Below are 461,373 nucleotides of genomic sequence, written 5' to 3'. Positions count from 1 at the left end.
CGCACCAAATATGGCACCAAGCAGGAACTGATCAAGGCGATTGCCGAGTGTCAGAAGAATGGCGTTGCCGTCTATGTGGATCTGGTGATGAACCATAAGGCAGGTGCGGATGAGAAGGAAGTCTTCAAAGTGATTGAGGTTGATCCCAATGATCGGTTGAAGGAAATCTCCAAACCGTTCGAAATCGAGGGCTGGACCAAGTTTACATTTCCGGGCCGCGGGGATCAATACTCCTCTTTCAAATGGAACGCCGAACATTTCAACGGTACCGACTTTGATGCCAAGGAAGAACGAAGCGGTGTGTTTCGCATTGTAGGGGAGAACAAGAATTGGAATCAGAACGTCGACGATGAGTTCGGCAATTATGATTACCTGATGTTCGCCAATATTGATTACAATCACCCGGATGTCCGGCAGGAAATGCTCCAATGGGGAAAATGGCTCATCGATACGCTGCAATGCAGCGGTTTTCGACTGGATGCGATCAAGCATATCAATCACGAATTCATCAAGGAATTCGCTGCTGAGATGATCGGCAAACGGGGGCAGGATTTCTACATTGTGGGCGAGTTCTGGAACTCCAATCTCGATGCATGCCGTGAATTTCTGGATACGGTGGACTATAAGATTGATCTGTTCGATGTGTCCCTGCATTACAAACTTCATGAAGCCTCTCTGGCTGGCCGGGATTTTGATCTTTCCAAGATTTTTGATGACACCCTGGTGCAGACACATCCAACGCATGCTGTAACGTTTGTCGATAACCATGATTCCCAGCCGCATGAAGCGCTGGAATCCTGGGTGGGCGATTGGTTCAAGCCGAGCGCCTATGCGCTGACGCTGTTGCGTCGTGACGGTTACCCGGTTGTCTTTTATGGTGATTATTACGGCATTGGAGGTCCCGAACCTGTCGAGGGTAAGAAGGACATTCTGGATATCCTGATGTCAGCCCGTTACGACAAAGCTTATGGAGAGCAGGAAGATTACTTCGATCACGCGAACACGATTGGGTGGGTACGCCGCGGGTTGGACGAAATCGAAGGCTCCGGTTGTGCAGTAGTTATCTCGAATGGTGATGATGGTGAGAAAAGGATGTTTGTTGGCGAACACCGTGCTGGCGAAGTCTGGACCGATCTGACGCACAGCTGTGAGGATAGCATTACTATTGAGAAAGACGGCTGGGCCACCTTCCATGTATGTGGTGGAGGCGTCTCCGTGTGGGCTCTCCCGGATCAGGGTGAGCAGGGAGAATAAAATATACAGCACTAATCAAAGTGGGTATCTCGTTGCCGTGGAAATGGCTCCGGGATACCCACTTTGGGTTAATTTAGTTTTTAGGAAATAGTTCCCCATGTTTCGTACGAAAACAGAACTACACTTCCAGTTCAAACGACTCCAGCGTGCCCACCATTCTTAGATCATGTTTTTGGTTGAACTGTGCCCGTTTGTCCGCATCCGCGTATTCATCATGATAATGCATGAGCACGGTTTTCTGTCTCACTTCGGCAGGCAGTTGTTGCAGATCCTTCAGTGAGGTGTGTGATTTGATCACCAGATCATGCATATGACATTCGTGGAAAATCAGCTGTACGTCTGCGGCGGCCAGCTTTACCCGTTCCTGATTCAGCGTGCTATCCGCGCTATAGTAGAAGTAGGGCTTTGCAAGAAGGCCATTGCTGACCATACCCGGCACGTGCTGTGTTCGAAAAGTCTCAAATGTCACGCCCCCCAGCTCAAATGTGCCTCCATCCGGTAAAGGTACGATATCATAATAGTCGCTCATCGTACGCTCCCCATCGGTTGTATAACGCATGCCTGGGGATAAAATATTCCATAACGGATCAACCAGTTCTTTGTGGATAAACAGACGTGGCTTGCGGTCGCCCACAATCTGTGAATAATATCCGAGCATCTGTACTCCGTTAATATGATCTTCATGCAGATGGGTGATAAACACATTGTGAATATCTGTCATTGGATAGCCGTATTCCTTTAATGCTTTTGCATTGGATTCCGGAAAATCAATCACCAGATGTGTATCGCCGAATTCGGCCAGCATACTGTTGTGGTGTTGCTCTACACTGAACATGTCTCCTGTACCGAGAAATGTTATTTTCATCCATTTCATCTCCTTCTACTATCTTCAGATCAGCATCAATTAGATTAAAACCAGTATACCTCGTTCCAGGAAATATGCCTAAATCAACCTTTTGTGATAACGCTATCATTTTATATTGAACTTTGTGGGCAAACAGTGTAGCGTAAAGATTGGGAAGTAAACCCATATGAACGTAAACTCACCTAAAGGGAGCGTGCGAGACGAATGAAGTCTTTTCTGGATGAACAATTTTTGCTGCACAATGAAACGGCGATCAAGTTATATGAGGACTATGCGAAGGACATGCCGATTATTGACTATCACTGCCACTTGAGTCCACAGGAGATCTACGAGAATAAAACCTTTGGCAATATTACAGAGGCTTGGTTATACGGTGATCACTACAAATGGCGGCTGATGCGCGCAAACGGAATTGAGGAGCAGTACATTACGGGTGGAGAGGGTGTAACCGATTACGATCGTTTTCTGGCGTATGCCAAAACCGTACCGATGATGATTGGTAACCCGCTTTACGCGTGGTCTCATTTGGAATTACAGCGTTATTTCGGTGTCTATGAAGTGTTGAATGAGACGAGCGCCCCGGCCATCTGGGAAAAAGTAAATGCAAAACTGAACAGTGACGGATTCGGTGCACGTGATCTCATTACCAAATCCAATGTGACCGTGGTATGCACAACGGATGATCCATGTGATTCCTTGGAATATCACCTGAAGATTCAGGAAATTGAAGGATTCGATACCGCAGTATTGCCTTCATTCCGGCCGGATAAAGGCTTGGAACTGAACCGCGATACATTCTCGGAATGGGTAGGCAAGCTGTCGCAGGCAGCCGGAACGGAGATTTCCGATTATGACTCATTCCTCTCCGCTCTGGAATCACGGGTAGAGTTCTTCCACTCCGTAGGAGGCCGGGTGTCTGACCATGCACTCGATTATGTACCTTACGGCACGGCCACACGTGAGGAAGCAGCAGCGATTTTTGCCAAAGCCATTGCAGGCGAGAAGGTCAGTCGTGAGGAAGAGGACAAGTACAAGACGGTAACGCTGACTTTCCTCGGCAAGCTGTACGCAGATCGAGGCTGGGTAATGCAGTTCCATATTAATGCGGCCCGCAATAATAACAGCCGTATGCTCGCCCAGCTTGGTCCGGATACCGGATATGATTCCGTTAATGATACGCCGCTTTCCTCAGCCATGATCGGTTTGCTCGATGCGCTGGAGCAGCAGCAAGCGTTGCCGAAAACGATCTTGTATTCCTTGAATCCTCGGGACAATGAAGTGCTCGCAGCGATTATCGGCAGTTTCCAGGGCGGCGGTATTCCAGGCAAAATTCAGCTTGGTGCAGCATGGTGGTTCAATGATACGAAGGATGGCATGCTCGCTCAAATGAAGGCGCTGGCGAATGTAGGTCTGATCAGCCGTTTCGTCGGCATGCTAACCGATTCCCGCAGTTTCCTCTCCTACACACGACATGAGTATTTCCGCCGCCTGGTCTGCAACCTTATCGGTGAATGGGCCGAACAAGGCGAGGTACCGCATGATATGGATCTACTTGGACAGATCGTACAAGGCATTGCATACAACAATGCGAAGGAATATTTCCCTTTTGCTTCTGCGTTGAAAACTGTTTCTGCTTCGCAGTCCTGATTCTTCTATATATGGTTCAAAACCGGGGCTTTAAAGTCACGGTTTTTTTGTTGTGCATTTGCTGTTTGACTTTCAACTTTTGCAGGAATATACTTAGTGCACCTAATTAATTGATTGGCTATTTAATTGGAATGCTATTTAATAGATGTCCTATGATGTTGGACCTCTATGGAATGATAATGAAAATAAGGGGGGGACAATAATGACTGGCATAGATCCGGTTGCCCAGAAGCTTTTGTATTCCATCATGCAGTTTAATAAAGGCAAATGGAGGCAACATAAACCGCATGGGCGTAATCACAATGAAATTATGGTTCTGGGTTGTTTACTCCACGGCATGCATCCGGGAGAACGATTGAATTGGCAGGATAATCCTCCTAACTTCAATGACACGCTACATTCAAAACACCCAGGACTGAAAGTATCGGAAATTAGTGCTTTGTTGCGAGTGAAATCGCCGACGATTACTCCTGTCATTCGAGGGCTTGAAGACGAAGGGCTGGTTGAACGAACCATGGACCCGGAGGATCGTCGCGCAGTCCGCATCACCATTACCGAAGCAGGTCGGGAAATTATTCGGGCGGCACATCAGGAGCGCATGGAGATATTTAATAAGCTCGTTGAGCATCTGGGTGAGGAAGACAGTCTTCAATTAGCGGCATTGTTGACCAAGGTGTACACCTTTTTTGATACAAGGGTTTCCCAACAGACGGATGCGTCCACACAAGGAGATGATAAGCCATGATGAAATTGTTTCGCATGCTTAAGCCTTACCGAGTCCCCATTTTCTTCATACTGGGTTTGGTGCTGTTACAGTCGCTAGCTGAACTGTATTTGCCAACCCTGATGGCGGACATCGTTAATGGCGGCATAATAAAAGGAGATGTTCCATACATTTGGCAGATTGGTGGCTGGATGCTGGTGATTGCGATAGCAGGCACGGCTTGTTCTATAACAGCCAGTTACCTTTCATCCCGCACAGCGGGTGGATTTGCCAAACAGCTGCGCAGCAGAGTATTCCGCCATGTGGAGAACTATTCGCTGCAGGAATTTGATAAATTGGGTACAGCTTCACTAATCACTCGTACCACAAATGATATTACGCAGGTCCAGAACGTATTAACGATGATGCTGCGCATGATGGTTATGGCTCCGATGATGTGTATCGGTGGTATCTTCATGGCGGTATCCCAAGATGCCAAATTATCGACCATCTTCCTGGTTGTCCTGCCTGTACTGGCTGGAGCCATTGCACTGATTGGTGCGAAAGGTCTGCCTTTGTTCAAACAAATTCAGAAAAAACTCGACCGACTCAATCTGGTCCTGCGTGAGCAACTAACTGGGATTCGCGTGGTTCGTTCCTTTAATCGTGGGGAACATGAACGTGCTCGCTTTAATGGAGCCAATACAGATCTGAGAGACGTTTCCATTAAAGTGAATGTGCTCATGGCAACATTAATGCCTGTTATGATGCTGGTTATGAACTTTTCAATGATTGCCATCCTGTATTTCGGTGGACAGCGTATCGACAGCGGGAATATGAATATTGGTTCATTAATTGCCTTTATTCAATATGCGATGCAGATCATGTTCTCCCTCATTATGGTCTCCATTATCTTTGTCATGATTCCAAGAGCTTCGGCTTCGGCAGAGCGGATCAACGAAGTATTGGATATGCATCCGGATCTCAGCAACCCAGAGCAGCCTCGTGAGATGAAATCGCTGCAAGGCACGATTGAATTCGATAACGTGACATTCCGTTATCCGGGTGCGGAAAATGCTGCGTTGTCAGGCATTTCATTTACGGCACGCCCGGGTGAGACCACAGCGATTATTGGGGGTACGGGCTCAGGTAAATCCACATTGCTCAGTCTCATTCCACGTTTCTATGATGTAACGGAGGGCAGTGTACGGGTAAATGGAACAGATGTCCGTGAGCTACGGCAGGAAGATCTGCGGGCCAAAATCGGATTTGTACCACAAAAAGCGATTCTTTTCACCGGAACAATTGCGGAGAATATCCGCCACGGGAAGGATGACGCCACGATGGAGGAGATTGTTCGAGCCGCTCAAACGGCCCAGGCAGAGAACTTCATTACGGAGATGAAAGACGGTTACGACAGCGTCATTGCACAGGGAGGTAACAACGTATCGGGTGGACAGAAGCAGCGTTTGTCCATTGCACGCGCACTGATTCGCCGTCCAGAAGTATATATTTTTGACGACAGCTTCTCGGCTCTTGATTTCAAAACGGATGCCAAACTTCGTGCTGCCCTGAAGTCCGAAACGACTGAAGCAGCGGTGCTAATTGTAGCTCAGCGCGTAAGTACGGTTATGGATGCGGATCGCATTCTGGTTATGGATGAGGGACGGATTGTCGGATCGGGAACACATAAAGAGCTGATGGAGCACAATGAAGTATATCGCGAGATTGTATCCTCCCAGCTGACAGAGGAGGAGATCGCATGAGTGAACGTTCAGAACGCAAGTCATCTCGTCCCCCTGGCGGGCCGGGTCATCCCGGAGGCGGAATGGGCATGCGGCCTCCCGTGGAGAAAGCGAAGGATTTCAAAGGTACACTGCGGCGCTTGATGCGGTATCTTCAACCCCACAGCTACCGTTTGCTGGGTGTGCTGGTTGCTGCGATTCTAAGTACCGTGTTCAGCATTATCAGCCCGAAGGTTATGGCAGAAGGTACGGATATTCTCAGTAAAGGCGCTATTGCCATTCTTCAGGGTGTGCAGGGGGCTGGCATTGATTTTCCTGCCTTGATGAAAGTTTTGTATCTGCTTGTGGGACTCTATCTGTTTAGTGCTGCTTTCATGTACATTCAGCAATATCTGATGGCTGGTGTAGCTCAGCGAGTTGTGTATGACATGCGTGAGCAGATCAGCGCCAAGGTGGGACGTCTGCCACTGAAATATTTTGACTCCCGTACCCACGGGGAAACATTAAGCCGGGCGACAAACGATGTGGACAACATCAGTAATACGCTCCAGCAAAGTTTGGCTCAGTTCATTACGTCTGTAGTTACCATTGTCGGGGTTATCATCATGATGTTGACCATTAGTCCTTGGATGACCCTGATTACCATTTTGACACTGCCATTAAGCGTAGTTGTTGTGATGATGGTGGCATCCCGTTCGCAAAAACACTTTGCAGGCCAGCAGAAATCACTTGGTGAATTGAACGGCCATGTCGAGGAAATGTACACCGGACACAAAGTGGTTAAAGCCTTTGGACGGGAAGAACATTCGGTAGAACAGTTCGAAAAAGTGAACGAAGAGCTGTATGAATCCGGTTGGAAAGCCCAGTTTATCTCGGGGATTATCATGCCACTGATGACGTTTGTAGGTAACCTTGGTTATGTGCTGATTTGTGTGGTCGGCGGGATCTTTGTTATGCGTGGTGCCATCTCCATCGGGGATATCCTTGCATTCACACAGTACTCCCGTCAGTTCACTCAGCCGATTAACCAGATTGCCAACATCTCGAATATCATTCAGTCCACCATCGCTTCGGCGGAGCGGGTATTTGAATTGCTGGATGAAGAGGAAGAGGTTCCAGAGTCTTCGAAACCAGTACAATTGCAGCAACCACAGGGTGCCGTTGCATTCCATGGTGTGAATTTTGGATATAAAGCGGATGAGTTACTCATTCATAATATGAATATTGATGTAAAACCGGGTCAGACGGTAGCCATTGTTGGGCCGACTGGAGCGGGGAAAACAACGTTGATCAACCTCCTGATGCGTTTCTACGAAATTCAGGACGGCCAAATTACGATTGACGGTGTTAATATCGTGGACATGGAACGTGGCAAGCTGCGCAGCCTGTTTGGGATGGTACTTCAGGACACATGGCTGTTCAACGGAACGATCCGTGACAACATCGCCTATGGCCGAGAAGGCGCAACGGAAGAAGAAGTCATCAAGGCAGCCGATGCGGCTCATGCCGATCACTTCATTCGTACCTTGCCTGATGGATATGATACGGTACTGAATGAAGAAGCATCGAACATTTCACAGGGCCAGAAGCAATTGCTGACGATTGCGAGAGCAATTCTGGCGAATCCGGCCATTCTGATTCTGGATGAGGCAACGAGCAGTGTCGATACACGGACCGAAGTGTTCATCCAGAAAGCGATGAATGATCTGATGAAGGATCGCACCAGCTTTGTCATTGCCCACAGATTGTCCACCATTCGCGGAGCCGACCTGATTCTTGTCATGGATCATGGTAACGTGATTGAGCAGGGTAATCATGAGGAATTGATGGAGAAACAAGGCTTCTATGCTGATCTGTACAATAGTCAGTTTACGGAGCAACAGCCACAGGCGATCTGATCCTAGATGGCGTTAACATAATAGCCGGGTTCACCCTTTGGGTGAACCCGGCTCAGCTTGTCGAGAAACCCAGTCATTTTCATGACATCGGGTTTCTCTTTTAGTTTTGGCAGATGTAAAATTGGGAAATCGGAGGGGTTACCCCCGTTTCTCCAGGCGATCCAGGTGGATCGCCATCTTCTTCATGTTCTGCACGGCTGCCGTCATCAGTGCTTGTTCCCTGACGTTTGGTAGCCCTCGCAAACGGCAATAGCGAAACCCGTGGAGCTCTTTAGCATCCGCGAAGCTTCGCTCAATTGTTTCTTTTCGTTTGCGGTACAACTGTTTGCCTGACTTGCTGAGTCGGTTATTCCGTACCCAATCCTTGCTGTCTTCCCAGACATGCCGGGTCACCACCTTCCGGCGGTTTCGGGATTGCGTACATTGGTCCAGCAAGGGGCAGTTCTTGCAATGCTCTGGATTTGACGTGTACTGCCGGTAGCCTTTTCGATCCGTTGTGCGGTAACTCAGTTCGTGATTTGCAGGGCAGACATAACGATTTCGTTCCGCATCAAATGTAAACTTCCATTTCGGAAACAACCCTTGCTTGGAATGAAATCTTCGGTGGGCAATCACTGCAAAAATCTTTCGGCTTTGCAATCCTCGGCAAATTGGCGTGGTTAAATAACCCGAATCTAGGGCAACGGCTTCGATCTTAAAGTCAAAACGTTCTCGCTGGCGATCCAGACGCGACAAATAGGGAACAGAATCATGAACATTTCCCGGTGTGACATGCACGTCCGTAATAAGATTGTACTTGGCATCCACGGTGCGGTGGTCCAGATAAAAGAAGCCCTCGGGCTTACCGTCTCGAATCATATACCCGCTGTCCGGATCAGTCTTGCTCACTTTAATTTCTTTATGCTCAGTCACTTCCTCTCTAGGTTTTAGGGCTTTTTTCCGTGCTCTTTCCGGTCCTCCGCCACAGCGGCGTTAAGCTCGTCCACGTAATCTTTGGTATTTTGCAGTACTTGCTGTTTGGTGTATTGGTGCTTGTTGGCATTCGCTTTAACATGAGTTGAATCGGTCACCAGAACACGTCCGCCGACCATCCGATGCGAAATGGCCTGCATGACAATCTCATCGAAAATATCCTGAAAGATGTTTGTATCTTTGAAGCGAGTTCGCCGGTTCCAGCTAATGGTTGTATGGTCCGGAACCTTGTCGGTCAACCCGAGTCCTAAAAACCAGCGGTAAGCTAGATTCATCTGAATCTCCCGTTCCAGTTGGCGTTCAGAACGGATGCCGTAAAAGTAACCCAGAAAAATCATTTTGAACAATACGATTGGATCTATCGCAGGACGTCCGTTATCCGCACAGTATAGGGGGCGAACCATTTCATCAATAAAAGAAAAATCAATATATTTATCTACTTTACGGAGCAGATGATCTTGTGGGACCAAATCTTCTATGGAAACAAATTCGTAAGATTGCTGTTTTTCTCGGTTGGAACGTAGCATGTAGAACACCATCCGTTCTATAAAATAGTTACCTATATTATACAACATTAACGCGGTGTCGTCTTAAATGGTTTGGATATAAAGATAGCTGTCGAGACTTTCTCGACAGCCTGAGCCGGGTTCACCCTTTGGGTGAACCCGGCTATTTGTTTGTGACCAATGTAAGTATGCCACGATATCATTTCTTCTTTCTTTTAATTCTCTTTCGAATCCTCTGGAGCTTTACCTTCGCTGTTGCTCGATGACGTCTTCACTTCCAATTTTGGAGCGTCTTCTGCTTCCTCAAGCGCAGAAGGCGCTGGCTCACCCGGTATCAATTCACGCTGCTCGATCATGCGTTTCACAACCTCATAACAGTCCTCGACATGTTTGTTACCGACATAACGCATGGCCGTGAAGCTGAGCGCGGCAGCCAGTCCCTGGCCTGCAAAGGGGACAAATTTGGCGACTGATTTGGTAGCTACGCGTACCCCGACCCTTTTCAGAACCTGTACCACCAGCTCTTTGGTTACCATACGTCCGATGACTTTACTTCCGATGGACATGACGAATCCGTAGATCATGGATTTGGTCTCAGGGTCCATACCGTCGAGCTGCTTTTGCGATAATCCGAATTTATTGTTAATGGCAGGCAATAGCTGCATAAGCATCCCCACATCGGCCAGGACGTCTGTACCTGGAAGAGGAACGAGTGTTGTACCAGCGGAAGCGGTGGCTCTCTTTTTGACCATGGTACGGCATTCCTTGCGAATTTGCTCCAATTGTTCCAACGTTGCCGGAATCATAGGGAATCCCTCCATTCGTATATGGTATAGATATAACCGTTTTGACTCGTTTTGAATGGTGTTTATTACAGTAGAAATTGTTGACCATGGCATATGAGTGTAAAGTAACCTTTTTTCTCAACCGTACGTCTAGTAAAAAAAGGAAATCAGTGAATTGCTAAGACGGGTATCTGAGTATTACGGATGAGGGGGGATTACGATGCATGCACGGTTAGGAGTATTACTGTTATTATGCTGTATAACTGGGCTGATCATTACGAGCTGTTCAGCAAAGGGTGACCCGAACAAGATGCAATTCAATTCGAATCAGGAGCTATCCGAGTCAGAACGAAATGCTGCTCTGAAAGAGATCGAACCCGAAAGAATCCAAGCCATGAACACCATTGGGCTGAACATTCTTCAACAGATGGGTACAAAAGATAAGACTGACGGAAATAATCTGCTGATCTCTCCTTACAGCATTGCGGCGGCGATTGGCATGGCATATAACGGTAGCGTAGGTGAGACTAGGCGAGAGATGGCAGACGTAATGGGCTGGTCGGGGCTAGAAATGGAGCAAGTGAATGCTTCTCAAGCGGCTTTGCAGCAGTTGTTGACCCATCCGGGAAAAGGCATACAGATCGGTATAGCGAACTCCATGTGGATGAAGGACGGAATCCCGGTAGAGGAGACGTATCAAACAACCGTACAGCAAACTTATGAAGCCGAGATCAGGACGTTAAATGGACAACCAGCACAAGCAAAGGAAGAGATCAATCAATGGGTGAAGCAGCACACCGAAGGCATGATTCCAAATTTGATGCAGGAACCTCCTGCAAAGGAAACCCTGATGATTCTGGTGAATGCCATTGCATTTGATGGTAACTGGATGGATGAGTTTGACCCGGAGTACACGACGGATGAAGAGTTCAAGCTGGCAAATGGAAAGCACCTGTCTGTGCGGATGATGCATCAGACGAAGCAGTTCCAATACTCGGAGAATGAGGACTGGCAGGCGGTTAGGCTGCCTTACGGAGAAGGACAGATGCATCTGCTTGTCGTTTTGCCGCGAGAGGGGCGTACACTGGAAGAGGTTCAGCAGCAGTTGCTGGATGACCCGAAACGGCTGGATACTGGTTCTGAATACAGGTTGGTTGGGCTGTCCTTGCCACGTTTTCGTGCGGAATACGGCATGAACCTGAAAGAGACGTTGCAACAGTTGGGTATGGAGAAAGCTTTTGACCCTTATGCCGCAGATTTTACGAAAATGATTCCTCGTGACCCGAATTGGCAGGCATACATTGGTCAGGTATTGCATCGCGCCGTGATGGAAGTGAGCGAGCAAGGGACTGAAGCGGCAGCTTCAACGCTGGTGGAGATGCAGGCCGGAAGTGCACCACCCACAGATTGGATCAAGATGGAGGTCAATCGTCCATTTATGGTTGCTGTAGTGCATAAATCCACTGGAGCATGGTTATTTGCCGGGAACGTAAACCAACCGGAAGAGATTCCCTCCAGGTAGCACGTAGTCTTCGTTATCCAAGTCTGCTGACATGCCGCTCTCGGAATTCATTCTCCAGCATGCTCATCTGAATGGCATCGTGATATTGATGATTGTAATACAAGGCATCTCGCCGTAAACCTTCACGTTGAAATCCTAGTTTCTCATATGTACGAATCGCACGTTGATTGAAGGCATACACTTCAAGCTCGATTCGGTGCAGATTGCAGATGCCAAAACCGTAGTCTAGCATAAGCAGCAATGCCTCGCTGCCATAGCCTTTTCCTTGATGCTCTGTATGGTCGATGGCGATCCGAATGTGCGCACTGCGATTTTTGGTATGCATGTCCATCAGGGCAATCTCTCCGATGACCTGGTCATTCTCCTGCAAGGCAATCAGCAGCATCAAGCGTGAGTCATCCTGGGCCGCGTTTTCGATGTAGCGTTCTACTTGGGTACGGGTGAAGCTGTTTTGTGTCCCGGTGAGTCTGCGCATCTCGGCGTCAAACAATCCGGGGAAATAGGTATCAACATCAGTCGATTCAAATGGACGCAGATAGATGCGCTTCGTTTCCAACAGACGTGGGATGCGTGGGGACGATGTTGGTTGAGACATGGGTCATTCCTCCTGTGGGTTCAAATCGTTATGCAGGACCGATCGAGCTGGTATCGCAGAGCATTGGCCAATGCCTGGAGAGGTCTTTACGTCTTGTGAGCGGCTCCATCCAGAAATAAAGCTACCAGCTCACGTGCCAGATCGGCAATCGTTGCATGCATGTCGCGCACGCCTTCACGGTTTGCCAGCATCAGCAAGGACGTAAACGCATGGGCAAGCAGCATCGGATTGGCAGAACGTAAATAACCGTTGTCCATCTCCCGCTTAAAGTGGGTGGCAAGGACTTCATAGATGCGGACTTCGGCTTCACGGATCTGGGCCAGCTGATCTGCATTCAGATAGGTATTGGCTTCACGCATCATGGTCTCGGTATCGACGTGGGATTGTTGCATCCGTCCTTCCGCAACTTTCTCCAACCGCTCTTGCAATGTACCGGGTGCATCCATACGGAGAGCGGTTTGCTGCATGCCCATGGCCATCATACTGGTGATGGCGACGGTGAATAGCTGCGGTTTGCTGGAAAAATGATAATAGATTGATGCTTTGGTCACGCCACATAGCGAGGCAATTTGCTGGAGAGAGACGGGCTCATATCCGTATTCCATAAATAGCCGCGAGGCGGTCATCAGTATTTTCGACTGGGCTGATGCCTGATCGGCACCGGCCTTGGGCCTACCCGGAGAGCGGGGAGGGTTCGTTTTTTTGCTCATGGTTGCATACCTCTTTACTTATTCATGTTGGCTGTACAAAAGTGTTCACAAAATTAGTATTTGCAATATTAACCTTCCGGTATATATAATTAAATCAATTATACTATGACCCGTGGTTCATTTCTATATTTATCACATAAAAACGGCTTCATAGAACCAAAATAGGGAGATGAAGAGACAATGCAAGAAGGTTCGAGCTACGGCCGCTGGGTTGCCGGCAAACGAAGCAAATGGATTACACTGTTGGTATGGATCATCATCGCGGTTGTTCTTGGTGTGGTGTGGCCTGCTGTAGGTGATCGTGAAACGAATAACGCGCAGGATCTGAGTGATTCCAAGCCATCGGTGCAGGCGGCAGTAGTTGCCCAGAAAGAATTTCCCGGCGGCGAAGGTATTCCCGCTCTCATCGTATGGCGTCAAGCCGGCGGGCTGACCGATGAACAGATTGAGAACATTCAGGCGTTAACGGAGCGACTGGATCAAGATCCGGTGGAGCAGCAGCAATCTGTTGTACCACTATTTCAGTTGCCGCCACAGGCTTTAAAAGGTCAGCTTTCGGAAGACGGAAGCACCTTGGTGATGCCGCTCTTTTTCAATCAGGAAGCTGATTCATCACAGCTGAAGGAAGGCATTGAAGCGTTGGAGCAGAAAACGAAAGACATTTTTGGCTCCAACCCATTTGACGTTGCCATTGATGATGCCAGCGCACTAAGTGCACGGGTTACAGGTCCGGTTGGGATATCGATTGATGCAAGTGGGCTGTTCTCATCTGCGGATGTATCCCTGCTGATTGCAACAGTTGTACTTGTACTTGTGCTGTTGCTGTTGATCTACCGTTCGCCAGTACTGGCGATTATCCCGATTATTGCAGTTGGGTTCGCTTATATGGTCACTAGTCCGATTCTCGGATTTATGGCGGATCAGGGTTGGATTACAGTGGACGCGCAGTCCATCTCGATTATGACAGTGCTGTTGTTCGGCGCAGGAACGGACTATTGCCTGTTCATGATCTCCAGATTCCGTCAAGTTCTCTATCATGAGCCGGATAAAAAGAAAGCACTCTTCCAGGCGATTACCGGATCGTCCGGTGCGATTGCCATGAGTGGATTTACAGTTGTTGCAGCACTGCTTGTACTGCTGTTCGCAGAATATGGTGCCTATCACCGTTTTGCCGTACCATTCAGTTTATCCATCTTCATCATGTTTATTGCGAGCCTGACGCTGGTTCCGGCTTTGCTCGCGATCTTCGGTCGGGGCTCATTCTACCCGTTTGTACCGCGGACGCACGATATGGAAGTGGAACGTGCAAAGAAAAAAGGCAAACCAGCACCTGCTCCGCGTAAAATCAAGGAAAGCTGGATTGGCCGTACAGTAGTAACCAAACCGTGGACAGTATTGGCGATTACGCTGGTATTGTTGGGTGGACTGGCTGCTTTTTCTAGCCAAATTAAATTCACTTATGACTTGCTATCGTCCTTCCCGGAGAATGTTGCATCTCGTGAAGGTTTCAAAGTCATTGGAGAACAGTTCTCGGAAGGTGAACTCGCTCCGGCGAAAGTGATTATCGATACAGAAGGCAGCGAGACAGATCTGAAACAACGTCTGGAATCGCTGGATTACGTAAGCAAGGTGGGTGAAGCGCAGCAGGGTGCTGAGAATGCAAACATCACCGCTTACGATGTGGAATTCAATCTGAATCCATACTCGATGGAGGCGATGCAGCATATCCCGGATCTGCGGGCAACGGCTGAACAGGCATTGAAAGATGCTGGAATAACAAGCGTAGACAGCCATGTCTGGATCGACGGTCAGACGGCTGAGCAGTATGATATCGAAGTCACTGGAGAGCGGGATGCCAGCATCATTATCCCAGTAGTGATCGGAATGATCACGTTGCTGCTGCTGTTATACCTGCGTTCCGTCGTAGCGACGGCGTATCTGATCGCGACAGTAGTACTATCCTATTTCTCTGCATTGGGCTTGGGATGGCTCATTATTCACTATGGACTGGGAGCAGACGCCATTCAGGGAGCGATTCCGCTGTATTCCTTCGTATTCCTTGTGGCGCTGGGTGAGGACTACAACATCTTCATGATCTCAAGCATCTGGCAAAAACGCAAAACGATGCCACTTCGCCAAGCGATCAAGGAAGGTGTGGGCGAAACCGGATCTGTTATTACTTCCGCAGGTCTGATTCTCGCAGGTACGTTTGCTGTACTGGCAACACTGCCTATACAGGTGCTAGTGCAGTTCGGTATTATCACGGCTGCGGGTGTCTTGCTCGATACGTTCCTTGTTCGACCGTTCATGGTGCCAGCCATTACAACGTTGCTGGGCAAATGGGCTTTCTGGCCAGGCAAGTATGTGCCTGTTGCAGAGAAAGCCAAAGAGAAACAAAAACAATCCATGTAATCGATGGATAGATTCAGACAAGGACAGTGGGGACCTCAAGCCTACTGTCCTTGTTTTTTTACCATTTTCATATTGGAATGCAGGTTGATCCGGGTATATGTTGAGATGGAATGGGGGAACTGTAAAATATCCGCAGAAACAGAACTGGTCGCTATTTTCTTTGTACGAGGAAGGTTTACGTGGCCAAGGGTTTTGGGACATAATAGAGGTAACGTCGGCCACGGGCAGACGGACGGGATGAACATCAATGGGACAACCAGGGGGAAGGATGAAAACAAGCATGACGAACCAACTTAATGTGTACTTTAACCATGACGGCGGCGTGGATGACCTCGTATCGCTGTTCATGCTTCTGCAAATGGACAATGTAAATGTAACCGGTGTATCGGTTATTCCGGCAGACGGATATCTGGAGCCAGCTACAGATGCCAGCCGTAAAATTATCGATCGCTTCGGCACATATTCCGTAGAGGTAGCGAAATCCAACTCCAGAGGTAAAAATCCGTTTCCTGCGGCATGGAGATTGCATTCCTTCTATGTAGATGCACTTCCAGTACTGAACGAATCCGGCAAAATGGAAGCTCCTTTGTCTTCCGTTCCGGCTCACCAGCATTTAATTGAGAAAGTGCGCAACACCGAAGGCAAAACGCTGCTCCTGTTCACAGGACCGCTGACTGACCTCGCGCGTGCACTGGACGAAGCACCAGACATTGAAGAGAAAATCGACAAGCTTGTATGGATGGGTGGTACGTTCGAAAGAGGGAACGTCGAAGAGCCTGAGCATGATGGCACAGCAGAATGGAACGTATTCTGGGACCCTGAAGCGGCTTACCGTGTATGGCAGAGCGGAATCCAGATTGATCTGGTAGCCCTGGAAAGCACAAACAAAGTACCTCTGACACCTGCTGTACGTAATCGTTGGGCTGCAGAGCGTCGCTTTGAAGGCGTTGACTTCCTGGGTAACTGTTACGCAGGATGTCCGCCACTGGTGTACAGTGAAACGAATTCCACGTACTATCTGTGGGATGTGTTGACTACGGCTTCCGTTGGACGTGAGGACATCGTGAAGAAGAAAACCGTGAACTGTATTGTTATCCCGGATGGTCCAAGCCAGGGCCGTACGGTGGAACAAACAGACGGGCGTCCAGTACAACTCGTGTATGATACCGATCCAGAAGCGTTCTTCACATACATGACGGATTTGGGCAAAAAAGCTGCTCCGCAGCGTTATTAATTCAGGCAGCCGCAAGGCCAGTCTCCATTAAAATGACAACAATAAAAAGCCGCAGGCAGAGTGAACAGGAATGGGGTAATCCCCATGTTTCCGTTCCCTGCCTTGCGGCTTTTTTGTATTCATCTGGTGGGCTCTATTGATTGCTCATCTGCAATCGGATTTATATTTTGAATCGGCTTATCAACCCGTTCAACTCACTGGACAACACACGAAGGGATTCCGCAGATGTGCTCATCTCATCCATCGATTGCAGCTGCCCGTCAGTTGCAGCCGATACCTCCTGAATGCTGGAAGAGGACTTGCGCGAGATATGTTCCATATCTTCAACGGAAGCGGATACTTCTTCGGCACTGGCGGAGAGCTGTTCGGAAGCGGCGGACACTTCGTGCAGACGTTCATTCATCGTCTCAATGCCGGAATGAATGGACGTGAATGAACGTCCTGCTTCTTGAACAACTGCAAGACCGGCCTGAACTTCTGAGGTACTGGCCGACATATGCGAAGATAAAACGGCAGTCTGGCGTGTCATTTCGGCGATCAGTTCAGTCACATGATGGGACGATTGCTCTGATTCCCCTGCAAGCTTCCGAACCTCGGAAGCAACAACGGCGAATCCGCTGCCATGTTCCCCGGCCCGAGCGGCTTCAATGCTTGCATTCAATGCCAGCAGACTGGTCTGAGAAGCGATGCCCTTCATCATGTGGGCTACCGATTCAATTTTGCTGGAGTATTGCGCAAGCTGGGAGGTAGATGCTTCCATCTGAGCGTTGGCCTGATGGATTTTGTCCATGCGGTCAATCGCTGTGTTGATGTTGGTCTGGCCCTGTATCGCGTTATGGGTCGTCTCCTCGGATACATCAGCCACCATGGAAGATGAATTCGCAATATGCTGCATGCTACGTGTAATTTCCTCCATTGCTACAGTAACTTCGCCTGCCCGTGCAACCTGCTCCGCAGCGCCTTTGGCTGTGTGGTCTGTGTGCTCAGCAATGCGCTGGCTGGCTTCCGCTGTCGCCAGCGAGTGTCTGGATACCCCTTCGGCGGCTTGCAGCAGGGAATCGGAGCTTTTGCGGATGCCTGTCATGACATCTCGTGTATCTGTTACCAGATGTTTGAACTCCGAGGCCAATTGCCCAACCTCATCCTTCCGTCCAAGCTCGACATCGACAGTCAGATCACCTTTGCCCACCTCAGCAATGATCTTCTTCAGTTTCACCAGAGGACGTGTCAAATAATGAGCAAATCCATAGACCAGCAGCACGCTGAGTAATACGATGGCAAGGGCAGTCCAGATCATGGTCATTCGATTGCGTGTCATTAGCTCGTAGACGGCAGTGGAGTCGAGGTCGGCGCCAACGAGACCAAGCAGTTCCCCATTAACCCCATGAATCGGTACATAGGCTGTAATCGTTGCGCCGTACTCATCCTGGGTCAGATCGCCCCGGAAAGGTTCGTTTTGTGCAAAGGCTTTCAGCATTCCCGCATATTGGTTCTCTTCAGGGGACCCGTAGGGAGAGAAATCATCCTCTTCCACATCCGGAGCAGCGCCATCCACCACGTAATAATACGATGCGGCTCCGTTCTCTTCACGCTTACCAAGCGTGTATAGATACTTCAACCCATTGGCCTGGCGAAGCTGGCTGAGTTGTTCGCGCAAGGTATCGTAATACTCGGTTTGATCCTGTCCTGTACTGAGCGGCGCATACAGGGAGGTGTCGATGGATTGTGCTGCTCGTTCGGCAACAGCCTGTGCCTGCATGCCCATTGATTGTTCAACCAACTGTGCAGATGAGCGATACATGGTAATGCCAAGAACTGCTCCTGCCGCCAGCATCAGACAGGAAAAAAATAAAAAGATACGCATAAACAAACTGTTCATTAGTAGAAATGTTCCCCCTTGATATATAAAACTATGAATTCTTATATTGAAGTTGAATGAATCGTCATATTGGAACTGAGTTTCTTTTCTTGCTAACGTACATATATGTATTTCATTTCTATTTAAAATATCGGCATCTGCATGATAAAGAATTAGCCCCCGGATCAAGTAGATCCAGGAGCTTATCTTGTTTGAAACGTATAAATGGATATCTCATCTCTTGGACTCCCCATGATTGCAGGAACCCTTTGCTGTTATTACTACAAAGAGGGGGCTTTACATCGTCCCGCCACCCTGGCGGATGGAGGCAGGGATCTTCTCTGGTCCTTGGTTAATATATTTATTAATAAAAGTGCCTACTTTGGCATCATCGAATTGGTCCAGCTTCATGGTTTTGGTCCATGCCGTCACGACGACCTCACTGCCTTCAGGGATGTCCTTGTTCGGCACAGCCAGGATACCTGATCCAGCTTTGCGGAACTTGGCAAGGTATTTCAGATGCTCTTTCAGCTCATCACTTGCGTTCACACGATAATAAATGATGATATCCCCATGCTCCAGATTATGTACCAGGTATGGATAGCCGGGGAAATCGGTGTAAAATCCAAACTTGATATCATGCGGGTTATGAGGCCCCGACGTTGGGATGGTCATCTCATATTGAATCGGCTCTTCTGTATGATCGGCTCCATAGTATTTATCGTCGGTCACGTCGATCGCAGCATCAGCATTCAGATACGCAACATCATACTTGGTAAGTGCACCCTGCATGAAGAAAAGGACAAACGCAATAATCGACACCCCCAGTAGTGCATGTGCACCCAGGCGGATAGATCGGGTTTTCTTTTTAATCACAGCTCGTTCATTCTTCTTCATATGTGCCAGTACAGACTTCTGGGTGCGTGAAGACCAGATATAAGCTGCGATGGAGAACAAGAGAACGACTGCTCCAACGATAAGCCACAGGTAGGATGTGCCTGCCTCGTGCTCCATTTGCATATGATTCATATTCATGTCCATATCGATTCCCTCTACCCTTCGTAATAAAATGAATGATCACAACGTTACACTACATAATGTAGTGTTTATGACAATGGCATAGCTCCCATAAAGCATGGGGTGTTTCTCACCTCATATCCTTACGTAAAAAAGAACATACCTTTTACACTACACATTATAGTGTATGGAACGTAACGAGTGCAATCTGCTGACGCTGAAAACAAAAGAAGACCCTCCTCGGATAAGGAGGGAGAGTCTTCGTAAGAGCTTTTAAATTAGATGCTACAGACGACCGTATGGAGAATACATCAGGCCAATCAATCCAATGATTGTAGTGCCCAGAAAGCGAGATAGAATAAAAAACAATACAACATTGGCAATCAACACGCTGTACATGCTATCGATGGCTGCCTTCGTACGATTCAGCGGATACTGGAACAGCACCGTGTTAAGTGATACAAAGATAATCAAATACGAGACAACGAGGAAGAAGATAGCGATGGAATACGAGATAACAATAAACAGATTCGCCAGGACGAGCGACGCTACAGCGGGCACAAGCAATGTACCGAACTGGGCAACCAGTGTTTTGGGGCGGAATGTTATTTTTTCAATCTTCAATATGGCATACATCAATGCGATCGCTACGACCAAAGAAATGGCGGTGAACAACAGCGGTCTAATAAACCCGCCAATGAACAATCCGTCCATATCCATCCGGCCGAAAGTAATCAAAAAGTATGTAGAGGATAGAACCGCAATCAGAGCCATCGTGATCCAGCCGTTAAGAGAATGCTGTTCACCAACGGTTTTCATAGTTTGATAAGGACGGGTGAGAACACTAAGGAAATAGGATAGATACTGTTTGCTTACTTCTTTGGCTTGCTGAACTTTCTCATTTTGTACGATGTTATTCCACTGATTGGTGTTGTTGTCTCCTGAAGATGAAGGGCCCTCTGTGCTGGAAGAGTCGGGTTCATGTTGTATAGGTCTGGGAGCAGAAGGTGTGTTGGATGAAATGGGAGCGTGAGAAGGTGTCGCCTGTGTGCTCGACCAACGGGTATATTCAGGTTCGGCAGCAGCGGATTGTTGATCCTGAGCGGAATCTGCAGTAGGGGAGGAAGGGTTTAGATTAGCGCCGCACCTCTCGCAAAAGCTAGCATTTCCATTTTCATGATTACATACTGGGCATTTCATGGCATGAGCCTCCAATTTCATAAATTAAGATCATATAGACATTAGACATTTTGTCTCATTTTAACGGTAGATGACGAAGTTTGTCTATGTTTTCAAGGGATTTAACACCCGGTATTTTCCACCTGAGTATGTGATTAAATCGGTCCTCTTATTTTCATATTGACATAAGTATGCGTCGGAATTATGATGTCCTTACCGAAATTGATAATCATTATCATTAAATGAACGTTAATCCAAGGGTTTGTACTCATCAACATATTAATCGCAGGTGTACAACCAAATCAGTTTAACCAATGGGGAGTGTATCGTGTTGAAAAAAATATTGGCATTGCCGGCTGTTGTGCTGGCAACTTCGGTTTTACTCGCCGCTTGCGGCAATAATGAAGCGGCTTCGGACAAGCAGGCAGAAACACCTGTTGCTCAAAGTGAAAACCAAACTTCCACAGAAACCACGGATGCAGCAGATCAGGAAGTGGCCGGGAGTGATTATACAACCGCAGTGGATGGCTATCGCGCATTTGCAATCGAGCAGATTGATGAATTCGTGAAGCAAACGGAGAAGTTCACCGATGCCGTGAAAGCTGGTAATCTGGAGACTGCCAAATCATTATATGCACCAGCTCGTATGTATTATGAACGCATTGAACCGGTAGCTGAGGCACTTGGCGATCTGGACCCGAATATCGATGCACGTGATGGAGATGTGGAGGCAGCCGACTGGCGCGGATTCCACCGGATTGAGAAAGCACTTTGGGAAGACAAGACGACCGAAGGCATGACTGACTTTGCGGATACATTGTTGAGCGATGCGAAGCTCCTTCGTGCCAAAGTCGAGACGATGGACATCGATGCGAGTCTGATGGTAACGGGTGCGGTAGAACTGCTGAATGAGGTTTCCTCCAGCAAGGTAACGGGTGAAGAGGAACGTTACTCCCATACGGATCTGTATGATTTTGCAGCGAATGTAGAGGGAGCACGCGAGATATATAACCTGCTCAAGGATGATCTGGCTGTCAAAGATAAAGATCTGAATCAGCAAATTGCGGACCGATTCGATGCGCTCGAGAAAGAACTTGCTCCATTCAAGGATGGAGACGGGTACGTTTCCTATGAGAAGCTGAAGGATGAGGACGTGAAGAAGCTGAGTCAGAACCTGGATGCATTGGCTGAGCCGCTGTCGAACATGGGACAGGTACTGGGAGTGTAGAACAATGACCGAGCAGAAAAAGGATTCGCTGAAAAAGCCGTTGTCACGGCGTGAAATGCTGAAGCTGACCGGCGTGGCCGGATTGGGTCTGCTCTTGGGCGGAGGCGGTGCCAGCGGTCTGATGGCGCTGGGTCGCAAAAGCAGTCCGGCGGCATTGGATGTGAACACGCCGGACAAGGCACTGGCCTTCTATGGCAAGCACCAGGCGGGCATTATTACCCCGGCTCAGGATTTCATCTGCTTTGCCGCCTTTGATGTGACGGCGGGAAGTGCGGATGATCTCCGCCGTCTGTTCAAGAACTGGACGGCGGCTTCCGCTGCCATGGCCGCCGGAGAGATGATTGGCGAACATAATACAACGCTGAATACGCCGCCTACTGATACGGGCGAAGCGGCAGGCCTGACACCGTCACGAACTACGTTGACGTTTGGTGTGGGGCCCTCTTTGTTTGACGGGCGCTTCGGGCTGCAGGGCCGGAAGCCCAAGGGCCTGCGCGATCTGCCGGCATTCGCCGGAGATGCGCTGGACCCGCAGTGGTGTGGTGGCGACCTGTGCGTGCAAGTCTGCGCAGACGATATGCAGGTCGCCTTCCATGCCATCCGCAATCTCGCGCGCATCGCACGCGGGCATGCGGTATTGCGCTGGACGCAGGAAGGATTCCAGCGCACAGGCCGAGCTGACCCTGCGGGTGGAACACCGCGCAACTTGCTCGGCTTCAAGGATGGCACCGGCAATCCGGATACAACGGATGCCGTGCTGATGGACCAGACCGTCTGGGCGCAGCCGGCTGACGGTCCGGGGTGGATGGCCGGCGGCAGCTATATGGCCGTCCGCCGGGTTCGCATGCGTGTGGAGGTGTGGGACCGCTCCACACTGAAGGACCAGGAGGCGACATTTGGCCGCCACCGGGACAGCGGAGCGCCGCTCGGCAGCAGCGGCGAGTTCGATCCGGTAGATCTGAAGGCCAAGACTGCCGATGGGCAGCCTGTTATTCCGGCAACGTCACATCTGCGCCTCGCGAAGGGGGACGGCAGTCAGCAAATTTTACGCCGCTCCTACTCATATTCGAGTGGGCTTGATGCCAAGACCGGACAGCTGGATGCAGGTTTGCTGTTCATTAGTTATCAACGGGACCTGGAGAAACAGTTTATTCCGATTCAGAAACGACTGGCAAAGAACGATAAGCTGAACGAATATACTGTGCACACAGGCAGTGCTGTATTTGCCTGTTTCCCCGGAATTACGAATGGCGGATATATTGGGGACACCTTGATTTGATGGGGAGGATGACAATGATGGGCAGGATCGCAGATCGGAAGGCGCAGGGGTGGCTGTACAAAGGAAGGTTGATGCGCTCCTTGCTGATGCTGCTGGTGTTCCTGATGGTGGGGTCCAGTGCAATTCGTTTACCGGGCATGCCACACGCTTCTGCTGAAGGGCTCCAAAACAATGAGCAGTCTGTGCAAAAACAATTGGATAGCCTACTGCCGCCTGTGGGCAGCGCCTTGGTTGAAGCGGGACAGGGCAAGCTGGCAGAAGCCACGGAGGACGTCGCCGAATTCAGGCAACTGTGGGAGGATGCCAGCACATTGGTGCCGGAGCAGAACGCAGATCAGGTTGCGACGACCGCCAGCGTTGTAGGTGAAGCTTTGTCCAAAGCGGAACAGGCACTGTCGGGCAAGGATTCTGATGCTGCCAAGAAAGGACTGGCCGATCTTGCCCGTGCGACTAATCAGTACATTGAGGCGTTTCAGGGTGCAGAAGAGAGCAGCGACGCAGGTCGTAAAGCGGCCGAAAGGCTGCTGCCAGACGCACGTAAAAGTTTGAGAGCAATGGAACAGGGCGATTGGACCCAGGCAGAGCTTGCCTATAAACGGATTGTTACGGCCTGGAAAGGCACCGAAGCTCCGATTCGTCAGGATCATTTTGGCGTATACAGCCAGTTGGAGAAGGACATCAGCCTGGTTCGCATTTCAATGCAGGCCGAACCCCGCAAGGAAGAACAGGCAACAGAACGTATGCAGGAACTGGTCACGTTGCTCACAGACTATAGTGCAGGGACACTCAAGGAAGGGGAAGTTGAGGATACGTCAGCATCCTCTGGTGTTTCTTCTTTGTCCGATCTGCTGAAATTACTGGAGCAAGTAGAGCAGCAGATTCAAGCGGGGGATACGACTTCTGCCGCATCGGGATTGGAGCAGTTTATTGTGTCCTGGCCTCTGGTTGAAGGTCAGGTACAGATATCATCTCCAACTTCATATACGGCCATTGAGAATGAAATGGCGGAAGCATCCGGATATGTCGTCTCCAATCCGCCAAATACGGCAAAGGCAACCGAGGTTGTAACCCGCATGATCCATCGGCTGGAGCCGTTAACGGCTACCACCTCATACACGGCATGGGATGCGGCATTGATTCTGCTTCGCGAAGGATTGGAAGCCATTCTGGTACTGGCTGCATTGCTGGCTTACGCCAAGAAGAGTGGCGAGACTGCGGCTCGGCGCTGGATCTGGGCTGGTGCCGGTAGTGGTCTGCTGCTTAGTGTGGCGCTGGCCGTTGTACTGTCGCTGACTCTTGCTGTGGCATCATCGGGCAGCACACGGGAGATGATTGAGGGGTATACGGGGCTTGCAGCCGTTGTACTAATGTTGACGGTTGGACATTGGATGCATAGCAAATCGAATACCCGCTCCTGGAATAGCTATGTCCAGAGACAGGTAGGTGGTGCGCTTGCCCGGGGAAGTCTGTGGTCACTCTTCGCTGTGGCGGGTCTTGCCATATTGCGAGAAGGTGCGGAGACTGCGATCTTTTATATTGGTATGGCGCCTGCAATTGAGACCTCACAGATGTTGATCGGTATGGGGGCAGCATTGCTCATCCTGATTGTATTGGCTGTGGCCATTATTCAATTCAGTGTACGCCTGCCTGTACGGTGGTTTTTCCTGACCGCTACGCTGCTGATTTATTATCTGGTATTCCGTTTCCTAGGAGAGAGCATACACTCCCTTCAAGTCTCGGCAACCCTTGGGGCTCATGTCGCACCGAGTCTGCCGACGATTGGCTGGCTTGGCATGTATCCGACATGGGAGACCTTTATTCCACAACTCGTTGTGCTGATCTTTATGATCTTCAATCTGATTCGTACAGAGGTACGTTCGGCCAAAGGAGCATCCAAGGCATCCGTGTAGCACGGAGCTATGAATCCTGGTTAGAGGCTGCGTTCTGTTCGCATCATATTGTGACCACACCATACAAAGGGTAACTATAAGTCCCTATAAGAAAAGCCGTATCCTTCACGTTCCATTCTGCGTGAAAGATACGGCTGTTTATTTTTTTTAGAGATTCATGAGACAGGTTAAACGGTCTGTGGATTGGACTTCATCATTGTGGGTGTGGACTCCCGGATGATCGGTTTGGTCACGATATGCGAGACCTGATAAGGCTGTGACGGATTGTCAATCCGGGATAATAGCATCTCCGCAGCCTTGATGCCCATCTCGTTGCTATAAATATGCACAGTTGTTAATGGAGGCTCGATAATCCGTGATTCAGGCGCATTATCGAATCCGCATATGACAATATCCTGTGGTACAGTAATATTCCTCGCTCTCAATGCCCTGATTAGTTCGACTGCGATGAAGTCGTTGGCGCATACATACGCATCAGGCAGTGAATTCAGCTCTGCCACTCGTTCGTTTAACCAGCCGGGCTTCGAGAAGAACAGGCGGTCATCGTCCACAATGCATTGGGATGGATCGACCTGCAACCCCGCTTCCAGCATGGCCCGCTGATATCCTACCCAACGTTCATTGAAGCTTTTGCAATGATTGTAATCCCCGGCAAATCCAATATTGTTATAGCCACTCTCAATTAACTTTCTGGTTAACTGATACGTGCTGTGCTCGTTCTCCATTAGCAGCAAATCTGCATGAAATTCCGGATAACATATGTCGGAAGCGCTATCGATGAAGATCGTGGGAATTCCGAGATCGGTAATAAGCTGAGTATATTTGAGATCGAACAATTCAATGCAAATGATACCGTCCACGTTGGAAATATCAAAATTGTTGGGAAGTGTAAGTGAATCCTGATCAACCTCACGCACGATATGAATGGAGAGATTGTACCCCTCTGCGCTGATTCTTTTCTCCAGACCACTGATTAACATCGAACCAAAGTGAGATGTATTGGGCAGATTTTCCGTTAACAGGGCGATATTGCTAGGAGCTTTGGTTAGAACATGCTCATTTTCCATATAGGCAAACTGTTTATATTTAAGTTCAATTGCTTTTTTAATTACACGATTACGTGTCTCATCCGGGATATTTCCGCTATCATTCAAGGCTTTGGAAGCTGTATTCCGGGAGATGCCCAAAGCATCCGCGATGTCCTGTATCGTGACTTTTTCTTTTGCCATCTAGTGCTTCACCTCTAATGATCATATGGTCGTCCATAGTATTATCTTAGTCAAATGTATAATAGATCGGAACAAATAGCAATCTCAATTTTACATATGCACAATTCAGTTTACATTTTTAATTCAGGTGATGCGCGTTTATATGTATTCATAAGTTTCGTTACAAATGATGATCAATTCGGAATATCCCACTAATGACAAGGGGAACGACAGATTGAAAGGATTTAAATTAATGTTTTATATGCAATTCAATGCACATTTAGAACTTGAAAAACACACAAAATGTTATCAAATGCACAATTATTTTTTACATTACGTATTGACTAATGCCTAGATTACCTGCTAAATTGTAAATTATTAAATGAGCAATTGTAAATATTGAAAGCCCTTACTACAAACAATTGTCAACTTCAGGAATGAACGGAGGTCATGTGTTGGATAACACGGTGGATACCAAAAAGGGTACAGGAAGGGCGTTGAAACAGAGGACATCAACCGGTCACAGGATGCAGCAGCTCAAAAAGAATTATTTTTTGTATTTGTTACTCGCACCAGCTCTGATCCTGACCCTTATCTTCAAATACATCCCGATGTACGGAGCCATTATCGCATTTAAGGATTTTAGTCCGATCAAAGGCATCATGGGCAGTGAGTGGGTGGGCTTGAAGCATTTTGAGAAGTTTTTGGCTTCGCCCAATTTTGATGTCATTTTTATGAATACGCTTAAACTCAGCTTTTTTGGATTGATATTCAGCTTTCCAGTACCCATTTTGCTTGCTCTCATGCTCAATCAGGTACGTAAAGCCGGAGTGAAGAAAAACATCCAATTGTTTCTGTATGCACCCAACTTCATCTCGGTTGTTGTCGTTGTGGGTATGCTGTTTATCTTTCTATCCCCAACAGGGCCGATCAATCAGATAGCGACAGCAATTACAGGGCATCCCATTATGTTCATGTCCGAACCGGAATATTTCCGCTGGATATACATTTTGTCGGATATCTGGACTGGAGCGGGCTGGGCTTCCATCATTTATGTCGCAGCTTTGGCCAATGTCGATCCGGAACTTCACAATGCGGCGAACTTGGATGGAGCGAATCTCATTCAGCGTATTCGCCACATCGACCTTCCGACGATTCGACCGATTATGGCCATCGTATTTATTCTTGCCGCTGGCGGGATCATGTCGATTGGATTTGAGAAGGCCTACCTGATGCAGACGTCCATGAACCTGCCTTCCTCTGAGATCATTGCCACGTATGTCTACAAGGTGGGCTTGCAGTCCGGAGATTACGCTTATTCTGCGGCAGTGGGATTGTTCAACTCGGTCATCAATGTCATTTTGCTGGTGACTGTGAATCTGATCGTGAAGAAATTGAATGAAGGCGAAGGCCTCTATTAGGAAAGGAGTGTTATCCATGGTTGTCAAACATACGGGACTGGATCGTCTGATCCTCGCACTGAACGCGATTTTTCTTACCTGTGCCGTACTGGTTGTGGTTGTCCCCCTGATTTATATCGTCGTTGCCTCATTCATGGACCCAACGGTGCTGCTGAACCGTGGACTGTCCTTCAATGTATCCGACTGGAGTTTGGATGGGTATCAGATGATTTTGTCCAATCCAGCCATGATTCGAGGGTTTGCTAATGCGGTGCTGTACTCGGTTTCTTTTGCTCTCGTGACGGTGACCGTTTCGATATTTGCAGGGTATGCCTTGTCTGATGAAAGGCTGGCTGGGCGAGGATTTTTCATGATTATTTTTATCATCACGATGTTCTTCGGTGGCGGATTGATCCCGACCTATCTGCTTGTTCGTAATCTCGGCATGCTGGACACGGTATGGGCCATTATCATCCCTGGCGCAGTCAACGTCTGGAACATCATTCTCTCCAGAACCTTCTTCAAAGGGGTACCGCGAGAACTGAAAGAAGCCGCCAATGTGGATGGTGCCTCCGAGATGAAGATTTTCTTCCAGATCGTTATTCCGTTGTCGAAACCTATCATTTTTGTCCTCGCGTTGTACGCGTTTGTGGGGCAGTGGAATTCCTATTTTGACGCCATGATCTATCTGGATAATCCAAACCTCCATCCTTTACAGCTCGTACTGCGCTCCATTCTGATTCAGAATCAGGCTGCGCCGGGCATGATCAGTGATCAGCTTGCCATGGCGGAACTGAAACGGCTCTCGGAAATGATCAAATATTCAGCCATTGTCATTTCGAGTCTACCACTCATCATCATGTATCCGTTCTTTCAGAAATATTTCGAAAAAGGTGTCATGGTAGGTTCACTCAAATAGTGAACAGCCTGAAATAAAGCACGTTCGACCCAACACAATCCACGGAGGTCATTATTATGAAAAAAGTGAACAAGTCCAGAAAAGCCGCTACAACGGCATCCATCTCCATGTTGTCAGCCATGCTCCTGCTCTCGGCGTGTGGTGGGGGAGGAGGCGGTGCGGCAAGTGAAGCCCAGTCACCTGATGGCAAAGTGACATTGAATTTTATAACACAGAGTTCTCCGCTGGCCCCTGCTGATCCGAACGAGAAGCTGATTAACAAGCGACTTGAAGAGAAAACCAATGTGCATATCAACTGGAAGAACTATACGAGTGACGTATTTGCAGAGAAAAGAAACCTGGCGGTAGCCAGCGGTGATTTGCCTGATGCCATCTTTGACGCAGGTTATGGGGATTATGATCTCCTGAAACTGGCGAAGGATGGGGCCATCATTCCACTGGAGGACATGATTGAGCAATACATGCCGAACCTGCAAAAGGTGCTGGAGGAAGCTCCTGAATATAAGAGCATGATTACGGCTCCAGACGGACATATTTATTCCTTTCCCTGGATTGAGGAGCTCGGAAGTGGCAAGCAGCGCATACAGGCGGTGGATGACTTACCTTGGATCAACGTGGAGTGGCTGAACAAGCTCGGACTGAAGATGCCAACGACAACCGAAGAACTGAAACAAGTGCTGATTGCGTTCAAAACTCAGGACCCGAACGGCAATGGCAAGGCTGACGAAATTCCGTTGTCCTTCATTAACAAGCCGGGCGGAGAAGATCTGACATTTCTATTTGCAGCATTTGGACTCGGGGAGAACTGGGACCACACTGTGGTGACCAACGATGGAAAAGTGGTCTTCACTGCAGCTGATGAAGGTTACAAAGAAGCGGTCAAATACATTCACGAACTGGTCCAGGAAGGTCTTGTGGATGTGGAAGCATATCAGCAGGATTGGAATACGTATCTGGCCAAGGGCAAAGACAACAAGTATGGCATGTACTTCACTTGGGATAAGGCCAACATTACAGGTATGAATGATACCTATGATGTTCTGCCTCCTGTCGCCGGACCGAATGGAGAAATTAATGTCGCACGTACAAACGGTATCGGTCTAGACCGGGGACGCATGGTTGTTACGAGCAGCAATAAAAATCTGGAATCCACAGCGAAGTGGGTGGACCAATTGTACGATCCGCTCCAGTCCGTGCAGAACAACTGGGGAACTTACGGTGATGAGACACAACAGAATATTTTTGAATTGGATGAAGCTAAAGGCATGCTGAAGCATCTTCCGCTGGAAGGCGCTGCACCTGTTGAGCTCAGACAGAAAACGAGTATTGCAGGACCGCTGGCTATTCTCGACAGTTACTATGACAAATACACAACCAAACCGGAAGATGCTGCGTGGCGTATGGAACTGCTCGATAAATATATGGTTCCACACATGAAAGCAGAAAACGTCTATCCAAGCGTGTTCTTCTCAATCGATGAACTCGACCGCCTTTCCACCATTGAGACTGATCTGTTCGCCTATGTGCTGCGTATGCGCACGGAATGGTATCAGAATGGAAAGATCGATCAGGAGTGGGACGCTTATCTGAAAGAGATGGATCGTCTTGGATTGCAAGAGTGGCTGCAGATTAAACAAGCGGGATATGACCGCAACACCCAATAAAACAAACTGGTTGAGGAGCTTTGCCGTACATAGCATTAGCATTAGGGTGCGTGAGCGAAGCGAAGTCTCCTCTTCAACGGTTTGAATCAAAGGAGTAAACCAATATGTCTACCATTTCAACAACCGATTACCGGGGCGTCTATCACTTCTCACCCAAGGAGAAGTGGATGAATGACCCGAATGGCATGGTATTTTTCAAAGGTGAGTATCACTTGTTCTATCAGCATCATCCGTTTGGCACAACATGGGGACCGATGCATTGGGGACACGCGGTGACCAAGGATCTGGTTACCTGGGAAGAGCTGCCTGTGGCTTTGGCGCCGGATGAACATGGCATGATCTTCTCCGGCAGTGCCGTGGTGGACTGGAACAATACGTCCGGATTCTTTGACGATGAGCCAGGACTGGTGGCCATTTTCACCCATCATCTGGAGGTGCCAAACGATCATCCGATTCAGCGGCAGAGCCTCGCATATAGCAAGGATAGCGGCAGAACATGGATGAAATACGAGGGCAATCCGGTACTGGAGCATGAGTCATTCGTGGATTTCCGTGATCCCAAAGTTTTCTGGCATGAGCAGACCAAGGAATGGATTATGATTATCGCTTGTGGTCAGACGGTATGTCTGTACCATTCTCCCAATCTGAAGGATTGGACTTTGGGCAGTGAATTCGGCGCCGGGATCGGTTCGCATGATGGCGTCTGGGAGTGCCCTGATCTGTTCCCACTAGCCGTGGATGGAGATGCGAGTCAGGAGAAATGGGTGATGCTCGTCAGCATTGGTGCAGATCCTGCCTTCAAGGAAGGTTCCAGAACCCAGTACTTCACTGGAGATTTTAATGGCAATACATTTGTTCCTGATGAAGCTTCCCATACCGTTCGCTGGCTTGATCATGGTCGGGATAACTACGCAGGGGTCAGTTGGTCTGACATTCCGGCAGAAGACGGCAGACGCCTGTTTATGGGCTGGATGAGCAACTGGATGTATGCCAATCAGACACCAACCGAAGGATACCGCGGCGCGATGACCATTGCGAGAGAGCTGACATTGGAGACAAGGGACGGAGAAGTCCTGCTGGTTCAGCGTCCAGCACGCGAGTTGGAGCAAGCCCGCACGCCAGTACTGTCCTTACAGAATGCTTCTATCAGACAAGTGAGTGAGCAGTTGAACACCTTGCGCCTTGTAAACTATGAGATTTATGCGGAATGGGCTTCTGATCAACCTGTTCAATTTGCATTACGAAGTGGCGCGGACAACGAAACGCTTATAGGCGTGGATGCTAGCCAGAATGAGGTATATGTTGATCGCAGTCGATCGGGTATTACCGATTTCCATGAACATTTCCTGGGTCGCCATGCAGCTAGATTAAAAGCAGTGGACGGCAACCAACATTTGCGAATCTATGTGGATTACTCATCCGTAGAGGTATTTGCCAATGACGGTCAAGCGGTTATTACCGATCTGATCTATCCGGATGCGGGTTCCAAGGGAATCTCTGTTCAGTCCGAAAATAAGGATTTAGTATTTGCTTCGCTTCATATCTACGAGCTATCCCCCATCCGAGTTGAAGGTCAGTCGGAATGATCGTGAGGGGGACAGTAAGATGCGTATAGGAGCAATAGAAGCCGGTGGAACGAAGTTTGTATGTGGTGTAGGTAACGAGCGAGGGGGAATTGAAGATTGGTGCAGCTTTCCAACGGAACATCCCGAGACCACACTGGCGAAGGTCATCGACTATTTTAGGGACAAAGGAGTGGCGGCGATCGGGATCGGCTCCTTTGGTCCGATTGATCTGCAACCGGATAGCCCCACCTATGGTTACATTACAACAACGCCCAAGCCAGGGTGGGAAAACTGTAATGTTATTGGATCATTGAAGCGCGAATTCCCGATTCCCTTCGGATGGGATACGGATGTGAATGCAGCGGCCCTTGGAGAAGTCACTTGGGGAGCAGCAAAGGGACTGGACAATTGTGTGTATTATACGATCGGCACAGGTGTTGGGATTGGACTTATGGCGGGAGGTAAACGTGTGCATGGATTGTTGCACCCAGAGGGTGGACACATCCGGACGAGACGGCACCCAGAGGATCATTTTGCCGGATTATGTCCGTATCATGGCGATTGCCTGGAGGGCATGGCTGCGGGGCCAGCCATTCAAGCCCGCTGGCAGAGTCCTGGCAGCGAACTGCCTTCAGACCACCCGGCTTGGGAGATCGAATCTTTTTACATTGCGGAGTCCATTACAACGGCCATTCTGCTTCACTCCCCGCAAAAGGTCATCTTGGGCGGAGGGGTGATGCAGCAAAGTCATCTGTTTCCCATGATCCGAGAGCGGGTTGTACGGAATCTGAATGGTTATGTGGATGCAGCCTCAATAATGCAACATATTGACGAATTTATTGTCCAGCCTGGATTGGGCCAGCACGCAGGACTATGCGGCGCCCTCGCATTGGGTTTAGAAGCATTGCAGCATGAAATTTATGCTTCATAGCGTTTGATATTTATGGACATCCCAGAAGGGGCGGATGCAGGTTCACTTATCTAAGAGACTGCGCCGTCCTTTGTGGGATTTTTGTCTCATCTACTATATGAAAAGAGGGAATGCTCATGAAATTCATCTTCCGATCCATCGGTTGTGTTCTACTATCATGTGTCCTTGGATCTTCTGCTGCTGGAGCCTATTCCACAGCATCTGTTATGGAGACAAATGCTTCGCAAAGGATGGAGCAGACCTCTGAGGAATCAGCAAAACAGGGGGAGGCGGTTCAAATGTTAACCAAAGTGTCTAAGGCAATAACGAATTTGTCAGATTGGACATTGCAGGGTAGAGGCAGTCTGGAAGATACGGATGAAGGGCTCCATCTGGTTTCGGATGCCGGGCAGAATGTGATGGCCATATCGGCCACACGAGCCGATAATTTTATCTATGAAGCTGATTTGATGATTCAGGATATGAAAGCGGATACGAGTCTTATTTTTCGATCCAATGATACAGGCTGGTCTTCATATATGTTGCAAGTGGTTCCCCAGGCTGGTGTGATACGTCTAAGAGATGCAAGTGGACAGCCGGGAACGTTAAATGTAGAACATAAAGCAAACCTGGAATCTGGAGGTATCTATCATCTGAAAGTGAAAGCGGACGGAGAGAGCCTTCAGGTATATTGGGATAATCGGTATGACCCGGTGATTGATGTGAAGGACAGTGCCTACTCTTCAGGGAATCTGGGGCTCCATGTATGGGATGGGTCGGCTTTGTTCCAGAATGTGCAGGTCAGTACCATGAATGGCAATATGGGTAAACCGATTAGCAACGTCGGCGAATGGCAGCCTGATTTGAAAGGTTATAAGGGGAAAGGAAGCGCTCAGGAGAAAGGAAGAGTCATTTACGAGAAAGCGGCATCTGATTTTGTATATGAAGGAAATATATCTCTGGCCAATGCGAGTACCTCAGCAGCGTTGCTATTCAGGGCAAATGCAGACGGAACGAAGGGATATGAAGCAGCCCTGATTCGGGAAGGAGAAGAAGTTCGGGTACAACTTCGAAAAGCGGACGGTACCGTGCTCGCCAGCTCGAATCGCAAGGTTCCAAGCCAACCGGGAGCGAGGCATCACATCGAAGTTATAGCCTCGGGCAGCTTGATTCAGGTTTATGTTGATGGGTACACGCCTGCGGCTGTTGAGGTGACAGACAAAAGCTACGCTAATGGAAATGCTGGACTTGTCGTTCAACAAGGCATCGCTTATTTTCAGGATATCTATGTAACGGAAGAGTCGGTGTACTACAAGGAGAACTATCGTCCTCAGTACCATTACTCTCCGATTCGAGGATCGGCAAGTGATCCAAACGGGCTGGTCTATTACGAAGGAGAATATCATCTGTTTCATCAGGATGGAGGCACATGGGCTCATGCAGTCAGTTCAGATCTTATAAATTGGAAGCGCTTACCTATTGCTTTGCCCTGGAATGATCAGGGCCATGTGTGGTCGGGATCGGCAATTGCTGATCTGAATAATACATCCGGTCTGTTCACGGATTCGGGCGGAAAAGGTCTGATTGCCTACTACACTTCCTATCATCCGGATAAACCTGGTGGCAATCAGCGTATCGGCCTCGCTTATAGTACCGATCAAGGCCGGAATTGGCAATACGCTAAAGATCGTCCGATTGTCATTGATAACCCTGGCAAGAATGGTGATGATCCGGGAAGCTGGGATTTCCGTGATCCGAAGGTCGTCCGGGATGAAGACCACAACCGCTGGGTGATGGTGGTGTCCGGCGGGGATCACATCCGGTTCTTTACTTCAACCAATCTGCTTGATTGGACCTTAACCGATAACTTCGGATATGGCGATTATGTTCGAGGTGGTGTGTGGGAGTGTCCCGATCTGATTCAACTGCCTGTAGATGGAACGGGTCAACGTAAGTGGGTGCTTATGATCAGTACAGGGGCCAATCCGAAAACCCAAGGATCAGATGCGGAATATTTTGTAGGCCAGCTAACAGCTGATGGGAAATTCCTGAACGATCATCCGGCTGGGCAAGTGTTGAGAACGGACTTCGGTAAGGAGTTCTACGCATCGATGTCTTTTGCGAATATGCCTGATCAGCGGAAAGTCATGCTTGCATGGATGACGAACTGGGATTATCCGTTTGAATTCCCAACCTCCACTTGGAAAGGACAACTGACCATACCGAGAGAAGTCTCTCTTCGAACCACGGATGAAGGAGTACGTTTGGTACAAACACCGATCACTGAACTCCAGACACTGCGGCATAACCTATATAGTGCACAACAAATGATGGTTGGACCAAAAACAAAAAATCCGCTGGAGGGCTTTACGGCGGGTGCGTATGAGATTGAAGCTGAAGTGGAAATTCCGGCTAACAGTTCTGTAACCGAGTTTGGTTTTCAACTTCGTCAAAGAGAAGGGCAGAAAACCACTGTAGGATACAGAGTAAATACGCAGAACATGTTCGTGGATCGCACCACCTCGGGTGACGTAAGCTTCTCCGATTTATTCACCAAGGTCCATGAGGCCTCGTTACAACCGGAAAATCGAAAGGTGAAGCTGCGTATATTCGTCGATGAATCCTCTGTTGAGGTGTTTGGCAATGATGGCAAGGTTGTCTTCTCGGATGTCATTTTTCCAGATCCGGCGGGACGGGCAATGGCTTTTTATAGCCTTGGTGGGGAAGTGAAGGTGAGCTCCATGAAGGTGTACGCCTTAGATAACATCTGGAGAAAGAGCACGTCCTCTAAGTCTCAGGTTATTGCAGATATGCAGAGAAGAACGGCGAATGTTGGGCAGACGCAAACGCTGTACGCCACGGTGGAAGGCAGACCGGGAAAAGGTGCCACTCAACCGTTGAAATGGAAGGTAAGCAATCCTAAAGTGGTGCAAATCGTTCATTCTGATAAAACGAAAGCGACGGTTCGAGCCGTGGGTGGAGGCGAAGCTACAGTAACAGTATCGACGGCAGACGGCAAAGCTTCTGCTCAAATACCGATTACGGTATCCAGTGGCATATTCCATACCAACTTATCTGGCTGGAAATCGGATAAATCATCTGCCCGATGGCTTATTTCCAAACAAGGCATACAGGGCAACTATAGTGGAGATACACAATATATCGCACAGGAAACGGCAGGGGATTTTCAATATGATGCTGATCTGACGCTGGGTGCTCAGGGGGGAGCGGGGTCTATTGTATTCCGTGCAAGTGAGGATGGACGAAGCGGCTATTATTTGAATATTGACCCTAACCTGAAGTCCATCCGACTATTTTATAAAGTGAATGGAAAAATCGAAAATCGACAGGTGCTTGCTCAAATCCCGAGATTCGTTCGTAAAGATCATACGTATCACATCCAGATTCAGGCGAACGGTCCTCGAATCCAGGTTGATGTGGACGGTGAGCGAATCATGGATCTTCAGGATGGAACGTTTGCCGAAGGACATTTTGGAATTCATGTATTCGGTGGGAATGCGTCCTTCCAGAATGTGAATGCAATCCATAGGAAGAAAGCAGAATTGGAGCAGGTGATGATTCGTAATGCAGGACGTCCCGTTGAATTGCAGGCTGTTCCATCTGAAGCAGGAGAAGTGATAAAAGTTGCTGACGAGGTAGAGAGTGCAAGTGAAGGCTTCAAATGGGTACTTGTACCGACAGGCGATGATTCCGGCGCTTACTCCATTCGAACCTTGAGCGGAATGTCTCTTGATTGGGATGTAGGACAGAATCGTATTCAGCTCTATTCGTACCTTGGTTATGCGAATCAACGCTGGAACATTTCAAAAAATGAGGATGGGACGATGCGCATTACAAGTTCTCATAACGGGAAAGCACTTGGCATATCCGAGGATGGGGCGGAGCTGGTAATGGATGAGTATCGTCAAGAGAATGAGTATCAAAAGTGGGTTATTAAGCAACAATAATAGAGAAAAGGGGTGCAGTTATCTCCAAGCACGCTCACGGTGAACATTTACGAATTGTTTTCGCTAGTTTATACCTATCGTTCGCTTTTATGTGTTATTTTCATGTTAACTATATCTTTTGGGTTGCCTAAAATCGTAGATATATGTATAATCAATCGTGTTAACACGTCGAACGTACGGTAGTAAATGATGTGGGTGAGTTCATGGAACTGCTGGACAGCAATGAGAGCAAGAAGAAGATGTGCCAGTATTATAACGAAATCTCGAAGGAACTGTTCGGCTTTGGCACCACTCTCCTGAGAGTGACCATTGATCAGAACATTGTCACCTTCTACGCGAAGCACCGACGTTCACCGCGCTCTGACGCCCTGGAAGGGGAGGCCCCCGGCTTGAAGCTGGAAGTGGACTTCCGCATGTCTGTCTTGTATAAGAAGAAATTCAGGGAGAAGTTGGAGCAACACATGGGTTTGCCAATCGAAGCTGTATTACGGGATTACGATGCGTCCACGCAGTGGGCCATTACGAATGTGATATTGGAACAAGCATAGGATGGATCGACAGGTTCGATGCATGCGTTGCACACGATTCTAATTCATAATTCTGATTCCGAACAATTTCATATGATGGCGTCTGTCTTCGGATTGATTCTGAAGCAGAAACCGATGATGTACCGGCAGCGGGTGTCGCTTTCCTTTGTTTACGAAGAAAAGTGTTCTTGTTTATACAAGAATGCTTTTCTTTTTGTTTTTTTAAGTTGAACTAGCCCTAAATAACGCATGTACCCTTCGAAAATCAGAAGACCTTCCGATCGCTGTTATCCCCAGATTTCTTTTATTCCCTTTAATAAGGTAGAAATCTTGTGATAGCTTATGCTTCCGAAGCTGCTTTCTTTCAGAAAGCTTTTAGGCGAACACGCTGTTTCTCCAGGTTCTTTCTGTTTTCTACGTGAAATGCGTTATCAAGCTAGTTCAACTTAATGGTTTGGGTTGTTAAATCACACATATCAGGGGGAATCAGGATCATGATGAAGAAGTGGATTAGCGGTTTGGCGGCAGTGGCAATGACATCGGTATTACTAGCAGGTTGTGGCAGCAGCACAGAAGACGCAACAGGCGGATCAGGCAGCGGCGGCACGGCGCCAACCAAACTGGTCATCTCCACTTGGGGATTCTCGGAAGATTTCTTCAATGAAGAAGTATTTGGTCCATTTGAAAAAGAACATAATGTAGACATTGTGCTTGAAGTGGGTAACAACGCTGAGCGTTTGAACAAAATCCGCCAAGGTACATCCAATGTTGATGTGATTTATTTGTCCGATTATTATGCACAGCAAGGTATTGATGAAGGTTTGTTTGAGAAAATCGACCGCTCCAAAATTCCGAATGTGAACGATATTTATGATATTGCCAAAGCACCGCTTGGCGAAGATTACGGCCCGGCCTACACGGTTGGACAGCTCGGAATCGCTTATAACCCAGACCTCGTTAACAAAGAAGTCACTTCATGGGCAGATCTGTGGGACCCGGCGTTTGCCAACAACCTGACCATTCCGAACATTACGGCAACAGCAGGCCCAATGGTATTGGATGCAGCTTCCCGTGTAGCCGGAAACGAAACGTTTAATGAAGATGCAGCATTTGCGGAACTGAAAAAATTAAGCAGCAACGTTGTTAAATTTTACACGCAAACTTCAGAATTCGTGAACATGTTCTCCCAGGAAGAGATTGCTGGCGGACCGATTATGGAAATGTACTTCAAAGATTTGAAAGCGGCAGTGCCAAATGCGAAGTTTGTTACACCTAGCGAAGGTGCGTATGCCGTTATGAATACGATCAATGTCGTGAAAGGCAGCAAGAACAAAGAACTTGCTGAAGAATTCATCAACTGGCAGCTGAGCCAGGATGTACAAGCCAAATCCGCCAAAGCAAAAGTGGATTCCCCGGTAAATACGAAGGTTGAATTGAATGCCGAAGAAGCTGAAGGCGTAACGTATGGTGCAGACGTAGTTGGTAAGCTGAACAAGCTGGATATGGAATTTGTGAATCAACAGGCTAAAGCATGGACAGATCGTTGGAACCGTGAGATTGCACAATAAGCATAATTAGCTTTAGAACGATAAGGTTTAGAAGCGGTATAGATCGTTCTCGACAAACAAAATTTGCAGCAAGCAATCATTTAACGGTAGAGGAGTTGGGAATGTATGAGTGAAACAGGAAATCGCATCATTCTGGATGTGGATACCGGTATTGATGACGCGCTGGCGATCTTACTGGCCGTCAAGAGTCGGAAGCTGGACATTCTCGGGATTACCACGGTCTGTGGGAACGTATCGCTCCAGCAGGCAACGGATAATACATGCAAAATTCTCGAACTGGTGGGAGCACCCTCCATTCCGGTCATTGCCGGAGCGGCTGGGCCACTCACACGCAAGTCTCATTATGAGCACCGGGTACATGGACAAGACGGATTGGGTGGTGCGCTGCCTGATCCGGCCGTGTCCAAGCAGGCGGATGAAGGCTTTGCCCCGGACTTTATCGTTGAACAAGCGAAGTTGTACCCAGGCGAACTAACATTGATCATGACCGCGCCGTTAACGAATCTGGCGTTGGCGTTAATGAAGTGTCCTGAGCTACCTACATTATTGAAGGAAGTCATCTTCATGGGTGGCGTCGTTCGTGGACATGGCAACATTACACCTACTGCGGAGTACAACACATACGCTGATCCCGAAGCCGCACGCATTGTACTGCATGCAGGTTTCGAGAAGCTTACGCAGGTGGGCTTGGATGTTACCCGTCAAACGCTGCTGAATGAAGAAGCCATCGGACGATTAACTGATCCGGTATTGCGCGATTATGTGGCACAGAGCACGGAGATTTACATCAAGCGGTATGAGGAAATGAACGGGATACGCGCCTGTGCCCTGCATGATCCACTGGCAGTTGGCGTCGCTCTTGCCCCGGAACTGGTTGGACGCAAATCGTATTACGTCGATGTAGAGACAGCCAGCCGCTTGTGCGATGGTCAGATGGTATGTGACTTCCAAAACCGTTTGGGCGAACAGCCCAACACACTGGTATGTGAAACGGTAGATGCCGAAGCATTCCTTGAGCTGTTTATCAGCGCTTTAAATTCTTAATTGCTCGACCCAATAAGATATTTATACGATTGCGGAGAGTGCAGAACCGATCTGGAGAAGCGAAGCGTTCCCCTTTATCCCCCGATTTTCTCCATTGATAAGGAATCAGAAAAATCGGGGGATAACAGGGATCGAAGGACGGTACTGCAATCGGAGTATCCGAGTATAAATCTCTAATTCTTATGTCAGGAGTACCGCGATGAAGAAATCAGTATACTGGCTATTGCTGCCGGGCTTTGTGTTTTTGGCGGCATTTATGATCATTCCGATTGTCCTGACGATCGGATCGACGTTTTTTCAGGAAAACTCCTTCACGTTTGAAGGATACATGCATTTTTTCAGAGATCCTTACTTTTTGAAAATATTGCTTACGACGCTGCAGGTCAGCGTGGTCACCACCATCGTCTGCGTGGTGCTCGGATTCCCGACAGCTTATTATATTTCCCGGAAAGCGCCGCGTCGCAAAGGCATTCTGCTGGCGCTGGCGATCTTCCCGCTACTAACGAGCCCGGTTGTGCGCTCGTTTAGCTGGATGATTATTCTTGGACGCAAAGGGCTGATCAACAACGCCCTCGTTGGGCTTGGTATCGTGGACAAGCCGCTCGATATTCTGTATACGCCGGCAGCCATGATGATTGGTTTGACCCATCTGTTCCTGCCACTCATGATCATTTCCCTAGTCGGTGTGCTTGAGAACATCGATGGTGATCTGCTCAAGGCAGCACAGAGTCTGGGTGCATCCCGCTTCACGGCATTCCGTCGGGTGGTGTTCCCGCTGGCTGTGCCAGGGCTTGTTATCGGAGCCGTACTTGTTTTTGTCGGAAGCCTGACGGCTTATACGACGCCTGCACTATTGGGAGGCAAACAGCGCGTAATTGCGACGTTCCTCTATCAGAACGCCATGACCCTGAACGACTGGTATCTGGCCTCGGTCGTTGCTGCGATTATGATTGTTATTACGTTTGTCGTGGTCGGTGTCATGAACAAAATGGCCAAAACTTTAAATCCGAAGGGGTAGACATATGCGGGAGAAACATATCGGGCTGGGCCTGTTCAGTCTGCTGGTCTTTATCTTTCTGCTGGGCCCGCTTCTGATCATCTCGGTGACTTCGTTTGAACCGGGGACGGTACTCAAATTCCCACCGGAGGGCTTCTCCCTCCGCTGGTACGAGAATATTTTCAACACAGGTGGTTTCCTCCGCACGTTCCAGACGTCCATCATCATTTCCCTGCTGGGGAATTTGCTGGCGCTGTTGCTCGGGGTTCCGGCTGCGTACGCACTTAGTCGTTATGATTTCAAAGGCAAGTCCGTGCTGAATGCATTGTTCTTGTCTCCGGTACTCATTCCGGGAATCGTGCTTGGTTTTACATTGATGAAATACCTGATCGTGATCTATCATTTGCCGATGTATCTGGGTCTGCTGATTGGTCATACGATTATTATGCTTCCATTTATCATTCGCGTCATCGCATCGAGTCTGTCGAGCTTTGACTTTGCGGTGGAAGAAGCTGCGCTGAGTCTCGGTGCGGGACGTGTCAGAACGTTCTTCCAGATCGTACTTCCCAACATTCGTTCAGGAATTATCGCAGCGGTGCTGATTGCCTTTCTGGAGTCGTTCAACAACGTGGACATTTCCGTGTTTATGACCGGACCGGGGGTAAGTACATTGCCGATTCAGATGCTGACCTATGTGGAAAATTATTTTGACCCAACGATTGCAGCCATTTCTGTGCTGCTGATGGTATTGACTGGACTTTTAATGTTTGTGATCGAACGGATCATGGGCGGATTCTCATATTTTACTAAACGTTAATTGGAGGCGCAGAACGCTATGGCATTGCTGACATTAGACCACGTATCAGTGGCTTACGACAAGCAGACGATCCTGAAGGATTTTCAGTTGGAACTGGAAAAAGGTAAGCTGCTCTCCCTGCTCGGACCGAGCGGTTGCGGCAAAACAACTACGCTGCGCCTCATCGCCGGATTCCTGGAAGCAACACAGGGCAAGTTTATGTTCGGCGGCAAGGACTATACGAAGGTTCCGGCGAATAAGCGAAATTTCGGATTTGTATTTCAGAGTTACGCGCTGTTCCCGCATCTGTCTGTCTATGACAACGTGGCCTTCGGCCTGCGGATGCGCAAGGTGAAAGACAAGGATATCTCGTCACGCGTGATGCGTATTCTTGAAGTGGTGAACCTGAACGGCTTCGAGAAACGGTTCCCGCAGGAGCTGTCCGGTGGACAGCGTCAGCGTGTGGCGATTGCCCGCGCCCTCGTCATTGAACCGGATTTGCTGTTGTTCGATGAACCACTCAGTAACCTGGATGCCAACCTGCGGTTGAATATGCGGGTTGAGATCCGCCGGATTCAGCAGGAACTGGGCATTACGACACTTTATGTCTCTCATGATCAGGAGGAGTGCTTCTCCATCTCGGATCAGGTAGCGATTATGAATAAAGGCGTTGTCGAGCAGCTCGATCGCCCGGAAACGATTTTCAAATACCCGGCGACGGAATTTGTGGCACGATTTATCGGATTCCATAATTTCATTGAATTCGCGGAACGCAGTGATGCAGGAGAGGTGATCACGCTGAAAGCGGGTGGTCGCTTGTTCACCGCAACAGCGCATCCCGGAACGGCTCGTCCCGGTGCACGCAAAGGTGCAATTCGCCCGGATGATCTGATCGTCAGTGGAGATACCTCCGGGGACATGGCAAATGCTTTGCCAGGGATTATCAAAGTAAGCACGTACCTTGGACGCAGCTATCAGTACGTCATCGAGACAGAACTTGGCGACTTCACAGCTAATCAGGAGATGGAGACGCCTTATCTCAGCGGACAGCGAGTTAATCTGATTTTCCCGCAGGATAAGCTTGTCCTAGTGGAATAGCAGCAGGAAGCAGAAGCAGCAAAAGAGGCATTTTATCAGCTGAATCCAGAGCAATATGGCTAATTGTAAACTGCTGCTCTGGATAGCTGTAAAATGCTCATGAAGAAGGAGATTATGCCCCATGCGTGCAGATCAACTAATTAAGAATGTACATGTGTATAACAGTTATTATAAACGATTCGAAATGAACAACGTAGCTGTACTGGACGGCAGATTTATGTATGTTGGTCCAGACGAACCGGAGATGATTGAAGCCGATGAAGTGATTGATGTACGCGGACGTTATATGATTCCGGGCCTCATTGATATTCATCTGCACATCGAGAGTACGATGGTGACACCAGCAACCTTTTCCCATGGCCTGATCCGCTGCGGGGTAACGTCCATTGTGGCGGAACCGCATGAGATGGCGAATGTGTTTGGGCTGGAAGGTGTGCAGGAGATGATGTCGGCCAGTCGCGAGACAACAGTGGACATGTTCTACGCCATCCCAAGCTCCGTTCCGGCGACGCCAATGGAAACAACGGGTGGTTCAATCGAAATCGAAGACATGGATGTTCTTCTGGCTACTGGAGAGATCATCTGTCTGGGTGAGATCATGAACTATGTGGACGTCATCCGTGATCCGGAATGTAAGACCAACCAGATTCTTCAGCATATTCGCAAAAACTATCCAGATCTTGTGATCGAAGGTCATACACCGAAATTGCTTGGGCTGGATCTGCACCGACTGATCTATGCGGGCATCGATTCTGATCATACGCATCAGAGTATTGAAGGCTTGCAGGCTCGAATTGCGGCAGGCATGTTCATTGAAATTCAGGAAAAATCGATGACGCCAGCAGTCATGGAATACCTGATCCAGCATGATGTCGCTCAGCATTTTTGCTTCGTAACGGACGATGTTATGCCGGATTCGCTGGTGGAACGGGGGCATTTGGATCATATCGTACGTAAGGCCATTCGGATGGGTATGCGCCCCGAAGATGCGATTTACGCTGCAACCTCAACCCCTGCATCCCGTATGAAAATGACTGATCGCGGTAGCATTGCCCCAGGCAAAGTGGCGGATTATGTGCTGCTGTCCAACTTAGATACACTTGCAGTAGAGCAGGTATACAAAAATGGCCGTAAAGCTTATGACGACTACGAACCGTACAAGCAGGACCGAATTAGTGGACAGTTCCCACCTCACTTTTACAAGAGCGTGCAGTTGGATCTGCTGGGAGCCGAGGATTTCGCAATCCGTTTGTCTGATCCGAAGGTGAATGGGCAAAGTGAAGCATCTGACTCAGACACGCAGTTATCTGAAAATGGTTTAAACAACTGCCGAGTTATGATGGTGAAGGATGGTTCAACCTTTGTGGAAGAGCATATTGCACAGGTTCAGGCTGCGAATGGTGAACTGCTCTGGGAAGAAAGCGAATATGGACAGATTGCGACCTTTGAACGTTATGGCGTGAACGGCAATCGAGCACACGGTTTAATTGGTGGAGACACGATCAAGCGTGGTGCCATTGCAACAACATATTCACATGATAACCACAACCTATTGGTTGTAGGACGCAATCGTGAAGATATGATCTTGGCAGCTAACACGGTGATTTCGAGCCAGGGTGGGTTCTGTGTGGTAGAAGACGGCAAAGTGTTGTCCCATCTTGAACTCCCTGTGGGTGGCATTTTGACGGAGGAACCGCTGGCGGTAGTGTCACACCAAGTGAAAGAGCTGCGTGCAGCGATGTTATCTCTTGGTTATGTACACTATAACCCGATCATGTCCATCAGTACCCATTCTCTTGCGGTAAGTCCGGCTCTGAAAATTACGGATCACGGCCTGATTGATGTGAATGCAGGCAAGGTTGTACCGTTGATACTTTAATTGGAATACACACAATTCGTGATGTATCTCCAATTAGGTGATTGATCGTGAATTAATTTTTTTAATTATGAAAAATTGGCGACACCCCATTTCACAACCAGCATGTTGCGAGACGGGGTGTTTTTTTATGTATTAGGATCAAATAGAGAGGACCTAGAATGGGTTCATTTTTTGGACGGAGAAATGGAATACATATATAGTAAGAAGAGATGTTTGGAGCCAACACCAGGAGGATAAATAGCAATTATGGAAAAAACAAATAAAACCAGATCCATCTTTTTCGATGTAGACGATACCTTGTATGACCACTTACAGCCGCTTCGTGGCGCATTAGAGCAAGTTCTCGGCCTGCCGGATGATTTCCCGTATGGGGAGGCATACCACCGCTTCCGTTATTATAGCGACTGGCTGTCTGCCCAAGAAGACTTGTCTGCTGTACCCGAACCCGAAGCGGTAGAAAGGATGCGTCATCGCAGATTTGAGTTGACCATGGCGGAATTTGGATATCCCCTACAACAGGGGCAGGCTGAAGAACTGCAAGCACAGTATTTGAGTAGACAGTTTCAGATCCAGCCCTTTGAGGGAGTATATGAACTTATCCGAAGACTTCTTGCAGAGGGGCATATGGTAGGGTTAATTACCAACGGAGAAGGAAAACATCAGCAGCGGAAGCTCGAAGCGCTGGATGTATTCAACCTTATTCCCGAGGAACGGATTTTCATATCGGGTACCCTTGGTTATGCCAAGCCGGATCGCAGATTATTTGAGCATGTAAGCAGGCAGACGGGATCGGATTCCGACTCCAGTTATTACATCGGCGATTCCTGGCGCAATGATGTTGTCGGTGCAGTGGATGCCGGATGGAAAGTGATTTGGTTCAACCATCGTGATGCTTTGCCAGAATCAGAGCATCAGCCTCATCATGTTGCGCGCAGTTATGAAGAGGTAAGCCGTATCCTTACATCCGAGTTGATTCAACAATAAAGCGTGCGCTATGTGCGTTGGTGCAGTCCTGACTCCTCATTGAGGATCAGGGCTTTTTTTTGTTATATGTGACGTGAGGATTGTCATTGTACATCGGCGAAAATCAAGGTATAGATACTACATGTAAAGGTGCTTAAAAGGGACTTATCACATTGTCCAATGATGAAGCTTAGCTTCATGGAATCTTCATTTGAAAGAGTAGGCTAAAGCCTTCACAAAGGATAAGGGCAGTGTTATAATTAAAACAAGATTTAGATTAAGTCTAAATTAAACAAATGAAAGCAAGTTAAATTACGTTATCAAAATCAAAACTATATCGTATTCGAGAGGGGATAAATTCCATGAGCACAATCCAAACTAGAAACAATACTTTTGCAAACCATACCACTGAACTTCAAGAGGTCCTGAACCGCCAGATCGCAGGATGGTCTGTACTGTACACCAAATTGCACCACTTCCATTGGTATGTGAAAGGTCCTCATTTCTTCACACTGCATGCCAAATTCGAAGAGTTGTATAACATGGCTACGGCGAATATGGATGAAGCTGCAGAACGTCTATTGGCAATTGGTGGACGTCCAGTCGCAACGATGGCTGAACAACTGCGGTTGTCACCTGTTGAGGAAGCACAGGGACAGTTGTCAGCCGAAGGAATGGTGGAAACCGTAGTTGCTGATCTGCAATCGATGGTGGATGTTATTAACCAGGGTATTCAAGCAGCAGGCGAAGCTGAGGATAATGCGACCGAAGATATGCTGATTGGATTCACTGCTGCATTGGATAAAGAGGTCTGGATGTTAAACGCATTTCTGGGCAAATAAGCTAAGTTAGCCTGCATCCTGAACAACGATATGTAGAGTCCGTGAACAAAGTGCCCGTTCGCTTACAAATCCGGTGTGCTTGCCGTATAATGATGGCATTCAAGATGTATAGATTGGTGGAGTGAATAATGCGGACAGACCTGGAAGAACTACGGGATGAAGCTGAACGGTTTATATATAGATGTTATGAAGAGCTGGGCCATTCGCGTGAAGACGCGCAGGCCCGGCTTGTTGCAGTTTTGAACGAGATTGAGCACACAGGTACATATGTGCATACTGCGGAGGAACTGGAGCATGGCTGTAAAATGGCATGGCGGAACAGCAATCGCTGCATCGGGCGGCTATTCTGGGATAAACTGCGCATCGTTGATGCACGTCATGCAGATACGGTTGGAACGGCAGCAGATGCTGTGATGACGCACATCAGAGCGGCTTCCAACAAAGGGAAGATTATTCCCATGATTACGATCCTTCCACCTGATGGACCGAACGGAGCCCCCGTGAGAATTTGGAATCACCAATTGATCCGTTATGCGGGATATGAGACGACGGAAGGTATTGTAGGTGATCCTGCATCCGTTGAGTTAACGAAGACAGCCATGTCGCTTGGCTGGCAGGGGGAAGGCACGCCTTATGATGTGCTGCCATTGATTATCCAGGCTCAGGGACAAGCTCCAGAGTGGTATCCTGTTCCCAAGGAAGACATCTTGGAAGTGAAGATTGAACATCCGGAACGTCCGGAAATTGCCGAACTGGGCATGCGCTGGTACGGTGTACCAATGATTGCTGATATGCTACTGGAGATTGGCGGCATATCCTACCCGGCAGCACCATTCAACGGCTGGTATATGGGGACTGAGATTGGTGCACGCAATCTGGCGGATACGTTTCGTTATAATAAACTACCAGCGGTAGCGGCAGCACTTGGCCTGAATACGTCGAGTGAAACGACGTTGTGGAAGGATCGGGCTTTGGTAGAGCTGAATGTAGCTGTGCTGCATTCATTCAAGAAAGCAGGCGTTAGCATTGTGGATCACCACACAGCGGCAGCGCAATTTGCCTTGTTTGAGCAGCGAGAAGAGAAAGCCGGGCGCGAACTGACAGGTGATTGGGTCTGGCTGATTCCGCCGGTGTCGCCGGCAACGACGCATATTTTTCACAGTTCATACCGCAATGAGATTGTGAAGCCCAACTTTTTCTATGGAGATCATTCCTACAAACTAGATACAGAGAAATCGGAAGCCGAACGGTTGGATAGGGAAAAACAACACACCAAGGGCGATCAGCAGCCTCAGGCTGAGAACCCACCAATGAAATGCCCGTTTGCACACTGATGTTCGAGCGGGTCGTTTTTTTCTGTTTTTTCATCAAAGCACGAGCTCTAAAATAGGAAATAAATCTGAATATTCTTTCTCTATATGGAAATTAATTGAACTTCTATAATAAGGGGCAGGACTTAATATAGGAGGGTTACCTATGGGTTACATTGAATCGCTTCGAGAAATGGTTGGCAATACACCTGTTATTCTCGTGAGACCGAGTATTTTGATATTGAATAAATCAGGTGAGATTCTGTTGGTTCGACATGTGGATAATACCTGGGGAGTACCGGGTGGATTTATGGAGTTGGGCGAATCGGTGGAAGAGTCCGCGAAGAGAGAGGTCAGGGAAGAGATTGGAATACAGATTAAGAACCTGGAGTTATACGGCGTCTTTTCGGGGAAAGAGTTATATACGAAATTAAGAAATGGACATGAATATTATAATGTGGTCATTGGTTATATTTGCACAGAGTTCGAAGGTGAGTTGAAGCCCGATGGGGTGGAAGTTCTTGAAGCGAAGTTTTACAAGCCGACGGAATTGCCTGAGAACACAGACCCTTATCTAAAAAGTAAAATCGAAGAAAATGCACTACATATAGCAACTTTATTAAGAGTAAATAAATGAATGGAGGCTGCCCACTGATGTGGGCAGCCTTGTGCGTCTACACTCGTTTCGATCTGTAACGGCTGCGCATCACTGCCTGAACGGCAATGGCAGCGGCGATCAGAAGCAGGTTGAACACAAACACGGTATACAGCGATCCACGCTCCACAAGCAGAGCAGCCACCAGAGGGGATACGATGGAACCGATCTCTGCCACAGAGACAATTTTGCCTATGACGGAGCTCCTCCCCTCGTCTGGGATGTTATCCCCGATATGAGCAAAGAACGAATCCATGTAACATGCACCGCCTACGCCGCCAATCAGCATGCCCACGTAAACCAGCACATACGAAGATGTGCTCAGAAAAACGACCACTTCGATACCAATCATCAGCATGCCGAACATACAGAGCAGCAGACGATCACCCATCCGATCAGACAGGTAACCCGCTACCGGAGCAGCCGCGAGTGTAGAGATACCAACGACGGTAAAGGCAAGACTGATCGCAAACGGGTCCCAGTGCATGATATGAGCTGCATACAACGCAAAATAAGTCAGAAACACGGCATAAGCACTCATCTCCAGGAAATGAACCGTACCGTAGCCAATCAGTTGCTGCCTCCGGGTAAGTCCGGTGGACGGTTCAGGAGTGGTTGGGCTAGGAGTAGCGTTTACTGGAGAAACTGTATAATCAGCAGGCGTTTGCGTTGGTTTGGCATCAGTTGGAGACTCACTTAAGTCGTGGCCGTCCGCCACATTTTCAGATACAGGATTGCGCTTTACTGCTGTCTTCATCCCCATTGCCGCAACCACAGCCATCAGACAGCACACGGTAACGAGTAAAAAAGGCACCGATAAAGGCCAATGCAATGAGAGCCAGCCGCTGATGACCGGACCCAGCACCATACCCCCGCCTTCACTGCTGCTGATATAACCATTGTACAGCCCCCGGTTGTCGACGTTCCCCTCATCCCCAATGATGGAACGTACGACGACCGTAAGTCCGGTAGAAGCCAGCCCTTGGAGCAGCCGCAGCAGACCGAATACGAGCGCGGCAGAAGATACAGCGAAACCACCCATACAAACAGCGAGCAGCAGCAGCATGGCAATAAGTGCCCGCTTGCCCCCAATTTTCCGATAGAGTACCGCTGCGGGCACCCCGCCAATCACTTTGCCGACATAAAAGAGTGCAAAAATAACCCCCATCATCCAGCCGGACAGGCCGAATTCCTCAATAAACAAAGGGAACAGGGGCAGGATCATGAAACCGCCCATCTGACTAAGAAAACAAATGATCATCAGCAAAGGCAGGTTACGGCGAATATCCACGAACAGGACTCCTTTCACATGACTTGATTCCGAAATCCTCATGAAATCGCTCTACTTGGATGCGTAGATATCGACATATACCCGTAATGTATGCTGTATTTGTGAGAATAAGAAGAAATAACCCATGGCGTTTACATCAAAACCATTGCGGATATAGCTGAATCATATATAATAGATGGGATTTGTAATGAAGCATGCATGAAAAGAAGTGTACAGGCTCAAGGTATACCTCAAGTTTAAAGGGGGCGAAATGAAGCATGTCAGAACAACAACCGATTATCCGGTTCGACCGGGTGACCCAGCAATACGATCAGGATGAAGCCGTATTGAAGGAAGTCAGCTTCGAGATTGAGCGGGGTAAATTTTATACGCTACTCGGCCCGTCAGGCTGCGGGAAAACAACGATATTGCGCCTGATCGCCGGCTTTGCGGAGCCGACACAGGGCAGTATTTATTTTAACGGTGCACTGATTAACCAAGTACCGGCTCACCAGCGGCAGGTGAATACCGTATTTCAAGATTACGCGTTATTTCCACATTTGAACGTATTTGAGAACGTAGCTTTTGGTTTGCGGATCAAAAAAATGAAAACCGCTGAAATTCGCGGCAAAGTGCTGGAAGCACTCAAGTTCGTCAATCTCTCCGGTTATGAGAACCGTGAAATTGGCGAGATGTCCGGCGGACAACGGCAGCGTGTCGCGATTGCGCGGGCGATTGTCAATGAACCTGAAATTTTGCTGCTGGACGAGCCGCTCTCGGCGCTCGATCTGAAGCTGCGGACCGAAATGCAGTATGAACTGCGCGAGCTGCAACAGCGATTGGGCATTACGTTTATTTTTGTCACGCATGATCAGGAAGAAGCCTTGGCGATGTCAGATGAGATCTTTGTCCTGAACGGTGGCGTCATTCAACAAAGCGGAACGCCGAATGATATCTATGATGAGCCGATTAACCGTTTTGTGGCGGACTTTATTGGTGAATCGAACATTGTATCCGGCAAAATGAAGCAGGACTTTGTGGTGGAATTCGCTGGCGCAGAGTACGAGTGTGTCGATCAGGGTTTGCAGCGGGACGAGCCTGTGGAGATTGTGATTCGTCCAGAGGATATGGAAATTACAACCGAGGAACAGGGCAAGATGCAGGTCAACGTTGACTCTCAGCTGTTTCGTGGGGTGCATTACGAGATATCGACCTACGATGATGCGGGTAATGAGTGGCTGGTGCATTCCACGAAGAAAGCCGTCGTAGGCGCTCGTATTGGACTGTATTTTGACCCGGAAGCCATCCACGTCATGCGCTTTAACGAGACGGAAGAAGAGTTCGATAAACGTCTGGAAGCCTACCAAGAGGCCGTTCATGCAGACTAAGGCGAGTACACGCAATGCGTATCTGATTCCATATGTATTATGGATGGTGTTGTTTGTAGTTGCTCCGGTTCTGCTGGTGGTGTATTACTCGTTCTTCGATGTGGAGGGCAATTTCACGCTGGGTAACTACGCTCGGTTCTTTACACCTGTGTACATGCAGATGACCCTGAGCTCGTTCTGGTATGCATTTCTGATCACGGTGTTCTCGCTGTTGGTATCGTATCCGACGGCGTATTTACTGACTCGTACGAAGCACAAGCAGCTGTGGCTGTTGCTTATTATTTTGCCAAGCTGGATTAATCTGTTGTTAAAAGCGTACGCCTTTATCGGCCTGTTCGGCACGTATGGCTTGACCAATTCCCTGCTTGAAGTGGTGGGCATTGGCACGCAACAGATTTTATTCACCGATTTTAGCTTTATCTTTGTCTCAGTGTATATCTTCATTCCGTTTATGATCCTGCCGATCTTCAACGCGCTGGAAGAGATGAATCCGTCGCTGATCTATGCGGCCCGGGATCTTGGGGCATCGTCATGGCTGACGTTCCGTCGGGTTATCTTCCCGCTGACGCTCAGCGGTGTGAAATCTGGCTGTCAGGCCGTATTTATTCCGGCGCTATCCTTGTTCATGATTACCCGCCTTATTGCGGGGAACCGGGTAATAACGCTGGGAACAGCGATTGAGCAGCATTTTCTCGTCACCCAGGACTGGGGGATGGGTTCGACCATTGCCGTCTTTTTGATTATTGCGATGGCGATCATTATGTTCCTGACTGGATCAGGCAAGAAGGAGGTGCGTAATGGGAAGAAACGGAAAGCTGTCTAACGTCTATCTGGCCGTTGTATTCGCCATACTGTACGCACCGATCGCGTATCTGATCTTCTATTCCTTCAACAGTGGCGGGCATATGCGCGGCTTCGAAGGGTTTACATTAGAATGGTACAGAGAAGTATTTGCCGATACCCGGCTGCTAATCATTGTACTGAATACGTTTATTATTGCGCTCCTGTCCTCTGCGATCTCGACGATGCTCGGTGTGGCAGGGGCACTGGCGATCTACCATGTGCGGCGCAAACGGACCAAGAATACGTTGCTGTCACTCAATAACGTGCTGATCGTTAGTCCGGATGTCATCATCGGTGCATCCTTTCTGATTCTGTTCACCATGATTGGCATCAAGCTTGGATTCACTTCGGTACTGTTGTCTCATATCGCATTCAGCGTGCCGATTGTTGTGATTATGGTACTGCCAAAGCTTCAGGAGATGAGTCCGACCTTGATGGATGCGGCGCGCGATCTGGGTGCTGGATCATGGCAGATCTTGACCCGTGTCGTGCTTCCATACGTTAAACCGGGTATTTTTGCCGGGTTCTTCATGGCATTGACGTACTCGCTTGATGACTTCGCAGTAACATTCTTTGTCACGGGTAACGGATACTCCACACTCTCTGTGGAGATTTATTCAAGAGCAAGACAGGGCGTGTCATTGTCCATCAATGCGCTGTCCACACTGCTGTTCCTGCTGACGGTGCTACTGGTGGTTGGGTATTACTTCATTAACCGCCGTGCCGCGCGTACGCCTGCCGGAAGGGGGCTGCGTCCATGAAGCAACTGGTTCGGACATTTGCAATTGTATTTGTGGCTGCCTTTGCCTTGATGATTCTCGCTTCGTATCTGAACAAGAGTCAGGGGTATTCCGGCGGCAATACACTGACGATTTACAACTGGGGCGATTATATCGATCCCGATTTGCTGAAGGAATTTGAGCAAGAGACCGGCATCAAGGTGATCTATCAGACGTTTGATTCGAACGAAGCGATGTTAACCAAGATTGAGCAGGGCGGAACGACGTTTGATGTGGCGATTCCTTCCGAGTATGCGATTAGCAAAATGAAAGAGGAAAACCTGCTCATTCCGCTGGATCACAGTAAGCTGCCCAATCTGAGCAACATCGACTCCCGGTTCATGGACCTATCCTTTGATGAGGACAACAAGTACTCCATCCCTTACTTCTGGGGAACGGTGGGTATTGTGTACAATCCTGAACTGGTTGATGGGTTAACGTTCGAGAGCTGGAATGACCTGTGGGATCCACGTTTGAAAAATCAAATCCTGCTGCTTGACGGTGCACGTGAAGTGATTGGCATGGGGCTGAACAGCCTCGGGTATTCGTTGAACGATACGAACGAAGATCATCTGCAGGAAGCTTTGAAGAAACTGTCCACCCTGACGCCTAACGTCAGAGCGATTGTCGGAGACGAGATCAAAATGCTGCTGGCAAACGAGGAAGCCGCAGTCGGACTCGTATGGTCCGGTGATGCGTCAGAAATTATGGATGAGAACGACAAGCTGGATTATGTGGTTCCTGAGGAAGGCTCGAACCTTTGGTTCGATAACATGGTTATTCCGAAGACTGCGAGTAATATTGAAGGCGCTCATCAGTTTATCAACTTCATGCTGGACCCGGATCATGCAGCTCGTAATGCTGAATATGTCGGGTACTCTACACCGAACGCCGAGGCATTGAAGCTGCTGCCAGAGGATATTTCGGAGGATGAGCGATTCTATCCAGATGAGACACTGACGGGTAAGCTGGAAGTGTACAATAATCTGGGCAAAAAAATGCTCTCGCATTATAACGATTTGTTCCTCGAATTTAAAATGCATAGCAAATAAGAAGGCGATTCGTAGCTGAATATGCTGTTATATTGCTAAGCTAACAAAAAAAGCAGTAACCATCTCCCAGTACAGATCGGGCGAGGGTTGCTGCTTTTTTTTGGTTTTTCCTTGCTGATGTTGTGTTGAATGTACCTTTGCTACTACATAAAGGATTCTTGTCCTTTATGTTCTCGCGTATATAGGTGTTCAATTTATATAGCAAGAACCTTACTAAAATGTTGTACTTATTAATTATTTTCTTTGCAAGGATACGAGAAGCGGTGGGTTTTTGATACGTGCAAACATGACCATGACTGTGATGAGTGCAATCAAGCTAGCCGTTATGATAATGGGAACAGGGCCAATATCGGTAAGGAAGTCGAAAAGTACCTTAACCTTCAACCTTACTTTGTAGCTTTTGCCTGGTTCCAAAGGGTCAGAGGCAAGATAAGCAAGAATAAAAGCAACAGCCGCTGTTATAAACAGTGTAAGTAAAGGTTTGAAGGCGGATTTCAGCGGAGAAACCTGTTTTTCTTCGTATGTATGGCTTTCGTTTAGGTAAGAATGCAATTTTTCGAGAAATTGCTGCTTGATCTCTGGTTCGTCGATGAAAAAATAGAAGTTGTACTTTTTGAGTGAATTATTATCCAAATCTATGTCTACCATCGAATCTTTTTTGTTGGCTTTTACACGATGGATCGAGCTTAAGTGAACAACATCTTTGGAGTTGACGTTGTCAGTCCACTCCCAGTTCCCTTGCTTACCTTCTGTAACAAATCTTAGTGCATCTTCTTTGGGAATTTTCACATACAGATACTCGGGAGTAAGAATTAATGTCCTGTTTTTGTCCATGTCGAAGCTCTCAATAGTCCATTCCTCTGTCATTTAATTAAATCCTCCTTAGCTAATATCTATATATTTATCGGAGTTTATCAATTAAAGTTAAATGTTTACAAAATAAAAAAAGAAATCTAATAAAGGATTAATTTATTTTATGGATTTGCCGATGAAATAGGGATGCTTATACAAAATTTTGGAGGATAAGGAAATGAAAAGTTGGCGCAGCATAACAATTGTTCTGAGTATCGTTATGGTATTAAGTGGTTGTACCAAACATGAGATTGGCAAGCCGAATGCGGACAAGGTAAGTCCTAACGAGGGAATTAGTACATCGGGGGATGTACAGACAGAACAATCTGTATCTGAAGATCATAAAGACAAGCTTAGTGAAGCTGAGGCAGAAGAACTTAAAATGAACAAATATAACGCCTATATCATGCTTAATAATATTATAACTGGGCGGCTGAACGATGTAATGGAGCATTATTTAAAAACATTTAGTAGCAAGCCTAATATTAAATTCAACAAAAAACATAACTATTGGGTAAGGTCATTTGTGGACAGGGATGAGACATACATTAAGAAAGCCTTTGAACTTGCTCGTCAAGAACCGGCATTTGACCCGTTGGATACAGCCGCTCTTAATTTGGAACCATCCATGAATAAGCTGATTGGGTACGTCAAGGAAGCGCATGACTATTATGATTTGAAAATGTATGTGGATGACCAGTTCGAAAAAGGCAAGCAACTACATAATCAGATTCTCTCATCCTATGATGAGTATGAGAAAGCAACGGAGGTTTTCATTCTGGCATTGAGTAAGATGTCAGAACAGCATCTAAAGGAAACGATGGAACAATTGAAGGAGAACGATCAGTTACTCCGATATAGCGCGTTGCAATTTATAAGCGATGCTAATGCGTTAACGGCAGAGATGGAGGAGCAGGGCATCAACGCAAGCAATGTGCTAGATATCGATATGAAGAAATTCAAGAAGATGTACGATTCTCTAAAAAGTACCATGGAGTCCTTGATCCAGTATTCCTCTGACGATACGAGGGTGCGGTCAGAAGGTTTTTCACCGAATCAGTTGAACATGTTCATGGATAATGCCAAAGCAGTGAAAGTGGCTGCATCTGAAATCATCGAGCGGATCAACGAGAAGAATAAAGTCCCCGATTATAAGTTAAGAGCGGAATTTGCGCTTAAACATGAAAAAGGAACGCCTGAAAAGTATAACGCTGCGGTCATTGCGGCAATTAATATATACAATCAGGGCATCCATTGAGACGATAACTTGCAAGCTCAAAGTATACGCAATATAACGATTTGTTCCTCGAATTTAAAATGCATAGTAAATAAAAGTGCATAGCCATGCGGAGTATTTCTATATGCCGAATATATATCAGCACACACGCCTGCCAGTATAGAGGCATGCATACATGACTCTTAGCCAAACATCCCCTGATCCTTTAATGGACCAGGGGATGTTTGGCTTTTTCTTTACCCTACCTTAGAAGCAATAGCTCAGGTGGTTGTCTTAACTTTGTTTACACGTTAACGGAGGGGACAGAACAAACGAAGGAAGCAAAGCGTGCGCCTTTATCTCCAGATTTTCCCATTCTAGATGGGATTCAAAAAAATCTGGAGATAACAGCGATCCGAAGTTGTTCTGTCACCGCAGTGATCAAGTGGAACGATTAGAAAATAACTACATGCGCTTTTTGCGACCCACAATGATCCACGCCCCGCCCATAATCAGCACAATGGCCACGAATGGCTGGACAAAAGACAGACTGTTCAGCATCGTGCCAATCGACATGACGGAGAAGAATAACAGTGAGATAACCGTCAGAATGTTGATCGGAATCAGCAACCATTTGTTACGTCCACCGAACCAATACAATTCAAACAAACCTACCGCTACCGCAAGAATGAAGCCAGGCCACATCGTGCTCCAGTTACCGAAGAGCATGGCGATCTGGCTGACAATACCTGCCGTAAGCAAGATGCCCCCGGGAACCAGCAATCCGATCCCTCGTCCAATCATGGAGAAGTACAGCCAGTGGAAGAATAGCCCCAGTGGAATCACAAATAGGGTGGGCCAGAACGTGGCAAAGATTGTACCCGGACCGAGTGAACCTCCCTGGTTCAAAATCAGGTACACGCCGAGCAAAATAAGCACAGGCGCAAGGATGGTACGTTTAGCCATGATATCTCTCCTTTTCAATACAAGATCAATTCCCGAACGGTCATGGAGTATGTTTTCTCGTTATTCACAGCATACCATGAACCGCAAATGGGTATCCTCGGTCTTTGGAGTTAAACTGAACCTAGACTAAAGTCTAGGTTCAAAACATGCACTCGAGATTAGTCCAATCAAGGGCTCCACTGAAGCGTTCCGTCTGAAATGGCTGGATAAATTGATGGTAATGGGCATGAAGCAAGGGTGGCAGAAGTAAACTCCATGCTGTTCAGTCAGCGAATTCTAACCAACAAGTTTAGCGCAACCTTCAGCAGCCATGTAGATATAGTTAGCTATGTCACGTAGTTAGATATGTAAAGAAGCCCACTCCGCGAAGAGTGCGCTTCTTTTATCTTTTATAAAAGGGAGCAGGCACTTATTTCACCACATCAGAATGCTTCTTGCCCCAGCTGTTCACACCATCATCTTCGATAATCGAGATGGCTGCATCAGCGATGTCCGGATCTGTCATTAACTTTTCCTGGATACGGAACTTGATATCATCTGCATCGGCAAGGCTCAATCCTTTGGTCAGTTCAATCAGACCCTCGACGTGGTAATAACGACCTTCCTGAATAATGCGCATCATCTGGATATCTGCAACATGAGAGTCTGCCAGAATGGTCTGGGATACTTTATCCTCAACATCCTGTGGAGCCGCTACACCAATCAGTCCGATCATATTGTCATAACCTACACGGAAAGCGACAGCGATCATCAGGCATCCAATAATGGTCGTCACGATTCCATCGAGCAATGCAAAGTTGGCTAGTGCAATGACAACGACAGAGATCAGTGCGAGTGTCGCACCGAGTACCGCTACAATATCTTCGTAAAATACAAGGCGTGTTGGCGGTGCGGCGCGTCCTACATTTTTGATCGCAGCAGGGAACAGGGCCAAGCCTGACGCTTTGGGCGCACGTGCTTCGTGTAGAATTTCTTTCATCGCTTTAATCAAAATGGCTCCATCGATCACAATGTTAAGCACCAGCACGCCGATGTTAATCCAGATACCGCCGGAATGAGCAGCCGGATGCAGTAACAGATGAATCCCTTCATGGATCGTTTCATACGCCATAATGGTAACAACGATAACGGCAATCATACAGAAAATGTTGATGACCCGCCCGAATCCGGTCGGGAAGCGGCGTGTAGGTTTTTTCTCGGACAACACACTTCCGACAAAGACAAACCCTTGGTTGATGGCATCGGCCAAAGAGTGCATCGCCGAGGCGAACATGGCGCCACTGCCACTGAATAGAAAGGCTCCTCCTTTGCACAGTGCAAGTACAGCATTTCCTGCCATAGCTACAGCCGAGGATGTGTTCCCCTTTTTGACGAGAGACATCAAGCTCTCAGACTTTGGTTGTTCAGCCACTTCGAATGTTCCTCCCAGAAAGATGTGATAGGTGTAGAAAGAGTATTCCCTAATTACAGCTTGGTCATTTCCACTAAATGTTATTATAACTTGCTTTACAACTCCCAGCATTATGCAAAAAAGGTCATATCACTAAAAACACCCGTGCGAGTTCGCACGAGTGTCTGGTTATTTTTATATAAGGTGTTGTATCAATCGATCAATCAAATTTCCAGCAAGACAGGCTCAGGTTGCCATACTGATAGGCTTTAAACAGGAGTGATGCCTGCTTGTTCTGATCTCCCGCACCCATGGCGAGCAGCAATGGTACAAAATGCTCTGGAGTTGGCACGGCTGCTTGGGCTGATGGTGCCAGCTTGTCATAGGCGAAGAGGGACGCTGTATCCCAACTCACCAGTTTGTCTTGCAGCCAATTGTCAAACGCCATGGCCCAAGGGTCAACGCCTGAACTTTCCCAGTTTAACTGACGCAGGTTGTGTACCGTTCCACCACTGCCAATGACGAGAACATCCTGCTCACGCAAAGTAGCCAGCGCTTGTCCTACCTGATACTGCTGTTCATTGGACAGATATCGATTCACCGATAATGCAACGACCGGAATGTCCGCATTTGGATAGAGCAGGCGAAGCACGACCCAAGCACCGTGATCCAGACCACGAACAGAGTCGCTTTCCACCGGAATACCAGCATCCGCGAACAGGCGCTGAATCTCCGCTGTTGTCTCTGCATGTCCTTGTGCAGGGTATTTGATCTGATACAGCTCGGGCTGGAAGCCGCCGAAATCATAGATGGTCTCGTAATTAGCTACTGAAGAAACCGATTGAGTTGTAGATTCCCAGTGAGCAGAGAACAATACGATTGCCTTGGGTTTCGGCAGTTCCTGTCCAAGTTTTTGCAGAAATTCAGTGTATGCATGTTCCTCCAGTGCGAGTGATGGTGCACCGTGAGCGATAAACAGGGATGGCATCATTATGAATTCAGTCCTTTCGGGTCTTCGGCAGCAAGCTTGGCATCCGTCCGAAGCCATTGTTGAAATTGTTGATATAAGTCGGGGGTGACTTGGTGTCCACCGTTATATGGAACATACGTAACGTTATTGGTCTGTTCACGGAAGAAGGTGGCGTTATCTTCGCCAAGTTGCAGCGGGAAGAGATGATCCTGATCGCCATGTGATATGAAAACGGATAACTCCGAGTTGGGCTGTATCTTGTATTCGTCTTTCACAAATTGTGGAATGTAACCACTCATAGCTACAATTCCCTTGATTGCATCTCCCATGATCAGCGAGAGCGTCATCGCCATAATGGCTCCCTGACTGAACCCTGAGATATAACGCCGTGCGGGATCAATGGCATATTTGGCGGAAAGGCCAACCATTAGCTGTTGCAGTCCCTGAACAGAGGCGTCGAACAACTCACGGACGGGATTGCCAATGCTTTTAATTTGAAAATAGGCGTAGCCGCTCCCCTGAACAATGGGCCCACGTACGGCGACGATAATAAAATCGGACTGAAGAGGCTCCATTAAGCGAAGCATATCCTGTTCATCCGAACCCATGCCATGCAGGGCAAAGATAACGGGATATTGTTGTTCTGTATTGTAATCGGAAGGAAGCCGAACCTCGTAAGTCAATGAATAATTCAATGCAACCACCACCTGATAAGAAATGAGTAATCAAAAATAAAGTTCACTAATATGAAATTAATATTCTTATTGATGAACAAAATTTATCATGATTCCATTGTAGGGTCAATATTTTTTTTGTATTATGAAAATATGTTCCGTATAAGAAATCTATAATGGTCTATAACGATGTATCCGGCGGATCGCCAAAGTAATCCACATATTACTCCCAAGGACGTGATAATAATGGTTAACGGAATCGTACCTATTCTGAGGATATTTGATGAAGACAAGGCGAAAGAGTTCTACCTGGAATACCTGGGTTTTCGAATGGATTGGGAACATCGGTTTGAGCCAGATTTGCCGCTATATATGCAGGTATCTCTGGATTCCATTCAATTGCATCTATCTGGACATCATGGCGATTGTACGCCTGGAGCGGCATTACGAATAGAAACGGATGCGCTCGATGCATTATGTGACGAGCTCAATCGGAAAAAGTACAAGCATTCCAGACCTGGCATTACCGACACACCGTGGAACCTAAGGGAAATGACAGTGATTGATCCGTTTGGCAACCGGATTGTTTTTTACGAACCTAACGCGGAATAAGATTGAGTATTGGATAAACAGATCAAAGGGGGAGGATTGCAACATGGATATTGGTCTAGCCATTCGTACGATCCGCAAACAAAAACAGATCACCATCATGCAAATCTGCGAGGGTACGGGGCTATCCAAAGGTTTTATCAGCAACGTGGAAAATAATAAAACATCACCGTCCATCGCGACGCTTGAAAGTATCGCGGATTATCTGGAAGTGCCACTGCCATACTTGCTGCTGTCACCGGAGCAGCGGATGAACGTGGTGCGCAAGGATGAGCGCAAGGAGACGACTGCCGGAAGCGGACAAATCAAGGTACAGCATCTAACGGCAAAGGGCGCCATGCGCATGTCCATTGTGGAGCTGCCAGCAGGTGCATCGACTGGAGTTAATAAGCACGCTGGAGAAGAGAGCCATCTTGTTCTGCAAGGCCGAATTCGCGCAGAGCAGTGTGAGGATGTAGAGATTCTGGAAGCGGGGGATTCATTCAGCTGGAATGCCATCGTTCCCCACGAAGTAACGAATATTGGGGAGGAGCCCGCGGTGGTGCTGATCGCCGTGTCCAAGGAGTTGGATTTGGACCATTTGTGGAACGCATAGGCAGAGGATAATGGAATGGAGAATGAGAGAAGTAACGCTGCATTAATCATAAGGGTAGAGAAACAGCGTGATGAATCGTATTCGGACACGATGGCGGTTGCTGAATATGTAAAAGGCCGCCCAGAGGTTTCTCGGGCGACCGGATGGCGACGGAGTGCATCATTAGAAATGGTTGCTTCTGTCATTCATTATTCTCTTTAAATGGTCTGACTGATCCTGCTTACTGTGGATTAGTTGTCCAGATGCCTGCGGCTTTAACAAATACACGATCCGACAGCTTGAGGGTGGCCAAGGCCAGTTCAGCTACGTCTTCCGCTTGCATCATGCGGTCTTCGTCTCCGATTTTGAGTCCGGCATTGGTTGCCAGCTCCGTGTTCACTGTACTTGGTGTTAACGCAGTAACACGGATATTCGATTTGCGTACTTCCTGCATCAGGGATTCGGTCATGCCGAGCAGTGCGAATTTGGAAGCACAGTAAGCAGAACCTGTGGCGAATCCACGCTCGCCTGCGGTGGAGGCGATATTGATAATGCTGCCGCTGCTTTCCTTAATCATGCTTGGCAGTACGGCACGAGTTACATAGTATGTACCCATGACATTAACATGCAGGATACGTTCCCACTCTTCCGGGTCCATGTCCAGCAGTGTACCGAAGCTTGCAATGCCTGCATTGTTGATCAGAATATCGACTGCACCAAGCTCCATCTCAATGGCCGCTACAGCTGCTTCGGCCTGAGTGCGATCGGAAATATCCGCAATGGCACTGGTTACTTTTACACCATATTCCTGGCTCAACGATTGCTGGAGAGCCTCCAGATCGGAGGCCGTCCGAGCGATAAGTCCGAGATGTACACCTTCCTTGGCAAGTGCTTCAGCAATGGCACGGCCAATACCTTTACCGGCGCCAGTGATGACAGCCGTTTTATTTTTAAGTTCCATGTGGGTAACTCCTCCTTAGAATTGGACTAGCATTTAATTATACTATATTACCCACAGTTCGAATATTTGCTTCATCATGATTTATTATGATTGCTTGATCTTGATACTGCCTGAAGTGGTGCGAGCTTTGATGACCTCACGGCTTACCATGGGGGAATCAGGTATATTTACATCACCGGAAGTGGCCTGTGCATCGTAAATGCCGTCAAAATCAGGCGCCGCCTGTATGGAAATATCACCTGACTGTCCCGATACATCAATTGGACCGGAGATTTCTTGCTCGATCTTCACACTACCAGAAGTGAACTTAACATTTGCTGCACCGTTCAATTGCGTAATTTTGGTATCTCCCGACTGTACACTTCGGGTCACATCGCCATCAATGCCATTCAGCGTGAAACTTCCGGAAGTTTGTTTGACTTCCATATCTCCCGCAATTGCCGCAGCTTTAATGTCTCCTGAAGTTAGATCGAGTTGAATGGTTGGTACAGTAATGTCCTGAAGGTGAATGCTTCCAGACGTAGTGTTAAGGTCCAAGGTATTGGCATGCAGGCCCTTCAGATCCAGATCACTGGAAGAAGAGACGATGTTAACTTCATCCAGCTGATGTCCTTCAGGTAACGCAACCGTGATCGTTTGCTGCTGATTATTCCAATAAAGGGTGAAAAATTGCAAACGCAACCGCTCTTCCTGGTTTAACGTAAAGGTTCCATCCGTGATCGAAGCCTGTTTAAAACCTTCAATTGTGGCCGGGTCCCACTTTCCGTCGACTTCAATGTAGCCATTGGAATCCGGACTGACAACGAATTCAATATCTGCGCTTAAGTTGGCATTCATCATGATATTGTGCAGCTCATCATTTTTGAATTCCCAACGTTTGGAGTAGGGTTCTCTCTTGTCTCCGAACTGAACTCCGTAAATGGAGGTTCCGAGCAAACCGATGCCGATACATAGTATCGCTAAAGCGATCCATTTTTTGGTGCTCATGATTAGACATCTCCCTTCATCGTCTTTTGATTCCATCTTATATACTGAAGAGTGATCAGCTTAAAGGCTGTAAACACCCTTTTTGTCGCGATGGCGAATAGAATGCCAATACCGAATACTCCAATCGAAACGAACAATTCAGAATACTCGAAATGGCCGAGATATAAGAAATCCACAGCAGCAGCAACCGGGGCTACGACCAGCAGCGACAAACTGGCAATGGTCAGCCATACCGACCACAGAGTCAGTCCTAGGGGAATCGCCAGTATGATGTTCAGGAAAAAAAGTCCGATTGCCGTGAAGAAGTTGCGCGCAGCTCGATTTCCCTTTTTTTGCTGTGAACGCATTTCTTCGAATGTCCGTGCGTAGAACGGATCAGATCCTGGCGTTTGTGCATCATACCGGTCACCGAGCGCTTCTTTGGCAATCTCGATCGGATGCCCCAGTTCCCGTGCAATCTCTTCTTCTGGTCTTCCTTCTCTTAATCCCATCTCAAAATGCTGTTCATAATCAGCGAGCAATTCTGCCCGTTCCAGCGGGTCCATCGGTCTTAAATGAATCTCCATTGCCTGCATGAATTGTTGTCTATTCATTGGGGGTACCTTCCTCTATAAGATTTGCGACATTGCGCACAAAACTATTCCATTCATTCGTGAGAGTCTTCATATAGTCACGGCCGGTATCAGACAGTTTGTAGTACTTACGTGGTGGGCCTTCACTGGATTCCTGCAGGTAAGTCGTACAATAGCCGTCATTGACCAATCTCCGCAAAAGGGGATACAGCGCACCTTCCGCCACTTCAATATGCTGGGATACAGCCTGAGCCAGTTCGTAGCCGTAACGATCCTGGCGGTTGATCAGCACGAGGACGCATAGTTCCAGCACCCCTTTTTTGAATTGAATATTAACATTCACTTAGGTTCCTCCTTGTTGCTCTATCCAATCACTAGTGTGTATTGTTCAGTAGTCGTGAATTCATCATAGCATCCAGTACTGTTTAATGCAAGGTAGTGATTTTAAAATAGTTCCGTATCACGATGTAGCGCTGAGTTGGACTAACTTCGTTTTCTCGCTAATTTATCTATAGATCAGCATACGCAAAACCCGAATCGGTTACTTCCGTCTGAAGACGGATTCCAATCCGGGTCTATGGGATGAAGATATACAACGATGGGGGTATCAGCTTAGTTTATTCTTGTGCTTCCAGCATCTTAAGGTCTTTCACGGCAGGGCCTTCAATGACTTTGCCTGCGTAATCGTAGCGTGATCCGTGGCATGGGCAATCCCATGAACGTTCTCCGGCATTCCATTCCACTTCACAACCCAAATGGGTGCAGGTGGTATCCACAAGAAAGAGTTTGCCAGTCGGGTCCTTGTAGGCGCCAGCACGTTTGCCGTCATGGCGAACAACAGCCCCTTCATCGTTGCCGAGTTCTCCCGTGTTTTTGTGAATAATGCCGACTTTGCCAGAGATCAGTTCCGCGGCTACATTAACATTCTCTACAAGGAAGTTTTTCACACCAGGGTCTACCTTGAATCTTGCAGGATCAAATACTGCTGCGTAAGAGTTGTCCCGTCCGGTAATCCGGTCTGTAAGGATATGTCCAGCCATCGTTCCTGTGGTCATGCCCCATTTGGCAAAGCCGGTAGCCACATAGACACGTTCATGTCGTCCGGTAATTGGTCCAATATAAGGGACCTTATCGATGGAAATCAGATCCTGGGCTGACCAGCGGAAAGGGATGTTGCGAATGCCAAATGTATCGGCTGCATAGCTCTCCAAATTTTCATAATGACCGACGGTGCAAATGCCCTGTCCGGTTTTGTGATTTTCCCCTCCAAAGAGGATGTGTTCCTTTCCTTTATGAATGACAGTACGCAGGGATCGATAGGGTTCATCGTCAGAGATATACATGCCACCGGTGAAAGGTTTCTGAGGTTCAACAACAACAGCATAGGAACGTTCAGCGTGCAGCCGTGAAAAATAAAATCCGGGGTCATAGACCGGAAAATGGGAGGCAACAACGACATGTTCGGCCGTTACGGATGGACCATTCTCATATGTCCGCACATGCAGTGAGGCATCTTCCTCCACATCGGTTACCGTTGTATGTTCATAGATGCGTACACCTTGCTTGACTGCAGATTCCAATAGGTAATGTAAATAACTGAGCGGGTCAAAGCGAGCCTGTCCCGGCATCTTAATACCTGCTCTGGACGGAACAGGGATGGGAAGGGGATCAACCCATTGACCAGGAATATTCAGCTTGCCATAGGCTGTCAGTTCAATCTCCAGCTTCTTGAGATTCTCCTCAGATTGAATGTAGACATAGGCATCTTCCTCAGCCCACTGGCAATCAATCTGTTTCTCTTTTACCAGATCTCGCATCCATTTGGCGGCTGTTGCATTGCCTTCATAATACATGCGGGCCTGTTCTTCTCCAAAATGATGAAGCAATTCATCAAATATCACGCCATGCTGCGCGGATACCTTGGCTGTTGTATGGCCGGTTGTGCCATCCAGTACTTTTCCGGCTTCAAGCACAACCACACGCAGGCCCTTCTGGGCCAGCAAATAGGCTGTTGTGATACCTGCAATTCCTGCACCAATAATGGCTACATCGGCGGTTGTATTTTCTGTCAGTTTCGGATATTCATTGAATGTGTTTGTCGCTCTCCACAGGGATTCCGGTATGGAAGGCAAACCTGTCGGGGGCTGTTGATGTTCACTCACTCGAATCTCCTCCTTCAATATTCTTCTTCATTAAGGACTATGCTTAGCTCAATAAGTACGTCATATTTATACTCCTATCCATGATTACCATACTGTGCCAGAATAAAACGATTGTCCGCATACTTTCCTGAGGAAAGTTCACATTTTCCTGTGAAGCACCCCTGTTTTTTTTGCTAAACATGCTATATGATAGATTTATCGAAACCGTTTTAGTAAATGATATGAAGAGTTAACGACGGCTCGTAAAGTGCTTGTTCTAAAAGGTTAAATCTTCGAATTGTGAGCTCGGATACATCAAGAATACATCATATTAATTTATCGATTATGTATCCGCTATCATTCTAAATAAATCAATGAATACCCAAAGGAGATTCCATATCATGACCAACCAAACGAAATATCCGTTTCAGGATACAACGCTCGAACTTGATACACGTGTAAAGGACCTCGTGTCCCGTCTGTCGGAAGATGAAAAAATCGAATCCATGCTTCAATACCAACCGGCAGTAGAACGACTGGGTATCGCAGCATATAAACACGGCACAGAAGCAGCCCATGGCCTGGCCTGGCTTGGCGAAGCCACTTCCTTCCCGCAGCCGGTTGGACTAGCGTGCACATGGGATGCGGACCTGATGAAAGAGATCGGCTCCGTAATCGGAGACGAGGCACGTGTATTTTACAAACGCAATCCAGCAGTAAACGGTCTGACTCTGTGGGCACCTACGGTAGATATGGAGCGTGATCCACGTTGGGGTCGGAACGAAGAGGCTTATGGTGAAGACCCAGAACTGACTGCTGAACTGACAACGGCGCTGGTTAAGGGAATCCAGGGCGACCATCCGAAGTATTACAAGGCGGTTGCCACGTTGAAGCATTTCCTTGCAAACAATAATGAAGTGGACCGTGGCAGTGGTTCATCGAGCATTGATCCGCGCAACATGCGTGAATATTATCTGAAAGCGTTCGAGAAACCGTTCAAAGAGGGCGGCGCGCAGTCAATGATGACCGCGTACAACTCTATTAATGGTACACCAGCATTGCTGCATCCGTTTGTATACGAAATTGTGAAGGGCGAATGGGGCATGGATGGCTTCATCGTAAGTGATGCAGGGGATGTCATGGGGATCAAGAACGATCATAAATACTATGATTCGCACACACCAGGAACAGTTGAATCCGTCAAAGCCGGAATTGACAGTATTACCGATGATGCGGATCTGTCGAAACAGGCGCTGCGTGAAGGGCTGGAGCAGGGCACACTCACGATGGAAGATATTGATCTGGCATTGTTTAATACGTTCCGTGTGCGTTTCCGTTTGGGTGAATTCGATCCGGCTGAGGGCAATCCATATGCTTCGATTGGTGAAGAAGCGATGATGACGGAGAAGGCGAAGGCCCTGTCACTGAGAGCAGCGAGAGAACAAGTGGTATTGCTCAAAAATGATAAAAGCACACTGCCGCTGGATAAAACAAAATCCGGCAAAGTGGCTGTGATTGGTCAACTGGGCGGAACAGTCTATCGTGACTGGTATGCAGGCACTATGCCATATAGCGTATCCCCGCTTGAAGCGATCAGCGGCAAAGTAGGCGGCGACAAGGTTGCATTCAAGGATGGCAATGACCGCATTACATTGACTTCCGTCGCAAGCGGCAAGGCTGTCGGATTGGCTGAAGATGAGAAATCATCCATCATTGCTTCGGGAAATGCGGAGACATTTACACTGAGTGACTGGGGCTTTGGCAGTTACACGCTGAAGGCAGACAGTAATGGAAAATACCTGACGACGGATGAAGAAACGGTTACGGCATCGGCGGATGAAGTATATGGCTGGTTTGTGAAGGAAGTATTCCATCTGTTGCGACAACAGGAAGGAAGCGTGGGGCTGACGACTTGGAACGGTAAAACAGTAACGGCGCCCAATGGTGGAAACGATGCGTTTGCGGTATCCGAAGAATTGAAATCTTTCGGTGCTACGGAAACATTCAAAAAGGATATTGTGGTGAATGGATTGGAGGAAGCGGTAGCGGCTGCGAAGGAAGCGGAGACGGCGATTGTATTTGTCGGCAACAATCCACTTGTGAATGGTAAAGAAGAGATTGACCGTCCAAGTCTGGATCTGGCTGAATCCCAGCAGCGTCTGGTTGAAGCCGTGTATGCAGTGAATCCAAATACCGTTGTAGTTATCGTGGGAAGTTACCCGTTCACGTCCAACTGGGTGCAGGAGAACATTCCGGCTGTATTGTATACATCCCATGCAGGACAAGAGTTGGGGAACGCTATAGCTGACGTATTATATGGCGATTATGCACCAGCAGGCCGCCTGAATATGACGTGGGTACAATCCGCAGATCAGCTGACCGATATCAGAGACTACGATATCATTCAATCTGGACGTACGTATCAGTACTTTGAAGGTGACGTACTGTATCCATTCGGACATGGATTAACGTATGCATCGTTTAAATACAGTAATTTGGAGCTGAACCCGGCCCAAGCTGGAGTCGAAGAGATCATTACTGTGCATGTGGACGTGACGAATACAGGTACGATCGCCAGTGATGAGGTTGTGCAGTTGTATGTGCGTGCCGGGCAGTCCCGTGTGAAACGTCCACTCAAAACGTTAAAAGGTTTCCGTCGTCTTCATATTGAAGCTGGAGCTACAGTAAAAGTCAGCTTCACACTGCCAGTTCAGGAACTGGCGATCTGGGATGTAACCCGTGATCGTTATGTGGTCGAAAGCGGCACCTATTCCATTATGGTGGGCAAATCTTCTGCCGATGTTCAGCTTGTTGCTGACCTGACAGTACAAGGGGAGACCATTCCTGCACGTAATCTGGGTGTGGCTACTCGCGCCGAAAATTACGATGCATACTTCGGTGTGGATCTGGATGAGAGCAAAGAGGGCGGAACTTCTGTCCGTGTGGTTGGTGAACAAGGATGGATTGCCTTCAAGGATGCAGATCTGGGCAGCAATGCAGCAGCGCTTGAAGCTCGTGTATCATCAGAGCAGGCAGATGCGGTATTGGAAGTTCGATTGGGCGCACCTGACGGTACACTGGCAGGACGCGTGGAACTGGCACAAGGCGAGGCCCAGCAGTGGTCCACGGTTAAGGCGGACCTGAAAGGCGTAACAGGTCAACAGGATGTATACCTTGTGTTGTCCGCAGGAGTACGTGTCAGCCATTTGGAGATTCATTAAGTCGGATAAAAAGACCTATCAAGATAAACAAATAGAATGATGGTAAATGAAAAAAGCCTCCGAAGGAATTCGGAGGCTTTTATTTGCAATCACAAGCTTCGTTTAGATTGAGGAATCAGCGGTTACTCGTTCTCTTGCTGTACGAGCAGCGTCCACCATGATGCTCAATGCATCTACAACTTCGGCTTTACCACGTGTTTTCAGTCCGCAGTCAGGGTTCACCCAGAACAGATCTGCTGGCAGCACTTGAAGTGCACGCTCAATCATATTCAACATCTCGTCCTTTCCTGGAACACGCGGACTGTGGATATCGTATACACCGAGTCCGATGCCTTTGTCATACGTATTCTGCTCGAAGCTGCCTACCAGTTCCCCATGGCTACGGGATGTCTCGATCGAGATCACATCTGCATCCAGGTCGCTGATGGCTTCAATAATATCATCGAACTCGCAGTAGCACATATGGGTATGCACCTGCGTTGTTGGTTTTACGGTTGCAGTAGCTAAACGGAAGGATTCCACGGCCCATTGCAGGTACTCATCCCACTTGCTCCGTTTGAGTGGAAGTCCTTCACGCAGAGCTGGCTCATCGACCTGAATCATCTCAATGCCTGCTTGCTCCAGCGCTTCAACCTCGTCCCGAATGGCGCGAGCAATCTGGTAGGATACTTCACTGCGTGGAATATCCGAGCGGACAAAGGACCAGTTCAGGATCGTTACCGGACCTGTGAGCATGCCTTTCACCGGTTTGCTGGTCAGTGTCTGGGCATACGCCGTTTCTTTCACCGTCATCGGTTCATTGAACAGCACATCTCCGTAGATTACAGGTGGCTTCACGCAGCGTGAGCCGTAGGACTGTACCCAGCCATTTTTTGTGAAGGCAAATCCGGTCAGCTTCTCACCGAAAAACTCGACCATATCGGTACGTTCGAACTCACCGTGTACCAGCACATCCAGACCAATTTCCTCCTGGATGGTAATCCACTCCTGGATCTGTTCACGCACATAAGCGTCATATTGCTCCGCATTCCACTCCCCTTTACGGAAGAGTGCACGTGCTTTGCGCACATCAGCCGTTTGCGGGAAGCTGCCAATAGTTGTTGTTGGCAGCAGCGGGAGCGACCATTTTTGCTGCTGCAATTCGCGTCGCTCCTGGAATGACGCGTTACGAAGCAGCTGCTCATCAGCGTGCACCCCTGCAGGCGCACCACTCAGGCGTGTCCGTGATTCGGACTCGCTCAGCAGGCGCACCGCTTCGGTGCTTGCCTGGGCGCGGCGGCTGGCTTCAGCCAAAGCCGCTGCTTGGTCCGCCTGCTTCGCACCGCCGGACAACAACGTGCCGAGCGTCGCAATTTCCTCCAGCTTCTCGTCGGCAAAGGCCAGGGCATTGCGCAGTACCGGATCAAGCGCGCTCTCCTGAGCGGCAGTAACCGGTACATGCAACAGGCTGCAGGAAGGCTGAATGATTAGCTTGCCTTCGGCTGCGAATTCAGCCACCTGCTCCAGCAGCTTCGCCGTCTCTGCGAGATCGGCACGCCAGATGTTGCGCCCGTCGATTACACCGGCGCCCAACCATTTAGCCTGCGGGAAGCCATGCTCCCGCAGGCTGGCGAGGTTGCCTTCATAGCCGTGGACCAGGTCCAGGCCGATTCCGGCAACAGGCAGTGCTGTCACGACCGGATAAGCTTCCACCGATTCGAAATACGTTTGAAGCAGTACCTTTAATTCCGGTGCAGCTTGTGCCAAGGCAGCGTACACCTGTCGCAGCAAGGCTTCATCTTCGGAAGAGACGGCCAGCGTCAGAGCAGGCTCATCGATCTGTACCCACTGTACGCCTTCTGCTTGAAGCTCAGACAGAAGCTGGGCGTATACGGGAACGAGGCGTGTGACGATCTCTGCGAAGCGTTCCGCGTCATAGCCTTTGGCGAAACGTACATACGAGTACGGACCGACTACAACCGGTTTACCTTCCAGCCCAAGCTCCTGCTTCGCTTCGCGATAGGCGGCAAGGGGTTTATTTTCAAGCAATGCAAATGCAGTATCATTATGAATCTCAGGTACGATGTAGTGATAGTTGGTGTTCAGCCACTTGGTCATCTCACAGGCTGTTGCCTGATCATTACCCCGGGCCATGGCGTAATAAGTAGATACGGATACCGGTCCGCCTGAATGGTTGAAGCGCTCAGGAACGACGCCAAACATCGCGGATACGTCAAGAATATGATCATAGTAGGAGAAGTCGCCCACAGGAATCAGATCGAGCTGCTGTGCCTGCTGTTTCTTCAGATCTTGCAACCGAAGTGTGGTCAGCTCCTGATGAAGCGTGGATTCATCGATTCGGCCAGCCCAGAAGGACTCCAGTGCTTTTTTCCATTCGCGTCCCGCACCGATGCGGGGGTAACCAAGGTTGCCTGTCAGTACTTGTGGCTGTTGTTGCTGTGATTGCGACATGTAAAATTCCTCCTCATTTATAATAGGTAAACTCATCAAGTTGAAACTATTGTGGTGTGTTTCTTTTGAAAGCATCAAAAAAAGGCATTCCTTCCAATTCCATACCCCGAGGAACAGGCATCATGAATGACGACTGTGCACAAAGATAGAATGGGAAAGAACACCTGCTATAAGTAGTTGTAGCGGTTGCTCTAACACCTTCCTATCTTCCGTAGGTCATGCGATGCTGTCGAAACAGGCAGGTCTCCTGGCTTGCGGATCATGGTCATATGCATTCCTTCCCGGTGGTTACACCAGTGGATTATATGCACAGACTCCCCGTATACAGTGGCGGGACCGCGACGGATTTACACCGTGCTTCCCTTTTAAGCCTGACCACGCATGTAGCGCGGTAGGCACCTGTTTCCGTGTGCAGAAATGTGCGTACACATCTCCGGCTATGAAATTGGTGACCAAGCATAGATGATAGATTGTATAATGATGCAATCGTCGTATACTTGCTCTTATGCTACCAATCATAGACGATAACCTACGGGCTTGCAATATATATTATTAATCCGATCGGAAATAAAATAGTGCTCTATGAATCCTAGATATATTGGCAGATTTGGCTCCTTAAAATGAACCCAATCATCGCCCACGCTGTGCTAATTCCCCTCAAATAAAAAAATCGTTACCATGCATCTAACTGCATGGTAACGATTGTCTGGCCAGCCATTGTTGCACCCACATTAACGATGCGCTGATTACGACTGCCACGAAAAGGAAGAGACACATCACGCTCAGCTGCGATATAAGGTCCATCGATAATGACGTCGCATAGCCGGGATAACTCCGCCCGCGACGGGTCTGTAATCAGTTCCTCATATACAAACCCCGTGTAGGCCCATACGGTCAGATCAGGCCGAGCAGCCCGAAGCTGCCGAACCCAGGAGGCACATTCTGCGGCAGAGAAAAAAGGATCACCTCCGCATAACGTAACCCCTTCCAGCAAGGGATGCGAGGTCACTTCATGCAAAATCTGTTGCTGCCGCTTCTCCGTAAATGGTTCGCCTGCACGGAAGCTCCATGAGCCGGGGCTGAAGCAGCCCGGACAGGCGTGGCGGCATCCGCTGATGAACAACACGGCACGCAGGCCAGGCCCCTCATTCACCGATTCCGGGATGTAACCATACAGATTCACCGGTGTTTCACCCGGTCTCTCACTTCGGCCTGCTTCGCCCCATTGAAGCGCACTTTATAGTCACCGGTCAGATATCCCGTCACCCGGCGTAGCCGCTGGAAATGCACGTGGTTTTCATGAGCATCACATCTGGGACATACATCTCCAATAACGCCCTCATAGCCACAGGACGGACAGCGGTCAATCGGATGATTAATGGAGAAATACCCGATGTCCTGGGCCAGCGCGTATTGCACGATTCGTTGGAAAGCCGCGGTATTGGCCCTTACATTCCCGTCGAGTTCGACATAAGAGATCGCTCCGGCATTACATAATGAGTGGAAGGGAGCTTCCAATTCAATCTTGCGATAGGCAGGAAGGGTGTGATAGACCGGAATGTGAAATGAATTGGTGTAGTATTCCCGGTCATTAACCCCTACGATGCTGCCGTATCGCTCACGGTCAATCTTGGTGAATTTGCCGGACAGGCCTTCGGCGGGTGTAGCGAACAAGGTGATATTCAGGTTATGCTGCTCACTCATCCGGTCGCAGAACTCTCTCATCGTACGAATGATATTCAAGGCTTCTCGATGTACATGGAGGTCTTGTCCATGGTGACGGCCATATAGAGCGGTCATACATTCAGCAAGTCCGATAAAACCAAGGGATAACGTACCATGTTTTAACAGGTCGGCCACCGGTTCATTCGGAGCCAATTGTTCACCGCCTTCCCATACCCCTTCCCGCATCATGAAGTCCGATGCTTTGGCAGGCTGGTTCGTTTGAATTCGATACCGGTGCAGCAGTCCATCCGTAGCATTGTGCATGACCGATTCCAGCGCCGTATAGAAGCCCGCCCGGTCAGCGATGGCTCTTGCTCCTTGGCAGATCCCGTATCGAATGCCGAGCTTGACCAGATTGATGGTGTTAAAGGACAGATTCCCTTTGCCGCTCTGACGATTGCGTCCGAAGCGATCAGCCAGTGTACGTGTCCGGCATCCCATCGTCGCAATGATCGTATCGGGATCTTCCGGTTGATAATAGGGCAGGTTGAAGGAAGCATCCACATTGACAAAATTCGGATACATACGCCGTGAGGAGCAGGTCACAGCAAGCCGGAATAAATCGTAATTCGGATCTCCCTCAGATTGGTTAATTCCTTGCTTGCACTGGAAAATATGCTGTGGGAACACGGGAGTTTCCCCGTTACCGAGTCCACGAATGGTCGCTTCCAGCAACGACCGGGATACGAGCCGACCTTCGGCTGAAGTACACAGTCCGTAGTTCAGCGAAGTGAACGGAATCTGTCCGCCAGCACGACTGCTCATGGTGTTCAGGTTATGGATCAGGGACTCCGCAGCCTGTTCGGTCTCCATTCCTGTTTCTTCATAGGCAAAGGAAAAGGCTCGAGGACACTTCTCCTTTGCTTCATCGCTATCCAGATGCAGTTGCTCATCCTCAATTGAGGCAATCTCCCCAAACAGTCGTTGTCCCTTCCGGTAATGCTTACGGAACGAACGCTTCACATAAGGTGCGAGATCCCAGTCGATTTTATTGGCGGATACCCCGCCGTACTGGCTGTTTTGCTGGGATTGAAAAATAATGGCCACCAGTGCCATGGCAGACATAATCGTCTGTGGTGTACGAACCGAACCGTTGCCGGTATTGAATCCGGAGGCCAGCAGTCGGTCAAACGGAATAAAGATACAGTTGGTCGTTCCAAGGGCATACTGATCCAGATCGTGTACATACAGATCGCCGTTCTCCACAGCTAGAGCGAGCTCCTTAGGCAGCACATGACGCAGAGCATGCCACTTGGCGGTCTCCGAACCGAGCCTGCTCATCTTGCCGCTGAATGAGTCTCCGTTCAGATTGGCATTCTCCCTCAGCGTATCGGCGTCTTCAGCACCAATAATTCGTCTTCCCAGGTCAGATAGCAGATCGGATGCCGGTGGAGAGGCATACTCAAGCATGTTCATATCAGTTCCTCCTAAATAATGAAATTGAAATTGTATAGGGATAATGCCCATTCATTGAACACTACATGTAGAGTTTCTTTATCCATTTATAAACTATATATTGTTATTTAGGTGTGATAATGATCACATGTGAGAGGCTGATCGACTGTCATGATTCATGGCCCTGAATGATAGAGGTTTTCAAAGCTGGAGGGTAAGCGTATAATTTCTATTTACCGTGCAAGTTCAGTTGACGATGCTTGAAAAAAGGATAGAAAACTTCATATATGAATAGTTTGTGACAGCTGTTTCGGAACATTTGAACCCTGTTAATCGATTGAATCATACTGTGGAATACGGGTTTAAAGTGCAGCTAAAACAAGAGGGGTGAATCATGGGAACGGTAGGCATTACAAGGGGCTTCTATGAAAATATACAGGAAGCCGCATCCCACATTGTAGATGTATTAAGCGGTATATTAAAGGTGAACACCATCTTCGTTGCTACGAATGATGGCGTGACCAATGTTATTATGGAGGCTTTTAACCGCGAGGAAGAGTTGATTGCCAAAGGTAGTGAACTTCCATTTGAAGCGTCATATTGCAGCTTGGTATTAAGAGATAAGGGCAGCGGTCTGATCATCACGGATACATGTGAACATCCCCTTACGAAATCAATGGACGTTACAAGCGGACTGGGCAATCGTTTCTTTGTGGGGATTCCCATTATGCGGAGGTCCGGGGAAACGTTCGGCACGATCTGTCTGATGGATGACCCTGATTATGTGATCAGTGAAACGGATATGAAAACACTGCAAGCGATGGCCGTTTTTCTCGGGTATGTCGTGGATCTGGAAGATACGCTTCAAGTTCAAGAACAGAAGCTGAGTGATTCGGAGCAATTACAAGAGCAATTGCAGGCAGAGAAGGAACGTGCGGAGTCTGAGGCAATGACCAAGACGCAGATGCTGTCGCTGATGAGCCACGAGATTCGTAATCCCCTGAACGGCATTCTGGGATTAACCGACCTGATGCGTACACCAGATATGTCGGACGAGCAGACAGAGTATGTGAATATGATTGAAACCAGCGGTAACATACTGCTCTCCCTGTTGAATAATATGATGAGTTTTAACGTCAATGACGCAGGCAAAACGGTCGTACACGATGATCCATTTGATCTGGTAGCCACGATTGAGAATACCGTTTATCTCTATGCGGGACTGGCGCTGAGCAAGAACATTGAGCTGGGATTGAACCTTGATCTGAATGTGTCCCAGGTTTTCGTCGGGGATGAAATCAAGATCGGGCAACTATTGGCCCATGTCATTCAGTATGCCCTAGATTCAACACGGACAGGTTCGGTATTGGTTACGGCAACCGTAGTAGATGGTGGAGATGCAGAGGATGCGGGTATCCTTCAACTCCAAGTGAAATACACCGGACGCATGTTGTCTTCGGATAATAAGCTTAGATCAATTAACAATTTGGACGGAAATATAAGTACACAGAAGCTGGTTGGAACCAATCTCGGTTTGGCGGTCAGCCAAAACCTTGCTATCCTTATGAACGGCCGTATTCAGGTGTATGGCATGGGGGAGAAGGAGACAGAATTCGAGATCTGCCTGCCGCTCCGCAGACATTGGGAACTGCCTCAGCTTGCCAATATTCAGCATCGACTGAAGGGCAAAAAGGTGCTGCTTGCAAAGGACCCTGACATTCTGCAAGGGGCCTCTTCCCTGATGCGCAGATGGGAGATGGATGTGCATATGACCCCGGTTACGACCGAAGCGTACGACTGGATTCAGAAGGGCTTTAAGCCTGATGTGGTCGTTGTGGATATGGGACTGCTGGAGGGCGGTGCTGTGGATTTTGTACACAAGCTGAAGCGCCTGGTTACAGATTCACCGGTCATAGTGCTGATTCCGTATGGCATGCATATCGATCCACATGAAGCGGAAGTCTTCGATGCGGTCCTGACCAAGCCGGTGAAGCAGGCTGATTTGTTGAATGCGTTAAGCATCATTGTGCATTAAGAACATGAGAAAATATATTAAACTAAGCGCACCTGTTATGGGTGCGCTTTATTTTGTTATTTTGAAGGAAGAGGAAGCTCGAACAAGCAGCTCCGAGTCGACTTTAAATACACGTTTGTCCTGAAAATCATTCGTATTCATCGTGTCAATCATCTTCTCCATAAGAATGGCCCCCATTGTATACTTGGGCTGGTTCACCGAACTTAGCGTAGGATGAATGTATTTGCTGATTCGATTGTTGTCCACACCTACGATAGCCAATTGTTCGGGAATGCGTATTCCGTATTCCGTACATGCCTTGTATACGCCTAGAGCCATTTCATCATTAGCCGCATATACAGCGGAGAAGGACAGGCCTTTGTTAAACAATCTTTTGATGGCCTCGTACCCGCCTTCCTCGTTGAAGTTCCCATTCTCGATGAGTTCGGGACGGAATGGAATCTGATGATTGCGCAAGGCCTTCAAATATCCCTCAAGCCGCTCATAGCTGTCGATCGCTTCAGGATAACCGTTTAAGAAAACGATATTTCGATGTCCGGCCTCAACGAGATGCTGAACAACTTCCTGAGAGAATTTTACGTTGTCCGTGTATATACACGGGATCTGATCATGTTCGATATATTTGCCAACGATGCCAATGCGATATCCTTTATCCGCAAGCTGGAATAATTCCTCATCCGCCAGCATGGGAGTGATGATGATGACACCGTCAATAGTCCGATCCAGCAGCAAATTGAGATAATCGACTTCTCGCTCTTTCAGGTTATGGGCATCACATATAATGACCTTGTAATGACGGGCGTAGGCGATGTTCTCAATGCCTTTGATAATTTCAGCATAATAGGAGTTGTTGATATCCGGAACGATGACGCCAATCGTCATGGTTCTCTGTGAACGAAGGTTCTTGGCTGCTGCGTTGGGGTGATATCCCAATTGCTCGATGGCGCGCATCACCTTATCTTTGGTCTTGGTGCTTACTTTACTGTGTTGATTAATGACCCGCGATACGGTTGCCGGGGACACACCTGCAATGGCAGCTACATCAATGATTTTGACATCCATATTCTTCACAACTCCAAATAAGTGATTGACAATTAATTCAAATTCATTATAATTCCAATTGAAAACGATTACAAGTTATAACCGATTGAAACAATAATTGGGGATAGTGGAGGAATAAAGGTATTCATAATCAATATAATGTAATCGATTTCACCAATTTGGAATCAGAATGATTAATAAATTCCACCTATACGTAATATCGATTTCATTCCTCTGGTTGTGATAAATAGCGGGGCCATCTATGGATCGTACCACTCGTATACCCGCTGTTTCTATAGCATTACCGTTACCCGTCGTGAGTGCTGCATCCTGGTTCAGTCATACCTCAAGATATGACCATTTAAGGGAGGCGTCAACATGTTGAAGAAGAGCACCATCATGCTATTGTGCAGCTGTCTGCTGCTCGGACTGCTGGCTTCGGCCGTAGGTTCACCGAAGGCAAGTGCGGCTTTTGGATCAGGGGATTTCCTGAAGGCTAACGGGACGGTTGTCCGCAATAATTCGGGTACAGGCAACGTGGTAAACCTGCGTGGAACAAATTTGGGTGGCTGGCTGCTGCAGGAAGAATGGATGACGCCCTCCGGGGCGGTAGATGAATACACACTGCGTCGCACGTTGACGAATCGTTTTGGAGAATCGGGTGCACAGAGCCTGATCAATGGATATCAGGACAACTGGATTCAGGCTGGTGATCTGGATAACATCAAGAACTGGGGCATGAACGTTGTGCGTGTGCCGATCTATTGGGAGGATTTTATGAACACCAGTGGTGTCATGAAGCCTGATTCGGTTACGTTCCGCAAACTGGATTGGCTGATTGATGAAGCGGGCAAACGGAACCTGTATGTAATTCTCGATCTGCACGGTGCACCGGGAGCAGCCTGCCCATGGCACTCTTGCGGTCAGGAGAATTCCAACCAACTGTGGACCAACTCTACATACCAGAACTGGACTATTCAGATCTGGGAACGGATGGCAACACGTTACAAAGGCAATCCAACCGTTGCCGCGTACGACCTGCTCAATGAACCTCTCGTAACCATGGGAACGGGTGAAAATGCAGCTCAAATCAAACAAAAGATGGATTTCTATGACCGGATGTACAAAGCCGTCCGTGCCAAGGATGCCGATCACATGATCATCATCGCGGCATTCTTCGACTGGTGGGCAGCTTCACCACCAACGACTTATGGCTGGACGAATGTGATGTATCAGACACACCATTATCAATTCACGGATTATAACAACTGGGATTTGACCAATTCGGAGATGGATCGCTGGCTGAAGGATATGGCGTCCTATCAGAAGAATTGGAACGTTCCGGTGTTAGCGGGCGAGTTCTCGTTTGGTCAGGATGATCTGACCGAGAAGTGGTTATCTGGTCTGAATGCACTGAATGCTTCTTGGACGAACTGGAGTTATAAGGTCAAAGGGGGCGGAACTTGGGGCTATTACAATAATAATAACAACCCGGCACCTAACCTGAATACGGACAGCGCGGCAACGATTGCTTCAAAATGGAGCAAATTCACAACGGCGAATTTTGCCTCTAATACCTCGTTCCAGAATGTGGTCAAGAAACATACGGGAACGGCTCCGTTTACAGAGACATGGTCCAGTCTCAAAGCCAACGCCAACGGCACATTTGTCAGCGCAGAGAATGGCGGTGCAGATGCACTGGTAGCCAATCGGGATACTGCCGGACATTGGGAGCGGTTCAAAATCATCCAGAATTCAGATGGAACAGTATCCTTCCTGTCGATGAGCAATATTAAATATGTGCAAGCCGATCTGAATAATGAAGGGCGTTTGATCGCCTCGGCCACGTATCCATCCACATGGGAGAAGTTTACCCGTGAAGATCTGGGTGGGGGACTGGTTGCCTTTAAATCCGTGGCGAATGGTAAATATGTCAGTGCGGATCTGAATAACGGAGGCGTGCTGTACGCCAATCGTAACGCTGTGGGCGGAGCATGGGAACAATTTATCGTAACAGCTAATTAAAAGAACTGGCGTCCATTCATAAAAATGTGGTGACTAGGTAATATTTGACGCGTATCGTGGCTCCGCTCATTTAGCGGAGCTTTTCATATGCATCCCTATCTATTTCCCAAATTCTTCTCCAAAGCCCTTTTAATCCGAGCCGAATACGATACAATAGAAAGGGAACTTCATCATTAATCAGTTTAGAGGAGGATGTGCATTCAATGGAATACCGTAGATTGGGTGGAAGCGGACTGAAAGTAAGCGAGATCAGCCTGGGTAGCTGGCTGACATACGGAGGATATGTGGAACGTGAAAACGCGGTGAAATCAATTGAAGCCGCATTCGATGAAGGCATCAACTTTTTTGATACAGCCAATGTGTACGAGCGGGGTGCAGCAGAAGAACTGCTGGGGCAGACGTTGAAAGCGTATTCCCGTGATTCCTATGTTCTTGCAACCAAGGTTTTTGGCAAAATGGGTGACGGTCCAAATGACCAAGGGTTATCACGTAAACATATTAAGGAACAATGCGAAGCCAGCTTGCAACGGCTGGGTGTTGATTATGTAGACATATATTATTGCCATCGCTATCATACCGAAACACCGATTGAAGAGACACTGCGAGCACTGGACGATCTGGTGCGTCAAGGCAAGGTGCTCTACGTAGGTGTTAGTCAATGGACCGCAGCACAGATGGAAGCTGCGCTGGGTACCGCTGACCGCCTGTTGCTGGACCATATTGTGGTGAACCAGCCGGTATACAATATGTTTGACCGTTATATTGAAAATGAAATCATCCCACTGGGTGAGCGCAAAGGTATTGGACAAGTCGTCTACTCTCCGCTGGCACAAGGGTTGTTGACCGGAAAATACACTTCGGTGTCCGATATTCCTGAGAACAGCCGGGCAGCGAAGCTGGGCTGGGATGAAGGGAAAATTAACGCTGACCGGATCGGCAAGGTTCGCCAGTTGATTGAAGTGGCGGACAAGCTGGACCTGAAGGTCGGCCAATTGGCTCTGGCGTGGATTCTGCGTCAAAATAACGTGTCCAGTGCGCTCGTAGGAGCAAGCCGCCCTGAGCAGGTGAAAGAGAACGCAGCTGCCTCCGGTGTGAAGCTGGACGCTGCCATCGTTGAAGAAATCGAACAAATATTAGCTTGAGGCAAACTCAACCCCACAGGTTGCTTTTGTACTTGTAAGCGAGTTGGTTTGATGATGCAAAATGGTGAGATAAGAAAGGGATGTCCTGGCTAGCCTGATAGGCTATGAGGACATCCCTTTTTTGGTTTGAGATTAGAATGGGCTTTGGCCGCTGGAGAGCGACCTGGAACGCAGCGGGATTGCACAGACTCGGTTCCGGCCCGTATTCTTGGCTTCATATAACGCACGGTCTGCCTGTTCAAAGAAATCGTTATCATCCCGGTCGTCGCAGTGATCTGGAAAAACAGCGACTCCGATTGAGATGGTCAGCCGGATCGTATTGCCATCAGGCAGGGCGAAATGGTACTTCTCGACCGATTGTCTGATTGACTCGGCAATGGCCATGGCTTGGTGATGACCACAATCGAGCAGCAGTATAGCGAATTCCTCGCCTCCGTTTCGAGAGACGATATCCGCAGAGCGGGCATGCTCAATGAGCAATTGTCCGAGCTGTTTCAGGACCGCATCACCTGAAGTATGACCGAAGGTATCATTTACTTTTTTGAACCGGTCGATGTCGATGACCAAAAGGGATAGTTTTTGCTTGTACTCACGAGCCCGTTCCAGTTCCAACTCAAGTGATTTCTCAAATTGTCTGCGATTACTGAGATTGGTAAGATGGTCGGTGGTTGCTTTTCGTTCGAGCAGGAACAACATCTCATTCGATTTATTAATGAATTCTGCGATGAAATAAATAAAGATTCCACCGACAAAAGAAATGGTCATCTGTAAAGGATATACTTTCATTAATGAGTTCATGCTGGTTGTATTCAGCATCAGGATCACAAAGATCAGCGTCATACCCAGCAGATTCATGGTTATAATCTTGGTTAATCTCGACCATGGAGCATAGGCAAAATATACACCGGACAGTCCAATGATCGTCATGACGAATGCTGCATCGATGGCAGCTGATGACATTCCAAACATGACAATACGCAGGATGGAAATGACGAGTCCCGAGATGACTGAAGCGAGTCCTCCTAAATATACGGCTGCTGTGACGATAGCCAAATGACGCAAATCCACAATGGTAGTTTCATTTAAAGGAAAGGAATAGTTCATCAGTACCGTTCCATAGATCCCGAACAGCAGACCACTGATCATCTGAACACGCATCGAGGGAAAGGGTACGCGGATACGATAGAATTTGGCTATGATTCCGGACACATACATGAACGTGATCATGACACAGAGATTGACGAAAAACGTGCTTAGCAACCAGCATCCCTCCTTTAGCGCACATTACTATATTTTAGCTGAAAAGCAGTATAGTAGCGAACCATATTATCCCAAGTGGGGGCAACGGATCCGTAGAAGAAGGTTTGGCTATCACTATTCATGAATAAAATAGTCGGATATTGACTTCATTATACAATGAGATTTATACTTAATCTAAATCAAAATTCATTTTGATGTTTCAGGGAATCATAGCAATCAGTAGATTGCTGTGTCATCTTATATACTATTGAATGGGTAAATAAAGGAGAATTGCTGGTGAGAACTCTAAATCTGACGATACAGCGTCAAGCCGTTTACGATGTAGTCCGTCATTCCGAAGACCATCCAACAGCAGCAGAAGTGATGAACCGTCTGGTGGAGCAGGGTTATAATTTGGCTTATGGTACGGTATATAATTCGCTCCGATATTTAACGGATAAAGAATTGATTCGAGAGCTCAAGTTGGGCGAGACAGCCAGTCGTTATGATGCCCGTATGGACGATCATCAACATATCATGTGTGAAGTATGCGGCAAGGTGGATGAAGTCATGACGGAAGTTCCTCCGCAATGGATGAAGCAAGTCGCGGAGGAAACCGGGTATGCGATTGATCACGCTCATGTGGTCTTTGGAGGTGTCTGCGCGGAATGCAGAAACAAACGGGTCAAGTAAAAATCAACCTGTCCGGTCGTCGTTTACCGCTCCGGGTCAAGCCTGCCCTTGTGGATTCAACTCCCCTTGTGGATAATTGCCCGGTCACGAGAAGGGTCATTCTGATCAGTCCGATGCCCGGGCAAGTACATGAACTGGTCAAGGCACTTACGGATAGCTGCTTCGATGTGCTGGTGTTCCACCGCTGGGAGCCTGATTTGCATGAACGGCTTGTATTTGATCTGTTGATCTATGACCTGTCTGTTGCTGGAACCATTGATGCTTTTGCCGGCATCAGCAGCCGATTGAATCGTGAAGCGGAACATGCAACACCATGTCTGTATCTGGTGGGGGAGAAGATGATTGGCAGTGCCAGTGGCCCGATGCTTCAGGAGGAATTACTGGTCTGGCCGGCCCGCCCACAGGAAGCGTTGTATCGTGTGCAACGCATGATCGGCAATAGTCCTGCAGCACCGAAACGTGGATTTCTACCTCAGGAAGGCCAACGCATCGGTTTCAAGGATTTATGGCTGGACCGAGAGCGGATGAGCGTGCATCGCAATAATGATCGCATTCATTTGACCAAGACAGAGTATGATCTGCTGCTGAAGCTGATTGATGCCAAAGGTGCAGTGATTTCCCGTGAGGAGATGCTCAGCGATATCTGGGAGACTGATTTTACGGGTGGAAGCAATGTGGTGGATGTTCATATCAAAAGCTTGCGGAAAAAACTTGGCGATAACGCAGCGTCGCCTCAATATATAGTAACGGTAAGAGGAGTGGGCTACCGCCTGGCGGATTAGTCCGCTTTTTTTTGTGGACACATTATGCTCTTCATGTCACTCGTATGCGGGTATATCCACTAGATAGAGTAGATCAAGCCAAGCGAAATGGATCAATGATCATCTTACTCCAAGTTGATGTTCATATTTCATTCATGAAACGAACAAGAAACTCATCTTAATCTCATACGAACCTCATGCAAGGGGCGAGTGGGACATGTTAGAATCAATTTAACAGTTAGATCAAGTCTAAATGTATATTTAAACCGATGGCGAATATGATTTTAATAGAGTATATACAGCAGGCATGAGACCAACATGAGGAGGATAACGATATGACAGAACGCATGACAACCAATCAGGGCGCACCCGTAGGTGACAACCAAAACTCCCGTACCGCAGGAAGAAGAGGCCCCACATTACTTGAGGATTATCATCTGCTTGAGAAGATCGCACACTTTGACCGTGAGCGTATTCCGGAAAGGGTCGTTCATGCAAGAGGTGCCGGTGCACATGGCGTATTTACGCTGGAGAAGAGCATGAAGGCTTATACGACAGCCGATTTCTTACAAGACCCGGGCACAGAGACGGATGTACTGGTGCGGTTCTCCACGGTAATTCACGGTACGGGTTCACCGGAGACAGCGCGTGATCCACGTGGATTTGCCGTGAAGTTCTACACCCGTGAAGGGAACTATGATATTGTGGGTAACCATTTGCCCGTCTTTTTCATTCGTGATGCGATGAAGTTCCCGGATATGGTTCATTCCCTGAAGCCTGCGCCGGACACGAATATACAGGACCCTGCGCGTTACTGGGACTTCATGACACTATCACCCGAGTCAACTCATATGATGACCTGGTTGTTCTCCGATCTGGGTACGCCAGCAAGTTACCGTGAAATGGATGGATTCGGCGTACACGCCTTCAAATGGATTAATGCTCAAGGGCAAGTCCATTATGTGAAGTACAAGTGGGAATCGGCTCAAGGAGTACGAGGCTTCTCACGTCAAGAGGCAGCTGAGGTACAAGGGCAGGATTTCAACCATGCCACCCGGGATTTACACGAGCATATCAAAAACGGGCAATACCCGCAGTGGAAGCTGCAGGTACAATTGCTGAAACCGGAGCAGATGGATGATTTCGCCTTCGATCCGCTCGACCCAACCAAGACTTGGCCGGAAGATGTACTGCCGTTCCAGACGATCGGAACCATGACATTGAACCGGAATCCACAAAACTTCTTCGCAGAAGTAGAGCAAGCAGCCTTTTCACCAAGCGCTTTGGTGCCTGGAATCGAGCCTTCCGAAGATAAATTGCTGCAAGGCCGTTTGTTCTCCTATCCGGATACACAGCGCCACCGGCTCGGACCGAACTATTTGCAGATTCCGGTGAACTGCCCTTATGCTCCGGTTCGCAATCATCAGCGTGATGGATTGATGAATGTGAATCAGGACCCGTCTCCGGTAAACTATGAACCGAACAGCTCGGGCAACAGCCCGGAGGAAGTACCTGAATATCGTGACAGTCAAGCTCCGTTACAGGGTCATGTTACGCGTGAGAAAATTGAGAAGACCGATAACTATACGCAGTCAGGGGAATTGTTCCGTTCATTCACGGCGGTAGAGCAGCAACATTTGCTCGATAACCTGATCAATGACTTGAAGGCAGTACCAGAACAGACCCAGCTTCGTGCTTTATGCCATTTCTTCCAGGCAGATGGACAGCTCGGTGGTCGTTTGGCTCATGGACTTGGTGTGGATATTTCCGCATTTATGCCCTCACAGGATCGCAAATAAAACACGGATTTCATCATTATTTCAAGAAATGAATAATCGATTTATGAATTAGACCGGGTAGGACTGCAGAATAGCAGACTTGCCCGGTCTTTAGGCTTTTTTTAACGATAAGCAGATATTGTGCAAAATAATGTTCTGAAATGGAAAACATATTTACAAATCATTTACAATAAATAGCTGACATAGAGGTTGACTTCTCGTTTGTTGGCACTACAATGGGTAGTGTGAGGGGTGTCTGAACATGAGAATACACAATTTTAAAGTGGGTGAGCGTGGGCTGAACCGGTTTTTCGGTCCGCTGGAGGCGAAGATTATGGACATTTTATGGGCGCGTCCAGGTAGCAGCATTCGCGAAGTACAAACCGCACTAGAAAAAGATAAAGACGTTAATTTCAATACAGTCATGACGGTGATGAATCGCCTCGTGGACAAGGAGCTGCTCCACAAGTCGCAGAAGGGCCGAACGTCACTGTACCATCCGGTACAGAGCAGGGAGGAGTTTATGAACGACCAATCCAAGGAATTGTCACATGAGTTGGTGGATGAATTCGGGGCACTTGCTGTGAATCACATGCTGGATGCGCTGGATGAAGCAGATGCAGGGCTGATTGAGCGGCTGGAGCAGAAGATTAAGCAATGGAAAAAGGATAGCGATTGACATGTGGAAGGCCCGCTCGAAGCTGTTGTTTACCGTCGGGTTTGGCATTCCGTTATTCGTGTTCATGCAGATGTTCATGTACGCGATGTACAAAATATTCGGTTGGGACATTCCGTTTAATCTGCTCTGGCTATGTAATCACTGGATGAGCAGGCTGGGCTGGTTATCCATGGGGCATGTTCTTATGGCACTGGTTCTCCTGACTTTTGCAGGTACAGGCTGGTTGCTGTTCGATCGGATGATTAAGACACATGCAGCGGTACGGAAGCTTCGGTCAATGGAAGATAGAGCCATGTCTCAGGACCTTCAGGCGCGGTACCGTCATCTGAAACAACCTGGATTCATTGTGGTGGACAAACCGTCACCGGTGGCATTTACGATTGGTCTCTTGAAACCTTGTATTGTGCTTTCCACAGGGCTGCTCACGATGCTGGATGCTGAAGAAGAAAGAGCGGTTGTGTATCATGAAGTGCACCATCTGTGGCATCGTGATCCACTCAAGACGACATTATTGTCGGTATTTGCCGTGATGATGCCTTATATTCCGGTGTTGAAGCATACTTCAAAACATTACAATATCATTAGAGAAATACTGGCTGACAATGAAGCAATTGAACGTACAGGGAACGCTGCGGGCATTGGTAGTGCACTGCTCAAACTGATCCGGGCTTGCCCTGAACCTTGGAGAATTAGAGAGACAGCTATTCAATCGTCTTTTGCCGATACTTCGGTGAATGTACGTATTTCCCGTCTATTAGACCCGGAACAGGATGTTTCACTGACGCTTCCCCGCTATGCGGTATTCATTTCTGCCACAGTGATCCTGCTGTTGTCTGTCTTGTTTGTTTGGTCAATTGGGTGAAATGTAACGTTGAACTTAAACTCCAAGGAGGAAGATGAATATGAATAGAAGTGTGGAGATTGGTTTGTTTTTTTCAAGGATCATGATTGGTCTCATCTTTGTATTACATGGTTGGAGCAAATTCGAAGGTGGAATTAGCGGTACAGTCGGTTTCTTTGAAAGTATCGGCATTCCTGGTTTTCTGGCATCGGTTGTAGCAATCATTGAGCTGGTGGGTGGTGCAGCCATGATTCTGGGCTTGGGAACACGTGTATTTGCTGCATTGTTCATCGTAGTGATGGGTGGGGTTCTGCTTACTGCCAAAGTGGGACAGCCGTTCATGAGTGGTACCGAGTTTGATTACCTGTTGCTGGCGGGTTCGTTGACACTACTCTTCACAGGCAGCCGTTTCCTGGCGGTGGATCATTTCTTCTCCAGACAAGGGAACGCTCGTCAGAATGTGAGAGCATAACGGGTTTATCACCATCCAATAGGGATGGATAATAATTTCATTCAAGCAGGTATATCCTGCATAGAGGCCCTTTCTCGCTAGTCCGGATTACACGTGATTATACGTGTGAACCGTTCGAACCGGGAGAAGGCTTTTTGTTTTGGACGACAAGCCCATCGATTTGGTACAATGAGAATAAGTATGCTACTAAGAAAAAATAAGAGAAAATGTAGGAGGGTGCGCTTTATGATTAACGTCATTCCATCCGATTCCCGCTCCAGCTTCGACCGGGGCTGGCTGCGCGGCAATCACAGCTTTTCCTTTGGTGAATACCAGGACCCGGAGAATACTGCGTTTGGACCCATGCGAGTTGCCAACGACGATGTGATTGCCCCTGGTCGTGGTTTTGGGGCACACCCGCATAGTGATATGGAGATTGTGTCCATCGTGCTGAACGGCAAGTTGCGTCATGAAGATAACCTGGGCAATGTGGCTGTTACATCATTTGGTGGAATTCAGCGCATGTCAGCAGGCAGTGGCATGATCCATACCGAACACAATGCCTCCGATTCTGAAGAAGTGCGTATATTACAGCTCTGGTTCATGCCACATACGAAAGGGCTTGAGCCGTCTTATGAGACGACTTCTTTTGATCCAGACGCACTCGCGGGAGCACTTGTACCCGTGGTATCCCCTGAAGGTGGGGCACGTATCGCATCCATTCATCAGGATATGACCATCTATCTTGGCCGACTGGCTGCAGGCCAGACATTATCATATGAACAGGCAGAAGATCGCCGCATGTACATTTTTGCCATTGAAGGCAAGCTTGGCTTGAACGGAGAGCATCAGTTAAATGAAGGGGACACGGCTCGTGTGGAACAGACGACATCCATGAATCTGGATGCAAGCGAGGACGCTTTCTATATGTTGATCGATCTGCCCTAGGTTACCGAAATGGAATGAAACTCCAAGATCAAAGGAGGAAGTACTTTTATGACGCAGCAGGAATGGTTCATGGTTAAGCATGCAGTGACTGGGCAAGGGCTGGTGAACAGCAAAACCGATTCGATGTCCTATCGCTATCAAAGAGAGGGCACTGGATTTGTTTTTACCGTTACGGGTCTGGAACAACAGGTGGTGGACAGCATTATGGAGCGTAGACAGGAGCTCAATGTGTTCCGCTTTGTACAGCGTAAGGATCAGCCCCTTGTGAAGCACTGGTATTACGTTCAGGGAGATCGGGTGCAGTATGATGAAGAACGCCATACGTTGACCATATATGCGGAATCTGAGATCCGCTATGTTCCTGAGGATTATTTTGCCGACTAACCGAATCAGTAATAAGGCCTTCCAATTGGAGGGTCTTTTTCCTTATATACAATTAAAAATGAATTATATGTGTTTCAGGTTGTTTTATGAAATTTAGGAAAAGAGAAGCAGAGGAAGGTTGACATGACGAAATTAATATCGATATAATTACTATAATTGATAATGAGTATCAATATCAAATCGTACTGAGTAGAGCAGCTACAAGTGTTTTACGGCTATTGGTGAGGGGATTAGTAGAGAGATGAAGTTAGGCTATATGTTGATCGTACTGGCTTTTTTGTCTATCGTATACCTGTTTATTGGAAATTCAGACATTTCACCCATGGATATATTTCATTTGACCCCAGTCCAGCTTCAGGTGTTACAAGTCAGTCGTTTTCCCCGTCTAATCAGCATCCTTGTCGCAGGTATCAGTATGAGTGTCATTGGACTGATCATGCAGCAGCTGACACGCAACCGTTTTGTTTCTCCGACAACGGCCGGAACAATGGACTCAGCCCGATTGGGTATCCTTGTTACTTTGATGTGGTTCCCTGGTGCTTCTTCACTGCAAAAAATGCTAGTCGCTTTTGCCTTCGCACTGGCTGGAACGCTAATCTTTATGCGGATACTGGAGAAAGTCAAATTCAAGGATACGATATACATCGCTCTCCTTGGTTTGATGTTTGGCAATATTGTAAGCTCAATCACGACTTTTTTTGCTTACAAGAACGATTTAATCCAGAACATGTCGTCCTGGTTGCAAGGTGACTTCTCCACGATTATGAAGGGACGCTATGAACTGATCTATATTAGTATTCCGTTGCTCATTATCGTATATCTGTTCGCTAATCGCTTTACACTTGCGGGTATGGGGGAAGATTTCTCAACTAACCTTGGACTGGCTTATCGAAAGGTGGTTAATCTCGGACTGATTCTGGTTGCCATGGTTTCAGCCGTCGTTATTATTACCGTAGGTACAATTCCTTTTCTGGGTCTTGTAGTACCGAATATTGTGACATTGTATAAGGGTGACAACTTGCGGGATACATTGCCTCATACGGCAGTACTCGGTGCGATTTTTGTTCTGGTCTGCGATATTTTGGGTCAATTGATTATTTATCCTTATCAGCTCTCCATCAGTTTGACTGTGGGAGTTGTAGGTAGCGTGCTGTTTCTGTATTTATTGCTTCGAAGAAAGGCTTATGAATCATGAGAATGAAGTATACGGCGAATACCTGGAAGTTTGGCATTTTGATTGCAGCGGCAGTGTTGTTGATTGGTGTATTTCTGGTCATTCAATCCGGGGGCAACTGGGATTATATTCTGCCTCGCAGAGGGAAAAAGATTCTTGCCATTGTGCTCACAGGTGCCTGCATCGCGTACTCCACTGCCATTTTCCAAACGATAACCAACAACCGAATTCTTACACCTGGCATTATGGGGCTCGACTCCCTGTATATGTTGTTTCAGACCTTTGCCGTGTTTGTGTTTGGGAGCACGCATATCAGCTTTGTGAACAAAAATCTTAACTTTGCCGTATCTGTCCTGTTAATGAGTCTGTTTGCTCTACTCCTGCATCAGTTCATGTTCCGTAGAGAACGGGGACGCAATATCTATTTGCTGCTGCTCGTTGGCCTTATTTTGGGTACGCTGTTTCAGAGCATGTCTTCCTTCATGGAGGTGCTGATTGATCCCAATGAGTTCCTTGTGCTACAAGGCAAAATGTTTGCGAGTTTTAACAATGTGAATACCGATCTGCTGATCATCTCAATGGTGGCCATTATTTTGATCCTGCTATATGCACAGAGGTTTACCAAATATCTTGATGTATTGTCCCTCGGTAAAGATCACGCGGTTAATCTTGGCGTGGACTACCAATACATCGTGAAAAGGTTGCTGCTGGTTGTGATGGTTCTGGTGTCGATCTCCACAGCGCTGGTCGGCCCAATTATGTTCCTGGGACTTCTGGTCGTGAATCTGGCGCATCAGATATTCCGGACACACCGTCATAAAGTGCTGATCTGGGGTTCAGTCATTATAGCCGTGGTTTCATTGGTCGGTGGACAGCTCATTGTGGAGCGGGTATTTACTTTTGCTACTACAGTAAGTGTCATTATCAATTTTGTAGGCGGTGTGTACTTCATCTATTTACTGCTAAAGGAGAATAAGTCGTGGTAGAAGTCAGAAATGTAACCAAACAATACGGCGGCGTCCGGGTAGTGGATGACGTATCACTGAATATTGCCAAAGGGAAAATTACTTCATTTATCGGTCCCAATGGTGCAGGCAAAAGCACATTGTTATCCATGATCACCAGACTAATCAGCAAGGATACCGGACAAGTCCTGATCGAAGGGCAAGAGATTGAAGGCTGGAAGAACAAGGATCTGTCGAAAAAAATATCAGTACTCAAACAATCTAATCACATAAATATCAGGTTGACTGTGGAGGATCTTGTGGCTTTTGGCCGTTTTCCTTATTCGCAAGGAAGACTCACGGCAGAGGATCGGCAGTGGATTCAGGAAGCCATCGATTATATGGAGCTGGCTCCATTCCGCAAAAAGTATTTGGATGAGCTAAGCGGTGGACAGCGGCAGCGGGCTTACATTGCCATGGTTATCGCGCAGAACACCGAGTATATTCTCCTAGATGAACCATTGAATAATTTGGACATGAAACATTCCGTGCAGATTATGAAGGTGCTTCGCAAAATGGTGGATGAACTGGGGAAGACAATTGTTATTGTCATTCATGACATCAATTTTGCCTCCTGTTACTCAGACTATATCGTTGCACTCAAAGATGGGCGTGTCGTGCAGGAAGGTAAAACAGAGGACATCATTAATACGGATGTATTACAGAAAGTATATGACATGCACATCCCTGTTCAATGGATTGATGGGCGTAAGATTTGTGTGTATTTTGCTTAAAGAAGTAAAACAAATATAGAGAGAGCGAGAGGTGTCTATTAATGAAAAAGGGTTGGTTGTTTACGTTGCTTGTGGTGTTGTCCGTTGTTCTGGCAGCTTGCGGTGGAAGTAAGACAGCAGAAAATACAGGTGCCAGCAGTGGCACAGGATCAGAAGCGAATGCAGCAGCAGATCAGTCCAATGATGAAATCGTCATTAAACATAAACTTGGTGAAACAACAGTGAAGAAGAATCCGGAAAAAGTGGTTGTGTTCGACTATGGTGTGCTGGATTCATTGGATCAGCTTGGGGTAGAGGTTGCCGGTGTACCTCAGGAGGGAGTTCCCTCTTATCTGGAAAAGTATAACGATGCAAAGTACACCAATGTTGGCGGTTTAAAAGAGGCTGATTTTGAGAAAGTAAATGCCATGAAGCCTGACCTGATTATCATCTCAGGACGACTGCAAGACTCATATGAAGAGCTGAGCAAGATTTCACCGACCATTTATATGGCGGTAGATACAGAAGATTATATGAACTCTATGACTTCAAATGTGAAGACGCTTGGAGAGATCTTTGGTAAAGAAAAAGAAGCAGAAGCGGCACTGGCATCAATTGATACCTCTGTTAAAACTTTAAAAGATAAAGTAACGGCTGCTGGAAAGAATGCACTGGTTGTTCTGACGAACGAAGGTAAATTGAGCGCTTATGGTGCAGGTTCCCGATTTGGTATCATACATGATGTGTTCGGTTTTACTCCCGCAGATGCAAATATTGAAGTGTCCACCCATGGTCAGAGCGTTTCTTTCGAATATGTTATGGAGAAAAATCCGGATTATCTATTCGTGGTAGATCGGAGTGCGGTAGTTGCAGGCAGTGGTGAGGCAACTCCAGCCAAACAGGTGATCGAGAACGATTTGGTCAAAAATACGAATGCCTATAAAGACGGACACATTGTTTATCTGGACCCGGATTACTGGTACTTGTCCGGTGGTGGTTTGGAATCCATTCAAGAAATGATTAAAGAAGTGGACAAGAGCATCAATTAAGTGAATGAAGATTGATTCAAACTTTTAATTAGGCCCCACAGGTCTCTGTTATCCATACAGAGGCCTTTTTTTGTTGCCTGAATTGAAGAAGCCATTGGAATTTTTACAAAAAGACCACATAATTCCGTGTGATCTGGCACAAGCTACCTTGTATAAAAAACAGGAACGGAGGGCGACATATGGCGGACAAAACATCAGGGAAAGATGGTTCCGGGGATTCAGAAAAGAAGAAACACATCCCCTTAGGGCTGCCGTCTCCCCCCATTTTGAGACAACCGATAGGCCTTTCAAATGAAAGCCATATGTTGGCACTGGAAGATATATTCTCGGATTGTTCAGATGTGATCTTCCGCAATGTCAAGATTTCAACTGAAGTAGAAGGACTGCTGGTGTACATCGAGGGCATCGTGAATTCGACGGATATTCAAGATCATATGCTTCGTCCTCTGATTCGTGGTCTAGTCGAGCAACGAACTGATGAACCTGCGGCTCCTCTGGATGATACACGTATCGCCTTGACGCAGGTGAAGAAAGTGGATACCTGGGCAGACGCAGCGGATGGTGTGCTGGAATCCTCTGCGCTGCTGTTGATCAACGGAAGCAAGGAGGCTTGGCTATTCAACGTCAAGGGCGGCATGCGGCGCGGCGTCGAGGAACCCCAGACCGAGTCGGTTATCCGCGGGCCACGCGAAGGCTTCACCGAAACATTGCGCGTGAACACAGCTCTGCTTCGTTTCAAGCTGAAAACACCTGGGCTTAAGATGTTAAGCATGACGATTGGAACCGAGACCAAAACCAATATAGTCCTGTCCTACATCGATGATATTGCCGACCCCAAGCTGATTAAGGATGTCAAAAAACGCCTCAACAAGATTAAGATCGATGGGATTCTTGAGTCCGGGTATATTGAGGAATTAATAGAGGATCATCCGTATTCCCCTTTTCCGCAGATGCATTATACCGAACGTCCAGATACAGTTGCAGGTAACTTGCTGGAAGGGCGATTTGCCATCTTTGTGGATGGCAGCCCGTTTGTCCTTATAGCCCCAGTAACCATGTGGCAGATGCTTCAGGCGAGTGAGGATTATTACGAACGGTTCTTTATCAGTAATCTGGTGCGGTGGATTCGATTTCTGTTTGTTGCCATCGCGCTATTCCTACCTGCGCTTTATATAGCGATTACAACGTTCCATCAGGATATGTTGCCAACCACGCTGATCCTGAGTATTGCCGGGGCAAGGGAGGCCATTCCATTCCCTGCGCTGGTTGAAGCCCTCATTATGGAGCTGTCGTTCGAGGCTTTGCGAGAAGCGGGGGTCAGGTTACCCAAAACGGTAGGTCAGGCCGTCAGTATTCTGGGGGCACTTGTGATTGGGCAGGCAGCCGTTCAGGCGGGGATCGTTTCCGCTCCCATGGTTATTATCGTATCAATGACAGGGATTGCGTCGTTTACAATCCCTCGTTTTAACTTTGCCATTACGGTTCGTTTACTGCGATTTCCCATTATGATGCTTGCCGGGGCGCTTGGCTTGTATGGCATTGTGTTCGGACTGGTGCTGATCTCGGTACATCTCACGCAAATGACTTCTTTTGGAGTACCTTATCTGTCAGGTCTCAGCCCCTATAGCAAGACGGATACCAAGGATATTGTTATTCGTGCACCGTGGTGGAAAATGATCAATCGTCCTTCAACGGTTCATCGTGATCAGAAGCGGATGAATGAGAAAATCAATGGTTCACCTGAAGCTGAGGAGGGGTGGTAAGCACATGTTCCTTATTCATAAACGGCATGTTGTCGCCATCATGCTCCTATGTACTATTTTCATATCAGGTTGCTGGGATCGGAAGGAAATTAATGATATCGCTTTTGTCATTGGTCTCGCGATCGATAAGGAGGAGAACAATTACAGATCCAGTTTGCAAATTGCTCTCCCCGGTCAGTCCGGTTCCTCCGGGAGTGAGGGTGGCGGTGGAGGCACAAGCGGAGACAAATCCTGGTTCATGTTGTCCAATACAGCCAAAACCTTGCGCGGAACGTCTATTGAGGGTCAAAAGGCACTTTCTCGTGAACTTTATTATGCCCATCGGCGTGCCATACTGATCGGAGAGGACCTTGCCCGCTATGGCGTTGCCCCCATGCTGGATTTATATACGCGTTACCCGCTTAACCGTTTATCTGCATTACCGGTTGTTACCAAAGGGCCTGCTTATAAGGTGCTGGATACTGATGCACCAATTGAAAAATTTCCCTCGGAAATGGTGCGCGAATTGTGCTTCCTGAATATGCGCAGGCCACGTACGCTCAAGACATTCACGGATGCGATTCTTTCCGAAGGGGTAGATCCATTTCTTCCTGTCGCCTCGACCGTTACGAATGTGCCGGGCAATTGGAAGGACGTCAAGACGAACATCAAGTTAGATGGAATCGCTATCTTTAAGAAGGACAAACTGATAGGCATGATTGAAAAGGATCCCGCTGATGCACTTATATTGGCTATGGGTGAAGCCAATGAGCCGGAAGTGATGGTAAAGGTTCCGCGTGGAAAAGGTGATGTGTTCATTAAATTGAACGAGAATAACTCATCTTTGCACCCTCATGTTGAAAACGGGAGAGTCACGGTGACGATCGAGTTGTATGCGAAGGGAGTCATGATAGATAACGAATCCAATTATGGTGATTTGCGAGCCCAGGAAATGAAGAGCCTTACTCAGGCCCTTCACCAGAAAATTGAAGATGATATTAAGGAAGGTATCAGGCTGATTCAAAAACAATATCCTGCGGACATTTTGGGTCTGGGTCGTTCCATTCATCAGCAACTCCCCCAGGAATGGAAAAAAATAAAGGATCGGTGGGATGATATTTATCCGGATGTAAAGGTAATCGTTGAACCACACATCATTATTGAAAATGTAGGGGTTATCATTAAACCGATTGGATTACAAGAGGGGGATATTGTCCATGATTAAGCCGCTGCTGTTCACTTATTTGGGTATAGTCGTTGCCGTAATTATCATGGACTTCAAACATTTGAAGCAGGCAGCGGCCATTAATCGCTGGTTATCCTACGGACTGATTGCTATCAGCGCCGGGATTTGGTTCTATGTAACGAATTTGAGCAAAACAGTCTTCGTCACGACATGGCTTACCCAATTGATTCAGCGTTGGCTACCGTTACCGTAAGGCTTGTTTCAACGAATCTCGAAGCAAGAAAGATAAGACAGAAAGGAGGTATTCCATGAATCAGGGAGTGACCAGTCGTCAGTTGGTACTGCTCATCATTCTGCTCAGTATTACAGGTACGATGATGCAGCCCCATGCACAAGCTATTTTTTATGCTGAACAGCACGCCTATTTATCCTATATCCCTGTGTTTCTTGTCATGGTAGCATCACTATGGATGCTAAGCCGTGTTCAGCGACGGTTCCCCAAGCAGGATCTGTTTGAATCTCTGGTGGAGCGTTTCCCCTTTTTGGGTCGTGTGACAGGCATGTTGTATATTTTGTTTTTTCTCTTCATATTTGCCCGTGATATCCGGCTAATCGGTGACTATGTAAGTATTACCTTACTGGAGACGACCCCCATTTCCATAGTTGTATTGACCCTGTTGGTCATGGCTGTTTTTATCGTAAGGGGAGGGTTGGGGTCCTTAATAGGGATGTCCGAACTGTATGTTACTTTGTTTCTGCTGAATTCGTTGATTGTGCCGGTTATGCTCATTCAGCAAATAAACATGGACAATCTCAAGCCGTATTTTGACATCGATGTTGCTGGTGTTGGCAAGGGAAGCTGGTACATATTTTCCTTTTTTGGAGAGATGATTGCAATCCCTTTTGTAATCAAAGGCAGTGATTTCCGATTCAAGTCGGTCATGTGGGGGATTACGATTGCAGCCCTGGTAATGATGCTGATTATCATCGAAACCATCTTGGCGGTGGGGGTACCAATCGCATCTAGACTGGTATATCCCTCCTACGAGCTTGCAAGGCAACTGCAAATCAGTGATTTCCTTGATCGGTTTGACCTTGCACTAGCAGCGGCAACCCTTCCTATGATGATTACAAAAATTGCATTTGATCTGTACTTTGTCTGTTGGGGACTGAAACGAATGATACCGAAAGTCTCAGGTAAGATCATGACGGGGCCGGTTGCTTTGGTCGGATATGTCTGCGGTTTCTGGTTTTTCAAAAATGCGATCCAACTTTTTCGCTTTACACGGGAATGGACATGGATTGCGATTGTGTTCGAGGTGCTGTTTCCCATCATACTTTTCGTGTTCCTTCGTCCCCACAAAAAAAGCACGAATGATCGACGGGCAACGGATAACCAAAAGCAAAAGCAACAACCAAAAGAGGATAAACAAGGGAAAGCATCACAGGAACAAGATGAACCTGACAAAGGGAAACGTGAAGGTCATCAGGGTGGAGAATTGCAGCCTTCCTGATATATCCCATCAAAAATCGTTATAGATGAACCGCCGAAAAGAGGGGAAACTCGGTTTCCCTCCATAGAAGTACCCTGTATACTGTAGTCAGACTGATGAGATTCGGCTGAATTAACGGGGGGAACATGGATGGCTCAACATTTGGCAGGTATACGTGTAGCATTGACAGGACCACGAAAATCCAAAGAGATGTCCTTGCTGGTTGAGAAAATGGGCGGGATTCCACTAGTCCGACCTGCACAGGGCACTGTTTTTCTGGACGATCGTAATATTCGGGATGGTCTGGTATCCTGGATATCCGACCCGCCAGACTGGACGGTATTAACCACGGGTATGGGATTGGACGCTATTTTTGATATGGCTGAGGATATGGAGATTGCTGATCAATTGCTGGACGTATTATCGGAATCCTTGATTGCAGCAAGAGGGTACAAAACAGTCAATGCACTCCGAAAACGTAAACTGACCCCGCTGGTGCGGGATGATGATGGCAGCACAGACGGGCTGATTCGTGAATTTGCGCCTCATGAACTTAAGGGACAGAAGGTAATGTTGCAACTGCACGGGGAAACTGCGCCCAAGTTGGTCGGGTGGCTGGAAGAACAAGGGGCTCAAGTACGTCAGGTACTTCCTTATCGTCACGTCCCGCCCGAAGAGGGTGAACTAGAACAGTTGTTGAATGAAATTTTGCTGCATGAGGTGCATGCTGTCGCGTTTACAAGTGGACCGCAAGTACGGTTTTTGGTTGAATACGCGGCGTCAAGGGGCAAGCTCGAATCCATGCAGGAAGCCTTCCGTCAAGGCGTGGTGCCTGCTTCGGTGGGCAGGGTTACGGCAAACGCGATGCGTGAAGAAGGTATTGAGGCGCTCGTGGTCCCGGAGGATGAGAAGATGGGAGCGCTAATCGTTGAACTGGGGCGTTATTACGCTGCTCGATCTGCGGATAAGGCTCATCTTCTGCAGTAATATATGAACCCATCTGGACCCATATGGATGCGTTGAATGAAACGTATTTATGATGCCAAGTCGTACTCGGTTCTGATCCGATATATGGGTCAGAACTTTTTTTGCATTCTCTATAAGCTGAACGACTCTGATTCAAGGGAATTCACCTGAGACTTTGGTCGTGAAGTTAGTTGTACCCATTCATAATTAAAGGTTTTTGGATAATAATGTGGAATGAATTAAAGACAGATTAAGCTTGTGAGGGAGGGACAGCATGATGAAAACCGTATGTGTAACCGGGGCGGCCCGGGGACTGGGGTTGGCTCTGACAGCACAAATGCTGAAGAGAGGTTATATCGTTTATGCAGCAGGGTTGGACATGGAAGAGTCCGAAGGGATTCGTCTTCTGACGGATGCCTATCCGAAACATTTACGCGCCATCGAACTGGACATTGCGGATGATTTGTCCGTAGCTTTGTTCACGGAGACACTTAAGCTGGATACAGAGCATTTAGATATGCTTATCAATAATGCGGCTATACTAGGAAGTATTACGGATCATATCCTCGGACCGTTAAATATGGCGGAGATGGTAGAAGTATTCAACGTAAATACCTTGGGGACATTGCGTGTGACACATGCCCTGTTGCCCCTCCTTCTTCAAGGGACAAACAAGCTAATTGTCGATATATCTTCGGAGGCAGGCAGTATTGAGCAGTGCAGCCGAGATGGATGGTTTGCCTATTGCATGTCCAAATCTGCGTTAAACATGCAGGCCCGCCTTGTGCATAATGGTCTGAAGAATGAGGGTGGGCAAGTGATGCTGATACATCCCGGCTGGGTACAGAGTTATATGAGCGGGGAATTGAATACCGCTGCGGACCTTACGCCAGATCAATCGGCTCAGCATATCACAGCACTCATCGATCGCCATAAGGAGTTCATGGGAGATCAGCCCGCGTATGTAGATTACAAGGGGGATGTACTTCCTTGGTAATTCTGTTATAGGTAATTTGAAAGGAGTTTTTATTGATGGATCATCGTAAAAAAGCGTTGTTACTTGGTGATTATACTCATCCAGACTGGCATCCACTGCAAGGTGTGGATGCGGAAATTAGTCGGATTTTTCACGATACTATGACTGTGCAGTGCAGTGAGAATCGCAACATGCTACTGCAAGAAAATATAACTGGATTTGATGTGTGTATTTGTTACATGGACGATTGGAAGGGGAAAGTCTCTCCACAGCAGACAGCAGGCTTATTGTCCTATGTTAGTAATGGAGGTGGGCTGGTCATTATACATAACGGAATTTCGCTCCAAAATCGTTATGAACTGAAGCAGATGATCGGTGCCAAATTCCTGCATCATCCACCTTATGCACCACTGGAGTTCACAGTAACGGCAGAGAGTCATCCGGTGACTGAAGGCATTTCGGGATTTACGATGGAAGAAGAGCCTTATCTGTTCGAGTTCGGTTCGTTTGCCGAAACGAAAGTTCTGCTTGAGTATCAATCTGAAGAAGGGCCGAAGCCCGCAGCTTGGGCGCATAGATATGGTATTGGACGTATTGTTTACCTGATGCCAGGACATCACGTACCTTCTTTTGCACATGAAACCTATCGTCAGTTAATTCTGCAGGCAGGAAAATGGGCTGCGCGCTACGTATAGCCGGACCGTTTCTTTTGTGAGCAGCTGATTAGGGGTATACTAAAGAGATCAACGAAGAGGAGGACGACAAGAATGAGCGATTTGTTCAAAAAGGCAATCTCGTTAGGGCTCGGTCTTACTGTTGTAAGCAAGGAGAAAATTGAGAAAACCGTGGATGATCTGGTCAAGCGCGGGGAACTGGCGCCTGGTGAATCCAAAGCGTTGGTCGAACGCCTGATGGAACGGGGCGATGAAGAGCAGGGCCAGTTCAAAAGAGTGATTCACGAACAGGTCAAGCGCGTCCTTCAGGAAGTGGGCGTTCCATCCGAGAGTGATGTAACCAGTTTGGAACAGCGTGTTGCCGTCCTTGAGAAAAAGCTTGCGGATCTGGGTCACACACCACAGCTTCAACCTGATGTATCCCCAGCTCCACTTGAAGTTCCTCCTCTCAAAGGAAACGAGATCGAGTAGATGGCTGTGCGAATCAAACATGTCGGCAGATACCGGGAAATTGCCATGGCGCTGGTGCGTCATGGCTTCGGTTATATGGTCGAAGAGCTGGGCTTGTTCCAGTTGCTGGCTATACCCCGGCGGTGGATGTCGCGTGAAGCCCACACCACCAAGACGCTGAGTGAACGCATAAGACTCGTGCTGCAGGAGCTGGGGCCGGCTTTCGTCAAGCTGGGGCAATTGGCAAGCACAAGGGCAGACTTGTTGCCTGAGTCTGTGATCCGGGAATTGGTGAAGCTGCAGGATCAGGTACCGCCGTTTTCCTCGGAGACGGCACGGGGTATTTTGGAACAGGAATTGGATACACCGCTGGAGGAGATCTTTTCCCGGTTCGAGGATACCCCTGTGGCTGCGGCTAGTATTGGACAGGTGCATCTGGGCAAGCTCCGAAGCGGTGAGGCCGTAGCTATTAAGATCCAGCGTCCTGGCATATCGCGTATCGTTCAGCGCGACCTGGATATTTTGCGAGAATTGACATCCATGGCGGAGAAACGCTGGGATTGGGTGAAGCAATATCAGATTCCGCAAATGGTAGAAGAGTACGCTCAGGCACTGATGGCCGAGCTGGATTATACGGTCGAGGGCCGTAATACGGAAAAGATCGCACAGCAATATCAGCAGGATAACAAAGTGAAAATACCGGTGATCTACTGGGATCAAACGTCTTCACGTGTGCTTACGATGGAGTACATCGAGGGCATCAAGCTTAATGACCGTGACGAGTTGATTAACCGTGGGCATGATCTGAATAACATTGCGCAGCGACTGGTGGATTCGTTGTTGAATCAAATCTTCATTCATGGATTCTTTCACGCCGATCCACATCCAGGCAATCTGATGGTATTGAAGGATGGCAGGCTGGCCTTTATCGACTTCGGCATGGTGGGCAGTTTGAGTGATGAAATGAAGCAGCATCTGGCTTCGCTCATTATCGGATTAATGCGCAAAGATACGGACAGCATGATCCGGGCGATTGAGAAGCTGGGCATGATGCCAGATGATATGGATCTGCGTGGACTTCATAGCGATCTGGACAAGCTGCGCAGCAAATACTACGATATTCCCTTTTCCAAAATCAGCGTGGGTCAAGCATTGAATGATCTGTTCGGCGTGGCCCAGCGACATCGGGTCGTAATGCCTGCCGACATTCTGCTGCTCGGGAAATCGCTACTCACTATGGAAGGTGTCATCGAACATCTCGATCCTTCCTTGAGTATTGTGGACATGGCAGAACCCTTTGGTCGAAAGCTGATCAAGGAACGCTTCAATCCTGGGAGGATCAAGAATCGTCTGTTTCGCAGTGCGGCGGATATGGCTGAGAGTGTCATGGGTCTTCCGGGACAGCTGAGACAGATCTCATCGATCATCAGCAAAGGCAAGCTGAGGCTGGAGATCAGTGTCCCTGAACTGGATGCGCTCATGCGCAGAATGGACCAGATCAGTAATCGGCTGTCTTTCAGTATTGTATTGCTCGCATTTTGTATCATTATGGTTGGATTGATCATCGGTTCTTCGATCAGTCACCAGTCAACCATGCTGTGGGATATTCCGGTCATTGAGATCGGTTTTCTGGTAGCAATTCTGATGGTGGCCTTCCTGCTCTATTCGATATTTAAATCGGGGAGATTCTAGTATAGGCGTAATCAAGAGAGTCGTTAACGTTTCCTGGCAGGGGAGCATTAGCGGCTTTTTTGGTTTGGGCATGGATTAGTGATACTTAAACAAGATAAACAGAGCATAACTGAGTTATTTTACATAAATAAGAGATAATACAAGATAATATAGCAATTACGGATACATACTCTGTTCGTGTAGAAGAGACACTGGGACTATAATAATAGGTCAGTACATTAACGGACCCGGTTTTTCTGAGAGGGGAAAACCTAGAGAAATTGTGATTGGCTCACGATGCCTCGAAAGCAAGACACCTGAATGTTGTAGTGTAAATAATAGGTGCACACTGGAACGGATGAGACATGTTCAGACATGATATCGGATAACTTATTCGGATTATAGTCAATCCAACATGTTTTCAACTTATACAGGCACATTTTTGCGGGAGGTTATTCCGCTGTTTTGTGTTGTTGTCTGTTGTAGTTGGTCAGTCACGAACCCTTCCATTGCCATTCAGGCGATAAGACAAATTTGAGTTTAAATACGTAGGAGGACCGGCAAAGGACGATATGAATACTTTAAAACAACAATGGTTTGGTAACATTCGCGGAGATGTGCTGGCAGGTATTACGGTAGCGCTGGCGCTTATTCCGGAAGCCATTGCCTTCTCGATCATTGCGGGTGTCGATCCGATGGTTGGATTGTATGCTTCAATTACAATTGCCATCGTGATCTCGATTGCGGGCGGAAGACCGGGCATGATCTCGGCAGCAACGGGTGCTATGGCGGTACTGATGGTAGGGCTCGTCAAGGATTATGGCGTGGAATATCTGTTTGCCGCTACAATTCTGACAGGTATTATTCAGTTTATTCTGGGGATTTTCAAGGTTGGTCGGTTTATTACATTTGTGCCTCATTCGGTACTGACCGGGTTTGTGAACGCATTGGCGATTCTCATCTTTATGGCGCAGCTTACCCATTTCACGGGCGCTAACTGGATCATGTATGCGATGGTGGCGGGTACGCTGGCGATCATTTATATTTTGCCACGGTTTTTCAAAAGTGTTCCGGCTCCACTGATTGCTATTGTAATCATGACGATCATTACGGCTCTATTACATCTGGATGTCAAAACCGTAGGTGATATGGGGAATCTCACAAGTACCCTGCCCATGTTCCATCTGCCGAATATCGACTGGTCCCTCAATACGCTAATGATTCTGCTGCCTTATTCGTTCACGATGGCTCTGGTAGGTTTGCTGGAATCTTTGCTGACAGCAACGATTGTGGATGAAATGACCGAGACCAAGAGCAGCAAAAACCGTGAAGTACGTGGTCAGGGGATTGCCAACTTTGTTAATGGCCTTTTCGGTGGCATGGGTGGCTGCGCGATGATTGGACAGTCGGTTATTAATGTGAAGTCTGGTGGCCGGGGTCGTTTATCGACATTTACGGCTGGGGCTTTTCTGGCCATATTGTTGTTATTGCTCAGTGGTGTGGTGAAAGAGGTGCCGATGGGTGCACTCGTAGGTGTGATGTTTATGGTGTGCATCGGTACGTTTGACTGGAGTTCCATCAAGAACATTGCGCGTGTGCCACGGGCGGAAGCCATTGTCATGATCATCACGGTTGCAATTGTAGTGTATACCCACGATCTGTCCATCGGTGTGATGGTCGGCGTTGTGCTTAGTGTGCTTCATTTTGGTTGGAAACAGACCAAGATTCGTGTGCAGGCAAATGAGGAGCAGGGGCAGAAGGTGTATCGTGTGCACGGACCGTTTTTCTTCGGTTCATCTTCCCGCTTCGTCGATGAGTTCAATGCTGAGGCTGATCCGCAGGAAATCACGATTGATTTTGGGGGATCACATATTTGGGATAACACGGCGGTTGTTGCCATTGGTAAAGTGAAGTTCAAATATGCGAAGCTGGGCAAAACGGTACATCTGCGCGGACTGAACGAGGAAAGCTCTCGTTTGCTTGAAAAAAGTGGATTTGCTACGGTGCAAGGGCACAGTTCGTAATTTAATAGCTATAGCTGAATCCAAATGAATAACATTTATAGACGATAAAGGTGCTGTCCTGCAAGTCATGAGGGATCATGACAGGGACGGCCCTTTTTTGTATAGGTCAGCAAAAAGCTTAATTAGTTTGGGTCTATAGCGTGGCTGAAGTTCGTCACAATTTCACAGGTTTCCATGACTGCGGTATAAGGTCTGTATGATTCGTTAACGCTTTAAATACAACGATCCGGGACATTTGTGGACAAATGCAGGAAAGTAACGCCTGATCCCCTTTTGTTTTGCTTGACTAACGTGTAAACTACAGGGTATGGAGAAGAAGAGCAACGGACCGATTGCTTTTTAAAAAATTCATTTCATAATCATGATTGATATACGGAAAACTAGTCTTGATTGAAGCCAAGTGAAAGCAATTATGAAATGGACTTATCTAAATGAATATACAGAGGTGTAACGATTGGCAAACTTTGAACAACTGGGCATTCGCCCGGAATGGTGCGAGATCCTGAAACATCAGGGCATCGCCGTGCCAACTCCGGTACAGGAACGTTCGATTCCGGTATTGCTGGGTGGCCGCGATATTATTGCTGAGGCACAGACAGGTACAGGGAAAACGCTGGCTTTTTTGCTGCCGATTATTCAGAAAATTAACGTATCCGACCGCTCGCCGCAAGCACTGATTATTGCCCCTACGCGGGAGCTGGCGCTGCAAATTACGGAAGAAGCGAAGAAGCTGACTGCAAACGACGATAAACTGCATGTTCTCGCGGTATACGGCGGACAAGATGTGGACAAACAGCTCCGCAAACTGCAAAACGGAACACAGATCGTGATTGGTACGCCGGGACGTCTCCTGGACCATCTGCGTCGTGGCACGTTGAAGCTGGATAATGTTAAGAAACTCGTGTTGGATGAAGCCGACCAAATGCTGCACATGGGCTTCCTGGATGATGTAGAGACCATTCTTAGTGAGCTGCCACACAAACGTCAGACGATGCTGTTCTCGGCAACGATGCCGAAGGGCATTCGCAACCTGGCGAAGAACTACATGAAAGACCCGGAGGATGTGAAGGTATCCTCCAAGTCTGTGATTCCGATCAATCAGATTCGCCAGCAGGTGCTGGAGTGTACGGATCGTGGCAAACTTGAGGCACTTCGCGGCATGATTGATACGTATCGCCCGTACCTGGCGATTGTTTTCTGCCGGACCAAGCGCCGTGCATCCAAGCTGAATGAAGATCTGCGTGAAGCAGGTTATGCGAGCGATGAACTTCATGGTGATTTGTCTCAATCCAAGCGTGAGAACGTAATGAAAGCATTCCGCGACGCAAAATTGCAAATCCTCGTTGCTACGGATGTTGCGGCACGCGGACTGGATGTTGAAGGCGTAACGCATGTATTCAACTACGATATGCCACATGATGCGGAAAGCTATATCCACCGGATCGGCCGTACGGGTCGTGCTGGCGGCACGGGCCTTGCCGTGACATTTGCAACACAGCATGACAGACCGGAGCTTGCTCGTATTGAGGAAGGCACCAATCAGAAGCTGTCCCGTATCCAGTGGACAAGTGAAGGTCCGGTAGCATCAACTGGAGCAAATAGACGTTCCATCAACAGTCAGGATGATGAAGAACGTTCTGGCGGACGCTCCGCTGGGACAGGCAGTGCTCGTCGCGGCGCAGGTCGTACCGGCCGCAGCGAAGGCGGACGTGGTGGTCGTGGTGGTTCCCGTGGCGGCGAAGGTGGACGCAGCGGTGGTCGTAGTGGCGGCCGCAGTGGCGACGAGCGCAGCGCAGGCCGTGGTTCCGCGCGCAGCAGCGACAGCAGTCGCGGTGCAGCGGGTCAAGGCGGGCGTGGTGCAGGTCGCAGCTCCGGGCGCAGCAGTGAAGGTTCACGCCGACCGGACTCCGCAGGACGTGGGCCAGCCAAGAGCGACCGCCGCGATTCTCGTCGCGGGCGGTAATAACGATAAAACCTATGGCAAGTAGTCTGGAAGAACGCCATACATTTTCCAAATATCAAAACACCTCATCCTAGACCTAAGGATGGGGTGTTTTTTCGTCGAAGCTTATATGATAAAAACTATACAATGTCACGTGTGAATCCAGTATGCATGCAGGGGTAAACGAATTTTGGTTCGTCTATATACAGGGATTGAGTTTGCACTAATTTACATTTCGAGTCCATATACATCAACTCTACACATGAACATCTGCGTACGAATCCCGATATTTCTCGTTATACACCCGACCAACCGACTCCGCCAGACCACCGCGTGCCTTACCAGGATAGAGCTCCAGAGTTCGATAGAGTCTCATAAACCGATCTTTGGGCATAAAGCGCGCGTAGCGGGTAATAAGACTTGGGAACAACTCAATATATTTACTCTTGCGTACAGCAGCGGCGGCTACAGCCGTCAGAATCTGAATCCCGTTGTGCAGCTGCAAAATATTCACTTCGTACGTGGCGATATACCGGATCGCATCTTCACGGACCAATTCGGGCTTCAGCCGTGCGATTTCACCGATATATTCAGCAAGCAGCCGCTCGAAGCTGTGCAGCAGCAGCGGTTTGAGCTGCAGGTCCATATCACTGCGCAGCACGAAGGATTGCAGCAGCGCAACCTGCTGCAGACGAATCCGGTCGTTATAGACGAGTGAACCGATCTCCCTGAGCATTTCATAGGCTAGCGCTTCATCCTGCTTGCGTGCTTCTGCGACAAGAGCCCAATTCCGGTTAATGCCTTGGCGAATCGCTTCTTCATCCTGACGCAGCATGCGTTTAAGTTCACGCTGCTGTTCCACTTGGAAGGATCGCTTTTGCATGAAGATCAATCCAGCCAGAAGTAGCAGGGAGACACTGGCCGCCGCCATCGTTTGGTCTATGGTTTCACCCAAATAGGTAGCAACTGCACCAAGGATTACCGTAATGAACAAGTCGCGTGCAATCCGGCGTTTGACGCGGGAAGAGGAGCGTTCTTCCACTGTGGCAAGGGTGCCGCGTCCACAGGCAGTACAGTGATCTTCCCACAGGCAGGTATACTGGCCACACCGCTTGCAGACACGCAACTTTTGAAATGCATGCGTTGTTCTTATAAAAGGTTTGATGGATACAACTTGTTTATTGCTCATGCTCAATCACGCTCGCCATTCAGAATAGTGTAGAGGGTTCGATCGGCATCTTCCCTTGAAACGGGTTTGCGCCGATGAAGCAGGAACGCAATCACCTTTATAATGACAAAAAGAAACAATATGGCGAGGCATCCGTATGTAACCATAATCCGTTCCTTTCTAGGCATAGTTAAAATATGCGTAGTTATAATGTTTACTGATCAAGCGTCGTTATATTGCAGTTTGCTGGCAATAACTATATCATATTTCCATAGTTGGAACTTTTGTGCCAGCTACTGACATGAATTCGTCGATTTTTGTCAGTCATTACAAAACTGTAACTGAAGATAGGGGTGCTTTTCAGAATTTATTAGTAGACTGTTAAGATTTCCTTAAGGCTTGACGCCTATAATAAACTATTCCCATTTTAATCTCAAACGTGAAGGAGTACACCCAATGCTGCGGACAAGCAAAATACGCTGGCTCAGCGGAACTCTGGTTCTGCTGGCATTTCTAACGCTGCTGCTACCTCAGGCGTTGCTGCCACATGCTGCAGCGGCTCAGGCACAGACAAGCGGAATCGATGCGGTACTTGTAGCCGATGTAAGTAATTCAATGAATACAAGTGACCGTGACAAGATCAGCAATGAAGCCATGAAAATGTTTATTGATATGCTGCCGGTCCAGGGGGACAAGGTAGGGATTGTCGCTTACACCGATCAGGTGGAGCGGGAAAAGGCATTGCTGGAGATTCAGTCCGATGCGGACAAGAGCAGCCTGAAAGATTTTATTGATCAGCTCGGCCGAGGGCCATATACCGATATCTCTGTCGGAGTGGCTGAAGCAGTGAATGTGCTGAACCATGGGGCAGACGCATCTCACTCACCAATGATCGTGCTGCTGGCTGATGGCAACAACGATTTTAACAAAACCAAAGGTCGCACCCAGTCTCAATCCGATGCGGATTTGGCAAAGGCCGTCAAAGAAGCACAGGATCAGGGTATTCCCGTCTATACGATTGGACTGAACGCAGACGGCAAACTGAACAAGGACGCACTTGCAGATCTGGCTCAGCAGACCGGAGGTAAATCCTTTATCACAGATACACCGGATGATCTGCCGCAGATTCTGAGTGAGATTTTCGCCGATCATGCCAAACTGAATGTCGTGAAGCTGCCCTCCATTACAGGAAACGGCAGTTATCAGGAAGTTACCGTGAACGTACCGAACGACAGTGTACTTGAAGCCAACATCTCGATTATGTCTTCAAAACAAGTCCAGATTGAATTAACCGATCCTTCAGGCAAGGCCGTAGATCTAAACTCTGACGTAGCCAAGCTTTCCACTTCCAAGAGTTATTCCTTGGTGAAGCTGCTCAAGCCTCAGGGAGGCGACTGGAAACTTCGGGTAAAAGGGGCTCCGAAAGACAGCATCGATATCAACCTGTTGTTCAACTATGATCTCCAGCTCGTTGTGGACCCAATTAAGACCAAGTCCTATACGAAGGGCGACAAAGTGGATCTGACCGCCAAGCTGGAGAATGGAGGGCAGCCTCTGCAGGATAATGATCTGTATGCCGATATGAAGGCGACATTGGTCGTAAACGATCAGGATACAGGCAAAAGCACAGAACAGCCGCTCGAAAACACGGGTACCGGGTTCACCGGAACGTTCGAAGTGCCGGACAAACATAACTACGAGCTTGTTATCCGTGCAGAAGAAGACAGCTTCTACCGGGAAAGTGCTCCAATTACGATCAATGCGGGCGGAGCAGCCGGTAGCGGAACTCAGCCAACGACACCTGCGGGCGAGCAGGACAAGCCGTTTCCATGGATGCCTGTTATTTTGGGCATGATCGCCTTGATCGTGGTAGCTGTGGGTGTCTGGTTCCTGCTAGGCTGGCTGAAACGCAAAAACCGTGGATTTGTCGGACAGATGGTTGTCGAAATTCGCGATGAGAATACGGGGGACAAGTCGTACCCGCAATATAAAAAGCTGGCATCCTTCCGGGGTAGATTCCATCTGCACCAGCTGTTACAGCTGGACCCTGAATTGAAGGAAACTGAGAAGTATGTATTTACGCCCAGCAATGGGGATCGAATTATAATCCGCAACACCGCAGGCGGAACGCTGGAGAAATCCGGCCGTGCCGTTGATGCAAGCTCAGGCGTTGAACTGAAGAACGGTGACCGACTGAGCATTCCGCTGCAACAGGCGGACAAAACGATTTTAATTGAGTATCTGGTATAAGAATGAATACCAATTTAATTTGAACCAACCGTTTACACGAGAACGTAGAGGACAGAAATAACCTGAAGAAGCGGAAGCGTTCGCCTTTATCCCCAGATTTTCACCTTTGTAAAATATAATTAATAAATCTGGGGATAACAGCGATCGGAAGGTTGTTCTGTCATCGGAGTGGCAAGTGTAACTATTTTGTAGTTCCAACTGTGTTAACCAAAGGGAGGACAACGAATGAAACCGATTGTTAGAGAACATATTCAGCAACTGGATGTATCGCTTGGCGGAGGAATTGTCAGTGAGAAGATCAGAGTCGATACGATTGATAACCCGATTCTGATTATCGGTCTTGGAGGAACAGGTATTGATGCGCTGTTGCGTCTTAAATACCAGATTAACCGACGTTTCAAGCTGCCACAGGACCCGGTATCCAAGAAAAAAATGGATAAACCGTCCAACGTGGAGTTTCTTGCTTTTGAAACGAACGAACAGGATCGCGCCAAAAAGTATAAAGGCATCGGACTCGATCCAATTAATGAATTCGTATTGCTGTCCAATGCCGAAATTGGTGGACTGCTTCAGAACCGCAGCGTATTGGAGCCGTATATTACGGACTGGCTGTCCCCAGAGCTGAGCATCACCGATGGCATGAACGGCGCCGCAGGGGTGCGTCAGGCTGGACGCCTGCTTCTTTTCACCAAGATTAACCAGGTCGTGCAGGCGATCGATAAAAAGATCAAAACTTTATCTGTAGGCACCAACAAGAAACTGATGGTGTTCCTGCTGACCGGTCTTTCCGGAGGTACGGGCAGTGGTTGCTTCCTCGATATTTCTTATATCGTACGCGGGATTATCGAACGTGATCACGGCTCTGCCGGGATTGACCGCGTGAACACGCTGGGATATCTGTTCACCCCAGACGTGAACCTGTCCAACAAAAGCTTGAGTGAACACACTCGCGAATATATCCGTAAGAATGGATACGCTGCGCTCAAGGAACTGGATTATTGGATGAACGTGGACAGCCGGGGGGAGCGTTTCTCTCAGAAATATGGCAATATTCTGACGGTAAATTCACCGCTGCCGCCGTTCAACCTGTGCCATCTGATTTCTGCTACCAACACGGAAGGCAAACTGCTGGAGAACGCTTATGATTACTGCATGAACGTCACCGCCGAGAACATCACCAACTTTATGGCGAGTGAGGAAAAGCAATCCGGCGAGGAGTTTGCCATTCACGATTATATTAGCAACATTCGTACGAACATTGCGCAGATGAACAAAGCCTATCCGGCCAACTATGATTACAACATTATCGGTGCATCCTCAGCGGTACTGCCGATTGAAGAAATGACGACCTATCTGGCTTACCGCATGTTCGACAAAATGAGCACCATGTTCTCCAAAGCACCGAACCAGGAGGATACCGAGAAGTTTGCCCGCAAGCTGGGCATTGATCTCGAAAGTGTGGTCAAGTCCTTCGAAGCCCGTGTGCCGGAGCCGCTGCCAGGTTACCAGAACAGTGAGCGTCTGTCTTATGGCAATGTGGTGAAATCACAGGTCGTGAACATGGACACCGAACTGGAGCAGAACTTCCTGGCTCGTGCCCGTGAGGAATATATCAAGGCGAAGAAGCAACTGCCGGGTGAGATTGCGGGTCAGTTCACCGAACAGATCCGACGTATGTTTTTGCATCCTGAACAGGGTCCGTTCTATGTCTCCCGTCTGATCTACACGGAAAAAGGCTTCTGTGTACTGAAGATGATTCAGTCGTACATTGAAACTCTGCGTGAGAATGCTTTCCGCATTCCGCGTGACATTGAGGCCGCTCAAGAGCAGTCGGAAGAGAAGCTGGGCGATGCGAAGAGTGCTTTCGTCTCCAAAGAGAAGAAGAAGAATGCTTATATTGAGGCAAAAATTCATGAGTACTGGCTGCACGCCGATGTGGAACGCAATGATCAGATGATTGAGTTCTACGAAGACCTGTATGAATTGCTGAACCAGGAGAACAGCCGCATTTATAACGTATTTACTGAAACGCTGAACGCACTTAGCTCGATCTTCTCCAAAAACGGGGATATCCTGACACGCGGCGAAGAACAGTCCGATCACAAAGGCAACAAAACGTATTACTGGAACGTTGTAAGTGTGCCGGATATCGTCAGTGTGGTGGATGGACTGCTGGACAAGCGTGATACGGATGATCTGATCCGTGACTTCTCGCGTGAATTGCTGGAGAACTCCAGCCAGTGGGTGAAAGAAAACGAGATCGATATCGTCAGCTCCATCTCTGATTTCCTGACCGAGAAGTTCGGAGATCTGATTACCCGCTCCATGGAGGACTTCCTGGTTATCAAATATGGACAGGACGAGTCGGTCGAGAAATTCGTGGAACGCTTCATTGCAGGCAAACTGGATGATGAGGCGGTTCCGGTGTTCAATCTGAGCAATAGCACAGGCAGTCTGCATTTCCCATCCTGGGGATTCGTATCGGTACCAGCACAGGCGCCGGGCATTCTGAGAGGGATTCGCAATTATCAGAACAATGCGGTGGGCAAATCCCATTTTACCGTTAAGGAAAGTGAAGTGCGCAACCGGATCTTCTGGCTGAACACTCGCAACGGGGTACCACTGTTTGTGTATACACCGCTCAAAGTATATGAGGAAAGTTATGAACGTACCATTTTGGACAAAGAAGGTATCGGACGCCATCTGGTGCAAACCGAAAAGAATAACTGGACCTATCTGCCGTCGCCAATTCCAGAAAAATCATGGGGAGATGTGTACGAGAACGCCCGGGTCAAGCAGTACAATGCCCGTGTACGTACCGAATTCGAGCAGGCGCTCGGATACAACATTGTGACAGCCAAATCCATTGATGAGAATACAAGCAACCGCTATGCAATTGTGACAACGGAACCGTTTGACTTGTCTGCTAAGCTGGGTGCCTACGACATGCGCCTCACGTCCACCACGCCGAACCTGGGTGAAGTGAAGCGGGCAGTTATTGAATTGAAACGCCTGCAATCCGAAGGATTGCCACGGGTGTCGGTGAAGGACATTTTCGGAAGTATTAATGAAGATATGGCCAAAGAAAACCTGGTGCGTTCCCCGCAGCTGATCGCACGGGTACGTGAAGAACTGGCGAAGATGAACGCTATCTCAGCCAAAGTCGCCGAGCTGGAAGGCATTCTCGCCCAGCATCAGGACGAGGAGCAGTGGTATGACCGCTTCATCGAAGCACTATACACCGATACCATCGTGAAGAAAGGCGCGCTGTACGTCTATGACCGTGATCCGGAAGAAGACGCGTGGGAGCCGTTTGCGAACCTGATGAAGAGCCGTAACTTTGCCGAATATGAAGTGTTTGGCAACTTCCGTGGACTCGCGGAGAAGGATCGCAGCACATTGCTGCGCAAAGCGTCCCGCCGTGATAACGACCTGACCGCTTCTGAAGATATCACGCCACTGCTTACGAAGTTGGATGATCTGGCTGCATTGTTCATGGAATCCCGTGATCGTCTGGAATACGAGCGAGTAGAACTGGCGAACGGGGAAGACATCTACCAGTTCTACAGAACGATGTCATCGAAACTGAATGACATTCGCAGAAGGCTGAAGTAAGATGGCGGCCGGGATGGAGTTCAGCTCGAACAATGCTCTGAAGCGCAATCTGGAGAAGTATGCAGCACAGTATGCAACAGAGCAGGAGCGTCAAGGCAGCCTGGGTGATGGTCGAAGCAGCATCCATTACCCCGCGTTGTTCTTGTTCGTGGGTGACCAGGTCGCTCCGGCAGTGTCTGCTGTCCAGGAAATCAACCGGCTGAAGTGGGATAACGGAGAAGGCGTAGTCTATGTACAGATTGGAACGGAAAATCAGGAGCATGCCCGACATCGTGACCATGACACCGCGCAAACGAAGCATGACCATTACAGCGATGGTGCTCATTCAGGATATGCGCGTGTTAACGGCGGGAGTGATGCAAGGAATGGCAGCACTTCTGATGATGGTCAGGTGACCCGTCACGTGCTTCCCTTGTCCACCATACAGACGGATCGACCTTCCAAAACGCTTCGCAAGGATGTGCATCGCAGTTTCCACGATTCAGATCAGGCACTCTTTGGTCTGAATCGTACCTTGCGGCGGGTGAGTAATCGTATTGCCGAATACGGACGCCTATATTCATCGTTCGATCGAATCTACGTGACCGTTGTAACCAGGGCAGATGATCCATTGAATGTGTTGTTGCCTGAGCTTACCAAGCTGACCGAGACGATACTGGCTCAATCCTTCAAGTCGGTACAGACCGATTTGCATGTGCTGGTCAGCGAGATGGAGCAGGTCGATTCCTTTGGATATGCAAGTGCGGCGGGACTCGCTTTTCTGCGGGAACTGGATTACATGCAGGGGCTGGACTATACGTTCAGTGGCAATCTGCTGGTTACGGAGGACGGTATCTCCATTCCGGTTGTACATCCCGCTTCTCCGTTATTCGATCTCGTATATATTTTGTCAGACAAAAACGAGCGGGGAACCGGCGTACCCGGCGGGTGGATCGAAAATGCCGAGATCATCTGCCGAATCTGTCTGCTCAAGAATCGGAAGCAGGATGCAGATAGCTCTGGTTCCGTATCAAGCACGGGGGCCAACACGTATAACAATACGTCGTTCAAAAATAACATTCGTACGACCTCGGATCAGCATGGTTATGCCAGTGCAGGTTTTGCCGAGATTAGACGGCCGAACAAACCCATTGCACTCGCGGTGTTGTATCACCTGTATCGTTATTTGCTTGAACGGATGCGGCAGGAACCCGAGTGGAGCATCAAGGACAAGCTCGCCTTTTTCGGACTGGATGGGGCTTCGGTAGAGCGCAAAGTGGAAGGGATTCTTCCCGATGAGGATCTGGTGAGCGGCATGAGCGGCATTATGACGCATAACGTCAGCTTCACCGATCTGAAGCCGCTCTCGCTGCGTGAAGCGGAGAGAGCATTGTTCGGGCATGGGGCAGAGGCGTATTTCCGTGATAATGTGGTCCGTCTTGCCGAGGAACGAGTACGTCAGCGCAGCACAGAAGACTCCCTTCGTCGTAAGGCTGAGCAATCGCGCACGGAGCATCCTGAGGTTGGCTATTTTCAGTGGGCTGCCTGGAGTGACAATGGGTTCGGCAGCGTGCGTGAGGCTTTGCTTGGACTGATTCGTGATAAATCGGTGCAACTTGAATCTGCACGTGCCTTGCTTGAGCAGCGTCAGCAGGAGCGGGTAGAGGATCAGTCGTTCAAACGGGCGTTGTTCCGTGACAAACAGAACGTGCGCAACCTGATCGATTGTTTGCTGGAGCGTGTGTATGTGCCCAAAGTTGAATTGCTGCGTCTGGAGAATGAATTGCAGCTGCTTCGTGTCTACGACACAGAGATGGAACAACTGCATACGTTCAGCCGGAGTGTAACGGAGACACTGGCAACGCTGGAACGTGTTTTGCGTGAGACAGCGGTAGAGAGCATAGCGGCTGCAGATGAATATATCGGTCAGAACGTAATGGAGTATTACGGCAAAGTGACGGAAGCGCTGATCGCAGATTTGGAGGCAAAGCGTGGACGGGATGTCTGGTTTGAGGACCGCCATATGGGGGATATGAACCGGCTTGCCACAGAAGGAAACGAGCGACTCTTGCAACGTCTGATGGAGGTATGTCATGTGATGCTGCTTACAGCAGAACCGCTTCGGGTACCCTTCGAAGAAGAATTGCTGTTACGGGCAAATGTTACAATTACCTATGGGGACAAAAATGTACTGACCCGTGATGATCTGTTCCGCCGATTGTATCGCACACTGGAGGAGCAGGCGGTCGTTCGGGTAAGAGTATTCGACTATACGCAGGAACATCGTTATGAAGAAAAATATTTCTTTGGTGATCACCATAGTGCCTTCATGGACTATGCGGCGTATGCCGAAGAAACGTCACGGATCTATAAGCTGGGTGTGGTATATGAAGAACGAAGCAGTGGTGTGGAGAAGCTGAATCTGATGGGGGGCTTCCATCTGGAAGACCTGATGGTGTATCGCAATGGTCGGGTGTATTACGATTCGTATACAGAGAATGGTTATGAGCTCCATCCCTCCGATCTGGCCGAGAAGCTGTCACCCATGCGTTAAAACATAAGGCTGTATCTTATATGGACGGAAGGGAGGTACAGATCGATCCATCTGTTTCCGTCCAGTACATTATACGTTCATTTTTCATCAACCCATCTTGTATTAATTCAGCCGTTCATCGGCTGGTTTGGAAAGGATGCATGCAAACATGCAGCGAAAAATCAATCTTCTCCTGGTCCTGTTCAGCCTGATTGGCGGAGCTGTGGGCTTTGCGGCTGGAGAAATCATGCTGCGTCAGTGGCTCGGGGAAATGCCCCGTCTATTGCTGATGGGATTATACTTTGGCGTGTTGGCGCTTAGCGTGGGATTATTCTGTTTACTCGCAGAGATGATCTCGCCAAAGCTGAACGGAGCTTCCTGGAAGCTGCGATATCTGGGACTATCCTGGAAACTGCTTGTTCCGGCAACGCTGGCGCTATTGTTTGTCGTCGGACTTGCCCTGCAATTGCTGTATCAGATTAACCCAGGCGGTGTGAAGCAAGTCAAGGATATCGTGCTGATGATCGATAACTCGGGCAGCATGAGTGAGACAGACCCAGATAACGGTCGCTTTGAAGCGGCCAAAACACTGATCAGCCAAATGGAAAGCGATAAACAGGTGGCGGTGATTACCTTTGATGATCAACCCGAGCTGCTTCAGCCGTTCACCCCGTTGGACAGTGAAGCTGCCAAAAATGAGGTGTACAGCAAAATTGATGGCATCGTGACGACCTCGGGCGGAACTAATTTCGATGCAGTGCTGCGGGAAGCGATGGAGCAGATTAAGGGCAAACAGGACCCGAAACGCGGAACGGTAGCGATTCTGCTATCCGATGGATTCAGTGATGCAGACACATCAGGCATTTTGTCTGAGTATGCAAATGAACAGATTGCCGTCAATACGGTGGGGCTGAGTCTGGTGGACCCTTCCGGAACCGACTTGCTGCGTCATATCGCACAGCAGACGGGCGGTATGTACTATGATGTACCAGATTCCGGTGGACTTAATCTGGCATTCCAGCAAATTTACGATACGATTGATGAACGAACGCTGGTGACCGAACGTACAGGCATGATGGAGCACAGTACGTATCTGGCTATTTTCCGAGTGGCTGCCTTACTGTTGATTGGTGTCGCGCTGGGCGTGTCGCTCGGACTTGTATTCGATAACCGTCATCTAGCACTCAGTTTCGGAATTGGTGGTGCCGTGTCTGGTTTATTGGCAGGACTTCTGCTCGAATGGGGTCTGGACGGATCAACGGTTGGTGATACATTTGTAAGATTCGGAGCGATGCTGATTTTATCTGCTGTATTGACCCTGTTCACCTGGATTATTCCGATCAAGGAGAATACACCGCGGAAGACTCGTGGGCGCCGCGATGCTGGTGGAGGAACCAATTCGGTGGAAGGATTCGGTCAGCGGGCAAGAGATACGCGCAGCAAAGGATTTTAACGTCTGGAGGAGACGATAGATGCGTTTTACGGATGCAGACCCTTCAGCGCCCCTGATTCGCAGACTGACACTTGCAGTGGATGAGAGCCAGTGCACACTTCGCTGGCTCTGGCCAGAGAGCGTGGAAGCTGTATATGTTGAACGGCTGGAGCTCGATATGATGGGTGATAATCGTACCGGGGAACAGGCTGCACAGGGCAAGCTGAAGTTATACACGAAAGAAGAATATAAGGCGAGCAATGGATATATGGATCGAATCACGGGTTTTGGTGCAATTCGTTACACGGTGTATCTATGTCAGATGGAGGAGGACGGGCCAGTTCTGGTGCGTCAGCGTGATGGAGACAACACGGTAATTGCCAGTGCAGGCAAGGCGGATATTCGCTTTTCGATCCGATACAAGAGCGGTTTTTTTCAGAAACGAAAAAGTGTACTGATGACCGTCACAACGGAAGCACCTGTTCCGAAGGAAGCGCTCTGTTATGTCCGCAAGCAAGGCGGGGTTCCGTTGAATAAGGAAGATGGCACGGTGTACCCTTTTGTGAGTGATTTTGCTCCCGGGAGAAATGAGATGCCACCCGTCGAGGTAGCCAAGGACGATTACGTGAGGCTGTTCTTCACGGACGGACCAAAGTATGGAGCCGCCTATCGGCTTATATCAGACTAGATAGTTAGGCTAATTTTTTACACTGAAACGGAGAGGACAGAAATAACCTGAAAAAGCGGAGCGTTCGCCTTTATCCCCGGATTTTCCCCTTTAGAAAAGGGAATCAAAAAAATCTGGGGATAACAGCGATTGGAAGGTTACTCTGTCATCGTAGTGCAAGTGTAAATCAACTTTGTCTAACTGATCAGGGGAGGGGAGTGGCTATGAGCTTTTTTAGTCGGTTTTTGAAGAGACAGCAGCCTGAAGAGCGGCCGTTGTTTTACGATATCGTATGTCCGTATTGTTTCAGCAAGTTTTCACCGGAGGAGGTTGTGTTCCGGGCTGCGCATCATCGCGACGACGATGAGGACTACGCACTTGGGGAAGATGCGAAGCTGAATCGATATCGCGAACGGTTTGGACTGGATACGGTGTTTGATATGGAGGCAGTGCTGGCTCCGCATGATGTACCTGAGGAACATCGCATCTATTCGGATAACATTGTGATGGGACTGAACGATCGTTATGGTGTGGTTACACGGCGTCGGTTGTGCCCACAGTGCCATAACGAGCTGCCTGTCACGGCAGGCAAAGCACCAAGCAATATCATTTCCATTATCGGGGCATCCCAGGTGGGTAAATCCGTCTACATGACTTCATTGATTCATACATTGCAGCATTACACAGCCGATCATTTTGATGCGGCCTGCATGCCGCTGAATGCGGAGATTAGCCGCCGGTTCCGTGCCGATTATGAAGAACCGCTATTCGAGCGGGGCGATTTGCTGGATTCAACGCAGAAGGAGAAGCTGCAGGAGCCGTTTATTTTCCAGTTTGTGTTCAAGGATGAAGATAAAGCTCCGCTGACACTGGTGTTCTTTGACGTCGCTGGTGAAGGTATGGTGGAGCAGGACTATCTGGGACTTCACGGGCAGCATATCAAGAACTCGGCAGGCATTCTGTTCATGGTGGACCCGCTTCAGATTCGTTCCATCCGGGATAAAATCCGTATCAACCTTGGCAATGAGCCGGGGGAGTGGACGCCAAGATACGATGAGCCACGTGATGTGGTGTTAACGATGTTCGGTGACTTTATCGCGTACCAGGACAAAGCCAAGACGAATATTCCGACAGCCGTTGTACTCACCAAAAGCGACATGCTGCATTCCCTCAAGGATGAAGAGGGCGATTACATCAAATCCAACAGTAATGTATTCCGCAACATGGTGCACCGCGACTGGTTTGATCTGACTGAATTCGAAAATATCGACGGGGAGATCCGGCGTTTTATTGAGAAGGTGGACCGTCCGTTCAAAGGCACAATGGATGTGTACTTTAAGGATACGGCTTACTTTGCGGTGTCTGCGCTGGGAAGCAATCCGGTGGATATGAAGCTGCAAGGCGTGGTCAGTCCAATCCGTGTCGATGAGCCATTCCTCTGGCTGTTGTACAAGCTGAAGTACATTGAGGGGAGAGTGGGATGATGCGTTCTTCCATAACCCCGCCAATTGAACAACAGCTGTACACTCGAGAGCGGCGCGGGGTGTTTCGCACAACGGAGGGGTTCGATACGGTTGCCGCATCGCCGGGACTGGACCCTTCTTTTATCAAAAAAGTGCTTCATCCCTACTGCGTCTATGACGCTCCAGCGGAGCTGACGGGGCGGAGTGAGAAGGACGAGACGAAGTTCCCGCCGTCCATTCACCTGCTTCACTTGGAGAGCGGGGAGACGATCCTGGGGCAAAATGTGTACCAGTCTGCTGATTTCACTGGGCTGCGCAGCGCTTTTTTCGCCCATAACTATGTCTTGTCTCCCGAACGCTCGGAAGAGCAGATGAAGCAAGGCGGCTGGCTGGATGCTGTGTTCGCCACGTCCTATGACATCGAACAAGGTACAGTGCTGCCTGCGCTTACCGAATTGCCACGTGCAGCTGCTGTTGGGCAAGGTTCTCCAAGCCAGATCCTGGGCGCTCTGAAAATGGACGAAGTGGTATTCAAGCGTCTGCTCTACGCCGTCATGCAAGCTGTAGCGACACGTCGGAAGGTATATATTGCGCTGGATGTGCCCGCTGAGGAAGTTACAGCCGGAGCCAAGGGACTGCTGCGTTTGTTATTTACGGCGCTGCCTTACGCGTTCCGGCGGCAGCTCGGCTTTATGACGTTTGCGAAGGAGCCGCAGGCGAAGAAAGGCATCCACCTCCAGTTTGTGGAGCGGGGCACGCTGCGTCCGAAAGATCGAAATACGGAGAAAGATTTCACCTTTGATCTGGTATCGGGCAGAGTTACCCATGCAGATGCATCTGTGGCGAAGCTTCCTTATGCGGAATTCGCCTGGTCACTGCTGCACGAACCTGCGGCTGCCGATCCATTTTATGCTTTTGCGGATGAGATGCTGTCCGGAATGGAACCTGGACGGGAGCTCTCCATTGAAGCGTATGGGGAACTTTCTATGTTCTATCGTCTGGAGCAGGGCATGGAAGATCTGTACCTGGATAACAAAAGCGATGTCCTCAGTGGCTTGCTCACCTACTTGAAACCGGAAGGCGGAGCGCAGCAACGTTCACGTTTGAACGAGTTGTTCCTGACGTTGCTCAGTCGTGAGCTGGACAGCGTCAAACGGGAGAATGTGCCTGAAGAATCGGTTGCAGCACGCATCGGGGAGTATTTCCGGGTCGCTGCGCCAGTCGTACAGTCCCGAATCGTGGATTATTTCATCTATGGCGTTAATAACGCCCGTTCACAGAAACGTATGCGTGCCGTGCAGGAACTGTATGGCTTTCTGGATCGGGACAGCCTGTTAAGCCGTGCTTTCTTCGACAAAGTGCTGGCGAACGAATCATTGACCAAGCTGTTGTTCGAGCCCTATCTGGATAATCAGTTGAAACGTACGGAATCAGCTGCCGACGTCGTGGAAGTGATCCAGAGATGGATTACATCTCACCCGTTTGCCATCCACAATAGTTTCTTGCTGGAACGGACAGCAACCGAGCTGCGTGAACGTTTGTGTTCTGCGCCCAACCCTGTTCAGTCTGCCAATGAGGCACTTAAGCGGGTTAGTGTATTGGATCGTTTACCAGTTGCAGGCTCCTTAGACACGGGTATTACCGCCCGAATTGGCCAGTCTGGAGCTACAGTCCGCGCTAACCGGAAAGGTGGACCTGAGTCCTCTGTCCAACCACCGGCGTATCAGGAGGATTTAACCCGGCTCGCAGATAAGCTGGCTTACGTAATTAACTTGTTTATGATCCAGGATCTCGATCTGGAGCGGGTTAACCGTGAACAGCTGTTAAGCATTGATATTTTGTTGCACGGAAACGAGGTTCGGGACTGGGCTGCTCGCCAGGGCTCAGATGTATCTGCGCGTACAAACATGATGCTGGCAGCGCGGGCATGGCTTAGCGGTGAGGGGCGTGACGAAGAGGAGCTGGAATCCCTCTCCTTAGCCGAACGTAATGAGCTCCAGCGCTGGACGCGTCGCTGGCTTGCCGGAGAGCTTCGCGAGCGCCCGGATACGGCTTCATTTGAAGCACTGCCACTGGCTTTCTATCGCGGTGGTAGCGGCAGCAACAGACTCGATTATCCAGGCCTGATTGAATTTATCTACAGTAGTTCAGGACGTACAGAAGTGTTGTATCAATTTATGGAGTGGTCGGGGAATCAACGCTTGTTTATTCGCGGCTCAAACGCACATAAGGGATACTCGGATGCAATCGGGGCTTATTTCAAGGCTCATGATCGCGAAGCTTTCAAGTCAAAGTCAGCTTTCAAACCCTATTATGCCAGAGCAAGCAAGACGATGAAGCCGGCCTACGACCGCGCCAAAACAGAGTTGGCTTCCCCATTGGTGCGCATGCTGACAGGTAAAAGGAAGAACCTTTTTCTAGGATCGGTCATTGTCATCCTGATTCTTGGTATAGCTGGAGGCACGTACGCTTTGATGAGCGATAAGGCGGGGACACCTGCGGCATCACCTCCACCAACACAGGAGCCCGTTGTTCCCGCTGAACCGGTGGTGGAGCTCGCTGAACAGATCGCCTACCTCGTTCCTGCATCCGAAGCGGACGACGGTTCAAAGACGCCTGCCCAGTTGGTGATCCGTTACAGAGACGAAACGGACAGCAATGCTTTGCAAACGGACACTCTCCAATGGAACTTGAAAGATAGTACTACACAGAAGCTCAATGCTGAGGGTGAATGGGAGAGTTTCAACCGAAATGAGGAGCCCGATGGCGAAGGTACAGCTGGTGACAGCTCAGAGGGTACGTCTGAAGGAAGCTCAGCAGGTTCTTCTACCGATAATTTGGACGATACTCAGCAGAGCGGAGAAGCCGAGCAGGGGGCAGATTCAGCCTCAACGGAGGACAACACTTCAGACCCAGCAGCAGGGAGCACGACGGATGCAGGTACTGGCACAGCCTCTGACACTACGGATGAAGGCACAGGACAGGGAGATACAGACGGCACGGCTTCAGATCCATCTCAGTCTACGGGAGCAGATTCATCTTCAGTGGAAAACCTAACTGTTGCCGAAGCAGATCGTCTGTATCCTTATGGGCACCAAGTGGAGCTTCCGGCCGATTTTGATCTGAAGGACATCGTGAGTGTCCAGAGTGGAACGACTGTGATCAACCTAGTCCCGGAACCGAAGCTCTAAGTGGCATTAATTGAATATGTTATTAATTCGAATACAGCCACCTCGAAGAATTTCGTAGGGGCTGTATTTTTGTTTTTGTTCAAGCGATAGAGAATGACAAATATAAAAATGAATCAATACAGGTCTATTTTTCACAATTCGGACACATTATTCAGATGTTGGGCAAGGACGAACATACGCAAAGCGATGAAATGCACGTACACGATGAGAAAAGCTCTCACATAAAGTGCGGGCAATCTGACCGATTTCTAGTAAAACATTTCAAAAATAGCACTTAACCGTCATGGAATATGGTATTTACTGTTGACAAATGATAATGATTATCAGTATCTTTAGAGTATAAGATCTTGTTGCGCCGGAAATACGCTGAACTACAATTTCGTTTTCGTTGTCATAGCCGGAATACATAACCGGGATAAATGAGAGAGGGATGATCGCATGTTTCGTCTGGAGACGTCCAAGTTGGATATCGCTTATGAGGAAAGACTGATTGTTGAAGATCTGAATATTCAAATTCCCCAAGGGAAAATTACAGCACTTGTTGGAGCCAATGGTTCAGGAAAGTCTACCATCCTGAAAACAATGGCACGGATCATGAATCCAAAAGCAGGTAGTGTATTGCTCGACGGGAAGTCCATCCATAAGCAGTCCACGCGTGAAGTAGCCAAGCAGCTTGCGATTTTGCCACAAAATCCAACAGCTCCTGAAGGACTTACTGTAACCGAACTTGTGTCCTACGGACGGTTCCCATATCAAAAAGGTTTTGGTTCGATGCGTGCTGAAGACAAACACATGATTGAATGGGCTATCGAAGTAACAGGCATGACGGAGTTCCATGATCGTCCAATCGATCAACTGTCCGGTGGACAGCGTCAACGTGCCTGGATTGCCATGGCTCTTGCACAAGAGACAGACATTCTGTTCCTGGACGAGCCAACAACGTTCCTGGATATGGCTCACCAGCTTGAAGTATTGCAATTGCTAGAGCAACTGAATGCCACAGCAAACCGTACGATCGTTATGGTTGTGCATGACTTGAACCATGCTTCCCGTTATGCGCATCACATGATTGGTATTAAAAAAGGTAAAGCCATCGCTACAGGTTCACCTGTAGAGGTTATGAACTCCGATGTGCTTCGCGAAGTATTTAACATTGAAGCTGATATCGTGATTGATCCGCGTTCCGGTGTACCGCTTTGCTTGCCTTACGCCCTTGCGGGTGAACGCCAGCAATCAGCACCTCCAGAACAAATGGTCATGAACAGTGCAATGGTTCATGCTGGAGGACTGACAGAGCAACGCGTTCGTCACGCGACAGGAAGTTAATGAAACGGGCCATATGTGGTCCTAAACTATAGAATGAAGCCGCTGTGCATGATGCACGCGGCTCATTCGCATTCTAGGAGGTCTACAGGAATGGGAGAAATCAACTACACCTGGTTACAGCAATATGGACGAATAACAACCGGGACGATCGATGAACCGGTCTTTGGCATGCCTTTGACGGCATTGAGACTTCCGGAGCAGGCCAAGCTTATGCTGGAAGCTTATAATGAGCATCTTCGGGCCGATTCTCTTCGCTCAGCGGCTGTTTATTTCATGCATTCGGTTCGTGGCCTGATGATTGGGGTTCACTACATGACGGCGTTATGCGACACCTATCTGGATCTGTCTCTGGAGAACATTGATATGCGGTTGGAGGTAAAGGATGGCCGTCCGACGATTGGTTTTCAACTGAACAATGCAACCGAGCAATCACATCCGAATCAGGTGGACGGATCTCATGTCGTTCCATCCTCCTGGCGTAATGATGTATTGACAGCATATTACGGCGAGCAGCTGCGTCCACTGATTGAAGGGGTGGCTGTTGCTGGAGGAGCAAATCCAGGTCAGATGTGGGCACAACTCGCATCCATGCTGAGATGGTTCAAAACAACAGCGTTACAGATGAACATCACGGAGACGGAAGGTGAAGCGGTTGTACAAGGGTATGAGCATGTAATCGCGATGTCTCCAGAGATTCTGGGGTTGAAAAAGAACCTGTTAACCTTCAAACCGGTGGAGATTGATAATCCGCATCAACCTGGAGAAACCATGCTGATGAAGCCAGTCTGCTGCTTGCACCATCAGGTGTATGGCGGTCAGAACTTTTGCTACAGTTGTCCCAAACTGACGAAGGCAGAGCGGCAAGAGCGGTATGATGCTATTTTGGCTTCGAAATCAGGCTAAAAAGGGATATGTCCATGTCGATGGACGAAGTTTGCTTCTACGTATGAACTTGGGAGGGGTTTATCTCCGCAGATTTGGTAATTGATCGCCTCAGGTTTATAATATGGAGACAGGCTGTGTGCCGCATGGTCATTCGGTAGTACATACAGCAGCCCAACCTACATCTTACTCATGGGAGGAATCAGTCATGTCCGTATATTCGTATCAGGCGGTAACGACCGCAAATCAGGAAGTTTCACTCGATCTGTATCAAGGCAAAGTGTTGGTGATTGCCAATACAGCCAGTAAGTGTGGACTGACTCCACAATACGGTGAATTGCAGAAGCTCTATGATCGCTATCGTGATCAAGGCTTGGTTGTACTGGGATTCCCTTGTAACCAGTTCGGCGGCCAGGAGCCGGGTACCAGTGAGGAAGCAGAGTCATTCTGCCAAATTAACTATGGCGTTAATTTCCCGGTGTTTGCCAAGGTCGACGTAAATGGTGAAGATGCGCATCCATTGTTCAAGTATCTGCGTGAGCAGCAATCTGGTGTTGGCGAAGACAATAGCATCCAATGGAATTTCACCAAATTCCTCGTAAATCGTGAAGGTGAAGTTGTAGGGCGTGTTGAACCAAAAGAATCCCCTGAAGCCATGACTGCAGAGATTGAAAAGCTGCTTGGCGTATAAAATAAACGAAGAAGCCTGCCTCCAGATTGGAGGACAGGCTTTTTTTTGATACAATTTTTTAGTGCAAATATCCTCTTGATATACGTGTCTCCTCGGTAGTTACTACGCTTATTTTGAGCATAAACCAGCCATAAGCAGGGAAAACTGAAGTCAATGAAGATTGAGTCGATGACTCGCTTGATCGTAAAGAAAACCACATCCGACAAATTTATTTTGATTAACCTCTTGCAATGTGAAAAATATCACATTATAATAAGTATACAAAGTGAAATAAATCACATAAGCGGTATTCACTTAGAAGTGAAATATTTCACAACCACAATGACGTTAAATTCAATTTTTTATTTATATACTCCAAGGGGGAACCTTATCATGAAAATCGCAGTTATCGGATGTACACATGCAGGAACCGCAGCCATCGTTAACACCGCCAAATTGTACCCGGATGCTACCATTACAGTGTATGAGCGCAATGACAATATCTCCTTCTTATCGTGTGGCATTGCGCTTTATGTGGGTGGCGTGGTGAAAGATCCTAAAGGATTGTTCTATTCTTCGCCAAACCAACTGGCCGAGCTCGGTGTCGTTACCAAAATGCTTCATGAAGTGACGTCAGTAGATTCTGCGGGTCACAAACTTCAGGCTAAAAACCTGAAAACTGGGGAAGAATTCGAAGATACCTTCGACAAGCTGATCGTGACCACGGGTTCATGGCCTGTCGTACCGAAGCTGGAAGGCATCGAGATGGACAACATTTTACTTTGCAAAAACTACAACCATTCCAACACGATTATTGAGAAAGCCAAGCATGCCAAACGCATTACCGTGGTAGGAGCAGGATATATCGGCATCGAGCTGGTGGAGGCTTTCCAAATGAACGGCAAGGAAGTTACACTGATCGACAGTGTGGACCGGATCTTGAACAAATATCTCGACCCCGAGTTCACGGATGCCATTGAAGAAACGTTGACTGGACACGGCATCAAGCTGGCACTGGGCCAAACTGTACAGAAATTTACCGGAGAGAATGGCAAAGTGAACAAGGTCATTACATCCAAAGGAGAGTTCGATACAGACCTCGTTATTCTGTGCATTGGTTTCCGTCCAAATACCGAGCTACTCAAAGGCCAAGTGGATATGCTGCCGAACGGCGCAATCATCGTGGATAAATATATGCAAACCAGTCAAAAAGACGTCTTCGCTGCTGGAGACAGCTGTGCAATTCATTACAACCCAACCGGCAAGGCAGCTTACATTCCACTGGCAACTAATGCGGTGCGGATGGGTACACTCGTAGCACGGAACCTGGTTCGTCCTACGACACGGTACATGGGTACGCAAGGAACATCGGGTATCAAAATTTATGAGCAAAATATCGCGGGTACAGGGATGACTGAGATGTCTGCTGCTGATGAAGGTCTGATTGTTGAATCTGTCGTGCTGGAAGACAGCTATCGTCCGGAGTTCATGCCAACGGCTGAGAAACTGTTGCTCAAAGTGGTATATGAGCAGGCTACACGTCAGATCGTCGGAGCACAGGTGATGTCTCAGGTTGATCTGACCCAATCGATTAATACGATCTCGGTTTGCATCCAAAATAACATGACCGTAGATGAGCTGGCCTTCATCGACTTCTTCTTTCAGCCACATTACAACAAACCATGGAACTTCCTGAACACGGCGGGTCTGCAAGCACTACCTCCAATAGAAGTAAAAGCACCAGCAATGGTGTAAGGAAGGTTTGATTAATTTATAGCAACAAATAACCCGATCGGCCGATGAGAAATCACCAGCCTGTCGGGTTAACTTTTTGTTACGGATGATCGAATAATTTAAGGATATGAGTTTTAACTTTCCTGTTTTTTCTCTATAGCTCGTTGTTGTTCTCAGCAGATATTCCCCATGCACTTCCACTCAGCAGATTTCCATTAGCACGATAAGTTATCGTATAATCTCCACCTCTAACTCCCTGTGGAGTATCCGTAAAGCTTCTCCAATCCAGAGTACCACCGGGAGCTATATCTTTACTGAAGTATTCTTTTTTTGTTGAATCGTGGACCATTACCGCTCTAATTGTATTTTTTCCAGTATTTTTAATATAAACTTTGACATGGCCATATCCACCAGCGACATTGAACAAACTATAATCAGTGACTCCAGATAAGGTAGTTTTAAAAAGGTCTGAAGTTCTGAATGGAACAATAACAGGATCATCATCTTGAACAATAATCGGAGTTATAGACGGATTAACATTGGTAACTCTGTCTGTTTTTTGATCAGATGAAGCTGCTGCAACAGATACTGATGCTGCTAGTGACAAGGACAAAACGGATAATAAAAGTGCTTTTTTCATTTAGTGTACATCCCCTTATGTATAATGTTAATACATTACTATTAAACCATATATATAAATATAATTCAATATATTAACAATAATATTCCTTATATTACAACAATTTATGAATTTTACTATCCATATTGTTGTAGATAGTCCAATTAATTATATCATTGAACTTGAGTTTCCAAGAAGTATGAATCACATATCACTAGCTATTTCGGATGATATTCCCCAAGCTTGCCAGCTAAAATTTTCTCCATCAGCACGAAAGGTGATGTAATACTTTCCTTCCTCAACGCCTTGTGGAAATTTAGTAAAACTCGTCCATTAAATAGTCTTGCCAGGGGCTACTTTTTCGACGAAATATTCGTTACTTGAACGGTCATGTACCATCACCATTTTTTATCGTTTTCTTTTCAGAGTTCTCAATAAAGATTTTCACATGCTTATATTCTTCGTCAACATTAAAATTAGTAGATACATTGTTTCCAGCTAATACTGTTTTAAATGGCGGGTTGGATTCATGTTCATGAGTTGTCACTGTGTGATCAGGATCTCCTATAGATATCGTTTCGATGAGCTGACTTCTATTCTCGGTGTCTTTAGTTGTTACACGGGCATCTCGACTATTCCAAAAAACGTAGGATATGATACCCACCGTCAAGGCTAAACATAGTGTAGATATAGATGTTATTTTTTTCAATGGAGTATATCTCTCCTCACATACATAGTTAATGAATAAATTGTAATTTAATATGATTTATATATAATATTCAAGTGATTTCCAAATATGAAAGTTGAGTAACTTTTTATTCATCTGCTATTCAGCACAAAAGGCTTTCAAGGCAGAGTAAAGTAGGAACCTTCAGACTTTGTGATAAAAGTAACAAACCTCTTGAAACCTTCGCGATACAATGAACATATCAACAAAACAGGTTGAATTATGATGTTCATGAACTGTGAAGGAGAGGATCGTTATGGCAGCAAAAACACCTCTTGAGGTTGCACAATATACGGCGCATACGGGGATGAAGAAAGCTCAAAATCCGGTGTCCTCCGTATTGATACTCAGTTTTCTGGCAGGTGCTTTTATTGCGCTTGGATTTCTGCTGGATATTCGGGTCATTGCTTCTGCTCCGGCCGAGTGGGGCAGCTTGGTTAATCTGATTGGTGCAGCAGTGTTCCCGGTAGGTTTAATATTGGTGCTGATTGGCGGTGGGGAACTGCTGACAGGTAATATGATGGCCGTCCCACTTGCGACGATTGCACGTAAACTGTCCGCAGGCAACATGTTGAAGAATCTCACCTTAGTAACGATAGGTAATTTCCTTGGGGCGCTCTTTGTGGCCTATGCGTTTGGACATGTGCTCGGTCTGACGGCAGAAGGTGCCTATTTGACCAAAGTGGTGGATATGGCTGGACACAAGCTGGACGACAGCTTCCTTCAGGCTTTTATATCCGGGATCGGGTGTAACTGGCTGGTAGCTCTCGCAGTATGGCTGTCCTACGCATCGGATACGATGAGTGGAAAAGTACTGGGCATTTGGTTCCCAACGATGGCCTTTGTGGCTATTGGATTCCAGCACGTTGTCGCCAACATGTTCCTGATACCTGCGGCGATCTTCGAAGGGCATTATTCGTGGGGGCAATACATCATGAATTTCATTCCGGTATGGCTTGGCAACCTGACGGGAGGGGCGCTGTTTGTTGCGGCTGCCTACTGGATGGTGTACCTGCGCAAGCATGAGCCGGAAGTGAAGCCTGAAGTGGCAATGGCGGCGGCCCAGCCTGTGGAGACAGAAGCCAGACCGATGTGGAGCAAGCAGGCGTAGCAGCATTTTTCCGAGTAATAGAGTAGCGTTGTAACCGTGGTAACGAGTGCAAAGTAAACAGAAGAGGCGATTCTGATCTCGTTCAAGTCATGGCTGTCTGCTGTGATGGGCGGGAAAGGAATCGCTTTTTTTATGCAAAAAATATCCACGCAAAATAAATTCGCCATGACAAGGTTCGGGGGAACGAAACCTGTTCATGGCGAATTTCGGGAGTGGTCCATGATATGGCATGAGGAGGAAGTGGGGAAACACTAGCCTAATGCCTTATTTTTAATTTACCCCTGAATTTCGAGATTGAATCAAGGGAAAAAAAGATTTTTCGAAAAAAATTTGGAGCGGTTGTGACGGTGAAAAAAGACTGTTCTCTTTACGCGATTACCATGAAGAAGATATGATATGAGGATAGCTTTGAAGGGAGAGGAACTTGTATATGATCGATCAGGAGAATGGCGTATTCCCGGCGGTTTGCCCGCTCGATTGTCCGGATACTTGCGGCCTGCTGCTTCATAAGGAGAACGGTAAGATCGTGAAGGTAGCGGGCAATCCGGACCATCCGATTACAAAAGGCGCCATCTGTAACAAGGTTCGAAATATGACGGAGCGAGTGTATCACCACGAGCGGCTGCAATATCCAATGAGACGCATCGGAGCTAAGGGCGAAGGTCGATTCGAGCGAATCAGCTGGGACGAAGCCATCGGCGAGATTACGGCGAAATTCAGTTCGCTTGCAGATACCTGCGGACCGGAGAGCATCCTGCCATACAGCTTCTATGGAAACATGGGCATTCTTGGTGTGGATGGCATGGATCGTCGATTTTTCAATGCGCTAGGTTCGAGCAAGCTGGAACAGACCATCTGTAATGCTGCGGGAAATACCGGGTGGAAATATACGATGGGTGCGAACCGGGGAACATTGCCAGAGGATACAGAGCATGCGGATGTCATTCTGGTGTGGGGAGGCAACATCGTCAGCACTAATATGCATCAGGTTGTTCTGGCCGAGAAAGCCCGCAAGAAGGGCGCGCAAATCATCGTTATTGATGTCCATCGCAATCGGACCGCCCAATGGGGAGATTGGTTCATTCCACTCTACCCAGGTACAGACAGTGCATTGGCACTCGGATTAATGCATGTACTGTTCGAGCAGGGACTGACGGATGAGGCCTTTATGCAAAAATATACCGTCGGCCATGAGGCCCTGCGTGATCATGTCCGTAGCTACACCCCTGAGCGCGTTGCACGTATTACAGGCGTGCCGGAAGAGGACATCGTGAAGCTGGCTGAGCTGTATGGCAACGCACAGGCAGCCCATATTCATATCGGCAATGGCCTCCAGCACCACGACAACGGTGGTATGAACGTACGCAGCGTAGCCTGTCTGCCTGCCATTACAGGCCAGTGGTTGAAGCGCGGCGGTGGTGCCATTCGTACCAACAGCTACGCAAGCACGAATAGCGATGCGCTGGAGCGTCCGGAGCTGCGACAGAACCCAGAGCCGCGCGTGGTGAACATGAACCGGATTGGCGAAGCACTTCTGGAAGCGGAGCAGCCGATCCGGGCGTTGATGGTCTATTGCAGCAATCCACTGGTGGTGGCACCGGATACCGAGCGGGTGGAGCGAGGTTTTGCACGGGAGGATCTGTTCACGGTTGTCCATGACCTGTTCATGACAGATACGGCGAAGTATGCGGATATTGTGCTGCCTGCGACGTCTTCATTTGAAACGACGGATCTGTATACGTCCTACTGGCATCAGTATGTTCATTTGCAAGAGCCAGTCATTGCGCCTTTGGGTGAGAGCAAGAGTAATGTTGAATTGTTCTCTTTGCTTGGACAGGCGATGGGGTATGACCCGGAGATTTTCGGTGAGACACCGGAACAGATGATCGAGGAAGCACTTCAGGGTACGGGCAATCCCTACATGAACGGAGTAACCTTGGAAGGGCTGAAGCAGCATCATTTCGTCAAGCTGGATATGTCTGCACATGACTCCTATTTGGATCAGTTGCCCACGCCTTCGGGGAAAATCGAGCTGTATTCGGAAACGATGGCACAGAAGGGATTGCCGCCATTGCCTACGTATAGTGCTCTCGTTGAGGGGTATGACGGGGAAAACCCGGCTGGACCTGCGGATGTTTATCCGCTAATGTTTCTGTCGCCGCCAAACCATAATTTCCTGAATTCCACCTTTGCCAATTCGGCCAAACATCAACGTTTGGAGAAGATGCCATTATTGCAAATGCACCCGGAGGACGCCGCTTCCAGACAGGTGGAAGACGGGGATGCTGTGGTCGTATGGAACGACCGTGGCCGGATCGAACTAACCGTCAAGGTGAGTGAATCCATGCTGCCAGGAACGGTGATCAGTCAAGGCTTGTGGTGGGATGGCAATGGCAAAAAACAGCGGGCGAACTCGCTCACGTCCAATCGTCTGTCCGACATGGGGAATGGGGCTACATTCTTCTCAGCCACTGTCGAAGTGAAGCGTCAATGAATGTGCTTGCAGATCGGATCTTTTCAGGTAAGATGAACAATGGATAGATCGTAAGCAGAATGATAAAGAGCAAGTTTAAGAATTCAAATTTCTAAATTCAAGTGGCCTTCGCTCTGGCTAATTATGCCGTCAGGGCAAGGGTCTATTTTTTATGGCAATATGCTTTTTGAAGGTACTAAGGAGAATAAACAAGATGATGAGATGGCTGGATACGTATCCAAAAGAAGTGAAAATATTTTTGCTGGCAAGTTTGGTCAATGCGACAGGCAGTGCCTTGATGTGGCCGCTGACCACGATGTATGTATTTGACGAGCTTGGACGCACGATGGCGAACGCGGGGTTTGTTATTCTGATCCAGTCGCTGGGCGGCATCTTCGGGCAATTGCTCGGCGGTGCATTGTACCACCGGGTGGGCGTCAAGAAGCTGATCATCGGATCGCTGGCGTTAAATGCGGTAGGGCTGTTTGCTCTGCCGTGGATTAGCGCGTATTGGGTTGTATTTATATGTGCCATGGGCTGGATCGGCCTGTTCAGTTCATTGTCGCTGCCAGCGATTCAAGCCTTTATTGGTTTCCGGTTTGCGGAGCGACGCGGGGAATTGTTCAATGTGATCTATGTCGCCAACAATATCGGTGTGGCAATTGGTACAGCGCTCAGTGGTTTTCTGGCTGACTTTTCCTATCACCTCAGCTTTGTACTGAACGGGGTGACCTCCGCCGGGTTTGCGATTTTCTTCTGGTATTATCTGTCGCGGGCAGAACCGGATCAGGGCGAAGTACATCTGACCAAACGCAAAACGGTTCCCGATGGGCCGGGCGTCTGGGCGCTGCTGGGCAACACCAGGTTATATCTGTTCATGAGCCTGGGCGTGCTGTTCCTGCTGTTCGGTAATTCCATCTGGAATACTGGTGTGTCTCCGTATATTATTTCCGAGGGTATGGAGAAAAGAATGTACGGTCTGCTCTGGACCCTGAACGGGGTGCTGATCTTTGTGGGACAACCCTTCACCAATTGGGTCAAGCGTACGATGGCCCGTACATCGACTGCTCAGATGACTGCAAGTGCGGTGTTCTATGGTATGGCCTACATCGTCATGATCACCATGTATAGCTATCCGGGTATGGTGCTTGCAATGGTACTGGCTACCTTTGGGGAAATGCTGATCTCACCTGCTACGCCGGCATTCATCTCAGAGCATGCCGGAAGAGCGGCACCTTTCTACATCGGGATCTCCGGTGGTATCGGTGCGGTCGGACGGGTTATCGGGCCGTATGCAATGGGGGTCATGTACGACAAACAGGGACTGATTCCTGTAGCGTGGCTGGCGACTGGCACGGCGGTTATTGCGGTGCTTGGCTTTGTACTGCATGCGGTGCTGAACCACAACCGTGAAGTGAAGGAGTACGGATTGGATACTTAGCCTTTTCGGGCTGAGTGGTATGAAGGAGGGAGAGGACAGATTGGAGTGGAGGGGCAAAGAAAGCCACTTTAATCTGTCGGATCATCCCGTAAATTTAGATTGACAAAAAAATCTTTTTATGCTATAATTTACATATAAAAACATTCCGTATATACTAAGGTTCTCCTGGCCAGGGGGAATCTTATTTTTGTTTGTACGGGAGGATGAAATATGAAGAAAAATGAGTCCAGCATTACATCCTTGATTTCGACTTTTGGCCGAGCCTATCACTGCCAATACGATATACCTCTTATTTTCGATGATTATATAGCCAAAGAGCTTATCACTCCGCAAGAGTTTACGGATATTCGCGAGAATATGATTCAAGGCATCCATTTTTTCAACCCGGACATGGCTCATCAGCTCAAGGACGACCCGGATAAGATTCTAAAATGGATTACTCAGGTACAATTATCTCCAATAACACTGGCTCGGGCTGCCTATTGTGAGCATGTACTGCTGCATGAAGTCGCGTTGGGATTGAAGCAGGTTGTCATTCTAGGCGCGGGGATGGATACATTTGCTTTGAGGCATCCGGAACTGGAGGACACTCTAGAACTATTTGAAGTGGATTATCTAACTACACAGCAATTCAAGCGGGAGCGGCTGCATCAGGCCAATCTGATCCTGCCGGACAATCTTCATTTGGTGCCAATGGATTTTACCCATGAGCCTTCGTATGAACGTTTGACTAATGAAGGCTTGAAGAAGCTAAAGACGATGGTGACTCTGTTAGGCGTTTCGTATTATTTGACCAAAGAAGATCTGTCCAACTTGCTCCGACATGTATTTTTGAATCTTCCAACGGGGAGCTCCATTGTATTGGATTATGCAGATGAGCATCTCTTTGAGGAAAAAGGAAGGTTTAACCGGGTTGAAAATATGGTTAAGATGGCTGCAATGGGGGGCGAGCCGATGCAATCCTGCTTCACTTACGAGGAGATGGAGCGGTTATTGGCGGATATGGGACTTCTCATATATGAGCATCTATCGCCGGAGCATATACAGGATCGGTATTTCAGCAATCGTACAGATGACTTGTCTGCCTTCGAAACAAATCATTTCATCCATGCGGTCAAAAAATAAAATCCTATTCCTGATATGATTATCACAGATTAGGATCTGAATAAGAAAGGGATGTCCCATAAGTCATTGAACATGACGGGGGACATCCCTTTAACGTTAGTACTGTCTAACGAACCGAGCGCGTGTTATTAGCGTCAAATTCCACAGGTCTGCGGTTTAACGAATCCAAGAGACGTTATTTCCGCAACCTATCCAAACTGGGCTTGATGCAGTCGGCTATACGAGCCTTGACGCGCCAGAAGTTCATCATGGCTGCCTTGTTCGGCTACGCCGCCATTTTCCACAACCACAATGCGATCCGCGTGTCTGATCGTTGCCAGTCGATGGGCGATGATCAGCGTAGTACGTCCTTGTGCCAGCTCAGATAAAGCCAACTGAATGGCGGCTTCCGTTTCGGTATCAAGTGCGGAGGTTGCTTCATCCAGAATGAGGATCGGCGGATTTTTCAAAATCATGCGAGCAATGGATAGACGTTGCTTCTGTCCGCCAGACAATTTGACGCCCCGCTCACCAATTAGAGTATCGAGTCCTTCAGGTTGAGATTGTACCAGCTCTTCCAGTTGGGCCCTGCGGATGGCTTGCCAGATTTCTTCATCAGGTGCATCCAGTTTGCCGTAGGCAATATTCTCACGGATCGACCCATCAAACAGGAAAATATCCTGCTGCACAATCCCGATATGGGAGCGCAGGGATTCCAGTGTCATATCCTTTACCGGAATCCCGTCAATAGAGATATGTCCCGTATCCACATCGTAAAAGCGTGGAATAAGACTGCACAGCGTAGATTTGCCTGCACCCGAAGGTCCAACCAGCGCAACCGTTTGTCCTGCCTGAATCTCCAGATTGACCTGATCCAAGGTAGGTTTGTGTTCCCCATATGCAAATGTGACGTCATGGAAGGCGATGTCGCCCTTCACATGCGGGAATGGTTTGGCCTGTGGAGTATCATCCACATCGGGCTCGGCTTCCAGCAGCTCCAGGTAACGTCTGAATCCAGCGATGCCTTTGGGATACGTTTCGATGACGGAATTGATCTGTTGAATCGGTCCAAGAAACACATTGGATAACATGACAAAGGCGATAAATTCTCCGTAGGTCATGCTGCCTTGAATGACAAACCACGTACCGCACACCAGTACAAATAGCGAGACAAATTTCATCAGAATGAAGCTGAGCGAGGAATTCCACGCCATAATCCGGTAGGTAATCAGTTTGGTAAGACGGAAGCGTTCATTATTTTCGACAAAACGTTTCACTTCATGTTTTTCATTGGCAAAAGCCTGTACTACACGAATTCCGCTCACATTGTTCTCTACGCGTGCGTTATAGTCTGCAATATCCGCAAACATACGCTTGAACGCTTTGGACATTTTGCGGCTGAAATAGAGGGACAGGAAGATCATCAGTGGTACGATGATGAAGGTCATGACAGCCAGTTGCCAGTTGATACCAAGCATAATGCCGAAGGCTCCGGCCAACGTCATCAGGGCAATGAACAGATCTTCGGGTCCATGATGCGCAATCTCACCAATATCCATCAGATCATTGGTCATGCGAGAGACGAGGTGCCCCGTCTTGTTGTTATCGAAAAAGCGGAAGGATTGCTTCTGCACACGCTGGAACAGTTCCCGCCGCATATCGGATTCGATGTTAATACCCAGCTTATGTCCCCAGTAGGTGACTGCATAATGGAAAAAGGAACTGAGCAGATAGATGCCCAGTAATCCGGCACAGGCTGATAAAATCATGGACCAGTTGCCTGCGGGAAGCAGCTGATCGACAACTTTGTTTACAGCCAAGGGAAACGCAAGTTCCAGCAGTGCAGCCAGAATGGCACAGGAGAAGTCCAATATAAAGAGTCCCCGATAAGGACGATAATAAGCCATGAAACGGCGAAGCATATGTAAGTCCTCCTCCATATAACGCAAATGCCCGGACAGGTTCCATAGCCTGACCAGACACTTGCATCTCTCATATGTTATTTACGATTTTGCTGTGCACGTTCTACGATCATATCAGCGAATTCTTCAGCCTGACTCTGAATTGCAATCGGGTCGAAGTACCAGTAGCGATCTTCCTGTAATTCGTACACCTGATTGTTTTTCACAGCCGGGAGCGATTGCCAGATGGAATCACCTTGGTAATTTTTGTTGTTCTCCCCTACGGTTAGGAAGATATGGTCTCCTGCATAATCACCAACGACTTCACGCGATATCTCTTTCCACTGGGTATCGCCCATCAGTTCTTTCTTGGTGATTTCGAGTGGTGTAAGTTCCAAAGCACGATAAACGGCCTGTCCACCGCGACCAAAGTTGTCTCCATAGCCATAATAGCTCTTGTCTGATACTTCGAGGATGGAGAAGGTTTCCTCCGGTTTAATGACTGCTTTTACTTTGGCGCGAGCGGCTTCAATACGTTCGTCGTACGTTTTCAGCCAGGCTTCAGCTTCTTCGGATTTGTTCATGAGTTCTCCGAACCCCCGAATTTCATCCTCTACATTGGTAAACGTACCGTAGGGAATGACCACGGTAGGTGCGATTTTTTGATAACTCTCAATTTCTTCAGCTTTATCAGAGTAGGTAATGATCAGATCCGGGTCCAACGCGACGACCTTCTCCAGGGATACGGCACCCCGGTCGCCAATATTCTCTATGCCCTCCACCTGATCGGCGTAGAATGGATTTTCCAGATAATATTTAATAGAGCCAACGGGCTTTATACCGAGTGCGAGCAGATCACTTACGTACATATCCGTAACAATCCGTTTCGGTTCAGCCGGAATTTCCACATCTCCACTTAATGACTTGTAGATCCGCGTAGCACCCGAAGAGTCGGTATTTGTTTCGGTCGAACTTGTAGTCGATTCTGAACCCTCCGCTGTTGGTTCCGTTGTGCCGGAACCCGAACCACTGTTACAGGCAGCCAGGATCATGATGATGGCGAGCATGAGCAGCAAGCCGGAAAAGCGTTTTTTTGCAGCAAACATATAATTGTTCCCCCTGTGTATATAATCAATAATGATTATTATTCTCATTACTAACATAGAGGATGACGTAACATTTGTACATGGACATCTATGATGACTAATGCATGGACAGATGTGATGTCAGTTTGTGCATGATGTGCTGCAATTGCTCCATAACCGAGATGGGGTCGAATCCATAAAACATATCCGCATCAATCTCGTACAGGCGCCCTTCCCGGACCGCACTCAAGGTGTTCCAGGACTCCTGAGCAAACAGCTTGTCTACAGCATCCTGCTCTGATGATTCCCTGGCATAATCAATAAAAATATGATCTGCCGCATACAAATGAATTTCATTTAGCGGAACATGGATGTAACCTGTGAGCAGTTGGCCATCCTTTTTCATCCGTGCAGGAGGGGTGAAGCCCAGCGATTGATACAAAATATGAGAAGCTCTGCCCCATCCGTGACCATAGATGTACGCTCCACTCTCACCAATCATGAATATGCATACCGCTGATCCCCGTACACCCATCATTTGATCGAGTGTACGGTTGGCCTCTTGCTGAAGCGTATCATAATGGTCTAACAGCGCACGAGCTTTGGCTTCCAGGCCTGTGATGCGTCCCAAATGAATGAGTTGCTCCTGCCAGTCAAGTTCTTCAAAAGGCATCAAAATCGTTGGTGCAATCTGCCGTAATTCATCCATGCCGGAATGAGGTGCATAACCAAGGATGACATCGGGATGAGCGTCTGCGATTAGATCTGGATGATTAATAAGATCATGCTCATAACACTGATCAAATTGGTCTTGTCCATTTTCAATAAGTCTACTTTTCATCCATTCTGCAACGGCACCCAGATGCGGGATGTGGCCCAGTGCGAGCAAGGAAGCGGTATAGTTGTATGTAAGACTTGCGATTTTTTTTGGCGTTTTCCGATAGTGGGTCGGTGCGCAACCTACCGTTTGTTTAAATTTTCGACTTAGATAAAAAGTGTCCCTGTATCCCGTCAATTGGGCGAGTTCCTGCAATGTGGGATTGGCAAAAAGCAGTTGCTCCTGGGCAATTCGAATTCTTAACCGGGTAACATACTCCACGAATGTAAATCCGGTGTATTTCTTGAATTCTCGTGAAAAATGCTCTGGACTCACATTAACCTCTCTCGCTAATTGCTCACGTGTAAAGGAATGAGTAACCCTTTCATGGATGTGTGCGATGACGATGTCCAGCCAGGAATGATCTTCATGAGCCAAACGCACAGCATGATCTCGCAACGTATCCAGCAACTGATAAAACAGCATATGAGGTTTGAATGGTCCGGACTCATCGCGTTTCGAGCTGGACTGAACCAACTCGGAGATCAGCTCGGCAATAAGACGGCTCGTAACGGGAACAGGATGTCCGAACGGCCAGAGCCTTTGTTCGTTATCTGCAAAATCAAAGGCCATTGCAATACCCTGAACCGGGGAAAGGGAACCACGCTTGCTTTCATGCTGAAGCAGGGTTCCAGCTTGGCGTACGACAGCTGAGCCGGTATTTACCATCAATTGACCATTCGAACTGATCAGTCTTGCCTGACCAGAGGTGATGACATAAAGAACGTGCTTGCTGCTCCACAGTTCATCGATACGGGAGAAGGCTTCCCGATCATGGAGCTGTACCAGATGACACAGCTTGAACATTGCCGGAGGCACGGTTGTGATTTGCTGTAAGCGGCCGGGGTTGTTCACGGATGATTTATGAAAGCTTAGATCCAGATTGCTCATAACATAATGGACTCCTTATAGAGGATTGGACTAATAAGCAGTATAATACCACAAAGGTGTAATGGGGACCCCTCGAATCATTCCCTTCACATATTTCTGTGAAAAATGGATAAAGAGGTTGAAATCGCTATCAACACCGACTATAATGAAAATGTCGAAACGTTTCAATCTATGGTTTACAGGCGTGTTCATTGTGATTTATAATGAATTCCTCCTCTTGTCAAATATTGAAATGTTGTCAATCGACCAAGCTATATGTACAATTAAAGGGTATATGATTCAGCAGTGATGCTTAAAAGACGTGAAGAGAAATTTTTTTTGAAAACACTTCGAAACGTTTCGATAAATGAGAATTGATGCCATTTCTAATGGATAATGCATAGGAATGAGTGGTTGTTGCAACCATTTACAGTATAAAATGATAGGTAACAAGAAAGTTAGAAGGAGCGAACGTGGAATGGCAACGATTAAGGATGTGGCAAAGCTGGCAGGCGTGGCGCTCTCGACCGCTTCCTATGCACTGAATGGGGACAGCAAGGTAAGTGCCAAGACCAAGGCAAAAGTGCTGGCGGCAGCACGGGAACTGAATTATCGCAAAAACGGCTTTGCCATGGACCTGAAACGGAGCCGGACGAACACGATTGCGTTGATTCTTACAGATCTGTCGGGTCCGTATTACTCCGAATTGATTCGCAGCGTACAGGACGTAGCGCTGGCTAACGGATATGATCTGATTGCTTGCAGCTCTATGGGAGGACGCGACTCCACAGCGGTTCGCTTCTTGCGGGAAAAAAGAGTGGATGGCGCTATTATCCTGGCTCATAACATCCATGATGATATTCTGGTGGAATCTGCAGGCGAACGTTTCCCTATCATTGTGATGGATCGGCAGCTGACGAGTAGCCATCTAGTCAACGTGCTGGTGGACGGGGAGCAAGGTGGTTACCTGGCTACACGTCACCTCATTCAGAAGGGGCATAAGACCATCGCCTATATCAGCGGGCCGTCCAATTCTTATGATAATGCTCTGCGTTATCAAGGATATTTGCGAGCGATGCAGGAGGCGGGCCTTGAAGAAAAGTCCAAATGGCGTTTAAGCGGTAATTTTGTACGTGAGGGCGGATATAGTGCCACTAAGATGATGGTTATGCAGGGCGAGCTTCCATCTGCTGTATTTTATGGGAATGACGAAATGGCGATTGGTGGACTTAAAGCATTTGAAGAGAGCGGTATTTCGGTACCGAATGACATTTCGGTAATCGGATTTGATGATATTCAACTGTCCGAATATGTTCATCCGCCGCTTACAACGGTGCGGCAGCCCAAGCATGAAGCAGGTTCATTGGCAGGGCATTTGCTCTTCCAGATGCTGAACGGCGAAGCTGTGAATACATCGTATACGTTAACCATTGATCTGGTTGAGCGCGAGTCTGTACGATCGGTACAGGTAGAGTCAGGAATTCAGCCAACCTAGGAGTGTTGGGTGGGAAATCTGGCTTGATGGTTGCTTATGATCGCTAGAAATTATGAATTGAGAGTTGAATGATGGGGATCACCGTCCGAATTGGCCAGAAAAAGGTCATTTCGCAGAGGACCCCTATTCTTTTTCGGATTTATCGAAACGTTTCGATTTTATACTAATTGAAGGAGTGAATAGTATGACAACGATGATTAATGAACCAATCCGGCTGACTGCCGGGGATTTATCCTTTACCTTTTTGAACAGTGGGGACCTGTACCAAGCTAAATCCGGTACGACCATGTTGAATCAATTGCTCAGCAACCAGATCGATGGATCTTTGAATAACCTGTATCTGCGTGTACACGAGGGAGAGAAAATCAGCTCGTTCCCACTGCTGGGTGTGCGTTCGAACAGCAAAGTGATCACAAGCAAATCGCAATCCGGTAATCAACTGATCTGGGAAGGTACCGTACAGCTTGAAGGCAAAGAACAAGGTATTGGCTATCAGGTTGTGTTTACAGCCACAACGCAAGGCGTCTGGTTCTGGGATGTGAAGCTCACAGGACAACAACATCAAGTTGACGTGGTATATGGACAGGATGTAGGGCTTGCTGATCCAGGTGCAGTACGCAGCAATGAAGCCTATCTGTCGCAGTACATTGACCATACGGTGTTTGAGGATGAAGCGAAGGGATATGTGGTATGTTCCCGTCAAAACCAGCCTCAGGGCGGTGCTTTCCCTTACATGCAACAAGGTTCTCTGACTAAGGCAGTTGGTTACTCTACAGACGGATTCCAATTCTTCGGTCTGTCCTACAAGGAAACGAACCAGCCTGAGAGCCTGAGCCATAATACACTGGCAAATGAGACGTACCAGTATGAATTTGCCTACACAGCATTGCAATCGGAGCGCGTAAACTTGGACGGGGAAGCCAAAGTAGTCTTCTACGGACTGGCCAAAGCAGATCATCCTGCCGGAATCTCCGCTTTGGAATTCGGGGATGAAGTGACTGCAGCATGGAACGAAGTACAAGCATTGACTGCTCAGCAAGGCGAGACGTTGGAACAGGTGAAACTGTCATCCTTCTTGGGTGAACCGCTTGCTGCGCTTGATCTGACACAAGATGAGATTAATGATCTGTTCCCTGACCGTCATCAGGAAGAGCGTAGCGGTGATTCGCTGTTATCCTTCTTCACGGGCAGTTATGAACATATCGTCCTGAAAGCGAAAGAATTGCTCGTAGAGCGTCCGCACGGCCATATCCTGATGAGTGGTGGCAATGTACAGCTTGGTGCGCAGGTTATTACAACGACATCGTATATGTACGGTATTTTCAACTCACAACTCGTTATTGGTAACACCAATTTTAATAAAATGATCAGTAATGCCCGCAACGCATTGAACGTGCCGAAGACGGCTGGACAACGCATTTATGTGGAAATGGATGGACAATATCGTCTGCTGACGATGCCTTCCCTGTTCGAGATTGGCTTCAACTATGTACGTTGGATCTACAAAACCGAATCGGATACCATTATCGTGACCAATTACACCGGAGCACACACGACTGAAGTGAGCATGAACGTGCGCTCGACTAGTGGCAAAGCATATCGCTACCTGGTAACCAACCAAGTTACGATGAATGTCAATGAATACGAGTATCCGTTGCATATGACGCAAGATGGCAACACGCTGATCTTCAAGGCTGATCCACAAGCGATTAGTGCCGGAACGTATCCTGACCTGCAATACCGCATGTCGGTGGATGGCGCAGCCGTAAATGTTGGAGACGAAACGTTGCTGGCGAGTGGTATTCGCAGTGGATCTGCATCGATGGTTACACTTAGTCTGGAAGAGAGTGCGGAATGGACGCTCAAGGTACAAGGCGTATTGGAAGGTCAAGCAAACGAAGCAGACGGTTCTGTCGTAGCAGGATCCAGTCTTACTTTTGAAGAGGAAGTTCAGGCGTACCGCGAATTCTTCGCAGGCGTAATGAACGGTTTCCGTTTGTCTCGTGGGGAAGGCCAAAGTGCAGAGGATCTGTTCAAAGTGAACGCACTGGCTTGGTGGTACACACACAACATGCTGGTTCACTACTCCGTGCCTCACGGATTGGAGCAGTACGGCGGCGCGGCATGGGGTACTCGGGATGTATGCCAAGGTCCGGTTGAATACTTCATGGCAACGCAAAAATATGAACAGGTTCGCGATATCATCAAAATGGTGTATACCCACCAATATGAAGATGATGGCAACTGGCCGCAATGGTTCATGTTTGACAAGTATTTTGCAATTCAGCAGGAAGAGAGCCACGGTGACATCATCGTATGGCCGCTGAAAGTGCTGGCGGACTACCTGACAGCGACTCGTGACTATGCGATTCTGGATGAGAAAGTGCCTTATACCGTTAAGCACAGCTTCGGATTCACGGAAGAAACAGCGACTGTATTGGATCACGCGAAAAAAGAGATCGAATATATCCGCTCACACTTCCTGCACGACACATTCCTGTCTTCTTACGGTGATGGGGACTGGGATGATACGCTCCAGCCAGCCAATGCACAGCTCAAACAATATATGGTGAGCAGCTGGACCGTTGCTTTGACTTATCAGTCTGTAAATGTGCTCGCACAGGCGCTGCAACATAAGGATGCTGGATTTGCACAGGAGCTGGACGTTCTGGCTCAAGGCATCCGTGAAGACTTTAATCGTCACATGCTGGGTACAGATGTGATCCCAGGTTTCGTATACATGGAAGAAGCGGATCAGGCGAAGCTGATGCTTCACCCAACAGATACGGAGACAGGCATTCAATATCGCCTTCTGCCGATGACGCGCAGCATGATCGGCGAATTGCTGAATGCAGAACAGGCTGAATCGCATTATGCGCTGATTCGTGAGCAGTTCCTGTGCCCGGATGGGGTACGTCTGATGAATCGTCCAGCTCAATATGCAGGCGGTGTGAGCAGCCACTTCAAACGTGCAGAGCAAGCGTCCAACTTCGGTCGCGAGATCGGTTTGCAGTATGTACACGCTCATATCCGTTACGTTGAAGCGATGGCGAAGCTTGGTAAGACGGATCAGGTGTGGAATGGTCTTGCCATGATTAACCCGGTTGGCATCGGCGAAGTTGTACCTAATGCGGAGATTCGTCAGGCGAATGCGTATTTCAGCAGTTCCGACGGCAAGTTCAACACGCGCTACGAGGCGCAGGAGCATTTTGACCAACTGCGCAAAGGAACAGTACAGGTGAAAGGTGGATGGAGAATCTACTCCAGCGGTCCTGGAATCTACATGAACCAACTGATCTCGAACGCACTTGGCATTCGTCAGGAAGGCGGAGATCTGGTTATTGACCCGGTATTGCCGGCTGAGCTGAATGGCATGCAATTCGAATTCGAATATGCAGGAGAGCCGGTAACATTTATCTACCATCTGAACGAAGGTTCGGTTAACCGTGTAACGGTAAACGGCAAGGACATCCGTACCGAGCAAACGGCGAACCGTTACCGTCAAGGTGGTGCTCGTATCTCGCTGGATGAGTTCAAACAAGCGCGTAATGCTTCAGAGCGCACGATTGTTGAAATATATATGTAGATTCAATACAAGCTCGATGTTTCACTAGAGTGGAAGGTCATCCTCCTTAACAGGCAGGGTGACCTTTTTTTATTTGAGAAGGAATCATTGGCGGGTCAGGGGAACTCGTTACGGTGGGATGATCATTCTAACGCAAAGGAACGGCCAGCAACGTGTGCAGCAGCGCATTATGGCGTATATGCTTCGTCACATAGCCTGCGTCCTCCAGCGAGCCGCATAGGCCGTCTAGCAGCGGGAAATGACGTTCCCTTATCGTTTGCAATTGGTCCTCATGACCTGCTGCTTCAGCCTGTTGAATATACGTCTGACGGTGAGCTGCATCAGCGAACATCAGATCTGTCAGGCAGATCCGTCCACGTGCAGTTAACACTCGCTGCATTTCGTGTAACGCCAACTGCTGCTGATCTGGGCTCAGATGATGGAAGGCGAAGCTGGATACGACAAAATCGAAGGACTGGTCGGCGAAAGGCAATGCCAGAAAGTTGCCAAGCTTCACATGCATCTCGGGATATTTGGTGCGGCATGTACGCAGCATCTCCCGGGATTGATCGATGGCAGTCATCGCTGCGCCGCGCTCTAACAGTCTGCCAGCCAGATTTCCCGTACCTGTACCGATATCAAGTCCTTTTTCGCCGGGTACTGGAGATATCCAGCTTGCTGTCTGCTCCAGCCCCTCATCATAGTTGTCATATATATTGAAAGGTGCTGCACCTACTCTCGAATCTTCCGATCTTGACCCTGCATCTTCTGGATACGTTTTATCGCTGTTTGGACTGTGTGCTGTCCGGCTATACTTCTGGCTGCGAACTTCATCAACGTTATGATCTGGCTCGCCTTCTCGATCCGACTTATCTGTTGCTCGCATGGCTCCAGGTCCCGAATCAATTCTGATGTTTGAGGTAGTTTGTCTTGGCAGACGGTCATTCGCCGCCTGTACGCGCTGATCGTGGATGGCTGCTTGCATATCGTAATTCCAGCGGTCATGCCAGTTCTGCCGAGCTTCCCTGAGGCGGCGCGAACTGTCTGCAAGATCATGCAGATGGCTGACATCTAGTGGCCCGTCCTGGCGGTTGAGATCAATCATACGCTGGGTTGTATCCAGCATGCGCTTTAGCTCGACCCACTGGGCATACATGACCGCCTGCTGCAGCTCCAGATATTCTTCCAATCGCTGCTGATTACCCTGGTCAATCTCTCCGAGCGCTTGGGTGATATCCTGAAGCGACATCCCGATTTCGCGCAGAGCTGCAATGGTTTGCAGACGCCAGATGTCATTCTCGGTGTATGTACGGTATCCGTTACTTGTCTGTTTGACGGGGGAGATCAGCCCTTTTTCCTCGTAAAAGCGAATGGCTCTTGCCGATATGCCGAGTCTGTCCGCGGCTTCTTTGATGTTCATCACGTGCACCTCCTTATCAATTCAGTATAAACGATGACGTTACGGCAAGGTTAAGTGTTCATTTCTTTCCACTGTGTGAAATTTTAGTCAAGTCTGAGGCTATGCTACAATATAAAGCAAAGGAGCATTTTGCACGTATTCAGCTGCAAAATGTCGAAATGAGTAAGGAACAAGCCGTTTTTTCTAACGCTGCTTTGCGCAGTGTTATCGACTATTGCACGAAAGGTTGAACTTTTATGCTTATCAGCCATACGTATACCATTCGACCATCCGAGATCAAGGATGCTGCCCAACTGATGGAACTGGATGCACTGGTATGGGACAAGCATACCTCTCCGGCCCCGTTTCAGTGGCGATCCAGACAACAATATTTGCAGCATTGTCCTCCAGGCAGTCAGCTGATTGCCGTTCAGGGAGAGCGGGTATGTGGTTATGTAGGCTTTTATCTGCCGACAGGAATGCCTGTTAACCGCCATGTATACGAGATTAATATCGCCGTTCATCCCCATGATCGACGCTGTGGTATTGCTACAGCTCTGATGGATGCCATGAAGCAGCATGCCTTTGAACAAGGCATCATCAAACTTAGGTTGCGGGTGTTATCCAGCAATCCAGGGGCGATTGCTTTTTATACACAGTGCGGATTTGTAACGGAAGGCAGACTGGTGTCGGAATTTTATATTACAGGCAAATATGTGGACGATATTCTTATGAGTTATTTCATCCAGCCCAACGGATAGAACAGAGTAGAAGGAGGAACAACAATGGACATGGGACTTCGTGGTAAAAAGGCGCTGGTGCTTGCATCCAGTCGAGGACTGGGCAAAGCGGTAGCCGCTCAATTGGCGGCAGAAGGCGCTGATGTCATGCTCGCCAGCCGGAGCGAAGAGAAGCTTGCAGCGGTGAAGCAGGAGCTGCTAGCGCTTGGTGGTGGCGGACGTATCGAATATTTTGCAACCGATGTGACAAGCAGGGAAGATATTGATGCCCTGATTCGCAAGACAGGCGAACAGTTTGGGCAGATTGATATTTTGGTGAACAATTCAGGCGGCCCGCCTTCAGGAACATTCGAGTCATTGACGGATGAAGATTGGGAACGTGCATTTGAATTAAATGTACTTAGTTATGTCAGACTGATTCGCGGTGCGCTTCCTTACATGAAGGAGAACGGCGGACATATCGTGAACATTGCCTCCACCTCTGTGAAGCAGCCGATTCCCGGTCTGATTCTGTCCAATACGTTCCGTACGGGTGTGTTCGGATTGGCCAAGACTTTGTCACAGGAACTTGCGCCATATGGCATTCTGATCAATACAGTTGCGCCGGGTAGAATTGGAACGGATCGGATACATGAACTGGACGCTGCGCGTGCAGAGCAGAACGGAATAAGTGAGCAAGAGGTTGCCGAACAATTCCGTAAAGAAATTCCACTGGGACGTTATGGTCAACCCGAGGAGTTTGCCAAAGCAGTTGTGTTCCTCTTATCAGGAGCGAATACGTACATTACAGGTACATCTCTTGTAGTGGACGGTGGCATGGTACGTGCGCTCTAAGAAGAAGGCGGATCGAGAGATTCGAAGTTATATGGATACATAAATGCGCAAATAAGATAAGCCCCTCCTTATTCTCCATGTGTTGTGGAGTAGGAGGGGCTTTAAGAGTTGATGTATGCCATTGTGAGGAACATATTTCGTAGTAGTAAATAGTCCTCCAACCATTCAAATTATGTAAGTCTAATTTAGCGTAAAAGTTCCCATTCATGCTGCAGCATGCCATACACCGCATGGTTAACATAGCCCTTAGGCAGTTTCTCAGCCTGACGAATAACGCCTTCAAGGACGAATCCAAGCCGTTCAGGGATGGCCCGGCTCCGCTTGTTGTTGGTTGCTGAGCGAATCTCGACACGGTTCAGATCCAGGGTGACGAGAGCGTAGTCGACCAGAACACGGCATGCGCTGGTCATCAAGCCTTGACCTTCAAAACCTTTGCCAAGCCAGTATCCGATGCTTACCGAGCGGTTGGTCCAGTTGATTTCGTGGAAGCCGATGATGCCGGCAAGATCGCCTTTCAGCCAGACACCTGCGGTGAAACCGCCGTTGTCAGCGCCCTGTTTCAGTGCATTGCTGATAAAATTCGAAGTATGCTCAATCTCAGTAACATTGTCCACCCACGGTAACCAATGCCTCAACTGGTCCCGCGAGCGGTCCGTGAGTTCGAACAACGGTTTGGTGTGCTCCATGGCAAGTGGGCGGAGTTCGGTATATTCATCCAATGAATAGGTAAACATGAGTGCAACCTTCTTTCTTTAAAATAATGAATTATCGGGAATTCTTCGGTAGCTTGCGCTCCAATGCAAACAGGTCTTCTTCCATCGAAGCCATGCGTTGATTCACCGTAGTACGGGCGTCACCCAGTGCCTGATTATATATGAAGGGAGCCAACTGGGTCATGAAAAGATCCAGCACACCCCAAGCTGCCAGATCGCCCAGTTCTTCGCCGCGTTCCTCTTCGAAATACGACTGGATGGTACGTATGGCTTCATCCTGTTGTTCTTTGGTCAGTTTTAGCGCGTTCAATGGGAAACCCTCCCTTAAATTCTGTTTTTCTATCATGCTACATGATTCGTGCGAACCCGTCAAAATGGTTTTGGGCCTATCTTGTGTGTAACTGATCCTGATTTTGGGGCGTTATTTATTGAACTCCTCCCTCGTTAAAGGTATATTTAAATGAAACGCGTACGAAACTTTCCAAGAAAATAGATTTTTTCAGGAAATGACTTCGTTATAAAGGAATTTTAGCCGGAATTGCTGCAAATTCCTGAAAGCTCCAATCAATTCATGAAAGGTTTGATACCTGTGGACAATCGTACAACCCCACCTAACTTTATCAAAAATATTATTACCGAAGATCTCCGGTCAGGGAAAGTCCAGGAAGTCATTACCCGTTTTCCTCCGGAACCGAACGGTTATCTGCATATCGGCCATGCCAAAGCGATCTGGATTAACTTTGCACTGGGTGGCGAATTTGGCGGCAAAACAAATCTGCGCTTCGATGACACCAATCCGGTCAAGGAAGATGTAGAGTATGTTCAATCGATTCAGGAAGACGTGAAATGGCTCGGATATGAGTGGAGCGAGAAACGTTTTGCTTCCGATTATTTTGATGAAATGTACAGCCGCGCGGTCTTGCTGATCCAAAAAGGCAAAGCTTATATCGACGACCAAAGCGCTGACGAAATCCGTGCTATGCGTGGAACGCTCACTGAGCCGGGCAAGAACAGCCCGTACCGTGACCGCACTGTAGAAGAGAATCTGGACCTGTTTACACGGATGCGTGCAGGCGAATTCCAGAACGGTGAGAAAGTGCTGCGCGCCAAGATTGATATGGCTTCACCGAACATCAACCTGCGTGATCCGGTCATTTATCGTATTGCTCATGCACATCATCATAATACGGGTGACAAATGGTGCATCTATCCGATGTACGCATTCGCACATCCACTTGAAGATGCCATTGAAGGAGTAACCCACTCCCTCTGCTCCCTGGAGTTTGAGGATCAACGTCCATTCTATGATTGGGTTATTGCCGAATGTGAGATGGAGAACCAACCACATCAATATGAGTTTGGCCGCCTGAACCTGTCGCAAATGGTGACAAGTAAACGGAAGCTGAAACTGCTCGTGGATGAAGGCCATGTGGATGGATGGGATGATCCGCGCATGCCAACGATTTCAGGTCTGCGCCGCCGGGGATATACACCGGAAGCCATTCGTGATTTCGTATTCGAAACAGGCATTTCCAAAAGCCAAGGCGTCATCGACCTGCAAACGCTGGAGCACTTTGTACGTGAAGATCTGAAATTGAAAGCTCCGCGCACGATGGCTGTCTTGCACCCGCTCAAAGTAGTCATTACCAACTATCCTGAAGGGCAAGTGGAATGGCTCGAAGCAGAGAACAATGTGGAGAACCCGGAGATGGGCAATCGCCAAATTCCGTTCTCCCGTGAGATTTATATTGAACAAGACGATTTCATGGAAAATCCACCGAACAAATATTTCCGTTTGTTCCCTGGCAACGAAGTTCGTCTGAAACATGCGTATTTCATCAAATGTAACGATGTAATTAAGGATGCAGAAGGCAATGTGACTGAAATCCATTGTACCTATGATGTAGAAACGAAGAGCGGCAGTGGATTCACAGGCCGTAAAGTTAAAGGAACCATTCATTGGGTGGAAGCAAGCCAAGCGGTTCCAGCTGAATTCCGTCTGTATGAACCTCTGATCTCCGCAGAAGCACCGGAAGCAGATAGCGAGCCAGAAGCGGCCGTGGCAGGCGCTGAGGTGGAGGTTGTGGAAGAGCAACCGGAGAAAACGTTCCTGGATCAATTGAATCCAAACTCTCTTGAAGTCGTTCAAGGGTTTGTGGAGCAAGAGATGAAGGAAGCGAAAGCACAGGATAAATTCCAGTTCTTCCGTCACGGTTACTTCAGCGTTGATCCGAAACATTCCGAGCCAGGCCGTCCGGTATTTAACCGGGTCGTATCCCTGAAAAGCTCGTTCCAACTGCCAAAAGCATAAGGTTAAGTACAAAGGTAGGCAAGGGTAAAGTTAGAGGTTTAGGGTGAGAAAACAAGTTAGGTTTATACGCCTAAGCTGTAAACCTAAATCAATAAACTTCAATCAATAAACGTAAAAGGCGTCTCCAGGGCAATAAGCCAATGGAGACGCCTTTCTTTTTACTACTACTATTCTTAATCTTTTGTTTGATTGTTTGAACTTTGTTATTTACACCATAACGGAGAGGACAGAACAAAGCTGGAGAAGCGGAGCGGTCGCCTTTATCACCGGATTTTACCCTTATAGAAAGGGAGAATCAAAAAAATCCGGGGATAACAGCGATCGAAAGATTGTTCTGTCCTCGTAGTGCTCCAGTGTAAATCTTGAAAGGTTCAACTTTTGCCAACAAAAAATTACCTTTCACCCATTTCCGTCAACACAGTTGGCTGATATCCATTGCGGCGATTCGAGAGCCACATGATTGCAAAACCAACAGCACCGATCAGGGAGAAGAATACCCCGATGTTATACATCACTTCAGCACCAAAGCTCTGGAACAGCCAGCCGCCGAACAGGCCAGCAATGACACCAGAGAGGCCGCCCCAGGCCATCGTATACACGGCCTGACCAGAGGAACGGTACGGCCTAGGAATGAACAGCATCGTCAGCTGGGTCCCTACATAGAAATACCCACCGAACGTAATGGAGTGCATGAGCTGAATGAACACAATCTCTAACGGATTGTTCGCTAGGGCCATGAGCTGCCAGCGGATGGCGAACAACAGACTGATCAGTATGAGAGATGAGAGAAGCATGCTCATTTTGCGTTTGAGAAAACGGTCCAGGAGCAAGAATACACCCACCTCAAGTATGGATGATGTGAAGATGGCCCAGCCAACCATCTGTTTATCGCCACCCATTTCCACGATGTACAATGACATAAATGTACTGTTCATAGCGTTGGGTACGGAAACGAGCACCCCAAGCCCTATAAAGATCATAAAGTACGGATTGAACATCACCCTGCCGAAACGTCGAAAGCTCACTACAGGTGTATCTGATGCGATTGGCTGTCTGGGTAGAAACAAGGCAAAGACAAAGGCAATGACAATCATGAAGGCAAAGACAAGGGATACACTGCCCGCCCCCAGGCGGTCAATCAGCGGTCCAGCAGCCACAGCGGTTAGAGCCCAGCCGAGCGATCCCCAAAGACGAAACGTACCGAATTTTTGAGTTGTGCCATCGATATAACCAAGAATCAGGCTGTTGGTTTGGGCAAACAACGGACTTTGAAAGAAATAAAAAAAGATCATGGCTGCATAGATCCAGGCATACGTAGGCGCATAGAATACGGCCTGAGCAAGCACAAAGGTGCCACCCATCATCATCATCAGAATAATGCGAATATTGCGTGATTTATCGCTCCAGAAGCCCCAGAACGGATTAGCGAACAAGGATACAAACGGACCAATCGCCATCAGACTGCCAATCTCCAATTTGGTCATCCCGATTTCCTGCAAATACAACTGAAGAAAACCGGCGAAGATTGAAATGGCTCCATAAATGAAAAAGTTATATAGTTTCAGCGAAACCAAAGAGGGATTGCCTCTTCCGGGTGCATATCTGTCCAATAGAGCCATTCCTTTCAGAATCATATTCTTCAATGTATCATTTGTTGAAAGGGTATTCAATGTATAGAATAAGTTTATTGAACGAGGAGGATTACCATGAGCACGATGGAATGGACAGGTATTATACTGGCAGGAGGTTTATCCCGCCGTATGGGTTCCAATAAAGCATTGTTGGAATGGAATGGTTCCAGCGTGCTGGGACAGGTCATCCAAGCGATGGCACCGGCTGTGGATGGTATTATCGTTTCCACAGGAACCAACACAGCTGCATACAACGCATTGCCCTACGACTGCGTCCAGGATTATTATCCGGGAAGAGGGCCGCTTGCAGGGCTGCATGCCGCGCTGGAAGTCTCTGAGACGGACTGGAACCTCGTCTGCGCCTGTGATATGCCGCTGCTAGAGCCATCCTTTTTCAAAGGCTTGAAGTGGCTCACCGAATCAGGTCAAGAGCTTCATGCGATCGTTCCACGACTGGCAGGGCGTGTTCATCCGCTTGCAGGTGCATATCATAGACGTGTTCTCCCCCAACTTGAACAGCGCCTAATAGATAATAGACTGAAAGTAACCCAATGGCTTGAAGAGATCGGCTGCCGATATGTCGACCTCGATGAGTTGGAAAGTGCTGGCGTCCATGATGTGGCTATTCAACTTAGTAATATGAATACTCCGGAAGAGTACGAGCATATTCGTAACCAATCATACGGCCCTTGACTAATCACTTCATCATCATCTCATTCTTTCTCAGTCCTATTCATTCTCCCGACTCTTGGTGCACTGGACCCGATTCGTTGGATAGATCCTGAACGGCGTTGCGATATTGAAGCGGACTCTGGCCAGTCCATCGTTTGAATTGCCTACTGAAGTGCGACAGATGGGTGTAGCCCAGCTTCCATGCAATTTCCCCCAAAGAGAGCTTCGGCTGTTCGATCAGTACTTTGGCTTCCTGCAGCTTCAGGCTGGACAGATAGGCCCGTGGAGATTGTCCGTACACCTTACGGAAGAGCTGCAGCCCATATCCCGGACTGATGCCAAATGAGGATATGATCTGCTCCACTTTGACGGTGGATACATTACCCTCTTTGATTCGGAGCTGCGTATGGAATGCCTGTTTGATGGCTTCTGCGATGGCCCCTGCATAATGCATGGCTGCGGGAGCTGGAGCATTAGGCGATGCATCAGATCGGGTAGGCAGTGGTTCACGGTCAGCCGCCTGGGACAGCAGGGCAAACAATTCAAACATGCGTGCCTGCATGATAAATTTGTCTGTGGAAGTGTATGCCTCCGATGTTCTGATCATGTTCATCCAGTTCTCTAGGACAGGGCGCATTTGTATGTTATCTGTGGTGCCTGCCTCATAGATTCGGCTGTGATGTGACATCAGCTTCAAGGTGAATACAGGATCATCCACATTGAAATGAGCACTGAAATACGTCATGCCATCTGATGATACACATTGATTTGTATGTTTGAATCCGGGTGGAATCAGTAGAATGGAACCTTCCTCAACCGTATAGGTATACCCGTGAATAACACTCTCCTGAGTCCCCTTTATAATCAGCATAATTTCAAAGCCCGGATGGCATTCCTCCGGCATCGCCCAACCGTATGGAACTTGTTGGCTGTGCGCTCCATAGAATTTAATGTTACAGTCGATAATAGGCAGCCAGTGAGCCAATGTATGATGTGGCATTTCTCGTAGCTGCGATCGGATATCCATGACATTCACCTCGGAAAAGGGTAAAAACAACTCGCCTTGTACAATCGGCACCCATAGTATACTTCATTATAATCAGTTTAACGCCAACATTGAAAATCGTAGAATAGGAGAGCGTTCGACAGATTACTAAGTGTCTAATGTACTTCAACAGATAATAATGTAAACGTTATCATTTTTCAATTGAATCATTTCATTTTGTATAAATGCCAAGAGCTTCATACTTCCGGATGAAAAGGGGATTTTAACACGGACAAGTTATTGTACGGGGTAGCATACTATGACGAATATATGCCTTATGAGCGATTGGACAAAGATATTCAGATGATGAAAGATGCAGGCATCAACGTGGTGCGGATTGCGGAATCAACCTGGAGTACGCATGAACCACAGAATGGTGTATTCAATTTCTCCTCAGTTGATCGTGTACTGGATGCCATGCATGCGGCGGGTATTCAGGTTATTGTGGGTACGCCTACGTATGCTGTTCCGACGTGGATGGTCAAGGAGCACCCGGATGTTCTGGCAACAACGGTACAGGGACCGGGGAAATATGGAGCGCGGCAGATCATGGATATCACACATCCAACATATCTGTTCTATGCGGAACGCATCATTCGCAAGCTGATCTCCCGTGTTAGCAAACACCCTGCCGTGATTGGCTATCAGACGGATAACGAAACGAAGCATTACAATACTGCCGGAGATAACGTACAATTGCAATTCGTTAAATATATGCGTAACAAGTTCAGCTCATTGGATGATCTGAACAAGGAATTTGGTCTCGACTATTGGAGTAACCGAATCAATAGCTGGGAGGACTTCCCGTCGGTTGTCGGTACAATCAACGGCAGTCTGGGAGCTGAATTTGCCAAATTCCAGCGCCAACTGGTAACCAACTTTCTAGCGTGGCAGGTCGGAATTGTAAATGAGTACAAACAGGAGGGTCAGTTTGTCACCCAGAACTTTGACTTCGACTGGCGTGGGTATTCGTACGGCATTCAGGGGGATGTGGACCATTTTGCCGCATCCAAGCCTTTTGACATCACCAGTGTGGACATCTACCATCCGTCGCAGGATGATCTGACCGGCATTGAGATTTCATTCGGCGGTGACGTGGCACGTTCCACCAAACAATCGAACTCGAGACGGAAGCCCAGGCTTTCTGGCATTGGGTTCCCTATCCGGGACAGCTTCGCCTTCAGGCGTTTAGCCACCTGGCCTCGGGAGCAAACATGGTTGCTTACTGGCACTGGCATTCCTTGCATAATTCGTTCGAGACGTATTGGAAAGGATTGCTGAGCCATGATTTTGAACCAAATCCGGTGTACAACGAGGCCAAAACGATAGGCCGGGATTTTGCCAGACTTAGCCCGCAACTGGTGAATTTGAAGAAAACGAATCGGGTAGCGGTGCTGTTCAGCAATGAGGCGTTGACGTCGATCAAGTGGTTCGGATTTAATTTTACCAGTGACAAAAAATACAACGACGTTGTGCGCTGGATGTATGACGAATTATACAAAATGAACATTGGCTGTGATCTGATTGATCCGTCTGTGGAGAGTTATGAAGGCTATGATGTGATCGTTGTACCTGCTTTGTACGCAGCTTCTGATGCCTTGCTTGAGAGGCTGAACCAATTTGTACAGGATGGTGGGCAAGTCATTTACTCCTTCAAGAGCGGATTCGCCAATGAGCATATTAAGGTCCGCTCTACCCGCCAGCCTGGACTGATCAGTGAGGCTTGTGGCATCAGTTACAACCTGTTCGTTGAGCCGAAAAATGTGTCGCTTCGAGATGATCCGTTCGAGGTTGGAGAGGAACAGAATCAGATTCACACCTGGATGGAACTCATCACACCAACAACTGCAGAAGTGCTGGCCTGGTATGATCATCCTCACTGGGGAGAATATGCGGCAATTACCCTGAATACCTATGGCAAGGGCAAAGCAACGTACGTTGGATGTTATACCAGCTCCGCGGTGATCCGCAAAGTGTTGGAGCGTGTCATAAAGGAAGCCGGACTGTGGGGAACTGATCAGGAGTTGGCTTTTCCAATCATCGTGAAGAGCGGCGTGAATGATCAAGGGAATACGATTCGTTATTTCTTTAACTACTCCGATCAGGCGATTACGTTCGTGAATGCCTACGGAGACGGAACGGAACTTCTGGCAGGCACAGCGGTGTCCGGAGGGCAAAATATGGAGCTGGAACCATGGGGGTTCTGCATTATTGAGCAATAATGGGAAATCATAAATGAATTGACAAGTCTGTTTTCAATGATTATAAAAAGAATACCAAGACCAAAGCGCCCTCGGCCTCATGCTGGGGCGTTTATCTTATTTTAGCTCATAGCTCAGGAGTGGATGCCTCGTGTTTACCGAATTATATCGGAAGCTTATTGATCCGTTCAAACGCAGCATTCGCAACAAATTAATACTCACCATGACATTTCTGACCATTCTTCCTGTAATTGCCATGACGGTTGTAGCGGCCGAAAATACCCGCTCTTCCATGGAAGAAGAGATCATGGAGACCAATCGTGCGAATATGAATTGGGCCTCCATCTATTTGGGTGAACAATTCGCGCGGATGAACAATCTCATCTATTCCATTCAGATCAGTGATGAGCTGCATCAGTATTTGGCATTGAATCAGGATGCTCCAGCTGCCAGCCGCTTCGATGAACAGAAGGCTGTGTTCAACATGCTGAACAGTGTATATTATTCGGCCGGCAACTATGTATTTGGTGTGGAATTATACCTGAAGGAACTGGACACATTGTTCACCTTCAACTCGATGGAAAGCCGGATTAGATCAGTCCCCGACATTCCTTCGGCATACGATGAACTTTTTGAACAGCATAAGGACTTTACGATTATTAATGATTCGAATGATCCGGAGAAGTTTCATATGACCCGCAGCATGAACCGATTCGAGGATCAGGCGCAGATCGGCGCAATCAGTCTGGAAGTCAAGTGGGCCGAATTCAATCAGACACTGGAATTGCTGGACAGCCGGGGGGATTATGCGGTGTACATCGCGGATAGTACGGGAAGTCCGGTTTATCAGCCAAACAAGGAGATACAGCCTTCAGCAGAGGCACTAGAAAAGCTTGCAGCTACAAAGGACAGTTCCGGTTTCATTCGAACAGCTAAGGAATATGTATTCTATCATGCCATTGACCCGTCAGGGATGCGTCTGATCAAAATTGTACCTTCCCATGTCATCAATGAGAGCGCAATGGAAACGATGAAATATGGTCTTGTTGTGGGTGGGCTGGCTACCGTGGTTTCGGTGTTGTTGGCAGCATTTGTGGCTTGGCGAACATCCAAACCGATTGTCAGACTGGCGAATTCCATGAAGGGAATCCAGTTGATCAAGGACAAGGAAGTGGTGCGCAGTGGTCGGGTGGATGAGATTGGCCTGCTGGAGAAAAATTTGCATGGTATGGCAAGCCGCATTCGGGAACATATCCGGGATAACTATCTCATGAATCTGGAGAAACAGACGGCCGAGCTCAAAGCGCTTCAGTCTCAGATTCACCCGCATTTTCTGCAAAACACGTTGCAGATGATCGGAGGTATGGTGTACTCCCAGAAGCCGGCAGACAGTTATAAAGTGATTCGTGCATTAAGTGAGATGTTCCGTTATATTGTCAGAGCGCCGGATGGTCTCGTGCCATTGCAGACCGAATTGGACCAGCTGGAGCATTATATGCTCATCCAGAAGCAGCGTTTTGCCGGCAGACTTGAATATAAACTGGAGATTGAAGGCGGGCTCAGTGACTGCTACATTCCGAAGTTATCCCTGCAACCGATTGTGGAGAATGCATTTGTCCATGGTCTGGAGAAAAAACAGGGAGAGTGGAAATTGAACATTGAAGTTGTCCGACTAGATCATGAGGTAACCATCCGCATTTCCGATAATGGGGTGGGCATGGATCAAGAGAGGCTGGCCGAGATGCAATCCAGACTATCCAAGCTGTCCCAGCAAGGAGACAGAGTATGGAGCTCGGGGACTAGCATTGGACTGGTCAATGCCGCATCACGTATCGTGATGCACTTTGGGCCTGCATACGGCATGAACATGGAGAGTGGGGAAGGACAGGGAACCAGTGTCACTGTTCGAATTCCTTGCCATACAGGAGGCGAGATCTCGTGAATAAGGATCATTATCGAGTAGTATTAGTGGACGACGAGCCATGGAACAGAGATATTTTGCGCAATTTGGGCACGTGGGATGAGCTTGGCATGGTGGTTGCAGGTGAGGCAGAGGATGGCGGAGATGCGATCCGGCTGGTAGAGCAGCATCAGCCCCATATTATCATTACAGACATGCGTATGCCGGGTACAGATGGCGTGGAACTGCTCCAGACGCTGAGCGCACAATATCCGCATATCAAAGTGATTGTGGTCAGCGGATATGATGATTTCAATTATGCGAAACATGCCATTCGTCACCGTGCCGCTGATTATCTGCTTAAGCCGGTGAATCCCGATGAATTGAATAACGTTCTGGCCAAGTGTAAACGAGAATTGGAAAAGACCGAGTCCGGGCCGGAGTCCTGGGAACCTTATCCTTCGGCTTTTTCTGGCGAGTTCTCGCTGATTCAGCAGCAGGCACGCCTGCGTTTTAACGACTTGAACGTTCAGGGATTACATGAGCTGTTCGGGCAGCTGGAACACCGGCTAGATACCAGTGATATCCGAAGACCTCAACAGCTTGGGCGGGTCGCATACGAATTGCAGACGCTGCTGGGCGAGCTGTGTGTTTCCAACGGCTTATGCGAGCAACCTGTAGCAGCTGTGCTCCCGCCGCCGACTGCTCTGGCGTCCATCGCATCGGCGGTGGACTGGATATCATCGCCTTACTATACTTCGTTGGAGCAGCTAATTGCGCAGCGCAAATTCAAGAACAAGCTGAACCTGGATGAGGTGAAGCAACACATTGAGCAGCACTGCATGGAGATGATTACGCTAGAGCAGCTCGCTCAGATCTTTTTTGTCAGCAAAGAATATCTCAGCAAGGTGTTCAAAAAAGAATACGGCGTGAATGTGACCGACTATATTGTCCAGTTACGCATGGCAAGAGCAAAAGAATGGGTGCTGGATGATCAGATTCCATTCAAACATATTGCCGAGATGACAGGTTATGAGGATGTATCGTACTTTTACCGGGTGTTCAAGAAACACTTCGGGGTTTCGCCTGGGGAGATGCGAAAGGGACAACCTCGTGTGTCAGGTAACAGCCCAAAATAATTCATTCACAGACAGTTTACTGTTGGATTAAGGTTTAAAATAATCCAATAAATGAGTCTAATTTTGTCCAATGAAGCGCTTTCATTTCGTGATATATAATGATCCTATGAAAGACAAACCAGTTACACCGGGAGGTCATAAGAGATGAAAGTATGGAAAAGCGTAGCAAGTGCGGTACTTGTGAGCGTTCTGCTCGCAGGCTGCGGTTCCAATGCGGGTACGGATGGTAAGGCGGAGGGGACTGCATCGGGCAGTACGGTGTCCCTCAAAGTATTCATTGCACAGCCGCGGCTGAAAGAACATTACGATAAATATATAGAACAGTTCAAAGCCAAGGAGAAAGCCGAAAAGAATATTGAAGTCAACGTACAACTGGAGATGCCGCCAGCAGATAATGCGCCGCAGATTCTGAAAACACGACTTGCCTCCAATGATGCACCGGACGTGTTCGCGCTTCATGCGGTCAATGAAATTCCACCGTTCAGCAAAGCGGGTTATCTGGAAGACCTGTCGGGTCAACCTTTTGTCGATAAATTACTGGATTCCGTTAAGCCTTCCGTAACGGATGCGTCGGGTAAAGTCGTGGCCGTTCCTTTGGAAACGTTATCTTGGGGATACCTGTACAATAAGGATATTTTCAAAGAACAGGGGATAGAGATACCAACGACTTTGACGGAAATGAAAGCGGTCGTGGAAAAGCTGAAAGCAGCCAACATCACACCGTTTGAACTGTCGTACAAAGAGGCCTGGATTCCACAACTGTTCCTGCCACTTACTGTAGGTGCACTGACTCAGTCAGAACATAAAGACTTCTTGGATAAGATGAATCAGGATCAAGGTTCCTTCTCGGACATGAAAGCCTTGTTCGACATCTTCGATCTCGTCAATGCCAATGGAACGGAGAAAGCGCTCGAAGTGGGCGGCGATGATGGTTCAGCAGCCTTTGCAACAGGCAAAGCAGCAATGTGGATTCAAGGACCTTGGTTCGCGGAAACCATCCTGAAGTCCAATCCCGATATCAACTTCGGCGTAGCTCCACTGCCGATCAATGACAACCCGGATGATACCAAAATCAATCTGAGCACATCGACTTCACTGGCCGTATCTTCCTCCAGCAAAAACAAGGAAGTGGCACTCGACTTCGTAAACTATGTTCTCGATGACAAGGATTCAAGTGCATTCTATGAAGCACTGAAATTCAATCCGGTTGCCAAAATTCATGACTTCAAAAGTTTCCCTTGGGTAGACGATGCCTTGAAATATGTTAATGAAGGCAAAGCGTATCAGGATCCATCCATTCCTCAAGCGGTTAAGGATGAATCAGGCAAAGCGCTGCAAGGTTACTACTCCGGACAACTGGATCAGCAGCAGGTGATTGATGCGCTCGACAAGGCGTGGAAATCCTACAACAAAGTCAACAAGTAAGCAGATGAAACGGCTGGCAGAACGGTCTTCGTTCCCCCGTTTACGCGAGTCTGCTTATAGTGAAAAGGGGGAGAACCAATGGCTACGAATGTATTCAAGAAGTATCTGTCGCTGCTAGCGTTCACTGCGCCTGCCTTTGTCATCTATGCCATTTTCCTGCTGTATCCCACATTTAGTGGATTGTTCTACAGCTTGACGGACTGGAATGGTCTGAACCGGGATTACAGTTTTATCGGTCTGGGGAACTTTGTGGAGCTGTTCAAGGAAGATCCCGACTTTCTGAATTCCCTATGGTTCACGTTGAAATATGTGGTGTTTATGCTAATACTGCAAAACGGAATTGCCTTGCTGCTCGCCGTGTTCATTGAGACACGGACGCGCAGCAAGGGGTTATTCCGGACCCTGTTTTTCATGCCGAACATGATCAGTACAATCATCAGCGCCTTTATGTGGACATTCATCTTCTCCCAGGTGCTGCCGCAGCTGGCCGAGAAATTGGCGGTCTCCTTTTTGGACCAACAGTGGCTGGGTGATCCGAAATTTTCATTCTACTCCATCCTGATCGTATCGCTCTGGAATGGTGTGGGGTATATGATGATCATCTATCTGGCTGCACTCCAGGGTGTGCCGAAGAGTCTGAAGGAAGCGGCTGTTATTGATGGAGCTAATGCGTTCCAGGTACTGCGTAATGTCGTATTACCGATGATCACTCATGCCGTGACAATCTGTTTCTTTCTGACATTGAACGGAGCCTTCAAAGTATTTGAAGTCGTGTACGGACTTACAGGTGGCGGTCCAGGCAGAGCCACTCAGGTCATTACGATGAATATCTATGAAGAGGCATTCTCCAACAATTTTAGATATGGATATGCCAGTGCCAAGTCGGTTGTGTTATTCGTCATCGTGCTCATCTTCACGCTCATTCAGATTACGGTGATGAAGAAGAAAGAGGTGGAAGCATGAGGATGCAACGAATTAACAGCTACCTGATTCGACTGCTGCTGGTCCTAGGCTCCCTCGTCGCAATGCTGCCAATCTACATGGCGATTGTGAACTCATTCAAAACACAAGGCGAAATGTTCCAGTCCTTTATAGCTCTCCCAACGACATTTCATTGGGAAAACTACTCGGATGCGTTCAACAAAATCAACCTGCTGGGCAGTTCATTGAACTCGGCGATCGTATCCTTCCTGGGTATTGGTGGTATTGTATTCTGCGCTTCATTGGCCGGATACAAGCTGTCGCGTACTTCAGGCAGACTGAGCAACCTGATCTTCTTCCTGTTCGTGGCATCCATGCTCGTTCCTTTTCACTCGATCATGATTCCGCTGACACGAGTTGCCAAAGGACTTCACGTTCAAGGTAGCACATACGGATTGGCTCTGATCTATATCGGACTTGGTGTGAACATGGCTATCTTCCTCTATCACGGGTTTGTTAAGTCCATCCCGCGTGAATTGGAAGAATCGGCACAGATGGATGGATGTAATGAGTTCCAGACGTTCTTCCAGATCATCTTCCCACTGTTGCTGCCAATTACGGTCACCATCGCCATCTTGGACTTCCTGTGGATCTGGAATGATTTCCTGTTGCCGCTGCTCATGCTGACGGATGTGAATCGTTATACGCTGATTCTGTCCACGAACATGCTGTTTGGCGAGTACAACAAGGAATGGCCGTTGATTCTGTCCTCCCTGGTACTTACCGCGATTCCGGTGGTTCTCATCTATGCGTTCTTCCAAAAGTTCATCATGGAGGGTATTGCAGAAGGTGCGGTAAAAGGGTAAGGAAAACCTGCGACCTTGACGTATCTGTCTCATTAATACAAAAACTCAAAGAACCGCCTTGATCAGAGGGATGTCATTCCTTCCGATCAAGGCGGTTTTTCATTTCATGATGTCATCAGCTTATTGACTGTCTGTGCCAGAAGGTGAAGACCACGCTCCATCTCATCCGGTGAAGCGTAGGCATAGGACAGACGAATGTGGTCTGTATCCAGGCGGTCATAGAGATATCCCGGATGAATCAGCACATGATTCTCCAGACAGGCATGGAACAGTTCTCGAATGGAAAGAGGACTTGTGGTAAATCGGAGCCAGATATAAAAGCCTCCGGCAGGTATGCTCCACTCGGCGATTTCACTGAAATCGCGTTGCAGAAGCTCAAGCATAAAGTCTCTGCGTTTGCGAAGTTCCGGCCGCAGACGATCCATATGTTGCTCGTGGTATGCATCGGCAAACCAGAGTGTAGCAGCCTCCTGAGCGAGGGAGCTGGTGCCATAATCCGTCTGCATCTTGATGTCTGCGAGACGACGGATGACCGGCTCCGGCCCAACCAGCCAGCCGAGGCGCAGACCGGGGCTGACCGCCTTGGACAAGGTGCCCATATGCAGCACCCGTCCTTCCTTGTCGCGCGCCTTCAGCGCTGGCGGCGGGGGCTCGTCCAGCCATAGGTCGCTGTAGGCGGCATCCTCCAAAATGGAGATGCCGGTGTTCCGCGCTGTGGCGAGCAGTTCTTCCCGGCGGCTGTCACTCATGACGGAGCCGGTAGGATTGTGGAAGCTCGGAATCGTATAGAGCAGCGAGATGCTGTCCCTGTTTGCATTGTTCTGTACGGCATCTTCCAGACGCGGAGTGTGTAATCCTTCGGCATCCATCGGAATGCCGCTCATTTTCAACCCGGCAGATTGGAAAGCATGAATGGAGTACAGATAAGATGGCTTCTCCAGCAGGACTGCCGATCCGCGGGGCAGAAGCCCAACTGAAATAAGATGTAGTGCCTGGAGAGAGCCGGAAACGATCAGAATGGAGTCAGGGGAGGCTTGTATATCGCTTGTTTGCAAGTAAACGGACAAAGCCTGACGGAGCTCCAGACTACCCTGAGGTTCGAGGTAGTTTAGTGTACGAGAACGACTGGATAGAGCATGGAGGATGTCGTTAAAAGCCTCCTGGGGCATCAGCTCAGGTGCAAGCTCACCAGTTCCGAGCCGAATGATGCCTGGCTGGAATTCAACCCGGTTAATCTGCTGTACCTCTGGTAGATTGGGATAATACCAGCCTTCTTCAATGGCTTCTTCCCAGTTGGGCTGAGCCCCGTGAGCCAGCGCATGCCAGCCAGAGCCACAGACATATGTTCCGCCACCATGTCTGCCTTCGATCATGCCTGCGGCGGCCAGGTTTTCCAATGCAGTGACCAGCGTGCTGCGATTCACACCCATGGATTGAGCCAATGTCCGTTGTGAAGGAAGCCGGTACCCTGCTGTCCATTCCCCTGCAGTAATTTTCTCGCTGATATAGACCTCAATCTGTCGGTATAGAGGTAAGGAATGGGAGGGGTCCGGCTTCCAGCTCCCCCCCTGTCGAGAATCGAAACGATTCATGGGCAGTTTCACCTCCTTTATGGAATGAGTGATGTATTTACGTTTTCTCTTATTTCGAACACTATATCATTTGGTTGGTTCCAATGCCATCCAAGTGGTTGGTTACGCCTGACGTTATCTCCTCTACTATGGAGACATGTCTAAGGGGGATGAACGATGGGGGTAATTATTCACGCGGTGGTGCTGGCGTTTGGCCTGATCTTGCCACTCGGTGTACAAAATGTATTTATTTTTAATCAGGGCATGAGTCAGCGAAGTTATGCGCGGGCGCTGCCAGCTATAGTAACCGCAGGACTCAGTGATACGTTGTTGATTGGTGCAGCGGTCGGAGGGGTGTCCCTTATTTTGCTGCAATGGCCGCTGCTGGCCAATGTATTGTATGCAGGAGGGAGTGTGTTTTTACTCTATATGGCATGGAGCATTTGGAAGTCATCCGGGCCTGCGAATAGTTCAGCAGCAGTGCTGTCTGCGGGAAGACAGATCGCTTTTACTGCTTCAGTTTCCTTGCTTAATCCGCATGCCCTGCTGGACACGGTAGCCGTAATCGGAACCAGTTCGCTTCAATACGAAGGGGTGGCACGCTTTTATTTTGCAATTACGGCGGCAGTGGTATCATGGGTATGGTTTCTGGGACTGGCAGGTGCAGGCAGGCTAGTAGGTAGAACAGACCGTACAGGCCGGATCAGTGTTTTCTTCAATCGGTTGTCCGCTGTAGTCATGATCGGAATGGCGGGCATGATGCTGTGGAAGCTGATCCTCTAGTAAAAATAGAAAAGAATCCCCTCACGTTAAACGTGCGGGGATTGTTTATATGCTGGCCTTATAGTTAATGCGCCAAATGAGTATTCTATCTTATTCTGCCTTCAATAGCATGGATTCAATGAAAGACTTGAGATCCTTGGATGCGTTGTTCAGTTGATCAATCACCTCGCTGAACTCGGTGACGAGTTCGGCCTGCTGGTTGCTGGATTGGGCAATGGATGTAATCTCCTGTTCCATCTGACGAATGGAATGCTGTACTTCCTTCAAGGAGCGTTCAATGTTCACTGTAGCTTCTTTGGTTCCGGTGGATAACTTGCGTACTTCGGTAGCAACAACGCCAAAGCCAGCGCCTGCTTCTCCTGCTCGAGCTGCTTCAATGGCAGCATTCAGGCCTAGCAGATTCGTTTGCTCCGAAATTTCACGAATGAATGAAGCTACTTTGGTGACTTCACTGGAATTTTGCACCGCCATCCGTGTGTTGTCCAAAATCTGTGAAGATGAAGCGGTCAGTTGCTGGGATTGAGCAGCTACGGTCTGAACCATATCGGTTAACTTACCGCTAATTTCCCCGATCAATTCGGTGAAGTGCCCCAGTTTTTCCTCGTTTTTGAGTGAAAATCCAATGGCCAATGCGCCTACGATCTGGCCTGCTTCATCGCGAAGCGGGGTAGCCGCAGAGTTAATGGGAGTCCCGTAATGATGCGCTTCAATACGATTGGCTGAAGTCTCACCATGGATAAGTGCCCGGCGTAGTGTAGGATCTTCAAGCGAGATCAGATCTCCAGCCTTGATACCCAGATCAAGATCTTCGCTCCGTACGTAATACCGGAACTGCTCCATATCGGTAACAGCAATCATCAAATCATTTTCCTTGAGCATGATTTTAAAATACGGGCTTGCTGCAACAAGTGCTTCAACAATATTCAATTGGATCAACTCCTATATATGTGTGCGTATTATCGTGATGTATTGTATATTCATCGTCAGAATTGCGGGATTCTTGAAGGCCTAAAGAGGACATATGGCAGATTAATTTTATTTTAATCTTGAAATCAGGAAAATTGATCAACAAGGTTAGAAAAAAGAAAAATACATGACAAAAAAGCTGCTGAGGATCATCTGACCTCAGCAGCTTTTAGTACATCGATAATGGCTGTATTTTGAGAAGTATATCGTGTGCTTACGTTTATTATTTCTTCCTGCTCTGATGCATTTAAACGATGAGCAGGTACCCGCCAGATCACGCTTGCCTATCCGCCGATTTGGGACATGCGTCGTACCGTCGGTGTATGACTTTGCATTTTCTGCTCCAGGGCAAGCGCCATTTCATGATTCTTCGGTTTGGTGCCAAGCGCTTTGAGGAAGAGAGCTGCCATAGCATCGGGGGCATCTACGAAGCGGCGAACATTGTATTCATCCGACCAGTACAGACAAGCTTTGATATGCCCGTCTGCTGTCAGGCGGAGTCGGTTGCAGTTATCACAGAAGTGATCACTGACCGGATGGATCAATCCAAATGTTCCTTGTGAACCGGCAATCTTCATGTTTCGTGATGGACCATTACCTGCCGGACCTGCCGTATTTTCCACCGTCCAGCCAGCTTCTGCGCATACATCGGTGACTGCTTCCAGTGGCAAATACGATTTGCGCCAGGAATCTGAAGCCTGCCCAATCGGCATATATTCAATGAAGCGCACATGCAGTGGCTGATCTATGGTCATGGCAATGAAATCCTTAATCTCATCATCATTGATGCCCTTCATTAACACGACATTCAGCTTGATCGGAGCAAGTCCAACTGCTGTGGCGGCTTCAATGCCTTTCAGCACCTTATTTACATCCCCACCGCGAGTAATCATGGAGAAACGGCTCGCCTGCAGGGAATCCAGACTGATGTTAATCCGGTTCAGTCCAGCGACTTTCAGGGCCTGAGCCTGTTTGTCCAGCAGCAATGCATTGGTAGTTAACGCAATATCTTCAATCCCGTCAATGGCCGAGATCATACTTACGAGTTGATGCAGATCTTTCCGTACCAGAGGCTCGCCTCCGGTCAGACGGACTTTGCGCATTCCCATTGGAGCCAACACTTTGAGCACCTGGGCAATTTCCTCGTAGCTCATAATTTGGTCATGCGGGGCAAATTCCATGCCTTCTTCAGGCATACAGTACACACAACGCAAATTACAGCGGTCCGTAACAGAAATACGGATGTAGTCATGTATTCTGCCAAAAGAATCCTGGAGCATTTCCATGCAGACCACCCTTTCATTGATTCAGATTGGAAAGCTTCTATATGAAATGAACCGACAATGTCTAAACGAACAGTTGCATCAAATTTTAGCTATTTCTCCAATCCGCGTCAATGATGACGTCAGATAATCGCGTTTTTATCGGGATGGGTCAGTTGGAATTGTCCCACAAGCTGTTGCAAGAAGACCGTGATGGCTTCTACATTGTGCGATGAATGCTGAACATGGAGCATGTCGTTAATAAGCTCGACCATCTCGGCTTCCACCTCGGAAGACGTGGAACGATTTTTGTGGCTGATGGCGGCGATATTCTCCATCAATACCACGACCTGATCCACAACCTGTGTTCTTTGGGGTTCTTCAGCCGTCGCACTTTGGAGTAACTGTGAAGCAGCCTGAACAAGCGTGGTGCCTTCAGCCAGCACCTGATCACCTTCCTTGATGGATTGCGAGGCTGCTCCTGCCGCTACAGAGATATTATCCAGAATCTGATGAATATCTTCCGTGGAGGAACGGGATAATTCTGCCAGCTTGCGGATCTCACCAGCAACGACGGCAAATCCGCGTCCATGTTCGCCGACATGGGCTGCTTCAATGGAAGCATTTAGTGCAAGCAGGTTGGTCTGTGCCGAAATTTCATCAATGACAGCAAGTGCGCGGTAGATGTCCTGCATGGTCGCCATAAAGGATAAAATCGTATGGTTGGTGTCGGACACGGCTCCCGAGATCTGGGTCATTTTGTCTCCGATACGCTCCACTTCCTGGCGGGCAACGTCAATCTGCTCTGTGGACGACACTTCAAGCTGTTGTAAGGTGAGGCGCATTTCGTCGGCGGCTACTTTGGCCTGATCCAGGTCCTCAAGCTGCTTGCGTATCCCCTGAATCATAGAGCCAAGTTTGAGATTTACACGTTCGGTTGTTCCCTGTGTAGTTTCCGTTGACGCCCGCATCTGGTGCTGGTTGTTCATCACATCCACGGTGGCAAGCTGTACCTTGAGCATAATTCCTTCCAGAGAGTCGATCATATTGTTGATCCATTTCGCCAGTTCACCTGATTCATCCTGGGCAAAAGCCGACGTGTCCAGACGCTGAGTCAGATCCCCTTTGCCTTCGGCGTTAATCCGAATAAAGCGGCTAATGCGGCGCAAATCCTCATGGCCCCGTTGAACATGTTTTCGTTGCAGTTGGCTTGCAGTCAGGAATCCATAGATGAAATTAAAGGCAGCGATGGCTGCTGCGCTCCATGCACTTCCAGTCAGCGCATATACAAGTGCAGCTCCCGCAATGCCTGACAAAAGGATGTACAAGCTATGCTGCTTGAATTGGCGCCAGCCAATGCTGCGTATCCGATACACTTCCTCCAGATCGCCTTCACACATCATGCCCCACAGATCCGGACAGTGGGGAAGCTGGAACGTGATGCCTTTTCCAATAACTGATATATGACGATAGTCTGAATAACCCGGAAAAGCCACAAACAGATTGGAGCCATTGCGAATGGTATTCGCTACACCGGGATGAAGTTCGTTGGTAGAAGGATCGGTAAACATCAGTTCCAATTCGGTATGCTCTTTAACAGATACAACGCCCCATTCGGTGGTTACGCCGTCTTTCAGATTCTCCCCATGGGTGAATGTATGATCCTCGAAGCGGCTGCGGGACAGGGCAGTCCCGGGTTGAAGCGTGGGCCGCAGTTTTGATTCAGCCATAAAAAGATAATTATCCCCCGAATCAGGGTAGATGTGGCCTGATTCACGCTGGATCAGATCGCCCAATACATCATTAGGTACACGACTGCACAGGGAACCGATGTAACGGCCGTTTTCCATGATCGGTACGATAAACGTCAAGGTTACATCATCGTGAAACGTGGAAGAACGTGGTCCAATTTCTAGTGTGAGCGGATCAGTATAAGGTCCAAACAGGCACTTTTGTCCGTTGATATCCGCTTGGGTATACCTAAGTCCTGGCCCGATCAAAGCATTTCCATCTTCGTAGACTTGTCCAATATGATTCTTATATGTAGAAAATACAACCTGGTTTTGCTCGTTCAGCATAAAAAGCTCAGTACTATCCGTAGCGCGTACATAACTTGCTGCGAACCATACCTCCAATCCGTGTACATCTTCCGTACCTTGCAGCACCCCCTGCGGATGAACGGCCCGTACCTGCTGAAGCAATCGATCCAGATGATTCCACTGCTCCTCAGCCCAATCCATCAAGAGCTGCCGCCGGGTCTCGGCGATGCCCTCAAAGATTTCCTCCACGTCTTGCTTCATATTTGCATTCAACCGATACGACCGCCACAGCGGCCACCCTTTTCTCCATCCCAGCCAATCAAACATACGGACCACCCCGATTTCTGATTTTGAAAATCCTTTGCGAGACTGCGCGGAAACGCGATTATCCAGCCACTATGGGTGGTGGACGGGAATCAATGACACCGCCTTCATGATCCCAGAACCAGACACCGTATCGGGGCGAGATTTCACGTCCTTCTATATGAGCATTTTGCAAAATGCTGTTATCAATGTTTATACAAGAAAATCACCAAGAATACGAGGGTATATGTCATATTTTCCGAATATTTATTCAATAAATACAAATGATTATGCGTCTTTATTTGAATATTACAAGAGTTCTGTGTGAGTAAAGTAGATGTTAGATAACATACACGCAAATTAACATGCTTAGGACTGAGAATCGGTATCATTTTACACTGTGTAACATGAACAGGCCCATACTCAAAACAGTCTGTATAATGTAATCCCCGCCCAAAGATATATAGTATTACCTAACAAGCAAAACCTGTTACGTTCGTGTATATAAACCTTCCATTCAGCCTTGGTGTGAAAAGATTGCGAGCTTCCCGCGAAAAGGAGAATGCCTATGTCCTCTATCATCGTCCCCGACGCCTGCCATATTGAGCTGGATCACGTGTCCGTTGTATTTGGCAGTGGAGCACAACAAGTTACCGCTCTGTCCGACGTTTCATTTCAAATCCATTCCAATGAGTTTGTCTCTCTGCTTGGCCCCTCGGGGTGTGGCAAGTCCACACTGCTGCGACTCGTAGCCGATTTGCTCCAACCAACGACAGGCAGCATCCGTGTTGCCGGGGAAGAACCGGAGCGGGCGCGGTTGCAGCGCCAGTTCGGTGTTGTCTTCCAGACTCCAGCTCTGTTCGATTGGCGCACGGTACGCCACAATGTGGAGCTTCCACTTGAGTTGCTCGGCACAAGCCGGAAGGAGTGCGGCCGCATTAGTGGTGAACTGCTTGATATGGTCGGGCTGACCCGCTTCGCTGACCATTATCCCTGGCAGCTCAGTGGGGGCATGCAACAGCGTGTTTCCATCGCACGGGCACTTGCGCTTGATCCGCCATTGCTGCTTATGGATGAACCTTTCTCCGCATTAGATGAATTCACGAAGGAGAAACTGCAACTGGAGCTGCTCGATATTAAGCTTTCTACAGGCAAGACATTCCTTTTCGTCACACACAGTATCCCCGAAGCCGTATTTCTGTCTGACCGTATCATCGTCCTCTCCGCACACCCCGGGCAGGTGCACTCCATTCATTCCGTTCCCCTGCCTGCTGAACGGAATCGAGAGCTGAGGGAAACCGAAGCCTTTTACCGCATGATGACCACCATCCGTAATTGTTTCTATGAGGAGCGTGATCCAATCCATGTTCCTGCACACCAATAAGCTGGGTTTTCGTTCCTGGGTAGCGATCTGGATTTTGTCCGTATTGCTGCTGTGGGAAAGTGTCGCCTGGTTTCTCCACTTGATCATGTCACCCCAGCAGGCAGCATCCCGTCTTCCTTATCTTCATGAAGTTCTCGCAGCCCTGTTTCGGTACTCAGGCACATTGGCTGAACAGGGGGCCGTAACGTTTGGGAATGCAGCAATTGGTTTTGCCGGTGGAACAGTACTGGGTCTGCTGCTGTCCCTGCTCATGAGTGTGGCGGTTTGGGTGGAGCGTACCTTATCTCCCTATGTCATCTCGTCACAGATGGTGCCCGTAATCGGCCTTGCGCCCATTATCTATGGCATTATCCATAACGCCGAGTGGGCCCGAATTATTATGGCGGCTTACGTTACGTTTTTCCCGATTATCATTCACACACTCAAAGGATTGAAAAGTGCAGCACCGGAGCATCTGGAGCTTATGCGTTCCTGTGGAGCTTCCCTGCCTGCGCGTTATATCAAATGTCTGCTGCCTTCTGCGCTACCGGGTTTGTTTTCCGGTATGAAAATAGCTGCTCCGCTTGCAGTTACCTCTTCCATTGTGGTGGAGCTGATGGGAGCCCCGGACGGACTTGGCGTGCTGATGGTAAGTTCCCTGTATTACGGCAGTGCCCAAATCGGCATGTTCTGGGCCACTATCATGCTCAGCATTGGCATTGGACTCATTTCGTATCTTGCCATCAGCCTCGCTGAGCGCTGGCTAACCCCATGGCAGCCTGAATTCAGGGCCAAGGGAGGGCGTGCTGCATGATGAATGAAAGTGTGATGGTAACCCGCAAAGGTGAAGAGGGTGCGACGGCAGCTGTTTCTGGCACGGCATCCATTGGGGAGTCTATCGTGGATCCGGTTAGGGTGCCATCTGCTTCAAGTACGGATATCCATGGACAACAGGGACAAGCCGGACAGAGACGGCTGCGCAGAAGCGTTCGCAAAAGCTCAATTGGCCTGCGCCTGTTGCCATGGCTTGCAGGAGCATTATTTCTTACCCTATGGCAGCTTCGGTTGTTCCATCAGTTATTCTCGCTTGAAAGTTACCAACTGCCTGTTCCAACAGCGATTGCAGCGTCCATCAGGGAAAATGGGGAGATGCTTTTCCGATACGCGATATACAGCGGAACCGAGATGCTAGGTGGCTTTCTGCTCGGCTCCTTGCTGGGAGCCTTGGCGGCTGCGGGTGCATCCTTCTTCCCGACGAGCGGCAGGGCGGCGGTTGCCGTGATGTCAGCGCTGAACGCCGTTCCGATTGTTGCGCTGGCCCCGATTATGAACAACTGGTTTGGGGACGGTATATGGTCCCGTATTGCTGTCGTGACTGTAATTACGATGGCTGCCATGGCTGTGAGTTTATTCAAGGGGTTGACGTCGATTCAGCCACAATACAGTGATCTGATGGGTGGTCTTGCCGCTAGCAGGATGCAGGTTTTCGTGAAGCTGCGCTGGCCTCATGCGCTGCCTTCCCTCTTCGCAGGTCTGAAAATTAATATGTCGACCAGTATTATTGGCGCCATTGTGGGTGAATTTTTCATCGCCTCCCAGGGGCTTGGATACTTGCTTTCAGATCAGATCCGACTGGCAAACATGCCGCTTGCCTGGTCCTGTATTGTTATTGCCGCCGTGCTCGGCATTGTGTTGTATGAAGTCGTCGTTCTGACCGAAAAACGATTGATCCCGTGGAATCATGCACGTACAGATCCGTAAAGCTCATCAAAATGCCAACCATCCACAGATCGATTGACTCGTGAAGCAGGGCTACACAGTACCTGATTGAAAATCCTTATATAAACAGGGGGTTGTTCTGTATATGTACAAAACGTTAAAACCGGGTTTTCTGGTGTTGGTACTGTTGGTCGTTGCGATGCTGGGAGCGTGCTCCGCAAAATCAGAGCCGTCCGTCACTCCTGCTGCTGCCAGCTCTGAGGGAGCGGGAGGGTCAGATCAGCCCTTAACCAAAGTGAAGATCCAGCTCAAATGGGTACCGCAGGCTCAGTTCGCGGGGATATACGCCGCCAAGGAGAAAGGTTTTTTTGCAGATGAAGGTATTGATGCCGAGATCATTCCGGGCGGCCCGGATATTGTGATCGAACAGCAGGTGGTCAACGGCGCAGCCGATGTCGGGATCACCGGCGTAGACAGTTTGCTGGTCAGCCGGGATAACGGCCTTCCGCTCGTCTCCCTCGCCCAGATTTCGCAGAAGAGCAGTTATCGATTGATTGCCAAGAAGTCCGCAAGTATTACCGATCCCGCCCAGATGAAGGGCAAGAAAGTGAGCACATGGTTCGGCAGCCAGCAGTTTCAGGTTCTCGCTTTTATGGAGAAGAACGGCCTTGATCCCAAGAAGGATATTGAACTGGTGAAGCAGGGCTTCACGATGGATCAGTTCTTCAACGATCAGGTGGATGTTGCCACGGCGACGATCTATAACGAATATCACGTGGTACTGGAAAGTGGGACGAAGGAGTCCGATCTGGATGTATTCAACATTGAGGATGCCGGGGTAGGCATGCTGGAGGATACGCTGATCGCGAAGAAGGATTGGGTGGACAGTAATAAAGAGCTCGCGGTGAAAGTGACCCGTGCCGTTCTGAAAGGCTGGAACTACGCTATCGACAATCAGAATGAAACGGTGGATATCGTCATGAAGAACGTAACCGACGGCAGCACGACCCGTGAACATCAGGTGACCATGCTCGAAGAGATTGCGAAGCTGATTCGCCCGGAAGGATTTACGGAGAAACAGGTGGGCAGTTTCGTGGATGAGTCTTTTACCCGGACTGCGGATATTGCCCTGAAGTATGGCCTGATCAAGAAAGCCGCTAATCTGGACGAAGCACTGGAGAAAAGCATCTATGAAGAAGCGGTGAAGGATGTCACGAACTAAATAAGTGTGGAGCGTTCGGAAGAGGGTACTGCAATCGAAGTGGTCAATTGTAAAGTCTTAGGTTCAGCTTGGAGAGGAGGATGACGAATGAGCTCAGTGGATCAGCAACCCCAGCCGTTTGGTGGTACGAAGGAAGAGTGGCTGGAGAAGGATCGCAAATATGTGTGGCATCACATCTCGCCTCATAACGATCATCCGATGATTGCCGTAAGCGGGGAGGGCAGCTGGATCACGGATCAGGATGGCACACGGTATCTGGATGCGATGTCGGGACTGTGGTGTGTGAACGTTGGGCATGGACGCGAGGAAATTGCCCAAAGTGCCTATGAGCAGATGAAAGCTCTCGCGTACGTACCCATGACCCAGAGCCATGAGCCGGCGATTCTGCTGGCAGAGAAGCTGAATGACTGGCTGGAGGGGGAATATCGCATTTTCTTCTCCAATTCAGGTTCGGATGCCAATGAGGTGGCGTTCAAAATAGCCCGTCAGTTTCATCATCAGAATGGTGAGCCCACTCGTCACAAATTCATCTCCCGTCACCGTGCCTATCACGGCAACTCTATGGGCGCACTGGGCGCTACCGGGCAAGCCGCCCGCAAAATCAAATACGAGCCGCTGGGCGTAGGCTTCTCTCATGTACCGCCTCCTTATTGCTACCGCTGTCCATTTGGACGAAACAAGGATGGATGCGGATTGGAATGCGCCACCATCTATGAGGAGGTTATTCGCTGGGAAGGGCCGGAGACGGTAGCTGCGGTCATTATGGAACCGGTCATTACAGGGGGCGGCATGATTGTCCCGCCTCCGGATTACATGCGCACTGTGCAGGAGATTTGTCAGCGCTATGGTGTGCTGTTGATTGTGGATGAGGTCATTTGCGGGTTTGGTCGCTCCGGGCAAAAATTCGGTCATCAGAATTATGGCGTGCAGCCCGATATTGTCACGATGGCAAAGGGCATGACGAGTGCGTACGCTCCACTATCGGCGACAGCCGTTCGAGCGGATCTGTATGAAACGTTCAGAGAACCCGGACCCGATTCACACTTTCGTCATGTGAATACGTTCGGGGGCAATCCCGTATCCTGTCGCGTGGCACTGGCGAATCTCGAAATTCTGGAACGAGAGGATCTGGTCAGTCGTGCCGATGAACTTGGATACCTGCTTCGGGATAAGCTGGAGCCGCTGCTGGAGTTATCGGTGGTTGGAGATATCCGCACATTTGGCTTCGCCTGCGGGGTAGAGCTGATTGAAGCAGATGGTTCGCCTGCTCATGCGGATAAGGTCATGAAAGTGCTGGCAAGCTGCAAACAGGACGGCATCCTGATTGGCAAGAACGGCGATACGGTGCCGGGATTTGCGAATATTTTGACCATCTCACCGCCGTTTGTCACCACCGAGGAAGAATTGGACCTGATCGCTGGCAGTTTGCTGGCTGCACTACGCAGTCTGGATGCTGGATAGTGATGGAGGAGAGGCGCTAATCTAGTGGGATCTTCATTTATATCGTGCTTGTGAATATGCGTAAGGAGGCGAGGGAGAATGCAGACCACCACTGGAAAAATTATTAATCAGCTGCGTCTGGATGATCGAATTGAACAGTTGTCCCGTATTGGCCGAATTGGGGAGACGGGTGTCTGCCGACTGGCCTTGACCCCGGAAGATATGGAGGGCATTATCCAGGTTCGTCTCTGGATGGAAGAGGCCGGGCTTGTGACTCGCCTTGATCCGTTTGGCAATCTGATTGGTCGCCTTGAAGGTACAGATTCGTCCCTGCCGATCCTCATGATCGGTTCACATATCGATTCCCAGCCGTATGGCGGTCGGTATGATGGGGCCATCGGCGTCCTTGGTGCGCTGGAAGCTGTTCAGTGTCTGATGGAACAAGGCAATCACCCTCGGATGCCGATTGAGGTCATTGCCTTTTGTGATGAAGAGGGTTCGCGTTTTAACAAAGGATTATTTGGCTCACGTGGCATAACCGGACAGCTGGAAGAGGGTGAATTGGAGCGAAAGGACAAAAATGGGGTGACCCGACGAGATGTACTGGAGGCCTTTGGTTGTGCACCGGAACAATTTGCCGAAGCGATCTATCCGGCAGGTTCGATTGGCAGTTATCTGGAGCTGCATATTGAGCAAGGGCCTGTTCTCGAATCGCTGGACGCTCCGGTAGGCTTGGTGACTGGCATCTCGGGCCCGCTGTGGCTCACGGTGACGATGAAAGGCATGGCAGGGCATGCCGGTTCCGTACCGATGGGGATGCGGCATGATGCGCTGGTGGGCAGCGCCAAGGTCATTGCGGCTTTTGACGATATGGTCAGAGAAGATCGGGAAGCTCCGACAGTAGGGACCGTGGGAAGCCTCAGTGTCTTTCCCGACTCACGCAACATCATCCCTGAGCAAGTCAGCTTTACGGTTGATTTGCGAGATATGGAGATGGAGCGCAGAAATCGGCATGAGGGAAGGCTAATGAGCCTCTTAAATGACGTTAGCTCGGAATACGGCCTGACCTACTCCCTGACCGAAGATACCAACAGCGAACCGCGATATTGTGCAGAAAGGATCAAGAATGCCATTCGCTCGTCTGCCGAAGAAATCGGCCTGCCTTTACCGGAGCTGATGAGTGGTCCCTTCCATGATGCACTTGCCCTTTCTTACGTGTGTGACTATGGCATGATCTTTGTTCGCAGCAAGGATGGAATCAGCCATCATCCAAGTGAGTATTCTTCACCAGAGGACATTGCTCTCGGTACAGAAGTGTTGTACCGCACGATCAGGCAGATGTGCATCCCGGAAATTGCGAGTAACGGAACTGACGTGTAAAGGCTGTTCATATCAAACCATTTCCCAAGGAGGCGATGTGGCGTTATGGGTAAAATCAGCATCGGGATGATTCAAGCTTCACACGAGGTGGAGGGTTCGGCACCAGTTGAAGTGCATAAGGAGGCCGCCATTCAGAAACACATTGCGCTGGTGCGTGAAGCGGCTGCTCGGGGAGCGCAGATTATTGGCTTGCAGGAAGTGTTCTACGGGCCTTACTTCTGCACGGAGCAGAGCCCCAAGTGGTATGCATCTGCCGAGCAGGTGCCGGAAGGACCGACAACCAGGCGTTTTCAGGAGCTCGCGAAGGAGCTTGGCGTGGTAGTCATTTTGCCTGTATACGAGGTGGAAGGGATCGCTTCGTATTACAATACGGCTGCTGTTATTGATGCAGACGGCTCCTACCTGGGGAAATACCGCAAACATCATATTCCGCATGTGGAAGCGGGCGAAGGCACGAATGGGTTCTGGGAAAAATACTATTTTAGGCCAGGTAACCTGGGGTACCCGGTATTTGATACAGCCTATGCCAGAGTGGGTGTGTACATCTGTTATGATCGTCATTTTCCGGAAGGAGCACGGCTGCTTGGGCTGGCTGGTGCGGAGATTGTATTCAACCCCTCCGCAACGGTAGCCGGAACATCGGAATATTTGTGGAAGCTGGAGCAGCCTGCCCATGCGGTAGCTAATGGCTATTATGTGGCTGCCATCAACCGAGTGGGAGTGGAATCGCCATGGAATATGGGGGAATTTTATGGTCAGTCGTATCTGGTGGACCCGCGAGGCAGGATGGTTGCCATGGGCAGCAGGGATCAGGATGAGGTCATCATTGGCGAGATGGATACGGAGTTGATTCGGGAAGTACGCAATGTATGGCAATTTTACCGCGATCGACGACCCGAGACCTACGAACATCTCGTTAACCTGTAGCAATGGCCGGCCTGGGATAAAAAATCTGGAGATAACAGAGATCAACCTTATGGAGGTGTAGGGCATGATGAACAGCGCAGGAGCAACGTTGTCCGATTACGGATGGGAGAGTCGTTTTACCGAAATGAAGCCTGCAATGACGGGTAAAGAAGCGATGGAGGAATCGAACCGCTGTCTGTACTGTTATGATGCACCCTGTATCAAGGCATGTCCAACCGACATTAATATTCCTTCGTTTATCAAAAAAATATCGACAGGTCACCTCAAAGGCTCGGCTCGGACCATTATGGAAGCCAACCCGGTTGGTGCTAGTTGTGCACGGGTCTGCCCGACAGAGGAACTGTGTGAAGGCGCTTGTGTACTGAATGAGTCATCCAAGCCGATTCGGATTGGTGAATTACAGCGATATGCAACAGACTGGGCGCGGACGAAGAATGAACCGTTATTCAAGGCAGCGCCTGCCAACGGAAGAAGTGTTGCAGTTGTAGGAGCAGGGCCTGCGGGATTGTCTGCGGCCAGAGAGCTGGGTCGTGCAGGGTACGAGGTGACGATCTATGAAGCCAAAGCGAAAGGCGGAGGGCTGGGCACGTATGGTATTGTGTCCTTTCGCCTGCCGGAATCCGTAGCCTTATGGGAAGTTGAACAGGTGAAGGCACTGGGTGTGCAGATTCGCTATGGTATACGCATCGGGGTGGATGTATCCGCTGAAGAGTTATTGGAGCAGCACGAAGCCGTTATTCTTGCTTGCGGGATGGGCGCAGTCCCGATGCTTGGCATTGAGGGAGAGACGCTGGAAGGTGTCTATGATGCCATTGAGCTGGTGGAATCCACGAAGCAGGGGGTGCCTCCGGCCCTGAACGGTCTGAAGGTTGCCATTATTGGTGCAGGCAATACGGCAGTGGATGCAGCAACCTGTTCGGTACGCCTGGGGGCCGAGCGTGTGCAGATGCTTTATCGACGCGGGGAGAGCCAGATGACGGCTTATGCTTTTGAATATACATTTGCAAAGCAGGAGGGTGTGGAGTTCCGTTGGTTTACCATGCCGCAGCGCATTATTGGAGATGAGAACGGTCGGGTTCAGGCTATAGAATGTGTGAAAATGAAGCTGGTTACTCCACCTGAAGGTGGTCGGGCACTGCCTGTGCCGGTTGAGGGATCGGAGTTCATGCTTGAATGTGATACCGTTGTTCGAGCCATTGGACAGAACCGTTTGCTGCCATTAATTGAGGCATTTGGCCTGCGTCATAACTGGGGCGTTGTTGAAGTGGAACCACAGACGTACCGCACCTCCCATCCGCAGATCTATGCGGCAGGGGATGTTATCTTCGGACAGGGGCAGGGTGAAGCGATGGTGGTCTCTGCAGCACAGCAAGGTAAGCTGGCAGCTGCATCGGTGATGAAGGCGTTGCCCGGACAGGTGGAAGAGACGGCATGAGATATGAGGTTGGAAAGGGGGCTGGGAGAACGGTGAGAGGGAAGCAGACGCATGGAAGGTGAAGTGATATTTCACAATCTTGCATTTAGTTATAGCTAACGAATCTTATGCACCAAGCCTTCTACGATTCGTTAAAACGCTCACCTACCGCATTTTCGTCAAATAGAAGGCGTAAGGTTCGTTAGAGTGTATGCAAACAGATTATGCCAAGTGGTTGGCAACACCAACCACTCAAACTAACCTGATCAAGCAGGATTCCTGGGTCATACATGAGGTTCCAGTCTATCTTGTGAAGTTCAAACAAACACCATTGTGAGTTCAAACCACACCAAGGAGGGATCGTTATGGCTGACTTATCCATTAATCTGGCAGGTATTCGATCGCCCAATCCATTCTGGCTGGCCTCTGCGCCGCCAACCAATACGGGGTACCAAGTTCAGCGGGCCTTTGAAGCAGGCTGGGGTGGTGCCGTCTGGAAGACGTTGGGCGAACCGATCATTAATACCTCTTCACGTTTTGCAGCCGTTCATTTTGGTGGGCAGCGCGTCGCGGGTTTTAACAATATTGAGTTAATATCCGACCGTCCGTTGGAGGTGAATCTGCGTGAAATTGCCGAGACCAAAAAGCGGTTCCCGGATCGGGCAGTGGTTGCTTCACTCATGGTAGAACCGAAACGCGAGAAATGGCATGAGATTGTGAAGAAAGTCGAAGCTGTCGGCGTAGACGGGCTGGAGCTGAACTTTGGTTGTCCGCATGGCATGGCCGAGCGTGGTATGGGAGCTGCGTCTGGTCAACAACCGGACCTGGTCGAATTACAGACGATGTGGGTGAAGGAAGTGGCGACCACACCTGTTATTGTGAAGCTAACGCCCAATATCACCGATATTACGGCGACTGCCCGGGCAGCGGTGCGCGGCGGTGCGGATGCGATTTCCCTGATTAATACGATCAACTCCCTGGCGGGTGTGGATCTCGATTCTTGGAATACCGTGCCGCATGTTGGTGGAAAAGGGGCCCATGGCGGGTACTGCGGTCCGGCTGTGAAGCCGATTGCGCTGAACATGGTTGCCGAATGTGCGCGCAATCCGGCAGTTGGTGTGCCAATCTCCGGCATCGGAGGCATATCCGATTGGCGGGATACCGCAGAGTTTTTACTTATGGGTGCGACGGGGGTCCAAGTATGTACCGCAGCCATGCATCATGGCTTTCGTATCGTGGAGGACATGATCGATGGATTGAACGATTATCTAGAGGAGAAAGGTCTGCGCAGTGTATCTGAATTGATCGGTCAGACGGTTCCCCGTTATTCGGATTGGGGTAATCTCGATCTGAATTACAAAGTGGTAGCCCGCATCAACCGCGATGTCTGCATCAATTGCAACAAATGCCATATCGCCTGCGAAGATACCTCACATCAATGTATTGATATGTTATCCGACCCCTCTGGCTCCTATCTGGAGGTTGTTGAGGAGGATTGCGTCGGGTGTAATCTGTGCTCGATTGTCTGTCCGGTGGACGGCGCAATTGAGATGGTAGAGATCGCACATGAACAGGAACCGTTAACCTGGAATGACCGTCAATCTGCGATTGCCCTGCTGCAATCGGCCAGAGATCAATCCACTAAGGAGGCGATATCATGAGTACCCGCAAATTGATTCGTAATGGAATGTTGGTCACGGCGTCGGATACGTTTGAAGCTGATATCTACATTGAAAACGGAAAGATCGTGCAGATCGGCATGGGACTTGTGCCGGATGAACGAATGGAGGTTGTAGATGCGTCCGGCTGTTATGTCATCCCTGGCGGGATTGATCCGCACACTCATCTCGATATGCCATTCGGTGGAACGGTGACAGCGGATGATTTTGCAACGGGAACCGCAGCTGCTGCCTTCGGCGGCACAACGACGGTCATTGATTTCTGTTTGACGCAAAAAGGCCGACCTTTGTTGGAATCCCTTCAGGAATGGCATACCAAGGCCGAGGGTAAGGCCGCCATTGATTACGGGTTTCACTTGATGATTGGCGAGATGAATGATCAGGTGCTGAAGGAACTGCCACAGATCATTGAAGAAGAGGGTGTGTCTTCTTTCAAGGTGTTCATGGCTTATAAAAATCAGTTTCAGGCCGATGACGGCATTCTCTTTCAGACGCTGCAAAAGGCCAAAGAGTACGGCGCACTTGTCATGGTGCATGCTGAGAATGGTGATGTTATCGATTTGCTGGTCCAGCAGGCGCTGGCGGATGGGAGAACCGAGCCAATCCACCATGCACTTACCCGACCTTCCATGTTGGAAGGAGAGGCTACAGGGCGTGCGGCCCGATTGGCAGCACTTGCTGATTCACAGCTCTATGTGGTGCATGTCACCTGTGCTGAAGCCGTGGAGCAGATCGCACGTATGCGAGACATGGGCTATCGAATCTGGGGCGAGACCTGTCCGCAGTACTTAACCCTGGATCAATCGAAGATGGACCAACCGGATTTTGAAGGCGCAAAGTACGTCTGGTCCCCACCGCTGCGTGAAGCCCCTCATCAGGAAGTGCTGTGGAATGCACTCAAGAACGGCCAATTGCAGACGATTGGCTCGGACCATTGTTCGTTTAACTTCAAGGGACAGAAGGATCTGGGACGGGATGATTTTAGCAAAATTCCAAATGGGGGCCCTGTCATTGAGGATCGGCTCAGCATTTTATATTCCGAAGGGGTAGTGAAGGGGCGGATTTCACTTAATCAGTGGGTGGATCTATGCTCTACACGGGCAAGCAAGCTATTTGGTTTATTTCCGCAGAAAGGGACCCTTGCTGTGGGGACAGATGCGGATATCGTCATTTTTGACCCATCCATCTCAAGGGTGATTTCGGCAGCTACTCACCATATGAATGTGGACTATAGCGCCTTTGAAGGCATGCAGATTCAGGGATGTCCGGTGACAGTGCTATCCCGCGGGGAATATGTGATTCGGGACCGGCAGTTTGCCGGGGTGGCAGGCGCGGGTCGCTATGTGAAGCGTGATAAATATGATGCCGGTGCACCATTACCTGTAAGACAGCCTGTGACGGCAGTGAATGGAGGGTGAAGCTGATGTCTGACCATGATGTGTTTGAGGCGGAAAAGATGGCGATCGAACGAATGGTGGCGCAGGGTTATCGCATCTATGCCGTTCGGGAACATCTGGAGGGTGCTCATGTCGTTTGGGGGCACCCCGATCTTCCCGGAGAGAAACAGGAGCAGTATGTGGGTACGGCTTCTGGGCGGAAGTGGTTCAGTCATATCCTGATCAGGCAGCTTCAGGAGCAGAAGGGAGCGTAGAAGGTCACGCGAGTGGCCCATGAACGTATTCATATGCATAGATGGCAAGTTCGATGGCGACGCGTTTCTCGGGGAGGGTATAGTCGTCACCCAGGAGTGTCTCAATTTTGTGTAATCTGTGATATAACGTCTGTCGGACGATAAACAAAGCCGTGGCTGTCTCCTGTTTAGAGCAGCATAGAATAAAATATTGTTTAAGCGTACGTAACAACTGGCCGCCTTTTTCGGCATCATAACGAATGACAGGACCGAGATATTCCTCAATGAAATCATCCAGACTACCGCTCTGCTTCATGCTGGAAATAATGCGGTAACAGTGAAGATTGCTATAAAAAGGCTGCTGCATCACACCGATGTCCTTCTGAATACGCAGGGTATCCTTGGCTGCCTCAAGGCTGTCTTTCAGACGTGATAGATCAGCGCAGCTGTGACCGATGCCGAACAGACCCGAGAAGAGGCGATGGGTCTGTTCCTGTTCATGCTGCTGCAATTGTTCAATACAGCGCCATAGACTGCTTATTCGCTGAGATCCAGGCAGAGGGTCAAGAATAATCAGAATGATTTGGTGGTTTAGAACCGTGCTATATAGGGCGAATCCTTCTCGGGAGAAAACGGAACGGGCAACGATGTTGCGTTGAATTAGCAGTTTCTGCAGCTTAAGACTGTCTGTGTAGTTGGGATTGCTATCGAACAAAATGACAGTACCTTTTCCAAAAGCAAGCTGGGCGTTGGCAGCAGATACATATTCATGAATTTCTTTAGTAGAATGATGTCCGTTAAGCCAGTCGATGACCCACATATCTTCCTTGTAGCGTCGTTTTTCCTCCATGTATTTGGTACGCATCCAGTCCTGAGCAATGGCGGCTGCACAACGTTCCAGTGCCTGGATAATGAACTCATCGGATGGTTTGTTAGGGGATTCCGGTTCGTGATCCGGCAGCTTGTTGAGCATCAGCACCAGATCGGCAAATGCATAATCAAGCGCCTGAACAGGCAGGGTGAGTGCATCCAGTGAATGCACCGAATGATTCGCTCGTAACAAATGATCTCCATTGTCCGCATGACCACGATGTATCAACCACTCCTGCCGACGAGTCTCCAGTTGGGCTGGAGGGCAGTAGGGAACAGCACTCGCTTCGCCGTCCAGTGGATATAACGCTACAGGATAACCCGTTGTTCGAGACAATAGTCGGAGCAATGGTTGTACACCGTCTCCATTCAAAAGAAGTTGGTTGAACGAGGTGGTGAGGCTGTCGAGTTCGGCAAGCATACGCTGGTGGCTGCGAATCAGGGCGAAATGCAGGTCTTGTGTAATATCGATATAACGTACTTGTTCGTGGAACCAGATCAGCGGGAAATCTTCTGCTGCTGCAAGTTCCTTCATGGGTCCAAGCTGGGACTTGGTGTGGGCCCCCAATTCGATACAGAGTCCCGCAGCTCCACGAGCAATTAACTGGCGCATGAAAGACAGTCCCTGCTTTTCATCATCCTGCCAGCCAATGCCAGTCGTTAGCACTAGTTCCCCGCCATTAAGCAAGTTGCCTACTTCGGTAACCTCCATGATATGCACCCAACGCACATATCGCTCCAAGGCCCGTTCACTGGCGAGCACCTCAGCCTTACGGAACACTGGACGTTTCAGCATGTCTCTCATCTGAATATGTAGCGTCGTTTCCCCCACACAACCACGTCCTTCCCACAAATACATGCAGTTTTACATACCCGCTGTGTAAGTCGGGCTTCGAAGAGCGTTTGTTATGATGTGATGTATTGAAGGCATCACCTGACTGGAAGCCGTGAACTTACATAATTAAGCCATATTATAAGTCTATTTACAGCAGATGAGCTGAAATCTCACGTTCATTTGTTTTATTTCACAAAATAGATTCTTCCTTTTATGAAATAAAACAAAAAGGGTTATTCCTATGTAGCTCTATCTAACATCTAGATGTTTCTATGACCCATGCTAAGAAATTGTAGCTAAATGTAAAACACCCCTTAGCCGGAGATTAGAATGTACAAACCATTCTAATGTGGACTAAGGGGTGTTCTAAGTTAGAAGCTCATCTTAATTCTGAATGATGATTTAATTCAATCAACAGAAGGTGTCGATTAATCTTCAATTCTTTTCTTTTTGAACTTCATCAGGAACTCATACACGATTGGCACGATAACCAGAGTCAGCAGCGTGGAGCTGATCAGACCGCCGATTACGGTAATTCCGAGACCTTTCGAGATGATCCCTGCGCTTTCTTCGAGTCCTGTAACCAGTGGCAGCAAGGCACCAATGGTAGCCAGAGCTGTCATAAGGATTGGACGCAGACGCGTTGCTCCGGCTTCCAGCAAGGCTTCACGAGTAGGCATTCCCTCTTTTTCCTTGTGAATAACACGGTCGATCAGGACGATGGCGTTGGTGACCACGATCCCGATAAGCATCAGTCCACCCATCATGGCAGATACGTCAAGCGTACCACCAGCTACGAACAGGCCGACCATAATACCAATGATGGTAAATGGCAGGGAGAACAGGATGGCAAATGGCGCCAGTCCACCGCCGAACGTAACGACAAGCACAAAGTACACAATCGCAATGGCTGCCAGCATGGCCAGACCAAGTTGGGTAAACGTGTCATTAATCTGTTCGGTTGTACCGCCAAACTTCACATCAACACCATCTGGCAGATCCAGTTTGTCGATGTTCGCCTGCAAGTTTGATGATGCTTTTTGCACATCGGAAGCCAAAATGTTGGCTGAAACCTGGACAACGACTTTTCCATCAATACGCATGATGGAATTCGGTGAAGTGCCTTCTTCCACTTTCGCGACATCTTTGATTGGTACTTCAATGCCTAGTGGTGAAGTAACTTTTTCGTTTTCAATATCAGCAATGCTGGTAAATGTCTTTTTGTCAGTCTCTACATAGACTTTATACGTTTTGTTTTCGATATCCACTTCTGTGAGTACAGGGCGCTCACGTGCAGGGCTGAGCGTCATAGCCAGTTGGCCAGCAGTCAGACCCAGCGAGCTCAGTTTTTCCTGATCCGCGACGAGCGTGTATTGCCCGTAGGTATCGGAGAGCGTAGTGTCCGCTTTTTCAAAAGATTCGGTATCTGCTTCAACCAGTTTCAGAATTTCATCCGAGACAGGTTTGATCTGATCTACATTGTCACCATAGATGGAAAGGCTCAAGCTGCTGCCTCCCAGACCCCCGGACATGTCAAGCTCATTCCAGGTTCCTACGGTAACTTCTTTTTTCAGACCTTCCACAAGTTGTTCTTTCACTTTTGTAAAGTCTTTCGTATCTTCGTTATATTCGATATAGAAGAGAGCAGAGTTGGAGCTGCCTCCACCCATGCTGCTCAGTGGATTGCTGCCGCCGATGGAATATTGCATTTTCTCCAGGCCTGGCTGCGTCAGCAACCATTTCTCGGCTACGAGTGCTTCTTTTTCTACATCTTCACGCAAAGCTCCAGTTTCCGGGCTGTACGTAATGGTCACATATTTATCCTGTTGTTCCGGCAAGAAACTTGCACCGATGAACGGATAGAGGAACAAACTGCCGACCAACAGCAATACAGCAACGCCGACGGTGATGAGTTTGTGTGACAATGTCCAGTTCAAGAGTCGTTTGTAAGCTTCCGCCATCTTGCCTGGCTTTTCCTCATGATTCTGCTTGTTCTTCAGACCTTTGCGGAACAGCGTGTGTGCCAGCATTGGTACAATCGTAACAGCTACAATCAGGGATGCCAGCAAAGCGAAGACCATCGTCAAGGCAAATGGCATGAACAGCTCACCGACCATACCACTTACCAGTGCCAGCGGCAGGAATACCGCAATGGTTACGATAGTGGAAGAAAGGATCGGAATGAACATTTCACGGGTAGCTTCCCGGATCAAATCACGGCCTTTGAGTTTTTCTCCCTTGAGTGTCAATCTACGATAGATATTCTCGATAACAACGATGGAGTCATCGACAACCCGTCCAATCGCAACCGTCATGGCACCTAATGTCATCATGTTCAGCGTAATGTCCATCATATTAAGTGCTGTCAATGCAATGAGCAAGGAGAGCGGGATGGAGATAATGGAAATAATGGTGGAGCGAATATCACGCAGGAACAACAGAATGATCAAAATGGCGAACAAAGCACCAAACATCGCTTTGAACAACATCGTGTTTACGGAGTCCTGGATAGGTTTACCTTGGTCGAGCAAAACAGTCAACTCGGCGTTTTTGAACTGCGTCTGCAACTCTTCCGCTTTGTCTTTAACCGCCTTAACGACATTAACTGTATTGGCATCATTAGACTTAACGATGGAGATCCCGATGGATTCCTTACCGTCAGTCCGTGAAATGGATTCCGCCTGACCAATGACTTCAATCTTGGCGATCTCGCTTAATTTAACGGTTGGGATTCCAGGTGCATTAGCGGCACCCGAAGTGCTGCCCACACTTGCATTTCCGCCAGCGGCTTGTCCAGCAGCCTGGTCAGAACCTTGTGCAGAGCCCTGAGCTGCCCCGCCAGCTTGTGCGCCGGCGCCTTGTGGTGCTGTGGCCGAACCACTGCCTGCTCCTGCACCGCTTGGTACAACCGGGATGGCGAGATTTTTCAGATCATCCAGATCGATGATATTGCCATCAACAACAACAGCTTTCTGTGCTTTGTCCAGTTCGAACAGTCCCAATGGTACACGGACAGAAGAGCCTTGAACGATGCCGTTGACTGTATCTTCAGTCAAACCGAGCTCACTCATTTTTTTCTGGTCAAATTTCAGTTGAACTTCCTTAACATATTGACCGGAAACTTGGACTTGAGCTACACCGTCAATATCTTCGAGTGCAGGCTGGATATCCGTTTCAACCAGTCGAGTCAATTGTTCCAGATCTCCGCCGTCCTTGTCAGACAAGCTGAGCGAGACAACCGGGAAGGAGTTGATGCTGAACTTCGAGATGGTTGGTTTCTGTACCCCATCAGGCAATTGCACCTCATTCAGTGCTTCGCGTACCGCTGCGGTAGCGTTATCCAGATCAGTACCATAATCAAATTCGAGGGTAATGGAAGAGGCATTCTCCATGGAAGTTGAGGTGAGTGTCTTAATTCCCTCTACATTTCTTAAGGTCTGTTCCAGTGGTTTGGTGACATCCTCCACAATACCCTCTGGAGCTGCACCTGGATCAATGGCCGTAACACTCAAGAATGGCACATTGATGTTTGGGATGGTCTCCTGTTTCATCGTCAGTCCGCTGTACAAACCGGCGAAGGAAACGATGATTGTCAGAATCCAGATCGCAAACTTATTGTTCAGTGAAAAATTAATAATCCCTTTCATACGATGGTTTCTTCTCCTCTCTGTTTCTCCCTGTATTTCTTTATTGTTGTGACGAGTCAGCCTGGATGAACCGGCTATACATGGCATCCATAATGTGCTGAAGCTCGGAGTGCAATGACTGGATGACAGGAATGTGATCCAGATTACGCATCATGCCCAGAATAATGGCACGTCGCGGTGTGAATTCCATCATTTCCTGTCTCAGGATGGCGATGGTCTCCAGCGCGTCATTGCGCAATTGCCCTGAAGGCATATCAGAAGTGATGATATCCTTCATCTGTTTGATGATGTGAATGGGATGACGCATCACTGTGGAATCTGTATCTGAATCGCTGCTCCATGCTGGCCAATGCTCCAAAGGAACCAAAGGGGCAGGGCATTGATCGAGCAATCCGCGAGCTGCATAATCAATCGTTTGCAGCATGTTGCTTGCCATCTTGGATACGGTAAGGGAAGGCATTTCCGTAAACCAGATTTTGACGTAGGAGAGGAACAAACCATGCGTGAGCAAAATAAGGTCTATGGTATAGGGTTCAATCTCCGGTCCGTACAGATCCTCCAGTTTGTCCTTAAACCAGTGCAGGGTACGGATCTCCAAATCCTTTTGCTGCGGGTTGCACTTTTCCTTGCGATGCTGCTCTTCATCCATCATCATGCTGCGCATTTGCACGCGTAAAAATTCTTTCAGCTCGGATACATGGACAAGCAGTGTTTCAATCTGCCTGTGCAGACGTTCTCTCGAAGTGAGCCCAGCTTCATGTTCAATCTGGGAGATTTCGTCCATGAGCGTGAATATGCAGTACTCCATCGTACTGGCCTCTAATTCCTCTTTGGATTTGAACATAAGGTAGAGGCTGCCTTTCGACATCCCGCATATCTCTGCAATCTCCTGCATGGAGGTTGCAGCACTGCCTTTGGCTGAGAACAGCTTGAGTGCTGTGGTAATAATGAGCTTTTTCTTCTCATTCATTTCATGGATAGGGTTCATTAACGATACATCCACCTCACCTGCGGAACTTATGAGTTCTTGAATTGACTTTAGGGTCAAACCAAGTATAAACGATATATACAACGGAATTCAAATGGGAGGAAAATGGAAAAATAAGAGGGCGTAATATAAGGGGTATGGAGCATTTTTCCTACGTCATGTAGACGGCATAAAGGCTGTATAATGAGCGACGATATGTTCATTTCAATGCAATATGTATCAAAATCATGAGTATCCAACGTAGGGCGAAGCAAGCTGAGCATGATGAGTTTAAATAATCTATTTCAGGTTCCGCCCTTAAAGACGTAAATGGCTAGAAGGATGATAGCTACAAGAGCAAACAAATAAAAGGCCCCCACAGCGATCAGGAAGATGTACCCGGTAAAAGAACCCATGCGCGCGAACAATTTCTTCATCATCACGACATCCTTTCTTACGTAACAGAGTGTTGGGAGGTTTCCTATTTACATCATATCCCAAAAAGACGACTTTCTGATCGAAGTCGTCTTTTTAAAAATTAAATATTATAAAAAATATATAATGAAGGTATTTACGTAATCAGTTTCAATCCGATCGCCGCCACCAAAATCATGGCAATAAACAGCAGCCGCTTGGCTTCCTTCCGCTCACCGAACAGGAACATACCTGTTAACGTACTGCCCACCGTACCGATTCCAGTCCACACCGCATACGCGGTACCCATGGGAATAGACATCATCGCATAGGATAACAAGGAGAAGCTGAATACGAACGATACGAGCATGAGTACGATATAAGGCCAGCCCTTCCGGGTAGAAGCACCATTAATGCCGATGACGCCAAAAATTTCACATATGCCTGCACCCACAATTGCCATCCAAGCCATTATGCTTCACCTCCTTTTGCCGATTGTTGATCCGTGACCAGTTTCAGTCCGATCACACCACATAGCAACAGACCGATTAACAAAACCTTGGCAAGTGAGAATGCTTCACCAAATAGCAGCATTTCAGCCAGTACCGTACCTGCAGTACCAATCCCCGTAAATACGGCATAAACCGTACCCACAGGCAATCTTTTGGAAGCAGCGATGATTAATCCAAAACTGAGGATGATGGCTAGGGCCGTCAAAGCCCACTCCCAAACATTGGAGGCGTGTTTCAGCCCACTTACCCATACAATCTCAATGAGTCCTCCGATAAATACATATAACCAGTTGCGGTTCATGATGATGAATCTCCTTTCAGCACAACGGGCTGTGCCTCTTGTTTCAGATGATGGATGCCATGCCAGTAGACTGGCCAGGAAGCTTCAATCCGTCTCCTGTACCGACGTGAACTTCCATAAATAATCTCAACCGTGATGCCATCGAGAAAAGTCATATAAGCAATCGCAGCTTGTTCTGCTGGAACAGCCTGTAGTTCCCCGTTGCGCGTCGCCCTTTGCAGTAGCCGTGTCAGTGACCGCTCCATACCGTCCAGAAACGGATAAACTAGATCCATCACTTCGCTATATAGCGAAAGCGGCGGAAAGTAACACATACGCAGCATAAAGCGGGCTGAGGCATTACAGTTATACTCCTGCTCAAACCATATCAGCAAACCCTTCAACCTTTGTTCCAGTGGAAGATCGGCGTGATCACGGAAGTATTCGAGCGTTCGACGCTGAACATCCTTAAACGCATGCGCAAGGGTTTGCAAAAACAGGTCATCCTTGCCGCTAAAATGTGCATATATGGACGGTTTTTTAATCCCGACTTCGTCAGCGATTGCTCTTAAGGAGGCTCCTTCATATCCATCTCTTGCAAAATGGAACAGGGCGGCATCCCGAATCGAATGTGCAGTCATTAATATCACCTTCCTAACGGTCGTTAGGTAACCTATATTTTCACATTTTACATTCGCTGTCAAGGCACAAAAAACGCCTGCACGATAGTGTACAGGCGGGTTTATGCTTCGAATTTCATTTTCAATTAGAAGGTCGTTAAACCCAAAATCAGTTGAAGCTTATATACGATTTCTTTCAAAAATGTAGTCTTTTCCTGAAATTCATCCAGGTTCAGGGTGAACTCGGCATCTTCATTATTCCATATCCGGTCAAAATAATTCGCCACATCATGAGTAAATGAGTTGTCTGGTGGGGCAACAACCCAGAGGTCATTTTCCAGATTGTAATCATTCATGTTTCTGGGAGTAAAGTTGGTCGATCCTCCAAGGACGATATGATCCCCGGTGGCTTTGGCAATGTACATCATCTTGGCGTGATATTGCTCTTTGGTTGTGTTATACCAGCGAATTTGGATTTTGCCATCCGATTTATCATGTAACTTAGCAGCTACAGGACGATTGGGAATGCCGGTCTTCTCCTGACCAAAAGCATTTTCGTTCGGGTCGAGCACAAGACGTATCTCGGCTCCGCGTTTTGAGGCTTCGAGCAGCGCATCCAATACTTTGGGTGAAGCGATGTAGAACATGCCCATCCATAAGGTGTCACCTTTAACCGATTGATTGATCTCATGGAGCACTGTTTCATTCACTTTACCCTCGGTCAGATAGCGAATTCGCAAATCTCCCTTATTCGGGTCTGTGGAAGGAGCTGTATAGGAAGGGAGCTTTCCCCCGCCCGAGAAATTCAGTACAGCCTGCTCCGACTCAAGGATATCTCCAATGATTGGACCGGTTATTTCAAAAGCGACGTTTGAATGGTACGCACTGGCATCGTGAATATTGCCCGAAGAGACAATGGCCGTCTTCTCGCTGACCACAACTTTGCGATGGTTGGCCTTCAGATTGAGCAATTTGAGGTAGGAACGCACCGTGACATCCGGGCCATTGGTTGCCATCAGGTTCGGAATCCAACCATTCCCGGATTGTCCAAACCACTGGAAGAATGTGCGCCATACAGCCGAGTAGATGGGAGTAGAATCGCGCAAAGGGTCTACATCTGTGATTACTACATGAATTCCAGCCTGTTTCATCCGCTCCAGCAGCGGATTGGGTGCAGAGTTGTAGTTGGTGTTCACTTCATCCGTAATGAACCAGATGTCCATATCCGGTTTCTGTTTTTTTTTGGCGACGATTGTATCCGTGAACTCTGTGCTGACGGGTGGAAAACTCTGACCTTTGTGCTGGTAGTTATTGAATAAAAACATATCAACGACGACGAATTGTTCCGCGTCTTCGACAATCTGTTGCATGCGCTGGAAGATCTGCTGTTCGTGCTCCATCTGTCCGTCAGCGGAGGGATAGGTCAGATCATGCAGAAACTGCACCTGATCCACACGGTATTCAGGACTTTCATAGGAAATGCCGGGTGGTAACGGCTTATAGGTCTGGTAGAGCATGACGGCGATGAGCCATAACACCAGTAATCCGAGACCTGTTCGTATGTATGGAAGTTTACCGCGTGAAGACTTGCGGTCTGATGTCTGGCGGCGAAAAGAAAACAACGATAACTCTCCCCTTTCTGAACTTGCTGACTTCTATTACCACTCTGGTAACAACATTGACGCAAAGATCTTAATGGTGTGTTTAATGTAATCAGAGAAGGCAAAACCAATTGATCGATTCAATCGACATGGATATGACCGTTGTGTATAATGAGTGTATTATTTTTGTGGAATGTTCGGATTTTCATATACCTGACAAGGACGGGATAAGGTTTCGTTTAACCTGCGAAAGTCTGGCTATTTCAGGAAAGAAAGTGGGTAATAAGGTGTATTCCATCAAACAAGTCGCTGCCATGCTGGGTATTCCGACGGTAACGCTCAGGGCTTGGGAGAATCGGTACAGTGCGGTCACCCCTGAGCGGACGGAATCGGGTTATCGCTTGTACACGGAAGAGAATGTTGCAGATCTGCGCTGGTTGAAAGAGCAGGTGGAGCAGCACCAGACAAATATTTCGGAAGCGGTACGTATGCTCAAGGTGAACAAAACCACTTCACATGAAGCTGCAGTGCCTACGTCGTATATGCCTCCAGTACCCACGATGGAAGAGGCATATATACGTATAGCCGATCAGATTTACGACTCGTTATACAACTTTCAGGGCGAACGGGCCAATGGTCTGATTGATTTTGGCTTCACCATGTACGGATATGATTCAATGTTTTATCATGTGCTGGTGCCCATACTGGTTCGGGTTGGGGATGCATGGGAACAGGGCAGGGCTTCGGTCGCTCAAGAGCATTTTATGACTCAATTGATCTCACAGCGCTTTTATCAGTTTTTCCATCTGTTCCCGATCTATCCGCATCTGCCCAAAGTTCTGGCCTTGTGCCCTGAAGGGGAGCATCATCAGGTGGGATTATTGTTGTTCTCCCTGTTTATGCGTAAAAATGGTGCTGAAGTGCTCTATCTCGGAGCCGACACACCCGAAGAAGGAATATACCCAATTATCCGGGAGCAGAAAATTCGGTTGGTTGGTCTTTCGGTTACCAGTTCAGAACTGCTTGAACGGTGTGATCAACTCATAGGACGAATTTTGGACGAGTTCCCTGATATGCGCTTTGTACTTGGAGGGAAGGGCTATGAGCGTGCAGAGAACGCACGTTATCCGCAGTGGATTATACCCGGAAATTCAGCGGATTGGCAATCGTGGATGGAACGTGAGTATTTTGTTGAACCATCGCCTGGGCGAAGATAACTGTCTCGTGTCTTTTTGAAAATGTATTTTAAAATAAAATGTATAGGTTTAGGTATACAGGACATCCTTTGACGCAAGAGCGCGGAGGGTGTTTTTTTTGCTTTCTAAAATATCTTAATAGAGAATTTGACCAGCGGGTCATTTTTTGATTTAATAGGTCGTATAATATTTGTACTACATTTGTATAATGTTTTTGCGTTTACCCGCTTGAACAGTTCAAGGGCGGTTTAATAATAGGTTAGAGACTATAGTACTAGAGATAGTTCTTAACATAGGAAAGGTGAGTGGCATGATACCGAATCAGCAACGTAAACGTGCAGCAGTCATTGGTGCAGGTCCGGGTGGACTTGCAGCAGCGATGTTATTGTCCGGCCAGGGGTACGAAGTAGATGTATATGAGAAACAGCCAGTCATCGGGGGACGTTCTTCCAGACTGGAGCTGGGCGAATATCGGTTCGACCGGGGTGCAACGTTTTTGATGATGCCGCAGTTGATTGAAGAGATGTTCAATGTTGTGGGACGCCAATTATCCGACTATGTGGAGATGAAAGAGCTGACTCCGCTGTATGCTCTAAACTTTGGCGATAAGGTGTTTAAGCCTTCTCGTGACCGTGAAGATACAGCCGCACAGATCAAGGAACTTTTCCCCGGCAACGAGGACAATTACCTTCGGTTCATGCAGGAAGAGGAAGTGAAGTTTGGCAAAGTCATGCCTTTGCTGCGCAGACCTTTTGGCAAGCTGGCAGATTATTTGCGAAGAGATGCCATGACAGCTCTGCCAAAACTCGATATTAACAATACAGTCTATGGCATCCTGTCCCGCTATTTCACAGATGAGCGCTTGCGCTGGGCATTCACGTTCCAATCCAAATACCTTGGTATGTCTGCTTGGGATTGCCCGGGTACATTTACGATTCTGTCATTCATTGAGCACCATTATGGTTTGTTTCACCCCATTGGCGGCGTCAATCGCGTGTTTCAAGCCATGGCTGATGTAGTTGAAGAATATGGAGGACGAATACATACATCCTGTTCGGTTAAACAGGTCATTGTTCGCAATGGTCGTGCAGAAGGCGTATTGCTTGAAAATGGCGAACGCATTGAAGCAGATCATGTCGTTGTTAATGCAGACTTCGCGCATGCCGTGAACCATCTGTTTGAACCAGGCGTACTCAAGAAATATACACCGGAGAAAATGAAGCGTAAAAAATTCTCTTGCTCCACAGCCATGCTGTATCTGGGTGTGGACGGTGAAGTGGATTTACCGCATCATTCCATCTATTTTCCCGAGGACTATCGACTGAACGTCGACGAGATCACGAAGCATAAAGTTTTGTCTGCAGATCCATCCCTCTATATTCATAACCCTTCCAGACTCGATTCGACGCTGGCGCCGGAAGGGAAATCTGCATTATATGTTCTCATGCCTACGCCGAACCTTACCGGTGACATCGATTGGGAGGTAGAACGAGAGAATGTGCAGGAGGCGATGATGAAGCGGATGGAATCGATTCCTGAGTTGTCAGGTATCCGCAGTCGTATTGAAGAATCCATGATGTTTACACCGTTGGATTGGGAAAATGAACTCGACGTGTACCGCGGAGCAACATTTAATATGGCTCATAATCTTGGGCAGATGATGTATCTTCGGCCCCATAACCAGTTTGAAGAGTTGAAAAGGGTGTGGCTGGTGGGCGGCGGTACGCATCCGGGCAGTGGATTACCGACCATCTTTGAATCGGCTCGAATCAGCGTGAAACTGATCCAGGAAGAGGACGCTCGCAAGCGCTCGAAACCATCCTCGTATGTGAAAACGGCGGAAGCAGGAGGCCATCCATGAAACGGGCAGCCATCGTAGGTGCAGGCATTGGCGGGCTGACTTCAGCGTTGCTGCTGAATCGACAGGGTTGGGACGTAACCGTATACGAACGGGCTTCCAGAGTTGGAGGTCGTATCGGCTACGAGCAGGAAGGGGACTATCGGATCGATCAAGGACCGACCATCGTACTTCTGCCCGAGATGCTGCTTGGCATTTTGGAGGAAGCAGGTGTGGATCGTTCGAAGATTGAGCTGCTGCGTTGTGATCCATTGTACAGAGTGCACTATAGCAGCGGACGTGTGATGACCAAAATGACGGAACGTGAACAGCAGGCCGAAGAGATCGAACGTCTCTTCCCTGGAGAAAGCCAGGGATTCTCAAAATTTATGAGAGATATGGACACGCTGTTTCCGGCGGGACGGGCTGCGTTTCTGGAACGGGCTTTTCCGCGGAAAAGGGATTTTTTCACTCCGTCTCTGATGTCCCTGATGGGCCGATTACGCGCGCACAAAAGTGTACGGAAGGCTGTAGGCGATTATTTTCATCATGAGGAACTGCTGGATGCATATTCGCTGCAAAGTCTCTACATTGGGGGATCTCCCTTCGGTACGCCGGGTATTTACTCCCTGCTTCCTTATGCAGAGCATGAATATGGCATCTGGATGGTGAAAGGTGGCTATGCTGCATTACCTGCCATACTGGAACAGGAACTGGTATCACGTGGTGGACGCGTCGTATTGAACACGGAAGTGACGGGACTGAATATCGAAAATGGGATATGCAAAGGTATAGAAACAGCCACAGGCGCAGAAAATGTGGATGCAGTTATCTACAATGGCGATTTCCCCCACCTGCCGGGTCTGCTTGGTCAGACTCTTGAAAGTTCACGCAAACGAAAGCCATATCGTCCTTCATCGGGATGTGTGTTGATCTATGCGGGCGTAGACAAAACCTGGGAGGATGCAACGGCGCATCAGTTTTTCCTGCCCCCAAGTCTTGATGGCAGTTTGCGGGAAGTGTTCGACCAGCGCCGCATTCCGGCGAAGTCCTCTTTTTATGTATTTAATCCGGCTGCATTGGACGAGACGGCAGCTCCGCCAGGTCAGAGTGTGTTGTACTTCCTCATTCCGGTGCCGGATGCCGATGGTGTCGACTGGTCTAGGGAGAGCGAGGCGCTGGCAGAACGTGTACTGGAAGAAGCGGAACAACGCGGATTTCCGGGACTCCGTGAAGCGATCAAGTGGCAAAAAATACGTACACCCGCTGACGCTGAGCGTGACGGGCTGTACGGCGGCGGCAGCTTTGGCATCGCACCCGTACTGTTTCAATCCGGTGTATATCGTCCGCAACCGAAGCCGTTCCCGGCAATCCGGGGTCTATATGCGGCAGGGGCGTCTGTACATCCGGGAGGCGGGGTTCCTATTGTGATGCAAAGTGCACGGATGGCAGTGAATTTACTGACGAAGGAGATGGAAACATGAATGAAGCGATTTTGAACAAGTGTGAGGAATTAATGCAAAAGGGCTCATCATCTTTTTATCAAGCCTTCAGAGGTCTGCCCAGCCCACGCCGCGAGGCTGTGTACGTTATCTATGCTTTTTGCCGCATGATCGATGACAGTGTGGATGAGCCGGAGCAGTCGCCCTATACGACTTATGAAATCCGCAATCTGTTCAATCAGCTGGAAGAAGCGGAAGGACATTTTATTTGGCCGGCACTACGATGGCTGTTTACGAGTTTTCCTCATCTGGACAAGGGGCCTTTCTTCCGTCAAATGGAAGGACAATTAACCGATCTTAAAGTAACGCACTATAGAACGATGGAGGAACTGGAGCATTATTGTTATCTGGTTGCCGGAACCGTCGGCGAGATGTTGTTGCCTGTATTGCGCGATGACAAAGGTACAGACGTGGCGATGAACGGGATTGCGCTGGGCAAAGGTATGCAGATCGTCAATATTATCCGTGATGTGGGCGAAGACCGGGCAAGATCCCGTCGCTACGTTCCGCTGGAGTTGATGGAGAAGCATGGATATTCCGACCAGGATTGGGCTAACGGTGTTGTCGACGAAAGGTTTAAGGCCATTATTCATGAATTAAAAATAGCTGCGCTGAACTGGTTCCGTATCGGTATGGACTGTCTGGATACGTATCCAACTGAAAGTGCGTTTGCCATTGAGCTGGCGGCAGCCTTTTATTCAACCATTCTGCATGCGGTTGAGCGCAACGACTATGACGTGTATACGAAGCGTGCATTTGTTAGCGATGAACTGAAACTGGAGATGCTGGGTGCCATTGTGGAACGTTATCCTATGCTGACTTACCAAGCTTCCCGCACGGCGGTATCCTGATGGTTCAGGGCCTGTACTGGGCATGGTATATCATCGGAGCAATATTGATGCTGACGATCGGTGTTCCAGATGTGCTGTCCTTTTCCAACGGTTTGTTCCTAATCTTCTATGCACTCTATGTGCTGGATCTGATACATCAAGGCCGTAAACGGACGAGAATGTCCGACCAGTCAGTCATTTGGAAGGAACCCGGACTCTGGTTAACTTCTGCCGTTATTTGGCTGGGAGGCATGGGAGTGGAATGGGTCGGTGTGCATACACATTGGCCCTTTGGCGAGTATTCGTATTCCGATTTCTTCGGAATCCATCTGTTCAGTGTACCCGTTACATTAGGCTTCGCCTGGGTTGCGGTGGTTGGTAACTCGGCTCTGCTGAGTGGCGGCGGCTCCACCTGGACCGGCAAGCTGATCCGGGCGGTTAAGACTGGATTTTGGGCCATCGTGCTTGACCTGGTGCTGGACCCGGTTGCGCATGCCAGAGGATTCTGGCAATGGCAAGCCCCAGGTGGATTCTACGGTGTGCCCTGGACCAACTACATAAGCTGGTTTGTAATGGGAGCGTTCCTCTCCTTGTTTCTTCCGGCAATGCCTTCAGATCGAAGCTCATTGCTGCGTGCGAAATGGTTATATCAGCTGTTTATTCTTTTGTTTGGGTTGTTAGCTCTCAAAGAAGGAATTAAGGGCAGCTTCATCATTGCTATTGTGGGTATGCTTCTTGCTGAGGGGAGCTGGCTATATGATTCGCGCCGTAAAGTCAAACCCGTTTAACCGGATTTTTTCCTTATACAATCATTATTATTTGCTGCGGAGACGTTTTCGCTCGTTTACGTTATCAGGGTCATTGGACCCGCTGTTACCGAATACTGGTTCACCCATAGAACCGGATCAACCGGTCATCTATTTCATGAACCACAGCTCCTGGTGGGATGGTCTGCTGCTCTATCATGCGTCGCAGCAGACTTCCCGGGGAGATCATTATGTCATGATGGAAGAAGAGCAGCTGCGACAATATGCCTTTTTCCGCAAACTTGGCGCGTATTCAATCAACAAGGAGAATGCATCCAGCATTCGAACCTCCTTGCAATATACGACCGAGCTGCTTCACTCCGGCAAAAGGGTCTGGATCTTTCCCCAAGGGGAAATTCTGCATCAGGATGCCAGGCCAATCGAGTTTCGTCCAGGCATTGGTTTGCTGCTACGCCGCTCTCCACGCGCCGTAGCTGTACCTGTGACTTTGTGTCACGGCATGGTTCAACATGATTTGCCGGAAATATCGATGCAGGTGGGCACGCCTGTGATAGAAGATTGGAAGACATGGAAGAGTGAAGAGATTGCTACCAGATTGAGTAGGGGGCTGGAGCAGCAGTTGAATGACCATAAATCAGAGCTGGCACGCATCGGGCAGGGGAGTTTGCCGGGTGCTTTTCCACTGATCCGCCATGTGCGTTCAACGAGTGAAAAATACGATGCGGCACGAAAGCGGGTGAACCGTTAGCGATGAGTGCATCTGAAATAGGATGGATTATACTGACTTTTGTATTGGGCGTTCAGTTGGTGTTTGCGATATGGAACGTCTCCTGTCTGCCCAAAGTGCGCTCATTCAACGCAGACAGATTGAAGGACAAGGATATCCTGATCTCTGTGCTAGTTCCTGCCCGTAACGAGAAACTGCACATCCAAGGATGTCTGGAAAGTGTGCTTGCCAGCGATACATCCGGATTTCGGATGGAAGTACTGGTGCTGGATGATCGCTCTGAAGATGAGACCGCAGCCATAGTTCAGGGGATTGCCGATCGTGATCCACGTGTGCGCCTGCTGCATGGTGTGGAGCTTCCCGCAGGCTGGATGGGGAAATCTCATGCTTGTCACCGACTGGTGCAGGAGGCCAAGGGTGAGTGGTTTATGTTCGTGGATGCCGATGTGCGCTTGGAACCTGCAGCCATCCGGCAGACTATTGCTGCGGGGTGTGAGCAAGGCGGCGGCCTCGTAACGGGATTCCCCTATCAGGTGACGAAGACCTGGATGGAAAAGCTTGTTGTACCCATGATGGTGTTCACCATCATCAGCCATCTCCCCATTTTCATGATACGCAGATCATCCAATCCGATGTTTGTAGCCGCTACAGGGGCGTTTTTGCTCATTCATCGTTCCAGTTATAAGGCCTCTGGTGGACATGCTGCAATCCAGGCTGATCTGGTCGATGATATGAGCCTGGCGAAGGCGGTTAAGCGTGCGGGGCATCCCGTTATGCTGGTCGACGTTCATGACGTGACGAATACGCGAATGTACCAGAATGTTGCAGAAGTGTGGAACGGGTATAAGAAAAACATGTACGAAGGCATGGGGCGCAAAGATGTGCTGCTGTTAGGCACGATGCTGATGTATACATTGATGTATATTGTGCCTCCGCTCGGTCTGATTATCGGTTTGTTGTCGGGCAATGCTACGTCCATCATCTATGGTCTTGTGGGAACCGTGCTCGGGATGGCAGTCAAAAGGGTATCGGATCACGTTGGAGGACAACCCTGGTGGCTTGCTTTCCTGCAACCGATTAGCATGGCCTGTGTCATTGCGATCGGCATAGCTTCCTGGCAGGCAGGTCGTTCCGGCAAGGGGTATGTATGGAAAGGTAGGCGGTACAGTTGAAGGGTAACGTCATTATTATCGGCGCAGGATTTGGAGGTCTATCGTGTGCCATTCGGCTAGCTTCGCTGGGCGTACGGGTAACTATTCTGGAACGGCAGGATCGGGTCGGTGGAAAGCTGCAACAAATCGATCAGGATGGATATCATTTTGACCGGGGGCCAAGTACGATCACGATGCCCGCAAGCTTCCGTTCTGTCTTCGATCACGCAGGTGTGGAGATGGAGGATTACGTTCAGTTATATGAGCTGGAACCACGTACACGTAATAGTTTTGCAGATGGGACTATAGTTGATTTGTCGGGCAATCGAGAGAGGATGAAGGAGCAGATTGCTGCCTACAGCCCAGAGGATGCAGCCCGTTATGATGCATTTATGGATGAGTCTGCTGTGCTGTATACAGAAGCCAATCGTCATTTTCTTGGAAAGTTGCTGTTATCGCCCAAGGATAAATATAATCTTCGAATGCTGCGCAGTCTGCTGCGTGTACGGCCTACAGTGAAGTTGGACAAGCTGCTGCGTTCGTATTTCCAGCACCCTCATACCCTTGCGATGTTCGGTCGGTACGCGACCTATGTTGGTTCATCACCATATCAGGCGCCTTCGATCTTTGCCATGATGGGTCATGTGGAAGCAGAAGAGGGCATCTATGGGGTGAAGGGTGGAACCTATCAACTAATAGAAGCAATGACACGGCTTGCACAGGAAAAAGGGGTGCAGATCGTGACTGGCATCGAAGTCCGGCAAATTGTTATCAGACATGGTAAAGTGGCAGGTGTGGATACGGATCAGGGCTTCCGGGAAGCCGATCAGGTCGTTGCCAATGGAGATGTGCTGAGCGTAAATCGGCTACTGCTTGCGCCAGAATATCGCAAACAGATGAGTGATGAACGGATTCGCAAGTATGAGCCTTCGATATCCGGGTTTGTAACATTGGCTGGTGTGCGGAGACAGTATGAATCCCTGCTGCACCATACCGTCTTTTTCCCAGAACGGTATGAACCGGAGTTTGACCATATTTTTCGTGACCGAAAAATGCCTGCCGATCCCACGATCTACATCTGTTATTCCGGTTATTCGGAAGCGGGTATGGCTCCAGCGGGAGCCAGCAATCTTTTCATTCTGGTGAACGCTCCGTATTTGTCGGACTCCTGGCATTGGGATGAGCAGATGGACCGTTATGGCGAATTGGTGTTGGAGAAGCTGGCCGAGCGGGGCATTACGGGATTGAAGCAGTCCGATGTGCTGATCCGGTACACGCCACAGCATATAGAACGGGATACCCTGGCCCATCAAGGGTCGATCTACGGCATCTCGTCCAACTCCGTGAAGCAGACCTTCATGCGTCCCGGCAACAAAAGCAAAGTTGTACAAGGACTGTGGTACGTGGGTGGAACGACGCATCCGGGCGGCGGAACACCGATTGTGACATTGTCCGGGCAACTTGTTGGAGCGCAGCTTGCATCGGAAATCTTAAGGTAAGTTATAGAAGAGATTCATCTAACAGAATGACTGACCCAACCTCCAAATCTCTGAGTAGCAAATATTAATTGTGCCTCGGAATTCAAGTTATTGTTGGGTTTCGGGGCACCCTTTCCATTGCTGGGCCGGAACGTTATACTGGGTAGAGTTGACGCGTTGAGTGTGAATATCATTTATAATATAGATCCAAATCATACAGTTTGTACGTTACATAATAAGAATTAATATTTCTGAGAATCTCTCTGCTGTATCGGGCAAATCCTGAATGGAGCCTAGCCGAAACTGGCAATTATCCTGTCCATCAGCACTATTCTCACATAAGGAGGTCTCATCATGAATGAACAAGAGCGAGCCGGCGAACGGCTGCTTCCCGAGGTGGCTACGGGGGAACGGAAGCTGGAGCATGTGCGCCTCTGTCTTGAAGAGAATGTGGCAGGAGAAGGGGTAACCAGCGGAATGGAGCGGTATGCTTTTCGTCATAACCCGTTACCTGAATTGAATTTTGAAGAGGTAAGTCTGGAGACTGCGTTTATTGGTAAAAGGGTACGTACACCCCTGCTCATCAGTTCGATGACGGGTGGAAGCAAAACAACGGGCGCCATCAATGAGCGGCTCGCCCGTGTGGCGAACGCCCGAGGCTGGGCACTCGGCGTAGGTTCGATTCGGGCTGCCGTGGAACAGCCTGAACTGGCAACGACCTTTGATGTGCGGCGCTGGGCACCGGATATTCCGGTCATTGCGAACCTCGGTGCGGTGCAGCTGAATTACGGCTTCAACACTGCTGATTTCCAGCGGGCAGTTGAGATTGCTGGCGCAGATATGCTGGTGCTGCATTTGAACAGTTTGCAGGAGATCTTCCAGCCTGAAGGCAATACCGATTTTAGCGGATTACTTCATCGAATCGAGGGTTTGTGCCAGCAATTAGATGTACCTGTTGGTGTGAAAGAAGTGGGTTTTGGCATAGATGGAGTAACGGCACAACGATTGTACGAAGCAGGTGTGGCTTTTATTGATGTAGCTGGAGCAGGTGGCACCAGTTGGGTGCAAGTAGAGAAGTTCCGGAATTCGAATCCGGTACGTCGTGCGGCAGCAGAAGCTTTTGCAGACTGGGGCATTCCGACAGCGGAATGTATTCAGGAAGTGAGAGCGGTGAACCCCACGGGTGCTCTGATTGGCAGTGGCGGGTTATACAGCGGTGTTGATGCGGCCAAAGCACTGGCGCTTGGTGCAGACCTGGCCGGGTTCGGGCGATCTTTGCTGGAGTCTGCTGTTGCCTCGGATGCAGCGCTAGATCAGTGTCTAGAACAGGTGGAATTCGAGCTGCGTACCGTCATGTTTGGCATTGGCGCAGGGCGGATCGAGGATTTGCAAGGCACGCCACGTCTGGTGGAGCGGCGTTAAATTTGATTTGGATATATGTAAGCTGAGCTAACGAACCGGATGCACCTTATTATGTGAATTTGCTTGGGATGAATAGATTAACGAACCTTAGACACGCTATTCCTGCAAAATGTATGATGTGACATGCAAAATGAGGGTATAAAGCTTCTGTGGTTCGTTACCCCGCCGAATCTGTGCAATTAAGATCTAATAGGACGGCTAGTGTTTCGTTACAAGTTGATAACGCGTTATAAGGGGTGCCCCGTCAGGTCATGACGTATCGGGGAGCCTCTTTTTGTTGTTTGACGTGGGAGAGAAGGGCTACATACATTCCTCCTTTACGGTAATCGTTTCGTTGGTTACAGTCACATAGGAGTTGCCAGACAAGTATTCGGTATATCCACACACCGTCTTGTTATAGGTTTCACCACGGCTGTCCGTAAACTTCAGATAGATGGATCCTTCACCGGAGAGTCGCAGCTGTGGAGCGAACTTCACTTGTTCCCCGCTGGGGACACCTTTCTTTAAGGTGTATATAGTACCCTCATTGTTTGTATTGAACGAGTCAATGCCGCTGCTCACACGTGCTGTGATATTAGAGAGATCATAATCGGACTGATTGTGAATCGTGATCCTTAAATGTCTGAAGGGGTCCAGCGCCTGATAACCCATAGAAATAACTAATCCAATGAAGAGAATCACTGTAGAAAGGATGATTATTTTCCTTTTTGAAAAGGGACGACGTGTATTCATAAGTGATCTGCTCCTTTCTTTCATATAGGTATAAACAGAGTGAGGTAACCAAAAGTTGTATAGGATTTGGCTGGAATTGCATCATGCAGACCATGGTATAACAAGATACAATACTATAGAGTGCAAAAAGATCATACATAGAACACTCGAACTAGGAGGGAAACCAATGGAACTGATCCCAATGAATCAAGAAGAATATGCTAATTTCCATATTCGCTCGATTAAAGATTTTGCAGAAGAGAAAGTAGAGGCGGGGACTTGGGCTGCGGAAGAGGCGCAGGGACTTGCGGAGGCATCCTACGATAAATATTTGCCTGAAGGGCTGAATACACCGGGTGCTTACCTCTATAATTTGGTACATGCCGTGGACGGGAATGTGGGTTATATCTGGTTTAACGTTACGGATAACCGCCGTGGCAAAGACGCTTTTTTGCTGGATATTGTGGTCGAAGAAGCCTATCGGGGCAAGGGTTATGGTACAGAGACGATGGAGGCACTTGAAAGGGAAGCCTTGAGTCTTGGCGTGGATCGCATTGGTCTGCATGTGTTTGGACATAATGTGCGGGCAAGCAGCCTGTATCGCAAGATGGGGTATGAGGTAACTGATCTGACGATGTACAAGGAATTGAACACCTAATACAGCGATAAACCCAAATCCAAAGTTCCTTGATGCCTTGGGGTTTGTCATATATAATGTATAGGATTATCCATACCGAACAAGTAATCAATGAGGAGTTGTCATATACATGGCTTTGAAAGCTGGAATCGTGGGCCTGCCTAACGTTGGTAAATCCACACTGTTTAACGCAATTACACAAGCTGGTGCCGAATCGGCAAACTATCCGTTCTGTACGATTGACCCTAACGTGGGGATCGTTGAAGTACCGGACGAGCGTTTGGACAAATTAACAGAACTCGTTGTACCGAAAAAAACGGTACCAACGGCATTTGAATTTGTAGATATCGCAGGTCTTGTTCGTGGTGCGAGCAAAGGCGAAGGTCTTGGTAACAAGTTCCTTGCCCACATTCGTGAAGTAGACGCGATTGTACACGTGGTACGCTGCTTTGTAGACGAGAACATCACACACGTCGATGGCAAAATTGATCCGGTAAGCGACATCCAAACGATCAATCTGGAGCTCATCCTGGCCGATATCGAGAGTGTCGAGAAAAAAATCGATCGCTCCAAGAAAAACATGAAGGGCGGCAACAAGTCGGCTGCTCAGGAAGTGGAAGTACTGGAGAAAGTGAAGGCTGTTCTGTACGAAGACAAGCCAGCACGCAGCATGGAGCTTACGGACGAAGAGCGTCTGATCGTGCGCGATCTGCACTTGCTCACCCTGAAGCCTGTTCTGTACGCAGCCAATGTAGCTGAGGACGAAATCGGCGATGTAGCGAACAATGCCTATGTGCAAAAAGTAAGAGAATTCGCAGCTGCTGAAAATGCAGAAGTGGTACCGATCAGTGCGAAAGTGGAAGAAGAGATCTCTGAGCTTGAAGGCGAAGATAAACAAATGTTCCTGGAGGAACTCGGCATTGAGGATTCCGGTCTGAACCTGTTGATCAAAGCTGCTTACAAATTGCTGGGTCTGTACACGTACTTCACAGCAGGCGTACAGGAAGTTCGTGCATGGACCATTCGTCAGGGAACGAAAGCTCCTGGCGCAGCGGGTGTCATTCACACGGACTTCGAGCGTGGCTTTATCCGGGCGGAAGTGGTTTCCTACAACGATCTGGTTGCTGCCGGTTCCATGAACGGTGCCAAGGAGCGTGGACAACTTCGCCTCGAAGGTAAAGAGTATGTTGTCAATGACGGCGATGTTATGCACTTCCGCTTCAACGTTTAATTGATACACACAAGAGGATAGAAAATTGCTACAGCCCTGCTGTCTTCCATTGAAGATGGCAGGGCGTTTTATATTCTAGAACCTTTTACATAACCTTTACTTTTGCTGGATTGTTTGCAGGTGGTGGATATAATAAAAAAGTAGGAGAGACAGAGGAGGAAATATTGTAGCTGGTGATTCTGATGTTTCGGCTATGTAGGTTGGGAATTTTTTGGTCCTCTCCCGGGCGAACAGTTGCTATTCAGGAGCATAAGAATATGCTATAATTAAGAGTCGTATACCTATGTTGAATTTCGCGCTTAACTTGATGAGCTGAAGCGAGTTCCACAGAGGGTGCGTAATTTCTTTTTATAACTTAAAAGTAAAGGATTTGATGACGTTGTAGCGATGTTATACGTCGATCATAAAATGAATGTTACGGTCAGGGATTTCTGAGAACTCCGTGCCTTGTGAAATATAGATGGTCTGATGATGCATGAATGAATGCCTATCGGGATCAATAAATGTTGAAATGATGGAACGAAAATAAAGCGTGAGGTGACTATATATGTTGGATAAATTACAGGCGTTAGCCGATCGTTATGATAAACTAAGCGAGTTACTGTGTGACCCGGATGTAGCAAGTGATAACAAGAAGTTGCGGGAATATTCCAAAGAACAATCCGATCTGCAACCTACCTACGAAGCATACAGTGAGTACAAACAGGTAAGTCAGGATCTCGAAGCCGCCAAAGAAATGCAGGGTGAGAAGTTGGACGACGAGATGCGTGAAATGGTCAAAATGGAAATTGATGAGCTGAGCACTCGCCAGAAAGAACTGGACGATCTGATTCGTGTTCTCATGCTGCCAAAAGACCCGAATGATGATAAAAACGTCATCGTGGAAATTCGCGGAGCGGCTGGTGGAGATGAAGCGGCGCTGTTTGCAGCGGATCTGTACCGGATGTATACACGTTATGCCGATAATCAAGGCTGGCGCGTGGAACTGATGGATGCCAATACGAATGATGTGGGCGGCTTCAAAGAGGTTATTTTCCTCATCAACGGTCGTGGTGCTTACAGCAAAATGAAATACGAAAGTGGTGCGCACCGTGTGCAGCGTATCCCGACAACCGAATCGGGTGGACGTATTCATACGTCTACTTCGACCGTAGCCGTTATGCCTGAAGCCGAAGATTTCGATATCGAAATTCATGATAAAGATATCCGTGTAGATACATTCTGTTCCAGTGGTGCCGGTGGACAATCGGTTAATACCACGAAATCGGCTGTACGGGTAACTCACGTTCCAACGGGAATTGTGGCGACGTGCCAGGATGGTAAATCCCAGAACTCGAACAAGGAAAAAGCATTGCAGGTTCTGCGTACGCGTATCTTTGATATGATGCGTCAGGAAGAAGAAGCAAAAATTTCGAGTGAACGGAAGAGCAAAGTGGGTACAGGCGACCGCAGTGAGCGTATTCGTACCTATAACTTCCCACAAAGCCGTGTTACGGATCACCGTATCGGATTGACGATGCACAAGCTGGATCAAATCATGAATGGTGAGATTGAAGATATCTTGTCTGCACTGACCATTGCAGAGCAGACGGATATGATGGATAGAGGAGAATAATGCTGTGAGCCGCGCGCAGTTTGTCATGACGCCGGAACAGAGCTGTCGGGAAGCCTTCGTGGAGGCTTCCTCTTTTTTGGAGAAGTGCGGCGTGTACGAGCCGCAGAATAATGCCCGGCTGCTGCTGGAGCATGTACTCGGCCGCGAAGGGGCCGAGTACTATATGATGCAGCCGGAGCCGTTTCCCAGCGAGCTTCGCAGTCGCTGGGAAGACGCCGTCACGCGCAAGGCTGCGGGTGAGCCGGCGCAGTACATCATCGGCAGCCAGGAATTCTATGGGCTGCCGTTCGAGGTCACGCCGGCCGTGCTGATTCCGCGGCCGGAGACCGAGCTGCTGGTCGAGGCTGTGCTGCGTGAAGCCGACCGCGTGTTTCCCGGCGGCGCTCCGCTCGCCGTCGACATTGGCACGGGCAGCGGCGCCATCGCAGTGACGATGGCTTCGCAGCGCCCGCGCTGGCAGGTAGGCGCCGGAGATATCTCGGCGGCTGCCCTGCAAGTGGCCGCGCGCAACGCGGCCGCGAACGGAGTGCAGATCGACTTCCGTGAAGGCGATCTGCTGGCCCCGTTCGCTGGGGCACGGGTGGACATCCTGGTGTCCAACCCGCCTTACATCCCGGCGGCAGATATCGCCGGGTTGCAGCCCGAGGTGCGCGATCATGAGCCGCGCACGGCACTGGACGGCGGCCCGGATGGGCTGGGGCCGTACCGCATCATGCTGGAGCAGCTGGCGCTGCTGCCTGCACCGCCGCAGATCATCGGTTTTGAGCTGGGTCAGGGTCAGGCCGGGGATATCGCAGCTCTGCTTGAATCGGCCGGATATTGGCCGGAAATTATCGTCGTGCCGGACCTTGCAGGCATTGAACGGCATGTGCTGGGTGTTCGCACTTCGGAACAGGTGACGAAAATGTAAGGTTCCACGGGTTTTCTTTTTGCCGTGAAATCCTCTACAATGAGATATACCGAAGATTGCTGAATGCTTGGAGGAACATAACTACATGCTGCATAAATTCAAAAAAATAGACTATTCGATTGTTTTTATATTGCTCATTCTGATGGTCATTAGTATCTTGTCGATTTATAGTACCACCTTCGGAAGACCGAAGTGGGAGGTTTATCCCCAGAAAGCAGTAATTTTTTATATTATCGGTTTTATTGTGTTTTTCGGAATGTCCATGATTAACTACAAATTGATCATTAAAAATTACTTATACATTTATGGCGTGGGCATGATACTGCTTATTCTTGTTATGTTTATCGGTAAGGAGTACTACGGTGCTCAAGGCTGGCTCTCTATATTTGGCCTGAGCTTGCAGCCTGCCGAGCTATTCAAATTATGTCTGATTGTCTTCCTGTCAGCGCTTCTGGCGAGGAAGAAAAACAGACCATTGTTTTTTGGGCGAGATGTCATCCCGATCTCACTCTGTGTGCTTCCCCCGTTGCTGCTCGTATTGCTTCAAAATGACTTGGGGAATGCGCTGAGTTATGTTGTTATCCTGGTAGGGCTTCTTTGGATAGGCAATATCAAATTCACACATGCCCTGATTGGTTTTGTCATAGCGGTGGCCGCTTTGATAGGTGGGACACAAGCCTATATTCATTACCATGACGAAGTTGTGAAATTTCTGAAGGACATTGGTCGCTCTCACTGGGCAGATCGTTTCGATCCTTGGCTCGTGCCGGATCAGACGTCAAGGGATGTGCTTTGGCAGACCTACAATGCCAAGTTGGCTATAGGCTCTGGAGGTATTAGCGGTAAAGGATACATGGAAGGTACCACTATTCAGTCGAATCGGGTGCCGCTGGCCTACGCGGACTCGATCTTTGTGCAGATTGGTGAAGAATTTGGTTTTGTTGGAGCATCGGTGCTGCTGCTGCTCTACTTTATCTTGATTCACAGACTGGTGTTGATTGCACTGGAATGTAAGGACAGGGCAGGGCCCTATCTGATTGTCGGCATCATAGCGATGCTGCTCTACCAGATCTTTGTTAATATCGGTCCGTTCATTGGTCTGATGCCGCTGACAGGGATTACGCTGCCGTTTATCAGTTTCGGGGGAACCTCGCTTGTTCTCAACATGCTTAGTATGGGACTTGTGATGAGTATCAAAGTGCATACGGAAGAGAACGAGGATATTCTCGGTTCCTCAGAACAGCCAAGCATTACGGAACTGGTAATGAAACTATTTAAACGCAAATCAACGCAACAGGAGCAATAGTTTTGATCCTAGGACAGACTCTTTGCAAGTGAATACGATATAAGCCAACCCTGGAATCAACAGATCGGAGCAAGATGGATCTGTGGGTTTCGGGGTTTTTCGTTATTTGTTTGACGGATTTCCAATTTGTCTTCCAATTATATACAATGGTAATATTGAAGACTACTGGAAATAATTATTGGGTTATTGAGCCTCAGGGGGATACGTAGGAACATGCTAAGAATGCTGAAGAAGATGGACGGGGTTATTCTGTTTGTGTTGCTGCTGCTTATGGTCATGAGTGTATTTACGGTGTACAGTGCGATTCAGTCCGATCCGAAATTGGGCAATCATCATATCAAAACCTTGCAGTTTTACGGGATTGGATTCGTAGCCCTCATTGGTATTGGATTAGTCAATTATAAACTGTATATCCAATATGCGTTTTATATTTACGGGTTTGGGATTGTCCTGTTGATTCTTGTTAATTTTATAGGGGGCACGATCAATAATGCGAATGGCTGGATAAAGATTAATGATTATCTTTCTTTTCAACCGGCAGAATTGTTTAAAATGATCTTAATTCTGTTTCTGGCGCATGTATTGGTCAAAAGAAAAAATTCTACGCTTCATTTCTGGAAAGATATCGTTCCTATTGGTTTATGGACGTTCGTTCCCTTTGCACTCGTAATGATTCAGAATGATCTGGGCAACGCCCTTGGATACATCGTGATTCTGGTCGCTGTGTTATGGATAGGGAATATCAAGTTGTCGCATGCACTAATTGCTCTTGCCATTGTGGGGATAACCTTTTTTGGATTCGTCAAAGCATATACGTCATATCACGATGAGATTTTTACCTTTCTGGAAAAGGCGAACCGGGAGCACTGGGCCGAGCGTATTGATCCTTGGCTTGTACCGGATAAAGCAACGTCGAAAGCTTCCTGGCATACGAAAAATGCGGGTCTCGCCATAGGCTCGGGAGGCATAACAGGCAAAGGCTACATGCAAGGCACATCTGTTCAATCGGGGCGTGTACCGTATACATATTCGGATTCCATTTTTGTGGTCATTGCCGAGGAGTTTGGTTTTGTAGGTGGATCTGTTCTGCTCTTAATGTATTTTATCCTCATTCATCGTATGGTGTTAATCGCTTTACACTGTAGAGACCGGGCGGGACCTGTCGTGATTGTGGGGATTATCGGCATGTTGTTATATCAGGTGTTTGAAAATATTGGCGCTTTCCTTGGGCTGATGCCGCTTACGGGCATTACGCTGCCATTTATCAGCTATGGAGGCACCTCGTTGCTCATTAATATGGCTTGTATCGGACTGGTGATGAGCATTAAATTGTATGGCCAGGAAGACGAGGACGAGCTTCTTATGGGTGAACAACGACCTACCTTACTGGATCGTTTATGGAGTATGGTCAAAAAGGAAAAGACAACAGCGTAATTATCTTGGGTGTGATTCATCTCTGCTAGGGACATCCAGCTTCTCATTCATAGGATGTTGTAGTATGTTATGGAGCAGTAAGTGATTTGTTTGTTATTCCGATCTTTGCCTGCGCAGCCAGGTGAAGATCTTTTTTTTGTTTTTAAGGTAGTGTGAATTTTGGACTTTGGAAGAATGACAAATTTAATTTTTATTGACAAATATTTCAATTCTGTATTATCCTAATTTTAACTAGATTATATAAGTATTTTACCCGCCTACTTACACTCTACACGTCAGACAGTAATCAATACTTTGAAAGTGGTTATGAACCTACTCCTCATCCATACATCCAGTCATGCCAATGATGAATGTAAATGTAATTCGTTGGTGTACTCTTCCCTAGATTATCAAAAATTTTCAGCTACAAAGATCCTTTGATATCCCATTACCCTTCAGATCAACGTACTATGATCCTTTTTGTGTTAGCCTTTTTTTTCTGCGAATCTATTTATTCCATCCATGAATTTCAGCGAACTAGATTCCTTTTCTCATAAATGAAATCGATTACATTTAATTGTAAACGCTTCCTTTATTTCAAGTACGACTGGAACAGAAAGGGTGAAGAAGCGATGTGGATCAACAAATATAGTCTTTCAGCTGCATTAACGAGAGAAACAGTAGGGAGTACAGGGCGTGACCCTCCTGCTAACCAAAACGTGAGGCTGCTGCTGAATTCCTAAAATTAAAACCCCAAAGGAGAGTTATGTGATGAACCTAAATCGAGTTGGTACGATCCCTTCATTTGTAAAAGTGTTCATGCTCTTGTTTTTATCTTTTGCACTAACCGTTTCAACATTTGCCATCGGACCAGCGAAACAAGCTGACGCAGCTCCTCTTCCAAAGAAAATTATTGCTTATGTGGCTGGTTGGGCCAACTGGACCGCGAATGAAATCAAGGCAGAACAGCTCTCTCATATCAATTATTCCTTCGCTCTCATCTCCAACGGCAAAGCAACAATTACAAATTCAGATCGTACCAAACTGCAACTGATGGTTGGATTGAAATTCAGAAACCCTGATCTGAAGGTGTTATTGTCTGTTGGGGGCTGGGGAGCTAACGGTTTTTCAGACGCTGCGCTAACGGACGCCTCACGCACAACCTTTGCTGACAGCATTGTGCAGTTGGTAACCTCCAACAATCTGGATGGTGTCGATCTGGATTGGGAATATCCGACCAACCCTGCTGCCGGTACAACCGCGCGGCCACAGGATAAACAAAATTTCACACAACTGCTCTCGAAGGTGCGTGAGAAGTTGAATGCTCAAGGACAAATTAATGGCAAACAATATCTGCTGACCATTGCCGCAGGAGCGAGCAGCAGTTATCTGAACGGTGTGGAAATCAATAATATCACGCCTCTGCTCGATTGGATCAATCTGATGACTTACGATTTTCATGGAACCTGGGATGCAACAACAGGTCATCATACGAATCTGTCAGGAAGAGATATTAGTGTAACGTCTGCGGTCAATCTGTTCAGAAATAGCGGTGTTCCCGCGAACAAACTGGTCATTGGCGGAGCCTTTTACGGCCGGGCTTGGACTGGTGTGCAGAATTCGAACAATGGTCTGGACAGGCCCGCTTCTGGGGGGTTTGAACCCGATTACAACACCATTGTCAGCCAATATTTGAATAAAAACGGATATACACGGTACTGGGACAGCAGTGCCCAAGCTCCTTATCTGTTTAATGGAAATACTTTTATCTCGTATGACGACCCACAATCACTCAGCCTGAAGGTGCAATATGTGAAAAATAGCAATCTGGGTGGCATCATGTTCTGGGAGTACAGCAACGACCGCTCAGGTGCGCTGCTTCAGGCCGTATATTCAGAGGTTACGGGTGGTGGCACGGTGCAGCCTCCGAATCCAAGCGGGTACAACTATTTAATTGCTCAAGCCAATCAGCAAATCGTCTCTGCCGAGAATCAAGGCAATGACCAGCTTGTCGCCGATCGGACGACGGCAGGAGACTGGGAGCTTTTTGAATGGATCACGAACTCCGATGGAACGGTGTCCCTCAAGTCCAAAATCAATAATAAATATGTCACAGCAGATGTTAATTTGGGTGGTGCTCTGATCGCAAAAGCCACAACTATTCAGCAATGGGAGAAGTTCAATCGTGTGGATTTGGGTGATGGAACAATCGCGTTGCAGGCACTCGCCAATAACCTGTATGTGACCTGTGATCTGAATAATGGCGGTAAGCTTGTAGCGAGCCGCAATTCGGTTGGCGGGGCCTGGGAAGCTTTTCGTGTGAATAAGTAACCGAGGAGCAAGGGCATCCATGCAGCATGCCAAATTGGAACATCAAAGGTAGATTAGAATTTTAGATTTTTCAAAGAAGTGCCAGCCGACAAGCGTTCCGTAGGCAGGCGCTTCTTTGATTTTCGTCAGTTTCATGAGCGAGATAATAGTCCTTTCATTTTAAGTCTTACCCTCCTATAAAATTTTAGTAGATTTGTAATCTAGCAGGTTTACTTCCGACTCTTCCGGGCATACTGATAGACATGAGAGAGTTACAGGGATCTTGATCACGGGAGCCGAGGGGGAGAACGGAATGAGCAGAAGAATCGTGAAACAAATTGGACTTATTATTGTATGTCTTATGATGATTATTATGATGTGGGAAGGTCAGAAAACGGATGCAGCTGTGGCGGCCACAGCGATTCCGGAACAATCCATTCGCTTGCGTATTCTCGCAAACTCGGATGCAGCGGGAGATCAGTTGGTCAAACGCGAGATTCGGGACGCCGTCGTTGCCCAAATGAATGGGTGGGTAACCGAACTGGAGAATCCGCAAAGTCTGGAAGAAGCGCGTGGGGTCATCCGTCAGCATTTATCTGAAATAGAGGATCGTGTAGGAGAAGAGCTTGCCAATCGTGGCTTAACCTATTCATATCAGGTGGAACTTGGGGTTGTTCCGTTTCCAACCAAATTATATGGGGGTACCGTATATCCGGCTGGAGATTACGAAGCAGTGCGGATAACACTGGGAAAAGGTGAGGGACAAAACTGGTGGTGTGTGTTGTTTCCACCATTATGCTTCATAGATGCAGGAACAGGTGATGCATTGGCGAAGCCTACAACAGCATCTGCAACTGCCGCAGAGCCTGGGGACGCACAAGCATCTGTGCAGGCAGCCACACCGGAAGCACGTTTCTTCCTGTGGGATATGGCGGTGAAATTGTGGGATTGGGTAACGGGATTGTTTGCATAACTGTATAACATGCTGCTGGATATAAGCTTTATCAGGGGACTTCGATTCAGGGAAGTGCCCTTTTGTTTTATTATGGGTTCGGGTCAAAGACCTCGTGATGTTAATCGCTGGGGAGAATCTGACCGCATCCTTGGGCAAAGCAGATATGTTATAATTATAGGAATCAGAAAACATAAGCGAAGAAGGCATCTCGGAAGCGGAATGTCTTGCATTAACTACCCTACTGAAGTTTAGGAATGATGGATATATGACGAGAGAGAACGAGCAATTGCATCAGTCTTCCATGAAAGGCATGGAGAACGATGAAAGTACAGAGAAAATGGTTACAAGTATGTGGGATGTCAATGTACTGGTAACCAATGAGAACAAGAATGACGTGGCAAAAGGGATTGCGTATAAACAGGCCCTCGCTGACTTGCAGGATGCGGCAACCTGTCTTCGTCAAGGGCAGACCGTGGCATTCCCGACCGAGACGGTATACGGTCTGGGTGCAGATGCTCGCAATACAGCTGCGGTGGAAGCTGTATTTGCAGCCAAGGGGCGGCCTTCGGACAATCCGCTGATTGTGCATATTGCACAGCGTGACCAGTTGGATTCACTGGTCACGGAAGTGAATGGCACAGCGGAGGTGCTGATGACGGCCTTCTGGCCAGGGCCGCTTACGCTTGTGCTGCCGGTTAGGCGAGGGGCGGTATCCCCGCGGGTTACCGCCGGTTTGGACACGGTGGCCGTGCGGATGCCGGATCATCCGGTGGCCTTGCAGTTGATCGCGGCGGCGGAATGCCCGGTCGCCGCGCCGAGCGCCAACCGCTCCGGGCGGCCAAGCCCGACACTCGCAGCACATGTGCGCGAGGATCTGGCAGGCCGCATCGGCGGCATCGTGGACGGCGGCCCCACCGGGGTGGGCGTCGAGTCCACGGTGGTGCAGGTCGGTGACGACGGTACCGTCACCATCCTGCGCCCTGGCGGCATTACGGCGGAACAGCTGTCCGCCGTTGCCGCCCGTGTCGCCACGGACCCGGCGCTGCTCGCCGAGGGGCCCGGTGGCGATGACAGCCCGGCGCCGCGCTCGCCGGGCATGAAGTACACGCATTACGCGCCTGCAGGTGCGCTGTGCGTGGTGGAGGGGCCGCCCGCAGCGGTGGCGGCCTGGATCAGCGCCGCCCTCGCAGAGGCGGCGCAGCGCGGGGAGCGCACCGCGGTGCTGGCGTTCGCCGAGCACGCGGAGCAGTACCGCGCCGATGCCGTGTTCTCGCTGGGCGAAGCCAGCGAGCTGGAGGAAGCAGCGCGCCGGCTGTACGCCGCGCTGCGCAGCTGCGATGAGCAGGGGGCCACATATATTTTGGCCGAAGCCTGCTCGCGCGACGGGCTGGGAGCAGCCGTCATGAATCGGCTGCTCAAGGCGGCAGGTCACCGACTCATACAGGTCGGTAACCGATAGCTCCCGTTTTCCCATAATATCGCTATGAACATTTTCCTCTGGCACCCGCCCTCTAGCCACGACTTACTATTCCTTTTTTTTGAATGGTAGGAATGCAAAAGTCTTCTCAGGTTATGTTTATGTCCTTGTCCGCATATGGTGTACAAGAACCTTTACGTGACTTGGGGGTATGGGGATGTGGGATGTGTCTGCCCATGTAGGGCAGTTGGTAACCATTTTGATTATGGCCGTCGCTCTCGGACTCGACGCGTTCTCACTCGGCATTGGGATTGGCATGAAGGGCATTCGTCTGAGAGACGTATTGCGAATCAGTACCGTTACTGCCCTGTTTCACATCATCATGCCGCTCATCGGCATGTATACGGGCAAATACGTCAGTTCCCTGCTTGGTGACATTACGACGTATGCAGCTGGCGGTCTGCTGGTCCTGCTCGGTGCCCATATGATCTTGAACGCTTTCCGGGAGGGAGACACCAAACTGGTGGATCATCGATCTCTGCTCGGTGTGATTCTGTTCTCACTGAGTGTCAGTGTGGATTCGTTTTCCGTTGGAGTCTCGCTCGGCATGTTCAGCAGTGATTTGGTATTAACGGTACTGGCTTTTGGTGTCTGTGGTGGCGCAATGTCCGTTATGGGTCTGCTGTTGGGCCGGCGTGTAAGCCAAAATATGGGGGATTACGGTGAAGCGGTCGGCGGAGCGATCTTGCTCGCTTTTGGACTTTTGTTTATATTTTAAAAAACGACGTTAACCATGATTACAGCCTAGTGCAGTCTTCAATATATAGTTAAGAGGTTCGTTGGTTCAGATTGAGTTTCAAACATGATTCGACAACATTTGCAAAATGGGGAGGCTAACCACAATGAAACATATTTTGTTTGTATGTACAGGGAATACATGCCGCAGCCCCATGGCGGAGGGACTTTTACGTAAACTGGCGTCTGAGCGGGGCATTCAGGTGGACGTTCGTTCCGCAGGTGTAGCCGCAACTACGGGCATGCCGATTTCCCGTCATGCTGAGGCTGTATTAAAGGATCACAACGTTGAGGGACCACCGCATTCGACGCTCCTTAGCTCGAACCTGGTCGGTTGGGCCGATCTGATTCTCACGTTGACACGTAGTCATAAACAGCATGTCATGCAGGTTTTTCCTGACTCGGTACACAAGACATATACCTTGAAAGAGTATGTGGAAAATGACGAGCAAGTTCTGAATGATCTTCAGGAACTGGACAGCCTGTTCGCGACATTGGAGATGAAGCGTGCGCTCGGTCAGGCAATTTTGGCGTCTGAACGGGAGCGGGCGATCGAGATCAGACAACGCATTCCGAGCTTTGATATTTCGGACCCGTTTGGCGGAAGTCGTGACGATTACAACATAGCCGCGGCAGAGATCCGGACTGCGCTCGACAGACTTTTGGACAAGCTGGATTAATTTGAATCGTTTAATCAGTCGCAGCTAACGATGGACTTCCATATAAAAACGGACACGGGATGTAAATTACCCGTTGATTTTAGACGCAGGTTGTTTTATGATGAATGGGAAAACAGGGATCCGGTGTAACTGGCGACGAAGTGGGCATAACCACGATGGAGCACCGGAACAAACGGCCGGTCGCCTGGGCAAAAGAGCAATTCTGCGTTACCCGCAGACTGCTCTTTTTTTCGTCTTTCATCTGATTATTCGCTATAATAGTACCTGAAATGCCATGCATGAATACCAAGGGCAGCCTAGAGGAAGCCGGGCATGATTTTATCGGGAGGCGATAGGATGACTATTGAGTTAGATTCGGAACAACCCGGATTGCATGAACAGACCGCATCCATTCTGCGTGAACTGGCGCTTGCCGGACAGCTTGGACCTGGACAGATCGTTGTGATCGGTACAAGTACAAGTGAGGTTGCAGGCAAACGGATTGGTACAAGCGGTGCGGTTGAAGTAGCGCAGCAGCTTCTTGCGGGTATACGCGAGGTGCAGCAGGAGTTCGGTTTTGATGTTGTATTCCAATGCTGTGAGCACCTGAACCGTGCGCTGGTTATGGAGCGTTCACTGTTTACACGTCTTGGATTGACTGAAGTGGGTGCAGTACCCGTGCCCAAAGCAGGTGGTTCCATGGCATCCGCAGCGTATCGCTCGCTGACCGATCCATGTCTGGCTGAACATGTGCAGGCCCATGCGGGACTGGATATTGGGGAGACGATGATTGGCATGCACTTGCGGCATGTGGCAGTACCCTTCCGAACAGCACTCCGCTACATCGGTGATGCTCGTGTAACTTCAGCATTGACCCGTCCGAAGTTGATTGGCGGCGAGCGCGCAGTGTATCGTATGGAAGAGCAACCAGATTCGACATTTTGTGACTAACGTATAAACCGAAACGATTGGTTACACTCCTGACTTCGATTGCATCACCATCTTTCGATCGCTGTTATCCCCAGATTTTTTTGAATCCCTTATATAAGGGGAAATCCGGTGATAAAGGCGAACGCTCTGCTTCTCCAGATTGGTGTTGCACTCTCCGTTTTCGTGTAAACATGATTTCGCTTTATAACTTCACTTATAAACTGGGAGGAATTTAATCATGGAACAATTGCGCAAGAATGACCCGGCAGTACTGGAAGCGATGAATCTTGAACTGAAACGTCAACAAAACAACATTGAGCTGATCGCGTCCGAGAACATCGTAAGCGAAGCGGTTATTGAGGCAATGGGATCTGTACTTACCAACAAGTACGCTGAAGGATATCCAGGCAAACGTTACTACGGTGGTTGTGAGCATGTCGATATCGTTGAAGATATCGCGCGTGATCGTGCCAAAGAACTGTTTGGAGCAGAACATGTAAATGTTCAACCTCACTCCGGTGCACAAGCGAACATGGCAGTATACCTTGCGGCTTTGAAACCAGGTGATACCGTTCTGGGTATGAACCTTGCGCATGGCGGACACCTCACACATGGTAGCCCGGTTAATGCTTCCGGATTGCTGTACAATTTCGTGGCTTATGGTGTACAAGAAGATACATTCCTGATTGATTATGATGAAGTGCGCAAAGCGGCATTTAAACATCGCCCTCGTATGATCGTTGCAGGTGCAAGTGCATATCCGCGTATCATTGATTTTGAAAAGCTTGCTTCCATCGCCAATGATGTAGGTGCTTTGTTCATGGTGGATATGGCTCACATCGCAGGACTGGTAGCTGCAGGCTTGCATCCAAGCCCGGTTCCACATGCGCATTTCGTAACGACAACTACACACAAAACGTTGCGTGGACCTCGTGGTGGTATGATTCTGTGCCGCAAAGCTTGGGCAGCAGCGATTGATAAAGCGGTATTCCCGGGTTCCCAAGGTGGACCTTTGATGCACGTGATTGCTTCCAAAGCGGTAGCATTCGGTGAAGCACTGCAACCTTCGTTCAAAACGTATGCACAAAACGTGGTAAAAAATGCACAAGTATTGGCTGAAACGCTGATTGCTGAAGGATTGAACATCGTATCCGGCGGTACAGACAACCACTTGATGCTGATCGACACACGCAGCGTGAATATCACAGGTAAAGAAGCCGAGCATGTACTTGATTCCATTGGCATTACCGTGAACAAAAATGCAATTCCGTTTGATCCAACTAGCCCGTTTGTAACGAGCGGTATCCGTATCGGTACACCTGCAGCTACTTCCCGGGGTATGAACGAAGAAGCAATGGTAGCCATTGGTAAGATTATTGCCAAAACATTGAAAAACCCTAAAGATACAGCCAAATTGGATGAAGCCCGTGCAGAAGTAACGGCGCTCACCGACCAATTCCCACTCTACACTGACCTTAAATACTAAAAAAACTTGCTCGTGCTGTTTGTATTTGAGATGTTCTTAATGTAAACATGCAGACGGAGCAAACCGAAAGAACCTGAAGAAGCGTAGCGCTCGCCTTTATCACCGGAATTCCACCATTTATTAATGGATCAAAGAAATCTGGGGATAACAGCGATCAGAAGGTCATTCTGTTTGCGGAGCTTCATTAGTGTTTACAGATTTTTTAACATTCAACTGACATAACAGCGAGAGCAAAAAGGACCGGAAGACTCATGTTTCCGGTCCTATTTTTATAGGATTCGGTTTTCTGTAATGATTAAGTGCCCTTTGATGGTGTAATTCGGTGTAGGTGATGATATAATATACAGGATTTATCGGGCCTATGAATGATGATTAGGCATATTTGGTAATGCTGAACATGAAGAACATACCGGAGGGACAAATTAGATGGGAAAATTAGTAATATGTGATCACCCTTTGATTCAACACAAACTGACGTTTATACGCGACATGCGTACGAATACGAAAGATTTTCGTGAATTGGTGGATGAAGTGGCTACACTGATGGCTTATGAGATTACAAGAGATGTTGAGCTGGAGACTATTGATGTACAGACACCAGTAGCTGAAACACAAGGGAAAGTAATTTCTGGACGTATGCTTGGGCTGGTTCCGATTTTGCGTGCGGGCCTTGGGATGCTGGATGGTGTTGTTAAATTGCTGCCGGCAGCAAAAGTTGGACATGTAGGTTTGTTCCGTGACCCGGAAACCCTGCAACCGGTTGAGTACTACACCAAGCTGCCTACAGACGTTACAGAGCGTCAGTTGATTGTCATCGACCCGATGCTGGCAACTGGCGGTTCTGCCATTGCTGCTATTGACGTGCTCAAAAAACGCGGCTGCACGCAAATCAAAATGATGAACCTGGTTGCAGCTCCTGAAGGAGTAAAAGCTGTTCAGGATGCGCATCCGGATGTAGACATCTACGTTGCTGCCCTTGACGATCGTCTGGATGATCACGGCTATATCGTTCCCGGACTGGGAGATGCAGGAGACCGTCTGTACGGCACTAAATAAGCATATTGCATGCTGAATAGAAAAGGGGCTTTGCTTCAATGTCCAAGAAAATTAAAGTCATGACGATATTCGGGGTGCGCCCGGAAGCCATCAAGATGGCTCCGCTTATTTTGGAACTGCAGAAACATCCCGAATCTATTGAATCGATCGTTTGTGTAACTGCACAGCATCGTCAGATGCTGGATCAGGTTCTTGAAGTATTCGATATTCATCCAGACTACGATCTGGATGTGATGAAAGACCGCCAGACGCTGAATGAAATTACGATTCGTGTGCTGGGAGGCCTGGAGCCGGTTTTGCGTGAAGCAAAGCCGGATATCGTGTTGGTTCACGGTGATACGCTGACAACGTTTGTAGCCAGCTATGCTGCGTTCCTACAGCAGATCCAGGTGGGGCATGTGGAAGCGGGCCTTCGAACGTGGAACAAGCTCTCTCCATACCCGGAAGAAATGAACCGTCAGTTAACCGGGGTGCTTGCTGACTTGCATTTCGCGCCTACCGACTGGTCGTCTTCAAACCTTGCCAAAGAAAATAAATCGGAGTCTAGTACGTATGTCACAGGCAATACGGTAACAGATGTGTTTCAATATACAGTACGGCAGGATTACACACATCCGGTACTAGATTGGGCACAGGGCAAGCGTCTTGTGTTGATGACAGCTCACCGCCGTGAATCCCAAGGCGAGCCTCACCGTAACATTTTCCAGGCCGTCAAACGGATTGCCGACGAGTTCGAGGATATTGCCATCGTGTATCCGGTGCATCTAAGTCCTGCTGTGAAGGAGCCGGCTCACGCGATTTTGGGGAATCACCCCCGTATTCAACTTATTGATCCACTAGACGTAGTGGACTTGCATAACTTTTACCCGCATACTCACTTGATTTTGACAGATTCAGGCGGTTTGCAGGAAGAAGCGCCTTCGTTTGGGGTGCCTGTTCTCGTCCTTCGGGATACAACGGAGCGTCCGGAAGGAATTGAGGCTGGAACACTGGAGCTGGTGGGTACCGAAGAGGAACGTGTATATGAGCGGACCAAAGCTCTGCTTACAGACGAAACACTGTATGCAAGCATGAGTCAGGCTGCCAATCCTTATGGTGATGGACATGCTTCGGGAAGAATTGTCAATGCGATTTTGCATCATTTTGGTGTGAATAGTGAACGTCCGGAATCATTTCACAGAAAATTCAAAAAATAATTCATTTTTTCTGATGGATTAATAAAGGGTACAGTATACAGTTAAACTGTACGGTTTACGCGGGTTTATGGGCTCTGATGGCCTGTAATCCCGTCGTTTCCCCCTTTAAAACGCTAAAATCATTCAATTGACAAAGGCTCTCATCATTCAGTAAAATTAACTGGGATTGCAAGGGTGGCGTGGAAAATGGCCGATTCGAACAAACCAAATTCATCCCGTAACCATGATGATAATGTGTGGAAAGCAATGGGGCTCGTGACAGCTTTTGGAATCGAGATTGCCATTCTCGCTGTTGCCGGATATTACGTTGGCTCCTGGTTGGATAAGACCATCGGGGGTAGCGGAATATGGATCGCCGTAAGCGTTCTCTTTTTTTTGGCAGCAGGCGGCGTAAGCATCTACTTTATCGCGAAAAAATTCATGGGGGAAAGTGATGAGTGAACTAACCAGATACCGCAGAATGATGACTGTTTTCATCATGTACTTTCTTATGATTTGTTTTCTCGCAGCGGCCTTTATGCCACGTGTGGAGACAATTGCTTTGGGACTGGCCCTGGGTACAGGAATTAGCTGGATCAATGCATTTTACCTGGGCTTCAAAGTAAGGAAAATGTCTGATGATGCGGCAGAAGGTAACTTGAAGCGTGTGAACCTGGGATTTTTGACAAGAGCGGCACTCGCAGTGCTCGGTATCTTCATATCGATGCGCTTTCCGCAGTACTTCAATACATATGCGGTTGCAGGCGGTCTGGTCATTGCACAATTTTCCTTACTGATTATAGGGATCGTCTATTCCCGCAGAGCAGAATGATGTTAGGTGCTGCAGCTTTCAAGTCGAGAAAGGGGTGAGAAAAATATGCATGAAGCTCCAATTATTATGCTTGGCGGATTTCGACTGGATCTATCGGTTCTGTTGATGCTGGTTGTTACAGGTGCACTTGTTTTTATTTTTGCTGTACTGGCAACTCGGAGATTATCCGTTGAAAATCCCGGCAAGCTGCAAAATTTTATGGAGTGGGCAGTAGAATTCGTCCGCAATCTGATTTCCAGCACGATGGATATGAAGAAAGGGAAACATTTTATCTCTCTCGCTCTTTCCATGATTATGTTCATTTTTGTAGGTAATATGCTAGGTCTTCCGTTTCAGGCGGTTACTGAAGTTACGGAGGTTAGTCAGGCGCAGGTGTTCAATCAACCGATTGTCACTGCTGTTGATGCGTTTAACGAAGCGCATGCCAAGGACCCTGAAGCACATCCACACGTTGAACTGGCTTGGTGGAAATCACCGACAGCCGACTTGTCTGTAACGATGGGACTGGCACTAGTAGCATTCCTGGTATCTCATGGACTCGGATTATTCCGTAACACAAGAGGATATCTCCAGCATTATCTTAAACCGTTCGCCTTGTTCTTGCCGATCAACCTGATAGAGACGGCATCCAAGCTGCTAACACACGGAATGCGTTTGTTCGCGAATATCTTCGCGGGCGAGGTACTGATTACAACAATCCTGAAGCTGACCACGTTCAAAGTGTTTGGTGCCATTGCAGCGATTCCGTTGCTTATGGTGTGGCAGGGCTTTAGTATCTTTATCGGTGCGATTCAGGCATTTGTATTTGTAATCTTGATGATGGTGTACATTTCACAGAGCATCGAGACGCATGAAGAACATTAAGTTTCAAGCCCTACGAAGATTTCTTCACCAGGCTGAACAATAAAAATTCGATTTATAATTTTAAGGAGGATATACAAATGGGAGCAATGGCATTAATCGCAGCAGCAATTGTTGCAGGACTGGGCGCGTTTGGCGCAGGTATTGGTAACGGTATGGTAATCAGCAAAACGGTGGAAGGTATTGCCCGTCAACCGGAAGCAAAATCCACTCTTCAAACAACAATGTTTATTGGTGTAGGTCTGATCGAAGTATTGCCGATCATCGGTGTGGTACTCGCGTTCATGTTCTACGGTATGGCTTAATTAAATTGATACAGGTTTGGCGGGGAAGGCCATAGCCATCCGCGCCTTCTTTTTAGGTAATGTCCGCGCTAGTGGATGATGGTTTCAAGGATACCTCCAGGAAGGAGTGAACAGATTGAGTTTCATATGGGAAAATACGCTTCTTGCGATGATTGCATTTGTAATTTTATATTGGCTGCTTAGCCGTTATGCTTTCGGTCCTTTGTTCTCCATTATGGAAAAACGTCGTGAACTCGTGATGACGCAGATGAATGAGGCTGCGCAGACTCGGGAACAGGCCATTGCCTATGTGGAGGAACAAAAACAGGCTCTGGAGCAAGCGCGCAAAGATGCTTACGACATCATTGAACAGTCCAAACAAACGGGCGGCAAACAAGCCGAATCGATCCTGGCTGATGCGAAAGCGGAAGCTAATCGTCTCAAAGACGATGCTGTACGTGAGATTGAGAGTGAGAAGAACAAAGCGGTCGCAGCGCTTCGCAGCGAACTGGGTACAGCTTCCGTTCAAATCGCTTCCAAGCTGATCAAAAAAGAAGTTGAGAACGGTCCTGCACAAGAGGAACTTGTGAACCAATACCTCAATGAGGTAGGAGGCCGACAATGAGCCGCGATACGATTGTTGCCAAGCGTTATGCGAAAGCATTGTTCGAAGTTGCTCTTCAGCAGCAGCAGGTACTTGAAGTTGAACAGGAACTGCGTGCGGTTGTCAGTGCATTGACCGGGGATGCTGATATCGAAAAATTTATCGTATCTCCCAACATCTCTGAGGAAGCCAAGCAGCAGGTAATTCATTCAAGCCTTGATGGCAAGGTGTCTGACCCTGTCCTTCGCACCGTCCTGCTGTTGATTGAGCGCGGACGCGTTGAATTGCTGGAAGCTCTGCTGAATGATTATCTGAAGATCCAAGGCGTTTCGCTCGGCATAGCTGATGCGCGCGTCTACTCGACTTATGCATTGAATGATGAAGAAAAAGAAGCGGTTGCCCGTGAATTCGGTGGCCGTGTGAATAAAAAGATTCGTATCGAGAATTTTGTTGATCCGACTCTGCTGGGCGGATTGAAAGTCGCCATTGGCGATACGATCTATGACGGCAGCTTGGCTGGCAAGCTCGAACGTCTTGAGCAGTCTTTTAACAGACGAGTACAGTAGATTGGGGTGAGGACACTTGAGTATCAAACCAGAAGAAATCAGTACATTAATTAAGAGCCAGATCGAACAATACAAAACCGATATCGATGTAGTCGAAGTCGGGACAGTTATTGAGGTCGGTGATGGTATCGCTCGTGTATACGGACTTGAGAACGTAATGTCCAACGAGTTGGTTGAATTCCCAAGCGGTGTTATGGGACTCGCCATGAACGTGGAAGAGAGCAACGTCGGTGTCGTTATCCTGGGACCTTACTATGATATTCGTGAAGGCGACCAAGTAAAACGTACTGGTCAAATCATGCAAGTGCCTGTTGGCGAAGCATTGATTGGACGCGTTGTTAACCCGCTCGGTATTCCAGTGGATGGCAAAGGGCCAATCGCTACAACGGAATTCCGTCCGGTTGAAGGTAAAGCACCAGGCGTAATGGATCGTAAATCGGTTCATGAGCCGATGCAAACAGGGATCAAGGCTATTGACGCAATGGTACCAATCGGTCGCGGACAACGTGAGTTGATCATCGGTGACCGTCAAACAGGTAAAACATCAATCGCGATTGATGCTATCCTGAACCAAAAAGGCAGCGGCATGAAATGTATCTATGTTGCTATCGGTCAAAAACAATCTACAGTTGCACAAGTCGTAGAAACTCTTCGTCGTAAAGGCGCAATGGAGTACACGATTGTTGTAACTGCGGCAGCATCTGATCCATCACCACTGTTGTACATCGCACCGTATTCCGGTTGTTCGATGGGTGAGTACTTTATGTACAAAGGTGAGCACGTTTTGGTTATCTACGATGATTTGACCAAACAAGCTTCCGCATATCGTGAACTCTCCTTGCTTCTTCGCCGTCCACCGGGTCGTGAGGCTTATCCGGGTGATGTCTTCTACTTGCACTCCCGCTTGCTGGAGCGTGCAGCGAAGCTGAATGATGAGCTTGGTGGTGGTTCTTTAACCGCACTGCCGTTCATTGAAACACAAGCTTCCGACGTATCTGCTTACATTCCGACGAACGTAATCTCCATTACGGACGGACAAATCTTCTTGGAAGCTGACTTGTTCAATGCTGGACAACGCCCGGCGATCAACGTAGGTATCTCCGTATCCCGTGTTGGTGGTTCTGCTCAGATCAAAGCGATGAAAAAGGTTGCAGGTTCCCTGCGTCTCGACCTCGCTCAATATCGTGAGCTTCAAGCGTTCTCCCAGTTCGGTTCCGATCTGGATAAAGCGACTCAGGCTCGCCTGAATCGTGGTGCTCGTATGATGGAAATCCTGAAACAGGGTGTGAACCAGCCTTTGCCTGTAGAACAACAGGTAGTCAGCTTGTACACAGCGGTTAAAGGATTCCTGGATGAAATTCCTACAGGTGATGTGACTCGTTTTGAACAAGAATTCCTTGCGTTCATGGAGAGCAGCCATCCTGAGATTCTTCAATCCATCCGTGATACTAAAGAATTGACTGCAGACAACGAGAATGCTCTGAAGGGCGCTATCGAGAAGTTCAGAAAGAGCTTTTCTGTCTCCGTCTAAATAGATGATATGCAGTTGCGGAGTTGTTTAACCGATTCCGCATGTCTGCATGTATAACTTTGATCTATCAAAAAAGATGATGCTTACGATGTAGTTTTGACTCTGTCAAAACTAGTGGTGATGCTTACGAAGTAACTTTGGCTTTGCCAAAGTTTTGAGGTGGTGAAATCATGGCAAAAGGCATGCGCGAAATTAAGCGGCAAATTAAAAGCGTACAAAGCACCAAGCAGATCACCAAAGCAATGGAGATGGTAGCTGCTGCAAAACTGCGTAAAGCGCAGGAAAAAGCGGAAGCAGCCCGTCCTTATTCGGAGAAACTGAAAGAAGTTGTAGCTAGTATTGCATCAAGCACGCAAGGCATACAGCATCCGATGCTGGAGAGCCGTCCGGTCAAAAAGACAGCTTACCTGATCATTACATCGGACCGTGGTCTTGCAGGTGGATACAATGCGAACGTTTTGCGTCAGGTTAATCAGACGCTCAAAGAGCGCCACAACTCTCAGGATGACTACGAATTGTTCGTCATTGGACGTAAAGGACGAGATTACTTCAAACGTCGTGAAATGGCGATGGCATCCACAACAACGGATCTGTCGGATTCGCCTTCATTTGCAGATATCAAATCCATCGCACATGAAGCTGTTCATGGGTTTGAGCTGGCTGAGTTTGATGAATTGTACATTTGTTATAACCGCTTTGTGAATGCGTTGACCCAGATTCCTACGGTAGAAAAACTTCTTCCGATGGAAACACCTGAGGTAACTGCTGCGGAAGGACCAACGGCAAGCTACGAATACGAGCCGTCTGCTGAGGCTGTACTGGAGGTTTTGCTTCCGCGTTACGCGGAGACGCTGATCTATGGTGCGCTTTTGAACGGTAAGGCGAGTGAGCTAGGCGCGAAAATGACGGCGATGGGTAATGCAACCAAAAATGCATCCAAAATGATTAACGAATTGTCATTGACCTATAACCGTGCCCGTCAAGCGGCGATTACGCAGGAGATTACGGAAATTGTAGCAGGTGCCAACGCAGCACAAGGCTAACCGTTTTTTATTAATGAAGGCTTGCAGTGCAGAGATAACAGAGAACGGAACTTTATTTCTGCAAAACTAGCAGGCTTGTAGGAGGGGAACGTTAAGATGAACAAAGGACGCGTTGTGAGCATCATGGGTCCGGTTGTTGACGTCGAGTTTGATCGCGGCGGTCTGCCGGAAATCCTCAATGCCATTACGATCACTACAGTAAGCGAAAGCGGCGTAAGTGTGAATCTGACACTCGAAGCTTCGAAACATCTGGGTGACAACCGGGTACGTTGTATCGCGATGTCCTCCACGGACGGACTCGTTCGTGGTATGGAAGCCGTAGATACAGGAGCTCCAATCTCTGTACCTGTTGGGGAAGCAACACTGGGTCGTGTATTTAACGTACTCGGCGAAGCTATTGATACTGGCGGCACTGTAGCTGCTGCACATAAAAATCCGATTCACCGCTCGGCTCCTGCATTTGATGAACTGACTACCCAGGCTGAAATGCTGGAGACAGGAATCAAAGTTATCGACTTGTTGGCTCCTTACGCCAAAGGTGGTAAAATCGGTCTCTTCGGTGGTGCCGGTGTAGGTAAAACCGTAACGATTCAGGAATTGATCAACAACATCGCACAGGAACACGGCGGTATCTCCGTATTCGCAGGTGTTGGTGAGCGTACACGTGAAGGTAATGACTTGTATCACGAGATGAGTGATTCCGGCGTTATCAACAAAACAGCAATGGTCTTCGGACAAATGAACGAGCCTCCAGGCGCACGTCTTCGTGTAGCCCTCACAGGTCTGACCATGGCGGAATACTTCCGTGATGAAGAAGGCCGTGACGTGTTGCTCTTTATCGATAACATCTTCCGTTTCACCCAAGCAGGTTCAGAAGTATCTGCCTTGCTCGGACGTATGCCTTCCGCGGTAGGTTACCAACCAACGCTGGCAACGGAAATGGGTCAACTGCAAGAACGTATCACTTCGACCAAAAAAGGTTCCGTAACATCCATCCAGGCCATCTACGTGCCTGCGGATGACTATACTGACCCGGCTCCAGCAACGACGTTTGCTCACTTGGATGCAACGACGAACCTGGAGCGTAAAATTTCCGAGATGGGTATCTATCCTGCGGTAGATCCGTTGGCATCCAGCTCCCGGATCTTGTCCCCTGAAGTTGTAGGCGAAGAGCATTACAACGTAGCTCAAGGCGTTAAACGCATCTTGGCGCGTTACAATGAATTGCAGGATATTATTGCGATTCTCGGTATGGACGAGTTGAGTGAGGAAGACAGAGCGCTCGTTTACCGTGCTCGTAAGATTCAACGTTTCTTGTCCCAGCCTTTCCACGTTGCTGAAGCATTTAACGGTATTCCGGGTAAATACGTTCCGGTTAAAGAAACGGTGCGCAGCTTTAAAGAAATTCTCGAAGGCAAGTACGACGATCTTCCGGAAGCAGCTTTCCTCTTCGTGGGTACGATTGAAGAGGCAGTGGAGAAAGCCAAAACACTGGTATAATCTGAATCCAGGATTGTCCTTATGAAGCGAGCTATCCTTCGGATAGTTTCAGGAGGGATGGAATTGAGCACCTTTTTGTTGGAAATCGTAACACCTGAGCGTTTGGTATATTCAGAACAAGTGGATAGTATCACGGCTCGTGGTATTGAAGGGGAGCTGGGCATTCTGCCAGGCCATATCCCTATGGTTACACCTTTGCAGATCGCACCGATCTATATCAAAAACGGAAAAGAAAACAAACGCGTCGCTATTGGTGGCGGGTTTATCGAAGTCCGTAAAGATAAGGTAGTTGTCCTCGCAGAAAGTGCCGAGTTCCCAGAAAATATCGATGTGGACCGTGCGCGTGCGGCGAAAGAGCGGGCAGAACGCCGTCTCGGCAGCCAAAGCAATCAGGACCATTTTGATCATCGCCGGGCAGAGATTGCTCTGCAAAAAGCGGTTAACCGGATCAACGTATACGGCAAATAAACTATTCTTTGGAGCCTGGCGGCTTAGTCTGCCGGGCTTTTTTGAGTTTTCGGAACGTTATCTTTTCCAGTTACAGTAAAATATATGGACATTTTCTTCGGTTGAAGCACTTGATTTAACGGCAAATAAAGTTAATTGTATTCACCGTTTATGGGCAGTTGAATAGAATGTAGGACTAAAGTCGTGGCGATAATGATCACTGTTGGAACCATTTTTAACGACGGAAATCCAAATTATTTCCGAGGAAATGACAGGATCGATATCGAAATAACGCTCTTTTATGTCGTTTTAGTCACAAAATCCCGGCATTTTGAATTTAAAATATTATCGAAGTGGAAATCAATGTAATTGACAATGTATGATGAAAGAGCCTATATTCCATAGAGTCAGCAGATGCAGGAAGCTGCGTTGATGAATTCCATAGTCATTCACAGCCAGATTGTTGCTACTCCGTGATTGGGCATCCAGATTTCCTGTATTGCAGGAGTAAGTCTGACAGTAGGCTCAGTGTGTTGTGTTCAAGTCATTCCATTGTTCTAACAAGTTATGGATGCCAGGCATAATTATGCTGATCGCTGCAACAAATGTGGAGGTAATGAATATATGGATACTGACCTGACGAATCAGTTGAACCAGACATTAAGTACGAATGGCTTAGTCTCGATTATCGTCTCTCTTTTATGTATAGCGTTGTCGTGGTGGGCTTTGCAGAATCTCAAACTGGATTTAATCATCAGGCAGCCACGAGGAGCACAGGGAAGACTGTTACATTTACTGTTGGCCATTATACTTGGGCATGCTGTTTCAGGCTTTGTCATTGACTATTTGTCATGGACACAAATGTTGCGCCATTTGTTTTAATGTTGAGATGGTTGGTTAATCATCTGTTAGGTTCTTCAAGCAGTGCAATGTCGAATAACATCGATTAATTGTGTTAACAATTAGAGTATGAGTTGTCGGCAAAGGAATTAAGAAAAAAGTGTGACGTGGAATTGGATGAATTTGAGATGTTTTATGTAAAAATGCTTGTATCGTACAATTCAACAATGTTATGATGGAAGTTAGGGAATTCACAATTGTTCACTTATTTTGTGGTTATAAACGGGATATCCGGTTGAATCCGGCTAATAATCATCCCAATCTGTCTGTTCAGATGCTTGCTGGCCTGTAAGGCATTATATTTACAAGTCGGAGGGCATCATGCAACGCACGTGGTATCATCGATATGGATTATAAACCAATTCTTTTCTGAATAGACATCAAGGGCATTATTTGCCAGGCTATGTCGAAATTCCACACACAGCAACAGTCTTTTCTATTACAGAAGGGCTCACGTATTCCGGAATGAAGAAAAGGGAATAAAAGCGCGGAGGGAACCATGATGAGCAAATTTATCGTCCGCGGTGGCAAAAGGTTGACCGGAAGTGTCAAAGTTAGCGGCGCTAAAAATTCTGTTCTTCCGATCATCGCTGCCTCTCTCTTAGGGGAAGAAGGACAAAGCGTTATTATTGACGCTCCTCCTCTAGACGATGTGATGACGATTAACAAGGTGTTGGAATCGCTGGGAGCGGGTGTTACATACCGGGACGAAGTGATTACCGTAAATGCGGAGAAACTTACTTCCTGTGAGGCACCGTATGAATGGGTAAGTAAAATGCGGGCGTCTTTTCTGGTCATGGGGCCATTGTTGACACGTATGGGTCATACAAGAATTTCGCTTCCTGGTGGATGTGCCATCGGTACACGACCTATTGATCAGCATTTGAAAGGTTTTGAAGCCATGGGCGCTGAGATCAGCTTGGGCCAAGGCTATATAGAAGCTCGTAGCCAAGGACGGTTGCGTGGCGCGAAAATTTATCTGGATGTGGCTTCCGTAGGTGCCACTCAAAATATTATGATGGCTGCAACATTGGCTGAAGGTGTAACTGTTCTGGAGAACGCGGCAAAAGAACCAGAAATCGTGGATCTTGCCAATTTCCTTAATGGAATGGGTGCCAAAGTACGGGGTGCCGGAACAGGAGTCATCCGTATCGAAGGTGTGGAGAAGCTGTCTGGCGTGAAGCACACCGTTATTCCGGATCGGGTTGAAGCAGGTACCTATATGGCTGCTGCTGCAATTTCCGGTGGTGATGTGTATATCGAAGGTGCGATTTCAGACCACTTGGGTTCTGTTATTGCGAAGCTGGAAGAGATGGGTGTAACCATTCATCCTGACGAGAATGGCGTTCGCGTTATTGCGGATCGTCCGCTCAAGGCTGTGGATGTGAAGACATTACCATACCCAGGCTTCCCTACAGATATGCAATCCCAAATGATGGCGCTCTTGCTTGCCTCTGAGGGAACCAGTGTTGTAACAGAGACTGTTTTTGAAAATCGCTTCATGCATGTGGATGAATTCCAATTGATGAATGCGGAGATCAAAGTTGAAGGACGTTCGTCCATCATCACGGGCAATGCCAAGCTGAAGGGTGCCAAAGTAACAGCTACCGATTTGCGTGCGGGTGCCGCACTTATTATCGCGGGTCTTGTTGCTGAAGGTACAACGGAAGTGGGCGGTGTTCATCACATCGACCGTGGCTACGTACATCTCGCTGAGAAGCTTAACGGACTTGGAGCCGATATTTATCGTATTTCGGTTGAAGAGCCTAAGCTGGATGCAGTTAAAGCATCGAATGAAAAAGTCGGGGAAGAAGTACCGCTGTTCAAAGTACAACCGACCTGGGCATAACATCGAATTGGACAATAGGCGTTGCTCTCTAATATGAATCACACATCATTGTATATTGCGGATACGAGAGCATGCGTGCTGTCATTTAAATTCAGATCAAAAGCTAAGCCATCTGGCTTGGCTTTTTTTTGTGTTCAACGATCCATTGAATCAGTACCTGATTCTATTAATAGCTGGTCCTAACTTATATAGCATAACATCCTATTCTGTACCAATTCTGAACAAATGAAAGAGCATGCTTTTTGAGGAACGGGTGGTACCTTATGGAACCGGATACCGCGACAGATCAACGTTTTTCATTAATACATAGCAGGAGTAAGTTGGAAATCGCCACATATGGAATGCCTTCGTTTCTCTTAAATCAGGTTCTATCAGATCCGCCCAGCACATACCCTAAACTATGGATTTGAACAAAAGGACCGGCGCTTGACCGGCCATGGACAACGGAGGGTTATATCAAAATGAAAGAAGCCCGTGTGCAGGTTAAGGTACCTCTTGTCCCTCGTCCACTAGTGAAGGAGCCAGAGGAGATTGCTGGTTTCGGTGTGGAAAAAGACAAGCTTGCTTCAATGAACATTAGAACTGTTCCAGATGAACCCATAACACAATCTGCTAGACGGCCTGGCTCGAAACCGGAGTCAGCTCAACACACTGGGGCACGAATACACATGCCTGTCATTGAATTAGACCAGTTTCGTCGTGTGAAGCGCCGCCGAATGCGTACGTTCGGCCGAGGCCGCAGATGGGGCAAGAACAATACTCGCTGGCAGCCGGCAGCGGCTGTATCGGCAGTGCTGGCGCTTGCGCTGTTGATCCCCGCCATTCTGGTCTGGCCGCGGACGGATGATCCTGTTAAACCGATCCCTGTCCCATCAGGTACAGGCAGTGTAACGACTCCAGCACCTTCACCAGCTGTACCCGTTACCTACCCTGAACCGCAAGTAAGGGTGTACCTGTCCGCAACCGGTACAACGATGAATCTTCCGCTTGAAGATTATGTTACCGGAGTAGTCGCTGCCGAGATGCCAGCTGAGTTCAGATTGGAAGCTCTGAAGGCACAAGCCATTGCTGCAAGGACATTTATCGTGAGAAGGCTGGCAGCTAGCGATACAAGCGGTGTGCCTTCAGGAGAGGCAGATGTGACGGATACCGTGAGTCATCAGGTATTTATACCACCAGAACAAGTGAAAGCGGACTGGACGCGTCTGGGGAAAGCAAAGGAATGGGAGAAGCTGCAGCAGGCTGTCCGCGAAAGCAAGGATTCCATCATGACATATCAAGGCAAGGCAATTACCGCATCCTTTTTCTCTACAAGTAATGGTTATACGGAGAATGCAGAGGATGTATGGGGGAACCCTGTACCTTATTTGCAAAGTGTAGCGAGTCCGTGGGATAAAAACCTGGCTCCGGGCTTTGAGGAAACCATCACGATGAAGCGCAGTGAGATTCTCCAGAAGTTGAATCTGGGGGCGAATGCCATCCCTGTGAGCGCGCAGCAGAGCGGTGGTTGGATGGAAGTATTGTCTACAACGGAAGGCCATCGGATCAAGGAGATACAGATTGCAGGTAAAACGTTTAGCGGACCGGAGGCTCGAAAGTTACTTGGGCTTCGATCCAGCCAGTTCAGCTGGAAGACAGATGGAGATGAGGTTCAGATTACAACGTATGGATACGGTCATGGAGTCGGCATGAGCCAGTGGGGAGCCAACGGGATGGCACAGGAAGGTCACACCGCGACCCAGATTCTCAAACACTACTACACAGGCATCTCCTTCGGACAGGCATCCAAGATGCTAGCCTCCAAATAGGCTAGCATGGAAGTCGGTGTCGTCCGGGCCATTTGATTTGACCAAACGTTAGTCTATTAGCAGTATTGGGCCACTGAATAATATAAAGCGAGGCATCGCAGGCAATCTATGATGTTGCTGAGCCTAAAATTAAAACCCGCCATTTCGCTCTACCAATGAACTTAAAACTATAACGCCATGTTCAATCTCACAGACTCACTTGATAAGGATTGGCTGTTAAATCCAATCCATGTATTTCTGTCTACCACCACATCCGGAGCTTTCAAGACTTGGCTACATATGCTGAGACTGCCGAGCGTATGGAGAGCGGAGGGGACAGAAAAGACCTGTAGAAGCGCAGCGTCCGCATTTACTCCCGGATTTCACCTTTAAGGAAGGTGATAGAAGAAATCTGGGAGTAACAGCCGGTCGAAAGGTTTTCTGGCCCCAAAGCGGCGCACGCACTAAGCGCATCTCCCGCATATATAGTACTCTTTGAAAGTTCTGTGAAAATAATTAGAGTCGCGCGTGTATAAAAGAGTTGCACCCGGTAACACTTGTTACTGAGGTGATTAAGATGAATGAACAAAACAAAAAAACAGGCCAAGAAGAAACTCCTAAAACAACTCAAGGAGTACCGGCTAGCCAGCCCTCTTCATGGAAAAGAGCAATGTCCAAACGTTGGGTCTTCCCGGCAGCCTACATCGCAGCAGCAGGCATTATACTAACCTTAGTGTGGGTCTATCAGGGCACAGGCGAAAAAACGCTGAACTCGGACCCTACAAGTGGGGTAGTAGAAACGGGTGCATCGGGTACAGAAGGAACAGCAGTTAACGGAGAACAGGAAAGTGTGGAAGTTGTTGCAAAGTCGGAGAATTTTGTATGGCCGGTAGCGGTTCCGTCCGAAATTTCGGTAGTAAAACCTTTCTATGACAACGAAGCTTCAACTGAGGAACATGAAGCAGCGATGGTGCAGTACAATGACACATTTATTCCGAACACGGGTGTAGATCTGGCACGTGGTGATAACAAAACGTTCGAAATCAAAGCAGCACTCGGCGGAAAAGTTACCCGGGTTGAACAAAACCCGCTGACAGGTCAAGTTGTGGAAATCACACACAGTGATAACCTCAAGACCGTATACCAAAGCCTGGCTGACGTCAAAGTGAAACAGGATGATGAAGTGAAGCAAGGAGATGCAATTGCATCGGCTGGCGTCAATGAATTGGAAAAAACGCTGGGCAACCACCTTCACTTTGAAGTTTACGAAGACGGACAACCGGTTAACCCGCAAGGATATCTTCCGGAAAAATAAAATGATTTTTACCGCAGCAACATGACGGGCAGAGGGAATTCTCCTCTGCTCTTTTTGTGCTTTTCAGAAAATAATGGGACCTTCGAAGCTTGTCACACCTTTAAACCGCGAATATATAGGCATGCTCCTCATATAATGTACCAAACTATCCACACAGTAGGGAGGCGGGAGCGTGCACGATTACATCAAGGAACGGACCATAAAAATTGGTCGCTGCATTGTTGAGACGAGGAATACGGTCCGTACCATTGCCAAGGAATTCGGCGTGTCAAAGAGTACTGTGCATAAGGATCTGACGGAGCGTCTGCCGGAAATTAACCCTGATCTTGCCGACCAGGTGAAACACATTCTGGAGTATCACAAGTCCATCCGTCATTTGCGGGGCGGTGAAGCGACCAAAATTAAATACAAAAAAACAAGCGGTAAAAAACGCGAGGTGCTGGCTTCCGCTAAATCGTAGGGACCTGCGGAAAGACGTAGGCCAAAAAGCTCACACATGCATTGAATCCCTCCCCTGAAGTATGATATGTTAAAAGCTGGTACAGGATCGAATTATGACATCTTATCAGCCCGATTTTTACATATATATGTTGCACTTTGTCGAACGAGCGGTGACGTGATAAGGGACTCTTTTTCACAGGATACGCTGACCAAATAATATCACTTTGGGGGCTCTTTTATGTTTAGCAAGGATATCGGTATTGATCTTGGCACGGCAAACGTGCTTATTCACGTGAAAGGAAGTGGGGTTGTCCTCGATGAACCTTCCGTCGTGACCATTGAAAGCGATACGAAGCGGGTCCTTGCTGTTGGGGAAGAAGCGCGTCGTATGGTGGGGCGTACTCCAGGTAACATTGTTGCCATTAGACCGCTGCGTGACGGTGTTATTGCGGACTTCGAGATTACGGAAGCAATGCTTAGACATTTCATTAATCGTGTGGGAGCAAGAAGCTGGTACAGCCACCCGCGTATTCTGATCTGTGCACCAACCAACATTACTTCCGTGGAGCAGAAGGCTATCCGTGAAGCTGCTGAGCGCAGCGGTGCCAAAGAAGTATTTCTGGAAGAAGAGCCGAAAGCGGCAGCGATCGGTGCGGGAATGGATATTTTTCAGCCGAGCGGCAATATGGTCGTGGATATCGGCGGCGGAACGACTGACGTTGCAGTCCTGTCTATGGGCGACGTAGTCACCGCCTCTTCTATTAAAGTCGCAGGGGACAAGTTCGACGAAGCGATTACCAAGTTTATCAAAGCTAAATACAAGCTCATGATCGGTGAACGTACAGCCGAAGATCTCAAGATTGCGATTGGTTCCGTGCATCCGGGTGGTCGTCAAACAGAGATGGACATTCGCGGTCGTGATATGGTATCCGGTTTGCCTGTTACCGTAACGGTGTCGGGAAATGAAGTGCAGGAAGCGTTATGGGATTCCGTGCAATCTATTATCGTGGCAGCCAAGTCGGTATTGGAGCGGACGCCACCAGAATTAGCGGCAGACATTATTGACCGAGGTGTCGTGTTGACAGGTGGAGGCGCTTTGCTGAACGGACTGGATGAACTGTTGTCCAATGAATTGCATGTACCGGTATGGGTTGCAGAGGATCCGATGCATTGTGTCGTGAAGGGAACAGGCATTATGCTGAATAATTTGGATCAAGTGGTTAAGAAAAAGTTCTAATCTGCCGATATAAAAAGCAAAGGTTCGCCCAAGCTCGGGAAGCAGAACGGACAAGCAGCCATCCTGTAATGCAGGACAAGCGCTTGAGGAGAGGGGTTAATACATGTTAAGAGGTCTGTACACCGCTACCGCGGGAATGATTACGCAACAACGCCGCCATGACACCGCAACGCAGAATATCGTAAATATGAACACAACGGGATATAAACAAGTGAACAGCGTAAGCCGTTCTTTCCCGGAAATGCTCATTACTTTGGTAGGCGGAGATGCCAATCTTCCTACAAAGCGGCTGGGCAAGCTGAACACAGGTGTGTTCGCGGAAGAAAGTTTGTCCATGAATTTGCAGGGAGCCATTATGGAAAGTGGGCAAAAGAGTGATTTTGCCATTTCGTCCAATCTGGCCGTGAATGATCCACAGACAGGACAACCCATCTCGTTTGACGGTTCAGGCAAATTTGTACGAGCTGATGGCACGGTAACCTACCAACCTCAGGCGTATTTTACGGTACAGGATGCAGAAGGTAACACAAGATATACACGTGATGGTCACTTCGAGGTTACAGGAACTGGACAGCTGCTCAGCTCAACAGGTTCACAAGTTCTGGATAATAATGGACAACCTGTTGTGTTGACAGGCTCGGTAGACCAATTTAAAGTGGATGAGCAAGGTCGTCTTGTCAATGCAGAGACGGGTGTGCCCACAGGTGTTACATTGGGAATCAGCGTCATCGACCAACCGAACCAACTGGTACGTCAAGGCGATGGTAATTTCAGCCTGAATGATCAGAATGGAGCAACGGCTCGGATGATGGCTGCCGGTGATAATGTGCAGATCCGTCAGGGCTACCTGGAAGGTTCGAATGTAGATGCCTCACAGGCAACTGTAGATATGAACGCAGCATTCCGTGCATATGAAGCGAACCAGAAAGTCGTACAATTCTACGACCGCAGTCTGGATAAAGCCGTCAATGAAGTTGGGCGTGTATAACGCCAACGTATAATATAGCTGCGTAGCGGAGAGCCAAACGCCCTTTGCGAAGCAAAGCAGAGAGGCTCACGCGAAGCGCAAGCCTAAACGCAGCCGAGCTTATGCGAGGATTGAGCAGCAGTATGCTGAGCGCAGCGATGGTCTCGACAGTCCTTTGCGGAGCAAAGCAAAGAGAGACCACGCGGAGCTACTCGCCGCACAAAGAGCGTGCCCAGCTAATATTTAGCCATGTGAAACTATGGCGTAAATATTAGCTGGGCAGTCGCGGCGCACACACACCACCGGCGCTTAGCAAGATCGTACCCCACGCACCCACTCCGCCTGTTTCGGGCGTCCAGAGGGCAGCGCCATCTGGGGCCCTCCCTACCAGGGAGGGTTTGGGAGGGTGAAAACAGGGAGGGTAACCACCGAATGAATAATTCCATGATTAGTGCAATGGTCTCCATGACCGGAATACAGCAGCGTCTGGATGTCATTTCCGATAATATTGCCAACGTGAATACGGCAGGCTATAAGAGTAAGCAAGCAGCCTTCGAAGATGTACTGACACGTGTGCAGCAGCAGCCGGACAAGTACAAGCTGGATGGACGCTCAACCCCGATGGGATACAACCTCGGGTTTGGTGTACGTTTGGCTGATGTGACAAAGGATATGACTCAAGGTACACTCAATGAGACAGGCAATCCTACCGATCTGGCGATTGAAGGCAATGCGATGTTTGCCGTTGAAGCAAATGGTGAGAAAATGTGGACGCGTCAGGGTGCATTCCATTTTGTCCCTGATACAAGACCCAAAACGAATCCCAATGCGCCAGACATGATGGTATTGGTCAATGGCGAAGGCCACTTTGCATTGGATCGTCAAGGTAATCGCATTACGGCACCGAATAACAGCAAGGTTGCATTTGATGAAAAAGGCAATCTGTTGATCCGTCGTGGCAATGAAGCCAATGCAACGATTGGAGCCCAACTGCAACTGGTAGATATCGAGCGCCCTGAAGGGCTTGTGCAGTATGCAGATAACCTGTTTGGTCTGGATGCGGGTCTAACCGAGGATGATGTATTTGGAGCCAATGCAGCTACACGTGAAGCGACAGCCATGATCCGTGCAGGCTACATTGAACAATCCAACGTGGATATGACACAAGAGATGGCTTTGCTGATGCAAGGACAGCGGACCTACCAACTGGCGGCACGTGCGCTGACATCCAGTGATTCCATGGCGGGTCTTGCCAACAATATGAGAGCATAAAAGGTGAATGTGATGACAGATACACAGCAGCAGAACAGCAAGCCGGATAAGACGAAAGTCAAGAAGAAGAAGAGTGGATGGCGCATCGCAAGATGGTTTCTGGTTCCGGTCCTGCTTGTTCTTGCCCTCGCTGGAGGATTGGTGGCTGGCTACGTGGTACTGGGCAAACAGGATATCGGTTCCGTATTGCAGTGGAGTACATGGGAACATGTATATGATTTGGTGTTCGCTCCGTAGATGAACGATATATGCGAAAACTCCTGCGCAGGCAGGAGTTTTCTTTTTGGCGTTGAAAACAGTATAATGATGGATGACGTTTGACGCCAAAAGAGGCCTCCCCTGCGAAAGACATTCGTCATCGCGAAGAGAGACCCCTTATCTCAACCTTCACTACTGCAGTCATGAAGGATATAACTAGTGTTAACTGAAAATATGCTTTTCATACAAATTAAATGAAAAACACATTTATATGAGCATCGACTTCATAATAGGAATGTCCATTTTAGCTCTGGAACCAGTGAAGGGGACGGAATCGATTCTGAAGAAGCGAAGCGCTCGCCTTTGTTTCCGAATGTTATACATCTAAAAATAGTTCAGTAAACATTCGGAAAAAACAGCGATCGAAAGAACGATCCGTACCCGTAACGGCCACCACACGCACACGGCCCACTATTATTGAGAATCTCATATAAATGACCCTGAGAGGAGATTACACTGTGCTCGATATCAAACAGATCCAAGAAATTATTCCACACCGTCCCCCGTTTCTGCTGGTGGACAAGATTGTAGAGTTAGAGGATGGCAAACGTGCCGTTGGATTAAAAAATGTAACCATTAATGAACCTTTCTTCATTGGTCATTTTCCAGAGTATCCGGTAATGCCGGGTGTGTTGATTACAGAAGCTCTGGCACAGGTCGGTGCAGTAGCCATTCTTAATTTGGAAGGCAACAAAGGCAAAATTGGCTTTTTGGCGGGACTGGACAATTTCCGATTCCGTGGACAAGTTGTGCCTGGAGATACATTGATGCTAGAAGTGGAGATTACGCGTCTCAAAGGTTCAATTGGTAAAGGCAAAGCTACAGCCAAGGTAGGCGACAAAGTGGTAGCTGAAGGCGAGATCATGTTTGCACTGTCTGACCCAAGCTAATAATTGTATAGTTCAGCAGTCAATTGAATTTTATATAGAAGGAAGGGGTTTGCAGGAATGGAACAGTTAAGCACAACAGCAGCACAAACATTGCAGCAGTGGTTGGAGGATGCTTCGATTGATGAAGCGACGAAACAGGAGCTTCGTGATTTGCAGGATCAGCCGAAAGAGCTGGAGGATCGCTTCTACAGAAATCTCGAGTTTGGTACAGGTGGATTGCGTGGTGTGATCGGAGCGGGAAGCAACCGGATGAACCGTTATACCGTAGGTCGTGCAACGCAAGGGTTTGCCCGTTATTTGCTGGAGCAGCATGGCGACAGAGAAGGTAAGCCTTCTGTAGTGATCGCACATGATTCCCGTCATTTCTCACCTGAGTTCACACTGGATGCTGCCCTGGTTCTGGCTGGAAATGGAATTGTGGCTAAGCTGTTTACTTCCCTGCGTCCTACACCTCAACTTTCATTCAGTGTACGTCATCTGCAAGCAACCGGCGGTATTGTGGTGACAGCGAGTCATAATCCTCCTGAATATAATGGCTACAAAGTGTACAACCACGAGGGTGGCCAACTGGTACCACACGAAGCGGAAAAAGTAATTCAATACATTCAGGAAGTTCCTTCCCTCGCGGATGTGAAAAAGCTGACACAGGAAGAAGCCGAAGCCCAAGGATTGCTCGTATGGCTTGGGGAAGAGGAAGATCAGGCATTTGTTGATACAGTTGCCAGCCTAAGTCTCAGTCGTGACCTGATTCAATCCGGTGTCGGCCGTGATTTCAAAATCGTCTTCACTCCACTGCACGGAACAGGTAATGTGCCTGTACGTCGTGTGTTGGAACAGATCGGTTTCGAGCAGGTTCACATCGTGGCAGAACAAGAACAGCCTGATGCTGAATTTTCCACAGTGAAATCCCCCAACCCGGAAGAGCGCGAAGCATTTACGCTCGCAATGAAGCTGGGTGAATCCGTGGGTGCAGACATTCTCATCGGTACAGATCCGGATGCAGACCGCATGGGTGCGGTAGTGAAAGACAATGATGGCAAGTATTTCGTACTGTCGGGTAACCAATCCGGAGCCATCATGGTGCATTATGTGTTGAGCCGCTTGCAAGAGACAGGTAAACTGCCGAAAAATAGCGCGGTTGTCAAAACGATTGTAACAAGCGAGATGGGAGCGGTCATTGCCGAGCATTACGGTGCAGAAGTGATGAACACCCTGACAGGATTTAAATATATCGGTGAAAAAATGAACCAGTTCGAAGCAACCGGCAGTCATACGTTCTTGTTCGGTTATGAGGAAAGCTACGGTTACCTGGCAGGCAGCTACGCACGTGACAAGGACGCAGTCCTGGCTGCAATGCTGATTGCTGAAGCAGCTGCTTATTATAAAAACCAAGGCAAAACGCTCTATGATGTCCTGCAAGAGCTATACAGCCAATTCGGATATTTCCTGGAGAAGCTGGAGTCCCGTACGCTGAAAGGCAAGGATGGCGTAGCTCAAATTCAGGCGAAAATGACCGACTGGCGTTCTAATCCGCCACAAGAAGTAGCCGGTATCGCTGTACAAGATGTGCTGGATTACTCTCTTGGCTTGGATGGCTTGCCTAAAGAGAACGTTCTGAAATTTATTTTGGCAGACGGATCATGGTTCTGCCTACGTCCTTCGGGAACAGAACCGAAGATCAAAGTATACTTCGCCGTGCGCGGAGAGAACCTGGAAGACGCCGAAAGCCGTATTGAGCGTTTGGCTACTACGGTGATGACGCGTGTAGACGCACAATAAATACGAATGCAGTACTGTGCAAGAACATGAGAAAGCCTCTCCGCACCGTAAGGTTGGTTGGCGGAGGGGCTTTTCTTTTAGGTAAAAAGGGTGAATTCCTAGGTCTATTTTGGATGAATTGCGGATAGATGCACGTTTGTTGACACAAGCTGTTTGTATCCGGTATTTATTCACTATTATGCAATGAAAATCATGAGCTGAACGTGCTTTTGGTTCCAACACTTGAGGAGGTACATGTAGTGCGTCAAAAATGGCTTTATTGGAATACCGCTTCACGGAAGTGGCTGTGGATTGTTGTCATTATCGGTTTGATTGCTTCCATTCCTGTCATCAGTGATCGGGTACAGACGGAATCTTCCGCCAAAAAGGTGGAGCTTGTCTTCAATTATCGGGGGCTATTGGATATCTCGGCTTATCAGGCCCATCCGCAAGACTTTATGAATGAACAACTGACTCGGTTGAAAGACGCCGGAGTGACAACCATGGCGGTGTTCGAAAGTACACTGGATGAGTTGAAGAAGTCCCGCCGTCTGATGGTATATAACGGGCAGGATATTGCGAACATGACCAAAAATGTCATTCCTGCTAACGATAATTACACGTATGTGCTGTTCACGAACGAGGAAAATGCACAAACGTATACCCCTATCATTGAACAAACGTTCGCCGATCGGGAGATTCCTGTGCTTCCATGGGAATATGAAGGTCGTAGCGGCTTAATATTGCAGACTCCACCGGAGAATGCCAACATGCAGCCTTTGCAACCAGATCCGGTTGCCGTGAAGATGCTGCGTGATAAAGGATTTTACATTTTGCCACGGATCTCAGACAGTGTGCCTTATAATCAGGAATCCATGGAACGCCTGCTTACCTTCTTCGAAGAGAATGGGGTAAAGCGCATCTTGTTTGATGGTGATGCTGTGAAAGGGTACAATGATAATGCAGAGATGAAAAGTATCGATATGTTTGCCCAGTTGCTGAACAAGCACCATATTGGACTGGCGGCTATTGAGAATTTGAAGAAACCACAATCCGGTTTTGAGACTCTCTCATATAAAATTGACTACAATGTAACTCGTCTGTACTCCTTAAGTGACGGGGATGCCAATCTGGATGTAGACACCATTGCTGACCGTTTTGTTTTGGCTACCAAAGACCGCAACATTCGTATGCTCTATATGAATGCTTCGCCAAGTCAGAATACGGCCAAAGCCATGATCACCAATCCGATTGATAATCTGATCAATAGTTTGGGTGAGCCTGGTCATGCGATTGAACGTATGGGCAAACATGGCTTCGAACTGGGACAAGCCGAAGCGTTTACGGTGAAAGATTCTTCCATTCAGCGTTATGCCAAGCTGGTTGCCCTGATTGGTGCAATCGCAATGATTTCGCTTATGGTTTCATATTTTGTACCACTGCTGACATTGCTGGTATTTGCGCTGGCACTGGTGGGCAGTGCCGGATTGTTCTTGCTCAAACCGACGTTGCTGGAGCAAGGAATTGCCTTACTGGTCGCAATTAGTGCGCCAACCATTGCGATGGTGCTGGCGGTTCGTACAGTGAACTATCAGCAACAGCGTCAGCCAGACGCGCCTGCGGGTCGCCGGTTGGCACAAACGATATTCTTATATGTAAGAACGTCGATTCTGTCGTTCCTGGCGGTACCTTTTGTCATCGCGTTGCTTAACAGCATTACGTACAGTCTGGTGATTAACCAGTTCCGAGGCGTGAGCCTGTTGCACTTTGCACCTATGGCGCTGGTAGCGATTTATATTGTGTTTTACCGTGGTTCGGGTACGTTCTCCATTAAGCAAATTAAGAACCTGCTTCGTACTCCGATTACCGTTGTGATGGTTGTATTAGCACTTGTTGCTGCCGTTGTTGGGTATTACTATTTGAGTCGTACAGGCAACTCGGGTTCGGTTACGCCTTTCGAGATGTTCCTGCGTGTTGTGTTGGAAGACACATTCGGCGTGCGGCCAAGATTCAAAGAATTTATGCTGGGACACCCGCTGTTTATCGTTGGCGTGTTCGCCGCTTTAAAATATCGTAAAGTCATCTTTGTGCTCATTATTGCAGCAATTGGACAATTGTCCATGGTGGATACGTTCGCGCATATCCATACGCCAGCTGTGTTGTCACTCATTCGTGGAGTGATGGGATTGGGACTTGGCTTAATCTTCGGTATCGTTGCTGTGGGTGTGTGGCAATTAGCGGAAGGATGTTGGAAAAAATGGTCACCACTTCTCAAAAGTTAGTCATCTCGGGATATTACGGATTCCGCAATAGCGGAGACGAAGCGGTACTAAAGTCAATTTTGATGGCGCTGGAAGAGGAGAGTCACAGATCGAATGTCACGATTGAGCCGATAGTGCTCTCCGGTGACCCGGAGTCGACCACTTCAATGTACGGTGTACGTTCAGTACATCGGATGAAGTTGAAGGAGGTTCGCGAAGCGATCAAGGAGAGTGACGGTTTAATTAGTGGAGGAGGAAGTCTGCTGCAGGATGCAACCGGACTGAAATCCATCCCTTACTACCTGGGTGTCATCAAACTGGCCCAATGGTTGAAAAAACCAACATTTATCTATGCGCAGGGCATTGGACCTGTAAATCGTAAAATTTTCAATCCAATGATTCGATCCGTCTTCAAAGCTTGCAATTATGTATCTGTGCGTGATGAACAATCCGCTGAATATTTGCGCGGGCTCGGATTGCAGTGGAATCAGATTCATGTGGTCCCTGACCCGGTGATGGGTCTGCCACTGCCTGAAGCCAGTGCGGAAGAAGTACGTTCAGTCGCGCTTAATGCTCAAGGAGCAAGCGTTCATACCAAACTCCCTGTGATCGGCGTTTCGGTACGTTTCTGGGAGTCGGATCGTAAAGAACTTACAGCGATTGCTGCTGGACTCAAGAAGCTTTGCTCCAAAAAAGCCGTTCACTTGCGCTTTATGCCATTTCACTTACCGATTGATGAGCAGGCTTCACGTTTTGTCATGGAAATGCTCGGTGACCTCGGTAACAAGGGGAGCGAAGTCAGTATTACCAAGGATCTCACTGATCCCCAACTGATGCTGCAGGAAGTAAGCAATTGTGATGTCGTTATCGGCATGCGTCTGCACAGTCTGATCTATGCAGCATCACAGTATGTTCCACCCGTTGGTATCTCGTATGATCCGAAGATTGATCAGTTCATGCTGCGTCTGGATAGTGAAACCGTGGGCAGTACGGATGCGCTGGATGGGGATAAGCTGGCGAAGACGGTGGCTAACCTGTTGGATCAGCGTTCACAGTGGCTGAAGGAACATGAAGAAGGCATCACCGAATTGAAGCAGGAAGCCAAAGTGCCTGCTCAGCAAATTATTAAATATTTAGGCCGCAAAGGGTGAAATAAGATGAATCAGACCGGACCAATACCTACCGTTTCAATCTATGGTATTCCTTTTTCCAAACTAACAATGAAAGAAACGGTGGAGGTTCTACGCCAAGCAGTGCTTACAAAACAGCCGCACCAAGTCATTACAGCCAATCCCATCATGGTCATGGCCGCGCTGGAGAATCCAGCGATGATGAAGGTTATGCAGTCTGCGGAAATGATTGTTCCTGATGGAACAGGGGTTGTATGGGCTGCCAATTATTGTGGGAAGCCTGTGGCAGAGCGGGTACCTGGATTTGATCTTTTACATGAATTGCTGCGTGTTGGAGAAAACTATCGGTGGGGCGTGTATCTGCTCGGTTCCACACCTGAGGTGATTCAAGAAACGGCAGTTCGGTTACAAGAGCAATATCCGGCGATTCGAATTGTAGGTTATCGTGACGGTTATTTTGGTCCGGCTGAGGACGACCAGGTTGTCGCTTCCATCCGTGAAGCTGCACCTGATCTGCTGTTTGTTGCACGTGGGGCAGACACGCAGGAACCGTGGATTCACAAGTACAAAGACGCGCTTCAAGTTCCCGTTACCATGGGGGTTGGAGGTAGTTTTGATGTGATCTCGGGTAAAACCAAACGTGCACCTAAAGTGTTCCAAAAGTTAAGACTGGAATGGTTTTATCGTCTGCTTCGCGAACCTAGTCGGGCTGGCCGAATGCTTGCGCTTCCGAAATTTGCTGTCAAAGTGATGCGGGACAAAGAAAACGTGACTAAAGTCCGTTAAAATTAGGCTTTTACGCTTAAAATGCACGTTTTTGCTAAAAATTGAGGTTGGCATTTCGCCTGTGATCAGCGTATAATTCATTCCGAATTACATGTGTGCCACTCAAATAAAAACTTTTAGTTGCACATGGCCACTCCGATGTCAGAATAACCTTTTGATCGCTGTTATCCCTGGATTTCTTTTATCAACCTTTGTAAGGTTGAAATCCCGTGATAAAGGCGAACGCTTCGCTTCTACAGGTTATTTCTGCCCTCTCCGTTCTGGTGCAAATGGTTTTTTTATTAAAAGTGACGAACAATAATTTATATATAAAAAGAGATCAGGGGATTTATAATTTCTTACAGGTATTATAATTGGGGGTCGAATGTTCAAATGGTAGCGATCTTTATCATTGGATTTATCGTGTCAATGGGACTGGCTCTTGCCCTGACACCACTTGTCAAAAAGTTCGCAGTCAGAATCGGAGCAATGGATACACCGAATGCACGTAAAGTGCACACTCGGATTATGCCGCGTCTTGGTGGTCTAGGGATTTTCCTGGCCTTTATCATTACGGTTGCTGCACTGCTTCCTTTTGTGTCAGCATGGTTTACGACAAGAGATATGAGCTTTGTCAGTGCTTTTCTGATTGGTGGATCGATCATCGTACTGATTGGTGCGTTGGATGATCGTTTTGAACTGTCAGCCAAAGTGAAGCTGCTCGGACAAATTGTTGCTGCTGCTGTAGTCGTATTCGGATTCAACATCCGTGTAGACTTCGTCAATATTCCTTTTCAGGATGCGTACTCCTCACTGGAAGCTTGGGTGTCCATTCCGCTGACGATTCTCTGGATTGTTGGTGTAACAAATGCGATTAACCTGATTGATGGTCTGGATGGTCTGGCTGCCGGTGTGTCCGGTATCGCCATTGGTACCATTGCCGTGATGTCCTTCTTGATGGGTAACATGATGATTGCCTTGATGTGTCTTGTACTGCTTGGTAGTATTGTTGGATTCTTGTTCTTCAACTTCCACCCGGCCAAGATCTTCATGGGGGATACGGGATCACTATTCCTTGGCTTCTCTCTGGCAATGCTGTCCATGCTCGGATTCAAACAAATTGCTGTCGTGTCCTTCATTACACCGCTGATCATTATCGGTGTGCCGCTCTCGGATACCTTCTTCGCGATCATTCGTCGTGCGGTACAACGGAAACCGATTTTCTCACCGGATAAAGGTCACTTGCATCACTGCTTGCGTGAGCTTGGATTCAGTCACCGTCAGACAGTGCTGATTATCTACGGTATTGCCGCATTCTTCGGTGTACTGGCAATTATCCAATCTTCCGCTGCGATGTTCGAAGCCAACTGGGTAACGTTCGTCGTGATCTGTATCATGATGTTCTTCCTCCAGGTGGGTGCAGAAGTCATCGGACTTGTAAGCAAAACCAGAAGGCCGGTCATTAACTTCCTGATGCGTATGCGCGTCAAGATGAACCCGGAAACCCGCTCGAAATCCTAAATAGAAACGCTCGTTTACTGATCTTATTGAATATTCTTTCAACCCAAACCTTGTCCTTCGTGGACAAGGTTTTTTGTTTATTTTGCTGTTTTTACTAAATAATTGGAACCTTTCGGCCGATATATAACGGTAACTGACTTAAAAAGAGGAGAGATGATACGTAATGCAACAAAAGAAACGGCCGTTGGCATGGATCATGTTGGTCGCTATGGTGTTCTCATTGTTCCCACAGGGTCTGTTCGGTGGGGCCGTTGCTTCGGCTGCGGACGGTGACGGTACAGGATCTAACGCATATTCAACTTACTTTACGCCAGATATTAAGGTATTAAGGGAAACATCCGTTCTGTCTTTGGTTTCAGGAGAGACAGGCAAGAAATTCCTTTCAAGAAGTAACGCATATACCACATCAACTTCAACTATTAGTATCTCAGGTTCATATGCATTTGTTTCGAAAGATACGATGAAAGTAAAAGTAGAGCAGTTGAATTCCACGACTGAAGGCAATGTGGATAAGTGGGTTCCAGATGAAACGAAATCCATTACAACTGCAGTCACTGCAGATAGCAGTGGGAACAACAAGTATAATGCAAACAACCTTACATTGTTTCCTGGATTCAACAAGGTTACCTTCTTAGGAGTACAGGGTTCTGTTGAACGTTCGGATACATTTTATGTTTTATATGACCAAGCTCCCTTTATAGAGAACTTCAAAATTTCCACGGTTGTTTCTGGAGGTACAGGGAATGCAACCTACGACCTTAACGCAGGTTCTGAGACAGTCGTTAATACGGAACGTGTATCTATCCAAGGTAAGGTGCAAAACGCTACGCAGGTTACCGTTACAGTAAATGGTGGCGATTCTTTTGATTCGGCCATGCTACAAGATGGATCGTTTTTCTTGCCACAGCTTAAGCTTAAAGCAGGAATAAATACGTTGAAATTTAAAATATCAAGTGCATCAAACTCCATTGAAACGGAGCGCTCGGTGTATTATTTTGATAAAAACCAACCTTTCACCAAGCTCGACTTAACGGTAGGAACAGAGACGCAATCCATATTGAATGATGCAAATCCGAATTTTACAATAGCGGAACAAAAAGAAGGCAAATTGTCTGGACAAGCATTATTGCCTTATTCAGCTAGTAGTTCGGATTTTAGTCCAACGAATGGAACGATTACACTATCAAATAGCAATATAGCTCAACCTACAACATTCACTTTTCAAGTAACCAAATCAACAGCAATCGCAGGAGCAGATGGGATTAGTTTGGAATATCGACTTGTGGATTTTGTAGTGGACACACCTTTCAAAATGGAGCTGGAAGAGGGCGGGACTGATGTCAAGAAGAATCAGGAAGTGAAAGTCAGCCTCACTTATGGTAATTTCAGCACAGGATTTACTGGAGGATACGTGTATTCGCCAGGTTCCCAAGATATCTTAAATATGTACTACCTTCCGGATTACAAAAGTGGCCCGATAGAGTCCAAGACCAAACTGGATGGATCACGAGTGAAAAGCGACACATTCTTCATTTTGGTTGAATCCAGCAAAGATATTGATGCAGCAGAATTATTTGGTGAATACCTTCCTACAGGAACTACAAAACTGAAAATCGCTGCAGTAACAACAACAGATGACATGAAACTAGAAAGTACGCAACAGATATATCAAATCTCAGGCTTCATTCCTGGAGAACAACAAATCCGATTTTATTTCGGCAAACCGACCGACTTGCCAAAAGTAGTCAAGATTTCTTATTCATCTGTTAGTTCGATCTATGTAGAGAATTTGCAAGATGGACAGACTTATAGTTTTGACTCGAAGAGTACGGAACAGACAATGTCTGTTAAAGGTAAGTTTATCGGCTTTAAGACGCTGGGGAATGACTTTAAACCCGAGCTTGTAGTGAATGGTAAGGTGCTTAAAGACACTGAATATACAAAGGTTTCAACAGGCTTCCCGGACAGCAATGGTGATTTTTCCATTAAATTAAAAGTGCTGAAAGAAGGTCCTATTGTATATGGTGAGAACACGATTGTGATTCGTGCAATCGATGAGGATGCCAACAAACAGCCTACAACCATAACAACAACGCTTAGAATCAATGTTATTGATACGAACCAATCAACAGTTACAACCTTTATGCCTACTCTGGTTCCTAAGGATTCCAGACAACCTTTTGTTGATAAGGCTCTAACCAGTTATACACAGGACGAACTGAAGAAAATCTTCGCGGTTACGCCTGAATTTGCATTCAAAGAAGATAAATATGTAACAAGTGAAGAGAATTATGATCTTGTGATTAATGGCGGTGGAGCGCAAATTGCTAACGTTTATTTTGGCTCCAAACTAGTGTTTACCCATACACAAGCTACTGATCGTGTACTACAAACGAATAAATTAGGTGAAAATGGCATGCCTACATTTGATTTTGTAGGTAATGAAAATCAGTTCTTCGTAAGAATTCAAAACCTGAAATTTGATGCACCTGGAACGCACGTATACACACTTGAACTTATTAATAGAACAGGTGCCAGAACAACCCAGCGCTTAGAGATTGTACGTGAACCATCCTCTTATCGCATTCTTGCTCCTCAGCCAACCGTAGGAGATAAGATTGTTGTTAATAAAAACTTTGTGAGATTCGATATTGAGGCAGAAGGGGCTACTCAAGTACTGATTGATAAGCAGCCTGCTGTTAAACGTACTGATTCTAACAATCGTTTTGTACTGGACTACGTAGGTTTGAAACCTGATAAAAATAACGCAATCAAGATTCAAATTACCCGTCCGGGTGGAACAATTAATGACACAGTCAATGTATTCTATACATCTACAATTACAACGGATACGCAATACATGGCTCCGAAAGTGGCCAATAAATACACTGTATTTAATAAGGAGCTGCAGCTTTCACTTCCGAAGGGGACGGTTCTGCAATCCACAACAGTAAGAAATATGACCAAGTTCTATCCAGATAACAAGATTTTGTTCGGAATTGCTGATCCGGATAAAGGGATTGTAGAGAGAAAGAATGACTACGGTAACTGGATCGGATCTCCGGATGAAGGTAGTGAAAATGCACAAAGTTTCATTACTGTATCACCTGAGCTTACTGGTTTGTTCAGTTCAACACTCAATACAAGCAACTTTACGCCAATCTCTGATATTTACTGGATTCACGGTGGTATTGGTGAACTTGGAGATAAAGGAGAAAGTGGTTATAGCGCGGGTACCAATGGTTTGGCTCCTTATAGTCTGGAAGGCAACTTCACGCAATATGCTGCTGAGAGGATCTTAACCCCATCACAAAGAGGAAGCCTGACGATCGCTTACGATCCTTCGATCGTAGACGATGTAGGTTCTACGATTACTGTATTCAGATACTCAGACAAAACCAATGTAGGCAAGTGGATTCCTATTGGGGGAGTCGTTGATACAAAAGGACACACGATTACGGTACCATTTGATGAATTCGGATACTATAAAGTAATGAAATTGAGCAGAAGTTATCCTGATATTACAAACCACCCATGGGCTCGTAATTTGCTTAATGCTTTGTATTCCAAAGGAATTATGAATCCATTGAGAGCAAGTTCTTTTGGTGCAGATGATCAGACAACTCGTGGAGAATTTGCAACGTTACTCGTTAGAGGTCTGGATATTCCGTTAAATTATGCGAACCAACAAACGTTCCAAGACGTATCGATCAGTACCAAGTCCGATCGTTGGACCTACGAAGCTATTGAGACAGCTGCTCGGGCAGGTATCGTTACGGGGTTGAGTGATGGATATTTCCAACCGGAAATGCCAATTACACGTGAACAGGCAGCCGTTATGATTGCTCGTGCAATGAACTCCAAATTGGCAACGAACGACAGTAAACTAGCTGCAACGCTTGGAAAGTCATTCCTGGACTCAGGTTCTATTGAATTCTATGCTCGTCCTGCTGTGCTCGCGATAACCAAAGCGAAAATCATGGAAGGAAGCCCGGTCACGGTGCCTGGTGCAACCAAAGCTCAGTATCAGTTCAATCCAAAGGGTAATATGACTCGTGCAGAAGCTGCCAAAATTGCAGTTGAATTACTTAAGAAGAGCACAAAGCTGTTCCCTAAAAACTTGAGCTAATCCGTCTAGAAAACTATTCAATTCTGAAAGACCTGTCCCTTGGACTAAAGGGACAGGTCTTTTTATCAACTGGTAAAGAACACTTTTATAATAGAAGAAATCTGTTTTTTACCAATATCTATTTTTGTAATTTGCTAGAGATTAAGATACAATAGCGGTAAATACACAATGATCTAGAGGGTGAAGTTAGCTAATGAAACCGATTTATTCGAAAGCCCAGCTGGGCTACATGAAGGCAAAGACACAGTTCGAGAAACAAGCAGTCATTCTGGAGAAGAAAATAGAAGATACACGTAAAACGCAGGAAGTTTCCCAAGAAGTGATGGAAGGGCTTGTCAAGGCGACTGGCTTCCATGATGCGTATAACAATTTGGTTCTGGCTGAGAATGACTTAATCGAATGGTCTCATACCACGATGAAGCATGAAAAGACATACCGGGAAAATAGACAACCCATTGACGACATGTATCTGAGATTGAACAGTGATCCGAATATGCGTGCTCAAATTATTGATCTTGCGATGAAAATTCGCTAAGTTATAGAACCAGAGCATTACGAAAGGCATTCCATATGGAATGCCTTTTATTTATTTTCTATTTAGAAAAATTTGTCGCTTCATGCAGCGAGTTATAGGGTATATATAAACGTCCCCATCAGTCCAGACACAACATAATCTCATGCAAACTGCTTCATCATTGGTGGTCTAAAGGTTTTGAACCTCGCATTTACCCGCACTGCATCAATACATAAATAAGTTCAAAACTTTTTTTGCTGAATCCGCAACTTTTTGAAATCTTCTGCGTTTAAGATGTAGAGTCAAAAACATTGGGGAACTTACCAAGAATGACCTCGTGAAGAATCTTGTCTATTTATTAGAAAAAATTGCTTTACGGCACGGAAGACCCATTGTATAATACGTAAGGTAGGATTAGGAAACTACTCTATTTTCGTATGGATCTATCATTATTCTCGTTTACAAGTTTCTGTGATATGCTCACAGACATCATTTATATTAACTTGCTCATGACTCTGGAAAGGGGGTGCGACAATAGAATGAGGAACACGAGCGACCCTATTAAAGAAAATTCCAATGTTATGAACGCCCAAGGAGGAGAAAAAAAGGTTATGAAGAAAATTTTATCCGTAGCTCTGTCTACAGCAATGGCATTCTCAATGTTTGCATCTGTAGCATTCGGTGATACAGCGGTTTCGCCACAACAACAGTTTGATGCATTGAAAGCAAAAGGTGTTTTCACTGGTTACCCAGATGGAACAGCTGGTTTGGACAAAGAGATGACTCGCGCTGAGTTCGCAAAAGTTATCACTAAATTGCTTGGCCTGAAAGAAATCACTGGTGTATATTCTTACAACGATAAAAACTACAATGCTAAAAACTGGGCTGCTCCTTACATCGAAGCAGTAACAGCTGCAGGCATCATGGAAGGTAAAAACGTTGAGAAGAAAATCTTCGACTTCAACGGTAAAGTAACGATCGAAGAAATGGCGAAAGTTCTGACAATCGCTTTGGACCTCGAAGTTCCTACTGAAACTAACAACACAGCAACAGCTTGGGCTAAAGGTTATGTTCAAGCAGCAATCAACGCTGGTCTGCTTGACACTAGCTTGAACTTCCAATCTAACGCTTCCCGTCAATTGCTTGTAGGCGCTGCTTACGCAATTGATCAAGCTCAAAGCTTGAAAGTTGCTTCTTATGAAGTAAGCGAAGCTGGTAAAGTTGTTACTTTCAAAATCAGCGACGGTGAATCCGTTAAAGTAACTTTGGATAAAGCTCTCGAAGCTAACAAAGAAACTGAAGTGAAATTCACTTACAAAGATAAAGAGTTCACTGAGAAGGTTACTTATGTAGTAACTGAAGCTACAAAATTGCAATCCGTATCTGCAGACAACTTGAAAGAAGTTACTGTTAAATTTGACGGTAAAGTTGATAAAGCTACTGCAGAATTGAAAGATAACTACAGATTGAATGCTAATCTGACTGTTAAATCCGCAGTACTGAGCGCTTCCGCTAATGAAGTGGTTCTGACTTTGGATCAAGATCAATCTTTCAAAAACCAACAAAAATACACTGTAACTGTTACTGGCGTTAAAGCTGGTACTAGAACAATTGAAGCAAGCAATGTTGAATTTACTCCGGTAGACAACAAGCTTCCTGAAGTTGTAAGTGTAACTGGTTTGGGAACTAAAGCAATCAAAATCATCTTCAGCGAGCCTGTAAAACAATCTTACACAAACAACTTCCAAGTTGATGGTCAAGGTTTCTACAGCTCTCCAAATGTTGAAGGTCGTGAAGTGATTCTGAAATCCAGTTCTGCACTGAGTGTTGGTGAACACACACTGACAGTAACTGGTGTTGAAGATTTCGCAGGTTTCAAATCTTTGAAATCCGACCACAAATTCTCTGTTGTTGAAGATACTACTGCTCCAACAATCGCAGAAGCTACTGCAACTTTGGAAAAACTGACTGTTACTTTCAGTGAAGATATCGATGATTCTACACTGGACAAAGCTAACGTTTACCACAAACGTGGCGATTCCAAAATTACTCCTAGCAGCGTAGTTAGATTGTCTGCTAACAAATATGAGTTCTATTTCGATACTGATAAAGCCCTTCCTTCTTACGAAACTACAATTTTCGTAGAGAAAGTAAAAGACTTCTCTGGTAACGAAATTACTCAAACGTCCAAACTGGTTAAAGCTGAAATTGATACAGAGCGTCCACAAGTTCTGGATGCACGTGTAACAACTGGAACTAAAAATCAATTAGCTTTGACATTCAGCAAACCACTTGCTAGTCAAGATTTTCTGAAATTGATCACTGTTAAAGATAAAGACGGTAAAGTTCGTCAAATCTCCAGTGTAACTTTCAAAGATTCTTCCACTAAAAACATTCTGTTGGTTAATTTCTTCTCGGATCTTCCAGAAGGCACTAACACTTTGAATATTGCTGGTGTTAAAGACGCGACTGTTCTGGGTAACGTAATGCTGGATTACACAACTACATTTAATGTAGGTGATACTACAGCTCCTAAAGTTGCTTCTGTTTCCTTCAATGTATCTGACAACAATCGTCGTGCGGTTATCGTATTTGACGAAAAAATGGATCCAGAATCCTTGTTGAATCGTGCAAATTACTCTTTGACTTTTGATAACAAAGAAATCGGTTTGCCGAGCGATGCTTACCTGTCAGTAACACAAGATGGTAAAGCGGTTGTAATTGAATTGCCTGTAACTATCGGAGGCCAAGATGTAACTTCTACTCTGCTTACAAAAGTTAGAGTACAAGGTGTTAAAGACGTAGCTGGTAACTACTTGGCTGGATTTAACACAGTATTGAATCTTGCAGACTACCGTTATATCAGCCTTAAAGATTATAACGATGCAGGAAATACTGCTTCCCTTACAGCTAAACGTGAAATCAAAGTTAAATTGAATCAATCTGTTTCTCGTGTTGTTAACAAAAATTCAATTACTGTAAATGGATATGGTGTGACTGATGTTGTTGCTAATGATACAGACACAGTAACAATCAAATTGGACCGTGACGTTTATTCTCCAGCAGGTTTGTCTGTACAATTTGATGGTACTAAATTCATCGGTGCTGCTCAAAATGAAATTGCATTCAACAGCGCAACACCAATTGTGATTTCTTCTAACATCAAAGATGAAGTTAAACCTGAAGTTGCAGCTAACCAAAATGTATATGCTACAACAGTTACTGGTTCCACTTACAGTGTTACTGTAAATGTAACAGAGAACTTGGATAGCACAACAGCTCTTGTTGGTTTGTATGCTCAAGATCTTATTGTAACTCGCTTGTCAGATAACAAAGAAGTACCTGCCAACACTGGCCAATCTGATTTCAAATACAATGTAGTTCAAGTAGTTGCTGCAACTGCAACTACACCTGCTCACTTTATCGTTGAGATTGTTGACGCTAAAGGTAGTGCAAATGGTTACTCTATCGAAATCAAGGATAACGCTAAGTATATCCAAGATACTCAAGGTAACGTAATCACAGCTAAAGGTGCAGTTAGAACTCAATAATCAATTTTTCCTAAAGGGAGCTAGAGAATTTTCTCTAGCTCCCTTTTTTATATTTAATCCAATAGCTGATATTTAGTCGGCCAAAGTTATACTGAAAACACAACAACATCGTAACTTTCTTACTCTAATAAACGTTTATACTATAAGTGCAACAAGCAACTTATGGGAGGTTTGGAAGTGGATCAAAAGAAAATAGTTGTGAGCTTGCTCGCAAGTGCGTTGTTGATCAGTTCAACGGCTGGCATTACGATGGCAGCGAGCACAACGAATAAAACGTCTGCCACCAGTTCAAATAGTAGTACATCAAAGAAAACAACAACATCAAAGAACAAGGTTGTACATACACTGAGTAATTTGTCCCCTGTAAAATTAACTGCACGTAGCTCCGTTAGATTAACGGATGTGAACATCTTATCTCAGGATGATGGGAACGTTGTTACGTATACTCTGTCATACAAGAACAATGACAGTACCCCAATGATGATGCTGGATTACTGGAGCAAGGTGAAGACCAAGGGTGGAACGCTATTCTCGCCCAAACTGATTGCGAAAGATCAGGAGAAGAAGACAGTCGCAGCAGGATCAACTGTAGATTTGACTTATGTCATGAAAGTTGGCCGAGAAGTGAAGTTGAGTGATCTGAACTTCCTTATCGTAAAATGGGATTTCAGTCAATCTAACTATGAACGTACGCTGGGTAAGTTTAATGTACCCGCATCCTATAGTATTACTACCCCCGTAGGCAAACCGAAGACGGTTCGTCTAAGTGATTCTGCCGTGAAGGTGAAAGTGTCTGGTATTAAAGTGTTCCCAGGTGAAGATAAGAATCAGTATGTCAAAATTGGTGTGAATTTAAACAATATTAGTTACAAATTACTCGAAAATCCGAATATCAAATGGATCTTGCGTACACCGAGTGGTACGAATTATCCGTTGACGCCAGACAAGGATAGTACAAGCGTTAGCATTCAGGCTCAGGCTAATAAGGCACTCAGTCTGATGGCATCTCTCCCCACATCGGTGAAGCTGCAAAAGTCTGAACTATTGCTGGTGGAAGAGCAGGGTGAAGAGAAGACGGTCTTACCTGTTGCTGCGTTGCAGCTGCCTGAGGCAAGCAAAGCAACGAACGTAGAGGTGGCTGCGAATCAACCGAATATCATAACTGTTGAGGGACAACGATTATCTACATTGCTGGAGTCAGCAAAGGTACGTATCGATGACGGTCAATATAATTTGAATATGCAATTTGTGCTTAAGAACGAAGGTAAGAAAGCTGTTAAAGTACCAACATATACATTTGAAGTACGAACTGCTGACGGAACAATTTATCCTATTGAAACCAAAGCATTGGACGCATTAAAGCTAAATCCTGGAGATATTAAAACGATGAAACTCAACGCGACCTTACAAGGTGATGGGGACACAAGCAAAATTAAGCTGTACGCGATGAGTCCTGTGGATAAAAATGAAAACACGGAGTCAACGACTCCGACGAGTACAAGTAGCTTTGTTTTCTCCTATCCTGTAGGCGTATATGCGATTCCGCAATCTGTATCCACTGGAGACGGTTTGACAACAGAGACGGTCATTAAGAATAGTAAAGGAACGTTTGGTGTTTCGTTGGGATCATTACAGCGTTTGCCATGGCTAGATAGTGATATTGTGGCTGCGAAAGTAACGATTCGTAATGCTGGCAGCAAAACGGTGCAGCTCCCAGAGCTCGAAGCAATGTTCACTATTGACTCGGCTCTAATTGATGGAGATAAGAAGTTAATCTATACGCAAAGCGGAAAACTGCTTGGGGCGGGGATGACGACCGAGGCTTATCTGTTGACCAAAATACCTTCTGAACTCCGTATTGGTCGTCTCGAGGTGAGTCTGATTGAGAAAGTCAGTGAAGAAGAAACAAATGAGTGGGTCACTTTAAATACGTCAGGATTAATTCAACCTGTATCCTATGTAGGAACAGGCAAGACATATAACATGGGTGCTGCGGATAAAGAGACTGAAATGGGTGTGCGCAGAACAATTCGTTATCCAGGGACATCTTCGGATATCGTGTATACCGAATTTGAAATGACAAACAAATCGTTGCGTCAAAGTGGGCTTGGCAAACTGGTGGGTTACTTCAAAACATCGGACGGTCAATATTACAAAGCAACAGCAAAACAATCTGAGCGTTCACCTGGGCCAGGCCAGAAATCAATTGTTACATTCTGGGCTAAGGTTCCGAAGTCAGTAACATTCTCGGATATGCGCTTGGTTGTGGGTGAAGGAATTGCAGATAGCAAGTTTGTCATCGGCGAAGGAGAAGCCACTGCATATGTGAATGCTCTGGCATTCGAAGTGCCACCAACTTCAATTAGTGTTCAAGGGATTTTCTCAAATATTGATCTCTATCCGTATCTATTGACTGCTAATAGTGTGCGGGCATACTTGGCAGGCAGCTCTTCTGTGCAGGTAGAGATGAATTATAGCTTGTCTCGCAATGAAGAGATTGAGATGGGTGAGAATGAACATAAATTAATCCTGGCGTTGACCGATCAAGCAGGTAAAACTTATGAGAAAGAGTTGGTTTTGGGAACCGATCTGAAAGCGGGAACGAATCAAACACTCACTTGGAGTGTAGAAGACAGCTTCTTCGAGAAATTGCGTGGAGGCTCGTATCGTTTGGCGGTATATGACCAGTTCCAGGGACAACGTATTCGTCTTGCGGAACAAGGCTATGGATACGATCTGACCAAGCTTCCAAAGGATGAACCTGTAGATTCAAGATAAACGAAGTTTTTGTATGATTAGTGATTTATCCACAAAACCTCGTTTCCACCCTAACGGAAACGAGGTTTTGCTTGTCGCATCTCCACTTTTTCTCTATAGTTAAAGTTAATAGATTTCCAGAGGAGGAAAATAAATCACATGAAACCTTATATGAAAGTATCCCTGGCTGCACTAGCGATTGGTGTTGGCGTGTGGGTTGGTTCTGTATACAGCAATACGGCAATAGGTGCAGGTACAAGCCAACCGGGAACAGCAGATGATCCGGTAGTGACGAAGAGTTATGTTGATCAGCAAATTCAAAAGGCTTTGGGTGGAAGTACGAACACAGGGTCTGGAAATACATCAGGTAGTAACAGCGGCTCTACAGGAACAGGCAGCACTGGTGGAGATACAACGCTTCCTCCATTGGTGTCTGGAGCCTCTGATGCCGTTGAGATTGTGACCGTGAAGCCTGGTCAACAACTGATCGGTGCATCTGGCGCGGAGTTCATCGTACGTAGCGGTAAAGCTGTGATCGTCAGTGAAGGTACGAATGGTGTAGCTGATCTGACGGACGGGGTTGATTTGACGAATGGTCAGACAGCACCGACCAATCACTTGCTCTCTTTTCCAAGAGATGGACGTGGTATAACGGTATTGGATGGTAACAAGTATAGCCTGACTGTCATGGTACGTGGTGGATATACTCTGAAATAGGATGAGCACTTGTCAGACTTTTTATTCATTTCATTTGCTGAGATTACCCAGTTCTAACAAACATTTATACGGCTAGCCAGCCTTGTTCCTGCTCACTCTATAACTGTACACAACCAATAACCGGAGGTGCAGGAATCATGGCTAGAAGCAACCGCAAAGTGGTACCCGAAAGTCGTCAGATGTTGGATCAGATGAAGTATGAAATTGCCGCGGAGTTTGGTCTGAATGTGGGATATGGCGGTAGAGGTCTTGCTGGTGCAGATACCGAATTTGGTTCTGAACTGGGTGAGGTAAGTGATCACTCTTATGGGCAGTATAAAGGCTGGGGCCATCTGACTTCTCGTGAGAATGGATCGGTCGGTGGAGAGATTACAAAAAGGCTGATTCGCCAGGCACAGCAGCACTTATAGGGTGTTTTCCTTATCCCAATCCGTTTGACACGTCTTGACAAATACGTTAAGATGGCAGTTGAGGTACGCAACCTTTTCCGCTAGGGAAAGGTTGATTTTTTTGTTGAGGCCATTACCTGAAAAATCCTTATCTTCGTAACTGCGGACCCTGCGTCCTTATTCCGCCCGGAAAGCTTTCGAGGGTACAGTGAACGAATCAACGTAAATGTTTTGTTCGGGCAATCGCCATACTACTCGTTATGGGAGGTTGAAACTTCAATGTCTATTAAAGGCCGACATCTATTCACATCGGAGTCTGTAACTGAAGGACATCCGGATAAAATTTGCGACCAGATCTCGGACGCCGTATTGGATGCGTTCCTGACTAATGATCCAAATGCTCGCGTAGCGTGCGAAGTTTCCGTAGCTACAGGTCTTGTGCTTGTCATCGGTGAGATCAGCTCAGCGTCTGAATATGTGGACATTCCGTCCATCGTTCGTAATACGATTAAGGAAATCGGGTACACTCGTGCCAAGTTCGGTTTCGACTATAATACTTGTGCAGTCCTAACTTCTCTGAACGAGCAGTCTGCTGACATCGCACAAGGCGTTAACGCAGCTCTAGAGAACCGTGACCCGGAACAAATGGCTCGCGAGACAGAGAACATTGGTGCTGGTGACCAAGGTTTGATGTTTGGTTTTGCAACCAACGAAACACCTGAACTCATGCCTTTGCCAATCGCATTATCCCACCGTATCGCTCGCCGTCTGGCTGAAGTGCGTAAAAACGGCACATTGGAATATCTACGTCCAGATGGTAAAACTCAAGTAACGATTGAATACGACGGTGACAAACCGGTACGTGTTGATACCATCGTCGTGTCTACTCAGCATGCTGAAGAGACCACACTGGAGCAGATCCAAAAAGACATCAAAGAACATGTAATTCTGCCTGTTGTTCCAGCTGAATTGCTGGATGAGCAGACTAAATATTTCATCAACCCAACGGGACGTTTCGTTATTGGTGGACCTCAAGGAGATGCAGGCCTGACTGGACGTAAAATCATCGTAGATACTTACGGCGGTTATGCACGTCACGGCGGTGGCGCGTTCTCCGGTAAAGATCCAACTAAAGTAGACCGTTCCGCGGCTTATGCAGCTCGTTATGTTGCGAAAAACCTCATAGCTGCAGGTCTTGCCGACAAAGTGGAAATCCAGCTCGCTTACGCGATTGGTGTAGCCAACCCGGTATCGATCAACGTGGATACATACGGAACAGGCAAAGTCAGCGAAGAGAAATTGGTTGAACTTGTGCGTAACAACTTTGATCTTCGTCCGGCTGGTATCATCCGTATGCTGGATCTTCGTCGCCCAATTTACAGACAAACGGCTGCTTATGGTCATTTCGGTCGTACAGACCTCGATGTACCTTGGGAACAAGTGGACAAAGCAGACGTTTTGAAAGAGCAAGCAGGTCTGTAAGTTAACGATAAAGTCATCAATAGAAGTCCTTGATTCCGATATGGAATCAGGGGCTTTTTGTATGCAAACATTAAGAACTTTTTTGAAACGTAATAATATTCCTTTTATTTCCTTTTAACTAAATAAAATTGGTAATGTAACCGACATACATAATGAGGTCTGTACATCAGACAGTTGAAATGAAACAGGATGAGGAGGAAGGAACGGTGAGTTTAAAAAGAACGGCTCGCAGGGGCATCATCGGACTGTTAATCGTGCTGATGTCTATTCAAGGTTGGCAAGGTATTCCGTTTATGGACACAAATACGGTGTATGCCGCCGACGAATTTACGGACACATTGATTGAAGCTACAATCCCTGCTGTCGGAGCAACGGAGGTTGATGGTGCAGCACCGCTCGTTATTCGGTTCAAGGAAGCGGTTAAGAAGTCTGAAAACGCTGTGGGAAATGTAGTAATCAGACGTTTTCAGGATAATTCACCAGTGGCTACTATTAGAATGGATAGCCCGGATGTAAAGATTAAGGGAACTCTAGCAGATCCGGATGCACCTGAGAGTGTTGAAGGGGTAGGAAAAGAAGTAAGTATTGCTCATCCACTGTTACGTGGAGGAACATACTATGTACAATTCGATTCAGGTTCCCTGCTAACTGCTAATGGAGGGACTGCGGTCAAAGGTCTGACATCGCAACAATGGAAATTTAGTACAAAGGGAATCGGCACGGCTAAGGTAACCTCCTATTTCCCCAATCTAGGAGCAGTTTCTGTTCCAACTACGTCCAACATACAACTGACTTACAGTGATAGTATTTCAGCGGGTGTAGGCAAAATTCAGCTTCTACAAGGAAGTACAGTTGTTGAAGAACTGGATATAGGTGCAGGTGCACCGCGAATTGTGATAAATGGTAGAACGCTCACCATTGATCCAACGAACAACTTTTCGAATAACACTACATACTCCGTTGTCATACCTGAAGGGGTATTAAGGGACAGCGTTGGTAATGATGTAAAAGGGATTAGTCGAGGAGAATGGAATTTCACTGCGTTTTCTTCTGATCCATCAGCATTAACCGTATCCTCGTTATCTCCGACTAATGGAGCAAGCAATGTTTCTTTAACGAATGAACTTACAGTGACATTCAGCAAAGAGTTGAGCTCAGCTTACATTACTGGAGCGGTTACATTAAAAAATGCAAATGGTGTTGCAATACCCGCAACAGTATTACTCAACAGCACTAACAACCGACAATTACGGATTATTCCGTTAAATGGTCTAACAAACAATACCACCTATACTGTGGATATATTAGGAGGCTTTCTGCGGGATAACGCGGGAAACCTGTTTACAGGATTGAATGGGGCAAACTCATGGACATTCAGGACTTTGGGTTCGGATACCACCGCTCCAGTTTTAAAGACCGCAAAAATGTACAGTAATAGCATCATTCGTTTGACATATGACGAGTTGCTCTCAAGTATTGATCCGTTTGCTTCCAGCTTCACGGTCATGGTTAACGGAGAGAACCGGAATGTGAGTACTTCCTATGTCTCAGGAGATAGTGTCTATGTTGTACTAGACACGGGTGTAGCGGTAGGACAGGTTGTTAGAATTGCGTACGCCCCGGGAACAGGAACTCGTAAAATTCAAGATTTGTCTTTTAACGCTGCAGCAGCATTCTCTGCCAGAGATGTGGAGAATAACCTGGATTCTATCATGTCCAAACCACGTGAAGGTACAGCTTATAATAGTACGATTAGCTTGTATTACCCAGAGACGGTCTATATCAATTCAAGTGATGCTGTAAGACAGTTTAGTGTTATGGCTGACGGCACAACGGTGGGGATTAACAGCATTTCTACCAACAACAGTTCTCTGGTGACACTCAGCCTCAGTCGTTCCATACAAAATGGGGAAGTGGTTAGAGTATCGTATGAACCAGGCTCATGGCCTGTAAAAGACACTCGTGGACAAGCGCTTGCGGGCTTTAGTGGATTCTACGTTCGCAATAGTCTTGATACGAAAGCTCCCGAATTTAAAAACGCAGAAGTAAGCGGATCTACATTATGGATTCGTTACAATGAACCGCTGAGCAGGACGAACAAGCCCCTAAAGAGTCAATACTCCGTATTGGTAGATGGGAAGGCAGTGTTTGTAAATGATACAGAGATTGAGGATGACTTGGTTACCTTGACATTGGCAAGTGCCGTTTCAAGTACGCAAAACGTTAGTTTATCCTACGTGCCTGGAACGTTGAGATTAACCGACTTGAATGGCAACCCGGCTGGTTACATTAATTTGGCGCCAGTGACCTATACCTATGGAAACGGAAAAATTCTTTCGGCTGTCCTTCAAGGAGATACCGTGTCCATTAACTTTAAGGAACCACTTCAAGCTCAGGCTGCTCTTACTGCGTCGCAGTTCAATGTACAGCTCGGCGGTTCTACAGGAAGTGTACTTTCAGCTGCAAGTTCAGGTTCCGTAGTAACTCTGAAGCTCTCAAGTTCAGCTACCTCGGGACAGACAGGAACGGTTAGTTACGTACCGGGAGCCGTACCTTTAAGAGATTCGTTAAATAACACAATTGTAGCTTTCGGGCCACTTAACTTACAGGTTAATGGCAGTTCCACAGGCAGTCAGACAAATGGCCGTCCTTCCTGGCTGACAGAATTAGATGCATCGAGTTATGGTCAGGCTGTTCTTGTCATGAGTAACGATACGGCTACCAATGTGTCAGCAATGACTCGCAACAATCTCTCAACTCGTCAATTTAACGTAGATTCTGCCAAATTGTTACAGGCCTTTGAGTATGCAAGGACGGTTGGAAAAACGGCACAGCCTGTTGTATTTGAGATGAATGCTGATGAATCTTCGGCATATGTCGGCTTCCCACTAAGCGCATTGGCTCAGTTGGCATCGAGCAATCGCACGGGTTCAATTGGAATCAAATATGGTGATCGCCTATGGACACTTCCCCTGTCTGGTTTGGATGTGTCCTCCATGATTCAAGACGTGGGAGGATCAACGAGTGTAGGTTCTTCCTATCTTTACGTGCAGATCGAGACAGTACCAGTATCCGGATCAGGTACATTGGATGGCTTGTTACTAGCTGCAGGCGCACAGAAGTTAGGCAATAATACGAATATATACTTGTCTGCATTTAACGGAAATAACAACCTACGTGTGGAGCAGAACATTAAAAGCCTGCTCGCTATACAATTGCCACTGAAAACACCGACGACAACTTCAGGGTTAACCTATATGGATCCAGGTACATTTATCCTATCTAACGTGCCTAGTTCGTTTAAAACCACTATCAATGGTGTGATTGTCCAAGGACAGTTGAATGGCAATCAAACGGTTGTTCCTGTTACACATATCGTAAACTACCAGGATACATCATCCCATTGGGCTAGTGCAGTCATTAGAGAGCTTTCTGCCAAATGGATTATCGGTACGCCGAACGGTTCTTTCTATGGACCAAATCAGAATATTACACGCGCAGAATTTGCTGAATTAGTAGCTAGAGGATTAGGGCTGCCGGGGAACCAAACAGCTGCAGGCCGTTTCCGTGATGTTTTGGGCGGTGGGACAACGAGTGCTTATATCGGTGCAGCTGCTGAAGCAGGAATCATTACAGGGAATACGGATGGTACCTTCAAGCCAGACCGTCCAATTACCCGTGAACAGATGTCCATTATGATGGTTCGGGCCATTAATTATGGTGGAAAAACGGTCTCACTGCAATCTTCAGCTGGCTCCACATTATCGAAGTTTAAGGATAGTAACAAAATCCAATCGAAGGATTCTGTTGCCAAAGCAGTGCAAGAAGGAATTATCCAAGGTATGACGTCAAAAACGTTTGTCCCTCAAGGTAATGCTACTCGTGCACAAGCAGCGGTGATGTTGAAGCGTGTGTTGGATAAGTTAGGATACTTGTAAAACGAAATGATATTACAATAGTGTCATTCAGGAATAGTCAAGATAACGTGATGTAACATGGTGGAACATTTCAAGGGAGTTCATTTCCTGAAATGTTCCTTTTTTATATTTAAAACCTTGATATTCCTGTAAGGTGTTAACACATTAAAAGGGGAATTGAATTTCAAGAAAGAGGAAAATGTTTACATTATTGTAGTTAGAGTGGTACGCTAGTCAAAAGTGAGAGAATATATATGTCAAATTACACAGTGTTGGCATACGGAACTGATAGGGAGGTAAGGATACGATGAAAATAAAGAAATCTCTGATAGCTATATTAACTATAATGGCTGTTGTAGTAATTATTTCGGGTTCTGTTTATATCGACTCTGCTAATTCTGCACAGAATGAAAATGGAGCGCAAAGAAGTAACACCATCTATCCAGCAAACCAGGCAGGTCAGACGTACGGAGGGAATTCTGGCGATTATGGAAAGGAGCTTGTAGGTCCAGATTTGGTATTGGCTGAAGCCACTAATGGGGCTATCGGTTATGTTCTAGAGGCTGATTTACAAGGGCCAGAATTCAGAACACCTGAAGAAGCGTTGCAATGGCAGAGTCAGCAGAAGATGGATCGAAGCATACCCGTGTACGAGAAAGATGGAACAACAATTATTGGTGAATTTATCATTTCAAAACCGTCACCGTAAATATTAGCTTCAACATTCCTAAATGTAGAAACAACGTTGATTTGGTTACATCAATTGTTTCAACAGCCAGATCTACTCCAAATAGGCTTCGATTGTGCTAACTCAAGCATAACTGAAGTCTTTTTTTTGACTGTAAAAACGTATAACAGAACAATAGAATGTCGCATAACCCAATAAATACCTGAATTCAGGCTCGGGGCGTAACTTTTTCCACAAAAAGTAGTCTATTAATAGAAGAGTATACTAGAGATCTCGCTATCTGCTGCCATGTGGCAGAGATCGTGATATCTAAGATTGATATACAAGATGGGAGAGACGTTTCAAACATGCTGGGGAAACAAAGGAAACGGCTGAACGACGTTAAGGGTAGCAAGGCGAAGAAATGGGCGATTGTGACACTGGCAGGCGTGATCTGGATTGCACCGGTTCTGGGAGCGGGACAACAGGTGTGGTCGGGAAGTTCATGGCAGTCGGTGGCTGCAGCGGCCTCTACAACAACAAGTAAATTGAGCGAAGAAATTCTGACTTCGGGTGCGAAGTTAATGAAATACAATTATACAACGACACGTTCCGGCTCGAAGGTGAACGTACTGGCAGACGTCATTCAAGTGGATTTGCAAAATCCCTATGTGAAACTGGATGTCATGACAGGCAAGGGCGGCAATCTGAATAGTAAACAAAGCACGGGTGGCATGGCTAAGGAAAATGGTGCAGTAGCCGCCGTGAACGGCGATTATTTCAATGTATCAGGGGAACTTGCCCCAATTGGTGGACAGGTCTCGGATGGGGTCCTCGTATCTACTCCATCAGAGCTGTCAGGGATGTATGCTCTCACCGTAACCAAAGACGGCAAGCCGATGATTGATGAATATTCATTCGATGGCACCGTGAAGGCAGATGATGGTTCAACGTTTGCTTTGCGTGGGATAAATAAAGAGGACTACACGGTGGAATCGGGCTCGGTGAAGTACAGTCATGCCAATTCGATGTATATTTATACACCGGCTTGGACGTCAACGAAGCGGCCGAATGATCCTTCCACAACACCAACCGAGGTACTTGTGCAGAACGGTGTGATTACCCAAATTTCGGATAAAAAGGCGTTAGACATGACGGTGCCGGCAGATGGGTACATTTTGCGTGCGCATGGAACGGCAGCGACATGGATTATGACTCACCTGGCGGTAGGGCAGACACTGAATGCGGATTACAAGTTGAAAGCCAAAACGACGGGGGAGACCGTTGATCCAAGCAACCTGCAGATGATGATCGGTGGACATACCATTCTGGTGAATGGTGGCAAGGCGGCTACTTTTTCCCGTGATATTGCTGCTTCCGGTATCGGTGGCATTCGTGCGAGAACAGCAGTCGGTTACTCCCAAGATGGTCGGTATGTCTACATTATTGCAGCGGAGAAAAACAGTAACAGCAGCGGTTTGTCGCTGACCGAACTGCAATCCTTCATGGCCAGCATTGGTGTATGGAAAGGCATGAATCTGGACGGAGGCGGCTCCACAACAATGGTAACTCGTCCGCTTGGCGAGGAGACAGCAGGGCTTACGTTCAACACGGAGTACGGTACAGAGCAGCGTCAGGTCGTAAACACGCTGGGCGTGTTCTCTACGGCTCCGGAAGGTAAGCTGCAGGGCTTTGCCGTGAGTGGCAGCCAAACATTGCTAGTAGGGCAAGAGGGCAAGTATACAGCCAAAGGATATGACACCTACTACAACCCGATTGCTACAGGCGATATCAAGATGACATGGAAATCGAGCAACAACGGTATCGTGAGTGTGAGCAATGGAACGATCAAAGGTGTGAAACCAGGTACAGCGACGTTGACTGCAACAAGTAGTGGTGCTTCATCTTCCATTAAAGTTACCGTGCTGGGCGGCAGTGAACTGGCTTCACTGACAGCAGGGTCTGGCTTGGGATCGCTCCAAGCGGGAACAACGATTTCCATTCCAGTAACGGCGAAGACCAAAGACGGACAAAGTGTAACGGTTCCGGCGGATTCGCTGACTTGGGAGTTTATTGGATTCAAAGGTAAAGTGTCTGCAGACCAATTAACCGTATCCTCCGTGAATTCTGGCACTCAAGTTGGCTATGCGATCGGTCGTTATGACGGCTATAGCACGGTGGTTGTGCTCTCCGCTGCAGCAAGTGAAACGATATGGGAGAATTTCGAGAATGTAAGCTACCCGATCAACTTCACGACCAACGCATCAGGTGTAACTGGATCGGCGTCCGTGACAGCGGGAACAGGTGAAAAAGCTGGCTCCAAGGTGCTGCAGCTGAGCTATGACATGACCGCAGGAATAGGGAAAATGTATGCTTATGCCCAATTGAATGGTTCCACTGGCAAAGAGGTATCTGCAACAGCGACATCCATGTCAATGGATGTTATGGGAGATAAGAGCCTCAACTGGTTGCGTGCCGAATTTACGGATGCCAGTGGCAAAACGGTATATGCCGATCTCGCTAAGGCGATTGATTGGGATGGTTGGAAAAAGCTGAACGTGGACCTGAATGGGCTGAATATTTCTTATCCGGCGAAGCTGAAACGGGTTTATGTGGTGAATGTGGAAGAAGGTCAGGATGAGCGTGCGAAGACAGGCACGGTTGCTTTTGACAACATTGCTTTCACCATGCCATCCAAATCCAGTGAAGTGGGCTTGCCTACAGGAACTGCTTCGTTGGTGCTTGGACAGAAATCCATGACAGTAAACGGAACGAAAAAGGCAATCGATTCTGCGCCAGTACTGAAAAATGGTACAACATATGTTCCAATCAAGCATGTATTGGATGCTTTTGGCGGACAGGCGAGCTGGGATAGCAAAAACCAACGAGTTACCGTCGTGCGCGGCGGAAAGCTGATTGATCTGGTTGTAGGCCAGAAAGAATTCATTATCAATGGCAAAAGACAAAGTGCAACAGTAGCACCTTACGTATCTGGTGGTAGGACTTTAGTCCCTCTCAGACTCGTTTCAGAGCAGCTTGGACTGACTGTAAAATGGGAACAGAACACGAAGACCGTTACCATCTCATCGTGATATGGTATGATATATACCGGAAACGATAGAAATGGAGTCGAACAAACGTGGATTTACAAGCCGATGCCATAGACCGCGTCATAAAAAACGCCATACAAGTCATGGAAAACAGTAAATATCAAATGTTTGAGATTATGGACTCGACTCGGAATGAGCTAAAAACGCTGAACGAGGAATTGAAGTCAGTTCTGAAGGAGACGGCGGAAACGATCGAGAAAGTAGATCAATTGGAGCTGAACTACCGCCGCTCCCGGATCCGGCTAACTGAAGTTAGCCGCGACTTCGTCCGTTATTCCGAGCATGATATCAAGCAGGCGTATGAGAAAGCGACGCAGTTACAGCTGGATCTGATGATTTACCGTGAGAAGGAAATGTATCTGAAAGCCCGTCGGGATGATCTGCAGAAGCGTGCCAAGAATGTGGAAGCTTCCGTGGAGCGCGCCGAGACGATCGGTTCCCAGATGGGGGTTGTACTGGAGTATCTGTCGGGTGAGCTGGGTCAAGTGACCCGCATCATTGAATCCGCCAAAAATCGACAAATGATTGGTTTGAAAATAATTTTGGCCCAGGAAGAAGAGCGGAAACGTATTGCCCGTGAGATCCATGACGGACCTGCACAGATGCTCGCAAATCTAGTGCTTAGGACGGAAATTGTAGAAAGAATGCTCATAAAGCAGGATTTTAAGATGGTCCAGGCCGAAATAGTAGATTTGAAAGGCCAGGTTCGTTCGAGTCTTGGAGAAATGAGAAAAGTTATTTTCAATTTGCGTCCTATGGCACTGGATGACCTGGGATTGATTCCAACGCTTCGGAAGTACGTGCAGGATTTTGAAGAAAAAACAAAAATCCGCTCGCTTTTTGAAACGAGAGGCAAGGAACACCGTTTATCTTCGGCAATGGAGGCTGCGATCTACCGCCTCGTGCAGGAAGGTCTGTCCAATGCTGCAAAGCATGCTTATCCCACTTATGTTGTAGTGGAAATTACATACCAGGCTCAGCTCGTTAAGATTGTCGTGCAGGACAATGGGCTTGGGTTCAAACCGGAGCTTCTTGCGAAGAAGAGCAAGGATCATACCCACTTCGGTCTGATTGGGATGAGAGAGCGGGTTGAACTGTTAGAAGGAAGAATAGAGATCGAATCCGCGGAAAATCAAGGAACCAAAATAGTGATTCATATCCCGACAAACGTGGATAAGGGAAAGGAGTAGCAGGATGGAAAACCGTGATACTGGTAAGGCATCAATTAAAGTTCTTTTGGCTGATGATCATCAGCTGTTCCGTGAAGGTCTGAAACGCATTTTAAATATGGAGGACGACATTGAGGTCATCGGCGAATGCGGCGATGGGATTCAGGTGCTCGAATTCTGTAATCAGGATAAACCGGACATCGTATTGATGGATATCAACATGCCCGTGGAAAACGGGGTTGAAGCGACGGAGAAATTGCGTGAGCTGTTCCCGGATGTCAAAGTCATTATCTTGTCTATTCATGATGATGAGAGTTATGTGTTCGAAACACTCCGTAAAGGTGCTAATGGCTACCTGCTGAAAGACATGGAGGCCGAGTCCCTGATCAATGCGATTCGTTCCGTTCATGAAGGGCATGCATTCATCCACCCTAAAGTAACTGGCAAACTGATCATGCAGTTGCGTCGGATGACGTACCTCAATGAGACAGGGGCAATGAGCGAGGGAGCTTCGAAGGAAGCAGGCGTTAAGTTTGTCGCTGGCGACAATAATCCGCTTACTCGTCGTGAGGCTGAAGTTTTGCGTCTGATGGCTGAAGGTAAGAGCAATAAAATGATTGGTGAGTTCCTGTTCATCAGTGAGAAAACAGTAAAAAACCATGTCAGCAGTATTCTGCAGAAGATGGAAGTGGACGATCGTACACAAGCGGTTATCAACTCGATCAAATATGGTTGGGTTACCCTTTAATATACGATTGTATTTAGATGCAGTTTGATTATAGCAATTATAGGATTCTGTTTACTCGCGCCCATTCCAGAATGTTGGACTGGTTAGCGGGTTAATGGACTTTATTACTGCAAATGAGCAAAGTGTGAAGTTAGGAGAACTTACGTTCAAGCTTCGGCATGAATGAGTGAACGACCTGGCCTGTCTTCTTCGTCCTGTGTCGATCAGAATGGAATATGCGCTTTAGGATTTGCAAGTGTAACCCTTCGGGGAATGCAGCATATACTGCTGTATACAGGGATGTTCGCCATGGGTGAGCATGACCTTCCGAGGAGGTGCAGTTGCCATGGTTGCTCATCTGACTATGATTCTGCTCATATACTTCCTGGCGGCAATGGCCGTTCATGCCATGCACCAGCGCCATCTTTCCCGTCCGGACCCCGAGGGCTACGAGCAGATTATGCTCATTCCTTCCAATCAGGAGCAGCGGATTGAAGGCATTGTAAGAGCGCTTTGCCGGGAATTATTTTACCGTGGAAAGAGCTTCACATTGACGGTTGTCGCTGATCGTACGGAAGCCGAAACGGTTCGTATTATTGAGAAGCTTATGCATAGGCAAGGAATGGAGTTATCTTACTTGTCTGCTGTCCCTTCGGATATGGAACAGTGGAATCAGACTGGGAGTCATTCTTTTCGCCTTATCGATTTGCGTGAGCCAAAGCAGTAGATGCTTTTTTTTGCAACAGTTGGGTCCATTAATCGTGCAAGCTGCTGAGACAGACTGGCTAAAGCGTGTCAACAGTCAGAATGCACTTTCAATGAGGTCATGCCAGTTTGCCAAAATAAGCATAAATTTCATCATGTTTGAGGTTAAAGATTACAGCTTATGCTGTAGTCTTTTTTTGTCATTGTAGCCAAGCTTGCTGTTAAATTAATTATGGGTTTTTATGCAATCTATGGTTATTGTCCCTGTTGGATCCTTCTAGGGATCGCAGCACGAACCTTTTTGAAATCAGAACTCTTAAGTTAAAAGTATAGACGATGCAGATTGGAAAAAGTTTCGCATGATCAAAGAAAGATTATCGCTACTCATTGAATGGGTAAAATGATCGTAACGATTGCTTTTGGAAGCTACACGACTTGTGGGACAACTGCATAATTGATATAGTGATAATACAAATGGATAGTGAATAAATGAGATATGGACATGAAGCACATGCTCCGACGACTAGTCGGTTGGCATGTGCTTTTTTGCGTTTCGGGACATGGAGAATGAGGGAGGAGAGCAGATGAAGGTTGGGTTGTATGTGTGCCGAGTGAGAGAAGAGTGGAAGATGGTGCTGTCACTGGATGTCCGAGTGGATGTGGCGTGGTGGCTTGAGGGGGTGAGCGGACAGCGGGTGTTGCGATGGTTAATGTTAGGCAGGGAGTTACCTTTAAGTCAGGCCTCGTGGATGGTAGAGAATTTTGAGATGGAGCGAGGTATGGATCAATGGGGAGAGGGTTATTGGCAGGCGTATATGCAGCGCAAACTGGAAGAGTACGAGCGGGCCTCCGGGGACCTGGAGGCTAGGGGAGAGATGGCAGGCAATGTAGGGATTGGCGCTGAAAGAGGTGCGGAGGTGGGCGGGATGCCAGAGCCGTATCCCGCCGGGGAGTGGGCTCAGCTGGAGCGGGGCGCGGCCCTGCTGGCTGAGCGGCTTCGCGGCCGCCAATTGCTGGCGGCCGAGGCAGAGGCGATGCTGGCGGACACGTCGCCGCAGCTTGCCTCGGTTTGGCGCGCGGCTGCACAGCTCGCGCACCTGCGTGGGCGGCTGATCATAGCAGCCGCCCTGGAAGGGCCTGCCACGCGGCGGCAACGCCTCGCGTGGCTTGGTCGCGCGCACAGCGCGCCCCGCTGCCGCCGATGCGGCAGCTTTGCTGGGCAGCGTGTGCCCTGCGCTGCCTGCGGCCTGGCGGCGTGCGCCTACTGCGAGGCTTGCCTCGCGCTGGGGCGCAGCCGTGCCTGTGCGCTGCTGCTGCGTAGCGCAGCGCCATGGGCCGTGCCACGCGGTGCATCGCAGCGTGGCACGGCCGTTGCCCCCACCGTGGGCGGACTTGCCCGGTGGGGGCTGAGCCCTGCGCAGAGCGCGGCAGCAGCCGCGGCGCTGGCGTTTTTGGCCCAGCCATCCGCAGGGGATGGGCCGGGGCGGTTTTTGCTGTGGGCAGTGACCGGAGCCGGCAAAACCGAGATGATATTCCCTTTGCTCCAATACATATTGGAGCGCGGTGGACGAGCTCTTGTCGCAACGCCGCGCCGGGATGTCGTGCTGGAGCTTGCCCCTCGTCTAGCGAAGGCGTTCCCTGACATCTCACTCGCTACGCTATACGGAGGCAGCACCGAGCGCTGGAAAGACGCACAGCTCACACTCGCGACCACGCACCAACTGATGCGTTTTTACCAGGCATTCGATCTGGTCATTATCGATGAGCTCGACGCATTACCGAGGATGTCAATTTACACACGATTAATTATAAATCACGTTTTTTATCTCTGCAGGAATGAATTGACCTTTACGTCCATGGGCCTTCTCAACTTCAGTATATAGCTCAATTTCTTTAAACATTTCGCGAATGAGCTCGCTTTTTTCCTTGTCGTTAATAACAGCCCATAGATCTGGAAGCTCAAACAACATATCTAAGGGTTCGGATTGTTCGGTTTTCTCTTCTGGGAAGCTTTTCAATTGCTCCATAACAAATGACTCGTTTTGGCGCTCATCTGCATTATGAGTCCGAAGCTCTTGTTCATCTATTAAATCGTCGGCATACATGCGCTGCCACTTTTTACGCCGTTCCTTGATTCTCTCCAATTCTTTTTTTAAAATGCTCCGTTGATCCGTCGATGGGTTAACGGCAGTCTTCTGTGATGTATTTTCTTTTATTTGGCCGTGATCCAAAGCAATGTCTTCGATCCACTCCATCACTAGTTTTTCAACCAGCTCTTGTCTGAACATTGGCATGGTGCAACCTTTGCCTATCTGACGATTAACGCAGATATATGATAAGATTTTATTGTAGCTGCCATCCTGTCTTTTGTTTTGGTGATACCTACCGCTCATTTTTGATCCGCACCGGGCGCATTTGAGGACTCCAGCGAACCAATACTCTCTGACCTTACTAAAACCAGTGAATGACCTACGTTCCATTTCCGCTTTGTGTTCTTCATATTCCTCCCAGGTGAAGATCTTGTCCTGATCGGAGTCTTGGTAAATGAGATCTACGACACCTTCTTTTTTTCGGCTCGCGTATTTCCCATTAGCTTTTTTCGCGCCATATCGTATTTTGCCAGCATAATAAGGGCTATCGAGAATATACCACGTAGAGAATGAGCTCCACTTAAATCCTCGTCTGGACAATCCCATTTCATTTAGTTTGATAGATACTGCTTTTATTCCTAAACCATCCATGTAAAAATCACGCAACAATCTAATGATATCTCTCTCTTCAGGGATGATAGTTTTAGCGTCCTTCTCATATCCAAAGGGAATTGGCCCTCCAGGTCTTCTGCCCTCCATTACCATTTGTTCCATACCCATACGGACTCGCTCAGCGGTGTTTTCTCGTTCCCATTGGGCTATATCCGCAACCAGACGGATAAAAAGCCTGCCTGTAGCCGTTCTTGTCTCAAAAGATTCTGTACATGACTGGAACTTAACAGAATGCCTCTCGAAGAGTTTTAGAAGCTGATCGCAGTCCGTTGAAGAACGTGTCATACGGTCTAGTTTATAAACCAAAACAACATCGAAAAGTTCCTTCTCAACGTCCTTGATCATTCGTTCCATCTCAGGGCGTTTCAAGTCCTTTGCTGACCATCCGTCATCAATGTACACTTCTGCAATCTCCCAATCTTGAGAGTCGGCATATGCGAGCAGCCGACGCTTTTGGGCTTCTATAGAAAATCCTTCATTTGCCTGTTCATCTGTGCTCACACGAATATATATAGCTGCCTTCATTATTCAACCTCCTAGTTGGTTTTTTAGCTGGTTTAATAGGCGGTTTGTTTCATATGATGATTGTTTAGGAGAGGATTGACGATAGAAGCTCACAGCTATCTGAACTTTAGATTTCATAAATTCAACATCTTCACGGTAAGTATGATATTCTTCGTGCAACCTGGAGGCAATTTGTTCAACTCGATCAGCTGCTAGTGCTATTGGTACTCTGAATTCTTCTGCCAATAAACCAATATATTCACTCCAAGTCATTTCTAAGGGGGTAGGGAGGAGGTAATATGGCATCGATGCGATCAATCTGAAGTTCCATGCCTGGATCTCTTGAAGATCCACAAATAGCTCTGGCATATCGTCTTGATGTCCTTCGTGACGAACAATATGTGCAAGTTCATGGAAAAAGTCAGACCTTTGTTCCGAAGCTGCCTGGTTTTTATTTAAAAAGATCACACTTCCATATTCCTCCCAATGAGACTTGGGCCTGCCATTGTAATAAATTACATCTGCTCCCCATAATGCAGCAATTTGGTCAATATCCAGTTCATGCGGATGATTTATGTCTAAAGTCTGATATAAATCGCAAATCAACAGTTCTGTATCTGTCGGTTCATAGTATGGAAGCATAATCCCATTCTCCTCGATATTTAAGTACATATGTTCGGTTGTTTCCTTAAAAGAAAAGCCCTGAAGGGCTCAAATGTATTTATAAGTAGTTTTGTGTCATTGACCATTTTTCTCTCTCTGTTTCCTCTTCATTTCTCTCCAAGCTTGAATTGCCGCGTCAGCAACTTCTTTTTCTTCTTCAGTCCATCCCTTACCACCATCCATATAAGCACTGCCGCCAGACGGAGCTTTAGAAACGGAACGTCCTAAAATGTAATCTGATGATACTTCGAAAAAATCGGCAAAGACATTTATTTCTTCATCTTCTAGTGGCCTTTTACCAGATTCAATTCTTGATAAAACGCTATTGCTCATACCAATTCGTTCAGCAAACTCAAGCTGACTTAAGCCTTTTTCTTCACGTAGTTTTTTTATACGTTCACCTGAAACAGACAAAGGAATAGCACTTCCTCTCTTTCTAAAACAGCAAAGTAATTCTATCATTTTTCTGAAACAGAAAAAATATTATTGCTAAAATAGCAAAAATATTATTGACTTTGCTATTTTAGCAATGTAATATGTGAATTAAGAAGTTTGCTAAAACAGCAAAGAGAGAGGGTGGGAAAATGTTAAGGGAATTCAATCTTCTCTTCATTAAAAAAAGACGAAAAGAATTAGGTAAGACGCTGCAGGACATGGCTGATTCATTGGAAATGAAGAATGCTTCAACCTATATGAAATACGAAAATGGAGAGTATTCATTCAAGGCTGTTCACTTGCCGCTCCTCGCAAAGCAACTTGAATGTAACGTAGGAAATTTTTTTGCTCAAAACTTTGCTGAAACAGCAAAGTAATTGAATTAGAAACTAACTATTTCATATTTCTTAAAAATAATGAGGTGGGCTGAATGGGAAAACCCAAAACAATGACGGAAGAAGCATGGCAACGAACACATATGCGAGCTGCTCGTTTATATGTGAAATATTACAAGCAACTCAAGAAGCATATGGATCTAAAAATTAAAGTTTCATAGGAGGTCATTCCTGTGCCATTCTACTGGATCAAATCTACATCACGAGCGTGCTTCATCGCTGCTGTTGTAACCAGAGTAGGTGTTGGTGGTATGACAGTTGATCAAGCAATCGATCACACGCTTTCCCTTGAACGCCAGGCAAAGAACGTTCACCTTATCTCCAAGCGAGAGCTCAAGTCCTTAAAGCGGGACAGTGAAGCGGAGCTCAAGAGGATAAAGGAAACCCGCCGAGCGGTAGCGGCTGCCGGCGGGCGGTGAGGGGATATGAAAGAGTCAAGGTAGCTCTTGCAATAATCATATTACGTTGTTACGAGCATTTCTATTCCAGATTGGAATATTCCGGGGAGGAGGTGAAAGAGTTTGAAGTTTGGAGCGATCATGCAGGCTTGCCGGCAAAGGGCAGGGTTTTCGCAGGAAGAAATGGCTGACAAGCTCCATAGAACACAAGCCTGTGTCAGCAAATTCGAGAACGATCATAAAATCCCGGACTTACCTACCATGATGCAATGGGGTGAGGTAACCGGCACGAGAGAAGTGATCATCGCTTTTCTGTATGGAATGGACGGGATTAACATCATGCAAAATCTAATGAGTCTAATTGGAGGGTAAGCGAATGTCACGTGAACAATTGGTAGCTGAAGCGCTACAGGTTGGAAAACATTCTTTACATAACTTGAAAATGATCCGTAAACAACCGGACAAAATGTTGCCTGGGAAGATGAATGATGCAGAGGAATATCTTAACCGTATGATGCGGTTCGCGGAAGTAGAAATGAAAAATGCCCGCCTGGCAGGGCGGACACTTGGTTTGAGAACTCGACTAAAGTCTCTTCTGCTGCTCATTTTAACCGCTCCTTCTAGTAAACGCAAGGGGGAATCGGTATGAGTGAGAACATTGCACGTCAGATCATCGATAACTACGTCGCAACTACCTTGGCTTTAAGAGCAAGCAGTAAGGCTCCACCGACTGATGATAACACGGATACTTACAGATCCGAACGGCTGGATATCTTTATCCGATGGGAGAATGCGAAGTTAAGCCTTCAGGAGTTGCCGTTGGAATTCAAGATTCAAGCGATTGAAGCAATCGATCAAATTACCGCCTGATGAGCCCGCAGCGGTGCGGACGAAACCTAGCCCTTTGGGGCGATGGTCGCGGGAAACCGCAGTACATATGAAAGGAGGACATGCAGTGCAAATCATTCATCGACTTACCGTTGTCAGCAATCCGACCAGAGTCTTTGAGGTTGGGACCGAGATTGACGGAAGTGAGGTCATTGAAATCAAGCAAGTTGGTTCAGACTTCGAGGACCATATTCATTCAGAATATTATGTGCTTGACCAAAATGGCCGTCTGATTACGAGTGTAGAAAATGCGCCTGTGATCGTCGATTACAAGCAAATTGTGGAGCACGATGAAAACGAAAAATGACCGCGTGCAGGCGGTCATCTGATCTTTCAAAACTAAATATGGATACACGGTCATCTTACCATGGGTGGCTGTTCCAAACAAGGAGGACGTTATGAGTAGAACGACTGCTATTACTGTCGACTTATCCGCTCAAACCATTGACGCTGCTGTTAAGCCAGCACTGCATTACACACCTGCAATCCTTTCCGTCTCGGGTTCATTTGGTTCTGTTGAGCTAATGGCTGATGACGATCAACTTGCGGCTGTAGCGGATGCAATTAGCCAGCACTTCAAATCAAAGGAGAAGAGCGCATGAGACAAATTACTTTGACCTCCCTGACCCTTCGCAATTTCAAAGGGTTACGGGATTTTGTATTGGAAGCTGACGGTCGTAGTGTTTCTGCTTACGGTGACAATGCCACAGGCAAAACAACCTTGTTCGATGGATTCGTATGGACGCTGTTCGGTAAAGACAGCCAAAATCGCACGGACTTTGAAATCAAAGGTCTGGACGAAGCTGGGAAAGTTGCTGAACACGGCCTGCAGCATGAGGTTGAAGCAATCCTGATGGTTGACCGTCGCCGCCGCTCCTTCAAAAAAGTGTTTGCCGAGAAGTGGACGCGTAAGCGGGGACAAGCAGCGGCAGAATTTGGTGGTCACACAACAGATTATTACGTCGATGGCGTACCAGTTAAGCAAGGGCAGTACAAGGCCGAAGTCGATGGGCTGATCAGTGAGGACATATTCAAACTCCTGACAAGTCCTTCTTACTTTAACGAGATTCTTAAACCAGATGCTCGCCGAAAAGTTTTGATGGAGGTATGCGGTGAGATGACGGATGCCGAAATCATTGCAGGCAATAAGCAATTGGCACCGCTGGCCAACATCCTGGGAGATCGTAGCCTTGAGGATCACCGCAAAGTGATTGCAGCCCGTCGGACTGAGATTAACAAAGAGCTAGATAAGATTCCGGTTCGCATCGATGAAGCTCGCCGGAGCATGCCGGACGTATCCGATCTGGACGCTGAACTGCTTCAGGAGGACATCGAAACGATGCGCGGCAGGGTGGATACCAAGACAGCCGAACTTCAACGGATTCAATCCGGTGGTGAATTGTCGGCTAAGGAGATACGCTTGCGTGAAATCAATGCGGAGCTGGCCGAAATCAAGCAAGTGATTCAGGCAGATAGCTTGCAGGCAGTTGCTGATCAACGTGGATGGGTCATGCAACTAAAAGGCGAATCTAGTGAACTACAATCCCGGTTGAACGCGGGACAACGCGAGGCAGAACGTTATAAAGGACAGATCAATCGTATTGATAGCCAAGTTAAAAGGCTGCGGGCTGAATGGACGTCACTTGATAGCCTTCAGTATCCGGTTCACGAACACGAACATGATGCCAATTGCCCAACATGCGGGCAAGCACTTCCGGATGATCAAGTACAGTCTGCTCAGGATAAAGCCCTTGAAGCCTTTAATCTGGACAAGTCCAAACGTCTTGAAGCAATAAGTGCTGACGGTAAACTTGCAGCTGCTGAGAAGAACGACCTTGAAAATGCATTGAAAGCACTTGAAGGCGAGTTGACCAATCTGCAGGACGAAATTGCTTCAAAGGCTGCAGAAGTCATGGCAGCAGAAGCGACCCTGCAAAGCCTGCAAACCAACATTGCTGATCCTGCTGACAATACCAAGTATCAATCCATTCAACGAGATGGAGATCAAGTCCGTGCTGAAATCGAGCAGCTACGTTTTTCTGCTGCAGATGCTATGGGCAAAGTACAAGCTGAAATCCGAATCCTTCGCGGTCAGGTTGACGACCTGGAAGCGGACAAAGCGAAGCTGACGACTGTTGCGGCTACTGAAAAACGTATTGCTGAGCTGGCCGAAGAGGAACGCAAGCTCAGTTCTGAATTTGAGAAATTGGAACATGAGTTATTCCTTACCGAAGAGTTCACACGGACGAAGGTTAGCATGTTGGAATCCAAGATCAATAGCAAATTCAAGCATGCACGATTCCGGTTGTTCGAAGAACAGATCAATGGTGGTCTGAAGGACGTTTGCAAGACATTGTTCAACGGTGTGCCTTATGAGGGCGGTTTGAACAACGCTGCTCGTATCAATGTTGGCTTGGACATCATCAACACGCTGGGACAGCATTACGGGTTCAGCGCTCCGATCTTCGTAGACAATGCCGAAGCCGTAACGCAGCTCATCGATACAGATGCACAAGTGATCCGACTTGTGGTATCTGAAGGCGACAAGAAGCTTCGCTTAGAACAAAACGACATCCAGGAGGCGATTTAATTGAGTACAGAAAAACAACAAGCTCCCCAGCCAGGGGAGCAAGCACTAACTAAAGCAGAGCCCACACAGTCTGAACGATTCATGACCAAAGTCATTTCCGAGTTTGGTTCAAGTGTTGGTGAGGTTGCTCTTACCAACTTCCAAAAGCGTCTTGCACAGAATTACTTCATTGCTTTGGACGCAGTGTTGAAGACTGCTGAAGAAAAACGTATGAAGAAGGCTGAAAGATATCGTGATCCTGTTCCCTTGGCTTGGGCGAATGTAAACATGGACAAATTGTCTCGCGATGTTGTTGCTTATGCTCGAATTGGATTCGATCCAGCTCAGGCAAATCATATAAATCTGATTCCTTTCAAAAATAACAATACAGGGAAGTATGACATTGCCTTTATTGAAGGATATCGCGGGCTTGAACTTAAATCCGTGAAATATGGTTTGGAAGTTCCTGACCACGTAACGGTTGAACTAGTGTATTCCAATGATTACTTTGCACCTATTAAGAAAGATGCTAATAACCCGCATGAAAGTTATGAATTTCAAATAAAAAATCCGTTTGATCGGGGCAAGATTCTCGGAGGATTTTATTTTCATTCATTCATTAAAACTCCTGAAAAAAACAAATTGGTCATGATGACACTCAAGGAAATTGAGAAGAGAAAGCCTGATCATGCCAGCGCAGAGTTCTGGGGCGGTGAGAAAGACAAGTGGGAGAACGGCCAGAAAGTCGGCAAGGAGAAGGTAGAAGGTTGGTACGACAAAATGTGTTGGAAGACTGTTTATCGAGCTGCCCATAACGACATCACCATAGACAGTCAAAAGATCGATGATGATTACTTGCGTCTTAAACAAATTGAGAGTGACCAAGCAGAGGCTGAGGTTTCAGAGGAAATCAGAGCTAATGCGAATCGCGACGTTATCGATGTTACCCCGCCACACCTGAATGATGTTCCTAACGACAATCAACCTTCAGGTGATGGACAGCCTGAAATGACTTTCGGTGATGAAGAACCTTCCGATGTAACCGGACCTGGATTCTGATGATAGAGATTACTTCCCTCGGCTCCAGCAGCGCGGGTAACGCCTATCGGATTACGGACGGGAAAACCCCGCTTCTGCTGGACGCAGGGCTTCGGTATAAGGACATTCAGCGCGGCCTTGCCTTCCGTGTGTCGGAGCTGGCTGGATGCCTTGTGAGTCATGATCATGGCGACCATAGTACCGCTATCAAGGATCTGATCAAGGCAGGCGTGAACATTTACACCAGTTCCGGTACCGCAGATGCATTGCGGATAGACAGCCACCGTGTGTATCGCATATCTGCCCTTGAGCCGTTCACGATTGGTACATGGTCGATTCTACCGTTTGACGTACAGCATGATGCCGCGGAGCCTTTGGGCTTCCTTCTCGCTAATACAGCGGGGGAAAAGCTCCTGTTTGCAACGGATACCTATTACATCAAGCATCGTTTCACAGGTTTAACTCACATTATGGTGGAGTGCAATTATTCCATTCAGATACTCAATCAAAATATTGCCGCTGGCCACGTGCCGGCGGTTCTCAAAAATCGTTTACTCAGGTCTCACTTTTCGCTCGAGAACGTGAAGGAATTCATTCGAGCGAATGACATGCGGCGTGTGCAAGAGATTCACTTGCTTCACTTGTCAGACAACAACAGCGACGAAGCACTGTTCAAACGAGAGATAGCAGCACTGACAGGCAAGTTGGTATATGTAGCGGGTAGGTGATCGATATGAACGATCTGTCAGGCAAGCCTGTCCTTCGCAGTATGATGGGCGAACGGATCTGGCGGTTGTATGACACGGATAAGGCGGCATTTCAGAAGGAAACTATCGCTTACTTCCAACGAGGTTACCCGGACTGGATGGTGCGTAAGGTTAAATACCCACATGTGTTTTTAGAAGACAGAAGGGGGCAGTGAGGATGGCAAAAGTGAAAGAACTATCTGTTGGGGCAACTTTCACTAAGAACTTGGGCAATTATCAAAGCCTGAAGGTAGAGGCGAATGTAACAGTGCATTTGGAAACCGGCGATGACCCGGATACGATCTACGCTGAAGCATGGGAAAGAGTGCAAGAACAAGTACGCAAAGGATTGGCTAACAAGGCTGATACAAAATAATTAGTTACAGGGGATGAACGGCATGCCAGAAGGCAGTTACCCGTTTCCGATCTACTCCGGCATCTTGGAGCCAGACCACTACAAGAACATAGGCAACGCGATATGGCTTTTCCTCTGGTGCATCAGTTCAACTACGAAGGAGATTGAGGAGGAGGAAACTGTCTGGGGCATTGTCCTCGGCGGCAAGCCAATGAAGCTGTCTGAGATAGCCGGTTATTTCGGAGTCAATGACAAAACCGTCAGTCGTTGGCTGGATGCATTAGAACAGCATCATTACATCAACGTGACCAGGGCACCAAGAGGGTTGATCCTGAAGGTTCGAAACTCCAAAAAGAGATCAGACAAATATGTCCGATCAGTCGAAAGTGATAAGACAAATATGTCCGATCATAATCACCGTGATAAGACAATATTGTCCGATCAGTCGCCAAGTGATCAGACAGAAATGTCCGATCACACAGCTAATTCGGGTAGTGATCGGACAAAACTGTCCGATCTAAAAGATATTACTACTATTACTACTACAACTACTACTAGTGAAGATTCATGGGATGACATATTGAATCCTGTTCCATCCGGAGACGGTGGAATGATTGAAATATTAAATGCTTATTGCGAGATGCATAACAAATTGGATTTTAACGTTTCTCCAAAAGAACGTTTAGCCATGGGTAAGATGGTCGCCGGAGGTACGCCTAGCCCTTTTACCATCCAAACTATGGCAAGCCTGCTTCAGGCAAAACGCATTCGTGAGGGAAACAGCTTCAAGCTTCCCAAGAGTTTTTTATACTACGTCGAAGGCATCGAGGAAGCTTGGAAAATTCATCAAGCACCGGAACAGCAGCCATTTAAACCTGTTTTGGTTCCAAACACACAAGAGACAGCGGCCACTCAGCCGCGCAGGTTAAACCGTCAACAGCAAAAGAGAGAGAATCTAAAGCAGAGACTGAGAGAGGAGGAAGCCCGTGGAAAGAGCTGATGTCCTTAGGTTGTTTGTCGTGATAACCGATGAATATCCGAATTTTGATGACAGTGACGAGAACGTGGATCGCCATCTCAAGGCGCTGAAAGATTTCCCTTTTGATACGGCTGTACAAAACGTTGAACGGCACATCGAGACAAACAGTTTTTACCCCAAGATCTCTGAGATACGAGGTTTTGCTGCTGATCAGGCTACGAGAGAACGGGAGCTGGAGGCAACCAGAGCGTACCTAGATCAACGAGAAGCTAACCGGGCAAAGGCAACACTGCCCCCCGCAGGATGGAAGGATGGTTTACTTGCAAAACTTCGTACTACCAGGGATTGATCTGCCACAAAACATTGAGACCGAACAAGCCATATTGGGTGCGGCACTTATCGATGTCGAAATGGCTGAAGAAATTGCCACTAAACTTGATTCAGATGAATTCTTCAGCGCAAAGCATCGCTTGATTTTTCAATCACTCGTGGAACTGGCAGAGAATCAGGAACCTGTTGATTTGGTAACAGTGGTCGGGAGACTCAAAGACAAGGGTGAGCTAGATGATATTGGCGGTGTAACTTATCTTTCCGAATTGGCAGGTTCAGTTCCAAAGGCGTCCAGCGTTGATCACTATAATCAGTACATCCATCAGCTGAAAGATACCGCGATTCGTCGGGATTTCATCCGGACAAGCATGCTGCAGATTCAACAAGCTGCGGCAGGGACTGAGGTTCCAAAACTTTTGGCTAGTGCTCATCAAACTAACGCGAAATTAGCAGACAGAGCGGCACCTGAACAAGACTTCAAGCCGATTCAAACGGTGCTGGTCGAATTTGTAGAAACCACCGAAACCAAAGCAACCAATTTGAAAAATGGAATTGTCACTGGCTTGCAGACTGGTTTCGCTGACCTTGACGGCATTACGGGCGGTCTACAAAAGACGGATCTCATTATCGTTGCAGCGCGCCCTTCGGTCGGGAAGACTGCTTTTGCGCTCAACCTCGCGCAGAACGTGGCGATTAAAACGGATGAGACTGTAGCGATTTTCAGTTTGGAGATGTCCGCGGGTCAGTTGGTGCAGCGGATGGTCAGTGCAGAAGGTAACTTGAATGCCAGTGTGATGAAGAGCGGGGATTTGATGGATCAAGACTGGACAACCCTGGCAGATGCGGTTGGCACATTGGGTGCAACTAATATTTTCATCGATGATTCACCGGGCATAACGGTTCAAGACATTTGTTCCAAATGCCGCAGACTCAAAAAGGAAAAGGGTCTTGGGCTGATCGTCATCGATTACCTGCAGCTGATTGAGGTGACCGGACGTTCTAAAGCTGGCGAGAACCGGCAGCAGGAAGTTTCCCTTATCTCTCGGACATTGAAACAATTAGCCAAAGAAATGGATGCTCCTATTGTTGCCCTCTCCCAGCTCAGCCGGGCAGTAGAACAACGTCAGGACAAACGTCCGATGATGAGTGATCTTCGCGAATCGGGTTCCATCGAGCAAGATGCCGACATCGTATCGTTCTTGTACCGGGACGACTACTACAACCAGGATTCGGAGAAGAAAAACATCATTGAAATCATCATAGGGAAGCAGCGGAATGGTCCTGTCGGTACTGTGGAGCTGGTCTTCCTGAAACAATTTAATAAATTTGTGAATTATCAACGCACTCATAACGATTCATTCGGGCCTAAACCGCCACAACCAAACGATATAGAACAACGCCAATGGGCATAAGGAGGAATGGCCATGAAGCAAGGGAAACGGCCTACAAAACGGCAGAAAATTGAGATTAAGGCTAATGGCTTGAATGCAGAGAACTGGTTGGTTGAAAGGGATTTGCCAGAACAAATGGTCATTGTTCATCGCTTCTCAGGTAAGCCAAGAACTATTCGGCGGGGAGCATGATGGGCAGTCCTTATACCAGATGGTCCGTGTCAGAGTACATGAGGCATCGATTCATGAACACGGGACAAGTTCCTGATCAGGACGAGCTGCAGGCGGAATTCGCGGGGATTGATCAAACTGAGCTCCATGAAGGGATCGCTGAGTTTGATGCAATTGTCGGAACTGGAGGTGCAGCATGCGAAAGCTGATTGATCCGCACCATCAGACACATCTGAGTTACACCGTACGCGGTGACGATGGCCGCAAACTGGCTGAGGTGTTTGTCATTAAGCGGGACATGTTGCCAGCAAGGCAGCGGCGTAAGGAAACTATGAAAGGACGGCGGCGCACATGATCACTTTCACGGTATATGGGGAACCGGTGGCGCAGGGGCGACCCCGGGCTTCCACGCAAGGCGGGTTCGTGAGAATGTACGACCCTGAGAAATCGAAGGATTACAAGGATTATGTCCGACTGGCTGCCGCCGAACATGCACCCAGTGCATTGTTGGAAGGGCCGCTCGGAATGATGCTGACAGTGTACAGGTCAATTCCTAAATCCTTCAGCAAGAAGAAAGCAGCATTGGCTGAGGTCGGGGAGATCCGGCCAGTCAGCAAGCCAGACGTGGACAATTACCTGAAAGGCGTAAAGGATGCACTTAAAGGAATCGTCTGGAAGGATGACAGTCAAGTGGTTGAAGTGTTTGCTCAGAAGCGATACAGTTCCCGACCGCGTATCGAAGTGAAAATCAAGGACTTATCAAAATCATAAAATTCGAGGAGATGAATGATCATGGCAAATGATTTCGCAAAATTTATGGCAACGACGGACAAGAAAATTGTATTCGGTGATAAGGATGTTGAGCTGAAGCTGACAATTCCTCACAAGGTGGCGCAGCAAAACCTTCAATTCCTGACAGGCTGCTTGAACAAAGAGATTCACGTCATTCTGGGAGATCCGCAAGCCGCATTTGATTTCGATGACGAAGAACGTGATGATATGTACCGCAAATGGAATGGCCACCGCGTGACCACTGATCAGTCTGGTGTAGTTACTAAGATTGAAAAGCCAGGAGATGAACCCGAGCAGGACGAGAACCAAGCTCAGATGTTTGGTCCAAATGGCGAACCGATTCAGCCACAGGAGCCGACCGGAGATGTGCAAGAATCGGAGAATGAGAACGAACAGTCTACTGTTACGCCAACAGATGGTGAAGATCCAGGTACCGATCCAAATGATCCATACGGTGATAACGATGATATTCCGGACTGGATGAAGGAAGGTGGGGATGACCAATCCGGATCGAAGGAAATGGACTTCTCTTCCGAGGAATCGCAAGGTGATGAGCAGCCAGCAGATCAACAGCAGGAAGAGAAGCAAGATCCGCCTGCAGGTGAAAAAGATAGTGCCCCTGCTGAGATCGGTAAGGAAGAACTTGAGCTGTTCATCCTCAATCAACGGCCAATCTTTGATGATATCAAGTTCGCTGATGGTCCTGCTGATTTCCCTGCACTCCTTCAGCAACGGAAGGTAGAGGGCAAGACATGGTTGGAAATCTCAAAAGAAATGAACATTCCAAGTTCGCAGATAAGCTCCAAGTTCAACGCCTACAAAAAGCGCGTCACTAAAATGATGCAGGATGGCGTAGCAGTCTGAGCATCATTCATATAGCAGCACCCCCCGGTCGATCGTTGGCCGGGGTGACCAGCTGCATGCGTTAAACGGAACATATGATCTCAAATTGAACACGAAAGGGCGATAAATATGAGCAAATCAATGAAAAATCAAATCAAAGCTGAACTGGAGAAGTTGCTTCCTGGCATTGAAAAAGTGACTCGTATGATCCATGACGCTGAAGAAGAATGGACTGAACACTATGGTCACAATATTCCGGAAGAACAGTATCTGCGGGTCATGTTCTATCGGATTTCCAACGATCTGAAAAATGGGGAGCAGTTGATTAAACGCACGTTTACTGAAGTCGACGACGAGGGTGTGCTTTATAAACAATCCGATGGGAGATACGGCTTTGGACATCATTCGTTCTACTCTGGCAGTCAATTGGAGTATTTGGACAATGATGAAGACTACGGTCGACGTTGGGTACATTCCCACATCGATCATAAAGATGGTGACTATTGCATGCGAGGGACCAAAACACCGTTGGAAGGTATGCGGGTTCGGATCAAGCGGGTTCCACGCTAAAGAAGGAGAGATCACATGGGAGCATTGCTTAACAACGTTGAGTACAAAACGTCCGCCTTCCTGTTTGCTGGAGTCGGTGGAGCCACAGCGGGCGCTATGCGTAGCCAAGCTGAGTATGGCGGCAAGCTGTACAAGTTCAAGGTTCTGTGTGCGATTGATTCCGATCCGGTGGCCTGTCGCAATCACGATCTGATCACTGGCGAGGAAACATCAGTCTGCATGGACTTATTCGAACGATGGCAATACGAAGCTTGGCATGGGCACGAGCCACCAAAGGATTGGCAAGAGGTTACAGCTTGGGACGTATGGCAGGCATTCAAGGAGCAAGTCCCGTTTTTCTTGTTCCTTAGCCCTCCATGTAAAGGACTGAGCGGACTTCTGCCAGCAAGTAAAGCTGCATCCGATAAATACCAAGCTCTCAACTATTTAACGGTTCATGGACTGGAACTTACGTTGCGGGCATGCCTTGAATATGGCGGATCGGTACCGGCAGTCATCCAGTTGGAGAACGTGCCGCGGATCACCAGTAGAGGAAAACCACTTCTGGCCAAGATCAAGAAGCTTCTTAGAAAACATGGGTATGCGGTAAGCATTCGTCCGGATCATAACCTTGGGGAAATCGGTGGGCTTGGTCAAAACCGTGTGCGTTTCCTCATTCTGGCCAGACACGAGGCGCAGATGCCGAACGTCATTTACTATCCGTTTAAAAAGTCATTGCGTTCTATTGGTAATGTGCTGGCCGACCTACCAGAACCGGGAGACATCGTTGCGGGCGGTCCGTTGCATAAGCTTCCGCAGCTTTGGTGGAAAACGTGGATGCGGTTGGCTCTCATTCCTGCAGGTGGCGACTGGCGTGATCTGAATAAGGTGGATTGGGAAAATCTTCGAGTGGTTCACGAGCCACGCCGTGGCGCTTACGAGGTGGCCGACTGGGATAAGCCTAGCAGAGCAGTCACCAGTACGGCAGGACCTGGACGAAGCAATGGGGTAACTGCAATATCCGATCCGCGTCTGCAGATCAATGGGGATGGAAAAACGAATCTGTTCCGCGTTCAGCTCAGCGAAGACCCAGCGACGTGCATTACCGGCGCTGCTGGACCAAATCAGGGAGCGACCAATATCTCCGACCCTAACCTCACCAACAGGGAAGGGCGACATCCAGGAGTGTACCGGATTGTTCCTGCAGATGAACCAGCTCCATGCGTGACGGGTACCCGCTTTGGATCAGGAGCCATTGCAGTCGCTGATCCGCGGGTTAACACCAAACTGCATCCAGATAGCTATGGAGTGCAGGACTGGGACGCTACAGCCAAAACGGTTCGCTCAGCAAACCGCATTATGCAGTCTGCTGGCAGCGTGTCAGATCCACGGGTACCGGATAGACCAGGGCGATACACCGACCAGTTCCGTATGCAATCTACGGATGGGCCTGCAGCAACGGTAACAGGATCAACGGACGTGCAAAACGGTGCGCAGCTCATTGCTGACCCTCGGATTAAGAACGGCCCGCGCGCAGATACGATGGGTGTTCAAGACTGGAATACAACAGCTAAAACAGTGACTGGAAGTATGGATGTTCATGCCGGCGCTGCAGCAGTTGCAGATCCAAGGATACCTTCTGATAAAGAACAAGGGGTTTGGATGATTATTGCCCCTGATGGTACTTGGCACCGACCGCTCACCACGTATGAGCTGGCTATGATTCAGAGTTTCGCAACGCACCTTCCGGACGGACGACCGTTCCAACTGGTTGATTGCTCGGATGCAAAGGCACGGGAGTACATCGGAAACGCCGTACCACCCGATGCCCAGGAGGAAATGGGCAACGTCATTCTGTTGGCTGCTGCGAGAGCCGAGGCAGGGCTGACTTTCGAACTGAGTTGGGATCCGATCTGGGTTGCTCCGGTACCAGAGGAGATCCCGGCAATCATTCATTAGGAGGATTAGGACATGGCGATATCTCCAAAGGCAATTCAGTTGATTGACCGCGCTTTAAATCCGCTGATCCAATCAGGATGTCGCATTGATAAGATTAAAATGGTCGTTGCAGCAGGGACCGAGATTGCTGGTCATGATTGTATTCAGACGGATTCCGGAGTCTTGAGGGTTGAGCCAAACAATCTTGTACCGCGTGGACGTGCTTACTTAATAGAAGAGAGATATAGAGGCTTCGCTTGGGTCACAAGTACAAAGCAGTAATTAGGGAGGGTGATTTCATGACAGACTATCAGAAAGTAAAGTCGGAAGTGTGGACACAGGAGCGAATAGCGGAACACCTGAAAGCAATTGGTGCTGAATATCCCCCGGAGCCTCCCAAGAAGGGAGTAAAGAGTGTTACGGCTCCACAACAGCGCAACGGTAGCCAGAAGTATTACAAGCGAGGAGGTGAGTGGTAGGTTTGGATAGAGATTATAGAGCATTGCTTCTCCGATACGGTTATCCGGAAGAATTGGTAAGCGGTTGGACTTCAGATGATTGTGAAGCGGAGTGGATGCAATTTTGCAGTAAGGTCATCCCAGAATAACGAAAAGACCCCCAAATCCTTGGCCGGGCCGGGGGTCAATTCAAATAGTAAATTCAATCCTCTTGACATTATAACATAAAGGGGATTGAGGGGAATGGCGATGGTATGGGGTCAAGGGGAGCTCTTTGCAAAAGCAACGAAGCAAGAAGTTAAACAAATGGAATACTATCTGGGTAAATTTAAAGCTATGCAATTGTTCATGAGTGACTTTGAAATCTTTGAGAAAGAGATGGCCCAGGTTGCTATTGATGGGGAAGCAGCCCGCCGGATCGATCAAGAGGATTTACATGCAGATAAAACAGCCAATGCTGTAATTCTGATGGATAAACAGAAATGGATTTATGGACAGTATAAACTCTTTACTGTCATGATTCTCAGAGCCCACAACCAGATTCTTGATGATGAGGTTAAGGAAGCAATTGATATTCGGTTCCTGCAGGGATACAGCAGAAAAGAAACAATTATGTTCATGCGTCGTGGCGTGGCTCATAGTACGGTAGACCGTCGTATCGATGAGGGCATTCAAACGATTGCCAATACACTGAAGCTTATGGGTTTTTTCGAAGTGGTGGCAAGGGAATTCTGATGACGAACCGGGATATTTCGGGTTATGTTGAAGACCACCTGAAGGTTTTACCGTGGTACTATGAGATTGTGGAAATCAGGCGAGAATGAAACGCACAGCCGCAAAAGCGGCATATGACTGGGGCGTTCCTCTTCTCGCCTTTTCTAATGGTGAAATAGTGAGGAAATCAGAGGAAACAGCGTGTTGATTCGTTATGTTCAAGTTTCACCCGCATTCCTGTTCTTGACCAGGTTTTGGTAGCTTCAGTAAAATGGTCTTGTTCTTCCTCTATAGTTACATAGTACGTATGCATTTAAAGCAAAGAGCGCAGCGTTTTTGCTGCGGACGGTACGGACGCCAATCTTTTAAAAGCGTCACACGAATCGCCAAAAGCGTCATTTTATACACCATAAACGTATTTTGATTAGCCATTATTGTACATATAACAGCCAAAGTCGTTCCTTCACTGGATCGGCTTTTTTATTGGAGGAATTGAAGTGATCAGCAGCAGAAGACGTAAGAAGATACGCATTCGCCCCAACAAACAGCCGGAGAAATGCAAAGGTTGTGTATGGGGCAGATGGGATGGAGTGAAGCAGTTCTGTAGTAGACCAATATGCCCAAAAGAGGTAAAATATACCTAGCACGTAGTTATAGTGTTAGGGGAGGTGTGAAAGGGATGAGCGAATCAGCTGAAACTACTGAAACTACTGAAACTGCTAAAGAGACTATATTAGCTCCTTTCGACAAGGATCACACATTGGAGACATTAGTAAGATTCGCTAATATGGGACTGTCTACAGCTATAACATTAACTATTGGTGGCAGTCTTGTTACGGGAATCTTGGCTTCAGGCAAGGAATACTTTGAAAAAACAGCAGAGAGTTTCAAAGGAAAAGGCGAAGGGAGCGAACATTATATTGGGTTGTTTGGTGATTATGCCGAAGATTATCAAGCAATTCAGTCAGAGGAATATTCAGTTGAATTTATCCATATTAGAGAGGCTACCCTTATATCAGGAAACAATGAATATAAGCTAGGTCTCTGGAGAGGTAAAATCAATTCTGTTAATGGATATTCAGTAGGGCGTTTGGAGAAGTCGGAGAAATAAGAAGTCAGTCGCCTCATGGGCGGCTTTTTCTTTTGCTCTCATATTACGGAATGTGAGCCGTTTTAAGCTTCATTAGGTGAGAATGTCCGTTTGCAGGGTTCATCCATTTAAAGAGCGGAGAACATTGGCTGAGTGGTCGTGTGATTGCGTACGATGCACGGGGTTGGAACAAAACCAACTTAAATAACATTCGGGGGTGGTGAAATGTAGATTATGGAATGGGCAGAGATCCGTAGAGAGTTTGAAACGACAGATATATCCTTAACCAACTTGGCTGCTAAACACGATATCAAGTATCCGACGATGAAGAGCCGGAAGCAGCGCGAGGGATGGACCAAGGATGCATCCAATTCTAGCAAAGACGCATCTTCTGATTCGGATGCATCCAAGCGGCGAAGAGGTGGCCCCCCAAAAGGCAGCAGGAATGCAGCTGGTCACGGAGCGCCTAAAGGTAACAAGAATGCTAAGGGGAATCGTGGTGGTCATGGTGGGCCATACGGCAATGATAAGGCAGTTACCCATGGCTTCTTCCGGAAGTTCTTCCCCGAAGGTACATTAGAGATCATGGAGCAGATCGAGACGCGTTCCCCCCTGGATATGCTTTGGGATCAGATTACTATCCAGTACGCTGCCATCTTGCAAGCACAGCAGATCATGCATGTTACTGGCAAGAGCGAGATAATAAAAGAGATCAAAAAGCAGAAGTTCGAAGTCCATAACACAGGCACCAAAGAGGAGCCGAACCTTGAACAGATGGTCACTGAGCAAGAATATGAATTTCAGTTCGCTTGGGATCGTCAAGCTACCTTCCTTAATGCACAGAGTCGGGCAATGTCAACGTTTCAGAGTCTTATTAAGCAATATGAGGACATGCTACCAAACAGCAATGCAACGGAAGAGCAACGGGCACGGATTGCGGTTCTTCGAACTAAGGTTCCTGAGAATAATAAGGTGGACATGAACAAACAGATCACGGCCCTGGCCGATCTGATCAATAATCCAGTGCCGGCAAGGGTGATCGATGATGACTGATACAGGATTGATCCCTTATGCACCGTTTAATCAAAAGCAAGCGGAGTATATCCGGAATTGTCAGGATTCATGGCTTAATGTTGCTGAGGGTGGGAAGCGTGCCGGCAAGAACATCATTAACCTGATTGCCTATGCTATGTGCTTGGAGGTTCATCCGGACAAGCTCCACCTTGTTGCTGGCGTGAGCATGGCAGCCGCAAAGATGAACGCCATAGACTCAAACGGGTTCGGATTACAATGGTTATTCAAGGGACGTTGCCGAGAAGGTGAGTACAAGGACCGTGCAGCACTCTTTATCCAGACCAAGACGGGCGAGAAGATCGTCATTATTGCGGGTGGTGGTAAGGCAAATAATGCCGCACTGATCAAGGGTAACTCCTACGGGACGGCCTATGTGACGGAGGTCAACGAGTGCCACCCATCCTTTGTTAAGGAAGTATTTGACCGGACCCTGGCATCTACAAAGCGACAGCTGTTCTTTGACCTTAACCCTAAGCCCCCAGCCCATTGGTTTTACCGTGACATCTTGGACTTTCAAGACGAGCTGTTACAGCGCGGAGAGAATCAGGGATACAATTATGCACACTTTACTGTGTTCGACAATCTGAGCATCCCTGATGATCGGCTGAAGGCACTGCTGGTAACCTATGATAAGACCAGTCTATGGTACAAGTCGGAGATTAAAGGGGAACGGACTGCAGCAACAGGTCGGATCTACACGGGCTACACTGTCAAGGATGTCATTATTAACCGGGAGCAGGTACGTGCCGAACGATTCATAGAGTTTTCGATTGGTATTGATATCGGGGGTACAGACGCCACGGTCGCCACGTTAACGGGATTTACACCACGCCATGAAAAGGTAATGCTGCTTGATGGCTATTACCATAAGCAAGGCAACAACACGGGATATACGCATGATCGATATGCCAAAGAGATCGTAAATAGGATTGTGGAGTGGTCGGAAACCTATCCGGCCTTTTTGTCATGCGCTCATATCTTTGCTGAATCTGCTGACAAGTTGTTCCGGCAGGCGCTAGCTAATGAGTTAAGGCGGCGGGGGATACACATTCCGGTTGTGCCTGCTTACAAGAAAGAGGGCATCGTTGACCGGATCCGGCTCACAACTATTCTGATCAACCAGGGCAGATACAAGGTGATGGCCCATCTGAAGCAGTGGCAGGAAGCCCTAGAGAATGCGACATGGGATGAGAAGGAGCGCCAAAAGGGCGAATGGGTACGGACCGATGACGGGAGTTACCCAGTGGACTGCTTGGATAGTAGTGAATATTCCGTGCAGCCGTTCAAGCGCAGATTGGAGGTATAGAAATGGGGTGGTTTCAGAATATGGTCATGAAGATATTGAGGATTCAACCAGCACCGGAGAACAAGTCATTCATCATTCGTGAACCGTTCAGCTATCGGACCAGTGTCCTGCGTAACCGGCTCTGGTATCGTGGAGATCCGTCCGAGCTGGAGCAGTTCTATAAGCAGTCGGTCACAGATAACGTGAGCCGTTCCCGATTCTGGGCAGCGGTACCGAGTGAGAACCGACATATCCGGAAGATCCATTCAGGGTTACCGGCTATGATCGTGGAGCGCCTGTCTGATATCGTGGTTTCGGATATGGACCAGATCGAGCTGAAGACACCTGATCAGACGAAGCTGTGGGAGGAAATCGCCAAGGATAACAACTTTGATGAACTGTTGGGTAGCAGCCTAATTGAAGCGCTGGTAGAGGGGGATGGGGCGTTCAAGGTAACACTGGATACCGACATTACCCCGTACCCGATTATTGAGTTTTACGCAGGGGATAAGGTTCGGTATAGACGAGAACGGGGCAGGCTCCAGGAGATCATCTATTATACGGAGTACCGTTATAACGATAAGGATTACCAGCTCGAAGAGACGTTTGGCAAAGGGAAGATCACCTATAAGCTGCTGAGTGCGGACGGGAAAGAGGTCCCCTTGGCTATGGTGCCTGAATTGGCTGGCTTGGATGAAACGACATTTACGGGCGACTTTATTTGGGGAGTGCCGCTGTCTGTTTTCAAATCATCGAAGTGGCCTGATCGTGGCAAGTCCATTTATGAGAGCAAGGCAGATAGCTTTGACGCTTTGGACGAGGTTATCAGCCAGTGGTGGGATGCAATTCGGTCAGGGAGAGTGCAGAAGTACATCCCGGAAGACTTGCTTCCCCGCGATCCGAATAACGGAATGCCCATTAAGCCGAATCCATTTGATATGGACTTTATTGCGGCTGGTAGGACAATGGCCGAGGATACCAAGGATCAGATTTCCCTGGTGCAACCGGCAATCCTCTATGAAGCGTTCGTATCCTCTTATGCGTCTGCACTGGACATGTGCTTGCAGGGGATTGTATCGCCGTCAACGCTTGGCATCGATCTGAAGAAGTTGGACAATGCCGAGGCGCAGCGTGAGAAAGAGAAGGCTACGCTGTACACCCGTGGCAAGATCATTGAACGCCTGAACGAAGTCATTCCGGAGCTAGTGTCCGTTGTGCTGAAGGTACATGACAATAACCTCAGTCGGAATCCGGGTAAATACCAAGCGTCCGTCACCTTTGGCGAGTATGCCAGCCCGAGCTTTGACCAGGTTGTTGAGACAGTGGGCAAGGCCCGGACGTTTGGAGTCATGTCTATTGAACGTGCGGTTGAAGAGATGTACGGCGATACCTGGACGGATGAGCAGAAGGCTGAGGAGATTCAGCGCCTGAAGGCTGAACAGGGAATCGGTATGAATGAGCCAGAGGTCAGAGATCCGGACGATCCACCTGATACAGAACCGCCAAACAAGGACGATCAACCAGAGGATGATGCTTAATGCCCAAAGATCCGTATGATCTGCGCAGCATCTTTGAGGACATGACCACGGGGCTGATCGCCAGTCTCAAGCGTAACCTATCACGTCACAGGGACAATGAAATGGATGAGGGATTCCGCTGGGAGATGTGGCAGGCGGCCAAGCTTCGTGCTTTGTCGAGCTACCGTAAGGATAACCGTAAGCTGATTCAGTCCGCTCTGAAGGAGGCTGAGCAGTTAGCTGGTGAAGTTGTTAAGGATAGCTACCAGGTGGGGATTAAGCGGCAAGAATCGGTTTGGTCACGTGTGGTCAACTGGGTATTGAAGCCGTTTGGTCTACGTAAGGAATCAGCCGATGCACATTTTGTAATCCCGGAGAACATCAAGCCATTGATTCCGGGTCCAGTAAAGAACTATTTTGAAATGCCACCTCCACAACAGGAGAGGGGCTTTTTTGCGCTTAACGAACGCAAGCTTGATGCGCTGCAGGAGGGTATACAGAAGGATCTAAGAAGTACCGAAGGCGCGATCCATCGCAAGATGGACGATGTGTACCGCCAGGTTGTCTATCGTACCAGTCATTATGTTACTGCAGGAGTTAAGACCATTGACCAGGCAGTAGACATGGCGACAAAGGAGTTCCTGAGCAAAGGGATCGATTGTGTCACGTATTCAGATGGGCGGCGTGTGAATATCGCTTCGTATGCTGAGATGGCACTACGCACTGTCAGTCAGCGCGCTACCTTCTTGGGTGAAGGGAAGAAGCGGGATGAGTGGGGTATTTATACCGTTGTGATGTCGGCACATGACAATTGCTCTCCCTGGTGCATGCCGTATCAGGGCACTGTCTTGATCGACGATGTGTACACCTCTATTAGCAAGGATCAAGCCGAGAGGTTATCAAGGGATACAGGTTATTTGCTCTTGTCCTATGCCATGCAGGAAGGGGCGTTTCATCCGAACTGTCGGCATACGCTTGCTACGTTTTTCCCTGGGATCTCCCGCTTGCCAGATCCGTCCGACGATGTGAAAGCAGAGCGGAACTATGATGCCGAGCAAAAGCAGCGCTACATCGAGCGGCATATCAGACAGTATAAGAGGTTGCAAGCAGGGAGCCTGGATACATCTAATCAAGCCAAGTACGGCGCGAAAGTGCAGGAATGGCAGGGTCGTATGAAGCAGCTGCTTATAGATAACGAGGAATTGCGCCGTGACAAGCGCAGGGAATTAGGCTCTGGCTGAGACTGCCAGGGCCTTTGCTCATCGGTCGGAGGATATCGACCAACTCCCGTAGCTGGAGAGTAGCTATAAAAAATCTATGGAGGCGATATTGATGGATTGGCTTAAAGCACTTTTGAAGGCGGCGGGGCTTGATGATGCTGCAATCGATAAGATTATTAGCGATGCAGACAAGGAGTTGCCGAAGCATTTCATTCCGAAAGACAAGCATGACGAGGTTGTCAATGCGAAGAAGCAGGCCGAGAAGGATGTTTCAGACCGCGACAAGCAGATCGAGGATCTAGGTAAAACGGCGGGACTTTCTGAGGATCTGAAGCAACAGATCGAGACGCTGAAAACCGAGAATCAGACAGCCAAGACTCAATACGAATCCGATCTGAAGGAAGTCAAGATTAACAATGCTATCGCGGCAGCTCTAACAGGTAAGGTGCATAACGAGAAGGTCGTCACAGGTCTGATCGACAAGGCAAAGCTGGTTCTTGGGGATGACGGAAATATTGTAGGTTTGGATGAGCAGCTGACAGGATTGAAGACATCCGATGCTTATTTGTTCAAGCCTGAAGAAGGGCAGGGCCAGCAACAACAGCAGCAACCAGGCATTAGAGTAGGAGCGGGTAAAACAGAACCACCTGCTGGTGGCCAACTCTCTCTGGGAGATGCAATCGCTGCACACTTTACAAAATAGAATAGGAGATGATTTGAATGGCAGTAACATTGGCAGAAGCAAAGAAAAACGTACAGGATGCAATCACACTTGGAGTAATTGACGAATTCCGGAAGAGTAACTTTCTCTTGGACAACCTCACTTTTGATGATGCGGTTTCCCCAACGGGTGGCGGCGCGACCTTAACCTACGGTTACACTCGTCAGATCACACAGCCTACCGCTCAGTTCCGTGCCGTGAATACCGAGTACAAAGCGCACGAAGTAGCTAAACAACGCTACACGGTAGACTTGAAAGTGTTCGGGGGTACATTCGAAATCGACCGTGTTATCGCTAGTATGGGCGGTATCGTGAGCGAGGTTACGTTGCAAATGGCTCAGAAAGTTAAAGCAGCACAGGCACTGTTCAACGATACCGTTATTAACGGTGATTCCGCGGTTGATGCTTTGGCTTTTGATGGTCTGGACAAAGCCTTAACAGGTTCCAGCACAGAGTACGTGCCTACTGAAGTAATCGACCTATCTACCTCAGCGGCAGTTGACGCTAACTACAAGGTATTCCTGGATCAATTGGATGAATTCCTGATGGGTTTGGACGGACCACCTTCCGCGATCATGGGTAACCTGAAGATGATTGCGAAGATCCGGGCCGTTGCCCGCCGATCTGGAGCGTATACCAATACAAGAGACGAATTCGGTAATCAAGTTGAGAAGTATAACGAGATTCCGTTGATCGATCTTGGAGCAAAGTCAGGGTCAAATGCGCCTGTAGTTGGGACAAATGCGGGTGGAGAGACAAGCATTTACATTCCTCGTTTGGGGCTGGATGGATTCCACGGTGTATCTATGGCAGGCGTAGCACCAGTACAAACGTGGTTGCCAGATTACACGACATCCGGAGCAGTGAAGACAGGTGAAGTCGAGATGGTAGCAGCGGTAGCACTGAAAGCGACGAAAGCCGCTGGGGTTATGCGTAAAATCAAGGTGTCCTAATGGAGTACAAGGACGATTTAGCAAAGGGATATGTTAATGGCTACTTTGTCGGTAAAAGCGAGGGGGCTAGGCTGGTTGATGGTCTGGCTCCCAATGCTGATGGCTTAGATCATGTACGTTCATTTGAACATGTTGGTACCGTCTTACAAGATGGGGCTGACCCTGGTTACCCGGAGCCAATTGGTGAAGGAACCGAAGAGGAGGAGGAATAAGGATGGCTAAAGTAATTGCGCCCAACAAGGAATACACGGGTTTGTCTGCAGGTGTTGCCTTTGCGAATGGAGTAGGGGAAACAGACAACCCTCATTTGCTGCAGTGGTTTGAATCAAAGGGCTACGAGGTGGAGAAGGAGCCCGAACAGGAACACGTAGTCCAGCCTGACCCAGATCCGGATGCAGTTCCAGGCAACCCGCCAGATGACGTAACTGCAGTTCAGCTGCCTGAAGATCAGGCAGCTGATAAGCCTGCAGAAAAACCAGCACCTAAAAGCACCAAAACAGCGAAGTAGGTGAAAACATGGCATATGCTACTGCAGATGACTATGATCGGTATGGTGACGGTCTGATTACACCAGAGCAGATGGACAAGGCTCTTGAACGGGCTTCGGATCAGATCGATCGCATGACTTATAACCGTATCACGGCGTGGGGGTTTGACAACCTCACGCCTTTTCAGCGTACCAATGTGGTTAAGGCTGTGTGTCAGCAAGCGGACTTTGTAGCCAAGTACGGTGATTACTTAACGATGCCTATTGCTGGGTACAGTGCAGGCAGCACTAGCATGACCTTTAAGGCGGCTACAGGCGCAGGCGGCACCCAGACGACTGAAGCTGTCATTGATTTATTGGCACCAACTGGACTAGCCAACAGGGGGTTATGTTGATGAAGTTTCCTTTCCCGCGTTGGAACCAGGTTACGCCTGTCAAAGTCTTTCGGACAGAAACATCCGAGGACGGCGAACCTGTGGAGGATCTCATCTATGACGCCAAGTGTTTTTACGATGAGAAAAGCCGCCAGGTAATGGATGCTGAGCGACGTTTAGTACAGCTCTCAGGCTTGATTGTCATTGAGGGGGATATTTGCCCAGGTCAATCATTTGAAGGGCTGGTTGATGTGGCAGGAGAGCGGAAGACAATTTACAGAGTCAAGCGTCCACGCAATCCGGACGGCAGCGTGTTCTCGACTGAGTTGGAGTTGAGCTGATATGAAAGTGAATGCAAAGGTCACTCTAAATAAAGCAGCGATCCAGCGATTAGGGGAGGCACAGAAACAGGCGCTCGAGATGACAGCCGAAGCGATCAAGACAGATGTGGTAACCTCGGCTGTGGTGCCTAAACAATCCGGTGAGCTGGAGCGTAGCGCCCACGTGGATAACTCGGAGCTGGCGGAGAAGAGGGTTAAGATTGTGTTTGATACGCCGTATGCTCGTCGTCTGTACTGGCATCCGGAATATAACTTCCGGACGGATAAGAACCCGAATGCTCGTGGCAAGTGGCTGGAGCAATATCAATCCGGAGAGAAATTAAAATTTGCTCAGGAAACCTTCAGGAAATTCTTGAAACAACAAGCCAAGGGGCTGATCAAATGACGCTTGCTGAGTTTCGAGAGTGGTTGAAGCTGCAGGTGGATTGTCCAGCCTGGTATAGCGGCAAGATTGACGGTAAAAAGGAACAGTGCATCGGTTTGTATAATACCACCGGCGCACCTGTTCGGATGGCCATCGGTGGAGCAGCTGCAACGGGCTATCAAATTAAGGCTGTGTCCATCCTGATTCATTGGGGCAAAAATCACGATACGGCAGAACGTAAGGCGCAGGAGGTTTATGATGCGCTTTTTGGCGTGTCCAATGTTGAGGTGGGTGGCAAACGGGTGATCATGTTCCGTTTGCCGCAGCCCCAGCCAATCAGTGTAGGAACGGATTCAGAGGGGATTTTCGAGTATGTAATTGATGTACACATTTATCACGAAAGGTAGGGATCGATATGGCACCAGTAACTAGCGGGGTATTTCCCGTTTTTAATATCGCGTTCAAAATTGGTACCGCAGGTCGGGAGAGTGCAGCTGCGGATATGGTTATCATCAAGGATCTGGAAACCTTCAGTATTGCTATTGATGGCAACGTGGAGGAATGGACACCGATGGATACGGAGGGCTGGGGTCGTAGGCTCATGACCGGGAAAAGCTTTGCTATCACGGTCAACGGCAAACGCCATGTAGGCGATCCGGGTAATGATTATGTTGCCAACACAGCATGGAAGTCTGGATTGGATTGCTCGAGCAAGTGCAGCATTGAATTTCCGGATGGCTCCACATTAGATTTTGACTGCATCGTTAACGTGTCATCCCCAGGCGGCGGCGACAGCACAGCTGTGTCTGCACTTGAAGCGGAATTAATGAGTGACGGCAAGCCGGTTTACAAGGCAGCCTAATAAAAAATAGCGTCAAGAGAGGACGATGATCCACATGGCAAAACAAATTGACATTTCAAGTAAACTGACGAATGCGCGGCCGACTCTGAAGCTTGCGGAGGATAAGGTATATGAGATCAATAACAGCAAAAATACGGTGTTGCAATTGGATGAACTGATGTCGTCAGAGAGTGCGGATGATCCGGCTGCAGGCATGGAGAAAATGTTGGTCATGCTGTTAGGTGATAAAGCCGTAGCAGAGATTGAGGAAATGGAGCTGTCCTTTGAGGGTTACCAGTACATTCTCATGGCAGCTTTGGCCGGGGCCACCGGTGAGGAAATCGAAGCTGTTGAGGCGCGATTTCAACGGGAAAGGGCCAACGTCTAAACAGGATCGTTGGTATGATATTTTTGAGGATTGGGCTCTAATTGAATCCTCCTTCGCACAGCAGTACAGCATCCGCCTGCGGAATGAGCCGGAAATGAGCTGGGATGAATTTTGTACGCTGCTTGCCGGGATTATGGCAGAGACGCCATTGGGTCAAATTGTTACGATCCGCTCCGAGAATGACCAGGAACAGCTGAAGCACTTTTCAGAAGCTCAGCGAAATATCCGAAATGCCTGGCGTAATCGATCAGCTAAACAAGCGCAATGGTCACAAAATGAAGCGGCTAAAGCCGTGGATCAGTTCCAACAAATGATGAAAAATATGTTTGGTTAAGGCACTCTCTGCTGAGGGTGCTTTTTTTTACGTGTAATGGCGAGGGGGTGAAATTATGTCGGATGAAGAAAGCGTCGGTAAGGTAAGCCTAGATCTAGAAATTAACGAGGGTGATACAGGTAAACAGGTTGGGCGAATAGGAACCGGGCTTGCTGGACAGATGGCCAGAGCGATGCGATCATCCATGGCGGGAGCAATGCGATCTATTAAGGGTATGCGACTGCCACAATTCAAAGCGCCCAAAGTGGAAGCTGCTGAACCAACTGTCGATACATCAGCGGTTAAGGGGCAAGTCACCCAGCTTACGGCCGTGCTTGATAACGTCAATGCTAAGATTGACATCCAGCAGCGTAAACTTGCTGAGCTGAAGGAATCCTACGACACCACCTTTAATGATAAAAAGAAAAGTAAAATCTTAGGGCAGATCGTGAACACCGAATCAGCCTTGCTACGGCTTACCCAGCAGTCAGATAAGACATCAGCAAAGATATGGCAATTGGAAGACAGCTTGAACGATGTGGGAGGGGCAGCTCAAACCGCAGAAAAGCCATTAAAGCAAGTGACCAAGAGCCTGAAAACGGCAGATCAAGCAAGTGGAAATACGGCGAAACGGATGGGCCTTTTAGGGGGCAGCTTCGCAGCCGTCGGTAGCAGGGCCACACAAATGGGAGCATCCACTGTGGCGGCCTTTAACCGGATGCTACGGCAGGTGTTTGTCTTTGCCATTATGTACAAAGCGATAGCGGGGCTGAGTAGCTACATTGGTGGTAGTCTGCGGACCAATGAACAATTTATGGCTTCCCTGAATGCGATCCGGACGAACCTTGCCGTAGCCTTTCAGCCTATTTACAACGCCATCTTGCCTGCGCTGAATGCACTTATGAGCTGGCTTGCGCGAGCGACGGCCTATATTGCGGCTTTTATATCGGCCATTTTTGGTACGACGTACAAGCAGAGTTATGCCGCAGCCAAGGGCATGGAGACGGCCCGTAAAGCCATGGACAACTATGGTAAAGGAGCGAAGAAAGCGGGGAAGGATGCCAAGAAGGCTGCTAAAGATGCGAAGGGAGCGCTCGCCAGCTTCGATGAACTGAACACACTAGACTTTTCTAAAAGTGATACTGGCGCGGATGATGCTGGAGGCGGTGCGGGTGGCGGTGGCGCAGATCCAGGCTTCTCAATGAAGATGCCTGATATGGACATTGATGGCATACAGACCCAAATGGATGCTTTGGTTGCCAGTATCAAGTCGTCTTTCGCCAGTGCATGGCAGGCCATCAAATCTGGATGGGATGTTCTTGTTCGCACGTTTGGTCCGAGTTTCGCCCAGGCGTGGAGTGAGATCCAACCTGTACTGTTGCGCTGGAAAGACTTCTTTGGTCAAGTGTTCAATGACATTATTAGTCTGGGTGCGCCGCTCAAAAATTGGGCAATCAACGACCTGGTACCCTTATGGCAGAAGGCTATTGAATTGATGGGGCATATCCTCGCAGGTTTATTGGATACGGTACTGATGATTTTTCAAAGCATCTGGGCTGCTGTATTCCCAATCATTCAGAAGTTTGTCACAGAAGGCCTTCCGGTGCTTACCGATTTTGTTTCGCGAGCTTACGACATTTTGTGGAAACTCTTTGATTTGGTCAAACAAATTTTCGATGACATCTGGAAAGGTGTTGTAGATCCAGTTATGAAACTGCTATCCAAGATCATATTGGACACCCTTGATATCATCATTGGTTGGTGGAAAAAATGGGGTACCAAGATAATGGATGGTCTCAAAGAAACAGTTGATCGGCTTAAGGAATTATGGACAAGCCTATGGGAAAAGTTTTTGAAGCCCATTACCCAAAGTGCGCTTAAGTTTCTGAACGATCTGTGGGACAAGCACTTAAAGGGTCTGGTTAAAGAGATCCTTGATTTTGTAGGTAAGTTGGCAACAGCAGCGCTAGACATCTTGAATAAATTTGTCTTGCCGATTGTCAACTGGTTGGTGAAGACATTAGGACCTGCATTTGCGGAGATATTTGATGGTGTACTCCAAGTCATTGGATCTGCATTGGGGGGTATTATTGATGCCGCAAAAGGGATCATCAAAGCCCTTGGAGGTATTATCGACTTTATCGCAGGTGTATTTACAGGCGATTGGAAGAGAGCTTGGGAAGGGATCAAGACAGTATTTAGCGGTATCGCAGATGCACTTGTAGGAATATTTAAAGGTGCAATTAATATGATTCTGGACGCCTTCAACTTTATGATTCGCCAGGTGAATAAGGTCAGTTTTAAAGTGCCGGACTGGGTACCGGGAGATATGGGAGGACAATCCTTCGGGATTAGCATTCCTCAAATTCCTAAGCTGGCTAAAGGTGGCTTGGCTTACGGGCCTACACTTGCCATGGTCGGGGATAACCGGGGAGCTTCTGTCGATCCGGAAGTTGTGTCGCCGCTATCCAAGCTGCAGGACTTGATTGGCGGGAACAACCAGCCAATGATTGAAATCCTATCCTTAATCCTAGACGCAATTAAAAATGGCGATAAGCAAACCGTCCTCAGCATTAACGGTACTGAGATTGGCCGTGTCGTCGTTGATGCTATCAACGATATCACCCGTCGAACAGGGAAGTCACCATTAATCACATAGGGAGGCATACATGGATATTAAAATTAATGGACAAGCAATTGCAGTAATACCATCCAGCTTCCAGGTGACGATTCTTGATCTGGACGACGGGGAATCTTCGGTACGTACAGCGGATGGAACGCTTAATAGGGATCGGATTGCCGTCAAGCGCCAGATCGAAATGAGTTGGGGGCCAATCACGTGGGCGGAGATGTCTGCCCTGCTGAGTTCTATGGATAATGTGTTTTTTGATGTGTATTATCCGGATCCGATGGTGGGTACCTACGTAACTAAGAAAATGTATGTCGGCAATAGGCCAGCACCGTTTAGCGTGATGACTAAAGGCGTAATGTATTGGAACGGTCTAAAGCTTACGATGACAGAGAGGTGACCGGATGTTTCCTATATCTCCTCTTTATGCGGATTATCTGCGGCGGCCTGACCGAGAATTTATCGTCAAGGCCACCGTGGGATCCGAAGAATACGATGATACGAAGATTGTCGATTTCAGCATTGAAAACAGCCTAAGCCTAACGGATGGCTTCCAGATCGGGACGGCCATTCCATCTAAACTGACCATAAAGCTACGAACGAACGAGATCATCCCAGCGAATGCCCGAATCGTGCCGTACCTGTCCTTATCCATGGCGGGTATGACTTGGTTACAGGCGCAGTACCCATGGCAGGATATGCATGTCTCTTGGACGGGTACCGGGACGGACTGGCTACCGCTGGGTGAGTTCTTTGTAGATTCAAGAGAAAAGATCAATGACGTATGGACGTTTACCTGTTATGACAAGCTGGTTTTTGCTGACGTGGCTTACGTATCATCTTTAACTTATCCGACTACGCAAAGGGCTGTGTTCAACGAAATTTGCAACCGGCTCGGCTGGACGTATGATAGCAGCGTGGTTATTAATCCAGCGTATCAGATCCAGGCAGGGCCAGCGGGGTACAGTATGCGTCAGGTCCTGTCCTATATCGCATCGGCCAATAGTGCCAGCATTTATATCGACAAAGCCGGTGCCTTGAAGTTCAAACGATTTACGGCTTCCGATACACCTGTCTTTGAGATGACAACAGCTGATTACGTGCGGGTCAAGCAGACCAATCCGGTAAAGACGTACACCCGGGTTGTGGTCACTTACAACACCGAAGATGAGTTGCAGTACGAAGCCGGGACGGGTGATGAAAACCATACGCTATATGTGGAAAACCCTTTTGCTACACAGGCGGTTACAAATGGCCTTCTGGCAACGTTGAATGGTTTTTCCTATCTTCCTCTCACGATGGACGCACGAGGCTTCCCACAACTTGAACAGGGCGACATGATCGGGTTTGAGCAGCAGGAGGGAAGTACCTGGGACGAGACGGTATCGACCTGGCAGGATACACACATTCCATGGGACGGCATCATGCGGTACAAGACAGTCATTTTGCATCAAGTCATGGACTTTGCAGGCGGATTGAAAATGACCATAGAGGCCCCGTCTGTGTCTGAGCAGCAGAGTGAGTTTGTGGTCGATGGCACGTTAACAACGGCCGTGAACAACCTCAACAAAACGGCGGTCAAAGAAGGCAAGTCCTATTATGGAGCAACCATTACCCGAACCGAGGGACTGACGATTGAACGCGAGGATCACAAGAGCAAAGTCATCCTAAACAGTGACAAGCTATCTTTCCAGGCCAATGGTCAAGATCGGTTGTATTTCGATCCGGTTGCAGGCAAGTACAAATTCATCGGCACGCTGGAAGCTACAGATGGTGTGTTCAGCGGAAACCTTCAAGCAGCAGGTGGCACCTTTACAGGAACACTCCAAGGTGTGGACGGAACGTTCTCCGGTAGGCTCCAGGCAGCTAGTGGAACTTTTACGGGAAATCTTCAAGCAGCAGGAGGGACCTTTACCGGGACGCTTGTCGGGGTGAATGGCACCTTTAGCGGTACTATTGAGGCTGCCATAATAAAGGGTAGTGAAATTAACGGTTCGACTATTATCGGTTCCGTTCTAAAGACGGCCAACAGTAGCAGACGGATAGAAATTGATTCGGCTGGTTTCCGGTCCTATGATTCCAACGGGCGCAACCGTGTACAGATTGCCACTTCAACCGATTCAACGGTTGCTGCGGTAGTCTGGAGAGATACCAACGGGTCATCCGTGGGAGAAATCAACTCATATGAATCTAGTGGACAGTTGACAATATTCAGCAATAATCTATGGCTTGGTTCCAATAGCAATGCAAACCCAATTCGCTTGCAAGGTGCTGTTACGTTAGGCGGGAGCGCTACATTTAGAACAGGATTTGTGTACGGGATTGGAATTGCGGATATTACAGGATTACAAGCAGAGATTCAATCTATCTGGACTGCGCTTGCAGGGAAAGCTTCTAATAACCACACTCATTCTGTCACTTTGCCTACGCACAATCACGGTAATAATGCTAACCAGAACTGGGGCGGAACCTTTACGACATCTACTCCGTAATGTATCATAATAGGTAAATTGCACCAATACGGAGGTAGAAGCATGAAAAAGGTAGCATACATTGCTGGTGGTATATTGATTGGAGTCGTTCTTTCGACAGCAGGAGGAGCATTTGCAGATACAGTAAAAAGTATGGTTGGAAAAAAAGTGACCGGGGAATACACGGTCATTGTGGATGGGAAAAAATTGTCGGACAAGGGTGCAGTAATTGATTCCCGAGCGAATGTTCCAGCGCGCGCCTTGTCCGAAGCGCTAGGAGCTGATGTGAAAGTGAGTGGTAAGACTATATCAATTACATCCAATATGGAATCATCTAACGCAGAAATACCAACGGAAGTAGATACTAATAACAAATACATGGGGCAATCAAAATCAAGTCTTGAAGAATCAAGAAAAATCATTCAAGATAAAGTCCTTGCTACAGCAGTTTCGGAACGTGAAAAAGTAGCTTCGGCTCTTGAAGAATTGAAAAATACTGGTGACAAAAACGCAACTGCACTAGCAGAAAAAAGACTTGCTGAGTATGACGCTATGGTAAATGAAGGTCAAAAAGAACTGGCCTTAATTGATGAGGCATTGGCTGCAATTAAATAATCCAATCGAGAGTCCATATGCATGGGCTCTTTTTTGTTGCCTAAAAAGGAGTGAGGTCATGAATGAACAGCGTTTACGTGAGATTATCCGCGAAGAGTTGAAAGCACATGACGAACGGACCAAAGCTGAAACGATCACGATTCGGGTCAATGATCAGATGAAGGGCGCTATGCTTGGAATCATGAAGACAATGAATTGGAGTGGTACAAGTGAAAATTAAGAAAGTGCTTGAACTGTCCGTGGACGTGACTGACATTTTTGGTGAGTGTCCATTGGTGATCCGAGCCATGTTGGAGACATTACCCACGCTGGATTCTCAGGTTGCATTCCTTCGGACAATCCGACAGGACGTTGATACGCTATTGAAAGGAGTGGAGTCAGATGGCAAACAGGTATGCGAACCTGGTCGGAACGAAAAAGATCAGTGAGGATTTTAATAACATTAATATCGGCTTTGATAGGGTCCAGGCAGAAATGGACACCAAAGGTACGCCAGCAGATGCCCAAGCTAAAGCGGACGCTGCCAAGGCGGCTGCTATTGCCGCGGCTGCCGCTGATCTGGCAGCCCATAAAGCCCGTGGAGCCGATGAGCATCCCGCAGCAAAGGGGAACGCTGCTGGTTTTATGTCGGCAGCCGACAAACTGATAGTGGATGCCCGCACCAGCGCCGCAACCCCTGACACGCTCATGCAACGTGACGCAGCAGGCCGCGCTAAAGTGACGGCTCCAGCCGCAGCGGGTGACATTGCCCGGAAGGCAGAGACAGACGCCGTACAAACGAATCTGGACAGCCATGCAGCGGATATGGATATCCACGTTACTGCTGATGACCATGATAAGTTGGATGGTATTGCCGCAGGAGCCGAGGTCAACCAAAACGCATTTGCCAAGGTTAATGACGTGGAAGCTTCTAGCAAGTCCGATACGCTTCAATTCAGAGGCGGTACCGGAATCACTGTTACAACTGATCCGGCCAGCAAACAGGTGACAGTAACTGCCACGGGGGAAGCCACACCAGGGGCGCACGCATCATCCCACGTTACCGGGGGAGCTGACGTTATTCCTGATGCCGTGACAGGCGGTGCCAGCGGCCTGATGAGCGGTGCTGATGCCAAGTTTGTCCGAGTGGACGGGGAAACGAAGACAGGAGCGCAGGCCAAGGCAGATGCTGTTAAGGCTTATGTCGATGGGAAATTGGACACACCTGAGCGTACAGCCATTACACTGCAACCAGGTATCCAAGTAGTTCAAGCAGATCAGGATTCGCCATTTTCACTGACTGGACTTACAGGCCGGACGCTGGTTAACTTGCTGGGACGTGCTGGTGGGTGTGAATCTATTTCGGGATGGACAAAGAGTACATCGGCATCTATAGAATTGTCCACGACTAACGTCAACAGCGGAAGCAACAACTTTAAAGTAACACAGAGCGGAACTGCTGGTCAGTCCTATGTAAGAACTCCAGTATCCACCACGGCAAGAGTAAATCCAGCTAATCACTATATCGCATTAGCCTGGATTAAAAACGATACGGCTCAATCGTTCTCCGCTCGTCTTGTAGCCGCAGACGGAAGTGCAGCCATTACCGGAGCAAAGTCCGGTACGATTTTAGCTGGCGCGGCAGGGATTGCGTGGCGCGCGTACACGCCAACCGAAATGGGCAACAACACGGGAGTAGTTATGGACGTTTATACTGCCGGATCAGTGATTGTAGGCGCTGCATATTACGTTGACTCGTTCCGTATTTATCAAATCGGCGCAGCTGAATATGATGCACTCGATAGTATGACGCCGGAACAAGTTGCAGTCAAATATCCTTACGTTGATAGCGTTCAACCCGTGCGAAATCCGTATGCGATTCGGTATGGTGAAAATTTGTTGCCGCCGTTTTACGAGTGGAACGTGAACACTATCGGCATATCAAAAGTTGTTTCGCCTTACGAATCCGTGGCAGAAATTACGTCAGCAGGAACGATTTCACCGCTTAGAACGGTAATCCCAGTGTTGCCTAACACTACGTATACAATATCAAGCGAGGGAGCTTCCGTGAGTAACGGAGTACAAATAATTGAGCGAAAAGACAGTAATGATGCAGATTCTTCTGGCGAGATCAGCGGAGGATATTTTGACAATGTACCTGGCAAGGTAGCTGTAGGAACGGTTACTTTTACAACGTCTGAACAAACAAGATATCTTGCGATTAGACTCCGTTATGATGCCGTAGGGACGCACACAATTAAAAACCCAATGCTGACGATCGGAACAACAGCCAAACCGTTCAATCCACGCGAAGACCCTATGCTCGCATTGCAAACGGATCTATACGCTGATCCATTAACCGGGGCGAATGCTGACCAAGTGTTTGAGAAGGACGGGCAATATTTCAAGTTGGCGAAGTGGAAAAAGGTTGTCTTGGACGGTAGTCTTGCTTGGGTGTATTCCTCTACTTGGACGGGATATAAGCGGGTCGGCGTTTCTTCGCCTTTTGGGTCTGAGGGAGTGACAGGGACTCAACTCGTAACTAAGTTTGACGGGAAATCACTAACGAACATTGCGAATAATGATATGGCAGCAGGAGACCAGGTTGTTTTTGATACTTCTTACGCATCTGCTAAGTTACAACTTTCGATTCCCAACACAGACAGCGGATGGGGAGACGCATACGCACCGACAGCCGACGAGATTAAGGCGTATTTCATGGGATGGATTATGTACCTCTCGGGAACCGGAGGAAGTGGTAAAAGCGGTATTACACCGTATAACGGAACAGGGACGAAGTATTGGGCAAGAGTAGCAGCTGACGGCAACACCTTAGCAGATGGAACGTCAGTTTTGCCTACAACGCAAGCACCGAATTTCACGCCATACCAACTCGTATATCAACTTGCAACGCCAACTGTCGAACCAATCATGTCAGAGGGGCAATTGACGTTAATTGAAGGAAGTAATCAGGTGGAAGTCGGAACGGGAATGGTGACGCGCGAATCGAATAAACCCGGGTATGTTAATGGGATTTATTACTTCAATGATACGTATTACGGTTCTCCATTGAAGTATAAGGTAGATAAAGTGATGGCCGTTTATAAAAATAACGTACGAGATTATAAAGCGGTGATTTATGTCGGCACAAATCAATACGGAAATCAAAAAGCCAATTTGAAGGCCGAAAATTACGATCCAACAGCGACGTATTCCATCACATACCTGATGCTGGACACATCTCCGGTAGCCGCATTTATCGGATCAATCCCGGACAATGAAAAGGCACTGCTTACCGACTTGGTACAGGACGTTCAACAGGCGAATGCACGTCTTAGCGTTGTGGAGTCGAAAAAGGCTGAGAAGGATAGTCCGGCGTGGATTACACCGACGTTGGTAAATGGGTGGATCCAATATCCAGGTTATCCAACTGCACAATATGTTAAGGATTCAAGCGAATATGTACACATTAGAGGATTGATTAAAGGCGGAGTTAGGGATGCAGGTAAGAGATTGTTTGTCTTGCCCGAAGGATTTCGCCCAAAAACAAGACGGATATTTAATGTACTTTCCTTCGGAACCACCACTCCGATAGGTACGACAGTCGAAATAACAGAAGACGGAAACGTATACTTAGGAACGAGTGCTTCTGAAACTTGGCTAAACCTCGAAGGCATATCATTTAATATCAATCTATAAAGGAGGGATCACATGAAAGCCGTACCTAAAGTAAATACAGACGGCCTCTATCTGGAGGACGAGTTGATGGACGATGCCTTTTCTGGTGTCGTCCCTTTTTATGCCGACCCTGAGCCTGTGGTATTTGATCCTGATGGGCCTGAACAGCCTATGGAACCCGATGTCTCGGAAGAGGATGAGGAAGAAGCAGAAAGGGAGATTGCCGGGTATATCGTTGGAATACCGGTTCCTGCTGGTCTGTTTCGGCCGAGGTTTGATTTGGTGGCCTGGCAAGCATATCAGGAAGCGCTGGAGACTGACGCTCAGGAAAGTTTTCCTTATCTGTGGGGAGAGGGCTTAAGCCAGGAAGATATTGACGAACTGACCAAACCGCTGCCTAAGGAGCCGACCGAACTGGAAAAGCTCATTCAGGAGAACATCCTTCTTAAAGCCCAGAACGCCGCTTTGGCAGAACGTGCGGACTTTATTGAAGACGTTATTGCGGAGATGGCCGCTCAGGTTTACCAGTGATCTGGCGGCTTCTTGTATGGCTATTCTGGAAAGGAGGTGACGCAACTATGATGGCTATGTTTTTTGCTCAACGTGTGATTCTGGGTAAAACCGAGTACAAAGCGGTACCCACTACTTTGCAGCCTGATGTCAAAGAGATCCTGACCGATAGTGGTTTGGAGTTTCTGATTACTGAGTAACAGGCGTTCCGAAATCGGAGCGCTATTTTTGTGCCCTCTGGAGTGGTCAGGGGGCTTTTTCATATTCAGATAGAGACGGGGGATTGGCGTATGGAAGCCATACCAGGAGGTGTGAATGACATGCAGGTGCAGGATGTGAATACGATTGTGGATTTGAAGGTTCAACTGGCACGGATCGAGGAAGCCTTAAAGCCATTGGCCGCTTTGGCTCCAGGATTGGCAGAGGTCAGAGAAATTTCCAAAGAAGCATTACAGACGGCACAGCAGATGGCCATTCGTATTGTTGAGGTTGAAGCGGAGCTGAAGAAGGTCGCGGATGTTGCTCATGACGCCAAGCGCAATGCAGCGGATGCATTGTCACGATTAGATAAGCATGACGCGGATCAAATATGGCTCAAACGTACGGTGTATGGTGCGGCGTTAACTGGAATAACAGGACTGATTGTAGCGGCTGTATGGGCTGGCATTAAGTTAGGGGGAATGTAGTGTGGAATGGGATATTATTCAAGGGTTGATTGATGGCAGGCTGCTGATCGTTCTGGCAGCTTGTTGGGTGATCGGATATGTATTGAAGAAGACGCCGAAGGTGCAGGATTGGACTATCATTTATATCGTTTCCGGTGTAGCTATTGTATTTTCTGTCCTGATGCTTGGCCTGAGCGTGGAGAGCGTGGTACAAGGCGTTCTGGTGGGCGCTGTGGCAGTTTACGGTAACCAACTGGTGAAACAAACCAAGAAGGGGGTTGATGCAGATGCAAGCGCGTAAAACAGGTAATGCCCAAGGGATTGACGTATCCCATCACAACGGTAATATCGATTTCAAAAAGGTGGCAGCGAATGGGATTTCCTTTGTCTTCATCAAGGCCACACAGGGCAAATCGTTCCGCTCATCGAAGTTTCTACAGTTTGTCAGAGACGCCAAGGCGGCTGGCCTGCTGATCGGTGCATACCATTACGTGGATGACTCTGCTGGGAGTGTGGAAGCGGCCAAGGCTGAGGCAGCCAACTTCTATAAAGCTATCCAGGATGCTGGCGGGATTGGCGTGTTCGATCTCCCACCCGTCATGGATTATGAGTCCAACAAAAACGGCCATAGCAAGGCAGTGATTACGGCTGTAGCCAAGACGTTTCTGGAAGAGGTTCACAAACTGACCGGAGTTAAACCGCTGGTGTATACATACCCGGCGTTTATCGGCAACTTTACAGGCTTGTCCTCATATCCGCTCTGGATTGCCCGATACAGCACACAAACGCCTGCTGATGCATCCGGTTGGACTCGCTGGGATTATTGGCAGTACAGCGATGGGGCGGCTGGTGGATATCTGCCACAGGGAAACCGAAAGGTTGACGGGATCAGCGGTAATGTGGATTTGAATGAGTTTGACGGCACGGCTGCCGAGTTGAGGGCCAAGTATTCCAAGAAGAATGAACCCGTGAAGGAGGACAAGCCAGTGGCACAACCAGCGCCAACAAGGGATATCAATGTACCTAGCAAGTGGGCAGAGGCAGCATGGGCAGAGGTGACGGCAAATGGGTATTTTGATGGGACACGTCCAGGGGCACAGATCACACGCGAGGAATCGGCGGTAGTCATTAATCGGCTCAGGAAAAATTTCCTTGCCTTGATTGCAGGAACCAATGGGGATGTCAAAGCCATGGACCTGAGATTGAAGAAGATTGAAGCAAGTCAGGAATAATTTCAGAATATTTGCTGCTGGAATTGACAACTCTTCTCCGCAACTATCTCACTATAATTCTTTGATTTTTGCAACCGATAATCCCAAGCGCTTGGAAATACAAAAAGGCTCCACTGGCATAACGCTGGCGGAGCCTTTTTTTTATTCTTCTATATATATGATCTTTTTTCCGAGTGCTAAAAATCTACTTTCAATGCTTTCTGTTTCTTCTTTACTGCGAGAGATCCGGGATCGATTGTATACGACCATTTTTTCGATGCCAGTTAATTGAAGGTACTCAAGAGCTTCATCGATGCTATTGTTCGAAACTGCTGAAGGTCCTGTAACAGAAAAAACTTTTTCCATAGCCAGTCCATTGTCCTGGGCAAATTGTGATAAGCGTTCAATTTGAGAGTCATTCGTTTGTAGTTCAGTGCTGATTCTTGCATAACCGATGATTCGTTCAGACATTCATATCACTCCTTTTTAATTAATATACCAATAAATGGGGAAAGGCTCTACTAAAATGATTATCGTGTGTGAATTAGTATCTATGGTTTTCCCTACCATAATGATCCCATGCTTGCTCATGCGGCTACGTCCTCATGCAAGCCAGATGGCCATTTTGTGTATCTGTCCGCTACGCCACCAGCTAGGCTACAGCGGGAAGCAGCCCAAGGAAAACTCACTCACGCCAAAGTTCCGGTCCGCTTCCACCGCCACCCTTTACCCGTGCCACGTTTACTGAAAATGCCTACCGTCGCCGAGTGTATTCGGAAGCGAGAGCTGCCCGCCACACTAAAAAAGAGTATTCAAACCTCCTTGCTACGGGAAGCTCAGGTATTTGTTTTTGTGACACGGATCGCTCAGATTGAGGCATTTGTAAATCTCATGCGTCGCATGTTTCCACAAATCCATATCGAAGGAACATCATCCCAAGATCCGGATCGCGCGAGCAAAGTTATTGCGTTTCGTGAACGGACCATACGTCTGCTCGTGACCACCACTATCTTGGAGCGGGGCGTCACCATTCCGCGTAGCGATGTATTTATTTTGGATGCGGATAATGGCCTCTTTGACGAAGCTTCTCTGGTACAGATGGCGGGTAGAGCAGGTCGATCTATGGATGATCCGGCAGGAAGAGTCGTCTTTGCATCATCCCGTCGTACGCGTTCCCAGGTGAAAGCGGTGGCCCAGATCCAAAAGATGAACACGATCGCAAAACGCAAAGGCTACCTTCACCCGCCAACACACCAATAGATACTAAGGGAGGTTACAATCCGATGTCGAACTGGCTAACTAGCATCACTGACCACGTACACCAACTCACCCATCGCCTGCATGGATTACTCGCTCCACCCGGAGCGACTTGTCTAACCTGTGGTACACGAGCGATATTGTCTCCGATTTACCCCGGCATCTGTCCGCGTTGTGTGCTGCAAATTCCATGGATTCGTTCCATTCGCTGTCTACGTTGTGGTCGGGGGATCGGCTGCCCGGACTGCGTCCGCCCACACATGCAAAACCGTTCTTTCATATGCAACCGCAGCGCCGTTCAGTATAACGTTCTTATGAAGGAATGGATTGGGATGTACAAATTTAGAGGACACGAGCGCTACGCGCCACTGTTAACTGCTCTTATTATTCAAGCATTTCAAGCAATGAGTGAAGAACTCAACCCTGTTTTGGCAAAAGAAACCCTGACCCCCGTGGCTCATCCCGCCACGCCTGCTCAATACCAGGTGGATGCTGATTCACATCCACCTGGCTCGAGTACGTCAACAAACGCACTCGTTCACCGACCTGACGGGCGCGTAACAGCGCACGCGCCCGTTCACGAAGCAGCGCCGCGCAACCGCCAGTCGCTGCTCCAAAATAATAAGCCACGATGGCGGCCAGACGCGGTGACCTATGTCCCCATCAGCGACGAACGCCTTGCCGAGCGCGGCTTCAACCAGGCCGAGCGGCTCGCAGCAGGACTTGCCGCAGCCGTTCGCCTACCTGTTGTTGATCTGCTGCAGCGTCGAATCAACACCACCAAACAAAGCTTCAAAACACGCGGCGAGCGTATTCAGACCATGCAGGATGCATTTGCACTACAACGGGGTGGAATGGAGATAATGTTTGACCTCTATCAAGCTAACTATCAATTCGCGCAAATGGATATTAATTCACAGCAAGCAAATTCATATGCGATTAGACAAGGAACCTCTTCACATATCATACCAACAACACAAGGTTGGGGGATTGCTCCCTTACGCTTGTTAATGATTGACGATATTTACACAACGGGTAGCACTTTGAATGCTTGTGGACAGGTGGTCTTACATGCTGGATCTTCTATGAACCTTCCAATCGAGATTTACACGCTGACTTTGGCTAGATCTTAAGTTTGAAGAATACATAAGTTGATATATGAAAATGAATATTGATGCCTGTCTCCAGTACAGGGGATTATTTTACTGATTTTCGAATAACATTTCTGGGTTTGTGTTCATTAGTTCTTCAACTGAGAAAGATTAATGTGTATTTCTGCAAAATAACTTGTTCACATACCTATAAGATTGCGCATACATGCATTTTGAGCGCTGCTTTGTTTGTAATAGACTATGGACTTGATGAGAGAAAATAAGGTAATGTATAGTTATTATCCATTCGGAAAAGGAAGTTTGAGAGGGGCGTTTTAGCAATGAATCTGGGTAATTGTCCTCGCTGCGGCAGATTATATGCGTTGAATTTTCGGGATGTATGTTCGAACTGTATCAAAGAAATTGAGCAGGAATACCAGACATGTGTAGACTACTTACGTGAGAATAAGGGTACCAATATACAGGAATTATCTGATGCAACGGAGATTTCGATTAAGCAGATTACCCGCTTCATTCGGGAGGGTCGGATTTCCATCGAAAACGCCCCTAACATGATGTATCCTTGTGAAGTATGTGGAACGCTGATTCGTGAAGGACATATGTGTGATTCATGTCGAAGCCGTTTGACCAAGGATTTGGCAGGAGCAGCCCGTGAAGTAGGTCAGAAGGATAACAATAATATAGGCGGGCGAGCCTACAGTGCTGTCGACAAACTGCGCGATTCATAGGAGCGAGGGCTTAAATACAGTTTTTGCTATAACAAATGTTTTGGAACGTACCGATAAACTTATTAAAGATTATCGGTTTTTTTTATTATCTCAATCATTCAATAACATAAAGATAATGTAAAAAATCCTAGGGTAAAGGAAGTGTAGTTCGTATGAAAATCAATGAACCGAATAGAATTGGTGCTATCAATTCCTATCAGAGAAACGTTGAATCCAATCAGCAGGCTGATGCCAAAAAGAGCCGCCGTAAGGACGAAGTATCCATTTCTCCGGAGGCGATGAAGATGCTTGAGGAACAAGGTCGTACACAGGATGCAGGCCGCACACAACGTATTCAAGAATTAAAGGAACAGGTAAATTCGGGAACTTATCAAGTAGACAGCCAGAAGCTTGCCGAGAAGCTCGCTCCATACTTTAAGAACTTCCCTAATCAATAGGAGGACACATGGCAATTGAATCGATAATTGATGTACTTGAACAGCTGGAAGCCGCACATGTGGATATGCTTGAGCTGGGGGGACGGAAGAAGGAAGCTGTTGTTGCCAACAAAGTTGATATACTGATCTCTCTAATTAATCAGGAATCCAAACTGCTGAAAAGGATTGAGTTGATCGAGCAGAAAAGACTTCAGGCTATCCACCAGTTTCTGGAGGGACGTGGCATTAAGTCCAAGTTAAATCTGACCATTAGTGAGCTGACGAGACTGGTTTTTGATGCCGCAGAGAAAAAAAGACTTCTTCAAGCTCAAACTTCATTAACAGATGTGCTGCAAAAGGTGAAATATCTTAATGAAGCCAATCAACAGCTTATTAAGCAGTCGCTCTCGTACATCGACTTTTTTATTGAGACAATGTCATTTCATTCTGAATCAGAAGCTACGTATCAGAATCCTTCAGAGAAGCCTTATGGTATGGCGCGCTCCGGACTTTTTGATACGCGGGCTTAATAATGGGGGGAAAACAATATGGCTTCAACATTTCATTCAATTGAAACGGCCAAACGCAGTCTGATTACGCAAACGGCCGCTTTGAACACCACAGGACATAACGTTGCCAATGCCAATACTCCAGGTTATTCACGTCAAGTCGTCAACATGACGGCAGCCGACCCGATTGATGCAGTGGCATTTTACCGTACAACGGCTCCAGGTCAGCTTGGAACGGGTGTAGAATTCAACTCGATTATGCGTATTCGTGAGTCTTTCCTGGATGGCCAATTTCGTAATGAGAATACCTCTCTTGGAGGATGGACCATTCGCAATAGTACCCTGGAAAAACTTGAAACGATCATGAATGAGCCTTCGGATACGGGAATTCGCACAGTGCTGAATAACTTCTGGAACTCTTGGTCTGATCTCAGCCAAGATCCACAGGACGTTACCAACCGCAAGATTGTGAAAGAAACAACTTTGGCTTTAACTGATGGTTTGAATCAGATCAGTCTCCAATTGGATGCACTGACTAGCGATCTGACTAACAACGTTTCGTTAAAAACCACTGAAATCAATTCATATCTGCAGTCCATAGCCGATCTTAACAACAACATCGTAAAAGTGGAGCAACTCGGAGACAATGCCAATGATTTGCGTGACCAGCGCGATTACGCCGTAGATCAGCTCTCCAAGATTGCAGGCGTTCAGATAACAGAACTGGATAGTGGCTACCAGGTAACGATTGCAGGCCAAGTAGCAGTCACTGGAGCTGCGGTTGTTCCTGTCACGGCTGATATTTTGGAGAACGCCTATCAAGCGGGGACTTTAACTGGCGGCGAAGTCTACGGAATGATCCATTCCCGTGATCAATATGTAGCAGACTATCGCAACCAGATCAATCAACTGGCTAATACGCTTGCAACCGGGGATATTGAGATTACCATTCCTGCTGGATCCGTATTGCCAAGCGGTACGGTTTTCAACAACGTGACGTATTCCGATGCCAATAATAATAGAACGTTAACATCAGATTTGAAAGTTACCGTTCAAGGTATTAATGGTTTGCACAAGCTGGGGTATACCCTTAGTGGTGATACACCAACAGCGGGCGGGGATTTTTTCTCAACCAAAGACGGTTCAGGAACGATCACGGCTGGGAATATTACATTAAGTACAGAAATCCAAAATGATCCGAATAAGATAGCTACTTCGATGCGGACTACCGGAACAGGCACAAGTGAGAGTGTAGTACTAGGGAACAACAGTTTAGCTATAGCGTTAGCTGGCTTAAGAGATACAAAGTTTGATTTTGGATCAGCGTTGTCTAAACCAACTACGGTGGATGACTTTTTCGGCGCGATTGTAGGCCAACTTGGTGTCCAGACTCAGGAAGCTAACCGACAAGCTCAAAATGCTCAACTCCTCACGGAGCAGGTCGACTTGAATCGTCAATCCGTAAGTGGAGTCTCTCTAGATGAAGAAATGAGCAATCTAATTAAATTCCAGCACGCATACAGTGCAGCTGCCCGTTTCATGACTGCCTATGATGAACTGCTTAATAAGCTCATTAACAGCACTGGTGTGGTCGGTCGCTAAGACGTAGAAAGGGGAAATTAATAATGGCTATTCGCGTAACCTCAGGTATGATGAGCACTCAGATGCTGAGTAACCTGAACCGCAACCTGAACCGTATGGATACAATGTCCAACCAAATCTCCACCGGTCGTAAAATTAATAAACCTTCTGATGATCCCGTTGGCGTAACATATGCTCTTCGTTATAGAGCAGATTTGGCAGCAAATGAACAATATCAGACCAATACGGATGCGGCTGTGAGCTGGCTTGATGCGACGGATTCGAATATGCAGCAAGCCAGTGATGTGATGAAAAGGCTAAAAGAACTGGCGGTTCAAGGATCCAATGGAACCTTGGCTGATTCTGATCTGGAGGCGGTTAATCTTGAAATAGTGGAATTGAAAAAGCACCTAGTGGATATCGGTAATACTCAAATCCGTGGGAAGTTTATTTTCAATGGCCAAACCTATGACAAGGCACCGTATGAATTATCTGGAACAATAACGGACTATGCGGATGTGGAGACAGATTCACAAGGAGTAATGTATTCCATTAGTGAGCAGGTCACATTCCGAATTAATACCTCTGGTTCAGATTTTTTTGGTAATAAGGATGAGGACAATAATGTTTTCAAAATCATCGATAATCTTTCAGCTGCGTTAAATAGCGGGAATCAAGCGGGGGTACAGCAACAACTACAGAACATTGAATCCCGTTCAACCAAAATGCAGGCGTGTCTCTCGGAGGTTGGGGCTAGAACCAACCGGATCGAATTGGTTCAAAATCGCCTGGATGATCAGAATTTGAACTTTACAACATTGCAATCAAAAACAGAAGACGCGGATGTGGCAAGTCTAATGATACAGGCTACCTCTGCACAGACGATCTATCAAGCAGCTCTTAAATCGTCTGCTCAGATCATGCAACCATCTTTGATGGACTTTATGAGATAATGTTTGATTTTAATTATATATAAGCAGTAAGCTATGGACATGGATGCTCCATAGCTTTTTTAATAGTTTAGGAGGATGGACAAATGAATCAGCAGAATAATTTAGACTCAACTGAAGAACAGATAGCAAAAGAAATATATACCCTTCCTAAAGGAATACCAGGTTTTGAAGAGCTGAGATCTTTTACTTTACAGCAACATGATGAGGTGTTCAGCTTATTCAGTTCAGTCGAAGAGCCGGCTGTTGCCTTTGTAACAGTAAACCCTTTCGATTTTCATTCGAATTACGAATTTGAACTCTCTCCAGAAAATATTAATGAACTCAGTGTTATTGATCGAAGTGACATCTTGGTTCGCTGTATTGTCACTCTTTATGATGAAATAAAAAACTCTACTGCTAACTTGCTGGCACCCATTGTACTAAATAAGCAGAATAATTTAGGTAAACAAATTGTATTGCAAAATACAGAATATATAACAAAACATGCATTATGGAGAGATAATGATTCTGAAAATAAGGATGGTGACATCTGATGCTTGTACTTACGCGCAAGAAGGGTGAATCCATTGTGATTTCGGATAATATTGTACTGACAGTACTTTCTGTAGATGGGGAGCACGTCAAACTTGGAATAGCAGCTCCAAAAGATATTGATATTTATCGTAAAGAAGTACTCGATGCAATTCAAGAAAATAATCAAAATGCAGTTATGAATTTAGATACGTTGCAGAAAACCATAAACGGATTTGGAAAGTTGATTGAATAACCTTGTAATATTCACATCAAATTAAAAGTTTTGAAGAAAAAGTAGAAAAAAATTAAAAGAACTATAAACAATTTATACCATGACGTCGATATATATATTAGAGCGGTAATCTTCAGGGCGGCCGACCTGTGAAGACGCTAATACCACATGGATGTGGGCATATAACTATTTCAAGGAGGAAATAAACAATGATTATCAATCACAATATTTCTGCTGTTAATACACACCGTAACATGGGTCTGAACCAAGCGGCATCAAGCAAAAACATGGAGAAGCTGTCTTCCGGTCTGAAGATCAACCGTGCGGCTGATGATGCAGCAGGTCTGGCAATTTCCGAAAAAATGCGTGGTCAAATCCGTGGTTTGGAGCAAGCGCAACGTAACGTTCAAGACGGAATTTCATTCGCACAAACAGCTGAGGGTGCAATGAACGAAGTATCCTCCATGCTGACTCGTATGAAAGAACTGAACGTACAAAAAGAAAACGGTACTTATACATCTGGCGACAAAGGTAACATCAATGCCGAGTTGACACAACTGGGAACTCAAATTGATGCGATCATGTCAAACACGAAGTTTAATGGTATCGCAATCAAAGGTACAACTAGCATCTCTATTCAAGCCGATGATGCAGCTTTCAAAATCGACATTAAACAAATCAGCACAAGTGGATTCAGCGCTCTGAACTCTGCTACAACGCTGTCCAGCATTACAAATGCAATCTCCAAAGTATCGACTCAACGCGGTAACTTGGGTGCGATCCAAAACCGTTTGGAATACACGTCCAATAACTTGGGCACAACTGTTGAAAACCTGACAGCTTCCGAATCCCGTATTCGTGACACTGACATGGCAAAAGAAATGGTTGCTCTGTCCAAAAACAACATCCTTTTGCAAGCTTCGCAATCGATGCTGGCACAAGCAAACCAAGCGCCACAAGGCGTTCTGTCCTTGCTTCGTTAATCACTGGCTTACAAGAGCTATTATTGATTTTTTTGGAGTCCTGCATATGCAGGGCTCTTTATTTTTGAGAATACATAAAGTAATGATAGAGCAATGCCGATATATAAGGTAATAGAATTGAAGAAGTTTAAGAAGAGAACGGGAGGAATAGGATGAGTACAAATGCAACCCCAAATCCCTTAGGACCGAATTCATCTTCGTATGTAAAAGCAACACGATATGTATCTGAAGGAAATTCAAAACCACAAGATGTTAATTTAAGTGTATCTGCTCCCCGAACATCTATCTCTCAAATTGCCCAAGATCGGGAACAGACCATGAAAGATCTGGAACGTGCCATTCGTGCAATTCAAGGCCCACAGAAAACATTGGAGATTTCTGTACATGATACGACACATGCCATCATGATTAAAGTGAAAAATCAAGAAACCGGCGATGTAATACGCGAAATTCCGTCGGAAAAAATATTGGATGTTGTCGCCAATATGCTTGAACATGCAGGTATATTGATTGATGAACGTATCTAGGAGGGAATAAATATGGTAATGCGTTTAACAGGTTTGGCCTCAGGTTTGGACATCGATACGATGGTTCAAAAGCTTATGCAAGCAGAAAAGGTACCTCTGAATAAAATGAATCAACAGAGGCAACTGCTTGATTGGAAAAGAGAAAGTTATCGGGAAGTTAGTACTAAAATGGTGACTTTTTTGCAAGATAAAATCAAGGATACGTTCAGTAAAGCATCATCGTTAAATGCACAAAAATCTACCGTGACGGGGAATACAACAGCGGTGACCGCTACTGCCTCTGCAACAGCGAGCGGGAGTATGACAGTAGGTGTGACTAAACTGGCTACGGCTGCTAATGTTATATTGACTGGGCAGAGTGGTAAATCGGAAAATACAAAATTGACTGATTTGGGGCTTACAAGCGGATCTTCTCTACAGGTTGGAGGATCGACAATATCAATTGACGAGAGTGACACTATAGCTACATTGGTTTCAAAGATTAATAATAATTCAGCAACAGGAGTTACTGCGATTTATGACGCAACGAGTGGTCTGTCACTCACAGCTACGGCCACTGGTACAGACGGGAAATTATTCACAAATAATTTGGCTCCTGATAATAATAGTTTGAATATTGATAGCAAATTGAAAGATATCTTCTGGGCAGACCCAACAGATGGTACTGTTAAAAAAGCCCAAAATGCAGAGGTTACGGTGAATGGTTTGAGCATGGAGAAAACGTCCAATACGTTCACAATTAACGGTGTCACACTAACTCTGAATACAACGACTGCAGCAGGCAGCGAGGCAAATGTTACAGTAAGCAAAGATACGGATGCAATAGTTAAATCTGTCAAAGATTTTGTTGATTCTTATAATCAAGTACTGTCACTAATGAATAGTAAGGTTTCTGAGGAACGTTATACGAAATATGCACCACTGACCTCAGAGCAGAAGGCAGATATGAAAGAAGACGAAATCACTGAATGGACGAACAAGGCGAAAAGCGGGATGTTAAAAAACGATAGCATTTTGCAAGAGGCTATCTCAAGCATGCGTTCTGCGATTATGGGAGATGTAGATACAGGTAATGGTAAAGTTAATCTGTTGCAAGGTCTGGGTATCTCAACAGGAGACTATCAAAGCAAAGGGAAGTTAACGCTGGATGTCGATAAACTTAAAGAGGCACTGGAGAGAAATCCAAATGCCGTGAACGAAGTCTTTACGACCAATTATGATAAAGTATATACAAGCGACAAAGTTACTGATAAAGATGGTATTCTTGCTCGGTTACAAAAAATTACCACCAATGCTCTGAAAAGTATGAATACCACAGCAGGTGTTTCAATCTCAAGTAGTGACATCACGGCTTCTTTTATGACAAGCAGTACAATTGGAACACAGCTGTCTTCACTAGATCGTCGAATTTCAGAATTTACATCTAAACTGAATAATATTGAGACTAACTACTTTAAGAAATTTACGGCGATGGAGACAGCGATCAATAAATACAACAGCTCAGCATCAAGTTTATTTGGTTAATCGTTTTAAAAGGAGGCTTCACTTTGATTCATTCACCTTATCAGAAATATCGGCAAGCACAAGCGGAGACGGCATCTAAGCCTAAATTACTGATTATGTTGTATGATGGTGCGATTCGGTTTACAAAAGCAGGAGTTGAAGGAATTACCTCCCGCGATTATGAAATGGCTAATAATAACCTGGTTAAATCTCAGGCAATTATTCATGAGTTAGTTTCCTCACTGAATTTTGATTACCCAATTTCGAATGAATTAGTCCGAATTTATGAATATATGCTTCTTCTATTAATTGAAGCAAATGTAAAAAAACAAGTTGGACCTGCTGAGGAAGTTATATCCCATCTTGTTGAATTGCGCGAAGCATGGGTCGAAGTTAGCAAGTCGGCTGTTGCGGGTAGCATGTGATGAGTCAAAGATCGGCAGAAGAGATCTTAAGTGAACTGCAGCGCGTTACTGAAGAAGCGGTCAATCAATTAAATTTACTGCAGGAGGAAGAACTTTTTCGGCTCGCGGAAACCCGTGAAAGGCTTGTAAATGAATTTCAATGTCATAAAGCGCGTATGACTCAACAAAATCGCGAGCAAATTGAATATATTTTGAATTTTGATAAGCTGATTGTCGAACGAATGGAATTTCTGAAAAATGAAGCCGGAGCCTGGTTGCAACGGCGAGGTTCAGCGAAACAGCAACTAAATGCTTACCAACAGCAATATGCAGCGGATAGTTGGTTTATTGATCATCGAAACTGACTGAAAACAAGAGTTCTCTGAAAACAAGAGGACTCTTTTTAGGGATTGGCAGACATTCTCTAGTTGATGGGAAATATATTTTCAAACTAATAAATACACGACATATTTAATGGGATTATGTCATTGCGAGGTAAAATGGATAATTACAATAAGAATATAACCGTAATAAGGGAGCGTTTTTACGAAGATTTCTCTAAAGAATTGCTTCTTACGTTACAAGGCGATGTGGAAATTGGAAGCATGATGATCCAGGAACATATTGAATATGATGCACAATGGTTGCAAGCTGTTGAACTCTCTGTTCAAAATATAGGGATTATTTTTGTATATGGATTTGGTCAAGGGATTGGCATTTCTGATCTGATTGAAAAATATCCAGATCGCTTTTTTGTAGTGTATGAGCCAAATGAACTTTCTTTCCAATATGCAATGAAACAATATGATTTGACTCCTATTTTAGAATGGTCTAGATTACTATGGTTGTCTGTCGGAGAAAAACAGCTGAATTTAATGTTTTCTAGACTGAGTACACATATACAAGAAGAATTAGCCTTTGTTCCACTACGATATTATCTTGAAAATGAGATTGAAGAACTGCAACAAACGAGAGAGAAATTTATGAATCACTATGCTGCTTTTGTAACAAATCACAATACACGCGAGCATTTCAAGAAATTGTGGTTTGAAAATACATTGTATAACATTAGTGAGTTTAGTAAATATCCTGAAATTTATGACTTGGAAAATCGTTTCTCTGGTGAGACTGCAGTAATTGTTGCATCGGGTCCATCACTTCAAGAGGATCTGGAATGGTTAAAAAAAATCAAAAATCATGCTATTGTCATTGCCTCAGGTTCCAGCATTCAGTTTTTCCAAAAAAATCAAATCAAGCCTCACTTGGCCACCTTACTAGATGGAAATGAAATTAATGATCAGATTTTCTCTTCGGAGATTGCAAGCCAAACTCCTTTGATGGTAACGACTAGAGGTTATCAGGGCGTTGTCAATAAAAGAGAAAAGCGCGTGGTCTATTCTCTTTTAAATCATGATTCCGTCACGCCATATGTTCTAGGTTTAGAAACGAACCGTAAATATCTTCACTCTACAACTACAGTTGTAGGTACGGCAATTCAGACTGCAATTATATTGGGAGCTAAGCGCATTGTTCTCTTTGGGCAAGATTTATCTTTCCATAATGGAAGTTATTATGCACCTGGAGTGAATCACACTGCAGGAGAGGTGAGTTCGTCTGAACATCCTGAGAAGAAGCTTAAAGTGAAGAATGTAAAAGGTGGGTATAACGAAACGACTTTGAGTTTGATGTTGATGAAAGATGATATAGAAAAACTGATTGAGTTATTCCATGATGTTGAATTTGTGAATACTACGGCACATGGTGCTGAAATTGCAGGTGCTGCATGGGTATCCGCACAAGATATATATGAAAAGCTTGCACGTGAGAGGACACTGTCTGAGGATTTTTTGGAGAGCTTTTTAGATCAGAGCAGTGCTTCGCCGTTGATTCAACTACCTAAGTTTGAAGCAAAGCTTGAGTTCTTGATCGATGCACTACAGGTAGCCAAAGAAGAAGCGATACAAATTAAAAAGTTATTAAACAAAGGACGTGACCAATCTAGAATAAAGCCAGTAAAGGCTTGGGATCTGCTTGGAAAAGTTGAAGAAAGATGGAGTGCACTTACAAATCTAGAATGGTTTGATGTGATATTTGAAGCCTTTATCCCAGTTGCAATGATGGAGTTTGATAGAATACTTCCAATCATTGTGAATGAGCAAGATGTGCGAAAAAAATCGGACCTCATGCATGAACATCTGGGATCACTATTGACTGCAATGGTTAGTTCTATACCGGAATCTATTGAAATAATGACTGAAGCAATTAGACGATCAAGAATAGTTAGGGGAGATGAATGTTAGATGGAACCTTATATTCAAATTAACCAAAGATTGATTGGTGCAGACTTTGACCCCGTAGTTATAGCTGAGATTGGCATCAATCACGAAGGATCCCTTGCTGTAGCAAAAGAGATGGTAGATGCTGCTTTTTCTGCAGGAGCCGAAATCATCAAGCATCAGACGCATGTTATTGAAGATGAGATGAGTCAGGAAGCCAAAAAAGTAATTCCCGGAAATACGGATGTATCAATATATGATGTTATGGCTCGATGTGCGTTAAGCGAAGAAGATGAGAGAGAGCTTATGCGATACGTTGAATCAAAGGGAATGACATTTATCAGTACACCTTTTTCTCGCGAGGCTGTAAACAGACTTGAACGAATGAATGTTGTTGCTTATAAGATTGGTTCAGGCGAGTGCAATAACTATCCTTTAGTGGAGTATATTGCGCAAAAGGGTAAACCAATTATTCTCTCTACAGGGATGAATGATTTGGCGAGTATCCGAAAATCTGTAGAAATATTCAGACGTTATCGTACGCCATATGCTTTATTACATTGTACGAATGTGTATCCTACTCCTGCGCATTTGGTCAGACTTGGTGCGATGAGTCAGATGCAGGATGAATTTCCAGATGCGGTAATCGGACTTTCCGATCATACGTTAAACAACCATGCGTGTTTAGCAGCAGTGGCATTAGGTGCCTCCATTTTGGAAAGACATTTCACCGATCACTTCGATCGTCCTGGACCGGACATTGCTTGTTCTATGGACCCTGAACAATTAACAGAGCTTATTCAAGGTTCCAAGGAGATTGCTATGATGCGTGGTGGAGAGAAAAACGCTGTAGCTGAGGAGCAGGTAACCATAGATTTTGCTTTTGCAACGGTGGTAACGACAAAAGAAATTCAAGAAGGAGAAATATTGACTGAACAGAATATCTGGGTAAAACGTCCAGGTGCAGGGGAAATCAAAGCAGAGCACTACAATGATTTATTGGGGAAGAAAGTAACGAGATCCATCCAGCAGGACGAACATTTGAAATTTAGCGATGTCTCGCATGTGGAGTGAGAACGAATGAAAAAAATTGTTTTTCTAACAGGAACGAGAGCAGACTATGGCAAATTAAAATCATTAATGATGAAAATTGATCAAGACCCTGCTTTTGAGTTGAACTTATTTATAACGGGAATGCATATGCATTCCCGTTATGGTTCTACATGGCGTGAGATTGAAAAGGATGGATTTCGGCAAGTATACCACTTTATCAACCAGAACCATAGTACTCCTATGGACTTAACACTAAGTAATACCATTAGTGGACTGAGTAATTATGTTTCTGAAATCAAACCAGATTTGATTGTGGTTCATGGGGATCGCTTAGAAGCACTAGCGGGGGCAATTGTAGGAGCATTTAATAATATTTTGGTCGCGCATATTGAAGGCGGCGAAGTCTCGGGTACGATTGATGAATCCATTCGGCATGCCATTACCAAGTTTGCACATTTGCATTTTGTCAGTAATGAAGAATCGAAACGTAGAATTATGCAGTTAGGCGAAAAAAGTGAACACATTTATGTTATAGGTTCACCAGACATTGATATTATGTATTCCGAAACACTTCCATCTTTGGAAAAAGTAAAACAACGCTATGAAATTCCTTTTTCCACATATAGCATTGTTATGTATCATCCTGTTACAACGCAAGTAGATTTGTTACCCAAGCATGTCGAAGAGTTTAAGAAAGCTTTATTGCAATCGGGCCATAATTATGTAGTGATTTATCCGAATAATGATAAGGGTAGCGAACTGATTATTAATGCATATCAAGAACTGGAAGACCATCCTCGCTTTATAATTTATCCATCTATTCGATTTGAATATTTTTTAACGCTTTTAAAGCACGCTCAATATATTATAGGCAATTCAAGTGCTGGCATTCGTGAAGCAGGGATATATGGAACGCCGACGATTGATGTTGGGAATCGACAGACTGGAAGATATATTTCTGATCAAGATTTTATGATTCAGCATGTGGGAGAAGAACATCAAAAGATTTTAGAAGCTATAGCTTCTGTGCCTCCACATGGAGTGATTAAACAGTCTAACTTGTTCGGGAATGGGGGTAGCTCCGAGCGTTTCATGAAAATTTTGCAGTCAAATGCGATTTGGAACACTCACATTCAAAAAACGTTCTTGGACTTAATTTAGGGGGAGCTAATGTTTCATGATAAGAAAATAGTTGCGGTTATTCCGGCTAGAGCTGGAAGTAAAGGGATTCCAAATAAAAACATTGTGGATGTGAATGGAAATCCTCTTATTGTGTATACGATTAATGCTGCGTTAGAATCTCGGTACATTGACCGCATATACGTATCTACAGATAGTATTGAGATTGCAGACGTATGCCGGGCCCATGGAGTTGAGGTTGAAAGCTTGCGGCCCCGGCATCTTGCTACAGATGAGGCGAAAACGATAGATGTTTTGAAATATACACTTCACTCCTTACAATCACAGAATGAAATTTATGATTATGTCGTTTTGTTACAACCAACGCAACCTATGAGAAGTTGCGTTCATATCGATGAAGCGATCAGTCTTATTGCCGCTCATGAAGATGCTAGTATCATTAGTGTATCAGAAGTGGAAGATCATCCGTTGTTTATGAGAAAAATCAATGAATCAGGTAAACTGGAGTCACTTTTGCAGATATCAAGTACAGTCAGAAGACAAGATCTTCCTATCTACTATAAAGTAAATGGTGCTATCTACATCAATAAAGTCAGCGATATTGTAACGCAAGATATTAGTCTCAATGATAATAAGATTCCTTATGTAATGGATAAGCAATATGATCTTGATGTTGATACCTTAGCAGATTTAGAGAAATTGAGAAAAATGTTAAAGTGAAGTGCTTGCTTTTAAAAGATGGAAAAATAGATATTAATGAAGGAGAAATTTAAAGAGGAAATGCATTGATGAATAGTACTAAGCTCCCCACAGTTAAAGTTGGATCAATCAGTTAAACAGAGTGTCTGACCATTTGCCAGGAGATACAGGGGCTTTAAGGCGTTACTCGCAAGCTCTCTGGGCTTTTTCTGCCTGACAGATGAACCCGATCCAGTTCACAGCAAATCGCCTTGAGGCTGATGGGGAATATCTAGTCTGCTGCGTTTCGATTATGCTCTGATGTTTGTAGCTCATAGTGGATTCTCATTGTGTGTTTTACACGAATCCGGCCATGGGCCTTTTTTTATTTATTTCTAGTAGTTTCACACTTCATAGCACGAACAGGTTCAGGGCATTTAAACTGACGGTGAAGCAAATGTTGGCCGATCGAGCGTATGATACGAATGAGTTTCAAGCGCTTTTCTCTAGTATGGATTTGTGTGTAAATCAAGTTGGTACTGCAATGATACAATCATTGTCTACATAACGTTCTAGTAGCGGTTTCGAAAAAAAGCCTTTGTTGTCTTAAATCCAACAGAGGCTTATCTCAATTTTCAATTGGTGGAAGGTTAATTATTTTCAATTTCTGCTGTTTTCAATTTTTCATAAAAGGAAGTGATTTGCTTGGAATCTGCAGCCAACGCTTCTTCAATAGTATTCACGTAGAGCCTGTAGAAGTCAGAATCAGATATGAAGTGAAAAGCTCTCTTGAATATTTCCGCTGTATCTAAATCAGTTTTGCTGTAATATACGTTGATGGCTAATTTGGTTAATAGCAATGTTTTTATGCAAAGCTTCAAATACATATGTCTATGAAAGTTGAAATTAGCTTTAGAGATTTCCATTTCTCTTATGATCTTCGCAAATCCCTCGTGCTGCTCTAGTCGCCCCTCTATTGTAGCATAATGAGTAATCTCCACTTGACTATTTTTGATTTCTGTTTGCGAAAAATTCGTTTTTTCTGCTACCCCTGTTTGAATGAGGTTAATTGATGTACTGATTACGGCTCCATACTGAGCTAGTAATAGTTCCCAATACATATGCGGATAATAATAGCATACCTTGTTTTCCGGGTTGGATTTTATATAATCAATACCCTGATGCTGCTTAAGTAACTTATTGTTCAGAATAATTCCAGACATATAGTTAGAGGTAAGCATAAAGGTTTCTAAGGCCTCTTGACCTGCTGCCTTTATGGCATCAGTAAACTCAATCTGGCTTAATACAGATGGTTTCAGTATAGCTAGTATGTCAGATGATTCGTGAAGTTTCTTCATAATTAGATGTAGGAAGTTAAGATCAATCAAATCTTCATCACTGAGCAACAATATAAATTTCCCGGTGGCTATTTCACATACTTTGCAGCAATTTACTGCGAAGCCTTGGTTTTGTTCAAATTCATAATATTTTATTCGAGGATCTTCTAACTCTTTTATTATAGTATAGTATTTTTTGGTATCATTTTCAGTTCCGTTGTTAGATAGTACGAACTCAATCTCTTCATCATAATACGATTTCATCAATGCCAATATATTATCATAAGCACGGTTTCCGCGGTTATAGCTTGGAATGCAAATACTTAATAAAATGTGTGAACCATCTCTATTCTCTTTTGAAAGCCTAAAATTGTGCCACCGATTGATATAGTTTTCGGCTAATACTTGGTTTCGCGTAAGATCTATAATATTCCTTGGAAGCCTTACACTAGGGTCAGCACAATAAATATCAAGTTGGTTTATATCGTCAGTGACTACCACATCTGAAATTACTGTACGATCCAGAAGGCTACCCTGCAAGCAAGAGAGAAATTTGCCCATTTCATTTACTATAAGATAACTTTTTTTATTAATACTTTTGATGGCTTGTGTACAAGTTAAAATGTTACTCCAATTCCAATTGACTATGACTAAATAATCTGCCAAGGCATCGACTGTTGGAAGGTTCTGAAGACTCTCATAATGAAATAATAGAGTCCGTTCTTCAATCTTTTTGTTTTCTTTATTATATAGATAAAATTCATTCTCTATTCCTGTTGGAAGCATCCAGTAAGGAAGCTCCTGAAATGAAGGCGTGATTTCAAGATGAAGTTTATTATTTGATTGAAGGAATTGAATGTTTTCCTCGTAGTTTCTTTCAAATTCTGAAAGATTTGGTTTTATAAAAGCAGTCCATAAAAATGACTCAATCTCTTCCGATGAGTAGCCGTACTTCTGTGCTTTAATCAGCATGAGATAGAAATATCCGTATTCAAATACGCTGAACAAAAAATAAGCAAAAGAACTATAGATTTTAGCCGCGAGCTTCTTGTCGATCATTGAAATGTTCTCTTCTATCTCCACTGTAAGTAAGTTATATCCATTGAAGGCATCATCGACAAGTCCTTTGTTGATCAATTCTTGCATGTCGACTAGTCTTTGCTCTAATTGCTCAGCAAGCTCGAATGAGTCTATCTTTTTCATGTATATATGCTCCTCTAAGTATAATTTTTTTTGAAGTAATGAATGAAATAAGATATGTTCTAATTATTTTAACGGCAAAAGCCGTTAAAATAATTAGAAGTTTGAATTCACAGACCTTCAGCTACACTCGGAATTCATGTAGACTGTAGTCATTTTTTGAAATTTATATTGGTTCTAGATTATATTATCCCAAGTCTACATGTAGTATGAATCGAAGATGAGGGTCTAAGAGTGCAAGGGGTGTGCAGATGATTAAGCAAGGTAAGATTGTTCGTATAAAAGAAAATGAAAGTTATGGTGTCGTTTCTTCTGAGATCAATGAGGATACGATTGGAGTCTATCCATTGACGTTCGATCCCCCGCAGAGGCATGACGAAAAGAATATTGTTGTACTCACTATGTCAGTACTCGGTCAAACGTCATATTTGGACGTTCGTAATAAAGACGCATGGAAGTCTGATAGTCTCGTGACGATTGGTGAATTGGATGAATTCTATCTCGAAAAGATAATCCGACTTGAAATACTCTCCAAAGTAGAAAACTATTACGATCTTTTCCATGCAAATCGGGATGAAGCGTTTGATCCGGATACATCCTCGATTCCATATGGTGGACGTGTATATGATGAACGAGAAATGAGAAGTCTGGTAGACTCTTCTTTGGATTTTTGGTTAACCGCTGGTCGGTACAATAGGCGATTTGAGCAAGAGTATGCACAATTCCTGGGAGTGAGATATGCGCTCCTGACCAACTCGGGTTCCTCCGCTAATCTACTAGCTTTTTCGGCACTTACTTCGCCAAAATTGAAAGATCGTCAGATCAAGCCTGGAGATGAGGTGATTACGGTAGCGGCAGGATTTCCTACGACAGTGACACCTATTGTTCAGAATGGTGCTGTTCCTGTATTTGTAGATGTAGATTTAGGGACCTATAACATTTTGGTTGATCGGATTGAAGCTGCAATTACACCCAAGACCAAAGCAATTATGATAGCTCATACGATGGGGAACCCATTCGAGCTCGACCAAGTGATTGAAATTGCCTCTAAGTACAATTTATGGGTTATCGAAGATAACTGTGATGCTCTTGGGTCTACTTTTAAAGGTAAATTGACGGGAACTCATGGACATATCGGTACATCCAGTTTTTACCCGCCTCATCATATGACGATGGGAGAAGGAGGGGCAGTTTATACGAACAATGCACTTTTAAAGTCCATTGTTGAGTCATTTAGAGATTGGGGAAGAGATTGCTGGTGCCCATCTGGGTGTGACAATACTTGCAATAGACGCTTTGGCTGGGAATTAGGCTCCTTACCTTATGGTTATGATCACAAATACACGTATTCGCATATTGGTTATAATCTTCGAGTAACTGAAATGCAGGCAGCTATTGGAGTAGAACAGTTGAAAAAGGTTCCAAAATTTACTCAAGCTCGTAAAAATAATTTTAGTCGTCTTTTGGAGGGTTTTAAGGATCTGGAGGAATTTTTTATTCTTCCAAGAGCTACGAGAGATTCGGACCCCAGTTGGTTTGGGTTTATACTAACGGTACGCGATGGAGTGAACTTTACCAAAAGTGAGATCGTAGCTCATTTGGAAGCTCATCGTATTCAGACGCGTATGCTGTTCGCAGGTAATCTCACCCGTCAACCGGCATTCCAACAAGTCAATTATCGAGTTAGTGGAGAGCTAACTAATACAGATAAAATCATGAACGATACATTTTTAATAGGAGTCTATCCAGGACTTACATCAGAAAAGATAGATTACATGATAAAAACTATTCGGACATTTGTACTAGAGAAAAAATAGATTCGGGGGATCAGGTATGAAGGTAGTCATTTTGGCAGGAGGATATGGTACTCGAATCAGTGAGGAATCTCATCTGAGACCGAAGCCTATGATTGAGATAGGGGAAAGGCCGATTTTGTGGCATATAATGAAACAATATTCCTACTATGGCTATAATGATTTTGTCATATGTCTGGGTTATAAAGGCTACTATATTAAAGAATATTTTGCTCATTACTTCTTGCATGAATCCGACGTTACCTTTGACTTTACGAATGATAGTCAATTGGTGACACATACTCACACAGCTGAGCCTTGGAAGGTTACTTTGGCTAATACAGGTATAGACACGATGACAGGTGGACGGGTCAAAAAAATACAAAAGTATGTTGGGAACGAACCATTTATGCTGACTTATGGAGATGGAGTCTCCAATGTAAATATTACGGATTTGGTAGAGCAGCATAAATTACACGGACGATTGGCTACGGTGACCACAGTGCAGCCTAACGGGCGTTTCGGAGCGCTTGATATTAATGCGAATAATGAGGTCAGGGGATTTCAGGAGAAACCCGCTGGTGATGGATCTTGGATCAATGCTGGTTTCTTTGTCCTTCAACCTGAGGTGTTCGATTACATTGAAGGTGATGGTACTTTTTTTGAAAAGGAGCCACTTGAGCAACTTGCGCGGGATGGTGAACTGGCAGGATATAAGCATGATGGGTTTTGGCAACCGATGGATACCTTGCGTGATAAAAATCACTTGGAGAACCTTTGGAAAACAGGGGCGCCTTGGAAAGTGTGGGAAACTAATAAGATGGGGATGGTAAAGTAATGGTGAAACATCATCCATTTTGGAACGGGAAAAAGGTATTGATCACAGGCCATACCGGATTTAAGGGATCCTGGCTTAGTCTTTGGTTATCATCACTAGGTGCGAGGGTGACCGGATATGCTCTCCTTCCTCAAGATAACAATAGTTTGTTTCATGTGGCTGAGATCGAGAGTGAAATTGAGCGAAGTATTATTGGCGATATTAGAGACAGTGCGCATCTTACGAAATCCATGCAAGAGGCGGAACCGGAGATCGTATTTCATTTGGCAGCTCAGCCGCTAGTCAGGGAATCATACCGTAACCCCGTGGATACGTATATGACCAATGTGATGGGGACCGTGCACTTATTTGAGGCTATTCGAGAAAGCGGTACGGTAAAGGTTATTGTCAATGTCACGACAGATAAATGCTATGAAAATAAAGAGTGGTTATGGGGATATCGTGAAGATGAGCCTTTAGGAGGTCATGATCCATATTCAAGCAGTAAGGCATGTTCTGAGCTAGTTACCTCTGCTTACCGTAATTCTTTTTTTAAAGAAGGCGTGAAAGGACCCCAGATCGCATTGGCTTCAGCAAGAGCGGGCAATGTCATTGGGGGAGGAGATTGGGCAGAAGATCGTCTGGTGCCTGATATCATCAGATCTTTGTTAAAGGGTACGGAGATAAGAATTCGCAACCCCAAAGCAATTCGTCCATGGCAGCATGTACTAGAGCCGCTTAGCGGTTATATGGAGTTAGCCGAGCGGTTGTATAAGGGAGAGAATTTAGCAGAAGCATGGAATTTCGGCCCTGATGATGCGGATGTACAGACCGTTGAATGGATTGTGAAGTCCTTCTGTAGTAAATGGGGAGAAAAGTCGGAATATGTAATTGCTCCCGACTCAACACTACATGAGGCTCACCAATTAAAACTGGACTGTTCGAAAGCTAAGGCGTACCTGGATTGGTACCCACGTTGGGATTTGGAGCAGACCATAGACAAAATTATCGAGTGGACTTTGGCATATGAGGGGAACGAGCGGATGAAGGCTGTCTGTCTGAGACAAATCGAAGAATATACACATTCGAGTCGCTAAGGGTGGAGACGTAAATGGAAATACTCTTAACGGGGGCTACTGGGTTTGTAGGAAGTCATGTACTCGAAGAGTTGCTAGATCAGGGACACAAGGTCTCCATTATAATAAGAGGCTCATCCGATGTATACAGAATCCGTCCTAGGCTAAATGAAGTAGCACAAGTGTATAATTTGGATTATGGTGATTTGGAATCTATATTTCAAAAGCAGCAGGTTGAGGTTATTATTCATACGGCTACCTCGTATGGCCGCAATCAGCTATTAAGTGAGCAATTGGAGGCCAATATCCAGTACCCCATTCGATTGCTTGAATTGGGAGCGAAGTATCAAGCAAAAGCATTTATAAATACAGATACTTTTTTTGGTAAAGAACAACATAGTTCATATGCCTACTTGGATAGTTACAGCAAGAGTAAAAAGTTCATGGATAGCATGGCGAAGGCATATGCAGCTTCTCATACGATAAAATATGTGAATATGAGACTGGAACATGTGTACGGTCCGAAGGATCAGGAGCACAAATTCATAAGCAACACGATGCGAGCGTTGCTTCAGGAGCCGTCTTTACAGCTTACTCTGGGGGAGCAGAAGCGAGATTTTGTGTATGTGAAAGATGTTGCGAAAGCCTATACAACCGTAATCGATCACTTGGAAACTTTGTCGGAAATAACGGAATTTGAGATTGGTAGGGGATGTAGCATCTCCATTCGAGAGTTTGTGGAACTGGCGCATCAGCTTACAGCTTCATCGACAAACCTGGATTTCGGCTCATTGCCATACCGAGAGTCTGAAATCATGGACTCCTATGCGGATCATAGAGGGATGCTTGCTTTAGGTTGGAGAGCAGAAACAGATCTCACCTCAGGGATTTCAGTGATTGTGGAGAGTTTAAAAGGAAAGACGTAATTATTGTCATTTAAAACATTACATTTAATACCAAGAAAACATTTACTTTACCAATTGACAATGGATAACTTTGGATGGTATAGTCTGAATTGTGGGCAAGGGTCTTTGACACAACCTCACTTCATTTGATGACGAAGGGAATGTTAGTGCATGCAAGGTAAAGTAAAATGGTTCAACGCAGAAAAAGGTTACGGTTTCATTGAAACTGAAGACGGCGGCGACGTATTCGTACATTTCTCCGCAATTCAATCCGAAGGATTCAAAACTTTGGAAGAAGGTCAATCCGTAGAATTCGACATCGTCGAAGGCGCGCGTGGACCGCAAGCAGCTAACGTAATCAAATTATAATCATCCGGACAATCCGACCTACATATATGGTTAGATGGTTACCAATTGAATTATCGCTAGCATCAGACTCCGGTTTTTCCGGGGTCTTTTTTTGTTCTAATAGATTCGAGATTTGCGGATCAGTTAAGCATAATATTGGTATGGATTTGGTAGATTCAAGACATAGAATGTATTCATTTTACATAATAGATTGAAGGAGCTCGGAAACGGTTAATTACATCATCAAGCGCCTAATAAGACAGTCCATGTTAATTAACGATTATGCCTCAAAATGGTGAAATATCGCGAAATATGGCGGTAAGCCTATGTTGGCTGATGTGGCTTGAACAGATGTCATTATTCAGTCACCGGGAGTTTTTACATGGCGCTTACATTCGTGTTATAATGAAGTGGCAAAGGAAAAGGAGGAGTGCCCTATGAATTTAAGTATTCGAGGTCAACAAATCGAGGTTACCGATGCTTTGAAGGATTATGTCGACAAAAAGTTGAGTAGACTCGAGAAGTATTTCGATGCACCCCTTAACTCTGACGGTGCTGTTACCCTGAGCACGACGAGAGGCTTGCATACAGTAGAGGTGACGATCCCTTTGAAAGGCATTGTGCTCCGCGCCGAGGATGAGAGTGACGATATGTACGCATCCATTGACTCCGTGGTGGACAAGCTGGAACGTCAGATCCGTAAACACAAAACGAAAATTAACCGTAAGTTCCGCCAGGAAGGCAGCCTGAAAACGCTCTTCGTCGAAGATCCGACAGGTACAGTGGCTACCGCTGAACTGGATGCGGAGACCGAAGATGATGACCTGGAAGTGGTGCGGACGAAACGGTTTATGTTGAAACCCATGGACGTGGAAGAGGCTATCCTCCAAATGAACATGGTCGGCCACAATTTCTTCGTATTCTCCAACATTGAGAACGAAGAAGTCAGCGTTGTGTACAAACGGAACGATGGTAAATACGGTTTGATTGAACAAGGTTAAACCAACGTATTCAACCGAAAATGATTCCTTAATGATAACGAATGAATACAGGGGTACTTTTGATTCCTGTATTGGATTAAACTAACAAGAGCCTCCATCCTTTATGGGATGGGGCTCTTTTGTGCGTACTGGCGCTGGAAAAAAGTCGCTGAAGCAAGATTGTGAAACTATTTCCCATGCTACTGCGTCTAATAGATAGTAGGAATGAGACAAATCCGTGCAAATTGAATGCAAAATTTTCATTGCTTGCGGAGAAATCGTTAAAGATGTATTCTTTTTCTCTATATTGAGATTTTCATCCAAATTTACCACCAAAATTCGTGAACATGCCTTATCTAACTGGAAAATGAAACGATAGAATCCAGGGCTTCCGCTAACGACTATGATTTTTTGCACTTAAACTCCATCTGAGAGGCTTCAGAAGTTCAAAGAAGTGTGCCGTGGCGTGTTGCGGCGACCCTTACAAACTGTTACAATTTATGCAAGAGAATCATTGTCCTGATGAGGAATTGTCAACGAATGATCGCTAATCATAATCAATGACAGGCACAGCACCATGAACATGATTCATAAGGCTCGGTATTCGGCTTATTTCTAATAACCGGATCCGGATGAATACCGAATCAGCTTCATGAGGGAACCTTGGCAAGCCTGGAGTTGATTCATCTATATTATTTTTTATATCGTTTGTCACCCCCGGGCAAGTGGATACATATCCATCCGATGGTGTCGCGCGGCGGCAGCAGGGGGTCTATTCTGTTTTGCACGAAAGGGGTATACCATGCTAGGACTTGTCAAAAAGATCTTCGGCGACATGAACGAACGTGATGTTAAACGTCTGATGAAGACAGTCGATGTGATCAATAAACTGGAACCACAATTTCAGGCTCTGTCTGATGAACAACTGAAATCCAAAACGGATGAATTCCGTGCCCGCATTGAAAAGGGAGAAACAACAGATGAACTTCTTCCTGAAGCATTTGCAACCGTACGTGAGGCATCTCGCCGTGTACTGGGCAAACGTCACTATGACGTACAGATGCTCGGAGGCATTGCCCTGCATGAAGGCCGGATTTCAGAGATGAAGACGGGTGAAGGTAAGACACTGGTAGGAACACTCCCGGTATACCTGAATGCATTGACGTCCAAAGGTGTACACGTGGTAACAGTCAATGATTATTTGGCTCAACGGGATAGCCAGGAAATGGGACAAATTTATGAATTCATGGGCATGACGGTAGGGGTTAACCTGAGCGGTATGGACCATGCTTTGAAACAACATGCTTATGCATGTGATATTACGTACGGAACCAATAACGAATTTGGCTTTGACTATCTGCGTGACAACATGGTGTTGTACAAAGAGCAGATGGTTCAACGTCCATTGTTCTTCTGTATCATTGATGAAGTGGACTCCATTCTGGTCGATGAGGCACGTACACCTCTGATCATTTCCGGACAAGCTCAGAAATCGACAGATATGTATTATTCAGCTGACCGTTTCGTGAAACGTCTGGTTCCAGAAGAAGACTTTACGGTAGACATCAAGGTGAAATCCGTAGCTTTGACTGAAGCTGGTGTGGCGAAGGCGGAGAAAGCATTTGGTATCGAAAACTTGTATGATCATGCCAATGTTACGCTCAACCATCACATCGTACAGGGATTGAAAGCCAACGTAATCATGCGTCGTGACGTTGACTATGTGGTGAGTGATGAAGAAGTACTGATCGTCGATGAGTTCACAGGCCGTCTGATGGCAGGACGTCGTTATAGCGATGGATTGCACCAAGCGATCGAAGCCAAAGAAGGCATTGAAGTACAGAACGAGAGCATGACTCTTGCTACGATTACATTCCAGAACTATTTCCGGATGTACCGCAAGCTCGCGGGAATGACGGGTACAGCGAAGACCGAGGAAGAAGAGTTCAAAAAAATCTACGGTCTCGAAGTATTGCAGATTCCAACCAACCGTCCAAACAAACGCGATGATATGGCTGACGTGGTGTACAAGAGCATCGATGGCAAGTTCAACGCGGTTGTGGAAGAAATCGTGGCACGTCACAGCAAGAACCAACCGGTTCTGGTTGGTACGGTCTCCATCGAAAACTCCGAGCGTATTTCCGATATGCTGAAACGCCGTGGTGTACGTCACCAGGTATTGAACGCCAAATATCACGCTGAAGAAGCGGAGATCATCACAGGAGCTGGACAAGCCGGTGCAGTAACGATTGCAACCAACATGGCAGGACGGGGTACGGATATTATCCTGGGCGAAGGTGTAGCTGAAGTGGGCGGCCTTCATATCATCGGTACAGAGCGTCACGAATCTCGCCGTATTGATAACCAGCTGCGTGGACGCGCAGGACGTCAGGGTGACCCGGGTTCTACACAGTTCTACCTTTCACTGGGTGATGAGCTGATGAGACGTTTCGGTGCAGACAATGTACTGAACATGATGGAACGTCTTGGCTTTGAAGAAGACCAACCGATTGAGAGCCGGATGATTACCCGTGCGGTAGAGTCGGCACAAAAACGGGTTGAAGGTAATAACTTTGACGTACGTAAAGTCGTTCTTCAATATGATGATGTTATGAACCAACAACGTGAAATTATATATAAACAGCGCCGTGAGGTGCTCGAGTCTGAAAATATCAAACAGATCGTTATGGATATGATCAAGCCTTCAATTGAACGCATTGTGGAAGCTCATTGCAGTGACGATATTCCGGAAAACTGGGAACTACAGGAAGTTGCCGACTACATGAACAGCAAATTGCTGGATGACGGCTCAGTAACGAAGGATGACCTGTGGGGCAAGGAAGCAGAAGAGATTATCGACTACCTGTTTGAGAAAGTTCAGAACAAGTACAATGCACGTGAAGAGCGAATCGGTGAAGAGATGGTTCGTGAGTTCGAGAAAGTGGTTGTGCTCCGTGCAGTAGACAGCAAATGGATGGATCATATTGATGCGATGGATCAATTGCGTCAAGGTATCCACCTTCGTGCCTACGGCGGTACAGATCCGCTGCGTGAGTACCAGTTCGAAGGCTTCGAAATGTTCCATCAGATGATTGCTTCGATTCAGGAAGAAGTGGCAACCTATGTGATGAGAGCACAAATCGAGAGCAATCAGGAGCGTCAGGCGGTTGTTGACGAAAGTCAGATCTCGACAAGCGGCGAACCTACTGAGAAACGTCCGGTAAAAGTGTCTGACCAGATCGGACGTAACGATGCTTGTCCATGTGGCAGCGGCAAAAAGTTCAAACATTGCCACGGTCAAGAGTAGACTCTCTTATATTACCCTGTGTATAAGTTGGATCTGAATTTTTTACACCATAACGGAGAGTGCGGAAGCAATCTGGAGAAGCTACGCGTTCGCCTTTATCACCGGATTTTTCCCTTGTGAGAGGGAATCGAGAAAATCTGGGGATAAGAGCGATCGGAAGATGCTACTGCAATTGGAGTGGTAAGGTGTAACGAATGCTGGATCAACTTAAATAGAATGACATGAACGGCTCCTTGCAGCCGGGTATTCTAAATGATCAAGTGTAGGATGCATAACCTGTAATTGGTGCATAGTTATAACTATGTGACCATGATCATGGAGAAGAGGATTGCCGATATAAAGGTAACCGAGACTCCAAGGTGAAACATTGGATACTTGATCTGGAGGAATGCCCTGGATGCGGGGAGCTTATCTTAATGAAAAGAGGAATTGCACATGATCGATCCAAGCGTGAAGCAGGACCTGCGTGAAATAGGCAAGAAACTAACAAATCTTAGGGGGTCTCTTTGACTTAGATCTTAAGCAAGAGATGATTGAGAACTTCGAAGTGAAGATGTCCGCCCCGGATTTCTGGGATGATAATGATAAGGCACAATCCTTAATCGCCGAGTTGAACGCGGTGAAGGGGTCTGTGGACCAGTACACCAAGCTGCAGCAAGATTATGACGATGCGGTCATGATGGCAGAACTGGCTGACGAAGAAGGCGACGATGATCTGGCTGTGGAGATCGGCAACAGCGTGACAGCCATCGTGAGAAAGGTAGAAGAGTTCGAGCTACAGCTTCTCCTGAATCAGCCGTATGACAAGATGAATGCCATTCTCGAGCTTCACCCGGGTGCTGGTGGTACCGAGTCACAAGACTGGGGACAGATGCTGATGCGGATGTACACACGCTGGGCCGAGAAGCATGGCTTCAAGGTTGAGGTGCTGGATTATCTGGCAGGAGATGAAGCAGGAATCAAGAGTGTCACACTATCCATCAAGGGGCATAATGCTTATGGGTATCTGAAAGCCGAAAAGGGTGTCCACCGATTGGTGCGGATCTCACCTTTTGACTCCTCAGGACGCCGGCATACTTCCTTCGTATCCTGTGATGTAGTTCCTGAGATTGATGACACCATTGAATTGGACATTCGGACTGAAGACCTCAAGATCGATACGTACCGCGCGAGTGGCGCGGGTGGACAGCATATCAATACCACCGACTCAGCCGTACGGATTACTCACCTTCCAACAGGTGTGGTGGTAACGTGCCAGAATGAACGGTCACAGATCAAGAACCGTGAGCGGGCGATGACGATGCTTCGTTCCAAATTATATGAGCGTAAAATTGAAGAACAAAAACAACATCTGGACGAAATCCGAGGAGAACAGTCGGAAATTGCGTGGGGTAGCCAGATTCGGTCCTATGTGTTCCATCCCTATAGTATGGTAAAGGATCACCGTACGAGCGTGGAAACTGGAAACACAGGAGCAGTAATGGATGGCGACCTCGATGGATTCATCGATGGTTATTTGCGCAGCCAGATTAAAGTAGATACCGATTAACCAAAAGTTCCTGTATAGACCCGATACGTGTAGACGTATGCTGGTGTATACAGGGGCTTTTTTTTGAGCATATATACAAAAAAAGGAGAGCACGATGACATGCAAGAGCAACAGCAGTTACACAATAACCGCAAGAAGAGGTTAACCACTCTCATTCCCTTGAACGGCCCCTGGAGAAACGTGATGGATACCGTATCCATCATATTAGGTTCGTTTTTGATTGCCTTGGCCTTTAATTTATTTTTACTACCGAACCAGATTGCTTCAGGCGGGGTGTCTGGGCTATCGATATTGGGCAAACATTGGCTGGGGCTTGAACCGGCATACACCCAATGGGCTATTAATATTCCGCTTCTGATCGCGGGTTTTCTCCTGATTGGCAAGCAGTATGGAATACGTTCTGTACTTGGCAGCATTGTACTGCCACTGTTTGTATATCTCACGAAAGACTGGGCCATTCCAACGGCCAATCCTCTGCTCGGTTCACTCTATGGAGGAATTGGGGTTGGTCTCGGAATTGGAATCGTCTATCGGGGGAGAGGTTCAACAGGAGGTATGAGTATCCTCGCCAGAATCGTGCAAAAGTACAGTGGGCTGAGTTACTCTCTTTGCGTCGTGATGATGGATGCTACGGTCATTATTATGGCTGCCTTTGTACTGTCCTTGGAACAGTCCCTCTTTGCTTTGATTGGGTTATACGTTACCGGAAAAGTAATTGATGCTGTCGAGATGGGGCTTGGTTACTCGAAGGTAGCTTACATTATTTCCAACCAGACCGAACCGATTACGAAGGTGATTTTGGATGATCTGGATCGCGGACTGACGAAGCTGGAGGCAAAAGGTGGCTACACCGACGATCAGCGAACCGTACTAATGGTGGTCGTTGGACAGAATGAGGTGCCGAGACTAAAAGCTTTAATTCGGTCAGTGGACCCTGGGGCTTTTGTCATTATTAGCAATGCGCATGAAGTACTGGGTGAAGGCTTTAAGCGTGGGGAATTGTAAGGTACAGCGAGTAGGGCACTCTATAATTGAACTTAACATTCACTTGATAACGGAGATCAGTGTAGAGGTCATTCGTTTAACTTTAAGAAAGTAAAGATATGATCAAAAAAAGCAGGTACTCCTCCACCAGACATGACTGGAAAGGAAGCACCTGCTTTTTGTTTTGTCTTTTGAACGGAAATTACTGTATTACAGTATCTATAGAATCGGAGATAGCAGACGAGAGATCGCTTCTTTAAATTTGATCTTCACACTGCGTTTATTGTATTCATCAAGCGTCATCTCACGGGATACAAGAAGATCATGCTCAAACGTCTGCACAAGAGTAGTCGCAATCGCCTCATCATACATAAAAGCATTTACCTCAAAGTTTAATCGGAAGCTGCGGTAATCAATATTTGCGGTTCCCACAGATGCGATCATACTGTCGATAATGAGTGTTTTGGCATGAATAAAGCCATTATCGTAGATAAATACGGTTGCCCCCACTTTTAACAACTCACCGATATAAGATAGCGTAGCCCAATATACGAAGGCGTGATCCGGTTTATTTGGAATCATAATGCGAACATCAATTCCTGACAGGCACGCCAAACGAATGGCTTCGAATACACTGGCATCTGGAATAAAATAAGGCGTCTGAATCAGAATGGAATGTTTGGCTCCATTAATCATTTTCAAATAACTGTTCTTGATATGCTCTGTCTCTGCATCCGGTCCGCTGGATACAATCTGCATGGCAGTTGTTCCTGTGCCCTCAATATGAGGGAAATGCGCCGGAACATATGGTGTATCGTGCTGTTTGGACGCTTCATTCCAATCCAGAAGAAAACGGGTCTGAAGAGCATGAACAGCATTACCCTGAATACGTAAATGAGTATCGCGCCAGTAACCGAACTTGGAATTCAAGCCGAGATATTCATCCCCTACATTAAACCCGCCTGTATATCCAAGGTTGCCGTCAATGATGACGATTTTGCGGTGATTTCGGTAGTTCATACGCAGGTTAATCAGACTGAATTTGGATGGGAAAAAGACCTCAACCAAACCGCCTGCTTCGCGCAATTCTTTGAAAAAGCGTTTGGATACCCGCCGTGATCCCAGCGCGTCATACAGAAGACGAACTTTGACACCTTCGCGCGCTTTACGAATAAGTGCATCCCGGATTCTTTTGCCGAGTCGGTCACCTCTATAAATGTAGTATTGCACATGAACATGATCTTTTGCTGCCTCGATATCATCGAGCAAACGCTGAAATTTGTCTGTTCCGTCGGTAATAATCTCTACAGCGTTGTCTTCGGTCAATAGAGCATCGTTCTGCTTCAGGTTCATATAAATCATGTCCTGACTACTCTCTGTCGCTTGATTACGGAAAGGTGTTCTGTTGTCTTGCAGCTGTGCAAGCTGGGAAGCAATACGTTCTTCAAGCCCAAGCTTCTTGCGCTCTTTCCACTGGAAAAGTCGGTAGCGCGTCAGGTTTTGCCCTGTTAATAAGTAGAGTACAAACCCGAACACCGGAATAAAGTTCAAGACGAGCAGCCAAGCCCAGGATGCACTGGCATCCTTTCGTTCGAAGAAAACGACTGCTGCAGCGAAAATAATATTCAGGCCCAGGAGTACAACAAGTAAAATGGATTCGATATGCACTGTAGTCCCCCATGTCTCATAATGACCATCATGAATCCATTCATAAACCCTTCATCGTGTAGATTGATTATGAATTAGACCCTGGTTGTAATGTTTCCTATAATACGTATTTTAGCAGAAGTATACGGGTTCGTCCGCAGATGTTGGAAAGATATGTTCGGAAGCGATGAGAATCCATGTAAAATTGATGATAGAGTGTTGTATTTATATAACTAGAGTCGTATAATAATACACAAATATGCATAGAAGCGACGGAATTGCTGTATGAAAGCTCATTGGGAGCAGGAGAACAGTATAAGTAGCGCATACGACAAGATTGGGGGAGCGAGAGTGAATAACAAATTAAAAGTGGCAATCGTCGGTTCCACCGGCTACGGCGGGGTGGAACTGATTCGTTTTTTCCAGAACCATCCGCAGGTTGAAATTACTTCGGTAATCTCTTCATCCAGCAGTGGTGAGTCCATCGCAGATGGATTCCCGCATTTGACGGACGTGATTCAGAGGCCGCTTGATGGTGTAGACCCGGCTGAGATCGCAAGTCGTGCAGATCTGGTGTTCACAGCGACCCCGTCTGGTGTAAGCGCAAAGCTCGTTCCGAGCCTGCTTGAAGCAGGTCTAAAGGTCATTGATCTGTCTGGAGATTTCAGACTCAAGGATGGAACGGTGTATGAAGAGTGGTATAAACATCCGGCACCATCTGCTTCATTGCTGGAACAGGCGGTTTACGGTATGGCAGAGGTGTATGGAGACGAAGTGAAGGGCAAGAACTTTATTTCCAATCCAGGCTGTTACCCAACGGCTACGTTACTTGGATTGATTCCAGCTGTTGAGGCAGGATGGATTGATCCTTCCAGTATCATTATCGATGCCAAATCTGGCGTATCGGGTGCGGGACGAGGAACAAGTCTGACGAATCATTATGCAGAAATGAATGAGAATTTCAAAGCATATAAACTGAACAAACATCAGCATATTCCTGAAATTGAGCAAGTGCTAGGGAATATCACTGGAACTCCAGTCACTGTAACATTCACAACTCAACTGGTACCGATGACGCGTGGAATCATGAGTACGATGTATGCCAATCTAACTGGTGAACACAGTGACCGTGAAATCGTTGATCTGTACCGCAAATATTATGAGAATCGGCCGTTCGTGCGTGTACGTGAGCCGGGGATCTGGCCTTCAACGAAGGAAGTATACGGATCGAACTATTGTGATATCGGATTTGCAGCTGACCCTCGTACAGGTCGTTTGACGATTATTTCGGTCATCGACAACCTGGTAAAAGGTGCATCCGGGCAAGCCATTCAAAATATGAACCTGATGATGGGATGGGAGGAGAACCTCGGGCTGAACATGACGCCGGTATATCCATAAGGTTTGAATCATTGGGAGAGCGTCTAGACGCAATCTCGAAACCATGTGGGGAAGACGGATCAGGCAAAGCAAGCGGACAATCGGCATGCAGCCGAACGCATAACGGGGGATAACATATGGGAACGAATGTGGAGCAAAAGGCTTTTACTATAGTTGAGAACGGAACGATTGTAACCCCGCGCGGGTTCACTGCTGGTGGACTGCACTGCGGATTGAAAAAAACTTCTCGCAATGACATCGGAGCAATCCGCTGTGACGTGCCGGCAACTGCAGCTGCGGTGTATACAACAAACGTGTTCCAGGCCGCACCTCTGAAAGTCACACGTGAGAGCTTGAGCAATGGACGCCTTCAGGCAGTCATCGTGAACAGCGGGAATGCCAATGCGTGTACTGGACAACAAGGTGAAGAGGATGCCTACGCCATGCGTACGGCGGCTGCACGTGAATTGGGGGTAGCAGAAGAGGATGTTGCTGTCGCTTCTACAGGCGTCATTGGTGAATTGCTGAAGATGGACGCTGTACACTCGGGAATTAGCGGACTTCCGGCACGTTTGGGCAAGGAAGCAGAAGAAGCGGAGCATTTTTCCCAAGCTATTCTGACAACCGATTTGGTGAAAAAGGAAGCCTGCGTCTCCGTTGAGGTGAACGGCAAAACGATTACGATTGCAGGTGCTGCCAAGGGATCGGGGATGATTCATCCGAATATGGCGACCATGCTGGCCTTTATGACTTCTGATGCGGTCATTGGTGCGGAAGCGTTGCAGCGCCTGCTGCGTCAGGCGACCAATCATACATTTAACATGATTACAGTGGATGGAGATACGAGCACGAACGACATGCTTGTAGCAATGTCCAGTGGTCTGGCAGGTAATGAAGAACTGACCGTGGAACATCAGGATTGGGAAGCTTTTGCTGCCGGATTTACTTATGTATGTGAGGTGCTTGCCAAAGCCATTGCGCGCGATGGCGAAGGAGCAACCAAGTTGGTAGAAGTACAGGTAACGGGTGCAGTAAGTGATGAATCCGCGCAAGCTATTGCAAAGACTGTCATTGGGTCCAGCCTGGTGAAATCCGCCATGTTTGGCGCTGATGCCAACTGGGGACGGATTATTGCAGCCGTAGGGCGAGCAGGACAGCCGGTGAACCCGGAGACGGTTGATATCCGTCTGGGAGAAATCCCTGTACTTGCACAATCCCGTCCAGTCGCATTTGACGAAGAAGCGGCGCTGGCCTACTTGCAGACCGATACCGTACGTATTGTAGTCGATCTGCACCACGGCGAAGGAACAGCCATCGCTTGGGGCTGTGACCTGACGTACGACTATGTACGAATTAACGCGGCATACCGCACGTAATAAGCAACTATTTATATTTACACGTTAACGGAGAATGCAGAACCAATCTGAAGAAGCGTAGCGTGCGCCTTTATCCCCGGATTTTACCCTTTTGAAAAAGGGATCAATAAAATCTGGGGATAAGAGCGATCGAAAGATGGTACTGCAGTCGAAGTGGTCGAGTGTAACGATTCATAGTTCATTATACGAAATACGAAAGGAGTGCCCTCATGAATTCAACATTGCAAAATGAGAGTGCCGGAACTGAGGCAGGTGCCGAGAAGCAGACGTTTGTAATGAAATGCGGAGGCAGCACGCTGGCGGCGTTGCCTGAATCCTTTTTTGCAGATCTGCGTGACTTGCAGTCCCGGGGAACTCAGCCTGTTATCGTACATGGCGGCGGCCCAGCGATCTCGGATAATTTGGCGAAGCTGGGTATTGAGACTGAGTTTGTGAACGGATTGCGTAAGACAACGGAACCCGTGTTGGATGTCGTGGAGATGGTTCTAGCGGGGAGTATTAACAAACAGATCGTACGCCTGATCCAACGTGTTGGTGGACGTGCGCTGGGCTTGTCGGGTGTGGACGGTGGTTTGATCCAGGCGAAACCAGTTAGCAACCATGCAGAGATTGGTTGGGTAGGCGACGTAACTGGCGTTAATGCGGAGATTATTCAAGGCATTGTGGAAATGGGCTATATGCCAGTTATCGCGCCAGTTGGTGTGGATGCATCCGGTCAGCGTTATAACATCAATGCGGATACAGCCGCAGGTGCGGTAGCTTCCCATCTCGGAGTGAGTCGGATGATCGTAGTGACTGATGTCCCTGGCATTATGAAGAATGTAGGTGGCGAGAAAAAAGTACTGCCATCCGTCTCTGTACAGGAGATTGAGGATATGATCCAAACCGGAGAAATCTATGGCGGCATGATTCCAAAGGTGCGTGCAGCCATCGCTTGTATTCACGGCAAAGTGCGTGAGGTCATCATCGTAGATGGCAGCGAACCACAGATCCTGAGCCGTGTGCTCGGCGGAGAAACGATCGGAACCCGAATTATCCGTATGCAGTAGGGTGTAATAATAATAGGAGTAATATGTAGTACATGGCTTTTTATATGAGTAATCTGAACATTACACGAAAACGTAGAGTGCAGAACCAATCTGAAGAAACGAAGTGTTCGCCTTTATCCCCGGATTTTCACCTTTAGAAAATTAACCATAGAAATCCGGGGATAACAGCGAGCGGAAGATGGTACTGCAATCGGAGTGGCTTAGTGTAAAGGAGGGTTGGCTTATATAACTGCCACTGTACTCACAAAAACGAAGGAGTGATAGGTGATGGCAAAAGGCAATGAACAGCCAGGTTCTGGCACAGCAGTAGCGGGTGTAGTGGCCCAAACGGAAAGCTCTCTTTTCCAAACGTATGCCCGTTATCCAATCAGTTTGGTCAAAGGAAAAGGCAGCTGGCTATGGGATGATCAGGGCAATCGTTATCTTGATTTCATGTGCGGGTTGGCTGTAACGAGTCTGGGCCATGCACCGGAGAAAGTCGGAGCCAAGCTGAAAGCTCAGATTGATGAGCTGTGGCATGTATCCAACCTGTTCCAGATTCCCGGTCAGGAAAAAGCAGCGGCTTTGTTGACAGCAAATACGTGCGCAGATGCTGTATTCTTTTGTAACAGTGGTGCAGAAGCGAATGAAGCGGCAATCAAACTGGCTCGTCGCTATCACCAGAAGGTAAAAGGCACAGGTCGGTACGAAGTCATTACATTTGCCCAATCCTTCCACGGACGGACACTCGCAACTTTGACAGCAACTGGACAGGATAAGGTGAAAGAAGGATTTTTGCCATTGCCAGCCGGATTCGTAAACGTACCATTGCATGACACAGCGGCTCTCGATGCTGCGATCGGACCCAATACAGCAGCAATAATGCTGGAGATGGTGCAAGCCGAGGGTGGCGTGCATCCGGTCAAACCAGATTTTGTTCACCACGTTCGGAAACTGTGTGAAGAGCACGGACTGCTGTTGATTGTAGACGAAGTACAGACGGGAATGGGACGTACAGGCAAACTGTTCGCGCATGAGCATTATGGTATTGAGCCGGACATTTTCACGGTAGCCAAAGGTATTGGTAGTGGATTCCCTGTAGGTGCGATGCTGGGTAAAGGTTATTTGAAGGATGCGTTTACTGCGGGCAGCCATGCGACGACGTTTGGGGGTACACCACTTGCTTCCTCTGTTGTCATTGCAACGATTGAAACCATGCTCGAAGACCACCTGCCAGAGCGTGCAGCTGAAATGGGCGAATACCTGATGAACTCTCTGCGGGAGCGTTTGGCTGGTAATTCGTTTGTAAAAGAAGTTCGGGGTATGGGGCTGCTTGTTGGAATCGAATGTGCTGAAGCGGTAGGTGATATCGTGCTTGCTGGTCAGAAGAAAGGCATTCTCTTTGTTTCCGCAGGACCGAATGTCATTCGTCTACTTCCAAACTTGTATGTGAGCAAGGAAGAGATCGATGAGGCGGTATCCTTGGTTGCTACGTTGATTGAAGAGCATGTGGTTGCAAAGAACGCCTAATAAGGCTTTATACAAGCAATACTTTTAGGATGAGGTCAACAAGTTAATGTTACGTTCTCCCATCTGAATATAATCGGTTTTCCCCCTGCAAAATGCAGGAACCTTTCTGACTCGGGGCCTTCGCGGGCCTCGAAGCGGAACAAAAATGATGAATCATGAATCCCTGTAGCCGCGCGGTAAACTAGCGGAAGATGAAAGTGAGCAGCCTGAAGGCAAAATCTCAACCTTCTACACTCTTCTGCCCATGCGGGTGCAGGGAACCGGAAATAAGGAGGACAATACGAACATGACACAAGCACAACAGACGGAGAAGGTACAGAAGGTCGATCTTAGAGGCCGTGATTTTATTGAATTTACAGATTATACAGCGGAGGAAATCCGCTATCTGCTGGACCTTGCGATTGAGATTAAAGGTAAACAGAAAAACGGTGTGCCATATCAGCCACTCCAAGGCAAAACGATCGGACTCATTTTTGAAAAATCATCTACACGTACCCGTGTATCCTTTGAAGTCGGCATGTTCCAATTGGGCGGTCACGCGCTCTTCTTGAGCAAAAACGATATCCAACTCGGTCGCGGGGAAACGACACATGATACAGCCAAAGTCCTGTCACGTTACCTGGACGGCATCATGATTCGTACCTTTGGACACCATAATGTGACTGAACTGGCACATCATGCGGATGTTCCGGTTATTAACGGCCTGAGCGATGCAGCACATCCATGCCAGGTACTCGCGGACTTCCAAACCGTATTGGAGCACAAAGGCAAGCTAGAAGGTCTGAAAATGGCTTATGTCGGAGACGGCAATAACATGGCTCATTCCCTTATGCTTGGTGCAGCGAAGATGGGGATGCATGTTGCAGTAGCGACTCCGGAAGGCTATGAGCCTGATAGCGCAGTCGTCGAGCAGGCGCGCAGCATTGCACAGGAGAGCGGCTCACAGGTGACTGTAACGTACATTGCACAGGAAGCCGTGAAAGATGCAGATATCGTGTATACGGATGTATGGGCGAGCATGGGTTTTGAAGAGGAACAGAAGATTCGTGAACAAGCATTTGCTGCGTATCAGGTGGATGAGGAACTGATGAAAGGTGCAAAGCCGGATTATATGTTCCTGCACTGCCTGCCGGCACACCGCGGAGAAGAAGTGAGTGCTGGGGTTATTGACGGGCCAAACTCCCTGATCTTTGATCAGGCGGAGAACCGACTGCATGCGCAGAAAGCGTTGATGGCTGCGTTAATGAGTGAATAGATGCTGTTTGCCTGAATGGGTTGATTTTAGGCACAGATTTCGCGATGATAGATTAAGCAACTGAACTTGGGGAGGACCATTGAACATGGCTAAGGAAAAAATCGTACTCGCTTATTCCGGCGGGTTGGACACATCTGTAATTTTGAAATGGTTGAAAGAAACATATGATGCAGAGATTATTGCATTTACGGCGGATATCGGACAAAAGGATGAACTGGACGGCCTTGAGGAAAAAGCTCTCGCTACAGGCGCTTCCAAAGTGTATATTGATGATCTGCGCGACGAGTTCGCCAAAGATTTCATCTATCCAATGTTCCAGGCAGGCGCCCTTTATGAAGGACAATACCTGCTTGGCACAAGTATCGCACGTCCACTGATTGCTAAACGTATGGTGGATATCGCTCGTGCAGAAGGCGCTACAGCAATTGCTCACGGCGCTACGGGTAAAGGGAATGACCAGGTTCGTTTTGAGCTGAACGCAGCTGCGCTGACACCAGACATTCAAGTCATCGCGCCTTGGCGTCTGGAAGAATTCCGTAACCAGTTCCCGGGACGTGCGGAGATGATCGCTTACGCTGAAAAACACGGCATTCCGGTAACCGCATCGGCGGCTAAACCGTACTCCACAGACCGTAACCTGCTGCATATCAGCTATGAGAGCGGCGTGCTGGAAGATCCTTGGTTCGATCCAAGTGCGGACGAGAACAAAGACATGTTCCTGCTCAGCAGTGCACCTGAAGATGCGCCGGATCAAGCGGAATATGTTGAACTTGAATTCGAACAAGGCGACTGTGTTGCACTGAATGGTGAGCGCTTGAGCCCGCTGCAAGTGATGGAGCAACTGAACGAACTTGGTGGCAAACATGGTATCGGCCGTGTGGACATGGTAGAGAACCGCTTCGTCGGCATGAAGAGCCGTGGTGTATACGAGACACCAGGTGGAACAATTCTGTTTACCGCTCACCGCAAAATGGAATCCATCACGATGGACCGCGAAGTCATGAACCTGCGTGATAGCCTGATCACACGTTACAGCACACTCGTTTACAACGGCTTCTGGTTCGCTCCGGAACGTCTGGCGCTGCAAGCGCTGGTGACCGAAAGTCAGAAAAATGTAACAGGTACCGTTCGTGTGAAATTGTATAAAGGCAACATCATCGGCGCAGGTGTGAAAAGTCCTGTCAGCCTGTACAACCCGGACATTGCCACGATGGAAGCTGATCCAACGCAAGCATACGATCAAGGGGATGCAACTGGCTTTATCCGCCTGAATGCATTGCGTTTGAAAGTAAATTCCGGTGTGGAACAAAACAAAAACTAATTTCATCATGCATATAGAGCATCACGATAATAACTGACATGGCGGGCCGTTCTTGCACATCTGGCAGGAGCGGCTTTGTCCCTGAGCGAAAGGGGAGTACTCACTGTGAGCAAGCTGTGGGGAGGACGTTTTACCAAACAAACCAATCACCTGGTTGAGGAATATACAGCGTCAATCAACTTTGACAAAGCGTTGGCCGAGGAAGATATTCAAGGAAGTCTGGCCCATGTCACGATGCTGGGCAAATGCGGTATTCTGCCAGCAGAGGATGTAGAGACGATTAAAGAAGGTCTAATCACCGTTTTGCATAAAATTCGTGCAGGTGAAGTGGAATTCTCCGTATCGGATGAAGACATCCACATGAACATTGAGAAAAACCTGATCGATACCATCGGCCCTGTAGGTGGCAAATTACATACAGGACGCAGCCGGAATGATCAGGTAGCAACGGATATGCATTTGTACTTGCGTGAGCGCGTGGTTGGATTTGTTGGCATGCTGCACTCGTTGCAGGAAGCGCTGATCGGACAAGCCAAAGATAATCTCGATACGATTGTACCGGGATATACGCATCTTCAACGTGCACAACCGATTCTGTTCGCCCATCACCTGATGGCGTATGTATCGATGTTCCAACGGGATGCAGAGCGTCTTATGGACAGCTACAAACGCATTAACGTTTTGCCACTGGGTGCAGGTGCCCTTGCAGGCACAACGTTCCCGATTGATCGTCATTTTGTGGCGGAACAATTGGGCTTCGACGGTGTCTACGAGAACAGTCTGGACGCGGTCAGCGACCGTGACTTTATCGTGGAGTTCCTGGCAGCTGCATCGCTGATCATGACTCATTTATCCCGTCTGAGTGAAGAACTGGTCCTGTGGAGCAGCACGGAGTTTGGTTTTGTTGAACTGGACGACGCATTCTGCACGGGCAGCAGTATTATGCCACAGAAGAAAAATCCGGACGTTCCTGAACTCGTTCGTGGTAAAACAGGACGTGTGTACGGCAACCTGATCGGTTTGCTAACCGTACTGAAATCTCTGCCGCTTGCTTACAACAAGGACATGCAGGAAGACAAGGAAGGCATGTTTGACACTGTGGCGACGCTGGAGGGTGCGCTTCAATTGTTCGCACCGATGATCGCAACGATGACGGTCAACAAAGGACGGATGCGTCAAGCGGTCAATCAGGATTTCTCCAACGCTACAGATATTGCGGACTTCCTCGTGGGCGAAGGTTTGCCATTCCGTCAGGCACATGAGGTTATCGGTAAGACGGTATTGTATTGTATCCAGAACGGCAAGTATCTGCTGGATCTGACAATCGATGAATTCCGCCAGTTCTCCCCGTTGTTCGATGAGCGTATTTACGATGTGCTGCAACCAGAAGCGGTTGTAAATGCTCGTAACGTATACGGCGGAACAGCTTCGAACCAGGTGGCTGAGGCGATTGGACGTAGTGAAAAGGTGCTGGAAATTACAGAGCAATGGATCACCAATCGAGGATAATGCCACAGTTACTAGAATGAAATAAAGATATACAACGGAAAAGCAGGCCGAGAATTTCTTCTCAACGGCCTGCTTTTCTTGTGTGTTACAACGATTTAGATATGTTCAACTCAACATTTACTGGATAACAGCGATCGAAGATTGTCCTGTCATTGGAGTGCCAATGTAAATATTTATTAGTTGAACTTATATAGTTATTCCTGTACATATCCATGTAAAATGCAGTAGCTTCATTTAAATTTATCGGCTAGTCGCGTTTAGGCAAAGGCAACCATTTCAGCACATTCTGGATTTTCTCGTCCCAATATCCCCAATCATGCCCACCTGGTTCTTCCTCGTACGTCAGTTGGAAATCGGTCTGCACACAAGCCTGACGGAACGATTGATTCTCTTCATACAGGAAATCTTCTGTCCCACAGCATTGATAGAGCAACGGTTTTGGACCCTGAAGTGCTTTGCTTTCCTCGAGCAGATGCAGCAAGTCATTCTCCGAGCCTTTAATTTCTGATCCGAAAATCCGCTTGAATTCAGCATCACTCAATGCCTTAACGATTCGGTTATCCATATGCGCTACCATGTCGAGTGCTCCGGACAAACTTGCCGCTGCGGCGTATTGCTCCGGTTTGTGAAGTGCCAGCTTGAATGCCCCGTAGCCACCCATGGATAATCCGGCAACAAAGTTATCCTCACGTTTGTGTGATAACGGGAAAAAGGAACGCGCAAGTGCAGGCAGCTCTTCACTGATGAATGTCCAGTAGCGTCCGCCTTCAGCCATATCGGTATAGAAGCTGCGATGTACCTGAGGCATCACAACGGCAATACCAAGGTCCGCAACATATCGTTCGATGGATGTACGGCGCAGCCAGATGGAGTCATCATCTGATAGCCCGTGCAGCAGATATAGCGTGGGATGTAATCCCTGACCGGAAACGTTATCCATGCCAATCTGATTGTGGGTCTGTTGTGGAAGAATGACATGCATGCTGGTGCTCAGACCGAGCGTGTCAGAGTAAAAGTCACATTTAATAAGTGCCATGTATAGGAGAAACCCCTTTCATAAGTCCATTAACGATGTGTTCTGACCCGATTCAATAGGAAGGGATCTGAATCCATAATGGTTCCATAGTGTCTATAATAAACAGGTTAAACGCAAAGTCTTTTCATTGCAATAATAAGAAATTCACCACTAGTTATTCACCTTCTTTACAGCGTAACAATGTTATGTTACACTGTTTTCAACACAAAGGGGGACCATATATGACGGATGATTTGATCTCCAAAAAAGAATTGCTGGACCTGACGGGTATCTCCTACGGCCAGTTATACCGCTGGAAACGGAAGAATCTCATTCCAGAGGAATGGTTTATTCGGAAGTCGTCCTATACGGGACAAGAGACTTTTTTTCCAAAACAACAGATTTTACTGCGGATTGACAAGATTCTCAATATGAAAGACGGCTTGTCGCTGGATGAACTGGCAGATGTGTTTTCACCAACTTTGGGTGAAGTGGAAATGTCCGATCAACAGCTGTTAGAGCGAAACATTGTTTCGAACATTTCTATTGAGCTGTTGAAAGAAGCAGGTCGGGAGCAGGCACTGTATGCTTTGGAGCAGATCATGATGCTTTTTGTACTCGATAAGCTGCTAATGAGCGGAGATATTACCCGCCAGGAGGGTACGCTGCTGATCGATGTCATGTCCGAGCATTATTATCGTTTCACAGGCAAACCAAGTGAACTGGTGCTTATTCGCAAGATGGGTGTCCCTTCATTCTTGCTGGTAACGGCAGGAACAGAGCTTTATTTTGACAATGGAGTGAAGGTCGTTCTCAGGCAGCCAATGGGGACGTTCATGGAAGAGCTAAAACTCAAATTGGGATAAGGAGAGGATCATATATGGAGGAACGTAATTTGCGCAATGATCTGAACGTAGCGGGCATGAGCCAAACGGCAGGCGGGAATTTTCACCGGGTATCCATTGATGGCATGGCTAAGGTAAACGGTAACCTGGACTGTACCACCCTAAATGTGAATGGAACATTGAAGATGCACGGAGCTTTGAGCTCAGAGAGTGCAACGATCAACGGCATGTGCACGCTGAACGGCCCCTTGATTAGTTCTCGTGTTCGTGTGGATGGCTTGACAACCATTAACGGAGACCTCCGAAGCCCTGAGCTCGAAGTCAACGGGAAGTGTACTGTTCGCGGACGGGTAGATGGGGAACGGATTGATATTGGTGGCGTGATCGATATTGAAGGCGACGTACAATGTGAGTCTTTGAACGTACAGGGCAATATTAAAATTAGTGGCTTCCTGAATGCGGGGACGGTAGAGATCAGGCTGCATACATCCTCTTCGGCGAAAGAGATCGGTGGGGAACGCATTGATATTCGTCGTAAGGAACAGACTGGTTTTTGGAAAAGTATTGGCCTGGGCGGTACCCCGTCCTTCAAGACATCCTTGATTGAGGGGGATGAAATCGTGCTGGAAGATACCGAGGCTGATATTGTTCGTGGCAGCAAGGTTCATATCGGTCGTGGCTGTAACATCAGGTTGGTCGAATATTCGGGTGAACTAGAGGTTGATCCAGACGCCAAGGTGGGCAGCAGTCAACGGATTTAAATTTTGATATGAAAAGAAAGGGATGTGATCGACTTGAATAACCATTTTGCTAATTCTTTGGATAAAAAACACGACATTAGCATCATCGGCGACGGCAGTTCTTCTGGCGGTGTGTACGGCAAGATCAAGGTAGTGGGGGATTCCTCATTTAACGATAATCTGTTCTGTGATCAATTCAAATGCACCGGCACATCGGTCATATACGGATCTCTTGAATCAACCGATATCAAAATTACGGGAACCCTTACCCTGAAAGGCCGGGCTGCTGCCAGCGACGAAGATCAGGAGGGCAATTATGCTTCAGACCTGTATGCAAAAGCTGAACATATGAAAGTGGTAGGCGAGCTTCATGTATCTGGCGATTGTCAGGTGGAAAATATGAAGTTGAATGGTCGTTTTACGATAGCGGGTATGCTCAGTGCCGAAAGTATGACACTCAAAATTATGGGTCCATCCGAGGTCAAGGAAATGGGCGGTTCCATCATTTCAGTGAAGAGTTCGCGGGGAAAACTGCTGGAGGGTTTATTCACTGGTAACAAGTCTATTCTCAAGGCTAGCCTAATCGAAGGCGACGAAATTGAACTTGAGAACACGGAGGCCGAGGTTGTACGAGGGGATAAAATAAAAATTGGCCCAGGCTGCCGGATTGGTACAGTGGAATACCGCTCTTCTCTGCAAATTCATCCGCAATCGGAAGTTTTGGTGCAAAGCAATCGGTCCTTGGACTGATTATCCGCCGTAACTTTTCGGATATACTAATTCAGTCATATGAATCGGATGTGAATGGGAGAGATTGAGTAGAATGGCTACACGTAAAAATAATATTGGATTGGTGCTGGCAGGGCTGCTGCTGAGCATACTGATGGCTTCGATGGACAATACCATCGTGGCAACAGCTATGGGCGACATTGTCGGGAAGCTGGGTGGGCTCGACAAGTTCGTATGGGTGACCTCCGCTTACATGGTGGCCGAGATGGCAGGTATGCCAATCTTCGGTAAGTTATCCGACATGTACGGACGGAAGAAGTTTTTTGTTTTCGGAATACTGGTATTTATGCTCGGGTCCGCATTATGTGGAACGGCAACATCGATCGTTGAGCTGACGATGTACAGAGCTATTCAGGGTATTGGTGCAGGTGCACTGGTGCCGATTGCCTTTACGATCATGTTTGATGTGGTCGCACCAGAATCACGGGGTAAATTGGGCGGATTGTTCGGAGCCGTGTTCGGCTTGTCCAGCGTATTTGGTCCGCTGCTGGGTGCTTACATTACGCAGTATGCGACATGGGAATGGGTATTTTATATCAACCTGCCACTTGGCCTGATTGCGTTTGTGTTTATTGCATTTTTCTACAAGGAATCCCATCAGCATCAATCCCAACAGATTGATTGGCTGGGTGCAATCACACTGATTGGTGCGGTAGTCTGTCTCATCTTTGGGCTTGAACTGGGTGGTAAAACGTATGTATGGGGCTCGTGGCAGATCCTCGGTTTGTTTGCCGGATTTGTGGTGCTAGCACTGCTTTTCCTGTTTGCAGAAACGAGAGCCAAGGAACCAATTATCTCCTTCGGCATGTTCCGCAACCGGGTGTACTGGTCCAGTAACGTTATTGGCATGTTCAGTGGTGCGGCATTTATTACGGCATCCGTGTACATTCCGATCTTTATCCAGGGTGTGCTCGGCGGCAAGGCGACCAATTCAGGTCTCGTGCTACTGCCCATGATGCTGGGGTCCGTTGTGACGGCTTCCATGGGTGGGGTACTGATGACCAAAATCAAGTATCGCAACATTATGATTCCTACGCTGGCCTTGCTGGTAGTTGGTCTTGGATTGCTGACAACGCTGGATGAAAGTTCATCTCTATGGGCGATACGTATATTCATGGTGATGGTTGGTCTCGGTGTCGGAGCGTCATTCTCCGTGCTCAGCAATGCAGCCATGAACGCGTTTGAACCGCAAAGACGCGGAGCCGCAAGCTCCACACTTAACTTCTTGCGTTCCCTTGGGATGACGATGGGCATTACCATCTTTGGGATTGTACAGAGCCAGGTATTTACGCGCAAAATGAATGATGCCCTCGCCGGATCAGCGGCGGAAGCGGGTGGTGCTGGTGCTCCTGCAGGCGGCGTGCCTCAGGGAGTGGATCTGAGCGATCCACATGCGTTGCTGTCGCCAGAGCTGAGAAAGGCAATTCCGCCTCAGGTGCTGGACACTATTACGCACGCGTTGTCTTCATCCATCGTGCAACTCTTTGCCTGGGCTGCGATCCCGGCTGCACTCGCTTTGATTGCTGCTTTCTTCATGGGTAATGAGAAGATGGTTATAGGCGAGGAGCAGAAAGAGTACACAGGCGGACATTAAAAGGTTTCAGTCTGATCAATAAACAATATGTATCTATAAAACAAACCAAAGACACATCTCTCAAGGGGCCCAGTACGGGGAACAGGAGATGTGTCTTTTTCTATTTGTTATTACGTTTGCTGAGTTGAGCCTATCCATGTGCACGCATGTGGAAATGAGATTAAGGCTGCTTCGTGTCGCTGATGCCATCCTCTACGACTGAAGGCTCCTTGGGATCAGGCAGGTTAGTATGACCAGAGCGGGCAATCAGGCGATTCTGGGCTTTGTACGTGTCACGTGTAATGGTCTTGGATTCGACGACTTTGCCATCCACCTTTTTGGTGCGCAGCGTCTCCACAATATATCCGGGTTGACCGTTCTGAAGCACCTGCTGGGCACCGTCAGGCAGCACATTGCTCAATACATATTTAACGGGAACACTTAGCGTCTCAATTGTACGGGATTCCAGTGCATAACTGACGTTCTCCGGGAAGGTGCCGAAAAATTTGACCGTTAAGCTGCCACCTTCCACTTTGGCATGAATGAGCAGAGACTTGCCGGTATTGTTTTTGAACCGAAAATTGATGGAACCTGAGGCAAACGTGGCATCCAGTCCCTTCGGTAAATATTTGACGGGCAGGGAGTGATTGCGGCGCTCTACAATGTCCAGCCCTGTCAAAAGAGCTGCGTTATAGACCGTGCTCGATACCTGGCAGATGCCGCCCCCAATGCCAGGGGTCAGCTGTCCATTGACGATGACTGGGGCTTCCCGGAAACCATAGTCTTCCTCGGCCTTCCTGATGACCTTCTCATAATCAAAAGTACTATTTGGCGGCAAAATCATGCCGTTAACGGCTTGCGCTGCTGCGCTGACGTTATGTATCCGGCCTGCGCTGCTGTTTCCAAGGCCAGTGGAGAACTGAATGATCTTCCGGTCAATTCCCTCTTGGCGCAGCGAATCGAGAGTCACTTCGGGTTGCAACGTATACAACGGCAGCTGAATCAACAGCGGGTTTGGCTTCGCATCATGGTCCAGTGGAGCGAAATCCCGGTGCAGTTTAGTCTGCATCAGGGTCGCGAGTTCATCCCAGGCGATTCGGCGGACGCCCTTTTCTGGGATGTACTGGACCTTGTCACTTGCGGTAATGCGGCGAACGGCGTTCGCGGGTGTACCGAAGGTTTCCTTTTCCCAGGCAGGGGTAAGCTGCTCTTTCAGTGATTTTGAACTGTAGGTCAGCTTCAAGGACCACTCCTCGATGAAATGATATCGTGCATAAGCGCGCTCCCACAGATTGCCTTCATCCAGTTGCTGTACAGCTGTCCGGAAGTCGTCAGCACTGTAGCTTGCGCCTGTCTGGGCGGCGGTGAACATCAATGTTTTTGTTGTAGAATCGTCAACCTCCAGAGTGATCGGCCAGGCCTCCATTTCTTTTAATCGTTCATCCAGTGCCAGTAGAACTTCCTTGCGATTCACGCCCTCAACCGACCACTCCGCAACACGTACACCTTCTGGTAGGGCGGGTTGGTTCACGTACATATTCAGCAATCCATAGGACGCGGAACCGATTAATAGGATGGAGAACAGTGCAATGACCATCAAATGTATTTTTTTCATATCCGTACGCTCCTTTGTACTTCTGTTGTTCCGCATTTCGTAACACTTTCCATATATATGATCCAATGATGGAAAACTTTCGGGTACTCAATAGGTAACAAATTTGTTACAATAAAATTCATATGAATCCATGCTTCACCATCGAAAAAGGGGCGAAATGGATTTTCCCTGATGAAATTCAGGTCTTTTTAAAGGAAATGCCGGGATTGTGTCGAAATGATAATGGCTAACTATGCAACGGGAAGTGATGATGTGATAGAAATGCAGGACGTGTGGAAGACCTACGCTAATGGTACCCACGCATTACAAGGGGTGTCGGTGAAGATCGACCGCAATGAATTTGTCTATATCGTCGGTCCGTCCGGCGCAGGCAAATCGACATTTATGAAATTGATGTACAGGGAAGAAGTTCCGACCAAAGGACAAATATCCATTAACGGATTTAATATCGGAAAGTTAAAGCCACGCAAAATTCCTTATGTACGCCGGAATATCGGCGTTGTGTTCCAGGATTTCCGACTGCTGCCACGCATGACGGCATTTGAGAATGTGGCATTTGCCATGGAAGTTATTGAAGCACCGAAGCGTCACATCAAGAAACGAGTGATGGAAGTGCTTGATCTGGTGGGATTGCGCAGCAAGGCGAACCGTGAACCTTCACAGTTGTCGGGTGGGGAACAGCAGCGTATTGCCATCGCACGTGCCATCGTGAACAATCCGTCTGTCATTATTGCGGACGAGCCTACGGGTAACCTTGATCCGGAGACGTCATGGGGCATTATGCAGCTGCTGGATGAAATTAATTTTCGCGGAACAACCATTGTCATGGCGACCCACAACAAGGATATCGTCAATACGATGCGTAAACGGGTTATTGCGATTGAACGGGGACAGATTGTACGGGATCAGATGAGAGGGGAATACGGTTATGAATTTTAGTACTCTCTTGCGCCATTTGCGGGAGGGATTCAAAAACGTATTCCGCAACGGCTGGATGTCCGTGGCCTCCATCATGTCCATTATCGTGTCACTGCTCATTCTGGGTGTGTTCATGCTGCTGGTGCTTAATGTGAATTCCATGGCCAACCAGGTGGACAGTCAGGTCGAGATCAGTACGTTTCTCGAGCTGAACGTGGATGAGAACCTGCGTAACACGCTGGAGCAGGAAATCAGTGCGATGCCTGAAGTTAGTGAAATTCGTTTTGTCTCCAAAGAGGAAGGACTCAAAGAGTTCCGTGAACGTCTCGGAGAAAGTGCAGACAATGTGCTGAGCGGTTTCGATGTGGATAACAATCCACTGCCGGAGACCATTGAAGTAGAGGTCATTGAACCGGAAACCGTCACTTTTGTGGCGCAAAAAATCGAAGCATTGAACGATAAACACCCGGAGAAGCCGATCATGAAAGTGAACTACGGCAAGGAAACGGTGGAAGTGTTGTTCAAATTTACGAAGCTTGTCCGGAATATCGGATTTATTTTTGTTGGGGGACTGGGTTTGATGTCCATGTTCCTGATCTCGAATACGATTCGCGTAACGATTCTGGCCCGGCGCCGGGAGATCGGTATTATGAAACTGGTTGGAGCAACCAACACGTTCATTCGCTGGCCTTTCTTTGTCGAAGGGGCATTGATTGGATTGATCGGTTCGGCGATTACGGTAGCGGTACTGTTCTTCGGTTACAGCCGCCTGATGGCCACGATTGGTCAGGATGTATTCATGCAGATGCTTAATCTGATTCCACTCGGTGATATTTGGCTGCTGTTTGGAACATTGTTGATCGGACTCGGTGTGTTGGTTGGTATTTTGGGAAGTACATTGTCTATCCGCAAGTCTCTTAACGTTTAATCGAAAAGAATGGCAAAGCAGGTTCACATATGAACACTGTTTGACGATATGTAGTAAAGACGGAGTCTTTAGTGTAAAGAAAGCAAAGAACATGCTGTTCACCACCTGTGCAGGTTGCTTTCTTGTGAAATCATAGGATGGGGGATCACATTTTGAAAAAAACAGCTTCGCTGCTGGCTTTAACATTATTGGCCAGTTTGACGCTTCAACCTTCTGACGGATATGCCAAGAGTAGCATTAGCGACATTGATCAGCAGATTCAGCAATTGGAGAGCAAGGCGGCTTCGGCCAAAAAGGAGCAGCAAAAGGCTGCCAGCAACAAAAAGGAAGCCCAGCATTACAAGAACAAGACCAATGCTTATTTGAAAGTAGTCATGGAGCAGATCAATGTGGTTAGTGATGAGCTGGCAAACGTATCCTTGCAGATTGAAAATACGGAAGAGGATCTTCGGGCAACAAAGAAAGATCTGGAAGCGGCGGAAGATCGTATTGTGGCTCGGGAGAAACTGCTTGAATCACGTGTACGACTGATGTATACGGACGGCGCCGTTTCTTATCTCGATGTGTTGTTAACTTCCACAAGCTTCTCCGATTTCCTGACTCGTGCCGATTCACTGAAAACGATTGTGGATCAGGATCAGCACTTGCTGGATGAACACAAAAAGGACAAGCAGCTCGTCGTGGACAAAAAAGCAGAACTGGATGTGCAATATGCAGAAGCCAAGAGTCTGTATGCGCAGAAGAAACAGCGCAAGTCCCAATTGAATGAGAAGGAACAGGAGAAGCAAGTGCTTCTCGCTTCCTATGATGCTAAAATTGAAGAGTCGGAAGAGCTGACGCAAGAACAGGAAGACGTATTGATGCAGATCGCGAGCAAGCGTTCGGCCCTTCTGCAAGAGAAAAATAAATTGCGTGAGCAACAAGCGGCTGCGGCAGCCAAAGCAAAAGCAGCAGCTGCTGCACGTGCGGCGGCAGCTGCGAAGGCGCCGACCAAGGTCAGCTCCAACAGCAGTAGCAGCACTTACTCCAGTGGTAACGGTATCTTTGGCATGCCAGTATCAGGTGCGCGTGTATCTTCCGGTTTTGGACCTCGTATTCACCCGATCACGGGTGAAGTAGGTAAATTGCACGCAGGTGTAGACTTTGCTGTTGCTCAAGGAACGTCCGTTCATGCCGCTTCTGGCGGGATCGTCATCATGGCTGAATGGTATAGCGGGTATGGTTACACCGTCATTGTTGACCATGGAGGCGGATTATGGACGCTATACGGTCATTTACGTGAAGGTGGATTTAAGGTTAGCAAGGGTGACACGGTAAGCCGTGGCGACATTATAGCTGAATCAGGCAATACAGGCAACTCCACAGGACCGCATTTGCACTTTGAAGTACGTGATAATGGAACAGCAGTGAATCCATTTAACTATTTGTAGTTTTTAGCCAACAGTTGGAATGGAACAAACATATTCCGTACAAGCTAGGCATATACTAAGCTGGCATGTTCAGGGAATGATTCACGGAACAATTGAATTTGACACGCTTCAATACTAAAGGCGGTGACAACCGGATGATGAAGAAAAGATCGGCCCTGCTGCTTGTCATTGTAGCCCTTCTCGGAGGCAGCCTGCTTACGCTGGTGCTGATGAGCTCCCCTGGCCTGGCACAGACGACACCTGGCGAAGGATTGCTCGCCAGCGTTACAGGCAGTTCGCAGCAGAAGAGCGATTTGAAGAAGATTGAAACCGCGATGGATTTGATCTCAAGTAACTATTATAAAGACGTGGATCGAACCAAACTGATTGATGGTGCAATCAACGGCATGATGGAATCCCTTGGTGATCCGTACTCCAATTATATGGGGCAGGAAACAGCGGCCCAGTTCGAGGAGTCGATTGAAGGTTCATTTACCGGTATCGGAGCAGAAGTATCCTCACAGGATGGAAACGTTGTAGTCGTTTCCCCAATCAAGAATTCACCTGCCGAGAAAGCGGGTATTCGTGCGAAAGACATGATTATGTCCGTAAATGGCGAATCCCTGCAAGGTTTGGAACTGAACAAAGCCGTTAACAAAATCAGAGGTCCAAAAGGCAGTGAAGCGAAGGTACAGGTTAAACGTGCCGGATCTTCCGAGCTAATTGAATTTGTCATTGTGCGCGATGACATTGATCTGGAGACGGTGTACGCCCACATGGAGGATAACGGTGTTGGTGTTATTACAATCACCCAATTCTCGCTGAACACAGGAGATCGCTTTAAGGAAGAACTGGCGAAGCTGGAGAAGCAGAACATGAAGGGCCTGATCATTGATGTTCGTAATGACCCGGGGGGTGTTTTGCAGGTCGTTATTGATATTGCAGAACAATTTGTTCCAAAAGGCAAAGTTATTGTTCAAGTCGAAGACAAGAACGGTAAAAAGGAACAAAGCAAATCGAACGGATCAGGTAAATCCTACCCTATTACGGTATTGATGAACAAAGGAAGCGCGAGTGCGTCGGAAATTTTGGCTGGTGCATTGCAACAGTCGGCAGGCGCAACCCTGGTTGGAGAAAATTCCTTTGGTAAAGGAACCGTACAAACGAGTTATGACAAACAGATGGGTGATGGCAGCCTGCTGAAAATCACCATTGCGAAATGGCTGACTCCGAATGGCGACTGGATTCATGAAAAAGGCATCAAACCGGATATTGCCGTGGACCAGCCGGATTACTTCTCGGTGGCACCAATCAATAAAGAAAAATTACCTTTGAAATACGACAGCAATAGCACGGATGTGAAAAGTGCGCAGACGATGCTGAGAGGACTTGACTTCAAGCCGGATCGTGTAGATGGATACTATGACCAAAAGACAGAAGAAGCGGTCAAAGCATTCCAGAAACAAAAAGGCATTCAGGCAACAGGCCAGATTGACGAGAAAACCGCGGAATCACTGGAAGCGGCTCTGATTGAACGCATTGCCAGTCCTCAATATGATGCACAGCTGAAGCGCGCGATCGAAAAAGTCTCAAAGGATATTTCGTCCGCAGTGTCGAAGCCATAAAGAAGGCTGATTTTCAGCCTTCTTTTTTTCTGAACCGGCTGAAGGAGAGGGGTGACCGTCCACAATGGAATGGGCTTGGCCATGGTTGACCACATTAGGGGAAGCATTGTTGCAGTTGTTTATTCAGCCGTTTTATTATATTGCGGTAATCTTGATTGCTCTCGTTTATCATCGTCAACTCTTACAGGAACGTAAATTGTTCCACGTTCGTCTGCAAAGCTCAATAACACAGACCATTCGTGCAGTACTTGGAGGTATTGTGATCGGTGTAATGGTCTCCGTCGTGTCGCTGTTTCTCGGGGCACATCTTACACTGGGCAGCCTGATCTGTATATGGGCAGCCACGTTATTCTTGGCATTATTCCGTATCCGATATCTATGTTTTGCTTATGCTGCAGGTTTGCTTGGCGTGTTGCAGTTTGGTTTAAATATGGCTTCGGGCTGGCAGCCGACAGGATGGATGGGAAGTGTCACTGAAGCATTACGTGCGCTGGATATGCCTGCACTCCTTGTGCTCGCAGCTGTATTACATATCGGTGAAGCACTGATGGTACGCATGCAAGGGGTATCCATGGCATCGCCTTTGCTCTTTGAAGGTAAACGTGGCAAGCTCGTTGGAGGCTATCAGTTGCAGCATTTCTGGCCGATTCCGTTACTGATTCTTGTTCCAGTTACGGGCGGGGCCGCATTGCCATGGACCGCCCTGATCAGCGGAGGAAATGGATACATGCTGGTTGCGCTTCCGATTATGTTGGGATTCGGAGAAGTTACGCAAAGTATGCTCCCCGGGAAAAAAGTGCAGATTTCCGCAAAGCGATTGCTGCTATATGGGACAGGGCTACTTGTGCTCAGCCTCCTGGCTGCGTGGTGGTCTCCACTCATGGTTGTTGCAGCCTTGGCTGCTTTCATTGGGCATGAGTTCCTGGTGTGGTACAGTGGCTTCGAGGAACAAAACCGCAGCCCGCTGTTTGTTCACCCTGAGCACGGCCTGAAGGTGCTGGGTGTCATTCCTGATAGTCCTGCGGAAGAACTGGGAATTGAAGCTGGGGAGACCTTGTACAAGGTGAATGGCGTATTGGTACATTCGCCCGAGCAATTACATCGCGCTTTGCGTATGAATCCGGCCTTTTGTAAGCTGGAGGTACGCAATCATCAGGGCGAGAGCAAGTTCATGCAACGGGCGATCTATGAAGGTGAGCATCACCAGCTCGGGGTGCTCATGGCCCCGGACAATCATGAAGCTTGGGCGCTCCGCTTGCGTCCGCTAACTCTGTTTCATATCGTAAGTCTCAAGTTGTTCGCACGACGACGGAAAGATCAGCTTGATGTTGAGGCTCCACTGGCATTGCCACCCGCCCCGGCGGCGGGGGAGCAAAGATCTGTAGAGATGTAATGAAGAAAGGGTATTTCCTCCGCCATATCAGGCGAGGGAAATACCCTTTTTGCTACTTTTTCAACATAAAAATGGCGATTTGAGTCCGATCACGCAAACTAAGTTTGCCGAGAATATCCGTAACATAGTTTTTGACCGTGCCTTCACTCAAGAATAGCTTCGCGGCAATTTCTTTATTGGACAGCCCTTCTGATATAGCCTCTGCAACAGCCAGCTCCATGCGGGTTAATCCGTAAGAGTCAATGGATCCATGTGTCTGAGGCACTGCAGCAGGACGGAGTAGACTCGCGAGTTTACGAGCAATATCAGGATGAATCAACATATCCCCGTTATGTACAGTCTTGATGCCCTGAATGATCCGGTCAGGGGGCACATTTTTGAGCAAATAACCGCTGGCCCCGTTTTGCAAAGCCTGGATAATGTACTCATCATCGTCAAACGTGGTAAGCATCAATACACGCACGTCAGGGAAACGTGTTTTAATGATTCGGGTACCTTCAACTCCGTCACAATCAGGCATACGAATATCCATAAGTACAACGTCGGCAGTTGTTCCTGACTCCAGCAGTTCCAGAGCTTCTCTTCCGTTTGAAGCTGTACCTGTAACGTTAATGCCGGGATCGAGTCCGAGAAGGACTTTGAGACTTTCACGGATAAAGGAATCATCATCCGCAAGCATCAGCCGAATGGACTGAGGGTGGACAGAATGGCTCGAGTTATTTAAATCATGGTCAGACATAAGCAAATCACTTCCTTTTTTAGATCAGTTCAGCTTTGTTCGCCATGGGCAGGCGTGTAATCACCGTATAGGGATAGTCCGACTTGATCTCCAGTTTCCCACCAACCAACTGTGTGCGTAGGCGCATTCCTTCAAGTCCCATGCCGAGTCCTGTAGACTCTGCCTTTACGCCCGGGTTAGCACGAGATCCTTCATGTCTTCCTTTCGTTTGTTCCTTGGTGGAAAGGGGATGGATCTTCCCATCGTTGCTGATGGACATACAGATTTCTCTTTCTCCAAATTCCAGTTCCACAGTAATCGTAGTGGCATTTCCATGACGGAGGGCATTGGTCAGGGCCTCTTTGGCATTTTTGTACAAGACAATCTGCATGCTGGGATAGAGTACGTGTGAATGCCCAAGCACTTCGTAACGCGTTTTCACACCCGTTTCTCGGCCAACGTCTTCAAGCAGACGATCTAGTGCGTAGGCATCGGATATATAAGAGTTAGGCCGCAATTTGTGAAGCGTGGTTCGCATGTCATCCATACTGGCGGCCAATTGATCCCGTATCTGTCTTACCATTTCCGTGCCCTGTTCCGGATGTATAGGGAGGGTGAGGAGGGCTGCCTCAGACATCATTTTGGTGCGAATCAGGCGATGACCAATATCATCATGAAGCTGCCGGGATATCCGGGTACGCTCCTCAACCTGTGCAGCCCCTTCAAGCTGCTTCGTGAATTGCAGCAATTGTTCGCGTGCCTCCTGAAGCTCGTAATGTTTACTGCGCAGCTCATCATACACCTGTTCAAGCTGCCCACGGCTGCTCGCGCTTCTAGACCCCTGCCAAGAGAGTGTTGAGGTGATGAGCAGGAGCAAGTTACCTGCAACCCGAGCGACTGTCTCTTGGGTGAAGCTAAAAGGAATGGCAGTGTTTGTGTGAAGTGTAAGCCATGTATGAAGCTCCTGTGGTGGGGCGTAATACCAATGTAACGCGATATTGCTGGCGATAAGCTGAATTGCGAGCATTAACCAGCGCTGGGTCCTATTCAATCTGTACATGTACACATAAAGCGCAGATAAGGAGAGGAAAAACATAAATGGGCCATATAGAGCGATCAGCCAGCAGCTGAAGAGGATTTCAGCCACGAGCAGCAAACGCTGCATACCTGAACGGGTGAAGTCTTTCCACACCGCGAGTCCTAGCGCAATGATAATATAGAGAGTATAGCTATCTTCTTGTTCCAGTGGTAGCACTAGAACGTACAGGACTGCAGGAACTATGAGTAAACCGTATTGCAGCAACCGCATCGGCATATGTCAGAGACATCCTTTATTTTAGAAGTGAAGGTATACCTTCCGGGTAATCTATGTCGATTATATCATAGGCAGTTTTCCCATCCGAAGATGACTTAAGTCACCTTTGTTTCATGACCTTTCGTACCTTCGCAGAAGATCACAATTCGTTACAATACAGATATGAAATCCAGTCGCAGGAAGCTGGGCGGAAGAGGAGTGTATAATCTATGGCTATGCTTGAAGTGGATCATGTAGTGAAACGATACGGTAGCAAGCTATCAGTGGATCATTTAAATCTGAGTGTTGGTAAAGGTGAAATTTTTGGATTGCTTGGACCCAATGGAGCAGGGAAAAGTACCACCATTAGCATGATTGCCGGTCTTTTAAATATGGATCAAGGTGAAATTCGGTTGGATGGCATATCGGTCAAGGAACGGCCGCTTGAAGTGAAACGTAAAATTGGGCTGGTACCACAGGATCTGGCTCTATACGAAACGATGACCGCTGCGGAGAATGTAACTTTTTTTGCCCGATTCTATGGACTCCGTGGAAAAATGCTTAAAGAAAGAGTGCAGGAATCTCTCGAATTTGTAGGTTTGCAGGACAAAGCGAAGGATGCCCCGTCCACTTTCTCTGGCGGTATGAAACGCAGGCTGAACATTGCGTGTGCCATTATGCATCGGCCGGATTTAATCATTATGGATGAACCAACAGTGGGCATTGACCCGCAATCGCGGAATCATATTTTGGAGTCGGTCCGTACGCTTAATCAAATGGGCTCAACCATCATTTATACAAGTCATTACATGGAAGAAGTTGCTGCAATCAGTCACCGGGTAGCGATTATGGATCAGGGGCATATCATTGCCTGTGGCACCGAAGCAGAGCTGAGAGAACGAGTTGCATCTGAGGAAAAAATAGTGCTCACCACTTCGGGCATTGGTCCCGATGTTGTGGAGGAGTTGAGACTTCACCCCCGTGTGCGGGCGGTAGAAGTATCAGACGATACATTGACCGTTACGCTGCCTTCTGCACAGCAGGATCTACAGGATATGCTCTTCATTTGCAGCAAACATGAAATCTCCATTCAATCGCTCAAGGTCGAAGAGCCTGATCTGGAAACGCTCTTCCTCAATCTGACCGGACGTACGCTTCGGGACTAGGAGGATGTCAGATGAACATATGGCATATTTGCATCTTTGAATTGAGACGGATTCTGAGAATTCGTTCCGTTCTGCTGAATCTGTTTATTCTGCCGCTGCTGCTCATCTTTATATTGGGTACTGCACTTTCCAGTACAATGGGTACGGCAAAAGAAGCCATTCCTGACCCGGTGAGAGTAGGGATCATTCAGACTGAAGAAAATTCCGGTTCCGGTGCGATCAGCGAAGCTTTAAATACATTTGTGACATCCCCGGCGGTAGCCGAAATGATGAAGGTGCAGAACATGCCTACGGAAGATGAGGCTGTAAGTGCACTGCGACGTGGTGACCTGGATTTTGCCGTAATAGTCCCATCAGATCTGGAAGAGCAGATCATGAAAGGGGAAGAGGCAAGGTTGCAATGGATACTGGGGAAAGATGGTACTGCCAATGTCGTGGGTCAGACTTTGTTTACGCGGTTCACGGATGAACTGAACAGACAGGTCGCTGCGGCGAAAGTGTTAGGTCCTGACGCAGTGGCTGCAATGGCTGAGCGTTCACAGACCAATAGCGCGAGCTCTTCATATATAGCCATCAGCAGTCCCGGAGAAGTGGGCACCTCTTATAGTGCTTCACAATATTATGCGGCTTCCATGCTCGCCATGTTCATGCTTTACTCGGGCATGACAACCAGCAACAGCCTGTTTGGTGAGAGAGACAAAAAAACGTTAACTCGCTTGCAGGCAGCTCCAATCGGCAATGGTGTCATTTTTGCAGGGAAAATTGCAGGCAACAGCCTAATTGCTTTCATGCAGGCCATCATCATCGTATTGATGACGCATTGGCTATATGGTGTGAACTGGGGCACACATCCCTGGCTGATTGTCCTGATCTGTGTGCTGATTACGCTTGCTTCCATGACTCTCGGCGTGATCGTTGCACTGGTTTGCAAAAATGCCGCATCGGCAAGTGCCGCTCTTCAAGGCATCATTATTGCCATGACGTTTATTAGCGGTGGATTTACACCCATTGCCGTTGGTTTTGTACAGCGAATAAGCGAATTTACGGTAAACCACTGGGCTTTGCAAGGTTTTCTGCGGATGATGCTGAACGCTCCCGTAAGTGAGATTATGTACAGCATCATGATGCTTGGTGCGGTATGTGCGGTAATGGTGGCGGCAGCGGGACTGATCTATAGAAAGGCGGGATATCGCTATGAATAGCCTGAATATTGCCTGGTTGATGATCCGGCGCACGATATTGCGCAAACGGGGTTTCATCACATTCTTTCTTCTTCCTTGCCTTGTCGTCACAGGAACAATTGCGCTGTTTGGGAGCGAGGAGGGAACACGGGCGGTCATTCCTTATGTAAACGAGGATCAGGGTGCAGCAGGCAGATGGATCTTGGATGAGCTTGGCAGCAAAGAGGAATATCTGCTCAAGCCCATGAACAACGTTGCGGAAGTTAAGGAAGCCATTGCGCAGCAAAGGGGGAGTTCAGGACTCGTTATCCCGGCGCATTATACGGATAATTTATTGCAAGACAAACAGCCTGAAGTCCAACTGGTAGAACTTCGTGTCAGTGAAAGCTCCTATACGTTGAGAGCTGCGGTTGAAGGTTTGGCGGCGGGATTGAAACAATCTGCTTCGGCAGTATTGGCAGCGACAGATGCGGCTTCGGGTGAGACTCCTGATCCAGTTCTGGCAGAAGCAAAATTTAAAGAGTTGTTACTTGAACTGGGCAAACATCAAATTTCGGGTGAAGCAACTGAGCTGCAGATATATCCCAAACCGGGTCTGAACAACGTGACCGGATTTACGATCATGTTCATGATGGGTCTGCTGACCAGTACAGTTGCTGTTATTATGGAAGACCGCAGGCAGCGGACGATGGCAAGAGTCTACACGGCTCCGGTCCGCGCCTATGAAATCGCACTGGGCAATTTTCTGGGGAGTTTTGCGATCGGTTTGATCCAAATTGTTTTGGTACTGGGGATTAGCAGATGGGTGCTTCATTATGATGCGGGGATTCCATTTGCCATCCACCTTCTCATTCTGGCCGCATTTATGCTGGTCTCCATGGGGATTGCGAGTACGGTTGCCGGCTTGATTCGTGAATCCAAAAATGCAAACATGCTGAATTCACTGATTATCACACCGACGTGTATGATTGGCGGCTGTTTCTGGCCGCTGTCGATCATGCCGGATTATATGCAAAAACTCGCTAATTTTGTTCCGCAGAAATGGGCAATTCAAGCGGTGGAAACGATCTCTGCTGGCGGTACGTTGTCGGACATTGCATTGCCGCTGCTGATACTGATTGGCATGGCAGCCATTTTGCTGACGGTCGGTTCCGCGATTCTTCGTCCCAGCCAGCCAGGCGTAGATGCATAATGTGTGAATCGTTTGTAGGATGAAGGTGATCATATCGTGTGCCATTACTGTAAAACGAAGAAAATAAGGGATCTGTCGTGTAGCAATAAGAGATAGGAAGTATAAACAAAAAGCACGTTCTGCTGAATCGAATTCAGTAAGAACGTGCTTTTTATAATAGAGCAAGGATGCTTCATGCGAAATGTTGAAGATTAAGGCTGGAGTTGACGCAAGACGGTGATTTCCACACGTCTATTTTTTTGCCGCCCTGCGGCGGTGGTATTATCCCCAGTTGGGCGGGTATCCGCGTATCCTGCATATTGAAAACCGTCAGGGTCAAGCTTTTCTTTGTCGAGGAAAAATCGTAATACAGACAGTGCGCGTTCACCGGAAAGCTCCCAATTGTCTTTATAGGTAGCATTCGCCCCAACAGGAACGTTGTCCGTATGTCCTTCAATGCTGACAACTGTGCTCAGATCACGGAACAGGCTTGCCAATTTGCTCAGTGTGGGTGCAGCATCGCTTTTGAGTGCGGCTTGTCCCTGATCAAACAGGAAGCGGTCACTTAGTGTGATAGAGATACCTTGCGGCTTGTCCGCAACAAAAATCTGATTTTCCAGTTTATTGTTCTCGATATACTGGGTAATCACATTGAATAGATTTTGCAGCTCCTGCTCCTGTGATCTGAATTGCTCTTCACGCTCCGTAAGTGGCTGATCGTCATCATCTGGTTTATCTGTCTCGGACCCGGAAGAGGGTCCTTCGCCTTCTCCGGGATCTTCGCCCTGAATCTGGGAAGGCGGATTCTTGGTAATAGCTTGTCCAGCTGTACCACCAATGCCTTCACCTTGATCAAGCAGGGAGTTGGATTGGTTAAATGTATTTTGTAACGATTGAGTAACCACATCGTATTTACCAGAATCCAGATGGCTCATGGCATACATGATCACAAAAAAGATCAGTAGCAGGGTAATGAGATCGGCATAGGTAATCATCCAGCGATCTCGATGATCTCCAGGTTCGCGTTTTCCGCGCCGTTTACTGCGCCGACTCATCCAATCCCTCCTTCACTACAGGACGCGTAATCTGGCGGTGAGTGAGTGTGAAGGACTCCAGCCGTTTACGCACAAGCTGAGGGTTCTCCCCGTTCTGGATGGAAAGTACACCTTCGAGCAGCATTTCCATCGTCTGAATTTCGTCTGCTCCACGGGATTTAATTTTGGAAGCAATGGGTAAAAAGATAAGATTGGCACTGGCGACCCCGTAAAGGGTTGCGGTAAAGGCAACAGCAATCGCTGGTCCGAGTCCGGTAGGATCGGTCAGACTGCCAAGTACCTGAATAAGTCCCATCACGGTACCAATGATACCCATCGTTGGAGCATAACCGCCTGCTGATTCAAAAATTTTGGCATAGCCTTCATATTTTTGTTCGACGGAATCAATCTCCATCTCCATGATCTGGCGAACAACATCCTGATCTGTGCCATCGACAACCATCTGAATACCATCTTGTAAAAATGGATGCGGATGGTCCATTACTTTTCGTTCCAGTGCAAGCACGCCTGAGCGGCGAGCGATTGAAGACATATCTACAAGTTCTTCAACCCACTGGCTTGAGTCATTGTTGTTACGCCCAAAGGCCATGCGGAGGGCAGCAGGAATCGTACGCAGCCGATGTGCAGGGAAACTGGCAACAACTGCGGCAATCGTTCCACCAAATACAATTAGAGCAGCCGTCTTTTGCATCAGACCGGATAATTGACCACCTTCCCATAAGAAACCACTAATGACTGCGGCAATCCCGGCAATAATGCCGATAAGTGTCGCAATATCCATAAATTAACCCACTCCTATCTTTACTTCGCGATTGCATCACTTGCATAGACGAGGTATAATTAAACGGGAACAAATATTCTTATTAATATAAGTTTTCCCATATGTTAATTCGGGGAACTTCGACAATATATAGTGACTATTATTTTAGACGATAGGGTGAGATACGGCAATGAGCGATATTATAATGAGCGACAAAACGTTCGAAATCGAGTCAGAGTTTTCTCCCCAAGGTGATCAGCCTGCAGCCATTGAAGAATTGGTGAAGGGTGTTCAGGAGGGGAAGAGATATCAGACGCTGCTGGGTGCAACCGGTACAGGTAAGACGTTCACCATTGCACAGACGATTGCCAAGCTGCAACGTCCCACACTGATTATTGCCCACAATAAAACGCTGGCAGCTCAGCTTGCAAGTGAGTTCAAAGACTTTTTCCCGAATAACATGGTTGAGTATTTTGTCAGTTACTACGATTACTTTCAGCCAGAGGCCTATATTCCTTCCTCGGATACGTACATCGAGAAGGATTCAAGTATCAATGAAGAGATCGATAAGTTGCGCCATGCGGCTACGAGTTCATTGTTTGAGCGCAGAGACGTCATTATTGTAGCGAGTGTATCCTGCATCTATGGTTTGGGTTCGCCGCACTCCTATTCCAGCATGCTTCTGTCCCTGCGGGTAGGGATGGAGAAACCGCGCAATCAGATTTTGTCCCGTCTGGTGGAGATCCAGTATCAGCGAAATGACATTAACTTTGTGCGCGGTACATTCCGCGTGCGGGGCGATGTCATTGAGATCTTTCCAGCATCCAAGGGTGAACATGCGATTCGGGTGGAATTATTCGGAGATGAGATTGAGAAAATTACGGAGATTGATGTGTTAACCGGAGAACTGGTTGGGGAACGTGAGCACATTGCGATATTCCCGGCATCTCACTTCGTAACCCAGGAAGAGACGATGAAGGTTGCGCTAGTGAATATTGAGCGTGAACTGGAAGAGCGTCTTGAAGTATTGCGTGAACAGGGGAAATTGTTGGAGGCTCAGCGACTGGAGCAACGTACACGGTACGATATCGAGATGATGAAAGAAGTCGGCTTCTGTTCAGGGATTGAAAACTATTCCGGCCCACTGACATTCCGCGAACGAGGCGATACACCTTACACGCTGATGGACTATTTTCCGGATGATATGTTGATTGTGGTCGATGAGTCCCACGTGACTCTTCCACAGATCCGTGCGATGTATAACGGTGACCAAGCACGGAAGACTGTACTGGTTGATCACGGATTCCGTCTGCCATCTGCGCTGGATAACCGCCCTCTCAAATTCGATGAGTTTGAAGGGAAGATGGATCAGATTATCTATGTATCTGCGACACCAGGTCCTTACGAGATTGAGCATACGGATACGATGGTGCAACAGATCATTCGTCCAACCGGTCTGCTTGATCCAATTATTGAACTGCGTCCAACGAAGGGGCAGATCGATGACATGATCGGTGAGATTAACGACCGGATTGCGAAGGATGAGCGGGTCCTGATCACAACATTAACGAAGAAGATGTCCGAGGATTTAACAGATTATCTGAAGGAGATCGGAATCAAGGTACGTTATTTGCACTCCGAGATCAAGACGTTGGAGCGTATGGCGATCCTGCGTGATCTAAGACTAGGGGTTTTCCATGTCCTTATCGGAATCAACTTACTCCGGGAAGGTCTGGATCTTCCAGAAGTTTCTCTGGTAGCCATTTTGGATGCCGACAAAGAAGGCTTCCTACGCTCGGAACGCTCACTGATCCAAACGATTGGCCGGGCGGCACGGAACAGTGAAGGTCGAGTTATCCTGTACGGTGACAAAGTGACAGATTCGATGGAAAAAGCGATGAAGGAAACGGATCGCCGTCGTACGATCCAGATTGCGTATAACGAAGAGCATGGTATTACACCACAGACGATTCGCAAAAAAGTGCGTGATGTGATTGAAGCGACCAAAGTTGCCGAATCCAAGAAAGACTATCTTACAGGCGCTGCCGAGAAGATGTCGAAGAAGGAACGTCAGTCGCTTATTCAGCGCCTAGAGGCAGAGATGAAAGACGCAGCCAAAAACCTGCAGTTTGAGCGTGCTGCTGAACTTCGCGATGCATTGTTGGAACTGCGTGCAGAATAGCCTATGAAGGCAGACTGAATAGATATAAGATATAGGCACAGTAATGAATGTGTCGCAGCAAGGATAGATCTGCAACAAGAGAACGGCCGGGTGGCCGTTCTCTTGTTGAGTAAGGAAATCAGTGATATCTACCGATAATTAGACATGTTGAAAACGTAAAATCAGGTCTATACTGATAGAAAAGTTGAAATTGGTTAAAAGGTTTATAGGAAAACATTTGGAAGTCGTGTACTCGGGAGCCGAGCCAAAGGCAATGGCGACTTATCGCGAGTAAGGCGAAGCCGAGAGCGTCCTGGTGTTTAAGGGGAGCCGAGCCAAAGGCAATGGCGACTTATCGCGAGTAAGGCGAAGCCGAGAGCGTCCTGGTGTTTAAGGGGAGCCGAGCCAAAGGCAATGGCGACTTATCGCGAGTAAGGCGAAGCCGAGAGCGTCCTGGTGTTTAAGGGGAGCCGAGCCAAAGGCAATGGCGACTTATCGCGAGTAAGGCGAAGCCGAGAGCGTCCTGGTGTTTAAGGGGAGCCGAGCCAAAGGCAATGGCGACTTATCGCGAGTAAGGCGAAGCCGAGAGCGTCCTGGTGTTTAAGGGGAGCCGAGCCAAAGGCAATGGCGACTTATCGCGAGTAAGGCGAAGCCGAGAGCGTCCTGGTGTTTAAGGGGAGCCGAGCCAAAGGCAATGGCGACCTTCGCGAGCAAGGCGAAGCCGTGAGCGTCCCGGTGTTTAAGGGGAGCCGAGCCGAAGGCGATGGCGACCTATCGCGAACGAGGCGAAGCCGTGAGCGTCCTCTCGTGGTAGAGCGGCCGTCCAAGAGACCGGCAATCGGCCGGGACCTTGGACGAAGCTGTGGGCACGCGACAACCTTCACATAGCAAGACCCGACCATTCACCTCGCACCGCCTGTTTCGGGTGTCCAGAGGGCTGCGCCCTCTGGGGCCCTCCCTTGGAAGGGAGGGTTTGGGAGGGATCGAAAAGACTTTGATTTTGAAAGGATGAATACCATTGGCGAGCGAGAACATTGTCATCAAAGGCGCGCGAGCGCATAACCTCAAAAACATTGATATCACCATCCCGCGTGACCGTTTTGTTGTATTAACCGGTCTTAGTGGCTCAGGCAAGTCCTCGCTGGCTTTTGACACAATATATGCCGAAGGACAGCGACGTTATGTAGAATCCTTGTCTGCGTATGCACGGCAGTTTCTGGGGCAGATGGAGAAACCGGACGTGGATTCCATTGAAGGATTGTCTCCGGCCATCTCCATAGATCAAAAAACGACAAGTCGTAACCCGCGTTCCACCGTCGGAACCGTTACGGAAATCTATGACTACCTGCGTCTGTTATTTGCACGTGTGGGACATCCTCATTGTCCGGATCATGGCGTGGAGATTAGCTCCCAGACCGTAGAACAAATGGTTGACCGCATAATGCAATATCCTGAGCGGACCCGGTTGCAGATTCTGGCACCGATTGTCTCGGGACGCAAGGGTGAACACAAAAGTGTGTTTTCCGATATCTCCAAACAAGGTTTTGTCCGTGTTCGGGTGAACGGGGAATTACGTGATCTGTCCGAAGATATCCAATTGGAAAAGAACAAGAAACATACGATTGAAGTCGTCGTTGACCGGATCGTGATCAAGGAAGATGTGCAATCACGTTTGGCCGATTCTATTGAGACTGCACTTAATCTGTCCGGTGGACAGCTGCTGGTAGATATTATGGGTGAAGAAGAACTGCGTTTTAGTTCCAACTTTGCTTGCCCGGTGTGCGGATTCAGTATTGAAGAGCTGGCGCCGCGCATGTTTTCGTTCAACAGCCCATTTGGAGCCTGCCCGGATTGTGATGGATTAGGTGTCAAAATGATTGTTGACCCGGATCTACTGGTGCCGGATCGTAGCAAAACAATTGAAGACGGTGCGTTTGATGCGTGGACAGGTGGCACATCAACCTATTATCCGCAGTTCCTCAAGTCGGTATGCGAACACTTTAACATTCCGCAAAACGTACCTGTAGAAGATCTCCCTGCTGAACAAATGAACAAGCTTTTGCTGGGTACAGGTACGGAGAAAATCCGTTTCCGGTACGAGAATGATTTTGGACAACGGAAAGAAGCACTGGTTACCTTTGAAGGTATTGTGAATAATCTGGAGCGTCGTTACCGTGAGACAGCATCCGAAGGTATCCGTGAATTCATTGAAGGTTATATGAGTGCCAAGCCGTGTGGAACATGTAAAGGACAGCGACTAAAACGTGAAAGCCTTGCTGTTACGATTAACGATCACAACATGGCGTATGTGACAAGTTTGTCCATTGGAGAAGCTGGTCGTTTCTTCGATTCGCTGCAATTGAGTGAGAAAGAAGAAATAATCGCCAAACTTATTTTAAAAGAAATCAACAGCCGTCTAGGCTTCCTAGTAAACGTAGGACTGGATTACCTGACCCTGAGCCGTGCTGCAGGAACGTTGTCCGGTGGTGAAGCCCAGCGGATCAGACTGGCGACACAGATTGGTTCCAGCCTGATGGGCGTGCTGTATATTCTGGATGAGCCGAGTATCGGCCTGCATCAACGGGATAACGATCGTCTGATCTCGACACTCGCTCACATGCGGGATATCGGTAACACACTGATCGTGGTTGAGCATGATGAGGATACGATGATGGCCGCCGATTATATTATCGATATTGGTCCGGGGGCAGGTATCCACGGTGGTACCATCATGTCGCAGGGTACACCGGAAGAAATTATGAATGACGAGAACTCGTTAACGGGTCAATATCTGAGTGGGCGCAAGTTTATTCCGATACGTACCGAACGCCGTAGTGTCGGGGACCGCTGGCTGGAAGTGCGTGGAGCGAAGGAAAATAACCTAAAAAACCTGAATGTAAAAATTCCAGTGGGTGTATTTACCGCAGTAACGGGTGTATCCGGCTCGGGTAAATCGACGCTAATTAATGAGATTTTGTATAAAACGCTAGCTCGTGATTTGAACCGCGCACGGGTACGCCCAGGTCTGCATAAAGAGATTCGGGGTTTGGAACATATCGATAAAGTCATTGATATTGACCAGTCGCCAATCGGACGGACACCACGCTCCAACCCGGCTACGTATACAGGCGTCTTTGATGACATCCGTGATCTGTTTGCACAGACCAATGAAGCCAAAGTGCGCGGATACAAAAAAGGCCGATTCAGTTTTAATATTAAAGGTGGACGTTGTGAAGCATGTCGCGGGGACGGCATTATCAAAATTGAGATGCACTTCCTGCCGGATGTCTACGTGCCTTGTGAGGTCTGCAAAGGAAAACGGTACAATCGCGAAACACTTGAAGTCAAATACAAAAATAGAAATATTGCAGATGTGCTGGAAATGACGGTAGAGGATGCAACGCAGTTCTTCGAGAACATTCCGAAAATTCATCGCAAAATGCAAACACTGCTTGACGTGGGTCTGGGCTACATTAACTTGGGGCAGCCTGCAACAACCTTGTCCGGCGGTGAAGCACAACGCGTGAAACTTGCTTCCGAGCTGTATCGTCGCAGTACGGGTAAAACGATCTATATTCTGGATGAGCCAACGACTGGTCTTCATGTCGATGATATTGATCGTCTGCTGAACGTGCTGCACCGTCTGGTGGATTCCGGTGAATCGGTACTGGTTATCGAGCATAACCTGGATGTTATCAAAACAGCCGATTATATCGTTGATCTGGGCCCAGAAGGTGGAAGTGGTGGCGGAACCATTGTTGCGACAGGTACGCCAGAGGATATTATTAAAGTGGAAGCTTCCTATACCGGTAAGTACTTGAAACCCGTATTGGAGCGGGATACGGAACGAAGCAAGACGTTACAATTAACGGAGTAAATGCCCCGGTTTACAGGTTGTTTGAATATCTAACCCTTCTTTTCATGAAGTAGGCGGCATCGATGTATGACCTGATGTCCTCTTCTTCCGGGGAGAAGGGTTTTCTGATATTGTGCCGCTGTGCCAATCTTAATCAGGCATCGGTGAAAGTGTTTACATATGCGGTAGAGCAAGCATTTCAACAATCCACTGCCAAACTGGATTTTTTTCATTTTTCTGGATGATAGGGCTTGCATTACAAGCAGGGTACAGATAACATAGAGGAAGATATTAGGGTATGCGTTTAGCTGTTCAACTATGGTGAGGAGGTCTGTCTATCCATGCTGTTTGCAGAAGCTGCCGCGGCGAGTACTTCGAATTTTAATGCGTTTGATATTTTTGTCATCTTATTTACGATCCTGATTTTCATCGGAGTGGTTCGCCTGCTTCGCGCACCGAAGAAGAATTTGTTTGCTATCGGATTTGCAGTGGTCAGTCTACTGGTATTCCTTTTGACGGACTATGCCATGATTACCGGTTGGTTTGGTTCGTAGAGACAAAGCTGAACTTATTTGAAAGCAGCAAGTAGAAGAACAGACAAACACTTTCCAGGGAAGTTAAGGAGGGTGTTTTTTTGTGTTTTGCTGAGTGGTTCGGATAATACGGTCTTCTCTATAGAAATTAGGACTTAAAGCGATTGTACAGGAATAATTTGTATGTTAAATTGAAGGATACCGGTATTGCAGATAATAGACAAAGAGATTCAGTAATGAATCATATGGTTCGGTTGCACAATAACGGAGGATATATAGAGAGGGTTAGGTGAGAGAATGAGAGTGTTGGGGAAAAAGGGCGTAGCCATACTGATGGCTGCTGTACTCTCGATCAGTGTTGCAGCAACGGCTGGAGCAGCGGAGTCTTCATCAAGTATGCAAGCCAAAATGGTAGATGGACAAGTATATGTTAGTTCAACGGATTTGGTCAAAGCGCTCGGAGGAAGTGGGCAATATGACGCCAAATCTGGAACGTTTCAGTATAAGGGTAGTGAATCAGTCCCGAAAGTAATTGAAAAAGTATCTCCGTCTGTTGTAGGCATCATCGGCAAATCTACTGAATCACAGGATGGCGTCACATCGGATCGTTATAACCTGGCTCATGGCACTGGCGTGATCATCCGCTCCAACGGCTGGATTGTGACGAATGCCCATGTGGTTGATGGATTAATCAATCCGTTGGTCGTGACGACTGATGGCAATACATATAAAATCACCAAAACATACAGTGACCCGTTAAGCGATATCGCTCTAATCAAAATTAATGCCAAATCTCTTAAACCGGCGACCTTTGCCAAAGCTTCACAAACAACCGTTGGAGAAACCGTCATTGCCATCGGTACACCGATCTCCTTCTCCTTGCGTAACTCGGCGACAGTAGGCGTAATCAGTGGGCTTAATCGGGGAGTGGAGGCCACCTATCGGTTGATTCAAACAGATACGGCCATTAACCCGGGCAACAGCGGCGGACCGCTGGTCAACCTCAAAGGTGAAGTTGTCGGTATTAACTCTATGAAATTTTCAGCAGTGGGTATCGAGAGTATGGGATTTTCAATTCCAGTAGATACCGTTCAATATATTATCAATCAGTTCTTTGAATACGGAAAAATCAAGCGTGCAAGCCTCGGCTTGCAACTCGAAGAGAGCTGGTCAGCGATTGTCGGCCTGCCTACAGATGATCCTTTGACGATTACGGGCGTGTTGTCAGCTCAAGCGAAGAAAGCCAAAATCAAAGAGGGAGATGTGTTATACAGTGTGGCAGGCACACGTGTGTCCTCTGTGGTGGATATCAATGAGTTGCTCAAAACGTATGTGCCAGGACAGAAGGTCAAACTGTTAATGCAAACGGACGGCGATGTTGTCACTCGTACGGTGGTCCTTGCTGATCGAGCGGATATCCAAGACGATGAAGATGAGCAGCTCACTGTAGATGAAGATTAATAAAGCCCGGCGAGCAATCCGGATCCAGAGAGGACGAATGAACGGAATGAAAAAATCATTTTTACGTGTGCTGAGCACAGGTATGTTAGCCGGGATGCTGAGCATTGGAGCGGCATTGCCTGCGTGGGCATCCGATCTTATAACAAGTGAGCTGCGGATCACAGCAGGTAGTACGAGCGCCTATATCAACGGTAGCAAGCAGGCAATCGCCAAACCATATAAGTTCAAAGGGGTTTCGATGGTTCCTGTTGGTGTATTCAAGAAAGCTTTTGGCAGCGAGATCCGACTGGAGAAGAATGATGTGGTCAAAGTTAAGGAAGGTCCGCATACTGTCACCTTAACAATTGGCAGTTCGATTGCCTGGGTGGATGGAGTCAAAAAAGAGATGGGCGCTGCCCCAAAAATGGTAAATGGCGTGCTCATGGTGCCGCTCCGACCGGTAGCCGCGGGGATTGGCGCTACACTTGCCCCAAGTAGCTCTGGAGAAATGGTCATTCGATTATTGCAAACGGATGAATCGGTGGATGAGGACGAGGGCGGCATTAATCTGGACGAAGGCAAAACGAGAATTGGTAACAGTTATTACGGCTGGTCCATTAATTATCCATCCGACCTCATGATTCTGCAAACGGGTGAGCAGGAGCGTATGATGACATTTGGCGCGGAGGACAGCAGTTATTATCTTGAAGTGTACGTGAGTGACCAGGATGTGAGTCTGGATTCGGATGATTTGTTACAGCAACTTGTTCAAGAAGCGAAAGAGAGCGGAGATACCGTGCTCGATCGGGAATCAATTGCCAAAGGGAAAATACCTTATGCCCGGATTGTGGTTAAAGATGCGGACGGGGTATTATGGGAAATGCGCCAATATATCCATGATGGTCGCCAATATGACGTATACCTTGCCGATTATGAAGCACTGAATTACAAGGATCTGGGCAAACGTGCAGTGCTGCTTAATTCATTCCAGCCTACTTATGCACAGTCCGATCGTACAATTAAGGATCTTTCAACCGTGGATGAGGGTATGCGCACTACCTGGAATGACGATTATGGCATTGAACTGAAGATTCCAGCAGGTTGGTCCATAGACAACACACAGATGATATACGAAGCCAAAGATGGTGCATATCTGCAGCTGCGTGTTACATCTGCACCGAAAGGTGCGACGGTCAAAGAGTGGAGCGGCCAACTGGACAAGTGGATGCGTGAGACGTTCACGCCGGAAAGTTATGAACCGATAGGTTCATATACGATGGATGTATCAGGCGAAACTGCTGAGGTGAATGAGTTCCGTTATAACTTTGGAGATGGATGGCAGACGGAGTTCGATGTTCTTTTGCAAAAAAACGGCTATCGTTACTATGCTGAGTATACGTTCCCTGAGGAGCAGACGAAGGATCGTGAATGGTTTAAGAGTATCATGAAGAGTGTTGAGATTGATTTTGATACCGTATCTGATAATTTCGGACAACTGGATGAAGACCCGTATTTGACGGATAAAACAAAATCTGTGACACGAACGTCCAAACGTTATCATTACAGTGTAGATATTCCACGTTACTGGACGCCGTACAATGATCGGTTTGAGTATTCTCCCGTCGTGTATACCTTCACAGGTGGTCAATTCTCCATTGCCGCGAGTGAGGACAAATCCATTGAAATGACCGTCAGTCAACTTAGAGAGGCATATGCGGAAGCAACCAAAACGCGTAAAAACTTCAAGTTGCTTAGCAGTGAGGAGTTGACGTTTGCGGGTGTGCCTGCGTTTTCCTTTATCTATCATGAAGTGGACAATGGTGTGCCGTATACCGGACGTCAGATTGTGTTTGAACAGAATGGAACGACGTATACGATTACGAGCGGACTGAATGACGCCAACAAGACAGAAGTGCAGGCAGCAGCGCTGGAAAAAGCCGTGAACTCATTTACTTTTATCAAATAATGCAAAATGATGAAATAAAATAGATGTATGTTGCCGGAGGGTCACAAGACCTTCCGGTTTTTCGTATATGCATGTTGAGTGAGATGCAAATGAAAATGATAAACGGTTTTTTCAGGAAAGCGTAGAAGAGTCGTTGCAGAAGTGGTACACTATACTAGTTCAGGAGTTATGACTGCTGTTCTGAAAAATAAGAATGACTGTAGGCTTGGGAATCAGGCAATACAGACATAATGTATAGATATAGCGATCAGTGATAATGCAGGCGTATGGAATTAAGGTACAGGATTTAGCGTACAGGGTACAGGGATGAAATCCGGCTATGCCGGTTATGGGGAGGATACACATGAAAACAGCAACAATACGAAGAGAAGACGTTGAGCTTCTGGCACCCGCAGGTGACTGGGACTGTATGCGTTCGGCGGTAGCGAACGGTGCGGATGCGATTTTCTTCGGAGTCGAAAAATTTAATGCACGGGCACGGGCGAACAATTTCCGTATGGACGAGCTGCCGGAGATTATGGCGTTTTTGCACAGTTATGGCGTAAAAGGTTTTTTGACCTTTAATATATTGATTTTTGAAAATGAATTGACGGATGCCAAAGAACTGATTGACGCTTGTGTCGATGCAGGTGTGGACGCCGTGATTGTACAGGATTTGGGTCTGGTCAAAATGATCCGCGAGATCTCGCCGGATTTCCCGATTCACGGTTCAACCCAAATGACGATTACGTCACCGGAAGCGGTGGAGTTTACGAAGCCGTTTGATATGGAACGTGTCGTGCTTGGACGGGAGAACAACCTGAAGCAGATCCAGAAGATCGGAGAACAGGCGAAGTTGCCGATGGAAGTATTCGTACACGGTGCATTGTGTGTGTCTTATTCCGGGCAATGTTTGACTTCTGAAATGTGGGGCGGACGCTCCGCCAACCGTGGGGAATGTGCACAGGCTTGTCGTTTGCCGTACGACCTGATGGTGGATGGCGAGCATAAACCGATGGGCGATGTGGCGTATCTGCTGTCTCCGAAGGATCTGGCGGCGATTGACTTGATGCCGGAACTGATCGAAGCGGGCGTAACTTCCTTTAAAATCGAAGGACGTCTCAAAACGCCGGAATACGTGGCCAACGTGGTTAGTAAATACCGCAAAGCGATCGACCGTTACTTTGATGGAGATAACACTCCACCGAGTAAGGAAGAAGTTCGTGAATTGCAGCAGAGCTTCTCTCGTGGATTCACACACGGTTTCCTGGATGGAACGAACAATAAACAACTCGTTGACGGTACGTTCCCGAAAAGCCGTGGTGTCTATCTGGGTCGTGTAGACCAAGTATTGCGCGATGGTGTCGTCCTGAAGCTCGATGCACCCGTTAAACGTGGAGACGGAATCGTATTTGATGCCGGAGATCCGACGAAGAAGGAAGAGGGCGGGCGTGTCTACGATGTACGTCGCAAAGGCGTGAAGCTTGAAGGCGAAGCAGAGGAAGGCTGGATCGTGGACGTTGTACCAGGCCGTAGTGACGTGGACCTGCGCCGCGTGAAAGTTGGCGACAAAGTATGGAAAACGAATGATCCGGCGCTGGACAAACGTCTGCGTCAGAGCTTTGAAATCGAGAAGCCTTATCGTATCTTCCCGGTAAACGTAAAAGTTATCGGCAGCCCAGGGCAGCCGCTTAGTACATGGTGGACGGACGTGCAGAAGGGCACGACAGTCCGTGTGAATTCCGAGATGGAACTGGATATTGCCCAGAAGCGTCCAATGACACACGAACTGCTCGAAGAGCAATTCGGACGTCTGGGCGGTACTGTGTTCCAGCTGGAAGAATTGGACGTCAACCTGCACGGTGACGTCATCATCCCGATGCGCGAGTTGAATAACATTCGCCGTCAGGCGGTGGAACAACTCGCGGGCGAGCGCCCTAAACCGCCCGTCTACGTGAAACGGGCGGTGGAAGTCTACGGCGATGCGGTTAAACCAGCAGCGCCAGTTGCTCGCGGTCATGCGGAGCTGACCGCGCTATGCCGCAGCCTGCCACAAGTGGAGGCAGCGCTGGAAGCAGGTGTCGGCATGATCTACGCCGACTTCGAGTTTATCAAGCAGTTCCCGGCAGCGGTGGAAGCCGTTCGTGCCGCAGGCCGCAAGATTGCGTTGGCAACACCACGCATTCATATGCCTGGCGAGAACGGGTATCACAACAACATCTTGCGTTTGCAGCCGGATGCTGTGCTCGTACGTAATACGGGTGCGTTGTACTTCTACTTGCGCCATCGGATGGAGAACCCAGATGCGAAGCACCCGGAATTGATCGGTGACTTCTCACTCAACATCGCCAATCACAAAGCAGTGGAATTGTTCCTGGAAGCAGGTTGTGACTGGATTACTCCTTCTTATGACCTCAACATTCAGCAAATGGTTGATTTGCTGGGACACTCCCGTACAAATCAGACGGAAGTCGTTATTCATCAGCATCTGCCGATGTTCCATACCGAGCACTGTGTGTACTGTACGTTTATGAGTGAAGGAACCGACTTTACGAACTGTGGACGTCCATGTGAAGATCACCGGGCTTCCTTGCAAGACCGGATCGGTATGTCTCACCCGGTACGTGTGGACGAAGGTTGCCGTAATACCGTGTATAATGCGGTGGAGCAATCCGGTGCAGAATATCTAACCAACTTCATGGATCTGGGTGTATCCCGCTACCGTGTTGAATTCCTGGAAGAATCCCCAGAGCAGGTGCGCGAGGTTATTGATCTGTACAATCGTGCTCTGCGTGGCGAAATCAGTGGTACACAAGTTTGGAAAACACTGAAAGCAACAAACCAGCTGGGCGTAACGCGTGGTCAACTGGTGAAATAATAGATCGAAACCGGAACAATCAGCAAAATGCATGAAAGTATGAAGCAACCCCAATCTCTGCTTTACGGAGCTCTTGGGGTTTTTTCTATAATAGAGACTTGAACTATACCGATACTAAATTTATATGTGGTATCTTGTTTGTCAGAGAAATATAGGAGGCGAAGAACCGTGGCGCCATTCACGATGATGGATATCAAATTGCTGTGCGGGGTCACGGCTTTCAAACGGGGAGAAGCGTATAACCAATCTGGCAGGGTGACCAATCTGGTTGCCAGTGAGGATGAACGTCATTACGAAGCTGTTGTTCGAGGTACAGAACGATACAAAGTAACGGTTGATCTGGATGATGCAGGTGAGGTTGTTGCCGGATGCAGCTGTCCGGGCGATGGGAGATATTATGACTATTGCAAACATGTGGCTGCCGTATTGCTGGCGATCCATGAATGGGCAGAACAGCGTGACACGGGCTCTCAAACATCCTCGAAGCTGGTGTCTAAACCTGATCGTGGCTCAAGTTCCAGAGTAGGAACGCTGGTGGAGGAGAATGAGTGGGAGCGTCCAAACTCCATTTCAAATACCAACTCAGTATTGAAAATGGGATCACATTCGACTTCATCTACTCAGGCTTTTGCAGCGGAGCCATTGTCTTCCGATTCCGAGCTTGATGACCATTCGGATATGGATCGTCCGTCCGTACATTTCGCTCAAGCGGGTCGTCCAAGCTCTGCTCCTGGATGGGGAAGATCAGCAGATAAACCTTCGTACCGAACAGCAGATCAGATTCTTTCCATGTTTGCCAAAGAACGCAGCCCCCTGCAATCAAATGATCGTAAATACACTGCGCCTGTAACCAGGTTTTCATTGCGGGAGGAGCTGCAGCTCCAATTTATATGCAAGCTTGTGCAGGTTCACAAAGGTGGAGCCAAACTCGCGCTTGAACTGAAGGTAGGAAATAAACGCCTGTATGTCGTTCAGAAAGTGAAGCAATTCCTGAACTGCATTGAGAATGGTGAGCCGATGTCGTTTACCAAGCTCTTCTTTTACGACCCTTCAATGCATTATTTTAGTCCCCAGGATCAGGCCATCCTGTCAATGCTTATTCGGATGAGGCAGAGTGAGGAAGCTTATCGTGAATCCATCTCCGGTTACTTGGGTGCTTCAGACGGAAGAGATATATTGATTGCTCCTCTGGTCTGGAAGCCTCTATTAGATTTGCTGCTTCAGGCAGATAGCCGGATGGAGGGAACAGGGTTGGCGAATGGTCCGCTCACTTTGGGCGAGGGGGCACTGCCTTTATTTTACCGTATTGCGCAGGGGACTAATGAAGGTTATCAGCTGGAGATCTCCGGATTGCGTGAGCTGATTCTTCTTCCAGCCTATGATGCAGCCGTGGTGGAAGGGCAATTGCATATGTTGGAGCCGATGCAGATGCGAAGTCTGGAGGATTTGAGCAGAGCGCTCACTTCTTATGGAATTAAGGAAAGTATCGATATTTCTGCTCAGCAGGTGGATGAGTTCGTGCAGCATGTAGTGCCGGAACTACGTACACTTGGACATCTTTCCATCGACTCTCAGGTGAGAGAACGAATCGCAGAGCCGGAGCTTGCTCCAAAGTTGTATATCGATTTCTACCGGGAACGGATTACTGCGCGTCTGGAATTTGATTATGGTGTAATGGTGATTAATCCGCTGGCCGAGTATTTGATCGATGAGGAAGAGAAAAAGGTAATTTTGGTACGTGACCGTCATGCGGAGCGTAACCTCATCGACCGACTAGATCGCTCATTCCTGGAACGGGATGGCAGTGTGTGGGCAAGTGAACGAGAAGACGCGGTATACGATGTGATGTATCATTTGCTGCCAGAGCTTGAGAAGCAGGTAGATATCTATATCCCGAATGCGGTGAAGGCCATGGTGCAATCCTATCCGACACCGCCGAAAGTCAGGGCAGATCTGGGCAAAGGCTTGGATTGGCTGGAGATCTCATTCGAGATGGAAGGTGTAGATGAGCTGGAGCTTCAGGAAATTATGCGCAGCATTGTGGAAAAGAAACCGTATTTCCGCTTGCGTAGCGGTGTGTTTGTCTCTCTTGAAAATGAAGGAGCGGATAGCTTCGCACACATGGCGGATTCGCTTGGACTTGCGTCGGGCGACATCAAGGGCAGTCATATTCGGATGCCGGCAGTTCGGGCGTTGCAGCTTCCGGGCCGGGACGAGGTTTCGGGACATGTGAAGTGGGGAGGTTCCCTGAAACGTTTCCTGGATGATCTTCGTGATCCCGAACGGATGGATTTTGCATTGCCGGATGCGCTTGCTCCTGTGCTGCGTGATTATCAGGGCAGTGGATACCAGTGGCTGCGTACACTCGCATTTTACCGATTTGGCGGTATCCTGGCGGATGATATGGGACTTGGTAAAACGCTGCAAAGTATTGCCTATATCGCGGCAGAACTGAAAGAAAAGCCGCAACGTGAGGGAACTTTCGGGAGTAACATCCCAGATGAAGTACAGGCTGAACTGTTGGACCAACATACTGCTCATCCCCCGGTACTCGTCGTTGCACCAGCTTCATTAACGTACAACTGGGCGAATGAATTTGCCCGATTTGCGCCGCATTTACGAGTTTTGATTGCAGCAGGTCAAAAAGACGAACGAGCCAGTATGCTCGCAGGCATGGATGACGCAGATGTTATTGTGACGTCCTACCCGCTATTGCGCCGCGATCTGGACACATATCTCGGGAGAACGTTTCATACGCTTATTTTGGATGAAGCCCAGTCTATCAAGAACTCTTCTTCCCAGACAGCCCAAGCGGTTAAACAGATTGAGGCACCACGTCGCTTCGCTCTTACAGGAACACCCGTGGAGAACTCATTGGATGAGCTATGGTCGATCTTTGAAGCGGTTTTCCCGGGCCTATTTCCAAGCTATCGCAGATTCCGGGACCTGCCCCCTGAGCGGATCGCGCGAATGGTTCGTCCGTTTATCCTCCGCCGTTTGAAGAAAGATGTGCTGGAGGAATTGCCGGATCGTATTGAAACCGTTCAGCGCTCCGAGCTGAAGGACGAACAGAAGAAACTGTATGCCGCCTACCTGTCCCAGCTCCAGGATGAGACATCCAAGGATATGGAGGAGAACGGTTTTCAGAAGAACCGTATTAAAATACTGGCTGGTATTACACGCCTACGCCAATTGTGCTGTCATCCCGCTCTCTTTGTGGAGGGTTATCAAGGTGATTCCGGGAAAATGGAGCAGCTGCTGGAGACGGTTCAGGATTGTCTGGCTGCTGGCAAGCGGATTCTCATCTTCTCCCAGTTCGCTAGCATGCTGAACCTGATTCGACAGACGTTGGCTGCACAGGGTAGGGATTTGTTCTACCTGGATGGTCAGACACCTGCACAGAGTCGGGTAGAAATGTGCCGCAGATTCAACGAAGGCGAAGCCGAACTGTTTCTGATCTCGTTGAAGGCTGGCGGTACCGGATTGAATTTAACGGGTGCAGATACTGTTATTTTATATGATTTGTGGTGGAATCCCGCCGTGGAAGAACAGGCCATCGGACGCGCCCATCGTATGGGGCAGAAACAAGTCGTACAGGTTATCCGCCTCGTTACGGAAGGTACGATTGAGGAGAAGATTCTGGAACTGCAGCAGCGCAAAAAAGATTTGATTGCCGAAGTCATTGAACCCGGAGATCGAGGATCGACTACCTTATCCGAGCAGGATATCCGGGAATTGTTGATGGTATAATGAAGTCCAGTCACATTGGAGCTTGCCGTCATTTAATATATTAAGATATGACTCTAGCAAAAAGGAGTGGGGCTCAGCATGTGCATCCGTAAAGCAATTATTCCAGCAGCCGGGCTCGGTACCCGGTTTCTGCCTGCCACGAAGGCGATGCCCAAAGAGATGCTGCCAATCGTTGATAAACCAACGATCCAGTACATCATTGAAGAGGCGGTAGCTTCAGGCATTGAAGATATCATTATCGTAACAGGTAAAGGTAAACGGGCCATTGAGGATCATTTTGACTATTCATTCGAGTTGGAGCAGAACCTGGCTGGTAAACAGAAGTGGGATCTGCTGAATGAAGTTCGCAAGCCCTCCGAGATGGCAGACATCCATTATATCCGTCAAAAGGAACCGAAGGGTCTTGGACACGCCATCTGGTGTGCCCGCAAGTTTATCGGAAATGAACCATTTGCCGTCCTGCTAGGAGATGACATTGTGGAGTCCAATCATCCCTGTCTTCAGCAAATGATCGAAGTCTATGATGAATTGCAATCTCCGATCGTAGGTGTACAGCCAGTTGATTGGAGCGAAGTGTCTCGTTACGGGATTGTGGACGGGGAATTGCTTTCTCCCACTGACAATCGTGTATTCCGCGCGCGTCGTTTGATCGAGAAACCGAAGACGGATGAATCACCTTCCAATCTGGCGATTATGGGACGTTATATTCTGACGCCAGATATCTTCGATATCCTTGGTCAGCAGTCTGCTGGCGTGGGTGGAGAAATCCAGTTAACGGATGCCTTGTCCCGTCTGAATGACCAACGACAGATTCTCGCCTATCACTTTGACGGCCTGCGTCATGATGTTGGGGAGAAGCTTGGTTTTATTGAAACGACGATTCATTATGCCCTTCAGCGCCCGGATTTGCGAGAGGATTTGTTAGATTACTTAAAGAAGATCGTATCTTCGAACCAGCGTAAGGATTAAATGCAAAAAAAAGGTTTGCCCTGATGAGGGCAAACCTTTTTTTGTGAAATTATATTGGGTAGGAACGATAGTGTATCTTGTTAATTAGAAGTTCAATTCAGCGATCTGTTTAATCTCATCTGCTTCGTTAGGGGCGATTGCAATGAGCTTATCATAGACAGCTTGATCCTGTTGTCCTTCTTTCGTCAGCGCTGCCAGATACCACCTTGCAATTTCACGATTGGTTGCATCAGTTAGATCTTCTGCTATTCCGGCCTTAAGAATGGTAGCAGCGCCGACGGAATCGTTTAACATATATTTCATTTTTCCTGCATTTAGAATCATCGTTGGAGTGATCTCAAAGGCTTGTCCTTGCATTTGTTCTTCAGGAAGAGTCTTTAGATGTTCTACTCCATCTACAACGTGCTGATATGCATCCAGACCTGAAGTGAAATAGGATTCCTTCTTTGCCGTATCGCCTTGTCCAAGTGCCTGATAACCGAGATCAAACGAACGGCTGATCAACTGCTCATACCATTCCATATCCCAGATATAGTTGTTGGCATATTCTTTTTGGAGAGTATAGGCTTGGTCTGATTCACCCTTCAATTCGTATAAGCTCATGAGTTGCTTAACCATGCCCTTATTAAATGGTTCTGCTTCAAGACCACGTTGAAGCAACTCTAAAGAAACCGTATAGAACTGGTCATCTTGTGTCTGTTGATAACCCTGTTGATAAAGAGAAGAAAGCATCAGCAACGAATCTGTATGTGTGCTGCGAATCGATAGATCTTTATCGAGTGGCGCTTTGATCTCCTGGAAGTCCTGACTATTTTGAGCTACCTCTTTTGCCTCGTAAGCGTAATGGTTAGCTTGCAGGAAGCGAACAGATATAATGAGCAGGATGATTACAGCTACTCCGGCAATCGCACTGTAAATTCTATGTGCTGTGGAGTCACTAAGCTTCAATCGACGCAACGGCTTAGGATCCATCGCAGAAGCCATTCCCCCTAGACCAAGGAAAACAAGAATTCCAATAAAGACATAACTCATATTGAAATCAAGAATACTCAGTACCAGAATGGACATAGACAGGATGAAGTACACAAAATGAGATTCGCGTTCTTCCTCACTCCTTTTTACATAGCTACGCACATATTGATAGAAAACAAAGAATATGAATGCCATAAAAATAACAAATCCTACGATTCCAACCTCAACGATGTATTGCATAAAGAAGTTGTGAGCTTGGGCACTGACATAAGGATTGTTCTGATACTTTTCATATAAGGTGGTCCATGCTCCACCACCCGCCCCAATGATAGGGTAGTCTGCAAATAGTTTCGTAGCATCTTTATAAAACGTAATCCGCTCCAACACACTGTGCTGTTGGAAATTGATATTTTCAAGTCGTGTACTAATGCTATCAGGTAAAATGTTTCGCACACTCGTACCGAGCAGAAGCACGGCAACAACAACTGTGAGGACAACGGATCCTAGTGGAATCCATAGACTTGATCCTTTTCGGGCGGACCAGGATTGAAGTCTGTTCTCCAGTAGTGGTGTGATCCAACGCTGGATAACCCAACATACGATAGCCACGATTATGGATGCAGCAATTAAATACATCCAACCTTTAGCTGCAAGAGAGTTGGAGAATTGTTGTTGCAATTCAAGTCCTGCTGTATTTATTGGATTCAACACAACCAGTGTACCGATTGCAGCTATTCCACAATAGATAAACCACAGAATTTGCTTAGCAGGTTTCAACATCAATAACAGAATAACGAATATAATTGGGAGCATGACAAGACCCGTACGGGAAAGCGTCAGCAGTAGCGACAAGATAATTGGCACAAGCATGAAGCCATGCAGTAATTGCGTGTACACTTTTTTGGAACGGATCATACTGAAAATGGTAATAAACAGAAATGCCATCAGGAATGCGGCGTATGTATTAGGATACTGAAATACCGATGCAAGTCGTGGGCCGTTTGAATCATTCCAGATGGCTTGATTATAGACGCCATTCACGACACCAGATGAGAACCACCCAACTAGCTTGCCAGCAAAACTAAATGCACCCAACCAATTTAGCAATCCAAATCCGACAATTACATATGCAATTCCTATTAAGGAAGATTGTATGATATGATTGGTTTTGTTATTTTTTACTAGGTACATAGTCATCACAAAGATCATGGCATAAATACATTGGATAAGAATCATATTGACTGCCAAATATTCCGATGCAGCACTAATGAGGGATAGTACATAGGTAAGTGGAAGCAGTAGCACGGCCACTTTGAGCCAATCTTGCTGTGTTTCTAACTTGATTTGTTTGAAGTAAATGGCTACCCAGATGATAAATAGGAGGGTAGTGATTGCAACCGCCCAATAAATGGGCCCTTCAAATTGAAGTAATTGCCCGTTGAATAACGCAACTTGGAAAGAGGACCAGAGTAATAATATGATCAGTCCTATGGTCAGGGTCCATAGTAGAGAAGAAGTTGAGCTAGTACTGACTTTGCTCGACGTCTTCCTTTGTTTCCCGTATACTGGATTCGACAAGGTTTGAGTCTCCTTTTCTTGTAGATACGACAATATTCTAACATAGGATTATTCAGCTATTCCACTTCAAATAAAAAGTTAGTGAGGACTTAACATATGTATTCGGAGTTTGTAAAGATGAGAAGGCTAATTTTTGATTTGGCCAAAAGTGACTTCAAAAAAAGATATCTGGGATCTTATTTCGGTGCTGTATGGGCGTTTATCCAGCCTTTGGTGACTATCCTATTGTTTTGGTTTGTGTTTCAAGTTGGGTTTAGATCAACTCCAGTAGATGATGCACCTTTTATCCTGTGGTTGATATGTGCCATGATTCCTTGGAATTTCTTTTCAGATGCATTTCAAACAGCAACTACGTCCGTGACCGACAACAATTTTCTCGTTAAGAAAGTTGTATTTAAATTAGAGATACTGCCTATTATTCGTATTTGTTCTTCATTGTTTGTCCATTTGTTTTTTTTGGTTTTCCTTATACTCATGTTTGCAATATATAAATATGAATTCACGCTATACTATCTCCAAATATTCTATTATCTGATTGCTACAGTATTGCTTGTTGTAGGTCTATCTTGGATAACAAGCTCAGTGCTTCTTTTTTTTAAGGATACCGCACAGATTGTGGCCTTGATCGTTCAATTTGGGTTTTGGTTAACTCCAATTATGTATCCACTAAAAATGATTCCAGAAAAATACGTGTTTCTCTTTAAGGCTAACCCTATGTACTATATTACAGACGGTTACCGGAGGATATTTATTTATCGGCAGTGGTTCTGGCAAGACATGAAACTTACAATTTATTTTTGGTCGTTTACTCTTGTTACACTTGTAGTGGGGTACTTCTTATATCGAAAACTGAAACCGCATTTTGCTGATGTTCTCTAAGGGTGGAATATAATGAACAATTATGTGATTGAGGCTAAAGGCCTAACTAAACAATATAAACTGTATAATAAGCCGGTGGATCGATTAAAAGAAGCTTTACATTTTTCAAACACAATATATCATAAAAAATTCACTGCGCTAGATCATCTTGATTTTCAGGTGAATAGAGGGGAATGTCTCGGCATTATTGGTAAAAACGGATCTGGCAAATCTACGTTACTTAAAATGATTACGGGCGTACTCACCCCAACATCCGGTTCACTTCATGTTGAAGGTAGTATTTCTGCGTTATTAGAACTGGGAGCAGGCTTTAATCCTGATCTTACAGGACTGGAGAATATATATCTAAATGGAACGATAATGGGCTTTTCCAGGGACGAAATGCAGTTGAAGCTTGACGAGATTTTGGAATTTGCGGACATTGGTGAATTTATATACCAACCAGTTAAAACATATTCCAGTGGTATGTTTGTAAGACTTGCTTTCGCAGTAGCCATAAACGTTGACCCTGATATATTGATCGTAGACGAAGCACTTAGTGTTGGTGATCTACGGTTCCAGCAGAAGTGTTACAGAAAAATTGATGAGCTGAAGCAAACGAAAACCATTTTGTTTGTAACTCACGATATGTCAGTAATTAACAAGTATTGTGATCGAGTTGTATGGATCAATGAGGGGGAACTTGTGGCGGAAGGTTCGCCAAGAGACATCTCAAAAAAATATCAAGCGTTTATGATTGGCGCTAATTACAAAAAGCTAGATCTTAGTGAGTTGTCAAATTCCGGGGAAGAGTTCACTGGTTCTTCGAAGGCACACTTGGTAGATTCATTACAAGGTAATCTAGATATGATGGGTGATGAAAAAGCAGTTATCACTGGAATATCAATGTTTAAAGCCAACGGGCAAGATAAGGTCACACTTGTAGAAGCGGAGCAAGAAGTGGAAGTCCTGATCAGACTGGATATTTATGAAGTTATTGATTATCCCATTGTTGGTTTTTCAATGAAGGATCGGCTTGGAAATATTATTGTTCAAACAAACAATTATATCCTTGGGGACAAACTCGAGTCACTCCAGCCTGGTGAAGGTTACGTTTTTAGCTTTGCTTTCCGATTCCCAATCCTTAATCATGGTTCTTATACAATATCGCCAGCGATTGCTTCCGGGACTCAACAAGAACATAAGCAACATAGCTGGGTTCACGATGCCTTGGTCGTTGAAGTGTTACCTCTTGGCTATGAATCTGTTAGTGGTATTCTGTGTTTGAAAGATGTTTCTTTTTCAGCAATCGTATAGAAAGTGGGGATAAACTTGGATTTTACGGGGGAGCGATTTATACCTAATGAATCAGATGTGGAGTTAGAGATTGAGCATACTCAAAGGTACAATATGCTTAATCAATTAGTCGAAAATAAATCAGTTCTGGATGCCGCATGTGGCGAAGGTTATGGTTCATTTTTATTATCTAATTCCGCGGCGAAGGTTATCGGGATAGACATTGATTCAGAGACAATTAATCATGCGAAGAAAAGATATATGAAGGATAATTTGGATTACTTTGTAACGAGCATAGATCATATACCCTTTCCTGATCACTCATTTGATATCATTGTTTCATTCGAAACATTGGAACACGTAGATGAACAAATGCAGTTAGCATTTTTGAAAGAGGTTCAACGGTTGTTGAAGGAAAATGGAACCTTCATTATCTCTACCCCGAACAAGAAATACTATTCTGATCAAAGAGGATACATTAACAATTTTCATGTGAAAGAATTATATAAAGAAGAATTTTCTGAACTACTAAAAGAATACTTTATTTATGTAAATATGGTCTCTCAGCGTTTCGAAGTGGTATCACTAATCGATAACCCTTCAACCGCAAGAGAGACTGAATTTTTTATGCAAGAGCAGGAGCAAAAAGAGGAATTTTATGAAAAGTATATGATTGCATTTTGTTCTAATGCTTCTCAGAATGCCCAACCTGCATACTCCATTAATGTACAGTCAGGGCAATATCAAAATCTTATTGAACGAGTTATGAATCTTCAGGATGAAGTAGAAGAACGGAATAATCATATTTCTCTTCAAAATAAGGAGATTGAATTTTTAAGAGAACAGTATAAGGAACTCGAATCAATACGGAGCGGGTTCGCGCAAATGCAAAGAGAGACTGAAGTGTTGGAACATTATAAAAAAGAATATGAAACTGTTCAAAAGAAACTCACTGAACTTTACGGCACAAAGCAGGCGGCCGAGAACGAACTTCAAAAAGTGAAAAAAGAGAACGAATATTTCTCACAGCAGGTGAGTGAACACTTAGTTCGGATCCAGAACCAGAAAGGGCATATCGATCTATTGCTTCAAGAAGAGAGGACACTCCAAAATATTTACAAGTCCAGCGGTTGGAAAGTTCTGAGCAGTTATTATCGGTTGCGTGATAGTCTGGTTCCTATGAACAGCAAGCGTCGTATGTTGTTAAAACTCACCAAAATGACTATAAAAAGACCTCAAATCATGTTATCCGCCTTGAACAAAGCCAATTTTCGGAAACTTAAATATTATTTAAAAGCGGAAGACACGGGTCGACTCAACGGCAGGATTAATAACTACATTGAGAAACATAATGAAACGCCACTTCCAACTCTTCAAGTTGCAGAGCCTGACATTGTGAATTTTGAACAGTTGAGCTTCCCAATTGAAGAGAATCCAAGAGTGACCATTATTATTCCTGTGTATAATCAATGGAAATATACGTATCTTTGTTTGGCATCCATTCTTGAAAACACCACTGATGTAACCTACGAAATAATCATTGCCGATGACATGTCCGATGATGATACCGTAAAGATAAATGAATATATTTCTAACATTAGAGTAGTAAGAGATGGAGTTAACCGTGGGTTCCTACTTAACTGCAATAATGCAGCGGCGTGTGCTAAAGGAGAATATCTATTTTTCCTGAACAACGATACGAATGTACAGCCTAAATGGTTAAGTTCACTAGTGGAACTGATGGACTCAGATTCCCGAATTGGTATGGCAGGATCCAAGTTGATTTATCCGGATGGTAGACAACAGGAAGCAGGCGGCATTATTTGGAATGATGCGAGTGGCTGGAATTTCGGAAGATTGGACGATCCAAACAAGCCAGAATACAACTATGTGAAGCAAGTTGACTACATTTCAGGGGCGGCAATTTTAGTTAGACACAATATATGGAAGAATTTGGGTGGATTTGACGAGCGCTATGTGCCCGCTTATTTTGAAGATACAGATCTGGCGTTTTCCATTAGGGATTCAGGATATAAAGTTGTATTCCAACCCAAATCTGTCATTGTCCATTTCGAAGGCATATCTCATGGGACAGATACAAACAGTGGGATTAAAAGCTATCAGGTCAAAAATAAAGAGAAGTTTTTGCATAAATGGGAGTCGGTGCTGAAGCAAGAACATTTTCCAAATGCAGAACATATTTTTTGGGCAAGAGACAGATCTGGAGGTAGAAAAACCATTGTAGTCGTGGACCACTATGTGCCGCATTATGACAAAGATGCAGGTAGTAGAGCGACGTATTTCTATTTACAGTTATTTGTTTCGATGGGTTTCCATGTGATTTTCATAGGCGATAATTTCTTTAAACATGAGCCTTATACCTCGAACTTACAAGAACTTGGAATAGAAGTCTTATATGGAGACTATTATGCGAAAAATATAAACAAATGGATAAAAAATAATGGTGCCTATATTGATTATGTTTATCTTAATCGTCCACATATTTCTATAAAATACATGGAAACGTTTAAGAAATTCACTTCAGCGAAAATCATCTATTTCGGCCACGACCTTCATTTTCTTAGAGAAATGAGAAATTATGAATTAACGGGAAATACAAATCTTATAAAGTCCTCAGAAGAATGGAAGAAAACAGAGTTTTCCCTATTTAATGATGCTGATGTTATTCATGTTGTAGGTTCGTATGAACAATCACTGCTTCAAAATGAGTTCCCAAATAAACCAGTAAGAAATATTCCGTTATTTCCGTATGAACATTCTTATAATTACGATGAAAAGATTAAGGGCTTTGATGCTAGAAAAGATTTGCTATTCGTTGGTGGTTTTAGCCATGCTCCCAACTATGACGGAATCGTATGGTTTTTGGATGAGATCTTCGATAGCATTAAAAAGCCTATTCCAAATGTGAAACTTTATATTGTGGGTTCCAATCCTCCTGATGATTTAAAAGCAAGATCCGCAGAGGATGTAATCGTTACGGGGTTTGTATCCGATGAAGAACTGGAGAGATATTATAATCAGTCCAAGCTTGTGATTGTGCCTCTACGTTATGGAGCAGGCGTTAAAGGAAAAGTAGTCGAAGCAATTTATTACCAAGTGCCTGTTATTACAACATCAATCGGTTCAGAAGGATTGGAAGAGTCTGAGATAGTTATGACAATAGCCAATGATGCGCAGCAGTTTGCTCATTCCGTCATTCAATTGTATCAAGACGAAACGATGTGGAATGCCCATTTCCAAGCATCAGTCCAATATATAGAAAAATATTTCACGCGAGAGGCTGCTAGTAAGATCCTTGCTCTCGATTTTAAAGACTAGGAGATACGAATATGATAAATGTTGTGTTATGCGGAGGGAATGGTACCCGGTTATGGCCGCTGTCTCGAACTTTGTATCCTAAACAATTTAATAAAATGATAGGAGACCGCTCTTTATTTCAAATGACCGTGGAGAGAAATGCCTCCCTTTGTGATCAAACATATATTGTATCTAACGAAGAACAGTATTTCCTGGCATTAGATCATCTTAATGAGTTAGAGATGAAAGCAGATAAATTTATCCTGGAGCCAGTCGGCCGGAATACCGCGCCGGCTATAGCTTTGGCTTGTTTTGCTGCAGAGGAAGATGAATTGGTATTGATTACACCATCTGATCATGTTGTTCAAAATCAGCAAGAATATAATCGTTGTCTGGAAACAGCCAAAGGACTGGCTCTTGAAGGATACATGGTAACCTTTGGGATCAACCCGAATTATCCTGAAACAGGTTACGGTTACATAGAAGCGGATGGTCAGAGTGTGGTTTCCTTTAAAGAAAAACCGGATTTACTAACTGCTGAAAGGTATTTGGAATCAGGAAACTTTTATTGGAATAGCGGAATGTTTTTATTCAAAGCAGGAGTATTCCTCAAGGAGTTAAAGGGAGCAGCTAAAGAAATTTATGACAAATCTCTCTTAGCTTTTGAAAGTGCCAAGTTGCATTTCGATACCATCCGTATATCAAAGGAAGAGATGGAGAACATCCCTTCTAACAGTGTAGATTATGCGGTAATGGAATACAGCACAAACGTAAAAGTTGTCTCTTCCGATATTGGATGGTCCGATCTTGGCAGCTTTGAAGCTTTATATGAACAACTGCCCAAAGATGAGGCAGGCAATTCTTTGGCTGATCGTTATATTAGTGTCAATTCTTCACGAAATCTTGTCCTGTCAAATGACAGGATGATTGCAACCATCGATGTGGAAGACCTTATGATTGTAGATACGCCTGATGCATTAATGATATCCAAACAAGGATCTTCTCAAAAAGTAAAACAAATCGTTAATGAATTGAAGCGGAGAAAATCCAATCTTTGCGATAATCATGTTACTGCCTACAGACCGTGGGGAAATCATACGGAGTTAGACATTTCACCGAATTATAAGATAAAAAAAGTGGTGGTGAAGCCAGGGGAAAAGCTTAGCGTGCAAAAACATTTCCACCGTAATGAGCATTGGATCGTTGTAAGTGGGACGGCTTTAATTACAGTGAATGGGGAACAATCCCTGCTTCGTAGAAATGAATCAACCTTCATTCATATGGGCGATGAGCATACGGTCGAGAATCCAGGGAAGATAGATTTACATTTAATCGAGGTTCAAGTAGGGGAGTATATTGGAGAAGATGATGTGGTCAGGAAAAAATAAATGAATAGAAAAAGGGTGTAAAAGTGAGTCCCAAAACTTTTAAATCAAAAATCTTTTGGCTATCTTTTCTTTTGGTATTAACGAGTTTGATATTTAATATTGCCTCTATAAAAAATATTCTTATTGATGTTTATAAATGGCATGCTGTTCAGCCAGAAACTGTACAGGGCGGGATAGAACTTATTTTCTTTTTTTTAATAATTTATTTATTTATTGTGCTATCTAGTGAAAAAACTTACCTGAAATATGTACCGCTTTTAGCTATTGTTATCTATTTGCAATTCCATCAGGTATTATTACCTGCGGCTCTAGCAACCCTATATTTCGAAATAATTATTTCATTGGGTTTATTTATATTAACCTTTGCTAAGGTGCGCTACAGCGCATATTCCTTAAAACTATATTTTGTTGCATTTTTGGTAGGGTTTGTATGTTGGAGCGTGCTGGCTATTATACTTTCAGGGATAGGGGTAGGTAGAATTAATGATTTAATATTACTTACTTTATTCTTAGCAGTCTTAAGTTTATTCAAACGGACTACTCCAATGTTTGTTTATGTTTATAATAAAGGTCTATCTTTCAATCGTCTTAATGCAATGGGATTTACATTTGTAATCATTCTTCTTATGACGCAGTTTGCTAAAACTAATAGAGCCTTAGATTATGATTCTCTTTGGTACGGATTAAGACCGCAAGAAGTTCTTATAGGAGATCATTCTTTCTTTGATAACCTTGGTCTCACCATGGTCGTTCACTATTATCCCAAGCTATTTGAATTATTTGCACTGCCTCTCTCAGGTTTAGGGGATTATAGTTTTATATTATCTGTTAACATTCTTTTGTTTGCCTTTATATTATTAGTTATATTCAAATTTACAAAAGATATTACGAATAATAATAGTTATAGTGTTCTAGCTACGGTGATATTGGGGAGTACCCCAGCTATTGCTAACATGGCATCAACTGCAAAGACTGATATTTTTTCTTCCTTATTTATTATGGGTGCAGCTTATAGTCTGTGGCTGTGGAATAAAGAAAGGACTACATGGAGTTTTTTGATTTCAATGTCGCTTGCTCTATTAGCGTGCGGTGGGAAAATCACTAGTTTAATGTATGTTCCATTATTATTTCTCGGATATGGTTTAGCGTACATTATTAATCTTAGAGCAGATCCAGAGCGAAGTTTTTTTGAAAAATTCAAGTATACAAAGCGAGCAATTCTTTTGTTGTTAGGTTCTGTATTTGTATTTTTAGGGATAACATTTAGAACTTATAAATTGACAGGGTACCCCTTTTATCCTATACTAAAAAGCTTTTGGGAAAAAATAGGTTTTAAAGGGAAATATCCATTTACAGATAATTCTCAAGATTTTATTCTTAGTGATCAAAAAAATATTCTTTATCATTGGTTTAAAATTCTTTTTGATCCAGCAGGATATAATCACTATGTTATGGTATGGCCGAGTAACATGTATTTGTTCTTTTGGATATTTAGTATTGTACTTGTCATAGCATTTAGAAAACTAATAACAAGGAGTAGTTGTTTTTTATTAATAGCTTTCTTACCTATAAGTATATCGGCCGTTTACAATATTATGAGCTTCCCCCAAGGTGGCGACGGCAATTATTATATACCAGTGATATTGTTTGCTGGAATATCTTTTATTGGCCTAATTGCAAGCTTTGATATAAAGCTTAGAAAAGTAATAGTGTTCTGTCTAATTTTATTTATTCCTGTACAATCATATGTAATGATGGTTTCTCATTTCTCTTGGAGCTGGGGGACATCTAAATTTTCTGCAAATCTCTTGAAAACTAATTTTGAGACATACGACAGTAAACTTCAGTTGTTTCAAAACGAGGGATTGTTGGAGATAGAAAAAGAACTTGAATTCCGTGGAGAAAATAATAACTGTATTGGTTTCTTACATTATGATGGACAAGAACAAATACTTAATCAGCTATCTTGTAGGTATGAAGATGTTCCGCATATGAATTCGAGATATGGGAATTCAAATCTATTCAGTTCATTCGAAAATTTCAAAAAATATCTTTTGTGGGCAAATGTTAAATTCATTATCGTACCCAAAACACATATAGAGGGATTTGATCAAGTAAAGAGTGTTATCAATGAATTAGAAAATAACGGTAAAACAAAACGTACTGACTCAACTGACTTCTATTTATTGGAAATTAATCAAAAGGATATTCCTTCATTATCAGGAATGAAAGATTCATTTTCCGAGGCTTCACTACTAAAAGGTTGGTACCCTAAAGAGAATAATTATCGTTGGATTTCAAAAGAAGCTATAGGAAATTTCCAAAGTGGTGAAGAGGGACTCTTAACCATCGCAGGTATGGTTCCAGATGTACTAGAAAACATTGAACTTTCTGTTCAAGTAAACGATTATAAATTTCCTATACAAAAATTAAATGAAGGTGAGTTTACTATCCAGCTTAATAATCACATCCCTATTAGTTCAAAAGTGAGAATAAAAATTGAGGTTAATAAATCATTTGTACCTGAAGAAATAGGGTTAAACAAAGATACCAGAGAGTTAGGGATAGTTATAACTGACTTAATTTTAAAATAAATAATTTATTTGGGGTGTTAAATGGACAGGGGATTTATATTTATAGATAGGTATAAAATTCAGTTTTCTATCTTATTTATGATAATTACTCTAATACTCATCTATTATTCAATTATTTCAGGTCAATTATGGCTGAAATGGGATGTTTACGATGCTGCCTTTCCTTTGTATGTTGCTGAATCTGATGCTTTAAAAGCGGGTGAGCTCCCCTTATGGGAGCCATTTGTTTATAGGGGAGTACCGTTATCACATTTAATTGGAGTATCTGTATGGTTTCCCCTCACGATAATTTTAGGATTTATCGGTTACACGCAGTACTTAATGCAAATACAATATTTAATTCTAATAATACTTGCTGGAATTTTTATGTATATTTCATTATATAATATGGTTAAAAGTCCTTGGCTTTCCATGATTGGGGGGATTGCATATGCAACATGCGGTCAATTTGTAAGTAATGCACAACATTTAACCTTTATAGTCCCGATGGTACTCTTCCCTCTATTACATTTTGCTTTTAGAAAATGGTATCGAAGTCAAGGCAGGGAAAGAATAAAGTGGTCTGTACTGATGGGTATAACCCTTGGGATGTTTTTATTGAATAACTACCCTCCATTCTTATTTGTCAGTGTTATATATATTTTAGTTGAATATATTTTGTTTTTAAAGCAGGCCTATTCAAACGGGGATAAATATAAAACATTCGTCGAACATTTTAAAAGTGCGTTAATTGTATTTGCTGTTACTTGCTTGACAGGAAGTGCGAGTTTATTTACAACTTTAGAAATATTCGGGCAGATAACTCGAGAAAAATTATCATGGGAGTTAGCGTCGGGTGCCTCTTTAAATCCTTGGTACTGGTTTAGTTTTATATCTCCTGTTTTTGCTCAAATAATACATGCTTCAAGATTTGATATTAGCCTTTCAATGTCTAATATTTATATTGCCTTACCAATTATTCTGATTGCTATATTCAAGAAACCCACCAAGAAATATGAATTTTTCCTTTTATCAATTATTCTCTTTTCTATTCTATTGGTTATGGGCAAGTATGGGTTTGTTTATAAAATATTTTATGATTTTGTTCCGAGTATGGATGCATTTAAATTTCCTGCTGGCTTAAGATATTTTTATTTTTATTATATAATTTTGATGAGCATCTTGAATATTCATTCTCTTTCAAAGGAAAACAAAGAGCTTTATGATTTTTGGCGAAAAAACGTATTATCATTTTTCTCGGTCACCCTTGGAATCACATTAGTATTTGTAATACTAATGTATATATTTAAGGTCAATACAATTGATATTCCGAGATATACAGTTTTAGAATTAGGAATTTCTTTTATACTAATAATTTCATTGAAATTTTTCGGAGGTTTACCTAAAAAGTACTTCATAGTCTATTTGAGTGCTCTAATAATTGTTTTTAGCTTTATGGGAGTCCTCAGAAATCAAAATTTCACAATAGGAACTGTCGATCGTCCCGATTCATTTCAAGAAGAAATAACTAATTTATACAATGAATCAGGATCGAAAGATTTAGATAATTATTTTGTTGAGCCAAACACAAATTCCACTATATACAGAGAACAATTTCAGACTTCAGGGTATGTAGGTAGCTTTGAATTAAAGAAATTTAATGAAGCTACTGAATCTAATGAAATTCCTTTAGAGAGCGATCCAGTGGTTTTTGCTTTAGAAAAGGAATGGGTCATCGAAACGGGTAATGTTTTAGCTACAAACAATGGTAATCTTGTTCAAATGACTATACCTCAAAAGATTAATTATACCCCTAACAAGTTTTCAAGTGACATTGTAATGAATGAAGAGGGTTATGTGGTATTGCAGCAAACATATTTTAATGGATGGAGAGCATTTGTAAATGATGCTAAGGTAGACATAAAAGAGTTTACTGGAGGAGTGATGGCAGTAAAGGTTGAACCAGGATTAAACCATATTGTTTTCGAATTCAAGCCGATTGGAACAATAATCGCAGTATGGGTTTCATTTGTCTCTTGGTTTTTATTGATCATCTATGGCTCTTATTTATTTTATAAAAATCAACGTAAAAGAATTGCTTTAGGGAGATGTATACATGAACAAATCGACAGTTATTGATATCAATCAATTAGGTGACGAGCGAGGTTTGCTTACAGTTATAGAAGAAAAGCTTACGATTCCATTTGAGATTTTACGCGTATTTTATATTTATGGTACGAAGGAAGGGGTTCGTCGTGGTTTCCACGCACATTACAAGACAAGACAGGCACTTATATGCGTTTCAGGAAATTGCAAGGTATATCTAGATAATACAAAAAGAAAAGAGGACATTTTACTCGATACTCCTACAAAGGCTCTAATACTAGAACCAAATGATTGGCATGAAATGTATGATTTTTCGCCAGATTGTGTTCTTCTTGTGCTGGCTTCTCATCTATATGATGCCGAAGATTACATTCGGGACTATAATAAATTTATAGAGGTATATGGCTGATGAACGAATACTTCACACACACTCATGCTATTGTCGAAACCAAAAATATTGGTAAGGATACCAGAGTTTGGGCGTTTGTGCATATCTTATCTGGAGCAGTGATTGGACAAAATTGTAATATTAACGACCATACTTTTATTGAGAATGATGTCGTTATCGGTAATAATGTCACTGTAAAATCAGGAGTGTACATCTGGGACGGGATTAGAATTAAAGATAATGTTTTTATAGGTCCTAATGTTACCTTTACTAACGATCTTAGACCTCGGTCTAAACAGTACCCTTCTGAATTTCTGAAAACCACTCTTGAAGAATGGGCATCTATAGGAGCAAATTCAACTATAGTCGCTGGGAATAGTATTGGTAAATATGCTATGGTTGGTGCTGGTTCTGTTGTTACCAAGGATATCCCTAACAATACGCTATGGTATGGGAATCCAGCGGTGTTTAAGAGCTATATCTGTAACTGTGGAGAGAAATTAAACAAATTATTGGAATGTCCAGTATGCCATAAAAAATACTCTCTTGAACGTGGCTTCATTGTAGAGAATTAATACTTCATGGAAATTAGGTGAGCTAGATTGATTCCTTTTTTGGACCTCAAGAAAATAAATTTACGCCATGAGAAGGCCCTTTTGGACGGAGTACATAATGTTCTTCATTCAGGTTGGTACATCTTAGGTAGTAACGTAAAAGCTTTCGAAAATGAGTTTGCAGAATATTGTGGTACTCAATATTGCGTAGGTGTTGCTAACGGGTTGGATGCACTTGAACTTATTATTCATGGTTACGATATCGGCCCAGGTGATGAAGTGATCGTACCATCCAATACTTATATCGCTTCGATACTATCGATTTCTGCTAATGGAGCTACCCCTGTATTAGTGGAGCCTGATTTGCTAACATTTAATCTGGATCCTGCCAAAATTGAAGCACATATCACTCCCAAAACAAAAGCAATATTAGTCGTACATTTATATGGACAATCCTGTGATATGAACCCTATTAATGAGATTGCTAATCGATATAATTTAAGAGTAATAGAAGACTGTGCCCAAGCCCATGGTGCCTTGTATGACGGCAAACGTGTGGGGAATTTGGGAGATGCCGGTGCATTCAGTTTTTACCCAGGAAAAAATCTGGGTGCCTTAGGAGACGGTGCGGCTATCACTACAAATGATGAAGGTTTGTACAATCGATTAATGGCTCTTCGTAATTATGGCTCTCAAAAAAAATACGAAAATTTATTCAAGGGTTACAATAGCAGGTTAGATGAAATCCAGGCTCCAATTCTAAGTGAAAAATTAAATTGGCTTGACCAGGATAATGAGCGTAGAAGGGAGATATCTTCCTTCTACTTAAGTAACATCGTCAATCAATATATAACGCTACCAGCTGCGCAGAATGAGCCGGAATCACATGTGTGGCACCTTTTTGTAATTCGCGTAGAAAATCGGAATCATTTTATTGATTATATGACCAGTAATAATGTACAGACCATGATTCATTATCCTATTCCTCCTCATAGGCAGGAAGCCTACAAGGAATGGAATGATCTTGTATTTCCGATATCTGAAAAAATCCATGCTGAAGTGGTGAGTCTTCCTATCAGTCCAGTTATGGAAATGGAAGATGTCAAGAGAGTTGTGGAGGTTGTAAATGAGTACAGAACGCATTAAGTTTTCTATTGTTGTGCCCATTTACTACAATGAATTAAATATTCCGCATACTGTACCGCGATTACAGAAACTGCAAAATCTTATGCCCGAGTGTGATTTTGAATTCGTGTTTGTTGACGATGGGTCCAAAGACAGATCTCTAGAGTTACTGCTCGAAGCCAGAGATCGAGATTCACGAATTAAAGTAATTAAGCTTAGCCGGAACTTTGGCTCGATGTCTGCAATTCAAGCCGGATTAGGATATACAACTGGAGATTGTGTTGGGATAATTGCTGCTGATTTACAGGATCCGCCTGAAATGTTCAGAGAAATGCTGGACCACTGGAAAGTGGGCAAAAAGATCGTGCTTGGAACCAGAGCAGATCGTGAAGAATCTTTTTCCCAGAAGTTATTCTCTAATACGTATTATTACATGTTGGAGAAGCTTGCGTTGAAGGACTATCCCAAAGGTGGGTTCGATTTTTTACTAATTGATCAGCAGGTTGTTCAGGAAGTTCTTCATATTCAGGAAAAAAACACGAATATTATGAGTCTGATTTTTTGGCTTGGACATGATCAGGTTCAAATTCCTTATGTCAGACAAGAACGAAAGCTGGGAAAGTCAAGATGGACACTTTCCAAAAAAATCAAGCTATTTGTGGATTCATTTGTCAGTTTTTCCTATGCTCCAATCCGATTTATGTCTTTGATTGGATTTTTCACCGCTTTACTTAGCATCTTATACGGAGCTTTTGTAGTGATAAGTACAATATTCGGAATTATTGAGTTGCAGGGATGGACTACGATTATCGCTTTAATAACATTTTTGTTGGGTGTTATAATGGTTATGTTGGGAATAATTGGGGAATATCTTTGGAGGATACTTGATGAAAGTAGGGAACGGCCTTCCTATGTTATTGACCAAACATTTGAATAAGGAATTTTTGAAATTTTTGATCAGTGGAGGAATAAATACGCTGGCTACATATCTGATGTATTTATTTTTGCTGCTGTTCTACAATTATTCCCTCTCATACTCCGTATCTTATATTGCAGGAATTTTTCTATCCTATTATCTAAATTCGGTATTTGTTTTTAAAGAGAAGATATCATTCTATAAATTCCTTAAATTCCCAATTGTTTATTTGGTACAATATCTAGTCAACATGCTGTTGCTCTATGTTTTAGTTGAGTACGCTCAATTTCATGTTCAAATCGTGCCCTTGGTTGCCATGATAATCACAGTTCCGATCACCTTTCTTTTATCCAAAACGATCATAAAAAGCAAATAAATGGAGGCTATACACATGAAAGGCATAATTCTAGCAGGTGGGACAGGCTCACGCTTGTATCCCTTGACAAAGGTCACCAATAAACACCTTCTTCCTGTGGGGAAATATCCTATGATTTTTCATTCCGTATACAAACTTAAGCAGGCAGGTATTGAAGACATTCTGATCGTTACAGGTAAAGACCACATGGGGGATGTTGTCAATCTGCTTGGTAGTGGTAGTGACATGGGTGTCACTTTTACATACAAAGTTCAAGATGAGGCTGGAGGAATTGCTCAAGCTTTGGATCTTGCCAAACACTTTGTAGGAAATGATCAAATGACCGTTATATTAGGAGATAATGTATTTTCGAATAATATAGCTCCTTTTGTCGATAACTTTAGGGCACAGGGTACTGGAGCCAAAATCCTGATTCAAGAGGTTTCGGATCCGCAACGTTTTGGAGTTCCTGAAATTGAAGGAACACGCATAATATCCATTGAAGAAAAACCGCAGTTGCCTAAAAGCAACTACGCGGTTACTGGCATATATATGTTTGATAGCAACGTGTTTGAGATTATCAAAACGTTAAAACCATCAGCTCGTGGTGAATTGGAAATTACAGATGTTAATAATGCTTATATTCAAAGTGGCCAGCTGACATTTGATATTTTGCAAGGTTGGTGGACAGACGCAGGAACTCATGCTTCTCTCGCTAGGGCGAATGAGCTCTCACAAGAAATCAAATTTGGAGATGAATTCGGTAAATTAAAACTATAATAAAGGGGAGCTCAACGATGAAAGTGACTTCCTCAAAGTTACAGGGAGCTGTTCTGCTGGAACAGGTGGTTCATGGAGATCACCGGGGTTTTTTTATGGAAAGTTACAACGACAAGCTCATGAAGCAGCACGGACTCAACTATCACTTTATTCAAGATAATCAATCCTTATCAGCTTTGCCTGGTGTCCTGCGCGGACTGCACTATCAACTCAATCCTAAAGCTCAAACCAAGCTAATCCGTGTCATTTCCGGAGCGATCTATGATGTCATTTTGGACATTCGCCAAGGTTCTCCAACCTTTGGAAAATGGGAGAGCTTCATCCTGAGTGAGCACAATCACCGTCAGCTGCTGGTGCCCAAAGGGTTCGCTCATGGCTTCTGTACCTTGGTGCCTAACACTCAAGTCTTGTATAAAGTAGACGAACATTATTCCCCAGAGAACGACCGAGGCATATTATGGAGTGACCCGGCACTTGGAATTGATTGGCCAACATCGAATCCGACCTTATCAGATAAGGACCAAAGACATCCTCTGCTCCAGGATGCGGAGATCAATTTCAATTTAGAAGTGAAGTAATTAGGAGGTTTCAACCGTATGAAACTGCTTGTTACCGGCGGTGCCGGATTTATCGGAAGTAACTTTGTCATGTATATGCTTGAGCAGTACCCAGACTATGAGATTATCAACGTGGATGCACTCACCTATGCTGGCAATCTGGAGAACTTAAAACCACTTGAAGGCAACAAGCGACATACCTTTGTTAAAGCAGATATCACTGACGCCAAGGAAATGGACCGCCTGATCGGTCAGGGCGTGGATGTGGTAGTTAACTTTGCTGCTGAATCTCATGTGGATCGCAGTATCCTGGAACCTGATGTGTTTGTGAAAACGAACGTCAACGGTACTCAGGTATTACTGGATGCCTCCAAAAAGCACAATATCACTAAGTTTGTTCAAGTTTCAACAGATGAGGTGTACGGCTCTCTCGGACCTACAGGATTGTTTACGGAAGAGACCCCACTTCAGCCGAATAGCCCGTACTCTGCCTCCAAGGCTGGAGGAGATTTATTGGTACGCGCTTATCACGAAACCTTTGGTCTTCCTGTGAATATTACACGCTGTTCTAACAATTACGGACCGTTCCAGTTCCCGGAAAAACTCATTCCACTCATGATCTCGCGTGCGTTGAATGATGAAGCTCTACCTGTATATGGAGACGGGCTGAACATTCGGGATTGGCTATATGTAGAGGATCATTGCAGTGCGATTGATCTGGTTATTCACCAGGGACGTAATGGTGAGGTGTACAATATTGGTGGCAATAACGAGAGAACTAATGTACACATTGTCGAAACGATCCTGGAGCAGCTCGGTAAACCCGAATCTTTGATCCAATACGTACAGGACCGTCTTGGACATGATCGCAGATATGGTATTGACCCGACCAAAACGATGAATGAACTCGGCTGGAAGCCTAAATATAATTTTGAAACGGGAATTAAAGAAACCATCCAGTGGTATCTCGATAATAAGGAATGGTGGACGCGTATTCAGTCTGGTGCCTATCAGGATTACTATGCGAAGCAATACGGTTCTCGTTTGGGAGACGCCAAGGCATGAAGGTGCTTGTGACTGGAGCCAACGGACAATTGGGACGTGATATGGTGCTTCTTTTGGAAAAAGAGGGGCATGACGTTCTGGCTTGTGATCGCGAACAATTGGATATTACAGATCAGCTTCAAAGCAACAATGTTATATCGACTTATCATCCAGAGGTGGTCATCCATTGTGCGGCTTATACTGCGGTGGATGCCGCTGAGACGGATGTAGATGGAGCCTACTTAGTCAACGCCACAGGAACCCGAAATATTGCTGTAGCTGCTGAGCAAATTGGAGCAAAGCTTATTTATATCAGTACGGATTATGTATTCGACGGTACCTCCGATGCGCCTTACCAAGAATATGATAACACGAATCCCCAGAGCGTCTACGGTAAGTCCAAACGTGCAGGAGAACTGTTGGTACAATCTTTATCTTGCCGATGGTTTATTGTCCGCACTTCATGGGTATATGGCGTTTACGGTAATAATTTTGTGAAAACCATATTGAAACTTGGTCAGGAGAAGCCAAAGCTTCAAGTTGTACACGACCAGAAGGGATCACCCACGTATACGGTTGATTTGGCTTACTTCTTGCATGATTTAATGAGTACTGAAAAATATGGCGTCTACCATGCTTCCAACAGTGGGGTATGTACATGGTACGAATTCACTCAAGCAATTTTTGAAGAGGCTCAGTTATTATCTGGTTTCCATATTCAAGCCAAAGTTGATCCTTGTGCTACAGATCAGTTTCCTCGCCCTGCCCCGCGCCCACGAAACTCGGTGATGGAGCATCTGTCGATCCGTACCAATGGACTTAATGATCTTAGGCCTTGGCGTGAAGGACTGCGCGATTTTTTGAAAAAAATACCCGAAGTACAAAATTAAGCACTCTAATCTCCCGCCCATTAATGTATGAGTGGGAGATTTTTCATGGTATAGAAAATATCTGTACGAGAGTGATGAGGTGAAATGCGTATTCTTAGAATATGGTATTCCTTCAAAAATCCTTTTCTTAGATAGGTGCTTCTATTCTGGATAACAATACTTAAATATGTTACATTACGGAGAAATATACATGAGGAAACATACCTTTCAACTGCTACCTCTCCCAAAATATGATATACTCTCGTTGGATAGATATCGTCTATCTTAAGAATAAATAGTTTCTTGAAGCGTGCTTTTACCATGTATTCGTATGAAGAAAAGATCGAGTTTTTATATAAAGCACCACAAGTCAGGAGTTTTACAAATGACCCAAGTATCAGAAGCTGCCCATTCGGTCGGTTTACAATTAACAGAGGCATCTCAAATGGTCGACACTAGCATCATCATCGTCAACTACAACACCCGTCAGCTGACGCTGGACTGTCTGGACTCTATCTATGCCTCCAATACCTCATACAGTCACGAGATTATCGTCGTGGACAATGCCTCGCAGGATGATTCTGTGCAAGCGATCCGAGAGGCGTATCCTCAAGTGCATCTTATAGCTAACGAAGACAACACAGGCTTCGCCGTTGCCAACAATCAGGGAATGAAAGTAGCCAAAGGACGCTATATCCTGCTACTCAATTCGGACACGGTCGTTCAGCCGGATACGCTGCAAATTATGGTCGGATTCATGGACCGCTACCCGGAGATGGGGGCCTCAGGCTGCAAAGTCATCTTGCCGGATGGCTCGTTGGACAAAGCGTGCAAACGGGGATTTCCTACGCCATCAGCATCATTCTATTATGCATTCGGTATTTCTCGTCTCTTCCCGGATCGGCCGAAGTTCAATCAATACCAACTGGGACATCTCAGCCCGGATGACGAATATCCGGTAGATTGTCTGGTTGGTGCGTTTATGCTGGTGCGCCGTGAGACGATTGAGCAAGTTGGTGGTTTGGATGAGACGTTTTTTATGTACGGAGAAGATATCGATTGGTGTTATCGCATCAAAGAGGCGGATTGGGGCATTTTTTACTATCCGCGTACATATATTGTGCACTACAAGGGTGGCAGTGCCCGCCGCAAACCTTTGAAAATTACGTATGAGTTTCATAGAGCGATGTGGGTGTTCCACCGCAAGCACTACGCGAAGAAATACAATCCAATTATGAATGTAACCGTGTGGATGGGCATCTCGCTCAAATTTACGTTGTCCCTGCTGCGCAGCAAGTTGTCTCTTCCTGCCCGCCCAGGGCAGACTGCAACCCGCATGAGAGCGGAGAATGAAACATCTTCCGAGGTGAACCCATGATTCGGCGTAATCAGCGATTTCTAACCCAACTGTATATTGCGGCTGATTTTGGCGTGATTCAGTTGTCGTTTCTGCTGGCCTGGTGGTTGAAATTCGAAAGTGATTTGTTAACGAACCAGAATCCATTGCCAATTGAAAAATACATGCTATGGAGTGTCGTTTACGCATTACTTGCCATTTTGGCAGGAATGATGTCCTCTTTGTATATAGCCAAGCGAAAAAAACGCTTTGTCGATGAACTTTGGAGAATTGTTCAATCTCATGGTGTTGCCTTTTTCATGTTGCTGAGCCTGATGTTCTTTTTCAAAGAAGTAAACATCTCTCGTGCTTATCTCGCCATGTATATGATAGGCAATGTGTCATTCACATTGGTCTACCGTTATTTCGTAAAGTTACAATTGAAACGATTGCGTAAAAAAGGCTTCAACCGCCAGTTCGTGCTGATCCTTGGAGCAGGTTCGCTGGGCAAACGTTTTTATGACAACCTCCGAAACTACCCTGAGCTTGGATATGAGGTTACCGGATTCCTGGATGACTACCGCCATTGGGATGAGACAGAACAGGGGAGATACAAACCCATTCTTGGGCGAATCGATGAACTGGAAGAGTTCTTATCAACGCATCTTGTTGACGAAGTCATTTTGGCACTGCCACTGGATGCTCATGACAAGTATTCGCATATTATTAATGTGTGTGAAAAGGCGGGGGTACGCACACTGATTATTCCCGATTTTTACGACTATCTGCCGGCACGTCCTCATTTCGACAATTTTGCTGGCATGCCCATGATAAACGTGCGTGATATCCCGCTGGATATTGCGGTAAACCGACTGATGAAGCGTACGTTCGATATTTTGTTCTCTCTTGTTGCGATCATCCTGACTTCACCAGTCATGGCCATCGTTGCACTCGGCGTACGAATTACATCATCCGGTCCTATCATATTCAAACAGGAGCGTGTCGGTCTCAATCGTCGCAACTTCATGATGTATAAATTTCGCTCCATGAAAGTCATTCCTGAAGGCACAATAGACACGGGTTGGTCAACCAAGAATGATCCTCGCCGAACGGCCTTTGGCACATTTATAAGAAGCACCAGCCTGGATGAATTGCCTCAATTTTTCAACGTGCTGTTGGGTCACATGAGTGTAGTCGGCCCACGACCGGAACGTCCATACTACGTGAATCAATTCCGGGATGAAATTCCGAAATATATGATTAAACATCACGTCCGCCCAGGAATTACGGGATTGGCGCAAAGTAAAGGTTTAAGAGGAGATACCTCCATCGAGGATCGGATTGAACAGGACATCTTTTATATTGAAAACTGGTCCTTATTATTCGATATCAAAATCATATGGGAAACCATTCGAAATGGCCTCAAGAATGCTTATTAATCTTCGCTCAATTCCAATGATCCACCATTTAACAGCCGCCTCCGGGCGGCTTTTTGTTTTACACCTCTCCAATCAGGGTAGTTAGCTATCAAAAAGGAAAAACCGCACATGCATCGTCATATCATGATAATCATACTCTTTTTCTTTCCCTACCACCCTATTAAGGATGTGAACGCCATATGAAACGAATTGCCGCCGTCATTACACTACTCATCGTAACCGTGGGCACACTCTTTTTTGCCTATGACAGTCAGAGCGAGGAGCAGCACGATGGGTTTACGGCCTATCGACTGATTGCTCATGCCATGGGCAGTATCCGTGAGCAGCCTTACACCAACGCCTATGAGGCGATGATTGCCAATTATGAGAAGGGCACACGTGTGTTTGAGATTGACTTTATGCTGACCTCGGACCGCAAAGCAGTAGCCAGACATGAATGGACGGCCAACATGAGCAAAATGCTGGGACAGGACGAGGAGTTACCCGAAGACAAGCAGGCTGGGGCACTGACACATCATGAATTTATGAATACACCCATTCTGGGCATGTATCAGCCCATGGATGCCGACGGCATTATGGATGTATTGGCCAAGTACCCGGATATGTATATCGTGACCGATACAAAAGAACAGAAGGACGAGGATATTCAGCAGGTGTTGAAATCACTCGTGGACGCAGCCAAGAAACATGATCCGACAATCCTTAATCGGGTTGTAGTTCAGATCTATAACGAGCCGATGCTCGAAACCGTGAAAGAAATCTACGCTTTTCCTTCTATTATTTATACCCTTTACGCTACGCAGGATACTGAAGCCCAGGTGGTTGATTTTGTACAAAAGAATGACATCGATGCCGTAACCATGCCGGAATATAAAGTAAACCAGAATTTCGTTGCCAAGCTGAAGCAGGCAGGAGCCGTCACCTACGTGCATACCATTAATGACACCGATCAGGTAGCAAACTATGAGAAATGGGGCGTGTACGGCGTGTATTCGGATGTATTGACCGAGCAGGAACTGGATGAGATGAACACACGTTTTGCCTGGAAGCCTTGATTATTAAAGTATGATTCAGAGGTTGCGGTATCCCTACTTGAGACTTTGGATCCAACTCTACTCAAGATATTGATGTTCGAAGTGGCACCAGGCGCTGGCTTAAATTCTGTAGCATCACATCCCTACCATCTAAAATTACAGGCTTCTCCTGGAATTCCAGGGAAAAGTCTGTGATTTTTTGTTCCCCTTTTTATACGAACATTGACACTCACTCCCTGCTGACTTAGACTTAGTTTACAAGCTTTTTAGGATGCAGAAGAACCTCTGGAGGAATGTTCGTTGATAGACATGATTAAGCAGTGGAGACATGTATTTAAGCTAGACCCGGACCGGGAAATAACGGATGAAGCACTCGACCTGATTTGCATGTCGGGAACCGATGCCATTATTGTTGGCGGGTCTTCGGGAATTACCTATGACAACACGGTGGACCTGATGTCCCGAGTACGTCGCTACGAGTTGCCCTGTGTGCTGGAAGTATCCGATCTGGAGGCAGTTGTACCCGGTTTTGACGGATATCTGATTCCGATGGTGCTGAATGCAACGGATAGCAAATGGATGATCGGACAGCATCAGCAAGCCATCGAGCGTTACGGTTATCTGATCCCATGGGATCTGCTTATTGCAGAAGGCTATATTGTCCTCAATGCCGACTCCACTGTTGCTCGAATGACCGGAGCGGATACGGAATTGACGACGGATGCTGCGGTTGCTTACGCCCAGGCTGCTGAACGTCTGCTTAACCTGCCTATCGTATACATGGAGTACAGCGGAACATTTGGAGATATGGATCTGGTTGGAGAGACGCACAGACAACTCACCAAGGCGCATCTCATCTATGGCGGCGGGATTGATAGTCCGGAGAAAGCTGGACAAGCTGCTCATGTCGCAGACACCGTTGTGATTGGAAACATTGTTTACAGTGATTTGCACAAGGCGTTGGAGACTGTCCAAGCTGTGAAACAATCCATTTAATCGGTTTAGTTTACCATTCCCCCAATTTCCCCTCCTGATCTGTTAAAATAGAACTTTGACCTTACTAATTAAATAAGTTGTATAAACGTAATGTTGTTTACACTACAACGGAGATTGCAATGGAGAAGCGGAGCGTTCTCACTTTTTCAACAACTGAAAGATAGTAATTGCAGTTCAATTGTAATTTCAACTACCCTTAAATATAAGCTAGACTAATTTTGACACGAGAACGAAGAGGACAGAAATAAGCTGGAGAAACGAAGTGCTCGCATTTATTACCGGATTTTCACTTTGAAAAAGTAGATCAAAAAATCCGGGAATAACGGCGATCGGAAGATTATTCTGTCATCGTAGTGACGAGTGTAACCCTTAGTACTACTTATATCGATTTCAACCAACGAAAGGAACATGCATGCATGCAACCTGTAAATATACATGATGCCGTTGCACGGCTTAACACCCCCCAACGGCAAGCCGTCGAGGCGACGGATGGACCGCTGTTGATAATGGCTGGAGCGGGCAGTGGTAAGACCCGTGTGCTCACACACCGGATTGCCTATCTTATTGCAACACGGAAAGCACCCCCGTGGGGCATTTTGGCTATTACGTTTACGAACAAAGCAGCACGCGAGATGCAAGACCGAGTATCCCAACTGGTTGGAGGCTCTCAGGGTCGTGACATCTGGGTATCAACGTTCCACTCCATGTGCGTGCGTATTCTGCGCCGTGACATTGAACGCATCGGCTTCACCTCCAATTTCAGCATTTTGGACTCATCTGATCAATTATCTGTAATTCGTAGTTGTATGAAAGACCAGAACATCGACACCAAGAAATTTGAACCAAAAGCCGTGCAGTCGATGATGAGTACCGCGAAGAATGAATTGATCAGTCCGGAGCAATATGAGAAGCAGGCTGCTGACTATTTCGAAGGCATTGTGGCGAAGGTATATAAGATGTATCAGAAAAAACTCAGAGCAAACAACTCGCTCGACTTTGACGATCTCATCATGGCGACCATTCAACTTTTCAAAGAGGTACCGGAAGTTCTCGACTTCTACCAAAAGAAATTCCAGTATATTCACGTGGATGAGTATCAGGATACCAACCGTGCGCAATACATGCTCTGCCGCATGCTAGCTGATAGTCATCACCGCATTTGCGTCGTAGGTGATAGTGACCAATCAATCTATCGCTGGCGTGGAGCGGATATCAGCAACATCCTGAATTTTGAGAAAGACTACCCTGAAGCCAATACGATTTTGCTGGAGCAAAACTATCGTTCCACTTCGAATATCCTGAATGCAGCGAATGAGGTAATCGGCCTGAATACTGGGCGCAAACCGAAGAAACTGTGGACGGACAAAGAGGGTGGCTCAAAGATCAAGGTGTACCGTGCGGATTCCGAACATGATGAGGGATACTTTGTAACCTCCGAGATTAGTAAAAATGTGAAGAATGGAAAATCCTATCAGAATCACGCTATTTTGTACCGTACCAATGCCCAGTCCCGGGTTATAGAGGAAATTCTGATCAAGTCTGATATTCCGTATCAGATTGTCGGCGGCATCAAGTTCTATGATCGTAAAGAGATCAAGGACATTCTGGCGTATCTGCGCCTGCTTTCCAACCCTGACGATGACATCAGCCTTACCCGGATTATTAATGTACCGAAACGCAGCATTGGTGATACAACGGTAGCGAAGCTGGCAGCTGCAGCAGGAGAACGGGGGATTTCAATATTCCGTGTACTTCAGGTCGTGGACGATCTTGGTTTTGCCGGTCGAACGCGGAATGCGCTGGTGGAGTTCTATGACATGATTGCCGCGCTGCATCAGATGGTAGAGTATCTGTCTGTGACCGAATTGACCGAGAAGATTCTCGAGATGAGCCAATACCGACTTGAGATGCAAAATGAAAACACACTCGAATCCCGTGCACGGCTCGAGAACATTGATGAGTTCCTGTCCGTTACCATGGAATTTGAGAAAAATAATGAAGACAAAACGCTCGTTTCGTTCCTCACCGATCTCGCACTGATTGCGGATATCGACAGCATGAACGATGATGAAGAGGATCAGAGTGACGCAGTTACCCTGATGACGATGCACAGTGCCAAAGGTCTGGAATTCCCTGTCGTCTTTATCGTTGGTATGGAGGAAGGAGTTTTCCCACATAGCCGGGCCTTTATGGATAACGAGGAGCTGGAGGAAGAACGCAGACTGGCTTATGTGGGCATTACGCGTGCGGAAGAACAACTCTTCCTGTCTTGCGCGCAAATGCGGACCTTGTTCGGACGCACAACGGCGAACCCGCCTTCACGTTTCCTGGATGAAATTCCAGATGAGCTAAAAGAAGATACCTCCTTCGCTCGTGACCGCTACCGTCGTGGTAGCAGCGCAGGTGGATCATATGGTGGCCGTGGACTTGGTGCTAGTGGAGGAAGCAATTTTGGTGGCGGAGCAAGCAAGTTGTTTGATCGTCAGAGCCAAAGCGGTTCTTCCGCTTCGTCAGTTACTTCCTCACGGGTTACCGTGAGTACGTCGTCCAGCACATCCAGCACGCCTGCCCCGTCGTCGGCATCTAAACCGGTCGCTGCCGGAGCTGGTTCTGACGGATTCAAGGCCGGAGATAAAGTACAACACGGCAAATGGGGAACAGGTACCATTGTTGGGGTGAAAGGCACGGGTAATGACACAGAGCTTCAGATCGCATTCCCGGCCCCAGTTGGCCTAAAACGTCTGCTTGCAGGCTTTGCTCCCATTACCAAAGTAGAATAGATTAAGAACGAAACTTCAATATTGCAAAATAACTAAGAGGGCAGAAATAACTTGGAGAAGCGAAGTGTTCGCCTTTATCCCCGGATTTCCCCCTTTAAAAACGAATTAAAGAAATTTGGGGATAACAGCGATCGGAGAGTTGTTCTGTCATCTTAGTTCAAGTGCAAATTTGAGTGTTTGTTCTACATAGATCCAAATTATAATAACGGAGGGATGGCCCTGTATGGACCCTATGCACCGGATGGAGCAACTCGTTACCGAGCTGAACCAGCATAATTATCAGTACTACACGATGGATCAGCCGCAAATCAGCGACAAGGAGTATGATCTTCTGTACGATGAACTGGTTACGCTGGAACAGGAGAGTGGCATGGTTTTGCCTGATTCTCCGACACAGCGTGTGGGTGGTGAACTGCTCAAAGGGTTTACACCGCATCGCCATTTATCCTCATTGTGGAGCTTGGACAAAGCCCAAAATATTGAGCAGCTGCGAAACTGGAATACTCGTGTGCTCAAGCTGGTCAATGACTACAACACCAAAAATCCGGACAATCCGTTGCCCGAACCGGGCTATGTAATTGAACTGAAGTTTGACGGTCTGACCCTGAATCTAACTTACACAAACGGTGAGCTGGTTCAAGCCTCTACGCGTGGGAACGGCACTGTAGGGGAGGGCATTTTGGCTCAGGTTAGAACGATTAAGTCGGTTCCCCTCAAAATCCCTTATACAGGTGGCACGATTGAAGTCCAGGGTGAAGGCATCATGAACCTGTCTGTATTGAATCGTTATAATGAAACAGCAGCAGAGCCGCTCAAAAATGCCCGGAATGCCGCAGCAGGAGCGCTGCGCAACCTGAATCCGAAGACTACCGCTGAGCGGCGGTTGAACGCCTATTTTTATAATGTAGGTTATTCGGATGATATTCAGTTTGCCAACCATCAGGAGATGATGGACTTTCTCCGTGAGAATCGATTTAAAGTCAATCCATCCATTACGTATTTCCATGAGTTTGATGATGTGATGGAGCAATTGGCTGCGATACAGGAGAGCCGTGGTCAACTGGACTATCTCATCGATGGAGCTGTTATCAAAATCACAGACATGCGCACCCGTGAGGCATTGGGTTACACGGATAAATTCCCTCGTTGGGCGGTAGCGTACAAGTTCGAGGCGGAAGAGACGACGACCGTTCTGAACTCTGTTGTCTGGAATGTGGGCCGTACTGGCAAAGTGACTCCACTTGCTCGAGTTGAACCGGTTGAGTTAGCTGGGGTAACGGTACAGAACTGCACATTGAATAACGTGGGTGACATTGAGCGGAAAAATTTGAAGTTTGCCTTGGGTACCCGTGTCTTTATCCGTCGTTCCAACGATGTCATTCCTGAAATCCTGGGCAAAGTGACTGAAGAGAGTGACGGCGAGGAGATTGTGTTCCCTGAGCAATGTCCGGCATGTGGATTCCCGCTGGAACAGCGTGGAGCGCATTTGTTCTGTAACAACAAGCTGGCGTGCAAACCGCAGACGGTGGCTCGAATTTCTCATTTTGCTTCCCGTGATGCAATGGACATCGAGACATTCAGCGAGAAAACGGCGATTCAGCTGTACGATGAATTGAACGTGCGTGAGCCTGCTGATTTGTATACGTTACAATTTGATGATTTGGTGAAGCTGGAGCGGTTTGGTGAAAAGAAAGCAAACAACCTTATTGCTGCCCTGGAGCAGAGTAAGGATCGTGACCTCGCTTCGTTCCTATATTCACTGGGTATCCCGAATACAGGTAAATCAACTACACGCATGCTGGCTGACCATTACCGCGACCTGCATGCCATTATGAATGCAACGGCAGAGGAACTCGTTGAACTTCCAGACGTAGGCGGCATTGTAGCTGATAGCATTGTGACTTTCTTTGCAGACCCGTTTACACAGGCAGCCATCGAAAAGATGCTGAATTTGGGCGTGAAAGCCCAGGCGCCTGAGGCACCAGCAGCAATTGTGGAAGATTCCTTCTTCAGTGGCAAAACGGTCGTGCTGACTGGAACGCTGCATCAACTCACACGGGAAGAGGCAACGCAACGACTGGAAGCGCTTGGAGCGAAGGTGACGGGCAGTGTCTCCAAAAAGACAGACCTTGTTATTGCCGGAGAGAAGGCTGGCTCTAAACTGACCAAAGCTCATGATCTCGGCATTCCTACCATTGAGGATGAGGACGAACTTGTACGTCTTTTAAATCAAGAGGGATAGATCTGAATGTGGAGTAGACTATGATTTAGTTCTCAGTTTTATCCGATTAAGTAATAGATAACTTAAAGACCCCTGTACCACGAATGCGTGGAACGGGGGTCTTTGGTTTACACGTATATTTAAACCTAACTGTATATGCGCATTAACTTAAATCAGGAACGCGCCTGAGAAGCACCAGTAAGCCATGCATCCTTATCGTAACCTCGTTCTTCCCAGTAGCCGATATGTTCGCTGTCGATCAGTTCAATGCGATTCAGCCACTTGACAGACTTATAGGCATACATCTGGGGAATGACCAAACGTACCGGGCCGCCCAGATCTGCCGGGATCGGTTTGCCATCATGCATGACAGCTACCATAATATCATCCATCTGCGCCTGATCCATTGTAATGGCATCCGTATATACACCATCTCCGGAGTAGAACTTGACGCTGTGCGCTTCGGGTTTCACTCCGGCTTGGGTCAGTAATTGCTTAAGAGATATGCCTTCCCAAGTATTCTTATATACAGACCAACCTGTAACGCAGTGAAAGTCACTGACCTGAACGGTACGTGCAAGCTTTACAAACTGCTCCCAGTTCCATACCTGCGCCCGTTCAACGAGCCCGTCAATCCGGAATGACCAGTTTGCATTGGAAAAGGAAGGTATCGGTGTTACTGTGTATACGCGAAAATGGCCTTCGGCCCCGCCCCCTACGGGAGGTAAGGAACTTGGTAGTGCTTGTGGCAATGGCACCATGTGATTGGGATCGTTCTCCAGCATGCTATCAATACTGTTGTCTATATTGAGGTTTCGTCCAACCCATGATATAAAAGTAGGCCCCAAAGTCACAGCTAGGCCCACTCCTACAGCAGACCGAATAAATGCCCGCCGTGTATACACGGGTTGAGGTTTCTCTGGTTGATGGAGAGGACTTTCCTTAATGGTACGTATAGATTCGGTAGAAACCACCGCTGCAGGTGTTGTATTTTCATCAGGAGCATTAGTTGGATGCACCATATTTCTACCCTCTGCTACAACTGTCGTTGTTTTTACTGCACGGCGTGCAGGGTCTTTTAACCACCTCGTTCTCGTGATGGAATGGTAGATGATATAAGGCAGGCCAACCCAAGTCAGCAAATCATGAACCAGAAGCGCGGCATTCGACCATCTCGGTCCAGCGAGCTTGAATTGCCATAACACAATACCTGATAACAGCCAACCTACCAGCAGTGCAAGAACAACGATTGTATTTGCTTTCTGCCAAGGCCTATTACGAAGTTGTTTCCAGTGCTTTCCGGCCAAAAGTAAGTAATACACCACGGGTGCCAGCATAGCTAGCCCGACGATAATATGTAGCCACTTTAACCATACGCGTCCAATCCCGAGTAACTCACGCCAGAAACCACCGACCAACATAAGACCTGATACCGCGAGGATGACAACAATCCAGGCATTCCAGGCATGAATGGAAACGAGCTTTTTACCATAACCCTTTCGAAAGTTCTTCAGCCATTGCTTCATATGCGTTCACCCCATATAGGTTATTCATCAGAGCATCTTCGATATAAATGAAGCCGATTGTGATTAGAGAGCGGGTTCTGAATTTAGTATTACTGAGTATTGTATCAGTGGCTACTTGAACGGGAGTATCATATTCATTCCTTATTCTATATTATATATACCTTATTATAGAGCGTTTGGATCACTTGCATCAAAAGGGGAGGGGAAACACTTCTTATATAAAAGTATCTTCTAAATAGTTATCTAATACTATTTACGGAAAAGTAGATGTGCCTATCCGTTTTTAGTAAATAGAATTAATGTACTTGTAACCTGAAGTATCTAGTATCTTATCTGTAAGTAAATAGAGTTGCTCCTTCTGGATTCATATAATCTGTCGATTGATGTAGTTGAGAGGAGTCTCAGTTAGAAGGGGTATGGATTATAAACCATTTATATAAAGGTTGTTAAAAAGTGCTTGCTAAATGAATTAGATCATGATATATTATTTCTTGTCGCCTCAAACGAATGATTGTCGAAACGCTTTGAACGCTGACGAAAAAAAAGAGTTGACAGTTAGTTAGTCAACATGATAAGATAAGATTCCTGTCCGGTTGACAAGTATTAACACAAACGGACAAACAAGTTCCTTGAAAACTGAACAAATGGATAGTAACTTTTGATTCATAATGAATCGTCAGTTTCAAAATGAGCTTATCGCTCTTTTCAATACTTTATTGGAGAGTTTGATCCTGGCTCAGGACGAACGCTGGCGGCATGCCTAATACATGCAAGTCGAGCGGACTTGATGAGAAGCTTGCTTCTCTGATGGTTAGCGGCGGACGGGTGAGTAACACGTAGGCAACCTGCCCTCAAGTTTGGGACAACTACCGGAAACGGTAGCTAATACCGAATAGTTGTTTTCTTCTCCTGAAGAGAACTGGAAAGACGGAGCAATCTGTCACTTGGGGATGGGCCTGCGGCGCATTAGCTAGTTGGTGGGGTAACGGCTCACCAAGGCGACGATGCGTAGCCGACCTGAGAGGGTGATCGGCCACACTGGGACTGAGACACGGCCCAGACTCCTACGGGAGGCAGCAGTAGGGAATCTTCCGCAATGGGCGAAAGCCTGACGGAGCAATGCCGCGTGAGTGATGAAGGTTTTCGGATCGTAAAGCTCTGTTGCCAGGGAAGAACGCTTGGGAGAGTAACTGCTCTCAAGGTGACGGTACCTGAGAAGAAAGCCCCGGCTAACTACGTGCCAGCAGCCGCGGTAATACGTAGGGGGCAAGCGTTGTCCGGAATTATTGGGCGTAAAGCGCGCGCAGGCGGTCATTTAAGTCTGGTGTTTAATCCCGGGGCTCAACCCCGGATCGCACTGGAAACTGGGTGACTTGAGTGCAGAAGAGGAGAGTGGAATTCCACGTGTAGCGGTGAAATGCGTAGATATGTGGAGGAACACCAGTGGCGAAGGCGACTCTCTGGGCTGTAACTGACGCTGAGGCGCGAAAGCGTGGGGAGCAAACAGGATTAGATACCCTGGTAGTCCACGCCGTAAACGATGAGTGCTAGGTGTTAGGGGTTTCGATACCCTTGGTGCCGAAGTTAACACATTAAGCACTCCGCCTGGGGAGTACGGTCGCAAGACTGAAACTCAAAGGAATTGACGGGGACCCGCACAAGCAGTGGAGTATGTGGTTTAATTCGAAGCAACGCGAAGAACCTTACCAGGTCTTGACATCCCTCTGATCGGTACAGAGATGTATCTTTCCTTCGGGACAGAGGAGACAGGTGGTGCATGGTTGTCGTCAGCTCGTGTCGTGAGATGTTGGGTTAAGTCCCGCAACGAGCGCAACCCTTGATCTTAGTTGCCAGCATTTCGGATGGGCACTCTAAGGTGACTGCCGGTGACAAACCGGAGGAAGGTGGGGATGACGTCAAATCATCATGCCCCTTATGACCTGGGCTACACACGTACTACAATGGCCGGTACAACGGGCTGTGAAGCCGCGAGGTGGAACGAATCCTAAAAAGCCGGTCTCAGTTCGGATTGCAGGCTGCAACTCGCCTGCATGAAGTCGGAATTGCTAGTAATCGCGGATCAGCATGCCGCGGTGAATACGTTCCCGGGTCTTGTACACACCGCCCGTCACACCACGAGAGTTTATAACACCCGAAGTCGGTGGGGTAACCGCAAGGAGCCAGCCGCCGAAGGTGGGATAGATGATTGGGGTGAAGTCGTAACAAGGTAGCCGTATCGGAAGGTGCGGCTGGATCACCTCCTTTCTATGGAGAATCGTTTCCCGAGTGGAAACATTCAAATAGCAGACTAGATCTGCAACAGCAACACAGTTACTTATCCATTTGTTCAGTTTTGATGGAATTTGAGGGGCCATAGCTCAGCTGGGAGAGCGCCTGCCTTGCAAGCAGGAGGTCAGCGGTTCGATCCCGCTTGGCTCCACCAAAGAATTTCGTCTATTTAGCTTGTTCTTTGAAAACTAGATATCGAAACGAAAATTGCGAATTAGAACATTCCTTTTAGGGATGAATGCTTGTTCGGTTCAAGTAACCGAAACAACAATCATCCTAGCTGAACTTGTGTTAAACAAGTTTCAATAAATAGTGAAAACTGCATTGCGATGGTATCGAATGGGAGTGACTTTTGGCTTTGCGCAAGCAAAACAAGGGAAGCGAGCAGTCGAAACCGGAGCAAATATGGTTAAGCTACTAAGAGCACACGGAGGATGCCTAGGCGCTAGGAGCCGATGAAGGACGTGGCGAACAACGAAACTGCCTCGGGGAGCTGTAAGCAAGCTTTGATCCGGGGGTGTCCGAATGGGGAAACCCAGCTGGGGTAATTTCCAGTTACTCATAACTGAATACATAGGTTATGTAGAGGCATACCAGGGGAACTGAAACATCTAAGTACCTTGAGGAAGAGAAAACAATAGTGATTCCGTCAGTAGCGGCGAGCGAACGCGGAGAAGCCCAAACCAGAGAGCTTGCTCTTTGGGGTTGTGGGACATCTCACATGGAGTTACAAAGGAACCGGTTAAACGAAGAGGTCTGGAAAGGCCCGCCAAAGAAGGTAAAAGCCCTGTACTTGAAAGTTGGTTCTCTCCGAGATGTATCCCGAGTAGTGCGGGGCACGTGAAACCCCGTATGAATCCGGCAGGACCATCTGCCAAGGCTAAATACTTCCTAGCGACCGATAGTGAAGCAGTACCGTGAGGGAAAGGTGAAAAGCACCCCGGAAGGGGAGTGAAATAGAACCTGAAACCGTGTGCTTACAAAAAGTCAGAGCCCGTTTTAGGGGTGATGGCGTGCCTTTTGTAGAATGAACCGGCGAGTTACGTTCCCGTGCAAGGTTAAGGTGAAGAGCCGGAGCCGCAGCGAAAGCGAGTCTGAATAGGGCGACTTAGTACGTGGACGTAGACCCGAAACCGGGTGATCTACCCCTGTCCAGGGTGAAGGTGCGGTAACACGCACTGGAGGCCCGAACCCACGCATGTTGAAAAATGCGGGGATGAGGTGGGGGTAGCGGAGAAATTCCAATCGAACTCGGAGATAGCTGGTTCTCCCCGAAATAGCTTTAGGGCTAGCCTCGGAAAACAGAGTCGTGGAGGTAGAGCACTGATTGGGTGCGGGGCCCGCAAGGGTTACCAAGCTCAGTCAAACTCCGAATGCCATAGACTTACTTCCGGGAGTCAGACAGTGAGTGCTAAGATCCATTGTCAAAAGGGAAACAGCCCAGACCATCAGCTAAGGTCCCCAAGTGTGTGTTAAGTGGGAAAGGATGTGGAGTTGCACAGACAACCAGGATGTTGGCTTAGAAGCAGCCACCATTGAAAGAGTGCGTAATAGCTCACTGGTCGAGTGACTCTGCGCCGAAAATGTAACGGGGCTAAACACACCACCGAAGCTATGGCTTGATGCTTTGCATCAGGGGTAGGGGAGCGTTGTATAAGGGTTGAAGGTGTACCGTAAGGAGCGCTGGACATTATACAAGTGAGAATGCCGGTATGAGTAACGAAAAGATCAGTGAGAATCTGATCCGCCGAAAGCCTAAGGGTTCCTGAGGAAGGCTCGTCCGCTCAGGGTAAGTCGGGACCTAAGGCGAGGCCGAAAGGCGTAGTCGAAGGACAACAGGTCGAAATTCCTGTACCACCGTAAGCCGTTATGAGCAATGGGGGGACGCAGCAGGGTAGTGACGCGGACTGATGGATGTCCGTCTAAGCAGTGAGGCTGATGTGTAGGCAAATCCGCACATCGTTAAGGCTGGGCTGTGATGGGGAGCGAAAATTATAGTAGCGAAGGTCATGATCTCACACTGCCAAGAAAAGCCTCTAGCCAGGTGATGGTGCCCGTACCGCAAACCGACACAGGTAGGCGAGAAGAGAATTCTAAGGCGCGCGGAAGAACTCTCGTTAAGGAACTCGGCAAAATGACCCCGTAACTTCGGGAGAAGGGGTGCCCCGGTAGTGTGAATAGCACGAGGGGGCCGCAGTGAAAAGGCCCAAGCGACTGTTTAGCAAAAACACAGGTCTGTGCGAAGCCGTAAGGCGAAGTATACGGGCTGACGCCTGCCCGGTGCTGGAAGGTTAAGGGGAGCGGTTAGGAGCAATCCGAAGCTGTGAACCGAAGCCCCAGTAAACGGCGGCCGTAACTATAACGGTCCTAAGGTAGCGAAATTCCTTGTCAGGTAAATTCTGACCCGCACGAATGGCGTAACGACTTGGGCGCTGTCTCAACGAGAGATCCGGTGAAATTTTAATACCTGTGAAGATGCAGGTTACCCGCGACAAGACGGAAAGACCCCATGGAGCTTTACTGCAGCTTGATATTGAATTTGGGTACGATCTGTACAGGATAGGTGGGAGCCTTTGAAACGTGAGCGCCAGCTTGCGTGGAGGCACCGTTGGGATACCACCCTGATCGTATCTAGGTTCTAACCTGGTACCGTAATCCGGTGCGGGGACAGTGTCAGGTGGGCAGTTTGACTGGGGCGGTCGCCTCCTAAAGAGTAACGGAGGCGCCCAAAGGTTCCCTCAGAATGGTTGGAAATCATTCGAAGAGTGCAAAGGCATAAGGGAGCTTGACTGCGAGACCTACAAGTCGAGCAGGGACGAAAGTCGGGCTTAGTGATCCGGTGGTACCGCATGGAAGGGCCATCGCTCAACGGATAAAAGCTACCCTGGGGATAACAGGCTTATCTCCCCCAAGAGTCCACATCGACGGGGAGGTTTGGCACCTCGATGTCGGCTCATCGCATCCTGGGGCTGAAGTAGGTCCCAAGGGTTGGGCTGTTCGCCCATTAAAGCGGTACGCGAGCTGGGTTCAGAACGTCGTGAGACAGTTCGGTCCCTATCTGTCGTGGGCGTAGGAAATTTGAGAGGAGCTGTCCTTAGTACGAGAGGACCGGGATGGACGTACCGCTGGTGTACCAGTTGTTCCGCCAGGAGCACCGCTGGGTAGCTATGTACGGAAGGGATAAGCGCTGAAAGCATCTAAGCGTGAAGCCCCCCTCAAGATGAGATTTCCCAGTATGTAAGACCCCTTGAAGACGACGAGGTAGATAGGCTGGGGGTGGAAGTGCAGCAATGCATGGAGCTGACCAGTACTAATCGGTCGAGGGCTTATCCAATATGCAAGTTGTAAATCGCAAATTTCGTTTCGGATCTAGTTTTCAGAGAATAAACTCTGAAATGAAAATTGGTACATCACAGAATGTGTATGATTTTCAGTTCTACAATGATTTAAAGAAGCTATGCTTCGACAAATCGCGTTTGGTGGCGATGGCGGAGGGGTTCCACACGTACCCATCCCGAACACGACCGTTAAGCCCTCTAGCGCCGATGGTACTTGGACCGCAGGGTCCTGGGAGAGTAGGACGCCGCCAAGCGAAGAACCACTGCCGATGTTATTCGGTGGTGGTTTTTATTTGTGTTTTTTAATATAGATCGTTATCCCCGAGAGATGCCCGTGCATCTCTTGTTTGACTTTGTCCCGTTCCTCTGACACACTCATAAATGGATACATACATCACGTATCAGGCCATGATTTGAAAGATATCATAACTTAGAGAACGGGGTGCAGGACGACATGGAAATTCAGAAATTAACCGTAGATAATTTTGAGCCAGCTATGGCACTCTCCGAGTATGCTTTTCAAGTGGTAATGAGTGAAGAACAAACGGAGAAGCGACGAAGTCAATTTGATTCACAGGATATATGGGGTGTATTTGAGGAGGGACAATTGGGTGCCAAACTTCACATTATTCCTTTTCAAACCTATATTCATGGGAGATCGTTCGAGATGGGCGGTATTGCGGGAGTTGCCACATGGCCAGAATATAGACGCAAAGGCTGGGTAGCTGGGCTGTTGAAGCATGCGTTGGAGGAAATGAACCGTAATAAACAAAGTATATCGTTTTTGCATCCGTTCTCTTTTGCTTTTTATCGGAAGTATGGATGGGAGACGTATGTTGAGTTTAAACGGTATAAAGTGCCTACAGCTCATCTGCCTGCGAAAAAGACAACCCCTGGAACAATTCGGCGTGGCGATACGGGACTCAGCATATTAAAGGAAGTATACAGTGCGTATGCTGAGCGCTATAACGGAACCTTGATCCGGGATGATGCGAGATGGGAGAATTCAGTTCTCACTAATGGAGCCAGCCAGAAAGCCGTATATTATGATGGAGCTGGTAAAGCACAAGGCTATATTTTATATGAGGTTAAGGAAAGAAAGTTTACCATCAGAGAGATCATTTATCTGAATGAAGAGGCAAGACAAGGTTTGTGGACCTTTATAGCCAACCATGATTCTATGATAGAGGAAGTAACTTTACAGGCACCAGCCAGTGATATGCTTGCTTTTCAATTAGATAATCCGCGGATTCAGCAGGAAATTGTGCCTTTCTTCATGGCACGTATTGTGAGTGTAGAACAGTTTATTTCACAGTATCCTTTTGCGAGCCAAGACTCACCAGTACAGATTAATCTCCAGGTAGAGGATGCCCATGCACCATGGAATGAAGGGATATGGCAGTTGAATGTGGCGATGAATGGTACAGCCTCGATATGGAAAACATCTGAGCCGGTAGCTAAAGATCAAACTGTTAAAGTAGACATTCAGGCGCTCACCGCAATGCTGATAGGGTATCGTAGGCCCACAGAGATGGCTCAAATAGGTAGAATTGAGGGACCGGTAGGAGCGATTAAGGCTCTGGAACAAGCAATTCCTGACCGGGAAACGTATTTACTTGATTTTTTCTGATCCTCATAGAGTAACGAGAATTTTAGGATCAATTTCATAGACTTAACTTGTATAGCATTACGACGTAAGTGTGAGACAAATGGACTTCTCCAGCTATTTTGGAGAGGTTTTTTTGTGTCAGCCGAATATTTCGTGTAAAATCGTAAAAAATGAATAGTGCTCCCTCTTGGCAAAACCACAAAATATGCTATAATGTATATAAAGTCAAAGAAAGTCAAAGTCAACTAAAGGTTAAATACTTACGTAGCTTTCTTTCTGCAATCCGGTGGTGGGAGCCATATTGAAGGTAGTACACATCAGCGGATAAAAGCAATATTAAAGGACCTTCGAGCGTCCTTCGCTCTCCTGTTAAAGACCGTTGAAGATCAGTTTCGCTGTTTCCTTGATTGGTTAAATGGGTTGAGAAGGTGTACTCTGTAGGGGCGTGTGGGTCCTTATTGACTTAACGTTTCAGACAGTGGAGGATGATTGGATGCGTAATATCTCTGATATTATCGAACAATATCTGAAGAGTATTTTGCATGAAAGTCCCGAAGGATTGGTCGAAATTCAACGTAATGATCTGGCTGATCAATTTTCATGTGTGCCTTCCCAGATCAATTATGTCATCAGCACCCGATTTACACTCGAAAAAGGTTACCTTGTGGAGAGTAAACGTGGCGGCGGCGGTTATGTTCGCATACAGCGGATTGAATTGCCGGCTCACTCGGCTCTGCATAACCATTTGCACCATAGTATTGGAGATGAGATCGGGCAGACAGCTGCCGAAGGTCTGATCTACCAACTGGAAGAAGCACGTTTCTTGAGCAAAAGGGAAGCCGGGTTGATGCGGGCAGCTGTATCGAGAGAGATTATATTGGTCAAACTTCCTTACCGGGATCAAATTCGTGCCAGAATGTTAAAGGCGATGTTAATATCTTTGCTCGGTAAATGAAAACTATCGGGATCAAGGGGGTACATCATTGTGCTGTGCCAAGAATGCAACAACCGTCCAGCAACACTCCATTTCACGAAGATCGTGAACGGAGAGAAGACGGAATTCCATATTTGTGAGTCATGTGCTCGTGAAAAAGGGGAAATGATTCCCGGAACATCCAACGGATTTTCCATTCATAACTTATTGTCCGGGTTGCTTGATTTTGAACCCTCAGGCAAGAATGGCAGTGCGGGAGCAACACCCGCGCAATCCCTTCGTTGTGAAGAATGCGGCATGACCTATTCACAGTTTAGCAAAATCGGCCGCTTTGGCTGTAGTTCTTGTTATAAATATTTTGACAGTCGTTTGGACCCGCTATTCAAACGGGTTCACGGTAGCACTTCCCACGTGGGTAAAGTACCTGCACGAGCTGGTGGTCGCATCAAGGTCAAAAGACAGATTGCTGATCTGAAACGGGATCTTCAGGAGAGCATAACGCAAGAGGAGTTTGAAGAAGCCGCTCAAATTCGTGATCAGATCAGGGAACTTGAAAAAGAAATAGCTCAGGAGTAAAGTTTGTGATGAGTAGGAGGGATGCGTAATGCCTAATCTGCGTTTTACAGAGAAGGCGCTCAGCGACTGGATGCGTAGTGATGCGGCTGATTCCGAAATCGTCATTAGCAGCCGAGTCCGGATCGCACGCAACCTGCAGCATTATCCGTTTCCGATGCTGGCTTCCAATGAGCAATCGGAAGAAGTGCTGAATAAGCTGAGCGAAGTACTTCAATATGATGACGTTCATGCCTTTGGAGATTTTCATACCCTAGATCTGATTGATATTGATGACCTTGACAAACGGGTGCTGGTGGAGAAGCATTTGATCAGTCCCAGTCTTGCGAACGAATCCAGAAATGGTGCTGTTATTCTCAGTGAGGATGAATCTGTCAGTATTATGATTAATGAAGAGGATCATCTTCGTATCCAGTGCCTCTATCCGGGGTTCCAGGTAAAAGAAGCCTGGGAGAAAGCTTCCGCCATAGATGATGCTTTTGAAGCGCATGTGGATTATGCTTTTGATGACCGCAGAGGATATTTAACCAGCTGTCCTACGAATGTAGGTACAGGTGTAAGAGCATCTGTCATGATGCATCTACCCGCTCTGGTGATGACACAGCAGATTGGCCGCATTCTAAGCGCAGTCTCCCAAGTCGGACTGACTGTACGGGGAATTTACGGTGAAGGCAGTGAGGCGATGGGTAACCTGTTCCAGATCTCGAACCAGATCACACTGGGGCAGACGGAACAAGAAGTCATCGATAACCTGCATAGTGTTGTGTTACAGATGATTGGGCATGAGCGTACCGCCAGAGAACGATTAATTACCGACTCTAGATTGCGGATTACCGACAGGGTCATGCGTTCTTACGGCATTTTGTCCCATGCAGCCATTGTGGATTCGAAGGAAGCTGCACAGCGTCTGTCTGATGTTCGACTTGGTGTAGATCTCGGCTTGTTGGACGGTTTGTCCATAACCGTGATGAACGAGTTGAATGTGATGACGCAACCGGGCTTCTTGCAGAAAACATTTGGGGAAGACATGCGGACAGATGAGCGTGACATTTATCGGGCTCAGTTGATCCGTGATACGATCAGTGCAGCCACTCAATCTTAGGTTGTTCAAGAGTTATAACAAAGGTTTCATGCCGCAACTGCGGCTTTTATATAAAAGAGCATTTTCTATAAATGCTGAATGATTTATTCGCAGCACGGCTGCAGACAAAATGATATGAAGAATACGGTGGGATCCTTTCAATAGCCCCCGTTTTATCCAAAACCATGGAGGTGCAGGAGATATGATGTTTGGAAGATTTACGGAACGGGCCCAAAAGGTGCTCGCATTGGCGCAGGAAGAAGCTGTCCGTCTTGGTCATAATAACATCGGTACAGAGCACATTTTGCTCGGCCTCATTCGTGAAGGCGAAGGCATCGCAGCCAAAGCGCTGATCGGCCTGGGACTCGGATTGGAAAAAATTCAAGATGAAGTAGAAACGCTGATTGGCCGTGGCCAAGAGCAACCTACGAACATTGCATATACGCCTCGTGCGAAAAAAGTGATTGAATTGTCTATGGATGAAGCTCGCAAATTGGGCCATACCTATGTAGGCACAGAGCATATCCTGCTCGGATTGATTCGTGAAGGCGAAGGGGTTGCGGCACGTGTGCTGAACAACCTGGGGATTAGCTTGAACAAGGCACGTCAACAAGTGCTGCAACTGCTTGGCAGCAGTGAAGCCGTATCCAGTCATAACGGTACGCCTGCGAATGTCAGCACACCAACACTGGATAGTCTTGCACGTGATCTCACGGCGTATGCCAAGGAGAACAACCTAGACCCAGTGATTGGACGTAGTAAAGAAATTGAACGTGTTATTCAGGTACTGAGCCGTCGTACCAAGAACAATCCGGTATTGATCGGTGAGCCAGGTGTAGGTAAAACAGCGATCGCTGAAGGACTTGCACAGAAAATCATTGCCAACGAAATTCCGGAGACTTTGCGTGACAAACGTGTCATGACATTGGATATGGGTTCTGTTGTTGCAGGTACAAAATATCGCGGTGAATTCGAAGATCGTCTGAAAAAAATCATGGATGAAATTCGTCAAGCGGGTAACATTGTCCTGTTCATCGACGAATTGCACACCTTGATTGGTGCAGGCGGAGCTGAAGGTGCAATTGATGCTTCTAACATTTTGAAACCGGCTTTGGCCCGTGGAGAATTGCAGTGCATCGGTGCAACAACACTGGATGAATATCGCAAATATATCGAGAAGGATGCTGCGCTAGAGCGTCGTTTCCAACCGATTACGGTGGATCAGCCTTCTCCAGAAGAAGCAGTTCAAATTTTGCATGGCTTACGTGACCGTTATGAAGCGCATCACCGGGTGAAAATTACGGATGAAGCGATTGTGCAGGCGGTTAAACTGTCTGATCGGTACATTACAGACCGTTTCCTGCCGGACAAAGCAATTGACCTGATTGATGAGGCGGGTTCCAAAGTAAGACTGAACTCTTACACGATCCCACCTAACCTCAAACAACTGGAGAGCCGTCTCGAGGATATCCGGAAGGAAAAAGACGCAGCGGTTCAAAGCCAGGAGTTCGAAAAGGCAGCAGCTCTACGTGACACGGAACAAAAAATCCGTGAAGAGCTGGATGTAACGAAGAACCAATGGAAAGAAAAACAAGGTCGCACCGATTCCGAGGTAACTCCTGAAGATATCGCACAAGTAGTAGCCAGCTGGACCGGTATTCCGGTGAATCAGCTGAAAGAAGAAGAGACACAACGCTTGATGAATCTGGAATCAATTCTGCATGAACGTGTCATCGGTCAGGATGAGGCTGTGAAGTCCGTCAGTCGTGCAGTTCGTCGTGCTCGTGCCGGATTGAAAGATCCGAAACGTCCAATGGGTTCATTTATCTTCCTTGGTCCTACAGGGGTAGGTAAAACCGAGCTGGCTCGTGCTCTTGCAGAAGCAATGTTCGGGGATGAAAATGCAGTTATCCGGATTGATATGTCAGAGTATGGCGAGAAGCATTCCACTTCAAGACTCGTCGGAGCGCCTCCGGGATATGTGGGATATGAAGAAGGTGGACAGCTGACAGAGAAAGTTCGTCGCAAACCTTACTCTGTCGTCCTGCTCGATGAAATCGAGAAAGCACATCCGGAAGTATTCAACATCTTGCTGCAAGTGCTTGAGGATGGTCGTCTGACCGACTCCAAAGGTCGCGTCGTAGACTTCCGGAATACGTTGATCATTTTGACATCCAATGTGGGTGCAGAAGCGATCAAACGTAACTCCACTCTAGGCTTCACTGCAGTTGTAGATGCAGGGGCGGACTATGATAACATGAAGGGTAAAGTCATGGATGAGCTGAAAAAAAGCTTCCGTCCCGAGTTCCTTAACCGGATTGATGAGATTATCGTGTTCCATTCTCTTGAAGAAAAACATATTGCTGAGATTGTTACACTGATGAGTGAAGAGCTTCGTAAACGTCTGAATGAATACGAGGTCGACTTCGAGCTCACAGACAATGCCAAGGCTTTCCTAGCCAAAGCAGGCTTCGATCCAGCCTATGGTGCTCGTCCGCTTCGTCGGGCGATCCAGAAGCATATTGAAGACAAATTGTCTGAAGAGTTGCTCACGGGTAACGTGACTAAAGGTGATTCGTTGCTCATCGATGAAGAGAACGGAGCATTGTCTGTAACGAAAAAAGACGTTGTTGTTCCTTCCACTGAGGAAATCGAAACCAAATAAGAGACACTTAAGTGCTACTGAGTCTGATGTATAAAATAAAAAATCCTTCCTGGCTTTTGTCGGGAAGGATTTTTTGTGTTTTTGCGCCAGTCAGAGACCTATAGCTGTTGTTTATCAAAAAAACAAACTTTGAACTGGCACGAACATGTGTAAAGTTTGCGATAATCCTTTACGAAAAATCTCAAACAATGGTAAACTTTTATTAACCCTGCACGTCAGGGAGTTTAGGGCAAAATTCGTCGAAAAATGCGAAATGCTGTTATAAAATAAATCCTAGGAGTGCTGAAGTGGCCAAAGTTAAAACCAAGTTTCAGTGTACGGAATGCGGCTATGAAGCCCCCAAATGGTACGGCAAATGTCCGGGTTGTCAGTCTTGGAATTCAATGGTGGAAGAAACCGAAACGGTGGTCAAAACACAAGGGAGAAATTCCCCTCTTTTTGAGAGTAAAGATAAGCCACTTCCCATCATAGATATAGATAGCGGTCAGGAACCGCGTGTACAGACTGGAATCGAAGAGCTGAACCGGGTTTTGGGCGGCGGAATTGTTCCAGGATCTCTCGTTCTGGTGGGCGGAGACCCCGGAATTGGAAAATCAACATTGATGTTGCAAACATCTCATGCACTGACTCATTCAGGTTTACGCGTGTTATATGTCTCAGGTGAGGAATCAGTTAAGCAAACAAAATTGCGGGCTGACCGTCTGGGTGCGCTGTCTCCTGAGTTATATGTACTATGTGAGACCAATATGGAGCGGGTCGAGGAAGCGGTGGAGCAGATCCAGCCGCATTTTCTAGTCATTGACTCCATTCAGACCGTATATCTGCCAGAAGTCACCAGTGCACCCGGCAGTGTTGCTCAGGTAAGGGAATGTACATCACGGTTTATGCGGATCGCCAAAGGGCGAGGCATTGCAACCGTACTTGTGGGGCATGTTACGAAAGAAGGCGCCATTGCCGGTCCACGTATGTTGGAACATATGGTGGACTGTGTTCTTTATTTTGAAGGAGAGCGGCATCATACGTATCGCCTTTTACGTGCGGTAAAGAACCGTTTTGGTTCGACCAATGAGATCGGCATTTTTGAAATGGGCGAAGATGGACTTCGTGAAGTAGGCAACCCTTCTGAGCTCTTTTTGTCAGAACGTCCACTGGGTGTGGCTGGTTCTACCGTAGTTGCCAGCATGGAGGGCACACGTCCTTTGCTTGTGGAATTGCAGGCATTGATTTCAACCACACATTTCCCTTCTCCCCGGCGTATGGCAACAGGGGTAGATCTCCATCGATTAAACCTGATTATTGCGGTACTGGAGAAACGGATGGGCATGTTCTTGCAAACACAGGATGCTTATCTGAACGTAGCTGGTGGTGTGAGATTAGATGAGCCGGCAGTAGATTTAGCGGTTGCTGTAAGTATCGCATCCAGTTTGAGGGACGTACCGACCAAGCCGGATGACGTCATCTTTGGGGAAATCGGTTTGACGGGTGAGGTTCGGGCCGTTTCACGGGCTGAACAACGTGTGAAAGAAGCCCAAAAATTGGGCTTTAAGCGTGTCATTTTACCAGAAAAAAGCTTAAAGGGCTGGAAACATCCTCGCGGGATACAACTGATCGGTGTGAATACCGTGGCAGATGCACTAGCGGTTGCTTTAGATTAGGGGGCATAACAAGATGAAAGATTCGAGCCAACTGGATAATATGAACGAATTGTTAAGGCTGATCGCACCAGGTACACCTTTCCGCGAAGGTCTGGAGAACGTGCTGCGCGCCAAGACGGGTGCACTGCTGGTTGTAGGATACAGCCCTGAAGTGATGGAAGTGGTGGATGGAGGATTCTCGATTAACTGTGATTTCTCCCCGAACTATCTGTATGAACTCGCCAAGATGGACGGTGCCATTATCCTTAGCGAGGATTTAAAGCGTATTCTATATGCCAACACTCAGCTCATTCCTGACTCATCCATCTCTTCATCTGAGACGGGAATCCGTCACCGGACGGCCGAGCGAGTCGCGAAACAAACAGGTAAATTAGTCGTTTCTATATCGCAGCGCCGGAATATTATCACCTTATATCAAGGAACACTACGGTATTCCCTGAAGGAAATCGGGGTTATTTTGACCAAGGCGAATCAAGCGATTCAAACCTTGGAGAAATACAAAGCTGTGTTGACACAGTCCCTTACGAATCTGAGCGCCTCCGAGTTCGAGGAACTGGTGACGATTCCTGAGGTCGTCAATGTCATTCAGCGTACGGAAATGGTTATGCGCATCAAAACGGAAATCAAACGTTACATTCATGAACTTGGCAACGAGGGACGTCTGATCTCTATGCAGATGGAGGAACTCGTCGGTACAACGGAAGAGGAAGCCTGGTTGCTGTATAAGGACTATGCCCGTGATGACAGTGATGACAAAATCCGTGAAATTATCGTTGGTCTGAAAAGATTGTCGGACGATGAATTGCTGGATGCACATCATATTGTACGTCTGCTGGGATACCCATCGTCAGCGGCTACGTCCGAAGATTCGGTTGCACCTCGCGGATACCGGGTATTAAATAAGATACCCCGCCTGCCGAATGTCATTATCCATAACCTGGTGGATCAATTCGAACAATTGCCTCATGTCATCATGGCTACAATTGAAGAGCTGGACGAAGTGGACGGGATTGGAGAGGTACGCGCCCGAACCATTAAGGAAGGTCTCAAGCGTTTGCAGGAGCAGATGTTTATTGACAGACAAATGTAAGGGTTCGCCTATAACGGCTTGAAAATAATGAGGTGAAACAACGATGTTAACCAGATTCATTCCGAATCTCTTTACCTTGGGTAATCTGTTTCTTGGAATGATGGCAATCCTGCTTGCAATTGAAGGGAATTATAGTTTGGCTGCGATTTTGGTCATTATTGCGATGTTGTTGGATGGTCTGGATGGCCGTGTGGCACGTGCACTTAATGCCCAGAGTGAGTTTGGTAAAGAGCTGGATTCTTTGTCGGACATGGTTTCATTCGGTGCAGCTCCAGCTCTGATTATATTCATGGTCTCGTTTCAGGACGCCACTCCGGTTCTCGCCTGGATCGCAACCGCAAGCTTTCCAATTTGTGGTGCCATTCGGCTTGCCCGGTTTAACGTTCGCCCCGGTATCCCAGGGTACTTCACAGGTTTGCCGATTCCAGCGGCCGGAGGGGTTCTGGCAACACTGTCCCTGTTTAACAAGGATATCGGTCCTGTGAGTATGATGATTGCGACTTTGCTGTTATCGTATCTGATGGTAAGTTCGCTGAAATATCCTAATTTCAAAAAGGTTGGTCTGCCACGTAAAGCGATCTGGATTGCACCCTGGGTTATCGTCTTCGCGGTAGTGGTGGCGGTCATGTTTCCAGAACAATTGTCCAAATTGATCTTTATTCCACTTGTGTTATACGCTCTATATGGGATGAAGCATAATATGCGGACGGCAGCCTCACGTAACCGGGCCAAAAAGCGTAAGGAAGAGAAGTCTTCCCGTCCTTCCGATCGCTAGGCATTCCATCACTCTGGAAAATACAAAGAAAGCACGTACGCTCCTGAACAGGAGAATGCGTGCTTATTTTTGTTTTTCAAATCTATACGGTAACTTATAACCATTCGCAACGAAATACGTATTGTTTACGACAAATTGAACATCCCTAACGTCGAACATTTCTGTGACTCGTGATTTACGACCTCTTCCATGTTGATGTCCAGCAGATTGCAGAGAGCCGACATATAAAACAGGTTCCGCCCCAATTCAGAGCTGATTACCTCTTTACAATTCTCGCACAATTCACCTTCCACATGCGTTTCCAGCAGCCCTTTAGATTGAGCAATATCGCTCTCCGGGGCATATTTCTGCTTGGTGGCGTGCAGCTCAATGCAGCCGCATTCGGTAATGGCCTTAGACACGGCACGGTTGACAGAGGCGCCGGCTTGTCCTGTTTTGGACAGTACATCAATCAGGCTGCGATGACGCAGCAACAGCTCGGAAACTTGATCCTGAAAAGCCTGTAAACTTAGCGTACTCATTTTGCTACTCACCTCGGGATATGAATTGAATTTATTATATGCCAATAATTTACCTTCTTTCAACTGACGATTGCAACATTTCCAAAAAGTTCTTCAAAAGCGGGATTAGCAATCTGGGAATTGGATCATACTGGATATAAAGATGAAGATATATTGAAGGAGGTGCAGGGACTTATGTGGAAAAAAGGCATTTTAACTTTTACAGGATTGTGCGGTGCATGGTTCGGCTACACGGCATATCATCTGGCGGGAAAATCCGTCCCTTGGATGGCTGAATGGATTCAGTCAGCAGGATTACTGGGAGCTGGGGTATCAACCCTACTAGGCGCTGTATTGTTTATGTCCGTGTGTAACATCGGTGGAACATTGATGGCAACCAGGCTGCATAATAGTATTGATTCTTTGGCCAAAGTACCGATGAATGAATTGGCTGCAGGAGCGGCGGGTACAGTTGCAGGACTGCTGGTGGCCTTGCTGTTATATCCTTGTGTTGCCTGGCTGGGGACGGCCGGAGAAGTGCTGCAGGTGGCGCTGACGGTCATTAGTGCTTATGCAGGCTATATGCTTGCCATGGCGAAGAAAGACGATCTGGCGGCCTTCTGGATGTCAGGACGCTGGGGTCAACCCGAGGTGGACGAGGACAGACGGTTGGAAGAGCACAAAATTTTGGATACCAGTGTAATTATCGATGGTCGCATCGCAGATATATGCAAAACCGGATTTATCGAGGGCACGATTGTAATCCCGGAATTCGTTCTGGAGGAATTGCAGCACATTGCCGATTCATCTGACTTGCTCAAGCGGAACAGAGGACGGCGCGGGCTTGATATTCTGAATAAAATTCAGAAGGAACTGGACGTCAAAGTGCTTATATACGAAGGGGATTTTGAGGAAATTTCCGAAGTGGACAGCAAGCTTGTCAAGCTCGCCAAGGTACTTCAGGGCAAAGTTGTCACCAATGACTTCAACCTGAACAAGGTCTGTGAACTGCAAGGAGTATCCGTGCTAAACATCAATGATCTCGCCAATGCCGTTAAGCCGGTGGTATTGCCAGGTGAGGAGATCATGGTGCAGATTATCAAGGATGGCAAGGAGCACGGTCAAGGTGTAGCCTACCTGGATGATGGCACGATGATCGTTGTGGAAGGCGGACGCGAGTATATCGGCATGATGATGGAAGTACTGGTGACCAGTGTGCTGCAGACGTCAGCGGGACGAATGATTTTTGCCAAGCCGAAACTGTTGGAAAAAGCCCAATAAAGCGGTATGATGGGTAGTGTATCGTTAGAGGTTATAATATAACTGTATTATATCTCCGAACGATAAACTGACAGACAAGGCAGGGATTGCGGCATGGATAAAGGGTGGGGTGTTGTCATTGTGGCGGCAGGTCGGGGGACCCGGATGGGAACAACCGAGAGTAAGCAGTTTCTGCTGCTGCAGGACAAGCCCGTTTTCATACATACGCTTGAAGTGTTTGCGGCTTTGGACGAGGTCAGCGAAATGGTGCTGGTCACGGGAGCTGCCGATGTTGAACGCTGCCAGGATTGGGTAAAAGAATACCGACTGGAATCACGTGTCCGTGTCATCCCCGGAGGGAAAGAGAGACAGCATTCGGTCCACGAAGGCCTTAAGGCACTAGGGACAGACTGGGTCCTCGTTCACGACGGGGTACGTCCTTTTATAAACCGTGAGCAGATTATGGGGTGTATGAAGGCCGCGATGTCGGGTGGAGCAGCTGTACTGGCCGTTCCAGTGAAGGATACGATCAAACAAGTAAATGCGGAGGGAATCGTTACGGCGACGCCGGACCGCAGCAGTCTGTGGAGCATTCAAACCCCGCAGGCTTTTCGTCTTTCTTCCCTGCTGCTTGCATACGAATCGGCGGAACGGGACGGATTTCTAGGAACGGATGACGCAATGCTGGCTGAACGCCAGGGAATGTCAGTCAAGGTTGTGGAAGGCAGTTATACGAACATCAAATTAACGACGCCGGAAGATTTGGAATACGCCGCGTTTTTGCTCAAGGGAGAGAAGAAGCGATGATACGTGTAGGACAGGGATTTGATGTACATCAACTGGTAGAGGGACGCCCATGCATTATTGGCGGGGTCACGATCCCTTATGAAAAAGGACTGCTGGGTCACTCGGACGCAGACGTGCTGCTGCATGCCATCAGTGATGCCATTCTTGGTGCGCTTGCACTTGGGGATATTGGCAAACACTTTCCGGATACGGATCCGGAGTTCAAGGATGCTGATAGCCTGAAACTGCTGGAGCATGTGTGGCAATTGGTGAAGGATCGTGGATACCGTCTGGGGAACATCGATTCAACCATTATTGCACAGAAACCGAAGATGGCACCTTACGTTCCGCAGATGGCCGAGGTTATTGCCAAGGCACTTGAAGCGGATGTAACTCAGGTGAATGTCAAAGCGACAACAACAGAACAACTCGGATTCCCCGGACGGGGAGAGGGTATAGCTGCCCAATCGGTTGTTTGCCTTGTTCGCGTGTGATATCATCAACCAATTAGAGACGGAGGGGATATTATGAGCACCGAAGTTCGCGTGCGCTATGCGCCGAGTCCAACGGGACACCTGCATATCGGGAACGCCCGTACGGCGCTGTTTAACTATTTGTATGCCAAACATAATAACGGCAAATTCATTATTCGTATTGAGGATACGGACGTGAAACGCAACATTGCCGGTGGTGAGGAAAGTCAGCTGAAATACCTGAAATGGCTCGGAATCGAGTGGGACGAAAGTATTGATGTTGGCGGCGAGTACGGACCATACCGTCAGACGGAACGTTTGGACATCTATCGTAAATATACGCAGGAGCTACTGGATAAAGGTCTGGCTTACCGCTGTTATTGCACGGAAGAAGAGCTGGAGCAAGAACGTGAAGAACAGACAGCACGTGGAGAAACTCCTCGTTATTCGGGTAAACACCGTGATCTGACACCGGAGCAACAGAGCGCATTTGAAGCAGAAGGCCGTGTGGCGAGTATTCGTTTCCGTGTACCGGAAGAACGCATATATACGTTTGATGACATGGTAAAAGGGACGATCTCATTCAACAGCAAGGAATCCGGCGACTTCGTTATTGTGAAAAAAGACGGCATTCCCACATACAACTATGCAGTTGCTGTGGATGATCACCTGATGAAGATCTCCCACGTCTTGCGTGGAGAGGATCACATCTCTAACACACCGCGTCAACTGATGATTTATGAAGCGCTTGGCTGGGAGCCGCCGCAGTTCGGTCATATGACGTTGATCGTGAATGAAAACCACAAAAAGCTGAGTAAACGTGACGAGTCCGTTATTCAGTTTATTCAACAATATGATCAGCTCGGCTATCTGCCTGAGGCGATGTTTAACTTCATCTCCCTGCTTGGCTGGTCGCCTGAGGGGGAAGAAGAGATCTTCTCGCAGGAGCAGTTGATCTCCATTTTTGATACGAAGCGTCTGTCCAAGAGCCCGGCGGTATTTGATACTCACAAGCTGGCTCACTTGAACAATCACTATATTAAAAATGCGGATCCAGATCGCATTGCTGAAATGGCGATTCCACATCTGCAAAAAGCAGGACGTATTGCCACTGAGCTCTCACCTGAACAAAAAGAATGGGCATATACGCTTGTTCATCTCTACCAGGAGCAAATGAATTCTGCCTCCGATATCGTGGAATTGTCGGAAGTGTTCTTCCGTTCCCACCTGGAGCTGGAAAGTGAAGGGGCTACTGTACTGGCTGAGGAGCAGGTACCAACTGTTCTGAAGGCATTTGCTGATAAAGTACAGGCTAACGACGAATTTACACCAAGCAAGATGGCTGCGCTGATCAAAGAAGTTCAGAAAGAGACTGGATTTAAAGGTAAACAGCTGTTTATGCCGATCCGTGTAGCTCTGACAGGACAGACTCATGGCCGCGATCTGAACCAAACAATTGTACTGCTTGGCCGCGATACGGTCATTGATCGATTGCATGCTCAGGTAAAAGGCGCGTAAGTAACGCCCTTGTTTAGTCTACTTTGACTTAAGGATGGAACTTCGTTCCCACCGATATGAAGGAAGATTGTTGTCAGTCCATAACCTTTTCGCTATAATAGCAACACAAAGGTTAAATGGTATGATTTTATCATTCATCATAAAAACAGCAAAGACCGGGAGAAGTAGGCTGAACCGGACAGATTCAGAGAGGATGGTCCCGCAGTAAAGAACAAGATTCTTTGCTAAGGTGGCTGTGAGCCATCCGCTGTCCGTCAGTCGAAATGCACCCGTGAGCTGCATAGCCGAATCCGGCCCCGCCTCTCGTTATGTAGGAGAGAGGAAAACGTCAGGATAGGTTGTGACGGTTGGTTCCCGTTACGGAACTGTTGAGGGTTCATTCTTGTGCAAGGATATGAGGCAGCTATAACAGGTAGCCTAGTTCTTGTATGTTAAGGCATGAACCGAGCAGAGTGGGACCGCGATAAACGCCTCTGCAGCTTAAATAGCTGCAGGGGCGTTTTCTATTTAGGTCGAGTCAGAAGTACACTACCATGAGGGCCGCGCCATCCGGAAAGCCGGAGGACGAAGACCTGAACAAGAGGGGAACGAGCATGTTCAAGAAGATCAGATCAGATATCCAGGCGGTGTTTGAAAACGATCCGGCGGCCCGGGGATGGTTTGAGGTTGTATTTACCTACTCGGGGCTGCATGCGATATGGGCGCACCGGGTGGCACATTTTTTATACATGCGGAGATGGTTTTCTTTCGCCCGGTTCATTTCACAGGTCAGCCGTTTTATGACAGGTATCGAAATCCATCCCGGTGCTACGATTGGCAATCGGTTGTTTATTGACCATGGCATGGGCGTCGTGATTGGGGAAACGTGTGAAATTGGCGACGATGTTGTCATCTATCAGGGGGTCACACTTGGCGGAACGGGTAAAGAAAAAGGGAAGAGACATCCGACAATTGGCAATAATGTGGTTATCTCATCAGGGGCGAAGGTACTGGGTTCTTTCAGCGTAGGGGACCAATGTAATATTGGTGCGAACTCGGTTGTGCTGAAGGAAGTCCCTTCAAATAGCACGGTTGTAGGCATACCAGGCAGAATCGTGAAGCAGGATGGCCGTCGGGTGGACCGTTTGAACCAGCAGCTTCCCGATCCGGTCATCGATTCCCTGCGCAGCATGCAGCAAGAAATCGAACGATTGCGTGAAGAAGTGCGTACTTTGCAGAGTACCCGTGAAAGTGAGTTTTCCCGTGGTACAATAGAATAATGATGGAAACGGATGAAAGGAAAGTGACTATGACGCTTCAAATTTACAATACGATGAGTCGTACCAAAGAGAATTTTGTTCCCCAAGAGCCGGGGAAAGTGAAAATGTATGTGTGCGGGCCAACGGTATACGATTACATTCATATCGGGAATGCACGTCCAGTTATCTTTTTCGACACGGTTCGCGGATACTTGGAACAGACCGGGCATGAGGTGAACTATGTCGTGAATTTCACGGATGTTGATGACAAGCTCATTCGCAAAGCCGAGCAGCTTGGTACAGATGTTCCTCATGTCGCCGAGAAGTTTATTGCGGCTTATTACGAGGACCTCGAAGGGCTGGGTATTCCGAAGGCAAGCAGTAATCCGAGAGTGACCGAAAACATGCCGCTTATTATTGATTTTATCCGTGAGCTGGTTGAAAAGGACTTCGCCTATGAAAATGGCGGTGACGTATATTATCGCACAGGCAAATTCGCGGAGTACGGCAAACTGTCTAAGCAAAACCTTCAGGAATTACAGTTCGGAATTCGTATTGGTGTAGATGAGCGCAAAGAGCATCCGGAAGACTTCGTCCTCTGGAAAGCTGCGAAGCCGGGTGAGATTTTCTGGTCCAGTCCATGGGGCGATGGTCGTCCGGGCTGGCATATCGAGTGCTCTGCCATGGCACGGGAATACCTGGGGGATACGTTGGATATTCACGGCGGAGGACAGGATTTGCAGTTCCCGCACCATGAGTGCGAATGCGCTCAATCCGAGGTGTTGACTGGCAAACCACTGGCAAACTACTGGATGCATAACGGGTTCATCCGTATTGATAACGAAAAAATGTCGAAATCACTCGGAAACGGCGTGCTTGTCAAAGACCTTCGCAATCAATATAAACGCGAAGCCATTCGTTATTTCATGTTGTCTACTCACTATCGCAATCCGTTGAACTTCACGGAAGATACGATGGAACAGGCACAGAATAGTGTGGACCGGATCGCAAATGCCGTAGGTAACCTTAATCATCGCTTGCAGGCTGTGAGCGTGGATCAGGCTGTGTCAGCTGAGTTTGCAGCGAGACTGGAGCAGATTCGTCAGCAGTATCATGAGAAAATGCAGGACGACTTCAATACGCCTGATGCGATTACGGCAATGTTTGAGTGGGTTGGGGAAGCTAACCAACTGTTGCAGCAAGATGTGGTAAACGCTGCGGACATTCGCGCTCTGCTGGAATTGTTCAGTGAGTTGAATGCGGTACTTCGCATCTATACCGAGGCTGAACCAGAGCTTTTGGACGAAGAAATCGAACGTCTAATTGTAGAACGTAACGAAGCACGCAAAACCAAAAACTGGGCGCGGGCTGATGAAATTCGGGATGAACTGTCTGCGCAGGGTATCTTGCTTGAGGATACGGCTCAAGGAATGAGATGGCGGCGCAAATGAGCGAGGAACAACTGAAAAAGTTGTCTGAATCCGTCGAGCATGCCGAGCAACGGGAGGAACAGCAGACAGATGAACAGTCTCTGAGCGTTGACCAGGGAGGATGGTTTCCTTATCCCCCCTCCCGGCCTGCACGGTTGATTCCTCCCATCGCTCTCGCCTATATTGGTGATGCGGTATATGAGGTAGCCGTACGGCAGTATCTGTTATCCAAAGCCAACATGCGTCCCAACCATCTGCACCGTAGTGCGACCGGTTTGGTATCGGCGAAGGCACAAAGTCGTATTCTCACAGGTATTGAGGCTGAGCTGACCGAGGAAGAACGTGACATTGTCAGACAAGGTCGTAATGCCAAGTCTGGCAGTATTCCCAAAAACGCAGACGTTTTGGAGTATAGACATGCCACTGCTCTGGAGTGTCTGATCGGTTACCTGTATAGCAGTGGTCGGCATGATCGCATGATTGAACTGATTCGCCGGGGTATCGAGCATGCGGAACAAAATTCGCAATCACCGACAAAATAATATAAATTACAACAAAGCCGCTTCTGTAGGGTGCGCCGCTTAGGGTGCAGTAAATCACAGGGCGTTATAGAGAGGATCGAACAAAGATGGAAGAAGAATGGATCGCCGGTAAGCACTCCGTAACGGAGGCGCTGCGTTCAGGCCGGACCATTAATAAAATATGGATTGCAGATACAGCGCAAAAACATTTGACGCAGCCTATTATCGCTGAAGCAAAAAAATTAGGTGTTGTCATTCAGCACGTAGACAAGCGTAAACTGGATCAAACAGTGCCGGGTATTCAACACCAGGGTGTGGTGGCGCAAGCGGCTCCTTACGCTTATGTAGAGGTTGAAGACATTCTTGCTGCAGCGGCTGCTAAAAATGAACATCCATTTTTGATTTTGCTGGATGAGATCGAAGATCCACATAATCTTGGATCAATTTTACGGACGGCCGACTGCACGGGAGCGCATGGTGTCATTGTGCCCAAACGGCGCTCAGCTGCAGTTACAGTGACTGTATCCAAAACTTCAGCAGGTGCTGTTGAGTACGTGCCAGTGGCTCGTGTAAGCAATCTGGGTCAAACTATTGACCGTCTCAAGGAAGAGGGCGTATGGGTTGTGGGTACGGATGTTGCTGCTCAGGAGAGCGTGTTTGGTAACGGCGTCTTTACAGGCCCGGTAGCCCTCGTGATCGGAAACGAAAACAAGGGAATGGGACGACTCATTCGTGAGAAATGCGATGTATTGATCAAATTGCCGATGCAAGGTCAGATTAATTCCCTGAATGCTTCCGTGGCAGCGGGTGTTGTCATGTATGAAGTGCTCCGCTCGCGCCAAGCGCAGGACTAGAAGATATGGCTGATTCCCGTGATGTGCTTCTTGTAGACGGGTACAACATGATTGGTGACTGGCCGGAGCTATCCAGATTGGCGGAGAGTGGATTGGAGGAGGCCCGCAACAGGCTTCTATCTCGACTAGCCGACTATCAGGCATTCTCCGGCTTGAGAGTCATTGTTGTTTTTGACGCCTACCTCGTGCCTGGACTCGGTAAATCCTTTACACAGAGCAAAGTGCAGATCTTTTTTACAAAGGAAAAAGAGACGGCAGACGAATGCATTGAGAGACTCGTTCGGGAACTAAGCACGCGAAGACGCCAAATCTATGTGGCTACAAGCGATATGGTAGAGCAGCATGTCATTTTTGGACAAGGAGCTCTGCGTGTATCCGCAAGGGAATTGCTGATCGAAGTAGAGCAGAACGAAAAAGAGTTACAGAAACGTTTGGAAGAAGATCAAGCTAAAGCAACGCGAAATACACTTGGCGGGAAGTTAAGTCCGGATGTTTTGAAGCAGTTTGAGCGGTGGCGCCGGGAATAACAGCACGGTTTTACAAAAATTAGAATTTTGAAACTCTTGACAATTATGTTATTGATGTTCTTTTTTAGGCAGAGCGTGGTTGACGGTGTGAGGTGCCATCATATATACTGATCCTATATTTCATAGAGTAGAGTAACGGGGTACCTTGCGTTGCAGCCGGAGGGATTGTCTGTGAGTGTCGACCTCAAAGATATCATGTTATCCAAGTATGATTACCAAAGTGACGAAGACATTGTCGAAGCGGTCCGTGAAGGTGAAAGCGAAGCGCTGGAGTTTTTGATTAACAAATATCGTAACTTTGTACGCGCCAAGGCAAGATCTTATTTTCTGATTGGGGCTGACCGGGAAGATATCATTCAAGAAGGAATGATTGGACTCTATAAATCCATAAGGGATTTCAAAGGGGACAAGCTCGCTTCTTTCAAAGCCTTCGCCGAGTTGTGTATTACACGACAGATTATTACGGCAATCAAGACAGCAACACGTCAGAAGCATATTCCGCTTAATTCTTATGTATCACTGGACAAACCTATTTATGACGAAGAGTCCGATCGTACGTTACTCGATGTGATTTGTGGAACACAGGTCAGCGATCCGGAAGAACTTATCATCAATCAGGAAGAGTTTGTGGGCCTGGAAGATAAGATGTCTGAGATTCTGAGTGATCTGGAACGTAAAGTATTGATGTTGTATCTGGACGGGAGATCTTATCAAGAGATTGCAGTGGATTTGGACAGGCATGTAAAGTCCATTGATAATGCACTTCAGCGCGTGAAGCGTAAACTTGAAAAGTACCTGGAAGTTCGAGATAATTGAACACATGTTGTCGTTGACGGAAAAGGCTCGGGGTTTGAGTCTTTTTTTGCTGCCTCAAGTTTATAAAGTTAAAGAATGATTATACTAGTAATCGCTTGGTCCATGCAGGAGAAGAGAAAAACAGAGATGAGAAACTGAATGTGTTTGATAGGAACTTTTTACCCATTGATGAAAGGCTATTCTTTCATTGACATGGTTATACCCTTATGATAAAGTGTTTTAGGTAGGCCTAAATTCGCGGCTTTTTTTTAGGATTAATTTAGAGACTCCGCTTGAATGTGGAAGTCTTCGGGAGGTGTACATCATGCGGGTAATTATTACTTTGGCTTGTACAAACTGCAAACAAAGAAATTACACTACGACAAAAAACAAGCGTAATCACCCCGACCGCATGGAGATGAAGAAATTTTGCAAGTTTTGTAACGAGCAGACTTCTCATCGCGAAACCAGATAGTTTTTTGGAGGTGTAGTCGGCGTGAAACGTAGTTTCAAATCTCTGATTTCCTTTTTCTCTGAAAGCTGGGCTGAACTTAAAAAAGTTCGCTGGCCTAATCGTAAAGAGCTGACCAACTACACATTGATCGTTCTTGGTACTGTTGTGGTTATGACGCTATTTTTTTGGGTCATTGATATCGGCATCTCCGCTGTGATCGAAGCGATTATTTAAGAAGGGTCCCAGGTGGCTTGATATGGAAAAAAGATGGTACGTCGTTCATACCTATTCAGGGTATGAGAATAAGGTCAAAGCCAATTTGGAAAAACGCGTAGAGTCCATGGGCATGGAAGACAAGATTTTCCGCGTTCTTGTTCCTATGGAAGAAGAAGTGGTAAACAAAGACGGTAAGAAAAAAACCGTTATGCGTAAAGTTTACCCCGGATATGTCTTGGTGGAAATGGTCCAGACGGATGACTCTTGGTATGTTGTTCGCAACACACCAGGTGTTACGGGATTTGTCGGTTCGACAGGTTCCGGGTCCAAACCAACAGCCTTGCTGCCTGAAGAAGTGGAACAAATTCTGAAGCACATGGGCATGGTTGAGCCGAAGCCTAAAATTGAATTCGATATTAAGGAATCCGTACGTATTAAAGTTGGTCCTTTTGCGAATTTTGTGGGCTCCGTGGAAGAAATCTTGGTAGACAAAAGCAAGTTGAAAGTGCACGTGAACATGTTTGGACGGGAAACACCGCTTGAGTTGGAATACACGCAAGTGGAGAAGATATAGTCTCTTCAAGTTTCTTGTGGGAGGGCTGAGAGGCCCGTTAACCACTATTTTGCAAGGAGGTGTCAATCATGGCAAAAAAGGTAATCAAAATGGTAAAACTGCAAATTCCAGCAGGTAAAGCGAATCCAGCGCCTCCGGTAGGTCCAGCTTTGGGTCAAGCAGGTGTCAACATCATGGCATTCTGTAAAGAGTTCAACGCTCGTACAGCCGATCAAGCGGGATTGATTATTCCTGTTGAAATCACAGTATTCGAAGACCGTTCCTTTACTTTCATTACTAAAACTCCACCAGCAGCAGTTCTGTTGAAAGTGGCAGCTAAAGTAGAAAAAGGATCCGGCGAACCGAACAAGAAAAAAGTCGCTACCGTTAAACGTGATGCGGTACGTCAAATCGCGGAACAAAAAATGCCTGACCTGAATGCTGCTGACGTTGAGTCTGCAATGCGTATGGTCGAAGGTACTGCCCGCAGCATGGGTATCACCATCGAAGACTAATTTTTCATCTGAAACATGGCTTCGTAAAGCCGGCCGATTCGCGGCCGGTTGATGTGGGAGGTATATCCGCTAACACCACAAAGGAGGAATATAACATGGCTAAACACGGTAAAAAATACCTGGAAGCTGCTAAGCTGATTGACAGCGAAGCAACTTACGAGCCTTCAGAAGCTGTAGAGCTTGTGAAAAAGGCAGCCACTGCAAAATTTGATGAAACTATCGAAGCAGCAGTACGCTTGGGCGTTGACCCACGTAAACAAGACCAGGCAGTACGTGGTGTTGTTGTCTTGCCACACGGCACAGGTAAAACACAACGCGTATTGGTATTTGCAAAAGGTGACAAAGCGAAAGAAGCGGAAGCGGCTGGCGCGGACTATGTTGGTGATGCAGACATGATCAACAAAATCCAACAAGGCTGGTTCGAATTCGACGTCTGCGTAGCGACACCAGACATGATGAGTGAAGTAGGTAAATTGGGCCGACTGCTCGGCGGTAAAGGTCTGATGCCTAACCCTAAAGCCGGAACGGTAACTTTCGATGTATCCAAGGCTGTTCAAGAAATTAAAGCCGGTAAAATCGAATATCGTCTGGATCGTGCAGGTCAAATTCATGCACCGATCGGTAAAGCTTCTTTCTCGACAGAGCAATTGAATGAGAACCTTAAAGCTCTCATGGATGCTTTGACTCGTGCTAAACCGGCGGCAGCAAAAGGTGTTTATCTGAAGAATGTAAGTCTTTCTTCCACGATGGGCCCTGGCGCGCGCGTGAACGCAGCATCTTTTAGATAATATCGCTTGACAGGCTTGTCCTGTTCTGATATTCTATAAAAGTTGTGAGTCCGAGTGACTGACCGTTGACATTTGAATATGCTTGCCGTAGACAGTAGGTGCCATTTTGGCTTAATTTCCTGCCGAGGTGTGATTATAGAACTTAGAACGATGAAAATCGGTTATGAGTATATATCAAGCCTTCGTGATTCTACGGAGGCTTTTCTTAATGGGATAAATTTGATCAGGAGGTGTACAGTTTGGCAAACGCAAAAGTGATTCAAGCAAAACAAGAGTCCGTTGATGCAGTAACAGCAAAATTGCGCGAGAGCGTTACTAGTGTTGTTGTTGACTATCGCGGTTTGAACGTTGCCCAAGTAACTGAGCTGCGTAAGCAGCTTCGTGAAGCCGGAATCGAATTCCAAGTGCTGAAAAACTCGTTGCTTCGCCGCGCAGCAGCTGCAGCAGAACTGACAGAACTTAACGAAGTACTGACAGGTCCTAGTGCAATTGCATTCAGCGTAGACGACGTAGTGGCTCCAGCCAAAATTCTGAACGACTTCGCGAAAAAGAACGATGCACTGGAATTGAAAGGTGCAGTTGTAGAAGGTCGCGTAATTGGAGTGCAAGAAGTCAAAGCGTTGGCAGAATTGCCATCACGCGAAGGTCTCCTTTCCATGCTCCTCAGCGTGCTTCAAGCGCCAGTGCGCAACTTCGCGCTTGCGGTTAAAGCTGTTGCTGAAAAAGAAGAACAAGGCGCGTAAGCAACTTGATCTGAATGCTGCTTAGGCAGTGATGAAATACAAAAAAAATAATATTATATATGGAGGTTCAATCATGAGTAAAGAGCAAATCTTGGAAGCAATCAAAGGCATGACTGTACTGGAATTGAATGATCTCGTTAAAGCAATCGAAGAAGAATTCGGCGTAACTGCTGCAGCTCCAGTAGCTGTTGCAGGTGGCGGAGCTGCTGCAGCTGAAGCTGAGCAATCCGAGTTCGACGTAATCTTGACTAGCGCTGGTGCTTCCAAAATCAACGTTATCAAAGCAGTTCGCGAAATCACAGGTCTTGGCCTGAAAGAAGCGAAAGAAGTAGTTGACAATGCTCCAAAAGCATTGAAAGAAAAAGTTAGCAAAGAAGAAGCAGAAACGGTTAAAGCTAAGCTTGAAGAAGCAGGCGCTTCAATCGAAGTTAAATAATTTAGCTTTCATTAGCTAGATGAACAAAACAACAAACCCCTTGACTTATATCAAGGGGTTTGTTGCTGTAATTGTAAAAGGAAAGTGAGTGAGGACATGTCCAATCATTATTATTCGGACAAACCGCAGGTGGCACATGACAGACGGGCTACAGAAGCGGAGCTACGCGGATGGAAATTACGTCTCGTTACGGATGCAGGGGTATTTTCCAAAAACGGAATCGATTACGGCAGCAGAGTGTTGATTGATGCTATAGAGTTGCCTGCTGGAGCTCATGTACTGGATGTGGGCTGCGGGTATGGACCTATTGGTCTTACAGCAGCTAAACTTGTACCGGATGGACATGTCACCATGATCGATATCAATGAGAGAGCGGTTGAGCTTTCCAGGGAAAATGCAAAAGCGAACGGCATAACGAATGTAACGGTTATGCAAAGTAATCTTCTGGCTGAAGTTAAAAAGGAAGACTTTGACGCGATTCTCACCAATCCTCCGATCCGTGCGGGTAAGGAAACCGTGCATACGATCTTTGAACAGGCATATCGTCATTTGAAGATGGACGGAGCGTTATGGGTTGTCATTCAGAAAAAGCAGGGAGCACCTTCGGCAAAAGCGAAGCTGGAATCTCTCTTTGGACGAGTGGAGGAAGTAACGAAGGATAAAGGCTACCGAATTTTCAAAGCGGTAAAATTGGAAGAGGCGCCTTTTGGCTAAATCCTGATTTGTAAAGTAAGCAGGGTAGTATTTTTTTTGCAATAGGACTATTGACTTGAAATTCAGGTCGTGGTATTATTGTAAAATGTCAGTATTAAGATGCCCTATTTGGCTTTAGCTAACTAAAAATGTCAACCTTTTTTACGCCGAACGGGCTTATTATGCCTACGTTTGGCGTATAATATGTACATTTTGGGCAAACTGGGGATAAGTATGATTTGGAAAGACATCCGCCGATCAAAGTTGCTCTTTTTTCGAACGACATTCGAGTAAGGGCTTTTCTTTATTTGTGGATGCATTGCTTTGCTCTGTATGTGTACCATTATAAGGTTACAAACAGAGGTTCGCAACGAAATTTTTAAAGTGAGTAGACATTGAGGGGTGAGTTTAAGTTGGCAGGACATCTTGTTCAATATGGTCGACGCACTCGGCGCAGTTATGCACGAATTAACGAGATACTCGAAGTTCCGAACCTGATTGAGATCCAACAAAAATCTTACGATTGGTTTTTGGAGGAAGGGTTGCGCGAAATGTTCCAGGATATCTCGCCGATCCAGGATTTTACAGGTAACTTGATTTTGGAATTTATCGATTACAGTCTCGGTGAACCGAAGTATACAGTAGACGACGCGAAAGAGCGTGACGTTACTTATGCAGCACCGCTTCGGGTCAAAGTCCGGCTCATTAATAAGGAAACCGGCGAAGTCAAAGAGCAGGAAGTATTCATGGGAGATTTCCCGCTGATGACCGACACCGGCACATTTATTATTAATGGTGCGGAACGGGTTATTGTCAGCCAGTTGGTTCGCTCTCCTAGCGTTTACTTCAGTACCAAAGTAGATAAAAACGCCAAAAAAACGTATACCGCTACAGTTATTCCTAACCGCGGCGCTTGGCTCGAACTGGAGATGGACGCGAAGGATGTTGTTTACGTCCGGATCGACCGCACACGTAAAATACCGGTGACGGTTCTCCTGCGTGCACTTGGTTTTGGCACAGACGCTGAGATTCTGGATCTGCTCGGTAATGACGAATATATTCGCAATACGCTGGACAAAGACAATACGGATTCCACGGAGAAAGCGCTGATTGAGATTTATGAGCGCCTTCGTCCGGGCGAGCCACCAACGCTGGATAATGCGAAAAGCTTGCTCGTAGCCCGTTTCTTTGATCCAAAACGTTATGACCTGGCTAATGTGGGTCGTTACAAAATCAACAAAAAGCTTCACATCAAGAACCGTTTGTTCAACCAACGTTTGGCTGAGTCTCTTGTGGACACTGAAACTGGTGAGATTATCGCTGAAGCGGGTCAAATGATAGACCGTCGTCTGTTGGATGAAATCATGTCGCAACTGGAGAAGAGCGTTGGTTTCCGCACATATCACGTCGCTAACGGCGTTTTGGATGCCAATGATATCCCGATGCAAACGATTGATGTATTTTCACCGATTGAGGATGGTAAGGTCGTTAAACTGATTGCCAATGCTAACATTGATAAATCAGTGAAGAACGTTACACCGGCTGATATCATTTCCTCCATCAGTTACTTCATTAACCTTCTGCATGGCATCGGAAGCACAGATGATATTGATCACCTGGGTAACCGTCGTCTCCGCTCGGTTGGTGAACTCTTGCAAAACCAATTCCGTATCGGTTTATCCCGTATGGAACGTGTGGTTCGTGAGAGAATGTCCATTCAGGATGCTAACGTAATCACGCCTCAGGCTTTGATTAACATACGTCCTGTTATCGCATCCATTAAAGAGTTCTTCGGTAGCTCCCAATTGTCGCAGTTTATGGATCAAACAAACCCACTGGGTGAGTTGACACATAAACGCCGTCTGTCCGCACTCGGACCGGGTGGTTTGACACGTGAGCGTGCCGGCATGGAAGTCCGTGACGTGCATCCATCCCACTATGGCCGGATGTGTCCAATCGAGACACCAGAGGGACCAAACATTGGTTTGATCAACTCCTTGTCGACATTTGCCCGTGTGAACGAATATGGATTCATTGAAGCACCTTATCGCTGGGTAGATCCGAAGACTGGTGTCGTAACCGAGCAAATCGATTACCTGACAGCAGACGAAGAGGACAACTATGTAATTGCTCAAGCGAATGCGAAGCTGAATGAAGACAGTACTTTTGCTGAAGAAGCGATCATTGTACGTTACAACAAACAGTCGGATAACATCCTTACGATGCCGAGTGAACGTGTTGACTACATGGACGTATCTCCTAAGCAAGTTGTATCTGTCGCTACAGCGCTCATTCCGTTCCTTGAGAACGATGACTCCAACCGTGCGCTCATGGGATCGAACATGCAGCGGCAAGCCGTTCCACTCTTGATTCCTAAAGCTCCGCTGGTCGGAACAGGTATGGAACATAAAGCCGCGAAAGATTCCGGTGTATGTATTGTCTCCAAATATGACGGGATTATTGAACGTTCTTCTGCGAATGAGATTTGGTTGCGTCGTATTGAAGAAGTTGATGGTCAAGAAGTCAAAGGCGACATCGTTAAATATAAATTACACAAATTTATGCGTTCGAACCAAGGAACATGCATTAACCAACGTCCGATTGTCAAAAGAGGTGCTGTTGTCAAAGCTGGGGACATCCTTGCAGACGGTCCTTCGACGGAAATGGGTGAATTGGCACTGGGACGTAACGTAGTGGTTGCCTTCATGACTTGGGAAGGTTACAACTACGAGGATGCGATCTTGCTCAGCGAAAAACTCGTTAAAGAAGATGTGTATACATCCATTCATATCGAGGAATATGAGTCTGAAGCACGTGATACTAAGCTCGGACCTGAAGAGATCACACGTGATATCCCGAACGTAGGGGAAGAAGCGCTGCGTAATCTGGATGAGCGTGGTATTATCCGTATCGGTGCTGAAATCAGTGCCGGTGACATTCTGGTTGGTAAAGTAACACCAAAAGGTGTAACGGAACTGACTGCAGAAGAACGTCTCCTGCATGCGATCTTCGGTGAGAAAGCGCGTGAAGTACGTGATACTTCCCTGCGTGTACCTCACGGTACTGACGGAATCGTAGTTGATGTAAAAGTCTTTACCCGTGAAAACGGTGATGAACTGCCTCCAGGTGTTAACCAACTCGTTCGTGTCTATATCGCTCAAAAACGGAAAATTTCCGAGGGTGATAAAATGGCCGGACGTCACGGTAACAAAGGGGTCGTGGCCCGTATCCTACCGGAAGAAGATATGCCTTTCCTGCCGGACGGAACACCAGTTCAAATCGTTCTTAATCCGCTGGGCGTACCTTCCCGGATGAACATCGGTCAAGTGCTTGAAGTTCACTTGGGTATGGCAGCCATGCAGCTCGGTATTCACGTAGCTACTCCTGTATTCGACGGAGCGAAGGAGTATGACGTCTTCGATACGATGGAAGAAGCAGGTATGCAACGAAATGGTAAAACCGTTCTGTACGATGGTCGTACGGGAGAAGAGTTCGAACGTGAAGTTACTGTCGGCGTCATGCATATGATCAAGCTGGCGCACATGGTTGACGATAAAATCCATGCTCGTTCCACAGGTCCTTACTCACTCGTTACGCAACAGCCTCTGGGTGGTAAAGCTCAGTTCGGTGGACAACGTTTCGGGGAGATGGAAGTATGGGCGCTTGAGGCTTATGGTGCGGCCTATACACTGCAAGAAATCTTGACTGTTAAGTCCGATGATGTTGTAGGTCGGGTGAAAACGTATGAATCCATCGTCAAAGGCGAGAATGTTCCTGAACCAGGTGTTCCTGAATCATTCAAAGTATTGATCAAAGAGCTGCAAAGCTTGGGTATGGACGTTAAGATTTTGAGCGAAGATGAGCAAGAGATTGAAATGAAAGAAATGGACGATGAAGATGACGCTGCGAGCGATAAGCTCAGCCTCAACCTTGAGGGTACAGAGGTCGGAGCGGAGTAACCGCTTCGGGCGCATGATGACCGGCGTTTTTCATCAGGCTCGCGTCTTGCTCCGGCTTCGGCCGGAGGGGGCGTAACCTAGAATACAGGACTTGGTTAAGGAGGGTTGCTCCTTGTTGGACGTCAACAATTTCGAATACATGAAGATCGGGCTTGCTTCCCCAGAAAAAATTCGTTCTTGGTCCCGCGGAGAAGTGAAAAAACCGGAAACGATCAACTATCGTACGTTGAAACCGGAAAAAGAAGGGCTGTTCTGCGAAAAGATTTTTGGCCCTACAAAAGACTGGGAATGTCATTGCGGTAAATACAAACGCGTGCGTTATAAAGGCGTTGTCTGTGATCGTTGTGGCGTTGAAGTCACACGTGCGAAAGTACGCCGCGAACGGATGGGCCATATTGAGCTCGCTGCTCCGGTATCGCATATCTGGTACTTCAAAGGTATTCCGAGCCGCATGGGTCTCGCTCTGGATATGTCTCCAAGATCTCTCGAGGAGATTATTTATTTTGCATCATATGTAGTAACTGATCCAGGAGAAACTCCACTGGAGAAAAAACAGCTGTTGTCCGAGAAAGAATACCGCAGCTACCGTGAGAAATACGGATATGGATTCCACGCTGGCATGGGTGCAGAAGCGGTTAAGAAACTGCTTCAAGACATTGATGTGGATAAAGAGCTTGAATTCCTGAAGGAAGAGCTCCGCACTGCACAAGGACAACGTCGTAACCGTGCAATCAAACGTCTGGAAGTTATTGAAGCGTTCCGCAACTCGGGTAATAAACCTGAGTGGATGATCATGGATGTACTTCCTGTTATCCCACCGGAACTTCGTCCAATGGTACAGCTGGATGGTGGACGTTTTGCAACGTCTGACCTGAATGACCTGTATCGCCGTGTAATCAACCGGAACAATCGTCTGAAACGTTTGCTTGACTTGGGCGCGCCAGACATTATCGTGCAAAATGAAAAACGGATGCTGCAGGAAGCTGTTGACGCATTGATCGACAACGGCCGTCGTGGACGCCCTGTAACGGGTCCTGGTAACCGTCCTTTGAAATCCCTCAGCCACATGCTGAAAGGTAAACAAGGACGTTTCCGTCAGAACTTGCTCGGTAAACGGGTTGACTATTCCGGTCGTTCCGTTATCGTAGTTGGACCTTACCTGAAAATGTATCAGTGTGGTCTGCCTAAAGATATGGCACTTGAACTGTTCAAGCCTTTTGTTATGAAAGAGCTTGTAAATAAAGGGCTTGCCCACAACATCAAGAGCGCTAAACGTAAAGTTGAGCGTGTAAGTCCTGAAGTATGGGATGTTCTTGAAGAAGTAATTAAGGAGCACCCGGTTCTGCTGAACCGTGCCCCTACGCTTCACAGACTCGGTATTCAAGCGTTTGAACCGATTCTCGTTGAAGGTAAAGCGATCCGTCTTCACCCGCTCGTATGTACGGCATACAATGCCGACTTTGACGGTGACCAAATGGCCGTGCACGTTCCATTGTCCGCTGAAGCTCAAGCGGAAGCACGTATCCTGATGCTTGCATCAGGCAACATTTTGAACCCGAAAGACGGTAAACCGGTTGTTACCCCTTCCCAGGATATGGTGCTTGGTTCTTACTACCTGACTATGGACAACAAGGAAGAAAAGGGAACAGGCATGATCTTGCGTACGGTTAACGAAGCTGTATCCGCGTATCAACGTGGTACTGCTGGTTTGCATGCACGTGTAGCGATTCCGGTTAAAGCACTTGGCAAAACAATCTTTACTGATGAACAGCAAGATGCAATGTTGCTGACTACGATCGGCAAAATCATCTTTAACGAAATCTTCCCGGCAAGCTTCCCTTACATCAATGATGCAACTCGTGCGAACCTGTACCAAGGTACTGCAGAGCATTCATTTGTTTATGAGAAGGGTGCTGACCTTAGAGAAGCAATCATGAACGCTCCTCTGGCTGGTGGCGTCGGCAAAGAATATCTCGGTTCTATCATCGCACGTTGTTTTGAAATTTATCACACAACGGAAACAGCCGTTATTTTGGATAAAATCAAACAACTCGGATTCACATACTCCACTCGTGCCGGTATCACGGTAGCGGTGTCGGATGTTATCGTTCCACCTGAGAAATTTGAAATTCTTAGACAGTCTGAGGAAAAAGCACAGATCGTTACGAATCAGTACCGTCGTGGTCTGATCACGAATGAAGAGCGCTATGACCGTATCATTGATATCTGGTCAAAATCCAAAGATGACATCACTGAAATTCTGATGAAGTCCATGGATCGTTATAACTCCATCATGATGATGGTGGATTCCAAAGCACGGGGTAACAAATCGCAAATTACCCAATTGGGCGGTATGCGTGGTCTGATGGCCAACCCATCCGGTCGAATCATTGAACTCCCAATCAAATCAAACTTCCGTGAAGGTCTGACGGTACTCGAGTACTTCATCTCGACTCACGGTGCGCGTAAAGGTTTGGCGGATACGGCTCTGCGTACAGCGGATTCAGGTTACTTGACTCGTCGTCTCGTAGACGTAGCGCAAGACGTAATCGTGCGTGATGATGATTGTGGTACAGATAAAGGCTTTACAGTAAGTCGTATCCAGGATGGTAAAGAGGTTATTGAAGATCTCTACGACCGTATTGAAGGTAGATACTGCTTCGAGACATTACGTCATCCGGAAACGAAAGAAATTATTGTAGGTCGCAATGAATTGATTGACTCCGACAAAGCAGAGGCTATCATCGAAGCAGGCATAACCAAATTGCAAATCCGCTCTGTACTCAGCTGCCGTGCAAGTCATGGTGTCTGCAAGAAGTGTTATGGTCGCAACTTGGCGACAGGTAAACACGTGGAGATCGGTGAAGCAGTTGGGATTATTGCAGCACAGTCCATTGGTGAACCAGGAACACAGCTTACAATGCGTACTTTCCACACCGGTGGTGTAGCCGGAGACGATATTACGCAAGGTTTGCCACGTATCCAAGAGTTGTTTGAAGCTCGTAATCCTAAGGGTCAAGCAACGATTAGTGAGATTGATGGTGTGGTTAAAGAGATTCGCGAGACGAAAGATCGTCGTGAAATCGAAATTCAAGGTGAAGCGGAATCCAAAGTATACGCCGTTACCTACGGTTCCCGTGTGCGTGTAAGCGAAGGCATGGAAATTGAAGCGGGTGACGAGTTGACAGACGGTTCCATCGATCCAAAAGAAATGCTGCGCATTAAAGGCATACGTGGCGTACAAAACTACATTTTGCAGGAAGTACAACGCGTATATCGTAACCAAGGCGTAGAAATAAATGATAAACACGTTGAAGTTATGATCCGTCAAATGCTGCGTAAAATCCGCATCGTCGATGCAGGAGATACAACGCTGTTGCCAGGATCGTTCGTTGATATGCATGAGTACGAAAGAGCTAACAAAACAGCGATTCTGAGTGATAAAGAGCCAGCGGTTGCAAAACCAATTCTGCTCGGTATTACGAAAGCATCCTTGGAAACAGACTCCTTCCTCTCGGCGGCTTCGTTCCAAGAGACTACACGTGTACTGACAGATGCAGCGATCAAAGGTAAAGTCGATCAGTTGCTCGGTCTGAAAGAGAATGTAATCATCGGTAAACTGATTCCTGCAGGTACAGGTATGCACCGTTACCGCAGCATCAAATTTGCTGAGCCGGAAGATGGCCAATCTTCGGTAGAAGAACTTGAGCCAGTTTCGGTTGATTAAGATATTTCACTAGATTCATCCTTATTATAAGGGTGAACTAAAGTTTTGTACGCCGGGAGGCGACGGCTGTTTCATACAGAAGGGCGTTCCCGGCGAGGCAAAACTTTAAATGAAATATTTTAGGATTAGCATTGACATTGCTTGCGTTAGATGCTAATATATCAAAGGTGCGTGAGTAGCTGATTGTATTTGGTCCTATTCGGAGGAATGAACAATGTCTAATGAAAAAGGTCTGCAAGATGCTCATGTCAAAA

General features: G+C 47.1%; 385 protein-coding genes, 1 tRNA gene, 3 rRNA genes, 2 pseudogenes, 2 riboswitches and 1 other annotated feature (2 of these 394 cut by a window edge). Of the genes and pseudogenes, 326 read left to right on the top strand and 65 right to left on the bottom strand.

Features of this window, described 5'->3' with window-relative positions; all coding sequences use genetic code 11:
• A protein-coding gene (locus AC3ITG_RS30365; protein WP_489252246.1) for an alpha-amylase crosses the window boundary here: on the top strand, positions 1 to 1,254 show its 3' portion. The gene continues 219 nt to the left of window position 1, outside the view; 1,254 of the gene's 1,473 nt are visible here — the last part of the coding sequence; its start codon lies off the left edge, out of view; it ends in the stop codon at positions 1,252 to 1,254.
• A gap of 118 nt (positions 1,255 to 1,372) precedes the next feature.
• Here the strand turns inward: AC3ITG_RS30365 and AC3ITG_RS30360 are convergent, their stop codons facing one another.
• Entirely contained in the window at positions 1,373 to 2,119 is a 747-nt protein-coding gene (locus AC3ITG_RS30360) for an MBL fold metallo-hydrolase (RefSeq protein ID WP_489252245.1), read from the bottom strand.
• Positions 2,120 to 2,323: 204 nt separating this feature from the next.
• On the opposite strand from AC3ITG_RS30360, the gene uxaC reads away from it, so the two are divergent.
• The 4 genes from uxaC to AC3ITG_RS30340 all read left to right on the top strand — a co-directional run bounded on the left by uxaC (position 2,324) and on the right by AC3ITG_RS30340 (position 8,112).
• Positions 2,324 to 3,766, top strand: coding sequence for a glucuronate isomerase (gene uxaC / locus AC3ITG_RS30355; RefSeq protein WP_413374171.1), 1,443 nt, complete (start codon positions 2,324 to 2,326; stop codon positions 3,764 to 3,766).
• Positions 3,767 to 3,968: 202 nt separating this feature from the next.
• Positions 3,969 to 4,511, top strand: coding sequence for a MarR family winged helix-turn-helix transcriptional regulator (locus tag AC3ITG_RS30350; RefSeq protein ID WP_413374175.1), 543 nt, complete (start codon positions 3,969 to 3,971; stop codon positions 4,509 to 4,511).
• Positions 4,508 to 6,235 (top strand): ABC transporter ATP-binding protein, encoded by a 1,728-nt coding sequence (locus AC3ITG_RS30345; RefSeq protein WP_489252244.1) that lies wholly within the window; start codon positions 4,508 to 4,510, stop codon positions 6,233 to 6,235. Before AC3ITG_RS30350 ends, AC3ITG_RS30345 begins: the two co-directional genes overlap by 4 nt.
• The gene (locus AC3ITG_RS30340) at positions 6,232 to 8,112 is read left to right on the top strand and encodes an ABC transporter ATP-binding protein (protein ID WP_489252243.1); all 1,881 of its coding nucleotides are present in this window, start codon (positions 6,232 to 6,234) and stop codon (positions 8,110 to 8,112) included. The genes AC3ITG_RS30345 and AC3ITG_RS30340 overlap by 4 nt, the downstream gene beginning before the upstream one ends.
• 138 nt (positions 8,113 to 8,250) lie before the next feature.
• Here AC3ITG_RS30340 and AC3ITG_RS30335 read toward each other — a convergent pair.
• A protein-coding gene (locus tag AC3ITG_RS30335) for an IS1182 family transposase (RefSeq protein WP_489252242.1) occupies positions 8,251 to 9,611 on the bottom strand; the annotation gives its coding sequence in 2 pieces (ribosomal slippage) (positions 8,251 to 9,041 and positions 9,041 to 9,611; 1,362 coding nt in all).
• Positions 9,612 to 9,805: 194 nt separating this feature from the next.
• Positions 9,806 to 10,396, bottom strand: a complete 591-nt coding sequence (locus AC3ITG_RS30330; protein ID WP_489252241.1) for a hypothetical protein — start codon at positions 10,394 to 10,396, stop codon at positions 9,806 to 9,808.
• Positions 10,397 to 10,595: 199 nt separating this feature from the next.
• Here AC3ITG_RS30330 and AC3ITG_RS30325 point away from each other — a divergent pair, with 199 nt between their 5' ends.
• Entirely contained in the window at positions 10,596 to 11,897 is a 1,302-nt protein-coding gene (locus AC3ITG_RS30325; protein ID WP_489252240.1) for a serpin family protein, read from the top strand.
• Positions 11,898 to 11,910: 13 nt separating this feature from the next.
• Here the strand turns inward: AC3ITG_RS30325 and AC3ITG_RS30320 are convergent, their stop codons facing one another.
• Complete coding sequence (locus AC3ITG_RS30320) at positions 11,911 to 12,492, bottom strand: GNAT family N-acetyltransferase (RefSeq protein WP_489252239.1); 582 nt, start codon at positions 12,490 to 12,492, stop codon at positions 11,911 to 11,913.
• 86 nt (positions 12,493 to 12,578) lie between these two features.
• Positions 12,579 to 13,202, bottom strand: coding sequence for a TetR/AcrR family transcriptional regulator (locus AC3ITG_RS30315; protein ID WP_489252238.1), 624 nt, complete (start codon positions 13,200 to 13,202; stop codon positions 12,579 to 12,581).
• A 180-nt stretch (positions 13,203 to 13,382) separates the two neighbouring features.
• On the opposite strand from AC3ITG_RS30315, the gene AC3ITG_RS30310 reads away from it, so the two are divergent.
• Positions 13,383 to 15,614 (top strand): MMPL family transporter, encoded by a 2,232-nt coding sequence (locus AC3ITG_RS30310; RefSeq protein WP_489252237.1) that lies wholly within the window; start codon positions 13,383 to 13,385, stop codon positions 15,612 to 15,614.
• A 280-nt stretch (positions 15,615 to 15,894) separates the two neighbouring features.
• Positions 15,895 to 16,848 carry a nucleoside hydrolase gene (locus AC3ITG_RS30305; RefSeq protein ID WP_413374183.1) on the top strand — a complete coding sequence of 318 codons (954 nt, stop codon included), beginning with the start codon at positions 15,895 to 15,897 and terminating at the stop codon, positions 16,846 to 16,848.
• 160 nt (positions 16,849 to 17,008) lie between these two features.
• On the opposite strand, the gene AC3ITG_RS30300 is transcribed toward AC3ITG_RS30305, so the two are convergent.
• From AC3ITG_RS30300 to AC3ITG_RS30290, 3 genes are all read right to left on the bottom strand, one after another.
• Positions 17,009 to 18,727, bottom strand: coding sequence for a methyl-accepting chemotaxis protein (locus AC3ITG_RS30300; protein WP_489252236.1), 1,719 nt, complete (start codon positions 18,725 to 18,727; stop codon positions 17,009 to 17,011).
• Between the two features lie 276 nt (positions 18,728 to 19,003).
• Positions 19,004 to 19,747 (bottom strand): DUF3105 domain-containing protein, encoded by a 744-nt coding sequence (locus AC3ITG_RS30295; protein ID WP_489252235.1) that lies wholly within the window; start codon positions 19,745 to 19,747, stop codon positions 19,004 to 19,006.
• Positions 19,748 to 20,008: 261 nt separating this feature from the next.
• On the bottom strand, positions 20,009 to 20,923 hold the full coding sequence (locus AC3ITG_RS30290) for a zinc ribbon domain-containing protein (RefSeq protein ID WP_489252234.1): 915 nt from the start codon (positions 20,921 to 20,923) through the stop codon (positions 20,009 to 20,011).
• A gap of 310 nt (positions 20,924 to 21,233) precedes the next feature.
• Between AC3ITG_RS30290 and efeO the strand changes: the two genes are divergently transcribed.
• From efeO to AC3ITG_RS30275, 3 genes are read left to right on the top strand one after another with little or no spacing between them, the layout of a single operon-like run.
• On the top strand, positions 21,234 to 22,130 hold the full coding sequence (gene efeO / locus AC3ITG_RS30285; RefSeq protein WP_489252233.1) for an iron uptake system protein EfeO: 897 nt from the start codon (positions 21,234 to 21,236) through the stop codon (positions 22,128 to 22,130).
• Between the two features lie 4 nt (positions 22,131 to 22,134).
• Positions 22,135 to 23,409, top strand: a complete 1,275-nt coding sequence (gene efeB, locus AC3ITG_RS30280; RefSeq protein ID WP_489252232.1) for an iron uptake transporter deferrochelatase/peroxidase subunit — start codon at positions 22,135 to 22,137, stop codon at positions 23,407 to 23,409.
• 14 nt (positions 23,410 to 23,423) lie between these two features.
• Entirely contained in the window at positions 23,424 to 25,319 is a 1,896-nt protein-coding gene (locus AC3ITG_RS30275; protein WP_489252231.1) for an FTR1 family iron permease, read from the top strand.
• A gap of 167 nt (positions 25,320 to 25,486) precedes the next feature.
• Here AC3ITG_RS30275 and AC3ITG_RS30270 read toward each other — a convergent pair whose 3' ends face one another.
• Entirely contained in the window at positions 25,487 to 26,548 is a 1,062-nt protein-coding gene (locus tag AC3ITG_RS30270) for a LacI family DNA-binding transcriptional regulator (RefSeq protein ID WP_489252230.1), read from the bottom strand.
• A gap of 506 nt (positions 26,549 to 27,054) precedes the next feature.
• Between AC3ITG_RS30270 and AC3ITG_RS30265 the strand changes: the two genes are divergently transcribed.
• The 17 genes from AC3ITG_RS30265 to AC3ITG_RS30185 all read left to right on the top strand — a co-directional run bounded on the left by AC3ITG_RS30265 (position 27,055) and on the right by AC3ITG_RS30185 (position 48,614).
• Positions 27,055 to 27,948 (top strand): ABC transporter permease, encoded by an 894-nt coding sequence (locus AC3ITG_RS30265; protein ID WP_413379877.1) that lies wholly within the window; start codon positions 27,055 to 27,057, stop codon positions 27,946 to 27,948.
• Between the two features lie 16 nt (positions 27,949 to 27,964).
• Positions 27,965 to 28,846 (top strand): carbohydrate ABC transporter permease, encoded by an 882-nt coding sequence (locus tag AC3ITG_RS30260; protein WP_024632860.1) that lies wholly within the window; start codon positions 27,965 to 27,967, stop codon positions 28,844 to 28,846.
• A 56-nt stretch (positions 28,847 to 28,902) separates the two neighbouring features.
• Positions 28,903 to 30,510 (top strand): ABC transporter substrate-binding protein, encoded by a 1,608-nt coding sequence (locus AC3ITG_RS30255; RefSeq protein ID WP_489252229.1) that lies wholly within the window; start codon positions 28,903 to 28,905, stop codon positions 30,508 to 30,510.
• A gap of 104 nt (positions 30,511 to 30,614) precedes the next feature.
• Positions 30,615 to 32,096 carry a glycoside hydrolase family 32 protein gene (locus AC3ITG_RS30250; protein ID WP_489252228.1) on the top strand — a complete coding sequence of 494 codons (1,482 nt, stop codon included), beginning with the start codon at positions 30,615 to 30,617 and terminating at the stop codon, positions 32,094 to 32,096.
• A gap of 19 nt (positions 32,097 to 32,115) precedes the next feature.
• Complete coding sequence (locus AC3ITG_RS30245; RefSeq protein WP_489252227.1) at positions 32,116 to 33,006, top strand: ROK family protein; 891 nt, start codon at positions 32,116 to 32,118, stop codon at positions 33,004 to 33,006.
• Between the two features lie 116 nt (positions 33,007 to 33,122).
• Positions 33,123 to 36,953, top strand: coding sequence for a GH32 C-terminal domain-containing protein (locus tag AC3ITG_RS30240; RefSeq protein WP_489252226.1), 3,831 nt, complete (start codon positions 33,123 to 33,125; stop codon positions 36,951 to 36,953).
• Between the two features lie 203 nt (positions 36,954 to 37,156).
• Positions 37,157 to 37,501, top strand: coding sequence for a Na-translocating system protein MpsC family protein (locus tag AC3ITG_RS30235; RefSeq protein WP_024632855.1), 345 nt, complete (start codon positions 37,157 to 37,159; stop codon positions 37,499 to 37,501).
• A gap of 476 nt (positions 37,502 to 37,977) precedes the next feature.
• A complete protein-coding gene (locus AC3ITG_RS30230; protein ID WP_489254548.1) occupies positions 37,978 to 39,048 on the top strand; it encodes an ABC transporter substrate-binding protein in 1,071 nt (356 codons plus the stop codon).
• Positions 39,049 to 39,153: 105 nt separating this feature from the next.
• Complete coding sequence (locus AC3ITG_RS30225) at positions 39,154 to 40,092, top strand: nucleoside hydrolase (RefSeq protein ID WP_489252225.1); 939 nt, start codon at positions 39,154 to 39,156, stop codon at positions 40,090 to 40,092.
• A 199-nt stretch (positions 40,093 to 40,291) separates the two neighbouring features.
• Positions 40,292 to 41,110: an ABC transporter permease gene (locus tag AC3ITG_RS30220; RefSeq protein WP_090903370.1), complete on the top strand. Its 819-nt coding sequence runs from the start codon at positions 40,292 to 40,294 to the stop codon at positions 41,108 to 41,110.
• A gap of 4 nt (positions 41,111 to 41,114) precedes the next feature.
• Positions 41,115 to 41,906: an ABC transporter permease gene (locus tag AC3ITG_RS30215; RefSeq protein ID WP_192271485.1), complete on the top strand. Its 792-nt coding sequence runs from the start codon at positions 41,115 to 41,117 to the stop codon at positions 41,904 to 41,906.
• 18 nt (positions 41,907 to 41,924) lie between these two features.
• Positions 41,925 to 42,983, top strand: coding sequence for an ABC transporter ATP-binding protein (locus AC3ITG_RS30210; RefSeq protein WP_489252224.1), 1,059 nt, complete (start codon positions 41,925 to 41,927; stop codon positions 42,981 to 42,983).
• Between the two features lie 121 nt (positions 42,984 to 43,104).
• On the top strand, positions 43,105 to 44,862 hold the full coding sequence (locus tag AC3ITG_RS30205; RefSeq protein WP_489252223.1) for an adenine deaminase: 1,758 nt from the start codon (positions 43,105 to 43,107) through the stop codon (positions 44,860 to 44,862).
• A gap of 246 nt (positions 44,863 to 45,108) precedes the next feature.
• Entirely contained in the window at positions 45,109 to 45,846 is a 738-nt protein-coding gene (locus AC3ITG_RS30200) for an HAD family hydrolase (protein ID WP_413374200.1), read from the top strand.
• Between the two features lie 341 nt (positions 45,847 to 46,187).
• Positions 46,188 to 46,667 carry a Dps family protein gene (locus AC3ITG_RS30195; protein ID WP_489252222.1) on the top strand — a complete coding sequence of 160 codons (480 nt, stop codon included), beginning with the start codon at positions 46,188 to 46,190 and terminating at the stop codon, positions 46,665 to 46,667.
• A gap of 128 nt (positions 46,668 to 46,795) precedes the next feature.
• Entirely contained in the window at positions 46,796 to 48,001 is a 1,206-nt protein-coding gene (locus AC3ITG_RS30190) for a nitric oxide synthase oxygenase (protein ID WP_489252221.1), read from the top strand.
• Between the two features lie 142 nt (positions 48,002 to 48,143).
• Positions 48,144 to 48,614 (top strand): NUDIX hydrolase, encoded by a 471-nt coding sequence (locus AC3ITG_RS30185; RefSeq protein ID WP_489252220.1) that lies wholly within the window; start codon positions 48,144 to 48,146, stop codon positions 48,612 to 48,614.
• A 37-nt stretch (positions 48,615 to 48,651) separates the two neighbouring features.
• Here AC3ITG_RS30185 and AC3ITG_RS30180 read toward each other — a convergent pair whose 3' ends face one another.
• Positions 48,652 to 49,923 (bottom strand): MFS transporter, encoded by a 1,272-nt coding sequence (locus tag AC3ITG_RS30180; protein ID WP_489252219.1) that lies wholly within the window; start codon positions 49,921 to 49,923, stop codon positions 48,652 to 48,654.
• A gap of 257 nt (positions 49,924 to 50,180) precedes the next feature.
• Between AC3ITG_RS30180 and AC3ITG_RS30175 the strand changes: the two genes are divergently transcribed.
• The 4 genes from AC3ITG_RS30175 to AC3ITG_RS30160 are packed head-to-tail and all read left to right on the top strand — an operon-like array spanning position 50,181 to position 53,964.
• Complete coding sequence (locus AC3ITG_RS30175; protein ID WP_079695543.1) at positions 50,181 to 51,290, top strand: ABC transporter ATP-binding protein; 1,110 nt, start codon at positions 50,181 to 50,183, stop codon at positions 51,288 to 51,290.
• Positions 51,280 to 52,113 (top strand): ABC transporter permease, encoded by an 834-nt coding sequence (locus AC3ITG_RS30170; RefSeq protein WP_024632841.1) that lies wholly within the window; start codon positions 51,280 to 51,282, stop codon positions 52,111 to 52,113. The genes AC3ITG_RS30175 and AC3ITG_RS30170 overlap by 11 nt, the downstream gene beginning before the upstream one ends.
• Positions 52,088 to 52,894, top strand: a complete 807-nt coding sequence (locus AC3ITG_RS30165; protein ID WP_064641797.1) for an ABC transporter permease — start codon at positions 52,088 to 52,090, stop codon at positions 52,892 to 52,894. Before AC3ITG_RS30170 ends, AC3ITG_RS30165 begins: the two co-directional genes overlap by 26 nt.
• A complete protein-coding gene (locus tag AC3ITG_RS30160; protein ID WP_076287478.1) occupies positions 52,891 to 53,964 on the top strand; it encodes an ABC transporter substrate-binding protein in 1,074 nt (357 codons plus the stop codon). The genes AC3ITG_RS30165 and AC3ITG_RS30160 overlap by 4 nt, the downstream gene beginning before the upstream one ends.
• 234 nt (positions 53,965 to 54,198) lie before the next feature.
• Here AC3ITG_RS30160 and AC3ITG_RS30155 read toward each other — a convergent pair whose 3' ends face one another.
• Positions 54,199 to 54,831 carry a hypothetical protein gene (locus AC3ITG_RS30155; RefSeq protein ID WP_489252218.1) on the bottom strand — a complete coding sequence of 211 codons (633 nt, stop codon included), beginning with the start codon at positions 54,829 to 54,831 and terminating at the stop codon, positions 54,199 to 54,201.
• A 163-nt stretch (positions 54,832 to 54,994) separates the two neighbouring features.
• Here AC3ITG_RS30155 and AC3ITG_RS30150 point away from each other — a divergent pair, with 163 nt between their 5' ends.
• Positions 54,995 to 56,074: a YiiG family protein gene (locus tag AC3ITG_RS30150; RefSeq protein WP_489252217.1), complete on the top strand. Its 1,080-nt coding sequence runs from the start codon at positions 54,995 to 54,997 to the stop codon at positions 56,072 to 56,074.
• Positions 56,075 to 56,497: 423 nt separating this feature from the next.
• Here the strand turns inward: AC3ITG_RS30150 and AC3ITG_RS30145 are convergent, their stop codons facing one another.
• From AC3ITG_RS30145 to AC3ITG_RS30130, 4 genes are all read right to left on the bottom strand, one after another.
• Positions 56,498 to 56,998, bottom strand: coding sequence for an NfeD family protein (locus tag AC3ITG_RS30145; protein ID WP_076287481.1), 501 nt, complete (start codon positions 56,996 to 56,998; stop codon positions 56,498 to 56,500).
• A gap of 409 nt (positions 56,999 to 57,407) precedes the next feature.
• On the bottom strand, positions 57,408 to 58,409 hold the full coding sequence (locus AC3ITG_RS30140) for a cation diffusion facilitator family transporter (RefSeq protein WP_489252216.1): 1,002 nt from the start codon (positions 58,407 to 58,409) through the stop codon (positions 57,408 to 57,410).
• Between the two features lie 199 nt (positions 58,410 to 58,608).
• The gene (locus tag AC3ITG_RS30135; RefSeq protein ID WP_489252215.1) at positions 58,609 to 59,379 is read right to left on the bottom strand and encodes a DODA-type extradiol aromatic ring-opening family dioxygenase; all 771 of its coding nucleotides are present in this window, start codon (positions 59,377 to 59,379) and stop codon (positions 58,609 to 58,611) included.
• Positions 59,379 to 60,053: an alpha/beta hydrolase gene (locus tag AC3ITG_RS30130; protein ID WP_489252214.1), complete on the bottom strand. Its 675-nt coding sequence runs from the start codon at positions 60,051 to 60,053 to the stop codon at positions 59,379 to 59,381. The genes AC3ITG_RS30135 and AC3ITG_RS30130 overlap by 1 nt, the downstream gene beginning before the upstream one ends.
• 225 nt (positions 60,054 to 60,278) lie before the next feature.
• On the opposite strand from AC3ITG_RS30130, the gene AC3ITG_RS30125 reads away from it, so the two are divergent.
• The 3 genes from AC3ITG_RS30125 to AC3ITG_RS30115 are packed head-to-tail and all read left to right on the top strand — an operon-like array spanning position 60,279 to position 61,437.
• Positions 60,279 to 60,644, top strand: coding sequence for a glyoxalase superfamily protein (locus AC3ITG_RS30125; protein WP_489252213.1), 366 nt, complete (start codon positions 60,279 to 60,281; stop codon positions 60,642 to 60,644).
• Between the two features lie 43 nt (positions 60,645 to 60,687).
• Positions 60,688 to 61,236, top strand: coding sequence for a helix-turn-helix domain-containing protein (locus AC3ITG_RS30120; RefSeq protein WP_489252212.1), 549 nt, complete (start codon positions 60,688 to 60,690; stop codon positions 61,234 to 61,236).
• Between the two features lie 15 nt (positions 61,237 to 61,251).
• Positions 61,252 to 61,437 carry a hypothetical protein gene (locus AC3ITG_RS30115; protein ID WP_489252211.1) on the top strand — a complete coding sequence of 62 codons (186 nt, stop codon included), beginning with the start codon at positions 61,252 to 61,254 and terminating at the stop codon, positions 61,435 to 61,437.
• Positions 61,438 to 61,456: 19 nt separating this feature from the next.
• Here AC3ITG_RS30115 and AC3ITG_RS30110 read toward each other — a convergent pair whose 3' ends face one another.
• The 5 genes from AC3ITG_RS30110 to AC3ITG_RS30090 form a co-directional block, all read right to left on the bottom strand.
• On the bottom strand, positions 61,457 to 62,176 hold the full coding sequence (locus AC3ITG_RS30110; protein ID WP_064641804.1) for a 3-ketoacyl-ACP reductase: 720 nt from the start codon (positions 62,174 to 62,176) through the stop codon (positions 61,457 to 61,459).
• An 84-nt stretch (positions 62,177 to 62,260) separates the two neighbouring features.
• The gene (locus tag AC3ITG_RS30105) at positions 62,261 to 63,163 is read right to left on the bottom strand and encodes a DUF4097 family beta strand repeat-containing protein (protein WP_489252210.1); all 903 of its coding nucleotides are present in this window, start codon (positions 63,161 to 63,163) and stop codon (positions 62,261 to 62,263) included.
• Positions 63,164 to 63,165: 2 nt separating this feature from the next.
• Positions 63,166 to 63,756, bottom strand: coding sequence for an HAAS signaling domain-containing protein (locus AC3ITG_RS30100; protein WP_064641806.1), 591 nt, complete (start codon positions 63,754 to 63,756; stop codon positions 63,166 to 63,168).
• Positions 63,749 to 64,078 (bottom strand): PadR family transcriptional regulator, encoded by a 330-nt coding sequence (locus AC3ITG_RS30095; protein WP_076287486.1) that lies wholly within the window; start codon positions 64,076 to 64,078, stop codon positions 63,749 to 63,751. Before AC3ITG_RS30095 ends, AC3ITG_RS30100 begins: the two co-directional genes overlap by 8 nt.
• Before the next feature lie 274 nt (positions 64,079 to 64,352).
• Positions 64,353 to 65,897, bottom strand: coding sequence for an FAD-dependent oxidoreductase (locus tag AC3ITG_RS30090; RefSeq protein ID WP_413374216.1), 1,545 nt, complete (start codon positions 65,895 to 65,897; stop codon positions 64,353 to 64,355).
• A gap of 380 nt (positions 65,898 to 66,277) precedes the next feature.
• Between AC3ITG_RS30090 and AC3ITG_RS30085 the strand changes: the two genes are divergently transcribed.
• Positions 66,278 to 69,097 carry a glycoside hydrolase family 3 C-terminal domain-containing protein gene (locus AC3ITG_RS30085; RefSeq protein WP_489252209.1) on the top strand — a complete coding sequence of 940 codons (2,820 nt, stop codon included), beginning with the start codon at positions 66,278 to 66,280 and terminating at the stop codon, positions 69,095 to 69,097.
• Positions 69,098 to 69,199: 102 nt separating this feature from the next.
• Here AC3ITG_RS30085 and metE read toward each other — a convergent pair whose 3' ends face one another.
• The 3 genes from metE to AC3ITG_RS30070 form a co-directional block, all read right to left on the bottom strand.
• Entirely contained in the window at positions 69,200 to 71,548 is a 2,349-nt protein-coding gene (gene metE / locus AC3ITG_RS30080) for a 5-methyltetrahydropteroyltriglutamate--homocysteine S-methyltransferase (RefSeq protein ID WP_489252208.1), read from the bottom strand.
• 220 nt (positions 71,549 to 71,768) lie between these two features.
• Positions 71,769 to 71,966, bottom strand: a riboswitch (cobalamin riboswitch).
• 255 nt (positions 71,967 to 72,221) lie between these two features.
• Positions 72,222 to 72,731 (bottom strand): anaerobic ribonucleoside-triphosphate reductase activating protein, encoded by a 510-nt coding sequence (nrdG, locus tag AC3ITG_RS30075; RefSeq protein WP_413374219.1) that lies wholly within the window; start codon positions 72,729 to 72,731, stop codon positions 72,222 to 72,224.
• Positions 72,728 to 74,689 carry an anaerobic ribonucleoside triphosphate reductase gene (locus AC3ITG_RS30070; RefSeq protein WP_489252207.1) on the bottom strand — a complete coding sequence of 654 codons (1,962 nt, stop codon included), beginning with the start codon at positions 74,687 to 74,689 and terminating at the stop codon, positions 72,728 to 72,730. Before AC3ITG_RS30070 ends, nrdG begins: the two co-directional genes overlap by 4 nt.
• 373 nt (positions 74,690 to 75,062) lie before the next feature.
• Between AC3ITG_RS30070 and AC3ITG_RS30065 the strand changes: the two genes are divergently transcribed.
• Positions 75,063 to 76,703: a hybrid sensor histidine kinase/response regulator gene (locus tag AC3ITG_RS30065; RefSeq protein ID WP_489252206.1), complete on the top strand. Its 1,641-nt coding sequence runs from the start codon at positions 75,063 to 75,065 to the stop codon at positions 76,701 to 76,703.
• 48 nt (positions 76,704 to 76,751) lie between these two features.
• On the opposite strand, the gene AC3ITG_RS30060 is transcribed toward AC3ITG_RS30065, so the two are convergent.
• Positions 76,752 to 77,765, bottom strand: coding sequence for a LacI family DNA-binding transcriptional regulator (locus AC3ITG_RS30060; protein ID WP_489252205.1), 1,014 nt, complete (start codon positions 77,763 to 77,765; stop codon positions 76,752 to 76,754).
• A gap of 357 nt (positions 77,766 to 78,122) precedes the next feature.
• On the opposite strand from AC3ITG_RS30060, the gene AC3ITG_RS30055 reads away from it, so the two are divergent.
• Both AC3ITG_RS30055 and AC3ITG_RS30050 read left to right on the top strand, forming a co-directional pair.
• The gene (locus AC3ITG_RS30055; protein ID WP_489252204.1) at positions 78,123 to 79,769 is read left to right on the top strand and encodes a cellulase family glycosylhydrolase; all 1,647 of its coding nucleotides are present in this window, start codon (positions 78,123 to 78,125) and stop codon (positions 79,767 to 79,769) included.
• Between the two features lie 203 nt (positions 79,770 to 79,972).
• Positions 79,973 to 80,911, top strand: a complete 939-nt coding sequence (locus AC3ITG_RS30050) for an aldo/keto reductase family protein (protein ID WP_413374224.1) — start codon at positions 79,973 to 79,975, stop codon at positions 80,909 to 80,911.
• A gap of 132 nt (positions 80,912 to 81,043) precedes the next feature.
• On the opposite strand, the gene AC3ITG_RS30045 is transcribed toward AC3ITG_RS30050, so the two are convergent.
• Positions 81,044 to 82,171, bottom strand: a complete 1,128-nt coding sequence (locus AC3ITG_RS30045; protein ID WP_489252203.1) for a GGDEF domain-containing protein — start codon at positions 82,169 to 82,171, stop codon at positions 81,044 to 81,046.
• A 276-nt stretch (positions 82,172 to 82,447) separates the two neighbouring features.
• Between AC3ITG_RS30045 and AC3ITG_RS30040 the strand changes: the two genes are divergently transcribed.
• From AC3ITG_RS30040 to AC3ITG_RS29930, 23 genes are all read left to right on the top strand, one after another.
• Positions 82,448 to 82,843 (top strand): Fur family transcriptional regulator, encoded by a 396-nt coding sequence (locus AC3ITG_RS30040; RefSeq protein ID WP_063567221.1) that lies wholly within the window; start codon positions 82,448 to 82,450, stop codon positions 82,841 to 82,843.
• A complete protein-coding gene (locus AC3ITG_RS30035; protein ID WP_489252202.1) occupies positions 82,819 to 83,625 on the top strand; it encodes a winged helix-turn-helix domain-containing protein in 807 nt (268 codons plus the stop codon). Before AC3ITG_RS30040 ends, AC3ITG_RS30035 begins: the two co-directional genes overlap by 25 nt.
• A 314-nt stretch (positions 83,626 to 83,939) precedes the next feature.
• A complete protein-coding gene (locus AC3ITG_RS30030; protein ID WP_489252201.1) occupies positions 83,940 to 85,403 on the top strand; it encodes a catalase in 1,464 nt (487 codons plus the stop codon).
• A gap of 241 nt (positions 85,404 to 85,644) precedes the next feature.
• Complete coding sequence (locus tag AC3ITG_RS30025) at positions 85,645 to 86,061, top strand: BlaI/MecI/CopY family transcriptional regulator (protein WP_063567224.1); 417 nt, start codon at positions 85,645 to 85,647, stop codon at positions 86,059 to 86,061.
• A gap of 1 nt (position 86,062) precedes the next feature.
• Positions 86,063 to 86,923 (top strand): M56 family metallopeptidase, encoded by an 861-nt coding sequence (locus tag AC3ITG_RS30020; protein ID WP_489252200.1) that lies wholly within the window; start codon positions 86,063 to 86,065, stop codon positions 86,921 to 86,923.
• Between the two features lie 40 nt (positions 86,924 to 86,963).
• Entirely contained in the window at positions 86,964 to 87,374 is a 411-nt protein-coding gene (locus AC3ITG_RS30015) for a DoxX family protein (protein WP_099857390.1), read from the top strand.
• 225 nt (positions 87,375 to 87,599) lie between these two features.
• A complete protein-coding gene (locus tag AC3ITG_RS30010; protein ID WP_489252199.1) occupies positions 87,600 to 88,301 on the top strand; it encodes a pirin family protein in 702 nt (233 codons plus the stop codon).
• Positions 88,302 to 88,349: 48 nt separating this feature from the next.
• The gene (locus AC3ITG_RS30005) at positions 88,350 to 88,685 is read left to right on the top strand and encodes a hypothetical protein (protein WP_489252198.1); all 336 of its coding nucleotides are present in this window, start codon (positions 88,350 to 88,352) and stop codon (positions 88,683 to 88,685) included.
• A 241-nt stretch (positions 88,686 to 88,926) separates the two neighbouring features.
• On the top strand, positions 88,927 to 89,880 hold the full coding sequence (locus tag AC3ITG_RS30000) for an ABC transporter permease (RefSeq protein WP_413374232.1): 954 nt from the start codon (positions 88,927 to 88,929) through the stop codon (positions 89,878 to 89,880).
• Positions 89,877 to 90,845, top strand: a complete 969-nt coding sequence (locus AC3ITG_RS29995) for an iron chelate uptake ABC transporter family permease subunit (RefSeq protein ID WP_413374233.1) — start codon at positions 89,877 to 89,879, stop codon at positions 90,843 to 90,845. The genes AC3ITG_RS30000 and AC3ITG_RS29995 overlap by 4 nt, the downstream gene beginning before the upstream one ends.
• Positions 90,839 to 91,597 (top strand): iron ABC transporter ATP-binding protein, encoded by a 759-nt coding sequence (locus tag AC3ITG_RS29990; protein WP_063567230.1) that lies wholly within the window; start codon positions 90,839 to 90,841, stop codon positions 91,595 to 91,597. Before AC3ITG_RS29995 ends, AC3ITG_RS29990 begins: the two co-directional genes overlap by 7 nt.
• Positions 91,598 to 91,638: 41 nt before the next feature.
• Positions 91,639 to 92,625 (top strand): siderophore ABC transporter substrate-binding protein, encoded by a 987-nt coding sequence (locus tag AC3ITG_RS29985; RefSeq protein WP_489252197.1) that lies wholly within the window; start codon positions 91,639 to 91,641, stop codon positions 92,623 to 92,625.
• A gap of 302 nt (positions 92,626 to 92,927) precedes the next feature.
• Positions 92,928 to 94,388, top strand: coding sequence for a spore germination protein (locus tag AC3ITG_RS29980; protein ID WP_413379881.1), 1,461 nt, complete (start codon positions 92,928 to 92,930; stop codon positions 94,386 to 94,388).
• Between the two features lie 4 nt (positions 94,389 to 94,392).
• Positions 94,393 to 95,592: a Ger(x)C family spore germination protein gene (locus AC3ITG_RS29975; protein WP_489252196.1), complete on the top strand. Its 1,200-nt coding sequence runs from the start codon at positions 94,393 to 94,395 to the stop codon at positions 95,590 to 95,592.
• Complete coding sequence (locus tag AC3ITG_RS29970; RefSeq protein WP_413374236.1) at positions 95,585 to 95,806, top strand: hypothetical protein; 222 nt, start codon at positions 95,585 to 95,587, stop codon at positions 95,804 to 95,806. Before AC3ITG_RS29975 ends, AC3ITG_RS29970 begins: the two co-directional genes overlap by 8 nt.
• Positions 95,807 to 95,861: 55 nt before the next feature.
• Entirely contained in the window at positions 95,862 to 97,067 is a 1,206-nt protein-coding gene (locus AC3ITG_RS29965; protein WP_413374237.1) for a GerAB/ArcD/ProY family transporter, read from the top strand.
• Positions 97,068 to 97,196: 129 nt separating this feature from the next.
• Positions 97,197 to 98,033, top strand: coding sequence for a uroporphyrinogen-III synthase (locus AC3ITG_RS29960; RefSeq protein ID WP_489252195.1), 837 nt, complete (start codon positions 97,197 to 97,199; stop codon positions 98,031 to 98,033).
• A 253-nt stretch (positions 98,034 to 98,286) separates the two neighbouring features.
• Entirely contained in the window at positions 98,287 to 99,009 is a 723-nt protein-coding gene (locus AC3ITG_RS29955) for an SDR family oxidoreductase (RefSeq protein WP_489252194.1), read from the top strand.
• A 35-nt stretch (positions 99,010 to 99,044) separates the two neighbouring features.
• Positions 99,045 to 99,683, top strand: a complete 639-nt coding sequence (locus AC3ITG_RS29950; protein ID WP_413374241.1) for a ThuA domain-containing protein — start codon at positions 99,045 to 99,047, stop codon at positions 99,681 to 99,683.
• 72 nt (positions 99,684 to 99,755) lie between these two features.
• On the top strand, positions 99,756 to 100,133 hold the full coding sequence (locus AC3ITG_RS29945) for a phasin family protein (protein ID WP_413374242.1): 378 nt from the start codon (positions 99,756 to 99,758) through the stop codon (positions 100,131 to 100,133).
• Positions 100,134 to 101,804 carry an ABC1 kinase family protein gene (locus AC3ITG_RS29940; RefSeq protein WP_489252193.1) on the top strand — a complete coding sequence of 557 codons (1,671 nt, stop codon included), beginning with the start codon at positions 100,134 to 100,136 and terminating at the stop codon, positions 101,802 to 101,804. It abuts the gene before it with no gap.
• A 551-nt stretch (positions 101,805 to 102,355) separates the two neighbouring features.
• The gene (locus tag AC3ITG_RS29935; protein ID WP_489252192.1) at positions 102,356 to 103,807 is read left to right on the top strand and encodes a SulP family inorganic anion transporter; all 1,452 of its coding nucleotides are present in this window, start codon (positions 102,356 to 102,358) and stop codon (positions 103,805 to 103,807) included.
• Positions 103,808 to 104,261: 454 nt separating this feature from the next.
• Positions 104,262 to 105,770, top strand: coding sequence for a DEAD/DEAH box helicase (locus AC3ITG_RS29930; RefSeq protein ID WP_489252191.1), 1,509 nt, complete (start codon positions 104,262 to 104,264; stop codon positions 105,768 to 105,770).
• A 235-nt stretch (positions 105,771 to 106,005) separates the two neighbouring features.
• Here the strand turns inward: AC3ITG_RS29930 and AC3ITG_RS29925 are convergent, their stop codons facing one another.
• Entirely contained in the window at positions 106,006 to 106,938 is a 933-nt protein-coding gene (locus AC3ITG_RS29925; RefSeq protein ID WP_489252190.1) for a hypothetical protein, read from the bottom strand.
• Between the two features lie 435 nt (positions 106,939 to 107,373).
• Between AC3ITG_RS29925 and AC3ITG_RS29920 the strand changes: the two genes are divergently transcribed.
• From AC3ITG_RS29920 to AC3ITG_RS29870, 11 genes are all read left to right on the top strand, one after another.
• Positions 107,374 to 109,167 (top strand): vWA domain-containing protein, encoded by a 1,794-nt coding sequence (locus AC3ITG_RS29920; RefSeq protein WP_489252189.1) that lies wholly within the window; start codon positions 107,374 to 107,376, stop codon positions 109,165 to 109,167.
• 225 nt (positions 109,168 to 109,392) lie between these two features.
• The gene (locus AC3ITG_RS29915) at positions 109,393 to 112,782 is read left to right on the top strand and encodes a tubulin-like doman-containing protein (protein ID WP_489252188.1); all 3,390 of its coding nucleotides are present in this window, start codon (positions 109,393 to 109,395) and stop codon (positions 112,780 to 112,782) included.
• Between the two features lies 1 nt (position 112,783).
• Entirely contained in the window at positions 112,784 to 115,315 is a 2,532-nt protein-coding gene (locus AC3ITG_RS29910) for a transcription initiation factor TFIID (RefSeq protein ID WP_489252187.1), read from the top strand.
• Positions 115,316 to 115,463: 148 nt separating this feature from the next.
• The gene (locus AC3ITG_RS29905) at positions 115,464 to 116,747 is read left to right on the top strand and encodes a vWA domain-containing protein (protein WP_489252186.1); all 1,284 of its coding nucleotides are present in this window, start codon (positions 115,464 to 115,466) and stop codon (positions 116,745 to 116,747) included.
• 19 nt (positions 116,748 to 116,766) lie between these two features.
• Positions 116,767 to 117,414: a beta-mannanase gene (locus AC3ITG_RS29900; protein WP_489252185.1), complete on the top strand. Its 648-nt coding sequence runs from the start codon at positions 116,767 to 116,769 to the stop codon at positions 117,412 to 117,414.
• Between the two features lie 203 nt (positions 117,415 to 117,617).
• The gene (locus AC3ITG_RS29895) at positions 117,618 to 118,877 is read left to right on the top strand and encodes a TRAFAC clade GTPase domain-containing protein (RefSeq protein ID WP_024632789.1); all 1,260 of its coding nucleotides are present in this window, start codon (positions 117,618 to 117,620) and stop codon (positions 118,875 to 118,877) included.
• A complete protein-coding gene (locus AC3ITG_RS29890) occupies positions 118,874 to 122,047 on the top strand; it encodes a GAP1-N2 domain-containing protein (RefSeq protein ID WP_489252184.1) in 3,174 nt (1,057 codons plus the stop codon). Before AC3ITG_RS29895 ends, AC3ITG_RS29890 begins: the two co-directional genes overlap by 4 nt.
• A 438-nt stretch (positions 122,048 to 122,485) precedes the next feature.
• Positions 122,486 to 123,373 (top strand): ABC transporter ATP-binding protein, encoded by an 888-nt coding sequence (locus tag AC3ITG_RS29885; RefSeq protein WP_489252183.1) that lies wholly within the window; start codon positions 122,486 to 122,488, stop codon positions 123,371 to 123,373.
• Between the two features lie 90 nt (positions 123,374 to 123,463).
• Positions 123,464 to 124,276 (top strand): ferric iron reductase, encoded by an 813-nt coding sequence (locus AC3ITG_RS29880; RefSeq protein ID WP_413374254.1) that lies wholly within the window; start codon positions 123,464 to 123,466, stop codon positions 124,274 to 124,276.
• A gap of 187 nt (positions 124,277 to 124,463) precedes the next feature.
• The gene (locus AC3ITG_RS29875; RefSeq protein ID WP_413374255.1) at positions 124,464 to 124,946 is read left to right on the top strand and encodes a glutathione peroxidase; all 483 of its coding nucleotides are present in this window, start codon (positions 124,464 to 124,466) and stop codon (positions 124,944 to 124,946) included.
• A gap of 372 nt (positions 124,947 to 125,318) precedes the next feature.
• A complete protein-coding gene (locus AC3ITG_RS29870; protein ID WP_489252182.1) occupies positions 125,319 to 126,680 on the top strand; it encodes an FAD-dependent oxidoreductase in 1,362 nt (453 codons plus the stop codon).
• A gap of 133 nt (positions 126,681 to 126,813) precedes the next feature.
• Here the strand turns inward: AC3ITG_RS29870 and AC3ITG_RS29865 are convergent, their stop codons facing one another.
• Together AC3ITG_RS29865 and AC3ITG_RS29860 are read right to left on the bottom strand one after the other, a co-directional pair.
• Positions 126,814 to 127,299, bottom strand: a complete 486-nt coding sequence (locus AC3ITG_RS29865) for a hypothetical protein (RefSeq protein WP_489252181.1) — start codon at positions 127,297 to 127,299, stop codon at positions 126,814 to 126,816.
• A 367-nt stretch (positions 127,300 to 127,666) separates the two neighbouring features.
• The gene (locus AC3ITG_RS29860; RefSeq protein WP_489252180.1) at positions 127,667 to 127,987 is read right to left on the bottom strand and encodes a hypothetical protein; all 321 of its coding nucleotides are present in this window, start codon (positions 127,985 to 127,987) and stop codon (positions 127,667 to 127,669) included.
• Positions 127,988 to 128,261: 274 nt separating this feature from the next.
• Here AC3ITG_RS29860 and AC3ITG_RS29855 point away from each other — a divergent pair, with 274 nt between their 5' ends.
• The 4 genes from AC3ITG_RS29855 to AC3ITG_RS29840 all read left to right on the top strand — a co-directional run bounded on the left by AC3ITG_RS29855 (position 128,262) and on the right by AC3ITG_RS29840 (position 134,155).
• The gene (locus AC3ITG_RS29855; protein ID WP_449009161.1) at positions 128,262 to 129,116 is read left to right on the top strand and encodes a formate/nitrite transporter family protein; all 855 of its coding nucleotides are present in this window, start codon (positions 128,262 to 128,264) and stop codon (positions 129,114 to 129,116) included.
• A 430-nt stretch (positions 129,117 to 129,546) separates the two neighbouring features.
• Positions 129,547 to 131,610: a molybdopterin-containing oxidoreductase family protein gene (locus tag AC3ITG_RS29850; protein WP_489252179.1), complete on the top strand. Its 2,064-nt coding sequence runs from the start codon at positions 129,547 to 129,549 to the stop codon at positions 131,608 to 131,610.
• A 196-nt stretch (positions 131,611 to 131,806) separates the two neighbouring features.
• On the top strand, positions 131,807 to 133,030 hold the full coding sequence (locus tag AC3ITG_RS29845) for an MFS transporter (protein ID WP_489254547.1): 1,224 nt from the start codon (positions 131,807 to 131,809) through the stop codon (positions 133,028 to 133,030).
• 210 nt (positions 133,031 to 133,240) lie between these two features.
• Positions 133,241 to 134,155 (top strand): class I SAM-dependent methyltransferase, encoded by a 915-nt coding sequence (locus AC3ITG_RS29840; protein WP_489252178.1) that lies wholly within the window; start codon positions 133,241 to 133,243, stop codon positions 134,153 to 134,155.
• 188 nt (positions 134,156 to 134,343) lie between these two features.
• Here AC3ITG_RS29840 and AC3ITG_RS29835 read toward each other — a convergent pair whose 3' ends face one another.
• From AC3ITG_RS29835 to AC3ITG_RS29825, 3 genes are all read right to left on the bottom strand, one after another.
• A complete protein-coding gene (locus AC3ITG_RS29835; RefSeq protein ID WP_489252177.1) occupies positions 134,344 to 136,056 on the bottom strand; it encodes an ABC transporter ATP-binding protein in 1,713 nt (570 codons plus the stop codon).
• A 77-nt stretch (positions 136,057 to 136,133) separates the two neighbouring features.
• Positions 136,134 to 137,141, bottom strand: coding sequence for an ABC transporter substrate-binding protein (locus AC3ITG_RS29830; RefSeq protein WP_489252176.1), 1,008 nt, complete (start codon positions 137,139 to 137,141; stop codon positions 136,134 to 136,136).
• Between the two features lie 97 nt (positions 137,142 to 137,238).
• Entirely contained in the window at positions 137,239 to 138,888 is a 1,650-nt protein-coding gene (locus tag AC3ITG_RS29825; RefSeq protein ID WP_489252175.1) for an ABC transporter substrate-binding protein, read from the bottom strand.
• A gap of 457 nt (positions 138,889 to 139,345) precedes the next feature.
• Between AC3ITG_RS29825 and AC3ITG_RS29820 the strand changes: the two genes are divergently transcribed.
• Complete coding sequence (locus AC3ITG_RS29820) at positions 139,346 to 140,362, top strand: LacI family DNA-binding transcriptional regulator (protein ID WP_489252174.1); 1,017 nt, start codon at positions 139,346 to 139,348, stop codon at positions 140,360 to 140,362.
• Between the two features lie 184 nt (positions 140,363 to 140,546).
• Positions 140,547 to 143,948 carry a GH36-type glycosyl hydrolase domain-containing protein gene (locus AC3ITG_RS29815; RefSeq protein WP_489252173.1) on the top strand — a complete coding sequence of 1,134 codons (3,402 nt, stop codon included), beginning with the start codon at positions 140,547 to 140,549 and terminating at the stop codon, positions 143,946 to 143,948.
• Between the two features lie 127 nt (positions 143,949 to 144,075).
• Here the strand turns inward: AC3ITG_RS29815 and AC3ITG_RS29810 are convergent, their stop codons facing one another.
• The gene (locus AC3ITG_RS29810; RefSeq protein ID WP_489252172.1) at positions 144,076 to 145,347 is read right to left on the bottom strand and encodes a methyltransferase domain-containing protein; all 1,272 of its coding nucleotides are present in this window, start codon (positions 145,345 to 145,347) and stop codon (positions 144,076 to 144,078) included.
• Positions 145,348 to 145,583: 236 nt separating this feature from the next.
• Between AC3ITG_RS29810 and AC3ITG_RS29805 the strand changes: the two genes are divergently transcribed.
• Both AC3ITG_RS29805 and AC3ITG_RS29800 read left to right on the top strand, forming a co-directional pair.
• Complete coding sequence (locus AC3ITG_RS29805) at positions 145,584 to 146,087, top strand: GNAT family N-acetyltransferase (protein WP_163758148.1); 504 nt, start codon at positions 145,584 to 145,586, stop codon at positions 146,085 to 146,087.
• Between the two features lie 24 nt (positions 146,088 to 146,111).
• Entirely contained in the window at positions 146,112 to 146,900 is a 789-nt protein-coding gene (locus AC3ITG_RS29800) for an SDR family oxidoreductase (RefSeq protein ID WP_489252171.1), read from the top strand.
• Positions 146,901 to 147,085: 185 nt separating this feature from the next.
• Here the strand turns inward: AC3ITG_RS29800 and AC3ITG_RS29795 are convergent, their stop codons facing one another.
• Positions 147,086 to 147,634 (bottom strand): GNAT family N-acetyltransferase, encoded by a 549-nt coding sequence (locus AC3ITG_RS29795; RefSeq protein WP_076287542.1) that lies wholly within the window; start codon positions 147,632 to 147,634, stop codon positions 147,086 to 147,088.
• Positions 147,635 to 147,665: 31 nt separating this feature from the next.
• Positions 147,666 to 147,923, bottom strand: a complete 258-nt coding sequence (locus AC3ITG_RS29790) for a DUF2164 domain-containing protein (protein WP_097115777.1) — start codon at positions 147,921 to 147,923, stop codon at positions 147,666 to 147,668.
• 261 nt (positions 147,924 to 148,184) lie between these two features.
• Here AC3ITG_RS29790 and AC3ITG_RS29785 point away from each other — a divergent pair, with 261 nt between their 5' ends.
• Complete coding sequence (locus tag AC3ITG_RS29785) at positions 148,185 to 149,924, top strand: glutamine--tRNA ligase/YqeY domain fusion protein (protein WP_489254546.1); 1,740 nt, start codon at positions 148,185 to 148,187, stop codon at positions 149,922 to 149,924.
• A 392-nt stretch (positions 149,925 to 150,316) separates the two neighbouring features.
• Here AC3ITG_RS29785 and AC3ITG_RS29780 read toward each other — a convergent pair whose 3' ends face one another.
• Positions 150,317 to 151,543: an MFS transporter gene (locus AC3ITG_RS29780; RefSeq protein ID WP_489254545.1), complete on the bottom strand. Its 1,227-nt coding sequence runs from the start codon at positions 151,541 to 151,543 to the stop codon at positions 150,317 to 150,319.
• An 87-nt stretch (positions 151,544 to 151,630) separates the two neighbouring features.
• Here AC3ITG_RS29780 and mobA point away from each other — a divergent pair, with 87 nt between their 5' ends.
• Positions 151,631 to 152,248, top strand: coding sequence for a molybdenum cofactor guanylyltransferase (gene mobA / locus AC3ITG_RS29775; protein ID WP_489252170.1), 618 nt, complete (start codon positions 151,631 to 151,633; stop codon positions 152,246 to 152,248).
• 40 nt (positions 152,249 to 152,288) lie between these two features.
• Here the strand turns inward: mobA and AC3ITG_RS29770 are convergent, their stop codons facing one another.
• Positions 152,289 to 153,254 carry an AraC family transcriptional regulator gene (locus AC3ITG_RS29770; protein WP_489252169.1) on the bottom strand — a complete coding sequence of 322 codons (966 nt, stop codon included), beginning with the start codon at positions 153,252 to 153,254 and terminating at the stop codon, positions 152,289 to 152,291.
• 288 nt (positions 153,255 to 153,542) lie between these two features.
• Between AC3ITG_RS29770 and AC3ITG_RS29765 the strand changes: the two are divergent.
• The 6 genes and pseudogenes from AC3ITG_RS29765 (at position 153,543) to AC3ITG_RS29740 (ending at position 161,724) form a co-directional block, all read left to right on the top strand.
• Positions 153,543 to 155,494 (top strand): annotated as a pseudogene (locus AC3ITG_RS29765) (beta-galactosidase).
• 130 nt (positions 155,495 to 155,624) lie between these two features.
• Positions 155,625 to 157,415, top strand: coding sequence for a sensor histidine kinase (locus AC3ITG_RS29760; protein ID WP_489252168.1), 1,791 nt, complete (start codon positions 155,625 to 155,627; stop codon positions 157,413 to 157,415).
• The gene (locus tag AC3ITG_RS29755) at positions 157,412 to 158,512 is read left to right on the top strand and encodes a response regulator (protein WP_413374277.1); all 1,101 of its coding nucleotides are present in this window, start codon (positions 157,412 to 157,414) and stop codon (positions 158,510 to 158,512) included. The genes AC3ITG_RS29760 and AC3ITG_RS29755 overlap by 4 nt, the downstream gene beginning before the upstream one ends.
• A 144-nt stretch (positions 158,513 to 158,656) precedes the next feature.
• Positions 158,657 to 159,937 (top strand): ABC transporter substrate-binding protein, encoded by a 1,281-nt coding sequence (locus AC3ITG_RS29750; protein WP_413374278.1) that lies wholly within the window; start codon positions 158,657 to 158,659, stop codon positions 159,935 to 159,937.
• 78 nt (positions 159,938 to 160,015) lie between these two features.
• Positions 160,016 to 160,900 (top strand): carbohydrate ABC transporter permease, encoded by an 885-nt coding sequence (locus tag AC3ITG_RS29745; RefSeq protein WP_064641854.1) that lies wholly within the window; start codon positions 160,016 to 160,018, stop codon positions 160,898 to 160,900.
• Positions 160,897 to 161,724, top strand: a complete 828-nt coding sequence (locus AC3ITG_RS29740) for a carbohydrate ABC transporter permease (protein WP_024632759.1) — start codon at positions 160,897 to 160,899, stop codon at positions 161,722 to 161,724. The genes AC3ITG_RS29745 and AC3ITG_RS29740 overlap by 4 nt, the downstream gene beginning before the upstream one ends.
• Before the next feature lie 104 nt (positions 161,725 to 161,828).
• On the opposite strand, the gene AC3ITG_RS29735 is transcribed toward AC3ITG_RS29740, so the two are convergent.
• On the bottom strand, positions 161,829 to 163,316 hold the full coding sequence (locus tag AC3ITG_RS29735; protein WP_489252167.1) for an aminotransferase-like domain-containing protein: 1,488 nt from the start codon (positions 163,314 to 163,316) through the stop codon (positions 161,829 to 161,831).
• 156 nt (positions 163,317 to 163,472) lie between these two features.
• Between AC3ITG_RS29735 and AC3ITG_RS29730 the strand changes: the two genes are divergently transcribed.
• A complete protein-coding gene (locus AC3ITG_RS29730) occupies positions 163,473 to 164,078 on the top strand; it encodes a LysE/ArgO family amino acid transporter (protein ID WP_489252166.1) in 606 nt (201 codons plus the stop codon).
• 90 nt (positions 164,079 to 164,168) lie between these two features.
• Here the strand turns inward: AC3ITG_RS29730 and AC3ITG_RS29725 are convergent, their stop codons facing one another.
• From AC3ITG_RS29725 to AC3ITG_RS29715, 3 genes are all read right to left on the bottom strand, one after another.
• On the bottom strand, positions 164,169 to 165,005 hold the full coding sequence (locus tag AC3ITG_RS29725; RefSeq protein WP_489252165.1) for a methyl-accepting chemotaxis protein: 837 nt from the start codon (positions 165,003 to 165,005) through the stop codon (positions 164,169 to 164,171).
• Between the two features lie 323 nt (positions 165,006 to 165,328).
• Positions 165,329 to 166,330, bottom strand: a complete 1,002-nt coding sequence (gene moaA, locus AC3ITG_RS29720; protein WP_489252164.1) for a GTP 3',8-cyclase MoaA — start codon at positions 166,328 to 166,330, stop codon at positions 165,329 to 165,331.
• A gap of 119 nt (positions 166,331 to 166,449) precedes the next feature.
• A complete protein-coding gene (locus AC3ITG_RS29715; RefSeq protein ID WP_489252163.1) occupies positions 166,450 to 168,672 on the bottom strand; it encodes a methyl-accepting chemotaxis protein in 2,223 nt (740 codons plus the stop codon).
• A 544-nt stretch (positions 168,673 to 169,216) separates the two neighbouring features.
• On the opposite strand from AC3ITG_RS29715, the gene AC3ITG_RS29710 reads away from it, so the two are divergent.
• The 11 genes from AC3ITG_RS29710 to AC3ITG_RS29660 all read left to right on the top strand — a co-directional run bounded on the left by AC3ITG_RS29710 (position 169,217) and on the right by AC3ITG_RS29660 (position 181,443).
• Positions 169,217 to 170,032, top strand: coding sequence for an ABC transporter ATP-binding protein (locus tag AC3ITG_RS29710; protein WP_489252162.1), 816 nt, complete (start codon positions 169,217 to 169,219; stop codon positions 170,030 to 170,032).
• Complete coding sequence (locus AC3ITG_RS29705) at positions 170,001 to 170,825, top strand: ABC transporter permease (protein WP_489252161.1); 825 nt, start codon at positions 170,001 to 170,003, stop codon at positions 170,823 to 170,825. Before AC3ITG_RS29710 ends, AC3ITG_RS29705 begins: the two co-directional genes overlap by 32 nt.
• The gene (locus AC3ITG_RS29700) at positions 170,822 to 171,772 is read left to right on the top strand and encodes an ABC transporter permease (protein ID WP_413374285.1); all 951 of its coding nucleotides are present in this window, start codon (positions 170,822 to 170,824) and stop codon (positions 171,770 to 171,772) included. Before AC3ITG_RS29705 ends, AC3ITG_RS29700 begins: the two co-directional genes overlap by 4 nt.
• A gap of 103 nt (positions 171,773 to 171,875) precedes the next feature.
• Complete coding sequence (locus AC3ITG_RS29695) at positions 171,876 to 172,952, top strand: ABC transporter substrate-binding protein (RefSeq protein WP_489252160.1); 1,077 nt, start codon at positions 171,876 to 171,878, stop codon at positions 172,950 to 172,952.
• Positions 172,953 to 173,039: 87 nt separating this feature from the next.
• Positions 173,040 to 174,413: an aspartate aminotransferase family protein gene (locus tag AC3ITG_RS29690; RefSeq protein ID WP_489252159.1), complete on the top strand. Its 1,374-nt coding sequence runs from the start codon at positions 173,040 to 173,042 to the stop codon at positions 174,411 to 174,413.
• Between the two features lie 78 nt (positions 174,414 to 174,491).
• Positions 174,492 to 175,772, top strand: a complete 1,281-nt coding sequence (locus AC3ITG_RS29685) for a M20 family metallo-hydrolase (RefSeq protein ID WP_489252158.1) — start codon at positions 174,492 to 174,494, stop codon at positions 175,770 to 175,772.
• Between the two features lie 45 nt (positions 175,773 to 175,817).
• Positions 175,818 to 176,699, top strand: a complete 882-nt coding sequence (locus AC3ITG_RS29680; RefSeq protein ID WP_489252157.1) for a nitrilase-related carbon-nitrogen hydrolase — start codon at positions 175,818 to 175,820, stop codon at positions 176,697 to 176,699.
• Positions 176,700 to 176,766: 67 nt separating this feature from the next.
• The gene (locus tag AC3ITG_RS29675; protein WP_489254544.1) at positions 176,767 to 178,134 is read left to right on the top strand and encodes an NAD(P)-dependent oxidoreductase; all 1,368 of its coding nucleotides are present in this window, start codon (positions 176,767 to 176,769) and stop codon (positions 178,132 to 178,134) included.
• Positions 178,135 to 178,478: 344 nt separating this feature from the next.
• Entirely contained in the window at positions 178,479 to 179,774 is a 1,296-nt protein-coding gene (preA, locus tag AC3ITG_RS29670) for an NAD-dependent dihydropyrimidine dehydrogenase subunit PreA (RefSeq protein ID WP_413374290.1), read from the top strand.
• Positions 179,771 to 181,210 (top strand): dihydropyrimidinase, encoded by a 1,440-nt coding sequence (gene hydA / locus AC3ITG_RS29665; RefSeq protein ID WP_489252156.1) that lies wholly within the window; start codon positions 179,771 to 179,773, stop codon positions 181,208 to 181,210. The genes preA and hydA overlap by 4 nt, the downstream gene beginning before the upstream one ends.
• 5 nt (positions 181,211 to 181,215) lie before the next feature.
• Complete coding sequence (locus AC3ITG_RS29660) at positions 181,216 to 181,443, top strand: hypothetical protein (protein WP_379436707.1); 228 nt, start codon at positions 181,216 to 181,218, stop codon at positions 181,441 to 181,443.
• Between the two features lie 4 nt (positions 181,444 to 181,447).
• On the opposite strand, the gene AC3ITG_RS29655 is transcribed toward AC3ITG_RS29660, so the two are convergent.
• The 8 genes from AC3ITG_RS29655 to AC3ITG_RS29620 form a co-directional block, all read right to left on the bottom strand.
• Positions 181,448 to 183,124 carry a PucR family transcriptional regulator gene (locus AC3ITG_RS29655; protein WP_489252155.1) on the bottom strand — a complete coding sequence of 559 codons (1,677 nt, stop codon included), beginning with the start codon at positions 183,122 to 183,124 and terminating at the stop codon, positions 181,448 to 181,450.
• A gap of 431 nt (positions 183,125 to 183,555) precedes the next feature.
• Complete coding sequence (locus tag AC3ITG_RS29650; protein WP_489252154.1) at positions 183,556 to 186,774, bottom strand: efflux RND transporter permease subunit; 3,219 nt, start codon at positions 186,772 to 186,774, stop codon at positions 183,556 to 183,558.
• Between the two features lie 40 nt (positions 186,775 to 186,814).
• A complete protein-coding gene (locus AC3ITG_RS29645) occupies positions 186,815 to 187,762 on the bottom strand; it encodes a TetR/AcrR family transcriptional regulator (RefSeq protein WP_489252153.1) in 948 nt (315 codons plus the stop codon).
• 284 nt (positions 187,763 to 188,046) lie between these two features.
• On the bottom strand, positions 188,047 to 188,181 hold the full coding sequence (locus AC3ITG_RS29640; protein WP_413374296.1) for a hypothetical protein: 135 nt from the start codon (positions 188,179 to 188,181) through the stop codon (positions 188,047 to 188,049).
• A 131-nt stretch (positions 188,182 to 188,312) separates the two neighbouring features.
• A complete protein-coding gene (locus AC3ITG_RS29635; RefSeq protein ID WP_489252152.1) occupies positions 188,313 to 188,627 on the bottom strand; it encodes a DMT family transporter in 315 nt (104 codons plus the stop codon).
• Positions 188,627 to 188,968 carry a DMT family transporter gene (locus AC3ITG_RS29630; protein WP_063566951.1) on the bottom strand — a complete coding sequence of 114 codons (342 nt, stop codon included), beginning with the start codon at positions 188,966 to 188,968 and terminating at the stop codon, positions 188,627 to 188,629. The genes AC3ITG_RS29635 and AC3ITG_RS29630 overlap by 1 nt, the downstream gene beginning before the upstream one ends.
• Positions 188,965 to 189,588: a TetR/AcrR family transcriptional regulator gene (locus AC3ITG_RS29625; RefSeq protein ID WP_413374297.1), complete on the bottom strand. Its 624-nt coding sequence runs from the start codon at positions 189,586 to 189,588 to the stop codon at positions 188,965 to 188,967. The genes AC3ITG_RS29630 and AC3ITG_RS29625 overlap by 4 nt, the downstream gene beginning before the upstream one ends.
• Positions 189,589 to 189,713: 125 nt before the next feature.
• Complete coding sequence (locus AC3ITG_RS29620) at positions 189,714 to 191,189, bottom strand: phospholipase D family protein (protein WP_489252151.1); 1,476 nt, start codon at positions 191,187 to 191,189, stop codon at positions 189,714 to 189,716.
• A 266-nt stretch (positions 191,190 to 191,455) separates the two neighbouring features.
• Here AC3ITG_RS29620 and AC3ITG_RS29615 point away from each other — a divergent pair, with 266 nt between their 5' ends.
• The 9 genes from AC3ITG_RS29615 (at position 191,456) to fni (ending at position 202,078) form a co-directional block, all read left to right on the top strand.
• A complete protein-coding gene (locus AC3ITG_RS29615; RefSeq protein ID WP_489252150.1) occupies positions 191,456 to 192,385 on the top strand; it encodes a MerR family transcriptional regulator in 930 nt (309 codons plus the stop codon).
• A gap of 289 nt (positions 192,386 to 192,674) precedes the next feature.
• A complete protein-coding gene (locus AC3ITG_RS29610) occupies positions 192,675 to 194,225 on the top strand; it encodes a phytoene desaturase family protein (RefSeq protein ID WP_489252149.1) in 1,551 nt (516 codons plus the stop codon).
• Positions 194,222 to 195,685 carry a phytoene desaturase family protein gene (locus tag AC3ITG_RS29605; protein WP_489252148.1) on the top strand — a complete coding sequence of 488 codons (1,464 nt, stop codon included), beginning with the start codon at positions 194,222 to 194,224 and terminating at the stop codon, positions 195,683 to 195,685. The genes AC3ITG_RS29610 and AC3ITG_RS29605 overlap by 4 nt, the downstream gene beginning before the upstream one ends.
• On the top strand, positions 195,682 to 196,554 hold the full coding sequence (locus AC3ITG_RS29600; protein WP_413374302.1) for a phytoene/squalene synthase family protein: 873 nt from the start codon (positions 195,682 to 195,684) through the stop codon (positions 196,552 to 196,554). The genes AC3ITG_RS29605 and AC3ITG_RS29600 overlap by 4 nt, the downstream gene beginning before the upstream one ends.
• Positions 196,554 to 197,321 carry a carotenoid biosynthesis protein gene (locus AC3ITG_RS29595; RefSeq protein ID WP_489252147.1) on the top strand — a complete coding sequence of 256 codons (768 nt, stop codon included), beginning with the start codon at positions 196,554 to 196,556 and terminating at the stop codon, positions 197,319 to 197,321. The genes AC3ITG_RS29600 and AC3ITG_RS29595 overlap by 1 nt, the downstream gene beginning before the upstream one ends.
• Positions 197,290 to 198,048 (top strand): lysophospholipid acyltransferase family protein, encoded by a 759-nt coding sequence (locus AC3ITG_RS29590; RefSeq protein WP_413374304.1) that lies wholly within the window; start codon positions 197,290 to 197,292, stop codon positions 198,046 to 198,048. The genes AC3ITG_RS29595 and AC3ITG_RS29590 overlap by 32 nt, the downstream gene beginning before the upstream one ends.
• Positions 198,049 to 198,050: 2 nt before the next feature.
• Entirely contained in the window at positions 198,051 to 199,199 is a 1,149-nt protein-coding gene (locus AC3ITG_RS29585) for a glycosyltransferase family 2 protein (protein ID WP_489252146.1), read from the top strand.
• Positions 199,196 to 200,677 carry a phytoene desaturase family protein gene (locus tag AC3ITG_RS29580; RefSeq protein WP_489252145.1) on the top strand — a complete coding sequence of 494 codons (1,482 nt, stop codon included), beginning with the start codon at positions 199,196 to 199,198 and terminating at the stop codon, positions 200,675 to 200,677. Before AC3ITG_RS29585 ends, AC3ITG_RS29580 begins: the two co-directional genes overlap by 4 nt.
• Before the next feature lie 333 nt (positions 200,678 to 201,010).
• Positions 201,011 to 202,078 carry a type 2 isopentenyl-diphosphate Delta-isomerase gene (fni, locus tag AC3ITG_RS29575; protein ID WP_489252144.1) on the top strand — a complete coding sequence of 356 codons (1,068 nt, stop codon included), beginning with the start codon at positions 201,011 to 201,013 and terminating at the stop codon, positions 202,076 to 202,078.
• Positions 202,079 to 202,378: 300 nt separating this feature from the next.
• Here fni and AC3ITG_RS29570 read toward each other — a convergent pair whose 3' ends face one another.
• Positions 202,379 to 202,810: a hypothetical protein gene (locus AC3ITG_RS29570; protein WP_489252143.1), complete on the bottom strand. Its 432-nt coding sequence runs from the start codon at positions 202,808 to 202,810 to the stop codon at positions 202,379 to 202,381.
• Between the two features lie 166 nt (positions 202,811 to 202,976).
• Between AC3ITG_RS29570 and AC3ITG_RS29565 the strand changes: the two genes are divergently transcribed.
• The 54 genes from AC3ITG_RS29565 to AC3ITG_RS29300 all read left to right on the top strand — a co-directional run bounded on the left by AC3ITG_RS29565 (position 202,977) and on the right by AC3ITG_RS29300 (position 272,420).
• Complete coding sequence (locus tag AC3ITG_RS29565; RefSeq protein ID WP_489252142.1) at positions 202,977 to 203,447, top strand: GNAT family N-acetyltransferase; 471 nt, start codon at positions 202,977 to 202,979, stop codon at positions 203,445 to 203,447.
• A gap of 109 nt (positions 203,448 to 203,556) precedes the next feature.
• Positions 203,557 to 204,657 carry a redox-regulated ATPase YchF gene (gene ychF, locus AC3ITG_RS29560; RefSeq protein ID WP_413374311.1) on the top strand — a complete coding sequence of 367 codons (1,101 nt, stop codon included), beginning with the start codon at positions 203,557 to 203,559 and terminating at the stop codon, positions 204,655 to 204,657.
• A gap of 547 nt (positions 204,658 to 205,204) precedes the next feature.
• Entirely contained in the window at positions 205,205 to 206,272 is a 1,068-nt protein-coding gene (gene prfA / locus AC3ITG_RS29555) for a peptide chain release factor 1 (protein ID WP_064641884.1), read from the top strand.
• Between the two features lie 25 nt (positions 206,273 to 206,297).
• Positions 206,298 to 207,182 (top strand): peptide chain release factor N(5)-glutamine methyltransferase, encoded by an 885-nt coding sequence (prmC, locus tag AC3ITG_RS29550; RefSeq protein WP_082350848.1) that lies wholly within the window; start codon positions 206,298 to 206,300, stop codon positions 207,180 to 207,182.
• Positions 207,183 to 207,267: 85 nt separating this feature from the next.
• Positions 207,268 to 208,488, top strand: a complete 1,221-nt coding sequence (locus AC3ITG_RS29545; protein WP_489252141.1) for an FtsW/RodA/SpoVE family cell cycle protein — start codon at positions 207,268 to 207,270, stop codon at positions 208,486 to 208,488.
• A gap of 213 nt (positions 208,489 to 208,701) precedes the next feature.
• A complete protein-coding gene (locus AC3ITG_RS29540) occupies positions 208,702 to 209,922 on the top strand; it encodes an FtsW/RodA/SpoVE family cell cycle protein (RefSeq protein WP_489252140.1) in 1,221 nt (406 codons plus the stop codon).
• A 750-nt stretch (positions 209,923 to 210,672) separates the two neighbouring features.
• Positions 210,673 to 212,232, top strand: coding sequence for a glycosyl hydrolase family 18 protein (locus tag AC3ITG_RS29535; RefSeq protein ID WP_489252139.1), 1,560 nt, complete (start codon positions 210,673 to 210,675; stop codon positions 212,230 to 212,232).
• A 292-nt stretch (positions 212,233 to 212,524) separates the two neighbouring features.
• Positions 212,525 to 213,184, top strand: a complete 660-nt coding sequence (spoIIR, locus tag AC3ITG_RS29530) for a stage II sporulation protein R (protein ID WP_489252138.1) — start codon at positions 212,525 to 212,527, stop codon at positions 213,182 to 213,184.
• 331 nt (positions 213,185 to 213,515) lie between these two features.
• Positions 213,516 to 214,625, top strand: coding sequence for an L-threonylcarbamoyladenylate synthase (locus tag AC3ITG_RS29525; RefSeq protein WP_489254543.1), 1,110 nt, complete (start codon positions 213,516 to 213,518; stop codon positions 214,623 to 214,625).
• A 175-nt stretch (positions 214,626 to 214,800) separates the two neighbouring features.
• Complete coding sequence (locus AC3ITG_RS29520) at positions 214,801 to 215,361, top strand: manganese efflux pump MntP (RefSeq protein WP_076287585.1); 561 nt, start codon at positions 214,801 to 214,803, stop codon at positions 215,359 to 215,361.
• A 124-nt stretch (positions 215,362 to 215,485) separates the two neighbouring features.
• A complete protein-coding gene (locus AC3ITG_RS29515) occupies positions 215,486 to 216,058 on the top strand; it encodes a low molecular weight protein arginine phosphatase (RefSeq protein WP_489252137.1) in 573 nt (190 codons plus the stop codon).
• A 115-nt stretch (positions 216,059 to 216,173) separates the two neighbouring features.
• Positions 216,174 to 216,255, top strand: a riboswitch (ZMP/ZTP riboswitch).
• A gap of 139 nt (positions 216,256 to 216,394) precedes the next feature.
• Positions 216,395 to 216,988: a TIGR01440 family protein gene (locus AC3ITG_RS29510; protein ID WP_489252136.1), complete on the top strand. Its 594-nt coding sequence runs from the start codon at positions 216,395 to 216,397 to the stop codon at positions 216,986 to 216,988.
• Between the two features lie 217 nt (positions 216,989 to 217,205).
• Positions 217,206 to 218,453 (top strand): serine hydroxymethyltransferase, encoded by a 1,248-nt coding sequence (gene glyA / locus AC3ITG_RS29505; RefSeq protein WP_162842473.1) that lies wholly within the window; start codon positions 217,206 to 217,208, stop codon positions 218,451 to 218,453.
• A gap of 426 nt (positions 218,454 to 218,879) precedes the next feature.
• Positions 218,880 to 219,509: a uracil phosphoribosyltransferase gene (upp, locus tag AC3ITG_RS29500; RefSeq protein ID WP_053782842.1), complete on the top strand. Its 630-nt coding sequence runs from the start codon at positions 218,880 to 218,882 to the stop codon at positions 219,507 to 219,509.
• Between the two features lie 38 nt (positions 219,510 to 219,547).
• Entirely contained in the window at positions 219,548 to 220,705 is a 1,158-nt protein-coding gene (gene wecB / locus AC3ITG_RS29495; protein WP_489252135.1) for a non-hydrolyzing UDP-N-acetylglucosamine 2-epimerase, read from the top strand.
• A gap of 186 nt (positions 220,706 to 220,891) precedes the next feature.
• On the top strand, positions 220,892 to 221,146 hold the full coding sequence (locus AC3ITG_RS29490) for an AtpZ/AtpI family protein (RefSeq protein ID WP_076287589.1): 255 nt from the start codon (positions 220,892 to 220,894) through the stop codon (positions 221,144 to 221,146).
• Entirely contained in the window at positions 221,139 to 221,516 is a 378-nt protein-coding gene (locus tag AC3ITG_RS29485) for an ATP synthase subunit I (RefSeq protein WP_076287590.1), read from the top strand. The genes AC3ITG_RS29490 and AC3ITG_RS29485 overlap by 8 nt, the downstream gene beginning before the upstream one ends.
• 45 nt (positions 221,517 to 221,561) lie before the next feature.
• Positions 221,562 to 222,380 carry a F0F1 ATP synthase subunit A gene (gene atpB, locus AC3ITG_RS29480; protein ID WP_379436641.1) on the top strand — a complete coding sequence of 273 codons (819 nt, stop codon included), beginning with the start codon at positions 221,562 to 221,564 and terminating at the stop codon, positions 222,378 to 222,380.
• Positions 222,381 to 222,457: 77 nt separating this feature from the next.
• Positions 222,458 to 222,682, top strand: a complete 225-nt coding sequence (gene atpE / locus AC3ITG_RS29475; RefSeq protein WP_017691934.1) for a F0F1 ATP synthase subunit C — start codon at positions 222,458 to 222,460, stop codon at positions 222,680 to 222,682.
• A gap of 115 nt (positions 222,683 to 222,797) precedes the next feature.
• Positions 222,798 to 223,286: a F0F1 ATP synthase subunit B gene (atpF, locus tag AC3ITG_RS29470; protein ID WP_079350326.1), complete on the top strand. Its 489-nt coding sequence runs from the start codon at positions 222,798 to 222,800 to the stop codon at positions 223,284 to 223,286.
• Positions 223,283 to 223,831, top strand: a complete 549-nt coding sequence (locus AC3ITG_RS29465; protein WP_489252134.1) for a F0F1 ATP synthase subunit delta — start codon at positions 223,283 to 223,285, stop codon at positions 223,829 to 223,831. The genes atpF and AC3ITG_RS29465 overlap by 4 nt, the downstream gene beginning before the upstream one ends.
• Before the next feature lie 16 nt (positions 223,832 to 223,847).
• A complete protein-coding gene (atpA, locus tag AC3ITG_RS29460) occupies positions 223,848 to 225,362 on the top strand; it encodes a F0F1 ATP synthase subunit alpha (RefSeq protein ID WP_076287593.1) in 1,515 nt (504 codons plus the stop codon).
• Positions 225,363 to 225,532: 170 nt separating this feature from the next.
• The gene (gene atpG, locus AC3ITG_RS29455) at positions 225,533 to 226,405 is read left to right on the top strand and encodes an ATP synthase F1 subunit gamma (protein WP_489252133.1); all 873 of its coding nucleotides are present in this window, start codon (positions 225,533 to 225,535) and stop codon (positions 226,403 to 226,405) included.
• Positions 226,406 to 226,501: 96 nt separating this feature from the next.
• A complete protein-coding gene (atpD, locus tag AC3ITG_RS29450) occupies positions 226,502 to 227,905 on the top strand; it encodes a F0F1 ATP synthase subunit beta (RefSeq protein WP_413374320.1) in 1,404 nt (467 codons plus the stop codon).
• A gap of 63 nt (positions 227,906 to 227,968) precedes the next feature.
• Positions 227,969 to 228,373: a F0F1 ATP synthase subunit epsilon gene (locus tag AC3ITG_RS29445; RefSeq protein WP_413374322.1), complete on the top strand. Its 405-nt coding sequence runs from the start codon at positions 227,969 to 227,971 to the stop codon at positions 228,371 to 228,373.
• Between the two features lie 603 nt (positions 228,374 to 228,976).
• Positions 228,977 to 229,234 carry a DUF1146 family protein gene (locus AC3ITG_RS29440; protein ID WP_062321714.1) on the top strand — a complete coding sequence of 86 codons (258 nt, stop codon included), beginning with the start codon at positions 228,977 to 228,979 and terminating at the stop codon, positions 229,232 to 229,234.
• A gap of 520 nt (positions 229,235 to 229,754) precedes the next feature.
• The gene (murA, locus tag AC3ITG_RS29435; RefSeq protein WP_083678749.1) at positions 229,755 to 231,101 is read left to right on the top strand and encodes a UDP-N-acetylglucosamine 1-carboxyvinyltransferase; all 1,347 of its coding nucleotides are present in this window, start codon (positions 229,755 to 229,757) and stop codon (positions 231,099 to 231,101) included.
• Positions 231,102 to 231,562: 461 nt separating this feature from the next.
• On the top strand, positions 231,563 to 232,909 hold the full coding sequence (gene spoIID, locus AC3ITG_RS29430) for a stage II sporulation protein D (RefSeq protein ID WP_489252132.1): 1,347 nt from the start codon (positions 231,563 to 231,565) through the stop codon (positions 232,907 to 232,909).
• Positions 232,910 to 233,465: 556 nt separating this feature from the next.
• Entirely contained in the window at positions 233,466 to 234,203 is a 738-nt protein-coding gene (locus AC3ITG_RS29425) for a peptidoglycan DD-metalloendopeptidase family protein (RefSeq protein ID WP_413374325.1), read from the top strand.
• 172 nt (positions 234,204 to 234,375) lie between these two features.
• Positions 234,376 to 234,663 carry a sporulation transcriptional regulator SpoIIID gene (gene spoIIID, locus AC3ITG_RS29420; protein ID WP_024632710.1) on the top strand — a complete coding sequence of 96 codons (288 nt, stop codon included), beginning with the start codon at positions 234,376 to 234,378 and terminating at the stop codon, positions 234,661 to 234,663.
• A gap of 219 nt (positions 234,664 to 234,882) precedes the next feature.
• Positions 234,883 to 235,881 (top strand): rod shape-determining protein, encoded by a 999-nt coding sequence (locus AC3ITG_RS29415; RefSeq protein WP_063567732.1) that lies wholly within the window; start codon positions 234,883 to 234,885, stop codon positions 235,879 to 235,881.
• A 103-nt stretch (positions 235,882 to 235,984) separates the two neighbouring features.
• Complete coding sequence (locus AC3ITG_RS29410; RefSeq protein ID WP_489252131.1) at positions 235,985 to 236,869, top strand: flagellar hook-basal body protein; 885 nt, start codon at positions 235,985 to 235,987, stop codon at positions 236,867 to 236,869.
• A 411-nt stretch (positions 236,870 to 237,280) separates the two neighbouring features.
• Positions 237,281 to 238,120, top strand: coding sequence for a flagellar hook-basal body protein (locus AC3ITG_RS29405; RefSeq protein WP_489252130.1), 840 nt, complete (start codon positions 237,281 to 237,283; stop codon positions 238,118 to 238,120).
• Between the two features lie 12 nt (positions 238,121 to 238,132).
• Positions 238,133 to 238,357, top strand: a complete 225-nt coding sequence (locus AC3ITG_RS29400) for a DNA-directed RNA polymerase subunit beta (RefSeq protein ID WP_024632706.1) — start codon at positions 238,133 to 238,135, stop codon at positions 238,355 to 238,357.
• 479 nt (positions 238,358 to 238,836) lie between these two features.
• The gene (gene fabZ / locus AC3ITG_RS29395) at positions 238,837 to 239,268 is read left to right on the top strand and encodes a 3-hydroxyacyl-ACP dehydratase FabZ (protein ID WP_063567749.1); all 432 of its coding nucleotides are present in this window, start codon (positions 238,837 to 238,839) and stop codon (positions 239,266 to 239,268) included.
• Positions 239,269 to 239,325: 57 nt separating this feature from the next.
• The gene (locus AC3ITG_RS29390) at positions 239,326 to 241,047 is read left to right on the top strand and encodes a phospho-sugar mutase (protein ID WP_489252129.1); all 1,722 of its coding nucleotides are present in this window, start codon (positions 239,326 to 239,328) and stop codon (positions 241,045 to 241,047) included.
• A 239-nt stretch (positions 241,048 to 241,286) separates the two neighbouring features.
• Positions 241,287 to 243,308, top strand: coding sequence for a DUF5693 family protein (locus AC3ITG_RS29385; RefSeq protein WP_489252128.1), 2,022 nt, complete (start codon positions 241,287 to 241,289; stop codon positions 243,306 to 243,308).
• Positions 243,284 to 244,438: a polysaccharide pyruvyl transferase CsaB gene (gene csaB, locus AC3ITG_RS29380; protein ID WP_489252127.1), complete on the top strand. Its 1,155-nt coding sequence runs from the start codon at positions 243,284 to 243,286 to the stop codon at positions 244,436 to 244,438. The genes AC3ITG_RS29385 and csaB overlap by 25 nt, the downstream gene beginning before the upstream one ends.
• 6 nt (positions 244,439 to 244,444) lie before the next feature.
• The gene (locus AC3ITG_RS29375) at positions 244,445 to 245,203 is read left to right on the top strand and encodes a WecB/TagA/CpsF family glycosyltransferase (protein WP_489252126.1); all 759 of its coding nucleotides are present in this window, start codon (positions 244,445 to 244,447) and stop codon (positions 245,201 to 245,203) included.
• 372 nt (positions 245,204 to 245,575) lie between these two features.
• Positions 245,576 to 246,703: a glycosyltransferase family 4 protein gene (locus AC3ITG_RS29370; protein WP_408892953.1), complete on the top strand. Its 1,128-nt coding sequence runs from the start codon at positions 245,576 to 245,578 to the stop codon at positions 246,701 to 246,703.
• Positions 246,704 to 246,866: 163 nt separating this feature from the next.
• Complete coding sequence (locus tag AC3ITG_RS29365) at positions 246,867 to 250,832, top strand: S-layer homology domain-containing protein (protein WP_489252125.1); 3,966 nt, start codon at positions 246,867 to 246,869, stop codon at positions 250,830 to 250,832.
• 193 nt (positions 250,833 to 251,025) lie between these two features.
• On the top strand, positions 251,026 to 251,367 hold the full coding sequence (locus AC3ITG_RS29360) for a hypothetical protein (RefSeq protein ID WP_079695642.1): 342 nt from the start codon (positions 251,026 to 251,028) through the stop codon (positions 251,365 to 251,367).
• 590 nt (positions 251,368 to 251,957) lie between these two features.
• On the top strand, positions 251,958 to 254,897 hold the full coding sequence (locus AC3ITG_RS29355) for an S-layer protein (RefSeq protein ID WP_489252124.1): 2,940 nt from the start codon (positions 251,958 to 251,960) through the stop codon (positions 254,895 to 254,897).
• Between the two features lie 177 nt (positions 254,898 to 255,074).
• The gene (locus tag AC3ITG_RS29350) at positions 255,075 to 257,675 is read left to right on the top strand and encodes a hypothetical protein (protein WP_489252123.1); all 2,601 of its coding nucleotides are present in this window, start codon (positions 255,075 to 255,077) and stop codon (positions 257,673 to 257,675) included.
• Between the two features lie 138 nt (positions 257,676 to 257,813).
• On the top strand, positions 257,814 to 258,371 hold the full coding sequence (locus tag AC3ITG_RS29345) for a hypothetical protein (protein ID WP_489252122.1): 558 nt from the start codon (positions 257,814 to 257,816) through the stop codon (positions 258,369 to 258,371).
• A 137-nt stretch (positions 258,372 to 258,508) separates the two neighbouring features.
• A complete protein-coding gene (locus AC3ITG_RS29340) occupies positions 258,509 to 258,781 on the top strand; it encodes an alpha/beta-type small acid-soluble spore protein (protein ID WP_053782866.1) in 273 nt (90 codons plus the stop codon).
• 258 nt (positions 258,782 to 259,039) lie between these two features.
• Positions 259,040 to 260,242, top strand: a complete 1,203-nt coding sequence (gene metK, locus AC3ITG_RS29335; protein ID WP_489252121.1) for a methionine adenosyltransferase — start codon at positions 259,040 to 259,042, stop codon at positions 260,240 to 260,242.
• Positions 260,243 to 260,448: 206 nt separating this feature from the next.
• The gene (locus AC3ITG_RS29330) at positions 260,449 to 264,180 is read left to right on the top strand and encodes an Ig-like domain-containing protein (protein ID WP_489252120.1); all 3,732 of its coding nucleotides are present in this window, start codon (positions 260,449 to 260,451) and stop codon (positions 264,178 to 264,180) included.
• Positions 264,181 to 264,466: 286 nt separating this feature from the next.
• Positions 264,467 to 264,868, top strand: coding sequence for a hypothetical protein (locus AC3ITG_RS29325; protein ID WP_489252119.1), 402 nt, complete (start codon positions 264,467 to 264,469; stop codon positions 264,866 to 264,868).
• A 326-nt stretch (positions 264,869 to 265,194) separates the two neighbouring features.
• The gene (locus tag AC3ITG_RS29320; protein ID WP_489252118.1) at positions 265,195 to 267,918 is read left to right on the top strand and encodes a stalk domain-containing protein; all 2,724 of its coding nucleotides are present in this window, start codon (positions 265,195 to 265,197) and stop codon (positions 267,916 to 267,918) included.
• Between the two features lie 47 nt (positions 267,919 to 267,965).
• A complete protein-coding gene (locus tag AC3ITG_RS29315; protein WP_024631628.1) occupies positions 267,966 to 269,126 on the top strand; it encodes a sensor histidine kinase in 1,161 nt (386 codons plus the stop codon).
• A 4-nt stretch (positions 269,127 to 269,130) separates the two neighbouring features.
• Positions 269,131 to 269,853 carry a response regulator transcription factor gene (locus AC3ITG_RS29310; RefSeq protein WP_024631627.1) on the top strand — a complete coding sequence of 241 codons (723 nt, stop codon included), beginning with the start codon at positions 269,131 to 269,133 and terminating at the stop codon, positions 269,851 to 269,853.
• 325 nt (positions 269,854 to 270,178) lie between these two features.
• Positions 270,179 to 270,559: a hypothetical protein gene (locus tag AC3ITG_RS29305; RefSeq protein ID WP_064641914.1), complete on the top strand. Its 381-nt coding sequence runs from the start codon at positions 270,179 to 270,181 to the stop codon at positions 270,557 to 270,559.
• 562 nt (positions 270,560 to 271,121) lie between these two features.
• Complete coding sequence (locus tag AC3ITG_RS29300; protein WP_489252117.1) at positions 271,122 to 272,420, top strand: DEAD/DEAH box helicase family protein; 1,299 nt, start codon at positions 271,122 to 271,124, stop codon at positions 272,418 to 272,420.
• Here AC3ITG_RS29300 and AC3ITG_RS29295 read toward each other — a convergent pair.
• The 3 genes from AC3ITG_RS29295 to AC3ITG_RS29285 all read right to left on the bottom strand — a co-directional run bounded on the left by AC3ITG_RS29295 (position 272,340) and on the right by AC3ITG_RS29285 (position 274,880).
• Positions 272,340 to 273,824, bottom strand: a complete 1,485-nt coding sequence (locus AC3ITG_RS29295) for a recombinase family protein (protein ID WP_489252116.1) — start codon at positions 273,822 to 273,824, stop codon at positions 272,340 to 272,342. The genes AC3ITG_RS29300 and AC3ITG_RS29295 overlap by 81 nt on opposite strands.
• Positions 273,825 to 273,827: 3 nt before the next feature.
• Positions 273,828 to 274,445: an ImmA/IrrE family metallo-endopeptidase gene (locus AC3ITG_RS29290; protein WP_489252115.1), complete on the bottom strand. Its 618-nt coding sequence runs from the start codon at positions 274,443 to 274,445 to the stop codon at positions 273,828 to 273,830.
• 96 nt (positions 274,446 to 274,541) lie between these two features.
• On the bottom strand, positions 274,542 to 274,880 hold the full coding sequence (locus AC3ITG_RS29285) for a helix-turn-helix domain-containing protein (RefSeq protein WP_489252114.1): 339 nt from the start codon (positions 274,878 to 274,880) through the stop codon (positions 274,542 to 274,544).
• A 170-nt stretch (positions 274,881 to 275,050) separates the two neighbouring features.
• Between AC3ITG_RS29285 and AC3ITG_RS29280 the strand changes: the two genes are divergently transcribed.
• From AC3ITG_RS29280 to AC3ITG_RS29020, 53 genes are all read left to right on the top strand, one after another.
• Entirely contained in the window at positions 275,051 to 275,278 is a 228-nt protein-coding gene (locus AC3ITG_RS29280) for a helix-turn-helix domain-containing protein (protein WP_489252113.1), read from the top strand.
• A gap of 539 nt (positions 275,279 to 275,817) precedes the next feature.
• Positions 275,818 to 276,066, top strand: a complete 249-nt coding sequence (locus AC3ITG_RS29275) for a helix-turn-helix domain-containing protein (protein ID WP_489252112.1) — start codon at positions 275,818 to 275,820, stop codon at positions 276,064 to 276,066.
• A 4-nt stretch (positions 276,067 to 276,070) separates the two neighbouring features.
• Positions 276,071 to 276,343 carry a hypothetical protein gene (locus AC3ITG_RS29270; RefSeq protein ID WP_489252111.1) on the top strand — a complete coding sequence of 91 codons (273 nt, stop codon included), beginning with the start codon at positions 276,071 to 276,073 and terminating at the stop codon, positions 276,341 to 276,343.
• On the top strand, positions 276,340 to 276,564 hold the full coding sequence (locus tag AC3ITG_RS29265) for a hypothetical protein (RefSeq protein ID WP_489252110.1): 225 nt from the start codon (positions 276,340 to 276,342) through the stop codon (positions 276,562 to 276,564). The genes AC3ITG_RS29270 and AC3ITG_RS29265 overlap by 4 nt, the downstream gene beginning before the upstream one ends.
• 85 nt (positions 276,565 to 276,649) lie before the next feature.
• Positions 276,650 to 276,889, top strand: a complete 240-nt coding sequence (locus AC3ITG_RS29260) for a hypothetical protein (RefSeq protein WP_489252109.1) — start codon at positions 276,650 to 276,652, stop codon at positions 276,887 to 276,889.
• A 91-nt stretch (positions 276,890 to 276,980) separates the two neighbouring features.
• Entirely contained in the window at positions 276,981 to 277,184 is a 204-nt protein-coding gene (locus AC3ITG_RS29255) for a hypothetical protein (RefSeq protein WP_489252108.1), read from the top strand.
• The gene (locus AC3ITG_RS29250) at positions 277,181 to 279,172 is read left to right on the top strand and encodes an ATP-binding protein (protein WP_489252107.1); all 1,992 of its coding nucleotides are present in this window, start codon (positions 277,181 to 277,183) and stop codon (positions 279,170 to 279,172) included. Before AC3ITG_RS29255 ends, AC3ITG_RS29250 begins: the two co-directional genes overlap by 4 nt.
• Entirely contained in the window at positions 279,173 to 280,210 is a 1,038-nt protein-coding gene (locus AC3ITG_RS29245) for a recombinase RecT (protein WP_489252106.1), read from the top strand.
• Complete coding sequence (locus AC3ITG_RS29240) at positions 280,210 to 280,917, top strand: MBL fold metallo-hydrolase (protein ID WP_489252105.1); 708 nt, start codon at positions 280,210 to 280,212, stop codon at positions 280,915 to 280,917. The genes AC3ITG_RS29245 and AC3ITG_RS29240 overlap by 1 nt, the downstream gene beginning before the upstream one ends.
• Positions 280,918 to 280,922: 5 nt before the next feature.
• Positions 280,923 to 281,111, top strand: a complete 189-nt coding sequence (locus AC3ITG_RS29235; RefSeq protein WP_489252104.1) for a hypothetical protein — start codon at positions 280,923 to 280,925, stop codon at positions 281,109 to 281,111.
• A gap of 2 nt (positions 281,112 to 281,113) precedes the next feature.
• Positions 281,114 to 281,311 (top strand): hypothetical protein, encoded by a 198-nt coding sequence (locus tag AC3ITG_RS29230; RefSeq protein ID WP_489252103.1) that lies wholly within the window; start codon positions 281,114 to 281,116, stop codon positions 281,309 to 281,311.
• Between the two features lie 22 nt (positions 281,312 to 281,333).
• Complete coding sequence (locus tag AC3ITG_RS29225; RefSeq protein ID WP_489252102.1) at positions 281,334 to 282,290, top strand: hypothetical protein; 957 nt, start codon at positions 281,334 to 281,336, stop codon at positions 282,288 to 282,290.
• Positions 282,277 to 282,618 carry a replicative helicase loader/inhibitor gene (locus AC3ITG_RS29220; RefSeq protein WP_489252101.1) on the top strand — a complete coding sequence of 114 codons (342 nt, stop codon included), beginning with the start codon at positions 282,277 to 282,279 and terminating at the stop codon, positions 282,616 to 282,618. The genes AC3ITG_RS29225 and AC3ITG_RS29220 overlap by 14 nt, the downstream gene beginning before the upstream one ends.
• On the top strand, positions 282,590 to 284,011 hold the full coding sequence (gene dnaB, locus AC3ITG_RS29215) for a replicative DNA helicase (protein ID WP_489252100.1): 1,422 nt from the start codon (positions 282,590 to 282,592) through the stop codon (positions 284,009 to 284,011). Before AC3ITG_RS29220 ends, dnaB begins: the two co-directional genes overlap by 29 nt.
• Positions 284,012 to 284,023: 12 nt before the next feature.
• Positions 284,024 to 284,182, top strand: a complete 159-nt coding sequence (locus AC3ITG_RS29210) for a DUF6906 family protein (RefSeq protein ID WP_489252099.1) — start codon at positions 284,024 to 284,026, stop codon at positions 284,180 to 284,182.
• 53 nt (positions 284,183 to 284,235) lie between these two features.
• Positions 284,236 to 284,370 (top strand): hypothetical protein, encoded by a 135-nt coding sequence (locus AC3ITG_RS29205; RefSeq protein WP_275078626.1) that lies wholly within the window; start codon positions 284,236 to 284,238, stop codon positions 284,368 to 284,370.
• Complete coding sequence (locus tag AC3ITG_RS29200; RefSeq protein ID WP_489252098.1) at positions 284,358 to 284,516, top strand: hypothetical protein; 159 nt, start codon at positions 284,358 to 284,360, stop codon at positions 284,514 to 284,516. Before AC3ITG_RS29205 ends, AC3ITG_RS29200 begins: the two co-directional genes overlap by 13 nt.
• On the top strand, positions 284,513 to 284,932 hold the full coding sequence (locus AC3ITG_RS29195) for a RusA family crossover junction endodeoxyribonuclease (RefSeq protein ID WP_489252097.1): 420 nt from the start codon (positions 284,513 to 284,515) through the stop codon (positions 284,930 to 284,932). The genes AC3ITG_RS29200 and AC3ITG_RS29195 overlap by 4 nt, the downstream gene beginning before the upstream one ends.
• 21 nt (positions 284,933 to 284,953) lie before the next feature.
• A complete protein-coding gene (locus tag AC3ITG_RS29190; RefSeq protein WP_489252096.1) occupies positions 284,954 to 285,817 on the top strand; it encodes a hypothetical protein in 864 nt (287 codons plus the stop codon).
• 108 nt (positions 285,818 to 285,925) lie between these two features.
• Entirely contained in the window at positions 285,926 to 286,366 is a 441-nt protein-coding gene (locus tag AC3ITG_RS29185) for a DUF5348 domain-containing protein (protein ID WP_489252095.1), read from the top strand.
• A gap of 15 nt (positions 286,367 to 286,381) precedes the next feature.
• Complete coding sequence (locus AC3ITG_RS29180) at positions 286,382 to 288,304, top strand: DNA cytosine methyltransferase (protein WP_489252094.1); 1,923 nt, start codon at positions 286,382 to 286,384, stop codon at positions 288,302 to 288,304.
• 12 nt (positions 288,305 to 288,316) lie between these two features.
• The gene (locus AC3ITG_RS29175) at positions 288,317 to 288,565 is read left to right on the top strand and encodes a hypothetical protein (RefSeq protein WP_489252093.1); all 249 of its coding nucleotides are present in this window, start codon (positions 288,317 to 288,319) and stop codon (positions 288,563 to 288,565) included.
• A 17-nt stretch (positions 288,566 to 288,582) separates the two neighbouring features.
• Positions 288,583 to 288,762, top strand: a complete 180-nt coding sequence (locus tag AC3ITG_RS29170; protein WP_063564847.1) for a hypothetical protein — start codon at positions 288,583 to 288,585, stop codon at positions 288,760 to 288,762.
• A gap of 2 nt (positions 288,763 to 288,764) precedes the next feature.
• Positions 288,765 to 288,890, top strand: a complete 126-nt coding sequence (locus AC3ITG_RS29165) for a hypothetical protein (RefSeq protein ID WP_489252092.1) — start codon at positions 288,765 to 288,767, stop codon at positions 288,888 to 288,890.
• Positions 288,891 to 288,984: 94 nt separating this feature from the next.
• A complete protein-coding gene (locus AC3ITG_RS29160) occupies positions 288,985 to 289,476 on the top strand; it encodes a hypothetical protein (protein ID WP_489252091.1) in 492 nt (163 codons plus the stop codon).
• A 658-nt stretch (positions 289,477 to 290,134) separates the two neighbouring features.
• Positions 290,135 to 290,566 carry a hypothetical protein gene (locus tag AC3ITG_RS29155; RefSeq protein ID WP_489252090.1) on the top strand — a complete coding sequence of 144 codons (432 nt, stop codon included), beginning with the start codon at positions 290,135 to 290,137 and terminating at the stop codon, positions 290,564 to 290,566.
• A 213-nt stretch (positions 290,567 to 290,779) separates the two neighbouring features.
• Positions 290,780 to 291,598 carry a phage terminase small subunit gene (gene terS, locus AC3ITG_RS29150; RefSeq protein ID WP_489252089.1) on the top strand — a complete coding sequence of 273 codons (819 nt, stop codon included), beginning with the start codon at positions 290,780 to 290,782 and terminating at the stop codon, positions 291,596 to 291,598.
• On the top strand, positions 291,588 to 292,925 hold the full coding sequence (locus AC3ITG_RS29145) for a phage terminase large subunit (RefSeq protein WP_489252088.1): 1,338 nt from the start codon (positions 291,588 to 291,590) through the stop codon (positions 292,923 to 292,925). Before terS ends, AC3ITG_RS29145 begins: the two co-directional genes overlap by 11 nt.
• 2 nt (positions 292,926 to 292,927) lie before the next feature.
• Entirely contained in the window at positions 292,928 to 294,442 is a 1,515-nt protein-coding gene (locus tag AC3ITG_RS29140) for a capsid protein (protein ID WP_489252087.1), read from the top strand.
• Positions 294,442 to 295,662: a phage minor capsid protein gene (locus AC3ITG_RS29135; RefSeq protein WP_489252086.1), complete on the top strand. Its 1,221-nt coding sequence runs from the start codon at positions 294,442 to 294,444 to the stop codon at positions 295,660 to 295,662. The genes AC3ITG_RS29140 and AC3ITG_RS29135 overlap by 1 nt, the downstream gene beginning before the upstream one ends.
• A 91-nt stretch (positions 295,663 to 295,753) precedes the next feature.
• A complete protein-coding gene (locus AC3ITG_RS29130; RefSeq protein WP_489252085.1) occupies positions 295,754 to 296,344 on the top strand; it encodes a phage scaffolding protein in 591 nt (196 codons plus the stop codon).
• Positions 296,345 to 296,361: 17 nt separating this feature from the next.
• Positions 296,362 to 297,315, top strand: coding sequence for a major capsid protein (locus tag AC3ITG_RS29125; RefSeq protein WP_489252084.1), 954 nt, complete (start codon positions 296,362 to 296,364; stop codon positions 297,313 to 297,315).
• A complete protein-coding gene (locus AC3ITG_RS29120; RefSeq protein WP_489252083.1) occupies positions 297,315 to 297,527 on the top strand; it encodes a hypothetical protein in 213 nt (70 codons plus the stop codon). Before AC3ITG_RS29125 ends, AC3ITG_RS29120 begins: the two co-directional genes overlap by 1 nt.
• A 2-nt stretch (positions 297,528 to 297,529) precedes the next feature.
• Positions 297,530 to 297,823 (top strand): hypothetical protein, encoded by a 294-nt coding sequence (locus AC3ITG_RS29115; protein ID WP_489252082.1) that lies wholly within the window; start codon positions 297,530 to 297,532, stop codon positions 297,821 to 297,823.
• Between the two features lie 8 nt (positions 297,824 to 297,831).
• Positions 297,832 to 298,197 carry a head-tail connector protein gene (locus AC3ITG_RS29110; RefSeq protein WP_489252081.1) on the top strand — a complete coding sequence of 122 codons (366 nt, stop codon included), beginning with the start codon at positions 297,832 to 297,834 and terminating at the stop codon, positions 298,195 to 298,197.
• On the top strand, positions 298,197 to 298,517 hold the full coding sequence (locus AC3ITG_RS29105) for a hypothetical protein (RefSeq protein ID WP_489252080.1): 321 nt from the start codon (positions 298,197 to 298,199) through the stop codon (positions 298,515 to 298,517). Before AC3ITG_RS29110 ends, AC3ITG_RS29105 begins: the two co-directional genes overlap by 1 nt.
• A gap of 1 nt (position 298,518) precedes the next feature.
• Entirely contained in the window at positions 298,519 to 298,902 is a 384-nt protein-coding gene (locus AC3ITG_RS29100; RefSeq protein ID WP_489252079.1) for a hypothetical protein, read from the top strand.
• Entirely contained in the window at positions 298,899 to 299,288 is a 390-nt protein-coding gene (locus AC3ITG_RS29095) for a minor capsid protein (RefSeq protein WP_489252078.1), read from the top strand. The genes AC3ITG_RS29100 and AC3ITG_RS29095 overlap by 4 nt, the downstream gene beginning before the upstream one ends.
• Positions 299,289 to 299,296: 8 nt before the next feature.
• Positions 299,297 to 299,743, top strand: a complete 447-nt coding sequence (locus AC3ITG_RS29090; protein WP_489252077.1) for a phage tail tube protein — start codon at positions 299,297 to 299,299, stop codon at positions 299,741 to 299,743.
• A 34-nt stretch (positions 299,744 to 299,777) separates the two neighbouring features.
• Positions 299,778 to 300,110, top strand: a complete 333-nt coding sequence (locus AC3ITG_RS29085; RefSeq protein ID WP_489252076.1) for a hypothetical protein — start codon at positions 299,778 to 299,780, stop codon at positions 300,108 to 300,110.
• Positions 300,073 to 300,444 carry a Gp15 family bacteriophage protein gene (locus AC3ITG_RS29080; protein WP_489252075.1) on the top strand — a complete coding sequence of 124 codons (372 nt, stop codon included), beginning with the start codon at positions 300,073 to 300,075 and terminating at the stop codon, positions 300,442 to 300,444. Before AC3ITG_RS29085 ends, AC3ITG_RS29080 begins: the two co-directional genes overlap by 38 nt.
• A 55-nt stretch (positions 300,445 to 300,499) precedes the next feature.
• A complete protein-coding gene (locus AC3ITG_RS29075; RefSeq protein ID WP_489252074.1) occupies positions 300,500 to 303,082 on the top strand; it encodes a phage tail protein in 2,583 nt (860 codons plus the stop codon).
• Between the two features lie 10 nt (positions 303,083 to 303,092).
• Positions 303,093 to 303,452 carry a DUF6711 family protein gene (locus AC3ITG_RS29070; protein WP_489252073.1) on the top strand — a complete coding sequence of 120 codons (360 nt, stop codon included), beginning with the start codon at positions 303,093 to 303,095 and terminating at the stop codon, positions 303,450 to 303,452.
• A 4-nt stretch (positions 303,453 to 303,456) separates the two neighbouring features.
• A complete protein-coding gene (locus tag AC3ITG_RS29065; protein WP_489252072.1) occupies positions 303,457 to 305,544 on the top strand; it encodes a bactofilin family protein in 2,088 nt (695 codons plus the stop codon).
• A gap of 42 nt (positions 305,545 to 305,586) precedes the next feature.
• Positions 305,587 to 306,138: a stalk domain-containing protein gene (locus AC3ITG_RS29060; RefSeq protein WP_489252071.1), complete on the top strand. Its 552-nt coding sequence runs from the start codon at positions 305,587 to 305,589 to the stop codon at positions 306,136 to 306,138.
• A gap of 58 nt (positions 306,139 to 306,196) precedes the next feature.
• Positions 306,197 to 306,358, top strand: coding sequence for a hypothetical protein (locus tag AC3ITG_RS29055; RefSeq protein ID WP_489252070.1), 162 nt, complete (start codon positions 306,197 to 306,199; stop codon positions 306,356 to 306,358).
• Positions 306,348 to 306,566, top strand: coding sequence for a hypothetical protein (locus tag AC3ITG_RS29050; RefSeq protein ID WP_489252069.1), 219 nt, complete (start codon positions 306,348 to 306,350; stop codon positions 306,564 to 306,566). Before AC3ITG_RS29055 ends, AC3ITG_RS29050 begins: the two co-directional genes overlap by 11 nt.
• On the top strand, positions 306,520 to 309,816 hold the full coding sequence (locus AC3ITG_RS29045; protein ID WP_489252068.1) for a hypothetical protein: 3,297 nt from the start codon (positions 306,520 to 306,522) through the stop codon (positions 309,814 to 309,816). Before AC3ITG_RS29050 ends, AC3ITG_RS29045 begins: the two co-directional genes overlap by 47 nt.
• 12 nt (positions 309,817 to 309,828) lie before the next feature.
• Complete coding sequence (locus AC3ITG_RS29040; protein WP_489252067.1) at positions 309,829 to 310,326, top strand: hypothetical protein; 498 nt, start codon at positions 309,829 to 309,831, stop codon at positions 310,324 to 310,326.
• 47 nt (positions 310,327 to 310,373) lie between these two features.
• Entirely contained in the window at positions 310,374 to 310,505 is a 132-nt protein-coding gene (locus tag AC3ITG_RS29035; protein WP_336759451.1) for a CD1375 family protein, read from the top strand.
• 90 nt (positions 310,506 to 310,595) lie between these two features.
• Positions 310,596 to 310,991: a hypothetical protein gene (locus AC3ITG_RS29030; protein ID WP_079694186.1), complete on the top strand. Its 396-nt coding sequence runs from the start codon at positions 310,596 to 310,598 to the stop codon at positions 310,989 to 310,991.
• A gap of 1 nt (position 310,992) precedes the next feature.
• Positions 310,993 to 311,271: a phage holin family protein gene (locus tag AC3ITG_RS29025; RefSeq protein WP_269055252.1), complete on the top strand. Its 279-nt coding sequence runs from the start codon at positions 310,993 to 310,995 to the stop codon at positions 311,269 to 311,271.
• The gene (locus tag AC3ITG_RS29020) at positions 311,258 to 312,202 is read left to right on the top strand and encodes a glycoside hydrolase family 25 protein (RefSeq protein ID WP_489252066.1); all 945 of its coding nucleotides are present in this window, start codon (positions 311,258 to 311,260) and stop codon (positions 312,200 to 312,202) included. The genes AC3ITG_RS29025 and AC3ITG_RS29020 overlap by 14 nt, the downstream gene beginning before the upstream one ends.
• Before the next feature lie 141 nt (positions 312,203 to 312,343).
• Here the strand turns inward: AC3ITG_RS29020 and AC3ITG_RS29015 are convergent, their stop codons facing one another.
• Positions 312,344 to 312,652 (bottom strand): recombinase family protein, encoded by a 309-nt coding sequence (locus AC3ITG_RS29015; protein WP_489252065.1) that lies wholly within the window; start codon positions 312,650 to 312,652, stop codon positions 312,344 to 312,346.
• A 156-nt stretch (positions 312,653 to 312,808) separates the two neighbouring features.
• On the opposite strand from AC3ITG_RS29015, the gene AC3ITG_RS29010 reads away from it, so the two are divergent.
• Positions 312,809 to 313,441 carry a helicase-related protein gene (locus AC3ITG_RS29010; RefSeq protein WP_489252064.1) on the top strand — a complete coding sequence of 211 codons (633 nt, stop codon included), beginning with the start codon at positions 312,809 to 312,811 and terminating at the stop codon, positions 313,439 to 313,441.
• 414 nt (positions 313,442 to 313,855) lie between these two features.
• On the opposite strand, the gene AC3ITG_RS29005 is transcribed toward AC3ITG_RS29010, so the two are convergent.
• A complete protein-coding gene (locus tag AC3ITG_RS29005) occupies positions 313,856 to 314,068 on the bottom strand; it encodes a hypothetical protein (RefSeq protein WP_489252063.1) in 213 nt (70 codons plus the stop codon).
• Between the two features lie 17 nt (positions 314,069 to 314,085).
• On the opposite strand from AC3ITG_RS29005, the gene AC3ITG_RS29000 reads away from it, so the two are divergent.
• From AC3ITG_RS29000 to AC3ITG_RS28920, 17 genes are all read left to right on the top strand, one after another.
• Entirely contained in the window at positions 314,086 to 314,571 is a 486-nt protein-coding gene (locus AC3ITG_RS29000; RefSeq protein ID WP_489252062.1) for a ComF family protein, read from the top strand.
• A gap of 299 nt (positions 314,572 to 314,870) precedes the next feature.
• The gene (locus tag AC3ITG_RS28995; RefSeq protein ID WP_489252061.1) at positions 314,871 to 315,278 is read left to right on the top strand and encodes a TIGR03826 family flagellar region protein; all 408 of its coding nucleotides are present in this window, start codon (positions 314,871 to 314,873) and stop codon (positions 315,276 to 315,278) included.
• A 152-nt stretch (positions 315,279 to 315,430) separates the two neighbouring features.
• A complete protein-coding gene (gene flgM / locus AC3ITG_RS28990) occupies positions 315,431 to 315,715 on the top strand; it encodes a flagellar biosynthesis anti-sigma factor FlgM (protein ID WP_064641918.1) in 285 nt (94 codons plus the stop codon).
• 8 nt (positions 315,716 to 315,723) lie between these two features.
• On the top strand, positions 315,724 to 316,224 hold the full coding sequence (locus AC3ITG_RS28985) for a flagellar protein FlgN (RefSeq protein ID WP_489252060.1): 501 nt from the start codon (positions 315,724 to 315,726) through the stop codon (positions 316,222 to 316,224).
• An 18-nt stretch (positions 316,225 to 316,242) separates the two neighbouring features.
• Positions 316,243 to 317,805, top strand: a complete 1,563-nt coding sequence (flgK, locus tag AC3ITG_RS28980) for a flagellar hook-associated protein FlgK (protein ID WP_489252059.1) — start codon at positions 316,243 to 316,245, stop codon at positions 317,803 to 317,805.
• Positions 317,806 to 317,828: 23 nt separating this feature from the next.
• Positions 317,829 to 318,737 carry a flagellar hook-associated protein FlgL gene (gene flgL, locus AC3ITG_RS28975; RefSeq protein ID WP_489252058.1) on the top strand — a complete coding sequence of 303 codons (909 nt, stop codon included), beginning with the start codon at positions 317,829 to 317,831 and terminating at the stop codon, positions 318,735 to 318,737.
• A gap of 83 nt (positions 318,738 to 318,820) precedes the next feature.
• The gene (gene fliW / locus AC3ITG_RS28970) at positions 318,821 to 319,270 is read left to right on the top strand and encodes a flagellar assembly protein FliW (protein WP_489252057.1); all 450 of its coding nucleotides are present in this window, start codon (positions 318,821 to 318,823) and stop codon (positions 319,268 to 319,270) included.
• Positions 319,270 to 319,503, top strand: a complete 234-nt coding sequence (gene csrA, locus AC3ITG_RS28965) for a carbon storage regulator CsrA (RefSeq protein WP_064641923.1) — start codon at positions 319,270 to 319,272, stop codon at positions 319,501 to 319,503. Before fliW ends, csrA begins: the two co-directional genes overlap by 1 nt.
• Positions 319,504 to 319,691: 188 nt before the next feature.
• On the top strand, positions 319,692 to 320,465 hold the full coding sequence (locus AC3ITG_RS28960; RefSeq protein WP_489252056.1) for a flagellin N-terminal helical domain-containing protein: 774 nt from the start codon (positions 319,692 to 319,694) through the stop codon (positions 320,463 to 320,465).
• Between the two features lie 152 nt (positions 320,466 to 320,617).
• Entirely contained in the window at positions 320,618 to 320,992 is a 375-nt protein-coding gene (locus tag AC3ITG_RS28955) for a flagellar protein FlaG (protein WP_489252055.1), read from the top strand.
• Positions 320,993 to 321,004: 12 nt separating this feature from the next.
• Positions 321,005 to 322,516, top strand: coding sequence for a flagellar filament capping protein FliD (gene fliD, locus AC3ITG_RS28950; RefSeq protein ID WP_489252054.1), 1,512 nt, complete (start codon positions 321,005 to 321,007; stop codon positions 322,514 to 322,516).
• A gap of 23 nt (positions 322,517 to 322,539) precedes the next feature.
• Entirely contained in the window at positions 322,540 to 322,920 is a 381-nt protein-coding gene (fliS, locus tag AC3ITG_RS28945) for a flagellar export chaperone FliS (protein ID WP_489252053.1), read from the top strand.
• A complete protein-coding gene (locus AC3ITG_RS28940) occupies positions 322,920 to 323,264 on the top strand; it encodes a hypothetical protein (RefSeq protein WP_489252052.1) in 345 nt (114 codons plus the stop codon). Before fliS ends, AC3ITG_RS28940 begins: the two co-directional genes overlap by 1 nt.
• Positions 323,265 to 323,399: 135 nt before the next feature.
• Positions 323,400 to 325,199: a motility associated factor glycosyltransferase family protein gene (locus AC3ITG_RS28935; RefSeq protein ID WP_489252051.1), complete on the top strand. Its 1,800-nt coding sequence runs from the start codon at positions 323,400 to 323,402 to the stop codon at positions 325,197 to 325,199.
• Complete coding sequence (neuB, locus tag AC3ITG_RS28930; RefSeq protein WP_064641929.1) at positions 325,200 to 326,249, top strand: N-acetylneuraminate synthase; 1,050 nt, start codon at positions 325,200 to 325,202, stop codon at positions 326,247 to 326,249.
• A 6-nt stretch (positions 326,250 to 326,255) separates the two neighbouring features.
• Positions 326,256 to 327,389, top strand: coding sequence for a UDP-N-acetylglucosamine 2-epimerase (gene neuC, locus AC3ITG_RS28925; protein ID WP_489252050.1), 1,134 nt, complete (start codon positions 326,256 to 326,258; stop codon positions 327,387 to 327,389).
• 9 nt (positions 327,390 to 327,398) lie between these two features.
• Positions 327,399 to 328,088, top strand: a complete 690-nt coding sequence (locus AC3ITG_RS28920) for an acylneuraminate cytidylyltransferase family protein (protein ID WP_489252049.1) — start codon at positions 327,399 to 327,401, stop codon at positions 328,086 to 328,088.
• 608 nt (positions 328,089 to 328,696) lie between these two features.
• Here the strand turns inward: AC3ITG_RS28920 and AC3ITG_RS28915 are convergent.
• Positions 328,697 to 330,586: a glycosyltransferase family 2 protein gene (locus tag AC3ITG_RS28915; protein WP_489252048.1), complete on the bottom strand. Its 1,890-nt coding sequence runs from the start codon at positions 330,584 to 330,586 to the stop codon at positions 328,697 to 328,699.
• A gap of 248 nt (positions 330,587 to 330,834) precedes the next feature.
• On the opposite strand from AC3ITG_RS28915, the gene rfbH reads away from it, so the two are divergent.
• The 9 genes from rfbH to AC3ITG_RS28870 all read left to right on the top strand — a co-directional run bounded on the left by rfbH (position 330,835) and on the right by AC3ITG_RS28870 (position 342,363).
• On the top strand, positions 330,835 to 332,400 hold the full coding sequence (gene rfbH, locus AC3ITG_RS28910; RefSeq protein WP_489252047.1) for a lipopolysaccharide biosynthesis protein RfbH: 1,566 nt from the start codon (positions 330,835 to 330,837) through the stop codon (positions 332,398 to 332,400).
• A 16-nt stretch (positions 332,401 to 332,416) separates the two neighbouring features.
• The gene (gene rfbF, locus AC3ITG_RS28905) at positions 332,417 to 333,214 is read left to right on the top strand and encodes a glucose-1-phosphate cytidylyltransferase (protein WP_489252046.1); all 798 of its coding nucleotides are present in this window, start codon (positions 332,417 to 332,419) and stop codon (positions 333,212 to 333,214) included.
• Positions 333,214 to 334,290 carry a CDP-glucose 4,6-dehydratase gene (gene rfbG, locus AC3ITG_RS28900; RefSeq protein ID WP_489252045.1) on the top strand — a complete coding sequence of 359 codons (1,077 nt, stop codon included), beginning with the start codon at positions 333,214 to 333,216 and terminating at the stop codon, positions 334,288 to 334,290. Before rfbF ends, rfbG begins: the two co-directional genes overlap by 1 nt.
• A 14-nt stretch (positions 334,291 to 334,304) precedes the next feature.
• Positions 334,305 to 335,195, top strand: coding sequence for an NAD-dependent epimerase/dehydratase family protein (locus AC3ITG_RS28895; protein ID WP_489252044.1), 891 nt, complete (start codon positions 334,305 to 334,307; stop codon positions 335,193 to 335,195).
• 150 nt (positions 335,196 to 335,345) lie between these two features.
• Entirely contained in the window at positions 335,346 to 335,543 is a 198-nt protein-coding gene (locus tag AC3ITG_RS28890) for a cold shock domain-containing protein (RefSeq protein ID WP_024631599.1), read from the top strand.
• 416 nt (positions 335,544 to 335,959) lie between these two features.
• The gene (hpf, locus tag AC3ITG_RS28885; protein WP_053779540.1) at positions 335,960 to 336,523 is read left to right on the top strand and encodes a ribosome hibernation-promoting factor, HPF/YfiA family; all 564 of its coding nucleotides are present in this window, start codon (positions 335,960 to 335,962) and stop codon (positions 336,521 to 336,523) included.
• Between the two features lie 781 nt (positions 336,524 to 337,304).
• A complete protein-coding gene (secA, locus tag AC3ITG_RS28880) occupies positions 337,305 to 339,809 on the top strand; it encodes a preprotein translocase subunit SecA (protein WP_489252043.1) in 2,505 nt (834 codons plus the stop codon).
• A 435-nt stretch (positions 339,810 to 340,244) separates the two neighbouring features.
• Positions 340,245 to 341,358, top strand: a protein-coding gene (gene prfB / locus AC3ITG_RS28875; protein WP_449009095.1) for a peptide chain release factor 2 whose coding sequence is annotated in 2 segments (ribosomal slippage) — positions 340,245 to 340,316 and positions 340,318 to 341,358 — 1,113 coding nt in all. Because the reading frame shifts where the segments join, the coding sequence is not laid out codon by codon here.
• 99 nt (positions 341,359 to 341,457) lie between these two features.
• Positions 341,458 to 342,363: a YitT family protein gene (locus tag AC3ITG_RS28870; RefSeq protein WP_489252042.1), complete on the top strand. Its 906-nt coding sequence runs from the start codon at positions 341,458 to 341,460 to the stop codon at positions 342,361 to 342,363.
• A 198-nt stretch (positions 342,364 to 342,561) separates the two neighbouring features.
• Here AC3ITG_RS28870 and cls read toward each other — a convergent pair whose 3' ends face one another.
• On the bottom strand, positions 342,562 to 344,010 hold the full coding sequence (gene cls, locus AC3ITG_RS28865) for a cardiolipin synthase (protein WP_489252041.1): 1,449 nt from the start codon (positions 344,008 to 344,010) through the stop codon (positions 342,562 to 342,564).
• Between the two features lie 330 nt (positions 344,011 to 344,340).
• Between cls and argC the strand changes: the two genes are divergently transcribed.
• The 7 genes from argC (at position 344,341) to argH (ending at position 353,388) form a co-directional block, all read left to right on the top strand.
• Positions 344,341 to 345,390 carry an N-acetyl-gamma-glutamyl-phosphate reductase gene (argC, locus tag AC3ITG_RS28860; protein WP_072733584.1) on the top strand — a complete coding sequence of 350 codons (1,050 nt, stop codon included), beginning with the start codon at positions 344,341 to 344,343 and terminating at the stop codon, positions 345,388 to 345,390.
• 116 nt (positions 345,391 to 345,506) lie between these two features.
• Entirely contained in the window at positions 345,507 to 346,745 is a 1,239-nt protein-coding gene (gene argJ, locus AC3ITG_RS28855; RefSeq protein ID WP_489252040.1) for a bifunctional glutamate N-acetyltransferase/amino-acid acetyltransferase ArgJ, read from the top strand.
• 209 nt (positions 346,746 to 346,954) lie between these two features.
• Positions 346,955 to 347,794: an acetylglutamate kinase gene (argB, locus tag AC3ITG_RS28850; protein ID WP_489252039.1), complete on the top strand. Its 840-nt coding sequence runs from the start codon at positions 346,955 to 346,957 to the stop codon at positions 347,792 to 347,794.
• 267 nt (positions 347,795 to 348,061) lie between these two features.
• The gene (gene argD, locus AC3ITG_RS28845; RefSeq protein WP_489252038.1) at positions 348,062 to 349,303 is read left to right on the top strand and encodes an acetylornithine transaminase; all 1,242 of its coding nucleotides are present in this window, start codon (positions 348,062 to 348,064) and stop codon (positions 349,301 to 349,303) included.
• 286 nt (positions 349,304 to 349,589) lie between these two features.
• A complete protein-coding gene (argF, locus tag AC3ITG_RS28840) occupies positions 349,590 to 350,558 on the top strand; it encodes an ornithine carbamoyltransferase (protein WP_489252037.1) in 969 nt (322 codons plus the stop codon).
• An 85-nt stretch (positions 350,559 to 350,643) separates the two neighbouring features.
• Complete coding sequence (locus AC3ITG_RS28835) at positions 350,644 to 351,879, top strand: argininosuccinate synthase (protein WP_063567516.1); 1,236 nt, start codon at positions 350,644 to 350,646, stop codon at positions 351,877 to 351,879.
• A 105-nt stretch (positions 351,880 to 351,984) separates the two neighbouring features.
• Positions 351,985 to 353,388: an argininosuccinate lyase gene (gene argH / locus AC3ITG_RS28830; protein WP_053779582.1), complete on the top strand. Its 1,404-nt coding sequence runs from the start codon at positions 351,985 to 351,987 to the stop codon at positions 353,386 to 353,388.
• A gap of 247 nt (positions 353,389 to 353,635) precedes the next feature.
• Here the strand turns inward: argH and AC3ITG_RS28825 are convergent, their stop codons facing one another.
• On the bottom strand, positions 353,636 to 354,424 hold the full coding sequence (locus AC3ITG_RS28825; protein ID WP_489252036.1) for an alpha/beta hydrolase: 789 nt from the start codon (positions 354,422 to 354,424) through the stop codon (positions 353,636 to 353,638).
• Positions 354,425 to 354,645: 221 nt separating this feature from the next.
• Between AC3ITG_RS28825 and AC3ITG_RS28820 the strand changes: the two genes are divergently transcribed.
• The 4 genes from AC3ITG_RS28820 (at position 354,646) to AC3ITG_RS28805 (ending at position 358,371) form a co-directional block, all read left to right on the top strand.
• Positions 354,646 to 355,269 (top strand): YhbD family protein, encoded by a 624-nt coding sequence (locus tag AC3ITG_RS28820; protein ID WP_489252035.1) that lies wholly within the window; start codon positions 354,646 to 354,648, stop codon positions 355,267 to 355,269.
• A 14-nt stretch (positions 355,270 to 355,283) separates the two neighbouring features.
• Positions 355,284 to 356,009: a polymer-forming cytoskeletal protein gene (locus AC3ITG_RS28815; protein WP_413374374.1), complete on the top strand. Its 726-nt coding sequence runs from the start codon at positions 355,284 to 355,286 to the stop codon at positions 356,007 to 356,009.
• A gap of 33 nt (positions 356,010 to 356,042) precedes the next feature.
• Positions 356,043 to 356,738 carry a hypothetical protein gene (locus AC3ITG_RS28810; protein WP_413374375.1) on the top strand — a complete coding sequence of 232 codons (696 nt, stop codon included), beginning with the start codon at positions 356,043 to 356,045 and terminating at the stop codon, positions 356,736 to 356,738.
• A 73-nt stretch (positions 356,739 to 356,811) separates the two neighbouring features.
• Positions 356,812 to 358,371, top strand: coding sequence for an MDR family MFS transporter (locus tag AC3ITG_RS28805; RefSeq protein WP_489252034.1), 1,560 nt, complete (start codon positions 356,812 to 356,814; stop codon positions 358,369 to 358,371).
• A 160-nt stretch (positions 358,372 to 358,531) separates the two neighbouring features.
• On the opposite strand, the gene AC3ITG_RS28800 is transcribed toward AC3ITG_RS28805, so the two are convergent.
• Positions 358,532 to 359,965 carry a VanW family protein gene (locus tag AC3ITG_RS28800; RefSeq protein WP_489252033.1) on the bottom strand — a complete coding sequence of 478 codons (1,434 nt, stop codon included), beginning with the start codon at positions 359,963 to 359,965 and terminating at the stop codon, positions 358,532 to 358,534.
• Between the two features lie 252 nt (positions 359,966 to 360,217).
• On the opposite strand from AC3ITG_RS28800, the gene ftsE reads away from it, so the two are divergent.
• The 5 genes and pseudogenes from ftsE (at position 360,218) to AC3ITG_RS28775 (ending at position 366,238) form a co-directional block, all read left to right on the top strand.
• Complete coding sequence (ftsE, locus tag AC3ITG_RS28795; RefSeq protein ID WP_024631580.1) at positions 360,218 to 360,904, top strand: cell division ATP-binding protein FtsE; 687 nt, start codon at positions 360,218 to 360,220, stop codon at positions 360,902 to 360,904.
• The gene (ftsX, locus tag AC3ITG_RS28790) at positions 360,894 to 361,811 is read left to right on the top strand and encodes a permease-like cell division protein FtsX (RefSeq protein WP_063567509.1); all 918 of its coding nucleotides are present in this window, start codon (positions 360,894 to 360,896) and stop codon (positions 361,809 to 361,811) included. Before ftsE ends, ftsX begins: the two co-directional genes overlap by 11 nt.
• Before the next feature lie 152 nt (positions 361,812 to 361,963).
• Positions 361,964 to 363,241: a murein hydrolase activator EnvC family protein gene (locus tag AC3ITG_RS28785; RefSeq protein WP_489252032.1), complete on the top strand. Its 1,278-nt coding sequence runs from the start codon at positions 361,964 to 361,966 to the stop codon at positions 363,239 to 363,241.
• A 134-nt stretch (positions 363,242 to 363,375) separates the two neighbouring features.
• Positions 363,376 to 364,725 (top strand): annotated as a pseudogene (locus AC3ITG_RS28780) (S41 family peptidase); the annotation flags it as partial.
• A 184-nt stretch (positions 364,726 to 364,909) separates the two neighbouring features.
• Positions 364,910 to 366,238, top strand: a complete 1,329-nt coding sequence (locus AC3ITG_RS28775) for a PDZ domain-containing protein (protein ID WP_489252031.1) — start codon at positions 364,910 to 364,912, stop codon at positions 366,236 to 366,238.
• Positions 366,239 to 366,290: 52 nt separating this feature from the next.
• Here the strand turns inward: AC3ITG_RS28775 and AC3ITG_RS28770 are convergent, their stop codons facing one another.
• Positions 366,291 to 366,977: a response regulator transcription factor gene (locus AC3ITG_RS28770; RefSeq protein WP_489252030.1), complete on the bottom strand. Its 687-nt coding sequence runs from the start codon at positions 366,975 to 366,977 to the stop codon at positions 366,291 to 366,293.
• Between the two features lie 19 nt (positions 366,978 to 366,996).
• Positions 366,997 to 368,271, bottom strand: a complete 1,275-nt coding sequence (locus AC3ITG_RS28765) for a sensor histidine kinase (RefSeq protein ID WP_489252029.1) — start codon at positions 368,269 to 368,271, stop codon at positions 366,997 to 366,999.
• 209 nt (positions 368,272 to 368,480) lie between these two features.
• Between AC3ITG_RS28765 and AC3ITG_RS28760 the strand changes: the two genes are divergently transcribed.
• The 3 genes from AC3ITG_RS28760 to AC3ITG_RS28750 are packed head-to-tail and all read left to right on the top strand — an operon-like array spanning position 368,481 to position 371,789.
• Positions 368,481 to 369,416 (top strand): ABC transporter ATP-binding protein, encoded by a 936-nt coding sequence (locus tag AC3ITG_RS28760; protein ID WP_489252028.1) that lies wholly within the window; start codon positions 368,481 to 368,483, stop codon positions 369,414 to 369,416.
• An 11-nt stretch (positions 369,417 to 369,427) separates the two neighbouring features.
• Positions 369,428 to 370,618, top strand: coding sequence for an ABC transporter permease (locus AC3ITG_RS28755; RefSeq protein WP_489252027.1), 1,191 nt, complete (start codon positions 369,428 to 369,430; stop codon positions 370,616 to 370,618).
• Complete coding sequence (locus AC3ITG_RS28750; RefSeq protein WP_489252026.1) at positions 370,611 to 371,789, top strand: ABC transporter permease; 1,179 nt, start codon at positions 370,611 to 370,613, stop codon at positions 371,787 to 371,789. Before AC3ITG_RS28755 ends, AC3ITG_RS28750 begins: the two co-directional genes overlap by 8 nt.
• A gap of 191 nt (positions 371,790 to 371,980) precedes the next feature.
• Here the strand turns inward: AC3ITG_RS28750 and AC3ITG_RS28745 are convergent, their stop codons facing one another.
• Positions 371,981 to 372,823 carry a flagellar motor protein MotB gene (locus AC3ITG_RS28745; protein ID WP_489252025.1) on the bottom strand — a complete coding sequence of 281 codons (843 nt, stop codon included), beginning with the start codon at positions 372,821 to 372,823 and terminating at the stop codon, positions 371,981 to 371,983.
• The gene (locus tag AC3ITG_RS28740; RefSeq protein ID WP_072733566.1) at positions 372,807 to 373,604 is read right to left on the bottom strand and encodes a flagellar motor protein; all 798 of its coding nucleotides are present in this window, start codon (positions 373,602 to 373,604) and stop codon (positions 372,807 to 372,809) included. The genes AC3ITG_RS28745 and AC3ITG_RS28740 overlap by 17 nt, the downstream gene beginning before the upstream one ends.
• 169 nt (positions 373,605 to 373,773) lie before the next feature.
• On the opposite strand from AC3ITG_RS28740, the gene uvrB reads away from it, so the two are divergent.
• From uvrB to galU, 8 genes are all read left to right on the top strand, one after another.
• Positions 373,774 to 375,765, top strand: coding sequence for an excinuclease ABC subunit UvrB (uvrB, locus tag AC3ITG_RS28735; protein ID WP_489252024.1), 1,992 nt, complete (start codon positions 373,774 to 373,776; stop codon positions 375,763 to 375,765).
• 997 nt (positions 375,766 to 376,762) lie between these two features.
• Positions 376,763 to 379,621: an excinuclease ABC subunit UvrA gene (gene uvrA, locus AC3ITG_RS28730; protein WP_413374387.1), complete on the top strand. Its 2,859-nt coding sequence runs from the start codon at positions 376,763 to 376,765 to the stop codon at positions 379,619 to 379,621.
• A 320-nt stretch (positions 379,622 to 379,941) separates the two neighbouring features.
• Positions 379,942 to 380,154 carry a hypothetical protein gene (locus AC3ITG_RS28725; protein ID WP_076287653.1) on the top strand — a complete coding sequence of 71 codons (213 nt, stop codon included), beginning with the start codon at positions 379,942 to 379,944 and terminating at the stop codon, positions 380,152 to 380,154.
• A gap of 276 nt (positions 380,155 to 380,430) precedes the next feature.
• Positions 380,431 to 381,594 (top strand): S1C family serine protease, encoded by a 1,164-nt coding sequence (locus tag AC3ITG_RS28720; RefSeq protein ID WP_489252023.1) that lies wholly within the window; start codon positions 380,431 to 380,433, stop codon positions 381,592 to 381,594.
• A 46-nt stretch (positions 381,595 to 381,640) separates the two neighbouring features.
• Positions 381,641 to 383,539 (top strand): stalk domain-containing protein, encoded by a 1,899-nt coding sequence (locus tag AC3ITG_RS28715; RefSeq protein WP_489252022.1) that lies wholly within the window; start codon positions 381,641 to 381,643, stop codon positions 383,537 to 383,539.
• A gap of 343 nt (positions 383,540 to 383,882) precedes the next feature.
• Positions 383,883 to 386,396 carry a U32 family peptidase gene (locus AC3ITG_RS28710; protein WP_489252021.1) on the top strand — a complete coding sequence of 838 codons (2,514 nt, stop codon included), beginning with the start codon at positions 383,883 to 383,885 and terminating at the stop codon, positions 386,394 to 386,396.
• 168 nt (positions 386,397 to 386,564) lie between these two features.
• The gene (locus tag AC3ITG_RS28705) at positions 386,565 to 390,146 is read left to right on the top strand and encodes a DEAD/DEAH box helicase (RefSeq protein ID WP_489252020.1); all 3,582 of its coding nucleotides are present in this window, start codon (positions 386,565 to 386,567) and stop codon (positions 390,144 to 390,146) included.
• A 78-nt stretch (positions 390,147 to 390,224) separates the two neighbouring features.
• Positions 390,225 to 391,115 (top strand): UTP--glucose-1-phosphate uridylyltransferase GalU, encoded by an 891-nt coding sequence (gene galU / locus AC3ITG_RS28700; protein ID WP_489252019.1) that lies wholly within the window; start codon positions 390,225 to 390,227, stop codon positions 391,113 to 391,115.
• Positions 391,116 to 391,199: 84 nt separating this feature from the next.
• Here the strand turns inward: galU and AC3ITG_RS28695 are convergent, their stop codons facing one another.
• Complete coding sequence (locus AC3ITG_RS28695) at positions 391,200 to 393,665, bottom strand: O-antigen ligase family protein (RefSeq protein WP_489252018.1); 2,466 nt, start codon at positions 393,663 to 393,665, stop codon at positions 391,200 to 391,202.
• Positions 393,666 to 393,782: 117 nt separating this feature from the next.
• Between AC3ITG_RS28695 and AC3ITG_RS28690 the strand changes: the two genes are divergently transcribed.
• The 21 genes from AC3ITG_RS28690 to ligA all read left to right on the top strand — a co-directional run bounded on the left by AC3ITG_RS28690 (position 393,783) and on the right by ligA (position 421,619).
• Entirely contained in the window at positions 393,783 to 394,544 is a 762-nt protein-coding gene (locus tag AC3ITG_RS28690) for an ABC transporter permease (RefSeq protein WP_489252017.1), read from the top strand.
• A gap of 12 nt (positions 394,545 to 394,556) precedes the next feature.
• Positions 394,557 to 395,840, top strand: a complete 1,284-nt coding sequence (locus AC3ITG_RS28685) for an ABC transporter ATP-binding protein (protein ID WP_489252016.1) — start codon at positions 394,557 to 394,559, stop codon at positions 395,838 to 395,840.
• A 15-nt stretch (positions 395,841 to 395,855) separates the two neighbouring features.
• Positions 395,856 to 399,158, top strand: a complete 3,303-nt coding sequence (locus tag AC3ITG_RS28680) for a glycosyltransferase (RefSeq protein WP_489252015.1) — start codon at positions 395,856 to 395,858, stop codon at positions 399,156 to 399,158.
• 11 nt (positions 399,159 to 399,169) lie between these two features.
• A complete protein-coding gene (locus AC3ITG_RS28675; RefSeq protein ID WP_489252014.1) occupies positions 399,170 to 400,525 on the top strand; it encodes a mannose-1-phosphate guanylyltransferase/mannose-6-phosphate isomerase in 1,356 nt (451 codons plus the stop codon).
• Positions 400,526 to 400,548: 23 nt separating this feature from the next.
• Complete coding sequence (locus AC3ITG_RS28670; RefSeq protein ID WP_489252013.1) at positions 400,549 to 403,119, top strand: hypothetical protein; 2,571 nt, start codon at positions 400,549 to 400,551, stop codon at positions 403,117 to 403,119.
• Between the two features lie 21 nt (positions 403,120 to 403,140).
• Positions 403,141 to 405,237, top strand: coding sequence for a YfhO family protein (locus AC3ITG_RS28665; protein ID WP_489252012.1), 2,097 nt, complete (start codon positions 403,141 to 403,143; stop codon positions 405,235 to 405,237).
• Entirely contained in the window at positions 405,215 to 405,613 is a 399-nt protein-coding gene (locus AC3ITG_RS28660; protein ID WP_307415948.1) for a sugar 3,4-ketoisomerase, read from the top strand. The genes AC3ITG_RS28665 and AC3ITG_RS28660 overlap by 23 nt, the downstream gene beginning before the upstream one ends.
• Complete coding sequence (locus AC3ITG_RS28655; protein WP_489252011.1) at positions 405,613 to 406,167, top strand: acyltransferase; 555 nt, start codon at positions 405,613 to 405,615, stop codon at positions 406,165 to 406,167. The genes AC3ITG_RS28660 and AC3ITG_RS28655 overlap by 1 nt, the downstream gene beginning before the upstream one ends.
• A 27-nt stretch (positions 406,168 to 406,194) precedes the next feature.
• A complete protein-coding gene (locus AC3ITG_RS28650) occupies positions 406,195 to 407,292 on the top strand; it encodes a DegT/DnrJ/EryC1/StrS family aminotransferase (RefSeq protein WP_489252010.1) in 1,098 nt (365 codons plus the stop codon).
• Positions 407,273 to 408,208: a glycosyltransferase family 2 protein gene (locus AC3ITG_RS28645; protein WP_489252009.1), complete on the top strand. Its 936-nt coding sequence runs from the start codon at positions 407,273 to 407,275 to the stop codon at positions 408,206 to 408,208. The genes AC3ITG_RS28650 and AC3ITG_RS28645 overlap by 20 nt, the downstream gene beginning before the upstream one ends.
• On the top strand, positions 408,159 to 408,563 hold the full coding sequence (locus AC3ITG_RS28640) for a GtrA family protein (RefSeq protein ID WP_489252008.1): 405 nt from the start codon (positions 408,159 to 408,161) through the stop codon (positions 408,561 to 408,563). Before AC3ITG_RS28645 ends, AC3ITG_RS28640 begins: the two co-directional genes overlap by 50 nt.
• A gap of 15 nt (positions 408,564 to 408,578) precedes the next feature.
• The gene (locus AC3ITG_RS28635; protein ID WP_489252007.1) at positions 408,579 to 409,322 is read left to right on the top strand and encodes a sugar phosphate nucleotidyltransferase; all 744 of its coding nucleotides are present in this window, start codon (positions 408,579 to 408,581) and stop codon (positions 409,320 to 409,322) included.
• A 17-nt stretch (positions 409,323 to 409,339) separates the two neighbouring features.
• Positions 409,340 to 409,900, top strand: a complete 561-nt coding sequence (gene rfbC / locus AC3ITG_RS28630) for a dTDP-4-dehydrorhamnose 3,5-epimerase (protein WP_489252006.1) — start codon at positions 409,340 to 409,342, stop codon at positions 409,898 to 409,900.
• An 18-nt stretch (positions 409,901 to 409,918) separates the two neighbouring features.
• On the top strand, positions 409,919 to 410,944 hold the full coding sequence (gene rfbB / locus AC3ITG_RS28625; protein WP_489252005.1) for a dTDP-glucose 4,6-dehydratase: 1,026 nt from the start codon (positions 409,919 to 409,921) through the stop codon (positions 410,942 to 410,944).
• Positions 410,941 to 411,813 carry a dTDP-4-dehydrorhamnose reductase gene (gene rfbD, locus AC3ITG_RS28620; RefSeq protein ID WP_489252004.1) on the top strand — a complete coding sequence of 291 codons (873 nt, stop codon included), beginning with the start codon at positions 410,941 to 410,943 and terminating at the stop codon, positions 411,811 to 411,813. The genes rfbB and rfbD overlap by 4 nt, the downstream gene beginning before the upstream one ends.
• Before the next feature lie 424 nt (positions 411,814 to 412,237).
• Positions 412,238 to 413,170: a glycosyltransferase family 2 protein gene (locus tag AC3ITG_RS28615; protein ID WP_489254542.1), complete on the top strand. Its 933-nt coding sequence runs from the start codon at positions 412,238 to 412,240 to the stop codon at positions 413,168 to 413,170.
• Positions 413,167 to 414,567: an undecaprenyl-phosphate glucose phosphotransferase gene (locus tag AC3ITG_RS28610; protein ID WP_489252003.1), complete on the top strand. Its 1,401-nt coding sequence runs from the start codon at positions 413,167 to 413,169 to the stop codon at positions 414,565 to 414,567. The genes AC3ITG_RS28615 and AC3ITG_RS28610 overlap by 4 nt, the downstream gene beginning before the upstream one ends.
• Before the next feature lie 179 nt (positions 414,568 to 414,746).
• A complete protein-coding gene (locus tag AC3ITG_RS28605) occupies positions 414,747 to 415,622 on the top strand; it encodes a phosphatidylinositol-specific phospholipase C/glycerophosphodiester phosphodiesterase family protein (RefSeq protein WP_489252002.1) in 876 nt (291 codons plus the stop codon).
• 288 nt (positions 415,623 to 415,910) lie between these two features.
• Positions 415,911 to 416,597 carry a heptaprenylglyceryl phosphate synthase gene (gene pcrB / locus AC3ITG_RS28600; protein ID WP_489254541.1) on the top strand — a complete coding sequence of 229 codons (687 nt, stop codon included), beginning with the start codon at positions 415,911 to 415,913 and terminating at the stop codon, positions 416,595 to 416,597.
• A gap of 416 nt (positions 416,598 to 417,013) precedes the next feature.
• Positions 417,014 to 419,377, top strand: coding sequence for a DNA helicase PcrA (gene pcrA, locus AC3ITG_RS28595; RefSeq protein ID WP_489252001.1), 2,364 nt, complete (start codon positions 417,014 to 417,016; stop codon positions 419,375 to 419,377).
• Between the two features lie 223 nt (positions 419,378 to 419,600).
• Positions 419,601 to 421,619 (top strand): NAD-dependent DNA ligase LigA, encoded by a 2,019-nt coding sequence (ligA, locus tag AC3ITG_RS28590; protein WP_489252000.1) that lies wholly within the window; start codon positions 419,601 to 419,603, stop codon positions 421,617 to 421,619.
• 152 nt (positions 421,620 to 421,771) lie between these two features.
• On the opposite strand, the gene AC3ITG_RS28585 is transcribed toward ligA, so the two are convergent.
• Positions 421,772 to 423,124, bottom strand: a complete 1,353-nt coding sequence (locus AC3ITG_RS28585) for a molybdopterin-dependent oxidoreductase (protein ID WP_489251999.1) — start codon at positions 423,122 to 423,124, stop codon at positions 421,772 to 421,774.
• A gap of 713 nt (positions 423,125 to 423,837) precedes the next feature.
• Here AC3ITG_RS28585 and AC3ITG_RS28580 point away from each other — a divergent pair.
• The 12 genes from AC3ITG_RS28580 to pssA all read left to right on the top strand — a co-directional run bounded on the left by AC3ITG_RS28580 (position 423,838) and on the right by pssA (position 439,133).
• Positions 423,838 to 425,389 (top strand): 16S ribosomal RNA (locus AC3ITG_RS28580).
• A 102-nt stretch (positions 425,390 to 425,491) separates the two neighbouring features.
• Positions 425,492 to 425,567 (top strand) — tRNA-Ala (locus tag AC3ITG_RS28575).
• A gap of 253 nt (positions 425,568 to 425,820) precedes the next feature.
• Positions 425,821 to 428,747: ribosomal RNA gene (locus AC3ITG_RS28570) — 23S ribosomal RNA — on the top strand.
• A 141-nt stretch (positions 428,748 to 428,888) separates the two neighbouring features.
• Positions 428,889 to 429,005 (top strand): 5S ribosomal RNA (gene rrf / locus AC3ITG_RS28565).
• Together the 16S, 23S and 5S rRNA genes with 1 tRNA gene alongside form the textbook arrangement of a ribosomal RNA operon.
• 200 nt (positions 429,006 to 429,205) lie before the next feature.
• A complete protein-coding gene (locus tag AC3ITG_RS28560) occupies positions 429,206 to 430,381 on the top strand; it encodes a GNAT family N-acetyltransferase (protein ID WP_489251998.1) in 1,176 nt (391 codons plus the stop codon).
• Between the two features lie 472 nt (positions 430,382 to 430,853).
• Positions 430,854 to 431,315: a CtsR family transcriptional regulator gene (locus AC3ITG_RS28555; protein WP_063567405.1), complete on the top strand. Its 462-nt coding sequence runs from the start codon at positions 430,854 to 430,856 to the stop codon at positions 431,313 to 431,315.
• 30 nt (positions 431,316 to 431,345) lie between these two features.
• Positions 431,346 to 431,870 carry a protein-arginine kinase activator protein McsA gene (gene mcsA, locus AC3ITG_RS28550; RefSeq protein ID WP_063567406.1) on the top strand — a complete coding sequence of 175 codons (525 nt, stop codon included), beginning with the start codon at positions 431,346 to 431,348 and terminating at the stop codon, positions 431,868 to 431,870.
• Positions 431,871 to 431,898: 28 nt separating this feature from the next.
• Positions 431,899 to 432,969, top strand: a complete 1,071-nt coding sequence (gene mcsB, locus AC3ITG_RS28545) for a protein-arginine kinase McsB (protein WP_489251997.1) — start codon at positions 431,899 to 431,901, stop codon at positions 432,967 to 432,969.
• A gap of 181 nt (positions 432,970 to 433,150) precedes the next feature.
• On the top strand, positions 433,151 to 435,613 hold the full coding sequence (clpC, locus tag AC3ITG_RS28540; RefSeq protein WP_413373811.1) for an ATP-dependent protease ATP-binding subunit ClpC: 2,463 nt from the start codon (positions 433,151 to 433,153) through the stop codon (positions 435,611 to 435,613).
• Positions 435,614 to 435,900: 287 nt separating this feature from the next.
• On the top strand, positions 435,901 to 437,268 hold the full coding sequence (gene radA, locus AC3ITG_RS28535) for a DNA repair protein RadA (protein WP_063567409.1): 1,368 nt from the start codon (positions 435,901 to 435,903) through the stop codon (positions 437,266 to 437,268).
• A gap of 13 nt (positions 437,269 to 437,281) precedes the next feature.
• Positions 437,282 to 438,358 carry a DNA integrity scanning diadenylate cyclase DisA gene (disA, locus tag AC3ITG_RS28530; protein ID WP_076292150.1) on the top strand — a complete coding sequence of 359 codons (1,077 nt, stop codon included), beginning with the start codon at positions 437,282 to 437,284 and terminating at the stop codon, positions 438,356 to 438,358.
• A 43-nt stretch (positions 438,359 to 438,401) separates the two neighbouring features.
• Positions 438,402 to 439,133 carry a CDP-diacylglycerol--serine O-phosphatidyltransferase gene (gene pssA / locus AC3ITG_RS28525; protein ID WP_413373806.1) on the top strand — a complete coding sequence of 244 codons (732 nt, stop codon included), beginning with the start codon at positions 438,402 to 438,404 and terminating at the stop codon, positions 439,131 to 439,133.
• Between the two features lie 125 nt (positions 439,134 to 439,258).
• Here the strand turns inward: pssA and AC3ITG_RS28520 are convergent, their stop codons facing one another.
• The gene (locus tag AC3ITG_RS28520; protein ID WP_024633611.1) at positions 439,259 to 439,654 is read right to left on the bottom strand and encodes a nucleoside triphosphate pyrophosphohydrolase family protein; all 396 of its coding nucleotides are present in this window, start codon (positions 439,652 to 439,654) and stop codon (positions 439,259 to 439,261) included.
• Positions 439,655 to 439,828: 174 nt separating this feature from the next.
• Between AC3ITG_RS28520 and AC3ITG_RS28515 the strand changes: the two genes are divergently transcribed.
• The 21 genes from AC3ITG_RS28515 to AC3ITG_RS28415 all read left to right on the top strand — a co-directional run.
• Positions 439,829 to 440,914 (top strand): PIN/TRAM domain-containing protein, encoded by a 1,086-nt coding sequence (locus AC3ITG_RS28515; RefSeq protein ID WP_413373805.1) that lies wholly within the window; start codon positions 439,829 to 439,831, stop codon positions 440,912 to 440,914.
• 93 nt (positions 440,915 to 441,007) lie between these two features.
• Entirely contained in the window at positions 441,008 to 441,700 is a 693-nt protein-coding gene (gene ispD / locus AC3ITG_RS28510) for a 2-C-methyl-D-erythritol 4-phosphate cytidylyltransferase (protein WP_413373803.1), read from the top strand.
• Entirely contained in the window at positions 441,697 to 442,173 is a 477-nt protein-coding gene (ispF, locus tag AC3ITG_RS28505; RefSeq protein WP_053779226.1) for a 2-C-methyl-D-erythritol 2,4-cyclodiphosphate synthase, read from the top strand. Before ispD ends, ispF begins: the two co-directional genes overlap by 4 nt.
• Positions 442,174 to 442,206: 33 nt before the next feature.
• On the top strand, positions 442,207 to 443,670 hold the full coding sequence (gene gltX / locus AC3ITG_RS28500) for a glutamate--tRNA ligase (protein ID WP_489251996.1): 1,464 nt from the start codon (positions 442,207 to 442,209) through the stop codon (positions 443,668 to 443,670).
• A gap of 593 nt (positions 443,671 to 444,263) precedes the next feature.
• Positions 444,264 to 444,929: a serine O-acetyltransferase gene (gene cysE / locus AC3ITG_RS28495; protein ID WP_489251995.1), complete on the top strand. Its 666-nt coding sequence runs from the start codon at positions 444,264 to 444,266 to the stop codon at positions 444,927 to 444,929.
• A gap of 29 nt (positions 444,930 to 444,958) precedes the next feature.
• On the top strand, positions 444,959 to 446,359 hold the full coding sequence (gene cysS / locus AC3ITG_RS28490; protein ID WP_489251994.1) for a cysteine--tRNA ligase: 1,401 nt from the start codon (positions 444,959 to 444,961) through the stop codon (positions 446,357 to 446,359).
• On the top strand, positions 446,356 to 446,880 hold the full coding sequence (locus tag AC3ITG_RS28485; protein ID WP_413373799.1) for a Mini-ribonuclease 3: 525 nt from the start codon (positions 446,356 to 446,358) through the stop codon (positions 446,878 to 446,880). Before cysS ends, AC3ITG_RS28485 begins: the two co-directional genes overlap by 4 nt.
• 86 nt (positions 446,881 to 446,966) lie before the next feature.
• Positions 446,967 to 447,713 carry a 23S rRNA (guanosine(2251)-2'-O)-methyltransferase RlmB gene (gene rlmB / locus AC3ITG_RS28480; RefSeq protein WP_489251993.1) on the top strand — a complete coding sequence of 249 codons (747 nt, stop codon included), beginning with the start codon at positions 446,967 to 446,969 and terminating at the stop codon, positions 447,711 to 447,713.
• Positions 447,714 to 447,718: 5 nt separating this feature from the next.
• Positions 447,719 to 448,240, top strand: a complete 522-nt coding sequence (locus AC3ITG_RS28475) for an NYN domain-containing protein (protein ID WP_063567417.1) — start codon at positions 447,719 to 447,721, stop codon at positions 448,238 to 448,240.
• A gap of 171 nt (positions 448,241 to 448,411) precedes the next feature.
• Positions 448,412 to 449,056 carry an RNA polymerase sporulation sigma factor SigH gene (gene sigH, locus AC3ITG_RS28470; RefSeq protein WP_024633601.1) on the top strand — a complete coding sequence of 215 codons (645 nt, stop codon included), beginning with the start codon at positions 448,412 to 448,414 and terminating at the stop codon, positions 449,054 to 449,056.
• Between the two features lie 304 nt (positions 449,057 to 449,360).
• The gene (gene rpmG / locus AC3ITG_RS28465; RefSeq protein WP_072735843.1) at positions 449,361 to 449,510 is read left to right on the top strand and encodes a 50S ribosomal protein L33; all 150 of its coding nucleotides are present in this window, start codon (positions 449,361 to 449,363) and stop codon (positions 449,508 to 449,510) included.
• A 21-nt stretch (positions 449,511 to 449,531) separates the two neighbouring features.
• Positions 449,532 to 449,723, top strand: a complete 192-nt coding sequence (secE, locus tag AC3ITG_RS28460; protein WP_053779219.1) for a preprotein translocase subunit SecE — start codon at positions 449,532 to 449,534, stop codon at positions 449,721 to 449,723.
• A gap of 22 nt (positions 449,724 to 449,745) precedes the next feature.
• Complete coding sequence (gene nusG / locus AC3ITG_RS28455) at positions 449,746 to 450,279, top strand: transcription termination/antitermination protein NusG (protein WP_024633599.1); 534 nt, start codon at positions 449,746 to 449,748, stop codon at positions 450,277 to 450,279.
• Between the two features lie 68 nt (positions 450,280 to 450,347).
• Complete coding sequence (gene rplK, locus AC3ITG_RS28450; RefSeq protein ID WP_024633598.1) at positions 450,348 to 450,773, top strand: 50S ribosomal protein L11; 426 nt, start codon at positions 450,348 to 450,350, stop codon at positions 450,771 to 450,773.
• A gap of 95 nt (positions 450,774 to 450,868) precedes the next feature.
• Positions 450,869 to 451,561, top strand: coding sequence for a 50S ribosomal protein L1 (rplA, locus tag AC3ITG_RS28445; RefSeq protein ID WP_063567418.1), 693 nt, complete (start codon positions 450,869 to 450,871; stop codon positions 451,559 to 451,561).
• Positions 451,562 to 451,628: 67 nt separating this feature from the next.
• Positions 451,629 to 451,777 (top strand) — a sequence feature (ribosomal protein L10 leader region).
• A gap of 23 nt (positions 451,778 to 451,800) precedes the next feature.
• Positions 451,801 to 452,304: a 50S ribosomal protein L10 gene (rplJ, locus tag AC3ITG_RS28440; protein ID WP_063567419.1), complete on the top strand. Its 504-nt coding sequence runs from the start codon at positions 451,801 to 451,803 to the stop codon at positions 452,302 to 452,304.
• A 73-nt stretch (positions 452,305 to 452,377) separates the two neighbouring features.
• Complete coding sequence (gene rplL, locus AC3ITG_RS28435; protein ID WP_024633595.1) at positions 452,378 to 452,740, top strand: 50S ribosomal protein L7/L12; 363 nt, start codon at positions 452,378 to 452,380, stop codon at positions 452,738 to 452,740.
• A 96-nt stretch (positions 452,741 to 452,836) separates the two neighbouring features.
• Complete coding sequence (locus AC3ITG_RS28430) at positions 452,837 to 453,454, top strand: class I SAM-dependent methyltransferase (RefSeq protein ID WP_489251992.1); 618 nt, start codon at positions 452,837 to 452,839, stop codon at positions 453,452 to 453,454.
• A gap of 392 nt (positions 453,455 to 453,846) precedes the next feature.
• On the top strand, positions 453,847 to 457,392 hold the full coding sequence (gene rpoB, locus AC3ITG_RS28425; protein ID WP_489251991.1) for a DNA-directed RNA polymerase subunit beta: 3,546 nt from the start codon (positions 453,847 to 453,849) through the stop codon (positions 457,390 to 457,392).
• A gap of 112 nt (positions 457,393 to 457,504) precedes the next feature.
• Entirely contained in the window at positions 457,505 to 461,119 is a 3,615-nt protein-coding gene (gene rpoC / locus AC3ITG_RS28420) for a DNA-directed RNA polymerase subunit beta' (RefSeq protein ID WP_413373795.1), read from the top strand.
• Positions 461,120 to 461,333: 214 nt separating this feature from the next.
• Positions 461,334 to 461,373, top strand: partial view of a ribosomal L7Ae/L30e/S12e/Gadd45 family protein gene (locus AC3ITG_RS28415; RefSeq protein WP_024633591.1) — the 5' end (the start) only. It continues 209 nt past the right edge of the window; 40 of the gene's 249 nt are visible here — the first part of the coding sequence; the start codon lies at positions 461,334 to 461,336; its stop codon lies off the right edge, out of view.

It is taken from the genome of Paenibacillus sp. GL_099_B (genome assembly GCF_057835695.1).
The sequence above is the reverse complement of the archived record's forward strand: the minus strand, read 5'-3'. Positions and strand labels throughout refer to the sequence as shown.

What these genes read in the sequence shown, in the direction of transcription:
- AC3ITG_RS29770 (WP_489252169.1), bottom strand. Translation starts at nt 153,254, where the DNA reads ATGGATATCCGATCGCAGCTACGAGAAATGCCACATCATACATTGGCT.
- AC3ITG_RS29185 (WP_489252095.1), top strand. Translation starts at nt 285,926, where the DNA reads ATGAGCAAATCAATGAAAAATCAAATCAAAGCTGAACTGGAGAAGTTG.
- AC3ITG_RS29175 (WP_489252093.1), top strand. Translation starts at nt 288,317, where the DNA reads ATGGCGATATCTCCAAAGGCAATTCAGTTGATTGACCGCGCTTTAAAT.
- fliD (WP_489252054.1), top strand. Translation starts at nt 321,005, where the DNA reads ATGGTAATGCGTTTAACAGGTTTGGCCTCAGGTTTGGACATCGATACG.
- flgL (WP_489252058.1), top strand. Translation starts at nt 317,829, where the DNA reads ATGGCTATTCGCGTAACCTCAGGTATGATGAGCACTCAGATGCTGAGT.
- AC3ITG_RS29180 (WP_489252094.1), top strand. Translation starts at nt 286,382, where the DNA reads ATGGGAGCATTGCTTAACAACGTTGAGTACAAAACGTCCGCCTTCCTG.
- ychF (WP_413374311.1), top strand. Translation starts at nt 203,557, where the DNA reads ATGGCTTTGAAAGCTGGAATCGTGGGCCTGCCTAACGTTGGTAAATCC.
- AC3ITG_RS30200 (WP_413374200.1), top strand. Translation starts at nt 45,109, where the DNA reads ATGGAAAAAACAAATAAAACCAGATCCATCTTTTTCGATGTAGACGAT.
- AC3ITG_RS29715 (WP_489252163.1), bottom strand. Translation starts at nt 168,672, where the DNA reads ATGTTTGATTGGCTGGGATGGAGAAAAGGGTGGCCGCTGTGGCGGTCG.
- mobA (WP_489252170.1), top strand. Translation starts at nt 151,631, where the DNA reads ATGAGCACGATGGAATGGACAGGTATTATACTGGCAGGAGGTTTATCC.
- AC3ITG_RS29945 (WP_413374242.1), top strand. Translation starts at nt 99,756, where the DNA reads ATGAGCGATTTGTTCAAAAAGGCAATCTCGTTAGGGCTCGGTCTTACT.
- AC3ITG_RS28805 (WP_489252034.1), top strand. Translation starts at nt 356,812, where the DNA reads ATGGCTACACGTAAAAATAATATTGGATTGGTGCTGGCAGGGCTGCTG.
- AC3ITG_RS29255 (WP_489252108.1), top strand. Translation starts at nt 276,981, where the DNA reads ATGAGTAGAACGACTGCTATTACTGTCGACTTATCCGCTCAAACCATT.
- AC3ITG_RS28690 (WP_489252017.1), top strand. Translation starts at nt 393,783, where the DNA reads ATGAGAAGGCTAATTTTTGATTTGGCCAAAAGTGACTTCAAAAAAAGA.
- AC3ITG_RS28835 (WP_063567516.1), top strand. Translation starts at nt 350,644, where the DNA reads ATGGCTAAGGAAAAAATCGTACTCGCTTATTCCGGCGGGTTGGACACA.
- AC3ITG_RS29710 (WP_489252162.1), top strand. Translation starts at nt 169,217, where the DNA reads ATGTCCTCTATCATCGTCCCCGACGCCTGCCATATTGAGCTGGATCAC.
- AC3ITG_RS28715 (WP_489252022.1), top strand. Translation starts at nt 381,641, where the DNA reads ATGAAAAAATCATTTTTACGTGTGCTGAGCACAGGTATGTTAGCCGGG.
- AC3ITG_RS30330 (WP_489252241.1), bottom strand. Translation starts at nt 10,396, where the DNA reads ATGATTCCGGCAACGTTGGAACAATTGGAGCAAATTCGCAAGGAATGC.
- AC3ITG_RS29840 (WP_489252178.1), top strand. Translation starts at nt 133,241, where the DNA reads ATGAAGAAAAATGAGTCCAGCATTACATCCTTGATTTCGACTTTTGGC.
- AC3ITG_RS28720 (WP_489252023.1), top strand. Translation starts at nt 380,431, where the DNA reads ATGAGAGTGTTGGGGAAAAAGGGCGTAGCCATACTGATGGCTGCTGTA.
- AC3ITG_RS29955 (WP_489252194.1), top strand. Translation starts at nt 98,287, where the DNA reads ATGATGAAAACCGTATGTGTAACCGGGGCGGCCCGGGGACTGGGGTTG.
- AC3ITG_RS29870 (WP_489252182.1), top strand. Translation starts at nt 125,319, where the DNA reads ATGAAAATCGCAGTTATCGGATGTACACATGCAGGAACCGCAGCCATC.
- AC3ITG_RS29845 (WP_489254547.1), top strand. Translation starts at nt 131,807, where the DNA reads ATGAGATGGCTGGATACGTATCCAAAAGAAGTGAAAATATTTTTGCTG.
- AC3ITG_RS30125 (WP_489252213.1), top strand. Translation starts at nt 60,279, where the DNA reads ATGGTTAACGGAATCGTACCTATTCTGAGGATATTTGATGAAGACAAG.
- prfA (WP_064641884.1), top strand. Translation starts at nt 205,205, where the DNA reads ATGTTGGATAAATTACAGGCGTTAGCCGATCGTTATGATAAACTAAGC.
- efeB (WP_489252232.1), top strand. Translation starts at nt 22,135, where the DNA reads ATGACCGAGCAGAAAAAGGATTCGCTGAAAAAGCCGTTGTCACGGCGT.
- AC3ITG_RS30265 (WP_413379877.1), top strand. Translation starts at nt 27,055, where the DNA reads ATGCAGCAGCTCAAAAAGAATTATTTTTTGTATTTGTTACTCGCACCA.
- AC3ITG_RS28765 (WP_489252029.1), bottom strand. Translation starts at nt 368,271, where the DNA reads ATGCCGATGCGGTTGCTGCAATACGGTTTACTCATAGTTCCTGCAGTC.
- AC3ITG_RS29465 (WP_489252134.1), top strand. Translation starts at nt 223,283, where the DNA reads ATGAGCCGCGATACGATTGTTGCCAAGCGTTATGCGAAAGCATTGTTC.
- AC3ITG_RS29270 (WP_489252111.1), top strand. Translation starts at nt 276,071, where the DNA reads ATGTCACGTGAACAATTGGTAGCTGAAGCGCTACAGGTTGGAAAACAT.
- AC3ITG_RS29190 (WP_489252096.1), top strand. Translation starts at nt 284,954, where the DNA reads ATGGCAAATGATTTCGCAAAATTTATGGCAACGACGGACAAGAAAATT.
- csaB (WP_489252127.1), top strand. Translation starts at nt 243,284, where the DNA reads ATGGTCACCACTTCTCAAAAGTTAGTCATCTCGGGATATTACGGATTC.
- uxaC (WP_413374171.1), top strand. Translation starts at nt 2,324, where the DNA reads ATGAAGTCTTTTCTGGATGAACAATTTTTGCTGCACAATGAAACGGCG.
- AC3ITG_RS30135 (WP_489252215.1), bottom strand. Translation starts at nt 59,379, where the DNA reads ATGATGCCATCCCTGTTTATCGCTCACGGTGCACCATCACTCGCACTG.
- pcrB (WP_489254541.1), top strand. Translation starts at nt 415,911, where the DNA reads ATGATTAAGCAGTGGAGACATGTATTTAAGCTAGACCCGGACCGGGAA.
- AC3ITG_RS28740 (WP_072733566.1), bottom strand. Translation starts at nt 373,604, where the DNA reads ATGGATATTGCGACACTTATCGGCATTATTGCCGGGATTGCCGCAGTC.
- AC3ITG_RS29125 (WP_489252084.1), top strand. Translation starts at nt 296,362, where the DNA reads ATGGCAGTAACATTGGCAGAAGCAAAGAAAAACGTACAGGATGCAATC.
- AC3ITG_RS28610 (WP_489252003.1), top strand. Translation starts at nt 413,167, where the DNA reads ATGATTCGGCGTAATCAGCGATTTCTAACCCAACTGTATATTGCGGCT.
- AC3ITG_RS29110 (WP_489252081.1), top strand. Translation starts at nt 297,832, where the DNA reads ATGGCATATGCTACTGCAGATGACTATGATCGGTATGGTGACGGTCTG.
- AC3ITG_RS30105 (WP_489252210.1), bottom strand. Translation starts at nt 63,163, where the DNA reads ATGAGCACCAAAAAATGGATCGCTTTAGCGATACTATGTATCGGCATC.
- AC3ITG_RS29585 (WP_489252146.1), top strand. Translation starts at nt 198,051, where the DNA reads ATGAGTGCATCTGAAATAGGATGGATTATACTGACTTTTGTATTGGGC.
- AC3ITG_RS29750 (WP_413374278.1), top strand. Translation starts at nt 158,657, where the DNA reads ATGAAAGTATGGAAAAGCGTAGCAAGTGCGGTACTTGTGAGCGTTCTG.
- AC3ITG_RS29675 (WP_489254544.1), top strand. Translation starts at nt 176,767, where the DNA reads ATGAACAGCGCAGGAGCAACGTTGTCCGATTACGGATGGGAGAGTCGT.
- flgM (WP_064641918.1), top strand. Translation starts at nt 315,431, where the DNA reads ATGAAAATCAATGAACCGAATAGAATTGGTGCTATCAATTCCTATCAG.
- gltX (WP_489251996.1), top strand. Translation starts at nt 442,207, where the DNA reads ATGAGCACCGAAGTTCGCGTGCGCTATGCGCCGAGTCCAACGGGACAC.
- AC3ITG_RS29605 (WP_489252148.1), top strand. Translation starts at nt 194,222, where the DNA reads ATGAAACGGGCAGCCATCGTAGGTGCAGGCATTGGCGGGCTGACTTCA.
- argF (WP_489252037.1), top strand. Translation starts at nt 349,590, where the DNA reads ATGACACAAGCACAACAGACGGAGAAGGTACAGAAGGTCGATCTTAGA.
- AC3ITG_RS29250 (WP_489252107.1), top strand. Translation starts at nt 277,181, where the DNA reads ATGAGACAAATTACTTTGACCTCCCTGACCCTTCGCAATTTCAAAGGG.
- AC3ITG_RS30350 (WP_413374175.1), top strand. Translation starts at nt 3,969, where the DNA reads ATGACTGGCATAGATCCGGTTGCCCAGAAGCTTTTGTATTCCATCATG.
- AC3ITG_RS30345 (WP_489252244.1), top strand. Translation starts at nt 4,508, where the DNA reads ATGATGAAATTGTTTCGCATGCTTAAGCCTTACCGAGTCCCCATTTTC.
- AC3ITG_RS29690 (WP_489252159.1), top strand. Translation starts at nt 173,040, where the DNA reads ATGAGCTCAGTGGATCAGCAACCCCAGCCGTTTGGTGGTACGAAGGAA.
- AC3ITG_RS30005 (WP_489252198.1), top strand. Translation starts at nt 88,350, where the DNA reads ATGACGCAGCAGGAATGGTTCATGGTTAAGCATGCAGTGACTGGGCAA.
- AC3ITG_RS29045 (WP_489252068.1), top strand. Translation starts at nt 306,520, where the DNA reads ATGGCAAACAGGTATGCGAACCTGGTCGGAACGAAAAAGATCAGTGAG.
- AC3ITG_RS29130 (WP_489252085.1), top strand. Translation starts at nt 295,754, where the DNA reads ATGGATTGGCTTAAAGCACTTTTGAAGGCGGCGGGGCTTGATGATGCT.
- AC3ITG_RS29340 (WP_053782866.1), top strand. Translation starts at nt 258,509, where the DNA reads ATGGCTAGAAGCAACCGCAAAGTGGTACCCGAAAGTCGTCAGATGTTG.
- AC3ITG_RS29145 (WP_489252088.1), top strand. Translation starts at nt 291,588, where the DNA reads ATGATGACTGATACAGGATTGATCCCTTATGCACCGTTTAATCAAAAG.
- AC3ITG_RS28520 (WP_024633611.1), bottom strand. Translation starts at nt 439,654, where the DNA reads ATGAGTACGCTAAGTTTACAGGCTTTTCAGGATCAAGTTTCCGAGCTG.
- AC3ITG_RS29415 (WP_063567732.1), top strand. Translation starts at nt 234,883, where the DNA reads ATGTTTAGCAAGGATATCGGTATTGATCTTGGCACGGCAAACGTGCTT.
- AC3ITG_RS29965 (WP_413374237.1), top strand. Translation starts at nt 95,862, where the DNA reads ATGAATCAGGGAGTGACCAGTCGTCAGTTGGTACTGCTCATCATTCTG.
- AC3ITG_RS29815 (WP_489252173.1), top strand. Translation starts at nt 140,547, where the DNA reads ATGACAACGATGATTAATGAACCAATCCGGCTGACTGCCGGGGATTTA.
- AC3ITG_RS29115 (WP_489252082.1), top strand. Translation starts at nt 297,530, where the DNA reads ATGGCTAAAGTAATTGCGCCCAACAAGGAATACACGGGTTTGTCTGCA.
- AC3ITG_RS29895 (WP_024632789.1), top strand. Translation starts at nt 117,618, where the DNA reads ATGAGCTTTTTTAGTCGGTTTTTGAAGAGACAGCAGCCTGAAGAGCGG.
- AC3ITG_RS29355 (WP_489252124.1), top strand. Translation starts at nt 251,958, where the DNA reads ATGAAGAAAATTTTATCCGTAGCTCTGTCTACAGCAATGGCATTCTCA.
- AC3ITG_RS28920 (WP_489252049.1), top strand. Translation starts at nt 327,399, where the DNA reads ATGTTTCATGATAAGAAAATAGTTGCGGTTATTCCGGCTAGAGCTGGA.
- AC3ITG_RS28725 (WP_076287653.1), top strand. Translation starts at nt 379,942, where the DNA reads ATGCTGTTTGCAGAAGCTGCCGCGGCGAGTACTTCGAATTTTAATGCG.
- AC3ITG_RS30155 (WP_489252218.1), bottom strand. Translation starts at nt 54,831, where the DNA reads ATGACAGAGGAATGGACTATTGAGAGCTTCGACATGGACAAAAACAGG.
- moaA (WP_489252164.1), bottom strand. Translation starts at nt 166,330, where the DNA reads ATGGAAATGCTCCAGGATTCTTTTGGCAGAATACATGACTACATCCGT.
- AC3ITG_RS30220 (WP_090903370.1), top strand. Translation starts at nt 40,292, where the DNA reads ATGAAGAAATCAGTATACTGGCTATTGCTGCCGGGCTTTGTGTTTTTG.
- AC3ITG_RS30020 (WP_489252200.1), top strand. Translation starts at nt 86,063, where the DNA reads ATGTGGAAGGCCCGCTCGAAGCTGTTGTTTACCGTCGGGTTTGGCATT.
- argB (WP_489252039.1), top strand. Translation starts at nt 346,955, where the DNA reads ATGAATTCAACATTGCAAAATGAGAGTGCCGGAACTGAGGCAGGTGCC.
- disA (WP_076292150.1), top strand. Translation starts at nt 437,282, where the DNA reads ATGAAAGATTCGAGCCAACTGGATAATATGAACGAATTGTTAAGGCTG.
- AC3ITG_RS30215 (WP_192271485.1), top strand. Translation starts at nt 41,115, where the DNA reads ATGCGGGAGAAACATATCGGGCTGGGCCTGTTCAGTCTGCTGGTCTTT.
- rfbG (WP_489252045.1), top strand. Translation starts at nt 333,214, where the DNA reads ATGGTGAAACATCATCCATTTTGGAACGGGAAAAAGGTATTGATCACA.
- AC3ITG_RS30100 (WP_064641806.1), bottom strand. Translation starts at nt 63,756, where the DNA reads ATGAATAGACAACAATTCATGCAGGCAATGGAGATTCATTTAAGACCG.
- AC3ITG_RS29995 (WP_413374233.1), top strand. Translation starts at nt 89,877, where the DNA reads ATGAGAATGAAGTATACGGCGAATACCTGGAAGTTTGGCATTTTGATT.
- pssA (WP_413373806.1), top strand. Translation starts at nt 438,402, where the DNA reads ATGTTAACCAGATTCATTCCGAATCTCTTTACCTTGGGTAATCTGTTT.
- argJ (WP_489252040.1), top strand. Translation starts at nt 345,507, where the DNA reads ATGGGAACGAATGTGGAGCAAAAGGCTTTTACTATAGTTGAGAACGGA.
- AC3ITG_RS29785 (WP_489254546.1), top strand. Translation starts at nt 148,185, where the DNA reads ATGAAAGGTTTGATACCTGTGGACAATCGTACAACCCCACCTAACTTT.
- AC3ITG_RS29230 (WP_489252103.1), top strand. Translation starts at nt 281,114, where the DNA reads ATGGCAAAAGTGAAAGAACTATCTGTTGGGGCAACTTTCACTAAGAAC.
- argD (WP_489252038.1), top strand. Translation starts at nt 348,062, where the DNA reads ATGGCAAAAGGCAATGAACAGCCAGGTTCTGGCACAGCAGTAGCGGGT.
- AC3ITG_RS29545 (WP_489252141.1), top strand. Translation starts at nt 207,268, where the DNA reads ATGCTGCATAAATTCAAAAAAATAGACTATTCGATTGTTTTTATATTG.
- AC3ITG_RS29155 (WP_489252090.1), top strand. Translation starts at nt 290,135, where the DNA reads ATGAGCGAATCAGCTGAAACTACTGAAACTACTGAAACTGCTAAAGAG.
- AC3ITG_RS28585 (WP_489251999.1), bottom strand. Translation starts at nt 423,124, where the DNA reads ATGAAGCAATGGCTGAAGAACTTTCGAAAGGGTTATGGTAAAAAGCTC.
- AC3ITG_RS29065 (WP_489252072.1), top strand. Translation starts at nt 303,457, where the DNA reads ATGTTTCCTATATCTCCTCTTTATGCGGATTATCTGCGGCGGCCTGAC.
- wecB (WP_489252135.1), top strand. Translation starts at nt 219,548, where the DNA reads ATGTCCAAGAAAATTAAAGTCATGACGATATTCGGGGTGCGCCCGGAA.
- AC3ITG_RS29640 (WP_413374296.1), bottom strand. Translation starts at nt 188,181, where the DNA reads ATGATGAAGAAATTGTTCGCGCGCATGGGTTCTTTTACCGGGTACATC.
- AC3ITG_RS29950 (WP_413374241.1), top strand. Translation starts at nt 99,045, where the DNA reads ATGGATCATCGTAAAAAAGCGTTGTTACTTGGTGATTATACTCATCCA.
- AC3ITG_RS29975 (WP_489252196.1), top strand. Translation starts at nt 94,393, where the DNA reads ATGTTCCTTATTCATAAACGGCATGTTGTCGCCATCATGCTCCTATGT.
- AC3ITG_RS30030 (WP_489252201.1), top strand. Translation starts at nt 83,940, where the DNA reads ATGACAGAACGCATGACAACCAATCAGGGCGCACCCGTAGGTGACAAC.
- AC3ITG_RS29905 (WP_489252186.1), top strand. Translation starts at nt 115,464, where the DNA reads ATGCAGCGAAAAATCAATCTTCTCCTGGTCCTGTTCAGCCTGATTGGC.
- AC3ITG_RS29120 (WP_489252083.1), top strand. Translation starts at nt 297,315, where the DNA reads ATGGAGTACAAGGACGATTTAGCAAAGGGATATGTTAATGGCTACTTT.
- hpf (WP_053779540.1), top strand. Translation starts at nt 335,960, where the DNA reads ATGAATTTAAGTATTCGAGGTCAACAAATCGAGGTTACCGATGCTTTG.
- AC3ITG_RS29290 (WP_489252115.1), bottom strand. Translation starts at nt 274,445, where the DNA reads ATGCTTCCATACTATGAACCGACAGATACAGAACTGTTGATTTGCGAT.
- AC3ITG_RS29225 (WP_489252102.1), top strand. Translation starts at nt 281,334, where the DNA reads ATGCCAGAAGGCAGTTACCCGTTTCCGATCTACTCCGGCATCTTGGAG.
- AC3ITG_RS29295 (WP_489252116.1), bottom strand. Translation starts at nt 273,824, where the DNA reads ATGAAGGCAGCTATATATATTCGTGTGAGCACAGATGAACAGGCAAAT.
- AC3ITG_RS29280 (WP_489252113.1), top strand. Translation starts at nt 275,051, where the DNA reads ATGTTAAGGGAATTCAATCTTCTCTTCATTAAAAAAAGACGAAAAGAA.
- AC3ITG_RS29085 (WP_489252076.1), top strand. Translation starts at nt 299,778, where the DNA reads ATGGCAAAACAAATTGACATTTCAAGTAAACTGACGAATGCGCGGCCG.
- AC3ITG_RS29095 (WP_489252078.1), top strand. Translation starts at nt 298,899, where the DNA reads ATGACGCTTGCTGAGTTTCGAGAGTGGTTGAAGCTGCAGGTGGATTGT.
- AC3ITG_RS29540 (WP_489252140.1), top strand. Translation starts at nt 208,702, where the DNA reads ATGCTAAGAATGCTGAAGAAGATGGACGGGGTTATTCTGTTTGTGTTG.
- AC3ITG_RS28485 (WP_413373799.1), top strand. Translation starts at nt 446,356, where the DNA reads ATGAGCGAGGAACAACTGAAAAAGTTGTCTGAATCCGTCGAGCATGCC.
- AC3ITG_RS30340 (WP_489252243.1), top strand. Translation starts at nt 6,232, where the DNA reads ATGAGTGAACGTTCAGAACGCAAGTCATCTCGTCCCCCTGGCGGGCCG.
- AC3ITG_RS28800 (WP_489252033.1), bottom strand. Translation starts at nt 359,965, where the DNA reads ATGAAAAAAATACATTTGATGGTCATTGCACTGTTCTCCATCCTATTA.
- AC3ITG_RS29205 (WP_275078626.1), top strand. Translation starts at nt 284,236, where the DNA reads ATGAACACGGGACAAGTTCCTGATCAGGACGAGCTGCAGGCGGAATTC.
- AC3ITG_RS28685 (WP_489252016.1), top strand. Translation starts at nt 394,557, where the DNA reads ATGAACAATTATGTGATTGAGGCTAAAGGCCTAACTAAACAATATAAA.
- AC3ITG_RS29305 (WP_064641914.1), top strand. Translation starts at nt 270,179, where the DNA reads ATGGTTGCTCATCTGACTATGATTCTGCTCATATACTTCCTGGCGGCA.
- AC3ITG_RS28655 (WP_489252011.1), top strand. Translation starts at nt 405,613, where the DNA reads ATGAACGAATACTTCACACACACTCATGCTATTGTCGAAACCAAAAAT.
- AC3ITG_RS29830 (WP_489252176.1), bottom strand. Translation starts at nt 137,141, where the DNA reads ATGTTTGCTGCAAAAAAACGCTTTTCCGGCTTGCTGCTCATGCTCGCC.
- AC3ITG_RS30070 (WP_489252207.1), bottom strand. Translation starts at nt 74,689, where the DNA reads ATGAACATGCTTGAGTATGCCTCTCCACCGGCATCCGATCTGCTATCT.
- AC3ITG_RS30250 (WP_489252228.1), top strand. Translation starts at nt 30,615, where the DNA reads ATGTCTACCATTTCAACAACCGATTACCGGGGCGTCTATCACTTCTCA.
- AC3ITG_RS29075 (WP_489252074.1), top strand. Translation starts at nt 300,500, where the DNA reads ATGTCGGATGAAGAAAGCGTCGGTAAGGTAAGCCTAGATCTAGAAATT.
- prmC (WP_082350848.1), top strand. Translation starts at nt 206,298, where the DNA reads ATGACGCCGGAACAGAGCTGTCGGGAAGCCTTCGTGGAGGCTTCCTCT.
- AC3ITG_RS29880 (WP_413374254.1), top strand. Translation starts at nt 123,464, where the DNA reads ATGGGAGAAATCAACTACACCTGGTTACAGCAATATGGACGAATAACA.
- AC3ITG_RS30205 (WP_489252223.1), top strand. Translation starts at nt 43,105, where the DNA reads ATGCGTGCAGATCAACTAATTAAGAATGTACATGTGTATAACAGTTAT.
- AC3ITG_RS30150 (WP_489252217.1), top strand. Translation starts at nt 54,995, where the DNA reads ATGAAAAGTTGGCGCAGCATAACAATTGTTCTGAGTATCGTTATGGTA.
- AC3ITG_RS30065 (WP_489252206.1), top strand. Translation starts at nt 75,063, where the DNA reads ATGGGAACGGTAGGCATTACAAGGGGCTTCTATGAAAATATACAGGAA.
- AC3ITG_RS30160 (WP_076287478.1), top strand. Translation starts at nt 52,891, where the DNA reads ATGAAGCAACTGGTTCGGACATTTGCAATTGTATTTGTGGCTGCCTTT.
- terS (WP_489252089.1), top strand. Translation starts at nt 290,780, where the DNA reads ATGGAATGGGCAGAGATCCGTAGAGAGTTTGAAACGACAGATATATCC.
- AC3ITG_RS29565 (WP_489252142.1), top strand. Translation starts at nt 202,977, where the DNA reads ATGGAACTGATCCCAATGAATCAAGAAGAATATGCTAATTTCCATATT.
- AC3ITG_RS29485 (WP_076287590.1), top strand. Translation starts at nt 221,139, where the DNA reads ATGAGTGAACTAACCAGATACCGCAGAATGATGACTGTTTTCATCATG.
- AC3ITG_RS29915 (WP_489252188.1), top strand. Translation starts at nt 109,393, where the DNA reads ATGAAACCGATTGTTAGAGAACATATTCAGCAACTGGATGTATCGCTT.
- AC3ITG_RS28960 (WP_489252056.1), top strand. Translation starts at nt 319,692, where the DNA reads ATGATTATCAATCACAATATTTCTGCTGTTAATACACACCGTAACATG.
- AC3ITG_RS29370 (WP_408892953.1), top strand. Translation starts at nt 245,576, where the DNA reads ATGGTAGCGATCTTTATCATTGGATTTATCGTGTCAATGGGACTGGCT.
- AC3ITG_RS29960 (WP_489252195.1), top strand. Translation starts at nt 97,197, where the DNA reads ATGGCTCAACATTTGGCAGGTATACGTGTAGCATTGACAGGACCACGA.
- AC3ITG_RS29910 (WP_489252187.1), top strand. Translation starts at nt 112,784, where the DNA reads ATGGCGGCCGGGATGGAGTTCAGCTCGAACAATGCTCTGAAGCGCAAT.
- atpD (WP_413374320.1), top strand. Translation starts at nt 226,502, where the DNA reads ATGAACAAAGGACGCGTTGTGAGCATCATGGGTCCGGTTGTTGACGTC.
- AC3ITG_RS29235 (WP_489252104.1), top strand. Translation starts at nt 280,923, where the DNA reads ATGAACGATCTGTCAGGCAAGCCTGTCCTTCGCAGTATGATGGGCGAA.
- AC3ITG_RS28710 (WP_489252021.1), top strand. Translation starts at nt 383,883, where the DNA reads ATGAAAACAGCAACAATACGAAGAGAAGACGTTGAGCTTCTGGCACCC.
- atpE (WP_017691934.1), top strand. Translation starts at nt 222,458, where the DNA reads ATGGGAGCAATGGCATTAATCGCAGCAGCAATTGTTGCAGGACTGGGC.
- AC3ITG_RS30015 (WP_099857390.1), top strand. Translation starts at nt 86,964, where the DNA reads ATGAATAGAAGTGTGGAGATTGGTTTGTTTTTTTCAAGGATCATGATT.
- AC3ITG_RS29570 (WP_489252143.1), bottom strand. Translation starts at nt 202,810, where the DNA reads ATGAATACACGTCGTCCCTTTTCAAAAAGGAAAATAATCATCCTTTCT.
- AC3ITG_RS28555 (WP_063567405.1), top strand. Translation starts at nt 430,854, where the DNA reads ATGCGTAATATCTCTGATATTATCGAACAATATCTGAAGAGTATTTTG.
- AC3ITG_RS30260 (WP_024632860.1), top strand. Translation starts at nt 27,965, where the DNA reads ATGGTTGTCAAACATACGGGACTGGATCGTCTGATCCTCGCACTGAAC.
- AC3ITG_RS30270 (WP_489252230.1), bottom strand. Translation starts at nt 26,548, where the DNA reads ATGGCAAAAGAAAAAGTCACGATACAGGACATCGCGGATGCTTTGGGC.
- AC3ITG_RS30055 (WP_489252204.1), top strand. Translation starts at nt 78,123, where the DNA reads ATGTTGAAGAAGAGCACCATCATGCTATTGTGCAGCTGTCTGCTGCTC.
- cysE (WP_489251995.1), top strand. Translation starts at nt 444,264, where the DNA reads ATGTTCAAGAAGATCAGATCAGATATCCAGGCGGTGTTTGAAAACGAT.
- AC3ITG_RS30320 (WP_489252239.1), bottom strand. Translation starts at nt 12,492, where the DNA reads ATGTCTCAACCAACATCGTCCCCACGCATCCCACGTCTGTTGGAAACG.
- AC3ITG_RS29320 (WP_489252118.1), top strand. Translation starts at nt 265,195, where the DNA reads ATGCTGGGGAAACAAAGGAAACGGCTGAACGACGTTAAGGGTAGCAAG.
- AC3ITG_RS30210 (WP_489252224.1), top strand. Translation starts at nt 41,925, where the DNA reads ATGGCATTGCTGACATTAGACCACGTATCAGTGGCTTACGACAAGCAG.
- AC3ITG_RS29730 (WP_489252166.1), top strand. Translation starts at nt 163,473, where the DNA reads ATGGGGGTAATTATTCACGCGGTGGTGCTGGCGTTTGGCCTGATCTTG.
- AC3ITG_RS30255 (WP_489252229.1), top strand. Translation starts at nt 28,903, where the DNA reads ATGAAAAAAGTGAACAAGTCCAGAAAAGCCGCTACAACGGCATCCATC.
- AC3ITG_RS30120 (WP_489252212.1), top strand. Translation starts at nt 60,688, where the DNA reads ATGGATATTGGTCTAGCCATTCGTACGATCCGCAAACAAAAACAGATC.
- AC3ITG_RS29610 (WP_489252149.1), top strand. Translation starts at nt 192,675, where the DNA reads ATGATACCGAATCAGCAACGTAAACGTGCAGCAGTCATTGGTGCAGGT.
- glyA (WP_162842473.1), top strand. Translation starts at nt 217,206, where the DNA reads ATGGAACAATTGCGCAAGAATGACCCGGCAGTACTGGAAGCGATGAAT.
- AC3ITG_RS28515 (WP_413373805.1), top strand. Translation starts at nt 439,829, where the DNA reads ATGTGGAAAAAAGGCATTTTAACTTTTACAGGATTGTGCGGTGCATGG.
- AC3ITG_RS29925 (WP_489252190.1), bottom strand. Translation starts at nt 106,938, where the DNA reads ATGAGCAATAAACAAGTTGTATCCATCAAACCTTTTATAAGAACAACG.
- AC3ITG_RS29660 (WP_379436707.1), top strand. Translation starts at nt 181,216, where the DNA reads ATGTCTGACCATGATGTGTTTGAGGCGGAAAAGATGGCGATCGAACGA.
- neuB (WP_064641929.1), top strand. Translation starts at nt 325,200, where the DNA reads ATGGAACCTTATATTCAAATTAACCAAAGATTGATTGGTGCAGACTTT.
- AC3ITG_RS30050 (WP_413374224.1), top strand. Translation starts at nt 79,973, where the DNA reads ATGGAATACCGTAGATTGGGTGGAAGCGGACTGAAAGTAAGCGAGATC.
- AC3ITG_RS30325 (WP_489252240.1), top strand. Translation starts at nt 10,596, where the DNA reads ATGCATGCACGGTTAGGAGTATTACTGTTATTATGCTGTATAACTGGG.
- AC3ITG_RS29090 (WP_489252077.1), top strand. Translation starts at nt 299,297, where the DNA reads ATGGCACCAGTAACTAGCGGGGTATTTCCCGTTTTTAATATCGCGTTC.
- AC3ITG_RS30000 (WP_413374232.1), top strand. Translation starts at nt 88,927, where the DNA reads ATGAAGTTAGGCTATATGTTGATCGTACTGGCTTTTTTGTCTATCGTA.
- AC3ITG_RS30225 (WP_489252225.1), top strand. Translation starts at nt 39,154, where the DNA reads ATGAGTGAAACAGGAAATCGCATCATTCTGGATGTGGATACCGGTATT.
- AC3ITG_RS29745 (WP_064641854.1), top strand. Translation starts at nt 160,016, where the DNA reads ATGGCTACGAATGTATTCAAGAAGTATCTGTCGCTGCTAGCGTTCACT.
- AC3ITG_RS28640 (WP_489252008.1), top strand. Translation starts at nt 408,159, where the DNA reads ATGAAAGTAGGGAACGGCCTTCCTATGTTATTGACCAAACATTTGAAT.
- AC3ITG_RS29015 (WP_489252065.1), bottom strand. Translation starts at nt 312,652, where the DNA reads ATGTCTGAACGAATCATCGGTTATGCAAGAATCAGCACTGAACTACAA.
- AC3ITG_RS29345 (WP_489252122.1), top strand. Translation starts at nt 257,814, where the DNA reads ATGAAACCTTATATGAAAGTATCCCTGGCTGCACTAGCGATTGGTGTT.
- AC3ITG_RS29410 (WP_489252131.1), top strand. Translation starts at nt 235,985, where the DNA reads ATGTTAAGAGGTCTGTACACCGCTACCGCGGGAATGATTACGCAACAA.
- AC3ITG_RS29780 (WP_489254545.1), bottom strand. Translation starts at nt 151,543, where the DNA reads ATGGCTCTATTGGACAGATATGCACCCGGAAGAGGCAATCCCTCTTTG.
- AC3ITG_RS29100 (WP_489252079.1), top strand. Translation starts at nt 298,519, where the DNA reads ATGAAAGTGAATGCAAAGGTCACTCTAAATAAAGCAGCGATCCAGCGA.
- AC3ITG_RS28635 (WP_489252007.1), top strand. Translation starts at nt 408,579, where the DNA reads ATGAAAGGCATAATTCTAGCAGGTGGGACAGGCTCACGCTTGTATCCC.
- AC3ITG_RS29325 (WP_489252119.1), top strand. Translation starts at nt 264,467, where the DNA reads ATGAAAATAAAGAAATCTCTGATAGCTATATTAACTATAATGGCTGTT.
- AC3ITG_RS30360 (WP_489252245.1), bottom strand. Translation starts at nt 2,119, where the DNA reads ATGAAAATAACATTTCTCGGTACAGGAGACATGTTCAGTGTAGAGCAA.
- csrA (WP_064641923.1), top strand. Translation starts at nt 319,270, where the DNA reads ATGCTTGTACTTACGCGCAAGAAGGGTGAATCCATTGTGATTTCGGAT.
- AC3ITG_RS28605 (WP_489252002.1), top strand. Translation starts at nt 414,747, where the DNA reads ATGAAACGAATTGCCGCCGTCATTACACTACTCATCGTAACCGTGGGC.
- neuC (WP_489252050.1), top strand. Translation starts at nt 326,256, where the DNA reads ATGAAAAAAATTGTTTTTCTAACAGGAACGAGAGCAGACTATGGCAAA.
- rpmG (WP_072735843.1), top strand. Translation starts at nt 449,361, where the DNA reads ATGCGGGTAATTATTACTTTGGCTTGTACAAACTGCAAACAAAGAAAT.
- AC3ITG_RS28890 (WP_024631599.1), top strand. Translation starts at nt 335,346, where the DNA reads ATGCAAGGTAAAGTAAAATGGTTCAACGCAGAAAAAGGTTACGGTTTC.
- rfbH (WP_489252047.1), top strand. Translation starts at nt 330,835, where the DNA reads ATGATTAAGCAAGGTAAGATTGTTCGTATAAAAGAAAATGAAAGTTAT.
- AC3ITG_RS29740 (WP_024632759.1), top strand. Translation starts at nt 160,897, where the DNA reads ATGAGGATGCAACGAATTAACAGCTACCTGATTCGACTGCTGCTGGTC.
- AC3ITG_RS28985 (WP_489252060.1), top strand. Translation starts at nt 315,724, where the DNA reads ATGGCAATTGAATCGATAATTGATGTACTTGAACAGCTGGAAGCCGCA.
- AC3ITG_RS29105 (WP_489252080.1), top strand. Translation starts at nt 298,197, where the DNA reads ATGAAGTTTCCTTTCCCGCGTTGGAACCAGGTTACGCCTGTCAAAGTC.
- rlmB (WP_489251993.1), top strand. Translation starts at nt 446,967, where the DNA reads ATGGAAGAAGAATGGATCGCCGGTAAGCACTCCGTAACGGAGGCGCTG.
- AC3ITG_RS30010 (WP_489252199.1), top strand. Translation starts at nt 87,600, where the DNA reads ATGATTAACGTCATTCCATCCGATTCCCGCTCCAGCTTCGACCGGGGC.
- AC3ITG_RS29700 (WP_413374285.1), top strand. Translation starts at nt 170,822, where the DNA reads ATGATGAATGAAAGTGTGATGGTAACCCGCAAAGGTGAAGAGGGTGCG.
- AC3ITG_RS29365 (WP_489252125.1), top strand. Translation starts at nt 246,867, where the DNA reads ATGCAACAAAAGAAACGGCCGTTGGCATGGATCATGTTGGTCGCTATG.
- AC3ITG_RS29685 (WP_489252158.1), top strand. Translation starts at nt 174,492, where the DNA reads ATGCAGACCACCACTGGAAAAATTATTAATCAGCTGCGTCTGGATGAT.
- AC3ITG_RS29400 (WP_024632706.1), top strand. Translation starts at nt 238,133, where the DNA reads ATGACAGATACACAGCAGCAGAACAGCAAGCCGGATAAGACGAAAGTC.
- AC3ITG_RS30175 (WP_079695543.1), top strand. Translation starts at nt 50,181, where the DNA reads ATGTCAGAACAACAACCGATTATCCGGTTCGACCGGGTGACCCAGCAA.
- spoIIR (WP_489252138.1), top strand. Translation starts at nt 212,525, where the DNA reads ATGAGCAGAAGAATCGTGAAACAAATTGGACTTATTATTGTATGTCTT.
- pcrA (WP_489252001.1), top strand. Translation starts at nt 417,014, where the DNA reads ATGCAACCTGTAAATATACATGATGCCGTTGCACGGCTTAACACCCCC.
- AC3ITG_RS29600 (WP_413374302.1), top strand. Translation starts at nt 195,682, where the DNA reads ATGAATGAAGCGATTTTGAACAAGTGTGAGGAATTAATGCAAAAGGGC.
- atpG (WP_489252133.1), top strand. Translation starts at nt 225,533, where the DNA reads ATGGCAAAAGGCATGCGCGAAATTAAGCGGCAAATTAAAAGCGTACAA.
- hydA (WP_489252156.1), top strand. Translation starts at nt 179,771, where the DNA reads ATGAGTACCCGCAAATTGATTCGTAATGGAATGTTGGTCACGGCGTCG.
- AC3ITG_RS29850 (WP_489252179.1), top strand. Translation starts at nt 129,547, where the DNA reads ATGATCGATCAGGAGAATGGCGTATTCCCGGCGGTTTGCCCGCTCGAT.
- AC3ITG_RS29070 (WP_489252073.1), top strand. Translation starts at nt 303,093, where the DNA reads ATGGATATTAAAATTAATGGACAAGCAATTGCAGTAATACCATCCAGC.
- rfbD (WP_489252004.1), top strand. Translation starts at nt 410,941, where the DNA reads ATGAAGGTGCTTGTGACTGGAGCCAACGGACAATTGGGACGTGATATG.
- rplK (WP_024633598.1), top strand. Translation starts at nt 450,348, where the DNA reads ATGGCAAAAAAGGTAATCAAAATGGTAAAACTGCAAATTCCAGCAGGT.
- AC3ITG_RS28935 (WP_489252051.1), top strand. Translation starts at nt 323,400, where the DNA reads ATGGATAATTACAATAAGAATATAACCGTAATAAGGGAGCGTTTTTAC.
- AC3ITG_RS28915 (WP_489252048.1), bottom strand. Translation starts at nt 330,586, where the DNA reads ATGAAAAAGATAGACTCATTCGAGCTTGCTGAGCAATTAGAGCAAAGA.
- AC3ITG_RS29820 (WP_489252174.1), top strand. Translation starts at nt 139,346, where the DNA reads ATGGCAACGATTAAGGATGTGGCAAAGCTGGCAGGCGTGGCGCTCTCG.
- AC3ITG_RS29735 (WP_489252167.1), bottom strand. Translation starts at nt 163,316, where the DNA reads ATGAATCGTTTCGATTCTCGACAGGGGGGGAGCTGGAAGCCGGACCCC.
- AC3ITG_RS29425 (WP_413374325.1), top strand. Translation starts at nt 233,466, where the DNA reads ATGAATGAACAAAACAAAAAAACAGGCCAAGAAGAAACTCCTAAAACA.
- AC3ITG_RS28755 (WP_489252027.1), top strand. Translation starts at nt 369,428, where the DNA reads ATGAACATATGGCATATTTGCATCTTTGAATTGAGACGGATTCTGAGA.
- AC3ITG_RS28775 (WP_489252031.1), top strand. Translation starts at nt 364,910, where the DNA reads ATGGAATGGGCTTGGCCATGGTTGACCACATTAGGGGAAGCATTGTTG.
- ispF (WP_053779226.1), top strand. Translation starts at nt 441,697, where the DNA reads ATGATACGTGTAGGACAGGGATTTGATGTACATCAACTGGTAGAGGGA.
- AC3ITG_RS29980 (WP_413379881.1), top strand. Translation starts at nt 92,928, where the DNA reads ATGTTGGCACTGGAAGATATATTCTCGGATTGTTCAGATGTGATCTTC.
- rfbB (WP_489252005.1), top strand. Translation starts at nt 409,919, where the DNA reads ATGAAACTGCTTGTTACCGGCGGTGCCGGATTTATCGGAAGTAACTTT.
- AC3ITG_RS29695 (WP_489252160.1), top strand. Translation starts at nt 171,876, where the DNA reads ATGTACAAAACGTTAAAACCGGGTTTTCTGGTGTTGGTACTGTTGGTC.
- AC3ITG_RS29855 (WP_449009161.1), top strand. Translation starts at nt 128,262, where the DNA reads ATGGCAGCAAAAACACCTCTTGAGGTTGCACAATATACGGCGCATACG.
- AC3ITG_RS30235 (WP_024632855.1), top strand. Translation starts at nt 37,157, where the DNA reads ATGGAACTGCTGGACAGCAATGAGAGCAAGAAGAAGATGTGCCAGTAT.
- AC3ITG_RS28825 (WP_489252036.1), bottom strand. Translation starts at nt 354,424, where the DNA reads ATGGCACTTATTAAATGTGACTTTTACTCTGACACGCTCGGTCTGAGC.
- AC3ITG_RS29375 (WP_489252126.1), top strand. Translation starts at nt 244,445, where the DNA reads ATGAATCAGACCGGACCAATACCTACCGTTTCAATCTATGGTATTCCT.
- AC3ITG_RS29310 (WP_024631627.1), top strand. Translation starts at nt 269,131, where the DNA reads ATGGAAAACCGTGATACTGGTAAGGCATCAATTAAAGTTCTTTTGGCT.
- AC3ITG_RS28820 (WP_489252035.1), top strand. Translation starts at nt 354,646, where the DNA reads ATGACGGATGATTTGATCTCCAAAAAAGAATTGCTGGACCTGACGGGT.
- AC3ITG_RS28615 (WP_489254542.1), top strand. Translation starts at nt 412,238, where the DNA reads ATGGTCGACACTAGCATCATCATCGTCAACTACAACACCCGTCAGCTG.
- AC3ITG_RS28475 (WP_063567417.1), top strand. Translation starts at nt 447,719, where the DNA reads ATGGCTGATTCCCGTGATGTGCTTCTTGTAGACGGGTACAACATGATT.
- AC3ITG_RS29900 (WP_489252185.1), top strand. Translation starts at nt 116,767, where the DNA reads ATGCGTTTTACGGATGCAGACCCTTCAGCGCCCCTGATTCGCAGACTG.
- AC3ITG_RS29265 (WP_489252110.1), top strand. Translation starts at nt 276,340, where the DNA reads ATGAGTGAGAACATTGCACGTCAGATCATCGATAACTACGTCGCAACT.
- AC3ITG_RS28645 (WP_489252009.1), top strand. Translation starts at nt 407,273, where the DNA reads ATGAGTACAGAACGCATTAAGTTTTCTATTGTTGTGCCCATTTACTAC.
- flgK (WP_489252059.1), top strand. Translation starts at nt 316,243, where the DNA reads ATGGCTTCAACATTTCATTCAATTGAAACGGCCAAACGCAGTCTGATT.
- AC3ITG_RS29935 (WP_489252192.1), top strand. Translation starts at nt 102,356, where the DNA reads ATGAATACTTTAAAACAACAATGGTTTGGTAACATTCGCGGAGATGTG.
- AC3ITG_RS29535 (WP_489252139.1), top strand. Translation starts at nt 210,673, where the DNA reads ATGAACCTAAATCGAGTTGGTACGATCCCTTCATTTGTAAAAGTGTTC.
- AC3ITG_RS29405 (WP_489252130.1), top strand. Translation starts at nt 237,281, where the DNA reads ATGAATAATTCCATGATTAGTGCAATGGTCTCCATGACCGGAATACAG.
- AC3ITG_RS28745 (WP_489252025.1), bottom strand. Translation starts at nt 372,823, where the DNA reads ATGAGTCGGCGCAGTAAACGGCGCGGAAAACGCGAACCTGGAGATCAT.
- AC3ITG_RS30145 (WP_076287481.1), bottom strand. Translation starts at nt 56,998, where the DNA reads ATGGCTAAACGTACCATCCTTGCGCCTGTGCTTATTTTGCTCGGCGTG.
- AC3ITG_RS29240 (WP_489252105.1), top strand. Translation starts at nt 280,210, where the DNA reads ATGATAGAGATTACTTCCCTCGGCTCCAGCAGCGCGGGTAACGCCTAT.
- rplL (WP_024633595.1), top strand. Translation starts at nt 452,378, where the DNA reads ATGAGTAAAGAGCAAATCTTGGAAGCAATCAAAGGCATGACTGTACTG.
- AC3ITG_RS28940 (WP_489252052.1), top strand. Translation starts at nt 322,920, where the DNA reads ATGAGTCAAAGATCGGCAGAAGAGATCTTAAGTGAACTGCAGCGCGTT.
- AC3ITG_RS29510 (WP_489252136.1), top strand. Translation starts at nt 216,395, where the DNA reads ATGACTATTGAGTTAGATTCGGAACAACCCGGATTGCATGAACAGACC.
- AC3ITG_RS29650 (WP_489252154.1), bottom strand. Translation starts at nt 186,774, where the DNA reads ATGAAAGGGATTATTAATTTTTCACTGAACAATAAGTTTGCGATCTGG.
- AC3ITG_RS29195 (WP_489252097.1), top strand. Translation starts at nt 284,513, where the DNA reads ATGATCACTTTCACGGTATATGGGGAACCGGTGGCGCAGGGGCGACCC.
- AC3ITG_RS29140 (WP_489252087.1), top strand. Translation starts at nt 292,928, where the DNA reads ATGGGGTGGTTTCAGAATATGGTCATGAAGATATTGAGGATTCAACCA.
- atpB (WP_379436641.1), top strand. Translation starts at nt 221,562, where the DNA reads ATGCATGAAGCTCCAATTATTATGCTTGGCGGATTTCGACTGGATCTA.
- AC3ITG_RS29060 (WP_489252071.1), top strand. Translation starts at nt 305,587, where the DNA reads ATGAAAAAGGTAGCATACATTGCTGGTGGTATATTGATTGGAGTCGTT.
- AC3ITG_RS29625 (WP_413374297.1), bottom strand. Translation starts at nt 189,588, where the DNA reads ATGACTGCACATTCGATTCGGGATGCCGCCCTGTTCCATTTTGCAAGA.
- AC3ITG_RS29515 (WP_489252137.1), top strand. Translation starts at nt 215,486, where the DNA reads ATGAAACATATTTTGTTTGTATGTACAGGGAATACATGCCGCAGCCCC.
- AC3ITG_RS29300 (WP_489252117.1), top strand. Translation starts at nt 271,122, where the DNA reads ATGAAGGTTGGGTTGTATGTGTGCCGAGTGAGAGAAGAGTGGAAGATG.
- uvrB (WP_489252024.1), top strand. Translation starts at nt 373,774, where the DNA reads ATGAGCGATATTATAATGAGCGACAAAACGTTCGAAATCGAGTCAGAG.
- AC3ITG_RS28770 (WP_489252030.1), bottom strand. Translation starts at nt 366,977, where the DNA reads ATGTCTGACCATGATTTAAATAACTCGAGCCATTCTGTCCACCCTCAG.
- AC3ITG_RS29835 (WP_489252177.1), bottom strand. Translation starts at nt 136,056, where the DNA reads ATGCTTCGCCGTTTCATGGCTTATTATCGTCCTTATCGGGGACTCTTT.
- AC3ITG_RS29055 (WP_489252070.1), top strand. Translation starts at nt 306,197, where the DNA reads ATGAATGAACAGCGTTTACGTGAGATTATCCGCGAAGAGTTGAAAGCA.
- AC3ITG_RS29810 (WP_489252172.1), bottom strand. Translation starts at nt 145,347, where the DNA reads ATGAACATCAAAGAAGCCGCGGACAGACTCGGCATATCGGCAAGAGCC.
- AC3ITG_RS29390 (WP_489252129.1), top strand. Translation starts at nt 239,326, where the DNA reads ATGGAACAGTTAAGCACAACAGCAGCACAAACATTGCAGCAGTGGTTG.
- mcsB (WP_489251997.1), top strand. Translation starts at nt 431,899, where the DNA reads ATGCCTAATCTGCGTTTTACAGAGAAGGCGCTCAGCGACTGGATGCGT.
- AC3ITG_RS30060 (WP_489252205.1), bottom strand. Translation starts at nt 77,765, where the DNA reads ATGGATGTCAAAATCATTGATGTAGCTGCCATTGCAGGTGTGTCCCCG.
- rfbF (WP_489252046.1), top strand. Translation starts at nt 332,417, where the DNA reads ATGAAGGTAGTCATTTTGGCAGGAGGATATGGTACTCGAATCAGTGAG.
- AC3ITG_RS28560 (WP_489251998.1), top strand. Translation starts at nt 429,206, where the DNA reads ATGGAAATTCAGAAATTAACCGTAGATAATTTTGAGCCAGCTATGGCA.
- ispD (WP_413373803.1), top strand. Translation starts at nt 441,008, where the DNA reads ATGGATAAAGGGTGGGGTGTTGTCATTGTGGCGGCAGGTCGGGGGACC.
- AC3ITG_RS29440 (WP_062321714.1), top strand. Translation starts at nt 228,977, where the DNA reads ATGGATACTGACCTGACGAATCAGTTGAACCAGACATTAAGTACGAAT.
- fni (WP_489252144.1), top strand. Translation starts at nt 201,011, where the DNA reads ATGAATGAACAAGAGCGAGCCGGCGAACGGCTGCTTCCCGAGGTGGCT.
- AC3ITG_RS29630 (WP_063566951.1), bottom strand. Translation starts at nt 188,968, where the DNA reads ATGAACCGCAACTGGTTATATGTATTTATCGGAGGACTCATTGAGATT.
- galU (WP_489252019.1), top strand. Translation starts at nt 390,225, where the DNA reads ATGTGCATCCGTAAAGCAATTATTCCAGCAGCCGGGCTCGGTACCCGG.
- AC3ITG_RS30305 (WP_413374183.1), top strand. Translation starts at nt 15,895, where the DNA reads ATGACGAACCAACTTAATGTGTACTTTAACCATGACGGCGGCGTGGAT.
- AC3ITG_RS30110 (WP_064641804.1), bottom strand. Translation starts at nt 62,176, where the DNA reads ATGGAACTTAAAAATAAAACGGCTGTCATCACTGGCGCCGGTAAAGGT.
- AC3ITG_RS29795 (WP_076287542.1), bottom strand. Translation starts at nt 147,634, where the DNA reads ATGTTTACCTATTCATTGGATGAATATACCGAACTCCGCCCACTTGCC.
- ftsX (WP_063567509.1), top strand. Translation starts at nt 360,894, where the DNA reads ATGAATTTTAGTACTCTCTTGCGCCATTTGCGGGAGGGATTCAAAAAC.
- AC3ITG_RS29135 (WP_489252086.1), top strand. Translation starts at nt 294,442, where the DNA reads ATGCCCAAAGATCCGTATGATCTGCGCAGCATCTTTGAGGACATGACC.
- AC3ITG_RS30025 (WP_063567224.1), top strand. Translation starts at nt 85,645, where the DNA reads ATGAGAATACACAATTTTAAAGTGGGTGAGCGTGGGCTGAACCGGTTT.
- AC3ITG_RS29825 (WP_489252175.1), bottom strand. Translation starts at nt 138,888, where the DNA reads ATGAGCAATCTGGATCTAAGCTTTCATAAATCATCCGTGAACAACCCC.
- AC3ITG_RS28660 (WP_307415948.1), top strand. Translation starts at nt 405,215, where the DNA reads ATGAACAAATCGACAGTTATTGATATCAATCAATTAGGTGACGAGCGA.
- AC3ITG_RS30230 (WP_489254548.1), top strand. Translation starts at nt 37,978, where the DNA reads ATGAAGAAGTGGATTAGCGGTTTGGCGGCAGTGGCAATGACATCGGTA.
- AC3ITG_RS28955 (WP_489252055.1), top strand. Translation starts at nt 320,618, where the DNA reads ATGAGTACAAATGCAACCCCAAATCCCTTAGGACCGAATTCATCTTCG.
- AC3ITG_RS29040 (WP_489252067.1), top strand. Translation starts at nt 309,829, where the DNA reads ATGAAAGCCGTACCTAAAGTAAATACAGACGGCCTCTATCTGGAGGAC.
- preA (WP_413374290.1), top strand. Translation starts at nt 178,479, where the DNA reads ATGGCTGACTTATCCATTAATCTGGCAGGTATTCGATCGCCCAATCCA.
- AC3ITG_RS29920 (WP_489252189.1), top strand. Translation starts at nt 107,374, where the DNA reads ATGCTGCGGACAAGCAAAATACGCTGGCTCAGCGGAACTCTGGTTCTG.
- AC3ITG_RS29890 (WP_489252184.1), top strand. Translation starts at nt 118,874, where the DNA reads ATGATGCGTTCTTCCATAACCCCGCCAATTGAACAACAGCTGTACACT.
- AC3ITG_RS30245 (WP_489252227.1), top strand. Translation starts at nt 32,116, where the DNA reads ATGCGTATAGGAGCAATAGAAGCCGGTGGAACGAAGTTTGTATGTGGT.
- cysS (WP_489251994.1), top strand. Translation starts at nt 444,959, where the DNA reads ATGACGCTTCAAATTTACAATACGATGAGTCGTACCAAAGAGAATTTT.
- AC3ITG_RS28815 (WP_413374374.1), top strand. Translation starts at nt 355,284, where the DNA reads ATGGAGGAACGTAATTTGCGCAATGATCTGAACGTAGCGGGCATGAGC.
- AC3ITG_RS29595 (WP_489252147.1), top strand. Translation starts at nt 196,554, where the DNA reads ATGGTTCAGGGCCTGTACTGGGCATGGTATATCATCGGAGCAATATTG.
- AC3ITG_RS28430 (WP_489251992.1), top strand. Translation starts at nt 452,837, where the DNA reads ATGTCCAATCATTATTATTCGGACAAACCGCAGGTGGCACATGACAGA.
- AC3ITG_RS29865 (WP_489252181.1), bottom strand. Translation starts at nt 127,299, where the DNA reads ATGAAAAAAGCACTTTTATTATCCGTTTTGTCCTTGTCACTAGCAGCA.
- AC3ITG_RS29520 (WP_076287585.1), top strand. Translation starts at nt 214,801, where the DNA reads ATGTGGGATGTGTCTGCCCATGTAGGGCAGTTGGTAACCATTTTGATT.
- AC3ITG_RS29525 (WP_489254543.1), top strand. Translation starts at nt 213,516, where the DNA reads ATGTGGGATGTCAATGTACTGGTAACCAATGAGAACAAGAATGACGTG.
- AC3ITG_RS30085 (WP_489252209.1), top strand. Translation starts at nt 66,278, where the DNA reads ATGACCAACCAAACGAAATATCCGTTTCAGGATACAACGCTCGAACTT.
- AC3ITG_RS30290 (WP_489252234.1), bottom strand. Translation starts at nt 20,923, where the DNA reads ATGAAATGCCCAGTATGTAATCATGAAAATGGAAATGCTAGCTTTTGC.
- AC3ITG_RS30275 (WP_489252231.1), top strand. Translation starts at nt 23,424, where the DNA reads ATGATGGGCAGGATCGCAGATCGGAAGGCGCAGGGGTGGCTGTACAAA.
- AC3ITG_RS30165 (WP_064641797.1), top strand. Translation starts at nt 52,088, where the DNA reads ATGGGAAGAAACGGAAAGCTGTCTAACGTCTATCTGGCCGTTGTATTC.
- AC3ITG_RS30310 (WP_489252237.1), top strand. Translation starts at nt 13,383, where the DNA reads ATGCAAGAAGGTTCGAGCTACGGCCGCTGGGTTGCCGGCAAACGAAGC.
- AC3ITG_RS28665 (WP_489252012.1), top strand. Translation starts at nt 403,141, where the DNA reads ATGGACAGGGGATTTATATTTATAGATAGGTATAAAATTCAGTTTTCT.
- AC3ITG_RS30185 (WP_489252220.1), top strand. Translation starts at nt 48,144, where the DNA reads ATGGGTTACATTGAATCGCTTCGAGAAATGGTTGGCAATACACCTGTT.
- AC3ITG_RS30315 (WP_489252238.1), bottom strand. Translation starts at nt 13,202, where the DNA reads ATGAGCAAAAAAACGAACCCTCCCCGCTCTCCGGGTAGGCCCAAGGCC.
- rfbC (WP_489252006.1), top strand. Translation starts at nt 409,340, where the DNA reads ATGAAAGTGACTTCCTCAAAGTTACAGGGAGCTGTTCTGCTGGAACAG.
- AC3ITG_RS30240 (WP_489252226.1), top strand. Translation starts at nt 33,123, where the DNA reads ATGAAATTCATCTTCCGATCCATCGGTTGTGTTCTACTATCATGTGTC.
- AC3ITG_RS29170 (WP_063564847.1), top strand. Translation starts at nt 288,583, where the DNA reads ATGACAGACTATCAGAAAGTAAAGTCGGAAGTGTGGACACAGGAGCGA.
- AC3ITG_RS29875 (WP_413374255.1), top strand. Translation starts at nt 124,464, where the DNA reads ATGTCCGTATATTCGTATCAGGCGGTAACGACCGCAAATCAGGAAGTT.
- AC3ITG_RS30115 (WP_489252211.1), top strand. Translation starts at nt 61,252, where the DNA reads ATGGAGAATGAGAGAAGTAACGCTGCATTAATCATAAGGGTAGAGAAA.
- AC3ITG_RS28870 (WP_489252042.1), top strand. Translation starts at nt 341,458, where the DNA reads ATGCAAGAGCAACAGCAGTTACACAATAACCGCAAGAAGAGGTTAACC.
- AC3ITG_RS29490 (WP_076287589.1), top strand. Translation starts at nt 220,892, where the DNA reads ATGGCCGATTCGAACAAACCAAATTCATCCCGTAACCATGATGATAAT.
- ligA (WP_489252000.1), top strand. Translation starts at nt 419,601, where the DNA reads ATGGACCCTATGCACCGGATGGAGCAACTCGTTACCGAGCTGAACCAG.
- AC3ITG_RS28750 (WP_489252026.1), top strand. Translation starts at nt 370,611, where the DNA reads ATGAATAGCCTGAATATTGCCTGGTTGATGATCCGGCGCACGATATTG.
- metE (WP_489252208.1), bottom strand. Translation starts at nt 71,548, where the DNA reads ATGTCGCAATCACAGCAACAACAGCCACAAGTACTGACAGGCAACCTT.
- AC3ITG_RS29360 (WP_079695642.1), top strand. Translation starts at nt 251,026, where the DNA reads ATGAAACCGATTTATTCGAAAGCCCAGCTGGGCTACATGAAGGCAAAG.
- secA (WP_489252043.1), top strand. Translation starts at nt 337,305, where the DNA reads ATGCTAGGACTTGTCAAAAAGATCTTCGGCGACATGAACGAACGTGAT.
- clpC (WP_413373811.1), top strand. Translation starts at nt 433,151, where the DNA reads ATGATGTTTGGAAGATTTACGGAACGGGCCCAAAAGGTGCTCGCATTG.
- AC3ITG_RS29805 (WP_163758148.1), top strand. Translation starts at nt 145,584, where the DNA reads ATGCTTATCAGCCATACGTATACCATTCGACCATCCGAGATCAAGGAT.
- AC3ITG_RS29200 (WP_489252098.1), top strand. Translation starts at nt 284,358, where the DNA reads ATGCGAAAGCTGATTGATCCGCACCATCAGACACATCTGAGTTACACC.
- AC3ITG_RS28675 (WP_489252014.1), top strand. Translation starts at nt 399,170, where the DNA reads ATGATAAATGTTGTGTTATGCGGAGGGAATGGTACCCGGTTATGGCCG.
- AC3ITG_RS29160 (WP_489252091.1), top strand. Translation starts at nt 288,985, where the DNA reads ATGGCGATGGTATGGGGTCAAGGGGAGCTCTTTGCAAAAGCAACGAAG.
- rplA (WP_063567418.1), top strand. Translation starts at nt 450,869, where the DNA reads ATGGCTAAACACGGTAAAAAATACCTGGAAGCTGCTAAGCTGATTGAC.
- AC3ITG_RS30035 (WP_489252202.1), top strand. Translation starts at nt 82,819, where the DNA reads ATGCAGAAACAAACGGGTCAAGTAAAAATCAACCTGTCCGGTCGTCGT.
- AC3ITG_RS30295 (WP_489252235.1), bottom strand. Translation starts at nt 19,747, where the DNA reads ATGGACATGAATATGAATCATATGCAAATGGAGCACGAGGCAGGCACA.
- AC3ITG_RS29940 (WP_489252193.1), top strand. Translation starts at nt 100,134, where the DNA reads ATGGCTGTGCGAATCAAACATGTCGGCAGATACCGGGAAATTGCCATG.
- AC3ITG_RS29680 (WP_489252157.1), top strand. Translation starts at nt 175,818, where the DNA reads ATGGGTAAAATCAGCATCGGGATGATTCAAGCTTCACACGAGGTGGAG.
- AC3ITG_RS29985 (WP_489252197.1), top strand. Translation starts at nt 91,639, where the DNA reads ATGAAAAAGGGTTGGTTGTTTACGTTGCTTGTGGTGTTGTCCGTTGTT.
- murA (WP_083678749.1), top strand. Translation starts at nt 229,755, where the DNA reads ATGAGCAAATTTATCGTCCGCGGTGGCAAAAGGTTGACCGGAAGTGTC.
- AC3ITG_RS29590 (WP_413374304.1), top strand. Translation starts at nt 197,290, where the DNA reads ATGATTCGCGCCGTAAAGTCAAACCCGTTTAACCGGATTTTTTCCTTA.
- AC3ITG_RS28995 (WP_489252061.1), top strand. Translation starts at nt 314,871, where the DNA reads ATGAATCTGGGTAATTGTCCTCGCTGCGGCAGATTATATGCGTTGAAT.
- AC3ITG_RS28760 (WP_489252028.1), top strand. Translation starts at nt 368,481, where the DNA reads ATGGCTATGCTTGAAGTGGATCATGTAGTGAAACGATACGGTAGCAAG.
- AC3ITG_RS28895 (WP_489252044.1), top strand. Translation starts at nt 334,305, where the DNA reads ATGGAAATACTCTTAACGGGGGCTACTGGGTTTGTAGGAAGTCATGTA.
- AC3ITG_RS29210 (WP_489252099.1), top strand. Translation starts at nt 284,024, where the DNA reads ATGAAGCAAGGGAAACGGCCTACAAAACGGCAGAAAATTGAGATTAAG.
- AC3ITG_RS30300 (WP_489252236.1), bottom strand. Translation starts at nt 18,727, where the DNA reads ATGAACAGTTTGTTTATGCGTATCTTTTTATTTTTTTCCTGTCTGATG.
- AC3ITG_RS29800 (WP_489252171.1), top strand. Translation starts at nt 146,112, where the DNA reads ATGGACATGGGACTTCGTGGTAAAAAGGCGCTGGTGCTTGCATCCAGT.
- spoIID (WP_489252132.1), top strand. Translation starts at nt 231,563, where the DNA reads ATGAAAGAAGCCCGTGTGCAGGTTAAGGTACCTCTTGTCCCTCGTCCA.
- metK (WP_489252121.1), top strand. Translation starts at nt 259,040, where the DNA reads ATGTCTATTAAAGGCCGACATCTATTCACATCGGAGTCTGTAACTGAA.
- AC3ITG_RS29020 (WP_489252066.1), top strand. Translation starts at nt 311,258, where the DNA reads ATGCAAGCGCGTAAAACAGGTAATGCCCAAGGGATTGACGTATCCCAT.
- AC3ITG_RS29970 (WP_413374236.1), top strand. Translation starts at nt 95,585, where the DNA reads ATGATTAAGCCGCTGCTGTTCACTTATTTGGGTATAGTCGTTGCCGTA.
- AC3ITG_RS29645 (WP_489252153.1), bottom strand. Translation starts at nt 187,762, where the DNA reads ATGAACCCTATCCATGAAATGAATGAGAAGAAAAAGCTCATTATTACC.
- AC3ITG_RS30195 (WP_489252222.1), top strand. Translation starts at nt 46,188, where the DNA reads ATGAGCACAATCCAAACTAGAAACAATACTTTTGCAAACCATACCACT.
- AC3ITG_RS30170 (WP_024632841.1), top strand. Translation starts at nt 51,280, where the DNA reads ATGCAGACTAAGGCGAGTACACGCAATGCGTATCTGATTCCATATGTA.
- upp (WP_053782842.1), top strand. Translation starts at nt 218,880, where the DNA reads ATGGGAAAATTAGTAATATGTGATCACCCTTTGATTCAACACAAACTG.
- fliW (WP_489252057.1), top strand. Translation starts at nt 318,821, where the DNA reads ATGAATCAGCAGAATAATTTAGACTCAACTGAAGAACAGATAGCAAAA.
- AC3ITG_RS29885 (WP_489252183.1), top strand. Translation starts at nt 122,486, where the DNA reads ATGTTTCGTCTGGAGACGTCCAAGTTGGATATCGCTTATGAGGAAAGA.
- AC3ITG_RS29030 (WP_079694186.1), top strand. Translation starts at nt 310,596, where the DNA reads ATGGAAGCCATACCAGGAGGTGTGAATGACATGCAGGTGCAGGATGTG.
- AC3ITG_RS30190 (WP_489252221.1), top strand. Translation starts at nt 46,796, where the DNA reads ATGCGGACAGACCTGGAAGAACTACGGGATGAAGCTGAACGGTTTATA.
- AC3ITG_RS29035 (WP_336759451.1), top strand. Translation starts at nt 310,374, where the DNA reads ATGATGGCTATGTTTTTTGCTCAACGTGTGATTCTGGGTAAAACCGAG.
- nusG (WP_024633599.1), top strand. Translation starts at nt 449,746, where the DNA reads ATGGAAAAAAGATGGTACGTCGTTCATACCTATTCAGGGTATGAGAAT.
- AC3ITG_RS29635 (WP_489252152.1), bottom strand. Translation starts at nt 188,627, where the DNA reads ATGGCTTGGATGGCAATTGTGGGTGCAGGCATATGTGAAATTTTTGGC.